Source organism: Arthrobacter sp. FW306-06-A (genome assembly GCF_021870055.1).
In the GTDB taxonomy this organism is placed as follows: Bacteria; Actinomycetota; Actinomycetes; order Actinomycetales; family Micrococcaceae; genus Arthrobacter.
The window spans coordinates 902,312-1,363,684 of sequence record NZ_CP084552.1 but is presented as its reverse complement, the minus strand read 5'-3'; the positions used below and the strand labels follow the sequence as shown (position 1 = coordinate 1,363,684).

The 461,373-nt window shown below is 65.0% G+C and carries 395 protein-coding genes, 2 tRNA genes, 3 rRNA genes, 1 pseudogene and 3 riboswitches (1 of these 404 running past the window's edge); of the genes and pseudogenes, 175 read left to right on the top strand and 226 right to left on the bottom strand.

The annotated features are described in order from the left end of the window. Nucleotides 1–504 carry the 3' portion of a glycosyltransferase family 4 protein gene (locus LFT49_RS06360; RefSeq protein WP_236801482.1) on the top strand. 654 nt of this gene lie to the left of the window's left edge, so only the last 504 of its 1,158 coding nucleotides appear in the window; its start codon lies beyond the left edge, outside the window; it ends in the stop codon at nt 502–504. Then, complete coding sequence (locus LFT49_RS06355) at nt 501–1,925, top strand: UDP-glucose dehydrogenase family protein (protein ID WP_236801479.1); 1,425 nt, start codon at nt 501–503, stop codon at nt 1,923–1,925. Before LFT49_RS06360 ends, LFT49_RS06355 begins: the two co-directional genes overlap by 4 nt. Nucleotides 1,926–1,928: 3 nt before the next feature. On the opposite strand, the gene LFT49_RS06350 is transcribed toward LFT49_RS06355, so the two are convergent. Continuing rightward, a complete protein-coding gene (locus LFT49_RS06350; RefSeq protein ID WP_236801478.1) occupies nt 1,929–2,792 on the bottom strand; it encodes an HAD hydrolase family protein in 864 nt (287 codons plus the stop codon). A 299-nt stretch (nt 2,793–3,091) separates the two neighbouring features. On the opposite strand from LFT49_RS06350, the gene LFT49_RS06345 reads away from it, so the two are divergent. Together LFT49_RS06345 and LFT49_RS06340 are read left to right on the top strand one after the other, a co-directional pair. Next, entirely contained in the window at nt 3,092–3,361 is a 270-nt protein-coding gene (locus LFT49_RS06345; protein ID WP_236801477.1) for a GlsB/YeaQ/YmgE family stress response membrane protein, read from the top strand. A gap of 174 nt (nt 3,362–3,535) precedes the next feature. After that, entirely contained in the window at nt 3,536–5,713 is a 2,178-nt protein-coding gene (locus LFT49_RS06340; RefSeq protein WP_237430089.1) for a putative bifunctional diguanylate cyclase/phosphodiesterase, read from the top strand. Between the two features lie 30 nt (nt 5,714–5,743). On the opposite strand, the gene LFT49_RS06335 is transcribed toward LFT49_RS06340, so the two are convergent. Then, nucleotides 5,744–6,166 carry a hypothetical protein gene (locus LFT49_RS06335; RefSeq protein WP_236801475.1) on the bottom strand — a complete coding sequence of 141 codons (423 nt, stop codon included), beginning with the start codon at nt 6,164–6,166 and terminating at the stop codon, nt 5,744–5,746. Nucleotides 6,167–6,390: 224 nt separating this feature from the next. Here LFT49_RS06335 and LFT49_RS06330 point away from each other — a divergent pair, with 224 nt between their 5' ends. Then, the gene (locus LFT49_RS06330; RefSeq protein WP_236801473.1) at nt 6,391–6,942 is read left to right on the top strand and encodes a dihydrofolate reductase family protein; all 552 of its coding nucleotides are present in this window, start codon (nt 6,391–6,393) and stop codon (nt 6,940–6,942) included. A 10-nt stretch (nt 6,943–6,952) separates the two neighbouring features. Here LFT49_RS06330 and LFT49_RS06325 read toward each other — a convergent pair whose 3' ends face one another. Further along, nucleotides 6,953–7,303 carry a DUF3846 domain-containing protein gene (locus LFT49_RS06325; RefSeq protein WP_236821560.1) on the bottom strand — a complete coding sequence of 117 codons (351 nt, stop codon included), beginning with the start codon at nt 7,301–7,303 and terminating at the stop codon, nt 6,953–6,955. A gap of 142 nt (nt 7,304–7,445) precedes the next feature. Between LFT49_RS06325 and rlmC the strand changes: the two genes are divergently transcribed. Continuing rightward, complete coding sequence (rlmC, locus tag LFT49_RS06320; protein ID WP_237430088.1) at nt 7,446–8,573, top strand: 23S rRNA (uracil(747)-C(5))-methyltransferase RlmC; 1,128 nt, start codon at nt 7,446–7,448, stop codon at nt 8,571–8,573. A gap of 24 nt (nt 8,574–8,597) precedes the next feature. On the opposite strand, the gene LFT49_RS06315 is transcribed toward rlmC, so the two are convergent. Together LFT49_RS06315 and LFT49_RS06310 are read right to left on the bottom strand one after the other, a co-directional pair. Next, on the bottom strand, nt 8,598–9,212 hold the full coding sequence (locus LFT49_RS06315) for an FMN-binding negative transcriptional regulator (protein ID WP_237430087.1): 615 nt from the start codon (nt 9,210–9,212) through the stop codon (nt 8,598–8,600). Nucleotides 9,213–9,231: 19 nt separating this feature from the next. After that, nucleotides 9,232–10,194, bottom strand: coding sequence for a DMT family transporter (locus LFT49_RS06310; protein WP_237430086.1), 963 nt, complete (start codon nt 10,192–10,194; stop codon nt 9,232–9,234). Between LFT49_RS06310 and LFT49_RS06305 the strand changes: the two genes are divergently transcribed. The 4 genes from LFT49_RS06305 (at nt 10,193) to LFT49_RS06290 (ending at nt 13,566) form a co-directional block, all read left to right on the top strand. Beyond that, the gene (locus tag LFT49_RS06305) at nt 10,193–11,602 is read left to right on the top strand and encodes an aminotransferase-like domain-containing protein (protein ID WP_236801465.1); all 1,410 of its coding nucleotides are present in this window, start codon (nt 10,193–10,195) and stop codon (nt 11,600–11,602) included. The genes LFT49_RS06310 and LFT49_RS06305 overlap by 2 nt on opposite strands. 250 nt (nt 11,603–11,852) lie before the next feature. Then, complete coding sequence (locus tag LFT49_RS06300) at nt 11,853–12,326, top strand: GAF and ANTAR domain-containing protein (protein WP_237430085.1); 474 nt, start codon at nt 11,853–11,855, stop codon at nt 12,324–12,326. A 9-nt stretch (nt 12,327–12,335) separates the two neighbouring features. Beyond that, complete coding sequence (locus tag LFT49_RS06295; protein WP_236801461.1) at nt 12,336–12,659, top strand: hypothetical protein; 324 nt, start codon at nt 12,336–12,338, stop codon at nt 12,657–12,659. 127 nt (nt 12,660–12,786) lie between these two features. Further along, on the top strand, nt 12,787–13,566 hold the full coding sequence (locus LFT49_RS06290) for a hypothetical protein (RefSeq protein ID WP_237430084.1): 780 nt from the start codon (nt 12,787–12,789) through the stop codon (nt 13,564–13,566). Nucleotides 13,567–13,574: 8 nt separating this feature from the next. Here the strand turns inward: LFT49_RS06290 and LFT49_RS06285 are convergent, their stop codons facing one another. The 3 genes from LFT49_RS06285 to LFT49_RS06275 all read right to left on the bottom strand — a co-directional run bounded on the left by LFT49_RS06285 (nt 13,575) and on the right by LFT49_RS06275 (nt 16,501). After that, on the bottom strand, nt 13,575–14,399 hold the full coding sequence (locus tag LFT49_RS06285; protein ID WP_236801459.1) for an SDR family NAD(P)-dependent oxidoreductase: 825 nt from the start codon (nt 14,397–14,399) through the stop codon (nt 13,575–13,577). 115 nt (nt 14,400–14,514) lie between these two features. After that, a complete protein-coding gene (locus tag LFT49_RS06280) occupies nt 14,515–15,918 on the bottom strand; it encodes a GntP family permease (protein ID WP_236801458.1) in 1,404 nt (467 codons plus the stop codon). Between the two features lie 37 nt (nt 15,919–15,955). After that, the gene (locus tag LFT49_RS06275; RefSeq protein ID WP_236801457.1) at nt 15,956–16,501 is read right to left on the bottom strand and encodes a gluconokinase; all 546 of its coding nucleotides are present in this window, start codon (nt 16,499–16,501) and stop codon (nt 15,956–15,958) included. A 191-nt stretch (nt 16,502–16,692) separates the two neighbouring features. On the opposite strand from LFT49_RS06275, the gene LFT49_RS06270 reads away from it, so the two are divergent. Continuing rightward, nucleotides 16,693–17,427, top strand: coding sequence for a FadR/GntR family transcriptional regulator (locus LFT49_RS06270; RefSeq protein WP_236801456.1), 735 nt, complete (start codon nt 16,693–16,695; stop codon nt 17,425–17,427). A gap of 94 nt (nt 17,428–17,521) precedes the next feature. Here the strand turns inward: LFT49_RS06270 and LFT49_RS06265 are convergent, their stop codons facing one another. The 6 genes from LFT49_RS06265 to LFT49_RS06240 form a co-directional block, all read right to left on the bottom strand. Next, the gene (locus tag LFT49_RS06265) at nt 17,522–18,475 is read right to left on the bottom strand and encodes a plastocyanin/azurin family copper-binding protein (RefSeq protein ID WP_236801455.1); all 954 of its coding nucleotides are present in this window, start codon (nt 18,473–18,475) and stop codon (nt 17,522–17,524) included. 488 nt (nt 18,476–18,963) lie between these two features. Next, complete coding sequence (locus tag LFT49_RS06260; RefSeq protein ID WP_015936345.1) at nt 18,964–19,167, bottom strand: cold-shock protein; 204 nt, start codon at nt 19,165–19,167, stop codon at nt 18,964–18,966. A 203-nt stretch (nt 19,168–19,370) separates the two neighbouring features. After that, nucleotides 19,371–19,718: a PRC-barrel domain-containing protein gene (locus LFT49_RS06255; protein WP_236801452.1), complete on the bottom strand. Its 348-nt coding sequence runs from the start codon at nt 19,716–19,718 to the stop codon at nt 19,371–19,373. After that, nucleotides 19,705–20,115, bottom strand: a complete 411-nt coding sequence (locus LFT49_RS06250; RefSeq protein ID WP_236801450.1) for a hypothetical protein — start codon at nt 20,113–20,115, stop codon at nt 19,705–19,707. Before LFT49_RS06250 ends, LFT49_RS06255 begins: the two co-directional genes overlap by 14 nt. Beyond that, a complete protein-coding gene (locus LFT49_RS06245) occupies nt 20,112–21,338 on the bottom strand; it encodes an Nramp family divalent metal transporter (protein WP_236801449.1) in 1,227 nt (408 codons plus the stop codon). The genes LFT49_RS06250 and LFT49_RS06245 overlap by 4 nt, the downstream gene beginning before the upstream one ends. Next, nucleotides 21,335–21,835 (bottom strand): hypothetical protein, encoded by a 501-nt coding sequence (locus LFT49_RS06240; protein ID WP_236801448.1) that lies wholly within the window; start codon nt 21,833–21,835, stop codon nt 21,335–21,337. Before LFT49_RS06240 ends, LFT49_RS06245 begins: the two co-directional genes overlap by 4 nt. Before the next feature lie 240 nt (nt 21,836–22,075). Here LFT49_RS06240 and LFT49_RS06235 point away from each other — a divergent pair, with 240 nt between their 5' ends. The 3 genes from LFT49_RS06235 to LFT49_RS06225 all read left to right on the top strand — a co-directional run bounded on the left by LFT49_RS06235 (nt 22,076) and on the right by LFT49_RS06225 (nt 24,681). After that, on the top strand, nt 22,076–22,462 hold the full coding sequence (locus LFT49_RS06235; protein ID WP_236801447.1) for a TfoX/Sxy family protein: 387 nt from the start codon (nt 22,076–22,078) through the stop codon (nt 22,460–22,462). Nucleotides 22,463–22,782: 320 nt separating this feature from the next. Beyond that, nucleotides 22,783–23,493, top strand: a complete 711-nt coding sequence (locus tag LFT49_RS06230) for an SRPBCC family protein (RefSeq protein WP_236801446.1) — start codon at nt 22,783–22,785, stop codon at nt 23,491–23,493. Between the two features lie 105 nt (nt 23,494–23,598). Then, on the top strand, nt 23,599–24,681 hold the full coding sequence (locus tag LFT49_RS06225) for a tellurite resistance/C4-dicarboxylate transporter family protein (RefSeq protein ID WP_236801444.1): 1,083 nt from the start codon (nt 23,599–23,601) through the stop codon (nt 24,679–24,681). A gap of 55 nt (nt 24,682–24,736) precedes the next feature. Here the strand turns inward: LFT49_RS06225 and LFT49_RS06220 are convergent, their stop codons facing one another. Next, nucleotides 24,737–25,438 (bottom strand): hypothetical protein, encoded by a 702-nt coding sequence (locus tag LFT49_RS06220; protein ID WP_236801442.1) that lies wholly within the window; start codon nt 25,436–25,438, stop codon nt 24,737–24,739. A 322-nt stretch (nt 25,439–25,760) separates the two neighbouring features. On the opposite strand from LFT49_RS06220, the gene LFT49_RS06215 reads away from it, so the two are divergent. The 3 genes from LFT49_RS06215 (at nt 25,761) to LFT49_RS06205 (ending at nt 27,437) form a co-directional block, all read left to right on the top strand. Next, on the top strand, nt 25,761–26,309 hold the full coding sequence (locus LFT49_RS06215; protein WP_236801441.1) for a hypothetical protein: 549 nt from the start codon (nt 25,761–25,763) through the stop codon (nt 26,307–26,309). Between the two features lie 21 nt (nt 26,310–26,330). Continuing rightward, nucleotides 26,331–26,654: a hypothetical protein gene (locus LFT49_RS06210; RefSeq protein ID WP_236801440.1), complete on the top strand. Its 324-nt coding sequence runs from the start codon at nt 26,331–26,333 to the stop codon at nt 26,652–26,654. A 90-nt stretch (nt 26,655–26,744) separates the two neighbouring features. Beyond that, the gene (locus LFT49_RS06205) at nt 26,745–27,437 is read left to right on the top strand and encodes a response regulator (RefSeq protein ID WP_237430083.1); all 693 of its coding nucleotides are present in this window, start codon (nt 26,745–26,747) and stop codon (nt 27,435–27,437) included. 66 nt (nt 27,438–27,503) lie between these two features. Here LFT49_RS06205 and LFT49_RS06200 read toward each other — a convergent pair whose 3' ends face one another. From LFT49_RS06200 to LFT49_RS06180, 5 genes are all read right to left on the bottom strand, one after another. Further along, nucleotides 27,504–29,183: a GAF domain-containing sensor histidine kinase gene (locus LFT49_RS06200; protein WP_236801437.1), complete on the bottom strand. Its 1,680-nt coding sequence runs from the start codon at nt 29,181–29,183 to the stop codon at nt 27,504–27,506. A gap of 112 nt (nt 29,184–29,295) precedes the next feature. After that, a complete protein-coding gene (gene mgtA / locus LFT49_RS06195) occupies nt 29,296–32,004 on the bottom strand; it encodes a magnesium-translocating P-type ATPase (protein ID WP_236801436.1) in 2,709 nt (902 codons plus the stop codon). Continuing rightward, nucleotides 32,001–32,678: a class I SAM-dependent methyltransferase gene (locus tag LFT49_RS06190; RefSeq protein WP_237430082.1), complete on the bottom strand. Its 678-nt coding sequence runs from the start codon at nt 32,676–32,678 to the stop codon at nt 32,001–32,003. The genes mgtA and LFT49_RS06190 overlap by 4 nt, the downstream gene beginning before the upstream one ends. 35 nt (nt 32,679–32,713) lie before the next feature. Next, nucleotides 32,714–33,001: a hypothetical protein gene (locus tag LFT49_RS06185; protein ID WP_236801434.1), complete on the bottom strand. Its 288-nt coding sequence runs from the start codon at nt 32,999–33,001 to the stop codon at nt 32,714–32,716. A 31-nt stretch (nt 33,002–33,032) separates the two neighbouring features. Beyond that, the gene (locus tag LFT49_RS06180; protein WP_237430081.1) at nt 33,033–33,407 is read right to left on the bottom strand and encodes a hypothetical protein; all 375 of its coding nucleotides are present in this window, start codon (nt 33,405–33,407) and stop codon (nt 33,033–33,035) included. Between the two features lie 64 nt (nt 33,408–33,471). On the opposite strand from LFT49_RS06180, the gene LFT49_RS06175 reads away from it, so the two are divergent. Beyond that, nucleotides 33,472–33,777: a hypothetical protein gene (locus LFT49_RS06175; protein ID WP_237430080.1), complete on the top strand. Its 306-nt coding sequence runs from the start codon at nt 33,472–33,474 to the stop codon at nt 33,775–33,777. Nucleotides 33,778–33,863: 86 nt separating this feature from the next. Here the strand turns inward: LFT49_RS06175 and LFT49_RS06170 are convergent, their stop codons facing one another. Together LFT49_RS06170 and LFT49_RS06165 are read right to left on the bottom strand one after the other, a co-directional pair. Next, a complete protein-coding gene (locus LFT49_RS06170; protein WP_237430079.1) occupies nt 33,864–34,919 on the bottom strand; it encodes a 2,3-butanediol dehydrogenase in 1,056 nt (351 codons plus the stop codon). Nucleotides 34,920–34,960: 41 nt separating this feature from the next. Beyond that, nucleotides 34,961–36,751, bottom strand: coding sequence for an NAD(P)/FAD-dependent oxidoreductase (locus LFT49_RS06165; RefSeq protein WP_236801429.1), 1,791 nt, complete (start codon nt 36,749–36,751; stop codon nt 34,961–34,963). A 145-nt stretch (nt 36,752–36,896) separates the two neighbouring features. Between LFT49_RS06165 and LFT49_RS06160 the strand changes: the two genes are divergently transcribed. Next, on the top strand, nt 36,897–38,186 hold the full coding sequence (locus LFT49_RS06160; protein ID WP_237430078.1) for a GAF domain-containing protein: 1,290 nt from the start codon (nt 36,897–36,899) through the stop codon (nt 38,184–38,186). Nucleotides 38,187–38,225: 39 nt separating this feature from the next. Here the strand turns inward: LFT49_RS06160 and LFT49_RS06155 are convergent, their stop codons facing one another. Next, nucleotides 38,226–38,594, bottom strand: coding sequence for a hypothetical protein (locus LFT49_RS06155; protein WP_236801427.1), 369 nt, complete (start codon nt 38,592–38,594; stop codon nt 38,226–38,228). A 193-nt stretch (nt 38,595–38,787) separates the two neighbouring features. Here LFT49_RS06155 and LFT49_RS06150 point away from each other — a divergent pair, with 193 nt between their 5' ends. Both LFT49_RS06150 and LFT49_RS06145 read left to right on the top strand, forming a co-directional pair. Further along, on the top strand, nt 38,788–40,377 hold the full coding sequence (locus LFT49_RS06150; RefSeq protein WP_237430077.1) for an alkaline phosphatase D family protein: 1,590 nt from the start codon (nt 38,788–38,790) through the stop codon (nt 40,375–40,377). A gap of 68 nt (nt 40,378–40,445) precedes the next feature. Further along, on the top strand, nt 40,446–41,171 hold the full coding sequence (locus tag LFT49_RS06145) for a hypothetical protein (protein WP_236821543.1): 726 nt from the start codon (nt 40,446–40,448) through the stop codon (nt 41,169–41,171). A 103-nt stretch (nt 41,172–41,274) separates the two neighbouring features. On the opposite strand, the gene LFT49_RS06140 is transcribed toward LFT49_RS06145, so the two are convergent. Further along, nucleotides 41,275–42,534 (bottom strand): S8 family peptidase, encoded by a 1,260-nt coding sequence (locus LFT49_RS06140; protein WP_236801422.1) that lies wholly within the window; start codon nt 42,532–42,534, stop codon nt 41,275–41,277. 117 nt (nt 42,535–42,651) lie between these two features. Here LFT49_RS06140 and LFT49_RS06135 point away from each other — a divergent pair, with 117 nt between their 5' ends. The 4 genes from LFT49_RS06135 (at nt 42,652) to LFT49_RS06120 (ending at nt 45,782) form a co-directional block, all read left to right on the top strand. Further along, complete coding sequence (locus tag LFT49_RS06135; RefSeq protein ID WP_236801421.1) at nt 42,652–43,116, top strand: alpha/beta fold hydrolase; 465 nt, start codon at nt 42,652–42,654, stop codon at nt 43,114–43,116. A 105-nt stretch (nt 43,117–43,221) separates the two neighbouring features. Continuing rightward, the gene (locus LFT49_RS06130) at nt 43,222–43,509 is read left to right on the top strand and encodes an alpha/beta fold hydrolase (protein ID WP_237430076.1); all 288 of its coding nucleotides are present in this window, start codon (nt 43,222–43,224) and stop codon (nt 43,507–43,509) included. A gap of 110 nt (nt 43,510–43,619) precedes the next feature. Further along, a complete protein-coding gene (locus LFT49_RS06125; RefSeq protein ID WP_237430075.1) occupies nt 43,620–44,345 on the top strand; it encodes a hemerythrin domain-containing protein in 726 nt (241 codons plus the stop codon). Between the two features lie 66 nt (nt 44,346–44,411). After that, complete coding sequence (locus tag LFT49_RS06120; RefSeq protein ID WP_237430074.1) at nt 44,412–45,782, top strand: right-handed parallel beta-helix repeat-containing protein; 1,371 nt, start codon at nt 44,412–44,414, stop codon at nt 45,780–45,782. A 33-nt stretch (nt 45,783–45,815) separates the two neighbouring features. Here LFT49_RS06120 and LFT49_RS06115 read toward each other — a convergent pair whose 3' ends face one another. From LFT49_RS06115 to LFT49_RS06080, 8 genes are all read right to left on the bottom strand, one after another. Further along, a complete protein-coding gene (locus tag LFT49_RS06115; protein WP_237430073.1) occupies nt 45,816–47,099 on the bottom strand; it encodes a S8 family serine peptidase in 1,284 nt (427 codons plus the stop codon). 67 nt (nt 47,100–47,166) lie between these two features. Beyond that, nucleotides 47,167–48,009, bottom strand: a complete 843-nt coding sequence (locus tag LFT49_RS06110; RefSeq protein WP_236801416.1) for an esterase/lipase family protein — start codon at nt 48,007–48,009, stop codon at nt 47,167–47,169. Nucleotides 48,010–48,433: 424 nt separating this feature from the next. Beyond that, a complete protein-coding gene (locus tag LFT49_RS06105) occupies nt 48,434–49,186 on the bottom strand; it encodes a GntR family transcriptional regulator (RefSeq protein WP_237430072.1) in 753 nt (250 codons plus the stop codon). Next, nucleotides 49,167–50,798: a dipeptide ABC transporter ATP-binding protein gene (locus tag LFT49_RS06100; RefSeq protein WP_237430071.1), complete on the bottom strand. Its 1,632-nt coding sequence runs from the start codon at nt 50,796–50,798 to the stop codon at nt 49,167–49,169. Before LFT49_RS06100 ends, LFT49_RS06105 begins: the two co-directional genes overlap by 20 nt. Beyond that, entirely contained in the window at nt 50,782–52,602 is a 1,821-nt protein-coding gene (locus tag LFT49_RS06095) for a gamma-glutamyltransferase family protein (protein ID WP_237430070.1), read from the bottom strand. The genes LFT49_RS06100 and LFT49_RS06095 overlap by 17 nt, the downstream gene beginning before the upstream one ends. Nucleotides 52,603–52,604: 2 nt before the next feature. Further along, nucleotides 52,605–53,501, bottom strand: a complete 897-nt coding sequence (locus LFT49_RS06090) for an ABC transporter permease (protein WP_237430069.1) — start codon at nt 53,499–53,501, stop codon at nt 52,605–52,607. Further along, nucleotides 53,501–54,451, bottom strand: a complete 951-nt coding sequence (locus LFT49_RS06085) for an ABC transporter permease (RefSeq protein WP_236821535.1) — start codon at nt 54,449–54,451, stop codon at nt 53,501–53,503. Before LFT49_RS06085 ends, LFT49_RS06090 begins: the two co-directional genes overlap by 1 nt. A 10-nt stretch (nt 54,452–54,461) precedes the next feature. Continuing rightward, on the bottom strand, nt 54,462–56,132 hold the full coding sequence (locus LFT49_RS06080) for an ABC transporter substrate-binding protein (protein ID WP_236801408.1): 1,671 nt from the start codon (nt 56,130–56,132) through the stop codon (nt 54,462–54,464). A gap of 103 nt (nt 56,133–56,235) precedes the next feature. On the opposite strand from LFT49_RS06080, the gene LFT49_RS06075 reads away from it, so the two are divergent. From LFT49_RS06075 to LFT49_RS06050, 6 genes are all read left to right on the top strand, one after another. Next, nucleotides 56,236–56,964, top strand: a complete 729-nt coding sequence (locus LFT49_RS06075) for a YoaK family protein (RefSeq protein WP_236801407.1) — start codon at nt 56,236–56,238, stop codon at nt 56,962–56,964. Between the two features lie 192 nt (nt 56,965–57,156). After that, a complete protein-coding gene (locus LFT49_RS06070; protein WP_236801406.1) occupies nt 57,157–58,146 on the top strand; it encodes a 2-keto-3-deoxygluconate permease in 990 nt (329 codons plus the stop codon). Continuing rightward, nucleotides 58,143–59,348, top strand: coding sequence for a four-carbon acid sugar kinase family protein (locus LFT49_RS06065; RefSeq protein ID WP_236801405.1), 1,206 nt, complete (start codon nt 58,143–58,145; stop codon nt 59,346–59,348). The genes LFT49_RS06070 and LFT49_RS06065 overlap by 4 nt, the downstream gene beginning before the upstream one ends. Continuing rightward, nucleotides 59,348–60,349, top strand: coding sequence for a 4-hydroxythreonine-4-phosphate dehydrogenase PdxA (pdxA, locus tag LFT49_RS06060; protein ID WP_236801404.1), 1,002 nt, complete (start codon nt 59,348–59,350; stop codon nt 60,347–60,349). The genes LFT49_RS06065 and pdxA overlap by 1 nt, the downstream gene beginning before the upstream one ends. 129 nt (nt 60,350–60,478) lie before the next feature. Then, entirely contained in the window at nt 60,479–61,252 is a 774-nt protein-coding gene (locus tag LFT49_RS06055) for a DeoR/GlpR family DNA-binding transcription regulator (protein WP_237430068.1), read from the top strand. A gap of 60 nt (nt 61,253–61,312) precedes the next feature. Then, entirely contained in the window at nt 61,313–61,615 is a 303-nt protein-coding gene (locus LFT49_RS06050) for a YciI-like protein (protein ID WP_236821530.1), read from the top strand. A gap of 42 nt (nt 61,616–61,657) precedes the next feature. Here LFT49_RS06050 and LFT49_RS06045 read toward each other — a convergent pair whose 3' ends face one another. Beyond that, nucleotides 61,658–62,548 carry an SDR family oxidoreductase gene (locus LFT49_RS06045; protein ID WP_237430067.1) on the bottom strand — a complete coding sequence of 297 codons (891 nt, stop codon included), beginning with the start codon at nt 62,546–62,548 and terminating at the stop codon, nt 61,658–61,660. Continuing rightward, nucleotides 62,545–62,994 (bottom strand): nuclear transport factor 2 family protein, encoded by a 450-nt coding sequence (locus LFT49_RS06040; protein ID WP_237430066.1) that lies wholly within the window; start codon nt 62,992–62,994, stop codon nt 62,545–62,547. The genes LFT49_RS06045 and LFT49_RS06040 overlap by 4 nt, the downstream gene beginning before the upstream one ends. Before the next feature lie 98 nt (nt 62,995–63,092). On the opposite strand from LFT49_RS06040, the gene LFT49_RS06035 reads away from it, so the two are divergent. Further along, nucleotides 63,093–63,785 (top strand): TetR/AcrR family transcriptional regulator, encoded by a 693-nt coding sequence (locus tag LFT49_RS06035; protein WP_237430065.1) that lies wholly within the window; start codon nt 63,093–63,095, stop codon nt 63,783–63,785. Nucleotides 63,786–63,867: 82 nt separating this feature from the next. Here the strand turns inward: LFT49_RS06035 and LFT49_RS06030 are convergent, their stop codons facing one another. The 9 genes from LFT49_RS06030 to LFT49_RS05990 form a co-directional block, all read right to left on the bottom strand. Beyond that, nucleotides 63,868–64,710 (bottom strand): class I SAM-dependent methyltransferase, encoded by an 843-nt coding sequence (locus LFT49_RS06030; protein WP_236821526.1) that lies wholly within the window; start codon nt 64,708–64,710, stop codon nt 63,868–63,870. Between the two features lie 95 nt (nt 64,711–64,805). Further along, nucleotides 64,806–65,126: a putative quinol monooxygenase gene (locus tag LFT49_RS06025; RefSeq protein ID WP_236821525.1), complete on the bottom strand. Its 321-nt coding sequence runs from the start codon at nt 65,124–65,126 to the stop codon at nt 64,806–64,808. Between the two features lie 65 nt (nt 65,127–65,191). Then, a complete protein-coding gene (locus LFT49_RS06020; RefSeq protein ID WP_237430064.1) occupies nt 65,192–66,364 on the bottom strand; it encodes a Gfo/Idh/MocA family protein in 1,173 nt (390 codons plus the stop codon). A 65-nt stretch (nt 66,365–66,429) separates the two neighbouring features. Further along, the gene (locus LFT49_RS06015) at nt 66,430–67,251 is read right to left on the bottom strand and encodes a sugar phosphate isomerase/epimerase family protein (RefSeq protein WP_237430063.1); all 822 of its coding nucleotides are present in this window, start codon (nt 67,249–67,251) and stop codon (nt 66,430–66,432) included. After that, entirely contained in the window at nt 67,248–68,402 is a 1,155-nt protein-coding gene (locus LFT49_RS06010) for a Gfo/Idh/MocA family protein (RefSeq protein WP_236821524.1), read from the bottom strand. Before LFT49_RS06010 ends, LFT49_RS06015 begins: the two co-directional genes overlap by 4 nt. Before the next feature lie 5 nt (nt 68,403–68,407). Then, a complete protein-coding gene (locus LFT49_RS06005; RefSeq protein WP_236801391.1) occupies nt 68,408–69,394 on the bottom strand; it encodes an ABC transporter permease in 987 nt (328 codons plus the stop codon). A 3-nt stretch (nt 69,395–69,397) separates the two neighbouring features. After that, a complete protein-coding gene (locus LFT49_RS06000; RefSeq protein WP_237430062.1) occupies nt 69,398–70,906 on the bottom strand; it encodes a sugar ABC transporter ATP-binding protein in 1,509 nt (502 codons plus the stop codon). Between the two features lie 53 nt (nt 70,907–70,959). Continuing rightward, nucleotides 70,960–72,120, bottom strand: a complete 1,161-nt coding sequence (locus tag LFT49_RS05995; protein WP_236801389.1) for a substrate-binding domain-containing protein — start codon at nt 72,118–72,120, stop codon at nt 70,960–70,962. A gap of 45 nt (nt 72,121–72,165) precedes the next feature. Beyond that, a complete protein-coding gene (locus LFT49_RS05990) occupies nt 72,166–72,648 on the bottom strand; it encodes a hypothetical protein (protein WP_237430061.1) in 483 nt (160 codons plus the stop codon). 211 nt (nt 72,649–72,859) lie between these two features. Between LFT49_RS05990 and LFT49_RS05985 the strand changes: the two genes are divergently transcribed. Next, a complete protein-coding gene (locus LFT49_RS05985; RefSeq protein WP_237430060.1) occupies nt 72,860–73,927 on the top strand; it encodes a LacI family DNA-binding transcriptional regulator in 1,068 nt (355 codons plus the stop codon). 157 nt (nt 73,928–74,084) lie between these two features. Continuing rightward, nucleotides 74,085–74,867 carry a GntR family transcriptional regulator gene (locus LFT49_RS05980; protein ID WP_237430059.1) on the top strand — a complete coding sequence of 261 codons (783 nt, stop codon included), beginning with the start codon at nt 74,085–74,087 and terminating at the stop codon, nt 74,865–74,867. 4 nt (nt 74,868–74,871) lie between these two features. On the opposite strand, the gene LFT49_RS05975 is transcribed toward LFT49_RS05980, so the two are convergent. Beyond that, the gene (locus tag LFT49_RS05975) at nt 74,872–75,657 is read right to left on the bottom strand and encodes an IclR family transcriptional regulator (protein WP_237430058.1); all 786 of its coding nucleotides are present in this window, start codon (nt 75,655–75,657) and stop codon (nt 74,872–74,874) included. 169 nt (nt 75,658–75,826) lie between these two features. Here LFT49_RS05975 and LFT49_RS05970 point away from each other — a divergent pair, with 169 nt between their 5' ends. Together LFT49_RS05970 and LFT49_RS05965 are read left to right on the top strand one after the other, a co-directional pair. Then, nucleotides 75,827–76,645: a maleate cis-trans isomerase family protein gene (locus LFT49_RS05970; RefSeq protein ID WP_272912545.1), complete on the top strand. Its 819-nt coding sequence runs from the start codon at nt 75,827–75,829 to the stop codon at nt 76,643–76,645. 12 nt (nt 76,646–76,657) lie between these two features. Further along, nucleotides 76,658–78,040: an SLC13 family permease gene (locus LFT49_RS05965; RefSeq protein WP_237430057.1), complete on the top strand. Its 1,383-nt coding sequence runs from the start codon at nt 76,658–76,660 to the stop codon at nt 78,038–78,040. Nucleotides 78,041–78,133: 93 nt separating this feature from the next. Here the strand turns inward: LFT49_RS05965 and LFT49_RS05960 are convergent, their stop codons facing one another. Next, complete coding sequence (locus LFT49_RS05960; RefSeq protein WP_237430056.1) at nt 78,134–78,754, bottom strand: flavin reductase family protein; 621 nt, start codon at nt 78,752–78,754, stop codon at nt 78,134–78,136. Between the two features lie 42 nt (nt 78,755–78,796). Between LFT49_RS05960 and LFT49_RS05955 the strand changes: the two genes are divergently transcribed. Next, nucleotides 78,797–79,543, top strand: a complete 747-nt coding sequence (locus LFT49_RS05955; protein ID WP_237430055.1) for a haloacid dehalogenase type II — start codon at nt 78,797–78,799, stop codon at nt 79,541–79,543. Nucleotides 79,544–79,574: 31 nt separating this feature from the next. Here LFT49_RS05955 and LFT49_RS05950 read toward each other — a convergent pair whose 3' ends face one another. Further along, nucleotides 79,575–81,077 carry a helix-turn-helix domain-containing protein gene (locus LFT49_RS05950; RefSeq protein WP_237430054.1) on the bottom strand — a complete coding sequence of 501 codons (1,503 nt, stop codon included), beginning with the start codon at nt 81,075–81,077 and terminating at the stop codon, nt 79,575–79,577. 161 nt (nt 81,078–81,238) lie between these two features. Between LFT49_RS05950 and LFT49_RS05945 the strand changes: the two genes are divergently transcribed. Genes LFT49_RS05945 through LFT49_RS05930 form a run of 4 tightly spaced genes read left to right on the top strand, consistent with a single transcriptional unit; the run spans nt 81,239 to nt 84,500 of the window. Further along, nucleotides 81,239–82,285 (top strand): amidohydrolase family protein, encoded by a 1,047-nt coding sequence (locus LFT49_RS05945; RefSeq protein WP_237430053.1) that lies wholly within the window; start codon nt 81,239–81,241, stop codon nt 82,283–82,285. Further along, nucleotides 82,282–83,103: an iron-sulfur cluster assembly protein gene (locus tag LFT49_RS05940; protein ID WP_237430052.1), complete on the top strand. Its 822-nt coding sequence runs from the start codon at nt 82,282–82,284 to the stop codon at nt 83,101–83,103. The genes LFT49_RS05945 and LFT49_RS05940 overlap by 4 nt, the downstream gene beginning before the upstream one ends. Further along, on the top strand, nt 83,100–84,134 hold the full coding sequence (locus LFT49_RS05935; RefSeq protein WP_237430051.1) for an NAD(P)-dependent alcohol dehydrogenase: 1,035 nt from the start codon (nt 83,100–83,102) through the stop codon (nt 84,132–84,134). Before LFT49_RS05940 ends, LFT49_RS05935 begins: the two co-directional genes overlap by 4 nt. 48 nt (nt 84,135–84,182) lie before the next feature. Next, nucleotides 84,183–84,500 carry a putative quinol monooxygenase gene (locus LFT49_RS05930; RefSeq protein ID WP_237430050.1) on the top strand — a complete coding sequence of 106 codons (318 nt, stop codon included), beginning with the start codon at nt 84,183–84,185 and terminating at the stop codon, nt 84,498–84,500. Between the two features lie 55 nt (nt 84,501–84,555). Here the strand turns inward: LFT49_RS05930 and LFT49_RS05925 are convergent, their stop codons facing one another. The 5 genes from LFT49_RS05925 to LFT49_RS05905 are packed head-to-tail and all read right to left on the bottom strand — an operon-like array spanning nt 84,556 to nt 90,440. Further along, complete coding sequence (locus tag LFT49_RS05925; RefSeq protein ID WP_237430049.1) at nt 84,556–86,028, bottom strand: mannitol dehydrogenase family protein; 1,473 nt, start codon at nt 86,026–86,028, stop codon at nt 84,556–84,558. A gap of 25 nt (nt 86,029–86,053) precedes the next feature. Continuing rightward, complete coding sequence (locus tag LFT49_RS05920; protein ID WP_237430048.1) at nt 86,054–87,112, bottom strand: NAD(P)-dependent alcohol dehydrogenase; 1,059 nt, start codon at nt 87,110–87,112, stop codon at nt 86,054–86,056. A gap of 54 nt (nt 87,113–87,166) precedes the next feature. Beyond that, a complete protein-coding gene (locus LFT49_RS05915) occupies nt 87,167–88,102 on the bottom strand; it encodes a carbohydrate ABC transporter permease (protein WP_237430047.1) in 936 nt (311 codons plus the stop codon). Beyond that, nucleotides 88,099–89,067 (bottom strand): carbohydrate ABC transporter permease, encoded by a 969-nt coding sequence (locus LFT49_RS05910; RefSeq protein ID WP_120691807.1) that lies wholly within the window; start codon nt 89,065–89,067, stop codon nt 88,099–88,101. The genes LFT49_RS05915 and LFT49_RS05910 overlap by 4 nt, the downstream gene beginning before the upstream one ends. A gap of 20 nt (nt 89,068–89,087) precedes the next feature. Further along, entirely contained in the window at nt 89,088–90,440 is a 1,353-nt protein-coding gene (locus tag LFT49_RS05905) for an ABC transporter substrate-binding protein (protein WP_237430046.1), read from the bottom strand. Nucleotides 90,441–90,587: 147 nt separating this feature from the next. Between LFT49_RS05905 and LFT49_RS05900 the strand changes: the two genes are divergently transcribed. Further along, on the top strand, nt 90,588–91,541 hold the full coding sequence (locus LFT49_RS05900) for a sugar-binding transcriptional regulator (protein WP_013600148.1): 954 nt from the start codon (nt 90,588–90,590) through the stop codon (nt 91,539–91,541). Then, a complete protein-coding gene (gene xylB, locus LFT49_RS05895; RefSeq protein ID WP_237430045.1) occupies nt 91,538–92,938 on the top strand; it encodes a xylulokinase in 1,401 nt (466 codons plus the stop codon). The genes LFT49_RS05900 and xylB overlap by 4 nt, the downstream gene beginning before the upstream one ends. 92 nt (nt 92,939–93,030) lie before the next feature. On the opposite strand, the gene LFT49_RS05890 is transcribed toward xylB, so the two are convergent. Continuing rightward, a complete protein-coding gene (locus LFT49_RS05890) occupies nt 93,031–94,026 on the bottom strand; it encodes a nucleoside hydrolase (protein WP_237430044.1) in 996 nt (331 codons plus the stop codon). A 29-nt stretch (nt 94,027–94,055) separates the two neighbouring features. Then, on the bottom strand, nt 94,056–95,501 hold the full coding sequence (locus LFT49_RS05885) for an MFS transporter (RefSeq protein WP_237430043.1): 1,446 nt from the start codon (nt 95,499–95,501) through the stop codon (nt 94,056–94,058). 150 nt (nt 95,502–95,651) lie between these two features. Here LFT49_RS05885 and LFT49_RS05880 point away from each other — a divergent pair, with 150 nt between their 5' ends. Further along, entirely contained in the window at nt 95,652–96,521 is an 870-nt protein-coding gene (locus LFT49_RS05880) for a ribokinase (protein WP_237430042.1), read from the top strand. Further along, complete coding sequence (locus LFT49_RS05875) at nt 96,518–97,036, top strand: GNAT family N-acetyltransferase (RefSeq protein ID WP_237430041.1); 519 nt, start codon at nt 96,518–96,520, stop codon at nt 97,034–97,036. The genes LFT49_RS05880 and LFT49_RS05875 overlap by 4 nt, the downstream gene beginning before the upstream one ends. Before the next feature lie 1,374 nt (nt 97,037–98,410). On the opposite strand, the gene LFT49_RS05865 is transcribed toward LFT49_RS05875, so the two are convergent. Further along, complete coding sequence (locus tag LFT49_RS05865; protein ID WP_237430040.1) at nt 98,411–101,848, bottom strand: helicase-related protein; 3,438 nt, start codon at nt 101,846–101,848, stop codon at nt 98,411–98,413. A 511-nt stretch (nt 101,849–102,359) separates the two neighbouring features. On the opposite strand from LFT49_RS05865, the gene LFT49_RS05860 reads away from it, so the two are divergent. Next, nucleotides 102,360–106,244 carry a DEAD/DEAH box helicase gene (locus LFT49_RS05860; RefSeq protein ID WP_237430039.1) on the top strand — a complete coding sequence of 1,295 codons (3,885 nt, stop codon included), beginning with the start codon at nt 102,360–102,362 and terminating at the stop codon, nt 106,242–106,244. 235 nt (nt 106,245–106,479) lie between these two features. Here LFT49_RS05860 and istB (LFT49_RS05855) read toward each other — a convergent pair whose 3' ends face one another. From istB (LFT49_RS05855) to LFT49_RS05845, 3 genes are all read right to left on the bottom strand, one after another. Continuing rightward, complete coding sequence (gene istB, locus LFT49_RS05855) at nt 106,480–107,268, bottom strand: IS21-like element helper ATPase IstB (protein WP_237430038.1); 789 nt, start codon at nt 107,266–107,268, stop codon at nt 106,480–106,482. After that, nucleotides 107,265–108,815: an IS21 family transposase gene (gene istA / locus LFT49_RS05850; protein WP_237430037.1), complete on the bottom strand. Its 1,551-nt coding sequence runs from the start codon at nt 108,813–108,815 to the stop codon at nt 107,265–107,267. The genes istB (LFT49_RS05855) and istA (LFT49_RS05850) overlap by 4 nt, the downstream gene beginning before the upstream one ends. Before the next feature lie 1,036 nt (nt 108,816–109,851). Next, nucleotides 109,852–110,436, bottom strand: coding sequence for a DUF4230 domain-containing protein (locus tag LFT49_RS05845; protein ID WP_237430036.1), 585 nt, complete (start codon nt 110,434–110,436; stop codon nt 109,852–109,854). A 281-nt stretch (nt 110,437–110,717) separates the two neighbouring features. Between LFT49_RS05845 and LFT49_RS05840 the strand changes: the two genes are divergently transcribed. Continuing rightward, nucleotides 110,718–112,055, top strand: a complete 1,338-nt coding sequence (locus tag LFT49_RS05840; protein WP_237430035.1) for a hypothetical protein — start codon at nt 110,718–110,720, stop codon at nt 112,053–112,055. A 45-nt stretch (nt 112,056–112,100) separates the two neighbouring features. After that, the gene (locus tag LFT49_RS05835) at nt 112,101–112,328 is read left to right on the top strand and encodes a hypothetical protein (RefSeq protein WP_237430034.1); all 228 of its coding nucleotides are present in this window, start codon (nt 112,101–112,103) and stop codon (nt 112,326–112,328) included. On the opposite strand, the gene LFT49_RS05830 is transcribed toward LFT49_RS05835, so the two are convergent. Continuing rightward, nucleotides 112,306–112,815 carry a hypothetical protein gene (locus LFT49_RS05830; protein ID WP_237430033.1) on the bottom strand — a complete coding sequence of 170 codons (510 nt, stop codon included), beginning with the start codon at nt 112,813–112,815 and terminating at the stop codon, nt 112,306–112,308. The two genes, LFT49_RS05835 and LFT49_RS05830, sit on opposite strands and share 23 nt — an antisense overlap. On the opposite strand from LFT49_RS05830, the gene LFT49_RS05825 reads away from it, so the two are divergent. The 5 genes from LFT49_RS05825 to drmB all read left to right on the top strand — a co-directional run bounded on the left by LFT49_RS05825 (nt 112,814) and on the right by drmB (nt 126,043). After that, on the top strand, nt 112,814–113,998 hold the full coding sequence (locus LFT49_RS05825; RefSeq protein ID WP_237430032.1) for a DNA cytosine methyltransferase: 1,185 nt from the start codon (nt 112,814–112,816) through the stop codon (nt 113,996–113,998). The two genes, LFT49_RS05830 and LFT49_RS05825, sit on opposite strands and share 2 nt — an antisense overlap. Nucleotides 113,999–114,275: 277 nt before the next feature. Next, a complete protein-coding gene (locus LFT49_RS05820) occupies nt 114,276–118,940 on the top strand; it encodes a DEAD/DEAH box helicase (protein WP_237430031.1) in 4,665 nt (1,554 codons plus the stop codon). Beyond that, nucleotides 118,930–120,738: a UvrD-helicase domain-containing protein gene (locus tag LFT49_RS05815; RefSeq protein WP_237430030.1), complete on the top strand. Its 1,809-nt coding sequence runs from the start codon at nt 118,930–118,932 to the stop codon at nt 120,736–120,738. Before LFT49_RS05820 ends, LFT49_RS05815 begins: the two co-directional genes overlap by 11 nt. A gap of 9 nt (nt 120,739–120,747) precedes the next feature. Then, nucleotides 120,748–123,960: a helicase-related protein gene (locus LFT49_RS05810; protein WP_237430029.1), complete on the top strand. Its 3,213-nt coding sequence runs from the start codon at nt 120,748–120,750 to the stop codon at nt 123,958–123,960. Further along, on the top strand, nt 123,953–126,043 hold the full coding sequence (gene drmB / locus LFT49_RS05805) for a DUF1998 domain-containing protein (RefSeq protein ID WP_237430028.1): 2,091 nt from the start codon (nt 123,953–123,955) through the stop codon (nt 126,041–126,043). The genes LFT49_RS05810 and drmB overlap by 8 nt, the downstream gene beginning before the upstream one ends. Nucleotides 126,044–126,095: 52 nt before the next feature. Here drmB and LFT49_RS05800 read toward each other — a convergent pair whose 3' ends face one another. The 5 genes from LFT49_RS05800 to LFT49_RS05780 form a co-directional block, all read right to left on the bottom strand. Next, nucleotides 126,096–127,025, bottom strand: a complete 930-nt coding sequence (locus tag LFT49_RS05800) for a protein NO VEIN domain-containing protein (RefSeq protein WP_237430027.1) — start codon at nt 127,023–127,025, stop codon at nt 126,096–126,098. Between the two features lie 93 nt (nt 127,026–127,118). Continuing rightward, complete coding sequence (locus tag LFT49_RS05795) at nt 127,119–129,377, bottom strand: 3'-5' exonuclease (RefSeq protein ID WP_237430026.1); 2,259 nt, start codon at nt 129,375–129,377, stop codon at nt 127,119–127,121. Between the two features lies 1 nt (nt 129,378). Next, entirely contained in the window at nt 129,379–135,753 is a 6,375-nt protein-coding gene (locus LFT49_RS05790) for a DEAD/DEAH box helicase (protein ID WP_237430025.1), read from the bottom strand. Further along, nucleotides 135,753–140,405, bottom strand: coding sequence for a DNA methyltransferase (locus LFT49_RS05785; protein ID WP_237430024.1), 4,653 nt, complete (start codon nt 140,403–140,405; stop codon nt 135,753–135,755). The genes LFT49_RS05790 and LFT49_RS05785 overlap by 1 nt, the downstream gene beginning before the upstream one ends. Beyond that, entirely contained in the window at nt 140,405–143,266 is a 2,862-nt protein-coding gene (locus tag LFT49_RS05780) for a helicase-related protein (protein WP_237430023.1), read from the bottom strand. Before LFT49_RS05780 ends, LFT49_RS05785 begins: the two co-directional genes overlap by 1 nt. Nucleotides 143,267–143,460: 194 nt before the next feature. On the opposite strand from LFT49_RS05780, the gene LFT49_RS05775 reads away from it, so the two are divergent. The 4 genes from LFT49_RS05775 (at nt 143,461) to LFT49_RS05760 (ending at nt 148,905) form a co-directional block, all read left to right on the top strand. Beyond that, nucleotides 143,461–144,774, top strand: coding sequence for a hypothetical protein (locus LFT49_RS05775; RefSeq protein ID WP_237430022.1), 1,314 nt, complete (start codon nt 143,461–143,463; stop codon nt 144,772–144,774). Next, complete coding sequence (locus LFT49_RS05770; protein WP_237430021.1) at nt 144,753–145,295, top strand: hypothetical protein; 543 nt, start codon at nt 144,753–144,755, stop codon at nt 145,293–145,295. Before LFT49_RS05775 ends, LFT49_RS05770 begins: the two co-directional genes overlap by 22 nt. A gap of 87 nt (nt 145,296–145,382) precedes the next feature. Further along, nucleotides 145,383–147,305, top strand: a complete 1,923-nt coding sequence (locus tag LFT49_RS05765) for a DUF262 domain-containing protein (RefSeq protein ID WP_237430020.1) — start codon at nt 145,383–145,385, stop codon at nt 147,303–147,305. Between the two features lie 10 nt (nt 147,306–147,315). After that, on the top strand, nt 147,316–148,905 hold the full coding sequence (locus LFT49_RS05760; protein ID WP_237430019.1) for an SIR2 family NAD-dependent protein deacylase: 1,590 nt from the start codon (nt 147,316–147,318) through the stop codon (nt 148,903–148,905). Between the two features lie 172 nt (nt 148,906–149,077). Here LFT49_RS05760 and LFT49_RS05755 read toward each other — a convergent pair whose 3' ends face one another. The 3 genes from LFT49_RS05755 to LFT49_RS05745 all read right to left on the bottom strand — a co-directional run bounded on the left by LFT49_RS05755 (nt 149,078) and on the right by LFT49_RS05745 (nt 151,796). Beyond that, a complete protein-coding gene (locus LFT49_RS05755; RefSeq protein WP_237430018.1) occupies nt 149,078–150,367 on the bottom strand; it encodes an ISL3 family transposase in 1,290 nt (429 codons plus the stop codon). 185 nt (nt 150,368–150,552) lie between these two features. Beyond that, a complete protein-coding gene (locus tag LFT49_RS05750; protein WP_237430017.1) occupies nt 150,553–151,017 on the bottom strand; it encodes a hypothetical protein in 465 nt (154 codons plus the stop codon). Nucleotides 151,018–151,127: 110 nt separating this feature from the next. Next, a complete protein-coding gene (locus tag LFT49_RS05745) occupies nt 151,128–151,796 on the bottom strand; it encodes an NUDIX domain-containing protein (protein WP_237430016.1) in 669 nt (222 codons plus the stop codon). Nucleotides 151,797–151,889: 93 nt separating this feature from the next. Between LFT49_RS05745 and LFT49_RS05740 the strand changes: the two genes are divergently transcribed. From LFT49_RS05740 to LFT49_RS05700, 9 genes are all read left to right on the top strand, one after another. After that, the gene (locus LFT49_RS05740) at nt 151,890–152,855 is read left to right on the top strand and encodes an ARPP-1 family domain-containing protein (protein WP_237430015.1); all 966 of its coding nucleotides are present in this window, start codon (nt 151,890–151,892) and stop codon (nt 152,853–152,855) included. Then, a complete protein-coding gene (locus LFT49_RS05735) occupies nt 152,852–154,393 on the top strand; it encodes an ADP-ribosylglycohydrolase family protein (protein ID WP_237430014.1) in 1,542 nt (513 codons plus the stop codon). The genes LFT49_RS05740 and LFT49_RS05735 overlap by 4 nt, the downstream gene beginning before the upstream one ends. Nucleotides 154,394–154,775: 382 nt before the next feature. Beyond that, nucleotides 154,776–155,942 carry a TY-Chap domain-containing protein gene (locus LFT49_RS05730; protein WP_237430013.1) on the top strand — a complete coding sequence of 389 codons (1,167 nt, stop codon included), beginning with the start codon at nt 154,776–154,778 and terminating at the stop codon, nt 155,940–155,942. Nucleotides 155,943–155,969: 27 nt separating this feature from the next. Next, nucleotides 155,970–156,650, top strand: coding sequence for a DUF6308 family protein (locus LFT49_RS05725; protein WP_237430012.1), 681 nt, complete (start codon nt 155,970–155,972; stop codon nt 156,648–156,650). Nucleotides 156,651–156,893: 243 nt separating this feature from the next. Next, a complete protein-coding gene (locus LFT49_RS05720; RefSeq protein ID WP_237430011.1) occupies nt 156,894–157,457 on the top strand; it encodes a hypothetical protein in 564 nt (187 codons plus the stop codon). Beyond that, a complete protein-coding gene (locus LFT49_RS05715) occupies nt 157,454–159,139 on the top strand; it encodes a nuclease-related domain-containing DEAD/DEAH box helicase (RefSeq protein WP_237430010.1) in 1,686 nt (561 codons plus the stop codon). Before LFT49_RS05720 ends, LFT49_RS05715 begins: the two co-directional genes overlap by 4 nt. A 78-nt stretch (nt 159,140–159,217) precedes the next feature. Then, nucleotides 159,218–161,725, top strand: a complete 2,508-nt coding sequence (locus LFT49_RS05710; RefSeq protein WP_237430009.1) for a sigma-70 family RNA polymerase sigma factor — start codon at nt 159,218–159,220, stop codon at nt 161,723–161,725. 50 nt (nt 161,726–161,775) lie between these two features. Further along, a complete protein-coding gene (locus LFT49_RS05705) occupies nt 161,776–164,556 on the top strand; it encodes a PD-(D/E)XK nuclease family protein (protein ID WP_237430008.1) in 2,781 nt (926 codons plus the stop codon). Beyond that, the gene (locus LFT49_RS05700) at nt 164,553–167,849 is read left to right on the top strand and encodes a UvrD-helicase domain-containing protein (protein WP_237430007.1); all 3,297 of its coding nucleotides are present in this window, start codon (nt 164,553–164,555) and stop codon (nt 167,847–167,849) included. Before LFT49_RS05705 ends, LFT49_RS05700 begins: the two co-directional genes overlap by 4 nt. Nucleotides 167,850–168,344: 495 nt before the next feature. Here the strand turns inward: LFT49_RS05700 and LFT49_RS05695 are convergent, their stop codons facing one another. The 3 genes from LFT49_RS05695 to LFT49_RS05685 form a co-directional block, all read right to left on the bottom strand. Further along, nucleotides 168,345–169,112 (bottom strand): ATP-binding protein, encoded by a 768-nt coding sequence (locus tag LFT49_RS05695; RefSeq protein ID WP_236821492.1) that lies wholly within the window; start codon nt 169,110–169,112, stop codon nt 168,345–168,347. Then, complete coding sequence (gene istA, locus LFT49_RS05690; RefSeq protein WP_237430006.1) at nt 169,112–170,725, bottom strand: IS21 family transposase; 1,614 nt, start codon at nt 170,723–170,725, stop codon at nt 169,112–169,114. The genes LFT49_RS05695 and istA (LFT49_RS05690) overlap by 1 nt, the downstream gene beginning before the upstream one ends. A gap of 171 nt (nt 170,726–170,896) precedes the next feature. Continuing rightward, entirely contained in the window at nt 170,897–172,063 is a 1,167-nt protein-coding gene (locus tag LFT49_RS05685) for a PD-(D/E)XK nuclease family protein (RefSeq protein WP_237430005.1), read from the bottom strand. A gap of 121 nt (nt 172,064–172,184) precedes the next feature. Between LFT49_RS05685 and LFT49_RS05680 the strand changes: the two genes are divergently transcribed. Next, complete coding sequence (locus LFT49_RS05680) at nt 172,185–172,370, top strand: hypothetical protein (RefSeq protein WP_237430004.1); 186 nt, start codon at nt 172,185–172,187, stop codon at nt 172,368–172,370. 75 nt (nt 172,371–172,445) lie between these two features. Then, nucleotides 172,446–173,123, top strand: a complete 678-nt coding sequence (locus tag LFT49_RS05675) for a hypothetical protein (RefSeq protein WP_237430003.1) — start codon at nt 172,446–172,448, stop codon at nt 173,121–173,123. Nucleotides 173,124–173,151: 28 nt separating this feature from the next. Here the strand turns inward: LFT49_RS05675 and LFT49_RS05670 are convergent, their stop codons facing one another. Genes LFT49_RS05670 through LFT49_RS05660 form a run of 3 tightly spaced genes read right to left on the bottom strand, consistent with a single transcriptional unit; the run spans nt 173,152 to nt 176,219 of the window. Further along, complete coding sequence (locus LFT49_RS05670) at nt 173,152–173,931, bottom strand: carbon-nitrogen hydrolase family protein (protein ID WP_237430002.1); 780 nt, start codon at nt 173,929–173,931, stop codon at nt 173,152–173,154. A gap of 50 nt (nt 173,932–173,981) precedes the next feature. After that, nucleotides 173,982–175,331: an APC family permease gene (locus LFT49_RS05665; RefSeq protein WP_237430001.1), complete on the bottom strand. Its 1,350-nt coding sequence runs from the start codon at nt 175,329–175,331 to the stop codon at nt 173,982–173,984. 9 nt (nt 175,332–175,340) lie between these two features. Continuing rightward, nucleotides 175,341–176,219 carry a carbon-nitrogen hydrolase family protein gene (locus LFT49_RS05660; protein WP_237430000.1) on the bottom strand — a complete coding sequence of 293 codons (879 nt, stop codon included), beginning with the start codon at nt 176,217–176,219 and terminating at the stop codon, nt 175,341–175,343. Nucleotides 176,220–176,315: 96 nt separating this feature from the next. Here LFT49_RS05660 and LFT49_RS05655 point away from each other — a divergent pair, with 96 nt between their 5' ends. From LFT49_RS05655 to LFT49_RS05640, 4 genes are all read left to right on the top strand, one after another. Next, nucleotides 176,316–177,065 carry a FadR/GntR family transcriptional regulator gene (locus LFT49_RS05655; protein ID WP_237429999.1) on the top strand — a complete coding sequence of 250 codons (750 nt, stop codon included), beginning with the start codon at nt 176,316–176,318 and terminating at the stop codon, nt 177,063–177,065. 65 nt (nt 177,066–177,130) lie between these two features. Continuing rightward, nucleotides 177,131–177,880, top strand: a complete 750-nt coding sequence (locus LFT49_RS05650) for an SDR family oxidoreductase (RefSeq protein ID WP_237429998.1) — start codon at nt 177,131–177,133, stop codon at nt 177,878–177,880. 84 nt (nt 177,881–177,964) lie between these two features. Next, the gene (locus tag LFT49_RS05645; RefSeq protein WP_237429997.1) at nt 177,965–178,714 is read left to right on the top strand and encodes a hypothetical protein; all 750 of its coding nucleotides are present in this window, start codon (nt 177,965–177,967) and stop codon (nt 178,712–178,714) included. Between the two features lie 51 nt (nt 178,715–178,765). Beyond that, nucleotides 178,766–180,313 carry an HD domain-containing phosphohydrolase gene (locus LFT49_RS05640; protein WP_237429996.1) on the top strand — a complete coding sequence of 516 codons (1,548 nt, stop codon included), beginning with the start codon at nt 178,766–178,768 and terminating at the stop codon, nt 180,311–180,313. Nucleotides 180,314–180,454: 141 nt separating this feature from the next. Here the strand turns inward: LFT49_RS05640 and LFT49_RS05635 are convergent, their stop codons facing one another. Continuing rightward, nucleotides 180,455–180,703, bottom strand: a complete 249-nt coding sequence (locus tag LFT49_RS05635) for a hypothetical protein (RefSeq protein ID WP_237429995.1) — start codon at nt 180,701–180,703, stop codon at nt 180,455–180,457. 538 nt (nt 180,704–181,241) lie between these two features. After that, on the bottom strand, nt 181,242–182,462 hold the full coding sequence (locus LFT49_RS05630) for a Vgb family protein (RefSeq protein ID WP_237429994.1): 1,221 nt from the start codon (nt 182,460–182,462) through the stop codon (nt 181,242–181,244). 196 nt (nt 182,463–182,658) lie between these two features. Between LFT49_RS05630 and LFT49_RS05625 the strand changes: the two genes are divergently transcribed. Continuing rightward, nucleotides 182,659–183,147 carry a hypothetical protein gene (locus tag LFT49_RS05625; RefSeq protein ID WP_236821456.1) on the top strand — a complete coding sequence of 163 codons (489 nt, stop codon included), beginning with the start codon at nt 182,659–182,661 and terminating at the stop codon, nt 183,145–183,147. A 121-nt stretch (nt 183,148–183,268) separates the two neighbouring features. Further along, complete coding sequence (locus LFT49_RS05620) at nt 183,269–183,760, top strand: hypothetical protein (protein WP_236821455.1); 492 nt, start codon at nt 183,269–183,271, stop codon at nt 183,758–183,760. A 39-nt stretch (nt 183,761–183,799) separates the two neighbouring features. Here LFT49_RS05620 and LFT49_RS05615 read toward each other — a convergent pair whose 3' ends face one another. Continuing rightward, a complete protein-coding gene (locus LFT49_RS05615; RefSeq protein ID WP_236801362.1) occupies nt 183,800–184,120 on the bottom strand; it encodes a GYD domain-containing protein in 321 nt (106 codons plus the stop codon). A gap of 202 nt (nt 184,121–184,322) precedes the next feature. On the opposite strand from LFT49_RS05615, the gene LFT49_RS05610 reads away from it, so the two are divergent. The 5 genes and pseudogenes from LFT49_RS05610 to LFT49_RS05590 all read left to right on the top strand — a co-directional run bounded on the left by LFT49_RS05610 (nt 184,323) and on the right by LFT49_RS05590 (nt 187,159). Beyond that, nucleotides 184,323–184,640: a hypothetical protein gene (locus LFT49_RS05610; protein WP_236801361.1), complete on the top strand. Its 318-nt coding sequence runs from the start codon at nt 184,323–184,325 to the stop codon at nt 184,638–184,640. 4 nt (nt 184,641–184,644) lie between these two features. Beyond that, nucleotides 184,645–184,809: a hypothetical protein gene (locus tag LFT49_RS05605; protein WP_236821454.1), complete on the top strand. Its 165-nt coding sequence runs from the start codon at nt 184,645–184,647 to the stop codon at nt 184,807–184,809. Nucleotides 184,810–185,124: 315 nt separating this feature from the next. Then, a pseudogene (locus LFT49_RS22730) lies at nt 185,125–185,310 on the top strand (PEP-utilizing enzyme); the annotation flags it as partial. Between the two features lie 667 nt (nt 185,311–185,977). Continuing rightward, on the top strand, nt 185,978–186,673 hold the full coding sequence (locus LFT49_RS05595) for a DUF998 domain-containing protein (protein WP_237429992.1): 696 nt from the start codon (nt 185,978–185,980) through the stop codon (nt 186,671–186,673). Between the two features lie 192 nt (nt 186,674–186,865). Beyond that, nucleotides 186,866–187,159: a hypothetical protein gene (locus LFT49_RS05590; protein WP_237429991.1), complete on the top strand. Its 294-nt coding sequence runs from the start codon at nt 186,866–186,868 to the stop codon at nt 187,157–187,159. Here the strand turns inward: LFT49_RS05590 and LFT49_RS05585 are convergent. Together LFT49_RS05585 and LFT49_RS05580 are read right to left on the bottom strand one after the other, a co-directional pair. Continuing rightward, on the bottom strand, nt 187,153–187,452 hold the full coding sequence (locus LFT49_RS05585; RefSeq protein ID WP_236801356.1) for a hypothetical protein: 300 nt from the start codon (nt 187,450–187,452) through the stop codon (nt 187,153–187,155). The two genes, LFT49_RS05590 and LFT49_RS05585, sit on opposite strands and share 7 nt — an antisense overlap. Nucleotides 187,453–187,460: 8 nt before the next feature. Then, nucleotides 187,461–188,015: a hypothetical protein gene (locus tag LFT49_RS05580; protein WP_237429990.1), complete on the bottom strand. Its 555-nt coding sequence runs from the start codon at nt 188,013–188,015 to the stop codon at nt 187,461–187,463. 384 nt (nt 188,016–188,399) lie between these two features. Between LFT49_RS05580 and LFT49_RS05575 the strand changes: the two genes are divergently transcribed. Then, nucleotides 188,400–191,039: a PEP/pyruvate-binding domain-containing protein gene (locus tag LFT49_RS05575; protein WP_237429989.1), complete on the top strand. Its 2,640-nt coding sequence runs from the start codon at nt 188,400–188,402 to the stop codon at nt 191,037–191,039. Between the two features lie 36 nt (nt 191,040–191,075). Here the strand turns inward: LFT49_RS05575 and LFT49_RS05570 are convergent, their stop codons facing one another. Next, entirely contained in the window at nt 191,076–191,585 is a 510-nt protein-coding gene (locus LFT49_RS05570) for an AAA family ATPase (protein WP_237429988.1), read from the bottom strand. Nucleotides 191,586–191,739: 154 nt separating this feature from the next. Between LFT49_RS05570 and LFT49_RS05565 the strand changes: the two genes are divergently transcribed. Continuing rightward, nucleotides 191,740–192,666, top strand: coding sequence for a phosphotransferase (locus LFT49_RS05565; protein WP_237429987.1), 927 nt, complete (start codon nt 191,740–191,742; stop codon nt 192,664–192,666). 841 nt (nt 192,667–193,507) lie between these two features. Next, nucleotides 193,508–194,119: a TMEM175 family protein gene (locus LFT49_RS05560; RefSeq protein ID WP_236821447.1), complete on the top strand. Its 612-nt coding sequence runs from the start codon at nt 193,508–193,510 to the stop codon at nt 194,117–194,119. A gap of 69 nt (nt 194,120–194,188) precedes the next feature. Here the strand turns inward: LFT49_RS05560 and LFT49_RS05555 are convergent, their stop codons facing one another. Together LFT49_RS05555 and LFT49_RS05550 are read right to left on the bottom strand one after the other, a co-directional pair. Next, nucleotides 194,189–194,485, bottom strand: a complete 297-nt coding sequence (locus LFT49_RS05555) for a hypothetical protein (protein WP_237429986.1) — start codon at nt 194,483–194,485, stop codon at nt 194,189–194,191. A 68-nt stretch (nt 194,486–194,553) separates the two neighbouring features. Further along, nucleotides 194,554–194,946 (bottom strand): nuclear transport factor 2 family protein, encoded by a 393-nt coding sequence (locus LFT49_RS05550; RefSeq protein ID WP_236821446.1) that lies wholly within the window; start codon nt 194,944–194,946, stop codon nt 194,554–194,556. Nucleotides 194,947–195,160: 214 nt separating this feature from the next. On the opposite strand from LFT49_RS05550, the gene LFT49_RS05545 reads away from it, so the two are divergent. Then, on the top strand, nt 195,161–195,562 hold the full coding sequence (locus LFT49_RS05545; RefSeq protein ID WP_236821445.1) for a YybH family protein: 402 nt from the start codon (nt 195,161–195,163) through the stop codon (nt 195,560–195,562). A 52-nt stretch (nt 195,563–195,614) separates the two neighbouring features. Here LFT49_RS05545 and LFT49_RS05540 read toward each other — a convergent pair whose 3' ends face one another. Together LFT49_RS05540 and LFT49_RS05535 are read right to left on the bottom strand one after the other, a co-directional pair. Continuing rightward, nucleotides 195,615–195,842, bottom strand: a complete 228-nt coding sequence (locus LFT49_RS05540) for a hypothetical protein (RefSeq protein ID WP_237430476.1) — start codon at nt 195,840–195,842, stop codon at nt 195,615–195,617. 154 nt (nt 195,843–195,996) lie between these two features. Then, nucleotides 195,997–196,494, bottom strand: coding sequence for a hypothetical protein (locus LFT49_RS05535; RefSeq protein WP_236821443.1), 498 nt, complete (start codon nt 196,492–196,494; stop codon nt 195,997–195,999). Between the two features lie 238 nt (nt 196,495–196,732). Here LFT49_RS05535 and LFT49_RS05530 point away from each other — a divergent pair, with 238 nt between their 5' ends. After that, nucleotides 196,733–197,794 (top strand): glycerophosphodiester phosphodiesterase family protein, encoded by a 1,062-nt coding sequence (locus LFT49_RS05530; RefSeq protein ID WP_236821442.1) that lies wholly within the window; start codon nt 196,733–196,735, stop codon nt 197,792–197,794. 492 nt (nt 197,795–198,286) lie between these two features. Further along, entirely contained in the window at nt 198,287–199,486 is a 1,200-nt protein-coding gene (locus LFT49_RS05525) for an IS30 family transposase (protein WP_442863690.1), read from the top strand. A gap of 92 nt (nt 199,487–199,578) precedes the next feature. Here LFT49_RS05525 and LFT49_RS05520 read toward each other — a convergent pair whose 3' ends face one another. From LFT49_RS05520 to LFT49_RS05510, 3 genes are all read right to left on the bottom strand, one after another. Then, nucleotides 199,579–200,436 (bottom strand): GmrSD restriction endonuclease domain-containing protein, encoded by an 858-nt coding sequence (locus LFT49_RS05520; RefSeq protein WP_237429985.1) that lies wholly within the window; start codon nt 200,434–200,436, stop codon nt 199,579–199,581. A gap of 211 nt (nt 200,437–200,647) precedes the next feature. Then, a complete protein-coding gene (locus LFT49_RS05515; protein ID WP_237429984.1) occupies nt 200,648–201,682 on the bottom strand; it encodes a TerC family protein in 1,035 nt (344 codons plus the stop codon). A 218-nt stretch (nt 201,683–201,900) separates the two neighbouring features. Continuing rightward, nucleotides 201,901–202,770 carry a DUF1295 domain-containing protein gene (locus LFT49_RS05510; protein WP_237429983.1) on the bottom strand — a complete coding sequence of 290 codons (870 nt, stop codon included), beginning with the start codon at nt 202,768–202,770 and terminating at the stop codon, nt 201,901–201,903. A gap of 136 nt (nt 202,771–202,906) precedes the next feature. On the opposite strand from LFT49_RS05510, the gene LFT49_RS05505 reads away from it, so the two are divergent. Genes LFT49_RS05505 through LFT49_RS05495 form a run of 3 tightly spaced genes read left to right on the top strand, consistent with a single transcriptional unit; the run spans nt 202,907 to nt 205,661 of the window. Beyond that, nucleotides 202,907–203,368, top strand: coding sequence for a MarR family winged helix-turn-helix transcriptional regulator (locus LFT49_RS05505; RefSeq protein WP_237429982.1), 462 nt, complete (start codon nt 202,907–202,909; stop codon nt 203,366–203,368). Next, nucleotides 203,365–205,233: an AMP-dependent synthetase/ligase gene (locus LFT49_RS05500; protein ID WP_237429981.1), complete on the top strand. Its 1,869-nt coding sequence runs from the start codon at nt 203,365–203,367 to the stop codon at nt 205,231–205,233. The genes LFT49_RS05505 and LFT49_RS05500 overlap by 4 nt, the downstream gene beginning before the upstream one ends. Next, nucleotides 205,230–205,661, top strand: coding sequence for a DUF2177 family protein (locus tag LFT49_RS05495; RefSeq protein ID WP_237429980.1), 432 nt, complete (start codon nt 205,230–205,232; stop codon nt 205,659–205,661). Before LFT49_RS05500 ends, LFT49_RS05495 begins: the two co-directional genes overlap by 4 nt. On the opposite strand, the gene fdhF is transcribed toward LFT49_RS05495, so the two are convergent. The 5 genes from fdhF to LFT49_RS05470 form a co-directional block, all read right to left on the bottom strand. Continuing rightward, nucleotides 205,612–208,383, bottom strand: a complete 2,772-nt coding sequence (fdhF, locus tag LFT49_RS05490) for a formate dehydrogenase subunit alpha (RefSeq protein ID WP_237429979.1) — start codon at nt 208,381–208,383, stop codon at nt 205,612–205,614. The two genes, LFT49_RS05495 and fdhF, sit on opposite strands and share 50 nt — an antisense overlap. Then, nucleotides 208,380–210,128, bottom strand: coding sequence for an NAD(P)H-dependent oxidoreductase subunit E (locus tag LFT49_RS05485; RefSeq protein WP_237429978.1), 1,749 nt, complete (start codon nt 210,126–210,128; stop codon nt 208,380–208,382). The genes fdhF and LFT49_RS05485 overlap by 4 nt, the downstream gene beginning before the upstream one ends. Nucleotides 210,129–210,351: 223 nt before the next feature. Then, nucleotides 210,352–210,495 carry an MFS transporter small subunit gene (locus LFT49_RS05480; protein ID WP_236801333.1) on the bottom strand — a complete coding sequence of 48 codons (144 nt, stop codon included), beginning with the start codon at nt 210,493–210,495 and terminating at the stop codon, nt 210,352–210,354. Nucleotide 210,496: 1 nt separating this feature from the next. Further along, nucleotides 210,497–211,882 (bottom strand): OFA family MFS transporter, encoded by a 1,386-nt coding sequence (locus LFT49_RS05475; RefSeq protein ID WP_236801332.1) that lies wholly within the window; start codon nt 211,880–211,882, stop codon nt 210,497–210,499. A gap of 173 nt (nt 211,883–212,055) precedes the next feature. Further along, nucleotides 212,056–212,865, bottom strand: a complete 810-nt coding sequence (locus LFT49_RS05470; RefSeq protein WP_237429977.1) for a slipin family protein — start codon at nt 212,863–212,865, stop codon at nt 212,056–212,058. A gap of 161 nt (nt 212,866–213,026) precedes the next feature. On the opposite strand from LFT49_RS05470, the gene LFT49_RS05465 reads away from it, so the two are divergent. Further along, entirely contained in the window at nt 213,027–214,703 is a 1,677-nt protein-coding gene (locus LFT49_RS05465; RefSeq protein ID WP_237429976.1) for an FAD-binding dehydrogenase, read from the top strand. A gap of 215 nt (nt 214,704–214,918) precedes the next feature. On the opposite strand, the gene LFT49_RS05460 is transcribed toward LFT49_RS05465, so the two are convergent. Continuing rightward, nucleotides 214,919–215,419 (bottom strand): GNAT family N-acetyltransferase, encoded by a 501-nt coding sequence (locus tag LFT49_RS05460; RefSeq protein ID WP_237429975.1) that lies wholly within the window; start codon nt 215,417–215,419, stop codon nt 214,919–214,921. A gap of 60 nt (nt 215,420–215,479) precedes the next feature. Between LFT49_RS05460 and LFT49_RS05455 the strand changes: the two genes are divergently transcribed. Together LFT49_RS05455 and LFT49_RS05450 are read left to right on the top strand one after the other, a co-directional pair. Beyond that, the gene (locus LFT49_RS05455) at nt 215,480–216,370 is read left to right on the top strand and encodes a potassium channel family protein (RefSeq protein ID WP_236821431.1); all 891 of its coding nucleotides are present in this window, start codon (nt 215,480–215,482) and stop codon (nt 216,368–216,370) included. A 44-nt stretch (nt 216,371–216,414) separates the two neighbouring features. Next, entirely contained in the window at nt 216,415–216,921 is a 507-nt protein-coding gene (locus tag LFT49_RS05450; RefSeq protein WP_237429974.1) for a DinB family protein, read from the top strand. Between the two features lie 38 nt (nt 216,922–216,959). On the opposite strand, the gene LFT49_RS05445 is transcribed toward LFT49_RS05450, so the two are convergent. Next, nucleotides 216,960–217,877 (bottom strand): CPBP family intramembrane glutamic endopeptidase, encoded by a 918-nt coding sequence (locus LFT49_RS05445; protein WP_237429973.1) that lies wholly within the window; start codon nt 217,875–217,877, stop codon nt 216,960–216,962. Nucleotides 217,878–217,893: 16 nt separating this feature from the next. Continuing rightward, a complete protein-coding gene (locus LFT49_RS05440; RefSeq protein ID WP_237429972.1) occupies nt 217,894–218,943 on the bottom strand; it encodes a helix-turn-helix transcriptional regulator in 1,050 nt (349 codons plus the stop codon). A 181-nt stretch (nt 218,944–219,124) separates the two neighbouring features. Here LFT49_RS05440 and LFT49_RS05435 point away from each other — a divergent pair, with 181 nt between their 5' ends. Continuing rightward, a complete protein-coding gene (locus tag LFT49_RS05435) occupies nt 219,125–219,559 on the top strand; it encodes an ester cyclase (RefSeq protein WP_237429971.1) in 435 nt (144 codons plus the stop codon). Between the two features lie 84 nt (nt 219,560–219,643). Here the strand turns inward: LFT49_RS05435 and ppsA are convergent, their stop codons facing one another. From ppsA to LFT49_RS05410, 5 genes are all read right to left on the bottom strand, one after another. Continuing rightward, nucleotides 219,644–222,073, bottom strand: coding sequence for a phosphoenolpyruvate synthase (gene ppsA, locus LFT49_RS05430; RefSeq protein WP_237429970.1), 2,430 nt, complete (start codon nt 222,071–222,073; stop codon nt 219,644–219,646). Between the two features lie 146 nt (nt 222,074–222,219). Beyond that, nucleotides 222,220–223,053 (bottom strand): pyruvate, water dikinase regulatory protein, encoded by an 834-nt coding sequence (locus LFT49_RS05425; RefSeq protein ID WP_236801321.1) that lies wholly within the window; start codon nt 223,051–223,053, stop codon nt 222,220–222,222. A 9-nt stretch (nt 223,054–223,062) separates the two neighbouring features. Further along, nucleotides 223,063–223,701, bottom strand: a complete 639-nt coding sequence (locus LFT49_RS05420) for a LutC/YkgG family protein (protein ID WP_236821425.1) — start codon at nt 223,699–223,701, stop codon at nt 223,063–223,065. Beyond that, nucleotides 223,701–225,209 carry a LutB/LldF family L-lactate oxidation iron-sulfur protein gene (locus LFT49_RS05415; protein ID WP_237429969.1) on the bottom strand — a complete coding sequence of 503 codons (1,509 nt, stop codon included), beginning with the start codon at nt 225,207–225,209 and terminating at the stop codon, nt 223,701–223,703. Before LFT49_RS05415 ends, LFT49_RS05420 begins: the two co-directional genes overlap by 1 nt. After that, nucleotides 225,206–226,009: a (Fe-S)-binding protein gene (locus tag LFT49_RS05410; RefSeq protein WP_236821423.1), complete on the bottom strand. Its 804-nt coding sequence runs from the start codon at nt 226,007–226,009 to the stop codon at nt 225,206–225,208. The genes LFT49_RS05415 and LFT49_RS05410 overlap by 4 nt, the downstream gene beginning before the upstream one ends. Nucleotides 226,010–226,205: 196 nt before the next feature. Between LFT49_RS05410 and LFT49_RS05405 the strand changes: the two genes are divergently transcribed. The 5 genes from LFT49_RS05405 to LFT49_RS05385 all read left to right on the top strand — a co-directional run bounded on the left by LFT49_RS05405 (nt 226,206) and on the right by LFT49_RS05385 (nt 232,533). Further along, a complete protein-coding gene (locus LFT49_RS05405) occupies nt 226,206–227,954 on the top strand; it encodes an L-lactate permease (protein WP_237429968.1) in 1,749 nt (582 codons plus the stop codon). A gap of 82 nt (nt 227,955–228,036) precedes the next feature. Beyond that, a complete protein-coding gene (locus LFT49_RS05400) occupies nt 228,037–228,789 on the top strand; it encodes a FadR/GntR family transcriptional regulator (RefSeq protein ID WP_237429967.1) in 753 nt (250 codons plus the stop codon). A gap of 17 nt (nt 228,790–228,806) precedes the next feature. Further along, nucleotides 228,807–231,635 carry an FAD-binding and (Fe-S)-binding domain-containing protein gene (locus LFT49_RS05395; RefSeq protein ID WP_237429966.1) on the top strand — a complete coding sequence of 943 codons (2,829 nt, stop codon included), beginning with the start codon at nt 228,807–228,809 and terminating at the stop codon, nt 231,633–231,635. Nucleotides 231,636–231,740: 105 nt separating this feature from the next. Then, nucleotides 231,741–232,379: a hypothetical protein gene (locus LFT49_RS05390; protein ID WP_237429965.1), complete on the top strand. Its 639-nt coding sequence runs from the start codon at nt 231,741–231,743 to the stop codon at nt 232,377–232,379. Beyond that, on the top strand, nt 232,372–232,533 hold the full coding sequence (locus tag LFT49_RS05385; RefSeq protein ID WP_237429964.1) for a hypothetical protein: 162 nt from the start codon (nt 232,372–232,374) through the stop codon (nt 232,531–232,533). The genes LFT49_RS05390 and LFT49_RS05385 overlap by 8 nt, the downstream gene beginning before the upstream one ends. Before the next feature lie 4 nt (nt 232,534–232,537). On the opposite strand, the gene LFT49_RS05380 is transcribed toward LFT49_RS05385, so the two are convergent. The 5 genes from LFT49_RS05380 to LFT49_RS05360 form a co-directional block, all read right to left on the bottom strand. Beyond that, nucleotides 232,538–232,840, bottom strand: coding sequence for a hypothetical protein (locus LFT49_RS05380; RefSeq protein WP_237429963.1), 303 nt, complete (start codon nt 232,838–232,840; stop codon nt 232,538–232,540). Nucleotides 232,841–233,049: 209 nt separating this feature from the next. Further along, nucleotides 233,050–234,150 carry a DUF2891 family protein gene (locus LFT49_RS05375; protein ID WP_237429962.1) on the bottom strand — a complete coding sequence of 367 codons (1,101 nt, stop codon included), beginning with the start codon at nt 234,148–234,150 and terminating at the stop codon, nt 233,050–233,052. Between the two features lie 32 nt (nt 234,151–234,182). Then, on the bottom strand, nt 234,183–235,154 hold the full coding sequence (locus LFT49_RS05370; RefSeq protein ID WP_236801310.1) for a DUF979 domain-containing protein: 972 nt from the start codon (nt 235,152–235,154) through the stop codon (nt 234,183–234,185). Then, nucleotides 235,151–235,864 carry a DUF969 domain-containing protein gene (locus LFT49_RS05365; protein WP_237429961.1) on the bottom strand — a complete coding sequence of 238 codons (714 nt, stop codon included), beginning with the start codon at nt 235,862–235,864 and terminating at the stop codon, nt 235,151–235,153. The genes LFT49_RS05370 and LFT49_RS05365 overlap by 4 nt, the downstream gene beginning before the upstream one ends. Nucleotides 235,865–236,074: 210 nt before the next feature. Further along, nucleotides 236,075–236,752, bottom strand: a complete 678-nt coding sequence (locus LFT49_RS05360; RefSeq protein ID WP_237429960.1) for a GntR family transcriptional regulator — start codon at nt 236,750–236,752, stop codon at nt 236,075–236,077. Nucleotides 236,753–236,820: 68 nt separating this feature from the next. On the opposite strand from LFT49_RS05360, the gene LFT49_RS05355 reads away from it, so the two are divergent. Continuing rightward, the gene (locus LFT49_RS05355) at nt 236,821–237,804 is read left to right on the top strand and encodes a prenyltransferase/squalene oxidase repeat-containing protein (protein ID WP_237429959.1); all 984 of its coding nucleotides are present in this window, start codon (nt 236,821–236,823) and stop codon (nt 237,802–237,804) included. Between the two features lie 6 nt (nt 237,805–237,810). Here LFT49_RS05355 and LFT49_RS05350 read toward each other — a convergent pair whose 3' ends face one another. The 8 genes from LFT49_RS05350 to LFT49_RS05315 all read right to left on the bottom strand — a co-directional run bounded on the left by LFT49_RS05350 (nt 237,811) and on the right by LFT49_RS05315 (nt 250,769). Further along, nucleotides 237,811–239,559 (bottom strand): acetyl/propionyl/methylcrotonyl-CoA carboxylase subunit alpha, encoded by a 1,749-nt coding sequence (locus LFT49_RS05350; protein ID WP_237429958.1) that lies wholly within the window; start codon nt 239,557–239,559, stop codon nt 237,811–237,813. Then, a complete protein-coding gene (locus LFT49_RS05345) occupies nt 239,552–241,231 on the bottom strand; it encodes a 5-oxoprolinase/urea amidolyase family protein (RefSeq protein WP_237429957.1) in 1,680 nt (559 codons plus the stop codon). Before LFT49_RS05345 ends, LFT49_RS05350 begins: the two co-directional genes overlap by 8 nt. A 2-nt stretch (nt 241,232–241,233) precedes the next feature. Further along, on the bottom strand, nt 241,234–241,992 hold the full coding sequence (locus LFT49_RS05340) for a LamB/YcsF family protein (RefSeq protein ID WP_237429956.1): 759 nt from the start codon (nt 241,990–241,992) through the stop codon (nt 241,234–241,236). Nucleotides 241,993–242,348: 356 nt separating this feature from the next. After that, nucleotides 242,349–243,638: an ISL3 family transposase gene (locus LFT49_RS05335; RefSeq protein ID WP_237429206.1), complete on the bottom strand. Its 1,290-nt coding sequence runs from the start codon at nt 243,636–243,638 to the stop codon at nt 242,349–242,351. A gap of 163 nt (nt 243,639–243,801) precedes the next feature. Continuing rightward, on the bottom strand, nt 243,802–245,091 hold the full coding sequence (locus tag LFT49_RS05330; protein ID WP_237428630.1) for an ISL3 family transposase: 1,290 nt from the start codon (nt 245,089–245,091) through the stop codon (nt 243,802–243,804). Nucleotides 245,092–245,332: 241 nt separating this feature from the next. After that, a 5S ribosomal RNA gene (gene rrf / locus LFT49_RS05325) occupies nt 245,333–245,449 on the bottom strand. A gap of 170 nt (nt 245,450–245,619) precedes the next feature. Further along, a 23S ribosomal RNA gene (locus tag LFT49_RS05320) occupies nt 245,620–248,749 on the bottom strand. Between the two features lie 497 nt (nt 248,750–249,246). After that, nucleotides 249,247–250,769 (bottom strand): 16S ribosomal RNA (locus LFT49_RS05315). The 16S, 23S and 5S rRNA genes sit together here, the layout of an rRNA operon. Nucleotides 250,770–251,994: 1,225 nt before the next feature. Between LFT49_RS05315 and LFT49_RS05310 the strand changes: the two genes are divergently transcribed. Further along, a complete protein-coding gene (locus LFT49_RS05310) occupies nt 251,995–252,465 on the top strand; it encodes a hypothetical protein (RefSeq protein ID WP_237429955.1) in 471 nt (156 codons plus the stop codon). 173 nt (nt 252,466–252,638) lie between these two features. On the opposite strand, the gene LFT49_RS05305 is transcribed toward LFT49_RS05310, so the two are convergent. Next, a complete protein-coding gene (locus LFT49_RS05305) occupies nt 252,639–253,400 on the bottom strand; it encodes a PASTA domain-containing protein (RefSeq protein WP_237429954.1) in 762 nt (253 codons plus the stop codon). A 66-nt stretch (nt 253,401–253,466) separates the two neighbouring features. Beyond that, nucleotides 253,467–254,726, bottom strand: coding sequence for a GmrSD restriction endonuclease domain-containing protein (locus LFT49_RS05300; RefSeq protein ID WP_237429953.1), 1,260 nt, complete (start codon nt 254,724–254,726; stop codon nt 253,467–253,469). Between the two features lie 397 nt (nt 254,727–255,123). Between LFT49_RS05300 and LFT49_RS05295 the strand changes: the two genes are divergently transcribed. Beyond that, nucleotides 255,124–255,516, top strand: a complete 393-nt coding sequence (locus LFT49_RS05295; protein ID WP_236801299.1) for a VOC family protein — start codon at nt 255,124–255,126, stop codon at nt 255,514–255,516. On the opposite strand, the gene LFT49_RS05290 is transcribed toward LFT49_RS05295, so the two are convergent. Both LFT49_RS05290 and LFT49_RS05285 read right to left on the bottom strand, forming a co-directional pair. Continuing rightward, nucleotides 255,513–256,109 carry an SOUL family heme-binding protein gene (locus LFT49_RS05290; RefSeq protein ID WP_237429952.1) on the bottom strand — a complete coding sequence of 199 codons (597 nt, stop codon included), beginning with the start codon at nt 256,107–256,109 and terminating at the stop codon, nt 255,513–255,515. The genes LFT49_RS05295 and LFT49_RS05290 overlap by 4 nt on opposite strands. Nucleotides 256,110–256,174: 65 nt before the next feature. Then, nucleotides 256,175–256,624: a DUF3592 domain-containing protein gene (locus LFT49_RS05285; protein ID WP_236821410.1), complete on the bottom strand. Its 450-nt coding sequence runs from the start codon at nt 256,622–256,624 to the stop codon at nt 256,175–256,177. A 193-nt stretch (nt 256,625–256,817) separates the two neighbouring features. Here LFT49_RS05285 and LFT49_RS05280 point away from each other — a divergent pair, with 193 nt between their 5' ends. After that, nucleotides 256,818–257,279, top strand: coding sequence for a MarR family winged helix-turn-helix transcriptional regulator (locus tag LFT49_RS05280; protein WP_237429951.1), 462 nt, complete (start codon nt 256,818–256,820; stop codon nt 257,277–257,279). Beyond that, complete coding sequence (locus LFT49_RS05275) at nt 257,276–258,547, top strand: MFS transporter (RefSeq protein WP_237429950.1); 1,272 nt, start codon at nt 257,276–257,278, stop codon at nt 258,545–258,547. The genes LFT49_RS05280 and LFT49_RS05275 overlap by 4 nt, the downstream gene beginning before the upstream one ends. Before the next feature lie 350 nt (nt 258,548–258,897). Here the strand turns inward: LFT49_RS05275 and LFT49_RS05270 are convergent, their stop codons facing one another. The 6 genes from LFT49_RS05270 to LFT49_RS05245 all read right to left on the bottom strand — a co-directional run bounded on the left by LFT49_RS05270 (nt 258,898) and on the right by LFT49_RS05245 (nt 262,186). Continuing rightward, nucleotides 258,898–259,248, bottom strand: coding sequence for a cupin domain-containing protein (locus LFT49_RS05270; protein ID WP_237429949.1), 351 nt, complete (start codon nt 259,246–259,248; stop codon nt 258,898–258,900). Between the two features lie 137 nt (nt 259,249–259,385). Then, nucleotides 259,386–259,772 carry a VOC family protein gene (locus LFT49_RS05265; RefSeq protein ID WP_236801293.1) on the bottom strand — a complete coding sequence of 129 codons (387 nt, stop codon included), beginning with the start codon at nt 259,770–259,772 and terminating at the stop codon, nt 259,386–259,388. A gap of 237 nt (nt 259,773–260,009) precedes the next feature. Then, nucleotides 260,010–260,333: a hypothetical protein gene (locus LFT49_RS05260; RefSeq protein ID WP_236801292.1), complete on the bottom strand. Its 324-nt coding sequence runs from the start codon at nt 260,331–260,333 to the stop codon at nt 260,010–260,012. Between the two features lie 71 nt (nt 260,334–260,404). Then, nucleotides 260,405–260,749, bottom strand: a complete 345-nt coding sequence (locus tag LFT49_RS05255) for an iron chaperone (RefSeq protein WP_236821406.1) — start codon at nt 260,747–260,749, stop codon at nt 260,405–260,407. 8 nt (nt 260,750–260,757) lie between these two features. Continuing rightward, complete coding sequence (locus LFT49_RS05250) at nt 260,758–261,225, bottom strand: SRPBCC family protein (protein ID WP_236801290.1); 468 nt, start codon at nt 261,223–261,225, stop codon at nt 260,758–260,760. Between the two features lie 43 nt (nt 261,226–261,268). After that, nucleotides 261,269–262,186 (bottom strand): 2-hydroxyacid dehydrogenase, encoded by a 918-nt coding sequence (locus tag LFT49_RS05245; RefSeq protein ID WP_237429948.1) that lies wholly within the window; start codon nt 262,184–262,186, stop codon nt 261,269–261,271. Between the two features lie 286 nt (nt 262,187–262,472). On the opposite strand from LFT49_RS05245, the gene LFT49_RS05240 reads away from it, so the two are divergent. From LFT49_RS05240 to LFT49_RS05230, 3 genes are all read left to right on the top strand, one after another. After that, on the top strand, nt 262,473–263,714 hold the full coding sequence (locus tag LFT49_RS05240; RefSeq protein WP_236801288.1) for an MFS transporter: 1,242 nt from the start codon (nt 262,473–262,475) through the stop codon (nt 263,712–263,714). Nucleotides 263,715–263,970: 256 nt separating this feature from the next. Next, complete coding sequence (locus tag LFT49_RS05235) at nt 263,971–264,624, top strand: hypothetical protein (RefSeq protein WP_237429947.1); 654 nt, start codon at nt 263,971–263,973, stop codon at nt 264,622–264,624. A 96-nt stretch (nt 264,625–264,720) separates the two neighbouring features. Beyond that, nucleotides 264,721–265,269, top strand: coding sequence for an RNA polymerase sigma factor (locus LFT49_RS05230; protein WP_237429946.1), 549 nt, complete (start codon nt 264,721–264,723; stop codon nt 265,267–265,269). A gap of 835 nt (nt 265,270–266,104) precedes the next feature. On the opposite strand, the gene LFT49_RS05225 is transcribed toward LFT49_RS05230, so the two are convergent. Beyond that, nucleotides 266,105–266,440 (bottom strand): cupin domain-containing protein, encoded by a 336-nt coding sequence (locus LFT49_RS05225; RefSeq protein ID WP_237429945.1) that lies wholly within the window; start codon nt 266,438–266,440, stop codon nt 266,105–266,107. A gap of 137 nt (nt 266,441–266,577) precedes the next feature. Here LFT49_RS05225 and LFT49_RS05220 point away from each other — a divergent pair, with 137 nt between their 5' ends. The 4 genes from LFT49_RS05220 (at nt 266,578) to LFT49_RS05205 (ending at nt 269,112) form a co-directional block, all read left to right on the top strand. Beyond that, complete coding sequence (locus LFT49_RS05220) at nt 266,578–266,985, top strand: DUF1304 family protein (RefSeq protein WP_236801284.1); 408 nt, start codon at nt 266,578–266,580, stop codon at nt 266,983–266,985. A gap of 72 nt (nt 266,986–267,057) precedes the next feature. Continuing rightward, the gene (locus LFT49_RS05215; protein ID WP_237429944.1) at nt 267,058–267,966 is read left to right on the top strand and encodes a mechanosensitive ion channel family protein; all 909 of its coding nucleotides are present in this window, start codon (nt 267,058–267,060) and stop codon (nt 267,964–267,966) included. Further along, nucleotides 267,906–268,304, top strand: coding sequence for a hypothetical protein (locus tag LFT49_RS05210; protein WP_237429943.1), 399 nt, complete (start codon nt 267,906–267,908; stop codon nt 268,302–268,304). The genes LFT49_RS05215 and LFT49_RS05210 overlap by 61 nt, the downstream gene beginning before the upstream one ends. Nucleotides 268,305–268,359: 55 nt before the next feature. Further along, complete coding sequence (locus tag LFT49_RS05205; protein WP_236821390.1) at nt 268,360–269,112, top strand: ArsR/SmtB family transcription factor; 753 nt, start codon at nt 268,360–268,362, stop codon at nt 269,110–269,112. Nucleotides 269,113–269,194: 82 nt separating this feature from the next. Here LFT49_RS05205 and LFT49_RS05200 read toward each other — a convergent pair whose 3' ends face one another. Together LFT49_RS05200 and LFT49_RS05195 are read right to left on the bottom strand one after the other, a co-directional pair. Beyond that, nucleotides 269,195–270,541 carry an alpha-L-fucosidase gene (locus tag LFT49_RS05200; RefSeq protein WP_237429942.1) on the bottom strand — a complete coding sequence of 449 codons (1,347 nt, stop codon included), beginning with the start codon at nt 270,539–270,541 and terminating at the stop codon, nt 269,195–269,197. Continuing rightward, nucleotides 270,534–271,349, bottom strand: a complete 816-nt coding sequence (locus tag LFT49_RS05195; RefSeq protein ID WP_237429941.1) for a FadR/GntR family transcriptional regulator — start codon at nt 271,347–271,349, stop codon at nt 270,534–270,536. The genes LFT49_RS05200 and LFT49_RS05195 overlap by 8 nt, the downstream gene beginning before the upstream one ends. A 131-nt stretch (nt 271,350–271,480) precedes the next feature. Between LFT49_RS05195 and LFT49_RS05190 the strand changes: the two genes are divergently transcribed. The 8 genes from LFT49_RS05190 to LFT49_RS05155 all read left to right on the top strand — a co-directional run bounded on the left by LFT49_RS05190 (nt 271,481) and on the right by LFT49_RS05155 (nt 278,849). Further along, the gene (locus LFT49_RS05190) at nt 271,481–272,866 is read left to right on the top strand and encodes an L-fuconate dehydratase (RefSeq protein WP_237429940.1); all 1,386 of its coding nucleotides are present in this window, start codon (nt 271,481–271,483) and stop codon (nt 272,864–272,866) included. Beyond that, complete coding sequence (locus tag LFT49_RS05185; RefSeq protein ID WP_237429939.1) at nt 272,863–273,291, top strand: RbsD/FucU family protein; 429 nt, start codon at nt 272,863–272,865, stop codon at nt 273,289–273,291. Before LFT49_RS05190 ends, LFT49_RS05185 begins: the two co-directional genes overlap by 4 nt. Nucleotides 273,292–273,311: 20 nt before the next feature. Beyond that, nucleotides 273,312–274,184, top strand: a complete 873-nt coding sequence (locus LFT49_RS05180) for an amidohydrolase family protein (protein WP_237429938.1) — start codon at nt 273,312–273,314, stop codon at nt 274,182–274,184. Between the two features lies 1 nt (nt 274,185). Next, nucleotides 274,186–275,157, top strand: a complete 972-nt coding sequence (locus LFT49_RS05175) for an aldo/keto reductase (protein WP_237429937.1) — start codon at nt 274,186–274,188, stop codon at nt 275,155–275,157. A 37-nt stretch (nt 275,158–275,194) separates the two neighbouring features. Next, nucleotides 275,195–276,040: a fumarylacetoacetate hydrolase family protein gene (locus tag LFT49_RS05170; RefSeq protein ID WP_236801277.1), complete on the top strand. Its 846-nt coding sequence runs from the start codon at nt 275,195–275,197 to the stop codon at nt 276,038–276,040. Nucleotides 276,041–276,058: 18 nt separating this feature from the next. Continuing rightward, nucleotides 276,059–276,817: an SDR family NAD(P)-dependent oxidoreductase gene (locus LFT49_RS05165; RefSeq protein ID WP_236801276.1), complete on the top strand. Its 759-nt coding sequence runs from the start codon at nt 276,059–276,061 to the stop codon at nt 276,815–276,817. 54 nt (nt 276,818–276,871) lie between these two features. Next, nucleotides 276,872–278,167, top strand: a complete 1,296-nt coding sequence (locus LFT49_RS05160) for a hemolysin family protein (protein ID WP_236801275.1) — start codon at nt 276,872–276,874, stop codon at nt 278,165–278,167. A gap of 241 nt (nt 278,168–278,408) precedes the next feature. After that, nucleotides 278,409–278,849 (top strand): hypothetical protein, encoded by a 441-nt coding sequence (locus LFT49_RS05155; RefSeq protein ID WP_236801274.1) that lies wholly within the window; start codon nt 278,409–278,411, stop codon nt 278,847–278,849. Between the two features lie 66 nt (nt 278,850–278,915). On the opposite strand, the gene LFT49_RS05150 is transcribed toward LFT49_RS05155, so the two are convergent. Beyond that, a complete protein-coding gene (locus LFT49_RS05150; RefSeq protein ID WP_237429936.1) occupies nt 278,916–279,659 on the bottom strand; it encodes a dienelactone hydrolase family protein in 744 nt (247 codons plus the stop codon). 278 nt (nt 279,660–279,937) lie between these two features. On the opposite strand from LFT49_RS05150, the gene LFT49_RS05145 reads away from it, so the two are divergent. After that, entirely contained in the window at nt 279,938–281,026 is a 1,089-nt protein-coding gene (locus tag LFT49_RS05145) for an IS110 family transposase (RefSeq protein WP_141160439.1), read from the top strand. 1,038 nt (nt 281,027–282,064) lie between these two features. Here LFT49_RS05145 and LFT49_RS05140 read toward each other — a convergent pair. The 5 genes from LFT49_RS05140 to fdhA form a co-directional block, all read right to left on the bottom strand. Continuing rightward, the gene (locus LFT49_RS05140; protein ID WP_141160440.1) at nt 282,065–282,454 is read right to left on the bottom strand and encodes a hypothetical protein; all 390 of its coding nucleotides are present in this window, start codon (nt 282,452–282,454) and stop codon (nt 282,065–282,067) included. A gap of 172 nt (nt 282,455–282,626) precedes the next feature. Then, complete coding sequence (locus tag LFT49_RS05135) at nt 282,627–283,988, bottom strand: MFS transporter (protein WP_236801272.1); 1,362 nt, start codon at nt 283,986–283,988, stop codon at nt 282,627–282,629. A 68-nt stretch (nt 283,989–284,056) separates the two neighbouring features. Then, on the bottom strand, nt 284,057–285,007 hold the full coding sequence (locus tag LFT49_RS05130; protein WP_236801271.1) for a serine hydrolase: 951 nt from the start codon (nt 285,005–285,007) through the stop codon (nt 284,057–284,059). Nucleotides 285,008–285,267: 260 nt separating this feature from the next. Further along, on the bottom strand, nt 285,268–285,621 hold the full coding sequence (locus LFT49_RS05125) for a GNAT family N-acetyltransferase (RefSeq protein WP_237429935.1): 354 nt from the start codon (nt 285,619–285,621) through the stop codon (nt 285,268–285,270). Nucleotides 285,622–285,725: 104 nt separating this feature from the next. Continuing rightward, nucleotides 285,726–286,937 (bottom strand): formaldehyde dehydrogenase, glutathione-independent, encoded by a 1,212-nt coding sequence (gene fdhA, locus LFT49_RS05120; RefSeq protein ID WP_236801269.1) that lies wholly within the window; start codon nt 286,935–286,937, stop codon nt 285,726–285,728. A gap of 302 nt (nt 286,938–287,239) precedes the next feature. Here fdhA and LFT49_RS05115 point away from each other — a divergent pair, with 302 nt between their 5' ends. The 4 genes from LFT49_RS05115 to LFT49_RS05100 all read left to right on the top strand — a co-directional run bounded on the left by LFT49_RS05115 (nt 287,240) and on the right by LFT49_RS05100 (nt 295,245). Next, nucleotides 287,240–288,214: an aldo/keto reductase gene (locus LFT49_RS05115; protein WP_236801268.1), complete on the top strand. Its 975-nt coding sequence runs from the start codon at nt 287,240–287,242 to the stop codon at nt 288,212–288,214. A 197-nt stretch (nt 288,215–288,411) separates the two neighbouring features. Continuing rightward, nucleotides 288,412–290,148 (top strand): RecQ family ATP-dependent DNA helicase, encoded by a 1,737-nt coding sequence (locus LFT49_RS05110; protein ID WP_237429934.1) that lies wholly within the window; start codon nt 288,412–288,414, stop codon nt 290,146–290,148. 37 nt (nt 290,149–290,185) lie between these two features. After that, nucleotides 290,186–291,391 (top strand): TerC family protein, encoded by a 1,206-nt coding sequence (locus tag LFT49_RS05105; RefSeq protein WP_236801266.1) that lies wholly within the window; start codon nt 290,186–290,188, stop codon nt 291,389–291,391. Nucleotides 291,392–291,552: 161 nt separating this feature from the next. Further along, entirely contained in the window at nt 291,553–295,245 is a 3,693-nt protein-coding gene (locus tag LFT49_RS05100; RefSeq protein WP_237429933.1) for a TM0106 family RecB-like putative nuclease, read from the top strand. A 102-nt stretch (nt 295,246–295,347) separates the two neighbouring features. Here the strand turns inward: LFT49_RS05100 and LFT49_RS05095 are convergent, their stop codons facing one another. The 3 genes from LFT49_RS05095 to LFT49_RS05085 form a co-directional block, all read right to left on the bottom strand. Further along, nucleotides 295,348–295,659 (bottom strand): acylphosphatase, encoded by a 312-nt coding sequence (locus LFT49_RS05095; RefSeq protein ID WP_236801264.1) that lies wholly within the window; start codon nt 295,657–295,659, stop codon nt 295,348–295,350. A gap of 96 nt (nt 295,660–295,755) precedes the next feature. Next, entirely contained in the window at nt 295,756–296,709 is a 954-nt protein-coding gene (locus LFT49_RS05090) for a pullulanase X25 domain-containing protein (RefSeq protein ID WP_237429932.1), read from the bottom strand. 261 nt (nt 296,710–296,970) lie between these two features. Further along, nucleotides 296,971–298,032 (bottom strand): adenosine deaminase, encoded by a 1,062-nt coding sequence (locus LFT49_RS05085; RefSeq protein WP_373992689.1) that lies wholly within the window; start codon nt 298,030–298,032, stop codon nt 296,971–296,973. A gap of 311 nt (nt 298,033–298,343) precedes the next feature. On the opposite strand from LFT49_RS05085, the gene LFT49_RS05080 reads away from it, so the two are divergent. Then, the gene (locus tag LFT49_RS05080; RefSeq protein ID WP_237429931.1) at nt 298,344–299,000 is read left to right on the top strand and encodes a LysM peptidoglycan-binding domain-containing protein; all 657 of its coding nucleotides are present in this window, start codon (nt 298,344–298,346) and stop codon (nt 298,998–299,000) included. Between the two features lie 183 nt (nt 299,001–299,183). On the opposite strand, the gene LFT49_RS05075 is transcribed toward LFT49_RS05080, so the two are convergent. Beyond that, entirely contained in the window at nt 299,184–299,771 is a 588-nt protein-coding gene (locus tag LFT49_RS05075; RefSeq protein ID WP_236801260.1) for a hypothetical protein, read from the bottom strand. A 156-nt stretch (nt 299,772–299,927) separates the two neighbouring features. Here LFT49_RS05075 and LFT49_RS05070 point away from each other — a divergent pair, with 156 nt between their 5' ends. The 6 genes from LFT49_RS05070 (at nt 299,928) to LFT49_RS05045 (ending at nt 305,829) form a co-directional block, all read left to right on the top strand. After that, nucleotides 299,928–300,848 carry an MSMEG_6728 family protein gene (locus tag LFT49_RS05070; protein WP_237429930.1) on the top strand — a complete coding sequence of 307 codons (921 nt, stop codon included), beginning with the start codon at nt 299,928–299,930 and terminating at the stop codon, nt 300,846–300,848. Between the two features lie 3 nt (nt 300,849–300,851). Beyond that, entirely contained in the window at nt 300,852–301,712 is an 861-nt protein-coding gene (locus LFT49_RS05065) for an SDR family oxidoreductase (RefSeq protein WP_237429929.1), read from the top strand. A gap of 70 nt (nt 301,713–301,782) precedes the next feature. Continuing rightward, a complete protein-coding gene (locus LFT49_RS05060; protein WP_236801257.1) occupies nt 301,783–302,178 on the top strand; it encodes a DUF1622 domain-containing protein in 396 nt (131 codons plus the stop codon). A gap of 74 nt (nt 302,179–302,252) precedes the next feature. Further along, a complete protein-coding gene (locus tag LFT49_RS05055) occupies nt 302,253–304,145 on the top strand; it encodes an HNH endonuclease signature motif containing protein (RefSeq protein WP_237429928.1) in 1,893 nt (630 codons plus the stop codon). 34 nt (nt 304,146–304,179) lie between these two features. Next, a complete protein-coding gene (locus LFT49_RS05050) occupies nt 304,180–304,959 on the top strand; it encodes an isocitrate lyase/PEP mutase family protein (protein WP_237429927.1) in 780 nt (259 codons plus the stop codon). A gap of 63 nt (nt 304,960–305,022) precedes the next feature. Further along, nucleotides 305,023–305,829, top strand: coding sequence for a YqjF family protein (locus tag LFT49_RS05045; protein WP_237429926.1), 807 nt, complete (start codon nt 305,023–305,025; stop codon nt 305,827–305,829). Here the strand turns inward: LFT49_RS05045 and LFT49_RS05040 are convergent. Further along, nucleotides 305,826–306,179 carry a hypothetical protein gene (locus tag LFT49_RS05040; RefSeq protein WP_236801252.1) on the bottom strand — a complete coding sequence of 118 codons (354 nt, stop codon included), beginning with the start codon at nt 306,177–306,179 and terminating at the stop codon, nt 305,826–305,828. The genes LFT49_RS05045 and LFT49_RS05040 overlap by 4 nt on opposite strands. A gap of 46 nt (nt 306,180–306,225) precedes the next feature. Next, nucleotides 306,226–308,712, bottom strand: coding sequence for a Tex family protein (locus LFT49_RS05035; protein WP_237429925.1), 2,487 nt, complete (start codon nt 308,710–308,712; stop codon nt 306,226–306,228). A 129-nt stretch (nt 308,713–308,841) separates the two neighbouring features. On the opposite strand from LFT49_RS05035, the gene LFT49_RS05030 reads away from it, so the two are divergent. After that, nucleotides 308,842–309,159: a hypothetical protein gene (locus tag LFT49_RS05030; protein ID WP_236802795.1), complete on the top strand. Its 318-nt coding sequence runs from the start codon at nt 308,842–308,844 to the stop codon at nt 309,157–309,159. A gap of 255 nt (nt 309,160–309,414) precedes the next feature. Here the strand turns inward: LFT49_RS05030 and LFT49_RS05025 are convergent, their stop codons facing one another. The 4 genes from LFT49_RS05025 to LFT49_RS05010 form a co-directional block, all read right to left on the bottom strand. Beyond that, complete coding sequence (locus tag LFT49_RS05025) at nt 309,415–310,485, bottom strand: alkene reductase (RefSeq protein WP_237429924.1); 1,071 nt, start codon at nt 310,483–310,485, stop codon at nt 309,415–309,417. A 122-nt stretch (nt 310,486–310,607) separates the two neighbouring features. After that, nucleotides 310,608–311,345 (bottom strand): PKD domain-containing protein, encoded by a 738-nt coding sequence (locus LFT49_RS05020; RefSeq protein WP_237429923.1) that lies wholly within the window; start codon nt 311,343–311,345, stop codon nt 310,608–310,610. A gap of 182 nt (nt 311,346–311,527) precedes the next feature. Then, complete coding sequence (locus LFT49_RS05015) at nt 311,528–312,052, bottom strand: DUF6318 family protein (RefSeq protein ID WP_237429922.1); 525 nt, start codon at nt 312,050–312,052, stop codon at nt 311,528–311,530. 347 nt (nt 312,053–312,399) lie between these two features. Continuing rightward, a complete protein-coding gene (locus LFT49_RS05010; protein ID WP_237429921.1) occupies nt 312,400–314,127 on the bottom strand; it encodes a purine-cytosine permease family protein in 1,728 nt (575 codons plus the stop codon). Between the two features lie 187 nt (nt 314,128–314,314). Here LFT49_RS05010 and LFT49_RS05005 point away from each other — a divergent pair, with 187 nt between their 5' ends. Together LFT49_RS05005 and LFT49_RS05000 are read left to right on the top strand one after the other, a co-directional pair. Next, complete coding sequence (locus LFT49_RS05005) at nt 314,315–314,749, top strand: pyridoxamine 5'-phosphate oxidase family protein (protein ID WP_142130942.1); 435 nt, start codon at nt 314,315–314,317, stop codon at nt 314,747–314,749. A gap of 19 nt (nt 314,750–314,768) precedes the next feature. After that, nucleotides 314,769–315,212, top strand: coding sequence for a very short patch repair endonuclease (locus LFT49_RS05000; RefSeq protein WP_237429920.1), 444 nt, complete (start codon nt 314,769–314,771; stop codon nt 315,210–315,212). Nucleotides 315,213–315,378: 166 nt separating this feature from the next. Here the strand turns inward: LFT49_RS05000 and LFT49_RS04995 are convergent, their stop codons facing one another. Next, nucleotides 315,379–316,560 carry a glycosyl hydrolase gene (locus tag LFT49_RS04995; RefSeq protein WP_442863738.1) on the bottom strand — a complete coding sequence of 394 codons (1,182 nt, stop codon included), beginning with the start codon at nt 316,558–316,560 and terminating at the stop codon, nt 315,379–315,381. A gap of 279 nt (nt 316,561–316,839) precedes the next feature. Here LFT49_RS04995 and LFT49_RS04990 point away from each other — a divergent pair, with 279 nt between their 5' ends. Next, the gene (locus LFT49_RS04990; protein WP_236801244.1) at nt 316,840–317,250 is read left to right on the top strand and encodes an Hpt domain-containing protein; all 411 of its coding nucleotides are present in this window, start codon (nt 316,840–316,842) and stop codon (nt 317,248–317,250) included. On the opposite strand, the gene LFT49_RS04985 is transcribed toward LFT49_RS04990, so the two are convergent. Beyond that, on the bottom strand, nt 317,223–317,987 hold the full coding sequence (locus LFT49_RS04985; RefSeq protein ID WP_236801243.1) for a response regulator transcription factor: 765 nt from the start codon (nt 317,985–317,987) through the stop codon (nt 317,223–317,225). The two genes, LFT49_RS04990 and LFT49_RS04985, sit on opposite strands and share 28 nt — an antisense overlap. Before the next feature lie 94 nt (nt 317,988–318,081). Between LFT49_RS04985 and LFT49_RS04980 the strand changes: the two genes are divergently transcribed. After that, nucleotides 318,082–319,737 (top strand): sensor histidine kinase, encoded by a 1,656-nt coding sequence (locus tag LFT49_RS04980; RefSeq protein WP_237429918.1) that lies wholly within the window; start codon nt 318,082–318,084, stop codon nt 319,735–319,737. Nucleotides 319,738–319,819: 82 nt separating this feature from the next. Here the strand turns inward: LFT49_RS04980 and LFT49_RS04975 are convergent, their stop codons facing one another. The 10 genes from LFT49_RS04975 to speB form a co-directional block, all read right to left on the bottom strand. Beyond that, nucleotides 319,820–321,073: an McrC family protein gene (locus LFT49_RS04975; RefSeq protein WP_237429917.1), complete on the bottom strand. Its 1,254-nt coding sequence runs from the start codon at nt 321,071–321,073 to the stop codon at nt 319,820–319,822. Next, on the bottom strand, nt 321,060–323,291 hold the full coding sequence (locus tag LFT49_RS04970; protein WP_237429916.1) for an McrB family protein: 2,232 nt from the start codon (nt 323,289–323,291) through the stop codon (nt 321,060–321,062). The genes LFT49_RS04975 and LFT49_RS04970 overlap by 14 nt, the downstream gene beginning before the upstream one ends. 69 nt (nt 323,292–323,360) lie before the next feature. Beyond that, nucleotides 323,361–323,618 carry a PLD nuclease N-terminal domain-containing protein gene (locus LFT49_RS04965; RefSeq protein WP_237429915.1) on the bottom strand — a complete coding sequence of 86 codons (258 nt, stop codon included), beginning with the start codon at nt 323,616–323,618 and terminating at the stop codon, nt 323,361–323,363. A gap of 79 nt (nt 323,619–323,697) precedes the next feature. Beyond that, nucleotides 323,698–324,114: an acyl-CoA thioesterase gene (locus LFT49_RS04960; protein WP_236801238.1), complete on the bottom strand. Its 417-nt coding sequence runs from the start codon at nt 324,112–324,114 to the stop codon at nt 323,698–323,700. A gap of 38 nt (nt 324,115–324,152) precedes the next feature. Further along, the gene (locus LFT49_RS04955; RefSeq protein ID WP_272912544.1) at nt 324,153–326,216 is read right to left on the bottom strand and encodes an ABC transporter ATP-binding protein; all 2,064 of its coding nucleotides are present in this window, start codon (nt 326,214–326,216) and stop codon (nt 324,153–324,155) included. Beyond that, nucleotides 326,213–327,946, bottom strand: a complete 1,734-nt coding sequence (locus tag LFT49_RS04950) for an ABC transporter ATP-binding protein (protein ID WP_237429914.1) — start codon at nt 327,944–327,946, stop codon at nt 326,213–326,215. The genes LFT49_RS04955 and LFT49_RS04950 overlap by 4 nt, the downstream gene beginning before the upstream one ends. A 226-nt stretch (nt 327,947–328,172) precedes the next feature. Next, a complete protein-coding gene (locus LFT49_RS04945; protein ID WP_236801236.1) occupies nt 328,173–330,422 on the bottom strand; it encodes an MDR family MFS transporter in 2,250 nt (749 codons plus the stop codon). After that, complete coding sequence (locus LFT49_RS04940; RefSeq protein ID WP_236801235.1) at nt 330,415–330,909, bottom strand: MarR family winged helix-turn-helix transcriptional regulator; 495 nt, start codon at nt 330,907–330,909, stop codon at nt 330,415–330,417. Before LFT49_RS04940 ends, LFT49_RS04945 begins: the two co-directional genes overlap by 8 nt. A gap of 146 nt (nt 330,910–331,055) precedes the next feature. Next, nucleotides 331,056–332,744, bottom strand: a complete 1,689-nt coding sequence (locus LFT49_RS04935; protein WP_237429913.1) for a thiamine pyrophosphate-binding protein — start codon at nt 332,742–332,744, stop codon at nt 331,056–331,058. 4 nt (nt 332,745–332,748) lie between these two features. Beyond that, entirely contained in the window at nt 332,749–333,813 is a 1,065-nt protein-coding gene (gene speB / locus LFT49_RS04930; protein WP_236801233.1) for an agmatinase, read from the bottom strand. A gap of 309 nt (nt 333,814–334,122) precedes the next feature. Between speB and LFT49_RS04925 the strand changes: the two genes are divergently transcribed. Next, complete coding sequence (locus LFT49_RS04925; RefSeq protein ID WP_237429912.1) at nt 334,123–334,953, top strand: DUF559 domain-containing protein; 831 nt, start codon at nt 334,123–334,125, stop codon at nt 334,951–334,953. 116 nt (nt 334,954–335,069) lie between these two features. Here LFT49_RS04925 and LFT49_RS04920 read toward each other — a convergent pair whose 3' ends face one another. Beyond that, the gene (locus tag LFT49_RS04920) at nt 335,070–335,645 is read right to left on the bottom strand and encodes a helix-turn-helix domain-containing protein (protein ID WP_018769601.1); all 576 of its coding nucleotides are present in this window, start codon (nt 335,643–335,645) and stop codon (nt 335,070–335,072) included. A gap of 261 nt (nt 335,646–335,906) precedes the next feature. On the opposite strand from LFT49_RS04920, the gene LFT49_RS04915 reads away from it, so the two are divergent. Beyond that, nucleotides 335,907–337,427, top strand: a complete 1,521-nt coding sequence (locus tag LFT49_RS04915) for a sodium:solute symporter (protein ID WP_237429911.1) — start codon at nt 335,907–335,909, stop codon at nt 337,425–337,427. Nucleotides 337,428–337,529: 102 nt separating this feature from the next. On the opposite strand, the gene LFT49_RS04910 is transcribed toward LFT49_RS04915, so the two are convergent. Further along, nucleotides 337,530–337,757, bottom strand: coding sequence for a hypothetical protein (locus tag LFT49_RS04910; protein ID WP_236801230.1), 228 nt, complete (start codon nt 337,755–337,757; stop codon nt 337,530–337,532). A 265-nt stretch (nt 337,758–338,022) separates the two neighbouring features. Between LFT49_RS04910 and LFT49_RS04905 the strand changes: the two genes are divergently transcribed. Continuing rightward, the gene (locus LFT49_RS04905; RefSeq protein ID WP_237429910.1) at nt 338,023–339,168 is read left to right on the top strand and encodes a VIT1/CCC1 transporter family protein; all 1,146 of its coding nucleotides are present in this window, start codon (nt 338,023–338,025) and stop codon (nt 339,166–339,168) included. A 40-nt stretch (nt 339,169–339,208) separates the two neighbouring features. On the opposite strand, the gene LFT49_RS04900 is transcribed toward LFT49_RS04905, so the two are convergent. Beyond that, nucleotides 339,209–340,345: an LOG family protein gene (locus LFT49_RS04900; RefSeq protein WP_237429909.1), complete on the bottom strand. Its 1,137-nt coding sequence runs from the start codon at nt 340,343–340,345 to the stop codon at nt 339,209–339,211. Between the two features lie 274 nt (nt 340,346–340,619). Here LFT49_RS04900 and LFT49_RS04895 point away from each other — a divergent pair, with 274 nt between their 5' ends. Together LFT49_RS04895 and iolB are read left to right on the top strand one after the other, a co-directional pair. Continuing rightward, on the top strand, nt 340,620–341,360 hold the full coding sequence (locus LFT49_RS04895) for a GntR family transcriptional regulator (protein ID WP_236821354.1): 741 nt from the start codon (nt 340,620–340,622) through the stop codon (nt 341,358–341,360). A 17-nt stretch (nt 341,361–341,377) separates the two neighbouring features. Continuing rightward, nucleotides 341,378–342,271: a 5-deoxy-glucuronate isomerase gene (gene iolB, locus LFT49_RS04890; protein WP_236821353.1), complete on the top strand. Its 894-nt coding sequence runs from the start codon at nt 341,378–341,380 to the stop codon at nt 342,269–342,271. A 6-nt stretch (nt 342,272–342,277) separates the two neighbouring features. On the opposite strand, the gene LFT49_RS04885 is transcribed toward iolB, so the two are convergent. Beyond that, nucleotides 342,278–343,486 (bottom strand): MFS transporter, encoded by a 1,209-nt coding sequence (locus tag LFT49_RS04885; RefSeq protein WP_237429908.1) that lies wholly within the window; start codon nt 343,484–343,486, stop codon nt 342,278–342,280. Nucleotides 343,487–343,654: 168 nt separating this feature from the next. Here LFT49_RS04885 and LFT49_RS04880 point away from each other — a divergent pair, with 168 nt between their 5' ends. Further along, a complete protein-coding gene (locus LFT49_RS04880; protein WP_236801223.1) occupies nt 343,655–344,104 on the top strand; it encodes a MarR family winged helix-turn-helix transcriptional regulator in 450 nt (149 codons plus the stop codon). A 91-nt stretch (nt 344,105–344,195) separates the two neighbouring features. On the opposite strand, the gene LFT49_RS04875 is transcribed toward LFT49_RS04880, so the two are convergent. The 7 genes from LFT49_RS04875 to iolC all read right to left on the bottom strand — a co-directional run bounded on the left by LFT49_RS04875 (nt 344,196) and on the right by iolC (nt 353,360). Beyond that, a complete protein-coding gene (locus LFT49_RS04875) occupies nt 344,196–345,632 on the bottom strand; it encodes a sugar porter family MFS transporter (protein ID WP_373462188.1) in 1,437 nt (478 codons plus the stop codon). A gap of 235 nt (nt 345,633–345,867) precedes the next feature. After that, entirely contained in the window at nt 345,868–346,881 is a 1,014-nt protein-coding gene (locus tag LFT49_RS04870) for a Gfo/Idh/MocA family protein (protein ID WP_237429906.1), read from the bottom strand. 56 nt (nt 346,882–346,937) lie between these two features. Further along, complete coding sequence (locus LFT49_RS04865; RefSeq protein ID WP_237429905.1) at nt 346,938–347,849, bottom strand: sugar phosphate isomerase/epimerase family protein; 912 nt, start codon at nt 347,847–347,849, stop codon at nt 346,938–346,940. A gap of 25 nt (nt 347,850–347,874) precedes the next feature. Next, nucleotides 347,875–349,389: a CoA-acylating methylmalonate-semialdehyde dehydrogenase gene (locus LFT49_RS04860; protein WP_237429904.1), complete on the bottom strand. Its 1,515-nt coding sequence runs from the start codon at nt 349,387–349,389 to the stop codon at nt 347,875–347,877. 31 nt (nt 349,390–349,420) lie between these two features. After that, nucleotides 349,421–351,370, bottom strand: a complete 1,950-nt coding sequence (gene iolD / locus LFT49_RS04855; RefSeq protein ID WP_237429903.1) for a 3D-(3,5/4)-trihydroxycyclohexane-1,2-dione acylhydrolase (decyclizing) — start codon at nt 351,368–351,370, stop codon at nt 349,421–349,423. A 32-nt stretch (nt 351,371–351,402) separates the two neighbouring features. Further along, the gene (locus LFT49_RS04850; protein ID WP_237429902.1) at nt 351,403–352,338 is read right to left on the bottom strand and encodes a Cgl0159 family (beta/alpha)8-fold protein; all 936 of its coding nucleotides are present in this window, start codon (nt 352,336–352,338) and stop codon (nt 351,403–351,405) included. Then, a complete protein-coding gene (gene iolC, locus LFT49_RS04845; RefSeq protein ID WP_236801214.1) occupies nt 352,335–353,360 on the bottom strand; it encodes a 5-dehydro-2-deoxygluconokinase in 1,026 nt (341 codons plus the stop codon). Before iolC ends, LFT49_RS04850 begins: the two co-directional genes overlap by 4 nt. A gap of 253 nt (nt 353,361–353,613) precedes the next feature. Here iolC and LFT49_RS04840 point away from each other — a divergent pair, with 253 nt between their 5' ends. Together LFT49_RS04840 and LFT49_RS04835 are read left to right on the top strand one after the other, a co-directional pair. Continuing rightward, a complete protein-coding gene (locus tag LFT49_RS04840; RefSeq protein ID WP_237429901.1) occupies nt 353,614–353,973 on the top strand; it encodes an ArsR/SmtB family transcription factor in 360 nt (119 codons plus the stop codon). Then, nucleotides 353,973–354,455 carry an SRPBCC family protein gene (locus LFT49_RS04835; protein WP_236821344.1) on the top strand — a complete coding sequence of 161 codons (483 nt, stop codon included), beginning with the start codon at nt 353,973–353,975 and terminating at the stop codon, nt 354,453–354,455. The genes LFT49_RS04840 and LFT49_RS04835 overlap by 1 nt, the downstream gene beginning before the upstream one ends. Nucleotides 354,456–354,464: 9 nt before the next feature. Here LFT49_RS04835 and LFT49_RS04830 read toward each other — a convergent pair whose 3' ends face one another. From LFT49_RS04830 to LFT49_RS04755, 16 genes are all read right to left on the bottom strand, one after another. Next, on the bottom strand, nt 354,465–355,244 hold the full coding sequence (locus LFT49_RS04830; RefSeq protein WP_237429900.1) for a triose-phosphate isomerase family protein: 780 nt from the start codon (nt 355,242–355,244) through the stop codon (nt 354,465–354,467). Between the two features lie 28 nt (nt 355,245–355,272). Next, nucleotides 355,273–356,619 carry an MFS transporter gene (locus tag LFT49_RS04825; RefSeq protein ID WP_236801211.1) on the bottom strand — a complete coding sequence of 449 codons (1,347 nt, stop codon included), beginning with the start codon at nt 356,617–356,619 and terminating at the stop codon, nt 355,273–355,275. 104 nt (nt 356,620–356,723) lie between these two features. Further along, complete coding sequence (locus LFT49_RS04820; RefSeq protein ID WP_237429899.1) at nt 356,724–357,491, bottom strand: SDR family NAD(P)-dependent oxidoreductase; 768 nt, start codon at nt 357,489–357,491, stop codon at nt 356,724–356,726. Between the two features lie 57 nt (nt 357,492–357,548). Beyond that, nucleotides 357,549–358,502 carry a 3-hydroxyacyl-CoA dehydrogenase family protein gene (locus LFT49_RS04815; protein WP_236801209.1) on the bottom strand — a complete coding sequence of 318 codons (954 nt, stop codon included), beginning with the start codon at nt 358,500–358,502 and terminating at the stop codon, nt 357,549–357,551. Then, a complete protein-coding gene (locus LFT49_RS04810) occupies nt 358,499–358,993 on the bottom strand; it encodes a ribose-5-phosphate isomerase (RefSeq protein WP_236801208.1) in 495 nt (164 codons plus the stop codon). Before LFT49_RS04810 ends, LFT49_RS04815 begins: the two co-directional genes overlap by 4 nt. A 10-nt stretch (nt 358,994–359,003) precedes the next feature. Continuing rightward, a complete protein-coding gene (dhaL, locus tag LFT49_RS04805) occupies nt 359,004–360,725 on the bottom strand; it encodes a dihydroxyacetone kinase subunit DhaL (protein WP_236801207.1) in 1,722 nt (573 codons plus the stop codon). A gap of 44 nt (nt 360,726–360,769) precedes the next feature. Further along, nucleotides 360,770–361,768: a sugar phosphate isomerase/epimerase family protein gene (locus LFT49_RS04800; protein ID WP_237429898.1), complete on the bottom strand. Its 999-nt coding sequence runs from the start codon at nt 361,766–361,768 to the stop codon at nt 360,770–360,772. A 132-nt stretch (nt 361,769–361,900) separates the two neighbouring features. Further along, nucleotides 361,901–362,590 (bottom strand): GntR family transcriptional regulator, encoded by a 690-nt coding sequence (locus tag LFT49_RS04795; protein WP_236821340.1) that lies wholly within the window; start codon nt 362,588–362,590, stop codon nt 361,901–361,903. Between the two features lie 118 nt (nt 362,591–362,708). Next, a complete protein-coding gene (locus LFT49_RS04790) occupies nt 362,709–363,485 on the bottom strand; it encodes an SDR family NAD(P)-dependent oxidoreductase (RefSeq protein ID WP_236801203.1) in 777 nt (258 codons plus the stop codon). Nucleotides 363,486–363,494: 9 nt separating this feature from the next. Beyond that, entirely contained in the window at nt 363,495–364,844 is a 1,350-nt protein-coding gene (locus tag LFT49_RS04785; protein WP_237429897.1) for an MFS transporter, read from the bottom strand. Between the two features lie 226 nt (nt 364,845–365,070). Then, nucleotides 365,071–365,802: a FadR/GntR family transcriptional regulator gene (locus LFT49_RS04780; RefSeq protein WP_237429896.1), complete on the bottom strand. Its 732-nt coding sequence runs from the start codon at nt 365,800–365,802 to the stop codon at nt 365,071–365,073. Nucleotides 365,803–365,993: 191 nt separating this feature from the next. Next, nucleotides 365,994–366,896, bottom strand: coding sequence for a succinate--CoA ligase subunit alpha (gene sucD / locus LFT49_RS04775; RefSeq protein ID WP_236801197.1), 903 nt, complete (start codon nt 366,894–366,896; stop codon nt 365,994–365,996). Between the two features lie 11 nt (nt 366,897–366,907). Further along, nucleotides 366,908–368,077, bottom strand: coding sequence for an ADP-forming succinate--CoA ligase subunit beta (sucC, locus tag LFT49_RS04770; RefSeq protein ID WP_236801196.1), 1,170 nt, complete (start codon nt 368,075–368,077; stop codon nt 366,908–366,910). 224 nt (nt 368,078–368,301) lie between these two features. Beyond that, on the bottom strand, nt 368,302–368,979 hold the full coding sequence (locus LFT49_RS04765; RefSeq protein ID WP_237430473.1) for a hypothetical protein: 678 nt from the start codon (nt 368,977–368,979) through the stop codon (nt 368,302–368,304). Nucleotides 368,980–369,086: 107 nt separating this feature from the next. After that, nucleotides 369,087–369,635 carry an NAD(P)H-dependent oxidoreductase gene (locus LFT49_RS04760; RefSeq protein ID WP_237429895.1) on the bottom strand — a complete coding sequence of 183 codons (549 nt, stop codon included), beginning with the start codon at nt 369,633–369,635 and terminating at the stop codon, nt 369,087–369,089. A gap of 29 nt (nt 369,636–369,664) precedes the next feature. Beyond that, entirely contained in the window at nt 369,665–370,342 is a 678-nt protein-coding gene (locus LFT49_RS04755; protein WP_237430472.1) for an NADPH-dependent F420 reductase, read from the bottom strand. Between the two features lie 129 nt (nt 370,343–370,471). Here LFT49_RS04755 and LFT49_RS04750 point away from each other — a divergent pair, with 129 nt between their 5' ends. Next, nucleotides 370,472–371,050: a TetR/AcrR family transcriptional regulator gene (locus tag LFT49_RS04750; RefSeq protein ID WP_236801194.1), complete on the top strand. Its 579-nt coding sequence runs from the start codon at nt 370,472–370,474 to the stop codon at nt 371,048–371,050. A gap of 49 nt (nt 371,051–371,099) precedes the next feature. Here the strand turns inward: LFT49_RS04750 and pcrA are convergent, their stop codons facing one another. Then, on the bottom strand, nt 371,100–373,646 hold the full coding sequence (gene pcrA / locus LFT49_RS04745; RefSeq protein WP_373462194.1) for a DNA helicase PcrA: 2,547 nt from the start codon (nt 373,644–373,646) through the stop codon (nt 371,100–371,102). A 317-nt stretch (nt 373,647–373,963) separates the two neighbouring features. Here pcrA and LFT49_RS04740 point away from each other — a divergent pair, with 317 nt between their 5' ends. Continuing rightward, nucleotides 373,964–375,313, top strand: coding sequence for an HNH endonuclease (locus LFT49_RS04740; RefSeq protein WP_336886860.1), 1,350 nt, complete (start codon nt 373,964–373,966; stop codon nt 375,311–375,313). Here LFT49_RS04740 and LFT49_RS04735 read toward each other — a convergent pair. After that, the gene (locus LFT49_RS04735) at nt 375,246–376,076 is read right to left on the bottom strand and encodes an inositol monophosphatase family protein (protein WP_237429893.1); all 831 of its coding nucleotides are present in this window, start codon (nt 376,074–376,076) and stop codon (nt 375,246–375,248) included. The genes LFT49_RS04740 and LFT49_RS04735 overlap by 68 nt on opposite strands. Before the next feature lie 32 nt (nt 376,077–376,108). On the opposite strand from LFT49_RS04735, the gene LFT49_RS04730 reads away from it, so the two are divergent. After that, nucleotides 376,109–376,735 (top strand): hypothetical protein, encoded by a 627-nt coding sequence (locus LFT49_RS04730; protein ID WP_237429892.1) that lies wholly within the window; start codon nt 376,109–376,111, stop codon nt 376,733–376,735. Here LFT49_RS04730 and LFT49_RS04725 read toward each other — a convergent pair. Next, complete coding sequence (locus LFT49_RS04725) at nt 376,732–377,502, bottom strand: DUF998 domain-containing protein (protein WP_237429891.1); 771 nt, start codon at nt 377,500–377,502, stop codon at nt 376,732–376,734. The two genes, LFT49_RS04730 and LFT49_RS04725, sit on opposite strands and share 4 nt — an antisense overlap. An 83-nt stretch (nt 377,503–377,585) precedes the next feature. On the opposite strand from LFT49_RS04725, the gene LFT49_RS04720 reads away from it, so the two are divergent. The 3 genes from LFT49_RS04720 (at nt 377,586) to LFT49_RS04710 (ending at nt 378,552) form a co-directional block, all read left to right on the top strand. Then, nucleotides 377,586–377,658 (top strand) — tRNA-Arg (locus LFT49_RS04720). 1 nt (nt 377,659) lies between these two features. Then, a complete protein-coding gene (locus LFT49_RS04715; RefSeq protein ID WP_373462190.1) occupies nt 377,660–378,136 on the top strand; it encodes a DUF6314 family protein in 477 nt (158 codons plus the stop codon). Beyond that, nucleotides 378,133–378,552: an NUDIX hydrolase gene (locus tag LFT49_RS04710; protein ID WP_237429890.1), complete on the top strand. Its 420-nt coding sequence runs from the start codon at nt 378,133–378,135 to the stop codon at nt 378,550–378,552. The genes LFT49_RS04715 and LFT49_RS04710 overlap by 4 nt, the downstream gene beginning before the upstream one ends. A 16-nt stretch (nt 378,553–378,568) precedes the next feature. Here LFT49_RS04710 and LFT49_RS04705 read toward each other — a convergent pair whose 3' ends face one another. Together LFT49_RS04705 and LFT49_RS04700 are read right to left on the bottom strand one after the other, a co-directional pair. Then, entirely contained in the window at nt 378,569–380,482 is a 1,914-nt protein-coding gene (locus LFT49_RS04705; protein WP_237429889.1) for an ABC transporter ATP-binding protein, read from the bottom strand. A 2-nt stretch (nt 380,483–380,484) separates the two neighbouring features. Further along, nucleotides 380,485–382,146 carry an ABC-F family ATP-binding cassette domain-containing protein gene (locus tag LFT49_RS04700; protein WP_237429888.1) on the bottom strand — a complete coding sequence of 554 codons (1,662 nt, stop codon included), beginning with the start codon at nt 382,144–382,146 and terminating at the stop codon, nt 380,485–380,487. 272 nt (nt 382,147–382,418) lie between these two features. On the opposite strand from LFT49_RS04700, the gene LFT49_RS04695 reads away from it, so the two are divergent. Together LFT49_RS04695 and LFT49_RS04690 are read left to right on the top strand one after the other, a co-directional pair. Next, nucleotides 382,419–383,150 (top strand): hypothetical protein, encoded by a 732-nt coding sequence (locus tag LFT49_RS04695; protein ID WP_236801186.1) that lies wholly within the window; start codon nt 382,419–382,421, stop codon nt 383,148–383,150. Next, nucleotides 383,147–383,884 carry a hypothetical protein gene (locus tag LFT49_RS04690; protein ID WP_236801185.1) on the top strand — a complete coding sequence of 246 codons (738 nt, stop codon included), beginning with the start codon at nt 383,147–383,149 and terminating at the stop codon, nt 383,882–383,884. The genes LFT49_RS04695 and LFT49_RS04690 overlap by 4 nt, the downstream gene beginning before the upstream one ends. 295 nt (nt 383,885–384,179) lie before the next feature. Here LFT49_RS04690 and LFT49_RS04685 read toward each other — a convergent pair whose 3' ends face one another. From LFT49_RS04685 to LFT49_RS04640, 10 genes are all read right to left on the bottom strand, one after another. Beyond that, nucleotides 384,180–387,212 (bottom strand): alpha-mannosidase, encoded by a 3,033-nt coding sequence (locus LFT49_RS04685; protein ID WP_237429887.1) that lies wholly within the window; start codon nt 387,210–387,212, stop codon nt 384,180–384,182. 143 nt (nt 387,213–387,355) lie between these two features. Next, on the bottom strand, nt 387,356–388,264 hold the full coding sequence (gene fdhD / locus LFT49_RS04680) for a formate dehydrogenase accessory sulfurtransferase FdhD (RefSeq protein ID WP_237429886.1): 909 nt from the start codon (nt 388,262–388,264) through the stop codon (nt 387,356–387,358). A 163-nt stretch (nt 388,265–388,427) separates the two neighbouring features. Beyond that, entirely contained in the window at nt 388,428–389,906 is a 1,479-nt protein-coding gene (locus LFT49_RS04675) for a molybdopterin molybdotransferase MoeA (RefSeq protein ID WP_237429885.1), read from the bottom strand. Beyond that, a complete protein-coding gene (locus LFT49_RS04670; protein ID WP_236801181.1) occupies nt 389,903–390,196 on the bottom strand; it encodes a DUF6457 domain-containing protein in 294 nt (97 codons plus the stop codon). The genes LFT49_RS04675 and LFT49_RS04670 overlap by 4 nt, the downstream gene beginning before the upstream one ends. Then, entirely contained in the window at nt 390,193–390,918 is a 726-nt protein-coding gene (gene mobA, locus LFT49_RS04665) for a molybdenum cofactor guanylyltransferase (RefSeq protein WP_236801180.1), read from the bottom strand. The genes LFT49_RS04670 and mobA overlap by 4 nt, the downstream gene beginning before the upstream one ends. Nucleotides 390,919–390,972: 54 nt before the next feature. Further along, nucleotides 390,973–391,473, bottom strand: a complete 501-nt coding sequence (locus LFT49_RS04660; protein ID WP_237429884.1) for an HNH endonuclease — start codon at nt 391,471–391,473, stop codon at nt 390,973–390,975. 264 nt (nt 391,474–391,737) lie between these two features. After that, the gene (locus tag LFT49_RS04655; RefSeq protein ID WP_236801178.1) at nt 391,738–392,511 is read right to left on the bottom strand and encodes an NlpC/P60 family protein; all 774 of its coding nucleotides are present in this window, start codon (nt 392,509–392,511) and stop codon (nt 391,738–391,740) included. A 162-nt stretch (nt 392,512–392,673) separates the two neighbouring features. After that, nucleotides 392,674–393,360 (bottom strand): C40 family peptidase, encoded by a 687-nt coding sequence (locus tag LFT49_RS04650; RefSeq protein WP_237429883.1) that lies wholly within the window; start codon nt 393,358–393,360, stop codon nt 392,674–392,676. A 61-nt stretch (nt 393,361–393,421) separates the two neighbouring features. Next, a riboswitch (cyclic di-AMP (ydaO/yuaA leader) is annotated at nt 393,422–393,599 on the bottom strand. A 128-nt stretch (nt 393,600–393,727) separates the two neighbouring features. Further along, complete coding sequence (locus tag LFT49_RS04645; RefSeq protein WP_236802787.1) at nt 393,728–394,549, bottom strand: M23 family metallopeptidase; 822 nt, start codon at nt 394,547–394,549, stop codon at nt 393,728–393,730. 10 nt (nt 394,550–394,559) lie between these two features. Continuing rightward, nucleotides 394,560–394,771, bottom strand: a riboswitch (cyclic di-AMP (ydaO/yuaA leader). Between the two features lie 140 nt (nt 394,772–394,911). Then, nucleotides 394,912–395,613, bottom strand: coding sequence for a metal-dependent transcriptional regulator (locus LFT49_RS04640; protein ID WP_236801176.1), 702 nt, complete (start codon nt 395,611–395,613; stop codon nt 394,912–394,914). A gap of 341 nt (nt 395,614–395,954) precedes the next feature. Between LFT49_RS04640 and serC the strand changes: the two genes are divergently transcribed. After that, nucleotides 395,955–397,085, top strand: a complete 1,131-nt coding sequence (gene serC, locus LFT49_RS04635) for a phosphoserine transaminase (protein WP_236821326.1) — start codon at nt 395,955–395,957, stop codon at nt 397,083–397,085. A gap of 135 nt (nt 397,086–397,220) precedes the next feature. Here serC and LFT49_RS04630 read toward each other — a convergent pair whose 3' ends face one another. Both LFT49_RS04630 and LFT49_RS04625 read right to left on the bottom strand, forming a co-directional pair. After that, complete coding sequence (locus LFT49_RS04630; RefSeq protein ID WP_237429882.1) at nt 397,221–397,799, bottom strand: DUF3027 domain-containing protein; 579 nt, start codon at nt 397,797–397,799, stop codon at nt 397,221–397,223. A 6-nt stretch (nt 397,800–397,805) separates the two neighbouring features. Continuing rightward, on the bottom strand, nt 397,806–398,189 hold the full coding sequence (locus tag LFT49_RS04625; protein ID WP_018762148.1) for a cold-shock protein: 384 nt from the start codon (nt 398,187–398,189) through the stop codon (nt 397,806–397,808). A 228-nt stretch (nt 398,190–398,417) separates the two neighbouring features. Between LFT49_RS04625 and LFT49_RS04620 the strand changes: the two genes are divergently transcribed. The 3 genes from LFT49_RS04620 to LFT49_RS04610 are packed head-to-tail and all read left to right on the top strand — an operon-like array spanning nt 398,418 to nt 402,797. After that, entirely contained in the window at nt 398,418–398,651 is a 234-nt protein-coding gene (locus tag LFT49_RS04620; protein ID WP_236801173.1) for a hypothetical protein, read from the top strand. 10 nt (nt 398,652–398,661) lie between these two features. Beyond that, nucleotides 398,662–401,136 (top strand): helicase-associated domain-containing protein, encoded by a 2,475-nt coding sequence (locus LFT49_RS04615; protein ID WP_237429881.1) that lies wholly within the window; start codon nt 398,662–398,664, stop codon nt 401,134–401,136. Between the two features lie 14 nt (nt 401,137–401,150). Continuing rightward, on the top strand, nt 401,151–402,797 hold the full coding sequence (locus LFT49_RS04610; RefSeq protein ID WP_237429880.1) for a DNA repair helicase XPB: 1,647 nt from the start codon (nt 401,151–401,153) through the stop codon (nt 402,795–402,797). 18 nt (nt 402,798–402,815) lie between these two features. On the opposite strand, the gene LFT49_RS04605 is transcribed toward LFT49_RS04610, so the two are convergent. Both LFT49_RS04605 and LFT49_RS04600 read right to left on the bottom strand, forming a co-directional pair. Beyond that, entirely contained in the window at nt 402,816–403,685 is an 870-nt protein-coding gene (locus LFT49_RS04605; RefSeq protein ID WP_237429879.1) for an FHA domain-containing protein, read from the bottom strand. A gap of 5 nt (nt 403,686–403,690) precedes the next feature. Next, on the bottom strand, nt 403,691–403,948 hold the full coding sequence (locus tag LFT49_RS04600) for a hypothetical protein (protein ID WP_236801167.1): 258 nt from the start codon (nt 403,946–403,948) through the stop codon (nt 403,691–403,693). A gap of 245 nt (nt 403,949–404,193) precedes the next feature. On the opposite strand from LFT49_RS04600, the gene LFT49_RS04595 reads away from it, so the two are divergent. From LFT49_RS04595 to LFT49_RS04580, 4 genes are all read left to right on the top strand, one after another. After that, nucleotides 404,194–404,694: a DUF427 domain-containing protein gene (locus LFT49_RS04595; RefSeq protein ID WP_236801166.1), complete on the top strand. Its 501-nt coding sequence runs from the start codon at nt 404,194–404,196 to the stop codon at nt 404,692–404,694. Between the two features lie 67 nt (nt 404,695–404,761). Beyond that, the gene (locus LFT49_RS04590) at nt 404,762–405,472 is read left to right on the top strand and encodes a response regulator transcription factor (RefSeq protein WP_142131055.1); all 711 of its coding nucleotides are present in this window, start codon (nt 404,762–404,764) and stop codon (nt 405,470–405,472) included. Nucleotides 405,473–405,474: 2 nt separating this feature from the next. Next, nucleotides 405,475–406,986: a sensor histidine kinase gene (locus LFT49_RS04585; protein WP_237429878.1), complete on the top strand. Its 1,512-nt coding sequence runs from the start codon at nt 405,475–405,477 to the stop codon at nt 406,984–406,986. Nucleotides 406,987–407,094: 108 nt separating this feature from the next. Further along, nucleotides 407,095–407,382, top strand: a complete 288-nt coding sequence (locus LFT49_RS04580) for a WXG100 family type VII secretion target (RefSeq protein ID WP_236801164.1) — start codon at nt 407,095–407,097, stop codon at nt 407,380–407,382. A gap of 63 nt (nt 407,383–407,445) precedes the next feature. Here the strand turns inward: LFT49_RS04580 and LFT49_RS04575 are convergent, their stop codons facing one another. Further along, nucleotides 407,446–408,600 carry a ribonuclease HI family protein gene (locus LFT49_RS04575; RefSeq protein ID WP_237429877.1) on the bottom strand — a complete coding sequence of 385 codons (1,155 nt, stop codon included), beginning with the start codon at nt 408,598–408,600 and terminating at the stop codon, nt 407,446–407,448. Nucleotides 408,601–408,869: 269 nt separating this feature from the next. Between LFT49_RS04575 and LFT49_RS04570 the strand changes: the two genes are divergently transcribed. Further along, nucleotides 408,870–410,189 (top strand): ABC transporter substrate-binding protein, encoded by a 1,320-nt coding sequence (locus tag LFT49_RS04570; protein ID WP_237429876.1) that lies wholly within the window; start codon nt 408,870–408,872, stop codon nt 410,187–410,189. A gap of 100 nt (nt 410,190–410,289) precedes the next feature. Here the strand turns inward: LFT49_RS04570 and groL are convergent, their stop codons facing one another. The 5 genes from groL to LFT49_RS04545 all read right to left on the bottom strand — a co-directional run bounded on the left by groL (nt 410,290) and on the right by LFT49_RS04545 (nt 414,769). After that, nucleotides 410,290–411,924 carry a chaperonin GroEL gene (gene groL / locus LFT49_RS04565; RefSeq protein WP_142131065.1) on the bottom strand — a complete coding sequence of 545 codons (1,635 nt, stop codon included), beginning with the start codon at nt 411,922–411,924 and terminating at the stop codon, nt 410,290–410,292. A gap of 291 nt (nt 411,925–412,215) precedes the next feature. Then, nucleotides 412,216–413,478, bottom strand: a complete 1,263-nt coding sequence (locus LFT49_RS04560; protein ID WP_236801161.1) for an ABC transporter substrate-binding protein — start codon at nt 413,476–413,478, stop codon at nt 412,216–412,218. A gap of 2 nt (nt 413,479–413,480) precedes the next feature. Then, the gene (locus tag LFT49_RS04555) at nt 413,481–413,687 is read right to left on the bottom strand and encodes a cold-shock protein (protein WP_237429875.1); all 207 of its coding nucleotides are present in this window, start codon (nt 413,685–413,687) and stop codon (nt 413,481–413,483) included. A gap of 66 nt (nt 413,688–413,753) precedes the next feature. Further along, nucleotides 413,754–414,389: a LytR C-terminal domain-containing protein gene (locus LFT49_RS04550; RefSeq protein ID WP_237429874.1), complete on the bottom strand. Its 636-nt coding sequence runs from the start codon at nt 414,387–414,389 to the stop codon at nt 413,754–413,756. Nucleotides 414,390–414,439: 50 nt separating this feature from the next. Continuing rightward, on the bottom strand, nt 414,440–414,769 hold the full coding sequence (locus tag LFT49_RS04545; protein WP_237429873.1) for a DUF3263 domain-containing protein: 330 nt from the start codon (nt 414,767–414,769) through the stop codon (nt 414,440–414,442). Between the two features lie 95 nt (nt 414,770–414,864). On the opposite strand from LFT49_RS04545, the gene LFT49_RS04540 reads away from it, so the two are divergent. Further along, complete coding sequence (locus LFT49_RS04540) at nt 414,865–415,635, top strand: uracil-DNA glycosylase (RefSeq protein WP_236801156.1); 771 nt, start codon at nt 414,865–414,867, stop codon at nt 415,633–415,635. Nucleotides 415,636–415,649: 14 nt separating this feature from the next. Continuing rightward, nucleotides 415,650–416,492 carry a siderophore-interacting protein gene (locus LFT49_RS04535; protein ID WP_236801155.1) on the top strand — a complete coding sequence of 281 codons (843 nt, stop codon included), beginning with the start codon at nt 415,650–415,652 and terminating at the stop codon, nt 416,490–416,492. Nucleotides 416,493–416,541: 49 nt separating this feature from the next. Here the strand turns inward: LFT49_RS04535 and LFT49_RS04530 are convergent, their stop codons facing one another. The 3 genes from LFT49_RS04530 to LFT49_RS04520 all read right to left on the bottom strand — a co-directional run bounded on the left by LFT49_RS04530 (nt 416,542) and on the right by LFT49_RS04520 (nt 420,717). Then, on the bottom strand, nt 416,542–418,029 hold the full coding sequence (locus LFT49_RS04530) for a threonine/serine ThrE exporter family protein (protein ID WP_237429872.1): 1,488 nt from the start codon (nt 418,027–418,029) through the stop codon (nt 416,542–416,544). A gap of 84 nt (nt 418,030–418,113) precedes the next feature. Continuing rightward, a complete protein-coding gene (locus LFT49_RS04525; protein ID WP_237429871.1) occupies nt 418,114–419,430 on the bottom strand; it encodes a peptidoglycan bridge formation glycyltransferase FemA/FemB family protein in 1,317 nt (438 codons plus the stop codon). 153 nt (nt 419,431–419,583) lie between these two features. Continuing rightward, nucleotides 419,584–420,717, bottom strand: coding sequence for a lipid II:glycine glycyltransferase FemX (locus tag LFT49_RS04520; protein ID WP_237429870.1), 1,134 nt, complete (start codon nt 420,715–420,717; stop codon nt 419,584–419,586). 120 nt (nt 420,718–420,837) lie between these two features. Here LFT49_RS04520 and LFT49_RS04515 point away from each other — a divergent pair, with 120 nt between their 5' ends. Further along, nucleotides 420,838–421,383: a TspO/MBR family protein gene (locus tag LFT49_RS04515; RefSeq protein ID WP_237429869.1), complete on the top strand. Its 546-nt coding sequence runs from the start codon at nt 420,838–420,840 to the stop codon at nt 421,381–421,383. A gap of 10 nt (nt 421,384–421,393) precedes the next feature. Here the strand turns inward: LFT49_RS04515 and LFT49_RS04510 are convergent, their stop codons facing one another. The 4 genes from LFT49_RS04510 to LFT49_RS04495 form a co-directional block, all read right to left on the bottom strand. Further along, nucleotides 421,394–422,836, bottom strand: coding sequence for an L-serine ammonia-lyase (locus LFT49_RS04510; protein ID WP_237429680.1), 1,443 nt, complete (start codon nt 422,834–422,836; stop codon nt 421,394–421,396). 502 nt (nt 422,837–423,338) lie between these two features. Further along, entirely contained in the window at nt 423,339–424,487 is a 1,149-nt protein-coding gene (gcvT, locus tag LFT49_RS04505; RefSeq protein ID WP_237429868.1) for a glycine cleavage system aminomethyltransferase GcvT, read from the bottom strand. Nucleotides 424,488–424,499: 12 nt separating this feature from the next. Beyond that, nucleotides 424,500–427,364 (bottom strand): aminomethyl-transferring glycine dehydrogenase, encoded by a 2,865-nt coding sequence (gcvP, locus tag LFT49_RS04500; RefSeq protein ID WP_237429867.1) that lies wholly within the window; start codon nt 427,362–427,364, stop codon nt 424,500–424,502. A 189-nt stretch (nt 427,365–427,553) separates the two neighbouring features. Then, a riboswitch (glycine riboswitch) is annotated at nt 427,554–427,651 on the bottom strand. A 93-nt stretch (nt 427,652–427,744) separates the two neighbouring features. After that, nucleotides 427,745–428,281 (bottom strand): TetR/AcrR family transcriptional regulator, encoded by a 537-nt coding sequence (locus tag LFT49_RS04495; RefSeq protein ID WP_237429866.1) that lies wholly within the window; start codon nt 428,279–428,281, stop codon nt 427,745–427,747. A gap of 84 nt (nt 428,282–428,365) precedes the next feature. Between LFT49_RS04495 and LFT49_RS04490 the strand changes: the two genes are divergently transcribed. Then, nucleotides 428,366–429,922, top strand: coding sequence for an MFS transporter (locus LFT49_RS04490; protein ID WP_236801144.1), 1,557 nt, complete (start codon nt 428,366–428,368; stop codon nt 429,920–429,922). 93 nt (nt 429,923–430,015) lie between these two features. Here the strand turns inward: LFT49_RS04490 and LFT49_RS04485 are convergent, their stop codons facing one another. Further along, complete coding sequence (locus tag LFT49_RS04485; protein ID WP_142131093.1) at nt 430,016–430,495, bottom strand: Dps family protein; 480 nt, start codon at nt 430,493–430,495, stop codon at nt 430,016–430,018. Between the two features lie 223 nt (nt 430,496–430,718). On the opposite strand from LFT49_RS04485, the gene LFT49_RS04480 reads away from it, so the two are divergent. Beyond that, complete coding sequence (locus tag LFT49_RS04480) at nt 430,719–432,275, top strand: APC family permease (RefSeq protein ID WP_236801142.1); 1,557 nt, start codon at nt 430,719–430,721, stop codon at nt 432,273–432,275. 71 nt (nt 432,276–432,346) lie between these two features. Here the strand turns inward: LFT49_RS04480 and LFT49_RS04475 are convergent, their stop codons facing one another. From LFT49_RS04475 to araB, 7 genes are all read right to left on the bottom strand, one after another. Further along, nucleotides 432,347–432,892: an AMIN-like domain-containing (lipo)protein gene (locus LFT49_RS04475; RefSeq protein ID WP_236821317.1), complete on the bottom strand. Its 546-nt coding sequence runs from the start codon at nt 432,890–432,892 to the stop codon at nt 432,347–432,349. Between the two features lie 184 nt (nt 432,893–433,076). Beyond that, the gene (locus LFT49_RS04470) at nt 433,077–433,379 is read right to left on the bottom strand and encodes a DUF4193 domain-containing protein (RefSeq protein WP_142131097.1); all 303 of its coding nucleotides are present in this window, start codon (nt 433,377–433,379) and stop codon (nt 433,077–433,079) included. Nucleotides 433,380–433,471: 92 nt separating this feature from the next. Further along, nucleotides 433,472–433,675, bottom strand: coding sequence for a hypothetical protein (locus tag LFT49_RS04465; protein ID WP_237429865.1), 204 nt, complete (start codon nt 433,673–433,675; stop codon nt 433,472–433,474). A gap of 77 nt (nt 433,676–433,752) precedes the next feature. Continuing rightward, nucleotides 433,753–434,751 carry a LacI family DNA-binding transcriptional regulator gene (locus LFT49_RS04460; RefSeq protein ID WP_237429864.1) on the bottom strand — a complete coding sequence of 333 codons (999 nt, stop codon included), beginning with the start codon at nt 434,749–434,751 and terminating at the stop codon, nt 433,753–433,755. Between the two features lie 6 nt (nt 434,752–434,757). After that, entirely contained in the window at nt 434,758–436,278 is a 1,521-nt protein-coding gene (gene araA, locus LFT49_RS04455) for an L-arabinose isomerase (RefSeq protein ID WP_237429863.1), read from the bottom strand. A 28-nt stretch (nt 436,279–436,306) separates the two neighbouring features. Continuing rightward, nucleotides 436,307–437,035, bottom strand: a complete 729-nt coding sequence (locus LFT49_RS04450; protein WP_237429862.1) for an L-ribulose-5-phosphate 4-epimerase — start codon at nt 437,033–437,035, stop codon at nt 436,307–436,309. Then, a complete protein-coding gene (araB, locus tag LFT49_RS04445) occupies nt 437,032–438,804 on the bottom strand; it encodes a ribulokinase (protein WP_237429861.1) in 1,773 nt (590 codons plus the stop codon). Before araB ends, LFT49_RS04450 begins: the two co-directional genes overlap by 4 nt. A 266-nt stretch (nt 438,805–439,070) precedes the next feature. Here araB and chvE point away from each other — a divergent pair, with 266 nt between their 5' ends. From chvE to mmsB, 3 genes are all read left to right on the top strand, one after another. Continuing rightward, on the top strand, nt 439,071–440,201 hold the full coding sequence (gene chvE, locus LFT49_RS04440; protein ID WP_373462192.1) for a multiple monosaccharide ABC transporter substrate-binding protein: 1,131 nt from the start codon (nt 439,071–439,073) through the stop codon (nt 440,199–440,201). A gap of 108 nt (nt 440,202–440,309) precedes the next feature. Further along, a complete protein-coding gene (gene mmsA / locus LFT49_RS04435; RefSeq protein WP_236821315.1) occupies nt 440,310–441,839 on the top strand; it encodes a multiple monosaccharide ABC transporter ATP-binding protein in 1,530 nt (509 codons plus the stop codon). Nucleotides 441,840–441,843: 4 nt separating this feature from the next. Beyond that, nucleotides 441,844–443,121, top strand: a complete 1,278-nt coding sequence (gene mmsB, locus LFT49_RS04430) for a multiple monosaccharide ABC transporter permease (RefSeq protein WP_236821314.1) — start codon at nt 441,844–441,846, stop codon at nt 443,119–443,121. A gap of 100 nt (nt 443,122–443,221) precedes the next feature. On the opposite strand, the gene LFT49_RS04425 is transcribed toward mmsB, so the two are convergent. The 5 genes from LFT49_RS04425 to LFT49_RS04405 all read right to left on the bottom strand — a co-directional run bounded on the left by LFT49_RS04425 (nt 443,222) and on the right by LFT49_RS04405 (nt 448,376). After that, a complete protein-coding gene (locus LFT49_RS04425) occupies nt 443,222–444,475 on the bottom strand; it encodes an MFS transporter (RefSeq protein ID WP_237429860.1) in 1,254 nt (417 codons plus the stop codon). Nucleotides 444,476–444,514: 39 nt separating this feature from the next. Continuing rightward, nucleotides 444,515–446,686 (bottom strand): elongation factor G-like protein EF-G2, encoded by a 2,172-nt coding sequence (locus LFT49_RS04420; protein ID WP_237429859.1) that lies wholly within the window; start codon nt 446,684–446,686, stop codon nt 444,515–444,517. Between the two features lie 84 nt (nt 446,687–446,770). Next, nucleotides 446,771–447,196, bottom strand: coding sequence for a ChaB family protein (locus tag LFT49_RS04415; protein WP_236801126.1), 426 nt, complete (start codon nt 447,194–447,196; stop codon nt 446,771–446,773). Between the two features lie 71 nt (nt 447,197–447,267). After that, nucleotides 447,268–447,341 (bottom strand) — tRNA-Thr (locus tag LFT49_RS04410). 147 nt (nt 447,342–447,488) lie between these two features. Beyond that, complete coding sequence (locus tag LFT49_RS04405; RefSeq protein ID WP_236801125.1) at nt 447,489–448,376, bottom strand: DsbA family protein; 888 nt, start codon at nt 448,374–448,376, stop codon at nt 447,489–447,491. A gap of 177 nt (nt 448,377–448,553) precedes the next feature. On the opposite strand from LFT49_RS04405, the gene LFT49_RS04400 reads away from it, so the two are divergent. The 4 genes from LFT49_RS04400 to LFT49_RS04385 all read left to right on the top strand — a co-directional run bounded on the left by LFT49_RS04400 (nt 448,554) and on the right by LFT49_RS04385 (nt 453,746). After that, nucleotides 448,554–450,056, top strand: a complete 1,503-nt coding sequence (locus LFT49_RS04400) for an alpha,alpha-trehalose-phosphate synthase (UDP-forming) (RefSeq protein WP_236801124.1) — start codon at nt 448,554–448,556, stop codon at nt 450,054–450,056. Next, complete coding sequence (otsB, locus tag LFT49_RS04395; RefSeq protein WP_236801123.1) at nt 450,046–450,882, top strand: trehalose-phosphatase; 837 nt, start codon at nt 450,046–450,048, stop codon at nt 450,880–450,882. Before LFT49_RS04400 ends, otsB begins: the two co-directional genes overlap by 11 nt. Nucleotides 450,883–451,098: 216 nt before the next feature. Further along, nucleotides 451,099–452,181 (top strand): ABC transporter ATP-binding protein, encoded by a 1,083-nt coding sequence (locus LFT49_RS04390; RefSeq protein WP_236801122.1) that lies wholly within the window; start codon nt 451,099–451,101, stop codon nt 452,179–452,181. Nucleotides 452,182–452,327: 146 nt separating this feature from the next. Further along, nucleotides 452,328–453,746 carry a DUF4032 domain-containing protein gene (locus LFT49_RS04385; RefSeq protein WP_236801121.1) on the top strand — a complete coding sequence of 473 codons (1,419 nt, stop codon included), beginning with the start codon at nt 452,328–452,330 and terminating at the stop codon, nt 453,744–453,746. Nucleotides 453,747–453,767: 21 nt separating this feature from the next. Here the strand turns inward: LFT49_RS04385 and LFT49_RS04380 are convergent, their stop codons facing one another. Continuing rightward, nucleotides 453,768–455,138, bottom strand: coding sequence for an FAD-binding oxidoreductase (locus LFT49_RS04380; protein WP_236801120.1), 1,371 nt, complete (start codon nt 455,136–455,138; stop codon nt 453,768–453,770). A gap of 178 nt (nt 455,139–455,316) precedes the next feature. On the opposite strand from LFT49_RS04380, the gene LFT49_RS04375 reads away from it, so the two are divergent. Beyond that, a complete protein-coding gene (locus tag LFT49_RS04375) occupies nt 455,317–457,062 on the top strand; it encodes a glycoside hydrolase family 13 protein (protein ID WP_373462195.1) in 1,746 nt (581 codons plus the stop codon). 2 nt (nt 457,063–457,064) lie between these two features. Beyond that, nucleotides 457,065–458,120 (top strand): LacI family DNA-binding transcriptional regulator, encoded by a 1,056-nt coding sequence (locus LFT49_RS04370; RefSeq protein WP_237429858.1) that lies wholly within the window; start codon nt 457,065–457,067, stop codon nt 458,118–458,120. Nucleotides 458,121–458,129: 9 nt separating this feature from the next. Here the strand turns inward: LFT49_RS04370 and LFT49_RS04365 are convergent, their stop codons facing one another. Further along, entirely contained in the window at nt 458,130–458,624 is a 495-nt protein-coding gene (locus LFT49_RS04365) for a hypothetical protein (protein WP_237429857.1), read from the bottom strand. A 294-nt stretch (nt 458,625–458,918) separates the two neighbouring features. On the opposite strand from LFT49_RS04365, the gene istA (LFT49_RS04360) reads away from it, so the two are divergent. Together istA (LFT49_RS04360) and istB (LFT49_RS04355) are read left to right on the top strand one after the other, a co-directional pair. Next, entirely contained in the window at nt 458,919–460,448 is a 1,530-nt protein-coding gene (istA, locus tag LFT49_RS04360; RefSeq protein WP_237428196.1) for an IS21 family transposase, read from the top strand. After that, a complete protein-coding gene (istB, locus tag LFT49_RS04355; protein ID WP_237428195.1) occupies nt 460,445–461,233 on the top strand; it encodes an IS21-like element helper ATPase IstB in 789 nt (262 codons plus the stop codon). Before istA (LFT49_RS04360) ends, istB (LFT49_RS04355) begins: the two co-directional genes overlap by 4 nt. Nucleotides 461,234–461,373 lie beyond the last annotated feature (140 nt).

Sequence of the window (461,373 nt, the reverse complement as noted above, 5' to 3'; positions counted from 1 at the left end):
GACCTCGCGGCCCTCGCCGGCATGTCCAATACACGGCTGGTGATTGTAGGGGACGGACCCCAGCGCAACGCTCTTGAAGCGGCACTGCCCGACGCACTGTTCACCGGCTTCCTGGGCGGTGAGGAACTGGCCCGGGCGGTGGCATCCTTCGACCTGTTCGTCCATCCGGGCGAGTTTGAGACCTTCTGCCAGACCATCCAGGAGGCCATGGCATCGGGCGTGCCGGTGGTGGCCACGGGCCGGGGCGGCCCGCTGGACCTGGTGGAAAATTCCCGGACAGGGTGGCTCTATGAACCGGGTGACCTCTCAGGCATGCGCGCCCGGGTGCAGGACCTGGTGGGCGATGACGCCAAGCGCCGGGCCTTTGCCACAGCCGCACACGCCTCAGTGCAGGACAGGACCTGGCCGGCCCTGTGCTCAGAACTGATCCACCACTACGAAGAGGCCATCGCTGCCGTTCCAATGGCGGCAAGCTCGATCAACTCCAAGGGAGCCAACTGGTGAAGATATCTGTGATCGGCTGCGGCTACCTGGGCGCGGTCCACGCGGCAACACTGGCATCCATGGGCCACACTGTGGTGGGCATCGACGTGGATCCCGGCAAAGTGCGCCAGCTGGCGCAGGGCAGCGCGCCGTTCCACGAGCCCGGGCTGGACGAACTCCTCGAGGACGGCCGCACCACCGGGAGGCTGCGGTTCTCCACCGACCCGGCGGACGCCAAGGATGCACAGGTGCACTTCCTCTGCGTGGGGACGCCGCAGGAAAAGACGTCCGACGCCGCCGACCTCACCTTCCTGGTCTCCGCAACGGAAGCACTGCTGCCGCACCTGGCCGCGGGCGCCGTCGTCGTGGGCAAATCCACTGTCCCCGTTGGCACGGTGGGCCTGCTGGGCGCCATCCTGGCGCCGCGGCCGGACGTGCTGCTCGGGTGGAACCCGGAATTCCTGCGGCAGGGCACGGCCGTGAAGGACTCGTTGGTGCCGGACCGGCTGGTGTACGGCGTCGAGGGCGGCCGGTCCGGCGCCTTCAATCCCGCCACCGGTAGCCCGATGGGGGTGACGGCTGTACTGGATGCCGTCTACGAACCGCTGCTGGCCGCCGGAATCCCCCGCCTGGTGTGCAGTTCCGCCACGGCCGAACTCATCAAGTCCGCCGCCAACGCGTACCTGGCCACCAAAGTCAGCTTCATCAACGCGGTGGCGGAACTGTGCGATGCCGTCGGCGCGGACGTGGGCGAACTCAGCGCAGCTATGGGGCTGGACCCCAGGATCGGGGGCCGGTACCTGCATGCCGGCCTGGGCTTCGGCGGTGGCTGCCTGCCCAAGGACATCCGCAGCTTCCGCACACAGGCGGCAACGCTGGGCGTATCCGCCGTGGAGGAGTGGATGCGCCTGGTGGACAACGTGAACCTTGGCCAGCGGGAGCGGACGGTCAGGCTCGCGGCGGAGCTGTGCGGCGGAGCGTTATCTGGCCGCTCAGTCACCGTCCTGGGCGCCTCCTTCAAGCCCGACACCGATGACATCCGCGACTCCCCCGCCCTGGACGTGGCGGACCGGCTGGCCGCTGCCGGGGCCCACGTGACGGTCACGGACCCCAAAGCGGTGAACCTTGCATGGCGGCGCTACCCGCGCCTCCGTTTCGAGGCCTCCACCGAGAAGGCGCTCCAGGACGCCGAGTTGGTGCTGCTGCTCACCGAATGGGACGAATACCGGCGGCTGAGCCCCGCCCTCGCCGGGCAGCTGGTACGACGGCGGGTGGTCCTGGACGCGCGGAACGTGCTGGATGCAGGGGCGTGGCAGGAGGAGGGCTGGATGGTGCGCGGCCTGGGCACCTCCGTTGGAGCCCTGGGCACTGTGGCCACGGGCGCCCTGGGCGCGGGCACTGTGGGCACCGGTACGTTGAACTCCGCGCCCGGGGGACGCTGAGGGCTAGCCCAGGAGCCCCAACTCCGCGAAGGCCAGCGCCACACCGTTGCCGGCAGGCGGCGCGGTGACCCTGTCCGCCACTGCCAGAACGGCCGGGTGGCCGCCCTCCACGGCAATGCCCACGCCCGCGTATTCCAGCATTTCGATGTCGTTGGCGCTGTCGCCGATGGCAACGATGTCCGCTCGGTCCAACCTGAGCCGGGCCTGCACTACCTGGATGCCTACGGCCTTGTGCGTGCCGGCCATGAAGATCTCCCCCGCCCGCTCGCCCAGTGCCGATAGGGAGCTGGGAATCAGCCCCACTTCCGGGCCAAAGGTTTCCAGCAGGCGGGTCAGCGGGACCGGTGAGTCGAAGCACGAAATTTTGGCGTAGGACGTGGCCCGGAGATCGTCGCTGTACCGCATCGGGCCCAGGATGTCCTCAAGTGGATCCACGTCGGTACTGAGGACCCCGTCGTGCTGTGGACGTCCGGCGAAGATGGGGCCGAGCACCTCCCGCAGCCGCCGGTCCACTCCCGTGCGGCCGTGCAGGGCCTCTGGAGCTTCCAGGATGTACGCGGCGTTGTGGGAGTCCAGAATTTCCACAATGCGCGCGGCGAGATCCGGCTCGAACCGCGCGTCCTTGAGGACTTCACCGTTGACCTCCACCCTGGCGCCGGCACCAGTGATGGTGCCGTCAAAGCCGGCATCCAGGATGTGGCCCGGGACCATCGACAAGGGGCGCCCGGTGCAGACAAAGACCAGATGGCCCAGTTTCCGCGCCGCCCGCACGGCGTCCACATGCGCTTCCGGCGCGAGACCGTGGTCTGCATAGGTGCCGTCGATGTCGAGGAAAATGGCACGGGGCCTGGCGGTGGGGCTGGACATGCCTGCGCTCCTTGGTCTGTTGCGGGACTTGCCATCTTATCGGCGGCTACAGAGCAGGCAGCACGTCCCACCATCGCCGGACGGCAACGGAAATGTGCGTCTCATGGGCCTCGGCGGCAGGCCCGGGGAGTGCAGGAGCAGGACCTGCACGGGCGTCTCCGCAGGTAAGGTGCGCATTTCCGCCGGAAACTGACAGCCATCCTGTGATATTCAAAGCCTTGCAGAATAGTAAGCCTGCTGATTGAATGTTCACACCGGAAATGGGGGCCCGGCACAATTCACTGACAAGGAGTGGCAACATGGGCATTATCGGTTTTCTCATTTTGGGCCTGATTGCTGGAGCCATTGCAAAGGCCATCCTGCCGGGCCGCCAAGGTGGCGGCTGGCTTGTGACCATGGTCCTGGGCGTTGTCGGGGCCATCCTGGGCGGCTGGATCGGCTCGCTGATCTTTGGCGGCGGCCTGGCGGAATTCTTCGACATCAGGACCTGGCTGCTGGCCATTCTCGGCTCGATCATCGTGCTGCTGATCTACGGCGCCGTCACCAACCGCAGCGGCCGCCGGGCGTAGCCGCTTCACCAGAATCCATTAGAAAAGAAGCGCCGGACTCCTAAAGGGAGTCCGGCGCGTCTCACGTCCCCCGCCGGGCCGGGTGCAGAACCAATTTTGCGCAGCGCCAATTTGCAGTCCCGCTTTCACGCCTCATTTCCGCCTTGGCCTTTATGATGGCGAAGGGGTGGTGTAATGGCCGGTTTTCCAAACCGTGGCAACAATGTGGCATTACAAACTTTCGGCGTGGTCATGGACGCGAGTCCGGACGCGCTGCTGGCTTTGAGCGCGGACGGCACTGTCCTGGCGGCCAACGTTGCGGCAGCAAGGCTGTTTGGCCTTCAGCAGGAATCCTTCACGGGCCTGGACCACCGGATGCTTTTCGCGGCCGGCTCCCGGGACCAGGTTGCCCACCTTTTGCACCAGATCCTCACACAGCCAGGGGAACAAGCACCGCCCAGGGAAATCGCCGGGCTGCGCGGAGACGGGACAGAATTTCCCCTGGAACTGGCCGCGGCACTCCTTCCCGGACAGGAAACGACTGCCGCCGATGCCAACCCAGGCGGGGCAGATGCCGGACGGGCGCAGTGCACACGACTCCTGCTGTCAGCACGCGGAACAGCACACCGCAAAGCAGCGGATGCAAACCTGCGCGATGCGATGTCGCTGCTGACCGCCACCCTTGAGTCAACCGCCGACGGCATCCTGGTTATGGGCATCGACGGGCGGGTGGCCGGCTTCAACGAGCAGTTCCTGTCCATGTGGAGCCTTCCGCCGGAAATTATGGAAGCGGACAGCGAGGCGCCTGCGCTGCGGCTGGTCATGGAGCAGGTGGCAGATCCCGTGCCGTTCACCGCGCGGCTGGGCGAACTCCAGGACAATCCGGCCGCTGAGAGCCACGACGTGGTGGAACTGCGTGACGGGCGTACCTTCGAACGCTATTCCCGCCCTCAGCGGGTGGGCGAAAAGATCGTGGGCCGGGTGTGGAGCTTCCGCGATGTGACGCCTCGCCGGAAAGCGCAGGAGCAGGCACACCGGGCCATGATGGACCTCGCAGTCCAGGCCGAGAAGCTCCGGGCCATGGCGTTCCAGGATCCGCTGACGGGGCTCGCGAACAGGGCTGTGTTCAACGACGCCCTGGCCGAGGCGCTGCAGGAACCCCGGTTGAAAACAGTGGATGTCCTGCTCCTTGACCTGGACGATTTCAAGGAAGTCAATGACATCCTTGGCCACCAGGCCGGCGACGACATGCTTATCGAAGTGGCCCGCCGGCTCCGCGGCTGCGTCCCCACAGCGGATGTGGTGGCCAGGCTGGGCGGCGACGAATTCGTGGTGCTCCTGACCGCCTGTCCCGATGCGGATGCGATCGCCGCCTGCATCGTGCGCTGCCTGCATGTCCCCGTTACGATCGGCGGCACCGTCCTCCGGCCCAGCCTCAGTTTGGGGATCGCCTCGCTGGGGCAGGACAGCGTGGGGCCCTCTGAACTGCTGCGGCACGCCGACATTGCCATGTACGCGGCCAAAGCTGCAGGCAAGAACCGGTTCCTGCGCTTCCATCCGGACATGATGCAGGCGCTGGTGCAGCGCACGCACATGGAGAGCGGGCTGCAGCTCGCCGTGCCGCGCGGCGAGATCACTGTGGACTTCCAGCCGATCGTTTCCCCTCGCATGGGGCAGGTGGTCCAGCTGGAGGCCCTGGCCAGGTGGGACCGCGGCGGCGAGCGGGTGCCGCCGTCGATCTTCATTCCACTGGCCGAGCGCGCCGGGCTGATCGGGGAGATCGGGGCCGAAGTGATGGCAACCGGCATGGTGCAACTGGCACGGTGGCTCAGCGAAGATCCCTCGCGCTCCCTTGCCGGCAACGTATCAGGCGTCCAGTTGCAGGAACAGGACTTCGCCGAAACTGTGCTGCGGCTGGCGGAGGCGAGCGGCGTGGCGCCGTACCAGCTGGTCATGGAAGTCACCGAGAGTGTCTTTTTCGACGCCGACTGCAACCTGATCCAGCAGCTGAGCACCCTGCGGGACGCCGGCGCCCGGGTGGCGCTGGACGATTTCGGCACCGGCTATTCCTCCCTGGGCCGGCTGCAGGACCTGCCCGTGGACACGGTCAAGATCGACAAGACGTTCGTGTCCATGGTCCGGACGGGCAACGAACGGCTGCCCATCCTCAGCTCCATGATCAACATGGCGCACAGCCTGGGCTTGACCGTCACCGCCGAAGGAATAGAGACGCCGGTGCAGGCTGACTACCTGACGGCGCTGGAATGCGATTCGCTGCAGGGCTACCTGTTTTCCCTACCGGAACCGGGCGAACGGCTGGGCCAGGCGCTCCATCATGCCGAAGAGGCCCTCAACGCCCTGAAGGGGCGGTAAAGCAGGACTGCTCCGGGGACTGCTGGGGAGTTAGGCTGCTTCCTTGCGGCCGGGCCGCCGCTTGGTGGGCGCAGGTGCGGAAGCCTTGGGCTGTGCCGGTTCAACGGGTTCGGGAGCACCGGAAGTGACAGGGTCCGATGGCAGCGCGTCGTCAAGGTGGTCCGCGGCAGGTTCGGTGCTGCCTGCCGCATAAGCCACGGGCACCGTGGCGGCGGCGCGGTTCCGGCGCCAGCGGCGGATGAGGTCGGCGGCGGCGAACAGCCCCGCGAGAGGGGTCAGCACGGCGGACGCGTAGACGAAGAGCATCCAGGTCAGCGTGGTCAGCGGCGGCTGGTTGTTGTTGAGCAGGGACAGTCCGCCAAGCAGACCGACGATCCAGAACAGCAGGACCGCTGTCAGTACGGCACCGGCGGGGAAATACTGGTTGGTCACGACTTTTTTCAGGGTTTCCATGCACTTCCTCCTGCCTGGCCGGGGGGATCGGCAAAAGCCGCTCAAAAACAAGTATGGGGCCCAGCCGGCGCGAAACCGGGTAAGACGACACGGCGAGTGATGAACCTAACGCAGCCACCCGCCGTCGTGCTGATCCCTGGTCCGAAAAGGCGGGCCGGAACCCCTTCCCCGGGACGAAACCGCCGAATACCGTAATGCCTGTCAACTCAATTTTTGGAGGCTTCATGCGCAATGTCACTGCCGGCCTGTTCCACTCAGTGGACGGTGTGGTGTCCGAACCGTTCAAGTTCCAGTTCGACAGCTTCGATGACGAGCTGGGCGAAGGATTGACCCGGATGATGAACAACGTGGACACCGTGGTGCTGGGCCGCGTCAGCTACCAGGAGTGGGCCGAGTACTGGCCGAACGCCTCAGTGGACCAGGACTTTGCGGCGTTCATCAACCCCGTGGAGAAGTTCGTTGCGTCGCGCACCCTAACGGAACCGCTGGAGTGGCAGAACTCCCGGCTGATGGATGCTCCGCTTGAGGAGTTCGTGGCTGGTTTGAAGGAGCGCGACGGCGGGGAAATCGCCGTGTGCGGAAGCATCTCCGTGGTGCGGCAGCTGCTGTTCGCCGGGCTGTTGGACTCGCTGCAGCTAATGACCCACCCGGTCATCGCCGGCAGCGGCCGCCGGCTTTTCGAGGACGGCGACCCGCTCACCCGCCTGGTGCTGCAGGACCAGAAGACCACCAGCAAGGGCAACGTGCTCAGCACCTACGGCGTACGCGGCGACTAGCCGGGCAGGCCTAGGCGGCCAGCGGCGACCCGAACAGTTCCTCGGCGAGCCGGGCCAGGTGCTCCGGGATGTCCGCTTCCGCCCCGTGTTCACCACGGCCAAGGAAGACGGCGGTGCCGCGGATGCCGTCAAGGTCCAGGCCGCATTCATGCATCAATTGCCCGGCGCGGAAGTTGACCGGCAGGAGCATGGTGACGCTTTCGGCGTTCAGGTAAACGTGCCAGTCGCCGCGGATCACCGACTCCAGCGGCCCGCCCACCAGGGCTTCCAGGGCCTGCAGGTCCGCTGCCACCTGCTCGATGCGCATGGGTTCTGAATTGCCGGCCGGTACTACAAGTGCTGTGTAAGTTCTGTTGTCCATCGTTCTGTCTCCAATGGGTTTAACACTTGACGGGACGGCGGTGTTCCCGGACGGTCCGGCACCCCTCAGTAAGGTACGACGACGGCGCTCCCCCGGCACCGTCGTCGTACCTTCACCGTGGGGCGCGTAAAATGGACCAGTCATGCACTGTTCCTACTTTGATGCCGGTACCTGCCGCTCCTGCACCCAGATGGGCAGGCCCTACGGCGAACAGCTGGCCGGCAAGCAGCTGCACTGCCAAACCCTGCTCTCCGACCACACCGGACTTGAATGGCTCCCGCCCGTCGCCAGCCAGGAGTCAGGCTTCCGCAACAAGGCCAAGATGGTGATCGGCGGGACCGCGCAGAACCCCACCATCGGGATCCTGGACGCCGACGGGCACGGCGTGGACCTGCGCAAATGCGGCGTCTGCTCCCCCGGCCTGCGGGCCGTGTTCCCGGTCCTTGCCGGCTTCATCCGCCGGCTGCGCCTCACCCCTTATGACGTTCCGAAGCGCACCGGCGAGCTCAAGCACGTCATCCTCACCGAATCCCCGGACGGCGGGGTCATGCTCCGGCTGGTGCTGCGCTCCGAACAGGTGGTGCCACGGATCCGGAAGCACCTCCCGGAGCTGCTGGAAGCCCTGCCACAGGTGAAGGTGGTCTCGGTCAATCTGCTCCCCGAGCACAAGGCAGTCCTGGAGGGCGAACGCGAAATCCTGCTGACGGAGCAGTCCACCCTGAACATGCGGGTCAACGACATCAACCTGCATCTCCGCCCGCAAAGCTTCTTCCAGACCAACACGGAGATGGCCGGAGCGCTGTACCGGCAGGGGCGTGAATGGGTCAACGAACTGGCACCAGCCTCGGTATGGGACCTCTACTGCGGCGTGGGCGGTTTCGCCCTGCACAGCGCCGCTCCGTCCCGTACGGTCACCGGGATTGAGGCCAGCAGCGAGGCGATAGTTTCCGCCCGGCTCAGCAGCGGTGAAGCCGGGCTGGAGGGAATGGAGTTCCAGGCCGGTGATGCCACCGCGTTCGCCCTCGCGGCGGAGCAGTCGCCGGAGCTGGTGATCGTGAACCCGCCCCGGCGCGGCATCGGCAAGGAGCTGTGCGGCTGGCTGGAATCATCGGACGTGCAGCACGTGGTGTACTCCAGCTGCAACGCCCAGTCCCTGGCCCGCGACCTGGCCGCCCTCCCTTCCTTTACCGCCCGGAGGGCCCGGGTGCTGGACATGTTCCCGCAGACCAAGCACTACGAGGTGATGGTGCTGCTGGAACGGACAGCTTAGGCAGCGTCAGGGTCACCGGCCGGCTCAGGGGCGGACGCGTTCGACGGCGCTGGCTTCCCGCCCGGCGGCACGGAGCCCGGCCGCCACCCCTTCAGCGTCGGCGGCCGAGCGGTTTTGGCTCAGTTTCTCCTTCGCGTCGATCCGGGTAATAACCAGCTCCACGCCCACAATGGCCCGCAGCTGCCCGGCGATGTACTTCTCAGGGGCATCGTCCACAGCCCACGGATCCTCCCGCCCGCCCTCGTGCAGCCCGGTCAGGTGCCGGACGTGCCGTCCCAGCCAGGCGGCGTCGTCATGGACCACCAGTTCGCCGTACACGTGCGCGGTGCTGTAGTTCCAGGTGGGCACCACCCGGCCGTGCCCGGCCTTCGAGGCGTACCAGGACGGCGAGATGTAGTCGTCCGCCCCCTGGATGATGGCGAGCGCCTCGCCCACTGGCGCGAGGGACCATTGCGGGTTGTTCCGCGCCATGTGGGCCTGCAGCGCCCCGCACTTCCCTACCGCGGGGTTGAAGACAACGGGCAGCAGCGTTGCGAGCAGGCCCTGGTCCGTCATGGTCACCAGGTTGGCTGCGCCGGGACTTGCCAGGAGGTTCTGGACGGTTTGCGGGCTTGCGGCAAAGTGGGCAGGAATGTACACGTCTAAGTCCTTTCGGTGGTCAGGAGATCGGTTTGAGCCGGACGCGGACGGCTGCGGCCGCGCAGAGGATGACGGCAAGGGCGCCGATGACAGTGGTCCAGGTAAGGGCCTCGCCCAGCAGGAGGGCCGCCCAGCAGATGCTCATCACGGGCTGGAGCAGCTGGATCTGGCTCACCTGCGCCATGGGGCCGATGGCCAGTCCGCGGTACCACGCGAAGAAGCCCAGGAACATGCTCACCACGGCCAGATAGCCGAAGGCGGCCCACTGCACGGGAGTGGCCGATGGCGGCTGGTCCAGGGCCGAGACCACGGCCAGCACGATCATGGCCGGCGCGGCGAGGACCAGCGCCCACGCGATGGTCTGCCATGATCCCAGTTCGCGGGCCAGCAAGCCGCCTTCCGCATACCCCAGCGCCGCACAGGCCACGGCGCCGAGCAGCAGGAGATCGGCCCAGTGCAGGTGCCCCACACCGCCGGACTGCAGGAACGCGAAGGACACCGCTGCCAGCGAGCCGAGCAGCATCACCGCCCAGAAGGCCGGTCGCGGTCGCTCACCGGTGCGCAGAATGGCCGCCGTTGCAGTGGCGGCCGGCAAGAGGGCGATGACCACCGCCCCGTGACCCGCAGGGACGGCGGTAAGTGCATAGGAGGTGAGCAGCGGGAAGCCGACGACGACGCCCGCGGCCACGAGCGCGAGGCGCAGCCAGGTGCGGGGTTGCGGCAGCCGTTGGCGGGTGATGGCCAGGGCTGCGGCGGCGAGGATTGCGGCCACCACGGCACGGCCGGAACCGATGAACAGCGGCGGGATTCCGGCGACCGCTACCCGTGTGAAGGGAATGGTGAAGGAGAAGGCCGCAACACCCAGGAGGCCCCACCAGATTCCGGGGGCTCTGCGGACTGCAGCGGAACTGTTGAGTCCACCGCTGTCGAGCGGCAGTACCACTGGGTCATTCAGGGCAGTAGCGCTACTATGTTCTTTCATGAATAACGATAGCAGCTCGCGGATCGTTGCGGCACTCCGTGGCTGGATCTCGAACGCCGCCCCGGGAGCCCGGCTGCCGTCCACGCGGCAACTGGTGGCCGAGTACCAGGTCAGCCCCGTAACGGTGCAAAAGGCGCTCCAAGCGCTGACCACGCAGGGGCTGATCGACAGTCGGCCGGGGGTGGGAACGTTCGTCCGGGCCGTGCGCACCGCAAGGCCGTCGGACTATGGCTGGCAAACCGCTGCGCTGCGGCCGCCGTCGGCCCCGCTGCCGTCGTCGTCAAGCACCATGCGCAACGTTCCCGGCGACGCCATCTGGTTCCACTCCGGCTACCCGGACCGCGAACTGCTGCCGGAACGGCTGGTCCGCTCCGCCCTGGCCCGGGCCGCGCGCGGCGACGCTGCCCTGTCCAGGCCTCCTGCCGCCGGCATGCCCGAACTGCAGCAATGGTTCGCCCAGGAACTGGGATCGGCAACCCCGGTGGGCATCACTCCCCCGACACCGAATGACGTCATTGTGCTGCCGGGAAGCCAAAGCGGGCTCAGTTCCATCTTCCGCGCGCTGGTGGGTGCCGGCCAGCCGCTGCTCATCGAGTCACCGTCCTACTGGGGTGCCATCCTGGCTGCGGCCCAGACCGGGGTGCGGCTGGTTCCGGTGCCCAGCGGACCGGAGGGGCCGGACCCGGCGGACGTGGAGCGCGCCTTTGCCGAGACCGGAGCGCGGGCCTTCTACGTGCAGCCCAACTATTCGAATCCCGCCGGTACCCAGTGGTCCCGGGGCCGTGGCGACGAGGTGCTGGAGGTGGCACGCCGGCACGGCGCGTTCCTGGTGGAGGACGACTGGGCGCACGACTTCGGCATTACCTCGGACCCGATGCCGCTGGCCATCAGGGATGATGCCGGCCATGTGGTGTACATCCGGTCCCTGACCAAGAGCGTTTCCCCGGCCATCCGCGTTGCTGCGGTGATCGCGCGCGGACCGGCCCGGGAACGGATCCTGGGCCACCGGGCCGCAGAGTCAATGTACGTGAGCGGGTTGCTGCAGGCGGCGGCGTTGGATGTGGTGACCCAGCCCGGCTGGCAAACACACCTGCGCAGCCTCCGCCAGCAGCTCCAGTCGCGCCGGGACCTGCTGGCCACCAGCCTCCGCGAGCACGTGCCGCAGGCCCACATCGACAACCTGCCCAAGGGTGGGCTCAATCTGTGGGTGCGCCTGCCGGACGGCACGGATCTTCCCCGGCTGGTGCGGGACTGCGACGACGCGGGGGTGATTATCGCCGCCGGCACTGAGTGGTTCCCTGCCGAACCGGCGGGAGCCTTCATCCGGCTCAACTACTCTGGCCCGAACCCTGGCGCCTACCCGGAGGGAGCCCGGATCATCGGCGAGGCACTGGCACGGCAGGGCTGAGTTGGTGCGTTTCGGCCCGGTGCATCCATGGCCGGTGCATCCATGGCGGAAGGGACTACTGTCTTTGGTAAAGGTACCCGGGGGAAGGCGTGCGGCTCCAGCCTGTCTTAGGAAGACAGCGGCCAACACATGCGGCAGCCCCGCTACCGGGAACAGCAAAGGTGACTGACGATGGACAACTCCCAACCGCTGGCCAGTGAGCTGGCCAGATTAACTGGGCAGGCGGCCGGCGGCTTTCTCACTGAGGAGAATGCCTCCGTGCCTGAGTGCATGGGCCGAACAGCGCGCCATCATCATCCAGGACACCAGGCAGGAGACCCGCTGGCCCAAATGGATAGCAGCCATCGCGGACCTCCCGCTGCGGTCGGTCCTCAGCGTCCCGCTGACGACAGAGGGAAGGCGCATCGGCGCCATCAAGGTGTATTCGCCGTCGCCGCTGGTGTTCGACGACCATTCGGTTTTCCTGATCGAACGGCTCGCAAACCCGGCCGCCGTCCTGCTCGGAAATGTGCGTGACCGTGAAGCAACGCAGCGGCTGGGTTTGCAGCTCGGCGAGGCCCTGGCGAACAGGGACATGATCTCCCAAGCACAGGGAATCCTGATCGAACGGATGCACCTGGGCTCCCGCGCAGCCCTGGACGTGATGCTGGCTTCGTCCCGCGAAGAGGGCAAGCCGTTGCAGGAGGTAGCACGCGGCATCGTTAACGGGCTGGCCGACGGGTAGGAGCCTTTTGTGGACGAATTCGCTCAGCCCCTGGAACAGGCGCAGGCGACGCGGGAAGCAATGGAAGAAGCCGGGATTACGCTCAGTGCCGTGTGGATGCGCTACTTCAGCTTCACCGGTGCCGCCGGTGAGTACGAGATTGACGCCTACCTGAATGGTTCACTCGAACTGCCGACCCACGAACGGGACCTCGTGTCACACGCGGTCAACGAGCTCATCAAAGAGCTCCCTCCGCGGCGGATGGACCCCTACAGCCCCAACGGCAAGAGCCGCGGGTCTGTCCCGAACCCGAGGCATGACGGGGCGCGCGGCGGGTCGCAGGACGGCAAGTGACCTTGACGTCCCTCCCTAGGGTTCCCCAAGGAATAAATCAAGATTTGCGCTTAACCCGTTCTCCCCCGGCGGACGAGGCTACGCTGGCCGTGCCAACGCATCCAGCACACGCATTTGGGGGACAACTATGCCCGGCTTCCACAACTTTTCCCTGCCATATTCCCGCCGTCACCCACACCGATTCGTAGCCGGCTCCTCGCTGCGGAAGGTCCCCAACAAGGCGCTGGGCGCCGGGGCTGCTGCCGCCGTCGTGCTTCTCCTGGCTGGCTGCGGCGCACCCCAGGCCTCGCTGACCTCCGCTGCCGGGCCGGCCAGCGACGCTGCCTCCGCAACTCCCACGGCAACACCCACCCATACCCCCGTTGCCAATACACCGTGCACGGCTGTCAATGCCCAGCAGGTCAGTGCAAGCACCAGCTATGTGTGCACAAGGGACGAGACCGGCGTGCTCGTGTGGCTTGAGGCCGAGGAGTCGAAGCGCATCACCGACAAAATCGCCGCTGCGGAGGCGGCGAAGAAGGCCGCAGCGGAGAAGGCCGCGGCAGACAAAGCGGCCGCCGACAAAGCTGCCGCTGATAAAGCCGCGGCGGACAAGGCCGCTGCCGACGCCGCAGCTGCAGCAGCCCAGCAGGCCGCCGAGGCGAAGGCGGCCCAGGAGACGGCAGCAAAGGCAGCCGCGGAGGCGGCTGCGAAGGCCGCCACCCCTCCGGCTCCCGTGGCACCAGCCGTTCCGGGGACCAATCCGGGCTGCGACCCGAACTATTCAGGTTGCGTCCCCATTGCCTCGGACGTGGACTGCGCCGGCGGAGGCGGCAACGGACCAGCCTACGTCCGCGGTCCGGTCCAGGTCATCGGCCAGGATATCTACGGGCTGGACAGGGACCACGACGGTGTGGGCTGCGAATAAAAGCCTGCTCAGGCGAACGCCTTGACCAGTTCCTCGCTCTTCTCCCACAGCCCGCGCGCCAGCACGGCGTCGTACGCCTGGGGGTTGGCCTTGGCCAGGGCACGCTTGGCGTAGTAGGCGCCGGAGATCCAGTCGGTTCCGGCGGTGCCGTTGATGAGCCACAGCATCGTGTCGGCACCCTGGTCAGGGCTGAGCATGAAGCGGTTCAGGAGCGTGGTGTACACGTGCCGGAAGGGGCTTGAAGACTCCGCCGCGAAGTTGGTGCGGACCACGCCGGGGTGGAACGCCGCCGTCGTTATCCCCTCTTCGTGGAAGCGGCGGTGCAGCTCGGAGGTGAACAGGATGTTGGCCAGCTTGCCGGTGCCGTAGGCCCGGTTGGTGCTGTAGCCGTGTTCGGCCGTGAGGTCGAAGAGGTCCAGCTTACCGAAGTTGTTGGCGGCGCTGGAGGTGTTGATCACCTTCGCGTTGCTGGCAGTGAGCGTGTCCATGAGGAGGCTGGTGAGCAGGAACGGCGCCAGGTGGTTGACCTGGAACGTGGACTCGTTGCCGTCCACGGTGAGGGTCCGCTTGCCCATGATGCCGCCGGCGTTGTTGGCCAGGACGTCGATGCGCGGGTAGTTGGCCTTCAGCTTCTCCGCGAGGTCGCGCACCTGTGCGAGGTCGGAAAAGTCGGCCAGGTAATGGTCCGCGCCGATGTCTCCGGCCAGGGCCCGGGTCTTCTCTGCGGAACGGCCCACGACGACCACTTGTTCCCCTGCCTTGGCCAGCGTCCGTGCGGCTGCCGCTCCGATGCCGTCGCTGGCGCCGGTGATCACGATGGTGCGAGGAGTCAAGGGGTGTCCTTTGGTCGGCGTGCGGCGCACCGGCGTGGCGCACCAACGGGCATAACGACGGCGGGGCGGCCGGTGTTCCCACCAGCCGCCCCGCCGTCGCTTTGCTTTGTCGGGGTCAGCCCGCCGCGCCGGCCACCAGGAAGATGACTGCGGCAACCGCGAAGCCCATCACGCCGATCAGGGTTTCCATCACGGTCCAGGTCTTCAGGGTGGTCTTGACGTCCATGCCGAAGAAGCGGCCCACCAGCCAGAAGCCGGAGTCGTTGACGTGGGACACCACCACGGAGCCGGCGGCCACGGCGATGACCATGGCGGCGACCTGCATTCCGTTCAGGCCACCGGCAGCAACCGCCGGGGCAATCAGGCCGGCAGTGGTGGTCAGTGCGACGGTTGCCGAGCCCTGGGCGATGCGCAGGATGGCGGAGATCAGGAAGCCGGCCAGGATCAGCGGGATGCCCACGTTGCCCAGCACGTCCGCCAGGGCCTTGCCGATGCCCGAGGTGCGCAGGACGCCGCCGAACATGCCGCCGGCGCCGGTGATCAGGATGACGGAGCAGACCGGGCCCAAAGAGGATTCGAGCAGCTTCTCCATGCTGGCGGTGTCGCGTCCGCGGCGCGTGCCCAGCACCACCAGCGCAGCGAGCACTGCGATCAGCAGCGCCACCGGGGTCTCGCCAAGGGTCCGCAGGACCTGGAACCACTGTTGCTTCTTGACGGACTCGTCCAGGACACCGGAGGAAGCAAGGGTGTTCAGGCCGGTGTTGAGGAAGATCAGCACCAGCGGCAGGAGCAGCAGGCCGATGATGGTGCGGAACTTCGGCGGGTGGGCCTCGGCCTCGGCACTGGCGTGGCCCAGGATCTCAGGGACCGGAAGGACCAGCTTCCTGCCGGTGTACAGGCCGTAGAGATAGGCGGTGACGTACCAGGTGGGGATGGCGGTGATGAGGCCGGCGATGAGGACCAGGCCGATGTTGGCGTCGAAGAAGGCAGCGGCGGAGACCGGGCCCGGATGCGGCGGCAGGAAGATGTGCATCACCGAGAAGGCGCCGGCGGCGGGCAGGCCGTACCGCAGCACTCCCCCGCCCAGGCGGTGGGCGACGGCGAAGACCACGGGCAGCATGACCACCAGGCCGGCGTCGAAGAAGATGGGGAAGCCGAAGATCAGCGAGGCCAGGCCCAGTGCGAACGGTGCACGCTTTTCGCCGAAGACGCCAATAAGGTAATCCGCCAGGACCTTGGCACCGCCGCTGGTCTCCACGATCCGGCCGAGCATCGCGCCCAGGCCCACCAGCAGCGCCACCGTCCCCAGGGTGGTGCCGAAGCCGTCCACCAGCACCGGGACCACCTTGTTGGCGGGGATCCCGGTGGCGAAGGCCGTGGCGAGGCTGATGAGGATCAGGGCGATCAGGGCGTGCATCCGCAGCCGGATGATCAGGAACAGCAGCACAAGAATCGCTGCCGCGGCGATGAGCAGCAGCGGACCTGCGCCCAGCGTCTGGGTCCATCCTTCGATGGTCATGGTTCTCCTTTGAAACAGGGTTGGGGATTGGGGGGGGTCAGGACGCCTGGGGCGCCTGGCCGGAAGGGAGATTGAGGGCGTTGACGACGGCGGCGACCAGCTCTTCGGGTGAGCGTGCGATGTCGAGGCGGAGGCTGCCTGACTCGAGCTCTTCCTGGGTGAGCGGCTCAAGGGTGGCCAGCTGGCTGGGCAGGAGCGTGGGCGGCATGAAGTGCCCTTCCCTGCCCTGCATGCGCTGGCTGATCAGGTCGGCACCGCCGTCGAGGTGGAGGAAGACAACGCGGCCTTCGGCCTGGGACAGCAGGTGCCGGTAGCTCCGTTTGAGGGCGGAGCAAGTGAGGACCGTGCTCGTGCCGGCGGCAGCCTGGGCGGACATCCAGTCGCGGATCTCCTGCAGCCAGGGCCAGCGGTCCTCGTCCTGGAGGGGAATGCCCTGCGTCATTTTGGCGATGTTCGATTCCGGGTGGAACTCGTCCGCTTCGGCGCAGGCCCAGCCCAACTGCTGGGACAGCGCTGCCGCCAGGGTGGATTTGCCGGATCCGGCAACGCCCATGACCACAAGATGCGTGGCTGGATACTGCATGTCATACCTCCGGAGAAGACGTCTTTGGCTTTCGAAGAAGCTCGCTGCTGGCCTGCTTTGAACAAGGCCAAGCGATAAGGTATCACCTTTTCTTCCAATAGATAGTATCTATTCGTGTCACAAGTCATACCTTTACTCCTTCGGCGGGTACTCTTGGAGGGCGCAGTGGCGCGTGACGAGAGCGGGGAAGAATGTCGACGGCGACAATCCAGGACGGCGATGGGATGCACGACGGCGGGCCCGTGCCTGCCGCGCAGGGCCGGGTTATCGAGGCAGTCGGTGTGGCCATCGCCTCCGGGGACCTTGCCCCCGGCAGCCGGCTTACCCTTGAGGGGCTGCAGCAGGAGTACGGGATCTCCCGGACTGTTGCACGGGACACGATGAAGGTTCTGGAATCGATAAACCTGGTCTACTCGCGGCGGCGCGTGGGCATCGTGGTGCAGGAGCCGTCGCTGTGGAATGTGTTCGATCCCAAGCTGGTCCGCTGGCGCCTGGCTTCGGACCGGCGGGACCTGCAGTACAGCAGCCTGACCGAGCTGCGCATCGCCGTCGAACCCATCGCCGCCGCCGGAGCGGCGCGCCGGGCCAGCGCGGCCGAGCGCGCCCAGCTGGTATCACTGGCGGCCGACCTCCGCCGGCTGGGTGAAGCTGGCGACCTGCAGTCCTTCCTGGCCGCCGACATCGCCTTCCATCAACTGCTGCTGCGCAGCTGTGGCAACGAGATGTTCCGCGCGCTCGAGGGCATGGTGGCCGAGGTACTGACCAGCCGTACCAAGCAGGGCCTCATGCCGTTCAAGCCACGGAGCGAAGCACTGAAGGCCCACGAGGATGTTGCCGCGGCCGTGGCAGGCGGGGACACTGCGGCGGCGGAACAGGCCATGCACCACATCCTCGACGAGGTCCGCGAGGCGATGGGGCTGCGCTGACGCGCCACTACTCCCTGGCCAAACAAATCCCTGGCTAAACAAAAAATGGCCCGCCCAGGACAACCGCCCGGGCGGGCCGCAGTAATACCAGGCGTCAGTCGACGACTTTCACCTTGCCCACCATGCCCATGTAGTCATGGAGTGCGCAGATGTACTTAAAGGTGCCCTTCGCCTGGAACTTCACGGTGAATTCACCACCGGGCGGGATGATCCCGGAGTTCAGGTCCCCACCCGTGAAATTCGCCGGGGTTCCTGAAGGCGCAAAAACATTCGCCGGTTCAGTGCCAAAGGTCACGGTATGGGGAGCTCCCATTCCTGTATTGGCGAACACGACCGTATCGCCAACGTGCACCGTCACGATGGGCCGAACAAAGCGCATGACCATGGCCACGCCGTCGTCACTGCCTGCCAGCACGCGATGGTTGCTGGCTTGGTCCGCCAGCTCCTGGTCGAGTTCGTGTCCGTCCCGGAGGATGGACCGCGCCTCCGCCCGTGAAGAGCGGTTGTAGTCAGCCTGGCTGTACGGGTACTCCGTGCCCTGTTCACGGACGTGGACGGTCCCCTTCATCACGTCGCCGTGGACCAGGCAGTAGTAGGTGAAGTCGCCTTCACGCGGGAACGCCAAGCTGTAGCTGGTGGCGTCAGGGAAGCCGGGCACGTCCACATTGGCCAGGATGCCGGAGTTGTAGTAGGAATGCCCGTCGTAGCTGTCGCCTCCGCGCTTCAGCAGCTCATTTTCGTCGAACGGGTTAAATGGTTCCAGCGGCTGTCCCGACGCAAGGAATGTCACCGTGTGGATTTCTGCGGCGTTAGCCTCCCATTTGATGGTGTCCCCCTCATTGATGAAGATCTCGGAGGGAAGGAAAGCCATGCCCTGGATCTCCTGGTCATGGGACTCAGAGCCCACCAGGACCTCCCAGGTTCTGTGCCCCCATCCGCTGGCAGACGCCGGGCCTGCGGCAGCCATCGATGCCAGCAGGGCAACGGCGAACGCGACAATAAACGCCAGTTTCTTGAATCTCGGATTGTTTCCCCGAATGTGCTTCATAGCGACGCTCTCTTGAACGGCAATCAGCCAAAGGCCGATGTGCAAGTGCAGCCGATCCAATCCATCGCATGACTGGCCGAACCGGCCACTGATTGTGAAGTGAAGGTGCCGGGTGCCAACGCCGGGGAGCGCGGGCAGCCGGTGCCGGCCGACTTTCGTGCCGGACATGCACCACCCCAACTGGTGCCGCGCAGGTTGGATTTTTCTCCGGACGCCGCGGGCGTGGGTTTGGCACGCTGCAAACGTACGCACTTACAAGATTGCTCCTTCAACTGAATTATGTCGAGAGCGTCGAAAGGGGCACCGCCTTGCCATAAGCGGCCGTCGACCGCACAACCGTTGTTGCCCAGCGCCGCTTATGCGGTCACGGGCCGGTCAGGCAGTACTGGACCGGGCAGAACTGCCACACGTGGGTTAACAAAAAGCAGGGCCTGCCGATGAACGGCAAGCCCTGCTCGGAAACCTAACGGTCCCGGATCCCTAGGAAATTAGAGAGCCTGGATGTTGGTGGCCTGGGGACCCTTGGGGCCCTGCTCGGTGTCGAAGGAAACCTTCTGGTTCTCTTCGAGGGAGCGGAAGCCGGAGGAGTTGATCGCGGAGTAGTGCGCGAACACGTCCTGCGAGGAGTCGTCCGGGGAGATGAAGCCGAAGCCCTTTTCAGCGTTAAACCATTTGACGGTACCAGTAGCCATTTATTTTGTCCTTCGTGAAGGTGGAGGGAAAGTCCCGACTTTCGGGCCCTCCGGCGTGGGGTGTTCAAAAACCGCTACTTCAGAAGAACACGGACTTTCGACCGCGCGTACTGCCTGAACTACCAACTGCATAAACACAACAACAGGTTCAACACTACAGGAATTTGGGCCCATACCTAATCGCTCCCCTGTTCAGGCCCGGATTACGCCTGCTCGCCGCCCTCCAGGGCAGTGCTGTAACGGGTGAACCCCGGACGGAGGCGGACGGAGCGGGCGCCCACCATGGCGATGTCCTCCCACAGCACCAGGAACGATCCGCGGTGCCGCCACCGAAGGATCCGGGCAATGGTGCGCGGCTGGGTGAGGCCGTTGCGTTCGTACCCCAGGAAGGAAGCCGCGCTGTGCGGGCCGACCACCAGCCCCAGCAGCCGCGGTTCGGCCATCAGCTGGTGCGGCGTCCCGTCCAGCACGAACCGGACGTCGGCCACCCGGCCCAGCCGCCCGCCGTCGGCGTCCAGGACGGGCGTGCCCAGCAGGTCACCGAGGATCATGGCGGCCTCCCGGGATGCGCGCGATGATCTTGTCCCGCACCCACCGTTCCACCCAGCTGGCGTCCAGCGGCTCACCCTTGACGCCAAGCCGCACCACCACGCCGACTTCAGCCACGTCCTTCCACGGGATGCGGACCAGGCGGGACGACGGCGGCCTGCCGCCAAAGATGCGCGTCCCCAGCACCGACCCCGTCAGCAGCGCAGTGATGACCGGCGCCGGGGTCCCCGCCGGGATGTCCTCGTCCAAAGCAGGCCCGCTCACCTCGAGGTCATCGACGGTGGTGACCGGGACGCCGTCGTAGTCCAGCACCTGCCGGTCCATGAGGTGCAGCTGGGCATCCAGGATGCGCCCGGCGACCTGGGGGGCGGGAGTCAGCGGGCCGGGAGTGGATGTCATGAGCCGGCTCCTGTGGCGATCATGAGGGGAATGGCGGCAATGGAGGCGACCAGGATAATCACCAGGTAGACCATGCCCAGCGCGTTCACCACCCGCCCGTTCACATGCTCGTGCATGTACTGGGGGTCATTGGCCACGATGAGGATGGGCAGGTACGTCAGGGGCAGGGCAATCGCGGAGAACACCACCGAGTATTCGGTCACCAGCACGGGGTCCACGCCGGTGGCCAGCACGGCCATCCCCACCAGCAGGCACACAATCATGGCCAGGTGGAAGCGGGCGGCCTCGGCCGGGCGGCGGAACTTGCCCCAGGACCAGCCGAAGAACTGCGCCAGTGTGTACCCACTGGAAAGGGTGGTTTCCAGGGCGGCACCGAAGGTTGCCGCGACGATCCCCACCAGGACGAACGCCAGTCCAAGCTTCCCGGCCCCTTCGGCGACGGGCAGGATGACCTGGGACAGCGACGTCACCGAGATGCCGGCCGGAAGGAGGACCACAGTGGCGCACGCGGCGATGGCCACGGACAGCAAACCACCCAGCGGGAACCCCACCAGGACGTTGATCCGCTCCTGCATCAGATCCTTAACCGTCCATCCTTCCTCCACGGCACCGGAGGAGAAGAAAAAGACCTCGTACGGGGTCATGGCCGCACCGAAGAGGGCGATGGCGTAGTAGCTGTACGTCCACACCGTTTCCTGCTGCGGCACGGCCGGCGCCAGCTGCCCGGCAAGGGACGCCCAGTCGGGCTTGAGCAGGAACAGTGCCACCGCGAACACCATCAGGGTCAGCCCCAGCAGGCCTGTGACGTTTTCCATGATGGAGAACCGGACCCGCCAGATCACCAGCCACACCGCCACGGCGGCCACGGGAATCCACAGCAGGTAGTAGACGCTGCTGGCCAGCTGCAGGGCCAGGGCCACGCCGCCGATCTCCGCGGTGACGGTCATCAGGTTGATCAGGAACGACGCCGAGAGATTGGCCAGCCCGGCCCGTGGCCCCAGCCGCTCGCGGATCACCTCGAAGGTGGCCCGGCCTGACACCGCTGCAACCCTGCCGGACATGTTCGCGAACAGGATGATTCCCACGACGCCCACAGCCACCACCCACACCAGGGACAGGCCAAAGCGGGAACCGACGACGGCGTTGGTCACCAGGTCCCCGATGTCCACGAACCCGCCAATGGCGGTCAGGATCCCGAGCGCGACGCCGAGCAGCCGTTTCACTTGTCCCCCACCTTGCCTTCGAGCTGCTTGAGGGCGTCCTGCGCGTCCGCAAGCGCCTTGTCACCGTCGGGGAGGGAGGGGGTGCCGCCGTCGTTTGCTGCCAATGCGGCGCGGGCGGTGGCGAACCCCGCCGCGCACTTGTCCAGCACCTCCAATGCCTGCTTCTGCGTTTCGCGGTCTCCCTGGGTGGCCGGGGAGAGCTTCAGGATTGCGCTCCGGCTGGTCTGGATCTCCTTGAGCTCATCGTCAAGGGTGGTCGATGCTGCTGCGCGGGTCAGTTTGCCGTCCATGTCCTGCCGCAGGGCGATCCCGGCGGTGGCAACGGCGGAGGAGCTGTCCTTCACTGCGCCGGAGACCGTCTGGCTGGTGCCGCCGCTGCAGCCGGCGACGAAAGCGAGGCTGAGGACGGCGAGCGCGGCGAGGGCCAGGAGCCCAGGCTTTTCGCCGCGCCGGACCGGAATGTCTGCGGCCGGGGCCCGGGCCGGCGTGTTCAGCACTCTTGCCTCCAGCCCCCCGGGGACGTCCCGGATCCTAGCCAATCCGCCCTGCGCAGGCAGCCAAAAGATTTAGTTGCCTACGGTCAGGTATAGCACTCGCTGGGGAAGTTTGACCTGCTCAAAGGCCGATCAATTACCGACTGCGCCCTGGCACCGGCCGACCCTATCCCCCGCCGGCAAACAGGCATATCCTGCATCGAGATCCTGCGGAACAGACCCCTGCCACCGGAAGGTGAAGCCATGGAAATGCCCAAGGCAACAGAGGAAGAGAAAGAGCGGTTCCGGCGCGTGGTCCCCGACCACCCGGGCGTGGTGGTGAAGCCGATGTTCGGCAACCTGGGGGCGTTCGTCAACGGCAACATGTTCGCCGGGCTGTTCGGCGCCACCATCGGGGTCAAGCTCTCCCGGGAGGACAAGGAGCTGCTGGAGTCCTCTGAGCGGACCGTGCCGTTCGGCCCTGCGGACCGGCCGATGGGCGGGTACACCGGGCTGCCGGAAGTGTGGAATGAAGAGGGCGACGGCGACGAGACCCGGGCGCGGGCATGGGCTGAGAAGGCACTGGCCTACGTCGCGTCCCTGCCGCCAAAAGAGCCCAAGGAGCCCAGGGGGCGCAAGGTCCTGCCGTGACGCCATTCCGCGTGATCCTGCTACCGGGTGGCATTACCCGCGCAAGGACCTTCTCCTCTTTTTCCGCACCTGCCCCCGGGACTGGACTGGAAGGCAGGGCAGGACCCAGGCTCCTGCCGGAAAAGGAGACAGGACATGACCAGGAACGTTATTCGGAGCACCAGGATCAACGCCCCGGTGGACAGGGTGTTCTCATTTCTCAGTGACCCTACGAACTGGATGAAGGCTTTCCCCGGGGACAGCGACGTCACCCAACTGGACCTCAAACCCGGGGGCGAAGGCACCTCCGCGCGCTGGTCGCCAAGACATGGGGCATTCCCATGCACGTGACCCACCAGTACCGGGAAGTGGTTCCCAACAAGCGCATTGTTTCCGGCACATCGGTAGGGCCCACGCTCACCTTCACGCTGGAGCCGGTGGAGGCCGGGACCGAGTTGACCGTCGAGGAAACCCTGGACATCCCCGCACCCCTGGTCCGGGTACCCGCTCAGGCCCTGTTCGCACGGTGGGCGGAAACGGATATCCAAGGCATGGTTGCCAACGTCAAGAGCCTGGTGGAGGCCGGGATGAAGGCGTCACCCGAAAGCGAAGCGAAGTTTACGCAGAACCTGACATGGTCCGGCTCCGTCACCATCGACGCCCCGCTGCCGCAGGTCTTCGACCTGGTCAGGGATCCCCGCGTCTGGCTGGGCCCGGACGTGCAGATCTCGGAGTTGAAGACCACCCCCGAAGGTGTGGGCACCACCTTTCAGGCCGCGTGGAAAGTCCTGGGGATCCCGCTGAAGACAACGCACGAGTACACCGAGTTCACCCGAAATGAGCGCTTCACCTCCAAGGCGGCCCTTGGCCCGGTGTTCACGGTGGAAGTGGCACCGGCGAACGGCTGGACCAGGCTGAGCATGCGCTCGGACGTCGTACCCCGGAACATGGCAGAGGCCGCGGTTGACGCGCTGGTCATGAAAATCTCCGAGCGCAGCCAGACCGAGCTCCTGGCCAGCATCAAGGCGACAGCGGAGGCACAGGCCCGCTGAGGGCCCGCTCGCGAGAGGGCATGTGAGGGCAATGCCCCACCGGCGAACTGCCGGGAAGTGCCATCTCGCGGCGGTGGTTCGGAGTGCCGGTCCTAAGCTTGGTCCATGGACACCGCCAGCCACGCCCGGCATTCCTTCGGCTCACGGGCCCTGGAGGCGGTGCGGACGCTCACCCCTGGCTACTTCGCCATCACCATGGCCAGCGGCATCATCTCCGTGGGGCTTGAGCTGGAAGGATTCCATGCACTGTCGCTGGCCCTGCTGGTGGTGTGTGCGCTCTCCTACCTGGTGATCCTTGGGCTCAGCCTGCTCCGCCTGGCCAGATTCGCCGCCGACATCCGGGGCGACTTCCTGGATCCCGCCCGGGCCTTCGGTTTCTTCACGTTCATCGCCGGAACCAACGTGCTGGGCACCCGCCTTGGGATGGCCGGGTGGCAAGGCACGACGGCGGCACTCCTGGCGGTTGCGGTGCTCGCCTGGGTGGTGCTCGGCTACGTCGTGCCATGGACGGCAGTGCTGGGCAGGTCCGAGCGGCCGGTGGTCAAGGATGCCAACGGCTCGTGGTTCATCTGGTGCGTTGCCAGCCAGTCCGTGGCAGTAGCTGCGGCCTCGATCGAGCCCCTCGCCGCACCGGACTGGCGCGCCGCCCTGGCACTCGTCGCCGTCGTGGCCTGGTCGGTGGGGCTCATCCTGTATGCCGCAGTGGGAATCTTCGTCTCACTCCGGCTGATGACCTACCCCATCCGGCCGCAGGACCTGCGCCCACAGTACTTCGTTGCCATGGGCGCCATGGCCATCAGCGTCCTGGCGGGGGCCCGGATCGTTGAGATGGCCGGCGCACCGATGGTGGATGCAACCCGCGGGCTGGTGGCCGGAGCCTCCGTGGTGTTCTGGTCCTTCGCCTCATGGCTCTTCCCCGTGCTGCTCGCCGCCGGCTGGTGGCGGCACGTGGTCCACCGGGTGCCGCTGTCCTACGAGCCGGGCCTGTGGAGCGTCATCTTTCCGCTTGGCATGTATGCCGTGGCCGGGATCTACCTTGGCCGCGCCGACGGGCTGCCGCTGGTGGCCGCGATTGGCCGGGCCGAACTGTGGCTGGCGTTTGCGGCGTTCCTGGCCACGCTCGCCGGCATGCTCTGGCACTTGTGGGCGACGCTGCTCGCTCCATCTGGGCCGCGAACTGGCACTTAACGGCAATACCTCCGCCGGGCATTGCCGTTATCTGCCACTTCGCGGGAGGTGAGGGCTAGCCTGCCCGGGGTCCGGGCCCGTGCGTCTTTTGCCGCCCGTCGCGGTGGGCGAGGTAGGCGTACACCACCAGGGCCGCGCCAGCGACGATCATCACGGCCGGGAAGGCGAAGTCCGCCGGGATCAGGAGGGCCGTGGCCTGGAGAACGAAGATCAGTCCCATCACGGTCAGGATCGCGGCCGGGATTAAGGGCCACTTCATCCGTTCCGTGTGGTCGCTGGCCTCATCGATGCGGACGGGGATCAGGGATAGCACCCCAAAGGTGGCCGCCAGGCCCAGGAAGAGGATGGCAGCGGTGGGCGTGCCCTGAAGCTCCGGCGGGAGGGCGACGATGACCGTCAGGGTGAACATGACACCGGACGGGATCAGGGCCCACCAGTTACCCGGCTCCCGCAGGTAGACAGCGGCAAATCCAGCGCCCATGAAGAGGAACAGGAAGGCTGCCCCCCAGGCGCCGCCCGTGAGCTGCGTGGTAGTGATGACTGCCGCCAGGCCCAGGAACACGGACCCGGGGATGGCCGCCCACCAGTTCTCCCGGCGCCGGACATAAAGGGACAGGAACAAAACCCCGACGGCCGCGAAGATCAGCGGCGCCACGAAGGCCGCAGTATCCATGACGCCAAGTCTGTCCAGCAGCAACAGCACGCCCAACGCAATGAGGACGATGCCTGCGGTGATGCTAGCGTTTGCCGATTTCACCCTGTGCCTCCCGGGTCCGGCACGCGGCCGTACGCCGCGCTCTCCTGTTCAGGCTAGGACGGGGGTCCGGACCGGAAACAGGGCCCAAAGCCCCCGCCTCTCCATAGGCTACGCAGGGCCTGGTTCGAGGACAGGACTTTCAGCCCTATAGCCGGCCCCGGGGCGCTTGGCATTCTGTTAAAGGCGCCGTCCGGGTCCTCACATTGCGAGGCCGGAGCGGCATTCCCCATGAACCCAGTGACATTGCGCCGGAGGCACCGTCAAGGATGCCGCCGGCGTGCAGGCGCACCCTGCAGACTGGCTGGATTTTGAAAGGACCGGCATGTCCGCTGATATCCTCACGCTTCGCCCCGCCCAAGTATCGCAGGCGGAAGCGGCGCGCCGAAGGGCGATGCTGCTTCATCCTTCCAACTTCACCCCGACACCGTCAGCCGCGGGTGAAACGGATGAAACAGCGAAAAAAGTCGAAGAGCTTGCGAACCGGTTTGGCTGCCTCCAGAAGGAACTCATGGAGGGCGGAATGCCTGCCGACCAGGCACGGACCGAGGTGGCGCGGTCGGCGGCCCGGGACATTTGGGACGGGTTCGCGTCCCAGCTCCGCCGGCACCGGGCCGCCGGGCAGCAGATGGATGCCAACGTCCTGGCAGTCGCGCTGGCCTCGATCCAGTGCATGACCCAGGCCCTGCCCCGGCATCCGGGTGACCTGGGCTACGCCTTCCGCACGGTCAGCACCGCCCGGCGCCGCCTCCAGTACAACGGCGGGCTGCTGCACCGCCTGCACCCGCACCGCAATCCGGCCTTCCACGACGCCGTCGTCACCCTTCAGTCCCTGGAGCTCTTCCTCACCGGCCCGCAGCAGAAGGCTGCCTGAACGGGCGGGGAGATGACGACCATGGCCACAGCCGATGAGTACAAGGCAGTACACGGCGGTGATGAGCCGCCGGGCTGGCAGGACAGGGATCACGAGCTGGGGGACGGCGGGTGCAATGTCATCTCGAAGGACAAAGGCGGGGTGGTCGGCCGCTGGAGTTCGTGGGAAACTGCCAGCGTGGCGCTGAACCGGCTGCAGGAGCTTGGCGGGCGGTATGAGTACCGGCTGGAAGAGTCCCACCAGTGGGTGAAGGGACCGGACCACAGCACCACGTGTTCGGTTTGCGGCATTACGCGGGATCTTCCCGCTTCGGCCGGCACGGCGCTTGGAATCGAGTGGCCGTGAGTGCCGGATGGCTCACTGACGTTCCTTTCGGAGGGGCGGTTGCGCGAAGAGTGCAGCCGGGGAGGACATCGGTCCTACGAGAGCGTCTTGATGGATACACCAGCAGCACCCCATGAGCATGCCCAGTCCCCTGCGCCAATTCGGGTTTTCATCCTGAATGACCACAGGATGGTCCGGCAGGGACTTGGCGACATGCTCGAACATCTCGGCTTCGAAGTGGTCGGCGACAGCGGATCAGCAGCAGAGGCCATCCGGCTCATCCACATCCTGCAGCCGGACATCGCGGTCCTGGACGACAGGCTTCCGGACGGCACGGGCATTGAGGTTTGCCGTGACCTCCGCTCCGCCGCCCCCGGGGTGAAATGCCTGATCCTCACCAGCTGGGATCAACAGCATGCTGTTCGCGCAACGGTCCTGGCGGGCGCGTCAGGGTATGTCCTCAAGCGGATCGGCGACCACGACGCCCTGGTCAACAGCATCCGCGGCACTGCCGCAGGCACCCCGGTTATCCGGCCGGCTGTCAGGGAACGGGTGGCCGAAAGCCTTTACGCCACGGCATCCGCTCCCTGGCTGACAGGCATGACGGAAACGGAGCGGAACGTACTTGCCCTCATGGCCCGGGGACTGACAAACCGGCAGATCGGGCAGGACTTGATGCTGCCCGATGCCACCGTCGCCGGCCATGTGTCGTCGGTACTCCAGAAGCTGGGTTTCAGGCGGCGCGGCCAGCTGATCCCGGCGCCAATTCCCCGCGCGTGGGATCTCATGCCGCGTGGGATCTAACACACTGACACCTCGCCTCCCGAACGCCATGCCATACGCCGCCGTGGCGCACTGCACGGCCGGCCCTCACCCGGCGGCCGGCGCCGTCCACGTCACGCTGGTGCCCTCTCCGGGTGCGCTGTCGATGACGAAACTGCCGCCCAAACGCTCAGCGCGCCTTTTCATATTGTTCAATCCGCTGACCCGTTCGGGATCCTTGAAGCCGCGGCCGTGGTCGCGCACTGTGAGGACCACTTCATCCTCCTGAGCGGCAAGCAGGATGGAGATGTCCTCCGACCCCGAGTGCCGCACCGCGTTGCTGACACTTTCATGAAGTACGCGCAGGAGCTGTTCTGCAACGTCATCGCCCACAACGTCATCAACCGGCCCCGAGAGCTGGATCCTGGGGAGGAAGCCGGCAGCGTTGGCGGCTTCCTGGACTGCGCGCAGCACCCGGCCGCTGAGGAGTTCCTTGTCTGACTCCCGTGCCTGCAGGGAGTAGATGGTGTCACGAAGCTGGTGGATGCAGTCGTCCAGCTCCGCGGTGATACCGGCGATGCGGCGCTCATGCGCAGCCGGGTCGGAGGTGTAGCGGCGCAGGCCCTGGATGCTCAGCCCTGCTGCAAAGAGCCGTTGGATCACCAGGTCGTGCAGGTCCGCGGCAATGCGTTCCCGGTCAATGAACAACGCATGCTCTTCACGCAGTTGGTTTGCCTTGAGAAGGTCCAGCGTCAGGCCGATGCGTGACGCGAACACCGCGCTTTGTTCAACATCAACATCCGCGTACCGGGCTCCCCCAGGCCCCCTGGCCAGGATCAACACGCTGTCCCGGTGACCGTCACTGTTGCTGCCCAGGGCGGCCACCAGCACCGGCCCGAGCTTCTCTGCCGACGCCGGATCGAACACCTGGAGCGGATCGCCCAAGGCCTTGGACTCACCTGACTCCAGCACTTCGGACAGGACGGCGGCCGCGGGCAGGTCCTGTCCGCCCGGGACTGACTGGGCGCCCACCGAGGTGCGGCACTTGATGGTTCCATCCGGACCGACCGAAGCGATCACCCCCAGCACCGAGGAGGAGGCATTCAGCGCCCGCTCCGCGATCATGTCCAGGTTCTCGGTATCGGACCGCGGCTGGTCCTTGAGTCGGTCGCTGACTTCCATTCCCGCTTCAAGCCACCGCTGGCGGCGCCTGCTGTCATCGAACAGTTTCGCGTTTTGGATGGCCACACCGGCGGCGGCGGCCAGGGCAACAGCCAGGTCTTCGTCCTCCCCGGTGAATTCCTGGCCGCTGTTCTTTTCCGTCAGGTACAGGTTTCCAAAGACCTCGTTCCGCACCCGCACCGGGACGCCCAGGAAGGTGCCCATGGGCGGGTGGTTGGGAGGAAAGCCCACCGCGATGGGATGTTCGCCCAGGTCATGGAGCCGCAGCGGTTTGGGTTCGCGGATCAGCTCGCCAAGCACGCCGTGACCTGTGGGCAGATCGCCGATCACCCGTGCGCCGTCTTCATCAATACCCACCGTGATGAAGTGGCTGAGCTGCTGATCGTCTCCAATGACGCCCAGGGCCCCGTAGCGGGCCCCCACAAGTTCGCATGCAGACTGGACCAAGCGGTCCAGAACTGCTTCCAGGCTCAGGTCCTCGGTCATGGAGACCACCGCGCCGAGCAGGCCCTCGATGTGTTCCTGGGCCCGTACTAAATCATCCGCCCGCTCCACGAATTCCCGCAGGAGTTCCCGGGTACGCCGCCTGATGGGTTCACGCCACATGAAAAACGCTCCAAACTGAACGCATTCACGGCGGACTGCATCACCTTCGAATACATAAAGACGAGCCCCAGCGTCTCTTCCACCATGCTAACAACCCAGAGCCCTGCATGGGCTAAAGATTACGGAGGGGCCACCTCCGCCGGACTCTCCGCCCGGTGGCGGGCGCCCTGAGCGGAGGCACCCTGACGGGAATGCTGAACCGGAACGCCCGCCGGGAGATGTGGTGGGTGGCGCGCCGGCGCTGCACGGGCGGCGGCGGGGCGGGCAGCTGCTGCGCGCCGCGGGAGAAGAACCACTGCTTGGCGAATTCCACCAGCACCAGGTACACCACCACCATGCCCAGCAGGGCCAGGAAGAACGGCACCGGCAACGGGTCGAAGCCAAGAACCCCCGCCAGGGGTGACAGCGGCAGGAACACACCAAGGGCCACCACACCCAGGGACGCGGCGATCAGCCCGTTGGACGGCCGGCTGCGCAGGAACGGAACGCGCCGGGTGCGGATGGCAAAAATGATTAGGGTCTGGGTGGCGATGGATTCGATGAACCAACCGGCCCGGAACTCTCCCGGCGCTGCGTCGAAGACGAACAACATCAGGGCGAACGTGGCGAAGTCGAACAGCGAGCTGATGGGCCCAAAGAGCAGCATGAACCGCCGGATGAACGCGATGTTCCAATGGGAGGGCGCGCGCAGCTGCTCCTTGTCCACGCGGTCGCCGGGGATGGCCAGCTGGCCCGAGTCGTAGAGCAGGTTGTTCAGCAGGATCTGGCCGGGCAGCATGGGCAGGAAACTCAGCACCACGGAGGCCACGGCGGCGCTGAACATGTTGCCGAAGTTACTGGACGTGCCCATCAGCACGTACTTGATGGTGTTGGCGAAGATCCGCCGGCCCTCCATGACGCCGTCCGCCAGGACGCCCAGATCCTTGTCCAGGAGGACGACGTCGGCCGCGTCCTTGGCAACGTCCGTTGCGGTGTCGACGGAAATGCCGATGTCCGCCTTGTGCAGTGCCAGGGCATCGTTGACGCCGTCTCCCATGAAGCCCACCGCGCCGCCGCTTTGCCGCAGGAGGGTGATGATGCGCGCCTTCTGCTCCGGCGAGACGCGGGCGAAGATGGTGGCCGTGCGCGCGGCGGCGGCAAGGTCGGCGTCGGACATCCCCTCCACCTGGGCGCCCGTAAGCGTGCCGCCGGAAATGACGTCCAGGTCCGCGCAAACCTTCTCCGCCACCTTGGCGTTGTCCCCGGTGGCCAGCTTCACTGAGATGCCCAGGGCCTCCAGCCGGTCCAGCGACTGGCGGGCGTTGGCCTTGGGACGGTCCAGAAACACCAGGAAGCCGGCCAGGGTGAGGCCGGTTTCGTCGGCCGGGGTGAGCTTTGCCAGCCCCGCGGCAGGTCGGGTGGCCACCGCCACCACCCGGGCGCCGGCGTCGAACTGTTCATCCAGCATGGCCCGCACGGCCGCCGTCGTGGGGCCGCACAGGGCCAGCACATCCTCCGGCGCGCCCTTGGTCACGAGCTGCGCGGGGCCGTCCGCCTCACGGACCAGCACTGTGGTGCGGCGGCGCTGGTGGTCGAAACCGATCAGGTCCAGGCGCTCGAACCGCCCCGGCTGGAACGCGGCTGCGCCTGGGCTCTCCCACAGCGCCGCGTCCAGCGGGTTCTGGCCCGCGGAGGAAACCCGGGCGCCGGCGTAGTCCGCCTCGGTGGCCAGCAGGCCCAAAGTGAGCAGGCCGGCGTCAGACGTTCCAGCACTGGCGGGAAGCGCGTGCGTGAAGCTGATCTTCCCTTCGGTGAGGGTGCCGGTCTTGTCCGTGACCAGAATGTCCATGTCCCCCAGGTCCTCGATGCACACCAGCCGCTTGACCAGCACCTTCCGCTTTGCCAGCTGGCGGGTGCCGGTGGCCAGGCTGGTGCTGACGACGGCGGGAAGCAGCTGGGGCGTGATGCCCACCGCGATGGCCAGGGAAAACAGCAGCGATTCCAGCAGCGGGCGGTCCAGCAGCAGGTTGGCCACGAAAATCAGCGAGGTCAGGACCACGGCAACCTGCAGCAGGAGGAAGGAGAACCGCTTAAGGCCCAACTGGAACTCGGTCTGCGGCTGCCGTTCACCCAGGCCCAGCGCGATGCGGCCGAACTCCGCGCGGCCGCCGGTGGCAACCACCACGCCACTGCAGCCGCCGGACTGGACCACTGTGCCCATGAACACGCAGGAGGCGAGGTCCGCCAGGGAGGCACCGCCCGGAACCGGTGCGGGGTCCTTGGCCGCCGGCTGGGACTCGCCCGTGAGGATGCTTTCGTCGCAGTGCAGGTTGTTGGTGGTGAGGAGGCGGAGGTCCGCCGGAATAATGGCGCCCAGGGAGAGGTGCACGACGTCGCCCGGCACCAGGGCGGTCACGTCCACTTCCCGGGTGGTTCCGCCGCGCTGGACGGCAGCCTTGTGGGTGACGCGGGAGTGCAGCGCCTCGGAGGCGCGCTCGGCCCGGTATTCGTTGGCGAAGCCCAGCCCCACACTGGCCAGCAGGATTACCCCGATAACGATGGAGTTGGTGGCATCACCCAGAAACAGGGACAGGCCGGCGGTGACGATCAGGAGGATAAGGATGGGGCTGGCGAACTGCCGGCCCAGGACCGCCCAGGCATTGGCGCGGTGCGTACGGACGGCGTTGGGGCCCAGCTGCTCCAACCGGGCGGCCGCTTCCTCCTCGGTGAGGCCGCCCGGCCCGGAGCCCAGGCGTGCCAGCGCCTCTTCCGCGGTCAAGCCCGCGGCCTCGGTGATGGGCAGCTGGAGGGGGCTGCGCTCCCGGACGTTCAGGTCTGTCATGCCGGATCCGCTTTATTCCCGGGCGGCCCGGGGCTGTAGGCCGTTCCCAGGATGTGGGCCAGGGGCGGGTTGAACCGCCCTACAGCGAAGCCGAAGCGCTGGTTGTCGCGGACGCTGAACCCAGCCGCGGTGATAGCGGCGAGGGTGTCCCGGTTGAGGTGGCAGCCGCCCATGAACCGGCCCCACAGCGGGGTCAGCGCATCTTCGGCCCTGGCCAGGAACGGGTGCTCTGAGCGGACGTGCTCGTAGTAGGCCAGCGTCCCGCCGGGCTTCAGGACGCGCTGGATCTCCGCGAGCACGGTGGCCTGGTCCTTGACGCTGCAGAGAACCAGGCTGGCCACCACTGCGTCGGCGCTGCCGGTCTCCGCGGGGATGTGCTCGGCGGCCGCAGCGACCACGGTCACCGGAACGCTGGCGTCGGCTGCCGCCTGCTGCGCCACCCGGCGCAGATAGTCATCAGGTTCCAGGGCCAGGACGTGGGTGACGCTGGAGGGGTAGAGCGGGAAGGACGATCCCGCCCCCGCTCCAATCTCGATCACGGATCCGTGCAGCCCGGCGAGGATGCGGCGGCGGTGCTCCCCTGCCCCGCGGCGGTCCAGGCCGGCCACGGCGCGGGCGAACGCGCGGGCGAACAGCGGGTGTTGCAAGCGTTCCCGCCCGTCGTTGCTCGTCACCCTGCCCCGCCAAGCCCGCCGGAAAAAAACTGCCGTCACTGCTGAAGGCTGCTTGCAGCGACTTCGAATTCCTCCACCGACACAATCTCCGTCCTGTCCGCCTCACTGCTTTCTTCGCGGATCCTCGTGGCGTCCTGCCTGCTGGCCACCATCGCTTCTTCCGTGTCCCACAAGGTGATGGAGAGGGCTTTGTCCGTGCCTGTCCCGTTCAAGTAGTAGACACCTTTGCAACCCGGGATTTGCAGCACCCTGTCCACCACATTCCCCGTGTTGTCGGGCCGCGTTTCCGGTCCGGTCCTGTAAGTGCTGATTCTGGCGAACATGGCGGCTTCCTTCCTGGTTGCTGAATCGGTTTCATTTCAGGCTGAGCACCTCGTCAATCGGCCGGCCGTTGACGTACACCTGGGCGCTGGTGGCTCCGGACGCGGCCATGGCGGTGTACTCGAGCTGCGCCTTGGCCCGCGGGATGTCGCAGACGCCGCCGAGCATGAAGTTCCCGGAGAGCCAGATGCTGATGGTGCTGCCGTTAAGCTCCCCGCCCAGATACGTCAGGTTGGACTGGTACAGCACGTTGATCAGTCCGGACATACCCACATCGCGCTTCTTGTTGGCCAGCAGGGTCTCCACGCTTGGCCGCACCTGATCCGTGAACCTAACCGGGCCCGTGGTGGTGGCCACCAGGCTGTCACCGCAGCCTATCCGTGGGCCTGACACTCCGTTGTCATCCACCGCCACGTAGTAAATCGTCAGAGGGGCGGTTTGTTCGGGCAGGCCGGTGGGTTGGGGTTCCTGGGTGGGTTGGGGCTGGGGAGCAGGCGGCGGACCGGCGGGAGCGGACGACGGCGGCGGGGCAGCCGGGCTGGTGGGCGCGGCTGACGTGCTGGGCGGGGACGTCGGGCTCGCCGTCGTGCTGCCACCCGCCGTCGTGCTTGGACTGGTGCTGGGGCTCGCGCTGCCGGTGGGGCTCGCCGATGGGGCCGCGGAGCTGCTGGTCGGGGACGGGCTGGGCGGGCCAAAGCAGCCTGTGAGGAGCATCAGGCCGCTGAGTCCGAGAACGCCGAGTGCGGTAAGCCTGGGCTTTGTCATGATGCCCCCTTGAATGTGGGCCCCGCGGTTGCGGGACCCACATTCAAGCTACGCCTGAGGGTTACGGGGAAACAGGGACTTAAGTCCGAGCACCGCCGGCTAGGGATGCACCAGCACCTTCACCGCGGTGTCCTTGTGGTTGATCAGGGTGTCAAAGCCCTGCTCCACCAGGTCCTCCAGCGCGATGCGGCCGGTAATGAACGGTTTGAGGTCCACCTTGCCCTCCTGCACCATCTTGATCACGGCCGGGTGGTCGCGGACGTAGGCGATGGTGCCGCGCAGGTCGATCTCCTTGAGCACGATCTTCTGCATGTCCACGGTGGCCGGGGCGCCCCAGATGGACACGTTGACCACCACGGCGCCGGGCCGGACGGCATCGAGCATGGTGTCCAGCACCGCGTTCACCCCGGCGCATTCGAACGCGACGTCGGCCCCCGTCCCGCCGGTCAATTCGCGCACCCGCGCCGGAACGTCCTCCTGGCTGGGATCCAGGACGTGGTCGGCCACGCCGCTGGAGGTGGCCTTCTCCTTCCGGGCCTGGGTGAGTTCGCTGATGATGGTGGTCACGCCCATGCCCTTCAGGACGGCAGCGGTCAGCAGCCCGATGGGCCCGGACCCGCCCACCAGGGCAACATCGCCTTCCTTGACGCCGCTCCGGGCCACCGCGTGGTGGGCCACGGACAGCGGCTCGATCAGGGCGGCCTCATCCAGCGGGATGCCCCCAATCGGATGTACCCAGCGCTGGTCCACCACGATCTTTTCACTCAGCCCTCCCCCGCCGCCGGAAAGCCCGATGAACCCCATCTGCCGGCACAGGTGGTAGCTGCCCGCCTGGCACATGTCGCAGTCCCCGTCCACAAAGTAGGGTTCGACGACGACGTTGTCACCCACTGCCAGCCCCTCCACACCTTCGCCGATCCCAGAGACGGTCCCGGAGAACTCGTGCCCCAGGGTCACCGGGGATTCCTCGTGGGACAGCGGGTGCGGATGCCCCGGCGCCGGACAGAAGATGGGCCCCTCCAGGTACTCGTGCAGGTCTGTTCCGCAGATGCCGCACCAGGCGACGTCGATCTTCACTGCCCCCGCCTGCAGCTCCGGCTCCGGGATGTCCTCGATCCGGATGTCCTTGCGGGCGTGGAATCGTGCTGCCTTCATGATGGTCCTCCAATTGGGTTTCGACGGGCACAACCACCGGCTCAGCGGGTGTGGTGGCTGGGCTGCAGTTCGTAGACGGGTGTTTCCAGTCCTTCCATCCGTGCCTTGAGCTGCAGCGCGAGGTAGGCGGAGTAGTGCCGGCTCTGGTGCAGGTTGCCGCCGTGGATCCAGAGGTTGGGCACGTTGGTGGGCTTCCACATATTGCGCAGTTCCCCTTCCCACGGACCAGGGTCTTTTGGCGTGTCTGACCCGTATCCCCAGCACTTGCCCACCTGATCGGCGACTTCGGGCGAGACCAGGTCGGCCAGCCATCCGTTCATGGAACCGTAGCCGGTGGCATAGACAATCAGGTCCGCCTCCAGCTCGGTGCCGTCGTCCATGACCACGGCGTTGCCCGTGATCTTGGCGACCTGCCCGGACTTGAGCTTCACCCGGCCGTCGATGATCAGCTGGGAGGCGCCTACGTCGATGTAGTAGCCGGAGCCCCGCCGCAGGTACTTCACAAACAGGCCGGATCCGTCCACGCCGAAGTCCAGGTCGAACCCTGCTGCTTCCAACTGGGAGTAGAACTCCGCATCCCGCGACGCCATCTCCTGGTACACCGGCACCTGCGCATCGGGGAGGATGCGCATGGGCAGCGAGGCGAACAGCAGGTCCGCCTTCTCCGTGGTGACGCCGGCCGCGAGCGCCCGCTCCGAGTACAGGTCCCCCAGCGCCAGGTCCATGAGGGATTCACTGCGGGCGATGTGGGTGGAGGAGCGCTGGACCATGGTGACGTCGGCGCCGTGCTCCCACAGGTCGGCGCAGATATCGTGGGCCGAATTGTTGGAGCCGATCACCACGGCCTTCTTCCCGGTCCAGTCCCCGCCGCCGGGGTGCTGGGAGGAGTGCCGCTGCTCGCCCAGGAAGGTCTCCGCGCCGTCGAACGTGGGGATGTTCGGGTAACCGGAGACGCCCAGGGCGAAGATGAGCTGCTTGGGCCGGAGCGTCACCGGTTCGCCGTTGCGAAGGACGCTGACCTCCCATTCCTGCGTGCCGTCGTCGTACGCTGCCTTGACGCACTCGGTGCCGGACCAGTAGTTCAGCTCCATGATGCGGGTGTAGTGCTCCAGCCAGTCGCCGATCTTGTCCTTGGCGGCGAAGACGGGCCAGTCATCCGGGAACTTCAGGTAGGGCAGGTGGTCGTACCAGACGGGGTCGTGCAGGTGCAGGGACTTGTAGCGGTTGCGCCAGGAGTCGCCGGGGTTCTGGTTCTTCTCGATGATGATGGTGGGCACCCCCAGCCGCTTCAGCCGGGCAGCAAGCCCAATCCCGCCCTGGCCGCCGCCGATGATTACGCAGTACGGCTGCTCCTCGTAGCCCAGCCGGGCCTCCTGCTCCTCCTTGAGCTCTTTCCAGGATTTGCGCCCGCGGACGATCTGGTGCGCCACGCCCTGCTCGCGCCGAGGGCCCTTCTTCTCCTCGAAGCCCTTGAGCTCCTGCATGGTGGTCAGCAGGGTCCAGCACCTGCCGTTCCGGAGCCGGAGGTGGCCGTAGCCGCGGGCCGCGCCCGTCTCGAACGTGATCCAGGCTTCCACGTTCTCCGCGTCACCCGTGGCGTCCTCTGAGAGCGCCCAGTTGGACGGCTGGACCCGGTATAGCGTGGCCTCGAGCATCCGGCGGATATCCGCCTTGCCTTCCAGGGTTTTCAGGTTCCACGTGAATGCCACGAAGTCCCGCCAGTAGGTGTCGTCCTCGAAGAGTTCCAGCGCGGCGTCCACGTCGCGCCGCTGCAGCGCGTCATCCAGGCCGGATAGCCATGCCTGCGCGGCAGCGGTGGGTGTTTGGGTCATCTCCACTCCTTTGTGCTGTTCCTTGGGCTCCGCCTGCCCTGCGATATGCTGGACCGGGCGTGAGCTGCATCACTAGTGGAACTCGGCGGGGGTAACAGCGGCGTTACACGGATCCGGCAAGGGCGCCGGCTGTGAGGAGGAAACAGTGGACCACGGCCTGAGGTTTTCGGACCCGGCAACGTATGCACGGACGCTGCGCCGCGCGCATGAGCTGGTCATTTCCGGCGTCCCGCGGCCGGAGATTCCCACCAGCCTGGTCGATTCCTGGCACCGGTCCATGGCCTTGGGCATCAGCCCGGACCAGCACAGTCCGCGGCACCTGCATGAGGTGGCCGAGGTGTTGGAGCTGCGCCGGGAGCACCGGCTGCAACAGGTGATGCCCGCGCTGCACGACCTGCTGGCCGATGATTCCCGCACCGGCCGCCACCTCCTGGTGCTCACCGATGCCAGCGGCGAGATCCTCTGGCGTGTGGGCAGCCCAACCGTCCTCCGCCGGGCCGACCACCTGGAATTCCTTGAGGGCGCCGACTGGTCCGAGGCCGGTATCGGCACCAACGCCATCAGCGAGGCCTTGGTCACCGGCGGTCCGGTGCAGCTGTTCTCCGCCGAACACCTGGTCCGGACGCACCACGAGTGGGCCTGCACTGCCGCGCCCATCACGGACCCGGGCACGGGGCGGGTCCTGGGGGTACTGGACGTGTCCGGACCCTTGGACACCCTCAGCGCGGACACGCTGCGGATGGTGCGGTGCGCCGTGCGCGTGGCGGAGGCTTTGCTGGGAACGTCCGACGCCGGCACCTCCTTGGGAACTTCGTCTCCCCAGGGTGCGTCCCGGCGGACGCCGGTCCCTGTTGTCCGGCCGGCTGCCGCCGTCGAGTCGCTGGAACTGCTCGGTGACAAGCCGGCGGCGGTGTTTGACGATGGGAGCCGGACTCCCCTGACGCTGCGCCGGGCGGAGATCCTGGCGCTGCTGGACTCCCGGTCGCACGGCTGGTCAGCGGAGGAGCTGGCCTACGAGCTCTATGGCGACGCCGGAACGCCCCAAGCCATCCGGACCGAAATGTTCCGGGTGCGCTCGATGCTCGGCGGGGCCGTGGAGTCGAACCCCTACCGGCTGGCTCCCGGGCTGGCCGGACGTTCCGATGCGGGGCACGTGCTGCGGCTGCTGCGCGAAGGCCGGGTTGCCGAGGCGCTGGCGCAGTACCGCGCTCCCCTGCTCAGCCGCTCCGTCGCCCTCGCTGTCCAGCTGCTCCGGGACCAGCTGGACATGGCGGTGGGATCTGCGGTGCGGGCCAGCCAGGACGCCGGGCTGGTGGTGCGCTGGCTGTCCACGGACATGGGTTCAGCCGATCCGCTGGCCGTCAAGGCACTGGGCCGGCTGGTGGGCCGCAGCGATCCCCGGTACCTGACGTTCCACGCCCGGGCCGCGTGTTAAGCCCAGTCTTACTGCCGCCCCGGCTTGGTGGCGGCCGCGCTACTTCTTCTTGGTGACCTTGATATCGATGCTCAAGCCGTGGTTCCAACTGATGTGGATCGAAACGCTCGTGGTGCGCGCGATGGCCTGGTCCGTAACCTGCCCTTCGTCCGGCCCCGGCCCCACTTCCACGGCCAGGTCGGTGTGCACTTCCCGGAGGGCGGCCCGCACCAGCTCATTGTTCTGCGTGTGGATGCCTTCGGCGAATTTGGCAGCCGCGGCGGGATTTGCCGCAAGGGATGACATGGCGCTGATCATGGGCAGCAGGATGCGGCGGGCATCCTCGGCTCCGGCCAGTTCCTTCGCCGAAACGTGCGCTGCCCCGGTCGATGCCGCCGGCGTTTGGTGCCCTGCTTCTTCGGATTCCATGGCTTCCTTCCTTTGAACACAGCCTCCGCCACCGTGGCGGATGGTGGGTGCATTCTGGACCCGGCCCCTGCCCGGACTCAACAATCACTTATTGCAGACGGCCGATTCAGCACGACAGTTCTTGTCATGCCATTAACGCGTTGTTCATATCCTCCTCAAAGCCTGTACAGAAGCTGGAAATAGCTTGGGAGCCATGGACACCATCTCCCGTAGAACCCTCATCTCCGCCGGCCTCGGCACCGGCCTGGTCGCCGCACTGCCGGGTGCCGCCGTCGCCGTTTCCACCGCTGACGACGCCGGCCTCCGCGCCGATCCCTTCATGCTCGGCATCGCGTCCGGCGAGCCGTGGCCGGACGGCTTCGTGCTGTGGACCCGCCTGGCCCTGAACCCGGTGGCGGAGGACGGGCTGGGCGGCATGCCGGCCCGGCCCGTGGCCGTGCAGTGGGAGGTGGCCGAGGACCAGGGCATGCGGAAGGTGGTGGCCCGCGGCGTTGAGCAGGCGCGTCCCGAGTCCGCACACTCGGTGCACGTGGAGCTGCGCGGATTGAAGGCGGGCCGCGAGTACTTCTACCGGTTCCGCGCCGGCAAGCACCTCAGCGCGGTGGGCCGCACCCTGACCAGCCCGGCACTCCATGAGACGCCCGCGGCCCTGGCCATGGCGTTCGCCAGCTGCGCGCAGTACGAGCACGGCTACTTCACCGCGTACCGGCGCCTGGCCGAGGACCACCCTGACCTGGTGCTGCATCTGGGCGACTACCTGTACGAATACAAGAAGGACAGCTACGTGATCGGCGGCGGCAACCCGCGCGACCACGAGGGCCCGGAGACCGTCACGCTGGAGACCTACCGGCAGCGGCACGCCCAGTACAAGGCCGACGCCGACCTGCAGGCTGCGCACGCAATGGCACCCTGGGCAGTGGTGTGGGATGACCACGAGGTGGACAACAACTGGGCGGACGACGTCCCGGAGAACCAGGACGCCGGCCAGCTCAACGACAGCGTGGAGCACTTCCGGCAGCGCCGCGCGGCCGCGTTCCAGGCGTACTACGAGAACATGCCGCTGCGACCTTCATCCCTGCCCGCCGGCCCGGACATGAAGATCTACCGGAAGATCCAGTGGGGCCAGCTGGCCAACTTCCACATGATGGATACGCGGCAATACCGGGACGACCAGTTGGCCGGCGACGGCTGGAAGAAGAACGTCACCGAACGGCTCGCGGAGGACCGGACCATCACCGGCAGGGAGCAGGAAAAGTGGCTGCTGGATGGCTTCAGGAACTCCACCCAGCGCTGGGACATCCTGGGCCAGCAGGTCTTCTTCGCCGAGCGGGACCGGAACAAGGCGCCGGAGATCGACGACGTCTCCATGGACGGCTGGGACGGCTACGCGGCCTCCCGCCGCCGCATCACCCAGGGCTGGGTGGACGCAAACGTCCGCAACGCCGTCGTGCTCACCGGTGATGTGCACCGCCACTGGGCCAACGACGTCAAGGTGGATTACAAGGACCCGGCCGCCCCAGTGGTCGGCGCGGAGCTGGTCTGCACCTCCATCACCTCCACGGGTGACGGCAGCGGCTCCACCACGGACGCCACCATGGCCTGGAACCCGCACCTGAAGTTCTACAACGACAACCGCGGCTACGTGAACACCCGCATTACCCGCGACGCGATGACGGCCGACTTCCGGGTGCTGGACCACGTCACGACGCCGGGCGCCGCGGTTTCGACCAAGGCCTCCTTCGAGATCCGCGACGGCGTTCCCGGGCTTCAGGCGCGCGCCTGACCTTTCGCGAGTCCCGGCGGGACCTTCGGCACTTTTGGTGCCGGGGGTCCCGTGGCATTTTGGCGGCTATGGCTGGACGGCTACTTTCCAGGCGGGCAGGCCGCGGAACGGGGCGCCAGAGGCGGTGGCAGTTCCTGGCGGTATCGCTCTGCGCCCAGATGATGGCTTATCTCCTGTGGCGCCCGGCCATGCTGCGCTGGGGAACCGAGGGGACGGAAGCGGTGGAGCCCCTGCCCGGCGACAACCTCCAGCCCCGCCCTGCATTCCAGAGCACCCGTGCCATCAGCATCGACGCACCGCCGGAACGCGTGTGGCCCTGGATCGTGCAGATGGGAATTTACCGGGCGGGGTTCTACACGCATGACCGGGTTGAGCGGGCCCTGTTCCACGCCCGGTACGTCGAGGGGAAGCATTCGGCGACGCGGATCCACCCGGAGCTGCAGGACCTTAAAGTGGGCGACAAGGTCCCGTACGGCGCCGGCGTCTACTCCACCGTCTCCGAGCTTGAACCCAACAAACATCTGGTGGCGGGAGAGCAGTTCATCCTGCGGCCGCTGCCGGGTGACCGCACCCGCTTCATCATCCGGTACCGCGGCCCGGGATACCTCAGTGCCGCAGTCCGCGGCGCCGGTCCGGATGCTCCTGCGGTGACCCGGGCCCTGGCGTTCGCCCTCGAAAAGGTGCCCGGCGCGATGCTGCTGGCCCGCGCCGTCGACCTTTTCATCGGTGACCCCCTGCACCACTACATGGAGGTCGGCGTGCTCCGCGGGGTCAAGCAGCGGGCGGAGTCCTGAGGAACTCCAGGGCCTTGCCGGCCAGGACGTCGGGCCGGGGGTCGGCGATGAAGTGCCCCTCCCGCGCACCTGATCTACTACTTAGGCGGTGGCGACGTCTGCACTACTGCACCGCCTTTTGCGCGTTCACCCGGCCATAGGCCCAATACGTTCCGGTGCCTGCAACCTTGTCCGCCGTGGTTTCCAGGTCTGCCCTGATGGAGGTGTTCGAGGCCCCGGGATGCGAGCTCCACGCGAGCGCCGCCGCTCCTGAGACGATGGCCGAGGACATCGAGCTTCCGTTGCCCACGTCGTAACCCTGGGACCGGTTGTTCTGCGTGCCCAGCACGAAGGGATGGTTGGGGAAGGTGGAGTAGACATTGACGCCGGGAGCGGCGATATCCACCCAGCTGGCGCCGTACGTGGAGAACGACGCTTTGGCGTCGTTGTTGTCAGTGGCTCCCACCGCGATGACATGGGTGTACGCGCCCGGGTAGATCTTGGTCTGGTTCCCGCCGTTGCCGGCGGCCGCCACCAGCACCGCGCCCTTGTTCCAGGCGTTGTTGACCGCGGTTTCCAGTGTCCGTGATGCCCGCACACCCAGGCTCATGTTGATCACCTTGGCGCCGTTGCTGACCGCCCAGTTGATGCCGTTCGCCAGGCCGGAGCTGGAGCCGACCCCGTTGTCGTCCAGGACCTTGCCGGCCAGGATGGTGCAGCCCGGGCAGACCCCGGCCACGCCGATGGTGTTGTTGACAGTGGCCGCGACGTTGCCGGCCACGTGCGTGCCGTGCCCGTAGTAGTCCTCGGCCACGGGGTCCCCCGCTTTTGTGGCCGAGCCGCTGAAGTTGGCGCGGGCCACCACTTTGGGGGCGATGTCCGGGTTGTCGCTGGCCACCCCGGAATCCAGCACCGCGACCTTGATGCCGGTGCCGGTGGTCACGTTCCACGCTTCGACGGCGTCCACGTCCGCGTCCGGTGTGCCGGCGGGGATGGTGATGTCGCCTGCAGTGTTGGTGAATGACTGCCCGGTGTTCTGCAGCGCGTACTGGCGCGGGAAGTACTGGTCGGAGGTGAAGGCGGCCACCGGCTGGTCCGCTTCGGCGTACTCGACGGCGGGATCCCGGCTGAGCGCGTCGATGAGCCGGCCTTCGCTGCCGGCAGGCACACTGACCAGCCTGGCGCCCGTACTGCCGACGTCCGCGCCGGCCTCCAGGCCGCGCCGGTGCAGGGCGCCGGCGGCAGCACCGTCGTCGTGGAACTTTACGAGGATGTGCCCGGGCTGAGTGGACGTGCCTCCCGCAGCATTGGCGGGAAGGGCAAACGGGACGGGGCCAAGCATCATCAGTGCTGCCGTGAGGCCGGCGGTGAAGAGTTTTCTCATGCGGGCCATCTTGGCCCCACATGCTCGAACCCGGTAGGGGCGGGAGCCTCGAAAGTGCTCCGTTTCCTGCCAATGACGGCTCTGGCCCACGGTCCCGGCCGAACCTACACTGGCGGGATGGAAGCGGTGGTGAGGGGTGTGCCCGTCCATTTCGTTGAACACGGCAGCGGAACGCCCGTCCTTGCGCTGCACGGCGCCGGCGTGGACCACCGGGAGATTGCCGGCGGCCTGGAACCGATGTTCGGCAACATCCCCGGGTTCCGGCGCCTGTATCCGGACCTCCCGGGGATGGGCCGTACCCCGGCTCACCGCTCGCTCAACAGCAACGACGATGTGCTGGACCTCCTGCTGCACTTCATCGACAGCACGATCGGTGATGAACCGTTCCTCATCATTGGCCAGTCGTACGGCGGGTACCTGGCGCGCGCGGTTGCCCATTTGCGGCCCCAGGCGGCCGGGCTTGCCCTGATCTGCCCGGTCGGCGCGCATGCCGGCAGCGTGCCCAAGCACCAGGTCCTGGTGTCGTCGGCCCATCCCGCCGGCCTCGACGCGGAGATCGAAGCCTCTTTCCGCAGCTATTAAGTGGTCCAGACGGACGGGACGCTGAACCGGTTCCGGCAGCTTGTGGCTCCTGCGGCATCGCTCGTCGACGAGCCGGGGTTGGCCCGTATCTTCTCGCGCTGGGAGTTGCGGGATCGTCCGGAGTCGGCAGCGCGGTATCCGCATCCCGTGCTGGTTCTGGTGGGGCGGCAGGACGCCACCGCCGGATACGCCGATGGGTGGGCACTGGCGCGGGACTACCCGCGGGGCACCTTTGCCGTGCTAAACCGCGCCGGCCACGCCCTGCTGCACGAGCAGCCCGCGCTCGTCCAGGCCTTCCTCGCCGAATGGATTGAGCGGGTGCGCGAAGACGAGGCCGTGGTGCAGGGCGTCGCCCGTTTCCCCTGGCCAGGACGACGTCGGGCACCTCGGTGAGTGCCGCCGTCGTACTTACGCAAAGCCGTTGTGCGCCGTGGTGGCCGGGGCTACGATGCTCGCGGGGAGAGGTCCTTCGTCTCAGTGACAGACAAAAATAGGGGCCCACAATGACTGACTTCTTCACCATGCAACCAGGCGAGACCGCGCCTCCGCTCCCATCAGGACCTGTCCTGTGCGCAGGGACGGCCGGGATGCGGCGCATCCACCGCTTTTTCCTCTGGGCCTACGGTGAGGCCCCGGGGCTGGTGAGTTCCGTCCGTGCCGGTGACACTGCCCGGGCCGCCTATGTGGGGGAAGTGCTGGGGAACTTCGACAAGGTGCTCCACATCCACCACGAAGGCGAGGACCTGCTCATGTATCCGCAGCTGAAGGAGCGGGCGCCGGCCTGTGCGCTGCATGTGGGGCAGATGCTGGAGCAGCATCGGCAGGTGACGCAGCGGCTTGGGGCGATTGAGCCGGTGCGGCTGCGCTGGATGGACCGGGCGGATGAGGAGTCAGCGTCGGAGCTGGCCGCGCTGTATGAGGACCTGTCCCGTGTCCTCAACGTGCATCTGCGCCGCGAGGTAACTGAGATGATGCCCGTGGCGGACCGGGTGATGACCGAGAAGGAAATGAACGAGACGGGGCAGCACGGCATCCGGCAACTCGACAAGAAATTCCTGGTGGGCTACCTCGGGATGGTGCTGGCCACGAACCCGCCGGCGGACCGGAAGGAGCTGTTCAAGGAGATCCCTCCCCCGGTCCGGCTCGGCTACAAGCTGGTGGGGCGCCGGATGTACCGGAAGCAGTACGCCACCCTGTTCCCGGGGCGGCCGGTGCCGGAGACGCTTTAGCGAAGGAATATTACTCCGCTTGATGCCCATGCAGCCAGAGCAACACGGATCTAGTAAAATCTTTGGGTGCCTTCTCCAAGAAACCTCCCCTTTGGGCGCCGGCGCTTTTTGGAGTGGATAGGGGCAGCGGCCGTAACTGCCGGCCTGCCCAGCATGATTGCCCGTGCAACTGATCCGTTCCCCGCCGCCGCACCTGCCCCCGAGCCTTCCCCTGCCTACGCGAACTCCCGCTTCGTGAGCAGCAGCGGTAATGACGCCAGCCCGGGCACCCAGGACGCGCCCTGGCAATCGCTCGCGCGCGTTCGGTCGGCGCTTGAGGCCGGCGAAGTGGGCCGCGGCGACGCGGTCCTGCTCCGGCGCGGCGACGTGTTCCCGGGCTCGCTCCAAATGCCTGCCGTGAAAGGTCCCGCCGGGGTCTTCACGCTCAGCTCATACGGCACCGGGGCGCTGCCGCAGATCAACGGCTACAAGGTGAGCAGCGACGCCTGGACGCTGCACAGCCCCCAGGTGTGGAAGCTCAACCTGCGGCCAGGGTCCGGGCAGTTCAGCGGCAACACTGACGGAGCCTCCACCAACGTCGGCTTCCTGAAGGCCGGCGGTGAGATCCGCGGCTGGAAACGGTGGAGCCTGTCCGGGTTGGTGCAGGACTGGGACTTCTACAGCGACGACACCTTCGTGTACGTGAAGCTACCGGCATCTCCGGGTGCCGGGGTGGAGATCGCTGTCAAGCAGGAGGGGTTGCGGCCGGCCTCCAACACCGTCACCTCCGGGGTACACATCCTTGGCCACGGCGGCCACGGCGTCAGGACTTACGGCATCCAGGACGCAGAGATCAGCGGCTGCCTGATTGAGGAAATCGGCGGGTCGCGGCTCAAGGACACAACGCGTTACGGGAATGGCGTTGAGGTCTGGATTGGCTGCTCGAACGTGCTGGTCCAGGGCAACACCATCCGGCAGACGTACGACACGGCCACCACGATGCAGGGCAATATCGAGGGGCCCAGGGTTGCCTGGACGGACTGCCGGTTTGTGGGCAACACCATTGAGAACTGCAACCAGAGCTTTGAGATCTGGTCCCACGGAACGCCGGCTGCGGGCACCGGACACATCCGGTGCGCCTTCACCGACAACCAGTGCCGCGACGCCGGGTACTCCTGGGCGGCCAATATCCGTCCGGACCAGGCGGGGATGGGCACCCACCTGCTGACCTACGACGTGCAGCTGCCCTGCGACGTCGAGATCGCCCGGAACCAGTTCATCGGCGCCAAGGACAACTTCGTGCGCTCCAGCGGCAGCGGCCGGCAGATCCCGGCGGGCATCAGGATTCACGGCAACACCATTGCGCTGGCCAGCGGCCAGAAGATTGCGTACCAGAACCCTGAAACCATCGAGCAGCTCGATGCGTGGCGCTCGCGCACCGGCAACAGCCAGTCCTGACACCCGCCGGTACCTATTGAAGACGCGGCAGGCTCAGGGCGCTGTGCACCCCACTGCTTTGCAGGCGTTCACCCGGCCGTGGGCCCAGTAGGAACCGGTACCGGAGATGGGATCGGCCGTGGATTCCACCTTGGTACGGACGGATGCATTGGACGTGCCCGACGGCGTACTCCACACGAGTGCGGCAGTGGCGGCAACGATGGGCGAGGCCATGGAAGTGCCGCTGAGGATGTCATAGCCGGGTGACAGGTTGTTCTGCGTGCCCAGGACCGACGCATAGTTCGGCAGGGTGGAGTAGACCCTGACCCCCGGGGCGGCGACATCCACCCACCTGCCGTAGGTGGAGAAGGATGCCTTGGTGTCGTTGTTGTCAGTTGCTGCCACGGCTATGACGTTCGGATATGCACCTGGGTAGACCTGCGCCTGGGTATCGGCGTTGCCCGCCGCGGCGACGATTACCACGCCTTGGTTCCAGGCGTTGTTGACGGCAGCTTCGAGGGTTCGTGATGACACGTTCTGTCCAAGGCTCATGTTGATGACCTTGGCGCCCTTGCCGACAGCCCAGTCGATGCCCTTGGCAATGCCAGAGGAGGAGCCGGAGCCGCTGCTGTTCAGGACCTTGGCATCGAGGATGGAGCAGTCGGGGCATACACCTGCCACCCCAAGGGAGTTGTCCGCGGTGGCGGCCACGATGCCGGCGACGTGGGTGCCATGGCCGTACTGGTCGTAGTCCTCCGGGGTGAGGATTTGGGTGTCGCTGAAGTTTGCCCGGTCCACCACCTTGGACGAGATGTCCTCGTGGTTGATGGCCACGCCTGAATCGACGATGGCAACCCTGACACCGGCCCCCTTGGTGACGCCCCATGCTTCAACCGCATCCACATCCGCATCGTTCTTGCCAGCGGGCACCGTTACCGTGCCGGCGGTGTTCGTAAAGGACTGCCCCACGTTCTGGAGCGCGTACTGGCGGTCAAAGTACGGGTCTGCCGTAGTGGCGGTGACCAATTCGTCCGGTTCGGCGTATTCGACGGCGGGGTTGCGGCTTAGTACGGCGACGAGTTGGAGTTCCCTGCCGGCCGGGACCTTGATGAGGTGCGCGCCGGTGCTGCCGATCGGCGGGCCGTCGCTCAGCCCATGCTGGCCGAGCACCCCGGCCGCCGCGCTGTTGTCCCGGAATTTGACCATGATTTGTCCTGCTATGGGCGAGGACGGCACGGACACGTTGCCGGGAACGGCAGCGTTGCCCGGAACGGCGATCGTGATGGCGCTGAGCACCATCACGATCGCTGCGAGACCGGCTATGAGTACTTTTTTCATGCCGTCATCATGCGCCCCATGCGTAACAGCTGCATAGGGGGCAGCCCAAGACGGCTACTGCTGCGCCTTAGAGGCAGACGGGCTGGTAGGCCGGGTCCGCGGGGCCGGACGGCTGGGCCAGGGCGTTGCCGACGAGCTGGTGCACCACGGGATCGTTGGGCGTCTGGTCGTGCTCGATCACGTCCGCCGGGCACTTGTCCTGGATGGTGATGTTGGTGACCTGCCGCGTGGAGCCGTTCAGGAACTGGCTGTTGTACGGGATCACCACCTCGTCGTGGATGGTGGAGATGACGGTGTAGGCGGGGCCGGCGACCGTATCGCCGATGGAGTTCAGCTCCTGCATGAACGGCGATCCCGCCTGCTGGTCTGCACAAGCGGCACACCCGGCGGCGGTGTAGTCCGGCGTGGGCACCAGATCCGGAGGCGGAAGGATCACGCCCTCAGTGCCGTGGTTGGATGGGGCGATGCCGACGAGTTGATGGACGTACTTCGCCCCGCCCAGGAAGCCCATGTAGTACCGGGGCATCATGCCGCCCTGGCTGTGGCCCACCAGGTCCACCTGCTTGGCACCCGTGGCGGAGCGGACGGCGTCCACGAACGGTGCAAGTTCCTTGGCGGAATCTTTGACGGGAGCCGTGGCGTAGACGCCGTTGGTCTGGCCATAGTTCAGGGCGAAGACGCAGTACCCCTGGCTCTTGAGGTACGGAGACATGGTGGACCAGTTCTTCTCCATGCTCTCGAACGTGCCCGGCACCAGGACCACGGGATACGGATGTGCTGCTGACGGTTTACAGGACCAGTCGTTGGCTCCCGGCGGCGAGACGTCAACGGCATGGGCGGGAGCGGTTACCAGGGACGTGGCGAGGAGTGTACCGGCCGCGATGGAAAGGGCCCGGGTAAGGAGTGACATGGAAACCTCTTTGTTCGTCTGTCTTCGGGGACGGCCGGAGCTGATGGTTTTGGGGGTGTCCATCAGTTCCGGCCCGGGTTTTCCATGCTGGCAGCGCTGCGGCTCCTCTGCAGCGGAAGTGCACGAACGTGCGGCGGAAAAGGTCTGGTGCTGCAGCGGCTGTCACGACTCGTTTGTGACTCGGAACACAGCGTTGTTACTGGTGAGTAGGTAGTTTGGGTAAGGCCCTGCGTTGGTCACCCTCCCACAGGCGCTTTGCACAAACGTGCACTCCGTGGCCGGCCGGACGATACCTCAACCGCGAGGCAGGAGAGCTTGGCACCGGCGAAGTCGCCGGATCGGTGCCAATCCGCCGGAACGTTCCGGCGAGCCGGTACCGTTCCGGCGATTCGAGTCCCGGCGAACCCACCTTGAGGTGTGAGAATCAACCCGTAGTTTCCGCGGCGTGACCATCCGACGGCGCTGCTGGCGTTGCGGGTGGTGGGTCCTTTTCCTTGAACCGGCTCAGGTAGCCGGACCTGGACCCGTGGACGTGGGCTGCCATCCCCTGTTCAGCGGCCTCCGCGTTGCCGGCATCGATCGCTGCCATGATGCCCCGGTGCTCGGCCCAGGACCGGATGCCGCGGGAGTCCACATCGGAGGCGTAGAGCCACTCGATCTTGCCCGAAATCTGGCGGAGCAGCGCCGTGAGGGACGCGCTGCGGCTCAGTTCAGCGACCCCCAGATGAAAACGGATGTTCAGCTCGGGCAGCAGCTCAACCTGCCCGTTTGCCACCGCTTGATCGCCCTCGTCCAGGATCGCGGCCAGTGCGCGCCGCGTCTCCCACCACTGCGTATCCGGGCCGCCCGCGGAGAACTGGGCGGCCGCCCGCCGGGCCGCCCGGCGGGCGGTGGCAGCTTCCAGGGCCTCGCGCACCGCGAAGAGGTCATCGGCGTCGTCCACCGGTATCTCTGACACCGTGGACCCGGCGAAGGGCTTCGACTCAACGAAGCCCTCCACCTCAAGGGCCCGCAGCGCTTCCCGCACCGGAACCCGGGAAATCCCGTATTTCGCGGCCAGGGAGGACTCGGTGATCCGTGTCCCGGCGGGGAGCTTTCCGAAGATGATGTCCCGCCGGATCTCGTCCTGGACGCGGGCCCGTGGGGTGGGATCACCGCTAGCTAGCGAAGGCTGCACCGGGTATCGCTCCAAGTAGTTCCCTGGTGTAGTCGGCCGAGGGTGCCATGAAGACCTGCTCCACGCTGCCGGTTTCCACCACTTTTCCTGTTTTCATGACCACCACGTTGTGCGCGATCTGGCGGACAACGGCCAGGTCGTGCGTGATGAAGAGGTAGGTCAGGCCCAGCCTATCCTGCAGGTCCCCCAGCAAAGTGAGAATCTGCTCCTGGACCAGCACATCCAGGGCTGAGACGGCCTCGTCCAGGATCAGCAGTTCCGGTTCCAGCGCCAGGGCCCGGGCGATGGCCACCCGCTGGCGCTGCCCGCCCGAAAGTTCATGGGGCCGGCGCTGGGCCACAATCCGCGGCAGCGCCACCTGGTCCAGGAGTTCGGCCACGCGTTCACGCCGGCTCTCCCGCGTCCCCACCTTGAAGATCCGCAGGGGCTCGTCGATCAGCCGCTCAATGCTGAAGGTCGGGTCCAGGGATCCGTACGGGTCCTGGAAGACGGGCTGCGCGATGCGGCGCAGGGCACGGCGCGTCTGGGGATTGCTGGTGGCGATGCTCTCCCCCTTGATCAATGCCGACCCGGAAGTGGGTGTCTCCAGGCCGAGGATGATCCGGGCAACCGTTGACTTCCCGGATCCGGATTCACCGACCACCGCCGTGGTGGTTCCCCTGTGCACGTCGAAGGAGACGTCGTCCACGGCCTGGATCCTGCGCCCGCCCTGGCCACGGAGCTTGAATTCCTTGGCCAGGTTCCTGACCGACAGCACGGGAGCCGGCCGGTCCTCTTCAGCAACAATTGGACCGGAAGCCGCGTCGGCGGAAAGGCTGGCCGACGGCGCCGCGGCCACCAGGCGCCGAGTGTAGTCCTCCTGGGGATTCAGCAGCACCTCCCATGGCGTGCCGGTCTCCACAATCCGCCCGTCGGCCATGACGATGATCCGGTCCGTGCGGTCCCCCGCGAGCCCCAGGTCATGGGTGACGAACAGCAGCGAGGTGCCCCGCGCATCCACCAGCGTCTGGAGGTGGTTCAGGATCTGCCGCTGGACAGTGACGTCCAGGGCCGACGTCGGCTCATCCGCGATCAGCAGGTCCGGCTCACCCGCAAGGGAGATGGCGATCAGGACGCGCTGGCGCATGCCGCCGGAGAACTCGTGCGGGTACTGGTTGTAGCGGCGTTCGGCGTCCCGGATGCCGGCTTCCGTCATGAGTTCCACGGCGCGCTGCTTGATGGCGTCGCGGCCGCGCATGCCGTTGCTTGCCAGTGCGTCGGCGATCTGCGCGCCGACCTTCATCGAGGGGTTGAGGTTGGACATGGGATCCTGCGGGACCAGGCCGATCTTCTTGCCCCTGATGCCGCGCAGCTCCTTTTGGGTCGCGTCCGCGAGGTCTGCCCCGTCGAGCAGGATGGATCCGTGGGTGATCCGGCCGGAGCCGGACAGCAGGCCCAGGATGGCGCCCACCACGGTGGACTTGCCCGATCCCGACTGGCCCACGATCGCCACCCGCTCGCCCTTCTTCAGGTCGAAGGACACTCTGTCCAGGACCGGGGTGCCGCCGTAGCTGACCTCCAGTTCGCGGACGGACAGCAGAATGTTTCCGTCGTTCCTAGCGTCCTGCTGCATAGCCCTGCGCTCCCCTCGGGTTGGCGGCGGCCTTGAGGACACCGGTTTCGGGGTCACTGACCACCGATGACAGGCGGCCGAGTGCCCAGTCCCCGGCCCGGGTCACCACGTGGCCTCGCTCCTCCAGTTCAGCGATCACGTCCTCGCCCAGGCGGTCTTCAACAACCGCGCCGCCCGGCGTCCAGGTGCGGGGCCAGAAGGATCCCGGGATGGAGGTGGTGTGGAGCGAGGGCGCGTCAACGGCCTGCTGGGGCTCGTAGCCGCCCACGATGGTGCGCAGCAGGTACAGCAGCTGCCACTGGTCCTGCTGGTCGCCGCCCGGGGAACCGAGGGCGGTCACCGCTTTGCCGTCCTTCAGCACCAGGGTGGGCGTCAACGTGGTCCGGGGGCGCTTGCCGGGGGTGAGCGTGGACGGCGCGCCGTCCTCCAGCCAGGTCATCTGCAGTCTGGAACCCAGGCAGAAGCCGAGTTCGGGAATGGCCGGGGAGGACTGGAGCCAGCCGCCGGAGGGCGTTGCGGAAACCATGTTTCCCCATTGGTCCACGACGTCGATGTGGCAGGTATCCCCGCGGGTTTCCCCCGTGGGCATGACGGTGGGTTCGCCCACGCCGGCAAAGGCAAGCTGGCCGTTTTCCGCGAGCGACGGCGGGAGGTACTCCGTGCGCAGCGGCGGAACGAAGGGGTCGTGGCCGGGGACGTTGCCGGGCCGGAATTCGTGCGAGGCCTTTTCGCCGATCAGCTTCCGGCGCTCCGCTGCGTACTCGGGGCTGAGCAGGTAATCCATCGGCACCTCGGCGTCGCCGTAGTAGGCCTCGCGGTCCGCGATGGCGAGCTTCTGCGCCTCAAGAATGGTGTGCGCGCCGATGGCCGTGGACGGGTCCAGCCGCTCGTCGTCGAACCCTTCAAGGATGGCGAGGGTCTGCAGCAGTGCCGGCCCCTGCCCCCAGGGCCCGGTCTTGGCGATGGTGTGGCCGCGAAACTCGATGGTGGTGGCGGGTTCGTAGCCGGCCGAGAATCCGACGAAGTCAGCTTCGGTCATGACGCCAGCATGATCGGCGCCGGACGAGTGGCGGTGGGGCGTGGCGAGGAATTTGACCGCTGCCTTGGCCACAAATCCCTCGCCCCATTCCCGGCGGGCGGCGTCGATGCGTGCTTCCCGCGACGCTGCCGCGTCCGTTTCTCCGGCGGCGACGAGCCGGTCCAGGACGCTCGCGTACGCCGGGTTCTTGATGATGTCTCCGGCGGCGGGAATCTTCCCGTCCGGCATCCACAGGGCGGCCGACGTCGGCCAGTGCTCGGTGAAGAGGTCGGCGACGGTTTCGATGGTGCTCCCCACGCGGCCCACCACCGGGTGCCCGTTGCGGGCGTAGCCGATGGCGAAGGCCAGCACGTCCGCCAGCTCCCAGGTGCCGTGGTCCCGGAGGAGCAGCAGCCAGGCGTCGACGGCGGCCGGCACCGCGGCGGCGAGCGCGCCGGCGCCGGGCACCAGTTCCAGCCCTTCGGCCAGGTAGTGCTCGCGGGTCGCGGCGGCGGGGGCAGGGCCCTGTCCCATAAGCACAACCGGTTCGGACGGGTTCTCCGCCGTGACGAACACGCCGGTCATGTCCCCGCCGGGGCCGTTCAGGTGGGGTTCGACGACGTGCAGGACGAAGGCGCCGGCGACGGCGGCGTCGAAGGCGTTGCCGCCGCGTTCCAGCACGGCCTGCGCGGAGGCGGTGGCGAGCCAGTGGGTGGAGGCGGTCATGCCGAAGGTGCCCTGGAGGGTGGGGCGGGTGGTGAAGCTGTCTGCGGGGGTGTAAGTCATGGCTATTTCTTTCGGGTGGTGGCGGCGGGGTCCAGGGCGTCGCGCAGGGCGTCGCCGAACAGGTTGAAGGCCAGGCAGATCGCGGCGATGCCCAGGCCGGGGACGATGGCCGCTGTGGGTGAGCGGAAGAGGTACTGCTGGGCGTCGGAGAGCATGATGCCCAGGCTGGGTGCGGGCGGTTGGATGCCCAGGCCCAGGAAGGACAGCACCGCTTCGCCGATGACGGCCGCGGGCATGATCACCGTGGCCTGCACTATGAGGGAGGAGGCGGTGTTGGGCAGGATGTGCTGGAAGATGATCCGCCCGCCGGAGGCATCCATGGTCTTGGCGCCAATGACGAAGTCGCTTTCCTTGATCCGCAGGGTTTCGCCGCGGATGATCCGGATCATGGCGGGGATGTGTGCGATGCCGATGGCCACTGCGGCGTTGCCCAGGCTGGGGCCGGTGATGGCCACGAGGCCCACCGCGATGATCAGGAAGGGGAAGGCCAGGGTCACGTCGTTGAGCCGCGAAATGATGGCGTCCAGCCACCGCCAGTAGCCGGCGAGCAGCCCCAGCGGGGTTCCGATGACCACCGAGAGCAGGACCGCGAGCACCCCGACCTCGAGGGAGGAACGGATACCGAAGACCAGCCGGGAGAAGATGTCCCGGCCCAGGTCGTCGGTGCCCAGCAGGAAGCCCACCGTGCCGGGCTTCTGGAACGGGGTGGCGAAGTGGACCTGCGCCGGATCGTACGGCGCCAGGAGCGGTGCCAGCAGTGCGACCAGGACCACGAGGGCCAGCAGGATACCGCCGGCCAGGCCAAGGGGGTTCCGCCGGAGCGACTTCCAGATGCGTCCGCGGTCGGAGCCCAGGCTGGTTGCCCCCGCGGCTGCAGGGCGGATATCGGTGACGGCCATCAGTTGCTTCCTACTCGGATTCGCGGGTTGATCACGGAGTACAGGATGTCCACCGCAAGGTTAATCAGGATGTACCCAACGGTGATGACCAGCACCACGGCCTGGATCACGGGATAGTCGCGGGTGAAGACGGAGTCCAGGGTGAGCTTGCCGAAGCCGGGCAGGGCGAAGATGCGCTCCGTGACCACAGCTCCGGAGATCAGTCCGCCCAGCTGCAGGCCCACGATGGTGACCACCACGATCAGGGAGTTCCGGAGCCCGTAGCGGAACAGGATCCGGCCGCCGCCCAGGCCCTTGGCGCGGGCGGTTCGGACGTAGTCCGTGCTCATGGTTTCGATCATGGAGGCCCGCGTCTGGCGCAGGATGACGGCGGCGAGGCCGGTGCCCAGGATCACCGCCGGCAGCGTCAGGTAGTACAGGCCGCGCACGGGGTTCGTAGCGACGTCGACATAGCCTGACGCGGGGAACCAGCCAAGGTTGACGGCCAGGTAGAGGATGGCCAGCAGGCCAAGCCAGAAGCTGGGAACGGACAGGCCGATGAGGGCAAAGCCGTTGGAGAGCCATTCCGGCCAGCGGCCGCGGTACCGCTCGGCCACCACGCCGAGCAGGACGCCGACGACGACGGCCACCACGATTGCGTAGGCGGCAAGCCACAGCGTCACGGGCAAGGTGCCGGCGAGCAGGTCCGTGACGGGTGTTCCGGTGCGGGTGGACTTTCCCAGGTCTCCCTGCAGCAGCCGGCCGATGAAGGAGAAGTACTGGACGGGGAGGGGCTGGTCCAGGCCGAGCTGGGAGCGGATGGCGTCGAGCTGTTCAGGACTGGCCTCCTCCCCCGCCATGGCAATGGCCGGGTCACCGGGGAGTTGGCGGATGCCAATAAAGATGACCACGGAGGCGAGCACCAGGGTGATGGCTGAGTGCCAGAGACGGGTCGAGAGGTATCGGATCATGGTGGAGTCCTTATTTCTTCACGAAGGCCGCGTTGCTGAGGTGGACCACACCGTCCGCGAACGTTTCCACTCCGGCCACTTTGTTGGAGTAGGCCGTGAGGCTGTGGATCCGGTAGAGGTAGATGATCGGGTCGTCGGCCTGCACCTGCTGGACGGCTTTCCCGTAGAGGGCCGCGCGGGCTGCCTGGTCTGTGGTGGTGGAGGCGTCGGTGAGGAGCTTGTCCACGGCAGGGTTGCTGTAGCCGGAGTAGTTGTTGCCGCCGCCGGTGGCCAGGAAGTTGTACATGTTCCCGTGCGGGTCCACGCGTCCGGACCAGCCCAGCAGCAGGGCTTCGAAGCTGCCGTGGCTCTGGACGTCCAGGAGCGTGGAGTACTCAACGGGCGCGATGGTCAGGGCGAATCCGCCGTCCGCCGCGGACGCCTGGAGCGCCTGCGCATACCGCAGCGAGTCCGGCGAGTTGGTGACCTGGACCTTGATGGGGAAGGGCACCGGAACCCCGGCGTCCTTCAGCATCTGCTTGGCCTTCGCCGGATCGTAGGCCGGGCAGCCTTGGGCGGCGTCCGAAGAGAAGGGGCTGGAGGGTGCCACGGGGGAACAGGCAGGCTCGTACCAGTTGTTGAAGAGCGTGCTCACCAGGGCTTTGCGGTCGATCGACATGGACAGCGCCTGGCGGATGGTGGCGTTCTTGGCCAGTGGCGTGTTGAGGTCCCCCACCGGTTTGCCCACGCCGTTGGTGTTGCCCAGGTTGATGGTCAGGCCCTGGTAGCCCAGGGATCCCACCTGGAGCACGCCGACGCCGCGTTCCTTGGCGAGCGCGTCCACGTCCTGGGGTGCGATGGAGTCCGCCACCTGGACGTCGCCGGAGCGCAGGTTGGCGGTCCTGATATTGGAGTCGGTCATGATCCGGTACGTCACCGTGTCCAGGTGGACGTTTTTGGCGTCGTAGTAGAGCGGGTCCCGTTCCACCTGGATGGAGGTTTGCGGGATGCGCTGCTTGAACTTGAACGGTCCCACGCACACGGGGTGGTCTCCAAAGGTATCCCCTGCCGCAGCAACCGCCGTGGGCGAGAGGATCATGCCGGCCCGGTCCGCGAGCGCCGCGGTGAGGGGGGCGAACGGCTTCTTGTAGCTGATCTGGACGGTGGTGGGGTTCAGGGCCGTGATGCCGCTGATAGGGCCAAGTTCGCTCTTGCGGGCGGAACCTTTCATGGTCAGGTCCCGGTCCAGGGTGGCGCGGACGGCTTCGGCGTCGAACTTGGTGCCGTCGGCAAACACGGCGTCGTCCCGCACCTGGATGGTCACCGTCTGCCCGTTGTTGCTCACCTCGGGAAGCTTGGTGGCAAGCTGCGGAACGATCTTGCCCTCGGCGTTGATGTCGTACAGCTTCTGGCACATCGTCTGCATGACATACCGGGTGTAGAGGGACGACGACGTTGTGGGGTCCAGGCGGTCGGGTTCAGCCGAGAGGGCCATCACCAGGTCGCCGCCTTCCACCACTTTCTGGTTGCCGATGGGGGCGGAGGTCACGTCGTTATGCACTACCGCCTCGGGCAGGGGCTGGATGGGTGCGCAGGCGGTCATCGCCAGTGCCAAGGCGGCCACGCCGCCGCCCAAGGCAGCGCTTCTCGCCCTGAATGGAGTGCCGTCCGGAAGGGCCCGGGGGCGGAACGGGAGTCTCATACAAGTCCTATGATCGAGCACGGAATGTGAGATTGAATACAATCGCTGAACGAACATATCCTTGGTATACGTTTCGATTCAAGGGTGTATTGGAGAATTTACGGTGAGGAAACATTTTTTCGGCTCAGCTGAGCGACTGCATCTGGTGCTGATGCTGGCCCTGACGTTTTCCACCGGCGTGGTGGACGCGATGGGATACCTTGGCCTGGACCGCGTGTTCACCGGGAACATGACCGGCAACGTGGTGCTGCTGGGCATGGCCATGGCGGGCGGAACAAGCCTCCCCGTGCTGCGGCCGGCGTTGGCGCTGGCCTTCTTCATGCTTGGCGCGGCCCTGGCAGGGCGGCTTCTTCGGCGCAATGGCGAAGGCTGGTCGCCGCAGACCTCCGCGGCCCTGCTCGCGGTGTCGCTGGGCCTGTGGGCACTGACGGTCTTCGTGCTCCTGGCCCCCGTGCAGGCGGACCCCACGCTTGGCAGCATCGTCACCAGCGCACTCGCCCTACTCATGGGCACCCAGGCCGCGACGGCGAAACGCCTGAAGGTCGCGGAGATCACCACCGTGGTGGTCACCTCCACCATCACCGGCCTCGCGTCGGATTCGCGGCTGGCCGGCGGCAAGGGAACGTTCTGGCAGCGGCGCGCCCTGGCCATTGCCCTGATCATGCTGGGAGCCCTGGCCGGAGCGGCTGCGCTGCATGTGCACCTGGCGCTTGCACTGTCCATGGCTGCGGTGATCGCTACGGCAGTCACGGTGACAGGGCACGCCGCACATCGCCGCGCTGCCGCAGAGGCAAAGGCAGACTCGGAGAGTCCCTCGCTGGCCCGGGACTGAGGCGGCGCTGACCGGAGACTAAACCGGTCAGTGGGGCGGGACGGCGGGCACGTCTGTAACGGCCGCCGTCGGAGGGCTGCGCGATTCGCGCATCAAGCCTTGCGCTAATCGCGCATCAGTAGCTATGATCTACATCATGCTTCGGGCCCGCAGCCCGACCTCCCTCTCCCCCACACAACAATGAGGTTGCACATGTCTGTCCCCATCAAGGCCACCATGGAAAAGGTTCCTGGCGGCATGATGCTGATCCCCCTGCTCATCGGCGCCTTGCTCGGCACCTTCGCCCCGGATTCCGCAAAGTTCTTCGGGTCCTTCACCGGCGCCCTCTTCACCGGCGGCACCACGATCCTCGCGGTGTTCTACGTCTGCATGGGCGCCAGCATCGACATCAAGGCCACCCCGTACATTTTGAAAAAGGGCGGAGTCCTCTTCGGCAGCAAGGTCCTGTTCGCCATCATCATCGGCGTCATCGCAGGCCGGTTCATGGGTGAACTTCCCATCGACGGCGGTTTGCTGTCCGGCCTTTCCGTGCTGGCGATCCTGGCCGCCCTCAATGACACCAACGGCGGCATGTACATGGCACTCATGGGCCAGTACGGCAAGCCCAAGGACGTTGCTGCCTACTCCGTGATGACGCTGGAATCCGGCCCCTTCCTGACCATGGTGACCCTCGGCGTCGCCGGTTTGTCCGCCTTCCCGTGGCAGGCCTTGGTGGGTGCCATCATTCCCCTGCTCCTCGGCGCCATCCTGGGCGCCCTGGACCCGGCCATGCGCAAGTTCCTGTCCTCCGCGGCACCTGTCCTGATCCCGTTCTTCGCCCTGGCACTGGGCTTCGGCCTGAACCTGGGCCAGGTCCTGAACGCCGGGCTGCTCGGCGTGGCCCTGGGCCTGTTCGTCCTCATTGCCGGCGGCGCCGTGCTCTTCTTCGCGGACAAGCTCACCGGCGGCTCGGGCATCGCCGGCCTCGCAGCAGCCACCACCGCAGGCAACGCAGCCACCGTTCCCATGCTGGTGGCCGCCGCCAACCCGGCCTATGCCCCGGCAGCGGGCCCGGCAACCGTGCTGGTGGCCGCGTCCGTAGTGGTGACCGCCATCGGCTGCCCGCTCATGGTCGCTTGGTACGCTAAGCGCCTGAAAGCCAAGCAGCCCGTGGAAACCCCCGAGGTGGCCCCAGCAGTATGAGCACCCCCGCAGCCAAGCGCTGGGCAATCATCGCCGACGACCTGACGGGGGCGGCCGATGCCGCCGCAGCCTACGGACCCACCCACAGCAGCTCCGTCATCCTGGACCTGGACTCCATGTGGCCCGAAGCGGACATCCTGTCGGTCAACACCGAGAGCCGCTACCTTTCAGCGGAAGATGCAGCGGCTGCCGTCACCGCGGCTGTGGCACGCGCCCTGGAACAGGACCGGCAGGTTTTCAAGAAGATCGACTCGCTGCTTCGCGGCAACGTCGGTGCCGAGGTTGCCGCAGCGCTGGGCCGCGTCAGTGAAGGCCGCAGCAGGGGCCTGGCCCTTGTGGCCCCCGCCTTCCCGGCTACGGGAAGGACCACCGTACGCGGGTTGGTCCACGTCAACGGTGCGCACAACGCGCAGGGAAGCTTCGACGGCGACGTCGCGGCGGCGCTTGCCGCCGGCGGTCTTTCGACTGAACTCGTGGAGCGGGAAACGCACCCCACCCCGGAGGAACTAGCCGCGCGCCTGCGCAACGTGCAGGAACGCGGGCGTGACGCCGTCGTACTTGACGCTGTTTCCGACGACGACCTGAAACGCGTGGCTGCCGCGGCAGCCCTGCTGGACTTCCCCGCACTCCTGGTGGGCTCCGGCGGACTGGCCGGGCACGTTGCCCCTCGTGGAGAAGGGCAGGATGTTCTTCAGGAGCACGCGAGGTGCGTGACACGGACGCTGACCGTGATTGGCAGCTATTCCGGCCTCGCCCGGCAGCAGACGGACGCGCTGGTCGCCGCAGGTGCCCGGCACATCACGCTGGACCACCAGACGCTCGAGGATCCGGCAGTCGCGCGCGAAGTTGCGGCGGCGATGCTGCGGACGGACGTGGTGTTGACGCCGGATCCCATGGGCGCCGTGGATAAATCGCAGGCGCTGGTGGTGGCGGAGGCGCTGGCACGGGCCACTGCGGCCGGCGTCGAGCACTGCGAGGCGCTGGTCCTGACGGGCGGGGAAACCGCCACGGCCGTCCTAAAGGCCCTCGGCGCCGGCAGCTTCACCGTCATCGGGGAGATTGAGCCCGGAGTGGTCATGAGCCTGCTTCCGGAGCCCCTCCCCCTGCTGGTCACCAAGGCCGGTGCATTCGGGGACGCCGGCACGCTGGCCAGGACCAAACAGTTTTTCACTAGCACTACGACTGAAATGAGTAGCAAATAATGGGACGCCCGATTGTAGCCATCACCATGGGCGACGCGGCCGGCATTGGCCCGGAGATCATCGTCAAGGCCCTGGCGGACAGCGAACTCCGGTCCAAGGCGCGGATGCTGGTCATCGGCGATCTTCGCCGGATGCAGCTCGCCGCGGACATCGTGTCCAGCCCGCTGACCCTGCGCAAGGTCACCGAACCGTCGGAGGCACTGTTCCAGGAAGGCACCATCGATGTGCTGGACATCGACTGCATTCCGGAGGACCTGGCCTGGGGCGAGCTGTCCGCCGCCGCCGGACACGGCTCGTACCTCTTCATCGAGAAGGCCGTGCAGCTGGCAATGGACCGCCAGGTGGATGCCATCTGCACGGGACCGCTCAACAAGGCGGCCCTGCACGCGGCCGGACACAAGTTCCCGGGCCACACGGAACTCCTCGCCGAACTGACCGGCACCGAGGAAGTGTCCATGATGCTGACCGCGCCCAAGATGCGCGTCATCCACGTGACCACGCACATCGGCCTCATCGACGCCATCGCCAAGATCAACGGCGACCTGGTCTACCGGACCATCAAGCGCGGGTATGAGCTGCTGCGCACCTCCGGGATCGAGAACCCGCGGATCGCCGTGTGCGCCATTAACCCGCACGCGGGCGAGAACGGTCTGTTCGGCTACGGCGAAGAGGCGGAGAAGATCCAGCCGGGCATCGAGAAGGCCCAGGCGGACGGCATCAACGCGTTCGGCCCGCTCCCGGCGGACACCCTGTTCTTCCTGGCCGGCCGCGGCGACTTCGACCTGGTGGTGGCCCAGTACCACGACCAGGGCCACGGACCCGTCAAGGTCCTGGGCCTGGAGAACGGCGTCAACATCACCGTGGGCCTCCCCGTGGTGCGGACGTCAGTTGACCATGGCACGGCCTTCGACATCGCCGGCAAGAACATTGCCGACCACGAGTCGCTGCTCGAGGCGCTGCGGCAGGCAGTGGACCTGGCACCAGCGCGCGACGAGGCCTGAGCACTACCAGAAGCGAAACGGCCGGTCAGCGTAGAATTGCTGGCCGGCCGTTGCCGTCCCTGATTCGTTAGAGCCGGAACTAGCATGGGTAGCACTGCCACCGCCATACCCACGGGAAGGAGACCGGGAATGCTCAGCGCAAACGCGCGGCGCGAGGAGATCTACCACCTTGCCGTGACCACCGGCCTGGCCTCCGTGGAGGAACTTTCGGCCCGCTTCGAGGTGACCGCGTCCACCATCCGCAGGGACCTCGCGCTGCTGAATTCACAGGGCCGGCTGGCCCGTACGTACGGCGGGGCGATGGCGCTGGGCGCGCACCCGGAGGCGTCGCTGCGGCAGCGCACGGGTGAGGCGTTCGAGCAAAAGCATGCCATTGCCCGGTGGGCGGCGTCGGTGATCCAGCCCGGGGAAAACATCCTGCTCGACGCCGGCTCCACGGCGGGTGCCCTGGCGCACGAACTGCGCGGGTTTGATCGGCTGTCCGTGACGACGCCGGGTCTGAATACTTTGCAGGAGTTGGCCGATTCCGAGGGCATCGAGGTGGACTGCCTGGGCGGCCGGCTCCGGGGCGTCTCGCAGAGTTTCGTGGGCCCGCTGGCCGAGGCGGCTCTGGAGCGGATGAGCTTTGACCGGGTGTTCCTGGGCGCCGACGCCGTCACCGCCGAGGACGGCATCTGCGAAGCCGACCACGCCCAGACCCGGCTCAAGGAGCTCATGGCCCGGCGGGGGCGTTTGGTTTATGTTTTGGCCGACTCCTCCAAGCTCGGGCTGCGGCCGTTCCACGCCTGGGCGCGGCTGGCACTCCCCTGGACCCTGGTGACGGACGACGGCGCCGATCCCGAGCAGGTGCAGAATTTCCGGGACGCGGGGGTACAGGTTGAGGTGGCCTCCGTTTCCGGGTAAGTCCCGGTGGGTAGGCTATTTCTACAACGAACGAAACCCCTGAACGATATGGAGACGCGCATGCACGCCGTGCTGGAATACACCTACGCAGACGACTACCTCGAAAGCCGCGAACAGTACCGCGCAGACCACCTCCGGGCGGGGTGGGAGGCAGTCGAACGCGGCGAGCTCCTGCTGGGCGGCGCCGTTGGCGAAGTCCCCTTTAAAGGCTTGTTGATCTTCACCGGCGAAAACGCAGTGGAAGCCGCCAAAGCTTTTGCAGCCGCCGACCCCTACGTCCTCAACGGCGTGGTCACGGAGTGGACCGCCAACCCGTGGACAACGGTGCTCGGAAACGAAGCGGCCACACCAGTCCGCCCCTAAGCCGCGTAACCCTGCCTTACTGCACGGATGGCGCACATGCGCCTACGTCGAAGTTCCCAACGCGCCGGACTCCTCAAGCACCTGCTGCAGCCCGGCGACGGGAATGTCGGGAAACTCGGAGCGCGCCTGGCCAAACTCGAAAGCAGCCGTCCCCGATTCCTCCCAGATACCGGCCCCTGCCACCCTGGCCAGGAACGGTGAAAACGGCTTGGCCGCCACCGACAGCACCCGCAGGGCGGCCGCCGGAACGCGCTGAACCTTTCCATGGCCTGCCCGGGCAAGCACAGCCTCCGCAAGCTGGTTGCCGGTCAGCGTGTGCGAGCCCCACTCGATGACGCGGTTCCGAAGCGCCGGGTCGCGGAGGGCACGGACCACGACGGCGGCGGCGTCCCGGACCGAGGTATAGGTCACGGGGGCGGATCCCGAGCCGAACACCGGCACCTTGCCCTTCGATTCAAGCGGGGCCGTCATGGTCTCAAGCCGCTGTTCCAGGAGGGCCCCGATCCGGACAATCGTCCAGTGCACGCCGGACGAGCGCACCGCATCCTCGGCCGCAGCCTTGCAGCGCAGGAAGTCGATAGGCCCGTCGGCGGCAGCACCATGCATGGACATCATCACCACATGTTTCACTTCGGCCGCGGCCGCCGCGCGGACCAGCCGGATGGCGCCGTCGCGGTCCACCGTCCGCGGGTTCGAGTCCTTGACCCCGAATCCTGAAGCCGCGAACACCAGCCCATCGCAGCCAGCCACCGCTTGCTGGCAGTCCGCGTCTGAGCCGAGGTCCCCGCGGAGGAGCTCGACGCCGTCGCTCATCTTTCGGGGGAAGGGCTGGGACTTGCCCCGGGCCATGATGCGGACCTGCTGCCCGGCGGCAAGGAGCAGGGAAACCACGGCGCGGCCGAGGCGGCCGGTGCCGCCGACCACCAGGATCATGACCGGTCACCTCCAACTGCCCCATGGACTGCCTCGCTGATGGCAACGTTCACGTCGCCGGAATCCTGGTCCACGGGTTCAAGGTAAAACTGGGCTGCGGCGATTTTGTCGCCGCGGACGGTGAGGATGGAGACCCCGGCAGCACGCTGTACGGACCCGTCCGGCCGGGTGCCGCGGTTGCTCCATTCCATCCAGACTTTGCCATCCGGCCCTGTGGCCACGTCGTGGACGGTGAGGGTGAGATCCGGCAGACCGGCAAAGAGCGCCGTCCAGTTCTTCCGGACCTGCGCGGAGCCGGTAAAGCTGCGGGCGGGGTGGACGGGGGTGGTGTTCCTGTAGTCCTCCGCGAATTCAGACACCATGGCCTCAAGGTCATGGCGGTTGGCCGCGGCCAGCATACGCCGCACTGGGCCTTCGGGGACGCGCTCGATTCCTGAAGCGTCCATGATCTGCTCCTTAGTTTCCGTCGCGGGAGGCGGAGAGGCTGGATCGCTGAATTTGATACAGTTAGCTGTATCTAACTGATACAAGGAGCATAAGCCCGATGGGACCCGCAGTCAACGGTGCGCCGCCCCGCCCCCGCAGCTACGATGCCCGCCGCCGGCAGGAGGCGGCCGAGGAGTCCAGGAAGCGGGTGCTGGCCCAATCGCGCGAGCTGTTCCTGGCCCACGGGTACGGCCGGACCACTATCGCGGCCATCGCCCACGCCGCCGGCGTCTCCAAGGAATCCGTGTACAAGGGGTTCGGCGGAAAGCCGGGGCTTGTCCGGGCCATCTACGCACAGAGTCTGCTGGGAGCAGGCGGTCCCCCGGCTGAGGAACGGTCGGACCGCGCCCAGGCCACGGTCACCGATCCCCGCGAACTCATGGAGCAGTTCGGCCGGTTCATCGCCGAGGTCAGCCCGTTGGGCTCCCCCGTCTACCTGCTCATCAGGGACGCCGCGGCGAGCGGGGACCAGGATATGGCCGCACTCCTGCGCGATGTGGACGACGAGCGGTACCAGCGCATGCTGCACAACGCGCACCAGGTGCTCGGAAGGGGGTTCCTGCGCCCGGGCCTGACCGCGGAGGAGGTGGCCGACGTCTTCTTCATGAGCACCTCGGCTGAGCTCTACGAGACCCTTGTCCTCAAGCGCGGCTGGACCGCGGAGCGCTTCGGGGTGTTCATGGCCAGGACCCTGGGGGCCAACCTCCTGCCGGACGGGAACGCTGCGTCTGCCAAAGAACGAAACCCCTAAACGACATGGGCAGACACGCGTGCACGCAGCGTGGGCGAACGGCAGCCACTGCCCTGAGGCAGTCCGTCGATCGGGCTTGCGATCAGGCTGGCTTAACCTTCGCAAGCGTGAATATCCCGTAGCGCATCGTGCCGGTGCGGTAGGCCAGGATCATGCGGGGAATGCTCCAAAAGGAGTCACGGTTCCGGGCGCCAAGGGCGAGTCGACGGATCTTCGGATCGACGAGCAAGGCCTTCATCAGCCGGGCGGCACAGATTACCCAGGTGCGGGCAACGCGGCGGCTGACATCCTCGTAGTCCCTGACCGCAAAGCCCGCCGCCAATGCCATCGCCTCGTACTCCTCGCGCGTGCCCATCGAGGGCAGGCGCCCTTCCCGGCAGATCGGCGCAAGCAGGTGCCGGACCTTCCAGCCCCTGGCATCGGTCCCAGCGAGCCAGGCACAAACGACCAACCGGCCGCCGGGCGCCAGCACTCGGTGCGCTTCTGCGAAGAAGCCGGGCTTATCGACCATGTGCTCGCTTGACTCAATCGCCCATGCCGCACCGGCCGAGGCATCGGGCAGCCCGTTGAAGAGCCAGTCACGCACCTGGATGTCCACACCCGGCGCGGGATGGGCGGCGGCATAGGTGCCCTGCTCAGCGGACAGCGTGAAGCCGGTAACGCGGACCTTGCGGGTCATGGCGAGCCGCCGTGCGGTGGCACCGTAGCCGCAGCCGATATCCACGCTCTCCTGGCCCGGCTCCAGGTTCAGCCGGTCGGCGACGGCGTCGACCAGCGCCTCGACGGCCTCTTCGGCTGTCTCGCGGCCCGTCGCCCACAACCCGTGATGAACATGGTCCCCCCACACCTGGCGGTAAATGGGATCGAGCTCGTCGTAGTGGTCCGCGACCGCCGCGGCATCCTGGGACGTATCTGGGACGATCACGGCACGACACTACAACGGCGCTCCACAGCGAAGGAAGGGGAAGGACGACGGCGGCACTTACGTCCCGCCGTCGTCCTCCCCCACGTTGGCGGGTATCAGACCAGGGGCGTAATCGGAGATACGGAGAAGGGTACGGCCAGCAGGGACTGCACCCCGTCCACGAAGTCCTTAACATGGACTTCCTCGTTGTGGGCTTCCAGGTCCCCGCGGCGGGCCCATCCCTCAATGAGGAAGTACGTACCTGGCCTTTGATCGTCTGCGAAGACCGTATATTCCAGGCAGCCGGTGTCCTTTCGGCTCAGCGACTGCAGTCCGAGGAGTGCTTCCTGCAGCGTGGCTTCGTGCCCTGCTTTTGCGGTGAACACCGGCATTAACCAGACTTGCGTTTCGTCGTGGCTGACTGTTGTGTGTGGCATTTTTCGTCCTCGGGTGGTCCTGGGCTTGCGGGAGGGGCGGATTCGTCGCCGCCCCTCCCCTTACGTCATGCGTTGATCTGCGGAACGTCGACCCAGGATTCTTTTGCCGCCGACTCGACAATTGCATCGTCGATGAGGGCTACCTGATATCCGTCGGCAAAGTTCGGGCTTACGCTGCCGCCTTCCGCGATGGCCTTGAAGAAGTCGTAGGCCTCGATGATCTTGGTTTCGCCGTATCCAATGCCGAGCGCAGGGATGGGCCAGAGTGCATCTCCGTGGGGGTGTGCGGGCCCGGTGTAGACGGTGCGGAATCCGCGGCGGTCGGCCTGGTCGGACGCGAAGCAGACCTGCAGTTCGTCGCGCCGCTCATAGTTGAAGACGATGCTGCCCTCGGTTCCGTGGATTTCGAAGGTGATGTAGTTGTTCCTGCCGTGGGCGTTGCGGGTTGCTTCCACGGAACCCACGGCACCGTTGGCGAAGCGGATCATGGTCATGACTTCGTCGTCCACGTCGACCTGGCCACGGGGGCCTTCTCCGCCGCGTACCGTGCCGAGCGCGTCAGCACCTCCGGCTTGGAGCGGCCGCTCGGGGATCCAGGTGGACAGCAGGGCGTTGACGGCGCTGAACTCCCCGACAAGGTAGCGGGCCATGTCAATGACGTGCGTTGCGATGTCGCCGAGGGCGCCGGAGCCTGCGATGGATTTCTGGAAACGCCAGGAGAGCGGGGAGTTGGGGTCGGCGCTCCAGTCCTGCAGGTAGGTGCCCCGGAAGTTGAGGACCTGTCCGATGGCCCCTTCCTCGATGTATTTCTTTGCCAGTGCAACGGCCGGAGTCCGCCGGTAGTTGAAGGCGACCATGTGGACGAGGTTCTTGTCTTTGACTGCGTCGTACATCGCCTTGGATTCTTCGCCCGTACGCGCCAGGGGCTTTTCGCAGATGATGTGCTTGCCTGCTTCGGCGGCGGCAATGGCAATCTCGGCGTGGAGGTGGTTTGGCGTGGCGATGTCGACGACGTGGATGTCCGGATCATCGATGATGCTGCGCCAGTCTGAGGTGGAGTTTTCGAAGCCGAAGCGGCGGGCCGCTTCCGAGGCCAGGTCATCATCGGCTTCGGCAATGACTTTTCGGACCGGCATGGCTGGTGCGGGCCAGAAAAACATGGGCATGGCGGCGTAAGCCAGCGAGTGGGCCTTGCCCATGAAGCCGCCTCCGATGAGGCCGACGTTGAGGTTCTGCATGTGAATCGTGTTCCTTCCGGAAGGCGGGGCAGTTGCCGTCTGTGGCAGTCCCCGCGGTTGAAAAATTAGTGAGAGAGGAGCTTTTCGAGGTACTTCTTGCTGAGGGCCGCGGCTTCCCGGGGGTCACCGTCGTAGTTGTCGAGTTCGACCATGAGCCAGCTGTCATAGCCGCTCTCGCGGATGGCTGCGATGATGTCGGGGAAGTCGAGCCCGCCCTGTCCAAGCGGCAGGAAATTGAAAGGGTCCTTCTGGAAGTCCTTGAGGTGGACGTGCCGGATCCTGTCGGGGTACTTCCGGATCACTGCGGCCGGGTCCGCTCCGCCGGCTGCAAGGTGTGCGGTGTCCGGGCAGAAGCCGATCCGGGTGAGCGGCATGAGCCTGTCCAGTTCCTCCGGGCTTTCGACAATGGTGCTTAGGTGCGGGTGATAGCTTGCCGACAGGCCGAAGCTTTCCGCGATGTCCGTCACGCTGTCCAGAGCCTCGCCGAGGCGGTGGTAGTCCTCGTCAGTGGTTCCGGCGGCGCGGCGTGCCCCGCCTCCCACTACCAGCCGTTCTGCTCCAAAGTTGGCAGCCAGTTCGGCGGCACGGTGGATCCGGTGCAGTTCGTCGGGAAGGATGTCAGCGTAGATGAAGTTCGCGCCGGTATAGACACTGGTCAGCTCGACGTTGTTGCTGCTGAGGATCTCTCTAAGTTCTTCGGGCTTGTCGGCGTATTCGGCCAGGTTGCCGTCGAACATCTCCACGCCCTGATAGCCAACGGAGGCGATGTCCTGGACCGCTTGCTGCATGGACCCGTGGGTCATGTAGAAAAGGTCCTTCACGCTCGTCACACCTTGCGGGTGGCCGACGACGCCGCCCCAGGTGATGGAACAGTAACCGAGTTTCATTGCTTCTGCCTTTCAGCTGCGGGGGAAGAGGTGAGTGATCCGGTGAGGTTGTCCGTTTGCGGAACCTCGACCCAGGTCTGGTGCGCGGCCGAGGTTACGACTGCATCCGTAAGGAGGGCTGCCCGTAGGCCGTCCCGGAAGGTGGGCATGCCGTCCGGTTCCTGGCCGTGGACGGCCGCATACACGTCCGCGACGAACGCGTTGAAGCTGTCCTGGTAACCCTGGGGGTGGCCCGGGGGAAGTTTGGCGTAGCGCCGGCCGCCCGGCGTCGTGAGTGTTTGCGGGCCGACCGGGATCTCGGAACTTGAGTCGCTGCGGCCGACGTGCAGGGTGTCGGGCCGTTCCTGGTTGAAGCTGAATGACGCTTCGGTTCCGTCGAAGGAGAACCAGAGTCGGTTCTTCCTGCCGGGACTGACTTGGCTGACCACCACGGAGCCGGTGGCACCCTTGTCCGTCTCGAACAGGAGCGTGGCGCCGTCCTCGGTAGCGACGGAGGACAACCGGCCGCCGGTTTCGCGTTCGTCGTATGCCCTGCTGGTCTGGGCCACAAGCCTGGTGATTCTGTGTCCGGTGGTGAACTCCATCAGGTCACACCAGTGGACGCCGATGTCGCCGAACGCCCTGGACGCTCCGCCGATCGTTGAATCGACCCGCCAGTTCGTGGCTTCCGCGCCGGCCAGCCAGTCCTGCAGGTAGGAGCCGTGCAGGAGCCAAAGCCGGCCGGCGTCGCCGCGCTGGATGCGGTCGCGGGCCTCGCGGACGGCCGGATAGAACCGGTAGACGAAGGGCACGCCGGTGACGACCCCGGCCTGCGCCGCCAGGGTTGTCAGTTCCAACGCGTCCCCAACGTTCGTGGCCAGTGGCTTTTCGCAGATGACTGCTTTTCCTGCCGCAATGGCCTTGCGGGCAAGGTCGGCGTGGGTGGCGTTCGGGGTGCAGATATGGATGACATCTACATCTGCCCGTGCGATCAGTGCTTCGGGCGATTCGGCTGCGGTTCGGGCGCCGAGAGCGGGTGCTGCGGCTTCGGCGGAAGCCTGGCTGCTCCCGGCGACTGCGACGACCTCACCGCCTGCTGCGCGGACCGCATGGGCGTGAACAGAGCCCATGAATCCTGTTCCGATGATTCCGGCCCGTAGCTGGGAAGTCACGGGTGCTACTTCTTCCGGGCGAGGGCGACGGCCAGGATGATGATCGCGCCGCGGACCACCTGCTGCTGGCTGCTGTCGAGTCCGGCGAGGATCAGCCCGTTGTTGATCAGGCCGATCAGCAGGGCGCCGAAGAGCGTGCCGATGATGGAGCCGAACCCGCCGAAGAGGCTGGTTCCGCCCAGGATGACGGCGGCGATGGCGGAGAGTTCGTCTCCTGCTCCCCACTGGAACCGTCCGGACTGCAGCCGGCCCGCGTAGAGCATGCCGGCGACGCTTGCCACCATGCCCGAGATGAGGAGCACCTGGAACTTAATGCGCTTGGTATTGATGCCGGTGAACTCCGCGGCGTTGCGGTTGCCTCCTGTGGCCAGGACCTGGCGGCCGAACCTGGTGCGGTTCAGCACGACGGCGCCGATGGCCACGAAGATGGCGCTCCAAACCACCAGGCCCGGAACAGGACCGAAGTTGCCGGATCCAAACACGATGTTGAACGTGTCGTTGAGGATGGGCTGGGGCGCCGACGCCGTGATCCACTGGGCAACGCCGACGGCTATGCCCAGCATGCCGAGTGTCACCAGGAAGGACGGGATGCCCAGGAGGCTGACCAGGGCGCCGTTGATCGATCCGACGACGAGACCGACAGCGAGGCCGGCGAGGATGCCGGGCACCAGGCCCCACTGGGAGAGCGCCATCGCAGTGCACACACTGGACAGGCCCGCCACGGATCCGACGCTCAGGTCGATTTCTGCGCACGCGATCACGTACGTCATACCGACGGCGATGACGGTGATGGTGGCGGTCTGCCGGAAGATGTTCAGCAGGTTGTTCGGCGACAGGAAGCCCTGGTCGCGGAGCAGAACGGCGAAGAAGAGGAAGACAACGACGAAGCCGATGTAGATGACGTAGCGCCGCCAGTCCAGTTCCTTGAGGATAGTGCCGAAATTACGGGGTGCCGCGGTATCCCGCGGCGCGATGGTGTTTGCCTTGCTCACTTTTCAGACTCCCTGCACTGCAAGTTGGAGATACTCCTCGTCAGCAATCTCGCTGCGGGGGATATCGCGGATGATGGAGCCGTCCTTAAGGACGAGGACGCGGTCGCTGACCGCGAGTAGTTCGGGGTACTCGGAGGAGATGACAATGACGGCCTTGCCCGCACTTGCCAGCTCACGGATCATGTCGAGGATTTCGCTTTTGGTGCCGATGTCGACGCCGGCCGTTGGCTCGTCAAGGATCAGGATGTCCGGATCGGTGCCCAGCCACTTGGCGATGACCACTTTCTGCTGGTTGCCGCCCGAGAGAAGCCGCACCGGGCGGTGGGGATGGGCTACCTTCACAGCGAACCTCTTGATCAGTGACGAGGACAATTCCTTCCCCTTCGCGCCGTCCAGGAGGGGTCCCCGCTGGATCTGGCCGAGGAGGGGAAGCAGCAGGTTGTCCTGGACGGAGTGCTCCAACACCAGGCCCTGGGCCCTGCGGTCTTCCGGGATAAGGGCAACTCCAGCGTTGATGGCCTGCTGCGGAGACCCAAGGTTGACCTTTTTGCCCCGCAGGAGGACTTCACCGCTGTCCAGCTTGTCAATGCCAAAGAGAGCACGGGCGAGCTCGGTTCGTCCGCTGCCCATCAGCCCTGCCAGGCCGAGGATTTCGCCAGGCCGGAGCGCGAACGAAACGTCCCGCACCCGCTGCCCCGCGTTAAGCCCCCGGACTTCCAGCAGCGGCGCCCCGTCGTGGGCCACATGGTCACGCGCACGATAGGAAAGCTGGCCCTCGATCTTCTTGCCGACGATGCCTTCCACGATCTGTTCGGGGGTGACGTCCGTCAGCGGCGCGGTAAGGAGGTGGCGGCCGTCGCGGAGGATGGTGATCCGATCCGCGAGCCTGTACACCTCGTCCATGCGGTGGGAAATGTAGATGATTGAGATGCCACGCTCTTTGAGGCGGTCGATCAGTTCGAAGAGCGCTTCGGACTCATGCCGGGCAAGGCTGGCGGTGGGCTCATCCATGATGAGCACCTGGGCATTCTGGGCGAGTGCCTTGGCGATCTCCGTCAGTTGCCAGTATGCGGTGCCTAACCGTGCGACCCCGGCGCGCGGGTCGACGTCGACTTCCATCTCACTGAAAACTTCCTTGGCACGGCGCACCGCAGCACGATCGTCGATGAGCCCGCCCTTGCCGAGCGGTTCGGCGGCGAGGAAAATGTTCTGCGCAACGGTCAGGCTCGGTACCAGGCTGAACTCCTGGAAGACCATTCCGATCCCGGCGGCCTTCGCGTCCTGGATCGAGTTGATGGCGGTCGGCTTGCCTCCAATAAGGATTGTGCCGGCGTCTGCCTGGTACACGCCCTGAAGGATCTTCATGAGCGTGGACTTCCCGGCGCCGTTGCCGCCCGCCAGCGCGTGGACCTCACCCTTGCGGACATCGAAACTGACGTCTTTCAATACGGGAACGCCGTTGAAGCTCTTTGATATTGAGCGCATCTCGACGACATTGTCTGCGGTATTCATCGTTGCCCTTTCGGCGCGGTGCGGGGGCGGACCCCCGCACCGCCGGTTCTTGCCTACTTCTTGTAGGAGTCCTGGATGTCCTTCGGGGCGTCCTCGTGGTAGACCTGCTTCCACGCATCCAGGACGTTGGAGTGGTCAACCGGAAGGGCGCTCAGCGCCACATAAGCGGGTGCTTTCTTGCCGATGAGCGCCCCGGCGGCCAGCCGCGCTTCCGTGACACCCTGGTCGAACGGAACCTGCGCTCCAAGGCCGACGACGAGTTCGTCCTTGGCAAGGGCAATGGCCACGTTCTTGCCAAGGTCTTCCGTGGCAATCTTCAGGTCAGGCCGGCCGGCGGCCCGGGCGGCAGCCATGACACCTTCTGCAGGAACGTCCCAGACCGCCCAGATTCCGGACAGGTCGGCGTACTTGCTGAGCATGGCGTTCGCAGCTGCCTGGGCATCTCCAGCGAAGTCAGGGCCGGCGATTCCCTTTTCCTCGACGATCTTGATGTCCGGGTATTCCTTCGTAATCGTTTCTTTGAATCCCTGGTAGCGCTGCTTGGTAACGAAGAAGTCGGCCTGGTGGAAGACAAGCCCGATCTTCCCCTTGCCACCGAGCGCCTTAGCCATTTGGTGGGCGGAGACGACGCCGTTGCCGTAGTTGTCGGCAGAAACGACAGAGACATAGTCCTGGCCGGCGGTCAGTCCCTGGGGGACGTTGTCCATGAAGACGAGCTTGGTGCCGGCAGCCGCGGCTTTCTTGTATGCGGAGGCCGTAGCCACGGGATCCGTGGGGATCGAGACGATGACGTTCGGGTTCTGCGACATGACCGTCTCGATGTCCGAGACCTGCTTGTCCGGCTTGAAGTTCGCGTCGGTGGTGGCGATGACTTTGATGCCGAGCTTTTCAAACTCGGACTTTAGGCCGTTGATCTGGGCGTTGGCCCAGTCGTTGCCGCCGTAGTGCATCACAATGGCTGCCTTGGCGTTGAGCGCCTTGACCTTTTGGATCTCGTCCGGAGTGAGGTCTGCTGCGGACGCCGGCGAGGGCGTCTCGCCGTTGGGCCCCTTGCTCAGGACCTGTCCCTTGATCTGGTCAAGGGCCTGCTGGGCCTTGCTGGACACACCGGCGTCGGGAGCATTGGACGTGGCCGTGGTCGAACTGCTGCAGGACGCGACCGAAAGGGACAGGACTGCGGCAAGGGCCACGAGGGGAAGCCTGCGGATCATCATTGTTCTCCAGTGCTTGGGATGGGTGGGGTGGATGCCTGGGATGGTTCAGGCGAGGGCTATAGCCAGGGCCGGCGGAACCGGGGACAGGACGAGCCCGCCGGAGGCCGAGGCTGTGCGGACGGCAGTGGCCTTGTCTGAAGCTGCCAGCAGCGCCTCTGCGTGTATTTTGTCGACGAAGAAGCCCAGGGAACACGGTCCGTGGTGGGCTTGAACCCACTTCACCGCTTCGTTGGCCGCCTTCGTCATGTCTTCGCCCGCTTCCCGGACCGGGCCGGGAATGGTGGACGCGGACGCGGGTTTGCCCGAGTTGTCGACGGAGACCACCAGGCTTGCCCAGAGGCGGTCCTCGTCGAAGACTCCGACAACTGCCGAAGAGCCGGCGGAGACAAAGGTGCGGACAGCAGCTGCCAGATCGCCGGGCGCCGCCTCTTTCAGGAGCACTTCGAGATTTGCCCACTGGGTTTGGTCGGCATCCCGAAGTCCGGCGTTCGGATCGAGCGCGAGTGCGTGGACGATCGTGTCGGGCATCGCGCTCCCTTTCTTCATTGAAATGTGTGGCTGCGTAAACGTTCACGAAGCGCTCGTAAACGTTTACGGACATCATCGTAAACGTTTACGGTGTTACGTGTCAACGGTCACATGGACAGTTATTCCAACGGATACGGGGGTACGGTCCGACGTAAGATCGAAAGGCACGGAACCCGAAAGATTCCAACCAACGTGCAAGACAGGAGTGGGCATGGCAGGCACAACTGTTCCCCGTGAGGCGAACGGGAGAATGCCGGAAGCCTCACGGCGCCGGAAGCCCACCATCAACGACGTGGCGAGCATGGCCGGCGTCTCCTTCGGCACAGTCTCGCGGGTCCTCAACGACGCACCGGACGTGAGTGCGGCAACGCGGCAACGGGTCCTGCAGGTGATCAAGGACATCGGGTACCGCAGGAACCGGGCCGCCACGGCGCTCGTCACCAGCCGGTCCACCTCCATAGGCATACTTTCCGACGGCTCCCCGCGGTTCGGCCCGGTGGGGACGCTCATGGCCCTCGAGAACATTGCACGCAGGAAGGGTTACGCCACAACCGTCATCAGCGTTGAGCGGCCCTACGGAGAGTCGGTCCAGGCCGCCCTGGACACCCTGGACGATACCGGCGTGGGGGGAATCATCGTCATCGCCCCCGTGGTGGAGATGGCGGCAGCCGTATGGAATGCCTCGTGCCGCGTACCGGTGGAGATGATCGCGGCAGGAGCATCATCGACTCCCAACGTCTTCTCATACTCAGAGAACCAGGAGTTGGGCGCACGGCTGGCCACCCAGCACCTGATAGACCTCGGCCACACCGACATCGCGCACTTCGCCGGCTCCATGGACTGGTTCGACGGCCGGGTCCGCAAACGCGGGTGGGAAGCCGCGCTGCGCGACGCCGGGCTTACACCAGGGCTGTGCCTCGAAGGCGATTGGAGCCCCCGGTGGGCTTACGAGACCGCGCTCCAACTCGTGCGGGAACAGAAGGTGCCCCATGCGATCTTCGCCGCCAGCGACCACACGGCTCTCGGGCTGATACGGGCCTTCGCTGAAAATGGGATCAGGGTCCCGGACGACGTGAGCGTGGTGGGTTTCGACGACATCGAAGGTTCAGACTATTTCCTGCCTCCCCTGACCACTGTTCGCCAGGACTTCACGGCGTTAGCGCTCATGAGCATGGAAGTGCTCCTTGGTGCCATGGAAGGGCGGGAGGTGGACCGCACCCCGATCGCGCCCACCCTTGTTGTCCGCGACAGCGCCCGCCAGGCCACCTCCCCCAAGTAGGAGGGGGACGACGGCGGCACCTGCCTCCCGCCGTCGTCCTCCACACGCACTGGTACCAGCAGCGCTAAGACCTGCGGATGCCGCTTGTCCAACAAACGGATCAGACGCTGAAGTAGGCTGGAATCCCACACCAGCAACAGGAAAAGCGAGGCTAAACGTGCACCAGGACGCCGTCCGGTTCCTGTCCCAGCCGGTGGCCGCCCAGCCCGGCGCTCCCCTGCGCGTCGCCGTGTACTCGCGGATCGCCGAAGCGATCCGCAACGGCCTCCTCACGCCCGGCTCCATGATCCCGACCGAAACCGAACTCGGCACGGACATGAAGGTCAGCCGCACCGTGGTCCGCGAAGCCCTCATGCTGCTCGAGGAAGACGGGCTCATCAGAGCCAGGCGCGGCGTCGGACGCTTCGTCTCGGACACACTCCCCCGCATCGGCATCGAACGCATCCAGCCCTTCGAGGACGTCCTCGCCAGCCCCGGCCAGACGCTGGAGGTCAAGCGCATCCAGGTGGTCCGGCAGGCGGCCTCCGAATTTGTCGCCCAGGGCATCGGCGTCGAGCCGGGCACCGACTGCTGGCTCTGGGAATCCGTCCTGATCCGTGACGGCGAGGCCATCGCCCACCTGCAGGAAAACGTCACCGCCCAGCCGGTCAGCGTCGGCAAGGGTGCCGCCGCGCCCCTTGAGATAGAGGACGACGGCGGCGCCACCCTGCTTGCCGCGCTCACCAAGCAGCTGGGCAGGCTGGCCGGGCCGGGCGAGTGCCAGATCAGCGTCAGCCAGGTGGGGCCCAGCGGGGCGAAGCTGCTGGAGCTGCGCCAGTCGGACCCGGTGCTGGTCCTGACGCAGTACGTCCGGAACGCCAACCGGCCGTTCTACCTGGCCAAGTGCCTGGTTCCGGCCCGGGCCGGGCACCTATCGGTGATGCAGCAGTTCCAGTCCTAGCCGGTCACCCGGCGGCTTGACTGCTGTCGTACCCCAATGCACGGCTGGCTTCCAGTCCCGCCCGGGCCACCACCGGCCCCAGCCGTTCAACGTCGGCAGGCCCGATCCGCTGGGTAGGGAACCCCAGGCCCACGGCGCATGCAAGCCGTCCAGTATGGTCGAAAACGGGCGCGCTGATGGAGCCCACGTCCTGGTTGCGTTCCCCGAAGGCCGCAAAGAAACCCTGCTCGCGTGCAACGGCCGTCTGCTGCCTGAGCGTCTCCATTGACACCGGCGTATCGGCCGTAAAGCCCTCGAGCCCCTGCTGGTCCAAGGCATCCCAGGCTCCGGGGTCGAATGCCAGGAAAATCTTGCCGGGGGCGCCGGCGTGCAGCGGCATGACCATGCCCACCATGAACGGCCGCATCACCACGTGCCGCGTCTCGGCCACGGCAACGATGGTCCGGAACGCCCCGTCCCGGACGTACAGGCAGGCAGTTTCGCCGGTTTCGTCGCGCAGCTGCTGCAGGACCGGCTTCACCAGCCGGACCACGTCCAGCCCGAACGTCCCGGGGGTAGCCCAGCGGACCAGGCCGATACCGATCCGGTACCGGTCGCCGTCGCGGTCCAGGAATCCCTCGCGGAGCATGTTCTGGACCAACCGCTGGCAGGTGCTGGACGGCAGCCCGGTTTTGCGGATGATCTGCTGCAGCGTCGGCTCGGGCTCCTCTACCGAAAAGCAGTCCAGAATCTCCGCCACCTTATGCAGGACCAACAGGGGCGAGGCCCCAGCTCCCGGTTCCTTCGCCACTGTCCGAACACCCTTTCAATCTGTTTCCGCCAGCCTCCAGCTTAGTGAGCAGGGAGCCGCCCCAGCATGTGATCCATTTGACATCCCATCAGGGTGACCCACATCATGGGATTAGAACCCACTTTATGGGTTTACTCGCAAATCCCCAACACAACGACGTGGAGAATCCATGAGCACCCCCGCAATCACCTGTGAAACAGCCCCCGAGCCCAAGCGCCCCGGGATGAGCCGGGTTGGACTGATCGTCCCCAGCTCCAACACCACCATGGAGACCGAACTGCCGGAACTGTTCCGGCGCCAGGCCGAGGCCACCGGCCACAAGTACACCTTCCACTCCGCCCGCGCCGGCATGAAGAAGGTCACCAGGGAAGAACTGCTGGCCATGGTGGGCAAGGCAGCGCAGTGCGCCGAAGCGGTCTCCGACGCCGACGTGGACGTCATCGCCTACGCCTGCCTGGTGGCCGTCATGGCCCAGGGCCCCGAAGCCCACGAGGGCTCCGAAAAGGTCATCGCCGACGCCGCCGCCGGCAACGGACACCCGGCCCCGGTCACCAGCAGCGCCGGCGCCCTGGTCCGGACCCTGCACGAAATTGGCGCCCGGAAGGTCGCCATGATCACCCCCTACATGAAGCCGCTGACCAAGATGGTGGTGGACTACATCGAGGGCTCGGGCATCACGGTGCTGGACGCCATCAGCCTCGAAGTTGCGGACAACCTCGAGGTTGGCTGCCTTGACCCGCAGAACCTGCCCGCACTGGCCCGCAGCCTGCAGCGCGAAGGCGCAGACGCCGTCGTCCTGTCCGCCTGTGTCCAGATGCCGTCGCTCGCCGCGGTCCAGGCAGTGGAGGACGAGCTGGGACTTCCGGTTATCACGGCGGCCACGGCCACCACCTACGAGATCCTCAAGGCCCTGGGCCACCAGCCCGCCATCACCGGAGCGGGCAGCCTGCTGTCCGGCGCCGGCGTCCCCGCTCAGACGAACGCATAGGCGGCGGGCACCATGTCGCTCTCCCTCATCGCGTTCCTGGTGCTGGTGGCGGCCTTCGCCGTCGGTTCCTTCACCAAGATCAACGCCGGGCTGCTGGCCACGGTCGCCGCGTTCGGCGTGGGCACCCTCCTGGCCGGGATGTCCATCAAGGATGTCATCGGACAGTTCCCCGCCGGACTGTTCTTCATCCTGGTGGGCGCCACCCTGCTCTTCGCCATCGTGCGGATCAACGGCACCATCGACCTGCTCGCGTACTGGGCGGAACGGCTCGCCGGCGACCGGAAAATCCTGGTCCCCATCCTGATGTTCCTGCTGACCGCAGCCCTGGCTTCCGCCGGCGCCTTCACGCCGGCCGCCATCGCCATCGTCGCCCCGGTGGGCCTGGCACTGGGCGCGCGGTTCGGCATCAGCACCCTGGCCATGGGCCTGGTCATCGTCCAGGGCGCGAACGCCGGCGCGTTCTCTCCCGTCAACCCCTTCGGCGTCCTGGGCAACAAAATGCTGGACGGTGCCGGCGCTTCTGGCGATTCCTTCAAGCTCTATGCGTACTGCTTCATCTTCAACGCCATCCTGGCCGTGATCGCCTACGCCCTGGTGCAGGCCATCATGAAGCGCCGGGCAGCCAGGGCGGAGGCGCGTCAGGCGGACGGCGGCAATGCCATGAAGAACGACGACGGCGCTGACGCCCCCTCAAGCGGCAGTGTTTCGGGTCCCGGCGGCGCCGGAACGGCCGTCCTCACCGCACCGGCACAGACCATTGTGGCCACCGGAACCAAAACCGGCCCGGTGAAGGTGGCCGCAACCCCCATGCGTATCCTCACGCTGGTGGGCATCGCCTCCCTGCTGGTGCTCACCACCGTCCTGGGACTCGATGTGGGAGTCGCCTCGCTGGTCATCGCCGCGGTCCTGATCGTCCTGGACTCCAACGTGCAGAAGCCGGCGGTGGAAAGCATGCCGTGGTCGGCCATCATCCTGGTCACCGGCATCGTCACCTACGTGGGCATGCTGGAGAAGATGGGCGCGCTGAAGGAACTCCAGGAAGGCATCGCGGGCCTGGGCAACAGCTCCCTCGCTGCGCTGATCGCCAGCTACGTGGTGGCCATCGTGTCAGCTTTCGCCTCCACCACCGGAACCCTCGGCGTCATCAGCCCCGTGGTCGCTCCCATCGCCATGGACCCGCTGCTCACCCCCGTGGGAGTGGTGACGGCCATCGCCATCAGCTCCTCCGTGGTTGACGTCAGCCCCATGTCCACCAGCGGGGCCCTGCTGATGGCCAGCGCCCAGCCCAAGGACGAGCGGATGTTCTTCCGAGCCCTGCTGCTGTGGGCCATCGCCATGATCGGTGTGGTGCCGCTCCTCGTCTGGTTCGTGTTCGTCCAGCTCGGCCTCGGCTAAGAGCCCCGGGCGGACAAGGGAAAGGGACGTCCTCGCCGGGCGTCCCTTTTCCTTTGTCTTTCCCTTTGCACGGGCACCGCGAACCGGCCGGCCCTAGTCCTTCGGCCGAAAATCGCCCGGCCAGTCCTTCAGCCGGATCCGGCCAAGGTCCTGGATTTCGCCGAGGGTACCCCACTCATCCAGGCCCAGCCGGGCCAGGGGCTCCAGCAGGTCGATGCGCGGGTGGCTGCCATCGAGTACTTCTTCGCTCACGGCGGCATGGGTGACTTCGCCGAAAACCAGGGTCGAGTCCCCTATCGGCAGCACGGAGTGGAGGCGGCATTCCAGCACCGCCGGAGATTCCTTGACCCGGGGCGCGGCCACGGTGAGGCTCGGCTCCCGGGTCAGGCCGGCGGCGTCGAACTCGCTGATCTCCGGCGGGAAGTTGGTGCCGGTGGCGTTGACCTCTTCCAGGAGTGCGGCCGGGGCCAGGTTGACCACGAACTCCCCGGACGCGGTGATGTTGCGGAGCGAATCCTTCTCCCCCACCGACGTGAACTGCACGATGGGCGGATTGGTTGACGCTACGGTGAAGAAGGAGTGCGGGGCCACGTTGTCGATGCCTTCCGGGGAAACACTCGAAACCCACGCGATGGGCCGGGGCACCACCACAGCGGTGAGCAGCCGGTAGAAATCACGGGCGGACGTCGCTGAGGGACTGAAATCAGTTCGCATGCTGCCAGACTAACCGGCGCCGCAGGCAGGAGGGACACGCACATGAGTTTCCAGCTGTACCGTTCACCGTCAACCCGGCGCCAGGTGCGCGCCGTCCTCTTCGACACCTTCGGGACCGTGGTGGACTGGCGCACGGGTGTGGCCAGGGAGGTGGCAGCTTTCGCGGCAGCACACGCGCATACGCTCGACGCCGAGGCCTTCGCCGACCACTGGCGGGCCCTCTACCAGCCAGCCATGGAAGCCATCCGCTCCGGAAAGCGCAGCTTCACCAAGCTGGACACCCTCCACCGCGAGAACCTTGACGAGGCACTCCGCCAGCACGGCATCGAACCGGCACCGGTGCCCAGGGAAACCCTGGAGGAGCTGAACAAATCCTGGCACCGGCTGCCCGCGTGGCCGGACAGCGTGGAGGGCCTCGCTGCAATCCGCCGCCACTACATCGTGGGCCCGCTATCCAATGGCAACACCTCACTGTTGCTGGACATGGCCAGGAACGCCGGCCTGCCGTGGGATGTGATCATCGGTTCGGACATGACGGGCACCTACAAGCCGTTGCCCCAGGCCTACCTCCGGACAACGGAGTTCCTGGACCTTGAGCCGGGTGAGGTGATGCTGGCGGCGGCCCATAACAATGACCTGCGGGCGGCGCGCGAAGCTGGGCTGGGCACGGCGTTCATCGCCCGCCCCACCGAACACGGCCCCGGCCAGTCGGCGGACCTGGCCCCTCAAGGCGACTGGGACCTGGTGGCGTCAAGCATCACGGAACTGGCGGAGCTGCTAGGGGCCTGACCGCTCTTTGGCAAGGGGACCCGAACCGGGCCTACTTCGGCGCCGTAATTCCGAGGCGGGCCATCCGGCGGTAAATGGTGGCCCTGCTCAGTCCCAGTTCGTTGGCGGCCGCGGCCACCGTGATGCCCGGCCGGGAAAGGCACCGGATGATCTCGTCCCTCTCGACGGCTTCGATCCGGGTGAGGTGTGGCCCGGCGCGTCCCACAAGCCGGGAGGGCAGATGCCGCACATCGATGGTTTCCGTCCGCATGGCCGCGTCATTGACCATGGTGAAAAGTTCGTCCACGTTGCCTGGCCACCCGTAGCCGGTCAGCGCGTGTTCGGCAGCGGCCGTGAAATCCACGTCACGCATACGCGATTGGCGGGCGGCGTACCTGGCCAGGGGCATTACATCGGTGGGGCGTTCGCGCAGGGCAGGCACCGGCACCACGGTTTCCACCGAGGCGGCCAGTGGCTGCGGGACGGCGCCCAGGTCCTCCGCGGTCATGGCCCAGGTAATGGAGGCTGGGCTTCCGGCCGGTGCAGGCAATGTCTTAACCGCGGCGGCAGCCCGGGTGCTCAACTCCTGCGCTGCCCAGGCGGGCAGGAGGTCAACGTTTTCGACGATCACGGCGGTATCGGGCTTGGTCAGCTCGGGCGTCCAGAGCGACAACCACGCCTCTACGTCCTCAGGCTCCGGAGCTGCTGCACACAGTATGCGGCTCCCGGGGCGCGCCTGTCGGATAGCCTGCCCCAGCAAGGTGGCGCGCCCGGAGCCTGGTTCTCCGACGGCGGCCACGACTCTGTTTGCCGCAAGGGCCAAGGCCGCACGGTCCAATGCCTCCGTCCAGTCCGGGGACATGGCGCGCAGCGTTCCCGCACCGGGCTCAACCCGGCCCCGCTGGACCCGGAAGACGCCGCCCTTGGGTCCCGCTTTCGGCCTGTGGCCACCCGACTTTGCGAGCATGAGGGCAGCGGTGTTGCTCGCCGCCGATTGGGCAAGTGCCAAAAGCAACTCCGGTGACGACTTGGACCAAGTGGTGATGTTCACGCTGCCCTCGAGGCGTCCACTGAGGGGATCGATCACCGGCACGGCAGCGCAGGTGTACGTCCGGAGGCTTGCGCTGAAGTGTTCCTCGGCACGAACCAGGCTCGGCGTCCGGTCCGCAAGCGCCATACCCAGCCCGCTGGTTCCCGCTTCCCGCTCGGAAAAGGCAAAACCGGGAGCCAGATGGACCTTGTCGAGCGCCCGCAGCAGTGAGGTGTCGCCGCTGAACCGGTTGAGGACCAGCCCGTTGGCGTCGGTGAGCATCAGGCTCAGAGGCTCGTTGGCCAGGGTTTGGTGCAGGCTGGTCAGCACCTCCTGGCCGCACTGGTAGAACAGCGAGTCACCGGCCACCGACCCGGCCCAGACGGGATCAATGGCCTCGGCCGAGACGCCGTATTCTTCACTGCGCTGCCATGAGGCGAGGAGGCGTCTTGAGACAGTCGTCATCATGCCTCCCGGCCCGCCGGCCGGTGGCCGCGGCACGGGAACGTTCTGGTCCGGCACCATCGCCGCCCTCCTTGTCCTGGTCATTCGAGATTACGGCGTGGTGCTTCAAAAGGCGATGCCGCCCTGTCTCAAAATGAGACACCGGTCACAGGTTGACGGCGGTCGTTTGGCCATAGCGTCGTCCCTGTCGCGACTATGGCAGTCGCGGGGAGGAGAACGATATGTACAGCAAAGACGGCGAGAACTACTTCATCGTCGACGCGCACGTCGCGTTGTGGGACGCCCGTCCGGAGAACCAGCGGAATATCCAGGGCAAGCAGTTCATTGATTGCTTCTACGACTACCACCGCAACCTCGGTCCCGAGGAGGAACACTGGTCCTACGAGGAATTCCTGTACCAGGGCGGCGAACGCCTCATGAAGGACCTGTTCCAGGACGGCTACGTGGATCACGCGATCTTCCAGCCGGCGTATCTCGGCGCGTTCTACAAGAACGGCTTCGCGCAGGTGGAGGAGGCATACAACCTGGCCGCCGCGCACCCGGACAAGCTCACGTACAACCACTGTTATGACCCCCGGGAGGGTGAGGCAGGCCTTGACCGGCTCCGCGCCGACCACGAGAAGATGAAGTTCAAGGGGGTCAAGCTCTACACCGCCGAATGGCGCGGCGAATCCCGCGGGTACAAGCTCTCCGATCCCTGGTCCTACCGGTATTTCGAGGAGTGCCGCAAGCTCGGCATCAAGAACATCCACATCCACAAGGGCCCCACCGTCCGCCCGCTGGACCGGGACGCTTTCGATGTCGCCGACGTCGACCACGCCGCCTCCGACTTCAACGACCTGAACTTTGTGGTGGAGCACGTCGGCCTGCCCCGGCTGGAAGACTTTTGCTGGATCGCCACCCAGGAACCCAACGTCCACGGCGGCCTCGCCGTCGCGATCCCCTTCATGCACACGCGGCCGCGGTACTTCGCCCAGATCATGGGCGAGCTCATCTACTGGATTGGCGAGGACCGCATCCAGTTCTCCAGCGACTACGCCATCTGGTCACCCCGCTGGCTGATCGAGCGGTTCGTTGACTTCCAGATCCCGGAAGACATGACCGAATACGCCCCGCTCACCGTGAACCAGAAGAAGAAGATCCTGGGACTGAACGCCGCCAAGATGTATGACATCCCGGTGCCCGCAGAGCTCCAGCTCCCCAACGCGGACGAGACCAAGACGGGACCGCGGCAGCCGGAACGGGCGGACCTGGCAGGCGCGGCATGACGGCGGCGTTGACGGAGCGCACGCTCCGGCAACGGGACGAGTCGGTGACAGCAGAGGACGTCCGGCATGCGCTGGGGGCCGTGCTGGATCCCGAACTGGACGAGCCCATCACGGATCTGGGCTTCGTGCGTTCCCTCCAGATCACCGGCTCCCCGGCGGGCGCGATAGTGCTGCTGCACCTGCGGCTGCCCACGTCATTCTGCTCGCCGAACTTCGCCTACCTGATGGCGTCCGACAGCAAGGACGTGGTCTCGGCGCTGCCAGGGGTGGCGGCGGTAATGGTTGAACTCGATGACCACCACGACTCCGACCTCATCAACGCAGGCCTCGCGGCCGACGCCGGATACCGGGGCACCTTCGGCCACGAGGCCGAGCACAGCCTGGAGGAGCTGCGGTGGACGTTCCGCCGCAAAGCCCACACCGCCGCGATGGAGCGCTGCCTCACCGAACTGCTGCGCGCCGATCCCACGTTGGCGGAAGAAAGCGTCGGGACGGTGCGGCTGGGTGACCTGCCGGCCGGCCGGACCAAGGACGCTTTAGTACGACGGCGGACGGCGCTTGGGCTGCCGGCGGAACCTGCCGCCGTCGTCCTCGTGGACCATGACGGCACGCCCTACGCGCCCGACAACGTGCCGATGGCGCTGCGGCGGGCGCGCTCCACCCGCATTTCCATCGACGGCAATGCGCACTTCTGCCGCGGCCTGCTGCGGACACGCTACGCCGGCTCCGGCGTCGATCAGACAGACCGGCCCGAGGGAGCCGAGCCTGCCGACCATCACCACCTGCTTCCGTTCACAGTCAAGGAGATCCACCCATGAACACCATGCGAGCCGTCCAGGTGGTCGGCTACCACGAAGGCCTGAAGATGACCGAGGCGCCCATTCCGGAAGTGGCCGGGGCCTGGGACGTCGTGGTCAGGATCGGCGGAGCCGGCGTGTGCCGGACGGACCTGCACATCCTCGAGGGACAGTGGGCGGAAAAGTCCCAGGTGCAGCTGCCCTACACCATCGGGCATGAGAACGCGGGGTGGGTGCACGCCGTCGGAAGCGCAGTCACCAACGTCAAGGAAGGCGACAAGGTGATCCTGCACCCGCTGATCACCTGCGGCCTGTGCCGCGCGTGCCGCTCCGGCGACGACGTACACTGCGAGAGCAGCAGGTTCCCGGGCATCGACACCCACGGCGGGTACGCCGAGTACCTCCTCACCTCCGCCCGGTCCGTGGTGAAGATCGACGATTCACTGGAACCCGCGGACGTGGCGGCCCTGGCGGACGCGGGCCTGACGGCCTACCACGCCGCGGCGAAGGCGGCCAAGCGGCTGACGCCGCGGGACAACTGCGTGGTGATTGGCGCCGGCGGGCTGGGCCACATCGGGATCCAGGTGCTGAAGGCCCTAACCCCGAGCCGGATCATCGTGGTGGACCGCAACCCGGCCGCCCTGGAGCTGGCGAAGTCGATCGGGGCCGACGAAGGGGTCCTCGCCGACGGCACGCAGGTGGAACAGGTGCGCGCCCTCACCGGCGGCAAGGGCGCCGAGGTACTGATCGACTTCGTGGGCGAGGGCGGCGCGACGTCCGAGGGCATAGCGATGCTCCGGGAGGCCGGCGACTACTTCGTGGTGGGCTACGGCGAGGACATCAGCGTGCCCACCATCGACATCATCTCCTCCGAAATCAACATCATCGGCAACCTCGTGGGTTCCTACAACGACCTGCAGGACCTCATGTCGCTCGCGGCCCGCGGGGCAGTCACACTGCACACCCAGAAGTACAAGCTCGATGATTTCCAGCAGGCCATCAGCGACCTGGACGCCGGCAAGGTCCGTGGCCGCGCCATCCTGGTGCCCTGATACCCGTTTCGCCCATCCCTCACCAAGCTTTCATGTAGAGGAAAACTGATGATCTTCATTACCGCAAAATTCCCGGTCAAGCCGGAGCACGCCGACGCGTGGCCGGAGATTTCCCGGGACTTTACTGAGAACACGAACGCCGAGGAAGGCTGCGTGTTCTTCGAGTGGTCCCGTTCCCTGGCCGACCCCAACACCTACGTCCTGATCGAGGCGTTCCGCGATGACGAGGCCGGCGGCGCGCACGTGCAGTCGGAGCATTTCAAGCGGGCGACGGCGGAACTGCCGGCGTACCTGGCCCGGACTCCGGACATCATCAACGTCACGGTGGACGGGTGGTCCAAGCTCGGGGAGCTCGCGGTCGAGTAGCCCGGCGCCCCGCCGGCTGCCCAGCCTTGGTTCAAGGTCGGATCCACTCGTGATTTCAAGCCCCGAGGCTTTGGAGCGCCTCCCTGGTTCCGTGCTGGTGCAGCGTGGCCAGGGCCTCGGAGTAGGCGGCAACAAACCTCTCGTCATCCACCAGGTCGCCGAAGACGTCGCGGTTTGAAACGAAGGACAGCGGCTCCTGGCGCTGGCGTGCGGCGGCGGCCATCACGGTGTCCTTGAGCCGGTCCACCACATCGATCGGGTTGCCCTGCTCGTCGGTCCCTTCGGCATAGCGGGCCCAACTCGCCACGATGGCGGCAGACCGCTTGATCTCTCCACCGTTCTCGAGGTTGATGCGCACCACGGGCAGGAGCCACTTCGGGATCCGGTCGGAGCTCTCGGCGCAGAGGCGGGCCAAGGTGTCGCGGACATATTCATTGGAGAAGCGTTCGATGAGGGTGCGCTTGTAGCTGTCGAGGTCGATTCCCGGCACAGGATGCAGCGTCGGCGTTGCTTCCTTGTCCATGTAGTCCAGGAGGAACTGCGCGAACAACGGGTCCTGCGCCACTTCATGCGCGTAACGGTAACCGGCAAGGTAGCCGAAGTAGCACATGCCCTGGTGGCTTGCGTTGAGGAGCCGCAGCTTCATCAACTCATACGGCTCCACGTCGTCCACGACCTGGACGCCGGCCTTTTCGAAGGGCGGCCGTCCCAGGCTGAAGTGGTCTTCGAGTACCCACTGCTCGAAGGGCTCGCAGACCACGGGCCATCCGTCCTGCACACCATATTCCGCGGCGATGGCCTTCCTGTCTTCGTCGGTGGTGACGGGGGTGATGCGGTCCACCATACTGTTGGGGAACGGTACGTTTTCCGCGACCCAGGCGCCGAGGGCGGGGTCCTTGAGTGCGGCGAAGGCACTGAACATTTTCCGTGCGACGTCGCCGTTGCCCTGGATGTTGTCGCAGGACATGATGGTGAAGGGCTCCAGTCCCCGGTCACGACGGCGGCGCAGGGCTTCGGTGATGAGTCCGAAAGTGGTGCGCGGTGCTGCCCCGGCTTCGAGGTCGTGGACCACGTCCGGGTTGTCGGCGTCGAAGTCGCCGGTGACGTGGTGGAAGTTGTACCCGCCTTCGGTCACGGTCAGCGATACGATCCGGACGGCGTCGGACGCCATTTTTTCGATCACGGCCTCGGGGCTGTCAGGGGCGAAGAGGTACTCGATGATTGACCCGATGACGCGGCCTTCCCGGGTGCCGTCCGGGTTCTTCACCACGAGAGTGTAGAGGCAGTCCTGCCGGTCCATGACCTCCTTCATGCGGGCGTCACTGGGCAGGACGCCCACTCCGCAGATGGCCCAGTCGTGGGCCAGGCCGGCGTTCATCAGCTGGTCCAGGTACATGGCCTGGTGGGCCCGGTGGAAGCCTCCGACGCCGAAATGGACGATTCCCGCGGTCAGGGCAGACCGGTCATAGGCCGGTTTGCCGAGGTTTGCCGGGAGTGCTGCCAGTGTTGACGCTGTAAGTAACTGCATGTGATTTTCCTTTCCGGTCCGGCTGTCAGCGGCCCGGGTAGACGATGGCTTTGAGTTGGCCGGGTTGCTTGCCGGACTTGAGCGCTTCCTCTGATTCGGCGAGCGCGAACCTGCCGGTGACCAGGATGTCCAGGTCCACTTTTCCGTCGGCGATGAGTTGGACCGCGAGCGGCCAGGTATTCGTGTAGCGGAAGACGCCGGAGAGCCAGATCTCCCGGTTCTGGATGTAGGAGACCGGGAGCTCGACGTCGTCTGCGCCGAGCCCCACCAGGATCACGCGGCCGGCCGGGGCAACGGCCTTGATCCCGGAACGGACCGCCTGCGGTGCGCCGGACGCGTCAATGAACGCGTCGACGTCGAGCCCTTCCACAGTGTCTGTCCGGGCGTTGAGTGCGTGCGTTGCGCCGTGTTCCAGTGCGAAGGCGAGCCGGTCTTCGGCGATGTCGCTGATGTAGATTTCGCTGGCACCAAACGCGCGGGCGGCCTGGGCGGCGATGATGCCGATGGGGCCGGCGCCGGCGATCAGGACCCGGCTGCCGGGCTTGATCCCGGCACGTTCACAGGCCCAGATACCAACGGAGAGCGGCTCGATGAGGGCTGCCGCCTCGTCGCTGACGCTGTCCGGAATGTCGTGGGCGAAGTCGGACTGGATGGTCACGTATTCGGCGAAGGCGCCGTCCACAGGCGGGGTGGCGTAAAACTCCATGTCCGGGCAGAGGTTGTAGCGGCCGGCCTTGCACTGTCTGCACGTGCGGCAGGGGCGCTGGGGTTCGACGGCGACGCGCTGGCCAATGCGGGCAGGGTCAACTGCACTGCCGACTGCGGCGATCCGGCCGGAGAGCTCGTGGCCCAGGATCAGCGGGTGGTCCACCACGTAGGGGCCGATCCGGCCGTGCTCGTAGTAGTGGACGTCGCTGCCGCAGACGCCGACGGCGGCCACCTGGACCAGGACCTGGTCTGCGTCGGGCTGCGGAAGGGGCAGGGTTTCCATGGCCATGTCACCCTGGCTCCTCAGGATGTTGGCCCGCATGGTCCCGGGCAGCTCAGCGCCGGCAACGTGTGCATGGGTGGTTGTTGTTGTCATCAAAGTGATCCTCGAAAGAGTTGGGCGGGAAGCGGCTGGCTATTTCACGGCCTGTTATTTCACGGCGCCCAAGGAGAGTCCCTGGACGAGTTTGTCCTGGGCGGCGAAGCCGGCGAACAGCACCGGGAGGGAGATCACGACGGCGGCTGCGCAGACCTGGGCGAGGAAGAGTCCCTGGCCGGAGACGAAGCCGGTGAGGAACACCGGTGCCGTACCGGCGACCACGCCGGTGAGGACGCGTGCCAGAAGCAGCTCGTTCCAGCTGAAGATGAAGCAGATCAGGGCGGTGGCGGCGATGCCGGGCATGGCGACAGGAGCAATGATCTTGCGGAGGATCAGCAGGAGGTTGGCGCCGTCGATCTGGGCTGCCTCCAGCATTTCCTCCGGGACTTCGGCGAGGAAGGAGCGCATCATCCACACCGCGATGGGCAGGTTCATGGACGTGTACATCAGGATCAGGAACCAGATGTTGTCCAAGGCCCCGACGGTCCGCGCGAAGAGGTAGAGCGGCAGGATGGCCGCGACCACGGGCATCATTTTGGTGGAGAGGAAGAAGAACATCACGTCGGTCCACCTCTTGACCGGCCGGATGGACAGCGCGTAGGCGGCAGGGAAGGCCAGCAGCAGCACCAGGACCGTGGACAGGATCGAGGCGGTGGCGGAGTTGATCAGCGACGGCCACGGGCTGACCCCGGACGTTTCGCCGAAGAACTCCCGGTACGCATCCAGCGTGAGGTTCGCGGCGAGGGACGGCGGGTTGGTTGCGGCGTCGGTCTCGGAGTGGAACGAGGTGAGGATCATCCACAGGACCGGGACTGCGAAGAGCAGTGCGAGCAACCAAGCGGCGATGCCGGCGGCGGTGTTGTTGCGCGTGGGGTCCATGCGTGCCTTGCCGCGACGACGTGGGGTGCGGCCGGTGTTCAGCGCGGTAGGCGATTTGGGACGGGCAGGGCCCGAACTCTGCGGTGCGGCGGGGGTGAGGGTGCTCATCGTGCTGCCTCCTTCTTGAAGAGTGAAAAGACGGTGCGGAGTGCGAAGGTGGCCACGATGATGGTGCCGATGACCACCACGACCCCGGCGGCGGATGCCAGGCCGTATTCGTTGGCGAAGTAGAACGTCTGGTAGATGGCGTAGGGCAGGTTGGCGGTGCCCAGTCCGCCGGCGGTGAGGGTGAAGACGGCGTCGAAGTTCTGCACGATGTAGATGGCGCCGAGCAGCCCGCCCAGTTCCAGGTACTGGCGCAGGTGCGGCAGTGTCAGGTGGCGGAAGATCCCCCACGGGGTGGCGCCGTCCATCTGCGCGGCTTCCACGGTGTCCATGGGGCGGGACTGCAGGCCCGCCAGCAGGATGAGCATCATGAACGGCGTCCACTGCCACACCAGGGAGAGGATCACGGCCATCATCGGTGCCTGGGAGAGCAGGTCCAGCTGCGGCGCCGTGGCGCTGCCGAACAGGGACCAGACCCAGGTCAGGACGCCGTTGATCAGCCCGTAGGTGGGGTTGAGCAGGGCATGCTTCCAGATCAGGGCCGCTGCCACGGGCACCACCAGGAACGGGGCGATCAGCAGGGTCCGGGCCAGGCCGCGGCCGATGAACTTCTTATCCAGCAGCAGGGCCAGTCCCAGGCCGATGAGCAAGCTGATGAGCACCACGGAGACGGTGAGGAGGATGGTGGTGAAGATGGCCTGGCGCAGATCCGGATCAGTCAGCACAGTGGCGTAGTTTTCCAGGCCTGCGAAGGCTGTCTTGTCCGGGCTGAGGCTGTTCCAGTTCATGAATGAGATGACCAGCGTTGCCACGAATGGGAGCTGGGTGACCAGGATGAGGAAGATCAGGGCGGGCAGCAGCGGTGCACGCCGTGCCCACGCCAGGGCGCGTTCGCGCGACTGGGCGTCTCGTGAGGGGGTGGCTGCATTGCGTCCCGGGCGGGAGATGCGCGCCGTTGCGGTAGTCATGATGTTCTCCTGCGGTTCGGTTAGGGCTGCTTGTACTTGTCGCCGACTTTTTGGGCGGCTTGCTGGCCTTTGGCCAGCGCGTCGGCCACGGAGCCCTGGCCGGCGATGGCTGAGCTGATGCCCTGGGAGACGCTGGTGCCCAGGGCGGCAAATTCGGGGATGCCGACAAACTGGATGCCGACGGCGGGACGTTCCTGCGCGCCGGGGTTCTTGGGATCGGCGTTCTCGATGGCGAAGCGTTCAGCTTCGAAGAACGGGGCGGCCTTCTGGAACTCGGCGTTCTCGTAGGTGGAGATGCGTTTGCCGGACGGGACCTTTGCCCAGCCGAGCTCGGAGGCGACGAGTTCCTCGTAGTCCTTGGAGCTGGCCCAGGCGATGAATTTACCGGCGGCGTCCTGCTTCTTGGACGCGGCCTGCATGGCCCAGGACCAGGTCCACAGCCAGCCGGAAGAGGCTGTTTCCTTCACCGGTGCCTGGGCGTAGCCGATCTTGCCCTTCACCGGGGAATCCTCGGCTTCCAGGGCTCCTGCGGCCGAGGTGGCGTCGTACCACATGGCCACGTTGCCCTGGCCCATGTTGTTCAGGCACTCGGTGAACCCGGCCTGCGCGGCCCCGGCTTCACCGTGCTCGCGGACCAGCCTGGTGTAGAACTCCACTGCCGCGGTGAATTCCGGGGAGTTGATTTGTGCGTTCCAGTCCTTGTCGAACCAGGTTCCGCCGAACGTGTTCACCACGGTGGTCAGCGGTGCAAAGACCTGCCCCCAGCCCGGCTGGCCGCGCAGGCAGATGCCTTTCATCCCCGGTTCCGCCCCGTCCACCTTCGCCGCTATGTCCGCGACCTCATCCCAGGTGGGCTTCTCCGGCATGGCCAGGCCTTTGGCCTCCAGGATGTCCTTCCGGTACATCAGGAAGGAGGACTCCCCGTAGAACGGTTCGCCATACAGCTTGCCGTCCTCGCCGGTGAGGGATGCCGTGTAGGCGGGGAGTATGTCGTCCTGGTCAAACTCCGGGTCATTAGCCACACTGTCCAGCGGGGCGAGCCACCCGTTGGCGGCGAAGAACGGGATCTCGTAGTTGGAGAGCGAAGCCACGTCGTACTGGCCGGCCTGGCTGGAGAACTCCTGGCTGATCTTGGCCCGTACGTCGTTCTCCGGCAGGATCGTGTAGTTGACCCTAATCCCGGTTTCCTTGGTGAAGCTCTCCGCGGTCAGCCGCTGCAGGTCCTCCATCTGGGGGTTGTTCACCATCAGGACACTGATGCTGTCCGGGTCTCCGGCGGAATTGCCACCGCCGGCACCTGCACAGGCTGAGGCGGTGAGTGCGATGCAAAGGGCACCGGCAGCCATCGAGGCCGCGCGCATCTTGGGACGCATAAGAACTCCTTTGTACTCAAAAGTCGGGATGAAGCTTGTGCTCATATGAGCATTCAAATTCGCTCATCTGGCATGTGACTCTAGTCATATATACTCGTTTGAGCAAGAGGGCGGACTCAAATGATCAGATGGAGAAGGGGTGAGCACGTGTCCGAGCATTCCCATGAAGAACTTCTGGCCCGCGTCAGCAGCGACTACTACCTGGAGAACCGCTCCAAGGTGGAAATCGCGGTCAGCCATGACATTTCGCGATTCCAGGTGGCGCGGCTGCTCACCGAGGCACGTGAGCGCGGAATCGTGGAAATAAAGGTCCATTACCCGGCCCACATCTCCGCCGCGGAGATCCGGCAACTGGAGTCCTGGCTGGGGATTCGTGAAGTCATCGTGGCAGACTCCACCTCCGGCGACGAGGGCCAGGCCCGCGGCATCCTGGCGAAGGCTGCGGCCGCCGAGATCTCACGGCAGGCGCCCGCCGGCGGAACACTGGGAATTTCGTGGTCCCGCATCCTCGACGTGGCCTCGATGCTGGTCCGAGACCTTCCCCGGTGCGACATCGTCCAGCTCGCCGGGGCGCTCCCCACAGAAGGGGAAAGCAATCCCCTTGAGCTTATCCAGCGGCTGGGGCACCTGAGCGGCGGGCTCACGTGGCCCCTGTGGTCGCCGCTGGTGGTGGAAGATCCGACGACGGCGGCCGGCTTGCGGCGCCAGCCAGAGATTGCGGGGGCCTTGGCGAAGGCAGATTCACTCGACCTGGCTATAGTCGCGATCGGCGCCTGGAAGAGCGGCGGCTCCACCGTCTGGGAACGGGCGGAAGCCGAGGTGCGGGAGGCAGCGGTGGAAGCCGGCGCCGTCGCGGAATGTTCGGGGCGGCTGCTCAATGCAGCAGGTGCTGCGGTCGAATCGGGGCTGGACGAACAAATCATCGCCGTCACCGTCAAGCAGTTGCAGCGGACCGAAAAGGTCATTGCCGTGTCGCACGGACGGGCACGGGCAGATGCGGTGCGGGCGGTTGCCAAAGCCGGTTTCGTGACCACGCTGATCGTCGATATCCCGCTGGCGCGGGCCCTTGCCGACCTGATGGATCAGGAGAACAGTCAATGAGCATTGTGGTCGGGGTGGACTCCTCCACACAGTCCTGCAAGGTCCTCGCGGTGGACGCGCACAGCGGCGATGTAGTTGCTTCAGGCGCGTCGGCCCACCCCGACCGCACCGCCGTCGACCCCCGCATCTGGACGTCCGCGCTGCGCGAGGCCTGGCAGGCCGCCGGTGCCGACCGCCTGGGCGGTTCCGTTGCCGGGGTGGGCATCGGTGCACAGCAGCACGGGATGGTGGCGCTCGACCACACGGACACCCCAGTCCACGATGCGCTGCTGTGGAACGACACCCGCAGCGCAGCGGACGCGGCAAGGCTCCGGGACGAGCTGGGCCAGGGGGCGTGGGTTGACGCCGTCAACCTGGTCCCGGTGGCGTCTTTCACCATCTCCAAACTGGCCTGGCTCGCGCAGAACGAGCCGGAGCTGGCGGACCGCGTTGACCAGGTTGTCCTCCCCCACGACTGGCTGAACGGAGCCCTGGGCGGCGAGTTCACCACCGACCGCAGCGATGCATCCGGCACCGGCTATTTCTCGCCGGTCACGGACAGCTACCGGACGGACCTGCTTGAGCGGTTCTTCGGCCGCGTTCCGCGCCTTCCGCGGATTGTTGCATCGCATGAGCGGGCGGGAACGGTACAGAGCGGATGGGGCATTGATGGTGCTGTCCTCGCCGCCGGTGCCGGGGACAACGCGGCGGCAGCTCTGGGGCTGGGCCTTCGTCCTGGCGAGGTGGTGGTTTCCATCGGCACGTCCGGAACCGTCTTCACCACCACACCCTCACCCATGCCGGACCACACCGGTGCAATCGCAGGGTTCGCGGATGCCGCCGGCGGCCACCTGCCCCTGCTTGCCATGCTCAATTCCGCCCGTGTCATGGCGGCAACCGCGTCCATGCTCGGCGTCGGCCTGGCCCAACTGGATGCGCTGGCGCTGGACGCGGCAAGCGACGCCGACGGGCTCACGTTCCTTCCGTATCTCGACGGCGAGCGAAGCCCCAACCTTCCGCATGCAAGCGGGAGCCTGGCCGGCCTGACCAGGAGCAACATGACCCCGGAGAACCTTGCCCGCGCCTCGGTGCTGGGCGTGCTCAATTCACTGGCGGACGCCATCGACCTGATGAAGCAGTCCGGCGGCACCCCGGACAAAGTCCTCCTCATTGGCGGAGGCTCCAAGTCGAACTCCATCCGCCAGGCGGCGGCGAGCATTTTCAACCTGCCCGTCGAGGTCCCGGCCAGCAGGGAGTACGTGGCACTTGGCGCAGCGAAGCAGGCTGCATGGGCAGCCACGGGAGAATTGCCGGACTGGAAGCGCAGCATCGAAGCCGCCTATGAGCCCGAGGGCGACTGGGGCGCCGGCGTCCGGGAACGCTACGCCGCGGCGCGCAGGAACGTCTACGGCGTGTGAGCGGCTGGTCCCAGAGTTCTTGGGCAGATAATCGGGTTTAAATCGTTTCCAAGTCGTATCTGCCCAAAAACTCCCAAGCAGTGGGCGGGGCGTCAGGCGACCGACCTCGCTGAGGCAAGTGCCGCCGTCGTGCCTTCAAAGCATCCCAGCAGCGTCTCCACCAGGCGCGGGGCGAAATCCTCCTCCAATGACAGCACCACACGGCACCGCGCCCCCTTCACTGCCGGGTACCCCGCGTACAGCCCGCGCATGTCGCACACGGTCTGCCCGCGGCCGGGCCCATCGGAGGTGTCGACGGCGGCACGCACCACAGGTGCCAGGGCAGGCCTAACAGCGCCGACAGCGAGCGCCGCCGCAAGAGGATCGTGCATCGCGGAGCAGGGCCGTCCGTAGATGCCCTCATAGAACCGGAAGTAGTAGCCCAGCATCTCCCCCAGCGCCCGCGGCACGGCCCCCGGAGAAGAAAGCAAAGTCTGCCGGTGCGACTCCTCCAAGACAGACGCCATGGTCACGTCCAGCGGCACCAGGGTCACGTCCCAGTCGGCGGCCAGCACCAGGGCGGCGGCCTCGGGGTCGTGCCAGATGTTCGCCTCAGCCACCGGCGTGATGTTCCCCGGCGCCAGCGCGGCCCCGCCCATGATGGTCACCGACTCCACCAGGGACGGCAACGAGGGATCCAGTTCCAGAGCCTCGGCGATGTTCGTCAGCGGCCCGATCGCCACCACCCGCAACGCACCGGGATAAGAGTGAGCCAGCCGCACCAGCATCTCCGCCGCCGACTCCGCAACAACAGAAGCAGCAGAAGGAGCCAACGAAACCTCCCCCACGCCGTTCTCCCCGTGCACCCACGGCGACCCGCCGCCAAAGGAACCAGTAAGCGGATCATCGGCGCCCACAGCCACCGGCACAGAAGAAGCCCCGGCCAGCGAAAGCAGGTCCAGAGTATTCCGGGCACCAACCGCGGCACTCACATTCCCGCTGATCGTCCCGATCCCCACCACGGAGGCAAGAGGTGAGGCGAGCAGGTAGGCCAGGGCGAGGGCGTCGTCGATGCCGGTATCGCAGTCGAGGTAAACGGGGGCAGTCACAATAGATTCCTTCGCAACAGGTAGAGGGGTTAGACCGTCTCGCCCTTGGGGGCGGCGACGAAGAGGCTGACGATGAACGCGGCGGCGGTGATGCCCACCGAGATCCAGAGGGCGGTGGCGTACCCGGCGGCCGTGGCCTGGGCGGCGAACGGCGCCACCAGCACGACGCCGAGGCTCGCCCCGATCCCGAACGAGGCACCGTTGATGCCGGGCAGCGCCGCCGGCGCCTCCTTGGGTGAGAGCAGCACCGAAAGCCCGTTGATGGCGGTCAGGAAGAAGCCGTTGTAGAAGATCCCCAGGCAGGCAACGGCAATAAACACCGCCACCGGGCTGGAAGAAAACACAGCGGCAATCACAGCACAGACCAGGCTCAGCGAAGTCCCCAGCCGCAACGTACGCACCCACCCGCGCCGGTCCGCCAGCCACCCCGCCAACGGTGCGGCGAAGACGCCAATCAGCGCGGCGGGGGTGAGGAACAGCAACGCCGAGATGGAGGCGGAAAGCCCGAAGCCGCCGTCGTTATCCTGGCTCAGCAGCACCACGGTGAAGTTGATGACCGCGAAGATCCCGGCGAGGGTGAGGACGGTGGTGGCGATGACCGGCCACACCTGGCGGGAGCGCAGGTGGTGCACGGCGATGAGCGGGTGGCTGCGGCGCTTCTCGGTGAACCAGAATCCCGAAAACGAAAAAACGGTGCCGGCCAACAGGGCCAGGGCGGTGGGGGACGTCCAGCCGGCGGCCGAACCGTCGGACACGAAGTACGTCAGGAACACCAGGAACAGCGAGAGGGAGCCGGCGCCCCACCAGTCCATGGCGCCGCGCACCCCAGCAGGCCGTCCGGCGGGCACCAGGCGGAAGATGCAGACGGCGGCGACGGCGGTGAGGACGAGCACGACGACGAAGATGGACCGGAAGCCGAGGGTCTCGGCCATGAGCCCGCCCACGTAGCCGTCCACGCCGCCGATCCCGCCGTTGATGGCGGCGATGATGCCCACGGAGGTGCCGAAGACCTTGGCCTGCAGGTTCTCGCTGAGCACGATGTAGGCGAGCGCGAACACAGCGCTGGAGACGCCCTGCAGGAACCGGCCGGTGACCAGCAGCGGCAGGGTGGGCGCGGCGATGCAGAGGACGGTGCCGGCGCCCATGATGCCCAGGACCAGCAGCAGCGCGGCGCGGCGGCCGATGAAGTCGCTCCACCGGCCGATCACGGGCCCGGCGATGGCGCCGGCCAGGAAGAACATGGACTGGACGGGGGCGGCACTGTCCGCGCTTTCGCCGAAGCTCGCGGCGATCTGCGGCAGCGCGGGGGTGACCATGCTGGCGTTCAGCTGGAAGGACAGCACGCCCAGCAGCAGGGTGGAGATCAGCAGGGCGGCACGGCGGCCGGAGAGCCTGGCCGCATCGCCGTCGGGAAGTACGACGGCGGCGCCTCCTTGGGCGGGAGGTGCGGCTGCGGCTGGGGTCGGGGTGTTCACATCAAACTCCTTTGTTCGAGCAGAAGGGATCGTCTTTTCGTGGCGATTCGAGTTGTTATACAACCATGTATGACTCACAAGTACAACCATGCGCTACACTTCTTCGAAAGCCCGGCCGCTTCCGGCCCTCCCCCTTGAGAGAGTTTTCCCATGAACACAACACGTCCTGCCGTCACCGTGGTCGGCAGCATCAACCTGGACCTGATCGCCACCGCCGAACGGCTTCCGACGGCGGGCGAAACCATCGGCGGCGCCGTCCTGTCCGAGCAGCCCGGCGGCAAGGGCGCCAACCAGGCCGCGGCCGCCGCACGCCTGGGCGGCAGCACCCGGATGGTCGGTGCGGTCGGCCAGGACGCCTCCGGCCACCGGATGCTGGATGCTTTGGCTGCCGCCGGCGTGGACACGTCCGATGTTGCTGTCCTCCCCCAGCCGACCGGGACGGCGCTGATCGTGGTGGACCGCGACGGCGAGAACCAGATCGTGGTATGCCCGGGCGCCAACTCGCACCTGTCGCTGGACGGGGTGGAGTTCGGCCCGGAGGAGACGGTGCTGTGCCAGCTCGAGGTGGGCCTGGACGTGGTGCTGGAGGCTGCCCGGAAGGCGCAGGGCTTTTTTGTGCTGAACGCGGCGCCGGCCATGGACCTGCCGGCGGAACTGCTGGAGCGGTGCGACCTGGTGATCGTCAACGAGAGCGAGTACGCGCTGATCCCGGCCCTCGCCGAAGCGAAGCTGGTAGCGGTAACGTACGGCAAGGACGGCTCGGCCATGTTCGAGCACGGTAGGAAGGTGGCCGAGGCGCCGTCTGTTGCTGTTTCCGTGGCGAACACCGTAGGCGCGGGCGACGCGTTCTGCGCCGCTCTGGTCCTGGCGCTGCGGAGCGGGTTGGACTACACCCGGGCTTTGGAAGTGGCGAATGCCGTGGGGGCTGATGCAGTGGGCGATCCGTCGTCGCAGCCGGATTTGGCACAGCTGGGCCACTACGTGGAGCGGGCTGCTGCTGCTTCAGGTGCTTCCTCGTGAGTGTCGCTCTGCCGCTGACTGTCACCTTCCGGCGGGCGGTGCCGGCGGACTTTCCCGAGGTCCGGAGGATCACCCGCGACGCCTACATCGGGGCTGGGCACTTCCCAGCCGACCACCCCTACATGAGCGTGCTGGAGGACGTGGAGCACCGCGCCGAGCATGCGCAGGTGTGGGTTGCCGAGGCCGACGGGAAGGTGGCGGCGGCGGTGACGCTGACGTTCGCCGGCGAGCCGTACAGCGAGATCGCCCGCGACGGGGAGCTGGAGTTCCGGATGCTCGCGGTGGACCCGGCGCACCAGGGCGGCGGCGTGGGCCGGGCCGTGGTGCGCCAGATCGTGGAGCACGCGCGGCAGCTGCCCGGCATCTCGGCGATCAGCATCACCAGCGCCACCTTCATGGAACGCGCTCACGCCCTCTACCGGTCGCTGGACTTCCGGCGCGCGCCGGAGAGGGACTGGTATGTGCCGGGTGAGGACGTGCTGCTGTGGGTGTTCCGACTGCAGCTGGGTGGGTGAGCCGCATGCCCAAAACGATTGGAGCTTCCATCTAATGCTCCAACGCCGAAAGGTTAGCAGCTACGAGCTGCCTCGCGTATACCTCCCGCTGCTCTTCATGCGGAGTGCCGACAGGCACCAACACTCCGGACGCAACCCGCGCACACGTCCCTGCCTCAGACGGGACGTCCGCCATGGCCGGTGTCGCTCCGAGGCCAGCAGGACATTGGAGGTGAAATTCGTGACCACGGTGCTGGTCAGGCACTGGATCAACGCCCCGATCCCCTCTCTGACGCAGAATCGGAAACAGAATCAAGTCCAGACTCAGAGAGCGCGAGCGTGGATCGTGAGAACGCCCGGTCGTCGAGCTACCGAATTCGAGTCAGGGACCCTCGCGGTCGATGGAGTCTCGAAGTGAGCCCGGCAATAGAAGTTCTACAGACATTATCGTCCCGACGTATTTTCATGAGAGGGCGAGATGGGCGAAATGCGAGCAATTCCCTGAAGATTGAGGGACTGCAGCCTGCAACCCACGACGAGGCGCTGAAAGCACTCGACGAGCTAGGGGCGTCTTTTCTATTCGACCTCCAGTTGAAGTACGCGTACGGGGCTAATCTAGCTCTCTTTAGGAGCCCCTCGCCTTACGTGCGGACTTCACAAGCACCCGCATTGATCCCTCTATCTCCTCCCCGCTATTCGTACTCAACAGAAGCTTTGTCGCTGTACCGCCACGCTACCTCGGCGACCGGCAATCTCTTGGCGTTCCTGGCTTACTATCAGGTGCTGGAATTCTTCTTTGCTCGATACTGAGTTGGAAGCAATCCGGAAAGCTCGAACAAACTTAAGAAACCCTCTGTTCAATATCGAGGACGATGGGCAATTGGGGGCGCCTTTTAATGCTGGGCGGCGGCGCCAAAGGCAGATCGGAACGAGACCAATTGAAGGCAACGCTGCGATCCTGCCTGGAAGTAGATGAGATCAACACCCGAACGCGCCGCGCATCTCAAGAACAAGAAAAAGATTGTTGACGTATCAATCACTAATGTCGAAAATCGAGGGGTTGACCTCATCGATCAGGAAGCTGATCGCATCTATGACATTCGGTGCCGGGTGGTTCATGCAAAGGATGGGGCTGGCCACGATTCAAAGCTGCTTATGCCCTATTCTCCTGAGGTGAAAGAGTTGAGCCACGACGTTGATCTAGTTAGGTTCTGCGCACAACGCGCGCTGATCGCAAGTGCAGGCCCAATACAGCATTAGTATGTTCACCGCAGAACTCATCCAGGCGGCGGCAAGGGTGCAGAAACCTCCGATTAATAAGAGCGGCACAGCTGCGGGGCGGTCAACCTTGCCGACCGCCAAGCGGGGGGCCGTTGCAGTTGCTATATCCAGGTGTCAGAAAGGCGCCTTCCCGCGCGCCCAACTATGGTTCCAGTTCCCCGCATGCCCTGTGGCCTGAAAATCGGTTATTTCAACGTTTGCGAAGGGGTTGTCAAGGTAGCGGACGTCACAGCTTCCGGGGTGACCTGAGTCAAGCAGAACTAGAGCAAGGCGGTAGTGGGGTTTAGCATTCTTACCCGTTACAACCTCATTGTGTGTGACCCAGAAATCGGCCGCTTCAGCATCATGCGCGACGACTTTGATGCGGTAGGTCTGACCGGACAAAGGGTCGGTCGACAGGATGTCGTAACCATGAGTGTTGCTCGATTGCAGTTTAGGGACCCGACCAATCTGTCGCTCCTGTGCGAGCACAACCTCAACGCTGCGACGCTGAACGACCGTTGATGGCACCCCGCTCATCGCCTTGCTATCAATAGCGACATCGGAATCAAGCATCGCAGCAGGGAGAACAAGTGCCGCTGTGACGATTAGCGGCGATTTGGTTGACATTTTGCCCTGTTGGTCGATGAGTTCGAGCCGACGGTCGAGGCGCGTTTGGAGGTCCGTCGCCTTTCGGCTCAAGCTCTCCGAGGACTCTTTCAGCTTCTCTCCAAGGTTCTCCCGCTCGGCCGCGGCAACCGCCTCCGAGAGAAGTCGCTCAATCTCATACTTGAGACGTGCCTGGACCAACCCGCGCTGTTTGTCGAGTTCGGCGGATCGCCGAGGCTGGATGGCAGCAAGGTAGCTGGGCAATTCGTTCTCGATAATCCAGCTCACCGCATTTGATTCTGCATTGTGTAACCACGGAAGTGCCTTCGCCTGGCTAACGGAGGCAACGTCAGGCGCCGACATGCAGTCCAGGTAGGGAGCCGGACCGGCGTCGGTGACTGCGCCGTCCTCACTCACATAGGCGTAACCGAATCTACGCGCGACCGAAGCGCCCAACGAGTCGACAATTTCTTCGACAACCCCTACCAGCAGGCAGGGCGACTCAATTCTTGAGGAGACAAGCACGGTGCCCCTGTTGAGGACTCCTGCCAAAGTGGTAACCGCATGGTCCATCACCGAATCATGGAGAGGGTGACCTGGTGCCAGCAAGTCCGCGCCGGTTCCCTCGTCATCGTGGACTAGGCTGAGATCGAAAGTCACGCGTTCATATCTCGTGGCGACAGGGCCGTACTTGCCGTTCCGAAGCGCGGAAGGCACATGACCGATCTCGAAGCGGCCCTTCTCCCGCCGCACCATTTTGCCGCCGAATCGAGTGAAGGCCTCCTTGAAAGCCAGCTCGATGTAATGAGGCTGAAGACGACGAGCACGAGCTTCATCCATCGACGCTCGGAGGGCGGCAAGATCGGCATCGGACAGGTGCTCGTTGGCTAAGGCGCGTTCGTTAAGCAGTTCTTGCAACCCCTCGGACACGCTTCGGTCGATAACCTGGTGCATACGTGCCTTGGTTTCAGGGAGTTCACCGTAGCGAATCGCCTCAATCAACAGTTCCCGAAGGGGTGTATCTGCAAAAGCCGAACCTAGGACATCGAAAACATTGCCACCATAAGCTCTCCGCTGCTCCTCAATCTTATTAAGCAGCGCCGTGAAAACTTCGCCCTCCCGCGTATTAGCAGCGACGAGGTTCCATAGCCGGCAAACCTCCGTCTGCCCGATGCGATGAATACGCCCAAAGCGCTGCTCGATACGGTTTGGATTCCAAGGCAAGTCATAATTGACCATCAGATGTGCGGCTTGAAGATTCAAACCCTCGCCCGCGGCGTCCGTTGCCAACATGATCTGGCAGTCCGGATTCTTAGTGAACTCCTCGGTGATGGCACGGCGATCGTGTCTGCGAATGCCACCGTGGATCGCGACGACAGACTTTGGGCGACCAAGCAGATGCGTGATGCGCTCCATGAGGTAGTTCAGGGTGTCCCGGTGCTCCGTGAAGATAATGAGCTTGCGGGGCTTCCCACTGGAATCCAGCGGCATGACGTTGTCTTCAAGAATCAATCGAAGCTCGGACCACTTTTTGTCCTCCCCGAGGTCGCGTACTTCCCTCGCGACCTCCGCCAGTGACGTAAGCTCTTGGATCTCTGCTTCAAGCTCGGCGATCGTTTCTGCGGCCGTCGCAGCGTCAACTACGTTCTCTTCGAACTCCTCGAGATCTTCGGCGGACACCTCGACAATATCAATGTCCGAAGTAATGTACTTGTAGCGCTCGGGTCTGAGGACATCGCGATCCTCCCGATAAGTCCCGTTCTCAATGCCACGCTTAGTGAAGTCCAGTCGCTGCGCACGACGAACCAGGCTACGGTGAATAGCCTCTGGGCTCGACGCAAGCCTCCGCTGCAAAACAGTCAACGCAAAACCGACGGTGTTACGACGTTTGCCATCAAGCTTGGCTGCTCGATTCATGCCGTTACGAACGTAGTCGGTCACCTGCTGGTAGAGGTCATTCTCCAGCTCGGTGAGCTCATACGGGATAGACTCGGCAATCCGTTCCGGAAAAAGCTTGCGACCCTCAAACGTCAAAAGGTCTTCCTTCACCATTCGGCGCATGACGTCACTGGTGTCGACGGAGACGCCATTCTTACCGGCGAATCGGTCCTTATCGAGCAAACTAAGAAAGAGTTGAAAATCCTCCTCTTTACCTGAGTGTGGCGTCGCGGTCATGAGAAGGAAGTGCCGAGATACCTCGCTGATCAGCTCTCCGAGTTGGAACCGTTTCGTTTTTTCTAACTTGCTACCGAAGTAATGTGCGCCCATTCGATGCGCCTCGTCTACGATCGCTAAGTCCCAGTGGCTATTCCGCAGCCGCTGCTGGAGGTCCTCGTTGCGCGCCAGCTGGTCCATTCGCGCGATAAGCAGATGATGATTATCAAAGACGTCGTTGCCCAGACTTGTATCAATCATGGGTGTTGTGAGGATCTCGAATGACAGACCGAACTTGAAGAACAACTCGTCCTGCCACTGTTCAACTAGGCCGCCAGGCGCGACTATGAGACACCGTTGCACGTCTTCACGAAGGATCAGCTCCTTGATATAAAGCCCCGCCATAATCGTTTTGCCGGCCCCCGGGTCATCCGCCAACAGGTATCGCAAGGGGGTGCGCGGCAACAACTCGCCGTATACCGCACGGATCTGGTGAGGAAGCGGCTGAACGTTACTCGTCGCTACGGCGAGCATTGGATCATACAGACCTGCGAGCTTAATCCTCTGTGCCTCAGCGACGGTTTTAAAGTCGATGGAAGAAGCGTCGAATGGACGGCTCCCCGAAGCTGAAATCGCAAGCGAATCCTCGTCACGCCGGAACATCACGCGCTGTCCCAAGTCACCCGACGATGTCTTGTACGTCAGCTCAACTGCGTCCCGACCATGAGGCTGACCGAAAATCACCTGCACTACTTCATGAGGCACAACGCCAGTAATCTGCAGGCCAGGCGCCAAGTCCTCTAACTTCAATTGATTTACTCCAGCTTCACGTAGGATGCTATCCAGCCGGCCCACTTCGCGTCGGACCTTCAACCATCTTGAAGAATACTGCCAAGGGGGCTCGATGAAGCGCGCCGAGCGCCAACAGTTAAGCGTGCTTATCGAACAAGTGCGGGGTTGGATCCAGACGGTCAAAGAAATCCGGCACCTCTCTGCGCACTTACCGCTGTCTGGCCCAGCTAACCTAGCGGACGATGACTGGACTCTCTTGGTCAGGGTTGAGGAGGCAGCTGAGTCTGGCGATCCCGACGAAGCCGACCGTCTGACACAGACAACCTGGCTAACGAGTGGCAAGAGACTCCGACCCGCGCATGACGCCGCTGCCCGACTTGCTCACTTCCGAGATTGGTACTGTACGCTCGGAGCCCCACAACGCCTCGAGCAACTCCAGAATGAACTGACAGCACTCGGAGTCGCTGAACGCGACGACCTCGCCGACGTTCTGAGCTCCCTAAGCACTACGGGAAATAAGGCGTCACAGATGCTGGATGAGGCCTCTCATCTGCCAATCACCCGGGAACGGGCCCTCGGAGATGATGAACGCAGTGCTGGCCTAGCACTCATCGACCTTCTCAATGAGCACCACGATGAGTCGATGAAACTTCTCGATCCGTCCTGGTGCGAGGCAGGCACCTGCGCTAAGGCCCACGGCTCCACCCACATTCTGCACGAAGCGCAGATCATCGGACGCAAGAGCGGGACTGCAGAGCGCATAAATGCTGCCGCGACCCGCGTGTCCACTCAACTTTCGCTCGAGCGCTCCCGACTGCCTCAGATCTTTAAAGATTTGGCGACCTGGAGAGCGGCCGCACAGCAGGCCGAGTTCGCCGCGGAGCACATGACAATCAATCCCGCAGGGGTGCTGTCGGAGTCTGAATCGAACACCCTTCAGGCCCTCATCCAAACCTACGATACAGATGCTGGTATATATAACATTGTTGCAGCGGAGATGAGTTGCAGCAGCAAGTTGTGCTCGCAAACCCACGAAGCAACAGCACGACTGGCAGCTTTGCACGCCTCACTCACCGCGCACGGAACGAATAACCCCATACTTAGCGTGGCCGAACGGCTCCAGGCAGCGCGATCAGCGGAGTGGGAGCGACTTCGCGGGGCGTTGGAGGACCTTGAGGAGTGGGATCGGTCAGCCTCACTAGTATTGCGCTGCTCCGCACATATGCCCCTAACTAGGACATACGCTCTTACCGAAGGGGAGCGAACGGCGGCGGCCACCATTCGAGAAACCGTAGCTGAACACAGCGTTGAGGTACGGTCGCTACTTGACCCCGCCTCGTGTGAATCTGGGCATTGTGGTGGCCTTCACCGAGCCGGCTCGCTCTTGAATGAGGCATATCTGGATTTGCTGACATCGGGCGGCGGGCAGGCAGTTGTGGCGGCTAGCGCCTCCATACAGGAACAGATGAAGGATGAGCGGGCGCGACTGCGCACCGCTTTAGATGACCTTGAAGAGTGGGGGATGGCAGCGTCACTCGCGTTGATCGAGGCCGAACATCTGCCTCTGACACGGACCGGCGCTCTCTCAGAAATCGAGCGCACTGCTGCGGCGAGGCTCCAAGACCTCAGCGAGACGAATAGCCCGGAAGCTGGGCGCCTCCTCGACCCGAGCTCATGCGATGCGGACGGCTGCCAAGGTGCCCATGAAGCTGCGTTTCTGCTAGGTCAGGGTCACGCGGAGTTGTTGGCGTCGGGCGAGGGGCAGGCAGTCGTAGCGGCCTGTGATCGGATAGGGAATCTGCTTAAGGAGGAGCGAGAGGAGGTCGCAGTTCTCTACCAGGACGTCCTAGGTTGGCCGGAGTTGGTGCAACAAATTCACGCCACTCGCGAGGATGCGTTGGCCAACTCAAAAGCGACGGTCCAGCAACTGATTGAGGACTCGGCTTCCATTAAGATCAGCCGCACAGCCATGAGGTTGCTCCCACTGCACGAGAGCAGTGAAGTCTTGGTTGCCAGCCTCTCTGTGCTTCGGGACGCCGCGCTCACTGAAAAAGACAGCGAGTTCCTGAATGAAACCGCAGCGCTGGCTAGCCGGGTCGCCGCGGTGGTTGGTGACGGCTTCAACTCCGACTGGGAGTGCGAGGCTGGGGGAAAATGTGAGCGTGCCCACCGAGTTATTCTGGAAGCCTTTGAGGCCGCCAACTTCGTCAAAGCGCAGCTGGCCCGACTGACTGTCAACATCCAGGACGTGCCGACTGAGCCCCATCAGTTACTCGATCCCTCCCTTGGGCTGAATGCCTACCTGCCCGCGAATCACACTATTGCTGAGACCTTCCCCATCGAATTGCTAAAGGGCGCGTGGGCCAAGCTCCCACTTATTGCCAACGCAGAGAACGCCGCGAAAGAGGCAGCGACTGAGGCACGTGCAGCGGCCGACAAAGTCCGCGCTGGAGACGTTGCCGATGCTCTGAAGGCGATGGATCTCGAAGTCCTACGCAAAGCAGCTCCACAGCGGCAGCTACGGACTGCTCCGTTGGAGGACTACGAGCTGCACAACGTTTGGGACGTTCTGCGCTTTCAAGACGACTATTCACTGAAATCCCTGCCCGGTCTTGGCGAAGCCACTGCGCGGCCTATCGCTCAGGCGTCGTTGCGTCTTTTCGAGGCCGTGCGAGAGGAGACCCCCGTCCGTATCGACGTGAAAGGGAAGGGAAAGGCAACTACCGCGCTACTAGAGTCGCTCGCGCGCTGGGACAACGCACGGAAGTTCAGCCCGACTAAGGACGAAGTGGCGCTGGCGAAAGGTCTAACTCGACTTATCAAGAAGAAGAGCAGCTTTACCCCCCTCGGGGTTCTGGTGATCATTGAAGGAGGGAAAGCTCATAAAAGTACCCCAGCCGCTTCAGATGTATTGCACGACGCGCTGAATCGCCTCGTGCCTCCCTCCGGCACTGCAAGCATTTGGACCGATTTCCTCTCCCGACCGGCTGATTACTTCGGCATGCTCACCGAACTTGGATTCATGACCGAGGATGAGAAGAGCATGCACGGCGATCTCCCGGAGGAGATCGTTGAAGCAGTGCGCGCCAAGGAACTGAAGCGGGACTATCTCACCGCCTCGCTTCGTGCCTATCAGAGCTTCGGTGCACGATTCGCCCTCGTGCAAGAAAAGGTGATCATCGGAGACGAGATGGGGCTGGGTAAGACGGTTGAAGCACTAGCCGTGCTCGCCCACCTCCGTGCGCGCGGTCAATCGCATTTCCTCGTTGTCTGTCCGGCCGCGGTCGTTAGTAACTGGACTCGCGAGACGGCAAAGCACACCAAGTTGAAGGCCTCACGCCTCCACGGCACGCCATGGGAGCGAAACCACGCGGCAAAGGCGTGGGCCAAGAACGGTGGCGTCGCCGTCACCACATATGATCTCCTGCCGTGGGCAAAGGAGTACCTGAGTGGAGTCGATCTGGGGGGCGTCATTCTCGATGAGGCCCACTACATCAAAAATCCCAAGGCTAAGCGCTCGCTCGCAGCGGCCGAGATCATCAACTCCACGACCTGCGCAATCTTGATGACTGGCACGCCATTGGAGAACAGTGTCGCCGAGTTCCGCAATCTGATCAGCTATATCCGCCCCGACCTCGCGGAGGAAGCGCCTGAATATCTCGCCAAGGCTTTTCGCAAGCATGTCGCGCCAGCCTACCTACGCCGTAACCAGGAGGATGTGCTCACAGAGCTTCCCGAAGTGGTCGAGATAGATGAGTGGATGGGGATGTCGCACTCTGATGAGCTGGTTTACGGCCGAGCCGTAAGGGACGGCCAGTTCATGTTGATGCGGCGCGCCGCAATGATGTCGGAAGAATCCATGAAGGTCAGCCGGCTGCTAGAAATTGTAGGAGAAGCTGAAGCTAATGGCCGACGGATTATCGTCTTTTCGTACTTCCGAGAAGTCCTGAACCAGGTCGCTCGACTACTACCCGGTCAGGTTTTTGGCCCCCTCACAGGGTCCCTACCTGCGGCAGATCGACAGAAGCTCGTTGACCGCTTCTCGCAGGCCGGGCAAGGCGCCGTCCTCGTTGCGCAGATAACCGCGGGTGGTGTCGGCTTGAACATCCAGTCTGCGTCGGTCGTTGTGATCTGCGAGCCGCAGATCAAACCAACGATGGAGTCACAGGCCATCGCGAGAGCTCACCGGATGGGCCAGACCGATACCGTTCAGGTGCACCGTCTGCTCACGGAAGACAGCGTGGACGAGCGCATCCGCGACATTCTGAAAGACAAGAGGCAACTCTTTGACGAGTTCGCTCGGGACAGTGTTATCGCCAAGCAGGCTCCCGACGCCGTTGACGTATCTGAGGTCGAGCTTGCACGAATTGTGGTGGCAGCGGAGCGCGAAAGACTATCTATTGTGGCAGGGTAAACTTCGATGACAGCTGTCCCGGCACCGAGCCGCTAAACCTTCGGTTTCGGAAGCGGTCGTGAACTCTCTCCCACCATGGGATGCTGGTCTCGCGGTTCCTGGTGTCAATGGCCAGTTGTTTCTGCCCACGGGCGGCCATCAATTGTGCCCGCTGGTGGCCAGTAAAACTACCCGGTTATGGCCAACGGATCTGCCCACTGATTGGTTTCGGCGGGGTTGGCCATCGTTGGGTTGGTCAGTTCAGTCGGGTGACTCCTTTTCCGGCGAGGGCTTGGGTGAGGCGGACGGAATCGCCGCTGGTTTGGCAGACGTGGGCGTGGTGCAGCAGCCGGTCCACGGTGGCGGTGGCGAGGGTTTTGGGCATGAGCTCATCGAACCCGGCGGGGTGGAGGTTGGAGCTGATCGCGACGGATCGTTTTTCGTAGGCTGCGTCCACGACCCGGTAGAGGCCTTCGGCGGCGTCCGTGGCCACGGGTAACAGACCAATATCATCGATGACCACGAGCTCGGCGCGGAGGATGCGGGCGACGGCGCGGGTGACGCTGTCATCGGTGCGGTGGGCGCGGATGAGGACGCCGAGGTCCTCAAGCCGGAACCAGGCGACCCGCATTCCGGCTTCGACGGCTTGCTGGCCGAGGGCTTCGAGGAAGAACGTTTTCCCGGTTCCCGAGGGCCCGCAGACGACCAGGTTTTCCCTGCGGGTGATCCATTCCAGGGTCCGGAGGGCTTGCTGGGTCGGTGCGGGGATGGAGGACGCTGCCGGGTCCCACGCCTCGAAGGTTTTCCCGGTCGGGAACCCTGCTGCTTTGCGGCGGGAAGCGAGCATGGACCGGGCCCGGCCAGCGGCTTCCTCGGTGAAGAGGGCTCTGATGACCTCGGCCGGTTCCCAGCGCTGGGCGCGGGCGGTCGCGATCAGGTCCGGGGCCAGCGCCCGGGCATGGGGCATTTTCAGGGACCGCATCAACGCTTCCAGGTCTGCCGGCAGCGGCGGGGAGGCGGTGTTGGGCGTGGTGACGGGGCTCATCGGGCCTCCTCCGGGGTGATCTTGGTGGTGTTGGTTGTGGTGTTCAGGGCGGCGTTGCCGATCGCGGCCCACGCGCCGGTTCCCTGGGTCAGCGAGCTCGCTTCGTTGGCCGCGTGAGTGGTGGTGCGGCGGATGTTGGCGTTCAGGATCGAGGCGAGGTCCTGGTGCGCGAACCGGCCATGCAGGGCGGCGTCGCCCAAGGCGCGGTCGACCTGGTCAGTGCCGGCGATTTTGGCCAGCGTGACGGCTTCGGCCATTTTGATGTTTATCCGTGCCGTTCCGGCCGCGGCGGCCTCGACCAGCCAGGTTCTGGCGCCTTCGCCGATGGCCAGGAACGCGGCCTCGTCCGCGTTCCTGGCCCTGACCTCGTAATCGCCGGGGACCCTGGTCCGGGGTCCGGGGAAGTGTTCGTCGTTGATGGCGGGGCTGCCGGGCCGTGCCCGGTCGTGGCGGGCGACTTCAACCGGACCGGTCGTGCCATGGTGGACGATGATGACCTGCTCGCCGGGCCCGGTCCCGTGGGTTCGGACGAACACCCGGGCCCCGAGCAGGTGGGCCGGGACGGAGTACTGGGCGTTTTCGAAGGTGACCATCGGGGTGTTCTCGGGAACGGTGCGGGCAAGGCCGAACACGACCGTGTGCGCAGTATCCGGGATCCGGTGCAACCGCGGGGCTTCCTCGGCGAGCATTGCCGCGGGTTTCCGCCGCGTCGTCCGGTGCTCCCGGTGATTGACCTCGTCCATGAACGCCTGGCAGGCGGCCTCGAGTTCGGCGAACGTGCCGTATTCGTCGCGGAGGTTGGTGTCTTTGGGCACGAGATCAGCCTTGGCGAGCTTCACCGATGCTTCCACTCCGCCTTTGGTTGCCGGGTCCGCGGGCTGGCAGGTCAGCACGGTCACCCCGTAGTGCCGGGCGAAGTCCAGGGTCTGATGGTTCCGCACCGGGACCCCGGCAACATGGGCGGTGGTCACGGTCTTCTCGTTGTCCGTGAGTACATACGTTGGTGCTCCGCCGAAGATCCGGAAGCACCGGTCCAGCGCCGCGAAGACGCTCGGCGCCGTCCGGTCTTTGAGCGGGATCACGACGCGGAAGCGGGAGAACGCCAGCCACGCCACGAACAGGATGGTCTTCACCCCGCCGATCCGGGGCCCGTCGCCGAAGTCGTACTGCAGCCACATGCCCGGTTCGGTGATCCAGGGCCGGTGGACCCGGGTATGGCCCAACCGCCATGCCGCCTTGACCTGCGCGATCGCCCGTCGGGTGGAGCGTTCCGAACCCGTATAGCCCAGCGCGAGGAGCTTTGCGTGGGCCTTATCGGCCCGGATCCGGCCCTTGGAGGCCTCCACCCATTCTTCGATCTTGGGCAGGTACGGGTCGGTGACCCGGCCCCGGGCCGTTGGTTCCCCGATCGGCCGGCCGGCGTCCCGGGCGGCGACGTGTTTGGCAACGGTGTGGTGCGAGCAGCCCGTGAGCTCCGCGGTGGCGCGCAACGATCCGGTCAGATCGTAGGCAGCAAGAATTTCCATGATTTCTCCGTCAGACTTCATACAGGGCCTCTTCCTGGTTCGCTTGGTGCGCTTAGACACCGTCATCAAACCCCAGGGAGAGGCTCCCGCCGCTTAAGGCGCGGTCGGTTCAGTAAGGAAGTGGGCAGATCTCATGGCCACCATCGGGCAGTTTTACTGGCCGTCAGTGGGCACTTTCGTGGCCGCCTATGGGCAGTTTTTCATGGCCGCTAACATCCTGGCCCACATCCGGCACACGGTCACCAAACGCAAATAATCGAAACGTGTATACAAAACTTGTGGTGGTGGCCCTCTAACGCTGGCGGGCAGGCTGTGACTTGGCCGCTGCGGGAGTCGTCTACAAATGTGTACGGCGACGACCTACGGCAGGACGCTATTTCCTCTGCGGACGCCGGCTGTGCGAGGCCGGGCCCTAAGCACTCCTGGCAAACCCTTCCCCGCGACCGGGCGTTCAGCGTGTCGTGAGTAGAATGTCCGTTGGGGCACAGTCACCACACTCGTTGATTGAGATCGGGGCTCACGTCGTGGGGTGTCAACTCGCCATTCAAGTCCGGGTGCCGCTGCGCCGTCCATTCCGAAAATCGCGGCGCAAGCGATGTTTCTGGCTGGCGGTGTGACTGCGGCTTTTCCGACAAACCATCCCCTTGGTTTTTCGGTCCGCACTCCACGGGCGGCACAGAACTCAATAAACGGGCCAAAACTCCGGACATGCCTGGCCACCGCCGCGGAACCCATCCCTGCCAATAGAGCGCGCTGCGGCGTGACATGGGCGCCCGGCCGGAGTCCTGCCACTTTCTTATCGTGCTGGCGCTTGTGGCGCGTATCGCGCGCACTTTTTTAAACTCATACTGCTCGTCGTTATCAGTTATTCGGCTTTCCGTCCATCAATATTTTGTCCGGTGAACACTCGGAGCTTAGCGGCTGAATGCGCAGTTTAAGGGTGCAGTTGTGGTGAGCGCGGCCGTAGTGGGGATCAAGGTGTACCGCTGATGAGGTTATTACGGCCTGATTCCTCGCGCGGTTACGCATAAACCAAGCGCTTTCGCAAAGCCCGTCCCTAACTAGATGCGCCGTCCTTGAAGGTGACCTCGTAGCCGAGCGAAGCAAATAAGTTGGCAAGCACACTCTTAGCGTTATCAGCGGCCCGTTGCTGCAGATCTGATTCCTCCGCGGCAGCAGCTATCCGGCTTTCGGCGAGGCTGTAGAACTTGGCTTGCTGCGGCGCCTCGAATGCGTCGACAATCTGGTCCGCGACCCCACGCTTTTGGCTGTACACGCGCGTCCGCTCATGGTCAATGTTGGGCTTGTCGAGCTGGGGCTCGGGCAGCCGCACCGTCACCGACTTGCCGTCAGCGGATACCGCAAGGTCTTCTTCAGCTAGGTTCTCTAAATCAACGAGTGCGTTCACGGTTCCAACAGCAACAAACAAAGTTTTTCGGCCCTCGATAAAATCGGGCAGACCACCGATATTTTCCTCGTCCTCTATGACCAGTTCGAAGGTGCCAATGGCCGTATGGAGCTGACTTACGTCCCTCACGGACTTCAGCAGAACGGTTTGACTTGCGTTCGCGATCGGGCCAACTCCAAGCATCGTTGCCACGAGAAGTGCGGCCAGAACTGCGGCCGTCAGCGACGCCACCACTGCGAAGGACTTGAACGATCTAACTCTGGACATCGGACCCCATCTGCCTTGAACGGCATAGGTTCCGTTCCTGTTAGTTAGCCCCCAGCTGGGCTGGAGTGCTGAATGCAACTTCAGTGTAATGAGAGAGGCAGACAGACACGGGCGCGACACTTTCGTGATTGAGGATCTCTGTGTGGGACGATATCGATCGAACGGTAGCGAAACGCGGGGGCTTCAAAATCCTGCTGGCGGCCGGGTCACCCGCCTAGGCGGAATTTCGGCCTGCGAGGGGACATCACATGACAAACAAGAACAACGCGCTCGTGCCGGTATGGACACTTGCGACAACCGAAGTTAGCGTGACTGACGTGCTCGGCAGCGAAGGCCTCACGCCTGCTCGCCTTTCTGAGCTAAGGACAGTGTTGGCAGCACTGGCAGATTCCCCCATCGCCACGCTTGAGATGCATCCGATGCCTCCAGCACGCAATCGGAAGGGTGGGATCCCGCTTGATGCTGCAAGCCCGCTCGCTACGCAGCTGGCACAACTTGTATCGCAAACCGCTAAATCGGCTCCGCAGAAGCTGAATCTCGCCGAGACAGGCGAAGTGCTTTATACAATGGTGGTACCGGCGAAAGTTGCGTCCCAGGTGGGCAGCGGGCTCGTCACTCCGATGGTGTCCAAGACAGTTGCAGGAGGCGTCCATAGCGCGCTGCGCGACTCGCACGGTATCGTAGCCAACGCTACTTTTGTCCCTGTGGCTTGTAGTAAAGCCTCAGCTGTGGGTGCCAGTGCGGCAGGTGCGGCCGGGGCGGCAACTGGTTCGGCCGCGACAGCTGGTGTAGCGGTAGCTAGCGCCGGCGCTTTGACTGTAGCGGCGCCGCTCGTGCTGATGGCAGTGGCCGTCGGCGTCAGCGCGCACGCCGAACAACAACGTCAGGAAGCCATCGAGCGCATCACTGACCTCTTGGAGCAGTTGCACGAGGACTCCCTCGATAAGGAGCGTAACGAACTCGACGGTTCCCGCGAAGCAATCGATAAGGCCACTTCCATTCTCCTCGACAAGGGAAAAATAGGCTTCTCCCTTGGCTTGGATTCCTCTGTGCACGGGATCAACACTGCCATCGCTGCCACCCGTAGGCGGCTGAAGAAGTGGGAAGCTGCATTAGATGCCTTGCCTGACGGCGCAGTCGAAGTGAGCGCACTGAAGAAGTCGTTCCCCGGCGTCACCGAGGAAGGCGGCACGTTTCGAGCTCACTTGGAAATCGCGAGGCTTGCCATCGCTCTGAAACGGCGGGTGCTCGTGCTTCAGGCGGTCGATCACGCCCAGCAGGATACTAGCAACCCGTTTACGAGCTTCATCGGAACACTGCGCGACGACGGGCGCAGCACCGACGAATTGGAGTCCGGCATCACCGAGGTTTTGCACCGACTGGCCAATCTTGAGTTGAAGCGCGACGGCGGATTCCGGCTTCCAGCCTTTACACCGGGCGAGGTAGACCAACTACTTCAAGCCGCCTATCGCCTTCGTGCACTGGGAGACGGTCTTCACACCGATAGTCACCAAGGCGATGTCGCCATCGAGATGGAGCGAAACAGCGACGGATCACTCGTCGTCTTCCCTGCGATCGCTGCGTAATTGCCGACTACGGAAGCAGCACAACCCAACGATGCGGAGCAAATAATGGCCGGAAGAACAGACAAAGCCGCTGCCGCTCTTAAGATCGGCGGGCAGAAAGTGAAGGCTACCGCCGCCAAGGCCTACGCGCTCGCGAGGGACCCCGAAGTGCAGGCGAAGGCCGGTGAGCTTTTCGAGGACGGCAAGAAGTTGTATCGGGCAGCAATAAGCCCCGAGGCAAAAGAGGCCTACCGGCAAGCAGCCGAAGTTATTAATAAACTGCGGAAGAAATAGCCAGGGCGGCCTTCTGCTGCCTCCATTTGGGGTGCGTTCCCGCTAACTGGCCAGTTGCACAAACTCGCCGCGCAGTTCCAGCCGCCCAGTGTCTACCGTATTGCAAGCCTTGATTTAGGCGGGTGGCTACTCCTGCAGTCAGGCGCTCCGCGCCGAACGTCCGGATGGTTTCCCGGTGCAGCTCGTCCACGGTGATGCCGCCTGTCGTGCAGACAACCTCAACCATGGCGTTCCGAAGCTCGACCACGCTGATGTGTTCAGGCTTCCTGGTCACATCAGCTCCAGTCGGCCGGAATTGATCCCACCTTTCCCTGTCGACCGAGACATCCCAGCTGAAGCCGTCCGCGTCGCGGGAGTGGGCAGAGCTATCAAGGACGCCAAGCACGAAGCTTGCCCGCTGCCCGTTCACCTTGTTGAGTTCGAAGGCGGTCGACAGGAAGGATGCTGGCCCATCGGTGATCCGTCGCCCGATAAGATTGTGTCCCATGACCTTCGTGCAATCGGACCCACCTCTTTCTGACGCTGAAATGGTGGATCTCTTCGCCGGTCCTGGTGGACTGGATGTCGCTGCACGCTGGCTGGGATTGTCTGTGGCCGGCATTGAGTGGGACGAAAATGCTTGCGCAACCAGGCGGGCTGCCGGGCTTGGAACCGTGCAAGGTGACGTACGGGATCATGGTCCCGCCGAGTTTCCCCATGCGACGATTCTCGCCGGGGGGCCGCCGTGTCAGACGTACACCGTTGCCGGGGCAGGTGCTGGTCGTAAGGCATTGGACCGGGTCCTGTCCTTTATTACGCGCATGGCCGACGAGGACGACGTCACAACTGAGCTAGCCAGGTTGGATGATGAGCGGACCGGGCTAGTGCTGCAGCCGCTGCGATGGGCATTGGAGGCCCATAAGGCGGGGAACGCCTACGAGGTTATTGTGTTGGAGCAGGTGCCTGCGGTTCTGCCCGTGTGGGAGGCCATGGCAATGGTATTGGAACCACTGGGTTATGGGACGGTGACTGGCGTACTCCACGCAGATGAGTACGGGGTGCCGCAGACGCGCCGTCGCGCGATCCTGATCGCGAGCCGTCACCGCACCCCCGTACTTCCCGCACCCACGCATCACCGATTCAGGAGAAAAGAGGTGAAAGCCTTTACGAGCCGGCCTTCGTTGCTGCCCTGTCTGAGCATCGGCGAAACGTTAGGCCGGGTGGAGCCCTTCGTGATGATCTCCAATTATGGAACCGGCGGGGACCCAAAGGCCCGAGGTCAGCGCACTTCGAAGGAACCGGCTTTCACGGTCACCGGAAAGGTTTCCCGGAACCGGTTGTTCTTCAACGGGAACGAACTCGACCGCCTCACACTTGCGGAGGCTGGCCAGCTCCAGACGTTCCCCGCCGATTACCCGTGGTCGGGCAAGGACGTCTCGCAACAGATAGGTAACGCCATTCCACCGCGACTTGCTGCCCACGTCCTGGCAGCAGCTCTCGGTCGAGATCTTGACGCAAATTTTTTCGACACGATGATAAGAAAACGGTGGACCGACACGGCTCGCGAAACTGCACCACAAAACAACGAGGGTTCCCACGACTATCCTGTGCCGAGGACTGGACCGGTGCCGGCACGACCAATCGGCGGACGTACCCGGCGGGCCCCCAGCCTCGTATCGTCGCAAATCTGAGTGACCGTCACTCCAGAAGTTCTCTTCCCAAATGTGTTCGTTTCTCATACCTCGCATCGTGAATCACTGGGACTGATGACGGTCGCTCATGAACCAACCCAACGCCGCGGTCCCCACAGCCCAGGTAGTGCCATAGCCCGTTAACTCGTGTAGCACCTCTGAGAAGCCTCGCTGTATCAAAAGTCTGCGCGAAAAAGTCGCATCTTGGTGGTAGATATTATCGAGAAGACTTCGGCGGGGGCCGATAGCACTGATCTCGATGTGGGGGACAGAACCAATGACGGTTCGGGATTCATGGGCCGGCGTGACTTCGCCGCTCAGCACGTTTGTTGCGGCTGAAACACAGAGCGCACTCAACGCTTACAGGGCCCGTCCTGATCTTGTCCGCGAGCACAGCAACATTGAAGCTGCTATCTCCCAAGGCGGCTACGGCCGGAAGCAGCTAAACGAACTTATACAAAATGCGGCCGACGCCATCAAGGATGCGGGTGGTCGCATCAAAGTGGTCTTGACAGAGGATGCGCTCTACTGCGCCAACGAGGGGCAGGCCTTTTCGGAGGCGGGCTTTCGGACTCTAATGCTCTCCCACTCATCGGAAAAGCGTGACGATGAGATTGGTCGTTTTGGGTTAGGGTTCAAGTCGGTTATCCAAATAACCTCCGATCCAAAGATCTACAGCCGGAGCGGCTCCGTCTCGTGGAGCCAGACCCGAAGTCGGGAACTTCTCGAAGGCCTGTATCCGAACCTGGAGACTTACCCTATTCTTCGCCTGGCTACTCCGGTGGACCCAGACATCGCTGCAGCCGAAGACGATGTTCTCGCCGAACTCTTCCCTTGGGCCTCCACTGTTGTAAAACTGCCTCTCACTGGTAGTGTCTCCTGGCTGTCCGACGAGATCAAAAAGTTTCCTGGGGAGTTTCTTCTCTTCTCCGAAAAGATTGGATCTCTGGAGTTCGAAGATCGGATCGAAGGATCCGCGCTCACCTGGTCCGCTGATAGGAACGGTAACCGAGTCAATCTCAGTGGTGGGACCGCAACGAACGAGTGGCGCATCTTCCGCGACAAACATGTCGTCAGTACCCAGGCAGCTATCGAGGCTGGAAGCATCGTCGCGCGCAAGCAGGTTGATGTAACTTGGGCCGTTCCGTTAACCGATAATCAGCGGAAAAAACTTGGCAGATTCTGGAACTACTTCCCTACGCAGCACGAAACCTCTCTTCGTGGCATCGTTAACGCCGCCTTCAAAATGAACGAGGATCGGCACAGCATACTGGAAACCCTCTACAACAAGGAGATTCTCACCAGAACACTTCCACGGATGGTGGCCAGTGCTCTGAAGGATCTCAGCACCGATGCTGACCCGGCCCTCTTTCTCGACATTCTTCCGTCGCGTGCCCGAGAGTCTTATTCGTGGGCAGACGCAGCGATCAATAAGCCGATCTTCGCGATACTTCCCTTCGCACCATGTTTGCCGGACAGGTCTGGAACATTGCGCCTTCCAAGTGAACTTAAGGTCCAGCCCGTTTTGGAAGAAGCAACCCGGCTGACCGCGTTGTGGGATTCGTGGGTGCCAGTAGACCGACCCTGGTTGCACTCCGCTGCATTGCGAGGGCGAGAGCCGCAGGTGGTGCGCATCCTGCAGGAAGCAAATCTGAAACGGGCTTCAGTCGAAGAATGGCTGGAAGAGGTTGCTGCAGGAGGCGAGCTCCAAGATTACGAGAACGCTCTGCAGCTGGCCGCCATGATCGACAAGTCCTATGCGGATTACCGGCCAGCCATGCGGCGGAGCCGAGTCGTGCTCATGTCGGACGGCAGTGTTCAAGCCCCGATCACGTCAAGAGTATTTCTCCCTATGAGCGCCGACGAGGAGTCGGCCAATATCGTTTCGTATGACTTGATGCATCACGGCAACGCGAACAGCTACCTTCGTGCTCTTGACCTACAAGCACAAGATGGCCGTGGCGTCGTCAGCCGAGTCGCCAGCGAAGTCGCCCAAGACTACTCTGACTCGCAGCTCGCGCAGTCTCTCTGGAGGCTTACCCGGTCGCTTGCAGTACCAGAGAGCCTGGCTGTACTCAACGAGAGAACTGAGCCCGCAAAGATCTTAGTTCGTTGCCGCGACCATAAATGGCGCCAACTGGCCAACGTATGGCTCGCAGGTAGTTTGATTCCGCAGACGAGCATCGGCGATGAGCATCTTCTGGTAGACGACCAGTACCATGCGCACGACATTGCGCTGTTGAAGAACTTAGGAGCTCGGACGTCTCTTGCGGAGGCCAAGATGACGCGCGCCGGTGAAACCTACGAACTCTGGAAGCACTCTGAGGCAAGCCGTCTTGCCGATGCATCTCGTAACGGACCCGCACCCCTTTCCGAGGCCGGGATACGCTTCAACCAGGCGCTTACGACGGATGGCCTTCACCTTCTACTTGCTGCCTCAGCCGCAACCAGGGCGAAAGTCACACGAACCATTTTGGCCCGTCCACAGTATCCAACCAAGATTGAATTCAGCAGTGGTTTTCGAGCTCCTGAGACGATCGACGGGCCGGATCTCTGGTGGGTCAAAAACCATGGGGCTTTTGAGACTCCTCTCGGATTGGTGGACACCAAGCAATGCGTCGGCAAAGTTGATGGGATACCCTCCGACTACCTGCCCTTCCCGGGTGAAGAAGAAGCAACCGCCTTACGTTTGCCAACTGATCCTCGCCAGATCCAGTGGGGTTTCGTCCTTTCCTTGGCCGAACAGCGTCTGCCGATGCTTCAGCTGCACGAGCTCTATGGGGCCTTGGCTGTCCTGGACGTGCGTCCGCCGAAGGAGCTTCTCACCCCTCTTAGCGGAGGCCGAAGCACACGCTATCTGACATCAGACGTGGTACTGGCCGCCGATCTTAAGTCCCGCGACTACCTTGTGGAAACAGCCGATGTCCCAGTCCTGTACACAGATCATCCGGATCTGGATGTCGCCCTGACCGAGAACTGGGGTTTCGAACCCGTCGCAGTCGAATTCCTCACCGCGCCTCGAGCCATACCAGTTGAAGGAGAAGAGCCGGAAAGTATCAAATCGCGATTCCCATATCTCAAGCGTGCGGCCAGTGAAGTTGCCGTTCAGACTTTATGCGTCGCCTGTGTCTCGGTCGAAGAAGTGCAGACGAACAGCTATGACTCCAGGTCAGTGGCCACGCCAAGGGCGTCTTATCTTCAGGATGGCGTTCTCTACTACCGCGCTCCACAGGGCGAACAAGCTTTGCTCACAACCATTCTCGGTGCATTTGGCAGCAAACGTTCCTCGGCGCAGGTCATGCAGGCGATGCGGCAGCTGAAGAAGGACGACGAGGCTCAAGCTCGAATTGGACGTGTGAACAAGCAGAAGACCGATGCTGGCAAAGTGGCGGAGCTCGTAGGTCGGGAAACCCTCCGTGAGTTGATTCCCGAAGCTGTCATGAAGATGCTTGAAGCCCGGGACCTGGAACTGACCGATGAACGCATGTTCGATATTGTCAGTAACCTCCATGGCAGCAGCTTGCTCAAGGTTCTCAAACCTGCGCTCGAAGAGGCTGGAATCGAAACGCCTGACCAATTCCGTGGAGGTCGAACGGCTCGGGAGTTTGTCAAGGAACTCGGCTTTTCCCCGGCACTCGCCGGCGAATCCATCAAGAGGAAGCCGGAACGCGAAGAATTTGTCGGACCCATGGGTCTTAAGCCACTCCACGCCTACCAAGAATCCACCAGTCGGAAAATTTGCGACCTTCTGGCTAAGCGAACTCCGCATCGGCGCGGCTTGGTGCAGCTTCCAACAGGTGCCGGCAAGACCCGCGTCGCCGTCGAATCAGTGATCCGGGATATCGCCTCGACTCCCAAGGACCAGCGTCGTCTGGTCCTGTGGATTGCGCAGTCTGACGAGCTCTGTGAGCAAGCGATCGAAACCTGGACATACGTTTGGCAAGCTGCCGGTTCTCCTGGCGAACGGATGGCGGTGAGCAGGCTATGGGGCGGCAACAAAGCCGTCCGTGAGGAGACCAAACTTCACCTGGTCGTCGCCACAATTCAGACGCTTTTCAGCATCTACCAGAACAGGCGCCAGATGTACGACTGGATGTCCGATCCGGACCTCGTCATCATCGACGAGGCCCATGGAGCAACGACTACTCAGTACACGCAGGTCCTCACCTGGTTGGGCCGTTCGTACACGGAGAAGTCGCGATCGTTACTTGGACTCTCTGCCACGCCGTATCGGGGCTCCAACGAGAAAGAGACAGAACGGCTCGTTGCACGTTTCGGCAGGAATCTTATTGAGCCAGACGAGTTCAGTGCGGAAAACGCACATGAGTACCTGCAGGGAATCGAAGTCTTGGCCAGAGTCAACCACGAGGAACTGAAGGGGATAGAACTCAGGCTAAAGGACATGCCTTCGGCTACGGATCAGGAGTCACAAAGCTCAATGCTTGAGGCAAGGATCGACCTCCAGCAAGTAGCGGACAGCACACAGCGTAACGAAGCCATTCTGGATCACATTAAGGCGTCCAAGACGAATGGACCAACGCTCGTCTTTGCCGCCTCGGTAGAGCACGCTGAGGCACTTGCTGCTGTGCTCTCGGTGGAAGGCATTCCGGCGGCCGCTATATCAGGAAAGACGGACCTCGGGCACAGACGCTCAATTATCGAGGACTTCCGGAATGAAAAGATCCGGGTGCTCACAAACTTCGATGTGCTCACCCAGGGTTTTGACGCACCCAGGGTCGACGCCGTTTACGTGTGCCGCCCAACCTTCTCACCGAACAAATACATCCAGATGATCGGGCGCGGTCTTCGTGGGCCCCGTAACGGCGGCAGCGAAGAAGTCTTGATTGTGAACGTCAAGGATAATCTGGACCATTACGGACATAAATTGGCGTTCACCCAGTTCGACTATTTGTGGAGAAACGAGGCAATAAGTGCTCGCTGAGATTGAGCTGGACGAGAGTCAGCGGGCGGTAGCGGAAGCGGAACCAGAGGACAGGCTGTTTGTCACGGCCGCGGCGGGGCAAGGCAAGACCGAGGTGCTTCTGGCCCGAGTAAAAACACTCGTAGAAGACGGTCTGAATCCGGCCGACGAGATTCTTGTGCTGAGTTTCTCAAGAGCCGCCATCGAAGCAGTACGGAAACGTGCTCGTGTGCATGACCTGGATGGCTTGCAGATCAGGACGTTCGACTCCTTTGCCGCGCAAATACTGATCGACATGGACGAAGATACTCTCAGTGACAGCTTCGATGCGCGGATCAGGAAAGCGACGCGTTACATTGCCGGCGAAGAGACACCCGACCGCATCTTGCACCTAAAGCACATTCTGGTTGATGAAGCCCAGGACCTCGTGGGAGACCGGGCGGAGCTTGTCTTGGCCTTGTTCGCCGCATTAGGCGAGGACCTGGGCTTCACTGTGCTCGGGGATCCGTTGCAGGGTATATACGATTTCCAGCTGAAAGAGTCAGACTCAAAGCTGACCTCCGGAGAGCTCATCGAGAAGCTGAAAACTGATTTTGGTGCTGAACACCAGAAGTTGGCCAGACACTATAGAGCGGTCACTGACCGAACCAGGGAGCTCATTTCGGTGGGGGACGAAATACGGAGCCTCGGTGAGCTCGATAATTCAGGTTCAGAGACAGCACACGGCCTCCTTGACGACTTCCGAAGGCAAGTGTCCAGCACCTCGCTGCTAAATGAGTCCGGGGCGCTATCCCCGAACGCCGGCGAGACGACTGCCCTCCTCTGTTCGACAAACTACGAGGTCCTTGTCGCGAGCGAACTTCTGTGGCAAAACGGCTATCCGCATCTGGTTCGCCGTAAAGCTCAGGACATGAGTGTGGCGCCGTGGGTGCACCAGGTCTTCAAAGACCTCGAAGACCGAACGTACGATGCGGACGACATCAAGTCACGCCTTACCGCTCTCTTCGGCGACTCAGCAGCTGACCTATGGCTTGCGCTAAAGACAGCCGAGGGGAATTTCACGGCTTACAACTCCTTGAATGTCCCCCAGCTGAGTCAGCGACTCCGCAGCAGGTCCATTCCGCTAACCCTTACGGTGGAGGATACTGCGAGCCTCATACTTTCGACTGTTCACCGGGCCAAGGGGCTTGAGTTCACGAACGTCCTTTATCTGCAGCCCGAGTTTGGATCGCCGGCGGCTCAGCAGAACGAGGCGACGCTCAAGCAGAAGTACGTTGCACTGACCCGTGCCCGGGAAGAAGTCATCTCAACAAAACTGCCCAGGAAACTACTGCAGTACGCCGATGGCTCCACAGGGCGTTGGCTCGAAAAGGCCTTTGGCAGGAATCGGATGCAATACACAGCCCGGATGGAATTCCTCAACTCGGATATCGATGACGTCTCGCCGTACTACCCCGCAGACGGCGACGCCCAGGCAATCCAGGACAACCTCGTATTGGATGACCTATTGGGTCAGGTTGTGTCTGGCTCTCTACAATCCGAACCGGAGCCAGGCGACGTGCCCCGCTATGTATTGACCACCAGTGAAGGCAAGGTTATCGGGCGAACCAGTCAAGCCTTCGCGTATGCCCTCAAGAAGAATTTTGCGTTCAAGACCCATCGGAGCCATGAGTGGCCAGCAGGATTCACCGGCGCCCGCGTCACATCAATTGAATGCGCGACCGGCCATCCGGAAGAAACGAAGCTGACGGGGTTGGGATCCTCGGGCATGTGGTTGGTCCCTCGGCTGACCGGTTTGATTACACGGACGAAGAACTAGGAGCAATAAGTGTCGATACTAGAGGCTAAGTACGCCTTCCGCCGTGAAATGGTAGACCGCCTCGAGACAGATCTATATGGACCTGGAGCCCCTGACGAACTCATCACAGAACGTCCACTGGAGCGCTACGTGACGGGCGTACTTTGGCCCGCAGCTGACGACACCTACGTGGAAGCCCCTGACGAGCCAGAGTCCGTTGCTGCAGCTTCAGGAGAGGCCTCCGTGGACAGCTCCGTCGCGAACGCCCGCCTGACCTATCCCAGCAGTGTAGGCCTTACCGTCTCCGTGGATACAAACCGTTCCACGTCCCTGCTTGTCACCCCGACAGCAGCGCGCTATACGCCAATAGCTACCGTCAGGGAGAGTGGCAGCAAACGGCGTGACACCTATGATTGGCAGCGAACTGCCGCTGATTTGCCCGAGATCGAGGTAGATCTTGCTGCATCGGGACCTCAGCGTCACCTGCTTGAGGGCGGCGCCCTGGAGCTGTATGCATTGGTGCGTGCCCCGGAAGATGCTGTTGTTACTGTCACCGTTGTTCTCCGGAACACGCAACCCAAGCCGGACCCGGCCTCCGACAAGGATGTGGCGTGCTGGTTCCAGGCCGGCATTTCAGTCCACACGCCAGTCCCGGCGCTGGTAGACCGTTCCAAGCTCCGCACCAGCGTCCCGTCCGACCCAGACTTGGCGTCCTCGGAGCTTCTCTACCGCAACCATATGGTCTTCGGGGCAGGCCACGGCTGCGCAATCGAAGTACAAGAGTCCGACGTCGACGGGCGGCTTTGTCAACGAGTCTCGTCAACGTTTGTCCCACGGCAAGACGTCCACAGATCCATGGCTGGAGGCAGTGCCGCCAATCTCTCGCTGCCTTTCATGGCAGCAGCACCACGTGAAGAAGTCGTTGCCGAACTCAACCGCCTCGCAGAGGACTACTCGACCTGGATCGCGGCATCGACTGCATCTGCAACACAGGACGGGCCAGCGTACGTGCCACCCCACCTGCGCGGGGTCGCTGGCGAACACATGACGCAGGCGGGGATCGCCCACACTCGCATCAAGGCTGGAATCAGATTGCTCGCCGATGATGAGAAAGCCTTTCAGGCGTTTCAGTTGGCGAACAAAGCGATGCACATGCAGCGTTCCCGCCAGGACTGGGTACGAAAAGGAGCCAAGGGCGATTTCGAACTTGGTGAGCAGAGTTGGCGTCCCTTCCAGATCGCTTTCATCCTCATCAATCTGCCGTCTCTAACGGACGACCAACACGAGGAAAGGGACATAGCCGATCTCCTTTGGTTTCCCACTGGTGGTGGAAAAACCGAAGCATATCTCGGACTTATCGCCTATCTCCTACTTCTTCGACGGCTTCGGGACAACAGCGTTCGCGGTGTTGCTGTGATCATGCGCTACACGCTGCGACTTCTGACCATCCAACAGTTCGAGCGCGCCGCCATGCTCATCTGCTCGCTCGAGTCCGTGCGGCTGGACAACGAGAATCGTCTTGGAGACGCACCATTTAGCATCGGCCTCTGGGTCGGCGGAGGCGCCACCCCGAACGACATCGCAACTGCGAGGACGAATCTCGGAAAGCTCAGGAACAATCAGGAAGTCATCGAAGGCAACCCCAAACAGATAGAAGCATGCCCTTGGTGTGGCACCCGACTCACAGTCGACGACTACCGGATCACCAAGGTACCGACAGATCGCATGACTGTGACGTGCTCCAATCGCTCTTGCGACTTTGCTGGCGGCCTTCCAGTTCATATAGTCGACACGGACGTCTATAGGGAGCGCCCAGAGCTGGTGATCGGCACCGTCGACAAGTTCGCCGGCATGTCTTGGCGGGGCGAAATTGCTACTCTTTTTGGACGCCTCTCCCCTACTGACCTGGGCCCGGACCTGATCATCCAGGATGAGCTACACCTTATTTCCGGACCCCTCGGTTCTACCGTTGGATTGTTCGAAACGGCTGTCGACTTGGCCGCCAGTGGCATCGGGCGTGAAGGGGGCTCAGAAGCCAGAAAGCCAAAGATCGTTGCCTCCACGGCTACGATTCGAAGGGCACAAGACCAGATTCGCTCCGTCTTCAACCGACAATCCAGCCTCTTCCCACCCCCGGGACTTGATCCTGACGACTCCTTCTTTGCCCAGAAGGCCCCCTCCGACCAATTCGGGACACGCCAATACGTTGGAGTGCTCGCGTCCGGCACCAGTCACGCGACGCTGATGGTCCGCACCTACGCCTCGTTGTTGCACTCGGCCAACATTATTGAGGCGGCAACGGCCGAAGACCGTGACCCCTACTGGACGCTAATGGGGTACTTCAACAGTCTCCGTGTTCTTGGCTCCGCTTACCTTCAGGTATACGACGACGTCCGGGCCCGCCTTAATCTCCTGGCGAAACGCGAAGGCAGGCTGGAGGGGCGTGGAATTCAACTGAGCGAGCTGACAAGCCGCGTTGAAAACCACAAAATTCCAGAGGCGCTCAAGTCCTTGGAGAAGAGCTTGATGAGTAGCCAGGTCCCTGAAGACGTCGTATTAGCCACGAACATGATCTCGGTTGGCCTGGACGTCGACCGTCTGGGTCTCATGGCAGTCATGGGACAGCCGCAATCAAGCGCAGAGTACATTCAGGCCACGAGCCGCGTCGGGCGACAGCACCCGGGCCTGGTAGTCACCATCTTCAACGCAGCGCGCACACGGGACCGCTCACACTACGAATCCTTCAACGACTTCCATGGAGCTCTGTATAGGGCCGTTGAAGCAACCAGCGCAACGCCTTTTGCAGCCAGATCCAGGGATCGCGGCCTCCACGCAGTCCTAGTATCCGCATTGAGGATGCTTGTGCCCGACCTCCGGACTAGTGCTGGAAATGTACGGAACGAATCCCAGGTAGTTGACCAAATCCTCTCACTCGTTGGGAATCGAGTCGCAGAAATCGATAAGTGTTTGGACCAAGATGAGGCACCAGCCACGCGCGAAGAGTTGGAGCGACTTCTCAATATATGGCGGAAAGCAGCCCTTGCTGACGCTGATCTGCCTTACGAAGGCAAGCGAAATTCACCCCGGTCGCTGCTCATCGATTCCAGCAAAGCCCTTGAAGATCCCGACTTCGTCTACAGCACAAGCACCATTCCCTGGCCCACGCCCCGCAGCATGCGCGACGTTGACGCAGAAACCGCACTCCGGCCGGCCCCAATGAGGAAGGATGCCACCCTTGGCTAAAAAGACCTATGCCGCCCGGCGCAGTCAGCTGATCTCCACGTTCGGAGTCGGCAGCCTGTTCCCAGCCGAAAACAACAGCTTCATGATCACCAGCATCGATCAGTGGGACCGGAAGCATTTGAAGCCAGTCAGTGAGCCACGTCTGGCCAGAAGCTTGAGAGTGTCTGAGCTCCTGCTTCCCCCGGCAGGAGCCCGCGGGAAGATCCCCGTGGTTCGCTTCCCGCAGATGCTTGTTTGTCCCAACTGCAACCGCCTCGGAAAGATCCAGCAGTTACAAGCGTCCTACGAGGATCCCAAGTGTGGCCTATGTAAGTCGCTGGCACCACTAACTCCATCGCGATTCGTCGTCGCATGCGAGGACGGACATATCGACGACTTTCCCTATTCCTATTGGGTTCATGGCTTCACTCCGACAGAGGATGCCAACCACTTGCTCTCGCTTGCCTCGGAAGGCCGGACGTCTTCCCTGGCCGACATGGTGGTCCGGTGTTCATGCGGAAAATCCCGGACAATGGCCGACGCCTTCAACTCCATCGCCTTGAAGGAGATGAAATGCCAGGGGAACCGGCCATGGCTCGGCTGGGGATACAGGGAGCGTGAATGCGGTAAGCCTCCAAAGACCGTGCAGCGTGGTGCATCTAACGTCTGGTTTCCAGTAGTCAGATCTGCAATCTCGATTCCTCCGTACTCGGAGTTCCTGGCGAAGGTCGTGACGTCGAAGGCTTCACAACTCAGCCAACCACAGGCACTTGAACCGGAGTCCGCGTGGGTTTTGGAGGGCGTTGTTCAGGAGTTTGATGGGCGCTTCTCTGTGGACGAGCTGCGGGCGGAAATCAGACGCCAGTTTCACGGCAGTGAAGAGACCGAGCTATCGGAAGACCAGCTTCGTGAGCAAGAGTTCCTTGCGCTGATGAACGGCCGGAAGGACAGCCCGGACACAGACTTTGTCGCTGAAAAAGTAGCCGTACCGGCCGCCCACCAGCATTGGATCAAGGCCGCACGAAAAATCACCCGGCTAAGGGAAGTACGGGCGCTTTACGGTTTCAGCCGCCTGCAACCAAGAGGCGAGGACAAGCCCGACGCAAAGCTGTCACCGCTCTCCCCTGACGACAACCGCCAGAACTGGCTGCCCGCAATCGAGACGCTCGGCGAGGGACTCTTCGTAGCCCTGGACAGGTCACAGGTTGAAGCGTGGGCAAAAACTGACTTCGCCGCAAGCCGGGAAAACACTCTGTGGATCAATGCCAAGCGTGCAGCGAAGCAGCGGGGACTGGACCCCGCCCCCGTGAGCATTGTGGAAACCCTGGTCCACACACTGTCCCACATCATCATCGACCAGCTTTCCCTCGACGCAGGCTACCCGGCATCTTCAATCCGGGAACGTCTCTATGTGGGTCAGGATCAGGTCGGAGTGCTTCTTTACACGGCCTCATCGGACTCGGCCGGCAGCCTGGGTGGCATCGCAGCGCAGGCGAGCCCTAAGCGGCTTGGTCCTGCACTGGATGAAGGCTTGTTCCGTACATCGTGGTGCTCGGCCGACCCTGTCTGCATCGAGTCGCGAGGATCAGGAACTGACGCGCGCAACCTCGCAGCCTGCCATTGCTGCGTCCTCGTCCCGGAAACTAGCTGCGAGCTGTTCAATTCCAATTTGGACCGGGGCACCCTATTCGGCGTGCACGGGCAGATTGGGCTCGGTTTTATTGAATGGGCACAGTTGAATCCTCTCGGGACGCTTGGCGTCGAGGCCTCAGGGAAATCCTCCGTTGCCGAAGACTTGGGCATTCCGGAAAGCGTCCGGCAGAGCGCCTGGCTGACCGTCTTTGCCGAATCCAGTCACGATTTGAAGGAACTGATTCCCGAACTTGTAGAAGTCGAGGTAGAGCTCGGAGACTGGGGGGCAGACATCGGCCCAGACAACCAGTGGCAGGTAGATCTGTTGTGGCCTTCCTCCCGAGTGGCAGTACTCGTGGACCGCGACGACGAACGGGACGACTGGCTTGCGGAGCAGGGGTGGACCACGTATCACACGAAGGACTTCGCACCTTCTGATCTCGCGGACAAGCTGGCGGACAAGGTTTATTAGGGCGAGGTGGGTGGGGGTCGGGAGTCCGCCCCCCACCCATCTCCCAGTAGTTCTAATCCAGGAAGTACTCATAGCTCAAGGGCACGAGGTTTTCGGGCGACGGCGTCCAGTCGGGATAAACACTCATCAGCCCGTCCGCGGTAGTGATCTTGCCATCCAGATGGCGCTCCCATTGAATCTCCGCAACCACGACTAAATCTGTTTGGGCGAACTCGTTGGCATTTGTCACCTCGTTGCGGGTGAGGATGACCTTTTGAACGTGTCCTTGAGAACCCTTCACTTCGACGCGGCGAACTTCGTCACCACGCACTGCTTCGAGGTCGTAGGACCGGTAGGCTCCGACATCCTCCACAGCGAACCCCAAAGTCTCGTAGTGTCCAATCGCCTGACGCACGGCCTGCATCTCGATGGCTTTCTTAAGGACCGGATCCGCGCAGAAGCCAGCGTACCGCTGGCGCACACCGTTTTGCCCACTCACAGGAGGTGCGACGAGAGGCCGGTCAAAGCCACCCCAATCGCTGTCCGGCAGAAGGTCCGGCGCAGCTTGGATGACCTCCGCCGGGAGCTTGAACAGGTACCCCTGGTTCGGTTTCAGCCCGCTCGTCGGATGCTCCTGAAACGGAAAATAGATGGTGAACTTGCCGCGCCCGGAGTAATCATGTTCAAGTTCGCTCTTAATGCCAAGGATGTCGGACTGATGATCTGCACGGAGATCGGTCAGGAGATAGGGGTGAGGCAAAGGCGTGTAGTTCGTCAGGGGAATCGTGTTTGCGGGCTTCCCGTACCAGTCCCCTGCGCGGGGCTGAAGCTCCCCCGCTACGATCGACGCACCATACATGCCGGATTTGAAACGCATTGGATTGTTCTTTCCAACCCAATGGAGAACAACATCTCCGACGCGCACGTCCCTCATCAAGTCATAACGCGGTGTATCGGGGGCAATGAGCTCGCTCCCCCAGGTGTCCACGTTGACCAGTTCCATCCAGTACCGCTGTTTGGCGTCTCCATCCCACCATCGGGACTTCGTCGTCGATCCTGCCGCCATTTCTCCCCCGATTGCCGTTATGTATGGAAACTACTTTGTACCAAGCAGCTCTGACGGTTTGCCGCTCCATGACACGACAAGCCCGTCCCGGGCCCTGGTAGCAGCCACGTAGAGGAGCGAACGCTCGCGCAGAAGCGCATCCGCTTGTTCGGCCGGAGCCAGGTTCTGCAGCTGGTATGCGGCCGGCATCGACTGGTCCGACATGCCGAACAGAACAGCTCTGGTGAACTCCATACCCTTTGATCGGTGCATAGTCATCACTGCCGGCACCTCGGAAGCAGCGGCGGATCCGGCAATCCGCGCCTCTAGTCCCCGTTCATTAAGTCCGCTGATTACCTTGCCAATCTGGAAGTTCGCGCGAACCAGAATGCCGACTGTTTCCAGCGGCACGCCTTCCTCCTGCCATGTCCGCAGCGTCTGGGCGAGGTTGTCCAGCTCCTCCACATAGGACGTTGCCGCGTGTTCCTGCGGCTTCGGTCCCACACGGGAAGACGTATATCCGTTGACGGATTCATCGGTGCCCTCGATGTCCGTGACGGGAATGCCTTTCAAAAGTCCGACGGCGTACGCCAGGTTCTGCTGTGTGGTGCGGTAGTTGAGGGTCAACCGCCGAGACCTGCCGACAATTCCGATGCCAAAACGGGACAGCGGCACCTTCTGTCCGTAGATGCGTTGGTGCGAGTCCTCGGCAATAAACAGGTCGTCAGGACCCTGCTGCACCAGTTCCCGAAGGAAGAGCCAGTGACCTGCATGCAAATCCTGGGCCTCGTCAATAAGAACGTGGTCTGCCATCCGGGTCAGGCCATTCTCGGCGCGCTGCCTCAGGATCAAAGCTGCGAGGTGTGCCATCTCAACAAAGGAGGCGTGCATGTCAATCCGGTTGTAGTACCTGTAGCCCTCGATGACCTTCCACACGGCCAGCCTCTTGGCGCGGTTGAGTGCTGTGCCGCGCCCCGCGCGAGGGACCTTGAGATACTCGTCTTTACCCGTAATGAAGTTTGGCAGCACGACGGTCTCGTATTCCTGCTGAAGGAATGTGGGGTTGGCGAGCTCAGGCTCGAGTTCGTGCTCCACGTCGCTAAGCGCGGATTCCCATTGTTGGCGCGCTCGGTCCGCCTCCAGTATCTTGCCTGGAGCTGCAGCCTCAAGGCCAAACAGATCCTTCATTGACTGCCGCTGTTCGGCTTCAGTAGCGGCACGGAATACCTTGTTGACGAGCGAATCCACACCGGCAACATGAATGCCCGGATCACCAGGCCTGGACGCACGAGGAAGCCCCGGGTCAAGCTTTGCCAGTCCGCTCTCAAGCGATTCAGCAAGGGTGGTCGTGTACGTGGTCAGCACTATACGAGAAGAAGGCTCCGCAAGAGCAAGTGCCCTTGCCCGGTGCAGCAGCACAACGGTTTTGCCTGTGCCGGCACCGCCGGAAAGTCTGAAGGATCCGCTGTAGCGGCGTTCGGCATAGACGCGTTGTTCGGGGTGAAGGAAGGTACGCCAGGAGTCGAAGTCGCCGCCTTCGATGACTTTCTTCAGTTCTTCGGAGTTGTCCCCCACAAAGGTGAACTGCATCTTCGTTGCAGGGTGCTCCAACGCCCGCTTGATCTTGTCCTCTTCGGACTCTTCCGGGTCGTCGACGTAGCGGCTTAGGGCCAGCTTGTCCTGCACCTCTGCGACGGATGTACCCGCGGCAAGCTCCAGCAGCGCTGTGGCCTGCCACTCCGGGGCATCACCCAGTACATCCAGAAGCTCCTCATCCGATGAAGCAGCGAAGGCTCTGCCCACGAGATCGGCAGCGAGACCAAGGTTTGCCACCAGCTCGCCCTGATCCATCCCGCACGCTGCGAGCGGGTTCGTCCAGAGCTGTGGTGATTCGGGCTCTACCTCCTCCTCTGGAGCCTCCGGCTCAACCACCTCAACTGTCTCCTCGACGGCGGCCTCCGACGGCGGCACCGGAGCCGGCGTTGAGGCACGCACAACCTCGAGGACACCGTTGACCGAGTTCACCTGCAGCACGCTGGACCGGGCGATGTCGATGGCCTCGTCGTGGGGCCATGCACCGTAGTAGAAGTAGTGCGGGATGTTCTCAAAGGCGACTTTGAACAGCACTGCGCGGTAGTTCAAATCGATACGGCCAGTGCGGACGCGAGGGTCGGCTGGCGTATGCATCGGTTCGATGTGGAGGCCCGGTGCAGTGTCGTCTTTCTGCAGCTTCTCAAAGAAGGAATAGACCTTGGCTTTCATTGCGCCGTCGATCTTGTCCTTCTGCTTGATCCAAGTCACGAGTGCCACGTCAAGCCCCCTTTGCCTTCAGCAGTTCACGTATTTCATCAACGTCAATTCCCACGGTGGTCCATCCCGAGGCTTCCAGCCCTTCACGTTCGTCACCGTCGAATACCACGGCAAGGTGGTGGTCCGGCCAGGCGATTGAAACTGGCACGCCGTCCACCTCGTATCCGAGCTCCGGCAGAACATCCAGACCGGCAGCGGCAAGCTGCAACAGCAGTGTTTTTTCGAATTCAGTGGCCTGATCCAGAAGGGGCCTCCACGCAGGTCCGACCTCGTCCGCCATCTGCTGTCGAGCGACTTCTGCAGCAATCGAGCCGCCGGCGCTCACGTCGGAAGCTACGGACCCGATTGTCAACCCTATGGGTTTGAATGCCAGGAGGTTCGAGAGCTGTAGCCAAAGGCGCCAAGAGGCTTCGTGTGAAGAAGAAGCCAGTGCGTCCTGCCGATCATCGAGGCAAAGGCCAACGGCGATCGTGGACAGGCTGATAGGCGAGCCAGCGGCAGCGAAGCCGACGCTGCCGGATCTGTACGTCCAGGCGGTCACACTGCCGGTGGGCAGCGCGGGCTGCTCTCCGCGGGCCAAGGCCACAGCATGCCCGTAAACAGCGTCCGCGTCTGAAGGTTCCGGCTTCTGCTGCATGAGCATCAGAGGCACCAGCTCAGAAAACTTAGCCCAGGCTTCAGGGTCCGGCTTGTTGACCCAATGCCAGAGCACGCTCATGGCGTCCCTGCCTAGCAGGCCCATAATGGAGGCGTCGACCGGATACTTCGCCATCAACTGGGCATTCAGTTTGGCGTTTGCCCAGGACGGCAGCGCAATAGGCGCCGTCGGACGCGACTCAAACGCGTTCACGTCCTCCCATGTGACGGCCCAAGGAACCACAGCCGAAGACAGCTCCGAGGTGTGCCTAAGCTTGTCGCGCTTCTCGGCGTCGTCCGCGATCCGGTTGTGCTCCGGCGAAGCGTGGAATGCGAAACCGTCGGTGTAAATCGACAGTACCGGAAAGTTTGGGTCCGGCGGTCCTTTCAGCAGGAAGTCCGGCCGTGTGCCCGCAACATCCACCTGCGGGAGAAGCTGCCATTGGAAGTTCTGCCCGGGGATGCGGAAGGTAATAGTGTCCGCGAGCGCATCTGGTGTGATCTTGGTGTGCGCGCCCACTGCTTTGAGGCGGTCCATCCAGGCCTTCCGGAACCGTTTTTCGAGCAGCGATTCGATGGAAGTTTCGGCGCTTGGCGCTTCTTCCGTTACAGTCCAGTCCGAGTACGACGGCGGGACCTCACCCTCAGCGGCCTTCTGCCCGGAGCGCAGCAGGAGGCCAAGCAGCCGTTCCGCGCTTGCACGGGCGACCTTGTCGACCTGCCATGGCTCAGCGTGTGGCAGGAGGCAGTGGTGGCACGCAAGCCGTTCCTCAAACCGACAACTGCAATCACGCACCTGCTCCCAGGCCGCGTGCAGCAGCTCCCACACACGTTTAGAATCTGCGAACTCTGCCAGGTATCCCGTGCCTCCGGGCACCTTGTCGTGGAGCATGAGGGCAATCCGGCCATCGCCGTGTGCGGGATCGTTGATCTTCAGCACCCCGAGGTGGTCAGGTGCGCCGCCCAGGACTTTCTGGAGACCCATGAGCAGCGCGGCTTGAAGGCTCGGCACCGAGAAGTCGTCGCCATAGGTAACGTCCAGCGGAAGGTGCAGTACCACGCCCTGGGTATTGAGCTCGCGCGCCAGGACTACTTCCTTGATGCTCTCCTGAATTTCCTTCCGGTACTTACACCAGAAACGGTGCTCGTTCGGCCGGTTCTCTTTGGCCGACTGGTCCAGCTGGCCACAGTAGGAGCACAGCCGGAACATCGGCGCACGCACGTCGTCGCCGGCAATCCTCCGTACCCCGCCGTTTGAAGCGGTCCGCCCGGTGTTGATCCACCGGATGTTCACCCGGTTGAAGTACTCTGCGCCGAATTCATAACCTTCCACGAACCAGCGCTTTTGCAGGTGCTGCTGGTCAATGTCAGCCGCCGCAGCGATCGTGAACCGTTCACGAACGCGGTTATCGCGGCGGTCGTTGATGGCGGCCTCGTCCCGTCGTACTTCGGCGGAGACTTTTTTCATGACCACGACGTCAAAGATCTGACCCATGTCGGCGATTGCCGCCGTCGTACACCTTACGCAGCTGGTAACCGGTGCGCTGGTGCTGACGTCAGTCTTGATCCAGCCACACTGTGGGCACACCTGCCACTTCTGAACGTGGCTCTGCTGCGGCCCGAGGTCCACGGCATCGATCAGGATCTCCATGCCCTGGGCGTAAAACGTCGCGCCCGGAGCGAACTCGCTGAGCGCTATGGAGGCGCCGCGGTTGTACGTCACGGTGTCAGTGACGAACTCCTGCGTGTCGGCGTCCTTCCACGACAGCCCCACGTCCAGGCTCACGGAATCGTCCAGCAAGGTGTAGTTGGGCAGGACACCGTACGCTTCCAGTACGGAAATCCAGTAATCACCACGGAGCTGCTTGAGCTGGTCGCCGATCATGCCGAGAGTCGCCTTGGCAGTGCGGAGGGCCTGAACTGCGTCGGAGGACTTGTCCTCCAGCCGCTCCGCTTCTTTGGCTGCGGCCTCCAGCTCCGGCAGAGCCTTGTCGATTTCCTTGCGGCGGGCCTCCAGCTCGTCGATGTCGGCTTTCCACTCCCCCGCCGCCCGGACAAGGTGCCGGGCGAGACCGCTGGGCTCGCCGTCGTCGTGCTCGGAGACCCAGGCAATCAGCCGTTGGCGGCTTCCCTCGGAGACCTTATCGCCGAATTGGCCCAGAAACTCGGCCAGGTACGTCTTTGCATTGGCTGTCGTGTCCTGGATCAGGTCGCCGATGAACGAGCCCGGTGCAACGCTTCCGAGCGCCTGGACCGCGTCGCGCGGGTGAGGGCGGCCAGCGGTTCTCGCGAATCGGTCTGCCACGTGGGCCACATACTGGCGACCCAGAATCTCTTCTGCGTCCAGATATGTTGCAGGCGGACGGACCTCACCGTTGATGACTGAGAGGGGGTCGTGAAGTTTGGGCAGGTGTTCGCCGCGGCCACGTACGAACGCGAGGACCAGTGAGTTGCCGGTGAGGCGCCCCGCACGGCCGACGCGCTGCAGGTAGGAGGAGACTGAAGTGGGAAGCGACGCAAGCATGACGCAGGAGAGGTCGCCGATGTCGATGCCCATCTCCAAAGTAGGTGTGGCCACTAGGACATTGGGCGCCTGCGGATTGTCGGATCCCGACTTGAACTGGGTCTCGTAGGTGATTCGGGTCTTGTCGTCCAGGAGGGACGTGTGCTCACGAGCAACCACGCGTTTGCTTTCCCGCGAGGAGTATAGGTCCCGGTAGAAGTTCCGGGAGTCGCCCGCCTGGCGTTCCAGCCTGCCGCTGCACCGGACCAGAGTGCACGGGGCGCCGTCGAGCTGGTCGATGACGGTTAGGCTCCCTGGAGTCACGGCCTTGCAGACCTTGCACGCGAGGACATGGCGGCCGGACTCGAGGTCATCGACAGCGGGAACGGAGAGCATGATCTTTGCCGGATCCAGCCAGTAGACGTCAGCTCCAGAGTTGGTGCTGGTCTTGCCCAGCACCCCGTCATCTTCCAGCGCGATGATCAGAGCCTTCGAAAGGTAGCCGCTGTCCGACGGCGCAATGCCGAGGCAGCGTGCCGTCCACCGGGAGTACCAGGAGGTTGATGGAGTGACGGTATCCAGATTGTCCGTCGCCGCGTCCGCCCGGCCGATCCGTGGGAACGCCGGCGCGGGTCGCCCGGACGGGAAGGCAGGCATGCCTTCGCCTTTGGGCCGGCCGCCCCAGATCTGCCACCGCTTGCCGTCCGTGGCGATGTAGCCCTTGAGCCACTCGTGGTTGATGCCGCCTTGGAGGCGGACGCGCTCCACGGTGCCCCGGATCCACTGCAGTAACTGCTGCTCTGTAGGCGCGGAGTCCCCCACCATCGTTTGGTGCTGGACGGACTCGTAAGCCCGGCGGGCGACGGCGAGCATTCGCGTGGAGTTGCCAGCGTCCGTTTCGACGGCGAGAGAGCCTGTCAGCTCCAGAGTCCGGCCGGTGCGGGATTGCAGGCCGAGCTCCAGGATGGCGTCGAACTGCAGGCGGCGCCTGGCGAAACGGCGTCCGCGCGCTTGTTCGGCCGGTGTAGCTTTCGGGTTCCAGAACTGCCGGAAGCTCTGGCGGTCCACGTATTCGGGGGCCACCAGCTGGTAACGCTCGGCCGGCGTTTTCGCATTGGCGATGGCAGCATCGACAACCTCTGAGAGTGTCGCGGTATCCTCGCCCAGGGCACGGCGCAGCGCGGTGCGGAGCGTCATGGTGTGCGAGCGGGACTGGACGTACCCGGCCCGGTGGGCTGCGTCCTGCACGCTGTCGGTGAAGACGAGGGCCTTCTTCTCTCCCTCGTCCAGGCCCTCGGCCCCGAAGAGGTTGGAAATGCTCACGGAGAGCATCGTGGCGATGGCACTGCCCATAAAGGCGATGCCTTCTTTGGCCAGGCAGGACGGGCAGACGTCCCGCTTGGACTGGTCGTCCGCGTCCTGACCGGTGAGCACAAGCACTGGAATGACGCGGCCTTCGGCCAGGTCTGCGCTGTCAGCCGCGGGAGGAGTCTTTGAGAGTCCTCGGTTGACAGTGTGCAGCCAGTGCAGTCCCTGGACTTGCTCCGCGCCGTCCTGACGGAACTCGATGATGTCTGCCTCGGCGGCGGCGGAAATGAGAGTTCTGAACCTCGGGTTGTTCGCCAGGCGCGCCTCGCGGATCTTGGAGTCGTCCAGCTCCAGATCAATCCCGGTAGGTGCGAGGACGGCGCCCCAGCCGGACCGTCCGCAGTGCCGGCAGTAAACGGCGGGCAGGAACATGTCGTTCGACTGGTCAACACCGTCATCTGACCAGCGGAACCGCGGTACCGTGTCCACGGCTGCATCCACCCGGGACATTTCGCGGATCCAGAGGTGGGTTTCGACGGTAAGGGCCTCGCGGCCGTGGTGCGCGCGGATGTGGCTGAGCAGAGCGATGACGTGGGATAAGAATTCCTCGGCATCCGAAGCGCTGACGCCTTCAGGCAGGGCATGCGCGGGGAGAATTGTTTGCGACAGTTTTGCGAGCTCGACGGCGGCTGTTGCATTCGCAAGCAGGGCTGCGGTGAGCGGATGCGTACGCATCGCATCCAGCAATTCAGTTGGCCGCTGCTCGAAGAGGGCGTCAAGGATAGACTCTGCGATGGCTTCAGGCTTGGCGCCCGCATCCCGCAGTGCCGCTACGGCCGCGTTCGTTTCGAAGATAGACAGCGCGACGGTGTGCAGATCCTTCGCCTTCACACTGCCGGAACCCAACTCTGACCACGCTTCAGGGCTCAGCCTGGACTCGGTGACAACGGCCTCAGGGGGCAATGTTTCACCGAAGACAGTCTCAGCGAACCGAAGCATGGCCCCGGGGTCACCCTTGCTGCCGAGCGTGGCGGATGTGGCGACGGGAATCACGCGGCCGAGTGGGCGGTCCCGGTCCTCCTCTGTCAGACCCTGGGGATGGTCGGTGAGGTCTTCCGGCCAGTAGCTCTTCAGCGACAACCCCAGCCGGCGCAGCAGCATAGCCACGTCGGTGCCTTGAGCACCGTCGTAGGTATGGAACTCATCCAGGACCGCGTACTGCAGACTTGTCGCCGATTTCTCCCAGAGAGGCGCGTCCTCCTGGCGGAGCAGGAGCATGTCCAGCATCTTGTAGTTGGTCAGCAGGATGTCCGGCGGGTCTTCGCGGAAGACCTGCCGGTCGTTGATGAGGCCATCCCCAGAGACTTTGGTGCGGCTAGTGTCCTGCTGTCCGGTGTAGATGCCGGCGCTGATCCCGGAGAGCTCGGAGTAAGTGGTCAGCATTTCGGCCAAGCGCTTGGCCTGGTCGTTCGCGAGGGCGTTCATCGGATACAGAATGAGAGCCTTCATGCCGGTGACGCCCTCACGTTTGGCCCGCAGCACGTGGTCCAAAATGGGGTATAGGAAAGCCTCCGTCTTGCCGGAACCCGTTCCTGTCGTGACAAGAGTGGGCTCGGGGCGCCGACCGACCCTGACACCCTTGCTATCGACGGCCTTGCTGCTCAGCCGCTGAAACGCCCGGGCCTGATGACCGTAGGGCTCGAAACCCTCGTACCAGTCCAGGCAGTCCCGCCAGCTGGGCTCGGCCGTTTCGAAAGGCAGGCGCAGCCGGACATAAGAACCCTTGAAGAGGCCGTTCACCGGGTCAGCTAGGAAGTCCTTGATGGCGGACTGTGCGTTTCCGTCCGTTAAAGCGAAGGTCGTGGCAAGGTAGTCCGAAAGGCCGCGACGAAGGTCGCCAGCTTGGCTCGTGGGCAGGAGTTCCGACATTAGGCTTTCTCCCCCAGCATGCTCGAGAAGTATGCGTACGCCTTGCGCATGTCCTCTTCGCGGTCGAAGCTCTGGAACGGGAACTGGAAGACGTACTCAACGCCGCTCTGCGGGTGCGTCCAAGTGCGTTCTTCGGTTGATAGACCATCGCCGCGCTGACGATAGAGCCTGTTTATGTCACCCGGAACCTTACGACCGTTGGCGTCGTAAAGGTCGTTCTGCTCAAAATCACGAAGGACGGAGAACTGCGTGCGATAGACAGTACATAGCTCGTCCACCGATAAGCCCCAGATAAGAGCCACTATCGCATCCAACTCAACTTCAAGACTGCGGCGGCGGGCGGCATTCGTTTCTGGTGTTGACGGCGACCAGCTCACCTCGGTCAATGAGAGCGGGAGTCCATTCCACAATTCTGCGTAAGCCTCACTCAGACACTGGAGCCTAGCTACACGGAGGATGGCCTCTTGCTGAAGAGGACCCCGTGGGTTGCCTAAATAGGGGAAAGAACTAGCATACGCCCCTCCGAGGAACGCGATTGCACTTGTTTTCAGGAGAAAGTCCTGTGCAATCGACCCCATGGCTCCAGCCAGAAGGAGCAAATCTTGGGCAGGCAATTCCGGCGATCCGGCACTGGCTATGCCGTGAGTGTGGCGAGCGTTTTTCGGAAGAATGCAAACATGCCACGACCTCTTTCCGCTCGAGCTAATCATCGCCCGCCAGGCCACACGATAGTGGTCCGACGCCGCCACTTGGGATCCGTCTTTTGAGGTCCAGCGAGAGTAGTCCAAGTCGTACCGCGTCCGGTTTCCCGCCGGCTGATAGCTTGTTCGCGGGATAAAGTCGGCCGGAATTGCTTCAAGGTCAATTTCCGTCCAGTCCTTGTTGCTTTTCATAGAAGGATTGGGTTCCTTGGCGAATGGATTCGCTACGGTTAGGTGAGGGCCTTGAAGGATCACGTCGTTCCATGACTCACGCACCGCCGATCCCACCTCAAAGTAGCCCTTCTTCCGGTCGATAGACTCGTCCCAACCTCGAGAAAATTGAAGGCCCAATTCCCTGATGCGCCGGGCGTCGCTCAGCTTCTGCAAAACCTGTGAACTCGCCCGGTTGACTGGGTACACCATTCGGGCATGAATTGCAGGCACTCCAGGCTCGTCAAGAATGTCAGCCCAGACTTTGAGCAGCGTTGCATCCACGTTGATGATGCGTTCCGCGTGTGGTCGGGTGTCCCAGTTTCCCTCGGAATCTCTCAGACCAGGAGCCTCCCCTGATCCATCATGCATTTCGGAACGAACTACAGTGTCAGGGTGATAGAGAGAGGCAGCCATCCGAAACGAAGGGGATTCACCTCGGCTACCGTAAACGTGGACGCCATAGGTCACCAAGTTGTGAATTTCGAACAATTTGAGCTCGTTGATGAACTGCCAGTGCCTTCGGAGTCGCCGATAGGCCTCTGCCCGCAGGTTGGCGGCCTTCTTCTCCGTGAAGTGCGACTCCGGGTGTATGAGGCCGACAGCGCCCTTAGGGGAAGAAGACCTCCAAGTACGGACCATGAAGGCCCGATAAAGGTCAGGCTGCAATCCAGCCAAGAGCGCAAAATCGGCGGGTGATCCCAGGAATTGTGCGGTAACTCCGGTGGGTATCGCACCTTCGACGAACAGATCGTGCATCCCCAGACGTGAAAGGGTCTCTTCCCTCTTGGCAGCCACTTGCGCTTGTGTGGGCTTGTCCACGAGCTGCCACCAGGGATCCCCCTCGGCAAGAAGAGCAGCCTCATCTGAACGCGGCCGCACCCACGGAGGGTTGCCGACCTGAAGATCGAAGCCTCCACGACCCATGACAGATGCAAAGTCTAGCTCCCAGTGGAAGAACCCCTGGTCCCTAGCGACCCGTTCGCAAACGATGAGCCAGGGATGCTCGACCTTTGCTACGCCAATTGCCTTAACCTGCGAAGTGCTGAGGTCGAAGGACTCGATGGCTTCGAGCTCGCCCCAGGACGCCATGGATATAACCGACGTCTGGCCTTCAACGAGGCCGTATTTTCGCGAAGACCTTCCTGTGAGCGCGTCGATTCCGAGGATGTCCTCCAGCCCAGAAATCCATTCCTCAAGCGATGGCGGTTGGACTCTGCCGGTCGCTTGATCCGTCAATGGCCAGAACCAGAGAGCGTTCCACGCATCCATGACCCTGCGCAGTCGCTGATAGGAGCCGTTTTCATCATTGAGCGACTGCTCAATCTGCTCACGGGTGACGGCTGGGGTTTCGTCAGGCTCAACCACCGAAGGCCGTTTGCCGAAGTAGTCGATGTCCCGGCGCGCCTCGGTCTCAGCGACCTGCAGGCGACGCAGCGTTATTTTCCACAGTGATTCCACTCGGGTGCCCAAGGCAACAAGGCGATCGAGCTGCGTCTTGCTCGGCTTTGCCTTGACTTTGGTTCGCCAGGCTTTCAGCTCTTTCTGTGCTTCACCCGCCAAGTCTTTGACTTCCTTGGCGTCGGCCGCCGCCCCCCAGCCTTCAGCCGGCAGCAAAAAATGGTGAACTCGACTGACGACGTTTGGGTCATCCGTGTCGTCCTTCACCGCGTCGACCAGGCCTGTGAGAGGGGCATCGGCGGGCTCGGACTTCAGCCAGGTCTTGTCGTTCACTGATTGACGCGAATACGTTGCCCTTCGAGAACCGATAAGCGAGTTTCCCCGGCGCAACCGTAGCCCGAACCACGGAGCCTGAAGGTCCTTGACCATCGTGTCCAGCCACAGCGAAACTTCGGCAAGCTCCACCGCCGTCGAATTGAGGTCAACACCGTGGACCTGATGCAGGGCGATCTGCGCTTTCACTTTCTGCAGTTCCTGCGAGTATTCATCAGCTGGAATCTGGACGTCGAGTTCCTTTTGCTTGCGCTTTAGATACTCATCCGCGAGCTGACGGACCGCTTCAATGGCGAACGCGCCGGAGCCCAGAGCCGGCTCACACACCGTGAGCTTGAGAATATCGTCGGCCGAAGTGATTCCGCCGTCTTGGTCCAGCAGCTCCTCGAGAGCCTGTGACACGACGAACTTAGTCAGCACCTCGGGCGTGTAGTAGGAGGCAGACTGCTGACGCTCGCGGCCAGCAAGGCGAAAGACGAAAGATCCCGTCAAATGCCGTACCGGGCGCCAATCTCCCGTCCGATCATCTTTCTCCTTTACGAAATGTCGGGGCTCAATGGACTCTGCGCGCTCCACGGGAACCACCCAGGAACCTTTTTCCGGGTTTCCATCCCTTGCTACCTCTAACAAGTCGGTTTCGGCAATGAATCCTGTGTAGGACATGAGTCCCTCGTAGACAGCTCCCAGCTGGTTGATGCCGAGCTCTGCATACGAGATGAACCCGCGGTCTTTTCCGGGAGTTTCCTTGGTCTGCAGGAGGTGTTTTAGAACCCGATGAAGCGCCGAATTGCCAAGTTTTACGTCATTGATGAGAGATGTTGCCGTATTCCTAAAAAGGTCGGCCCTAAGTGGCCGAAAGATCAGCCCTTCGTTCTCCCCGGATGCGTACTGAGAGGCAGACGAGTCTTGCTGCGGTCGATGTCCCCTGTCGACGAGCTTAGAAAGCCGTTCCAAGGACTCGTAGATATGAGTCCCGTCTTTGACTTGTGAGTTGAATGAGTCAACGTCCACGAGTGTCAGTTCCCGGAGCCGGTCCAGGCCGTAGCCTTCGTTGTATTCACCCGCACCGATGGGCAACACACCCATCTCGGGTGAGGCCTCCGCGTACAGCAGGAACAGTATGCGGTAAAGGAACCGCAGGGATTGGCGGGCCAGGTCCTGACCGTCGACATCGTCCAGTGGGAGCCCGCGAGCGGCTCTTCTGTTGAGCACGTCATTGGCGATGATTTCGATGGACCGGCGGATGCCCTCCCGCAGGTCCTGGGAAACACCCACGGTGTGTCTGACGGAGGCTGCCAGGACGTCATCCCACCAGATGGATCCGTCGGGAGCTGGCATGAGCGATTCCCGGCCGAAGATGGCCAGGAAGCGATCGGTTTCCGAATGCTTCCTCGTGTCATTCCGGTCAGCCACCAGCAGGGCGTCGGCGGCAAGATAGCGGCCTTCGGCCCAGCGCTCCTGCTCCGTCAGCACTAGCCAACGTCCCGCCATGACGACGACGTACTTGGGCGAGCGTTCCGCAAGGTAGATTTCCGAGACGACCTTGGCCAGCGTCAGTGACGGCATCTCTTTGCCGTCGACGAGCACGCGTCCGAGCGGCTTTACCGATGACAAAACATCTTCAGCGGCGTCGGCTGCACCGGCCTCAAGAAAAACGACGTCGGCGTTGTCGGTCATCCACACGCCGGGAACCAATGTCGCGGTGCCGCTGCGCTCAAACGTGGCTGTCGCCGTCGTACCTTTGAACCCGAGCGCGGCGCGAAGGAGGGCGTATGCCTCCCGAGCGCCCGCATGGTCCTCGGCCAAACCGGCGAGCAGGATCTGCAGCCGGCCCCGGACTTCGGAGAAGCGGGACAGGGTGGTGGGATGGCCTTCCTTGGCTTGCTCGTCCCAGGACTTGCGGAGTTTGATGACTTCCGCTTGGAAGGACTCTTTGGTGGAATCCGTGGTGAAGAAGTGTTCGCTGATCCAGTCTTCACCGACAACGATCGAGTCAAAGGACGGCATTACTGGTCAGCACCTTCCGGTACGGCTGTAGGGGTATTGCGGGGAACGACGATCAGAAGCGGGCGGACCAGGCGCTGGGCCGGGGCGAGCGATTCGGCGATGAGCTGTTCCTCGGTGACCCGCTCGCGCTGTTTCTTGACCTCGGCCCGCTGTGTCAGTTCGAAGGACAGCTGGGTCCAGCCCGTGGCGCGGTCCGTCCAGGACTGCAGCCGCTGCTCGGCGGCATTGGCCGCGGATTCGAACATCATTTGCATTGTCTGCCTTGCGTTTTCCACGGCTTTCGGGAGGAGGGCCTGCAGACCGTCCAGCCTGACGGGGCCGGGATTGGTGGCCTTGTTGTGGACGCCAATGGCTGCCAGGTGGTCCCCCAGGTCCTCGAGGGGCTGGTCCATACAGAAGTTGGGGTTGTTCGGGTCGGGAAATTCAACGGCGATGAAGGCCTTGGATACGACCTGGCCCCGGCGGTTCATAAGGGTGCCCATGAGGAGAACCTGCGGGGCATCGACGTCGCCCCGGACGGTCAGCACTTCGCTGCGGGACATCGATCCCAGGGCGCGGTCGCTGGCCCAGTCAAGGACGGGGTGGAGCGGGCCGAGGTAGTGGGCTTCTGGCCAGCTCATGTCGTCAGATTCGCGGGCCCGATCTAGTTGACGGGTGCCGGCTTCAACGGTGGTGGCGAGTTTGAGCGTCTCCGTGACCCTCCGCTCGGACAAGTAGTCCTGGGGAAGATATCCCAGCCGGTGCTGAAGGTCCGGGGGCGGGTTCAGCTCGGCCAGCCCGTGGCCGGCGTGAATGGTCCAGCCAAGCTTCTTCTGCGGTTCACCGAAGGCCTCGTTCAGTGCTTCGTCGAGGAAGTCCAGGTCCGTGGCGTAGAGGCCTGACGGCTTTTCGACTGGTACGTCCTCGCTCGGTCCGTCCTGGTTGAGGGCTTCGAAGTCGAGGAAGTCCCAGACGTCGCCTGACTCGGGGTCCGGGTCGGGTTCTCCGACGCTGTCTTCGAATGTGGCTTTGCCAAGAAGGACCTCCAGAATGGCGGCTTCTTCCTGCTTGGCGCTGTATTTCCCCATGAGCGAGGCAACGTCGTTAAGGACGGCGTGGGCCTCGTGCTCACGCTCCATGAGGCGGGTAAGCACCTTGATGTCACCGGAGAAGCGAGTGTTGCTCGGGTTCAGCAGAAGAGTGGTGATTTGGGGCTTGTGGCGCTGGCCGAAGCGGTCGATGCGGCCGTTGCGCTGCTCGATACGGATGAGACTCCACGGAATATCGAAGTGGATCAGGTGGTGGCATTCGGCGTGCAAGTTGACGCCTTCCGATGCAACGTCACCCGTGACGAGAACGCGGAGCGGACTGTTGCCGCGCTTGAACTGGTCCACGATGCTCTGCTGCTCGACGTCACTGAGGCCGCCATGGAGGAGACCTACGTTTTCCGGCTTGAGGCCGAGGGCTTTGGGCAGGGTCTCCTGCAGCCATTTAAGCGTAGCGACGCGTTCGGCGAAGACCACCGCTCTCATCGGAGATCCCTTGCTGACGCCGATCTTCTTCAGGTAGCTGACCAGTTCGTTGTATTTCGCTGACGCGCCCGTGTTGGCCTTTTCGGCGAGCTCACGAAGGCGACCCAACGCTTCTGCCTCTTTCGCCTCGGTGGGGGCGTCGGCGTCGAGCTTTTTCAGGCGCTCGGTCACTGTTTCCAGCAACGCGGCTGGGCTGGAGAGGAAAGCCTTGGCGAGCGTCCAGGAGAACAGGGACCCGTTCTGTCCTGAGTAGGGGGACGGACGACCCTTGGGGTATAGCCAGGTGTCGGAGAGCTCCTCGGCGATTGCATTCTCAGCTGCCGAGGCGGCGACGAGCCGGTTGTCAGGTTCTTCGCGTTCCGCCCAGTCTGCGCCTACCTCCTGGGCGACCTCAGGGCTATGCCTGTGCCTGCGGATGATGAGATTTTCCACCTGCTTGGGATCGAAAGTCCCGTCGGGGCGGACCACCGTGGGGTCGAGGAGGCGGAGGAGCTCGGCGAAGGACTCATTGCGGCCGTTGTGCGGGGTGGCCGAGGCGAGGATCAGGGCCTCCGTATTGGGGGCGAGGATGCGGGCGAGCTCGTTGTTGAGAGTGCCTGTGTTGGTCAGATTGTGGGACTCATCAATGACGACGGCGTCCCAGTTCAGCTTGCCGAGGTGGGCGCGGTAGCGGGCGCTCTTGAGGGTGTCGATGGAGATGATGGCGCGCTTGTAATAGGTGAAGGGGTTGCGCGTGGCAGGCAGCTTTTGGCGCACCTTCTGGATGCCGGCGGAGTCCAAGCGGACGAACGGGAGGGCGAAGCGGCACCAGAGCTCGTGCTGCATCTGCTCCAGGACGTGCCGGGGCGTGACCACCAGGATCCGTTCGCCGCGGCCGCGCTTGACCAGCTCACTGAGGATCATGCCGATCTCGAGTGTCTTGCCGAGACCGACGGCATCCGCGATGAGGATCCGGGGCCTGATGTTCTTGGTGTCGAGCGCCTTGGCGACGGCGATCTGCTGGTACTTCAGGTTACGGGACAGCATGCGGGTGGAGACCGTGAGGTGCTCGGCGGACTGCGGCGTGGGGGTCTTGCGGAGCGTAGTCTCCAGGAAGAGGCGTGCCTTCCGGTAGTTCGGCGTGTCATCCGCGACGACCCTAGACTTGGCGGGGTCTACGACCTCGATGTCGTCAAGGGCGGAGTAGAAGGCAGCGGTGGTGTCCCTGACTAGCTCGCTGAGGCCTTGGACTCTGACGAGCGTCCCGTCGACGGACTTCTCGAGGCTGGTGACCAGCCACTCCTCATCCCGGACGTGGACCACCGAACCGGGTGCGACGTTGAGTTCCCGGTTTTCGGCTGTAACTGTCAAGACCTGCTCCTGTATTTCGTGCTTCCCCATGCACCAGCACTCAAGGACGCAGCATTGCGACCAGCTGGTAGTCCCCTAAACATACTAGGATCGCGGCTCTGGCTGGGCTCTTGCGAGGAATATCCTGACGGTTAGCGCGATGTCATAACTCGGTGGGACACTTTTGTGAAGTTGTTCAATGAAAGCAGGTTGGGGTGCCTCAGGACGATCACGATCTTGTACCCGGAACACACTCAGTTCCAGCGGGGGATCAAAAGTGGCAACTACAGTTCATCAACGGTCCGCACCCTGAGGGAGGTCTAGAACTCTTTCTGGTCCGGTACGTTGTTGGGGTTTCCGATGAGTGTCAGTACCGGACGGACGGCGAATGGCTGAACGCTTTTCAATGTAAAGATGAGCATGCCTGGTTTTTCTTAGCGCCTCCCGATGAGGAGTATTCCCTCTTTGATTATTCTCAAATGGACGAGCGGAGCATAGGCGTAGAAGTTGGCTATCTGGTAGATCAAGCCGTCGAATGGTACGACCACCCGGGCAAGAGATCCGATGTTGCCTATGAGGTGTTCGGCATTGAAGAACAACAGCTTTTTGTCCACCGCCCGCCGGGACAAGCTGACCTTGAAATGGAGCTCGCTACTAAAGGCCTCTTGTGGAGCCGCAGTTCAGATCACCAATGGAAACTGCTGAGTAACCTCACATTGCGTGAGCGTGTTCAGCGTGCTGTCCTAATCGATCATGCCGAAAAGTTGATTCGAGAATCCAACACCGTCCGCTTTTCGCGTTCCGCTCAGGATGATTGCTGCGACCTCCAAATCACAGCCGCTATCGCCCTAGGTTCTCCGTTTCGGGTGATCCCAACGTTTGATTCGATGCTGTTTGAATTGATCGACAAGAATACGCTGCGTTGGGAGTCCGTGCGCCCTCTGCTGGCCTGCTCGGCAGAGGCTGCGCTCTTGAGTAGCGGCGACAGTGACGAAATCGCCGGGATTTCGGTCCGATCGGGCCCCCACACCTGGCTCCGTTACAAAGAATCTTGGTTGCCTGTCAACAGAACGCCTGATCATGAGCAGATTCTGCTTCCGCTTGCCATGGACGACCTAAGGGAAGCGGTCCTCGTGTGGGACGTGGCCGAGAAAGCCAAGTCTCCACGGCCCAAACGACGAGAATATCCCAGCAAATCGATTCATTTTGTCACGCGGGATGATCCGGGAGACATAGCTGACTTTGCCATACAAGGTCTAGTTCGCGGCTCAGTGGACACGGGGTACGGCGAATCTCGCCGTGCCGGGGCATGGGAGCGCGGATACTGGCCCGTTCTGAACTTTGAAAACCATATGCCTACAGACGAAGGCGATCTGCGCCCCTGGGGAGGCAGGTACCTGTGCCAGGTTGACACGGATTTGGAACCTTTCGCCATCGAGTTCTGGGACTCGAACAGCGAGTCCGAATTGGAAGCAGGCGAGTGGGTGTCGTTATCGGATTTCACCACATGGATAGCAACAGAAACATAGTCAGGGCTGGAGCAGTTGAAGCTTGTCGGCGTCAAGGCGAGTTGAAAGGGACAATCGTGTTATCGAGGTTCGTAACTTGGGGAGATATGAAGTCAACACACCGCTATGCTCTCGGTTCAAGTTTTATACTGTCCACGGATCATTTGATTGATCGGAACATCCTCAAGTCTGGTTACTTCAAGCACGACGACGAGTTTTACTACGAACTAGATCCGGAATCAATAGTCGAAGCACGACTGGAACGGTGGCCGCGAACGCCACAGCCGGGGGATCATGAAGAGTACTTCGTTACCATAAGTACCAGCGGAATGGTGCTTCTCGTGCTTGTGCTGGTAAACGATGAGACGTTTTACTACCGAAAGAATCTTCAATGGGTATATGCCGGCCCCGGCGACAACGTTCCCGGCTTTGAAGATCATCGGCTAATTGCTGTTTCGCAACAGATAGTCGATTATTTCGATTACACGGAGTCTAGCGAATTTGAGCTTATCGAGGAGAGCATCGAAGATATCAGGATTTGATTCACAACTATGCTGTCCTCTAAGTAGCAGCGACGGTCGTGCTGTAGCCTAAGCCAAACAAAGGATGGATCTAAACGGGGGAGATAGATGAAAGCTGGCGACGTTACCCTGGGGCATGTCTTCGCAGCCGACCACCACTTGGTCGTGCCGCTATTCCAGCGTCCGTATGTGTGGGGTGAAGATCCTAACTGGCTATCCTTGTGGACTGACGTCCGCACGGCCGCAGAAGAAGTCGAAGCGGAAGTGTTCGATGAACACGGCCGCCATGATCCCCGAACGTACTTTCTTGGCGCCGTCGTCATCCAATCCCGCCGGCATCTTCCACGCAGGCTATCCTCGTCCAATGTCATCGACGGCCAACAACGACTAACGACTCTCCAGGTCTTGTTGGCCGCTGCCCGGCGCGTGGCCCTGAGAATCGGTGCGGAGACATCCGCTGGACTGTTTAGCACTCTACTGGACAACAAGCGTGAAGCAATCAATCCTGATCATCCAGAGGACCTTCACAAACTCTGGCCCTTGCCGCAGGACAACGGAGCGTTCCGCTGGGCTCTCAGAACGGAAAATCTGCCGGTTCCGTTGGGACTTGGCGACCACAAGCTGGTCAAGGCCGCCGAATGGTTTGAGGAATCCGTATTCAGTTGGTGTATCAGCTCCGACGACCCAGAGCTCCGGCTGGGCTACTTGTTTGAGACCCTTCGAGACCGAATGCAGCTCGTACAGATTTATTTGGAATCATACGACGACCCCCAAGTGATCTTCGAAGCCCTCAATCACCGCGGCGTAAAGCTAGATGCCGCGGATCTGGTCAAGAACCTGCTTTTTCAGAAGGTCGAACAACAGGGCGACCACAAACGCGCGGATACGCTTCTCCTCGACAGCTGGCTCCCTCTGGACGGTCAGCACTGGCGTCGTCAAGTGACCACAGGCCGCATGAAGCGATCCCGCATCGATCTGCTGTTGAGCTACTGGCTGACGATCCAGACAAGTGGCGAGGTTAGCGCCGAGCACCTTTTCGTCAACGTGCGGAATTGGCTGACTTCCAGTCCGGGTAACAACGCTTCAGCACCTGCCCGCGCTGCTGACTTGATCGTGGACATCCGACGCTACGCGGATAAATACGACGAACTCGAGGGCATGCCTTCTTCATCGAACGTGGGAGCGCTTCTCAACCGTATGCAGGCAACCGGCACCATGACGCCTTGGCCACTGCTGCTCAGAGTCTTTGCGGATGACGCCGTTCCGTCCAATCAGAAAGATCTGGTAGCACGCGCGATAGACTCCTTCCTCATGCGGCGAGGGGTGGCACGCATGCCCAACGGGGACTACAACAAACTGTTTGTTCAGCTCATGGAAGTTGCGAGCGGTGCAGAGCCGGAGTGTGTCGGGGACACTGTAGTCGGCGCCCTAGCTGCACAAACAGCTGACTCAAGGCGGTGGCCTTCCGACGAAGAGTTTGCAGCTGCCCTGGCCGACACGGGTCTCTACAAATCCGTGTACAGGGCGCGCCTTCGAAGCTTGCTGGTGGGGTTGGAAAATCATCTGCAGTCAGGTAAGACAGAGCCAGGAAGGCAGCTTTCGAGCACAGACTCTAAGCTCAACATCGAACACCTGATGCCGCAGGAGTGGGGCAAGCACTGGGCACTACCGGATAACCACACCGAAGATGACCTCCTGCGGAGGACCTCAGCGGTCCACCAGTTGGGCAACCTAACGCTTGTAACTACGAAGCTCAACCCCTCTCTCAGCAACAAAAACTGGGAGTATAAAAAGCCCGCGATTCAGAAGCACAGCCTTCTACGCCTGACCACCGGCTCGGTATTGTCGCGGCCCGAGACCGCTGACGAATTCGATGAAGCGTCTTGGTCTGACCAGTGGGATGAGGCACGAATTGCCGCACGAACGCACCACCTGATTGGGGCAGCTCTGGAAGCCTGGCCGAGACCGACAGATGCCGCCCCCGCTGAGTCTGTGAACAGCCCTGAATTCGCCAATTCGGAGCCGAGCTAGAGGCGGGCGGATGACAGAAGGGCATGTCTTTGTCACGATGGGCGACCTGCTCAATTTCAGGTCAGATGCGTTCCTGTTGCCCATCGACCGGCGGGCAAGGCCGGGTGGTCGGTGGACGAATGCATTGCCCGCGCTTGAAGAAGCCCTGCAGATGCAGGACCTGGCTTCGATTATGGAAGAATCAGCCTTCGCACTTGCTCCGGATAAGTGGGACCGGGAGTCACCATTACCGGTCCTAACCGCAGTACCAATGACAGGCATTTCGGATGCGGATGAGTTGCTGCCGCGGTTTCGTGCATTCCTGGAGGTAGCCACCACTGCTGTTACCGACCGTCGGAGGGTATCCGTAAACCAGGTGAGCCGTCCGGTGCTGGCCATGCCCTTTTTCGGTACCGGCCACGGCGGTGGAAACATATATCGAGGCGCCATTTTAAGAGTCCTTCTGAAGGAGGCTTACCGGCACGCCGATGAAGCGGGCGTCGATATCGTATTTGTATTTCAAGATCCGGCAGCCTTCGCTCTCGCCCAACAACAGCGGAGGGAAGGGGACACTGCCTGGGCCGCTTTGTCGTCATCCCTGTTGGCTAAGGCCAAAGAGTTGGGTGAAATCGCCCGGTCCGGCAGATTGGTCCCATTCATGGGCGCTGGAATCAGTATTAGCGCTGGCGCTCCCACTTGGAGCGAGCTCTTAGGCCGCTTAGCAAAAGCCGCAAATCTCTCAAAGCCGGAGAGGAAAGCGCTCAAGGAGCTCAGCAACTTGGACCAAGCTGCTGTTCTTCGAACCTACTTTGAGGAGAAGTTTCCCGGTGCCGGCGACATAAGATTTGGTCGAACGGTGAGCGAAGCCGTCAACATGCAGCAATATGGGCTTGCGCCCAGTTTGCTCGCCTGTCTGCCTTCCAGCGGTGCCATCACCCTCAACTACGACACGCTCTTCGAGAAGGCGTCCAAAGATGCGGGAAGCCCACGCACAGTAATACCCGGGGAGAAACCTGACGACAGTACAGCCGCGACTCACAAATGGCTGCTGAAACTCCATGGGTCAGTTGATCAACCTGAAACCATCGTCCTCACGCGGGACGACTACTTAGGTTACAGCGCTACGAGGGAGGCGCTTTCGGCGCTCGTGAAGGCGCATCTCATTACCCACCACTTGTTGTTTGTTGGCTTTGGGCTCGCCGATGATCATTTTCACGAAATAATTCATGACGTCCGCCGGGCTCTGCCTGCGCAAGAAGCAGGCGGGCGATTCGGGTCGGCCCTCATGCTGAAGCGCGACGCCATGCAGGAAAAGCTTTGGGGCAAGCATCTGAACCTCATCGATATGGAGGACAGCGACTCCTCTGAATTTGGTACCGCTGCCCAAGCGAGACGGCTCGAGATCTTCCTGGACGCCTTGATTGCTCACACCTCTGACAGCCACGCCTTCCTGTTGGCACCCCACTACAGGGACGGCCTCACGGACGAAGAGTCGGCCCTCAGGCAGGCCCTACTTGAAGTCGCCACCGTTTCTTCTCGCGGACCTGCCAGCAGCACAACATCAGTCATCCACCGGATGCTGAGGGATCTCGGCTGGGACGGGTCAGCTCCAAGTAGCTAGCCATATCCCCGGAAGATGGAGTTGGTCTCTCCTGGGGCAGCACGCCCGACAAGCGGCAAACTGGCCACCAGCACATATGCAGAAGTGCAGAAGATCCACGCTGCTATTAGCCACGTGGTTGTGGTTGGGGGCTCTTCGCGGTTCGTGGGGAAATTGATCCCTGGAATGAGCGTCATGCCGCCGTCCGGACGGCACTTCTCAAGAGAATAACCGACTTGTAGTTGGCGGCGTTGCGGTATCCCCGAGCCGTTCGCTTGATGTTCTTGATCGCGGTGTTGTTCGCCTCGACCTTGCCAGTCGTGGCGCCGGTAATGATCAGCACCTCGATCTCTTTCCACCACCTGCACACGGTGCGGTAGAGCCTGTTCGTCTCCTGCCGTGCGGCTGCCTTGACCAGTTCCTCAAGTACCTTCTTGGCCGCGGCGGCGTCTTCCAGTGAGCCGGTCCGGAGCACTGCCCGGAGCTGTTCTTTGACTTTCCATACCGCCCGGAGGGTGCCGGTCGGGTCATCGAGGGCGAAGACTTCCTCCAGCCGGAAGGTGGCCCGGGCACTGAGGCTGTCACCGCCGCGGAGCAGGAGCATGCGGTGGGCCCAGGCCTTGTCGATGGCCCGGCCACGGCGGCCCTTGACCTGTTGGGAGAGGTTCTGCCTCGTCTCGGTCATGGCCTGGTTGGCCAGCGAGATCAAGTGGAAGTGATCGACGGCTACCGCCGTGCGGGGAAGCCACATTCGCAGTGCTTTGCGGAACGCCGCCGAGGGATCGATCGCCACGACCTGCACAGCCAGGCGCCACTCCAGGGGCCGGGCGAAGAGCCAGTCCCCGACGCCCTTGTGGTCCCGCCCGTCGACCACACCGAGGACCTGCCCGGTGTCCAGATCGACGATGGTTGTCATCCACGGTTCGAACCTGGTCCACGCCTTCGTTGATGGGTCCTGGAAGTAGCGCACGGAGCGGAACCGGTGTTCATCGAGGCCCAGCATCCGCGGGCTGAGCTTGTCCACATCGGGCAGCTGCAGCAGGCACGCCTCGGTCACAGCGGCCCGGACCATCCACCAGGACACGGCGAAGCCGGCAGCTGTTTCCGATACAGCCCTGCCGGACCGGATGACCGCGTCAACGAGCTGGTCCCGCAGCCTGCCCGTGGACCGGGCCCGACGCGGCACCTGCGGGGTGGATTCGAAGAACGAGAGCCGGTCGCACCCTGACTCTTCGCAGTACCAGCGGTACTTGGACCAAAACACGTCCACCGGCCCGGCAACGGGAATATCACGGAGCCGTTGAAGGCGCCGTTCCTTCCGCCGGGAGGCGATGACCCCGCAGCTGGGGCACCCCGGAGGGTGGTCGGTTTCGACAATGACCTGACGCCGGCCAGCGGACATACTCGTGGAGATGACACGGTAGTCGGGCAGGTTGAAGAGGATGGTGGCAGCATCAGTTGCCACCCCGGTAGGCTCGTTCAAGGCTCGTGGTCCTGTTCCAGGTTGAATGCTTAGACACACTCATCCCAGCAGGGCCACGGGCTCTCTTGTCTTCAACGACACGAACTCAATTCCCCACCAACCACGAAGAGCCTGGTTGGGTCCCCGGCGCGGCGCACCAGCTGCACGTCTGCAAGGTCAGTAGCGGCGGAGCCACTGCCGCCGACTTAGTCGGCGTCATAGACGCAGAGCGATGCGCCGTAGCCCACGGGCAGGCCGGCACCCCGAAGCCATGAGACAACCACTTCGATGACCGACGAAAAGCTAAGGTTCTGATTATCAGCGGGGCCAGTATTAGGCTCGTTCCGGGCGGCGTCCGCTGCGGGGCCCAACCCAACGCGCCAGTTCAGCGTAGTTTTGCCTTTGACTTGGGCGACTTCAACCAAATAGCCGTCGCCCGTATTTGCCGCTTGGACGAACCGTCCGGCCGGGCGGTGATCAAGGCCCTTAGATTGGACCGTGAACCAGTCACCCTCGTGGATGATCAACATAGCAACCTCCACAGCTTGGTCCGCGGATTCCAGGTCCTGCCAGCCGCTGGCGAACCCGCCCAGCTCCACCCGCCACTCCCAGGCCTCTTCCGGTTTAGGGTTGAAATCAGTTGAGTAGGGCAGTGTTCTGTTTTCCTGCATCGCGCTATCCTTCCTGTGTTGCCCACAGGACCATTTTGTGCGCGGGCACTGACATTATCTATGCGGTCGCAGAACACGAAATATGCCCAGGCGCGAAAACTGCGGGAACCTTAGCCTCCCCGCACCCACAACCTCGACGGCCTCCCCCGCGTCCCGTCCGAAATCTGCCCCGTCCCGGCCAGTTTCGGCTCCATAAACCGCCGGAACGTGTCGCGCATCAGCGGTGCGCCAGCCACCACCTCGTGCAGCTCGCGCAGGTCCTTCAAGGTGAACGGCTCATCCAACAGCGCCCCAGGGTCCGGCGCCTCCGCATAGGCAGCCCGCAGCCACTCCACCGCCTTCGCCACGATGTCCGCATGCCCGTATGGAAGCCCGGCGATCAGCTCCGGCTCCCCATCAACGGAAGCCAGCCGGACGCCGCCGGACGTCAAGGCCTCCTCCAAAGCCGCCAGCGGCACCACGTCCACGTGCGCGACCGAAAGCACCCACCCGCGGTCATCGCGGCCAGGCTCGTCAAACACCTGCAGCTGCCGCGGCACCCGCCCGGAGATCCCGGCCTTCTCCCGCAGGCACCGGAGCACCGCGTCCGCCAGGGTTTCGCGCTCACGCAGGAAGGTTCCCGGCAAGGCCCACTTTCCGTGCTGAGGGTCCTCCGCGCGGCGCACCAGCAGCACGCAGACGCTCCCCTCCGAAACGGTCAGCACCGCGGTATCCACCGCCACCGAGGGGCGCGGGTAGTCGAGCAGGGACGGACCGGGACTGTTCTTGGAATCCTTCACACCTACATTTATCGCAGTATTGCGCTAAAGAAGCAATGCGTGCATACTGAAATCAATTAGCGCAGAAATGCGATAAATCCCCTGGAGGTTCCCATGAAAGTCCCTCAGCTTCACGTCGGCGCCGGCAGCAGCCTCGGCCCGCTCAGCATCTTCCCCGTCTGGACCTCCGCCCCCGGAAGCCTCGGCATCAGCACCGGCACCCACGCCGACGTCGCCGTCACCGAACTCGCCGGCGGCGCCCAGGTGTCCCGCCTCACCGTCACCAACAACGGCCCGCACCCGGCACTGCTGCTGGAAGGCGAGCTGCTCGAAGGCGGCCAGCAGCACCGGACCTGCGCCCGCGACGTCGTCCTCGGCCCGGGCGAAACCCGCGACATCGATACGTTCTGCGTCGAGGCCGGCCGCTGGGAGGACGGGCAAACCAGCCACCGCCGCCAGGCTCGTCGCGCGCCGCTGAACGTCTGGTCCGAGCTGGCCAACGGTATGAACGGGCAGCGGGGAGGGAACCGGCAGGACCGGATCTGGGAACGGGTCCGCCGCTTCGACGCCGCCCGGGGCACCTCCGCCACCAGCTCACTCCTCCAGCACCTGGACTGGTTCAAGGAGGACAAGGAGGAACGCAACCGGTTCAGCGCCGCGGACGCGCCGGCCCCGCTGGAGGGCCAGCGCGGCGTGGTGATCGGCCTGGCCCGGCAGCCGCTGCTCCTGGAGGTGTTCGGCACCCACACGCTGTTCCGCCGCCACTACCGGCAACTGGTCGAGTCGGCCCTGCTGGACCTTGAGCTTCTGCCGCCCCAGGCGCTGGCCTCCGGGCCGATGCCCGGCCAGCGCGCCCGCGACTTCGCCGCGCACGTGCAGGCGATGGACTTCGGAACGTTCGACGGCGGCGCCACGGCCGTTGAAGTACGGCACCACGGCTCCCTCCGGAGCCGCAATATTGCCCGCGCCGCCGGAGCGGTCACCGCCGCGGGCATCGCCGTCGCACTCCCCCAGCGCCGCCCGCTGCTGGCCCACCTGACCGGCTGGAACACCCAACACCCCCTGATGGAGATGGCATGAATCTCAACCCCCTGCAGAATGACCGCGCGGCCGGTGTCCTCGTCGCGCTGGCCGCCGGCGACGCCCTCGGAGCCGGCTACGAATTCGGCGCCCCGCTGCCGGACGGCGCCGACGTCACCATGAAGGGCGGCGGCCCGTTCGGGTTCGCGCCCGCCGAGTGGACCGACGACACCTCCATGGCCATCCCGATCGCCGAGGCACTGCTCGAATCCGCGTCCGACGGCGGCATCTTCTCCCCCGCGGCGCTCACCATTGTGGTCCGGGCGTGGACTGCCTGGGCGGCCGAGGCGAAGGACGTCGGGGCACAGACAAGTTCGGTGATCGCTGCTGCCCGGCGGCTGGCTATTGCTTCCGGCCTCGAGATTCAGGCCTCGGACTTCGCCGCCGCGGCCACTGACTTTCATGCCCAGACCGGCCGCAGCGCCGGCAACGGGTCCCTGATGCGCACTGCTCCCCTGGCTCTGGCGTACCTGGACCGGGAGCCTGCCGAACTGATGGCTGCCGCCGGTGAGCTCAGCGCTCTGACCCATGCCGATCCTGATGCACAGGAGGCGTGCGGTCTGTGGTGCGTTGCCATCCGTCATGCTGTCCTCACCGGTGTGCTCGATGTCCGGGCCGGCCTGCCGCTGCTGCCCGCCGAGCGGGCTCCCGTCTGGCTGGATCGGATCGAGACGGCCGAGCGGTCCCGGCCCCGCGACTTCACCCGCAACGGCTGGGTGGTTGAGGCGTTCCAGGGGGCATGGAGCGCCATCCATTATGCGGGCCTTTCGGCTGCCGGTCCGGCCCATCTTCGGGCTGCTTTGGAAGAGGCGGTGCGCGGCGGGCGCGACACCGACACAGTGGCCGCTATCGCGGGCGGCCTGCTGGGCGCGGCGTACGGCTACACCGCGGTGCCGTTCGAGTGGCGGCAGCGGCTGCACGGCTGGCCGGGCCGGCGGGCCCGCGACCTCATGGTTCTGGGCATGGAGCTGGGCCGCGCCGAGGGCCAGCGGCCTCTGTCCTGGCCGCGGGCTGAACGGCACGACTACAGCATGTGGGGCCGCACCGACGCGCTGGTCCGGCACCCGCACGACGACGGAGTGTGGCTGGGCGGGGTCGGCTCGCTTCACCAGGTGGCTGAGCTGGGGATTGATGCCGTGGTGTCGCTCTGCAGGCTTGGCACGCTGGATGTGCCAGGCGTGGCACCCGAGAACCATGCCACCTTCTGGGTGGTCGACTCCTCTGTTGAAGGCGACAACGCACACGCGGCCTTTGTCCTCGGGGAGGCGGCGGCCGCCGTCGAACGCTACCGGGCGGAGGGCAAAACCGTGCTCCTGCATTGTGTCCGGGCGGAGTCCCGCACCCCTACTGTTGCGGCCCTGTATGGCGCTCGTGTTGCCGGCATTTCTGCGGTCGAAGCGTTGGCACACCTCCAGCAGGTGCTTCCCCGGGCCCGGCCGAATCCGCTGTTCATGAGGGTGCTGAAAGAACCGGGCCTGCCGTCAAGTCACAAGGACGACCCCGCGGAGCAGTTGCCAAACAATGTCGGCGGGAGCTGATAAGAATGATTTGGCATCAGAGGCGATGCCGCTTTGGCGCTCAGAATGGGGAGAGTTGCACTTGGGGGAACAGGAGCCGACGTCTCACGGACGTCAGCTAGATCGGCACCAGATTGCTAGTCGGGCAGTGAAGGCCTACCAAGCAGGTGACCCGCTCCGGCGCATTGCGGCCGATGCCGGGATGAGAACTTACGACATGCTGCGTCTACTCAGCACACGGGTTGCTGATAAGAGCGATCAGGAGCGGTCCGAATCTCTTCGCAGGCGGTGCTCTGCAACCGCTGAGGTTTTGCGTACCTGCAAAGTACGCATAGATCAGCTCCTGAGTGCTGGGATTGAAAGCCATGACATACCCAAGGTCCTGGTTGCTTTGGGTGCCGCAATGGACGTGGATATAGCGTCTGAGCTGTTGAAGAGCCCGCACTTGTTGAAGGACGCAGACTCCGCACCGCCGCGCGTTTATCAGACAGACAAGATGGGCCTTCTCTATGTAACGGGATATCACCGGAGGCTCGAACCTGATTTTGAGTTCGCACTGGGTAAGATGCCGCTGCCCGGCCTTCAGGAGTACCGCATGATACTGAGCCACCAGCTCTCGTCAAGGCAGATGGGCCAAGTTATTGCTCTCATAGAAACTACAGCCGAGAGGATCAGTAGTGGTGAGGACACGGGGATCTCATACTCCGAGTACAAGATCGCGCGGGAGGCGATAATCCTCGAACTAGGTGCTGATGCCGATTCGAACTTTCCACCCTCGGCGGAGCGAATTCGCGACCGAACAGAAGGATCCTGGCACGCGGCACTTACGTCGGTGGGCATGACACTTCCACATGTGCGCGGTGAATTTTCACCCCACGACTACGAAGATGCTTCTCAGGCATACCGCGCCACAAGATTTCTCTTCGGGTCACCAAAAGATGTCGCCAGCTATGACAGTTGGATGATTGCCGAAACAGCTATGGGTCGGGAACGTCCCTCAGTGGTGGCCATAGGGCGGCACTTTGGAGCGTGGGAATCCGTGATCGGTGCCTACGTACCACTGGAAGAAGATGAGCTCCGCGGGATCGTCAGCCAGTTGCGAACCGAGGCTGCGGCGGATCATGCGTGGGCACGAGCAGGAGAACTCGTCAGTGAAGTGCTCCGAACGATGCCGTGGAACTCGTTCCTCAGCATTCAATACGGAGACGGTGCGGATGGAGGGCCTCAGCCGTATGCCCAAGTCACCCCGGGGCCTGACGGTGCATGGTGTGAGATCGTCTCCGAGGAATTCCTGCAACCGGACGACTGGCCGATTTATCCCGTGCATCTGCTGGAACACGGTTGGTCGAAACCCGATGTAGAGGTCCCCAACTGGTACAAAGAAGCCGTCCCGCTGGAGGACGCCGGCCATGTCACCCTTGAGGGGCTCAGAAACGGCAGGTCTTGCTATGACGCTGACGAGCTTCGATGGCACACCGGGAGTTTCCCCTCGGGAACCAACCCGGACGGTGACGTCACAGTGGCAGACGTCCTGAAAGGATCCGTGCAAACCCTCCGCAATGCCAGCTGAATTCCCATTTTGAGTAGAAGGACCAGCATGACACTCCCCACGATCCTCACCGAAGGCAATGAAGAAGAAGCGGCCCGTCTCGTCGCCGCTTACTATCGGCGCTTACCAGACGGCCTTCCTGCCTACACAGGTAGCTACTTCAGCTCATGGGCGGGAGGTGGGGACTCAGGCGAGAACCGTGACACCATCACGGCCGACGACTTGATTGCCGTGTCTTTCCTGTCGGTAAGGATCCCAGGCGAAGCTGCAATCGGATTTCTAGATGCACACAAAGACAAAATCTCCGGCTTACTGAAGGAGATTCCTAGCGACCACAACTTTGCGCATGTCTCTCCTGCCAACTTTCCGCAAGTCCTTGGCGAAGACAGCGCCGCGCTGGAACTTTGGCATGTCCTGCGGGGCCGTGACACTGGCAGATGGGGCGTAGGGAGAACAAAAGCCAGCAAGATTATGGCCCGAAAACGTCCGCATCTAATTCCTATCTACGATTCCGTCGTGGCGCCTCTAATGGGCCTAAAGAAGTCCGACAACCAATGGCTAACTTGGCATGGTGCATTCACGGAGGATCCTGGTCTGCAGCAACGTCTGCGGAAAATACGCGAAATCTCGGGCGTGGAAGAACTGATTTCTGACCTCAGGGTTATGGACATCGTGTTGTGGATGTACGGGAAACAATTTCCAATGTCTTCAGCAAGCAGTCAAGAGTAAAGCCCCCTCAAGCCGACATCGCACCTGTCATTCCGGGAAGTCCTTCGGGCTTCCAGGGAAGGCCCCAATTCAGGACACTCCTGAAGCCGTGGACCAAGCAAACGAATAATGTTGGGCCGTACTGATACAAATATGATCTGAAACAACTTCTGAACTCAGCGCGGCAATGCCAAGCTGCGGCGGCCGGAGCCTAAGAACCGTGCGCGTTCAAATGCACAGCAGTGGAAAGATTGATACCCCTTGATGGAAATGCTCAGCGGAGCCAGCGTAGACACGTTCAGGAATCTCGTATTGTCCGCTGCCCTGATTGTCGGCTTCCTGTTCCTACTCGGAAGCCGCGTGTCCACCCCCCTGACAATCGCCGCCAGGCTTGTCACCGCCGCCACTGCGGGTACGGCGGCCTTTGCCGCGGCCAATCTCGCCGTGGTCTTCTATATCCTTGCGCACCTCATGGATCCGCGCTGGTCGGTCGGGAGAGATGCAACGCTTCAAAGCCCTAAACTGTCCGCGGGACCCTTCTTCCAGCCCGTCACCGACACCTTGAATGACATCTTGGACGGCCTGACGGGCAACTTGAACAATGTCATTGCACTGAAGAACGCGTTCTTCACCATGCCGGAATTTATCATCGCCGCGGGATGGGCCTCCTTCGCGCTGGTGGGCTTGGCGATCGCGAATCGCATTCTTTCCTCGATCATCGAAAAGAAACAGATGAAGCAGATCGACCGGAATACGCAGGACCTTGCTGATATCCGCGCCCAGATTGGGTTGCCCGCCTTCCAGGACACCAAGGTTAGGGCGCGGTGAGGTGCATTCCGGAGGAACCGGAGTTCGGCGAGGGACATCACGCGGAAAAGGCCGTCTGGACCGCCCTAAGGAACAGCCTCCCCGACGACTGCGTCCTTGCCCATTCGGTTCAGGTCCGCGACGGCCGGAACGAATACGAGATTGACCTGCTGGTTCTCTGGCCCAATGTGGGCATGGCTGCGATCGAGGTCAAGGGCGGCCAGGTCTCCATCGACAACAGCCAGTGGTACCAGTCGGACCGGAACCAGAAGCGCAGAATCCAAAGCCCGGTGGCGCAGTCGCAGAGCTCACTGCATGCGCTCAAGGACTGGCTTGAGATCCAGCTAGGTTCACGTATCAGCAGCCGCTGCGCCTACATGGTCAGCCTGCCCTATACCGACGTGCCGCGGAATTGGACCATGGCTGGCTGCCCTCGGCCACTCATCGTCGACAAAGATGACAGCAGGTCCCCCGCGGAGCTCGTCCGCCAGGCCATTGAAAACGAAGGCGGCGGCGCCGCCCCACTGGCCCCGGCTTTCCTTGAACGCATCGTCCGCAAGCTGGGCGGAAACCTGGACACCGCCGTCGTACCTTCCACCACCGCCCAGGAGGACGAGGCAACACAGGACCACCTCACCGAGCGTCAGTCCGTACTGCTCCAGGCCACCCGCTCGCTCCCCCGCATCCGCTTCACCGGCGGCGCCGGCAGCGGAAAGACCTGGCTCGCCGTCGAAAAAGCCCGCATGCTCAGCAAGCAGGGCAAGCGCGTGGGCCTCTTCTGCTACAACAAAGGCCTTGGGCAGTACCTTCAGGACCGCGTCGCAACCTGGCGACAGGCCAAGCCGGTGTTCACTGGCGAGTTCCACGAATACGTGCGCGGGCTGGGCGTCCCCGACGGGCAGGGGCAAGACTATTTCGACGTCGAGATGCCCCGCCTGCTGAAGGAGCTGGCAGGCAGGATGGCGCCGCACGAGCGGCTGGACGCCGTCGTCGTCGATGAAGCGCAGGACTTCGCTCCTCTGTGGTGGGACGCGCTGCTCGCCTGCACCACCGACCCCGACGCCGGGGAGGTGTACGCCTTTATGGATGACCGGCAGGACGTCTACCAGCGCTGGGGAGGCGCGACGGCGGACCTCACCCATGGTCCGATGGCCACGCTAGTACCCATCCACATCGACGACAATCTCCGCAACACCCGAAAGATCGCCGAGACCTTCAAGCCCTTCGCGGGCGAGTACTTCACACCCCGCGGCAGCACCGGCCTGCCCGTACGGTTCGTGGACTGCCCAACGGAGGAGGCGCTCCAGGTCGCCGATGACTGTGTGGATGCCCTAATCGACGAGGGCTGGGCGAACAACCAGATCGCGCTCCTCACCACCAAGGACCGCCACCCCATCCATTTGGACTACTTCAAGCGCGATGCCACCGAGGAATACTGGCGGGACTTCCATGCCAATGAGGGTGAGTTCTACGGCCATGTGCTGGGATTCAAGGGATTGGAACGGTCCGTGGTTGTCCTTTGTGTCAACGGCTTCAAGGACATGAGCAGGGCACGGGAACAGCTCTACGTCGGGCTGTCCCGGGCGCGGAGCCTGCTGGTTGTTGTGGGTGATTCCGGGCTGCTGGAGGAAGCGGGCGGGCGCGACCTGAAGCATGCGCTGTCGCGGAGCGAGGCGTGGAAGCCGGCGCTGGAAGACGGTTAGTGGCGCTGCTCACCTAAATTGTCAGGGCCTCGCCATACTCTTCAGGCACCAGATCAAAACCGTCCAATGGGGGATGAAATGCCAGAACTAGCCGACGCCGGGCACCACCCGGTCGCGACGCTTCCGGGGGTGCCGGTCCAAGCTCCGCCCACGGCGGTGCCTGCCTCGTACGACTATGCCTTCCTGTATCCCTGGCAGCAGGAAGCCTTAAAGGCATGGCACTCGAATGCGCGCCGCGGCGTCGTGGAAGCCGTGACCGGTTCCGGCAAGACACGCGTCGGAATCGCCGCCGCTTTCGAAGCAGTACGGCGGGGCATCAAAGTCCTGATCCTGGTGCCAACGGCGGAGCTGCAGCGCCAATGGCTGGTATCCCTGCGCCGGGACCTTCCCGCCGCCCGGCGTGGTGCCCTCGGTGATGGACGGTCCGATTCCCTCGATGACGTCGACATCCTCGTCGCCATCGTTCACTCGGCGTCCAACCGGGAGACGCTCCGCTCCCACAAGGCCGGACTCATCATCGCCGACGAATGCCACCGTTATGCGGCACCCATGTTTACCGCTGCGCTGCAGGAGGGGTACGCCTGGCGGCTTGGGCTGACGGCCACGTTCGAAAGGGCGGACGGTGAGCACGAGAACCTCCTGACGCCCTACTTCGGCGGCGTCATCTACAACCTCTGGTACGACCGCGCGCTGAAGGACCAGGTCATCGCCCCGTTCGACATCGCTCTGGTTGGCGTTGATCTGACCCCTGCAGAACAGGCCGACTACGACGAGTTTTCCGCCGTGATGGTGGAGGCGGCGCGGAACCTCGAGACGTACGCGGGCATTCCCCGCCGACCGTTCCCGCAGTTCATTGCCGCGGTGGCCACGCTGGCGGCTTCGGACTCCCCCAGCCGGGAAGCAACAATCGCACGGCGGTACATGCGGGCAATGTCCTCACGGCTCAACCTGCTGGCCGAGGCCAAGACGAAGTACCTGGCGCTGGCAGCACTGAAGGAAACGGTTGATGGGTCCCGCGGGACGCTGGTCTTCACCCAGACCCAAGATTCCGCGCGGCGGGCGCAGGAGCTGTATACGTCCCTCGGATCAACGGCGTCCGCAGTGTTCAGCGGCATGGCCAAGGACGACCGCCGGCAGGGCCTGGAGGATTTCCGTACCGGCGCGTCGCAGGTTCTGACCGCGCCGCGGCTCCTCGACGAAGGTATTGACGTCCCGGAGGCCGACCTCGGGATCATCGTTGCCGCAAACCGCAGCCAGCGCCAGATGGTGCAGCGGCTCGGCCGTGTCATCCGCAAGAAGGCCGACGGACGCCCTGGACGCTTGGTTGTCCTGTACTCCAAAGGGACGGTGGAGGACCCCGACGTCCAGGGCGAGGAATTTCTGGGGAAGGTTCTGCCGTTCGCCCGCAACGTAGGCTTCTTCGACATCAAGACAGACCTGAACGTGTTGCAGGAGTTCCTCCGCCAGGCCGAACCTGAAGAGGCATCAGTGCCCCAGACTGTCGGGACGACAGCGGGCACGCCCGGGAACGGCGCTGGACCGGAGTGCGGCACCGCGCCTGAGCCGGTGGTGGAGCCCGCTGCGGAGGAGGACGGGAGCGCACCGACGTCGTTTGATCTTGGCGACTCCGATTGGCTCGAGGAGCTCCAGGGGCTCGAGGGCTTTAGCGACGACGGCGTTTCGGACTACCTGCAGCGGGCAGGCCGCGCGGACCTGCTGACAGCCGAGCAGGAAGTGGAGCTCGCCAAGGACATCGAGGCCGGCCTTTACGCTGCACACCTGCTGGCGGACGGCACTCCGCGGGGGCGTCGTGAAAGCCGTGAGCTACGGATGATCGCGCATTTGGGTGAGCGGGCTGCGGACGCATTACTTGAGGCGAACCTTCGGCTGGTGGTGTCCATCGCCAAGACTTACGTGTACAGGGGAATGGACTTCCTAGACCTGATCCAGGAGGGGAACATCGGTCTCCATCGAGCCGTCTGCAAGTTCGACTACACCCTGGGCTACAAGTTCTCGACCTATGCCACGTGGTGGATCCGGCAGGCGGTCACCCGGGCGCTGGCAGACCAGGCGCGGGTCATCCGGCTCCCGGTCCATATGGTGGAGCAGATCCATAAAGTGCAGGCGGTGCAGCGCGATGCCGCCCGAAAGGGTCTCGAGTACACCCTCGAGGAACTCGGCAAACTCACTGATCAGTCGGCTGTCAAAGTCGAACGACTGCTTACCCTCGACCAGCCAGTACGCTCGCTGGACGCTCTCGTACCGGACGGCAAGGGCGGACTGGAGCCGCTGGCGGACCAGCTCCTCGATCCCTGGCACGTTGATGTTCTTGACCAGATCGCCAAGGAACAGCTCAAGGCCCAAGTGCACGCGGTCCTGGACACCCTGACAGAGCGGGAAGCCGGCGTCATTGCGATGCGCTTCGGCATCGATGACGGCGAGGAAAAGACCCTCGACACCATCGGCAAGGTCTACGGCGTTACGCGCGAGCGCATCCGCCAGATCGAGTCGAAGACCATGGCTCTGCTCAGAGAACCAGAACGTTCCCAGTCCCTACGCGAGTACAACTACGGTGGTGTTGCATGACCTGCACAATTTTCCCTTCGGTCAGTCTCGCTTTGGCCGAGCTAGAAACAATGATCAGCAATGCCCAGGCCGCCGATCGGCTGGCTCCAGTCACCATCCTGGTCCCTTCCCATGCCGCTGGCCTGGACGTGACCCGTTACCTGGGCAGGACCCTCAACGGGGGCGCTGGGAGTGTGGGGGTCAGGGCGTTCACACTCAAGGACCTCGCAACCGAACTCATCGCCGACGACGTCGCAGTGAACGGGCGGCGTCCCCTTCTCCCCATCCTCCGGCTTGGGGCCGTGAGCCGGGTCCTGCTGGAGGAACCAGGGCTTTTCAAGGATGTCGCCGGCCAGCCCTCGACCGCCCGTGCGATATCCAGGACAGCCGAGCTCCTCGACGCAGTTCCGGATCCTGCCGATCCCGAACTGCCAGAACTGATGCAGGAAGTGCTGCGGCTTCACTGCGCCTCAAAGGAGGCTCTGGGCCGGGAGTGGTACACGGACCACGAGGCTTTTACCCTTGCCAGCACGAAGCTCGCGACTGGAACCGTGACGCAGCGACTCGGCACCATCATCGGTTTCATGCTCGGTACAGAAAGCCGTCCCGCCGAGGCAATCTTCAGAGCAAGCCTCGAAGCGGCCGGGATGCAGCATGTCAGAGCGGCCGGCTCGGCAGAGAATGGCGCAAGACTTCTGACAGCGTCCGACGCCGACGATGAAGCCCGCGCGGTGGTGCGCCTTGTCGTCGAGCGGCTTGCGGCAGGCACACCGGGCCACCGCATCGGAATATTCCACTCGGCCTCCCAGCCCTACGCCGCGCTGCTCACCCAGCGCCTCAGCCAGGCGGGAGTCACTTTCGTCGGTCCATCAGCCCACCGGCTCATGGACTCGCCCCTGGCCCGCGGCCTCCTTCAGTTGCTGAAACTAGACCCGCAGGATCTCGACGCACGGACCATCCTGAACATCCACGCGGAAGGTGCCTTCTCCTGGCACGAGCAGAAACTGCCCAGCAGCGCAGCATGTGAAAGGTTCTACGCAAATCCACCAGCCGAAGAGGATTATGCAGGAGCAGACACCTCCGCCCACGCGGACTACTTCGAAAAGTTCCGGATATTCCAGTCCTTCAAAGAGGCACTGGCGGCACGGATAAGCCTGGTCCAGGCTGCTGCCTCATGGAATGACGCCTCCGCGTCACTGATCTCGCTTCTTGAGGACTTCATGGGGCCCAAGGGCGCCTGCGAACGCCCGGAGAAAACCGCTGCCCGCAACGCCTTGGTCGAAGCCGCCTCGGATCTCCGGCATCTGGACCCTGTTGGTCCTTTGCCCAGTCCGGCACTCCTACAAAGCGCCCTGGAAGACGGCATAGCTTCAAAAGGCCGCTGGACCGGTAAGAGCGGCACGGGTGTCGTCGTGGGTAGCTTCGCTGATGCGGTCGCCAGGGACCTTGATGTCGTTTTCCTTATGGGGGTTGCGGAAGGGCTTGCGCCAGCACGGACAAGGGAGAACCCACTGCTGCCCGACAGCGCCCGTGCCATGCTGGCCATTGGCCTCCCCACGGTTGAAGAGCGTGCCGAGGCCAACAAGAAACAGTTCTTTGCTGCCCTCGCTACAGGATCCGAACGGTTCATCACGAGCCCCCGCGGGGACCTGCGCGGCTCCGGGAGTTACGAAGTGTCACGCTGGATCGACCGCCAACCTGACCCCCAGGACCAACTGCGGTCCTTCGCCCACAGCATTGAAAACGGCGCACCCGCCTCCGATTCGTTGCCCCCAACAGCTCAGGAATGGCGGCTCCGACGTATCCTCACCGCTGACAAGGGCACCTCCGTATTGGAAGAGGACGAGGCGCTGCAGCGTGCGCTGGCTGCCACCCGGGACAGGCGGGATGGTATCTTCTCGAGGTTCAACGGCAACCTCGGTGCATATGCAGGGATCATTGTGGGCCCCGGAAAGCCGCTGTCCCCCACCCGCCTTGAGGAATGGGTCACCAGCCCGTTCAGCTACTTCATGAAACACGTCCTGAAAGTCAGCATCTTGGAGGACGTGGCACTCGAAGTGCAGATCTCGCCGCAGCAACGGGGCATCCTGGTTCACCGAGTGCTGGAAGACTATGTCCGCAGCGTCACGAAAGACCTCCTTCCGCCTTCGGTGGACCGCCTTATGGAATTAGCAGACGCCGCTTTTGAGGAAGTCGCAAATCCGGCATGGCTTAGCCACGTGTGGGAACGCAACCAGGCCATGCTCCGCCAAGACCTGAAACGTGTGCTAGCGGACGACGAGGACATGTCTGCAGAAGGCTGGAAGTACCTCGCCGAAGAGGCGAGTTTCGGGCCCGAGGAAACGGACACCCACCCGCCCGTTGAACTGACTCTCGACGACGGCACGACGGTCCGCTTCCGGGGAAAGGTGGACCGGATTGACCAGCAGTCCAACGGCAGTGTCCGCGTGATCGACTACAAGACAGGCAAGGCCGACAAGTACAAACCGCTCAGGGACCACCCCACCGCGGAAGGCACCCGCTACCAGCTTCCGGTCTACGGACTGTTTGCCCGAACACTCGCGGACTCTTCGTCCGACGTCACGGCAGAGTACTGGTTCATCTCGAAAGCAGGTGCCTTCGCCAAAATCGGCTACACAGTGACTGACGAGGTCGTGGAGCAACTGCGCACAGATGTGGGCTTCATCATTTCTGCCCTGCGGAATGGGATCTTCCCGCCCAGGCCTGAGTCGGATCGATACGTCAACTTCACCACCATGATGGGCGCCCAAGAGCTCGGCCAGCAGTGGTTGAAGCTTCAAAACGCCTTCGAACTGCAGCCCTATGCCCAGCTCCTGAAGGCGGAGAAATGAACCCTGAACTCTTGGAACTCACGGACCAAACCGACCGAACACTGATCGAGCAGGAGCTCGAAGCGAACATCTTCGTCGAAGCGGGTGCAGGAAGCGGCAAGACGCATGAACTCGTCGAGCGCATCTGCGCGATGGTGGACGCCGGCGTCGAACTCAAGAGCGTGGCAGCCATCACCTTCACCGAAAAGGCAGCAGGTGAGCTGCGGGAACGGGTACGTCGGCGGCTGACGGACGCCAGCCCCACAGACCTGCGCCGGCGGGCGCTCGACCAGCTGGATACGGCTCCCATCGGCACCATCCACTCCTTCGCGGCGCGCATCATCAGCGAACATCCGATCGAGGCCGGAGTTCCTCCCCTGATCACTGTGGTGGATGAATTGCGGTCCCAGATTGCGTTCACGCGGCGGTGGGAAGATGCCCGCCAGAAACTGTTCGCCGACGCGTCCTTGGACGACGCACTCCGTATACTCCTCGCCGTCGGCGTTTCGCTTGACCACCTGCAAAACGTTGCGGCAGACTTGGATGCCAACTGGGACCGGCTGGAAAGTCATCCTCCCCGTAGGCGGCATATCCCGGCCGTAGATCTTGGTCCACTTCTCCGCCAAACTTCAGACGTCCTCGCACATGCCGACCATTGCACTGACCCTGCGGACAAGCTGCTGACCGCCTTCGAACACATAAAGAGCTGGCATGGTCGCCTCTCCGAGGCAGAATCCGGCGAACTGGGCCTCGTCCTCGAGCTGCTCCACGCTGTTCCGCAATCCGGCTTTAGTGGGGGGCAAAGGGGCAACTGGTCCATCAACGTCGCCGAGGTGCGGAGCTCCTGTAAAGATCTGGCCCAGCAGGCGATAGCCCTGCGCAACAGCTTTGTACAGCCCGCCGTTGAGACCGTTACCGCCGCCATGGCCGAGGTCCTTCTTCAAGCGGCTCGCGAACGTCAGCGGAGCGGCGAGCTCGAGTATCACGACCTTCTCGTTCACGCGCGGGACCTCCTCATCGGCAAGGACAAACAGGGCATCCACGCTGCCCTGCATGATCGCTACCGCTGCATCATGCTGGACGAATTCCAGGACACGGACCCCATTCAGGCTGAACTGGCCACGCGGATAGCCGCCAGCGACGTCTGCGGACCCGACGGCTGGGAGCATCTCAGCGTACCTCCCGGCCGGCTGTTTACTGTCGGTGATCCGAAGCAGTCCATCTACCGCTTCCGCAGGGCTGACATCGCCACCTACCTCGCGGCACAGCAGCGCTTCTCAGACGACGCGGATTCCAGAATCGCGTCACTCCAGACGAACTTCCGTTCCACAGGAAAGCTGCTTGAGTGGATCAACGGCACGTTCGGTGAGCTCATCACGGCCAACGGCACGGTTCAGCCGGAATACCAGGCCTTGGTGCCTGATCCCCGGCGTCCCGAATGGAGCGACGAACATGGCCCGGCCGTCTCAATCATTGGTCGCGGCGGTGCGCAGCCCGACGAAGCGGGAAAGGTCTCTGCAGACAGCATGCGCCGGCAGGAAGCTGCCGACGTTGCCGCAGTCATCAGAATCGCGACCGGTACCGCAGGTCTTTCAGCGTGGCAGAAGCAGAGCAAGCGATCGGGCGACGGCTTTACAAGTTCGCCAGTTGAATTGAAGGACATTTGTGTCCTGATCCCAACCCGGACGTCCCTCGCCGCTCTTGAGGATGCGCTCGACGACGCCGGCATTGAGTACCGGGCTGAGGCATCGTCTTTGGTTTACTCCACTCAGGAGGTTACCGACCTGCTGCTGGCGATGCGGGCAATCTCCAATACAGCGGATGAAGCTGCGCTTGTGCTGTCACTGCGGTCGGCCATGTTCGGATGCGGCGACGATGAACTGTTCGAGTGGAAGCGGGCTGGAGGACACTGGAACCTCTTTGCGCCTGCGCCCGACGCGCTCAAAAGCTCCACTGTGGCGCATGCCATCGGTTACCTTGCGTCCCTGTGCCGTGAGATTGAGGTGTTGACACCGGCCGAAATTATGGAGCGGCTAGTTGCAGACCGCCGCATGCTGGAGGCGGCAGTTGATGCGCCGCGTTACCGGGATGTCTGGCGCCGGCTGCGCTTTGTCATTGATCAAGCTCGGGCATGGACGGAGGCCACTCACGGCGGCCTGCGTGATTACCTGGTGTGGGCGGCCGTGCAGCAGGAGGAAAACTCACGGGTCAAAGAAGCCGTAGTGCCGGAAACGGACGTTCAAGCCGTCAGGATCATGACCATCCACGCTTCTAAAGGGCTCGAATTCCCTATGGTGATTCTCGCTGGCACGGGTTCCGGACCTAACAATCAAAAGGCTGCTGCCCTGTGGGATCAAAGCTCACAAGTACAAGTGCACTTCATTAGCGACATACGGTCCGCGGGATACGGAGAAGCCGAAGCCATCGAGAAGCAATTCGACGACGCTGAGAGACGCCGCCTCCTGTATGTGGCCTGCACACGCGCGGAAAGCCACCTTGTCATTTCCCATTACGTGAATGCCAAGAACAGTCTCGGGCAATTGCTCAAGGACGCAGCCGACGCCGTTCCCGCGCCAGCTCTCAGCATCCCAGAGGATATGCCTCTTCATGCGAAGTCGGCTCACGAAGTCCAGCCAGTCAAAGCGCTTGAAGAGTGGCAGCAGCAATGCGATGTCTGGCAGAAGAATTCGGCCCTCGTGTCGTCCACCTCCGTTACGGCAATTGCCAAAGGAGCGGACGGCGCTGATGCGTCTGAGGTGGATGTGACCCCGCATTTTCTGAGCATTGATGAGGACGGCTCGCTGCCGACTCCGGCAGCGACAGGCGGGGAACATGGCAAGGAGTTCGGTTCGGCCCTGCACCGGCTGCTTGAGCTAAGTGACCTAAGAGAAAACGAGAACCTCGACGTTCTCGCCGAAAGGATCGCCAGCACGGCCGGACTGGCAGATGCAGCTGGCCTGGCTGAACGTGCACGTTCTGCACTACGCAGCGCGCCTGTTCAGCGTGCAGCTGACCGGAAGCACTGGCTTGAGCTTCCCGTGGTCACACCCAACAACGGAATCACTCTCGAAGGCATCATTGACCTGATGTACCGCGAGGACGACGGGACCTTGGTCATCGCCGACTTCAAGACTGACATCAGTGTCACGCAGGAGACCTTGGCGGCCTACTGGCGTCAGCTATCCACCTATGCGGGCATGGTGGAGCGCATCACCGGCCAAAAAGTGAGTGAGCTGGTGTTGATTTTCTGTAGGACTGGCGACGCCGAAATCCGCCGTCAGTCTCGAGACGTGGGCGCTGGGGGAAGGGCGTAGGCGTAGGCGTAGGGTGCCGTCACCACCAACGGTGGCGGCACCTTGGGCTCTGACAGGCCCACCTCAGCACGCCCCACTCAACGTGGCCGGGGCCGGTCGTCGGGTAGAGACGCTGTTCCTCCATCACCACGCAACCGGCAAACTCCGCCTTCGGGTATTCCTCCATCACGTCGGGCATAACCATGCCGTAGATGATGCGCCAAGCTGCGTGCCCGCAGACGGGGCATTTCCTTGTCGCAGCCTTCTTCGTTCTTCCCGCCTCGGTCATACAAGCAACTTAGCCGCAGGGCCAGACATTCCTTGACTTACAAAAAGTTCTTAGCAGCTAAGCATTTTTTGTAAACGCGAGAACTTCCGTCAGGAGATTAGTGCTGCAGGTTGGCAGATAGCTTTTGTTGGAACTGCTGGTCTGGGTAGTTGGTACTGGGGTTCCGGGAAATTGGTACCGGCCCTTCGCTTGTCCGCTCGGGGCCGGCACCATGTCCTGGTTGGGGTCTATTCCCAGTGGCCCGGTTGCGCTCGGGCCGTATCGTCGCGGAGTCGTCGCATGTCCACGTCGCCGAGGTTGAGTTGGCGTGCATTGTTTGCCAGCCGGTTCACGATCGAGTCCGCGGCCACCCGGTCCGGCAGGGCCTCGACCCAGTAGGCCGGGCCGGATTGGGAAGCGATGAGCGTGGGCAGGCGGTGTTCCCGGTTGGCCAGGACCGCGAAGAGGTCGTTGGCCGCTTCGGGGTCGATGCCCACGGTAAGGAAGTCATCGATGACCAGCAGGTCCACGTCCGAGAGCTCGTTGAGCAGCTTTTGGTGGCCGATGCCGTCACCGCGGGCGATGACCAGCCGGCGGGCGAGGTCGTCCATCCGGGTGTAGGCGACGGTGTGTCCGCTTTGGCAGGCGGCGATCCCGATCGCGCAGGCCAGGTAGGTCTTGCCTCCACCGGTTGGTGAGATGACCAGGAGGTTCGTGGGGTCCTGGCGCCATTGGTGGGCGGCGTAGCGCTTCATCCGCACCGGGGTGATCCCGCGTCCTTCCTGGTAGTTGATCTCGGCGACCGATGCTTGCGGGATCGGGAACCTGGCGGCCCGGATGAGCTTGTCGATCCTGTGGGCCCGGCGCTGGTGGAGGGCGTCGTCCACTGCGGTGAGGAAGATCTGCTCGGGAGTGAGCTCGTCATTGGCCTCGTCGGTGATTAGTTCCTCGAACCGCAAGGCCAGGTGCGCGATGCGCAGGGTCCGGAATTTCTCGTGGTCCTCGCTGGTGAACATCAGCCCTGGCCTCCCTGTCCGTCGCGCCGGTAGTGCTCGGCCGAGCGCACGTGCACCGCCGCCTGGATGCCTGCGCCGGGGTCGGCACCGCCGGCGGGTTTGCGGGTGGCCGCCGCCGGTGTGATTGTTTTGGGTTTTTTAGTGTCGGAGTCGATGGTGGCCATGATCCGTTTGATCGTGCTGTAAGTTCCTGGGCCCTGACCGGTGTCGAGCAGGACCTGGCAGGCGGCCTCCAGGCGGGCCTTGTTCCGCTTGCCCAGGGACTCCAGGATGTTCTGGCAGTCCAGGTACCCTTGGGCCTCCACGGTGTGCCGGTCGATGATCCCGGCGATGACCGCCTCGGTGGCTGGCCCGAAGCCCCGGGCGCGGTCCGTGAACCACCGCTTGGACCACAGCCCGTCGATACCCCGGTGCCGGGTAGGGGCATGCGCGACATCGGTCGAATACTGGCCCTTCCGGCCCAGCCGCCGGACATGCTCGCAGATGACCTGGTCCCCGTCGAAGACGGTCACTGTCGTGGAGGTGACCCGGACCCGCAGCAGCTGCCCGGCGTAGGTGTAGGGCACCGAGTAATGCTGGGAATCGCAGCTGACGTGGTAATTCCGTCCGACCTTGAGCTGCTTCCATTCCACCGAGTCGAACCCGTCGGCCGGCAGCGCCTGGAGCAGGCCGGACTCATCGGCGGTGAACCGTTCCCACCGGGTGCTGCCATCGGCCCGGGGAATCCGCTCGTTGATCTCCACCAGCCGGGCCCCGATCGCCTCGTTCAGGGCCTGCGCCGTGGTGAAGACCTCCTCGGCCAGATAGCCGATCACCCGCTTGTTCACCACGTTCACCGCCGACTCGGCCGCAGCCTTATCGCGGGGCCGTTTCGCCCTGGCCGGCACGATCCCCGTCGAATAATGCTCGGCCAGCTGCTGATACCGGGCGTTGAGCACCCGGGCCGATTCGCCCCGCTTCGGCCGGTGAGTCGAGGTCGCCGGATTGTCCGGGACCACCAGCTGCGGGACCCCGCCATAGAACGAGAAAGCCGCCACATGGGCGGCAATCCAGGACGCCGATGTCATGTCCGTATACCCATGGCAGAACACCGCCCCGGAATACGGCAGCACAGCCACGAACAGATAGACCCCGGTCACCTCCCCGGTGACCGCATCCACAACCCCCAGGGTGTCCCCGGCCCAGTCCACCAGCATCGCCCGGCCCGGCTCGTGGTGCAGCGTCGCCACGACATCGGTCACGCGGGCATGCTCGGCGAACAGGGCGCAAAACTGCGAATACCCGTACTTCTTCCCGCCGTTCGCGGCACTCGAGACCAAGTACCTGCTCCAGGCCTGCTGGAGAGTGAAGTGCCGGTTCTCCCGCATCGAAGCCAGCACCCGATCAAAATCCGGGCGTTCGTATAACTCCGTGACCCTCTTACGACCATCCGGAAACAACCGGGCGATCTCCTGCGGGGACATCGCCCCGATCTGCCCTGCGGTAAAACCGTAAGCCGCAATCGTCTTCTTCGCCGCGGCCACGTCACGGCGGGAACACCCCGCCACCGCGACGATCTCGTCATAGCTCCGACCAGCAACAGCCAAGGTCATAATGGCCTTGAAATCGGCCATGCTGCCTCCTCACATAGGAAAAGGCGGCGCCCAGTGCACCGCCTCACCCACAGCGCAGCACCCACAAACCACGACAGTACCAACTCACCGGAACACGAGTACCAACTCACGCTATCTGCCAGCAGGTAATATCCACCAGCCGAATGCGTCTGGTTCCGGCAACCTTCAGTTTCAATTGAGTAGGGCAGTGATTTCGTCGTGAAGCCTATGGTCGGTGCGGTCGAGGCCGTCTAGAACGTCCTGAATACTCACTGTCGACTGACGGATCTCCTTGACGTCGGACCGCGTAAGGAACAGACGCGAGTAGTCCGCTTGGTCGGAATCAACCTTCCGGGCCCAACTGGAATCCTGTTCGTTGGCGAACCAGGCAGACGGGCCGAACTTGAGTTGGAGCCGCGAGCCACTTAGGTCGATCGACTCTCCAGCCACCTCGATGTTGATAGTCCACTGGTATATCCCCGCGAATCTCGCGTCGACTCCGCGCACAAACCCCTCGCCCCGAGTTGCATCGAGTTGTCGCCTGAGTGGTCCCTCACTGTAGGCGCTGAGACGCCTCTTTGCCCGCTGAAGGAGATCGCGGCCCTCGCCAAACCGTTCCCTCGCCTGGACCGCAAGATCATCAGCAAAGCGCTCGGCGGCCACTTCTTGCGGCTGCAACTGATACCTGCGTACCTCCCCCGTATCACACATGGCAACAACGAAATTGAGCACGTCCTGGTCACCCATGCGACCCCTTCCCCTAACGAACTTTCGGTGGAACTGCTCGATGAATGCATAGGCATCGGGATTCTTCCGCTGGTAAGCCCTGTCGCCACCAACATGTTCCAGCAGTCGCTCAGCTAACTTGCCATACGTGAGGACTGCGGCGTCCTCCCACCCCAAGGTCTGCAAGGACACATCCTCATCGCGACACAAAAGAGCGACGACACCACGCTTACCGTCCCGGACGCTGAACGCCAGATAACCGCTGTAACTGTGACCGTGACCGTCAGAGGTGAAGTAGTTCTCGATGACGACGACTGCATCTTCGCTCTCAAGGACAAGGTCGGCGATGTCCGCGCCCGCCCCGCCCACCGCGGTATTAACCTCCTGACGCACCAAGTAGTCGCCATGCGGAAGGGGTTCGCTCCCCTCCGAGACTAGGTTCAACTCGTCGATAAAGATCCGCAGAAAGCGGTCACCCAGATTGTGCGTCTGCTCAGGGTCCAATAACCATCTGAATACATTCGAGATCTGCTTCTCGTGGAGTCCGTGGTGCATAACATCAAAGATGTTGAAACTCAGTTCGAGGGACCTGCCAAGCACTGGCAGGAGCCCAGTTACCAAGTCATCTGACACGACATCATCCCCCTGGCATCGACGTTAGGGCCAATAGAAGACGCGGCCACTGGCAAAAGAATAAACTGAATCATCAGCGCATAACTCCAGCGCAACTATCCTCCGGCCTAAACTCGAGGCTATGGCTACCTATGAACCCGCCGAACTCGCCCGGGAACTTGGCTACTCCGATGAACAACGGCCGGGGAAGGTGGTCCGAGACTACCTCCGCAAGAAGTATCCGGACCACCGGAAGCATGAACGCTGGGTGCTCGAGGAGGATCAGGCTGCCGATGTTCGGGCTAACGTCCCACGAAAGGGCGACTAAGTTGCGTAATAGCCCCAATGGGCCCGCCAGCATGAATGCCAGCACCAGAGGCAGAAGACAGGAGTAACAATTTCAGTGACATCCCCTCAGCAGCGCATAGCCCTGCTGCCGGACATGCCCGATTCAAGACTGCTGGTGGAACTCACCAGCCACGCGAGCGATCTGTCGGAAGCCTCCCATACATTGGCCAGTGCACTCGCTGTCGGTGAGAGTTCGGAACTGTGGCTTCCGCTAACATCACATGCGGTGACGGCCTACATTCGACCCTTTATCCTGTCGAATGTCCGCAGGCGCCTCGAGGAGATGCCCGGGATACCAGCCGTGCCCTCCTCGATGAAGTGGTTGCACGAAGTTATTCGTCAGTACCGCAACACGACCATCGCGCATTCGCAATCGAACTTAGCCCTGCCCCTTCCGTTTGTCCTGCTGGACGACGCCGGGCACCCAACTAAAGTTGCTCCCATATCCGTCATCAATCAGATGCCTCTGGTAATCGCCGAACGCTTTGCTGACCTGATTTTCGCCATGGAAGACGCGGTAGAACAGGCAACACAGCCAGTTCTGGATCGGCTGCATGCATGGCTACGAGACAAAACAGCAGAAGAAGTCATGAATTGGGACCCGCCAGAATTCGTCCACGCGGCTGCTTTGGAATTCAATGCCGGAGAACGAAGAACCCACCTTCCTCGTTTCACAGGCTATTGGCAGGAGCAGTTACCCAGCGATGAGCAAGTACCGGGGCAATTGTCATAACCCGGGCTCTTCCAAGTTCACCTCGTCCTTACAGCCGCCGCTGCCGGAACATCGGGAACGACTTCCGCACCCGTTCCACCGTCTCCAGCGAAATCTCCAGCGCCCGCACCCCAGGCTCAAGCCCAAGGTCGGCTTCGACAAACCCCATCGGGTCCACCAGCACACTTCTGCCCACGGACACCGGCGGCGCCTGGCATACCCCGGCCACGTAGACGCTGTTCTCGATCGCACGGGCTGCGTTCAGCGCCAGCCACTGTTCCGTCTTGTGCTCGCCAGGCACCCAGGACGAGCAGACCAGCAGGACCTGCGCGCCGGCGTCGGCCAGTGACCTGGCCAGCTCCGGGAACCGCAGGTCGTAGCAGGTCATCAGCCCGAACCGCACTCCCCCGTGTTCGAACACCACCGGCGCGGTGGACGGCCCAGGCTTGATAAACGTCGACTCCCCAAAGCCCTGCGCGTCGAAAAGGTGGATCTTCCGGTAGAAAGCCAGCCGGCCGCCGTCGGGCCCGAAAGCCGCCAGCGTGTTATAGGCCTTGCCTGGCTCCTCCGAGGTTTCCACAACGCCCGCCACCAGCGCGATGCGGTGGCGGCGGGCCGTGTCCGCGATTTCCTGGCAGACGGGGCCGTTCAGCGGCTCGGCCATCTCTGGGAATGTCGCGTCCACCTTCTTCTTCTCGTAGGTGGCGTACTCCGGGAACGCGACCAGCCTGGCGCCGTCGCGCGCTGCCTCGGCGGCGAACCGGTCGATCGCGACGAGGTTGGCACGGATGTCGGCACCCGACTCCAGCTGCCCCAGCGCTATCCTCACTAGAGTTCCTTCCCTCGGCCCAAGGTGCCAAACAACCAAACCGACCAGCGTCAGGCGGCCGCCTCGACCGTCGCCTTCTCCGTGGCCGTCATCTCCGGCGGGGCGGCCTTGAACCCGCGCGTGATCAGGGCCAGGACCAGCACGCCCAGCACCAGCCAGGACACACCCAGCGTAATGGCGTTGCTGTCCAGCTGGGAGAGCAGGTAGGCGCAGATGAGGGCGCCGATCACCGGGACCACCACGTAGGACACCAGGTTCAGCTGCTGCCCTGCCCGGCGCTGGCGCACATAGTGGAACACCACCGAGGCGTTCACCAGCGTGAAGGCGGTGAAGGCACCGAAGTTGATGAACGACGTCGACGTGGCCACGTCCAGGAAGATCGCGATCAGGCCCACGATGCCGGTGATCACCAGGTTGGCCACCGGGGTGTGGAACTTCTCGCTCAGCCGGCCGAAGACGGCCTTGGGCAGGACGGAGTCGCGGCCCATCGCGTACAGCAGGCGGGAGGCGCTGGCCTGGGCGGCGAGGCCGGAGGCGAACTGCGCCACCACCAGGCCGGCCAGGAACACGGCGCCGAACAGCTGCCCGCCGATCTGCAGGGCGATGGAGCTGGCAGCGGAGGCGGAGTCCTCGAACACGCCGCCGGGGTGGACCAGCTGGGTCACGTAGGACACCGCAACGAAGATGCCGCCGCCGATCAGGGCCACGAGCATGATGGCGCGCGGCACTGTCCGGCGCGGGTTGATGGTTTCCTCGGTGAGGGTGGTGACGGCGTCGAACCCCAGGAACGAGTACGCGGCGATGGCCGCGCCTGCGGAGATGGTGGCGAAGCTGGCGGTGTCGTTGAAGAACGGCTGGCCGCTGGCCAGTCCCCCGGCGCCGTTGGCGGACACCACGCTGCCGATGGCCAGCGCCACGAAGAACACCAGGACCAGCAGCTGGAAGGCCATCAGCACGTAGTTGGCCTTGTCCGCCACCTTGATGCCCAGGATGTTCAGCAGCGTGGTGATCACGATGAAGCCCACGATCCAGACGCCGATGGGGATGCCGGGGAACTGCGCGGTGAGGTAGGAGCCGCCGATGAGCCAGATGACCATGGGCAGGAAGAGGTAGTCCAGCAGCACGGCCCAGCCCACCAGGAACCCGACGCGGGGATCGATGGAGCGGCGGACGTAGGTGTAGGCGGAGCCGGCCACGGGGTAGGCGACGGCCATCCGGCCGTAGCTGTGCGCGGTGAACAGCATGGCCACCAGCGCCACCAGGTACGCGGCGGGCGCGGCGCCGCCGGTGGTTTCGGCGATGATGCCGAAGATCCCCAGGACGATGATCGGGGTCAGGTACGCCAGGCCGAACAGGACCAGCGAGGGCAGCTTCAGGGTGCGGGTGAGGGTTGTTGTCACGGTGTTTCCTTACGGTTTGTAGGACGGCGGTGTCCAGATGGCCGGGTTGATGCGGCCTTGGTAGACGGGAAGTTCGACGGCGGGTTCCCCCTCGCGGAACTGCGACCAGGGGCGGTTGAGGTTCTCCGTGCCATGCGTGCGGACGCGGTCGACGGCGGCAAGGTCCAGTTCCGCGGTGAGCAGCTGCGGCTGATCGTCTGCCGCCTCGGCGACGGTGTTGCCTTCCGGGTCCACGATGATGCTCTTGCCCTGGCCGGTGGGGCCGGCGCAGTTGACGCTGACCATAAAGACCTGGTTCACGATGGCGTTGGCCTTGGCGAGGATCAGTTCCTGCCTGCGGTCCGGGGTGGTGGTTTTGACGACGTTGAGGATCACGTCGGCGCCCATCCAGGCGAGCTGGCGGGACACCTCCGGGTACCAGGCGTCGTAACAGATGTTCAGGCCCACCCTGCCGATGCCGGGCAGGTCCACGGTGGTGAACCGGTCGCCGGGGTCGTAGGGCTCGAACGGGCGCCAGGGGAAGATCTTCCGGTAATAGCCGGCGAGCTCCCCTTCCGGGGACAGGACCAGCTGGGTATTAAAGAGCTGCCCTTCAGGGCCGCGTTCGCAGACGCTGCCGGGGACGAGCCAGATGTTGAGGTCTTTGGCCAGCTGCTTGAGTTCTCTGACCCGTGGGCCGTCCAGGGGTTCGGCGCTGGCCTGGAGTACTTGGGTTCTTTGCCGGTCCGGGTTTTCGTCGCCGAAAAGGTGCAGCTCGGGGAAGACGACGAGCTTGCTGTGCGGCTGGGCTTGGAGGGCTGCTTTGACCTCGTCGGCGAAGGCAGAGACGGGTTCGCCTATGAGCCGCGGCCGAGCCTGGGCGGCGATGAGGGGAAGGATGCGTTGCATGGGTTATTCTCCGCGTTGGGGTGTGATCCGGGTTATATTAGATCAGAATGATCAAATAAAGGGAAGGGGGCTGGCGTGGGCCGTAAAGTAGCGAACATGACCCGTCAGCTGGAGGACACCGTTGAGCCCCCGCGCCTCGCCGCCGGCAGGATGCCCGGGATGGAGCGCCGCAGTGCGATGGACGCAGTGCGGATGCGGATCGGCATGGCTATTTCGCTGGGGCTGCTGAAGCCGGGCGAGCGGCTGCCCGACCAGGAGGACGTAGCTCTTGGCCTCTCGGTCAGCCCCATCACCGCCCGCCGTGCACTTGCGAGTCTGGCGGAGCAGGGCGTGGTGGTGCGCCGGCGCGGCCGGGCCGGGGGAACGTTTGTGGCGGATTCACCGCCTGCTGATGTTTTGGCTGACCTCTCGGCGTCACCCGCGGAGTCCCAGGCCGTGAACCGGCTGGTGGACCGGCGGCTGCTGTTCGAATGCGCGGTGACGCACTATGCGGCCGTCAACGCCTCGCCGGAGCAGCTGGATGAGTTGGAGCGGCTGACTCGTGAGATGGCCGAGGCGACCGACTGGTCCTACTACCACCGGATGGACGAGCAGTTCCATCAACTGGTGGGTACTGCGTCATGCCTGGACTCCGCCGTCGAGGTTTATCACGAGACCCTCGCCGAGCTCTACGACTACTTCATCCCCTACCCCATCAAGAAGCTGCACACGTCCAACCAGGATCACATCGCGCTTGTGGCAGCCCTCCGTGCCGGCCGTGTTGAGGAAGCTGTGGAGGTCTCCCGGAAGCACGTGGACATCCTGCACCGGACCATGTTTATGGGGCTGGCGCAGGGTGGAGCCTGAGCCGACAAGCCGGGTAGTGGCAGCCCTGGCCGCCGGCGGGATAGGACCGCCATAGGATTTCTTCCATGAGGATTGCCGTTGCAGGGGGAACCGGTACAGTGGGCCGCCACGTTGTGGCCATCGCCAGGGAGCGCGGGCACCAGGTGGTCAGCATCAGCCGCGCCGAAGGGGTGGACCTGGTCAGCGGGCGCGGCCTCGAGCAGGCACTCCAGAATGTCGAAACAGTCATCGACGTCGCCGGCATCCAAACCCTGTCCACCAAGAAGGCCGTGGATTTCTTCACCAACGCGACGCAGAACCTGCTCGCGGCCGGGAAGAAGGCCGGCGTAAAGCACCACGTGGCGCTGTCCATTGTGGGCATCGACAACGCCAACTCAGGACTCTACGCCGGGAAGCTGGTGCAGGAGGACGAAGTCAGGCACGGCGGCGTCCCCTGGACCCTCCTGCGGTCCACCCAGTTCCACGAGTTCGTGCCGATGTCCATCAAGGCCACCTCAGTGGGCCCGCTGGTCCTCGTACCCACGATGTTCACCCAGCCGGTGGCGGCAAAGGAGGTGGCCGCAGCCCTGGTGGATGCGGCCGAGGCCGGTCCGAAGGGACGCATCCCGGACCTCGGCGGCCCGCGGCCGGAACAGCTGAAGAGCCTGGCCGCGGCCTATCTGGCCAAGACGCAGCAGAAGAAACGGATCATTCCCCTGCATGTTCCCGGCCCCATGGGCAAGGCCATGCGCAAAGGCGCGCTGATCCCGGGGCCGGGTTCCGCCGTCGGGCGCCAGACGTTCCTGGAGTGGCTCGACGCCAACGACGCCGCGTAAAAGCCACTGCTAAATGGGGCAGTTGCCCCATGCCCCTGTTGCGGCCCGCTCCTAGGCTCAGGGCATGGAGAAAAGGAGGCGGCCATGAACACCTACCAGCCGCAGTCATCAGCACAGGCAACACCGACACTTGCCGAGCTTCCGGAGGACGCAGCGGAGCATTTCGCCGGGTACGCCGTCCTGGGGCTACCCTTCAGCAGCGGCCATTACCTGGCTTTCCGGGATTTCCCGGTGAGCTCCGTCGGCCCCGGCTACCGCTCCGTGTGGCACCGCACACCCGGCGGCGAGTGGACCATCTACGCCAACGCCGCGCCGGAGTTCAGCTGCGCACGCTACTTCGGGGCGGCCGTGCAGCATACGGTGGAGACCGACGTCGACATCCACTGGAGTGGGCCCTTCACCGCCGTGATCACGGTCCCGGGCCTCGTTGACTGGCGCCTGCAGCTGGGCACCTCGGCGGCCACCTCGATGCTGACCGCCATGGCCGTCCGGATGCCCGAAACGCTGTGGCGCAACGAGCTGGTGCTCCGCGCCACGGGAGCATTCGTCGGGCCGCTGCTCAACGCCGGCAGGATGAAGGTCTCCGGCGTGGTGCCCAACGGCCAGACATTCCAGGCCCAGCCCCGCCAGTTGTGGGCGGTCACCGATTCCCAGGCCGCCATCCTGGGTGAGGACGCGGGCAAGCCCGGGCCATTGGAGGTGCAGGACCACCTGGCGGACTTCTGGCTTCCGCAACGTGGACTGTTCGGAGCCCGCGTGGGCGTGCGCTTCCCGTCCACCGCCCACCCCAGCGAGAACGCATCCGTACGCGCCGGGAAAAAGCAGACCGCATGACGGCGGGCTGATCCCTACTGCCCGCGGTGATGGCTTCCTAGAATGGCAGGTGTGAAGCAGTCACCGGCTGCACCCCGCCGCAGTGAAGTCCTGGCCGCGCTGTCCCTCGCCATCGACCTGGGCCTCGGGCAGCCGATGGAGCACATGCTGCGCTCCTGCCTGCTGGCTCTGCGGATCGCCGGCGCGGCGGGAGTTGACGCTCCCGCCCAGGGCCGGCTCTACTACGCCAACCAGGTGGCGTGGATCGGTTGCCACGCGGATTCGTTTGAACTGGCGGCGCTGTTCGCGGACGATATCGCCTTCCGCGCCGACTACTACAACCGCGACCAGCACGGACTGCCCATGTACGCCGGCATGTTCAGCCATGCCGGCGCGGGCCTGCCGCCAATCGCCCGCGTTGCGTACTGGACGCGTTTCGCGGCCACGGGCAGCACTGCGGTGCGCAACATGATCGCCTCGCACTGCATCTCCGCCGGGGTGCTGGCCAGCAATGTAGGGCTCGACGGCGGCGTGGCAGGACTGCTTGCCCACACCTTTGAGCGGTGGGACGGCAAGGGCCTGCCGGAGGGAGTCGCTGGGCAAGACATCCCGCTGGAGATGCGGATCATGCACCTCGCGGATACGGCGGAGGTGTTCCTGCGGCAGGAGGGCGTGGCGGGTGCGGTGGCGATGGTGCGGGCGCGCCGCGGCAGCCAATTCGATCCCGCCCTGGCCGGGCTGTTCATCGACCAGGCCGGGGCGCTCACCGAAGGACTCCTCGACGTCGACTGCTGGCAGGCGGCCCTGGACCTGGCACCCAACGACGCTCCCCTGTCCGGGACCCAGCTGGACGCAGTGCTGTCTGCCGTGGGTGACTTCGCCGACCTCAAATCTCCTTACACCGCCGGGCATTCCCGCGCCGTGGCTGCCCTCGCAGCTGCCGCGGGCGAGGAGCACGGGCTGGCGGCCGACGATGTGAGTGAGCTCCGCCGTGCAGGATGGGTTCACGACCTGGGCCGGCTGGGAGTATCCAACCAGGTATGGGACAAGAAGGAACCCCTCTCCCAAGCCGACCTGGAACGCATCCACATGCACCCGTACCTGGGAGAACGGATCCTCAGCCGGGTGCCCGGGCTGAGGGCCGAGGCAGCCCTGACCGGCCTGCACCATGAGCGGCTGGACGGGTCCGGCTACCCACGCGGGATCGGCGGAACCGAGTTGGGGATCAAGCAGCGGATCCTGGCTGCCGCCGACTCCTACCATTCCTCTTTGGAACCCCGTCCGCACCGGGACGCCCTCACGCCCGCCGACGCTGCTGCCAGGCTGCGGCATGAAGCTTCAGCGGGCCGGATTAGCCGCGAGGCTGCGGACGCCGTGCTCACGGCGGCGGGACAGCAGCCCCATCACCGGCCTGCCGCTCCGGCCGGGCTCACCCCCAGGGAACTCGAGATCCTCGGCATGCTCTGCCGCGGAATGACGCCGGCCGAGATAGCCGGCAGCCTGTTTCTCGCCCGCAAGACCGTCCGCAACCATGTGGAGCACATCTACACCAAGACCGGTGCAACCAACCGGGTGGGTGCCACCCTGTTCGCGGTGAGAAATGGCCTGATCGAGCAGTGAACCTTCCACTGCTCCGGCGCGCGGCGGCACCCGCCCTGCTTCCGCCGTAGCACGGAAAAGGAGGCCGACGACGACACTGGGTGTCGCCGTCGGCCTCCTTTTTGCCTCCGCAGTGGGCTAAGCCGCAGCGGAACTACGGCTTTAGGCCGCCGGGAGCGTGAGGTAGCTGCCCTCGACAGTGTTGGCGGGGACAACGAGAGCGCCGTCCGCCGTGACGTAGCTGCCACGGGTGGAGCGGGACAGGTTTCGGCTGCCGGGAAGGGTGACATAGCTGCCGCGGCCGACGGTCGCGCTGCCGGCGGGAAGGGTCACGTAGCTGCCACCGCGCGGGGCGGGGGCGGCTTGGTTGGTGGGGAAGGTTTTTGCGGGTCGTTCGGCCAGCGTAGTCATGGGTTCTCCTCGGAATTTGGAATGAGGGGGATGAGGGCCATTCGGGTTGTTGTGTCGCTCAAGCAGGAAGGGCGGTGGCGAAGAAATCGCATGCCCTGCTGGCCCGGGAATGTTCACCGGTGCGGCACTCAAGGGCGGCGGTGACCTGTACTTAAATTTACGCGCTTATTACGAGCTACTCAAAATAAAGTGGGCAGACTCACCAGCCCATAGGACCGCTGCCACAGGCTGCCGCACCCCGGACAAAAAAGAGGCTGTGCATCGGATCGGACCCGGCATCCCCCGCGACGGGGTCCCAGACCGCGGTCGCCCTGGTCAAGATGGCGGAGCCCCGGGTTCCGGCACGGGCGCGCCACGCTGCGCTGGCCGCGGGAGGTCGCCGCGGCACCGGTCCCGCTCGACCTCACGCACGCCGAGTTCGTGAAGATTGTGGTGGCCGTGAACCACGGATTCCTGATTCTTTGGCTAAAAGACGAAGGCTCCGTCCCTTGGGACGGAGCCTTCGCCGTCTAAATCATTCCCGACGCCTCACGGAGCATCAGTCCAACGCCCAGGCCTGATCCGCCCCACCCCCGTCAGCCTTCCTCCGGCGCCGCAGCACCACGATCAGGAAAGCGGCGCTGACCAGGAGCAATCCTCCCGCTCCGGCAGCCACCACGGGAAGGGCCACGTCGAAGGAAGCCTGCGCAACGACCGACTCATCGGGTGCACCGCCGTCAGGCATTGCTGCCGTCTCTCCCCCACCCGGGGCGGGCGCCGCAGCGGACGCAACAGGTCCGCCGTCGAGCACTGTCAGCGATTTGCTGTGCCTGTTCACCACCACCACGGACCCGTCCGCCCGTTCGGCAAGGCGCCCGGGATCGTCGCCCACCGCGATGGTCTCCGGAGCAGCCGCGCCGGGGCGGATCACCGAGACCGAGTCGCCCAGGCCGTTGGTCACGTACACCGTCCCGTCGGCAGCGGCCAGCACCTCCTGCGGCGCCTCGCCCACGGGAATCCGCCGTGCCACCGTGGTGCCGCCGGGATCGATCACCGCAACGTCGTTGGTCTTGATGTTGGCCACGTAGACGGTCCCGTCCGGAGCCACGGCAATGCCGTGCGGATGGCCCTGCGTTCCCACATCGACGGTGTGCGAGGGCCATGCCCCGCCCGCGGGAATCACGCTAACGGTGCCGGCGAGCTCGTTGGCGGCGTAGGCCGTCCCGTCCCTGCCCACGGCAAACCGCACCGGATATGGCCCGGCCTGGATAATCCGCTGCACCCAGGCGTCGCCCTGCTTCACCACGGACACCGAGTTTTCGTCCGGATTGACCACGTAGAGCGAACCCTCCGGCCCCACCGTCAGCCAGTGCGTTCCCGGGGCCACCTTTAGGACCAGGGAGACTTCGTCCGCGCCCGGGGCCACCATCCCTATCCCGGACTGCGCGCCGTCGTATTGTGCAACGTAAAGCGTCCCGTTCGGCGTCACGGCGACTGAGGTGGGAGAGTTCCCGGTCCTAATGGTGCGGGACGGCACGGTCTCCCCCGGCTTGAACACGCTCACGCCGCCGTCGTACCGGTAATCGCTGACATACAGGGTTCCATCCGGTCCGGACGCAACGGCCACTGGGTCGCCGGAGACGGCAATCGTCCGGGTATCACCGGCGGAGGCAGGGACAGCAGCGACGGCGGCGGCCACCACCAGGGCGGCACCGGCCAGCAGCGTCCGGCGGGCGGCAAGCAGCAGCGAGGCGTGCAGGCGTGACGGGCTGGATGTCATGAAATTTCCCCCAAAATGGCGCCGATCCCCCTCGGCAATGCTCCGATCCTACCTGCGCTCCCGGCCGGACGTTGCAGTTCAGCGCCCGGTGACATTCGGCCCTGTGTTCACAGTGCATGAGTGGTGATTCTTCTAAAGAAGGAATGTTTCTGCATATGGGAAAGTCCCCCCGCACAGGAGCCTGGAGGCCGATTACATGGAGCAGTTGATCCCTTGGGCGATATTCTGCACCGCGGTCCTGGTATTTTGCCTGATCAAGCCGCGCGCGGCGCGGGTCTTCGTCGGGGTCTTCTTCATCCTCATGGCAATAGGCGTCAACGTCGTCCTGAGCTTCGCCGCCCCCGACCAGTTCGTAAAGCTCGGGACCGACAACGCCTTGGTTCCCTTCTACGCCTGGGTGTTCCAGACTTTCGTCGCCCCCGCACCGCAAATCGTGGGGATCCTGGCGGCAGCCGGCGAGACGGCCATCGGGCTGCTGATCCTCAGCGGAGGCAGGCGGGCCCAGCTGGGCCTGATGGGTGCCATTATCTTCCTGATCGTCATCACCCCGCTGGGAGTCTGGACGTTGCCCAATCCGATCTTTGCCGCTGGCCTTGTTCGGCTGCTTCGGGACGAATACCCACGAAATCTGTTGCGATTGCGCCGTACACAGCACCTACCTGTTACCCCGAGTGGACACGCGTAGCGGAATCAGCCGCTGCCGCATGGAAGAGGCATCCCTCATGAACTCCGCGAACCCATCGAAGGGCGCGACGAAGTTTCCGGACTCGTCATCACCACCCGGCCAAAGGGCGCATAGTTAGATAATGACGGGTCCTTACACCCGGGGCGACTCCTACAGCAGCGAGGCCTCCCGGAAACACATCAGGCAGTCGCTGGAGAACTACGGCGCAACAGAGATCATCTTCAGCCAGCGGGGCAGCCTGGGCGCCGTCGGATTCAAGGGTGACGGCAGGCAGTTCCGGGTTGTCATGCAGTTACTGCAGTCCGAGGGAGCCCTGGCGATCCGCGGGGACATTGCCGACAGCGCGCTCCGGGACGCGAGCGCAAAGGTGCTGGAACGTGTGAACCGCAAATCCTGGCACGCACTGGCTCTGGCCATCGACGCCAAGCTCGGAGCAGCGACGGCGGGCATAGCCACCCTTGAATCGGAGTTCCTGGCCCATGTGGTTCTTCCCGGCAACCACACGGTGCTGGACCAAATCGAACCCGTCATTGCGTCTTCCTACCGGTCCGGCCAGCGTCCGTCCTTCGGCCTGTCCGCCCTCCCGCCCATAGCCAGCGGCCCGCCGTCGTAATTTACGACGGCGGTCCGCTCACCAAAGTGCCTGGCTCCCCTACTTCCCAGGTGCGCGGTATGCGGGCGTCTTCCGGGCGGCTTCGTCAATGTCCTCCACGCTCATGAGCGGCTTCAGGCGGACATTGACGTTCCCCGTCGAGTTGATCAGCAGCGACAGTGCTGCGGCGCTGGCATCATCGGGCACCTCGAAAACGCCCAAGACGTCGTAGTACCCAAAGGCGTAGTAGAAGCTTTCCAGCGTCCCGCCAACGGATTTCAGGGCCTCCGTCAGGGCATCACGCCGCTTGGTGCCGCCTTCCTGCATGAGCCCCTTGATTCCGTCGCCCACATACGTTGCTTCAAACATGTACTTCGGCATGGTCTTTTCCTTCCTGCAACGGGGCGGGTGGCCCCGACACCGCTGAAAGTATTCCGGCGGCTGCAGGCAGTCAATAAGCCCGCCTACCCAATGTTCTCCCCCGTTGTAGTGGGCCCAAAGTAGGGCATTTCTCCCCTGTCTGCCGGCCGCCGCCGGGGCTAGCCTGACCCGCATCAGCGTCCACCGCCGTCGAGGAGTTGCCATGGCCGGGTTTGTGCAGATCATCGAATTCACGTCTTCCCGCATCAAGGAGATCGAAGAGCTGGGCCGCCCCTCCAGAACCGGGGGAAGCACGGCGCCCACGTTCCGCCGCATCGTTGCCACCGCGGACAGGGACCACCCGGGCCACTACTTCACCATCGCCGAGTTCGATTCCTACGACTCCGCCATGGAGAATTCCGGCCGGCCGGAAACCTCCGACTTCGCTGCCAGGATGGCCGCACTCTGCGACGGGCCGGTAATCTTCCACAACCTCGACGTGATGTGGGAGGACACCGGAGACGGTGCGGGCAGCGGCTAGGGGCATGGCTTCCACAACTCCCACACAGGAACGGGGCGGGGCCGGGACAGACCTCGTTGCCGGTCTCAGCTCCCTGGCCGGGGCTTCCCTGGACATGGTGGGCGGCAAAGGCCTCAACCTGGGCCGGCTGGCGGCAGCCGGTTTTCCGGTTCGTCCGGTTTCTGCCTGACCACCGCTGCGTACCGGATGGCCGCGCCCAGCGAACTGGACGGCATCGCCGCCCGCCTTGACGGCGCAGAACAACCTGGCCAGGCAGACAGGCATGACCAGGCGGGGAGGGCCGGCCAGGCGGAAACGCACGACGGCGGCAGCGGACTTCCGGACGAAGACCGGAACCAGCTCGCATGGTCAGCCCGCGAGGCGATGGTGGCAGCACCGGTACCGCTCGAGGTTGATGCCGCCCTCCGCGAGGCGTATGCCGCAATGGGCGGCGGGCCGGTGGCGGTGCGTTCATCAGCCACCTGCCCTTTGCCAGCTTCGCCGGGCAGCAGGACTCGTTCATGGACGTGGTGGGAGCCGACGCCGTCGTACAGGCGTCATCTCGCACGGCGCGGTGGTGGCCCGGGAGTACGGCATCCCGGCCGTGGTGGGGGTCGCGGACGCCACCACCCGGCTGCGCGACGGGCAGGTGGTCACCGTGGATGGGGCCGCGGGAACCGTCACGTGGTGACGCCTGCCCTTCCACGCCGGTGACACCCCTCGGAAGGGCTGGCAGATTAGGACTTAAGCCCTGTTTGGCGCGGCCGGTCCGGTCCTAGAATTAAGGCGCCTGCAGGTAACCATCAGATGACGCCGGGTTGTTCAGGACATGAAAATGTCCGAGCCTTCTCTTAGCGAGATCGCGAAGGTACCTGCAGGTTTTTATGTCTCCTGGCATGACCGCCCACGGAGCGGCCCGGAAGTGGACCACTGGAGCCCTTCACGAAAGCCGCGGGCACTGGTAAATGGGCCCTTGCGGCATCGGAAAAGCAGGCGTAACACTGTTAATACGTTCTTCGAAAGAAGGACGGGAACGAACAACAAGGGAACCCTGGAACACACAGTGGAACTGGTCCACGGTGGTCTGCCGGTGACGAGGCAGGAAGCACCAGGATTTCCGCAAGTTCGGGAGATGATGTTCGTCATAACGGAATCAAACAGTCGAAGCCCCTTCAGCACTGCTGGTGGGGCTTCCCCTATTCCTGCCCCCTCGCTGCCGCGCGATGGGGCCAAGGCCGTTCGGCCCTAGCGATCCGTGAGGGCCGGGATGACGCTGGAATAGTCAGGCGTCGGGCTTTCGCCCGCGTGACCGGCGCTGACCCGCTTGCTTGAGCGCGGGCTCGAAGGACATTCGAATCATGTCAGTTGCAGGAGGGCGGCTCCCCGGACGCAGGCGGGCTGTGCCGTTCGAAGGCCACCGAAGTGACGTCCTGCGCATCAGCCTCCTCGCCGGCGGGCCGCTCTCGTCGCTGCTCTACGTGGTGTTCACCGACGGCATCGCGGCGTCCCAGTGGGCCGGCTACCGCCGCACCGAACAGATGGTGAGCGAACTGTTCGCCGTCGGCTCCCCTGGTTACAGCGTCACTGCCCCATTCACCTGGCTCTACACGGTCCTGTTCACGGCCTTCGGGATCGGCGCCTGGATCTCCGTCCGCGGCAACCGCGCACTGCGGGTCGGCGCCGGGCTGCTCACCGCGTACGGGCTGTGGAACATTCTGGGTGCAATCTTCCCGCTGCGGCTCGGCGACGACACCTCCATTCCCCCGCACATCATTGTCACCAACATCCAGCTCGCCCTCATGGTCGCGGCCATGTGCTTCGTCGCCGCAGGTTTCCACGGCTGGATGCGGATCTACTCCATCGTCTCGTTGGTGGCCGCCGCGGCCGCCGGCATCATCGCGTTCATAGCAGCCCCGGGACCCAACATGGTGCTGGGGATCAGCGAACGGATCAGCATCGGGGCGTTCCTGCTGTGGGCTGCCGTCCTGGCGGTGGTGCTGTGGAAGCAGCCACGGCCAGTGCAGGCCGCAGACACCGGGGCCGAGAAGTCCTGACCGGCCAAACATCGCCTGTTTTTAGGCTGCGGAAAGCAGGCAAAAATCATTTCCCTCATTGGACAAAAAACTCTCAATTTCCCACTATCCTCGTTAATTCAGACTCGTCGAGGGGGAGGACATTCTGGTGTGTGACAACGCATTCAGGGAAAACAGTGGCTGCGGCAGCCTGGTGAAGCCATAGGACCACCAATGATCGAGCTGACAGTGGAATTGGCACAAAAGCTGGACAGGGCTGCCCAAATCCTCGGCGGGCTGAGCCGGGTGGCTTCCAGGGACTGCACCTGGATCCGGAGCAGCTCCGATCTGCATGCAGAAATACTCAGGCTGCAGAGTGATTTAAGGGAGGCCGCCGCGAAGGTGACCGGCAGCAGCGATGTAAGCCTCCACTTATCCCAGGCCCGCGCGGTGGGGACGGAACTGGGCACGCTGTTCCAGCCGGAAGATACTCAGGATCCGGCCATCGGACCATTCAGTGATCAGTAATACGTTGGCGGCAGCAGGATCATGGCGAGAACAAGGAATCCCAGAATCATTGCGACGATATTCGTGACGGACCGTTCGGCGTAGTGAAGCAGCCCGATCAGGCCCAGTACCATCGCCACAGCCGCTGTGGCTCCCCATGCGTGGCCGTAGGGAAGCACGAAGTCAGCAATCCCCCGCCCGGGCTCATAGGCCATACCGATTGCTGTGGCGGCCAGGAGTTCGACGAGAAGGAGACCGCCGAACAGAACAGCCCAGCGTCCTATCCCTGTGTGCGGTTTGATCGCAGTTGCCATGTCAGTTCCTAGTGTCCTTCGAAGACGAATTCGGCGAGGAGCCAATAGAACGCCCCGGTTGTCATCAGTGCGGTCACCGTGAGGACCAGGACCGAGCGCTCGCGGTAGTACAGGACGGCAACCAGGCCCGAGGCGGCGGCCGGAGCCCACAGGACAAGGGTCAAGTCCGTCACCGTTCGGACCAGCACCGGGTCCGCGGCAACCGGCAGGAACAACGAAATACCCAGCGAAGCAAAGGCAGCCACTGACAGGCAAAGCAACCAGATGCCCGACGCCGTCGTCGGCATGACCTTCATCCGCTGCTCAAGGACCTGCGAGACGGCCAACGAACCTGCCAAGGCGGACGCGACCGCCGTGGCCCCGCCGAGGAGAAACAGGGTGAAATTCTCCACAGCCGGTCCTGTCGCCGTCACCAGGACGGCAGTGAAAGCCAGCGCAAAAGCAACGCGCCCCAAGCCTGTGGCAAGCGCGTCCTCCAGCAGCTGTTTCCTGGAACGTATAGCAGCCAACGACCCGAGGACTATGGCGGCAGTGAGACTGACCGAGGCAATCGGTCCGGTCACTTTGTCAAGATCGGCGAATCGCCCGTCTGCCTCGGACCGGAAGAGCGGGGTTAGGTCAAGTAGGAGCCAAAACAGAACGAGGGACGCAACGGCCCAGCGCGCCAACGATGACCGGGGGAAAAATCGCCCTGTCCTTGGAGGCGCAGGAATTTGCACTGACGAAGTCATGGGAGGAGTATGTCCGATTCGTCCCACTCGGTACAGGGGGAAAAGTACTCGACTTTACTAAAGGATCACCCGGCCGGACTGGCCGGTACTCACGGCACCTCCTGCGAATTCAGGAAATGGCATCCCCGCCGTAGCCCTGCATTCCGCTCAGTGCCAGAATATTGCACATCCCGTTCACCCCGGATGCTGGATAGCCGGCAGCAGGGAGGCGAAGCCATGACGTTCATCAAAGGCCTGGGCGACGTGCAGCGGAGCGACATCGCCGCCGCAGGCGGCAAGGCGGTGGGCCTGGGTGGCCTCATCCAGGCCGGGCTTCCCGTCCCGCCAGGGTTCGTCCTCACCACCGACGCCTACTCGGCGTTCGTCAGCGAGAACAACCTGGGGCAGGCCATCCAGGAACTGGCGGCCCTCCCGTCCGATGCAGCGCCGGAGGACTATGAGCACGCCTCCGCGCTGATCCGGACCCTGTTCACGAAAGGCGTCATGCCCTCGGCCATCGAAGCCGAACTGAAGGACGCCTACCAGCTCCTCGGCGGTGGTGACACACCTGTGTCCGTCCGCTCCTCCGCCACCGCCGAGGACCTCGCCTCCGCCAGCTTCGCCGGCCAGCAGGAAACCTACCTGAACGTCCGGGGTCTCGAAGCGCTGAGCACAGCCGCCATCAACTGCTGGGCGTCGCTCTGGACGGCGCGCGCCATGTCCTACCGTGCCCGCGAAGGCGTGCTGCCGGACCAGGTGCGTCTCGCCGTCGTCGTCCAGCAAATGGTGGAGGCCGAGGCAGCCGGGGTGATGTTCACCGCCAATCCCTCGAACGGCCGGCGCGAGCAGACGGTCATCAGCGCCGCGTGGGGCCTGGGCGAGGCCGTGGTCAGCGGGGCCGTCACCACCGATGACCTGACCGTGGACACCACCACCGGCACAGTCCTCTCCCGGCAGACGGCAGACAAGGAACTCATGACCGTCCCCACCGCAGACGGAACGTCCGAGCAAAAGGTGGCGGAAGCCCGCCGTCGTGCCCCTGTCCTGGACGATGCCGCGGCGGCCGAGCTTGCCGGCTACGGGAAAAGGATCACTGACCACTTTGGCGCGCCGCAGGACATCGAATGGGCGCGGGCCGACGGCCAGTTCTTCCTGCTCCAGTCGCGGCCCATCAGCGCGCTGCCCGAACCCGCCGCGGACGTCCCCACGGAATGGCCCGTCCCCTACCCGAAGGGCCTCTACTTCCGGGCGAGCATCGTGGAGCAGATGCCGGAACCGCTCTCCCCGCTCTTCGCCGACCTCATCGACGGCTCGGTGTCCCGCTCCATCTCGGCCCTGATGAACGACGCGCTGGGCCAGCACTCCCTGCGCGAGGGCGACGTCCGCTTCCCCACCGTCAACGGCTACGCCTATTACTACTACCGCACCTGGCCCATGCTGCGGATGACGGCCCGCACCGTCCCTGCGATGCGCGCGCTGTTCGGCGGAGACGCGCACATGGGCATCAGCGGCTGGCGCGACTATTCACATCCGCGCTACGAACTGATCATCAAGGACTGGTCCGCGAAACCGCCGGCCGAGCTTCCCGGCGCGCAGCTGCTGGCTGGCGTACAGGCACTCCTGGATGCCGGCACCGTGTACTACACGGCCGTCCAGTCCGTCATTCCGATGGCCGACATGAGCGAACTCGCCTTCCGGGGCTTCTACAGGACGGTCCGGCGCGACGGCGATCCGCCGGCCCAGGAGTTCCTGCTCGGCTTCGACAGCGAGCCAATCCGGGCGGAAAAGTCGCTGTACGACCTTGCGGGGTGGGCGCGGAACGATCCTGCGCTGGTGAAGGCTCTGCTGGAAAGTACGACGGCGGAACTCGCCGAGTGCCTGCGCACCGGTTCGGCACCGGCCGGCGTGGACGGTGCCATCTGGCAGGAATGGCGGTTCACCTTCCAGGAACATCTGGCCCTGTACGGGCACGCGGTCTACAACCTGGATTTCGCCAGCCCGGTGCCGGCGGACGACCCCACGGCGCAGCTGGAAACGGTGAAGTTCTACCTCCGCGGGCAGGGCACCGACCCGCATGAGCGGCAGCGGCTGCTGACCGAGCGCCGGGAGGCACTGACCCGGGAGGTGGCCGGCAGGCTGGGGCCGCGGCGGCGCGCGGCGTTCTTCCGTCTGCTGAAGTGGGCGCAGGAGACGGCGCCGGCCCGCGAGGACGCGCTGGCCGACGTCGGCCTGGCCTGGCCGCTGCTGCGGCGGATGCTGCTGGAGCTGGGCCGCCGGCTGGTGGCCTCCGGTGTGATCGCTGCCGCGGACGACGTGTTCTGGCTGCGGTTCCCGGAGCTGCAGAGCGCGGTGGAGTTCGGGCTGGCAGAGGCGGAGGCCGGCGTGGCCCTTGCCGGAGCATCCCGTCCCGTCCGTGCCGCCGCCGTCGAGGAACGCCGGATGCTGTGGCGGGGCCAGGCGAAGGCTTCCGCCCCGCAGATGCTCCCGCAGAAGGCGTGGATGGAGAAGGCATTCGGCTCGATGATGCCCGGAGGCCCCCAGCAGCAGGCCGGCGACGCGATCAAGGGGACCGGCGCGAGTTCCGGCAGGGTGACGGCGCCCGCCCGGGTCCTGAGGGGTCCGGAGGACTTCGGCCGGATGCGGCCCGGCGAGGTGCTGGTGGCCCGCATGACCACTCCCGCGTGGACACCGTTGTTCGCCATGGCCTCCGGCGTGGTGACCGATGTGGGCGGTCCGCTGAGCCACAGTTCCATCGTGGCCCGCGAGTACGGCATCCCCGCCGTCCTGGGAACGGGCGTGGCCACGCAGCGGCTGGCCGACGGCCCCAAGGTGACCGTCGACGGCGACGCGGGGACGGTCACCGTTGTCAAAAGCTGACGGCACAACCTCCCGCTGAATCCTGCGCCAGTGGGTTTAGTCCCAACCGGCAGCTCGCCGAACAGCCACCGCAAGCTCAACAGGTGGAACGTCTGACGAATCCAGTACCAGGTCATCAATGTCTGCAGCCTCAAGAACGTCCGAAAGAGTGCCTAGCCGATCCAGATGCCACACCAGTCCTTCAGGATCCTCCCGATGGCGGAAGTGCAGACGTGACTGAAGGACATCGGAACGAGCTACGAGACGGCAGACAAACAATCCATCAGAACCCAGCGCATCGATGTAGCGAGGTAATTCGGCTTTTTCCTCTATGACTCCTGCGATGATGAACCGTTTTGCGCCCGCAGCCCGGTAGTTTCGCGCGAGGCTTTTGAGATTGAGCAGCTCGAGTTCGTGGTTGAACCGATCCGAACTTGGCGCCGGCCTTAGCTTTCTAATTGAGTCGAGATCGATGACGGCGTGGCTACCGCGTTCAGCCGCGCTGAGCGCATCTGCCAGGGTCGACTTTCCGACGCCGACTGTTCCATTCACGAAGATCGAATCCATAGACCCGATCCTCTCAGGAAGCACAGTGGACTCGTTTGGCCAGGGTTCTTTGGAGGATCTGCAGTCCGGCGTTCAAGAGCCCGCTTGGCCATGGGCTTACGAGGGTGGAGGCCCTTCCGGCGACACCACGAGGCGCTGTTTGTAGGATCAACTGATGGTGACTGCGGTGCAGGTTGAAGCGTGGTGCCTGCGTGCATTGGGATCTGGCACGCTCGCAGAGGTGGACTCCGAGGCCGGCGGCCAGATGTCGCAACTGTTCCGTTTCGATTCCGATGAGCGAGGCCCCTGCGCGGTCAAGGTCCGGCCGGAAGGGTGGGAAAGAGTCAGCAGATGCCTTCAACTGCAGGCGATCGCCGCCGATGCGGGGTTTCCTTGTGCCCGTCCCATGACGGACGCGGCCCGGCTCGGCCCCGGGATGGTCGTTAGCGCAGAGTCTTGGCGCTCCGGCGGTGAGATGCACGTGGATGGAGACGTCCGGTTCGCTGATCGCTCGGCATCCCTCTTGGCCGACCTTGCAGCGATCCTCGAAGTGGAGTCCCCGAGGGGCCTGGGCGCGCCGCCGCCATGGATGTACTGGAATCCCCCGACACGCAGCTTGTGGCCGCCAAACCCGATCGCGGACGCGATGGACCAGGACCGGGTACCTGCGCACGTGAACGCGATTGCCCGTGCTGCGTCCAAGCGACTCGCCGCAACGTCTCTTCCTTTGGTCGTCGGCCACGGAGACTGGGAGAGCCAGAATCTTCGATGGAAGGATGCCAGCCCCTGGGCCGTACACGACTGGGACAGCCTCGTGGCACTACCGGCTGCAGCTATCGTCGGAGCAGCATCAGGGGCATTCACAAGCACCGCCGTCCCGACGCTTGCGTCCCTGGAAGCATCGGAGGAATTCATCGATTGCTATGAACGCACGAGAGGCAAAGTATTCACCTCAGAGGAGCGCGAAATCGCCTGGGCTGCCAGCCTGTGGCCGGCGCTGCACAATGCCAGAGGTGAAAGCCTCTTTCAATCGCCACCCACTGCACTGGAGGCACTCACCAGCCAAGCACCTGAAAGGCTTCGCCGCGCTGGTATCCGCTGAATGATCTTGAGCGGGGCCGCTAAAGGTCTTGTCGGGCACTGTGACAAGGGGCTGCCACCCTAGGACCAAATGGTTACAGCTCGAATCCGCTTCGCGACGCCAAATGATTACGCTGCCCTCGAGACAATCGAAATTACTGCCGCTCGGCTTCTCCTTGATTGGCTGCTTCCTAATCAGTGGCCGCCGGCGCAATCTCGCCCTTTGAGAGCATGAAGTCCGGATAGGTCCTCGTCGCCGAAGCCAGCGACGCAGGTCCTGTCGTGGGTTGCTTACAGCTTCCACTTGGCCTTTGACTGCGGTGGGCCGCAAGGGCCTTCCACCGGTGGGGGATCCCAGGGGATTGGGTCCAAGACTTTTTCGGCCACTATCATCTGGGAGGCTTCGTCGTACACGGACAAGCGCACGGCGCGGACTCCAACCCACAGGGATACGGCGCTGTCCTCTGCGACGCTATAGCGGTGTCCGGCACGGTAACCTGTGCAGGCCTCTTGGTCAGTCCGGTCTAGGCAAGTCACTTCAAACTCAAGTTTGCCGGTGACCGGAAGGGCTGAGAAGTCTAATTCCAGGGTGCTGAAGCGCATTGCGGAATCGCAGGATGCGGCCCCACAGCCGCTCACTAACGAGCCGACCAGTATCAAAGCACTAAGTGCATGACTTATCCCCCGTGTCATGCTTCACGATAACCGAACCAGCCCTGCTCGGCCTCCTCCGGCCAGTTTCAATGATTGTCCAGGTTGGCTGAGCGATCCGCTGTTCTTCCTTTTGGGATATCGCCCTAGTGTTATCGCTCTGGTCCTCGCGCGGATGCCCGGGCCCCCGACTTTGCGGGCAGAATATTTGGGTGAATAAGAACCGGCTTGAAGCTTTCAGCGACGGCGTTTTGGCCATCATCATCACCATCATGGTGCTCGAACTGCACACCCCGGAGGAACCAACATGGGCCGGGGTCGCCGCCATCCTGCCGACGCTGTTCACCTACCTCCTGAGCTTCGTGTATGTGGGGATCTACTGGAACAACCACCACCACATGATCCACCTCGCCAGCCGGGTGAACGGCGCCATCCTCTGGGCCAATTTGCACCTGCTGTTCTGGCTGTCACTGTTCCCGTTCACCACGCGGTGGATGGATGAGTCCGGCTTCCTGCAGATCCCCGTGCTGCTGTACGGGATCAACCTGCTGTGCGCCGCGATCGCCTACTTCATCCTGGAACGGCGGCTCATTGCCGTGCAGGGTAGGGACGGCGCCCTCGCGCGGGCGGTCGGGAAGGACTGGAAGGGCAAGGCCTCGCCGCTGATCTACCTCACCGGCATCGCCCTCACCTTCGTTCAGCCGTTGCTGGGCGTCGCCGCCTTCACCGTCGTCGCGCTCATCTGGCTGGTGCCGGACCGGCGGGTGGAACAGTTCGTCGTCAAGGCGCACGAGGACACCGCCGGCCAGGGCCACAGCAACTGAAGGTCATAGGCAACAGGCCGGCGCGAGAGGGCTGCAGCGCCCCGACGAAGGCGAGGCGCCGACGGGTTTTCAGGCCGCGGCGTTGCGGGTGAAGTAGTTGTGCACGTCGCAGAAGGTCATCTTCGGTGGTGCGGCGAATCCCAGTTCCATGCTCAGCGGCCCCATCGTGTCGCGGGCGAAGGCATCGAACTGCTCGCGGCTTTCCCAGACATCCGTGACCTGCAAGCCGTTATCGGTTGCTGTGGCCCAGTGGGAAATTGATCCCTCCGGACCAGGCCCTCCCGGGGTCAGCCCCATTCTCCTGTTGATCTCGTCATATTGTTCGAGCGTTGAACCATCGAACTCCATGATGATTGCTACCGCCATGATCGCTCCCCTTTTTTTTCATCGTTGTCCGATTCCCGCGAAAAATGATTTGGCCGGCCTGCGGGCAGTCAAGACCAGAAATCAGACACGAGGGTTGTTTCCTCCTGCATTTCGGTGCCCTCCGTGACTTTGCCGTCGGCGATGCTGAACACGATAACCTGCCGCATATCCATGGTCTTGCCGTCTCGCTCCGCGTGTGAGAACTGGACGCCAACCGTATATCTGTCCCCCGCCGCCACGTCCTCCACCGTGACCCTCATCGAACCGTTGGACCGCGCATAAAGTTCGCCGAAGTAGGCCAGGATCGCGTCCCGGCCCTTCTTATCGCCGGACAACGGACCTGTGCCGCCGACATGCCAGACGGCGTCTTCAACGAACAGGTCCCGGAGCGTATCCATGTCGCCTGCGCTGAACGCTTCGTAGCCCCGCCGCACCAGTGCGGCGTTTTCTGGTGCTCCCATTTCGGGCACCTCCATCCTCCTCGCCGGATCCTTGCGAGGACAGATTAGGCCCGGGCTGGGGACCGGTCGAGGGGAACAGCACCCCACATTGCCCCCCTCTTTTCTGCGGCGCTTTACCTAGCAACCGGGGCGGGGTTGCTGGAAATGAAAGCGCGCGCTCATAGGGGACTTTCCGCCCTTTTCCGGGCCCACACCGCACAGGTATCTTGACGCGATGAGTGACCGCGAGGACTTTCTTCAGTGGGTCAGGACGACGCTGCACGACGCGGAAGTCGCCCTGCACAACGGAGACGCGAATCCGCGCCGTGCCCTCTGGTCCCACACCGAGCCCGTCAGCATCCTCGGGGCACTGCGCAACGCCTACGGGCTGGACGAAGTGGAGCAAAGCTTCAGGTTCCTGGAGAACAGCTTCTCCAACTGCTCGTCGTGGGAGCTGGAGCTTCAGGCGTGCGACGTTTCCGGGAACATGGCCTATACCGCAGGCATCGAGCGCATCTCCTTCCACAGGGACGGCAAGCCCACCAACCTCACGCTCCGGGCCACTCAGGTCTACCGGCGCGAGGATGGCCAGTGGAAGGTGGCCCACCGGCACGCCGATGTAGTGCCCCAGCAATAGCCAAGCGCTGCACATTCCCGCTCTGCCTGAGCAGCGCGGCTGCATCTCTGGGCTACTCTCCCATGCCTGGATGCACCGGCACGAAGTCCACCCTGTTGCCGGAGTTGGTCCGCTTTGCCGGAGCCCGGTTGAACCCTTTCGCGTCGAGCCCGTTCTTGGCCCGGAACTCGGCGAGCGCAGCGTCGTAGGCGTTGTTGAGGGTCTGGCCCGAGAACTCGCCGGTGGTGCCGTCATTGAAGGCAATCCTGATTCGGACGCTGGCCGGGTAGTGCCGGTTCATGCGGACAAAGCCGTCGGCGTCCTGCTGGAGAGTTATCCAGGGAGTCCTGCTTTCGTTGGTGGGAGGAGCAGACTCCAGTGTGGCGCAGACTCCAGTGTGGCGCACGAACCCGGCACGGCGGCACCCGTCCGGGTACCGCCGTCGAAATTCTTGGTTAGCAGTGAACGGGGCTGTAGAACGCAGCACCCCAGCTGGATTTGTCCGTTGAGTTCGGCCCAAAGCTCGCGTCCAGGGTGATGCACTGGCCGCCGACCGGTTGCGTATCCGTGTAGACCGGTCCCGCATAGTAGGAGTAATAGTCGTGCGAGATGTCGTCGGGGCCGTAGGACGGGTACCGTCCGATCATGTTCTGGCGGTACATCCGGACACCGTAGGTGGGGCCGTAGGCGTAAGCGACAGAACAGTTTTTCCGCGCCGTAGAGTTCCAGTACACATCGATGGAGCCGGTTTTGGTTCCGGGCTTTCCGTAGCGGTAGTCCTTGCTGTAGCTGGGCACGGTGATGGGGTGGGAGCCGATGTACGTGTATCCGGTGCCGCACGGGCCTGCGGCATCGGCGGGAAGCGCTGCGACCAGGGACGCCCCTGTCGTCACCCCAACGGCGACAAGCAGCGACAAGCCCTTGAGCTTCGGTTTACCCTTCGTGAATTTCATGATTCTCCAACGTGGTGAGTGGCTGGTTGCAGCTGAATGCTGCAGCGCAGGCTCATATAAGCACAACGAATAGACACAAAAAGACAGGGAACAGGATGGGGAGTCCTCCCCTGCCGGCGGCTACGTCCCGTTAACCTCCCCTCCAACTCGCCGCACCCATTGCGCAACCTGCCCTCCCTAGCGTGGACTGGTCACTCGCCGGCCACCCGCCGGCCCCGCCACCCCAGGAGGAACCACCATGCGCCACGTCCTGACCGCCGCGGCAGCCGCCGCCCTCATCGCTTCCATGGGGGGCCCCGCCGTCGCCGCCGAAGGCAACCCGGCCGGCACGCCGTCGTCGAACGCTGCCGGAACCGCCACCTCGGCGATCAAAACCAACGAGCGCAACGGCTCCTTCGATCTGCAGAGCCACCGTGGCGGCCGCGGCCAGTGGACCGAGGAGTCCCTGGCCGCGTTCGGGAATTCCCTTGCCCTGGGCGTGACGACGCTGGAGCTGGACACGCACCTGACCCAGGACGGCAAGGTGGTGGTCTGGCACGACGACACCATCCAGGCCAACAAGTGCGTTGACACCGCCCCTGCCAGCGCGGGTGATCCCGAGTTCCCCTATGTGGGCCGCCGCGTGGCCGACCTGTCCCTGGCCCAGCTGAAGACGCTGGACTGTGGCTACAAGCAGCTGCCCGGGTTCCCGGAGCAGGACGTGATAGAGGGCAACCGGATCGCCGAGCTCAAGGACGTCTACCAGCTGGGCCGCGACCGCAAGGCCGACAAGGTCCGGTTCAACGTCGAAACCAAGGTCAACGACACCGAGATTGGCGGCGCCGGCATGGAGTCGCTCACCCGCGCCGTGGTGGCGGAGATCGAAGCATCCGGCATGGCGGACCGCACCACCCTGCAGTCCTTCGACTGGTCCTCGCTGAACCTCACCAAGCAGATCGCGCCGGAGCTGACGCTCGTTGCGCTGTCCAGCGGCGACGCCTGGATGGGCGTGGGCAAGCCGGGTGCCAGCCCCAACCTGGGCGGCATCGACATCGACGACTACGACGGTTCCCTTCCCAAGGCGGCCGCCGCCCAGGGGTACGACGTCGTCTCCCCCACGTTCAGTTCAGTCACCCCCACGATGATCGCCGAAGCCCACGAACTGGGCCTGGCCGTCATCCCCTGGACCGTGAACACCACCGCGGACATGACCCGGCTGATGGACATGGGCGTGGACGGCATCATCACCGACTACCCCACCCGCCTGCGCACCCTCATGGAGGAACGCGGCCTGAAGCTGCCGAAGGCGTACCAGGGCTGACACCCTTCAACCTTTAAGGCACACAGCCGACGGCGGCACCCAGGCCTTGGGTTCTAGTGGTCGTTGCAACACCCCTTAGTTTTGGGAGTTGCAACGACCATGTCGTCTTTAAGCGAGGGCAGGACCCCTCGACGGAGCTATACCTCCGGGGAAAGGGAAGGGTTCTTCCGGGCACTGGCAAGCGCGGGGAGTGTTGCTCTTGCCGCGGCTGAGCTCGGGCTTAAACCGTCGGCGTGCTACCGGTGGCTGCGTGAGGCGGGAATATCTGCCGGCACCATAAATGGCGGGAATGTCCGTGGGGCGAGAGTAACCCCGGAGGTGAAGGCAGCGTTCTTCAAGGCTTTGGCGCGTACCGGTAGCACTACGGTTGCCGCTGCCGAACTGGGGTTGAGCCGTCAAACTTGTTACAAGTGGACCCAGAAGGCCGGGCTTGCGCGGAAACGCACGGAAGGCCCCAGCCGTGAGGATTTCCGCAAGCTCCGCGAAGCTGGAATGACACGCCGGGAGGCTGCCAAAGAACTGGGCATTAACCGGTGCACGGCCCAGGAATGGGACAACGGGGTCAGAAGGACACGGAACGGGCGAATCTACCGTGATGGCCGCCGGGTCGATTACACCAGTGGTGTGATGACACTGACCACCGACGAAGCGATCACCGATTCTGGCGCGTTTCCCGCACTTGCGGCCTTGGAGAAACCACTGGATGCCAGATTCCTGACTTTGCAGGACCGGGAACGGATTGCTGACCTCCGCGCTGCCGGCACACCGGTCCGGAAGATCGCCAGGGAGCTGGGCCGGTCCGCCTCGACCATCAGCCGGGAACTGGCCAGGAACAGTGTCAACGATGGGAAGTATTACGCCTATGCAGCCCAACGTGCCGCGACCGCCCGGCGGCCCCGGCCCAAGGACAGCAAGCTGGTCACTCACCACCGGTTACGAAAGTATGTGAAGAAGAAGCTGCTTCGGCGCTGGTCACCGGAACAGATCAGCAACAAGCTGATCAGGAAGTTTCCCAACGACCCGGAGATGCGCGTGAGCCCAGAAACGATCTATCAGGCCCTCTACTTCCAGGCCCGCGGAGGACTCAAACGTGAAGTCCAGGCAGCTCTGCGCACCGGCCGGACGCGCCGTAAGCCTCACAAGGACCCCCAGCAGCGGCAGCCCCGCTTCGCTGACCCTATGGTGATGATCTCCGAACGCCCACCCGAAGTTGAAGACCGCGCCGTTCCAGGACACTGGGAAGGAGACCTGATCACCGGGGCAAGCAACCAGTCCGCCATCGCCACCCTCGTTGAACGCACCACCAGATACGTCATGCTCGTCCATCTGCCCGGAGACCACACCGCCGAAACCGTCCGTGATGGCCTCATCGCCACGATGAAGACACTCCCCGAACACCTCCGAGGCTCCCTGACCTGGGACCAGGGCGCGGAAATGGCAGCCCACAAATCCTTCACCATGGCCACGGACATGCAGGTCTACTTCTGCGACCCCGCCAGCCCCTGGCAACGCGGCTCCAACGAAAACACCAATGGCTTGCTGCGCCAATACTTCGAAAAAGGCACGGACCTATCCATCTATGGCCCCGAAGACCTCGAACACGTCGCCCAAGAACTCAACAGCCGACCACGCAAAACGCTCGGCTGGGACACCCCAGCCGAGCGTCTGCGTGATCTACTAATGACCACATAACACCAGCAGTGTTGCAACGACCCCTAGAAACCGCCCGCCGGGTGCCGCCGTCGGCCGTTGCGCACACCGGACGGTAGTGGTTACCAGGCCGCTTATCCCTCGCAGGCCACCCCGTCGCCGTCGCCGTCCAGCCCCGAGCGGTACCCCGGGGAACCCGCATAGAGCGGGGCTGCTCCCGCTGCCACCGCCTCGGCACAGTTGGCGTAGTAGACGGTGGTGGATGCAGAGGCGGGCGCGACGGTGGTCGGTGCCGGCTGGCCGGGGCAGCCGGCCAGGATGCCGGCGATTGCGTCGTGCTCGGCCTGCGTCACCCACAGGCTGTAACGCGCTTTCACGGAAACCTGCCGCGCCACGTACTCGCACCGGAAGGCCTTGGCGGGCGGCAGCCACGTGGCGGCGTCGCCGTCGCCCTTTTGCTGGTTGGTGGACCCATCCGTTGCCTGCAGGTTCAGCGGGTCGTTCGCAAACGCCGTCCGCTGCTCCGTGGTCAGCTGCTGGGCGCCCTTCTGCCAGGCGTCGCTGAGGGCCACCACGTGGTCGATCTGCACAGCGCTGCTGGTGGTGGTGCCACGGACGAAGTTGATGACGGTGCCCGTGTAGGGATCCGCGAGTACCCCGGCCTTGACCGTGCAGGGGACGCTGTTGACGTAGGTGATGTCGGTAAGGTCCCGGTTGAGGATGTCGTTCCGGGTGTCGCAGCCGTTCTGGTCCACGTCCGCCCATGTGGGCCCGAACAGCGACCGCTCATACCCCGTCTTGGGCGCGCGGCCCTTGACGGGGAGGGTCTGCAGCAGGTCCACGGCCTGGACCGTTGCGGCGGTGGTGCTGTCCGCGGCAACAGCAGGCAGGTGTCCGCCGAAAAGGGCCAGCAACGCGGAAAGGACGACGGCGGCGCTCCAGCGGGTGCCGGACGCAGGCGCGGTGGTGGGCAAGGACGCGTGGCTGGACATGCAGTTCCCCCGGATTGTGCACGAAAAGTTTGGTGCGTCAGCCCCGATTACGCTGACGCCACGAAAGAGCCTAGCGGCCAGAATCCGCTGAGGTTGACGGTTTCAGCGCAACTGGGGCAATCCTTCCCGACTCCTGCGCTTAAGCTGCGACGGCGGCACCCAACCCGGGTGCCGCCGTCGTCCGTCCTGCATAGTTAGAGCCAGCCAGTGGCTACCGCGGCGTGCGAGCCGTGGAGTCGGTGTCCTCCTGAGTTACCTCAGGGTGGACAGCTTCGCTGGCGCCCAGCCCGCCGCGGGTCTTGGCCAGGCTGGCCACCGTGGCCACCAGGATGGTTGCGCCGATGAAGAGCAGCGAGAGCCAGATGGGGATCTCCGGCACCCACAGGAGCGGCTGGCCGCCGTTGATGAACGGGAGCTCGTTGACGTGCAGGGCGTGGAAGAGCAGCTTCACGCCGATGAACGCGAGGATCACGGCCAGGCCCTGGGCCAGGTACACCAGGCGCTCCAGCAGTCCGCCGATGAGGAAGAACAGCTGGCGCAGGCCCATCAGGGCGAAGGCGTTGGCGGTGAAGACGATGTAGGCCTCGCTGGTGAGGCCGTAGATCGCGGGGATCGAGTCGACGGCGAAGATCAGGTCCACGAACCCGATGGCGATGATGGTGAGCATCATCGGCGTCACGAAGCGCTTGCCGTCCAGCTTCACGGTGAGCCGGTCCCGGTGGTAGTCCGGAGTGACAGGGAGGACGCGGCGGACCAGCTGCATGAATTTGCCGTCGGCCGGGTTGGCGTCGTGGCCGCCGAAGGCCTGCTTGTAGGCGAGGAAGAGCAGCAGGGCGCCGAAGATGTAGAACACCCAGGAGAAGTTTTCGATCAGCGTGGCCCCGATGGCGATGAACCCGCCGCGCAGGACCAGGGCGATGATGATGCCCACCATCAGCACTTTTTGCTGGTACTTCTTGGGAACAGCGAAGCCCGTCATCACGATGAGGAAGACGAAGAGGTTATCGACTGACAGGGCTTTCTCGGTGAGGTAGCCGGCGAAGTACTCGCCGCCGAACGTCCATCCCGAGACCACGCCGATGCCGACGCCGAACAAAAGGGCGAGTCCGATGTAGAACGCGGACCAGCGGGCGGATTCGCCGATGGACGGCTCATGCGGCTTGCGGACGTGGGCGAAGAACTCGTAAACGAAGAACAGAATGGTCACCGCGAGGGTGATGATCCAGACCAGGGGTGTTACCTGCATGTGGGTACTCCAAGGGTAGGCGCTGACATTGACGCCAAGGTCTCCTCCGCCCGGTGAAAACCGGAGCCGGTGGCCCGGGATGCATCGCTGCATCCGTATTGACGGGCCAACCACAGACGGGAGTACTCCCCTTGATGGGTTAAATCGTACCTGAACAACGGGCGACGGCGGCACCCGGTTCCGGAGTCCGCCGTCGTCAATCCCTGTTTGGGAAAGCCCTACTTCAGTTTTGGTACCAGCACAGGGGTGTTCTTCTTGTAGGCCTCGTAGTCGGCCTGGCCGCCCCACTTCTTGTCCGCCTTTTTCTCAAGGGGCGGCACGCCGCTGCCCTTGATCAGGAGCAGGGCCACGAACACCGGGGAAATCAGTGCCGCCCACTGCCAGCCCTGGAGTACTGGCAGTGCGATGATGGCCACGCCCACCCAGAGCGTGATCTCTCCGAAGTAGTTGGGGTGGCGGGACTTGGACCACAGGCCGGCGTTGATGAACCGGCCCTTGTTCGCGGGGTTGTCCTTGAAGCGGGTCTTCTGCACGTCGGCCACGGTCTCGATGCTGATGCCAACCAGCCACACGAGCAGGCCCACCCAGAAGAAGCCGTCCAGGCCGACTTTCTTGTCCGAGGTGATGGCCACCCAGGCAAGCGCCGCGGTGAGCACCACCCAGAGGCCCTGGAGGGTCCAGGTATTCAGGAAGCGGAAGAAGTCCGGCTTGAGCTCATCGAAGCGGTCGTCCTTGCCGTGCTTGCTGATCCGCAGGAACAGGAAGCTGCCCAGCCGCCCGGCCCACAGCACTACCATGGCCGCCAGCAGCAATCCGCGTGCGTCCACCCCCGGGGACGCCAGCACCAGGAACACAGTGATGGAGATGTAGGTGAGGGCGCCGGTGAGGTCGTAAAACTTCTCCGTCTGCGCCTTGAAGGACGGAATAAACACCAGCCACTGGATGACGAACGCGATGGCAACCCCCAGCGCGAAGACGGGCCACCCGGCGATCCTGGCTCCGCCCTGGCTTCCGGCGAGGGCGATGAGCACCGCCACCACCACGGCGATAACGGTACTGATGAGTGCCTTGCGGCTCTTGTCGTTCACGGACAGGTTCCTTTCCCCTGGCCGGCCGCGCGCTGCTGCACGACCGGTCCCAACCGCGCCTGCTAGTCTTTCTTGTATTCAAATGAATTTGATGACTAGAGGACAATAACTACTATAAGGCTGCTGAGGAGGAACCATGGCCCCGCCGCCCTACCACCCCGCCGCGTCCGCGCTCCAGGCTCTATTCGACCTCGCCAACGAAACCGAGCGGGAAGTGGCCCGCTGCCTGCACCTGAACCTCACCGACTACCGCGCACTCTCGGCGCTGGCCCAGTCAGGGGCAGTCACCGTCGGCACCCTTGCCGAAAAGCTGGGCGCCACCGCTGCCACCACCACCGCCATCGTCGGACGGCTGGAAGCGCGCGGTTACGTCGAACGGCTTCGCTCGGAGGAGGACCGGCGGCACGTGCATGTCAGCGCCACCCCCGCGGCCACCAAGGACATCATGGACCTGATGCGCCCCCTCATGGACGCCACCAACCAGCACCTCGAGGCCCTCCCCCGCGCCCGGCAGGACGCCGTCGGGGACTTCCTCAACATCGCACTGAACCTCATGCAGGACCACCTGCACTCCCTTTCCGAGAAGGACACCCCTTGAGAGAGTTCACCTCCCCGCCGCTGGCCGACCTGTCCGGGCACCGGAACGCCACGGACCTGCTGATGCACCGCTTCCGCATCTCCCCGGACCACGTCGCCTTCGAGGTCCGGGCCGGCGGGGCCCCCGTCACCGATCCCTGGCGACAGGTGACCACCCGGCAGTTCGTGGACGAAGTCCGCGCCCTGGCCAAGGGCCTGATCGCCGCCGGCCTGCAGCCCGGCGATTCGATGGCCATCATGTCCCCCACCCGCTATGAATGGGCGGTGGCGGACATGGCAGCGTGGTTCGCCGCCGCCGTCGCGGTTCCCATCTACGAAACCTCCGCCCAGCCGCAGGTGACCGCCGTCCTGGAAGACGCAGCCGTGCGCCTGGCGATCGCCGGCACCGCCGCGCACGCCGCCCTGCTGGAGCAGGGCTTCGCCGGGAACGGCGCGGCGAACTTGGGCGTCTGGACCATGGATGCACGCCCCGGCGCCGACCTGGCAGCCCTGGTCCAGGGCGGCGCGGACGTGCCGGACGGCGACGTGGAGGAACGCCGCCTGCTGCACGACCTCGATTCGGTGGCCACCATCGTCTACACCTCCGGCACCACCGCAGCCCCCAAGGGCGCCCTGATCACCCACCGCAACTTCGTCGGCCAGATCCTCAACGTGGGCGCCGCCTACACCAGCGTGGTCCGCGAGGACGGCAACACCATCATCTTCCTGCCCATGGCGCACGTCCTGGCCCGCGGCCTGCAGCTGATCTGCGTGGCCAACGGTATGCGCATCGCGCACCTCTCCGACCCCCGCGACGTGGTGCCCGCCCTCGGCGCGCTCAGGCCCACGTTCCTGGTGGTGGTCCCCCGCGTCCTGCAGAAAATCCAGGCCTCCGCAGCCGCCGCCGCGGCGCAGAAACACCTGGGCCGCGTGTGGGCGTTGGCGCCGCGCACGGCCGTGGAGTGGGGCCGGTTTGCCGAAGCGCACGACGCCGATCCCTCCCTGAGTGCCCCGCGCGGCCTGCGGGTGCGGCGCGCGGTGTTCGACCGGCTTTTCTACGCCCGCCTCCGGGCGCTGGTGGGCGGCCGACTGGACTGCCTGCTCTCCGGCGCCGGCGCCCTGGACGCCGACCTGTCCCTCTTCTTCCGCGGCCTGGGCCTGCCCGTCATCGAAGGCTACGGGCTCACGGAGACCACTGCCCCGCTCACCGGCAACCTGCCCGGCGCCATCCATTCCGGAACGGTCGGCGTGCCGATGCCCGGCACCACCGTGCGGATCTCGGACCAGGGCGAAGTGCTGGCCCGCGGCGTGGGAGTCTTCGCCGGATACCGCCGGGCATCAGACAACGACGGCGCTTTTGTGGACGGCTTCTTCCGCACCGGCGATCTGGGCTCCCTGGACTCCGGCGGCCGGCTCACCCTCAAGGGCCGGATCAAGGACGTGATCGTCACCGCGGGCGGCAAAACCGTGACCCCCTCCATCTGGGAAGGCTACGTGGAGGGCGACCCCCTGGTGGCGCACGCCGTCATGGTGGGCGAGGGCAAACCGTACCTGGGCGGGCTGGTGCTGCTGGACCCGGAGTCCGTGGCGGCCTGGGCCGAGCGGGAGGGCATCGCCGACCTTGCCGGGCTGCGGATCCCCGATGACGGCAGCGCGGTCCAGATCGAGGACGAGCGGCTGCTGGGTGTGGTGGGCAAAGTGGTCACTGCCGCGAACGCCCGACTGGCCCGGTCGGAACAGGTGCGAAAGTTCGTGCTGCTGCTGGCTGACCTCAACGAGTCCCACGGGCTGGTCACCCCTACCATGAAGCTCAAACGGGCCGTCTTCACAGAACGCGCCCGCCATTTCGTGGAAAACCTCTACACCGACGCAAGGAGCACAGCGTGAGCCCCCGCACTAGGAACTGGCTGACCGCCTACGCAGTCACCGCCTTGATCTTCGCCGTGCTGGACGTGGCGTGGATCCTGCTGGTGGCCAACCCGTTGTACCAGGGCCAGATCGGCGGCCTGCTGGCGCCCAAGGCGAACCTCCTGGGCGCGGTGCTGTTCTATGTCATTTTCGTGGCGGGGATGGTGCACTACGGCGTCCGTCCAAACGCCCAGGACGTCTCCGTGCGGCAGCGGGTCACGGGGGCGGCACTGTTCGGGTTCTTCACCTACGCCACGTGGGCGCTCACCGGGTTTGCCGTGCTGAAGGACTTCACCGCGCTGGTGGCCGTGACGGACATCCTCTGGGGCGCCGCGGCATGCAGCCTGGTCACGTGGATTACCGCGACGGTCCTCCGCCGGCGGATCGGGAAGACGCAGCCAGCCTGACCGCGGTCACCTTGTACTCCGGGCAGCCGGTGGCCTCATCCCCCACCGGCGAGGTGAGTCCGTTGACCGCGGCGCCGGGGAAGTGGAAACCGGCGAACACCTGGCCCGGTTCCACGTCGTCACTGATCTTCACCTGAAGCACCGCCTCCCCGTGCCTGCTCGCCACCCGGACGGCGTCTCCGTCGCCCACGCCCAGCGCCGCGGCGTCGCCCGGCCCGACGTCCACCGTCTCCCGGCCCAGCAGGCGCAGGTTGGCGGTGCGCCGCGTCATGCTCCCCGAGTTGTAATGCTCCGCCCTGCGCCCCGTAATCAGCAGGAACGGGAACTCCCCGTCGCACTCCTCGCCGGGCGGAAGATAAGGCCTGGCGGCCAAATGGGCCAGCCCGTCCGGCGTCGCGAAGCCGTCCTCGTAAAGCCGGGGCGTACCGGGGGAATCCGGGGATCCGCACGGCCAGTGCAGCGGCCCTTCACGGTCCAGCCGGGAGTGCGTGACACCGCCGAACAGGGGCGCCACGGCGGCGCACTCCGCCATGGCATCCGCGGGCGATTCGCAGCCTAGGCCCGCCCCCATCCGGTCCGCGACGGCGTGCAGCACGGCAAAGTCCGTGCGGACACCTGCAGGGGGTACAACGGCTTCCCGGACCCGCTGGAAGCGCCGGTCAAAGTTGACGAACGTTCCCTCCTTCTCCAGCCATGCCGCCACAGGGAATACGACGTCGGCGGCCGCGGCGGTATCGGACAGGAACAGGTCGTTGCAGATCACCAGCGGGCAGGCCTCCAGCGCGGCGCGGACGGCGGTGCTGTCCGGGTCCGTGGTGAGCACGTCCTCGCCGATGATCCAGAGTGCCTGGAGCGCCCCGGACCGGGCGGCGGCAAACATTTGCGGGGTCCGAAGCCCGGGCCGGGCAGGCACTTCAGCCTGCCAGGCGGCCGCGCACCGGTGCCGCGCGGCAGGGTCGCCGACCTTCTGGTACCCGGGCAGCAGGTCCGGCAGGGCCCCCATGTCCGAAGCACCCTGGACGTTGTTCTGTCCCCGAAGCGGGTTCACACCGCCTCCGCCGCCGGGGCCCACAGCTCCGCGCAGGACTGCGAGGTTGGACAGTGTCCGGACACCGTCCGTGCCGTGCAGGTGTTCGGTCACGCCCAGCCCGTAGAAGATGGCCGGCGCCGCTGCCTGCCCGTAGAGCCGCGCCGCCTGCACCAGGTCCTCCGCCGGCACCCCGCTGATCGCTGCCACCCGGTCCGGTGGGTAGTCCTCCAGCAGCCCCCGCAGTTCCTTATAGCCGGTGGCGTGCGCCGCCAGGAACGCGGAATCAGTCATCCCCTCCCGTACCAGGACGTGCGCCAGTCCGTTGAACACAGCGACGTTGGTTCCCGGCCGGGGCCGGAGATGGACGTCCGCGTGCCGTGCGAGGTACGTCCGCCGGGGATCCACCACCACCAGGCGCGCTCCGCCCATGACCCGTTGGAAGATGCGTGAGCCGACTACGGGGTGTGCCGCCGTCGGGTTCGCACCCACTAGCAGGATCGCGTCACAGGCATCCAGGTCATCGAAGGGGTTGGTCCCGCCGCCCAGGCCGAAGGCGGCAGCCAGGCCGGTGGCCGAGGGGGCGTGGCAGAGACGGGAACAGTTGTCCACGTTGTTGGTTCCCATGACGGCGCGGGCAAACTTCTGGGCCAGGTAGTTCTCCTCATTCGTGGCCCGTGCCGATGAGATCAGGGCGAATCCGTCCGGGTCTGCGTCCCGGACTGCGGTAAGCCTGCCAGCCACGAACCCGATGGCCTCGTCCCAGGTTGCGGGAGTCAGCGTCCCGTTCCGCCGGATCAGGGGCGTGCTGAGCCGCTCCGCTGAGTTGAGGAACCCGTGGGCAAACCGGCCTTTGACGCAGGCATGTCCCCGGTTGAGGGACCCGTTCATGGCCGGCTTGACGGTCATGATGCTGCTGCCCCGGGTGGCCACCTCCAAAGTGCAACCGACGCCGCAATAGCCGCACGTCGTCGTCCGCTGTTCGCTGGGTGCCTGTTCACTGGGTGCTTGTTCGCTGGGTGCTTGTTCGCTGGGTGCTTGTTCGCTGGTTGTCCGCTGCAGGTCCAGCAGCCCGGGCTCCGAGAGGGCCCCCGTGGGGCAGGTGTCCACGCAGGCGCCGCAGGAGACGCAATCGGATTCCGCCCACGGGCCACCCGTCCCCGGCGCCACCACGGTCCCGGCTCCCCTGCCCACCAGGGTGAGGGCGAACGTGCCCTGGATCTCCGCGCAGGCGCGCACGCACCGGCCGCAGGCAATGCAAAGGTCGCGGTCCAGCTTGACGTAGGGGTGGGAGTGGTCGATGCCGCGGACCGGGAGCAGTACGGCCCCCGCCGGGGCGTGCACACCGTACTCCGCACACTCCCGGGCCAGCTCACTCCGGTCCGCCTCCGGCCCACCTTGGTATGCGTCCAGCGCCTTGGGCGGCAGTCCCGCCACAATGGCTTCGAGTGCCGCCCGCCGGTCCGGCCGGGAGGCTTCCACCGCGATGACAAGCCCGTCCTGGGCAGGTGTGCTGCAGGCTGCCGCGAGGCCGCGGCCGGCCACTTCCACCAGGCACGTCCGGCACGAGGCCACAGTGCTGAGCCGGTCATCGTGGCACAAGGTGGGAATCGCCAGGCCGGCGGCGCGCACGGCGTCGAGCAGGGTTGCGCCGTCCGTCACGTCCACCGGGTGCCCGTCAACGGAGAGCCTCATGCCGTCCACCCGGAAAGTCCGTAGACACGGGCGAGGCTTCGCACCGCAGCCGGGACGCGGCGTCCGAATGCGCACAGGCTGCCCACTGCCATGGTGCGCAGCACGTGGTTGCGTTGCGCGCCGCCGTCGTCCCCCTGCTGCGGGTCTTCCGGCAGGCCGGCCAGCGCCCGCCCGCGCCACGTGCCCACCCTGCAGGGCGAACACTGCCCGCAGCTCTCCTCCGCGGCGAAGTCCCAGAGGTTCTGCAGCACCTGGGTGCCGGTCAGCCGGTCATCGAAGGCGACGATTCCCGCGTGGCCCAGGGCTGCCCCATGCCGGGACAGGGCGGCTTCGCTCAGCGGGATATCGAGGTCGTCAGGGCCAAGGAAACCGCCCAACGGACCGCCTATCTGCAGGGAGCGCAGGGTGGCGCCGTCACGCAGTCCGCCCCCGAGGTCCTCCACGATCCTCCGGACGGGCGTGCCGATCTCCACCTCATAGGCGCCGGGCCGGAGGAACCGCTCGGACAGGCATGCCAGCACCGTCCCGGACTCGGTTGCAGTTCCCATCTCCGCGTACGCGGCACCGCCGTGCTGCATGATCCACGGGACGGCGCAGAGTGTCTCCACGTTGTTCACCACGGTGGGCCTGCCGTGCAGCCCGTGTGCTGTGGGGAACGGCGGGCGCGGCCGCACCACGCCGCGCAGTCCCTCAAGCCCGTTCAGCAGGGCGGTTTCCTCGCCGGACACGTAGAACCCGGCGCCAACCGCCACCCGGATGTCCAGCCGCGTTCCACTACCTGCCACGTCGGGGCCAAGGTGGCCGGCTTCCCGAGCCGCAGCCAGCGCCTCCCGCAGCCTGGCCGCGGCACGGGGATACTCGGAGCGGACAAAAACGATTCCCGTGTCCGCGCCGACGGCGTAGCAGGCCAGTGCCAGGCCCTCCAGGACGCGGTGCGGGTCCTCTTCCATCAGGAGCCGGTCGGCAAAGGAGCCCGGGTCCCCCTCGTCACCATTGGCCACAACCACCCGGGGCGCAGGGTGCTCAAGCGCAGCCCGCCATTTCGCGGCGGTACGGAAGCCTGCCCCACCCCGTCCCCGCAGTTGCGCCGCTTCCACTTCTGCCAGCACATCCCCGGGGGCTGCGGAGGCTGCGATGGCCGGCCATACCGACCACGGCTGCGCTTCTCCCAGCACCCCGGCCGTCACCACGGGCACCCGGCTGTTGCTCGCCACCGGGATGGGCGGAGCGGTCCGCGGAGCTTGGTGCGTCAGTTGAGCTGCCAGGTCCGGCCCGGCGTGTGCCTCCGCGCCGTCCAGCGCTGCCGGCCCCGAATAGCAGAAGCCCAGGCAGTGCACCGCCTGGAGCGAGACGGAGCCATCCCTGGCCCGGCTCCCGGCCTCCACTCCGAGTGCCGCCTCCACGGTGGCCAGGTGCGTCCCGCCGGTTGCCGCGAAGCATGCCGCGGCGGAGCACGCCCGCACGTGCCTGTTGCCGTGGGGCACTGCGAAGTCCGCGAAGAAGGACGCCGGGCCTTCCACGGCCGCGGCGGGAAGGCCCAGGGTGCGGGCTATCCCGCTGGCGGTCCCCGGGCCACCCTCGGGGCCGAGCCCGGCAGCGTCCGTGCCGGCCATGGATTGCCGCAATGAGTCCGGGACGCGGGTGATTTCACGCCCAAAGCGGGCGGCATACCGCCGGAACGGATCGTCCGTGGTCCAATCCCCTGTGCCATCGGTTGGGGAGCCCGGCTGCCGGGGTTCCTGCATGACCCCAACCCTCGTCGCTTCGGAGCAGCCCGGGGAAGGGTCCAAAGTCCCCGCCCGCATGTGGAGCGCGGACTGGTGCACCCGGCCCCTGCTGTCGTGCCCGGCGTCACTCCCGCGCACAGACTGGCCCAGTTTTCAGGAGGAAACCGCTGAAATTCAGCGGCCCCACGGACGTTCGTCCCTGAAAACTGGGCCAGTGTGACGCGCAGGCAAGCGTAGCGGGCTATCCGAAGAGTGCCGCCACCTGGGTCAGTGTCTGGAAGACGCCGTAAGCCAGCGGGATCCCTACCAAAGCCCAGCCCAGGATTAGCCGGCCGGTGGACCGCTTGACCGGCTGGGCGCCGGGGGTGTGTGCAGTGCTGCTCATGTCAGGCCTCCATGGAAGATGTGTGCCGCTCGGGGCGGGGTTCGTGGAATCGGGCATCGACGGGTTTGACCAGCAGGTTGGCAATGAAGCCGATCACCAGCAGTGCCACCATGGTCAGCAGCGCGGGCTGGTAGGACGCGGCGTTCAGCTGGCCCGGCTTGCCCTGCGCGTCGAGGATCGAGTTGACGATCAGCGGCCCGGCGACCCCGGCCGCGGACCATGCGGTGAGCAACCGGCCGTGGATGGCGCCCACCTGATAGGTCCCAAACAGGTCCCTCAGGTAAGCAGGGACTGTGGCGAAGCCGCCGCCGTAGAAGGAAATAATGACGAACGCCAGTGCCACGTACAGGAAGGTCGAGGTGGAGCCGGCCAGCGCCAGGATGATGTACAGCACGGCGCCGACGCCCAGGTACATCATGTAGATCCGCTTGCGTCCGGTGACGTCGGAGGTGGCGGACCAGGCGAAGCGTCCGGTCATGTTGCCGATGGACAGCAGCCCCACGAAGCCGGCCGCGACGCTGGCGGTCACCAGGGACTTGCCATCGGACTGCCGGAAAAAGTCCTGGATCATGGGCGCTGCCTGCTCCAGGATGCCGATGCCCGCGGTGACGTTGCAGAACAGCGCCACCCACACCAGCCAGAACTGCCGGGTCTTGATGGCGTTCTTCGCGGACACGTTATCCGTGGTCACCAGCTTTGCCGCCTTGACCTTGGCGGGGTCGAACCCGGCGGGCCGCCACCCCTCCGCAGGCACCCGGATGGTGAACGCACCGAAGAGCATGTACACGAGGTAGACGGCGGCGAGGGTCAGGAAGAGCTTGCCCACGGCATCGCCGCTGGCAACCCAGCCCTGCGCACCGGAGTTGGGGTCGTATGCCTTGAGCAGGGCCTGGGATACCGGGCTGGCGATCAACGCACCGCCGCCGAAGCCCATGATCGCCATGCCGGTGGCCAGGCCGGGCCGGTCCGGGAACCACTTGATCAGCGTGGACACGGGCGAGATGTAGCCGATGCCCAGGCCGATGCCGCCCACCACGCCGTAGCCCAGGTACACCAGCCAGAGCTGGCGGGTGAAGATGCCCAGCGAACCGATCAGGAAGCCGCCCACCCAGAACATGGCGGCGGTGAACATGGCCTTGCGCGGGCCGTTGGTGTCAACCCAGGTGCCCATGATCGCGGCGGAGAGGCCCAGCATCACGATGGCAATGGAGAAGATGACGCCGACCTCGGTGAGGCTGGCGCCGAAGTGCTTGACCAGCGCGGTCTTGTACACGCTGGTGGCGTAGGCCTGCCCGATGCACAGGTGGACGGCGAGCGCGGCGGGCGGCACCAGCCAGCGGTTGAAGCCCGGCGGGGCGATGGAGTGGTCACGGTCCAGGAAGCCCATGGTTTGATTCCCTTTGCTTGTGGAAGACGTCAATGTCTGATCGGGCCAGAGGCCAAAGGCCTTGGTTGAGCCCGGCCCGTTGCCTTCGGCAATCATGATCCAAATCATCAGCAAACGTACTGTTGGCGCGCCGAGCGGCGGGTTTTTTGTGCCGAGCGGCGTGCAGGCGAAAGTCAGGCCGCCTTGACGGGTGACGTGCTGCCGGTGGATGCCGCCTGGCCTTCGCGGGCCAGGAAGGCGGAGAGCTCGCCAATGGTGCTCATCAGCGGGGCGGGGAAGACGACCGTGGTGTTCTTGTCCACGCCGATCTCTACGAGGGACTGCAGGTTTCGAAGCTGCAGTGCCAGCGGGTGGGCCATCATGGTGTCGGAGGCGTCACCGAGGGCTGTTGCGGCGATCGCTTCGCCTTCGGCGGCGATAATCTTTGCCCTTTTTTCGCGTTCCGCTTCGGCCTGGCGGGCCATGGCACGCTTCATACTTTCGGGCAGCTGGATGTCCTTCAGCTCCACCAGCGTGACCTCGACGCCCCATTCGACGGTAAGTACATCAAGGATTTCCCTGATGTCGGCGTTGATCCTCGCGGTCTCCGACAGGGTCTGGTCCAGGGTGTGCTGGCCTACGACTTTCCGCAGCGTGGTCTGGGCGATCTGGTCGATGGCCGCGGCCACGTTCTCGATCGCGACGACCGACTTCACGGCGTCCACCACCCGGTAGTAGGCCACCGCGGAGACGTCCACGCTCACGTTGTCCTGGGTGATGATGCCCTGGGACTGGATGGGCATGGTGACGATCCGCAGGCTGACCAGCTGCAGCCTGTCGATCACCGGGATGATGAACTGCAGGCCAGGTTCCCGAACTCCGATGACTCTGCCAAGCCGGAAGAGCACGCCCTTTTCGAACTGACGCACGATCCGGACCGCCATCCTCGCGACGATGAGCAGCAGGATGACCAGGACGATGACAATCAATGTGGTGGGGTCCATAAGGATCCCCTCCTGAATTGCTGGCGGGACCTGCCGGAACCGGGCGGCGCCGTGACAGATGTCCCGGCTCCATTCTCCCACCAACCTTGAAAGGGAGAGCTTCAAACCTGCTGTAGTTTGATGCTGAACTCTCACTTACCAACAACCGGGGCAGGGATCGCATGGACGCGGACGTCATCATCATCGGCTGCGGCCTGGCGGGGCTGGTGGCCGTTAACGAGCTGGTCCGCGCGGGCAAGCGGGTGGCCGTCGTGGAGCAGGAGAATGAGGCCAACCTGGGTGGGCAGGCGTTCTGGTCCCTGGGCGGGCTCTTCCTGGTGGACACCCTGATGCAGCGCCGCCTGGGCGTGAAGGATTCCTTCGAGCTGGCGTGGCAGGACTGGCAGGGATCGGCACAGTGGGACCGGCTGTCCGGCCGCCTTCCCGAGGACGAGTGGGCCCGCCAGTGGGGCCGCGCGTACGTCGAGTTCGCCGCCGGGGAGAAGCGCGCCTGGCTGCAGCAGCAGGGCATCCGGTTCACGCCGCTGGTGGGCTGGGCCGAGCGCGGAGACGGCAGGGCCGGCGGCCACGGCAACTCAGTCCCCCGCTTCCACGTCCCGTGGGGCACCGGCACCGGCGTCTCCGAGCCGTTCGCTGACAAGGCCCGCGAGGCGGCTTCGTCGGGCAGCGTCCGGTTCTTCTTCCGGCACCGGGTGGACGGTTTAACGTACGACGGCGGCACGGTCACCGGGGTGCGGGGCTCGGTACTGGCACCGGACGCATCCCCGCGCGGGGTGTCCTCCACCCGGGAGGTGGTTGGCGGATTCGAGCTGCAGGCGCAGGCGGTGGTCATCGCATCCGGCGGGATCGGCGGCAACCATGACCAGGTGCGCCGCTGGTGGCCGGAGCGGCTGGGGACGCCGCCGCAGAAGATGGTCACCGGGGTGCCGCAGCACGTGGACGGGCGGATGCTGGACATCGCGGACCAGTCCGGCGTCCGGCTGGTAAACCGGGACCGCATGTGGCACTACACGGAGGGCATCCAGAACTGGAACCCCATCTGGCCGGACCACGCCATCCGGATCCTGCCGGGCCCGTCCTCCCTGTGGTTCGATGCGCTGGGCCGGCGGCTCCCCTCCCCCGGCCTGCCGGGCTACGACACCCTGGGCACCCTGAACCTCCTGCGAACCACCGCCGACATCCAGCAGTACGACCATTCCTGGTTCATCCTCAACCAGCGCATCATCGAGAAGGAGTTCGCCCTCTCCGGCTCCGAGCAGAACCCGGACATCACCAACCGCGACCTCAAGCTGCTGCTCCGGACCCGGCTGGGCCGGGGCGCCGGCGCCCCGATCGAGGCGTTCAAGGAGCACGGCGCGGACTTCGTGGTGGCGGACGACCTGGCGGATCTGGTCCGCGGGATGAACGGGCTGACGGAGGAGCCGCTGCTGGACTACGCGCAGCTCCGGCGGCAGATCGGGGAGCGCGACGCCGAGGTCCGGAACCCCTACTCCAAGGATGCCCAGGTGGCAGGCATCCGCAACAGCCGCCGCTACCTGGGCGACCGGCTCTTCCGGACCGTGAAGCCGCACCGGATCCTGGACCCCGCCGCGGGGCCGCTGATCGCGGTGCGGCTGCATGTGGTCACGCGGAAAACCCTCGGCGGGATCCAGACCAACCTGTTCGGCCAAGCGCTCGGGCACGACGGCGTTGCCATTCCCGGCCTCTACGCGGCAGGTGAGGCAGCCGGCTTCGGCGGCGGCGGCGCCCACGGCTACAACGCGCTTGAAGGCACCTTCCTGGGCGGCTGCATCTTCACCGGCCTCACCGTGGGCCGGAGCCTGGCCGCCGCGCTCTGACCTCACCCCGGCTGGCCTGCCCGGCACCCAGGCCGAACGTCCTCACTTCCCGCGAACTCAACCGCACCTACGGCACGGACGCGGCGCCCGCCGTCGTCCATAACCCGCGAGATGGCAGTTCGCAGCAATGTTCCTGTGAAGCACTGCCGTGAACTGTCATCTCGCGTTGGGCGCGCACTGCCGCCGTCGTACGCTGCTCCCGACGCCTCCTGCTGCTACGGCTGCGCCCGCCGCACCAGCCGGACTTCGGGCAGTTCCTCCCATTCGGGCGGCAGGGTGTTGCGCTTGCCGTCCGGCCGGAACCCCTGCTTCCGGTAGAAGGCCAGGGCGCGGGGATTGTTTTCCAGCACCCACAGGTAGGCCGGGCCGGAGCCGACGGCGGCACTCACCAGGGCTGCCCCCAGCCCCGTTCCGTAGGTGCGCCGGAGGGTGTAGATGGAGTACAGCTCCAGCGCTTCGGGGGCGTCGTCCTCCCGGCCGGGGCCAGCGTCCGCGTAGCCCATAAGCTGGTCGTTGCCGTCGAAGGCAAGGATCCGCGGCTCATCCCTGGCCAGGAACGTCCGCCGCCGCACCACCCGCTCCGGGATGCTGGCCCTGCGCCGCGCGAAGAAATCCGCCGACAGCAGGTGCGGGTAGCACTCCTCGTGCGCCTGCGTCTGCATGAGCACCACTGCCTCGGCGTCCTCCGGCGTGGCCTGGCGAAGTCGAAAGTCCATGGCGCCAGCCTAGCCAGCGGGCCGGCGTTCCCGCGCCATCCTGCGCACTTAGGATGAGGCATGGACTTTGAAGGCGTGCTTTTCACGGTGGTGGGCTTAGCGCTGATTCTGCTGATGATCGCCGATGTCTTCATGACGCTGCTGTACCCGCATGGCTCCGGTCCGGTGGGCCGGACCATCATGCGGGTGTTCTGGCGGGTGTCGAGGAAGGTCCGGGGCGGGGCCTCCTCCGTCGCCGCGCCGATGGCCATGGCAGCCGTCATCGCGGCGTGGGCTGCCCTGGCTGCGGTGGGCTGGGCGCTGCTGTACCTTCCGCACCTGCCGGCCGGTTTCTCCTACTCGGCGGACATTCCCCGGCAGGCCGACTTTGCCGAGGCGCTCTACGTTTCGCTGGTGGCCCTTTCCACCGCGGGGTTCGGCGAAATCGTGGCCATCCATCCGGTCCTTCGGCTGGTGATGGCATTCCAGGCTGTTGCGGGTTTTGGCCTGCTGACCGCCACGGTCTCCTGGATCCTGCAGACCTACCCGGCGCTGAGCAGGCGCCGCGCGCTTGCCCACCAGCTGAACCTGTTCCGCGAGGCAGCCGGTCCGTCCGGCATTGCCTCGCTGGAGGCCCGGCACGCTGCGGGACTGTTGGAGTCGATGGCGGAGAACGTGGCCTCCGTGAGCATTGACCTGTTGTCCTTCAACGAGACCTATTACTTCCATGAGGTGGAGCAACGGGGGTCGCTGCCGGCCACGCTTGCCTACGCCCACCAGCTGGCGTCGGAGGCCCAGGGCAGCGACAACGCCGAGCTTCGGTTCGCCGGGCGGATGCTCTACGCGGCGTTGGAGGACCTGGCCGAGGTGCTGCGCGGGAAGTTCGGCCACGAGGGAAGCACCTCCTCCGACGTGTTCGACCACTACGAGCTCCACCACCGGCACCGGCGGCCGCCGGAGCGGCGAAAGTGAGGTGGCTGCCTCCAGGGCGCTGCCCGCCTTGCTAGGGTCTGCCTATGGCACCCCAATTCCACTCGATGGACGACGTCATCAACGAACCCGAGCGCGTGCAGTTCGAGTTCTTCCTGGACGAGCACCGGGCCGCGCTCAACGAATGCCTGGACGGCCTGATCGAGGAGCAGGCGCGGCGCTGGCTGGTCGCCTCCCGCACCACGCTGCTGGGACTGGTGAAGCACGCCACCTTCGTGGAGAAGGTCTGGTTCGATGAAGCCTTCACCGGCCGCCCGCGCAGCGAGATTGGCATCCCCGCCACGCCGGACGAGTCATTCATCCTGCACGACGACGACACGATCGATTCGGTCCGGGCGGCGCATCGGGAAGCCTGCGCCGCCTCCCGTGCCGCAGCCGCCCCGCTGAATCTGGACAGCGTGGTGACTGGCAACCGACGCGGGCCAGTCCCGCTTCGCTGGGTCTACCTGCACATGCTGCACGAGCTGGCCCAGCACTGCGGCCACGCGGACATCCTGCGCGAACAGATCCTGGCGGAGCACGGCGCGGCCTGAAGCGGAGGCGGCGGCCGGCACCGCACGCGGCCCGCAAGCTACCTCCGCCTGTGCGGTGCCCTGTGATGTGACCGGACGTTGATGGGCAGGAAACGGCGGCGGCCGGTCATCTCGCCGCGGCTCGTCAGTGCCACGGCGGCGACCGCCACCCACGTTGCGGCGGCCTGGCCCCACGGGTATACCTGCTGGGGAACTCCGGGGGTCAGCGGGTTAAGGATGAACTGGAAGGCCGCCAGGCTCGCGTGCATCAACGCCGCCACAAGCACACTCCCCGTATGTTCGTAGACCCAGACCATCAGCACCCGGTAGGCCGTCAGCTGGCCGACGAGCACCGAAACCACCCAGAGCGACATGAAGATTGCCAGCGGCACCCCGCCGTTTGTCCCGCCGCCACCCCAATAGCTCACGAAGAAGTGCCAGACACCCCAGAGCACGCCCACCAGCAGCCCGGTCCACAGAACGCTGTAATGCTGCCTGGCCTTGGGAATGGCAAACCCGGTCCACCCGACCTCCTCAAGAAATCCAGCCGCCAGACCGATGGCGAGCGCCATCAGGATGGTTCCTGCCTTATCCGGCTCCGTGACAAACCGCGGCGCATAATCCAGGGAAAACAGCCACAGCACCAGCACGGGGACCGCCAACGTCACCGGTGCCACCAGCAGTGCGAAGAGGTACCATCGCCGGTCAACCCGCCAGACACGCAGCCGCGACCAGAGGTCCCGGTACCCTGCCCGTCCCGACACGATTCCCGTCAGAACCAGGCTGGCAGCAGCTGGTCCCAGCAGCATGGCCGGCACCGTCACGGGAACGGTGAGCTGGAACTGTTCCGGCGTGGGCGACAAGCCACCCGTGACCGCCAGGACGGCCACCACAATGGCCGCCCAGGACAGGAAGAAGGTCACGCCGAAGTACCACGGCAGCGGGTGCCTGCGCACCGATTCCGTCAAGGCATGCATGGAACCTCCCCGCCTTTCAGGCTACGAGCCGGGCCACCAACTCCCCCCGGCTGCCAACGCCGACTTTTTCGAACACGGACTTCAGGTGGTCGTGCACGGTGTGCCGGGAGATGAACAGGTGGCGGGCGATCTCTGCGGTCGGGTTTCCGGACAGCACCTCCAGGCAGACGTCCCGCTCGCGGGCAGTCACCCCGTACGCCATCAGCAGCAGGCCGGCGAGTTCGTGGGTGGTAGCGGGTTCCACAGTGACCACCATCTGCTCCGGATCATCGCCGGTAATCAGCCGGCTGGCCTGCAGCATCACCCAGTTGTTCCCGGCATCGCGCATCCTGGCCCGTGCCGTGCCGGACGCCGCGGCATGCGCCTGCGCGACCACCGCATACAGCGTCTGGCTGAAGCGGCCGGGCGCCACGTCCTCCACCCCGGCCAGCCAGGAGGCGGCGGCGGGCGTAGCGGCGCGCAGGTCACCGTGCAGCCCGGCCAGGACAATGACGGGCCCGACGGCGGCCGGCCCGGCGGGGTGCCCCACCCGGACAACCGCCCGGGTGGCCGCAGCCAGGGTTGCGGTCACCGCGCCCAGGAACTCCACCTCCCGGTCGGAAAAGTCGCGGCCGCCTTCGCGGAAGATGCTGCCCACTCCCCAGCACGCCTCGTCCACCCGGAAGGCGGCACGCAGCTCATGCTCCAGGCCGAGCGGCCTGAGCAGGTCGTTGATCCGGACACTGCGGACCACATCCCGGTGCGGCGCATCCGAAATCCTGGCGACGGGACGCTGGCGCCGTAGCAGCTCGACGAACGTGTTGGGTTCCCGGCCCGTGTACTCGGACTGGGCAAACCGCATGAAGTACTCCTCAAACTGGTGCCCGCCCACCGGCCACGGCTGCCAATTGGTGATGGAGGTCATCGCCATCGAGTCGGGGTCGACGCCGGCCCAGCACCCCTGCTCGAACGGCACCGCCCGCTGCACAACGGCGAGCGCCGCGGCATAGAGGTCCGCCAGGTCCATTCCGCCGACGGCCATGGCAGCGATCTCCCGCCGGGCACGCTCCGCGCGCTCCTCCCACATACCTCCAGTATCGTCCCGGCCGCCATTGCAGCAATCCCCTATTTTGGGGGTTCCCGCAGCACCCCGAAACCCCCATCGAGGGGGTCGCCGTGGTGCGTGCCGCCGTCGTACTTTTCCTTCACGGACGCCGCGCGGGACGCGACGTTTCGGGGACTCATCCCAAGGACCAAAGGAGGCTGAAATGGGACAGGCAAGCGATGCCATGGACCGGTTATTGGCTGCCATGGCGGCAAAAGACATTGAGGAACTGTCGGATTGCTTCGCCGCTGACGCCGTGCTCCGGACTCCGGACCAAGGCGAAATCAGCGGCAGCGAGGCGATCGCGGACTACTTCCACCACTTCTGGGAGGCGATGCCGGACGTCAGGTACGAGCAGTCGGCAAGGCATGAGGCCGGGGACGTGGCCATCGTCGAGGGTTTCGTGACGGGCACGAACACCGGGTCGCTGGGCCTGCCCACCGGCGGGACCCTGCCCGCGACCGGGAAGCAGGTCCGGGTGCGAAGCTGCGACATTGCCAAGGTCCAGGCAGGCCTGATCGCGGAACACCACGCCTACTTCGACCAGATGGAACTCCTGGGACAGCTGGGACTGCTCCCTGAACCATCCAACCAGTGAGGACCAAGCAGTAAGGGCGGCCCCGTCACGGCCTTTCGGCTGTGGCGGGACCGCCCTTGGCAGCTGCGGGCTACTGGTTGTAGGTCAGGCTGCACCGGCGGCGGCAACCGCCGCGCCGTTGGAGGCAGCTTCGGGAGCATCAGACGCGCCGGCGAGCCGGATCCAGGTGTCCACCACGGTGTCCGGGTTCAGGGAGACGGAGTTGACGCCTTCCTTGACCAGCCATTCGGCGAAGTCGGGGTGGTCGCTGGGGCCTTGGCCGCAGATGCCCACGTACTTTTCCCTCGCCCGGCAGGCCTTGATGGCCATGCTGAGCAGCTTCTTCACGGCCGCGTCCCGCTCGTCGAAGCTGTTGGCCACAATCGCCGAGTCCCGGTCCAGGCCCAGGGTCAGCTGGGTCATGTCGTTGGAGCCGATGGAGAAGCCGTCGAAGTACTCCAGGAACTCGTCGGCGAGCAGCGCGTTGGACGGCAGCTCGCACATCATGATCACCTCGAGGCCGTTCTCGCCGCGGCGCAGCCCGTTCTCGGCCAGCAGTTCGATGACGCCCTGCGCCTCGTCCAGGGTCCGCACGAACGGGATCATCAGCTTGACGTTGGTCAGGCCCATCTCGTTGCGGACGAAGGACAGCGCCTCGCACTCAAGGTCGAAGCAGTCCCGGAAGGACGGCTCCAGGTAACGGGACGCGCCACGGAACCCGATCATCGGGTTTTCCTCGTGCGGCTCGTAGGCGGGGCCGCCGATCAGGTTGGCGTACTCGTTGGACTTGAAGTCGGACATGCGCACAATCACCGGTTCCGGCGCGAAGGCGGCGGCGATGGTGGCCACGCCCTCGGCCAGCCGTTTGATGTAGTACTCGCGGGGGCTGGCGTAGGCGCTGATGCGCTGCCGGATTTCGGCGGCCACATCCTCCGGCTGGCTGTCCAGGTTCAGCAGGGCCTTGGGGTGGATGCCGATCTGCCGGTTGATGATGAACTCCAGCCGGGCCAGGCCCACGCCGTGGTTGGGCAGCTGCGCGAAGGTGAACGCCTGCTCCGGCGTGCCCACGTTCATCATGACCTTAACGGGAGCTTCGGGCAGGTTGGTAATGCCGGTTTCCTCCACGCTGAAGTCCAGCAGGCCCTGGTAGATGACGCCCGTCTCGCCATCGGCGCAGGACACGGTGACCTCCTGGCCGTCGGACAGGGTATCGGTGGCGTTGCCGGTTCCGACGACGGCGGGAATCCCCAGTTCGCGGGCGATGATGGCTGCGTGGCAGGTGCGTCCGCCGCGGTTGGTGACGATGGCGGAGGCGCGCTTCATGATCGGTTCCCAGTCAGGGTCGGTCATGTCCGCCACCAGCACGTCGCCGGTCTGGAAGGAGGCCATCTGGTCGATGGCGGTGAGGATCCGGACCTTGCCGGCGCCGATGCGCTGGCCGATGGCACGGCCTTCCACGAGCACGGGGCCGCTCTCGTTCAGGCGGAACCGGCTCATGCTGCCGGGGGCCCGGCGTGACTGCACGGTCTCCGGACGGGCCTGCAGGATGTACAGGCCGCCGTCGATCCCGTCCTTGCCCCACTCGATGTCCATCGGGCGGCCGTAATGCTTCTCAATGGCGACGGCGTGGCGCGCAAGCTGCTCCACGTCGTCGTCCGTGAGGCTGAAACGGGCGCGCTGGGACTCCTCCACCGGCACGAAATCGATGGTGCGGCCGATCTCGCTGCTGCTGGTGTACGTCATCTGCAGGGCCTTCTCGCCCAGCCCACGCTTGAGGATCGCCGGGCGTCCGGCCGCCAGGGCAGGCTTGTAGACATAGAACTCGTCCGGGTTCACGGCGCCCTGCACCACGGCCTCGCCCAGGCCGTAGGAGGAGGTGACGAAGACGGCGTCCTTGAAGCCGGATTCGGTGTCCATGGTGAACATGACGCCGGAAGCGCCGACGTCGGAGCGCACCATCCGCTGGATGCCCGCCGAGAGTGCCACCTCGGCATGTTCAAACTTGTGGTGCACGCGGTAGGCAATGGCGCGGTCGTTGTAGAGCGAGGCGAAGACGTCCTTGATGGCCTGCAGGATGTTCTCGATGCCGCGCACATTCAGGAAGGTCTCCTGCTGCCCGGCGAAGGAGGCATCGGGAAGATCCTCCGCGGTGGCGCTGGAGCGGACGGCCCAGGACAGGTCCTCGGAGCCGGCGTGCTTGTCCACCAGCTGCTGGTAAGCCTCGCGGACCTGCGCCTCGAAGTCCGGCAGGAAGGGCGTCTCGCGGACCAGGGTCCGGATCTCCTGGCCGGCTGCGGCGAGGGCGGTCACATCATCGGTGTCCAGCCCCACCAGCCGGTCGGCGATCTTCTGGTCCAGCCCGGAATCGGACAGGAACCGGCGGTAGGCGTCGGCCGTGGTGGCGAAGCCGTCCGGGACCTGGACGCCGGCGGAGGTCAGGTTCTGGACCATCTCGCCCAGGGAGGCGTTCTTGCCGCCCACCTTGTCCAGGTCCTTGAGTCCGAGTTCAGAGAACCACAGAACGTCTGTCGTCATGTTTACTGCTCCTTTGCAGAGGGTGGCGTAGGCGTGGCCGGCCGTTCACGGTAGTGCCGGCCGGAAGGAAAACCCTGCTAACAGTTTCAGGTCTGCAGCGGAGTTTCCACATCATGTGGGCTACGCCACGTTTGTGAAATCGGGGGCTAATGCTTCAGGTTCATCCGCTGCAGGATGGTGGCCGCCATCTCCTCCACGGAGACGGTGGCCGAGTTCAGGTACGGGATTCGGTGCGAGACATACAGCTGTTCGGCGCTGCGCAGCTCAAACCCGCACTGCCGCAGGGACGCATACGGCGAGCTGGGCCGGCGTTCCGTGCGGATCTGGCTCAGGCGCAGCGGGTTGGAGGACAGGCCAAAACACTTCGACACGAAAGGCCGCAGCGGTTTGGGCAGCCCGTCCCGCTGGAAGTCCTCGTCCACCAGCGGAAAGTTTGCCGCGAAGATCCCGTGCTGCAGCGCCAGGTACATGGTGGTGGGCGTCTTGCCGCACCGGGACGGGGCCACCAGGATCACCTGGGCCTTCTCCAGCGCACGCAGGCTCTGGCCGTCATCGTGCTCCATGGCATACTCCACGGCCGCCATCCGGGACTGGTAGCGCGCGGCGTTCCCCAGCCCGTGCGCCCTGCCGGGTTCGCCGCTGGCCGGGTGTCCGAGCGCCTCCTCCAGGACTCCCACGTGGGTGCCGATCAGGTCCACCATGGCGCCCTTGCATCCGGCCAGGATCTGCCGGATTTCGCTGCTCACCGCGGTGGAAAAAACCAGCGGTCGCGGCCCGGTGGCGGCCAAGGCGTCGATGGTCCGCACCACGGACCGCGCCTGCTCCTCGGTGGTAATGAAGGGGATGGTCACGCGGTCAAAGTTGTCCACCGGGAACTGGGTGAGCAGCGTATTGCCCAGCGTTTCCGCGGTGATGCCGGTACTGTCCGAGAGGAAGTAGACAGGCCGCAGGGCAGAAGTGTTCAGAGCAGCAGTGGTCATGGAAAAACTCTAGCGGGCAATGATGACATCCAGCCTGCGGGGGCCGTGGACCCCCTCCACGCGTTGCAGCTCGATGTCGCTGGTGGCACTCGGGCCGCTGATCATGGTGATGGGCCGGGTCCCGTCGATCCGGCCCAGCGCCTCGGGCAGGATGCCGGCAATATCCGCGGCCTTGACCACGCAGATGTGGTGGTCGGGGACCAGGCTGATGGCGCGGCGCCCCTGGTTGGCGCTGCCGTCCAGGATGATGGTTCCCGTCTCGGCCACGGCCACCGCGCTGCCGGTCACCACGGCGTCGGTGCCGTCCAGGTCGGCCACGCTGAGCGGTTCCGCCGGGGAGTCGACGCGACGGCGGGACCCGCCGGTGCCGGCGTCGTCCATCGCTGCCAGCCAGCCGCCGTCGAGCCCTTCCGGGACGACGTAGCTGCGCGCCCCCTCAAGGAGCGAGGCAATCGTGGCCGGCACCTCGGCGGCGGGCACCACGGCCACCTGCGCCTTGTAGTCCACCAGCCGGTCCACCAGGAGGTCAACGAGGCCGTCGGCGTCCATGCCTGATGCGGCCCGGTACTCCCGGGGGATCTGCGGCGCCTCGGGGCTGTCCTGCAGCGCGGAGCGGATCCGCGAGAGGATGTCTTCGCGTGCACTCATTACTGGGTTTCCTTTTCGTCTCGTGACGGCGCGGGCGACTTATGCTCCTTGGCCCACCAGTCCCGGAAGGACTGGGCCGGGGGCGCCGGGATGTCGCGGCTCTGGGTCCAGCCGCCGGCGATGCCGGGCAGTTTCTTGATCTTCTTGTCGCGTCCGGCGGCGAGCCGGCCCAGCGGCAGTCCTTTCTCCACCAGGCCGAGGTGCTTGCCGGAAGACAGTGCCCAGGAGGCCGCCTTCATGCCCACGTCCATCTGGCTGGGGACCTTCTTCGTCCCGCGCTTGCTGTCCACGTCCACGCTGCGCAGGTGCACCAGGATGTCGGGGATGTTGATCTTCACGGGGCAGGCGTCGTAGCAGGCACCGCACAGGGAGGAGGCGTAGGGCAGGGAGCTGTTTTCCTCCGCCTGGATGCCGGTCAGCAGCGGGGAAAGGATGGCACCGATGGGGCCGGGGTAGGTGGAGCCGTAGGCGTGCCCGCCCGTCCGCTCGTATACGGGGCAGACGTTCATCCAGGCGCTGCAGCGGATGCAGTGCAGCGCCGAGCGGCCCATTTCATCCGCGAGCGCAGCGCTGCGGCCGTTGTCCAGGAGCACCAGGTGCACATTCTGCGGCCCGTCACCCTCCGTGACGCCGGTCCACAGTGAGGTGTACGGGTTCATCCGCTCCCCGGTGGAGGACCGCGGGAGCAGCTGCATGAACACTTCCAGGTCCTGCCAGGTGGGCAGCAGCTTCTCGATGCCCATCACCGTGATCAGCGTTTCCGGCAGGGTGAGGCACATGCGGCCGTTGCCTTCGGATTCGACGACGGCCAGGGTGCCGGAATCTGCGAGGGCGAAGTTGGCCCCGGACACAGCCACCTTGGCGGTGAGGAACTTGCGGCGCAGGTGCTCGCGGGCGGCCATGGCCAGGACGGGCGGATCGTTGGTGAGTGCCGGATCGGCTCCGGGCATCTCGCGGAGGAAGATGTCCCGGATTTCGGTGCGGTTCTTGTGGATGGCCGGCACCAGGATGTGGCTGGGCTTGTCGTGGTCCAGCTGGACGATGAGCTCGGCGAGGTCCGTTTCGAAGGCCTCGATTCCCTGCTCCTCGAGGTACTCGTTGAGCCCGATTTCCTGCGTGGCCATGGACTTGACCTTGACCACTTCGGTTTCACCGGTCGCCCGGACCAGTCCGGCCACGATTTCGTTGGCCTCCCTGGCGTCGCGGGCCCAGTGGATCACGCCGCCGCGGGCGGTGAAGTTTTTCTCGAACTCCTCCAGCAGCTCGGGCAGCCTGGCCATTACCGACTCCTTGATGGCGGAGCCGGCATCGCGCAGCTGCTCCCAGTCGGGCAGTTCGGAGACCACGGCCTGGCGCTTGTCGCGGATGGTGTGCGTGGCATGGCCAAGGTTGGCCCGCAGCTGGGCGTTGCCCAGTTCGCGGTGCGCCGCCTTGGGAAAGGATTCGCCGGCGAACAGGTTGCCGGAGCCGAAGGCCGGAAGCGCGGGCATTCCCAAAAAGGTGGTCATCGGAGGGCCTTTCCGGTAGAGACGCGGACTTCGCCGGTCACGGACGCCGGTTCTTCCATGGTGCTTGCGAGGATTTCCGCCAGGTGGAGGGTGGTGGTGGAGCTGCCCTGCCGGGAGAGTCCGCCGCCGATGTGCATCAGGCAGGAGGCGTCCCCGCCGGTGCAGAGTTCGGCGCCGGTGGCTTCGACGTTGGCCGCCTTGTCCTGGAGCATGGCCGAGGAAACATCGGCGTTTTTCATGGAGAACGTGCCGCCGAAGCCGCAGCACTGGTCCGCCTCGGGCAGGTCGGCAAGGTCGATCCCCTGCACGGTCCGCAGCAGGCGGGACTGCCTGTCCCCGAGCCGCAGCAGGCGCATGCCGTGGCAGCTGGGATGGTAGGTGACCCGGTGCGGGAAGTAGGAGCCCAGCTGGGCGCCGGCGTCGGTCACGCCCAGCACGTCCACCAGCAGTTCGGACAGTTCGTAGGTTTTGGCGCCGACGGCGGTGGCGCGGGCTTCGAGCGCGGCGTCACCGCAGGAGCGGGCCACCATGGGGTGCTGGTGCTTGACCGAGGCAACGCAGGAACCGGACGGGGCGACGGCGACGTCGTAGTCCGCGGTGTCAAAGGCGGCGACGTGGTTGGCCACCACGGGGACGGCTTCTTTGAGGTAGCCGCTGTTGACATGCATCTGGCCGCAGCAGGCCTGGCCCTCAGGGAACACCACGTCGTGTCCCAGGCGCTCCAAAATCTTGACGGTGGCCTTCGCCGTGGCCGGATACATCGCATCCACAATGCAGGTGGCGAACAAGGCAATTCTCATGGCGGCCTTCCGGGAAGGGGTAGGGATGTTCGTATGGTCTGACCACAGTAGAACACGTGATACCAGCCACTTTCAACCCCGGACCCGGTGGTGAAGCGGCTCACACCAACCGGGAATTGTGGGCTACACTTCCCTGGTCGGACCATTGTGGTCTGACCAAACACGACCCCAACACCCCTCAACGTGGAGGAACTCTGTGGACCACTTCACCCCCAGCATTGACCCGGTGCTGAACAGCGTTGCCTGGTCGGCCATTGTCGCCCTGCTGCCGCTGCTGACCTTCTTTCTCCTGCTCGCCGTCGCCAAGACCAAAGCCCACGTGGCCGGCGGATTTGCCCTGCTGGTGGCCCTGGTGGTGGGCATCCTGGCGTTCAAGATGCCGGCCGGCCTGGCGCTCCTGTCCGCAACCCAGGGCGGCGTTTTCGGCGCCTTCCCTGTGCTGTGGATTGTGGTCATGGCCGTCTGGCTCTACCAGGTGACGGTGCTCAGCGGCCGCTTTGAGGACCTCCGCCGGGTCTTCGATGTCATTGGCGGCGGCGACGTCCGCCTGCAGGGTGTCCTCATCGCCTTCTGCTTCGGCGGGCTGCTCGAAGCCCTTGCCGGGTTCGGCGCGCCGGTGGCCATTACCGCCACCATGCTGCTGGCCCTCGGCCTTCCTCCGTTGCGGGCAGCCGCCGCCGTGCTGGTGGCCAACACCGCTCCGGTCGCCTTCGGCGCAATGGCCATCCCGATCACTACCGCCGCCGGACTTACCGGGCTGCACGCGACGGACATCGGCGCCATGGTGGGCCGCCAGGCACCGCTGCTGGCAACTTTCGTCCCGCTGATCCTGCTCTTCATCCTGGACGGACGCAAGGGCTTGAAGGACTGCTGGCCTGCCGCTTTGGTCGTCGGATTTTCCTTTGCCGCAGCGCAGTTCCTCTGCTCCAACTTCTTCTCGTACGAACTCACCGACATCATGGCCTCATTGGTCGGCCTGGGCGCGGCTGTCCTGTTCTTCCGGTTCTGGAGGCCCCGCGGCACGGCGGCAGCGCGTGACCGGCTGGGCGTGGCCGCGGAGTCCGTGGCCGCCGTCGGTGCCACGGCTGGTAACGGCGGCCCGCGAAGCGCCCGTTCAGGCAGCGCGGCCACCGTGGAGGCGGCCGAGCGCGAAAGCCTCACCCCGGCACGTACCTGGCTCGCGCTGTTTCCCTACTTCCTGGTCATTGTGGTGTTCGGTATCGCCAAACTGTGGAAGCTCGGCGTCGACCTTCCTGCCGCCCTCGCCGCCACCGACGTAAAGATCCCGTGGCCGGTCCTCCACGACGCCCTGGTCAGCGCCGACGGCAAGCCGCTGTCCTCCACCGTCTACGTCTTCCAGTGGCTGTCCAGCCCCGGCACGCTCCTGCTGATCACCGGCCTGATTGTGGCGGTCGTCTACGCCCGCTTCGATGACCGCGGCCGCTTCCCCATGACGGTAGGCAACGCCGTGGCCGAAATCGGGCGGACCATCTTCAAGATGCGATGGGCCGGCCTCACCATCATCACGGTGCTTGCCCTTGCCTACGTCATGAACAACTCCGGCCAGACGGTCTCGATCGGCGTGTGGCTGGCCGGCACCGGAAGCTTCTTCGCGTTCCTCTCCCCCGTGCTCGGCTGGCTGGGCACGGCCGTGACCGGTTCGGACACCTCCGCGAACGCACTGTTTGCCAAGCTGCAGCAGACCGCGGGCGTGAATGCGGGCATCGACCCGACCCTGCTCGTGGCCGGCAACACCGCCGGTGGCGTGGTGGGCAAACTCATCAGCCCGCAGAACCTCGCCATTGCCGCCACCGCCGTGAACCTCGACGGCCAGGAGTCCGTCCTTCTGCGTAAGGTAGTCGGATGGAGCGTGGGGTTGCTTCTGGTGCTGTGCACCATCGTCTACCTGCAGTCCACCCCAGTCCTGGGCTGGATGCTCCCCTAGCCAGTACCCGCGGCCACTTCCCGCGCAAAACCGGAGTGCGGGTCCACTCGGGGCCCGCACTCCCCCACCCAGAGGATCGCCCGTGACAACCCCCGCAGCCGGAGCAGCTCCCCGCCCTCGAACCCACGACGCACTGCTGAAAGACATTGAAGCGGACCTGCGCGCCGGCAAGATCAAGGTCGGCGACCGGCTCCCGGGCGAACGGACCCTGGCGGAAAGCTACGGAATCTCCAGGGCATCAGTGCGGGAGGCCATCCGGATCCTTGACGCCATGGGCGTGGTCCGCAGCTCGGTGGGGTCCGGCCCCACCTCCGGTGCCATCGTCGTTTCCGATCCGTCCGCCGGGCTCTCCTCCGCGCTCCGGCTGCATGTTGCCAGCAACCGCCTGCCGGTCGAGGACATTGTCCAGACCCGCATCCTCCTGGAAACCTGGGCTGCCCGTGCAGGTGCAGAGCGTGAGGGTGGCGACACGGAGCGCGAACAGGCGGCCCAGCTGCTGGAGGCCATGGACCACCCTGAGGTGGACCGGGCAGCCTTCCACGAGCTGGATGCCCGGTTCCACGTGGCGCTGAGCTCGCTCGCGGGCAACGAGGTGATGGCCACCATCATGGAGTCCCTCAGCGGTTCGATCGTCGACTATGTCAAGGGTTCCATGGACGCCATGGAGGACTGGCCGGATGTCCTGGAAGTCCTCCGCACCCAACACCACGGAATCTTCGATGCCGTCCAGTCCCGGGACGGCGGACTCGCCGCGCGCCTGCTGCGCGAGCACATCGAATGGTTCTACCAGCGGGCAGGGGACGCCACGACGCCCCGGCCCCACACCATCACCTAAGTTTTTTGGAGTTACGCATGCGAACAGCAACGGCAGGAGCCGAATCCCCCATCGAACAGCTGGGGCTGGATACCGTCAGCACGCGGGACCTGGACCGCCATGCCATGGCCCACGACGCCTCGCACTACCTCCTCGTTCCCCAGGGGGTGGCCACTCCGCGTAATGCCGCCGACGTCGGTGCCCTGCTGCGGCGCAGCCGGGAGCTTGGGCTTCCCGCCACCTTCCGGTCCGGCGGCACAAGCCTGTCGGGCCAGGCCCTGAGTGACAGCCTGCTGATCAACACCCGCCAGCATTTCCGCGGCGTGGAGGTGCTCGACGGCGGCGCCCGGGTCCGTGTGCAGCCCGGCGCCACCGTGCGCAGCGTCAACGCCCGGCTGGCCGCCTTCGGGCGTAAGCTCGGGCCGGATCCCGCCAGCGAAATCGCCTGTACCGTGGGCGGGGTCATCGCCAACAACTCCTCCGGGATGGCGTGCGGCACCGAGTTCAACACCTACCGGACGCTGGAATCAATGGTGCTGGTGCTGCCCTCGGGCACGGTCATCGACACCGCCGACGCCGATGCCGACCGGCGGTTGCGTGAGCTGGAACCGGAACTCCACGAAGGGCTGCTGAGGCTGCGCCGCCGGGTGGTGGGGAACGACGAGTCGGTCCGCATGATCCGCTCACTGTTCTCGATGAAGAACACCATGGGCTACGGCGTGAACTCCTTCCTGGATTACGAACGCCCGGCCGATATCCTGATGCACCTGATGATCGGCAGCGAGGGGACCCTCGGCTTCGTGGCCGAGGCCGTCTTCCGCACCGTCGAGGTCAAACCGGCCGTTGCCACGGGGCTCCTGGTCTTCAACACCCTCGATGCGGCCACGGCTGCCCTGCCGGACCTGGTTGCCACCGGCCTTGCCACCATCGAACTCATGGACGCGGCAGCGTTGAAGGTGGCCCAGGCTGCCGCCGACACCCCCGCTGCGATCAGTACCTTGCCGGTCCAGGGACATGCTGCGCTGCTGGTGGAACACCAGGGCTCGGACGCCGCCGAGCTGTCCGGCAAGCGCGCAGGCTCGCAGCCGCTGTTCGACTCGCTGGACGTGGCCGCGCCCTTCACGCTGACCACGGACCCGAAAGACCGGGCAGCCCTCTGGCACGTCCGCAAGGGCCTGTACACGGCTGTCGCCGGCGCACGCCCCTCGGGAACCAACGCACTGCTGGAGGACATCGTTGTCCCGGTTCCCGCCCTCGCGGACACCTGCGGCGAACTGACTCGGCTCTTCCACGAGCACCATTACAAGGAATCGGTGATCTTCGGGCACGCGAAGGACGGGAACGTCCACTTCATGCTCAACGAGCGCTTCGACGATCCGGCCCAGCTGCTGCGCTACCAGGCCTTCACCGACGAGATGGTGGACCTGGTCCTCGGCGCGGGCGGTTCACTCAAGGCCGAGCACGGCACCGGGCGCATCATGGCGCCCTTCGTCCGCCGCCAATACGGCGACGAGCTCTATGCGGTCATGCAGGAAATCAAGCGGCTGATCGACCCGCCCAACCTCATGAACCCGGGCGTGCTGCTCGCCGACGAACCACTCTCCTACATCGAGAACCTGAAGGTGGCCCCCACCGTCGAGGAGGAAGTGGACCGCTGCGTCGAGTGCGGGTACTGCGAACCGGTCTGCCCCAGCAAGGACATCACGCTTACTCCGCGCCAACGCATCGTGCTTCGGCGCGACATTGCTGCCGCTGAGCAACGCGGCGACCACGCCCTCGCCGCCAACCTGCGCAAGGACTATGACTACGACGGCGTGCAGACCTGCGCAGCGGACGGCATGTGCGTCACCGCCTGCCCGGTGCTGATCAACACCGGGGACCTGGTGCGGCGGCTGCGCAAGGAAAACGCCAACACCGTCGCGGCGGCCGGCTGGAACAAGGCCGCCGAAAACTGGGGCACCGTGACCGCCGCCGGCGGGCTGGCCCTGACTGTAGCCAAGGCCATGCCGGCGCCGCTGCCAAAGGCCGCGACCGCCGTCGGCCGCGCCCTGCTGGGCACGGAAGCGGTGCCCGCCTACTCCACCGTGCTGCCCGGCGGGGGTTCCAGGCGCAGCGCGCGGCCGGACCCGGACAGCGTCGCCGTGTTCTTCCCCGCCTGCATCGGAACGATGTTCGGCCCGGCGGATGCTGCAGGCGGCGCCGCGAAGGGCTCGGCCCAGGCCTTCCTGGACCTCTGCGACCGCGCCGGCGTGCCGGTCACCGTTCCGGACGGCATCGAGAGCCTGTGCTGCGGCACGCCGTGGAAGTCGAAGGGCTTTTCCCAGGGCTACGAGGCCATGAGCTCCAAGGTCCTGGACCAGTTGTACGAGGCCAGCGGCCGGGGCGAGCTGCCGGTGGTGTGCGACGCCGCGTCCTGCACGGAGGGCCTGGACACGATGAAGCGCCTTGCGGCTGCGGGCGAGGAGCGGTACGCCGGGCTGCGCTTTGTTGACTCGGTGGAGTTCGTGCACGAACACGTCCTTGGGAAGCTCACGGTGACTGCCCCGCTGGGTTCCATCGCCCTGCATCCCACGTGCTCATCCACGCAGCTGGGGACAAACCCGGCCCTGCTCGAGATCGCGGGGGCTGTTACGGACGATGTGTTCGTGCCGCTGAACTGGGGTTGCTGCGCGTTCGCGGGCGACCGCGGCCTGCTCCATCCGGAACTGACCGACTCCGCCACGGACCGGCAGGCCCGCGAGATCAACGAGCGACAGTTCGACGCCTACGCCTCCACCAACCGCACCTGCGAACTGGGGATGTCCAAGGCGACCGGCCGCTCCTACCGCCACCTGCTGGAAATCCTCGAGGAGGCAACCAGGCCTTGAGGCATCCCCGCTAGACTGGCCGGGCAAGGACGGATTGGGGGATCCAGGGCGGCGCTGCCGCTTGTTCCGCTGGTCGGTCGCAGCCAACGGACCCAAGGACCACCGATGACGTTCTTCCAGGATTTTCCCGTCCCTCCCCTGCCGCCCCGGCCGCGGGGAACCAGGCACGTCCCGCCCCCTTGGGTGGCTGCACCCGCCTATGAACTGCCTGCCGTTGTCCATCTGGGCAGGTTCGTGAGCCGGACGCCGGGAATGGTGGTGGCAGTCAAGGGCGCCGAGGTGTTCTCTACCGGGTGCCTGTTCAGCCTGTCCTGGCTCTTCCGCCGGACCGATCAGTCCGATGAGGACTGGGACGATTTGCAGCCGCTGTTCTTCCAGCCCGGCAGGGGCATCCGTGGCAGTGGCCGGCAGGGCGGACTCCTGTTCGGCGTCGAATTTCCCGATGGTTCAAAGGCCAGCACCGGCAGCCAGGTACCCTACGGGTTATTGGAGCCGGGCACCAGTCCGGAGCCTCCCGTCCTCGCCCTGAACGGCGGCGGGGGCGGCGGGGGCGATGCGGAGTTCTCCGGCAGCGGCACGCTCTGGCTGTGGCCGCTGCCGCCTGCCGGCGACCTGCGGCTGGTTGCCCAATGGACCGACTTCGGCCTGCAGGAAACGTCCATCAGGCTCGACGGCGGGACCTTGCGTCAGGCGGCGGCGTCCGCTCAGCCGTACTGGCCGGAGGAGGAGCGAACTGATGGGTAACGCGACCGGGCTTGTCCTGCTTGCGCTCGTCGGCGCGGTCTTCTTCTACATCCTGTACGGAGTGGTCCGCGCCGCGGTCCGCGACGGCATCCTCCAGGCGGATGAGCGGCGCAGGCGGCGTGCCGCGGATGAGTCGGAACGGCTCGGCGGTTAGCTGGTCAGCAGGCGGCTACAGCGTCCTCTTGTTCCGCAGCCTCTTCCGACAGCGCGGACACAATGCTGCCGTAACCCTGCACGAACATCCGCCGGCCCTGGCCCTCGTCGGTCCATACCCAGATGATGGAGTAGTCGGAGGTCACGGCGTCCACGACGCCGGTGCCGGCCAGGGTTCCTTCGGCGAAGCGGACCCTGTCCCCCACCGCCAGCCGCGGATGCCTGGCCCGCTTCCTTCGAGGCCTGGGCGTGGCTGCTTTCCCTGCCATCGCAGGGTCTGACGGGCAGGTGCTGGAGTGCTGGCGCATCGGCTTCCTCTGGCTCGCGGGCGGACGGTCAGCTCATTACAACCCTGCCCGCTGCTCCCAGGTCACGCCCCCAGCGTGGTGCAGCAAGACTAACGCGGCGGTACTCCCGGATGCATAAACAGCCCCCTCGGAACGGAGTATGACTGCTCCGTTCTGAGGGGGCCGTTGACGCCGGCGGACCCCACAAGGGATACACCGCCAGGAAAGAATCAGTCCAAATCCGCCACGGATCCCAGCACGTCCCAAGCGAAGCTGGCCAGCCAGTGGGTGGACATGAAGTCGCCGCTCTCCAGCCCGTGGAGTCCGGCTTTCAGCAGCGGATCCAGCGCCTCGACCAGGACGGCAGCGGCGGCGGATGCCTCGGCGCTGCCGGATTCCCGAAGCGTGGCGATGATCCGGGCAACCTGCCCGGCCCGGGTCAGGTTCAGCCCGTGCAGGTGCACCAGGTAGCCGTCGGTTTCATCGGTGACGCTTACCGGCTGCAGGATGCGCGACTCCGCGGAAAGCCCCGGGAGGAACCCGGCGAACCACTCGGCGAACTCGTCCGCGGACAGCACGCGGCGCATCAGGTCCGCCTCGCTGAGTCCGGCGGACAGGAAATCCTGGCCGCTGAGCTCCCAGTCGCCCGGCCAGTCGCGGTCGTTACCGAACCAGCCACGTGCCGCTTCCTCGCACGCCTTTGCAGCATCAACGCGGCCCAGTGACCGGAACGCGTCCAGCATGTAGCCCACGCCGAATGCGGCGTTGGTGTGCAGCCCGTGGCGCACGGGGTACTGGGCCTTCTGCATCCACGCAGCGCTGAGGTCCGCCACGGCATCCACCAGCGGTTCCAGCGCAGTGCCCCACTCACGCAACTGCGCATCGGCGGACGCAGAGCACGTCGCGGCCAGCCGCATCAGCCATGCCCAGCCGTAGGGCCGTTCCCAGGACGGATTAGCCAGCAGGTAGTCCCGCTCCACGGCCAGCTTGGCCGGCGTGAGGTTGGCGCCCAGGGCTTCCCGGAGCGACGCCTCTGTGAGGCTATCCACCCAGGCCGCCGGGCCGTCGTCGGACGCTCCTTCCGGTGCAGCCCCGCCAAGGGGTGACCCGGGGGTGCCGCCCAGCAGGCTGGCCCCCAGCCAGTGCATGTGCACGCAGGAGTGCCAGTCGAAGGAGGTGTAGAACGCGGGGTGGATTTGCTCCGGGGTGGGCCGGTCCTCGGCCGACACCTGCGTGTGGTGCGCCGAGTGCGGGTAGGGCTCGGAGAGGTTGCCCAGCACCACGGCCGCGTAGTCCGGGGCCGCCTGTACGCGGAGGTCGTTGTCCATCATGCTCCTTAGAAAGCCGGGGTCGGCGAAGAGGTTTAGTGGAAGGCCAGGAAGTACATCAGGGCGATGTTCACCGCCAGCAGCGGGATGGCCGTGCCCACTTGCGCCGTGATGACGCCGTACTTGTTGTTCATCTCCAGCAGTGCGGACGGCACCAGGTTGAAGTTGGCGGCCATCGGGGTGCAGAGCGTGCCGCAGAAGCCGGCCAGCATGCCGATGGCGAAGATGATGGCGGGATCGCCGTGGAAGGTCTGCACCAGCACGGGCCAGCCAATCGCCGCGGTCATGATGGGGAAAGCCGCGAAGCCGTTGCCCATGAGCACCGTGAACAGGAACATGCCGATGCAGTAGACCAGCACGCCGGCGATCAGTGAGCCCTTGGGCAGCAGGCCTGAGGCCAGGTTGCCCACGGCGGTGCCCACGCCGGCTTTGGTGAAGAGGATGCCCAGCGTGGTGAGCATCTGCGGCAGCAGCGCAGCCCAGCCGATCGATTCCAGGATGCGGCGGCTTTCGAAGATGGGCGTCGCCGGGTTCTTTGGCTTGAGGATCACAAGGGCGACGATGACGGCGGCCACGGCGCCGATGGCCAGGGCCACCAGCGTGGTGTTCTTGGGGTCGAGCAGCGGGGTGCCGCCGATGTTCAGCACGGGTGCAGCCAGCACCAGGATCACGGTGACCAGCGGCAGCGTAAGGGCCGGGATGAACAGCTTGTTGCCGAAGCGCTTGGCGTAGGACTCGCGCTCGGGGCCGGTGGACGTGCGGTGCTTGCCGTGGCCCAGGAGGCCGGTGGAGGCCAGCACCACCAGGACCAGGACTGCGACGCCCAGGATCCAGCCGGGCGCGGTGCCTGCCTGGACCCAGGTGCTGTAGAAGAAGCACAGGCCCAGGATGCCCCAGAAGGCGGAGCTGCCCCAGCGGCGGGGGTGGTTGGTGTCGGCGGCAATCAGCGATGCCCACGCGACGAACAGAATGCCGATCAGCCAGTAGACGGCTTCAACGTTGATCATTTGGCTTCTCCTGCGGCTTCCTTCGGGGCGGTGAGCTCGTACTCGCGGTATTCCTTGTCCAGCTGCTTGTCCAGGCGCAGGAGCCGGAAGCCGTGGATGAGGAACGCTGCGATGGCGGTGGGGATGGCCCACAGGGCCAGCTGGAGCGGCTCCAGATGGAGGTGGTACGTGGTGTCAACGAACGTGGTGATCAGCAGGATGGAGCCGACGGCCACGAACACGTCCTCGCCGAAGAACACGCCCACATTGTCCGCACCGGCGGAATGGCCCTTGATCTTCTCGCTGATCTTTTCCGGCACGTGGCCGTAGCGGCGCAGCGCGGCGCCCTCAGCCATGGGGAACACCAGCGGACGGACGGTCTGGGCGTGGCCGCCGATGCTGTTCAGGCCCACGGCGGCGGTGATCTGGCGGACAGCCAGGTAACCGATGAGCACGCGGCCCGCGGTCAGCTTGGCCAGTCGGCCGATGAGGACCTTGGCATGCTCCTGCAGCCCGAAGAACTCGATGATGCCCACCACCGGCAGCACCGCCACGAAGATGGTGACCGAGCGGCTGCTGGCAAAGCCGGTGCCGAAGGCATCAAGGATCTGCGCGGGGTTCATGCCGCCCAGCAGTGCGGTGACGATGCCGGCGACGGTGACGACAATCAGGGGGTTCAGGCGGATGGCGAAGCCAACGATCACCAGCAGCACCCCGATGAGTACAAGCATGACTATCCCTTCCCAGGGGACCCGTGAAGGGTCTTTCAAAATGGGGGCCGGCGCGTCAGTGAGGTTGGTCAGTTGGTGATGACGGCGCCGAGGGGCGGGAGCCCCGGTGCGTTGGAACTGCAGAGTTAAGTGAGCTGCAGAACAACGGTGTGATCTAAAGCATAGCTTTTTGTTCAACAATCCTGCAACCCCTTTTGAGAGGGGCTTGATTCAGCGGCCGACGGCGTCCAGCAGCTGGGCTTCGGCGCGGTCCAGGTAAGTGGCCAGGAAGTCCGCTGCCGCGGCTTTGTCTCCCGCCTCCAGCAGTTCCACGATGTGCGCGTTGTCCTCCACGTAGGGCTCATGGAAGGCCGGGTTGGCGGCCATGGAGTGGAACACGAGCCGCATCTCGGCCAGGACCTGTTCCATGAGGCTGTTGAGCCGCTCGCTGCCGGCCCGGTTCACGATGGCACGGTGGAAGTCCTGGTTGGCGCCGGCCATTCCGGGGATGTCCCCTTCCGCGGCGGCAGCCCTGGCCGCCTTGATGATGGTCGGCAGCGGCTCGATGGAGGTCTCGCCGGACCACAGCACCGCGGCCGGTTCCAGGAAGCGGCGCACCCGGTAGATTTCGCGGATGTCGTCCGGGGTGGGGTGGGCCACGAACACGCCGCGGTTGGGGATGCGGGTGACGATGTGCTCGGCATGCAACGCCGTGAACGCCTCACGCAGGGTATTGCGGGACACGCCAAGGGCCTCGCGGAGGGCTTCCTCCGCGAGTTTGGATCCGGGCTTGAGCAGGCCGGCCTCGATCCGGCTGCGCAGCTGGGCGGCCACCCAAAGGCCGGTCTCGGCGTGCTTTGTGGTCCTGGCCTGGGCTTGGAGATCGGCCAGTACCTCGTCAAACGTCATGGCACCACGATAACGGCAGGGCACCGGTCCCCTGTCCGCACCGGAGGGATTCCGCCATCATGGTGAGCATGACGTGGCTTGACGGCCTGCGTTTCGACCCGATCGCCCCGCTGCTGTCGAGCGGGCACCCCGCGGTGCGCTCCTGGGCCGTCCGTGAGTTGGCCTCCAGGCCGGCAGGGCTGCCACCCGCCCGGGCACAGACGCCTGACGAGGCAATCTGGGATCTGCCGATCCCCCGCAGGATCGTGCGGCGCCAGGCGGCGAACGGGTCCTGGACCTATCCGGGAAGACGGCCCCGTGCCAGCACCGATTACGACCTGCTGGAGACCTACCGGCAACTCGGGTTCCTCGTCGACATGTTCGGGTTCACGCACCGGCATCCGGCTCTCGCCGGAGCCGCCGGCTATGTGCTCGCACACCAATCCGCCCAAGGTGATCTCCGCGGAATCTACGGCAACCAGGTGTCCCCCAACTACACTGCGGCCCTCATCGGGCTCCTGAGCAAAGCGGGGTACGGTGAGGATCCGCGCGTGGAACGGGCGTTCGACTGGCTTGAGGCGTCGCGGCAGGACGACGGCGGCTGGGCACTTCCGCTCCGTACGCGGGGTAGGAAACTTGACGCCCTCGACGAGCCGCAGACCATCGCCGGCGACCCGGCGCAGCCGTTCTCGCATCTGATCACCGGGATCGTGCTCAGGGCATACGCGGCACATCCCGGGCACCGCGAAAGCACCTCCGCACAAAAGGCTGCGGAATTGCTGGCGGCCCGCTTCTTCGAGCCGGACGCCTATCCGGACAAGGGCCGGGCCGCCGACTGGACCGAGTTCAGCTTTCCTTTCTGGATGACAGACCTCGTTTCCGCCCTCGACGCCATCAGCATCATCCGGCCCGGGTTCAGGTCGGACGAAACCGACCAGGCGCGCGACTGGCTGGCCGCACACCAGGAACCGTCCGGCCTCTTCACCGGCCACCTGCTCCGGGACAGGTTCCACGACCTCCAGCTCTGGTTCAGCCTCGCAGTGTGCCGCGTGTTTGCGCGGATGCCCTTGTGAGGTGCGTCAGGAAATGGTGGTGAGCACCTGCCCGGGCCCGACGGCGTCTCCGGCGGCAGCGTACAGCTCACCGAGGGTGCCGGCACGATGGGCGGCCACGGCGGTCTCCATCTTCATGGCCTCGAGCACCAGCACCGTCTCCCCCTCCTCAACGCTGGACCCCGGCGCCGCCAGCCACTTCACCACGGTGCCGGCCATGGTTGCCAGCAGGTCGCCGTCGTTCTTCTCCGCCTGGGTCTCCGCGTGGCTCTCCGGAGCGTCCGCAGACCGGCGGCCGCCGCCGTCGAGCAGCGAATCCAGCAGCGCCTTGGGCAGCCCCAGCTCCATCCGCTTGCCGTCCACCTCGATGCCGATGGTCCGGCGGGGTTCCTCCGGAGCGGCGGGGCTGAACGCCGGATCCGCGTCGAGGGAGGTGGTGAACTCGTTTTCGATCCAGGTGGTGTAGACCCCCAGGGCATCCGTGCCGGTGAAGTCCGGGGCATCCACCACCGCGCGGTGGAAGGGCAGCACGGTGGCCAGGCCGCCGATGCGGAACTCGCGGAGGGCACGGCGGGCGCGACGGAGGGCCTGCTGCCGGTCGGCGCCGGTGACCACCAGCTTGGCCAGCAGGGAATCGAACTGTCCGGGCACCACGGACCCCGCGCGGACCCCGGTGTCCAGGCGGATCCCCGGTCCGGTTGGCACCTCAAACTCCGTTACCGCGCCTGGGGACGGCAGGAAGCCGCGGCCCGGATCCTCAGCATTGATGCGGAACTCGAAGGCGTGGCCGCGGGGTTCCGGATCCGCCAGGATGGGAAGCTTCTCCCCTGCCGCGATGGCCAACTGGGCGGCCACCAGGTCCACGCCCGAGGTTTCCTCGGTGATGGGATGCTCCACCTGCAGGCGGGTGTTGACCTCCAGGAAGCTGAGGAAGCCGCTGCCGTCCAGCAGGTACTCCACGGTACCCGCGCCGACATAGCCTGCCTCACGGCAAATGGCCTTTGCCGAGGCATGGATTTCCGCGCGCTGTTCGGGGGTGAGGAACGGCGCAGGAGCCTCTTCCACGAGCTTCTGGTGGCGGCGCTGCAGCGAGCAGTCCCGCGTGCCCACCACCACCACGTTGCCGTGCGTATCCGCGATGACCTGGGCCTCAACGTGGCGGGGCCGGTCCAGGAACTTCTCCACGTAGCATTCGCTGCGGCCAAAGGCCGCCAGGGATTCGCGGACGGCGGAGTCGAAGCTTTCCTCGATGTCGGCCAGGTTCCGGACCACCTTGAGGCCGCGGCCGCCCCCGCCGAAGGCGGCCTTGATGGCCACCGGCAGGCCCACCTGTTCGGCGAAGGCGCGCACCTCTTCAGCACTGTCCACCGGACCGTCGCTGCCCGGAGCCAGCGGGGCGCCGGCGCGGACCGCCACCTCGCGGGCGCTGACCTTGTCGCCCAGCAGCCGGATGGTTTCCGGGGAGGGGCCGATCCAGGTCAGGCCGGCATCCATGACGGCCTGGGCGAAGGCGGCGTTTTCGGACAGGAAGCCGTAGCCGGGGTGGACGGCGTCGGCGCCGCTCTTCGCCGCGACGGCCAGGATCTTTTCGATGTCCAGGTAGGTCTCCTGGGGCTTGGATCCTGCCAGCGAGTAGGCCTCCGTGGCGGCTTGGACGTGGAGCGCGTCGGCGTCGGGGTCCGCATACACGGCCACGCTTTCCAGGCCTGCGTCGTCGCAGGCCCGGGCGATCCGGACGGCGATTTCGCCGCGGTTGGCAATGAGGACTTTACGCATGGGAGCTTTCCTTAAGTGTTTCGGGCAGTGCTGCCGAAGGTGGTGCAGCGGCGAACCGCACGGTGGTGCCCGGCGGAAGTTGGGCGGCCTTGTCCAGGTCCGCGTGGACGACGACGGCAATCACCGGATAACCGCCTGTCACCGGGTGGTCGGAGAGGAAGAGCACGGGCTGCCCTTCGGGCGGCACCTGCACGGCGCCGCGGACGGTTCCTTCGCTGGACAGTTCGCCGTCGCGGCTGCGGCTGAGTGACTGGCCCTTCAGTCGCAGGCCGATGCGGTTGGACTGCGGCGTCACGGTCCACTCCTGTTTGAGGAAGTCCTGCAGGGTTTCGGAGCTGAACCAGTCCTGCCTTGGTCCGGGAACCACCCGAAGCACGGTGGCCTGGTCCGACTCCGGGAGGGGTGACACCTCCGGGTGGCCCACCACGCTGCCCGGATTGGCCGGCTCCACGGGCAGGACGGTGCCGGCCTCGAGCAGATTAGGGCCAACGCCTGACATGGTGTCCGTGGAACGGCTGCCCAAGGCTCCAGGGCCGCCGATTCCGCCGCGGACCCCCAGGTAGGACCGCAGCCCCCTCGTCGCGTTCCCTACTTTGAGCATCTCCCCCGCCAGCAGCGCGAAGGGGGCGTCGCACTCTGGGTGCCGTGCCGGCGTCGTGCCTCCTTTGCTGGCCGGCGTGATCTCCAGCGGAACCTCCGCGCCGGTCACGGCAAGGACCTGGTCGGTGAGGGCTTCCAGCTCGAGTCCGCCGAAGAGGAGTTCGATTCCCGCTGCGCCTTCGCGGTTGCCCACCAGGCGGTTGGCGCGGCGCAGGGCTCCGCGGTCCATTGCGCCGGCGCTGCTGACGCCCAAGGACGCGAAGCCGGGGCGGCCCAGGTCCTGGATGGTGGCCTGCAGGCCTGGCTTCCGGACGATGAGGCCCGCGCCTTCTCCTGCCGGGAACTCCTCTTCTGCCGGCTGGTCTTCTGCCGGCTGGCGGGTTTCTGCCTGCTGCCCCGCCGTCACAATGGCCTGGGCCCGGACCGCGTTGAACCTGACGGTATCGCCGGGCCGGATCAGGGCGGGGTCCTCCCGTCCGAGGTCCCACATCACGGCGTCCGTGCGGCCGATCAGCTGCCAGCCGCCCGGTGACTGCCGCGGGTAAACCGCCGAATAGGCACCGCCCAGGGCGACGGCGCCGGCGGGCACAGCGGTTCGGGGTGACCGGCGTCGGGGAACCTCCAGGCTGGGGTTTTCGCCGGTGAGGTAGGCGAAGCCCGGTGCGAAGCCAGCGAAGGCGGCAGTCCAAAGCTGGCCTGTATGGGCGGCCACCACTGCCTCACGGCCCAGGCCGGTGAGCGACGCGACCTCGTCCAGGTCCTCGCCGTCGTACACCACATCGATGGTAACCAGCGCGCTCTGGATTTCCGCAGGCGCGTCGAGGTCAAGGCCGCGGACGTGCGCGGCAAGAGCCCCTATAGCCTGCGATGATTCCGCGGTGACCAGGACTGTGGCGGCGGCAGCAATGACGTCGATTTGGCCCGGCTGCGGGTGTGCGGTCAACTGGGCCTGGAGGCTGAGCACGGCGTCGAGGGACGAGAGCTCAATCAGGATGGCCCGGTCCCCTGCGGGGCGGATGCCGGTTACTTCCGCATGCGTGGCCTTACTGGCCTGCTGCTGGATGGCGGTCATGGCTAGGCGAAGCTTTGGATCTGGATGCCGGCGTTCTCCAGCGCGGAGCGGACGGCGGCAGCCATCGCCACGGCGCCGGGGGTATCGCCGTGCAGGCAGATGCTTTCGGCCTTGACAGGGACCAGCGATCCGTCGGTGGCACGGACCACGCCGTCGCCGGCCAGGCGCAGGACATGTTCGACGACGTCATCAACCTCATGCAGCACGGAGCCGGCTTCCCGCCGGGAGACCAGGGTGCCGTCCGGGTTGTAGGCACGGTCAGCGAAGGCTTCGGCGACGGTCCGCAGCCCGGCGGCGTCGGCCTGGCGCTGGATTTCGGAGTTGGGGAGAACCATGAGGGGGAGGGTGGGGTCCACGGCGAGGATGGCGGCGACGACGGCGCCGGCCTGCTGCGGGTGGTTCACGATCGTGTTGTACAGGGCGCCGTGGGGCTTGACGTAGCGTACGGCGGTCCCGGCGGCGAGAGCCACGGCCTGGACGGCGCCGATCTGGTAGACGACGTCAGCAGTCAACTCTGCGGGGGTCATGTCCACGAAGCGACGGCCGAATCCTGCCAAGTCCCGGTAGCCCGGGTGGGCGCCGACGGTGACGCCGGCCTTCACGGCTGCCTGGCACGTGGCCATAATGCCCACAGGGTCGCCAGCGTGGAAGCCGCACGCCACGTTGGCACTGGACACGCTTTCAAAAATGGCGGCGTCATCGCCGAAGGACCAGTTCCCAAAGGACTCGCCGACGTCGCTGTTCAGGTCGATGCTGGGCATTGTGATCTCCGTCTCGGATTGGTGTCCTTCAAGAATGCCCTAAAAACTCAGATTGTTCAACAATCCGCAGCCCCTATTTCCTACTCTCCCCCGACGCCCGCTCACTTTTGGCAGGTTTTCCCCCGACGCCCGCTCGCTTCTGGCGGGTTCTCCCCCGACGCCCGCTCACGTCTGGCAGGTTCTCCCCCGACGCCCGCTCACGTCTGGCAGGTTTTCCCCCGGCCCCCGCTCACATCTGGCAGGTTCTCCCCCGGCCCCCGCTCACGGGGCATGGACAGAGGTGAGCGGGGGTTGATCGCTTACCCGTCAAAGGGGCTCTTCGCGGTTCGTGGGGAAATGGATCCCTGGAATGAGCGTCATGCCGCCGTCCTGACGGCACTTCTCAAGAGAATAACCGATTTGTAGTTGGCGGCGTTGCGGTACCCGCGGGCGGTTCGTTTGATGTTCTTGATTGCGGTGTTGTTCGCCTCGACCTTGCCTGTCGTGGCGCCGGTAATGATCAGCACCTCGATCTCCTTCCACCACCGGCAGACTGTACGGTACAGCCTGTTCGTCTCCGGCCGTGCGGCTTCCTTGACCAGCTCCTCGAGTACCTGCTTGGCCGCCGCGGCGTCCTCCAGGGAGCCGGTGCGCAACAGGGCGCGGAGTTGTTCCTTGACCTTCCAGACGGCCTGGAGGGTGCCGGTTGGATCGTCCAGGGCGAACACTTCCTCGAGTCGGAGGGCGGCCCTACACGTGAGGGTGTCACCGCCGCGCAGCAGGAGCATGCGGTGGGCCCAGGCCTTGTCGATGGCCCTGCCGCGGCGGCCCTTGACCTGTTGGGAGAGGTTCTGCCTGGTCTCAGTCATTGCCTGGTTGGCCAGCGAGATCAGGTGGAAGTGATCGACGGCGACAGCAGTGCGGGGAAGCCACATCCGTAAGGCTTTGCGGAACGCCGCGGAGGGGTCGATTGCGACGACCTGCACGGCCAGCCGCCACTGCAGGGGCCGGGCGAACAGCCAGTCCCCGACGCCCTTGTGGTCTCGGCCGTCGACCACGCCGAGGACTTGGCCGGTCTCCAGATCCACGATGGTTGTCATCCACGGCTCGAACCGTGTCCACGCCTTCGTGGTCGGGTCCTGGAAGTAGCGCACGGACCGGAACCGGTGTTCATCAATGCCCAGCATCCGCGGACTGAGCTTGTCCACGTCGGGCAGCCGCAGCAGGCAGGCCTCGGTCACCGCAGCCCGGACCATCCACCAGGACACGGCGAAGCCGGCAGCTGTCTCCGAGAAAGCCCTGCCGGAGCGAATGACCGCGTCCACGAGCTGGTCCCGCAGCCGGCTCGTCGACCGGGCACGGCGCGGCACTTGCGGCGTGGATTCGAAGAACGAGAGCCGGTCGCACGCTGACTCTTCGCAGTACCAGCGGTACTTGGACCAGAGCACGTCCACCGGCCCGGCGACGGGAATATCGCGGAGCCGTTGAAGGCGGCGTTCCTTCCGCCGGGAGGCAATGACCCCACAGCTCGGGCAGCCCGGTAGCGCGTCAGTTTCGACGATGACCTGACGGCGGCCAGCGGACATGGTCGTGGAGATGACACGGTAGTCGGGCAGGTTGAAGAGGATGGTGGCAGCATCGGCTGCGACCCCGGTAGGCTCGTTCAAGGCTCGTGGTCCTGTTCCAGGTTGAATGCTTAGACACACTCATCCCAACAGGGCCACGGGCCCCTTTGTCTTCAACGACACGAACTCAATTCCCCATCAACCGCGAAGAGCCGTCAAAGGGGCTCTTCACGGTTCGTGGTGAATGTTCTGCCGTGAAGGATGTTCATGCCGCTGTTCTGGCGGCACTGCGCAACAGGATACGCGTTTTGTAGTTGCGTGCGTTGGTGAATCCCCGGCCGGTCCTCTTTATGTGCTTGATCGCGGTGTTGTTGGCTTCCACTTTCGCGGTTGTCGCACCGGTGACGATGAGCACTTCGATCTCTTTCCACCAGCGGCAGACCGTCCGCCAGAGCCGGTTGGTTTCGGGCTGCGCGGCTTTGACAACCAGTGTCTGAAGCTGGTCTTTCGCGGCGGCCGCGTGGGCGAGGGACCCGGTGGTCAGCAGGGCGCGGAGCTGTTCCTTGACCAGCCACGCGGCCTGCAACTTCCCGGTGGCGTCGTCGGTGTCGAACACGGTGCTGAGCCTGTTCCGTGCCCGGTCCGAGAGTGTGTCCCCGGCCCGCAGGAGCAGTCGCCGATTTGCCCATACCGGGTCGATGGCGCGTCCCCGCCGGCCATGAACCTGCTGCGTGAGGCGCTGCCGGACTTCGGTGAGCATGTCGTTGCCAAGCTTGACCAGGTGAAATGCATCGACTGAGACAGCGGTGCGTGGCAGCCACATCCGCAGGGCTTTGCGGAAAGCGGCGGATGGGTCGATGGCAACGACCTGCACGCCCAGGCGCCATTCGAGCGGACGGGCGAAAAGCCAGTCCCCGACGCCCTCACTGTCGCGGCCGTCAACGATCCCTAGGACTTGTCCGGTGTCAAGATCGACGATGGTGGTCATCCATGGTTCGTAGCGTTTCCAGGCCTTGGTGGCCGGGTCGCGGAAGAACCGCACGGACCGGTAGCGATGTTCATCGATGCCGAGCATCCGCGGTGCAAGGGCGTCGACATCGGGCAGCGTCAGCGCCGCAGAGTCCAGGGCCCGCTGCACGAGCCACCATGAGACTCCGAAAGAAGCGGCGGCCTCGGCGGCTGCCCTGCCGGATCCGATGACGGCGGCAACCAGGGCCTCACGGAGCCGATGGGTGGACCGTGCCCGGCGCGGGACCTGGGTTGTTTCCTCGGTGAATGTCTGGCGCGGGCACAGGTACTCATCGCAGAAGAATCTCCGCTTGGCCCAGACCACTTCGACCGGCCCGGCGACGGGGATGTCACGCAGGCGTTGTGGCCGGCGGGAATGAACGCGGGTGCTGATGACGCCGCAGGATGGGCAGCCGGCCTCGGCGGTGGCCACGACTTGGATCCGGCGCTGCCCGAAAGCGAGGATCTCAGTATCGGTGACGCGGTAGTCGGGCAGGTTGAAAATTGCGGTGGCAGCATCGGGGCGCGGCGAAGTAGGCTCGATCAAGGCTCGTAGCTCCTGACTTGATGAATGCGTAGAGAACATCCATCACAGCAGGGCTACGAGCCCTTCAGCTTTCAAGACACGAACCTGTTTCACCATCAACCACGAAGAGCCGTCAAAGGTGAGCGGGGGTTGGTGTTTTACCCGCCGGAGGTGGGCTGGGGATTCTGGGTGGTGGTGGGTGGTTGTTAAATGTGGGAGGCCCCAACCATGTGGTGGTTGGGGCCTCGACCAGTTAATGATGTTCCGGCGGTGACCTACTCTCCCACACCCTCCCGGGTGCAGTACCATCGGCGCTGTGGGTCTTAGCTTCCGGGTTCGGAATGGGACCGGGCGTTTCCCCCACGCTATGACCGCCGTAACCCTTGTACCCGTCCGCCCGGGTCTGATGCCGGGGGTGGGAAGTCTTTGTGGTTACAACATTGTGGTGTTGTTGTATGTAGTTGTTGGTTCCGTGCCATTAACCCGTGGTGTTGGGGGTTGTTGGTTGGGAACCACATAGTGGACGCAAGCAGAGTTTGTATGTTCTGTGTGGTGTAAGTTGTTGGCCTATTAGTACCGGTCAGCTTCACGAGTCGTTAGTCCTCGCTTCCACATCCGGCCTATCAACCCAGTGGTCTGGCTGGGGGCCTCTCACACCCGAGGGTGTATGGAAATCTCATCTTGAAGCGAGCTTCCCGCTTAGATGCTTTCAGCGGTTATCCCATCCGAACGTAGCTAATCAGCGGTGCACTTGGCAGTACAACTGACACACCAGAGGTTCGTCCGTCCCGGTCCTCTCGTACTAAGGACAGCCCTTCTCAAATTTCCTGCGCGCGCAGCGGATAGGGACCGAACTGTCTCACGACGTTCTAAACCCAGCTCGCGTACCGCTTTAATGGGCGAACAGCCCAACCCTTGGGACCTACTCCAGCCCCAGGATGCGACGAGCCGACATCGAGGTGCCAAACCATGCCGTCGATATGGACTCTTGGGCAAGATCAGCCTGTTATCCCCGAGGTACCTTTTATCCGTTGAGCGACGGCCATTCCACAATGTACCGCCGGATCACTAGTCCCGACTTTCGTCCCTGCTCGAGATGTCTCTCTCACAGTCAAGCTCCCTTGTGCACTTACACTCGACACCTGATTGCCAACCAGGCTGAGGGAACCTTTGGGCGCCTCCGTTACTTTTTAGGAGGCAACCGCCCCAGTTAAACTACCCATCAGGCACTGTCCCTGACCCGGATTACGGGCCGAAGTTAGATGTCCAAAGTGACCAGAGTGGTATTTCAACGATGACTCCACCCGAACTGGCGTCCGGGCTTCAACGTCTCCCACCTATCCTACACAAGCCACTCCGAACACCAATACCAAACTATAGTAAAGGTCTCGGGGTCTTTCCGTCCTGCTGCGCGTAACGAGCATCTTTACTCGTACTGCAATTTCGCCGAGTTTATGGTTGAGACAGCGGGGAAGTCGTTACTCCATTCGTGCAGGTCGGAACTTACCCGACAAGGAATTTCGCTACCTTAGGATGGTTATAGTTACCACCGCCGTTTACTGGGGCTTAAATTCTCAGCTTCGCCTTACGGCTAACCGGTCCTCTTAACCTTCCAGCACCGGGCAGGAGTCAGTCCGTATACATCGTCTTGCGACTTCGCACGGACCTGTGTTTTTAGTAAACAGTCGCTTCCCCCTGGTCTCTGCGGCCCCGATCCCCTCCCACCAGCAATGTGGTGTTCAAGGTTGGGGCCCCCCTTCTCCCGAAGTTACGGGGGCATTTTGCCGAGTTCCTTAACCATAATTCTCTCGATCGCCTTGGTATTCTCTACCTGATCACCTGTGTCGGTTTGGGGTACGGGCGGCTAAAACCTCGCGTCGATGCTTTTCTCGGCAGCATAGGATCACCAAATCCCCCCATACGGGGGTCCCATCAGATCTCAGGCCATATGAATGGCGGATTTGCCTACCATTCGCCCTACATCCTTAGACCGGGACAACCATCGCCCGGCTCGGCTACCTTCCTGCGTCACACCTGTTAATACGCTTGCCTCCCGGGATCAGGTCCTGCGCTCCACCAAAACCCTTCACCCACAAGGGGTGTCAGGCAGGTTTCGGGCAGTTAGTATCCCCCGCTCAGCATGGGCGGTTTTTCGCCGGTACGGGAATATCAACCCGTTGTCCATCGACTACGCCTGTCGGCCTCGCCTTAGGTCCCGACTTACCCAGGGCAGATTAGCTTGACCCTGGAACCCTTGATCATTCGGCGGACGGGTTTCTCACCCGTCTTTCGCTACTCATGCCTGCATTCTCACTCGTGTAGGCTCCACCACTGGTTTACACCGCAGCTTCACCGCCCACACGACGCTCCCCTACCCATCCACACTCCTGAACCACGAAGGCTAGGACAACATGTGAATGCCACAACTTCGGCGGTGTACTTGAGCCCCGCTACATTGTCGGCGCGGAATCACTTGACCAGTGAGCTATTACGCACTCTTTTAAGGGTGGCTGCTTCTAAGCCAACCTCCTGGTTGTCTGGGCAACTCCACATCCTTTCCCACTTAGCACACGCTTAGGGGCCTTAGTTGGTGGTCTGGGCTGTTTCCCTCTCGACTATGAAGCTTATCCCCCACAGTCTCACTGCTGCGCTCTCACTTACCGGCATTCGGAGTTTGGCTGACGTCAGTAACCTTGTAGGGCCCATTAGCCATCCAGTAGCTCTACCTCCAGCAAGAAACACGCAACGCTGCACCTAAATGCATTTCGGGGAGAACCAGCTATCACGAAGTTTGATTGGCCTTTCACCCCTACCCACAGCTCATCCCCTCCATTTTCAACTGAAGTGGGTTCGGTCCTCCACGACGTCTTACCGTCGCTTCAACCTGGCCATGGGTAGATCACTTCGCTTCGGGTCTAGATCACGCCACTCACACGCCCTATTCAGACTCGCTTTCGCTACGGCTGCCCCACACGGGTTAACCTCGCGACGTAACACTAACTCGCAGGCTCATTCTTCAAAAGGCACGCCGTCACCAGAATCAGACTGGCTCCGACGGATTGTAAGCACACGGTTTCAGGTACTGTTTCACTCCCCTCCCGGGGTACTTTTCACCTTTCCCTCACGGTACTGGTCCGCTATCGGTCATTAGGTAGTATTTAGGCTTATCAGGTGGTCCTGACAGATTCGCACGGGATTTCTCGGGCCCCGTACTACTTGGGATACTCTCACAGGCGGTACAAACACATTACGGTTACGGGACTAACACCCTCTCTGGCCGGCCTTTCAAAACCGTTCACCTATGCGCGCACATCACACCCCACCAGCCCGGCAGAACTGGTATGGAAAGTCCCACAACCCCGACCATGCAACGCCCGCCGGCTATCACACATGGAACGGTTTAGCCTGATCCGCGTTCGCTCGCCACTACTAACGGAATCACTATTGTTTTCTCTTCCTGCGGGTACTGAGATGTTTCACTTCCCCGCGTTCCCCCCACGCACCCTATGTGTTCAGGTACGGGTCACCAGGCAACTCACGCCCCTGGCGGGGTTTCCCCATTCGGACACCCTGGGATCACAGTCCGGTTATCGACTCCCCCAGGCTTATCGCAGATTCCTACGTCCTTCTTCGGCTCCTAATGCCAAGGCATCCACCGTGTGCTCTTAAAAACTTGACCACAAAGATCAAAAACATTTTCGAGAGAACCACAGAAACTGTCCCGCGCACCCAAAGGCACACGAACCAGATCCAGGTTCATAATCTTGGAAATTGCTTCTTATACAAGATGCTCGCGTCCACTATGTAGTTCTCAAACAACAACCCCACACCACACACCCCACACACAAACCCCCAAAAAAAGGAGTCAAACACGTGCAGGAACGTCATGGCAGGGAAACCAGAAACAAACAAACCCGGGAAAACTCCCCGGCCCTGTTGCCTCAGGACCCAACAGTGTGCCAAACACTAAACCACCCGGAAACCCCCCGGCCCACCGTTCCAGAACCACCAGGGTTCGTACTAAAGAAGACCAAAAGACCAGACAGCCGCTATTTGTTGATATTCCACCCTTGAGCACCCGCCACGGAACAGTCGTCCGTGCAACGGGCCTTTACTCCTGACAACACACCCACCACCAACATGCATTGGCGACGGATCATTGTAGGTGCTCCTTAGAAAGGAGGTGATCCAGCCGCACCTTCCGGTACGGCTACCTTGTTACGACTTAGTCCCAATCGCCAGTCCCACCTTCGACAGCTCCCTCCCACAAGGGGTTAGGCCACCGGCTTCGGGTGTTACCAACTTTCGTGACTTGACGGGCGGTGTGTACAAGGCCCGGGAACGTATTCACCGCAGCGTTGCTGATCTGCGATTACTAGCGACTCCGACTTCATGGGGTCGAGTTGCAGACCCCAATCCGAACTGAGACCGGCTTTTTGGGATTAGCTCCACCTCACAGTATCGCAACCCTTTGTACCGGCCATTGTAGCATGCGTGAAGCCCAAGACATAAGGGGCATGATGATTTGACGTCGTCCCCACCTTCCTCCGAGTTGACCCCGGCAGTCTCCCATGAGTCCCCGGCACTACCCGCTGGCAACATGGAACGAGGGTTGCGCTCGTTGCGGGACTTAACCCAACATCTCACGACACGAGCTGACGACAACCATGCACCACCTGTAAACCAACCCCAAAGGGGAAGGACTGTTTCCAGCCCGGTCTGGTTCATGTCAAGCCTTGGTAAGGTTCTTCGCGTTGCATCGAATTAATCCGCATGCTCCGCCGCTTGTGCGGGCCCCCGTCAATTCCTTTGAGTTTTAGCCTTGCGGCCGTACTCCCCAGGCGGGGCACTTAATGCGTTAGCTACGGCGCGGAAAACGTGGAATGTCCCCCACACCTAGTGCCCAACGTTTACGGCATGGACTACCAGGGTATCTAATCCTGTTCGCTCCCCATGCTTTCGCTCCTCAGCGTCAGTTAATGCCCAGAGACCTGCCTTCGCCATCGGTGTTCCTCCTGATATCTGCGCATTTCACCGCTACACCAGGAATTCCAGTCTCCCCTACATCACTCTAGTCTGCCCGTACCCACCGCAGATCCGGAGTTGAGCCCCGGACTTTCACGGCAGACGCGACAAACCGCCTACGAGCTCTTTACGCCCAATAATTCCGGATAACGCTTGCGCCCTACGTATTACCGCGGCTGCTGGCACGTAGTTAGCCGGCGCTTCTTCTGCAGGTACCGTCACTTACGCTTCTTCCCTACTGAAAGAGGTTTACAACCCGAAGGCCGTCATCCCTCACGCGGCGTCGCTGCATCAGGCTTTCGCCCATTGTGCAATATTCCCCACTGCTGCCTCCCGTAGGAGTCTGGGCCGTGTCTCAGTCCCAGTGTGGCCGGTCACCCTCTCAGGCCGGCTACCCGTCGTCGCCTTGGTAGGCCATTACCCCACCAACAAGCTGATAGGCCGCGAGTCCATCCAAAACCACAAAAGCTTTCCACCAACCACCATGCGATGATCAGTCATATCCGGTATTAGACCCAGTTTCCCAGGCTTATCCCAGAGTCAAGGGCAGGTTACTCACGTGTTACTCACCCGTTCGCCACTAATCCACCAGCAAGCTGGCATCATCGTTCGACTTGCATGTGTTAAGCACGCCGCCAGCGTTCATCCTGAGCCAGGATCAAACTCTCCGTTGAAAACAAACAGACACAACCACAACCACCGGAAATAACGGCGACCACGGCTGCACAAAATTTGAAACCAGCCAAAAACACCATGCACACCACGGGGTGGCGGCACAGCACAATCAACCAATCACATTACATAATCGGTATCAACAAACTTGGCACACTATTGAGTTCTCAAACAACAGACACACCCGGCACCACCCAAACCAACGTTCAGGATCGCTCCGGAGCAACTTTTCAAACTTACCCGATCCGGCCCGGCTTTGCAAACCACGTTCCCGCGTCCAAAACCACCAGAATCAGCCCCCACCCACACAGCACGCCACAAAAGCGAACCATTTCCAGGCCGTTCAAAAAAGGGGGGTTGGCCGCTATCTTTCCGCTTCAGCGGCGGCGACTCAGAAAACAATACCCCCACACAACCCCCACCGCAAATCGGCCGTTTCATCCGCAGGATCCGCGGAATCCAGGGGCAGGAAGGGTCATTGGCGCACCCAGGCCGCGCGCCGCCGTCGTAATTCCCCTGTGTGGTCTCCGGCACAGGTGGCGTACCCCGCCGTCTATGCCCACGACCAAGTAGCCCTCCCAGGGGAAACACGTAGTGATTACTCGAGCCGTTGGAAACGGTTCGAACCTAAAGTGATGACTGGAGCTGGCGGCGAAGGTGTTCGCCCGAGACCACGAACGCCTCCCCCAGCCGCCGCCAGCTCCGCACATGACACGGGAACAGGAAAGACGTCCGGCCAGAGCGAACCTCAAGATTGCGGCAATTAGTCCCGATATCGGACAGAGTGCCTTTCGCGTCATCCCTGACGTTCCTAGAGTGTCACTACGGCAATGGCCAGGGGACCGTCCCCAATGGACCAAGCCAAGGGGGACATATGGGCGCAGGTATTCCGAACGCCAACGCGGAAGCCTCCGTCGTGCCGCGTGCGAGGGGTGGAGTTCCTCTTCCTGCCCCGCCGAGGAAGCCCTTGGCAAGACCTCGCGCCATCCAGCAGAATTCCGCTTCCATGCGCAGGGAACATGAAGTACAGCGGCTGATCCGTGACCTCGGCGCCCTCGCAGCCTCGCATAGTCCCCAGACCCCCTAGGACCAAGTCCCGTACGACGCTTCCAACGCGATGGAGGCTGATAAGACCTGCCCGTCCGCCGTGTCCCGGTTCCAAAGACCCTGTTTCCCCACTTTCGCCCGCCCTAGTCTGGCGTCATCGATCACATCAAGGAGGCATTCATGCGCACAGCAGAACCAATGACCGACACCGAGCGGATCCATCGTCTCTCCGAGAACCTCCTGACTCAGTTGTCGAGGGGCAGGGAATGGGCCACGCCGGGCGTCCAGGCTGCGCTCCAGAGAGCAGTGGCCGGGCTGGATACTGGCATTGAGACTGCCTCCCCGCGCCTCCAAGCCATGTTGCGGCGGCTGGCGGATGAGCTGGCCGGAGGAGTAGAGACTCTCACGCCCCGGGTGCAGGAACAGCTGAAGCGCGTCGGCCCGAAAGTGTCTGTGCCGGCGCCAGTACAGACACGACGGCCCGCCGCCAAGGTGTGGTTGTGGATTCTCGGGCTCGCTGCCCTGGCGGCAGGGGCGGCCGTCTGGCGCTCGGCCCAGGCGTCAAAGCAGAAGCCAGCCCCGTCGAGTGAGCAGGAAGCCGGCGGCAACGATCCTAATGTCGACGCGGACCTGACCCCGGGACGAATGTAGGAGCGCCTGTTGGGGAGCCCGCAGGCGAAACCTCCGCGGGCCGCGAGGCGGGTGCCGAGGGCAACGGGTCACTGCCCACACGGACCAAGGTCGCCGGGGATGACCCTCTAACGAGACGAGCCGCGGATGTTCCCACCAGAACAGGAAGCATCCACGGCTCGTCCCTGGGGTAACTACTGACGCCAGCGCGAACGTGAATCTGTAGCCGACGGTTTGCAGGTGTACGTGGCTCCCTTGGCACTCAGCCCGACTGCACCCGCGGGTGAACAAAAAGCACCGGGTGTAACGCCCCCTGCCGGGGCGGGTGCCTGAGCAGGTCCCTGTGCGGCCTTCTGCGCCGCAGCCGCTTGCTCGGCGGCTGCCCTTGCAGCTGCGTCCCGTGCGGCTTGATCCGCTGCGGCTTTTGCCGCGGCAGCCTGGTCGGCCGCGGCCTTGTCGGCGGCCGCCTTGTCTGCAATAGCTTTGTCCGCAGCAGCCTTATTAGCTGCAGCCTTCGCGGCTGCTGCCTGTTCCGCAGCGGCCTTATCAGCCTCAGCCTTTTCGCTGGTGGCTTTCTCCGCGGCAACGTCGTCCAGGCTCTTGACGCCCAAGTGCACTGTGGATCCCTTTTCCGCCTGCGCACCGTTGGCAGGATCCTGGGTAACCACCTGCCAATTGCTCTTGACGATGATCGACTTACCCTTGACGCTGTCCACGGCCTCAACCTTGAAACCAAGCTTTTCCAACTGGTCCTTGGCCTTGTCCAGGGTCAGGTTCACCACGGCCGGGACCACGACTGTCTCCGTTGTTTGCGAAACGGCCGTTGCCGTTGCCGTTGCTGTCGGCTGCGTAGCCGCCTGCTTGCCGCCGCAACCGGTCAGCATGAGACCGGCCAGCACGGCAAGGGCCAGCGTCTTCTTCAACCTGCCAACTGCAGGAACTGTACTTGCTTTCACTTTTCCCCCTAGGAATGCGTGTGATGGTGATGAAAATTTCGCCCGGGTATTCCGGGAAAGACTGGCTTACTCGCAGGCGACACCGTCGGAGTCGCGATCCAGCGCGGGGCGGTAGCCCGGCTGGCCGGCGTAGATCGGTGCAGCTCCTGCGGCCCTCGCCGCACTGCAGTTCGCGTAGTAGGCAGCAGCAGGTGCCGGAGCAGGCGCAGCAGGTGCCGGAGCGGCCGGGGCCGGTGCAGGCGCAACGGCCGCCGGCGCGGGAACCGGGGCAACAGGCGCAGGTGCCGGCGCAACTGCCGCAGGTGCAGGTTCAGCCGCAACAGGGGCCGGAGCCGCAGCCTGCTGGTTTGTCGGGGCCAACTGGCCAGCGCAGTCGCCCAGGATCCGGGCCATAGCGTCGTGTTCGGCCTGGGTGACCCACAGCGAGTACGTCGCCTTCACGGAGATCTGGCGCGCCACGTACTCGCACCGGAAGCCCTTGTTCGGTGGCAGCCAGGTGGCCGCGTCGCCGTCGCCCTTCTTGATGTTGGTGGGCCCATCGGTGGCCTGCAGGTTCAGCGGGTCATTCGCAAACGCCGTCCGCTGTTCCGGGGTCAGCTGCTGGGCGCCCTTTTGCCACGCATCGCTGAGCGCCACTACGTGATCGATCTGCACGGCGCTGCTGGTGCCGGAGCCCCGAACAAAGCTGATGGTGGTGCCCGTGTAGGGATCCGCGAGGGTGCCGGACTGCACCTTGCACGGCACACTGTTCGTGTACGTGATGCCGGTGAGGTCGCGCTTGAGGATGTCGTTGCGGGTATCGCAGCCGTTGCGGTCAACGTCCGCCCACGCTTGGCCGAACCGCGCCCTGTCATACCCCGTCTTTGGGGCCCGGCCCTTGATGGGAAGGGTCGCCAGCACATCCATTGCTTTGGTGGCATAGGCCGGCTGCGCGTTCGGCGCCGTGGCAGTGACGCCGGCGGCAAGGACGTACGGATTCTCCGGGTCCAGCGGTTCCCCGGTTTCCTGCGCGGTGGGAGTTGGCGCGGACGACGGCGACACCTTGGGTGTTGCGGTGGGGCTTGCCTTCGCCGGGGCTGCCTTGGCCGTGCTCTCCGACGATGCCGCCTCAAGGTCCGCGCTGGCAACACGCGGCAGGGCGACGGCACCACCAATGAAGAGTGCCAGCGACGCAACGACAGCGACAGCGCCGGCCTTCCGGTTCGCTGGAAGCCAAGCCCACGAGCGGCGTCCCGTGAGGAGGACATACAGGCCGGTGAGTGCGAGTGAAATGGCCAGGACGACCAAGGCAGCGCCGAATCCGCCGCTTGCTGCTCCGAGGAGCATGAACAAGGCGGTAATAGCGCCAACAATAAAAGTTGAAGCGCGGGGTTTCCGCGGCGGCTTCGGTGCCGGCGCGAAAGAGGCAAACCCGGGAAGGGTTTCGTAGTCGGACATTCATTCCCCGTTTATGAGGGGCGACAATTGCTGATGCCCCTTCATTTGCCGGGCCTGCTGCTAAGCCTGGCAAAACTCATCACCGAGGAGCCTATGCGTCCTGCGAGGCTGGAAAGCTGCGCGGCTGCGATACTCGGCGAACATTCAGCCAGTCTTGATGCGACCTTGAGGAAAGGTGTCGCAATTGGCATTCGGGGCTTAACAATTAACCGCGATGTTCACGACGGCGATGCCCCACATGTGGCTGCCATTCCCCGCAGCAAAAAGCAGGGATAAAGTGGCCCGCATGCAAATGCGCCTTGAAGTTGTCCAGGTCCCGGTGTCCGACGTCGACAGGTCCAAAGCGTTCTACACAGAAAAGCTGGGCTTCATCCTGGACCACGACGTGGAGCACATCCCCGGCATGCGCGTGGTCCAACTGACTCCCCCGGGCTCGGCCGCATCGGTGGTCATCGGCACCGGGATGACCACCATGACGCCGGGCAGCCTGGAAGGACTGCAGCTGGTGGTTCCCGACATCGCTGCAGTCCGAAGCGAGCTGGTCCGGCGCGGCGCAGATATCAGTGAGATCCAGGACCTCGGCGGCGTCCTCTTCGCCTACTTCAGCGACCCGGATGGCAACCGTTGGGTGATGCAGGGACAGACGCAGCAGCACATCCGGGACGCCCACAAGGCCTAGGAAGAATCCGCCCCAGCCTCCCGCACGTCCTGGACGACTTCGTTGTGGCGCAGGAACCACGGCTTGAACGGCGGGTCGAAGCGGGCGAACCGGGGCGGCCCCACCGGCGTCAGTCCCGCCAGCGTAAGGGCGGCCTGCAGACCTTTGTTGCGCTTCTCAAACGCAGAGTCGGAGCCGCCGCCAGAGAATCCCACTACTGCGGCGAGGGAACCCGGCACCCCGCGCACCCTGACCTTTGGGTCGGTGGGTGCAGGGGCGGTTTCAGCCGTCACGCCCGCCGGGAGCACAAAGGCCACCGTGAATTCAGCAGGCTGTCCGGAACCGGGCAGCGGACCGCTTTGGAGCACCGGGGCGGTCATGGCCAGCTTCTGCGGGCCCAACCGCGGCTCCTGCAACACGGGGGCGGTCATGGCCAGTTTCTGCCGGGCAGTGTTGTTGCCGCTGATGTAGTTGAAGAGATACCGGAAGGCGGCGTTGCCGGCGCGGTCAAAGCTGGCTGTCACCGTCACCTCGGCCACGACATAGTCCGGGTAACGGCGCAGTTCAAAGTGCGGATAGCGCCGGACCAACTCATAGGGCTGCTGCTCGGTCATAGTGGAGCCGAGCTTACGCCGGTCGGACGGGCGCGGCCAGGCCGAAGGGCACTACCAGGCCGGGGTCACCCGACTCCCTTCGTTGCCCGCCTCCGGAAACGGCCGCGCACGGCGGAAACTCCACGCAGGACGGCAGCCAGGACCCCAATGGCACCGAAGATCATCGTCAGGAGAACGCCCACACCACGGAACCACACACCGTCACTCTCGTACCCCGCCACAATGGCCTGGCTCGGATCGTCTTCGGCATAAAGCACCGTTGCGTCGCCGCCAACTACGGGGTGTTGGTCATGTTCCACGGCCGCGAATGTCCGGTGAGGCGACCCATCCGCCGTCGTAAAATCCACGGTGATCCGCCGCTGGGAAGCCTTGGTGACATCGTCGAAATCCACGATCGTTCCGGTCGCCTGCGAACCCGTCCGCGCGAGCTCCTCATCAGCGTTGATCATCAGGCTGCCCACGACGATGAGGATTGGACCCAGGCAGAGGACCAGGACGGTCACCGCCAGGTTCACTATCCCTTTCCACGACAACTTCGATCCGCGGCCCGCGTCAGTTCTTCCCCCAGTCACGGGTCCCATTCTGCCGGAATATGTTGCCAAGCCCACGCTGCCCCCTATTGCCCTTTGGTAAGCAAGCGAAGCATAATAGTTAGCAGAACTAATTAGCATTGCTAAGGAACGTCCCGCAGGAGGCGCACCCGCTTACATGCCACCCACCCAAAGCAAAAACACCGCAACCGTCGACCCCACCGCTCCCGACACGCTCGCCATCGATCTCCGCACCGCCGTGATGCGCACTTCGCGCCGGCTCCGCGTCGAGGCCACCGGCGACGCCATCACCCCCGGCCAGTACACCGTCCTCGCCCTCCTGAACGGCAACGGCCCCAGCACGCTGCGGGACCTGGCCAAAAGCGAGCACGTCCAGGCACCATCCATGACCAGGATCGTCAACGCGCTGGCGGACCAGGGCTTCGTCACCAGAAGCGCCGATCCCGACGACGGCAGGCAGGTCCGTGTGGACATCACCGACGCCGGCAGGACAGTTTTGGAAGAGGCACGGAGCCAGCGGACCGCCTGGCTGGCCCAACGCGTGGCGGGCCTCAGCGAGGAAGACCGGCTCATCCTCAGCCGCGCAGCCCGCATCATGCAGGAAATGAGCGGCAAGTGAGCGCAATGTTCCGGGCCCTCGAAAACCCCAACTACCGCATTTGGGCCAGCGGTGCGATTGTCTCCAACATCGGCACCTGGATGCAGCGGGTGGCACAGGACTGGCTGGTGCTGACCGTCCTCACCGACCACTCGGGTGCCGCCGTCGGCCTCACCACGGGCCTGCAGTTCCTGCCCATGCTGCTGTTCGGCCCCTACGGCGGCGTGCTGGCGGACCGCTACCGCAAGCGCATTATTCTCATGTGGACGCAGCTGGCCATGGGGTTCACCGGCCTCGCCATCGGGCTCCTGGTGGTCACCGGCACCGCCCAGCTGTGGCATGCCTATGTGGCGGCGTTCTGCCTCGGCCTGGCCAGCGCGGTGGATGCCCCCGCGCGGCAGGCCTTTGTTTCCGAACTGGTGGGCCAGGAAAACATCTCCAACGCGGTGGCCCTGAACTCGGCATCATTCAACACCGCCAGGCTCACAGGCCCGGCTATCGCCGGCGTCCTCATCGCTTGGGTGGGCACCGGCCCGGTGTTCCTGCTCAACGCCGCCAGCTTCGCTGCCGTCCTGGTTTCGCTGTTCCGGATCCGTGTCACCCAACCCGCCCCCGCCCCAAAGGGAGAGCGCAACAAGCACCAGGTGGCCGAAGGCGTCAGGTACGTGCGCCGCAGGCCGGACCTGATGCTGATCATGGTCCTGGTGGGCATCCTGGGCGCGTTCGGCATGAATTTTCCCGTCATCAACTCGTTGATGGCCACCACTGAATTCAGCATGGGCCCAAGTGAATTCGGGCTCCTCGGCTCGATCATGGCCGTGGGCACGCTGGCCGGAGCCCTCCTGGCGGCACGCCGCTCCGGACCCCGGCTGCGGTTCCTGCTGGGCGGGGCACTGGGACTGGGAATCTTCACCATCCTGGGCAGCATTGCGCCAACGTTCTGGGTTTACGCCGCCATCCTGATTCCCGTGGGCTTGGCGTCCATTACCTTCCTGAACAGCTGCAACACCAGCATTCAACTCTCGGTGGAGCCGCGATTCCGCGGCCGTGTACTGGCCCTGTACCTGGCCATCCTCCAGGGCGGCACCGCCATAGGTTCACCGCTGGTCGGCTGGATCGGAAGCCAGTTCGGGGCCCGTTGGTCCGTCGCGGTGGGCGGCATCGTGGTGCTGCTCGCAGGCATCGCCGCCGTTGTCGCGGTCACCAGGCGGAACCGGCTCACCCTTCGGGGCGCGCTCCGCCTGGCCTTGGGTCGGCGCGAGCCCGCGGTGCAAGGGCCGGGCAGCTGACCGACCTTAGTCCCCCGATGCCGGCAGGAGCGCTGCGCGGCGGGCGATTTCCTCGTTGACAGAAAGCAGGAGTTGATTAGCGGGGCCGGGTCCATCCGAAGGGGTGGACTGCTCCAGTGCATGCCGCAGCAGGAGCAGGTCGGCGGCCGGAACGAGCGGCCAACGCCGGAAGGCATGGAATCCCCTGCCTTTTGCGGTGGTAGCGGGTCGGATTTTTCCGGTAGGCGGTTGGCCTGCAGCGTTCATCAGCAGCTCTCATGAGTGACTTGCCAGCTGACTGCTCAACCACGGGTAGGGACAAGATAACGAGAAGAGGGCGGTCACGCCACCCATTTCTACAAGCCGTGGATTTATGACGGGCTCTTCCCCACGATGTCCACCGAGATTTCGACCACCGGGGTTGTTCCCTTGTTCTCCAACCAGTGGGTAGTGTGCCGGTCCTCCTTCCAGCCCACACCGGGCCCATACTCGTTGACAGCGCCGTCCCGGTGCTCCGTGACAGTCCCCTGCAGGACGTAGACGGTCCCGGGCCGGCCCTTATGGTCATGGAGCGGGCCGAAGACGCCCCCCGGTTCGATGGTTATCATCCTCATCCGCAACTGACGGCCTTCCATGCCATCGATCTCGCCGCCAAGGTCGACAGTTGCCAGCAACTCCACCGCAACGCCCTTCGCATCAGGCACCGCTTCGTCCCCGCCCATTGCCCTTCCTTTCCTTTGCACCGCTTACGACGGCGGCGCCGGCCTGCCGCTGCCACGCACCCGGGTGCGGGTGCTTGGGCGGCACGTGCCGGCGTCGTACTTCTCTGGGCTGAGCCTGCAACTGCAGGCCCCGGCCGTCAAGACGGAATCGAGGAAATGTTGAGGATATTGCCCTCGCTGTCCATGAACCAGGCACCCTTGCCCATGCCTTCCATGGTGGCGATGCCGTTCTCGGTCTTCAGGCCCGGCATGTCGTAGTCCTCAAAGACCACGCCGCGAGCCCGCAGTTCTTCCACTTCCTTTTCCACATCATCGACGCCCCAGGACATCTGGGTGTTCTTGGCGGAACCTGCGTTGTCCGTCCGGTACAGCAGGAACCCCGTTCCCTTGCCGCACCGGTAGATCAGATTCTCGTTTTCGATGGTCTGTGCCGGTTCAAGGCCCAGCTTGTCCCGGTAAAACTCCCTGGCCCGGTCAATGTCCTTGGCAGGCAGAACAGCCATGAGTTCCTTATCTTTGAGCATGACAACAAACCTCCTTGCGGTGTGATGGCGTTGCTCTCCCCCGAAGACGGCCCGGCCCTCGCCGGACCTCGTGGCCGTCCTTCCCGCCGACTGCCGGGCGGCCACCCGAAACCCCGCTTTGAAGCGGTGGCAGCAGCCATCGAACGCGGGGTCCCCGAAGTCTACGAAGCCATTATGGAACCGAAAACCGCGGGGCGAAATAGGGGATTTTTTTGGGGCTGCAGCCGGGTCCGGCGGCTATTTTCGTGCCGCGCGGACGGCCTTGCGCACCGCAGAACCCGCCGCCGAGACAAGGGGAACCAGGCATACCAGGGCAGCTATGGTGTTGGGGCGGAAGGCCGGTTTTCCGTTCACCGTGCGGTAGACGCCGAGCGGCACAACGAAGCCGCCACCTCCTCCCCCGGACGCCCCTTCTTCTGATTCCGTGCCACCGCCGAAGCCGAAGGACACCAGCGCGACGGGCACGATTTCCTCGCCACCCAGGTTCACAGGGGTTCCATAGGCGCGGGTAACGCCCATGTTCTTAAAGGACTCGGCAAGGGATGCAAGAGTGTCAGCCATGGCCTTACCTTAGGAACTGCCAAGTCCGGGGAGAAGGTCCATAAGTCCCGCCGACGCTGTCAGCTCTTCCCCTACTTGCGGATTTCGGCGATTCGAAGCCGCACGATGTCCTTCACCACGTCCTCAGGAACAGGGTGGCCGGCGGAGAAGCGGATGGTGCCTTTGGACAGCGAAAAGCCTTCAAGCCGGTCCGCCACCGCCTCAACGACGTTGCCCGAGAACGGAAAGATGGAAAGGTGCGTTGCGGCAACCGCCACCGCGAAAAGCGGCTTTCCGTCCAACTTCAGGGCGGGCATCCCGTAGCTCATGCCCTCAGTAGCGTCAGGAGCCAGGGACCGGGCAACGCCGACCATGTGTTGCAGGCAGCCGCGGTCAGGTTCGTGCATCCCGGCCAGTGCGTCGTCCACCACGCCCATCGAAAGCGTCAGCCCTTCCTGGCCGCCACCGCAGATGCCAGCGCTGCCAGCCCCCGCTCATAGTCGGCACCCACCATCTTGTCCATGTCCATGAACAGGGCGAACACCTTGCCCAGGCCCTTGTTCTCCCCCGTCATCCGCCAGGTCACCTCCGTACCCGTGTCCACGGGGGTGAAGCTGAACGTCGTGGGATTCAGTGCCTTGAACGGCCTGGTGAACTGGAGCCGGATCCGGATCAGGCTGGCGGGTATGGATTCGGTGATCTCCATGGTGCCGCTGCCCGCCTTACGGTTGCCCCGCCACTCATACCCCGCGCCCTCTCCGGCCTGGCTGCCGAAGTAACGCCGGTTCATGGAGGGATCAATCGTTTCCCACGGGGACCAGGCCGCCCATTCATGGAAGTTGTTGACCAGCGGAAAGACCTCCTCCGGAGCAGCAGGAATCACAGCAGTACGGCGGACTTCAAAAGCGGACATGGCCCCAGCATAGGATCGGGAGCCACCACACTGAAGACCTTCGTTACGGAAGGACGACGTTTACCGGGTCCTTGCCTTCGAGCAGCAGCCCGATCTGCTTCCGGAGCAGCCGGACCATCCGGGGGAACATGGCAGAGCTGGCGCCGCCCACGTGCGGGGTGATGAGCACGCCGGGGGTGGTCCACAGCGGATGGTCGGCCGGCAGCGGTTCCGGATCGGTCACGTCCAAAGCAACCCGGAGGCGGCCGGTCGAGGCCTCGGCGAGCAGGGCATCGGTGTCCGCTACGGGACCGCGGGCCACGTTGACCAGCAAGGCCCCGTCCGGCATGGCCGCCAGGAACTTGGCGTCCACCAGCTTTTCGGTCTGCTCACTCAGGGGAACACTGACCACCACGATCTCGTGCAGGGGCAACTGCTCGTAGAGCGCATCGATCCCGTAAATGGTTCCGCGTTCGTCTTCCCGCTCCCGGCTGGCCACGCGGGTGACCTCGGTTTCGAACGGCAGGAGCCTTGCCTCGACGGCCTTGCCGACTCCCCCGTAGCCAACCAGCAGCACGCGCCGGTCTGCCAGGCTGGGGCGCTGGCTATTGTCCCAGGTCCCGGTCTCCTGGTTCCGGACAAAGTCCGGGATCCCACGCTGGGAGGCCACCATCATGCCCACGGCGAGCTCCGCCGTCGACGTCTCATGCACTCCGGCCGCGTTGGCGAACGTGACGCCTGCCGGCAAGACCGAGGCGACGCCGTCGTACCCGATGGACTGGCTCTGCACCAGGCCGACGTCGACTCCTTCCAATGCGGCGAGCGCCATCGGCTTGCCCATATAGGCCGGAACCAGCAGGTCAAACCGCCCTTCCGGTGCCGGCTCCGTCAGGTCCCAGCGGACAAACTCGACGCCGTCAATCGGCTCGAGCGCGTCAATGAGCCTTTGATCGGGCAGGCACACGCGCAACCGGGCGCTCATGCGGCGACCATCAGCTTGGTGTTTTGTGCAGGGCGACGGGTGCTCATGCGGCCTCCAGGGTTCCGGGCCCGGCTTCTCGTATCGGGCGTTGAAGTTCCACAAACTAACCTACCGGCAGATGCTCCAAGCTCCGTCTCCTTCACCATAAAACAGGGCCGCGTGAAGCAGTGACGGGGTACCGTGTCACGTCTGTGACAGGCCTTTTGGTCCGGTAAATTTAATGGAGGAATTGTCCGGCGAGCCGAGCCGCATTCCAAGCCCTCCCCCTTGAATGGACCGCACCCCCATGTCTTCCGCGATTTCCGCGCCGTCCCCTACCCGTTTTCCCTACGCCGCGATGGTGGTCCTTGCCACCATCGCGTTTACTGCCATCACCACCGAGCTCCTCCCGTCCGGGCTGCTGCCACAGATCAGCACCGGCTTGGGCGTGTCCGAGCCGGTAGCCGGATACCTGGCTGCGGCCTACGCCGCCGTCATTGTGGTCACGGTGGTACCGGCGGCGCGTCTGCTGGGGAAGATCCCGCGGCACGCCCTGCTGGTGGGTCTGGTCCTGACATTCGCGCTCAGCAACGCACTGGTGGGACTGGCGCCGGACTTCACCTCCGCGATGATCGCCAGACTGGTGGGTGGCCTGGCGCACGGATTGCTCTGGACCACCATGGCACCGTTCGTGTCACGGGTGGTGCCGGCGGACAAGGTAGGCAAGGCCCTGGCCATCGTGTTCAGCGGCAACAGCCTGGGCCTGGCCATCGGAGCACCGGTGGGGACGGCGCTGGGCGGGTTCCTGGGCTGGCGTGCCGCGTTCATGGTGCTCGCCGGGTTCGGCGTGGTCCTGACCGTTCTGGCATTCTGGCTGCTCCCCCGCGTCCAACGCATCAGCGACGCCGCCCGCCCCTCCCTGCGTAAGGCGATCGGCCAGCCCGGCGTGAAATCAGTGGCGGTCGCCTGGCCGCTGCTGGTGCTGGCCCACTTTGCCCTGTTCACGTACATCGCGCCGTTCATCCGTGAAGCGAACCTGCCGGACTACGCCACCAGCCTCTCCCTCACCGTTCTGGGCGGGTCCGGCCTGCTGGGCATCTGGATCGCCGGGCTCACGGTGGATTCCCGTCCCCGGCGTTCGCTGTTGCTGACGACGGCGGCAATCGCCGCATCGATGTTCCTCCTGCCCCTGGCCGTGGGGAACCTTCCCGTCGCCCTGGTGTTGATGACTGTCTGGGGTGCCGGCCTGGGCGCCATCGGTATCTACAACCAGTCCGCGATCCTGCGTGCAGGCGGCGAGTACAGCGAGGCAGCCAACGGACTCACTGTCCTCACCATCCAGTTGGGCATCACCGTCGGCGCCCTCTACGGTTCGGCCGCCCTGGTGGTTGGCGGACCGCTGCTGGTTCCGGCCGCCGCGGCGATCCCGGTGGTGGCGGCGTTCGTCATCACCCTTGCCGGGAAGAGGTACGCCTACCCTCCGGGCCCGCGGGAGCGGATCTGGCTGGAGCCCCGCCCCATCAACGACAAAGTCGAGGATCCCGCCTAGCCCCCGCATCGACTGCTCCCCAGGGTCTCCTGGCCTTCGCAAGCTTGCCCGGGCACCTGCATCGACTGCTCCGTAGATGTCGTTTTCAGCCTTCAGAACGACAAGTACGGAGCAATCGATGGTAAGAATTATGACAAATTAGTCACGAGATTCTTGGAAACCCGTAACCTCCATGACCTGGATTTCGATTCATTAAGTGCGGGGGCAACTCCGCGGAAGTTGAACGCAATCGCAAAATTCGTCAACGGAGGGTCTCATGTCTTTCTTCACCTTTTCAGGCAACAAGCTCGCCATGACCGTGCTGGCGGCAGGCGCGCTCGCGGTCGGCGGAACGGGAGTTGCCGCGATGGCAGAATCATCGCCGGACACGCCGTCCGTCCTTGCGGAAACGGAATCGCCGTCGCCGAGCCCCACGGCAACCGAAACTGAATCACCGTCGCCAAGCCCCACCGCGACGGAAACCGAATCCCCGGAGCCGACTCCCACGGAAACCGAGACGGAGGCTCCGGACCCGACACCAACGGCGACGGAAACGGAGTCGCCGGAGCCCGCCCCTACGGAAACGGCAGACCCTGAACCGTCACAGACATCCACGCCGGCAGGACCTGACGCTTTCGGCCCTGCCGCCTTTGGCCTGTGCAACGCGTTCACCAATGGCGGCCTCGGAACGACGTCCACGGCCTACGCAGCCCTGGTCCAGGCAGCCGGCGGGGAAGGCAGCGTTGGCGCCTATTGCGCCACTGTTGCTGCTCCCCGAGGCGGCGAGGACGGCAGCGATGAGACTGCAACCACCGAGCAGGGCCAGGTGCAACAACAGCAGGTAAAGGAGCAGCGCCAGGCTGCACCCGCCTGGAACGGCGGCGGCCACCAGGCCGCCGGCAATGGCGCCAAGCACGGCGGACATCGGTAGCCTGCCGGCGATGTGCGGTTGCGCCGGGACTTTGAATGTTCCGGCGCAACCACCCATCCGGCGATTGCTGCAAGCGAATCTGCCGCAGGGGGGCGGATGCAGAGGATTGAGCACGAGGCAGAGCGGACCGGCCAGACGGACGAAAGCCGTTTCTGTGCTGCCTACCGTGAATTTTCACCCGGGGTGCTCAGCTACCTCCGTGCCCGCGGCGTCGAGGATCCCGAGGGCCTGACCCAGGAGGTCTTCCTTGCCCTCTATCCGCAGCTCGGCGATGTCCACGGCGGGGTGAAGGGAGTCAAATCCCTGGTCTTCTCCATCGCGCACGCACGCTATGTGGACGAGCACCGGCGGAGGCTCAAAGCGCCCCAGACCACCGATTACGACCCCGCCCAGGACCCGCGGTGCAGCAGCTCGGCAGAAGATGAACTTCTGGCGGTGGAAAACTCAGGCAACGTCAAAGCACTGCTAAACGATTTGCAGCAGGACCAGCAGGAGGTGATTGCGCTGAGGATCGTGGCTGACCTTTCGGTGGAAACGACGGCGGAAATCATGGGCAAGACACCGGGGGCCATCAAACAACTGCAGCGCCGGGCGCTCTGCCGGCTGCGCAAGCTCCGCACCTCATTACGGGAGGACCGGTCATGACAGGGAAAGAGCACTCAAGGCAGGAACGCAGGCTGGATGACGAACGCGCTGTCCAGGAACTGCTGGAAGAGGCTGGCCTCACCGACGATCCGTATCTCCGGGATGTGCTGCTTCAGGTCCGGGAGCTCAAGGTTTCCGATGTCCCCGCGCCGTCCCCACGGCTCATGGCACTACTGGCTGCGTCGGAAACGACAGGCGTGGTCCGCCTGGAAACTGGCAAGCTCCGAAAGAAAAAGCGGGTGGTGCTCACCACGCTGGCGGTGGCCGCGTCGTTTGGTATCGCGGGCGGCGCCGCGGCGGGAGACGGGGATCTCCGGCGTGGAGCTGAGGGAAGCATCAGCACCGTATTGGGGTGGTTCACCCCACCGTCGCCCGCCGCTCCCTTGCCCGTTCCGGGACCGGAACCGGAGGCAACCAGCCCGCCACCCGCCGTCGTACGTGTTTTCCCGCAAGCCCCTACGCCCAGCACTCCGCCCGTTTACGTGCCTGGCCAGGCACCGGAAACTTACCCTTCGCAGGCGGGACCCGGGGAGGTTGAAGGGCCAGCCGACCCGGCTGCAACCGGCCAACCCGACCCCGGCGCCCAGGAGGCCGTTCCCCTGCCCGGTGTGGCAAAAGGCCCTGCCAAGGGACCGGCGTCAGACGCGCCGGGACCACCAGCACAACCTCCAGCAGCAGGAGAGCCGGGAGCCGCGAGGCCGGATCCCCCTGGCCGGGCAGCAAGCGGAGGACCGGCTGGAGGCAACACCGTGGACAAGCCGGCCCCAGCCGCCGGACCCGGAAATAAACGGGCTCCAGCGCGCTAACAGCACGTGGTGGGAGCTGCCGGACCGGGTCAGTCGCGGTACTTTGCCACCGTGAACAGGAAGGTGCAGTCCTCTTCGGCGTGCAGGCTGTGCAGGCCGGGCGGGACAATCAGCAGGTCGCCGGTCTTGCCCTGCCAGGACTCCCCGGAGGCCTTGAGGCTCACGCAGCCCTGGATCACGAAGACCGTGGCGTCCCCGGGGTTCTGGTGCTCGCTGAGCTGTGTTCCGGCTTTCATGGCCATGACGGTCTGCCGGAGGATCTTCTCATGCCCGCCGTAGACGGTGTCAGCAGCACGGCCGTTGGTGGAGGCGAGAGCAGCCTCGAGCTGCTGCCGGGCCAGCGCGTCGATCGATATCTTCTGCATGCGCCCAAGGGTACCCGCGTTCTTCCCGAAGGGGACTCGGTTGGGGCCCCTGCGGTCGGCACCGCTGAGCGGCAGTGCCCGGCAATCCCCTTCCGTGGGGATGGAGCAACAGCGGCGCCGCTCCTAATCTTCGAAGCATGAACACCGCAGCACAGATCTTCGCGGTACTCGCCGCACTCATCTATATCTTCGTGTTTCCGGTGGAGAGCTTCCTTCTTCGACGCAGCCGGTGGGCGCAGAAGTTCCTGAGCACACCGCCCGAGAATGTGTCCGCCGTGATGATGTGGGCCATTCCCACCGGGTACAAAAACCTGGTGATCGCGCTGGGCGTCATCGCCGGGGTGGTCGCCGCCAACTCGGGCCAGCTCGTGGTGGGTTACACACTGGTGGCCTACTGCTGCGCCAACATGGTCCTCACCGCGCCCACCATGCTGCTGGCAGACCTCCAGGGGCATTACCCCAGGAAGTGGGAGAGCGTTCCGGGGACCCTCGCCGCCACGGTTCCAGCCCTGCTGGCCCTGCTCCTCCTGCCCCTGGGGCCCTAGCGGCGGCAGTGGACACGCCACGGCAGTCCCCCGATTTCGACGGCCCGGCAACGGCTTGATAAACGTTAAGAGATGCTAGATGTCCTGAACCCCGCCCTGCCCTTTATCGCCGTGGCCTTGGCGGTGCTGGCCGGACTCGCACTGTCCTGGCTGCTCCGCAAGGTGGTCCTCCGCCTGAACCGGAAACGGCCTGAGCTGCAGGCCACCTCCCGGGTGGCCCGCCAGCCGCTGCGGCTGGCGCTGTGCCTTGTGGGCGTCCGCACTGCGCTGGGCCTGACGGTGGGAAGCGAAAGCTGGCACGCCGCCGTCGACCATTTCCTGCTGATTGCCCTCATCGGTGCCCTCGCCTGGCTGGTCATTGCGGTGCTGCTGATCGTTGAGGCCGTGGTGCTGAACCGGCACAGCGTGGACGTGGCGGACAACCGGCGGGCGCGGCGGCTTCGCACGCAGATGATCCTGGCCCGCCGGATTGCCGTGGCGCTGGTGGTGGTGCTCGCCCTCGGCAGTACCATGCTGACCTTCCCCGCCATCCAGGCGCTCGGTGCCGGACTGCTGGCATCCGCCGGCGTGATCTCCATCGTCGCCGGCCTGGCCGCACAGACGTCCCTGGTGAACGTCTTCGCCGGTATGCAGCTGGCCTTCACCGACGCCATCCGCGTGGACGACGTGGTGGTGGTGCAGAAGGAATGGGGCCGGATCGAGGAAATCACGCTCACCTACGTGGTGGTGCATCTTTGGGATGACCGCCGGCTGATCCTGCCCTCGACCTACTTCACCACCACGCCGTTCGAGAACTGGACCCGCCGCCAGTCCGAGGTGATGGGAACCGTGGAGTTCGACCTCGACTGGCTCCCCCCGTGGAGGACATGCGCACCGAGCTTCGCCGGGCCCTGGCCGGCACCGAGCTGTGGGACGAACGCGTGGGAGTCCTGCAGATTACCGATGCCACCGGCGGGTTCGTCCGCGTCCGGATCCTGGTGAGCGCCGGGGACAGCGCCGCGCTCTTCGACCTGCGCTGCCTGGTGCGCGAAACCATGGTCACCTTCCTCCAGCAGAACCACCCGGAGGCCCTGCCGCACCAGCGCTGGGAGCAGGCAGCGGACAGGAATCCAGCGGACGACGGCGGCACGGGCAACCGGCGCCGGTCACCACTGCGCGGGCTGGGGTCCCCCGCTGCCGCGGGTTCCCGCGCAGCCGATCCGCACGAGTCGCAGCTGTTCACCGGTTCCATTGAGGCGGTGGAGCGGTCGCGCGCCTTCTCCGGACCGGGTGAGGAGGTCTTCGAGGAGCGCGACAGGAACCTGGCCTCCCGAAACTGAGTTCGCCTCGAAAAACCCTTGATAGGTGACCAATTGGTCACCTATCATTGCTGCCATGGACGACGTGTTCAAGGCACTCTCCGACCCCACCCGCCGGGACCTGCTCGATGAGCTGTTCCGCGAGGACGGCCAGACCCTGAGCGCACTTGAGGCACGGTTCGACATGACCCGGTTCGGGATCGCCAAGCACCTCCGCATCCTGGAGGACGCCGGGCTTGTGGTGACCCGTCGTCGCGGACGGGAGAAGCTGCACTTCCTGAATCCGGTTCCCATCCGGCTGGTCCACGACCGCTGGGTCAGCAAATATGCAGAACCATGGGCCGCTGCCCTCAGCGACCTCAAATCCAGATTGGAAAGTCCCATGGAAAAGATCTTTGAGATTTACATCAAGACCACGCCCGAACGGCTCTGGGAAGCCATCACGGACAGCGACATCCGCAGCAAGTACCAGTTCGGCAACACCCTTGAGGCCGACTGGTCCCCCGGCGGCCGGTTTGTCATGGGCAACCCGAAGGCAGGGGCAGCGCTGGGCGAAGGCGAGAACCTTGAGGTGGACCCGCCCCGCCGACTGGTCCAGACCATGCGGGCGCTATGGGGCGAGGACGTTAAGGCTGAGGGCACGTCCAAAATCACCTGGGAAATCGAGCCGGTGGGCGATTCCTGCCACCTCACCGTCACCCACAGCGACTTGCGAGAAGGCGCCAACGAACAGCTCTACGGCGGTTGGCCGATGATCCTGTCCGGCCTGAAGACGTGGCTGGAGACCGGCGAGAAGCTCACCACGCCCGGCTCGCTGATGTACACGTAAAAGGCACGGGCATACGTGGAAGGCGCGACGGCGGCGGCCGCCCCGAGGTGGGACGGCCGCCGTCGTGGAGGTACTTCCGGGACTACGTCCGGGGAATGCGGACGATGGCAGGGCCGGGCCGGTCGGGTGACAGGGTGACTTTGAGTCCATCTGCAGCGGCCTCGACAGTTCCGCCGGGCCCCTCCACCGATGCCCGCGCCACGTCGAACCCGCCCGCGTCCAGCTTCAAGGCGGCTTCCGTTCCGTCGTCCAGCGAGTCAACGAAGGCCACCACCTCCGTTCCGCGGTCCACCCAGCGGATCCAGGAGTCACCGCCGCTTGCCCCCGGACCGTCCTGAAGCGGGCGGGCCCCCACGAGGTACTGCTTGGCGGTGGCCATCCACTTTCCGAGGTCGGTCAGGGCATTGCGCTGGATTTCGGGGATGGTGCCGTCAGCCCGCGGACCGACATTCAACAGGAAGTGGCCGCCACGGGATACGACGTCCGTCAGGTGGCGGGCCAACTGTTGGCCCGTCAACGACTGCTCCGGGCCTTCCACCTGGTTGTAGCCGAAGGAGAATCCGATGCCCCTGCAGTTCTCCCACTCGGATTCGGACTCGTTTTCCCTGGCGGCTTCGTACTCGCTGGTGCCGTAATCCTGGTGGGTAGCGCCCCAACGGTCGTTGACGACCCCGTCCGGAACAGCGGAGTAGAAGTGCTCAAACAGCGTTCCCAGCCCATGCTCGCCAAAGTGCTTGCCGGCGTCGGGCCATTCAATGTCGTTCCACAGGACGTGGGGACGGTACTTGTCCACCAGGTCCACTACGTGGTTGTAGGCGTACTCCGCGTAGCCGGCGTCCTTGGGGCGGGACGTATCGTGGACGCTTTCGCTGGTGGTGTGCGGCGGGAAGGGGCGCACGTGCCAGTCCAGGCCACCGGAGTAGTACAGGCCCAGCTTCAGCCCCTTGTCCTCCACGGCACGGGCAATCTCGCCGATCAGGTCCTTGCGGGGACCACGGTGGACCGTGTTCCGCTCCCCCGTGCCCGGGGCGTCCCAGAGGGCAATGCCATCGTGGTGCTTCGTGGTGGGAACCACGTAATCAGCTCCGGCGGATTTGAACAGCTCCACCCAGTCCGCCGGATCGAACTGTTCGGCCTTCCACTGGTCCAGGAAGGCGTCATAGTCCTCGCCCCCAAACTCTTCCTGGTGGTGCTGCTGGGCAGGGCTGCCGTGAATGCGGATGGTGTTGTAGTACCACTCGGCGTAAGGGTTGTGCTTGAACCACTCGTGATCATCTATGGTGCCAAGGGCGCCGATCGGCTCCGCCCAGGCGGGGACGGAGTAGGCGCCCCAGTGAATGAAGATGCCGAAGGGGGAATTCTGGAACCACTCCGGGACTGGCCGGGATAGGTTGTCCCACTCTTCAGGCGTGGCCGTGCTGTCAGTCATTTTTCACTCCAACTCTTGGTGTGCTGTGGACATTCGTCGTGACGGCAGGATTCTGGAGTTCGCGGTCCGGGATGGCCGTGACGTAGTCCTCCACGGCATACAGATGGTTAGCCATTCTGGTCCGGGCACGGTCAGCATCGTGCCGCCTCAGTGCTTCCAAAATGCCCAGATGCTCGCCATGGGTAGTCCGCAGTCCGGCAGCATCATGGATTGACCGCCACATCCGTCCGCGGACTGTCGTGGTGGAGACCGTTTCAATTAGGGCGGACAGCACATGGTTCCTGGATGACTCCGCGATCAGCCGATGAAACTCAAGATCGCATTGCATGGCTACGTCATGATCGACGGGTTTGGCATGAATGGCGGCGTGTGCCCGATCCAGGATGTGCCCAGCCTGCTCCAGTTGCTGCTCGGTAATGGAAACGGCGGCTGCAGCAGCGGCCTCGGTCTCAAGCGCGCGTCGCACTGTATGCACCTGGTTGGCCCGTTCTCCATCCTGTAGGCCCACCCAGAATTCCAGGGCGGACAGTAGGGCAGAGGGCTCCAGGGTGGTGACGAAAGTACCGGCACCCTGTCTGGTTTCCAGGATCCCCATGGTGGACAGGGCACGGACCCCTTCACGCAGGGACCCACGAGACACCTGCAACTCCGCAGCAAGGTCTTTTTCAACGGGCAGCCGGTCCCCCGGCCGCAGCCGACCGGAAGAGAGCATGTGCTTTACACCGGTGATCACGACGTCGGTTTGCGACATAGGGCCGCCGGACACGAGGTCCACTGCCCCGACGCCTCCTGCGGATCTATCATTCATACACTTTCATCCGATCTATTGGTTGGAAAACCGGGCTGCGTCCTATAGTGTCACGGAAAAGACCAAAATTCATCAGATGTAAAGGTGACCGCGGGGAAGTCACCTGGACTTTCTGGACCGGAGGGAATCGCTTGCCAAAGATCACCGGATTCGATGTGTTTGACGTACGGTTTCCCACGTCGCTGTCGGCGGACGGCTCGGATGCCATGAACCATGATGCCGACTATTCCGCCGCCTACATCGTGCTGAGGACAGACGACCCCACACTGTACGGCTGCGGGTTCACGTTCACCATCGGCCGCGGCAACGAAATCTGCGCCGCCGCCATCGAACTGAGGGCCCGGCTCCTCATGGGACGTGACGCCGACCAGATCGGACTCCACCTCGGGGAGACATACCGGGAGCTCAAGCGCGATTCCCAGCTGCGCTGGCTGGGACCAGACAAGGGCGTGGAGCATCTGGCCCTCGGCGCAGTGATGAACGCCGTCTGGGACCTCGCTGCACGACAGGCAGGGAAGCCCCTGTGGCGGTTCCTGGCGGACATGACCCCGGAGCAAATTGTTGACGCCGCCGACCTGAGCTACCTTTCGGACGCCCTCACCCGGGAAGAAGCGCTGGGCCTCTTGACGCGCCTTGCCCCCACCAGGGACGAGCGCCTCCGGCAACTGACTGAAACCGGCTACCCCTGCTACACCACGTCCGCCGGCTGGCTGGGCTACTCCGACGAGAAGCTCCGACGGCTGTGCCAGGAGGCTGTGGACCAGGGCTACCGCCACATCAAGCTCAAAGTGGGCGCATCCGTGGAGGATGACATCCGCCGCCTCGCAATTGCACGGGAGGTGATCGGTCCCGACGCCAACCTGATGATCGATGCGAACCAGGTGTGGGATGTTCCGCAGGCTATCGACTGGGTGAAGCAACTGGCCGAATTCAGCCCCCTGTGGATCGAGGAGCCAACCAGTCCCGATGATGTCCTGGGGCACGCCGAGATCCGCAGGGCTGTACAGCCCATCGGAGTGGCCACGGGCGAACACGGCATGAACCGCGTGCTCTTCAAGCAGCTCTTCCAGGCCGGCGCGATTGACTACTGCCAGCTCGATGCCTGTCGGCTCGCCAGTGTAAACGAAGTACTCGCAGTCCAGCTGATGGCGGCCAAGTTCGGCATTCCGGTGTGCCCGCACGCCGGCGGGGTGGGTCTGTGTGAGCTGGTCCAGCACCTCTCAATCTTCGACTTCATCGCGGTGTCAGGTGACCTGACGGGGCGGGTGACCGAGTTCGTCGATCATCTGCATGAGCATTTCGTGGACCCGTGCATCATCAAGGACGGCGCCTACGTGATGCCGGCAAATCCTGGATATTCGGCCGAACTCAAGCAGGAGACGCTGCAGGAATATGCCTTTCCCTATGGCAGCTACTGGTCAGGAACCCACAGCGGCCAGGCGGAACAGGCCTGGCGGGCGGGCAACCAACCCGGCCAGGTTGCCTTCGCAAGTGCACGGCTTGGGGCGCAGGCATGATCAACTACACCCTGACCCATCCGGGACTGCTGGCCGCTCTCGCGAAATCCGGCCACGGCTCGCAGATCCTTGTTGCCGACGCCAACTACCCGCACAACACCGGAGCAGCCGCATCGGCCCGTCGCATTGCCCTGAACCTGCGGCCCGGCCTGCTGACGATTGACCAGATCCTCGAAGTCCTGGTCGACGCCGTCCCCCTGGAGGCCGCGGCAGTGATGACCCCGCCGGACGGAAACTGGACGGAGGCCGTCAAGGGCTACGAACGGACGTTGGGCACGGAAGTCCCCATCACGTCCCATCAGCGCTTCGAGTTCTATGACGCCGCACGCTCGCCCAACGTCGCCGTCGTCATTGCCAGCGGCGACACCCGGCACTACGCCAATCTGCTGCTCACCATCGGCGTGCGGCCCGACGGCACGGCCTGATGAAGGTGCCTTCACTGCAGGTGGTTGACTCACACGTCCACGTCTGGGATCCGGCCGTGCTGGACTACGCCTGGCTGGCCGAGGCTCCGGCCCTGAACAAGCCTTTCCTGCCGACGGATCTTCCGTACGACGGTTACAACACGCGGGGCGCCGTCTTCGTGCAGGCCGACTGCCGTGATGACCAGGCACTGAAGGAAGTGGACTGGGTGTCGGGCATTCGGACGGACTGGCCCCAGCTGGCCGGGATCGTGGCGTTTGCCCCCATCAGCAAGGGCGAAGCCGTGGAGAAGGACCTTGGCCAACTTCTGGAACGGCCCCTGGTCCGCGGCGTGCGGCAGCTGTTCCAGGACCGGGACGAACCCTTTATGCTGCACCCTGACACCTTGGCGGGAGCACGGCAGGTTGCCGGCGCCGGGCTGGTTTTCGACGCGTGTGTCCGCTGGTGGCAGCTTGCAGCGCTGGCCGAATTCGCCCGCCGCGTGCCCGGCCTCGCGATCGTGCTGGACCACATGGGCAAGCCGCCCATTGCCAGCGGAGAGCTCACCGCCTGGCGCAACGGCATGCAGGAGCTGGCCCGGTGCGGCAACGTCGTCGTCAAAATCTCCGGTGCCGGCGCAGAAGCTGACCCGGAGCGTGCCCTGGCTCCCCAGGCACTGCCGTTCATCCAGGAAACGCTGGCTCTCTTCGGGGCGGAGCGCTGCATGGTCGGCAGCGACTTCCCTGTCTCCCTGTCACACCCCGGTGCTTACCTTGACTGGATCACCACGGTGGAGCACGCGATGGCGGGCGCGTCGGAGGGCGAACGCAGCAAGGTTGCGCAGGAGACCGCAGTCTGCGTCTACAGGCTGGAAACGGCAGCAGAACAGGCAAGCCCAGAAGAGGAGAAGGACTGACATGCGCGCAGAAACCCGCACCATTCCCGGTACTGACGTCCAGCTGCCGGTGCTCGGCTTCGGCGGGGCACCGATCGGCAATCTCTACCGGGAGGTACCCGAACAGGAAGCGGTCGACGCCGTCACCGCGGCTTGGGAGGGCGGGGTGCGCTATTTCGACACCGCGCCGCACTACGGGCTGGGACTTTCCGAACGGCGCCTGGGTGCCGCGCTGGCAGGGAAGGACCGCGACAGCTATGTGCTCAGCACGAAGATTGGGCGGCTGCTGCGGCCCAACCCGTCGCCCCGAGGCAAGGACACGGAGGGCTTCGACGTGCCTGACAATGTCCACCGGGTCCGCGATTACTCACGGGACGGAGTGCTGCGCTCTATAGAGGAAAGCCTGCAACGGCTGGGCACCGACCGGATCGACATCGTTTACATCCATGACCCGGACGACTACTGGACCGAGGCCGTTGAAGGCGCGGCCCCGGCCCTGTCCGCGCTCCGCGACGAAGGGGTGATCGGCGCCTGGGGTGCCGGCATGAACCAGTCCGAAATGCTCCACCGGTTCGTCACCGAGACGGACATCGATGTGATCATGCTTGCCGGAAGGTACACACTGCTGGAGCAAGGCGCGGCACGGGACCTGCTCCCGGCGTGCGTGGAACGCGGCGTCGGCGTGGTGAATGTCGGCGTCTTCAATTCCGGGCTGCTGTCCAAGGAACGCCCAGCCGCCAACGCCACCTACAACTACGCACCTGCCCCGCAGGAACTGCTGGACAGGGCGAACCTGCTGGCGGACATCTGCGAATCGCACGGGACCACCCTGCCGGCGGCCGCCCTCCACTACCCGTACCAGCACCCCGCCGTGACAAGCGTCGTCCTTGGCATGCGGACGCCGGCGCAGGTGAAGCAAAACCTGGACCTCGCCGCCCAAAGCGTCCCGACAGAGTTGTGGGCTGACCTGCGCGAGCGCGGACTGATCGCCTGAAAGCACAATCACGTACTACCGAGAAAAGAAGAAACGAATGCAATTTGCGCGCATAGGTGCCACCGGCAAGGAAACCCCTGCCGTGCTCCACGACAAGAAGTACTACTCCCTGGAGCGCGTGACGCGCGACATCGACGCCGACTTCTGGGAATCCGATGGGCCAGGACGGGCGGCAGCAGCACTGGCCGCCGGTGAACTGGCGGAACTCGCCGTTGACGGAGCCCGGATCGGTGCCCCGATCGCCAGGCCGTCCTCGGTGATCTGTGTGGGCATGAACTACGCAGCCCACGCCGCGGAGTCCGGCTCCGCACCCCCTTCGGTCCCCATCATCTTCCACAAGGCCCCCAACACCGTGGCCGGGCCGTTCGATGCGGTGGCCATTCCACGCGGTTCCACCAAGACCGACTGGGAAGTGGAACTTGGCGTGGTCATCGGGCGGCGCGCCTCCTACCTGGACTCCCCCTCCCAGGCCCTCGACTACATCGCGGGCTTCGTCACCGTCAACGACCTGTCGGAGCGGACGTTCCAGCTGGAGGTATCCGGCGGCCAGTGGTCCAAGGGAAAGAGCTGCGCGGGTTTTTGCCCCACGGGCCCTTACCTGGTGACCCCCGACGAGGTGGATGCCCGCGACCTGCGGCTTCGCAGCTGGGTGAACGGCGAAATCCGCCAGGACTCCTCCACCCGCGACCTGATCTTCGGCGTGGAGCAGGTGATCTATGACCTCAGCCAGTTCCTGGTCCTGGAGCCGGGGGACCTCATCTGCACCGGCACCCCGGAGGGAGTGGCCCTGTCCGGACGTTTCCCTTACCTAAAGGCTGGGGACGTCGTCGAACTTGAAGTGGCTGGACTGGGCCGCCAGCGCCAGGAATTCTTCCAGGGCTAATCACGAAAGGACCAAACAATGGAGTTTGCGGGAATCAAGGCAATCGTCACCGGCGGAGCGTCGGGGATCGGGGCCGCCACAGCCAAACTGCTCCAGGAGCGCGGGGCTGAGGTCGCGGTACTGGACCTTAACCCTGACCACGCACCGGCGGGAGTCAAAGCCATCCACTGCGACGTCTCCGACGACGCCTCCGTCCGCCGGGCCATCGAAGAGGCTGCGGAGCAGCTTGGCGGGATCGACGTCGTGGCCAACAATGCCGGGGTGGGTGCCCAGGGCACCATCGAGGACAACGACGACGACGAGTGGCACCGGGTGTTCGACATTAACGTGCTGGGCATGGCCCGCGTGTCAAGGGCTGCCCTGCCGCACCTGCGCCGGTCCAGCCACGCGGCGATCGTCAACACCTGCTCTGTTGCAGCCACCGCCGGGCTCCCCCAGCGGGCCCTCTACAGCGCAACCAAGGGGGCCGTGTTGTCACTCACCCTGGCCATGGCCGCCGACCACCTGCAGGAGGGCATCCGGGTCAACTGCGTGAACCCGGGGACTGCGGACACTCCGTGGATCGGACGGCTCCTCGCCAGCGCACCGGATCCCGCCGCGGAACGGGCGGCGCTGGAAGCACGCCAGCCGCACGGCCGGCTGGTCTCCCCGGAGGAAGTCGCGGGAGCTGTGGTCTACCTTGCCAGCCCGCTCTCCGGGTCCACCACCGGAGTTGACCTGGCAGTGGACGGAGGGATGCAGGCACTTCGGCTTCGGCCCCGCCCTGCCGTTTCCTGAGCAGCACGGCAACAGGCACGCGCCACCGGGCCCGTAGCTCGGTAAGGTCGTGTCATGGACAGCGGTGCCCTGGTCAATATCGCGTTGGTTCTCGGTTTCGTGTTGCTGGGCGGGGTATTCGCCGCGGCGGAGATGGCCCTGGTGTCCCTGCGCGAAAGCCAGGTGCGCCGCATCGAAAAGTCGGGCGACACCGGGGCCCGGACAGCAGCCCTGGCCCGCAACCCCAACCGGTTCCTCTCCACGGTCCAGATCGGGGTGACCCTGTCCGGGTTCTTCTCGGCAGCCTACGGCGCCTCGGCGATCGCACCCGGCGTCGTCCCCCTCCTGGAAGCCCTGGGACTGGGTGCGGCGGCCGGGCCCGTGTCCTTCATCGGCATGACCCTGCTGGTGGCCTACCTGTCCCTGGTGCTGGGCGAACTGGCGCCCAAACGGCTGGCGCTGCAAAGCCCCGTCGCCTTCACCAGGGTCCTGGCCCCGCCGCTCATCAGCCTTTCAAGGATCATGCGGCCCGCCATCTGGCTCCTGTCCGTCTCCACCGACGCCGCCGTCCGGCTCTTCGGCGGGGACCCACGCGCCAAGCGGCCGGGCATCACTTCCGAGGAACTGTGGGACATGGTGGCAGAGAACGAAATGCTCGAAGAGAGCAGCCGGCGCATCCTGGCCGACGTGTTCGGTGCCGGAGACCGCACCCTGCAGGAGGTGATGCGTCCCCGCACGGAGGTCATCTTCATCGACGGCGCCATGACCATCGCCGATGCCCGCAAAATGGTACGCGACGGCCCCTATTCCCGATTCCCGGTCATTGGCAGCAGTCCCGACGACGTCCTGGGCTTTGTGCACATCCGCGATTTGATGCCGGGCGGCGAAGTGCAGGACCAGGCGCCGGTGCGCGACATCGTCCGGGAGATCCTTGCCATGCCGGGGACCAACCGGGTACTGCCGTCGCTGTCCCGGATGCGCAGGACGAACCAGCACATCGTGCTGGTGGTGGACGAATACGGCGGCACGGACGGCGTGGTGACGCTCGAAGACCTGGTGGAGGAACTGGTCGGCGAAATTTACGACGAGTACGACACCGGCGCAGAGCATGAGGACCGCGTCAGCATGGCCAACGGCACCATCGACGTGGACGGGGGCCTGATCCTCCAGGAGTTCACCGCGGCGTCCGGCATTGCCCTGCCGGAGGGCCACTACGAGACAGTGGCCGGGTTCATGATGGACCGACTGGGCCGCCTCCCCACTGCAGGCGACAGGGTCCAGATCCCCGGCTACGTCCTGACGGTCCTCAGCATGGACCGGCTGCGGATAGCCCGGGTCCGCGTCACGCCAACCCCAAACCAGTCCGGCTGACTGGTTGAAAGGAGTACGACGGCGGCCCAAAGGTTTTTGCTCCCAGCGGCCCGGGGTGGCTCCGCCGCTCCTAAGCCGCACCGGCTCCCTCATGGGACCAATGGCCCTACGGCCGGGAGCGGGCGGCACCCACAGTTAAGGGGCGGCTGGCCGTTGGGGCCAGGAGCGGCTGGGGGCCTGTTTCCGCTGCACCATCGGGGCACAGGGCACGTGCTCCCTTACCCCGGCAGGACACATGGCCATGTTCACGAAACGTACCACCCTCATCGGCGCCGCCCTGGCCCTTGGCGCTGCGGCCTTCGCAGCCCCCGCGCAGGCCGCGGGCAGCAACGGCGCGGACGTCACCAAGTTCAACGAGTGCACGGTCTACGGCAGCTACCAGGACTGCCGCACTGGGACCGCGCTCACCCACCAGGTTTCGACCCGCAGCGGCATCCAGTCCACCTCGTCCGCCAGCAACTACACGGACACCCTGACCGCCACCAACGGCGGAACTGTTCTCACCGCCATCAGGACCCAGACGCACTCGCACACACTCGTACGGGACGGGCAGCTCATCGAGAGGGGCCAGCACTACCGGGAGCAGACCACGGACGGTAGCCGGCAGTGCTGGGAACGGGAGGACTCCCACCAGACAGGTGACAAGGTCCAATACGACCGTGAGGCACACCACTGCCACTGATCCGGGTTTCGGCAAACCCTGCTGGTAGGGCTCGTGGCCGGGCGTCAGCGCAAGCAGCCGCCGCTCCTACTCCTCCAGGCTCCGCTCCAGGAAAGCGAGCGTGCGGGTCCAGGAGTCGGCGGCGGCTTCCGCGTTGTAGGTGTATTTGTTGGTGTCGTTGAAGAAGGCGTGGCCGGCGCCCGGGTACACCACCGCTTCGAAGTCCACCCCGGCTGCCCGCATCCGTACTTTCAGCCCGGGCAGCTCCTCCATGAGGGCTGCATCCTGCTGCCCGTAAAAGGCCAGGACGGGGCAGTTGATCGCGCGCAGCTCTGCGTCCTTGAATTCGGCGTGCCCGTAGAAGGGGACGGCGGCGCGCAGCCGGGGTTCGGCAACGGCCAACGAGAACGTGTACGTCCCACCCAGGCAGAAGCCCGTTGCGGCGACGCGGCCGGTCAGTCCGGCCACGCCTTCCAGGTGGTCGAAACACACGTGCAGCGCAGCGACGGCGTGCTTGGCGTACTCAGGGGAACGGATGGGCGCCATGTGCTTGCGCAGGCGCGGCTGGGCATTGCTGCGTTGTTGGGGATCAAAGGCGGCCTCCTGCAGTTCCCCGCTGAGATCCGGCACACCCCCGGCTCCGGACAGCAGGTCCGGGGCGACCGCCAGGTAGCCTTCCGCAGCAAAACGGTCTGCCACGTCCCTGGTGTGCCCCACCAGGCCCCACACTTCGTGGACCACCACCAGCCCGCCCTTGGGCGTCCCGGCCGGTTCACTGACGTACGCCTGGACCGAGGTTTCGGCGTTGCCAAGAGTCATCATGTTTCCCATGGGCTGTAAGTCTTTACCCGGTTGCTCAGTGAGCGGCTGGCAGGCTGGTGCTGTGGCCGGGCTGGGGTGTGACTCACCCATGGGTTTGCCTCCGAGCTCAGTATTTCGGAGTGCGCTTTCTTGGATATGTCCGCCCTGGCCGGGCCCAGCATCGGTTGTGTCTACAGCGCTGGCCTGATTAGAAGCATGCCCACCCGTGCACCGGGTGTGGCCCATTACAGACCTGCCACGCCGTAACCCACCGACGCGTTTCCATTCTCGGAACTCAGGAGGAAAAGATGATTGTGGCAGAGCACTTCGGTTTCGTCGTCGGCATCGATACCCACGCCAAAACGCATACATTCGCCATCATCGAAACCGGCAGCGGTGGAGAAGTCGCGAACGAAACATTCCCGGCCACCGCAGCCGCAGGCAGTCGCGCACTGTCCTGGGTCCTGCGCCGCACCGAAGCTTCTCCTGGACAGGTTCTACTCTCTATGGAGGGAACGGGTTCGTACGGTGCCAAACTCCGGCAGCAGGCCACAGACGCCGGATTTCAAGTCACCGAAGCGCCCGTCCCGAACCAACGGCTCGGGAGATATCAGGGAAAATCCGATTCCATCGACGCAGCGCGGGCAGCACGAGGGACGCTGAGCATACCTATGGACCGCCTCCGAGAACCCCGGTCCGGGCAGAACCACATGGCACTACGGATCCTCTCCAACGCACGCCGCACCATGGCACGAGAACGCACCGCAGCCATCAACGCACTCACGGCTCTCCTACGCGTCGTAGACCTCGGCATGGACGCCCGGAAACCATTGACCGTCACCCAGACCCGTACCATCGCAGGATGGCGGGAAAGAGACGAAGAATTCGGAGTCCAAACCTGCCGCCGCGAAGCAATACGCCTCGCAAAGCAGATCCTCACACTGCAGGAGCAAATGACCAGGAATCACGCAGAACTTGAGATCCTTGTGAAGCAAGTCCAGCCGTGTCTCCTCGATGTCTACGGCGTTGGTCCGGTCCTGGCCGCAATCATCCTCACAGCCTGGTCACACACCGGAAGAGTGCGCTCCGAAGCCGCATTCGCAGCTCTTGCCGGCACCTGCCCGGTCCCGGCCTCATCAGGCGGCACCACACGATTCCGACTAAACCGCAGCGGCGACCGCCAACTCAACAAAGCGATCTACACTATCGCCCTCATCAGAATGAACCGGGACCCTGCCACCAGAGGTTACGTGACGAAGCGAACAAGCCAAGGCAGAACTAAGAAGGAAATCATCCGAAGCCTCAAGCGCTACATAACGCGGCAAATCTATCGAACCCTAAATGCCGCACAGGAATCCTTACCTGCAGCGGGATGCCCGCGGCAGGGAGTCTCTTAGATCTGCTAAAGGTCTAAAAGAAAAGGGGTCCTCGCCGCTTTCCTGAGTTGTGTCCGTCTCGACTTGAAGCCGGCGGCTTAGCCTTCGAAGCGACCGCAGCTGCAAGCCCAACGAAAGCGGCGATCAGCAGTAGATTAAAAAGTAATTCAGTAACCTCCGAACCGCGACCAAGCGCCACCAATGTGACTATAATAAAGATGACGCCACATGCAAGGCAGGAAAGACATAGAATCTTCGCCCAAACAGGCAAAAGGTTAATTCGACTTAGCATTTCTCCCCCTATTTAGTAAATAGATCTTAGCCCCCAATGGACGAGAAATCTAGGTTTACCTGGGACTGTCCGCGGGTTTGTCGCACATCGGACTGGCCCAAGTTCTCCACTCCCCTAGCCGCGGAAAGGGCTGACAGAAGCCAAGTTGGGAGCCACGCGGCAGGCGGCCCCCAACCATGGATCCTCCTCGGGCTACGTCATCCGGAACTGCAGGTAATACTCTCCGAAGGCACCGCCCACATGGGTACAGGGCGTGACGATCACCGCGTAATTGTTGAGCAACTGCTGGTACCGATCCTGACAATTGCGCTCGGCCCTGAATCTTTCGGTTTGGAGAACCCCTACCACATCAGGGGAAGGCGAAGCGGCGCTGGCGACTGCCATACCGGAGAACGCGGACCCTCCTATAATCGTGACTATGGCAGCGCCGCGCGTGATTGCATTTCTCGTGATTCCCCCCAGGGTTGTTCACCGATATGGCAATGAGTTTTTGTCCGTAAGACTTCTCCGTCAAAAAATGAGACCTATATCGGAGCCCTTTGAAGGGTTTGTCCTGCGAAGTGATAAAAGCCTATCGGTAGAACACCTTAAGTCAAGAGGGATTTCGTCCCTTTTCTTGGCATTTCGGGATTGTTATTGAGCAAGGAACTTCGCCTCGTGGTCGGTCTGCCCTCGCCGTGTTCGATCTGAATACTTTGGAATGCGAGCCTGGTTTCCCCCGCGCAGGGCTGCTTGATCACCTGCCGATATCTAGAGGCCAGGCCCCACTAACCTTGTCCTCGTTGCCACCGCCAAGCGTGCCAGAACATGAGTGCGATAACGGTAGTGACGCCGATGAAGACACTTTGCGGTGCGAAGGTGAAGAGGATGTCGGCCATACTGACCCGCTGGGTCATGCTCACCTCCAAAGAGCCATTCAGAAGTGCCAACAATCCGCCCAGGATCAATACTCCTGACAACGCCCACAGGATGATGATGAAAGGATTTTTTGTCCGGGGCGAAGGCCCGATCTCTTCGGCCGCTGCCGCGGTCATGGTCGCCGGTACCGTACCGTCCCCATTGCTCACCTCACGGAAACCAATGCCTTCATGCTGCCCGCTTCCCAAGCCCGTCCCCCTATTGTTTGGCCGCAGTTCCTTTGACTGCTCGAAGCCCAAGCCTAGCTCCACAGGATGCACGGGGTGCTGGGCGCACGTTCCGGTCCTTCCCCTGCGCGTTGGGACTCCTCGGATGGAATCCAGCCGCTGCTTGACGAATATAGAAGCATCCCAGCATGGCACCCTCCCCCGGGCGCTTCCTAGGGGCCCCGGCCCCTTCCCAGGGATAGGGCTACGCCTTCTGCTGCCGCCAGAACACGGAGATCCCGAACGTCAGGGCGCAGAGCACCAGCATGGCCAGCACCATTCGCATCCAACTCTCCTGGTGCACCCCGCCGGCGGCGAACACGCCGATCATCACCGTGGCGGTAATCGCGCCCACGTAGCGGCAGGTCTGGTAGATGCCGGCAGCGACGCCGCGGTCCTGGGGCCGGGTGGATAGGAACATGCCCTGGTTGGAGGCGATGCTCACGGTGCCGTAGGGCACGCCCATCAGCGCGGTCAGGACCACCACGAACGGGATCGCCAGTGTCCCGGTCAGCAGCCACATCAGCGCCGCCACCACGGTCAAAAGGACGACGCCGGCCAGCAGCACCCGCCGAACCCCGAACCTTCCCATCGCGGAGACGGCCCACGGGGTGGCGATCACGGACATGCCCGCCAGCGGCAACATCAGCAGGCCCACGACGCCGGGATCGTAGCCGCCGGCTTCCTGCAGCAGCTGGGGCAGGCCGAAGAAGACAAAGTAGTAGACGCTGCTGAACACGGCGAAGGCCAGGTAGATCAGCATCAAAGGCCGGTTCCGGCCCAGCAGCCGCAGGTCCAGGAACGGCTTGGCAAAGCGCAACTCCCGCCAGGCAAACAGTGCCGCGAGGACGGTTCCGGCGGCCAGCATCAGCCAGCGATAGTCCGGCGCCACGTTCAGTGCCGCCATCATGACCAGCAGCAGGGCACCGATGAAGCCAGCGATGCCGGGAACGTCCGAGTCCCGCACCAGCTCTGCCACGCTGCCGTGCTCCCGGACCTTGTCGGGTGGCGCGGCCTTCCGCACGATCAGCAGCGCTGCCAGTGCCAGCGGAACGTTGATGAGGAACAGCGATTCCCAGCCCACGAAGCCCACCAGCAGGCCGCCGACGACCGGACCCACCGCGGCTGCGGACGTGTTGGCCATTTGCAGCCGGCCCAGCGGACGTGCCGTATCAACCTTTGCCTCGTGGGCCAGCGCCCCCACCATCACCACGGCGCTGGGATAGGCCGTGGCGGTGCCCAGCGCCATGACCGCCCGCGCGACGCAGAGCAGCGCGAAGTTCGGGGCCAGCGGAGCCAGGGCACACGTGATAGCCACCAGCGCCATGCCCAGCATGAACATCCGGCGCGGGCCGAACCGGTCTGCCAGCCTGCCCATGACCGGCTGGCCGGCGGCGGAGGCCAGGTAGAAGGAGGTAATAACCCAGGTAACGGCAGCAACGTCGAGCCCGAAGTCCGCGCGCAGCACCACCAGGGCGACAGCGATCATGGACGAATTGAGCGGGTTCAGTGCCGTACCCAGGCTGAGGCCGGCGACGGCCAGGGCAGTCCGGGGTTTGTTGCTCACGGTAACAGTCTGGCCCACAGCGCCCGCCGGGGACGACTCGGCGGCCTCCCGGCGCGGTGTGGCGTTCGCTACTTGCCGGCCAGGCCCACCGGGAACAGCGCGTCCTCCACTGCCCGGGTCAGGTCGCGGATGACCTCCGCCTGGTCCTCATCCGCCACGCCGTCCGGGTTCTCCGTGTAGATCACCAGCGCGAATGTGGACCCGCCGTAACTGAGCAGGGCTGCGTCATGCAGTTCGCCGGACACCTCCCCGTACTTGTGGTGGACGTCCACTCCCGCCCGTGAACCAGCGGGAATGAGGTCTTCGTCATTGGTGTCCTGCATGTAGCTCAGCAACTGGTCCGTGTTGTCCTTGTCCAGCAGCTCCCCCGCGTACAGCTTCTTCAGGATCAACGCCATGTCCGCGGCGGTGAGGAGGTTTTGTTCGGGGTCATACGTGACACCGATGGAGTCCGCGTAGGCGATCAGCTGCGGGTAACCCACGGCGTCCATCAGCAGCAGCCAGGAATCGTTGTTGCTGTCATTGACCATGGCCTTGAGCTGGAAAGCGGCGTCGTAGTCGCCCATGGGTGCGTCCAGGCTGGCCTGCCCTTCCTCCACCAGGTGGTAAAAGGCGGCGGCGGTCAGGATCTTCGCCGTGCTGGCTGCCGTGAAGGTGCTTTGATCCCCGAATGTCCGTTCTGCGCCGCCGGACACGTCGGCGAGCGCCAGCCCGATCCTGTATTCGTCCGCTTCACTGAGGATGTTGTCCACGCTGTCCTGCAACGAGGGCGGGGCTGCCGCCACCGGCGCCGCGGGCACGGCCGGCGGGGTGGGGAGCACTGCACCCGACCGCGGTTCCGACCGGACCACCGCCAGGGTGATGGTGCCGACGATCACCAGGACCACGATGAGCGCCAGGATCAGCAGCCGTCGGTTGCCCTGGGCCTTGCTGGAACCGGGCTTGCCGGGACCGGGTTTGCGCGGTGCGGGCGGCGGAGCATCGCGGCCTGGTGTGGGCACCAAGGGGTGCTCGGACATACAAGGGCTCCTGTCCCGCCTCGATAAATACAAACAACGTCAGCGCGGCCATGAGCCGCGCTGACGTTGCCGATTAAATCACCGGAGGTTGGGAGCTTCCTGAAGGCCTGCAGGTGTTCCGCGCCACCTTGCTGAGACCCAGAGGAATCCTCAGCGACGGGCGAAATCCATGTCGACGCGCCAGTTACTCTGCGCGCACCAAATTGTGGGCGCGCCAGGGAAGATGCGCGTCGATTGCGGCTTTGCGCGCCGAAATCCGGCTATCCGCGGGTGCGGGCAGCGAGCGCTGTCTCCAGGAACTCCAGGTGCGCCGGGGTAACCGCAGCCACGCTGCCCAGGTATTCAGGGTGCTTGGCCAGGAACTTCTTGATGAACGGGCACACGGGAACGACGGCGATGCCCGACTCCACGGTGCTGTCCAGGGCAGCCGTGGCCAGGCGGCCGGCCAGTCCCTGCCCGCCGTATTCCTCGTTGACCACCGTGTGGTAGAAAATCCGCTGCGGCGACTCCCCGCCGTCGTACTCCTTGTACGCCGCCTTGCCAATGACGTTGCCGGCGTCCAGGAGCTCGAAGCGCTCGCGCTCGGGGCTGTGGCGGATGGTGATGTCGCTCAAGGGAACTCCTTTGTTTGCGGGTGGTGCTGCCCGTGCAAAGCCTAACCCTGCACGGGCAGCACCTATTTCCGCAAGCGGTGTTCCCTGAAGGCACTACCGCCGGATCAGCTCAAGTAGCCGTTCGGATTGAGGACGTACTTGGTGGCTGCGCCGGCGTCGAACTCTGCGTAGCCCCTGGGTGCATCCTCCAGCGGGATCGCCTTCGCGTTGACGTTCTTGGCGATGTTGACCTTGTCATTCAGGATGGCCATCATCAGCTGACGGTTGTACTTCATCACCGGGCACTGGCCCGTGGTGAAGCTCAGCGACTTCGCCCAGCCGGTGCCGAGGCTCAGGCTCAGGGAGCCCTTCTTGGCTGCCTCGTCGATGCCGCCCGGATCGCCCGTGACGTACAGGCCGGGAATGCCCAGCGCACCGCCCGCCGCCGTGATGTCCATCAGGGTGTTCAGCACGGTTGCAGGTGCTTCCTGCGCGCCCTTGCCATGGCCGCGGGCTTCGAAGCCCACCGCGTCAACGGCGCAGTCGACTTCCGGCACGCCCAGGATCTGTTCGATCTGGTCCTTCGGCTCGCCCTGGGTGAGGTCCACGGTTTCGCAGCCGAAGCTGCGCGCCTGTGCCAGCCGGCCCTCGTTCATGTCGCCCACAATCACGACGGCGGCGCCCAGCAGGTGTGCGCTGGTGGCCGCTGCGAGGCCCACTGGACCAGCGCCGGCGATGTACACGGTGGAGCCAACGCCCACCCCGGCCGTGGTTGCACCATGGAACCCGGTGGGGAAGATGTCCGAGAGCATGGCCAGGTCCATGATTTTCTCCATGGCACGGTCCTTGTCCGGGAACTTCAGCAGGTTCCAGTCCGCGTAGGGCACCAGGACGTAGTTGGCCTGGCCGCCCACCCAGCCGCCCATGTCCACGTAGCCGTAGGCGCTGCCCGGGCGGTCCGGGTTCACGTTCAGGCAGATGCCGGTTTTGCGTTCCTTGCAGTTCCGGCAGCGGCCGCAGGCGATGTTGAACGGCACCGAGCACAGGTCGCCCACCTTGATGAACTCGACGTCCCGGCCCACTTCCACCACTTCGCCAGTGATTTCATGGCCGAGCACCAGATTGGGCGGGGCCGTGGTGCGGCCGCGGACCATGTGCTGGTCCGAGCCGCAGATGTTGGTGGCCACCGTCTTCAGGATCACCCCGTGGTTCACCGGGCGTCCCACGTTCGCGGGGTTGACCCCTGGCCCGTCCTTGAGCTCGAACGTTGGGTAGTCAATGTCGATTACTTCTACCTTGCCCGCTTCTTTGTAGGCAACGGCTTTGTTCCCTGTCATCTATCACTCCTATAGTCAGGCGTCCGGTGGGACGGCCATGATCTGGGTAGGTGGGACACCCCTCGGGGAAACAGCCCTGGCCCGTTGGTGCTTACTGATCCTTGGCGTGGTCAGATACCGGTTCCCGGGTGGGGATTCGCCCAGTCTAGGCACGGCCCCCTAACCGGTCTAGGGGTAGGAAGCCTCTTGTTTACCGGAGTATTCACAGGGGAAGTGCCTATAGTGGCCTTCGCTGCACCAACCGGCCTCCAAGAACGCCGGCTGGCCGGTTCCCAAGCAAGTTCCACCTTGAGGAGAACGGCATGAAAACACGCACCATTGGACAACTGACAGTTTCCGCCCTGGGCCTTGGCTGCATGGGCATGAGCGAGTTCTACGGCGACGGCGACGAGCAGGAATCGATCGCCACCATCCACGAGTTCCTGGACGCCGGCGGGTCGCTGCTGGACACCGCCGACATGTACGGCCCCTTCACCAACGAAAAGCTGGTGGGCCGTGCCATCGCCGGGCGCCGCGAAAGTGTTGTGCTGGCCACCAAATTCGGCAATGAGCGCCGCGAGGACGGCTCGTGGGTGGGCATCAACGGCCGCCCCGAATACGTCCGGGCAGCATGCGATGCCAGCCTCCAGCGGCTGGGGGTGGACCACATCGACCTCTATTACCAGCACCGGGTGGACAAGACCGTTCCCATCGAGGACACGGTGGGCGCCATGGCGGAACTGGTCCAGGCCGGAAAGGTCCGGCACCTGGGCTTGTCCGAAGCGTCGGCAGAGACCATCCGCCGGGCCCACGCGGTGCACCCCATCACGGCACTGCAAACCGAGTATTCACTGTGGGAGCGTGAGCCGGAGACCAAGGTCTTTCCCGTGCTCGCGGAGCTCGGCATCGGTTTCGTCCCCTACAGCCCGTTGGGCCGCGGCTTCCTCACGGGGCAGATCCGCAGCGTGGATGACTTTGCCGAGGACGACTTCCGCAAACACTCCCCGCGCTTCCAGGGCGAAAACTTCACCCGCAACCTGGAGCTGGTGGACCGGGTCAAGGAGCTGGCCGACCGGAAGGGCTGTACACCGGGCCAGCTTGCGCTCGCCTGGCTGCTGGCGCAGGGCGAGCACGTGGTCCCGATCCCCGGCACGAAGAAACGGGAACGGTTGCGCGAAAACCTTGGCGCCGTGGACGTCGAACTTGGTGTGGAGGACCTCCAGTTGCTGGACCAACTGGCGCCCGCAGGGGCAACGGCCGGTGCCCGCTACCCGAACATGTCCACCATCGACACGTAACCATCCAGGACCCCGCTGCTGGCGGCCCGGACCCGCATCCCCTTTGAAGGCCGGCAACGATTATGCGGGTCCGGGCCGCCCACACTGGAAGGGCGCCACTGGCGGGAATTTACGACGGCGGGGCGGGGCTGGCGTAGGGTGGTTGCTACGGCTGAAGCAAGCGGCCGCTCTCTCTTCTTGCCTGCGGAGCCCGTTTCATGTCCGACAAACCTGCCCTCCGGGCCCTTGCTGAATCAGCCTTCTCCCTCCCCCACCTCCGGGACGGCCAATTGACCGGCATGGCGGCCCTCGTGGACGGCCGCGATGTCCTGGCTGTGATGCCCACCGGCTACGGGAAATCCGCGATCTACCAGGTCGCGGCACTGCACCTGCACCAGCAGACCGGACGTCCCGCCGTCGTGGTTTCACCGCTGATTGCCCTACAGGAAGACCAGCTGGACGGGCTGTCCCAAGATCTGGGCACCGATGCGGCAGTGGCAATCAACTCCTCGCACAGCGACGCCGACGTCGAAGCTTCGTGGAACGCCGTTGAGGACGGCAAGGCCGTGTTCGTGTTCCTTGCCCCGGAGCAGCTGGCTAAACAATCAACTGTGGACCGGATCAAGGCCCTGGACATTTCGCTGTTCGTGGTGGACGAAGCGCATTGTGTTTCGTCCTGGGGCCATGACTTCCGACCGGACTACCTTGCCCTGGGCAATGTCCGCGAGCAACTGGGTAACCCGCCCGTGGCAGCCCTGACCGCCACGGCTTCCCCGCCGGTGCGGGACGAGATCGTGGAGAGGCTGGGGATGAAGGACCCGCTGGTCCTGGTCCGCGGCTTCGACCGGCCCAACATCCGCCTTGACGTTGTCCGGCACCACGAGGACAAGGGCAAGCGCAAAGCGGTGCTGGAGGAGGTTGCGGACCTGGCCAGGAAAGGACAGGGGCTGCTGTACGCCGCCACCCGCAAGGACACGGAGAAGTACGCCGCCAAGCTGGCCAAGGAGGGGCTCCGCGCCGAGGCCTACCACGCGGGCCGTTCGGCCGGGGACCGCGAACACATCCACGAGCTGTTCCTGGACGACAAGCTGGACGTGGTGGTGGCCACCACTGCCTTCGGGATGGGTATCGACAAACCGAACGTCCGCTTTGTGGTCCACGCCGACATCCCGGAATCGCTGGATTCCTACTACCAGGAGATCGGCCGGGCAGGCAGGGACGGCGAGCCTGCCTCCGCCGTCCTGCACTACCGCTCTGAGGACCTGGGGCTGCGCAAATTCTTCGGCACCCACTCCCCCGACCCCGACTCCCTCCTCGCGGTGCTGAAGGCACTCAAGGCTGCGCACGCCGCCACGCCAAAGTCCTCCCTCGCGGAGCTGACGGGGTTCAAGCCCCGCCGCGTCACGGGCCTGGTGAACCAGCTGGAGGAGATCGGTGCGGTGGCTGTTGGCAAGCGCGGCGTCCGGCTGACGTCCAAAGCCAAGCTGCCCACCTTGGTGAGTGACGCCGTCGAACTCGCCGAAGCCCGCCAGCGGGTGGACCAGTCCCGCCTCACCATGATGCGCGCGTACGCGGAGACGGACGGCTGCCGCCGGCAGTTCCTGCTGGGCTACTTCGGCGAGGACCTGCCCGAGCCCTGCGGCAACTGTGACGGCTGCGCTGCCGCTGCCGCCGCTCCCGTTGACGCAGCGAAGGAAGGCAAGCCGGACAAGAAGCAGGCGAACAAGAAGGCCGGCAGGAAACAGCAGGGCGCAGCGTCCGACGGCGGCGCACCGGCTTCCGGTGCCGGCGATGAGCCGTTCCCGCTCCAGTCAGCAGTGGTCCACAAGGAATGGGGGCCAGGCCTGGTCATGCGGCACGAGGACGATGTGATCACCGTGCTCTTCGAGCAGGAAGGGTACAAGACCCTGTCCCGGTCCGCCGTCGTGGAAAACCAACTCCTGAAGCCCGCTTAGGTAGGCTGGGGGGACCCTCCAACGAAAGGCCCCCCGCGTGGAAGTACCTGCGTTTGCCTGGACCCTGACCATTGCGGGAATCGTGGGGCTGCTGGCCTTCGACTTCTTCTTCCACGTCCGGAAGGCCCACACCCCCACTATCAAGGAATCGGCCACCTGGTCGGCGATCTATGTGGGAATTGCCGTGCTGTTCGGGCTGGGGGTACTGCTGTTTGGCGGCCCCGACATGGGCACCGAGTACTTTGCCGGCTATGTCACGGAGAAGGCGTTGTCCGTGGACAACCTCTTCGTTTTCCTCATCATCATGGCCAGCTTCAAAGTACCGCGGGCCGACCAGCAAAAGGTGCTGCTGTTCGGCATTGTGTTCTCCCTGATCGCGCGCACGGCGTTCATCTTCCTGGGTGCGGCACTGATCAACAGCTTCGCCTGGGTGTTCTACATCTTCGGGCTCATCCTGCTGGTAACTGCGGGCAACCTGCTCAAGCCGGACAGCCACGACGACGACGACTCCGAAGGCCTGGTGGTCCGGCTCGCCCGGAAGTTCCTGCCGGCGTCGCAGCACTACGACGGCGACAAGCTCTTCACTGTGGAGAACGGCAAGCGGGTCCTGACTCCGATGCTCTTGGTGATGGTGGCCATCGGCGGCACGGACATCCTGTTCGCCCTGGACTCCATTCCGGCGATCTTCGGCCTCACCCAGAACGTGTTCGTCGTCTTCACCGCCACGGCGTTCTCGCTGATGGGCCTGCGCCAACTGTTCTTCCTGATCGACGGCCTGCTGGACCGGCTGATCTTCCTCTCCTACGGGCTGGCGGTCATCCTCGGCTTTATTGGCGTGAAGCTCATCCTGCACGCCCTGCACGAAAACACCCTCCCGTTCATCAACGACGGCGAACACGTCAACGTGGTGGAAGTCAGCACCGGAGTCTCCCTGGGCGTCATCCTGGGTGTCCTGGTGGTGACCATCCTCGCGTCCATCTTCAGCCCCAAGGGCAAGGCCAAGAACGCCGTATCCGGGGCCAGGCGGCACGCCACCGAATACCTGGACCTCAATTACGAAACAGACATGGCCGAACGCGACAAGATCTTCGCCAGGATGTGCCGGGAGGAGACCCAGATCCGCAAGCTCCCGGAAAAGTACAAGCGCCTGGTCCGCAACGAGACCGAGTTCATGGACTTGATCCGCAAGGCCCACGCGGAACATGACAAGGCCCAGGTCCGGGCAGCCGCAGCTGAAAGCTGACCTGCCGGCTTTTGCCAAGACGGGCCTGGCGTTCACGCCCGGGTCCGTTGTTGTTGAGGGCCTGCCCGGTCTTTGTCAGTCCCTCTTGCTACGTTTGTTCCAGCCACGAAAACAGGGCCACGGAAACCGTCTCCGGGTCCGGCTGTCATTGGGGAGGCCCCGTGTTTCTGCTCCACGCTGCCGGTGTTGAAACTGACTCCGGTTCGCCACCGGACCTGGTCTTTTCGGCCAGTGACTTGGTGGCTGCCTCCGAGTGTGAGTACCGCACGCTCCGGATCCTGGACGAAAAACTGGGCCGTGCACCCAAGGCAGAGTTCGCCGTTGACGAGATGCAAAAGCGCGCGGGTGAGCTGGGCGACCGGCACGAGCAGACGGTGCTTGCCAGCCTGGTGGCGAAGTACGGCGAGTGGGACGCCAGCCGGGGCTCGGGCGTCTACTCGCTGGAGCGCGGCGAAAACCTCCGCGGCGAGCTGCAGGCAAAGCACGCGGAAACCGAACTGGCGCTCCGGTCCGGTGCGGACGTGGTGTTCCAGGCCACCTTCTTCGACGGCGAATTCCTGGGGTACGCAGACTTCCTGGTCAACGAGGCCGCCGGAACGGGAAACCCTGGGCGGTACGAGGTCTGGGACACCAAACTCGCCCGGCACGCCAAGGCAGGGGCCCTCCTTCAGCTTGCCGCGTACGGCGACCAACTCCTGGGCATGGGGCTGGAACCGTCGCCGGTGGTCACCCTCGTCCTGGGCACCCGGGTGGGCGACGACTGGCTGCGCAGCAGCCACTCACTGCCCGACCTGCTGCCGCTGTTCCGGGAGCGGCGCCGGCGCTTCCGCCAGCTCACCTCAGACCACCGCGCGGGCGATACCCCGGTGCAGTGGCAGCAGCCCGGCATCGTGCACTGCGGACGCTGCGACTACTGCGCCGAGCAGGTCAAGCTGCACAGGGACCTGCTGATGGTGGCAGGCATGTCCGTTGTCCAGCGGCGGAAACTTCACGAAGCCAACGTCAGCACCGTCGATGAACTGGCGGCCATGCCGGCCGCGGACGCAAAGAACTCCGTGGTCCGGCTCCGCGCCCAGGCCCGGATGCAGCTGGGCCTGGATGAGCCGGCGGGGTCCCGCACCTACGTTAAGGATGGTGAACCGCACACGGTCTCCTACACCGTTCTTCAGGAGAATGTGATCGGGTCCCTTCCGACACCAAGCGCCGGCGACATCTTCTTCGACTTCGAAGGCGATCCGCTGTGGCAGGATCCTGCCACCGGCGCCTGGGGCATCGAGTACCTCTTTGGCGTCATCGAGGCCCCGGTAGCGGGGGCTGAAGACCATCCAGTGTTCCGTCCGTTTTGGGCGCACTCCCGCTCCGGCGAACGCCGCGCCTTCCTCGACTTCCTGGAGTATGTGGAGAAACGCCGCGCCACCTACCCGGACATGCACGTGTACCACTACGCCCCGTACGAAAAGACTGCGCTAAGGAACCTTTCCCTCGCCCACCAGGCCGGCGAGGAGACGGTGGATGACTGGCTGCGGCAGGGGCTGCTGGTGGACCTCTACGCCACGGTGCGGCATTCCATCCGAATCTCGGAGGCGTCGTATTCCATCAAGAAGCTTGAGCCGCTTTACATGGGAGACAACCTGCGCTCGGGGGACGTCAAGGACGCTGGAGCCTCGGTGGTTGCCTACGCCGCCTATTGCGCCGCCCGTGAAGAAGGGCGCCAGGACGATGCGGCCGCCATCCTGGCTTCCATCTCCGACTACAACCAGTACGACTGCCTCTCCACACTGCGGCTGCGGGACTGGCTGCTCCAGCTGGGAGAGGAAGCCGGTGCTGCTTCCCTGAAGCGCGGCCGGACGGCAGGAGCGGTGGATAAAGGCGAGCTTGGTGCAGGCGCCAGTGGTCCCGAAGCCGGTCCGGCCGAACTAGCGGGCATTGCCGGTAATGCGGAGGGTGACGCTACGCCGGTTGAGGAGACACCGGAGGAGGGCAAGCTGCGTGCATACCTGGCTGCCCTGCCGGACAATCGCCCCTGGACTAATGACGAACGTGCCATTGCCATGGTGGCCGCCGCCACGGGGTACCACCGGCGCGAACGCAAGCAGTTCTGGTGGCAGCACTTCGACCGGGTCGAGGCACCGATGGATAACTGGTCCGACCAACGGAACGTCTTCGTGGTTGATTCTGCCGAAGTCGTTTCGGACTGGGCCCTGGCAAAGCCAAGGGAACGGATGCGCACCCGGCTTCTGAAGCTGCGCGGCACCATGACCGAGGGCTCTGATTTCCGCGCCGACTCCAACTGGTGCCGGCTGTACGACCCGCCGGGGCCCGACGGAATGCTTGCCCCCGATGCGCTTCCCGGCACCAGGGCCTACACCTTCGGAACCAGGATCCATGAGCTGGAGGCCGCGCCTGACAATCCCGGGCACACCCTGATCACCATCGCCGAGCGTGAGACCGGAAAAGTTGCTGCCTACGCGCACCTTCCAGTGGCCCTCACCGAGGACAAACCCATCGCCACGGACAACATCGAGGCCGCCATCGCGGAAATTGCGCGCGCCGTCGGCTCCTCAGTCCCGTCCCTCCCCGCGCAGCCGGGACTGGATATCCTGCGCAAGCTCCCGCCGCGGTTCCGCTCCCTCAAGGGACCGGCCGACGTACTGCATGGCAGTGATGGTGCGGCCGATTACGCGGGGGCCATTACTGAATCCCTGCGGGACCTGGACAACTCCTACCTGGCGGTACAGGGGCCGCCGGGGACGGGCAAGACCTTCGTCGGGGCCCATGTGATCGGCAGGCTCATCGCTGAAGGCTGGAAGATCGGCGTCGTTGCCCAGTCACACAACGTCGTGGAAAACCTTCTGTGCCGCTCCATCGAGACCGGCGGAGTGGATCCTCACGTGGTGGCCAAGAAACTGGCGTCCCCCCACGATGTTCCCTGGACGCTCACCTCCGAAGGCGACGTAGCCCGCCTGCTGTCGTCACCTGGCGGATGTTTGGTGGGTGGCACCGCATGGACCATGACCGGCAAGGAGGTCCCCGCCGGCTCGCTCGATCTCCTGGTCATTGATGAGGCCGGCCAGTTCTCGTTGGCCAACACACTTGCGGTCAGCCGCGCGGGTAATCGACTGCTCCTGCTGGGTGACCCCCAGCAGCTCCCGCAGGTTTCCCAAGGAGCCCACCCCGAACCCGTGGATGAGTCCGCCCTCGGCTGGCTCGCCGCCGGGCACGCCACCCTTCCCGCGGCCCTGGGCTACTTCCTCGCCGACAGCTGGCGCATGCACCCGGAGCTGTGCCGCGCCGTGTCCATCCTCAGCTACGAGGGAAAGCTGAAGTCGGCTCCGGCCGCGGCCCACCGCGAACTGGAGGGGATGGCACCGGGGGTGGAGACCGTCTTCGCCAACCACACCGGCAACACCGCGGCGTCCAAGGAAGAGGCCGACGAAGTGGTGCGGCAGGTCCAACGCCATCTCGGCCTCAAGTGGACTGCCGGTGCCGGCAGCGAGGCCCGCCCCCTGGAGCAGCAGGACCTGCTGGTGGTGGCCGCGTACAACGCCCAGGTTCACCTAATCCGAAGGCACCTGGCAGAGGCCGCACTGCCGGAGGTTCGGGTGGGCACCGTGGACAAGTTCCAGGGCCAAGAGGCACCCGTGGTGTTGGTTTCGATGGCCTGCTCGGCGGTGGCCGAGGCACCTCGGGGCGCAGAATTCCTGCTGAACCGGAACCGCATGAACGTGGCTGTATCCCGTGGCCAGTGGCGGGCAGTCATCGTCCGGTCCCCGGAGCTCACCAGCTACATGCCGCACAAGCCTGCGGCCGTGGAGGAGCTGGGAGCGTTCATCGGCCTGAGCCCGCGGGAATAGCCATCGGAGTCCCGTGGGCCCATCGACGAGCGCTCGGCAAGGGCACGGAATTGGCGGGACCAAGGTTGAGCGAGCCGCCTTGTTGGAGCGAGGCCGGTTCAGTCAGCCCACCCGGAAGCCGCGGAAATTCCCCTTGGCTTCGGAGATGGCATCATCCACCCGCTCCACCCGGCCGGGAGTCCGGCCCGAGTTCAGCCAGTCCAGCAGTTTGTGGACTTGTGGCCGGGGACCCTCGGCAACCACGGATACCGAACCGTCGTTGAGGTTCTTTACCTCACCTGATAATCCAAGGTCCTCCGCCGTACCCATCGTCCAGTAACGGAAGCCCACGCCTTGGACCATGCCGAACACGCGGGCGTCCAGCCGCACGCTATCCTGCGTTGGGCCGTCCTGCGTGCGTTCGTGCCTGCCCATGCCGGGCCTCCTATGGAAACATCGGCGTGCCCAACCAGGCAGCGGCAGGTGCCGTTTGAATCGGCAGTAACCGCTGCCCGGTTGGGCACACGAGGCTTAGTTGATGGTGATGTCGCGGGTGGCGTGGTTGTAGCGGATGGTTACGGTGCCACCGGCGTGGTGCAGTTCGTGGTTGGGGCCGTCGAACGTGCCGAAGGCGCCGTAGTTCTCATCCCACGAACGGTTGAGGGCAATTTTGAAGGTGTAGTAACCGGCGGGAAGCTCGGCGCTCTTCTTCCACAGCTGGTCCAGGAAGTCGAACTCCATCTGGGCTTCGTCGTACTGCGGTGCCCAGTCCTCGGGCGCACCCAAGATGGTGTTGAAGTCACCGGCCACCGCGACAGCCTCGGGCTGCGGCAGGGTTTCAACATCAGGGCCCTCGAACGGCTCAGCCGCTCCGGTCGCCGTGGAGGTTTCGGCAGGGGCAGCAACAGCTTCGGTCTTGTCCTTGGGCGCAGACTTGCCCTTGCGGACGGCCTTCACCACGGGCTCCACGGCCTCTTCGAGTGCCTTGGCTGCCTTGCCCACAGCGGAAGCTGCCTTCTTCGCCGGTGCCTTCTTGGCGGCCTTCTTGGGAGCTTCCTCCTTGGCCGGAACCTCCAACGTTGCCGCAGCGGCTGAAACCGGGCGGACAAAGCCCTCGGGAGCCGTGGGAACGGGAGTGTCCGCAGGGACCGGAGTGCCGGCGTCGAGCGCTGCCGCAAAGGAGTCCACATCCGGGAAGGCAACGGTGGCCCGCATGCCATCCTCGGTGATGGTCCAGCCCGAGCGGCCCTTGATCAGCCAGCCCGCCTTGACCAGCTTGGCGGTTGCCGAGGTGAGGGTCTTGTGGCCACGCGGGATGCCGCCACTGAGGAGTTCGGCCTCATGCTCGTTGAACGGCACGCGGGCGGTTGCTTCCGCCAGGACCTGGCCAGCATTCAGTGCATCGCCGGACCACACGCCTTCGGTCAGGACATCCAGCACGGTCTTGAGCCGAAGGTAAGTGTTTTCTGCGGTGGACTTGGCCATGATTCCCCTTATATAAAAGCGATCGGTCTTAGGCATCTTGCCAACTACCCATTAAATCGCGCGACTTTAATTGGTTAACTCTGCGTGTCGTGACCGTCTGTGAAGCGGATGGTGCCGCAAGTGAGGCGGAGGTCTCGGGTAAGGGCTGGCTGCATAACCCTGAAGCGCCGACATGGGTGCTGCCTTGCACTCCCCAGACACGCCTGCGGCACCTAGTTTACCGGGCAGAAAGCCCGGCTGTTGCGCCCGACACAGCAGCCGTCAGTCGGACAGCTCCCTGCCGTTAAGTTCGGCCAGCAGTTCCGCCTTACGCTCGTCGGAAGCAAAGGAGGAGTGGATCGAGTTCGCTGCCAACCGCGCCTTGTCAAAATCGGAGAGGTCGAACACGGCGGTCAGCTGCGCGAAGTTGTCATCCACGTAGCCGCCGAAGTAGGCGGGATCGTCCGAGTTGACCGAAACATTGAGTCCCGCCGCGAGCATGGCCGGCAACGGATGGTCCGCCAGGGTGTCAACGGCGCGGAGCCGGACGTTGGACAAGGGGCAAACGGTCAGGGGAATACGCTCGTCCACGAGGCGCTCTACGAGGTCGGGGTCGTCCATGCAGCGGATGCCGTGATCGATCCGTTCCACACCCAGGAGGTCCAGGGCTTCGGTGATGTACGACGCCGGGCCCTCCTCCCCCGCGTGCGCCGTCAACCGCAGGCCCACTTCACGCGCCTTCGCGTACAGCCGCTCGAACTTGGACGGCGGGTTTCCCACTTCGGCCGAGTCCAGGCCGATGGCACCGATGGGTGCGTTCATGGCCAACAGCCGACCCAGGACCTCCAGTGCCGAGTCCTCCGGCAGGTCGCGCAGGAAGGCCGCGATGAGCATGGTGGAGATCCCGTACTCCTCCTCGGAGGTTGCCAGCACCGAGGCCACGCCGTTGACGCATGCCTCCAGGGGGATGCCGCGCGAGAGGTGCGCCTGCGGGTCCATCATGATTTCGGCGTGCCGGACGCCCGCGGCAGCGGCGCGCTCCAGGTAGGCGCGCGTCATGTCCGCAAAGTCCTGCTCGGTTTGGAGCACCGCCATGTTGGCGTAGTAGAGGTCCAGGAAGGACTGCAGGTCGGTGAACTCGTACTTCTGGCGCAGCTCATCCAGTCCGGAGTAGGGCAGGGAAATGCCGTTGCGTTCGGCCAGGGCAAAGATGAGCTCGGGCTGCAGCGTGCCCTCGATGTGCAGGTGCAGTTCGGCCACCGGAAGGGGCTTGGCAGGGACCGCGGATTCCGCGGGTTCCGTTTCGGTTTCGGGCATGGTGCTGCCACCGGGAAAGTTGTCCATCCGGTCAGGATAGTGCCCGTCCCGCTTTCGCGCCTGCGCGAAAGCTTGCACCGGGTGTTAGGCACAGCATCGACGTGCTTGGCGCCACAGCCAACACGCCCGCTTCAATCTCGATTTGATAACGGCCGGGCGATGTCCTAGCGTGAAACACATGCCCGCCTGGCGGGCTCTTTGATTGCCCGGTGCTGCCTCCACCAGAACTGCCCAGCGGCAGCCACCGACAGTGACCTCGATATCGTCAGGGGTGGGCAGTGTCGCGATAACCTCCGGGGACGGAGCCAGCGTTGGTGGCCTTCAGGAGCATCACCATCATGAAAAACACCAAATTCCGTACTGCCGCGCGCCGCGGAGTCACCTTGGCCGCCGTCTCCGCGGCAGGTTTGGCCCTTTCAGCCACAGCGGCCAACGCAGCCACACCCACCTCCACCTGGGACGCGCTAGCCCAGTGCGAGAGCGGCGGTAACTGGTCTATCAACACGGGCAACGGTTTCTCCGGCGGCCTGCAGTTCACTTCCAGCACCTGGTCGGCCTACGGCGGAACGGGATCTCCCGAGAACGCCAGCCGCGAACAGCAGATAGCAGTAGCCGAGCGGGTCCAGGCTTCCCAGGGCTGGGGCGCCTGGCCGTCCTGCTCGTCCCAGCTCGGACTGAGCGGTGGCGGCGGAGCCCCGGTCCAGAGTGCACCTGTCCAAAGCGCTCCCGTTCAGAGCGCCCCGGTCCAGAGTGCACCCGTCCAGGCCACGCAGGTCCAGAGCGCTACGGTCCAGCAAGCACCGGCGCCGCGGCACGCCACCTCCGTTGCCCTCAGCGGCGAGACGTACACCCTCCAGGCCGGAGATACCCTGAGCATCGTTGCCCAGAAGCTGGGCATCCAGGGCGGATGGCAGCACCTTGCCGACGCCAACCTGGACACCATTGCAGACCCGAACCTCGTGTTCGCGGGCCAGGTCATCCAGCTTCCCGCCTAACAGCGGACGCAGCACCACAAGCGCCCCTGGGCGCCCCGCCTTCCCAAGGCGACACAGACAGGTCGGCGATAGACAAATTCCGTTGACCAAACCACGACGCCGGCACACCCCCACAAGGGATGTGCCGGCGTCGTTCTTTTAATTCCTCAGCCGCTGCCGTGATGGGCGGCCGTCGGCTGGCGGTCAGCTGGCGGGCAACTCGCGGACGATGCGCACCTTCCAGGCGGAGTCGTCGCTGGTGTCCAGCAGCGCCACGGTGCCGTGCGCCAGGTTCAGTGCGACCCGCTTGACGGCGAGCAACTCCAGGTAAAGGTGCTCGTTCATGCGGCTGGGGGTATCGATCATGTACTTCACGGCGTCGCGCACCTTGCGGTAGTTGGCGCTGCGCTCGCGGTGCATGTGAAGCTCCAAGGCGGACTGCTGCTTGAGTCGCGGCTCGTGCCGGTTGAGCAGTGTCACTGCGGTGTGGACTGCAACTACCAGCGCGAGCGAAACGCCGTAGATCCACCAGCCGCTGGAGAGAAGGAACAGGGGCAGGTTGGCGATGGCTACCAGTGCGATGACCACGCGAAGGGCGGCAATGCGGCGCATCGTCCGGGCGACGGCGGCCATGCCGTCGCGGAAGCGGTGCTGGTCTTTGCGTGCAGCGGCGGGATCGATGATGAATTCGTCCAGAACCAGGATGCCCTGGGCTTCCGGACCGAGCATTTGTCCATAGCGGGGAAGGGCAGCGGGGGCAGGGGTGACGGCTTTGTCAGGTGTAAATGTCATGAGAGGGCTTCCAAAACGCGGGGGTGGTTGCGGTGATCTTAGTGGTTTAACCTGGGACACGTATGCAGCCGTCCATTATTTGGACACATGCACTCTCTGCCTGTGGCCGCCGGCACTCCAATTGGCACTTCCGGCTGGGACCGTCAGACTGAATGGATGCAAACCTTTCTCCCGTACCCTGACTTCCGCCAAAGCGCCGCAGCCCTGGACACCGCGCGGTTGGGCAAGCAGCGGGTCGAAGCGCTGCAAACCCTCCGCGCCCTGGTGATTCCGGGCTACGGCTGGCAGACCCACCCGGCGATCCGGATGTGGATGGGCCACGTGCCTGCCCTCACCATGTACGGACTGGCGATGGTGGACGAATGGATTGAGCGCGGCCACCCGGACAACACCCGCGCCAACATTGCCGAGTTCGCACCGCAGGCAGCCCACCCGGACTATGCCGCGAAGATCATCATGCCGCCGTGGCTCGGTGATCCGGACTTCCACCTAAGCCACCGTTCCAAGCTGGTCCACAAGGAACCGAAGTTTTACTCCTCAGTGTTCCCGGACGCCATTCCGGACATGGACTACGTCTGGCCGGAACCCCGGCACGAATTCCTGCCGGAGGAGCCGGAAGGGGACATCCTGTGGATCCTGCGGGAACCGTATGAGGACGTGGATCCGCAGTCCCTCACCACGGTGGCACTTCCTCCGGTGAACCGAGCCGCTGCTGCCGCGGCCGCCATGTCCGCGGACGACCACGGCTACTCCCCCGTTTACGTGGACGACGGCTCCCGCCGTCCGTCCCGCACGCCCAAGAAGGCCCCGCCCAAGCCCCAGGCGAAGAAGCCCACCCGCAAACGGCTGGCACAGGAGGAAGCGTTCCGGACCCTCCCGGGAAAGACGCCGGTAGCGGTTCCGTTCGAGAACGGGGCCAGGTTCGCGGTGGGACAGGTGGTGGGCCGGCCCATCACCCTCGACGACGGCCGCTTCGGCAGGAATTTCGAGGTCACGGAAATCATCGACCGCTCCGCGTTTACATACCCGGCCCTGCTGCAGGACCCCCGCGTGTTCTTCCCGGTGGAGGCCCCGTAGGCCATGACGATTCTCCTGGCAGGATGCGGCGACCTGGGCACCGAGGCGGGTTTGCGGTTCGCGGCTTTGGGCCACCGCGTTGTGGGGTGGCGCCGTTCCCCTGCAAAACTGCCGGCAGCCATCGAAGGTGCCGCGGCTGACCTCGCGTCTACGCAACTGCCGGCCGTCCCCGCAGACACCTCCGCCGTCGTCATTGCCGTGGCGGCCGACTCCCCGACGGAAGAGGCATACCGCTCTGCGTATGTACGCGGAATAGCAAACGTCCTGGATGCACTCGAACGCGACGGAGTGGCACCTCGCCGCATCATCTTCGTCTCCTCCACCGCGGTCTACGGTGATGCGGATGGTGGCTGGGTGGACGAGTCCACGCCACCCAACCCCGGTGGTTTCTCCGGCCGGGTGCTGGTGGAGGCCGAAGACCTTCTGCAGGCCAGGCTTGCCGGAACCACCACTGCCGGCATCTCGCTCAGGCTGGGTGGCATCTATGGGCCGGGACGGGCTCGGCTGATCGACCAGGTGAAGTCGGGGTCGGCTGTCATTCCTGAAGACGTGCGCTACACCAATCGGATCCACCGGGACGACGCCGCGGCGGCCCTGGTGCATTTGGCAACAATGGATGCCGCGCCAGCGCCCGTATACGTGGGTGTGGACAACGAACCAGCCGATCTGGGAACGGTGTTGCGCTTCCTGGCGGACGAACTCGGCCTTCCTTCACCCCGCCTGGGTGACGCCGGACCTGCCCGCGGGGGAAACAAACGCTGCGGTAACCATCTCCTTCGCAGCACGGGCTTTGCCTTCACGTTTCCCACATTCAGGGAAGGGTACAGGGATGTTATAGCGGGGAACGGCGTACGCCATCCGTGAGTAAGTCCGCCGTTCTTTTGATCGATGCCAGGCTGGCCATGGGGACACCTGGCCTGAGTTGAGGCAGGGCATGGAATTTCGGCAAATTATTGAGACGGTTGGGCAGCTGGTCGACTTCGCAGGCGTTGCGGTCATGGTGATCGGGGCGGTGGCCTCCCTCCCGATGGCAATCCGCGGCCACCAGCCGCGGCGGCTTCCAGCGGGGGCGGAGAAACTGAGCTTCTACCGCTCCTATCGACAGCTGCTGGGCCGGTCCATCCTGCTGGGCCTTGAACTACTCGTGGCTGCCGACATCATCCGTACCGTTGCCGTAACGCCCACCTTCTCCAGCGTCGGGGTGCTGGCCATCATCGTGCTGATCCGGACGTTCCTCAGCTTCTCATTGGAGCTGGAAATTACGGGGCGGTGGCCATGGCAAAAGGAAGCACCGCCAGCCCGTTCCGACTCCACCGCAACAGCAACCTAAGGCTCTTGACTGGGTTTTCCACATAGGGGTTTTGGGGTCTCTTGATTGTCGGTGGTGGCTGGCAGAGTGGGGTCATGGAGGCCATTGGGGAAGATCTTGGGAGGGCGTACGACGCCGGCAGCCGGCTGCCGCGCCCGGCCCACCTTCACCCGGTCCCCAGCGAGGAACCTTTACAGCCATCAGACTCGGGGCCCGGCCAGCAGGACGTGTTGGACGGGCTCGGCGCACAGCTGGCAGCCGCCGCCTTGGCCGCCCCCGGCCTGCTGGCAACCGCCAGCCATGCCGAAGCTGCAGATTTCGCCGCCCGGGTCGAGGGCCTTGCCCGCTCCATCGAGTACCTCCAACTCCTCGCAGCCGGGGCTGTGGACCGCACCCGAACCCAAGCCATCAACGACGCCGCAGCCGCCAAAACCCGGGCAGGCCGGTCCCGCGCAGCCCAGTCCCGCGCAGCCTCGTCCTCCGCAGGCCGGTCCACGGGCTGGATCACCGGGTGGGACGCCAACAGTGTTGGAACCCTCAACACCACCGAAACCCCGCACACCTCCCCTGCCGATGACGGGTGCCGGAACACCGCAGAGTTCCTCCGCCTGCGCCTGCAGATCCCCATCCGCGAAGCCCGCCGCCGCCTCACCCTCGCCCACCACGTCCTGCCCGGCACCAGCATCACCGGCGAACCACTCCCACCAACCCGGCCACACCTCGCCGCCGCCCTCACCCCCACCAACGGGAACACCACCACCGGGAACAACACCGAAACCGCAACCACCGTCGAGGGGACCACCATCGAAACCGGGCCGGGACCGGCGGTGTCCTCGCACGCAGCGACCATCATCACCGCCACCCTGGACCGGCTCCGCCACCACACCACCGAAGAGACCCTGGACCGGATCGAACACCACCTCACCACAGCCGCCACAACCACCGACCCCGACTTCCTCACCCGCCTGGCCCAACGCTGGACCGACACCATCGACGCCGACGGCACCGAACCCACCGAAGAAGCCCTCCGCCACACCCAAGGCGCCTTCATCCGCAAACCCCGCCACGGCCTGCACCACCTCGAAATCTTCGCCACCACCGACCAATACGAACACCTCCTCACCGTCATGAACACCGCCACCAACCCCCGCACCACCACCGGCAACACCAGCCCAAGCACAGGGAATGACACAGCCGACAGGGCGGGCACGGGAACTGAAGGCTGCACAGGCACGGGCACAGGCACCGAGGGGAGCACGGCAACGGGCAGCGCAACATGGCACACCAACCTGCCGGACCTGGACCGGCGCACCCGCGCCCAAAAACAACTCGACGGCCTGGTCACCGCCGCCAAAGCCGCCCTCACCACCAACACCCTGCCCACCACCGGCGGCAACCGCCCCCAAATCATCGCCACGATCCACTACCAAGACCTATTCCCAGCCAACGCCACCACCCCCGCCGGAAAATCAGGACCGACAACAGCAGAACCCGGAACGAACACAACCACCAGGACAGCGCCACGTACAGGCGCCGGGACAGGAACCGGGACCGGCACGTTCATGTTCACCGGGCCCGTCGCCGCCGCCACCCTGCGCAAAACCGCATGCGACGCCGACATCATCCCCGCCCTCCTGGGCACCAACAGCGAAATCCTCGACCTCGGCCGCAAAACCCGCCTCTTCACCCCCGCCCAACGCCTGGCCCTCACCGCCCGCGACCAAGGCTGCGCCTTCCCCAACTGCACCATCCCCGCCCCCTGGTGCGAAGCCCACCACATCACCTACTGGTCACACGAAGGACCCACCACCACCAACAACGGCGTCCTGCTCTGCAGCCACCACCACCACCTCATCCACAAAGAACAATGGACCATCACCACCACCCACCACACACCCACCTTCATCCCCCCACCCCACCTCGACCCCCACCAAACACCCCAACAAAACCACTACTTCAAACCACCACCACCCCACCCACACAAATGAAACCTGCCCAAAGCAGTCGGGTTAGGCTTCACCCATGACTGAAACCAGCAGCGCCAAAGCCACCGAACTGCTCCGTCTGCACCAAGCCCCGGAAATTCTTCAAATGGTCAATGTGTGGGATGCCATCACTGCCAAAGTCATTACGGAGGTTCCGGGAACCACTGCCCTTGCAACGGCCAGCCACTCCATCGCCGCCACCCTTGGCTACGAGGACGGCGAGAACATTCCCGTCGACGAAATGATCAGCTTCGTCGGCCGCATAGCTGCGGCCACCCATCTGCCCGTGAGCGCCGACCTTGAATCCGGTTACGGCAATCCGGGCGAGACCACGCGCAAGGCAATTGGCGTCGGAATTGTCGGGGCCAACATCGAGGACCAGATGCGGCCGCTGACGGAGGCCGTGAACCAGATGGCAGCCGTTGTTCATGCCGGTGCTGCAGAAGGAATCGATTTCGTCCTGAATGCGCGGACCGACGCGTTCCTGAAGGGCAAGGACCGTGCGCCTGAAGATGTACTTTTGGATGCCATCGAACGCGGCAGGGCGTTCCTGGACGTAGGCGCCACCACGGTCTTTGTCCCGGGGCTGCTGGACCAGCCAACGATCACAGCGCTGGTAGAAGGCATCGGCTGGAACAAGATCTCGGTCATCAACGTCCCGGGTTCGCTTCCGCCGGCCAAGCTGCAGGAACTGGGCGTTGCGCGCATCTCGTACGGTCCATGGACACAGAGAGTGGCCCTGACAGCCCTCGCCGACGCAGCCGCAGAGCTCCTCGCAGGTGGCCAGCTTCCCGAGGACACGCGGCCTTTGAACTAGCTGAAACCGCAGCCATCGAACTTCAAGCGCCAGCGGCTGATTGGAGGAAGGAGTGGTGGAACCTTGACGGAGAACTTGAGCGCCGCAGAACTGTGGCCGCGCCCGACAGAATTACCAAGGCCGGTATTCTCCGACCAGCGGTGGCTTGATGCCGTGTTCCTCCACTGGCGAATTCCGGAGGCAGTGGCGGCCAAGTTCATGCCATGTGGGGTTCAACCGGATATATTCGACGGCAGTTCCTGGGTTGGGCTCATTGGATTTCGCATGGTGCAGGCGGGACTCGGCCACGGCCCCGGCATTCCCTACCTGGGAAGCTTCAATGAGGTCAACGTCCGGCTCTACTCCCGCGAGCCGGACGGGACCCGTGGGGTGGTGTTCCTGAGCCTGGACGCGAACCGCCTCCCAGTCGTTGTCGCGACGCGGACGGCCGGAATTCCCTACGTGTGGTCGCAGATCCGGCAATGGCCAGCCTTTCCGGGCAGCGATAACAGGCGCCAGCATGACGGCTCCAGGACCGATGCCGGCAGCACAGGTGAACTTCCTATCGGATACTCCGTCCACCGGTTTGGCAGCAGCGCTGCACAAAGCGACTTCGGGGTCGTCCCAAAGCTGCACGTCGCAGCCAGCGATCCACTATCGATCTTCCTGACTGCAAGGTTCGGCATGCACGGCCGCTTCCGCGGCAAATCCATATACGTTCCGAACAGCCACCACGATTGGCCGCTTTTTGAGGCAGACATCCACCAGCTCAGCGATGGATTGGTTGCGGCAGCCGGCATCAACGTGAACGGGCCGCCGGAATCGGTCCTCTACTCGCCGGGAGTCAGGACACGGTTTGGACGACCCCGCCTGCTGGGCGCCGGCGGCTAGAAGGTTGCGTCCTGGGGATCCGGCGCTCCCTGGGCGTCCTGCCAACCTTGGCCTTCGGTAAACGTGCTCACCAAGGTACCGACGCCCGCCTGCAGGGAGTTGGACGGGTCGAAGTAGAGGGATGCTTCCGATGCCCGGCTGTGGGTGATCAACTGCTCAGCTTCCAGCTTCGCCTCGGGCACCGTTGCGCCGATGATGCCGGTGCGGGCCGGAAGATCCGGTGTGTGCACCACTTCGGCCTTCGTCTGGGTCAGCGGGACCGTGTCGCCGGAATTGATCTCGTCGTGAGGGAACTCGAACTCGTCATCGCCGGGGGCGGCAGGAACGGTGTACTCCAGGAAATAGGTCATACCCCACCCTTGCAGAAAAGCCACCCCTGCCAAAGTCCCTCAGAAGCTACTTGCCCAACCCGGCCTTCCTCAAAGCCTCGGCCATTGCAGTGTCAATGGGCTGCGGCTTCGGGGTCGCACGGTTATTACCGCCTGCTGCACGCGGGGACTGCCTGCCTTGCTGTTGCCGGTCCTGGCGTCCGCCGCGATCAACCTTTTGGCCGCCTGCTCCCCCGCGGTTGCCTCGCCCTTCTTGTCCCGCACCGCCACGTCCTGCACCGCCCTGTCCACCGCTGCCATCTCCCTTGCGCCGCCCGGAACCTGCGCCGCCGCCGGCTGGTTCGTCGTCGAGCCTCAACGTCAACGAAATGCGTTTCCGCTCCGGATCAGCCTCCACGACCTTCACACGGACCACCTGGCCAGACTTCACCACCTCGCGCGGATCGGACACAAAACGGTTGGCCAGGGCAGAGACATGCACCAGCCCGTCTTGGTGGACGCCCACATCCACGAAGGCACCGAAAGCGGCAACGTTGGTCACCGTTCCCTCAAGGATCATGCCCGGCCGCAGGTCCGAGATCTTTTCGATCCCCTCCGAGAAGGTGGCGGCAGCAAAGGCGGGCCGGGGGTCTCGGCCTGGTTTGTCCAGCTCTATGAGGATGTCCTGGACCGTTGGCAGGCCGAACGTATCATCCACGAACTTTTGCGGGTCCAAGGACGACGCCGGCGCCGACCCGGCAGCCGCCCGGATCTTCCTGGCCACCGCGTACGCCTCCGGGTGGACGCTGGATGCATCAAGGGGCTCCGCTCCCCCGGTGATTCGAAGGAAGCCGGCGCACTGCTCGAATGCCTTGGCGCCCAGCCGCGGCACCTTCTTGAGGTCGGTCCGCTTGTTGAAGGGGCCATGTTCGTTCCGATAGGCCACAATGTTTTCGCTCAGCAGGGGCCCGACACCGGCCACCCGGCTCAACAGTGCGGGCGATGCGGTGTTCACATCCACTCCCACGGCGTTTACGCAATCCTCCACCACTGCATCAAGGCTCCGATCCAGTTTCGAGGCCGTGACGTCGTGCTGGTACTGGCCCACGCCGATGGACTTGGGATCAATCTTGACGAGTTCGGCGAGCGGATCCTGCAGGCGGCGCGCAATGGAGACTGCACCGCGAAGCGAAACGTCCATTCCCGGCAGTTCGGCGGCGGCGAGCGCCGAGGCGGAGTAGACGGAGGCGCCGGCCTCGGACACCACCAGTTTCTGCGGTTTCCGGTCCACCTCCGGCAGCAGCTTGATCAATTCGGCAGCCAACTTATCCGTCTCACGCGATGCCGTCCCGTTGCCAATCGCCACAAGTTCGACGGCGTGCTGCCGCGCCAAACGCACCAGGGTGGCCAGGGCTTCGTCCCACTTGCGGGCGGGAGCGTGCGGGTAGACAGTGTCAGTGGCTACGACCTTCCCGGTGCCGTCCACCACTGCGACCTTCACCCCGGTGCGCAGCCCGGGGTCGAGGCCAAGGGTGGCGCGATTTCCGGCCGGTGCGGCCAGCAGCACGTCGCGAAGGTTGGCGGCGAACACCCGGACCGCTTCGTCCTCCGCCGCCGCAAACAGCCTGGCGCGAAGGTCAGAGGTTAGACGTGCCAGCACGCGGGAGCGCCAAGCAACCTGGGCTGTCTGCATCAGCCACGCGTCGGCGGGACGGCCGCGGTCGGCGACGCCGAGGAACCTGGCCACCGCGGACTCGTAGCGGGCGCGGGCGGCGGAAAGGGCGGCGTCGTCCGCTGGATCTGCTTCTGCAAGATCCAACTCAAGAATGCCGTCCTTCTCCCCGCGGAACAGCGCCAGCACGCGGTGCGACGGCATCCGTTCCGGCACCTGCGCGAACTCGAAGTAGTCGGCGAACTTCTGCCCTTCAGCCTCCTTGCCCTTCTTGACGCGTGAGACCATCCGGCCCTGCGTCCACATCCGGTCCCGCAGGTTGGCTGCGAGGTCGGGATCCTGAGCCACCCGCTCCACCAGGATGGCCCGGGCACCGGCCAACGCCGTGGCGGCGTCGGCTACGGAGTGCTCGTTGTTGAGGTACTTTGCGGCTTCGCGCTCGGGGTCCAGGTCCGGCCGCTTCACCAGCACCTCCGCGAGCGGCTCCAGGCCCGCCTCACGCGCCATCTGGGCCTTGGTCCGGCGCTTGGACTTGAACGGCAGGTAGATGTCTTCGAGCCGTGACTTGGTATCGGCAGCCAGGACTGCCTTGCGCAGTTCCGGCGTCAGCTGCCCTTGCGCTTCAATCGCTTCGAGGACGGAACGACGGCGGTCCGCCAGCTCGCGGAGGTAGCGGAGCCGCTCGTCGAGGTTCCGGAGCTGGGTGTCGTCCAGCGTCCCGGTGGCTTCCTTGCGGTACCTTGCGATGAACGGAACGGTGGAGCCGCCGTCGAGCAGGTCGACGGCCGCCTTCACCTGCCACGCCTTGACCCCCAGCTCGGCGGCAATCTGGGCAAAGACCGCGTCCTCCCCTGACGCGTGGGAGGGTGCGGGAATCGGGGAAGGCGCAGGCAGTTGGGTCACCAGAACATCTTGCCTTACCGACCTGCCGGGCTCCACCGGAGGGCGTCTTCATGTGGATATCGGGGTTTGCAGAGGGTATTCCGTTGGAGCCGACGAAGTGCTGTAGTGGACATGCCGTTAGTGGCGCCGATGCTTGAGGAAGAGGCCATCATGCGGGAACTGCTTGTTGTTTTCCAGGAGGGGTTCGACGAGGCCAACATCACCGTGACCGTGAACGGCAAGGAGGTGCGCAGGGAACTGGGTGTCTCCACCAATCCACTGCTCGGCATCGCGTCGGAGGTGTCCGTGGATCTGCCGGCCAAGGGGGCGCAGGTGGGAGTGGAGGTGACCAACCGGGGGCTCAAGGCGATCACCAAGGTCAGCGGCAAACCCAAAAGCGTGCTGGTCTCTATCGAGGACGGACGGCTGCGGATGCGGGAAGGCACGGGCCGGGAGGCAGTACTTTAGCGGGTTTGGCAGCCTTGCCTTGGCGCGGTTGTCGGTTGCAAAACTGGCTCTGGTAAGAGTCCATTCGTTGGAGTAGCATCTGATCACCGCCGGCTTCCCGATGGAGTCCGGCGGGCCACATAAGTCGTCAGCCGGAGGTCGTCGGATGGCCTTACGGCGACGCTGCCCGGGACCAGCACCCCAGACAGCCAACGACGGCGGCACCCAAGTTGGGTGCCGCCGTCGTCGTTTTTCCGGGCTGGCCGGTCAGGTGCTTTAGCCCTGGTACATCGGGTAATCCGTGTAGCCAGTGGCGCCTTCTGCGTAGAACGTGGACGCATCAGGCTCGTTGAGCGGGAGGCTTTCCTTCCAGCGGCGGGCAAGATCCGGGTTGGCGATCGCAGGCCGGCCCACAACCACCGCGTCGGCGTGGCCCTCGGCCACCAGGTTCACGGCTTCTTCCCGGGTGGTGATGACGCCGAAGCCGGTGTTGACCAGGAAGGTGCCGCCGAAGCGCGTGCGGAGGTCCTGGACGAGTTCACCCGTGGGTTCGTGGTGCAGGATGCTCAGGTAGGCGAGGTTGAGCGGCGCGATGCTGTCCACGAGGACTTCGTAGGTGGCGCGGACGTCAGCGGCGTCGGTCTCGGCGATGCCCTGGACGTTGTGCTCGGGGGAAATCCGCAGGCCCACGCGGTTCGCGCCGAGGGCTGCCACGACCGCGTTGACGGTTTCGATCACGAAGCGTGCGCGGTTTTCGGGTGACCCGCCGTAGCTGTCCGTCCGGATGTTGGAGTTCGGCGCCAGGAATTCGTGCAGGAGGTAGCCGTTGGCCGAGTGCAACTCCACGCCGTCGAACCCTGCCTCGATGGCGTTCAGCGAAGCGTTGACGATTTCCTGGATGACCAGGGGGAGCTCGTCGGTGGTCAGGGCGTGCGGGACCGGGTACGGCTGCTTGCCGGCAGGCGTCCGGACAATGCCGTCAATGGCTACGGCGCTGGGGCCGACGATGGGCAGGCCACCGGTGATGTCGGGGTGGGAAACCCTGCCGCCATGCATGATCTGGGCAAACATGCGCCCGCCTTCGGCATGCACTGCGTCAGTGACTTTCTTCCACCCGGCGACCTGTTCCGGAGTAACGATCCCGGGCTGTCCGGGGTAAGCCTGCCCGACGGGGGTGGGGTAGGTGCCCTCGCTGACGATGAGGCCCAGGGAAGCGCGCTGGCGGTAGTGCTCGACGAGGAGCGGTCCCGGAATGCCCTTCTCACCCGCGCGGAGGCGGGTGAGCGGTGCCATCACCAGACGGTTGGGAAGTTCAAGTTCGCCGAGGGTGAGCGGGGAAAACAGCATGCGCAGTTCCTTTCGAAGGCTGAAGACGTACTGCCTCTGCCAACTGTGGGGCGCATGCAACTATTCCGGCACAGCACCGAATGCGACGGGGATCACAGTCCTGCCTTAACCTGGGTCCGGCCTTACCGGGTGCCGGCACCCGGGCAACCCTGCCCCTGTGGATTGGTGTTGCAGTCGTCCGCGTAGTTGCGGGTTAGCGAGCGCCAAACGCTGATGGTTTGCGGCGGTGCATTGAACTGCCCCTGGCCCGGGATGGGCAACGGCGGGCCGGAGTTCACCGAATAGGTGCCCTGGAAGGTGGTAGTCATGACCACCTGGAAATCCCCGGTGGATGCGTAGGCGTGGCTGGTCCGGGTCTTTTCACCCCAGCGGTCCTGCGGCAAGGGCCCTCCCATGGACGGTTGAGGGCCGAAGACAGTGCCGTCACCGTAGTTCCACGTGTACTGCACGGGCGTAGCCACCACGTGAACCTTTTGACCGAACATGGTGATGTCGAACTGCTGCTCCACCGCCTCCGCGTAGAAGTTTGTCTCGGCGCCGCGGAGGGTGTTCGGGCTCGGCTGCGCCGTAACTTTCCCGGCGTTTACCGGAAGGTTCTGGAACTGCCGCTGGATATCCGCGGCGATGCGAGGCAGGAGGTCCTCGGGCTTCGGATCGTAAAGACAGGTTGGGCCCGAATGGTGCGCCCAGACCGCGCCCGGCACGCCTCGAGGCCGGGACAGCCACATCACGGGTATGCCCTTGGCGCCGTCTTCCCGGTCCTTGCAGTCGAGCTGGCGGGCAAGGCAAGGGGTGTCGAAGTCGCCCCCGCCGAGGTGGCATTGGAGTTCGTACTTGTACTCGTTGGGGTCGGTGCTCACGGTGCCGGGTTCAGCACGGACGAGCTTTCCCGTATCCGAATCCTTCACCCACTGATCCGCGCCAACGGCCAATCCTCTATCCTCATAGCCGACCGCAACATCGGCGTACGCAACCGATGGCGTGAATATGAGGAGGAACAAAACTGCAGACAGAATCTTTAGTCTTGGGGCCTTCATGTCGGTTACCTGATCAAGCCGAGGTCTGTCATTGTCCAGCCTGAAGATCCGAACGTAATGCCGGCCCTGCTACCAGTATTGGTGGCAGGAGTCGGTTTCTGCAGAAGAGCGCCGTCTGGTGTCCTGATCTCTATTTGTGACTGGATAACTTGAACCACAGCGTGCGGTTCGGACCCGGGCTCCATCATCACCGTAATTACAGGAGTATCAATCTTCCCGCCGGCTATCCACCGACCATTAGCCCAAGCTTCAGCTATGCCGTCCCTCAGCCCATTGCAAAAAACGCAACCAGGGGCGCTGATCTTTTCCAGATGCGTCGTGTCGCCAGTTTCGTAGCCAAAGCTCAAATTCTCATACCAAAAGCGAACGAACGCTTCCGCCCCTTCCTTCGTCTCCGTCTTAGCCACCTCGGGCAGGACGGGAACCGGGACGTTCTGGGCTGGGCCGGATGCGTCGGCCGGCTTGTAGACAGCACTCGGTGTCGGGGTGGGAGTGGGCGTGGCGGTGGCGGTGGGTGTCTCGGCGGCCACGGGGGAAGAAGTGCCGCCCGGACCAGGAGAACCGCCCGAGTTGCAGCCAGACAAAGCCAGAGCAAGTCCAACAACGAGGGCGGCCGCACCGGACTGCACCGTGCGTGGCGAAGCGAGAGCGCGGGACGAAAAGAAGTTCTGCGATGTCATGGGCCGCTATTCCCCCAGTAGTTTCAAGACGGCTTGCTCCGGACAGTGAGTTAAGGGTAGCCCACGTCACAATTCGCTGAGGAAGTTATCCACAGGCAGAAGGCCCCCGGGGCATTGTCTACCATCCGGAACACGACAAAAGAAGTCATAAAGGAAGCCGGCGCACAAAGGTGCGCCGGCTCCCAATCAATAAACTTCTACTTCTGGGCGGGAAGCACCAGCTCCCCCGTCTTATCAGTCGACAAGGCGAGCGAAGAAACATACTGCGCGCCGCCGTCGGACGCGTCCTGTGCGGAACGCACCATGTCCGGACGCTCGAACTCCAGGCCGGTTACGTGGCACAGGAGTTTGGCGTCGCTGGGATTCCCGTCGGCGTCGAACATTGGCAGGTCGATCCCGTCGTCAACACGCCGCAGGTAGAACCGCCCGCGGGTCAGCACGGCCAGGACCGGCGGCAGCACGAGCGCCAGGCCCACCGCGAAGATCGGCGAGTAGGGCTGGATGGCGGCACCGAACGCCCCGAAGAACACCGCGATGGAAACGCCTGCGGACACCAGCATGGACACAAACCCCACCGGGTTCACGGCGTACAGCATGCCGCGGCGGAACTCCGGCACCTTGGGCGAAATCTTGAGCAGGTACTTGTTGATGGCGATGTCGGACGCCACCGTGACCACCCAGGCCATGGCGCAGTTGGCGTAGAACCCGAGGATGGTGTTGAGGAAGTCGAACATGTTGGCTTCCATCAGAACCAGTGCGATCAGCAGGTTCACCACCACGAACACCATCCGCCCCGGGTACGTCTTGGTGATGCGCGTAAAGGAGTTGGTCCACGCCAGCGAACCGGAGTACGCGTTGGTGACGTTGATCTTGATCTGGGAGATGACCACCAGCACCACCGCCAGCGTCATGGCCAGCCACGCCGGCATCATCTCCTGGTACACGCCCAGGAACTGGTGCACCGGCTCGTTGGCGGTGGCCGAGGCGGCGGGGTCCAGCGAAGCGATCAGGTAGATGGCGATGAACAGGCCCACGATCTGCTTGATGGCCCCGAAGATCACCCAGCCCGGCCCGGCCAGGATTACGGCCCGCCACCAGGCGCCCCGGTTGGCGGCGGTGCGCGGCGGCATGAACCGGAGGTAGTCGATCTGCTCGGCGATCTGCGCCATCAGGGACAGGCACACGCCCGCGGCCAGCATCACGGATGCAAGGTTGGGGCCGCTGTCACCGGATTCGCCGGTGTAGGCAAAGAAGCTGTTGATGCTCTCGGGGTGCGAGATCAGCAGGTAACCCACTGGCACCACCATCAGGAGCAGCCACAGCGGAGTGGTCCACACCTGCAGTTTGGCCAGGGTGTTCATCCCGTAGATCACCAGCGGAATGATGATGACGGTGGACGCGGCGTACCCCAGCCACTGCGGAATCCCCAGTCCCAGCTCCAGCCCCTGCGCCATGATGGAGCCTTCCAGCGCGAAGAAGATGAAGGTGAAGGTGGCAAAGATGACGTTGGTGACCACCGATCCGTAGTAGCCGAAGCCGGAGCCGCGGGTGATCAGGTCCAGGTCGATGTTGTAGCGGGCCGCGTAGTAAGCCAAGGGAAAGCCTGTTGCGAAGATGACGACGGCGGCCACCAGGATTCCCAGCAGCGCGTTGACCGTGCCGTAGGAGATGCCGATGTTGGCACCGATGGAGAAGTCCGCCAGGTAGGCGATGCCGCCCAGCGCGCTGGTGGCCACCACCCCGGCGCTCCACTTGCGGTAGGAGCGCGGCGCGAACCGCAGCGTGTAATCCTCAAGGCTTTCCTTGGTGGCGTTCAGTGCCGCGCTGTTGCCCGCTGTCGGGGTTGCCGGAGAACGTCCGACGACGGCGGCATCAGCAGGTGCCGCAGGTTCCAGCAGTTGCGTTGTTTCTGTGTCGTTGCCCATTGGGTGCGTCGCTTTCTTTCGCATTCAGCCGTGATGGCTCTGCATGCGACGCTATCCAGCCGGAAAGACAACGCGGTCACAGGCCTGTTTCCGAAGTGTTAAGCCTTGACGGAGGTGTCACAAAGGGGCGGGAATTGCGGGTCCAAAGCCTCTGGCGCATTTCTACTTGAGGTAGAACAATGGCCGCATGATGTTTGAACACGCGGACGGCAATCCCGTCCTGGAACTCGATGATGAGCAATCGTGGCGTCTTCTGGCTGCGACGCAGCACGGGCGGCTGGTGGTCTCTGTAGCGGGGGAACCCGACATCTTCCCCGTGAACTACGTGACCTCGAACCGGAAGGTCTATTTGCGAACCGCCCCCGGGAACAAGCTCGCGCAGCTGACCATCAACTCCAAGGTGCTGTTCGAAACTGACGGCATCCTGTCGCAGGAGGCATGGTCCGTGATCCTCCGCGGGACCGCACGGGTCCTCAGCAACTCGGCTGAGCTTGCGGCCATCGAGGAACTCGGCCTGAAGACCTGGGTTCCCACCCTGAAGGACTTTTACGTGGAGATTGAGCCGAAGTCCGTCAGCGGCCGCCACTTCGTGTTCGGCGAACAACCGGAACGGGAAATCTAGGGACTCCTAGACTGGAGGAATGGCGGACAAGCCCCCTGCAGACAAGCTCACCCCCGAGCAGCGCAGCTGGAACATGTCCCGGATCCGTGGCAAGAACACCAAGCCCGAACTGCTGGTGCGCGGGATCCTGCATGCCAAGGGCTACCGGTATCGCCTGCACGGCAGGTCCGGCGGCACCAAACTGCCGGGCAATCCGGACCTTGTCTTCGCCGGGCGGCACAAGGTGATCTTCGTGAACGGCTGCTTCTGGCATTTCCACGACTACCGGGTGGGCCTGCACGCACCGAAAGCCAACGCGGAGTTCTGGGATGCAAAGCGGACCCGGACCCGCGAGCGCGACGCCGGCCAGCGCCGGCAACTGGAAGACGCCGGCTGGGAAGTGTTGACCGTCTGGGAGTGTGAGCTGAAGGATCGCTCAGCCCTCGAGTCCCAGTTGGTGCACTTCCTCGAAGCCGGCGCCTGACAGATAGCTGGCGGAGCCTGACAGTTGAATGGCGCCTGACGGCTGGATCTTGAGCCAATCTTTAGCTGTTTCCGTCACCGTCCTTGATCCTGGACAGGCAGGATGGACGGGTTGCCGCGATCAGGCAGCCCACACTGGCGGTTTCGGAGCAGCTATCCCCTATCCCCTAGCTTCTCCGGGCCAGCAGTGCGGACTTGAAGGCGGACGCCGACGAGTCGCTGCTGTTGATGCGCCAGTCTGTTTCCTTCTGCATATGGAACCAGACGAAGCCCATCACGTCCGGCTGGGCAGCCAGATAGGACACCAGGTCCGTGTTCCAGGAGGCCTTGGAACCACCCAGCTCGCTGGAGGCCGTCTCGGCAATCAGGACCGGCTTGCCGGGTGCCTGGCTGCGGAGCTGGGAAATGCCGGGGGCAAAGAGATCCACCGGGGAAACCCAGCTGCTCCAGGTTTGCGAGGTGCCCCAGTTGTAGCCGTCCAGGGCCACAATGTCCACGTAGCCTGCGCCCGGGTACAGGCCGGCCAGGTCAGTCGAGCCCCAGTAGGGCACGTTCGGCGACCATACCCACTGGACGTTACTGGCACCCGTAGCGGCAACAACATCATGAACATGCCGCCATGCAGCCACGTACTCTCCCGCCTGGTTGCCATTGACGCCTTCGGCCCACGGATACCAGTTGCCATTCATTTCGTGCGCGAAACGCAGCATGACCGGCTTGCCCCAGCCCGCCAGGGACTGGCCCCACTGGCTGATGTACGCATCGAAGTCCCCTGCGGTAATCCGTGCCAACGAGTAGGCGGGCTGATCCACTCCGCCTCCCCATGCCCACGGCTCCCAAGTGACCAAGGGTGTGGCTCCGCGCGAGCGGACGGCATCCAACTCAGTGATCGGCGGGACCTGCAGGAAATCCTTGTAGCTCATGACCACGGAAGGGATTTCCCCTGCCAGGCTGGCCACCTCGTCCAGCTCAGTACTGGCCAGCGGTCCTCCCGGCGTTGCCACCCCGAAGCGCAGGGGGGCTGAACTGATGGTGGGCGCCGGTGCGGGCGCTGGAGCGGGAGCCGCCTGCACCACAAACGTTGCTGACGCCTTGATGGACGATGTCTTGGCAGTAATGGTGAGGTTTCCGGTGGATGCGGCCGGAATGGTGATGCCGGTGCTGAAAGCGCCGGTCGATGTGGTTTGGAACGCGAAAGTAGTGGAACCCACGATCACTGTGCCCGTGGTGGCGGCTTTGAACCCGGTTCCGGTGACAGTGACGGCGGAACCGACGGGACCGGACGCCGGATTGAGCGTGATTTGCGGTGTGGTGGCTGCGCTGGCCGGCTGGACGATGGACAAAGCCAGCCCGGCCCCGATTATGAGCGCGACAAATAAGGTCCTAAGTGTTCGGAACACGGCAATCTATCCCCAGATTGAAAAGGCGGCTATGGCCGCTGATGACGTCAATGCGAAAAAGCACTGGCATCGATCCTATGGCCCAAAAACCGCAGTCCCATCAAGAAAACCACAATTCTTCCCGAGTCTTCTGCGAGGTTGCGGGAACGGTCCTAACCTGAAACAGAACAAGATCCCCCGCCTAAACACCCTGTTTTCGGGTCCCCAAATCCAGCAGAAAGGAGTGTCGTGAGCACGTCGGATGATGCGCCAAGGCCGCTGGTGGACCAGTCCGTCCTGGACCGGCTACGGGAAGAACTCGAGGAGGAAGAAGGCTACAGCCGGATCTTCGTTGGGAATTTCATCGAGTTCCTGCCGCAACGGCTGGGCCGGTTGCGGCTTGCCCTGACTACCGGCGACCTGGACGGCTCCATGGACGCAGTCCTGAGCCTTAAGACCTCAAGCCAAATGGTGGGCGCCGAGCGCTTGGCCGGCCTGGCCCTGGAACTCGAGAACGAGATCCGCGCCGAAGCCCGCCACGCTGACATGGCGGTGGCGTTGCCCAGGCTGGCCGCCACCTACCTGCGACCCATCACCCAGTGCAGCAGGCAAACCATGCATCGGTTGCAGGCTCAGTGCTGTCCCGGCGCCAAACGGTAGCCCACCCCGCGGACCGTCTGCAGCCACCGCGGCTGCTGCGGCGAGTCACCCAGCTTCTTGCGCAGGTTTCCCATGTGGACCTCCACGGACCGTTCGTCGGCCTCGCTGATGTAGCTGCCGACGTCGTAATCCTCATCCCGGAGCCGCCGCACCAGGTCCGATTTGGTGCGGACTGTCCGGCCCGCTTCCAGCAGCGCGTACAGCAGTTCGAACTCGGTGCGCGTCAGGTTCATCTCTTTGCCGTCGACGGCGACGGTCCGCGAGGCGTAGCTGAGTTCCAGGCCGTTGTGGCTGAAGTTTCCACGCTCCGGGTGGGCCGCGCTGTCCGGGGAAGCATCAACGGCAACGTCGCCGGGGTCGGGAACGGACCGCGGCCGGCGCATCATGGCCGCAACCCGCGCCCGCAGTTCCCGCGGGCGGAAGGGCTTGGTGAGGTAGTCGTCCGCGCCTGATTCCAGCCCGATGAGGGTGTCCAGTTCCTCGGTCCGTGCCGTGAGCATCACGATGTAGGCGTCCGAAAACTCGCGGATCTGCCGGGACACCTCAAAACCGTCGATGTCCGGCAGGCCCAGGTCCAGGGTGATGACATCAGGATTCAAGCTTTTGGCCATCAGGACGCCCTCGGCGCCGCCACTGGCGACAGTGACGTCAAATCCAGCCTGGGTCAGCACAGTGCGAACCAGTTCCCGAATGTCGTGGTCATCCTCGATGACCAGACCCACACGTGCCTCACTCATAGAGCCCCCTCAGTGCCAACGTCAGAAGTATAGCTGGCTGCGGATATCCTGCTGGTATGGTCTCGCACAGCCCGACGTCCGCGTCTTCCGCGCCATGAGCAACCCCACGGCCTGGTCTTCCGGACGGCTGCGTTTTTTCAAGCGGCCCTTCCATGAATACCGGCTGTCCGACCGGGTGGCCCTGAGCCAAATGCCGCTGTTCGTGACCACGATCCTGACCGCCCTGCTGGTGTGGGCGTTCTTCCCGGTCACCATGAACAACCCCTTGTTCGTCGCGTTCCTCATCTCGCAGCTGGCCATCATGGCGCTTTGCTACGTCATTCCATGGGAACGGCTGCCCTACACCAGCTTCCTGGCCATCCCACTGCTGGACTTCGTTTCCATCGCGGCAGGCAGGGAGGGCGGCCAGGAAAGCCTTACCGGCATCAGCCTTCTCGCCGTGTTTCCGGTGATTTGGCTCTGCGCCTCCGGATACTACCCTCGGGCTGCCTTGTGGCTGTCCTTCCTGGGGCCGCTGGCCATCATCTGGGTTCCGTTGCTCCTGAAAGGCGACTACACCCCGCAGGACTTTGCCCGCTCCCTGCTCCTGCCCGTCATGATGCTGGGCATCGGAGTGTCGGTCAGCGTCCTGACCCTGAGCATGATGCGCCAGCAGCAGGAGCTGGAGGACAAGGACGAGCAACTTCGGGCCAGCCTGCGCACCAGCAAGCGCCAGGAATCGCTGCTGAACACCATCCTGGACACCGTGCACCTGGGCGTCCTGGCGGTTGACGCCGACGGCCATGACATCCTGATGAACCGCAAGCAGCGCGCCAATCACGAACTGGCCCGGCCAAAGAACATCGCGGATCCCAACGAGTCGCAGCTCTTGGTCTTTGGGGCAGACCGAAAAACCCTGATCCCCGTCCAGGAGCGTCCGGTACGGCGCGCCGTCCTGGGAGAGACCTTCACCGATTTCCTGGTCTGGCTCGGCGAAGGGAACGACCAGCGGGCACTGGTGACCACGGCACGCGCCATGAGGGACTCCGACGGCAAGTTCACCGGCTCAGTGATCGTCTTCAGCGACGTAACTGACCTGGTCAACGCGCTCACCGCCAAGGATGACTTTGTCTCCAGCGTCTCCCATGAATTCCGCACTCCGCTGACCTCCATCCTTGGCTATGTGGAGATTGTGCTCGCCGACGAACCGGAGGAACCGCAGCGCGAAATGCTGGAAATCATCCGTCGCAATTCCGAGCGGCTCCTGACCCTGGTTTCGGACCTGCTGTCCAGCCGGAACGGCCAGCTGATCGTCACGCCGCACGCCGTGGATGTCGCCGACCTCGTCCGGAACAGCGTGTCCTCGGCAATGCCCCGGGCGGCAGCGGCCGGCGTCGAACTGCGGGCCGAAACCCCGGAGCAGCTGGAGGCCCACGTGGACAGCGTGCGCATCTCGCAGGTCCTGGACAACTTGGTGTCCAACGCCATCAAGTACTCCCCGGACGGCGGCAAAGTGGTGGTGTCGCTGGCGCTGGAGGACGGGCACCTGGCCTGCCGCGTCGCGGACACCGGTATGGGAATGACCCCGGAGGACGCCTCCGAGGTGTTTGCCAAGTTCTTCCGCACCAGCAGCGTCCGGCGCACCGCCATCCCCGGCGTGGGCCTGGGGCTGCCCATCAGCAAGGCGATCGTCGAGGCACACGGCGGCACCATCGACGTGGAGAGCACCCTGGGCAAGGGAACAACCTTTACGTTCCGCGTGCCGGTCTGATCCCCGCCTGCACCCTAACCTCGCAGGCTCGGCCAGGGAGCCCGGCAGGCGTGGGCCGACCGACGGCGGACTGCCGGGCGCATCAGCCGTTCCGGGCTTGGCGGACCACTTCGCCCCATGACTGGCGGGCGAGTTCCTGGACTGAGGCAAGGATGCCCGACGGCGGCTGGCTGAGGTCCAGCGGGAACTCCACGATGTCGATGTCGGTGTTCAGGATGCGGCGGAGTTTCACTTCGCCCTTGCCTGCATAGATCAGCCAGGCGGTGGGCACGGCCAGCGCGGTGCAGTGGGCCAGCATCTGGTAATGGTCGGCCGTCAGCGACGCCCCTGCATCAGATGCCGCCCGGTACTTCGTGTTGTAGGCCACCACGGGGCGCCCGCCCAGCAGGTGGACCGCATCCGGTCTCACGGAGAGCCGGTCGGAATCGCGCACTGCCTCGCTGAGGAGGGTGTTGTAGCGCAGCCGGAGCTCACCAGGGTAGGCCGCCATGGCGCTGCGCAGTGCGGTTCCCACGAAGTCCTCGAACACCTGCGCCATGTCCACCACGAACGAAGCCGTCCGCTGCCTGCCCTCACCGGCTTCCGCGGACGCGTTGCGCAGGATCAGGTCGGCCAGGCGCAGCACGGCGTGATAGCGCAGGTTCATCCTTGTTGGCTTCCACGGCGGCACCGGGGCGCCGGCTGGAAGGCGCGTGACGCCGTCGAGCTTTCCCTTCAGCTGGCGCAGCCGGCCCAGCACTTCGGGCCGCACCCCCGGCACCTGCCCCATCCGCTCAAGCGCGGCGCGCAGGATCCGGTTTTCGGCGATGTCCTCGGTGAACTCGTCATAGGAGACCTCCAAGGGAACCAGCATGCCCGGGCGCCGGGAGATCTGGTCCGAAATCCGGATCCGCCCCTTCACGGTCCGCAGGGACTCATCCACAGTGAGGTAGCCCTGCAGGAGGCCGCGACCCAGGGCGCGTTCAGCCAGCTGCGCCAGCGACTCGGCCAGCGCGCTCCACAGGTCCCGGTCCTCGGTTGCCGCCACCAAATCCGGCCGGAAGCCCTGCTCCCCCGCGTAACTGAGCAGGAACAGGAGCCGGCTCAGTCCCAGCCGGTCCTTGGGCCGGACGTCGAGCTGGACCGTGGCAGTGCGAACGGAGCCCACCTTGCCCACCGGCTCGATCCGGTACAACCCCATGCCCATCGGGGAAGTTTTGGCCAGGCCGCTGGAGTTCAGGACGGAAGCGCTTGGTGCGTCCAGCCGTTCCACCAGGCCGCTGGACAGCTCATCGAGGACCAGGTGGCGCACCGCACCGGTTGAAATGCCGGCCGCCCGCGGATCAGCGCGCTGCAATGCGTCCCAGCAGCTGGTCCAGCCCGAACCGTTCTTCCAGCTGCGCGCGCGTCAGCTGGCCGTGGTAGTGCTCCTCCAGCAGCGGCATCAGCTCGTACTTGAAGATCCGTCGCAGCCCGGCAGGGGTCTGGGCCGCGGGCTTCATGAAGTACGACGGCCCGATCATCAGGTCCCGGTCCCACTCATCGATGGCCCCGTTCAGCGCGTCCAGCAGCAGCGCCGGGGCGGTGTCCAGCTGGCGGGCCTCAAGGAACCTCAGCAGCGACCCCTTCACCGGTTCCGTCTGCGGATGCAGTTCGATGAAGGAGAACCGGCGGCGGATGGCGGCGTCCATCATGGCGATGGACCGGTCCGCCGTGTTCATGGTGCCGATGATGTACAGGTTGTCCGGCAGCGTGAACGGCTCGTTGGGGCTGTACTGCAGGTAGATCCGGTCATCCCGGTACTCCAGCAGGAAGTACAGCTCGCCGAACACCTTGGCCAGGTTGGCGCGGTTCATCTCATCGATGATCAGGAAGTACGGCTTTTTCTCGTTCCCGGGCTTGGCGGCTTCCTCAGCCAGCCGCCGCAGCGGACCCGCCACCAGTTTGAAGGACACCTGCCCGTCGTCGGTCTTGTCCGGCCGGTAGCCCTCGAAGAAATCCTCGTAGGCGTAGGACGGATGGAACTGGACCAGCTTGACGCGTTCGTCCGTGGTGTCGTCCGCCAGCTCGGCCGCCAGGTGCTTGGCCAGGTAGGTCTTGCCGGTGCCGGGCGGGCCGTAAAGGACCAGCTGCCGGTTCTCCTCCAGCAGATCGGCGATCTCCTGCAGAGGTTCCAGCTCCATGTGCAGCGACGCGGCGAATTCCTGCGTCAGCGGACGGAAGCCCTCCTGCACAGGGAGGACGACGGCGGCAGCGTCGGTATCGCCGTCGGGCTCGGTTTCCGCCTCGGCGGGGAGCAGTGCCTGCAGTGCCTGCACCACCCGGGTGGCGTCAACCACGATGCCGGGGGTGGCCAGCTGCCGCTGGACGTGCCGGGGAAGGCTGGTGGTGGCGTGCCCGTCGTCGAACCAGCGCACCTTGCGCCGCAGCCGGCGGTTGTCGTCGTTGTACTCGGGCTCCCCCAGCACCCCGCCCAGCCGCACCGTTCCGGCGTGCTGGTAGAGCACCAGGTCGCCGGGCTTCATGACGGTCAGGAACGCAAACACGGCGGTCTTGGTGTCCTCTCGCTCCACGTAGCCGAGGTGCTTGTAGTCCTCGTCAACGGCGTGCTGCACCACGCCGGCGGTGACGCCGGGCTCCAGCAGGCGGAGGTGTTCGACGTCGAGCGTCACCTTCTCCTCGCCATGCCAGGCGGTAAGCAGCTCGGCGTTGTCGCTGTGCGTCCGGAGCAGCCAGGCACGCCGCCCGGGGTCGCCCACCTTGCGCCACTGGCTGACCAGTTGGCGGGAGTACCAGTCGATGCGCTGGCCCGCCTGTTCGTCCAGGTGCAGCCGGATACGGTGGATATCGGCGGTTATGTCCTCTTCGCTGTCTCCCCTGGCGCCGCCCACGAGCGACGCAAAGGCATCCCGGATTTCCTGCCGTTCCACGTCCGCCACCACCGGCTCGAAGTAGCTGGGCCAGGCCAGGAACTCGATGCTGCGCCGGATGGCCGGCTGGTCATCCGGCGTGGATGCGGCGAGGCGGTGGAACTGCAGCGGGTCCTTGAGGGCTGCCTGCACTACGCTGGCCGGCCGCTGCGCGACGTTCCGGACGAACCGGCACAACCACCTGAGGTGGTCCCAGATGGTCCAGTTGAATTCGGCGGTGCGGTCGCGGATGACACCGTGGTCCGTCATCCCGGCGTACAGCTCTTCGGGTAGTTCCAGCGGTGGCTCCAGCCAGCCTGCGGCCTCCGCCACCCGGGCGCGCTTGACCTTCAGCGACTTCACCTCGTGTGCCAGCGGAAGGGACTGCAGGAAGAGCAGCTCCACGGCCAACTGCTTGGCCCCGCGGGTGGCACCCTCCAGGTTCTCGCGGAGGTTGGTCATCATCGGCGCCTTGGAGTCAACGATGCCCCGTTCCAGCCGGTCAAGCAGCTCGGCGGCAGCCGGAACGGACCACGTCCTGGTGCGGCCGTCCAGGGGTGACGCCTTGCCCTGCAGGCCCGGCCCCAGCACGAACCACGCCGCATCCTCGATCTCCTTGGAGATGCCGAGGGCGCGGGTCATGGCAACAGTGGCAGTGGGGGTCATGCCCCCAAATTTACAGGGTCTGGCTGGGCGCACGCTCCACGGTGGCTGAACCGGGCACCGCCAGGCCGGCTATTTTCCGGTGGCGGAGTGCTTCCTTCCGAAGATGAAGTAGCCCATGGGCCCGATGAAGTTAACGAAGGACGCTGCCCGCCACGCAGCCTTCGGCCCGTTGATCTGGTCGGCAGGGCGGTGGGAAATGTCCCGCTGGGCCGCAACCAGCAGGGATACCTGGACGATCGCGGTGAGGATGGTGCCCACCTTCCTGCCCGGCGACATCTCCTTCCAGGTCTTCTTCTTCCCTGAGGCGCGGGTCTTGTTCTTGGCCATCGGGCTTCCTTTCGCTGTAGGTAATGGTCCAGTTCAGTGTTTCCAGTCCACTGGTTTCCGGGCAGTCCTGACCAGAGTCTTAGTGCCTGTAGGGAGCCATCCGTTCTTTTTGCTCCTGGGTGAGCCGTTGCACGCGACCCGTGGCTTCATCAACGAAGGCCAGGTGGCTGCTCGCCTTCACGCAGTCCTCCCCGGTCACGGGGTCCTGGACCACGTAATGGATGTCAAAGCTGGCTCCCTTGACGGCGCCGATCCAGACCTGGACCAGGGCCGGAACGTTGCGGTACTCCAGGGTCCGGACATAGCGGATCTTGTGGTCAACGATCAAAGCAAGCGTGCCCTCCGGGACATCGTTGAACAGCGACACCGGGGGCTCGATACCGGGACGACCCGTACCCCGCGGTGGCCCAAAGGCTGCGATCCGCGCTTCCTCCAGCATCCGCACGATCTGGACGTTGTTGATGTGGCCGTAGGCGTCCATGTCGCCCCAGCGCATCGGGACAAGGACCTCGATGCGCTGGCCACCGTGCGCGCTCAGCTGCGCACCGCCGTCGAATCATCCAACAGCATTTCCCCGGCGTCCGCACCCGCGAACTGTGACATGTAGAGGCGGTGGTAGGCGCCGCCGGCTGCGAGCAGCACCTGGTGGTTGCCCTGTTCCACGATTCGTCCGTTTTCCATGACCAGGATCGTATCTGCATCGCGGATGGTGGAGAGCCGGTGCGCGATCACAAAGCTGGTCCGGTCGGAGCGCAGCGCCGCCATGGCCTTCTGCACCAGCAGTTCGGTGCGGGTGTCCACGGAACTGGTGGCCTCATCCAGGATCAGCAGCGAGGGGTTGGCCACGAAGGCGCGGGCGATGGTGATCAGCTGCTTTTCGCCCGCGCTGACGTTGTTGCCTTCTTCATCGATCACGGTGTCGTAGCCTTCCGGCAGGGCGCGGACGAAGCGGTCCACGAAGGTGGCCCTGGCAGCTGCGATGACCTGCTCCTCTGTGGCGTTGAGGTTGCCGTAGCGGATGTTGTCGTAAATGGACCCGCCGAAGAGCCAGGCATCCTGCAGCACCATGCCCACCTTGGAGCGTAGCTCGGAGCGGCTGAGGTGGGTGACATCCACGCCGTCCAGCATGATGGAGCCGGAGTTGAGCTCGTAGAAGCGCATCACCAGGTTCACCAGGGTGGTCTTTCCGGCTCCTGTGGGGCCCACGATCGCCACCGTGTTGCCCGGCTCTGCCGTGAAGGAGAGGTTCTCGATGAGCGGCTTGTCCGGGGTGTAGCTGAAGGTAACGTTCTTGATGTCCACGTGTCCGTCGGTCTTGGCCGGCAGGTGTTCGGTGGCGGTTTCGGCGTCCTGTTCGTCGGCGTCAAGGAACTCGAAGACACGCTCCGAGGACGCCACCCCGGACTGGAGCATGTTGGCCATGCCGGCCATCTGGCCCAGCGGCTGGGTGAACTCGCGGGAGTACTGGATGAATGCGGTGGCATCGCCCAGGGACATGGCGCCGGAGGCCACGCGGAGTCCGCCCACCACCGCGATGCCCACGTAGCTGAGGTAGGACACGAACTGCATGACGGGGAAGATGATCCCGGAGACGAACTGCGCGCCGAAGCTTGCCTTGTAGAGGGCTTCGTTGCGTTCTTCGAACCGTGCCAGCATGTCCGCATCCCGGCCGAAGACGCGCACCAGGTCGTGCCCGGAGAAGGACTCCTCGATCTGGCCGTTCAGCGACCCGGTGTTCTTCCATTGGGCGGCGAACAGTTTTTGGCTCCGGGCTCCGATCAGGCCGGCGGCCACGCCGGACAACGGGAGGGCGATCAGGGCAATCAGGGCAAGCTGCCAGGAGACGATGAACATCATGATCACGATGCCCAGGACGGTCAGCACGGAGTTGACCAGCTGGGCGAAAGCCTGTTGGAGTGCCTGCTGGATGTTGTCGACGTCGTTGGTCACCCGGGACAGCACATCGCCGCGCTGCCGGGTATCGAAGTAGTTCAGCGGCAGGCGGTTGAGCTTGTTCTCGGTATCGTCACGCAGGCGGCGGATGACCTTCATGACGATGCGGTTCAGGACGTAGCCCTGCAGCCACATGAAGATATTCGCGACGAAGTACATCAGCAGGACAATGGCGATGAGCATGGTGAGCTTGTCGAAGTTGATGCCCGTGCCGGGCACCAGCTCCATGCGGGCCACCATGTCGGCGAAGTTGTCCTGGCCCTGTTGGCGCAGCCCGGCAACGAACTGCTCCTTGCTGGCTCCGGCGGGCAGCTGCTTTCCCACTACCCCGGCGAAGATGACATCCATGGCCTGGCCCAGGATCTTGGGCGCAATGACGTTGAGGACCACGGAGACCACCACCAGGCCCACCACCGCGTAGATACCCAGGGCTTCGGGCTTCAGCAGGCCCATCAGCCGTTTCGCAGATGGCCAGAAGTGCTCGGCTTTCTTGGCGGGCATGCCGCCGAACATGTCCCCGTCCGCTTCGGAGGGGGTGAACTCCTCCTCGAGGAAGTCGTCGTCTTCATGCCCGGCGCCGGCAGCCACCGCGGATTCGGGGGCGGCCTCTTCCACGGGGGCGGAGTCCTTCTTGCGGGGGCTCATGCCACTTCCTCCACACTCAGCTGGGATTCGACAATTTCCTGGTACGTGGGCGAGGTTTCCAGGAGTTCCTCGTGCGTGCCACGGTCCACGATGCGTCCGTTGTCCAGCACCAGGATCTGGTCGGCCTCGGTGATGGTGGAGATCCGCTGGGCCACGATGATGACGGTGGCATCCCTGGTAATGGCCTTGAGGGCGGCCCGGAGCCGGGCGTCAGTGGCCACGTCCAGGGCCGAGAACGAGTCGTCAAAGAGGTAGACGCGGGGTTTGGTCACGAGCGCACGCGCAATGCACAGGCGCTGGCGCTGTCCGCCGGAGACGTTGGTGCCGCCCTGCGAAATCCTTGCGTCCAGCCCGTTCTTCTTCTCGCGGACAAAGGACTCGCCTTGGGCTACCCGAAGGGCATCCCAGAGTTCCTGGTCCGTCGCCTCGGTCTTGCCGAACCGGAGGTTGTGTTCGATGGTGCCGGAGAACAGGTATGGACGCTGCGGCACCAACGCAACCCTCTTGGTGATCTCGGCGCGGTCCAGCCTGTCCACCGGGACACCGTCCAGCAGCACCTGCCCTTCCACGGGGTCATACAGCCGCGGCAGGAGGGACAACAGGGAGGTTTTCCCGGCGCCCGTGGACCCGATGATGGCGATGGTCTGCCCCGGGTGGGCGGTGAAGCTGATGTTGCTGAGCACCGGAGACTCGGCGCCCGGGTAGGCGAACGTGACGTTTCGGTATTCCACCGCTCCGGTGAGAGTGGCCGGAGCCTGAGGCTGCTGGGGATCGTGGATGGAGGGCTCGACGCCGAGCACCTCGCCGATGCGGTCAGCACAAACGGAGGCGCGCGGGATCATCATGGCCATGAAGGTGCCCATCATGACCGCCATCAGGATTTGCAGCAGGTACTGCAGGAACGCGGTGAGCGAGCCCACCTGCATGGCGCCGGCATCCACCCGCTGCCCGCCAAACCAGAGCACTGCCGCCGTGGACAGGTGCAGGATCATGCTGATGGCCGGAAACATCAGGACGAACAGGGCTCCGATGCGGAGCGAGACGTCCGTCAGTTCCTTATTGGCCCCGCCGAAGCGTTCGGTCTCGAACGGCTCACGCACGAAGGCCCGGACCACCCGGATACCGATGATCTGCTCGCGCAGCACGGCGTTGATGCGGTCGATCTTCCGCTGCATGGACCGGAACAGCGGCATGAGCCGGACCACCAGGTAGCCCACCACCACGGCCAGCAGGGGAACGGAGACCCAGACCAGCCAGGACAGATTAATGTCCTCGCGCAGCGCCATGATGATGCCGCCGATGCACATGATGGGGGTGGCCACCATGAAGTTCAGCCCCATGAGGAGGAGCATCTGCACCTGCTGGACATCGTTGGTGCCCCGGGTAATCAGTGTGGGCGCGCCGAACGCGTTGACATCCTTGGCGGAGAAGCTGGTGACCTTGCGGAACACCGCATGGCGCAGGTCCCGGCCCACCGCCATGGCCGTCCTCGAGCCGAAGTAGACGCCGGCGATGGCCGCTGCCACCTGGGCGAAGGCCACCAGGAGCATCACCGCGCCGGTGCGCCAGATGAAATCGGTGTCGCCGCGTGCCACGCCCTCGTCAATGATTTGCGCGTTCAGGCTGGGCAGGTACAGCGCAGCGATGGTGGCCGCGAGCTGGAAAATGACGACAGCCAGGATGTACGGCGAATACGGTTTGGAGTAGCGCCGTATGAGGGTGAGGAGCATGGACTCAACTCTAGTGATGGGCACCGACATTTGGTCCCTCGCCGGCATCTTTTCCGCCGGTGAACAGCCGGCCGAAACCGGGTTTACGGGGAGGGCGGCACCAGGCAGAGGAAGACATCACATGCAGCAAAGCCGCCGCCCGCTCCCGGAGGTCTTCCGGGTGCGGGCTGCGGCTTTGGCGTTGCCATGGCTCCAACCATGGCGGGGAGGAACTGCTGTCCTGGCCTTACTGTCCTTGGCCCGGCTCAGAACCGGCACCGGCAGACGGCGCATCCGGCGGGGTGGCGGCGCTGTGCTTGCCACGCCCGGCCAGGTACAGCGCGGCTGCTGCCTGGATCTTGCGTTCCTTCAGGAGCTTGCGCTGCAGCCTGCTGAGCTCCGCCGCAGTGGCGGCCTGCTTGGCGGCAACGTCCTGCTGGGAGCGAAGCTGCTCCTGGATGTCCAGGACCAGGCCGCCCAGTTCCACCTGCTGGCGGGCCAGCAGGTGCTGGGTTTCCTGCAGTTTCTGCAGGGTGGCAGCGGCGCTGGCAACGGCATCGGCGATTTTATCCGCGTTATCCGCAGACCGCAGGTCCAGTCCGTCCGAACTGAAGCTCCGGGCGAAGACTTCCTCGAAGTCCTCCGTGGCTACCCGGCCGGACGCTGCTGCCGCAGCGGCAGCACCGCCGTCGTACCTCTTGGCCGCCGCAGCGGGCACTGCGGCACGTGATGCACTGCGCGTGGCCATTCCGGTCCCGGCGAGGGCGTCACCGGCGAGGGCGTCACCGGCGGGGGCATCCCCGTTCGGAGCGTCCGCGGAGACCATGGGCAGCTGGCCGGTCATGGTCGCGGTCATGCCTGCTTCACCGGCGGCGTTGGCTTCAAGCGCCTTTTCAGGGGTGATGTCAACGGTCTTGCGCAGCGGCACTTCCTTGATGAAGATGACGGCGATGAGGGCAACCACACTGACCGCGGCGGAGATCATGAAAATGCCTGCCGTGGCGTCACCGTAGGCGGCGCGCATGATGTCAGCGATCGGGGCGGGCAGGTCCTTGAGGTCCAGCGTTGCACCGCTGTTTCCGGAAGCCTGAATGCCGAGTTTCGCGAGGCCGTCCGTGGCCAGGTCCTTCACGTGGTTGGCCATGACCGCGCCCAGGACGGACACGCCGATGGCACCGCCCACGGAGCGGAAGAAGGCCACGGAGGCGCTGGCGGAGCCGATGTCCTTGGCCTGTACGGTGTTCTGGACGGCCAGGACCAGGTTCTGCATGAGCATGCCCAGTCCGATGCCGAAAATGCCCGTGTAGAGGCCGGTCTGCCAGAGTTCGGTGGTGTGGTCCATGGTGCCGGCGAGTGCCAGGCCGCCGATCAGCAGGACGGTGCCGCCGACCAGGAATCGCTTCCACTTGCCATAGCGGCTGATCAGCTGGCCGGAGACGACCGAACCGATGAGGTTGCCGGCGATCATGGGCAGGGTCAGCAGGCCGGCTTCGGTGGGCGTGGCGCCGCGAGCCACCTGGTAGTACTGGCCCAGGAAGGTGGAGGAACCGAACATCGCCACGCCGACGGCAACGGAAGCCACGATGGCCAGGGCGGTGGTGCGTTCGGAGATGATCTTCAGCGGGATGATCGGCTGGGACACCTTGGACTCAACCAGCACCAGCAGTGCGAGCAGGAGGACGCCGCCGCCCACCATCACTGCGGTCTGCCAGGACCACCAGTCGTAGTAGTCGGCCTTACCGGCGAAGGAAACCCAGATCAGGAGCAGGCTGACGCCGGAGGTGAGCAGGATGGCACCGAGCCAGTCGATCTTGGCGGGCCGCTTGACGTGCGGAACCTTCAGCGTCACCTGGAGCAGGATCAGGGCGACGACGGCGAGCGGGACGCAGACAAAGAAGGTCCACCGCCAGCCAAGGGAGCTGTCCACGATGAAGCCGCCCAGCAGCGGGCCGCCGGCAGTGCCGACCGCCATGACCGCGCCCATGTAGCCGGAGTACTTGCCGCGTTCACGCGGCGGAATGATGGAGCCGATGATGGCCTGTGCCAGGGCGGTGAGGCCACCCATGGCGATGCCCTGGATCACACGGGCGGTGAGCAGGAACGGGATGCTCTCGGAGAAGCCGGCCATGACCGAGCCGGCCACGAAGATCACGATGCTGAGCTGGACCAGGACCTTCTTGTCAAAGAGGTCGGCGAGCTTGCCCCAGATGGGGGTGGTGGCGGCGTTCGCCAGCAGCGCGGCCGTGATGACCCACGCGAAGTCCGTCTGGGTGCCCTTGAGCTCGGACATGATGGTCGGCAGCGCGTTGGCCACGATGGTGCTGCTGAGGATCGCGGTGAAGAAGGCAGCCAGAAGGCCGGTCAGGGCCTCCATGATCTGCCGGTGGTTCATGGGCGCGCCGGGTTCGTGGCGTTTGGATTGCCGCGACTCCTGTTTAGCGGTCCGCTGGCGCTGGCGCTCCTGCTCCTGGTCCGCGGCGGCGGTGACGTTAGCCATTAATGGACTCCTGCTTTTCATGTTCAGTGGTGGTTCCGGCCGCCCTTGCCCGGATGGAATTCTTCAGGGATGCGGTGAGCTTGTTCAGCATCGCGGCTGTTGCAGTGGCGTCGTCCTCGTTCCAGTCGGCGAGGTATGCCTGCAGCGTCTCCGCCCGGTGCTGCACCAGCTCTGCCAGCTTCGCTTTCCCCTGCGGGGAGAGTGCCAGCAGCTGTGCCCGGCCATCCTCCGGATCCGGGGTGCGGACCACCAGGCCCGCATCCGCCAGCTCGGCAACGTGCCGGCTGAGCACCGGCGCACTGACCCCCAGGCGCTCTGCAAGGTGCGCGGCCCGGGTCTCCCCTTCGCCGATGAACCTGAGCACGCCCTGGAGGGCGATGCCGGTGTCCTGGCCTTTGGCGTTGATCATAGTGACGCAGCGCAGCGCGCGCTGCAGGTCATAGATGTGGCTGACAAGGTCGGCTGCAGTGGCCGGTGCGACAGACATGATCCTCCCTAAAGGATTAGTTGCTGCAAGCAACTGTATCAGGAAAAGGTTGCTTAGGGAAACGAACTTGTCAGGAGGCAGGTAGAAGCAGAAACTCCCCCACTTCCAGCAGGAAGTGGGGGAGCTCCAGTACGAAAGGGTTGCGGTCAGCCGCCCAGGTGGGTGGGACCAAACATCTTCAGCAGGGTTTCAACCACGACGACGTTGGGCCCGTCGGCAGCGAATCCCGCCTTCAGCGCGTCCCCTACACCCTCCGGCGCCACCCGCGTGGCCGGCACGCCAAAGGATTCAGCGAGCTTCACGAAGTCCGGCCGGGCGAGTTCGGTGGCAGTGGCTTTGCCGAACGCGCCCACCATGTACTCGCGCAGGATGCCGTAGCCGCCGTCGTCCACTATCAGCCAGGTGACCGGGGCATTGTGCTGCCTTGCCGTCGCCAGTTCCGCGATGGAATACATGGACGAACCGTCCCCGGAGACGGCAAGCACCCGTGCTGGCTTGCCCAGTGTTTCCAGCCCCACGGCCGCGCCAATGGCACCGGGGAACGCGAAGCCCAGCCCGCCGGCACCCTGCGCGGAATGGAACTGCCCCTGCCGCGCGTCCCAGCAGGACCAGCCCCAGTACGCGGCGATGGTCATGTCCCAGAAGGTCTGCATGTCCGCCGGAACGGCCTCACGGATATCGGCCATGAACTTCAGTTCCTTGGCCAGGTCCTGCGATTCCAGCCGTGCGCGGACCTTAGCGAGGGATTCCCTGATTAGTTCTTCCGGGGTACTGCCATGCCAGTCCGGCACTGCAGTCCCTCCGGGCTGCAGCGCCTCATCGAGGGCCGCGAGCGCCTGGCCGGCGTCGGCCCGAATACCCAGCCCCGGCCTGTTGGACTCCAGCACGCGGGGCTCAGCGTCGATCTGGATGATCCTGCCCCGGGGCTCGAAGGTGAAGTAGTTGGAGGTGACCTCGCCAAGGGACGAGCCGATCACCACCAGGACATCGGCGTCCTCCAGGACGTCGGTCATGTAGCGGTCCTCAATCCAGGATTGCAGGGACAGCTCATGGTTCCAAGGGAAAGCGCCGTTGCCGCCTGGGGTGCAGATGACCGGTGCGCGCAGCTTCTCTGCGATCGAGAGCAGCGACTTCTCCGCCCTCCCGCGGCGGGTCCCGCCGCCGGCGATGATGGCCGGGCGTTTTGCTGCTTCCAGCCACTTCACGGCCTCGCGCACCAGTTCGATGCGGGGCGGGTTGTCCGCCGCTTCGGCAAGGGCATCCTCCACCGGCGGAACCATGATCGGATCCAGGAGCACATTCTGGGGGATCTCCAGCCACACCGGCCCCTGGGGCGAGGAGATGGCCTCGGTCCAGGCGTCCTGGATCGCGGAGGGGATGCCGGATGCGTGCTGGATGAGCCGCTGGCTCTTGGTGACGTTTGCCGCGGAGGCTTTCTGGTCGTCCAGCTGGTGCAGCATGCCCTTGCGCCGCGCGCCCAGGCCCTCCAAAGGAATCTGGCTGGCCACCACCACCATGGGCACACCCGTGGCGTAGGCCTCCTGCAGGCCGGCGAGCGAGGTCAGCGCGCCGGGGCCGGTGGAGAGGAACAGCACGCCCACTTCGCCGGTGGCGCGGGAGTACCCGTCTGCGGCAAAGGCACTGTTGTTTTCCACCCGGGAGGAGACGAAATGCAGGTTGCCGCGGCCCATGGCGTCGAAAAGGCCCAGGGCGTGTTGGCCCGGGATGCCGAAGACCGTCTTGGCTCCCAGCGCTTCGAGGGTCTCGACGACGAGGTCCCCGCCATTGCGGACGCCGCTCCCCTGTGCCGGGGCGGGCCCGTCCCATGCCGTCACGGCCCTACTCCTTGGTGGCGGCCGCGAAGCCGGCGGGGCGGCGGGCTTCCTGGCCAAGAGCCTGCGCCGCGTATCCGTTTTCCGCGCCAATACGGCTTCCGGGAGCGGCGTTGTCCGCCATGAGGGTCACCAGTTCGTAGGCGACGTGGCTGGCGGCAACGCCGGTGATCTCCGCGTGGTCATAGGCAGGAGAGACTTCGACGACGTCGGCACCCACCAGGTTCATGCCGCGGAAGCCCCGGATGATCTCCAGGAGTTCGCGGCTGGTGATGCCGCCGGCCTCGGGAGTGCCGGTACCCGGAGCGTGGGCGGGGTCCAGGACGTCGATGTCCACGGAGATATAGAGCGGGCGGTTGCCGATCCGGTCCCGGACCTTGGCCACCGTCTCCAGTACGCCCTGGTAGTAGACGTCCGCGGAGGTGACGATGCCGAACCCAAAGCGGTGGTCGTCGTCGAGGTCCTTTTTGCCATAAAGCGGGCCGCGGGTGCCGATGTGGCTGATGGCCTCGGTGTCCAGGATGCCTTCCTCCACCGCCCGGCGGAACGGCGTGCCGTGCGTGTATTCGGCGCCGAAGTAGGTGTCCCAGGTGTCCAGGTGGGCATCAAAGTGGAGCATGGCAATGGGTCCACCCGCACGCTCGGCGGCGGCGCGCAGCAGCGGCAGGGCGATGGTGTGGTCCCCGCCCAGGGTCAGCAGCTTGCTCCCCGCGGCGGTCAGGTCCAGCGCGTTCTGCTGGATGGTCTCGATGGCGTCGTTGATGTTGAACGGGTTGACCGCCATATCCCCGGCATCGGCCACCTGGATGTTTTCGAACGGGCTCACATCCCAGGCGGGGTTGTAGGGACGCAGCAGGCGGCTCGCCTCGCGGACATGATTGGCGCCGAAGCGGGCTCCCGGACGGTAGGAAACGCCTGAGTCAAAGGGGACGCCCACTACCGTGACGTCGGCTTTGTCCACCTGGTCCAGGCGCGGAAGGCGGGCATACGTGGCAGCTCCGGCGTAGCGGGGAATCCGGGATGAATCGATGGGGCCAAGGTTGCCGTTGGCTTCAATGCGCAGCTCTTCCAATGGAGGCCTCTCCTTCGAGGAGTTGAGGGGACTGGTGTGACTGCCATCATACACCCCTGTTTCCCTGTGAGCATCAGGTGTTTACCTCCTGGCGGCGCGAAGAGGTTCCGATCGTACCTTCCTCCCCAGTTGCTTCCGGCGCCGCGCCACCTTGGAATTCGCGCTCCGCGAGTTTCCAGCACGTCCGACGCTGGAGCCAGGCAGGCGGAGAAAGTAAGTGGGCGGGAACGCACCCGGCACCGCACGGGGTTGCCCACATAGGGACGGCGGCGGGTTCCAGATGTCCTCCCACGCGCCTCAAATAGCCTGGTGGACATCATCGAATACCTGCACAAGTGCGGCGGTGTGGCCAGGTCCGGCCAATTCCTGGCGGCAGGATTCCCGCGCCGGGACCTGCTGAAACTCAATGATCTCGGCGTTGCCCAGCCCAAGAGGGGCGTATTCGCCCTGCCGGGCTGCGACCCCCATCTCCTGGTGGCCGTCATGCACAATGCCAGGCTGAGCTGTGCCAGCGCCGCCGCCCATTACGGCCTGTGGCTGCGCAACCCACCCGAACGCCCGCATCTGGCGTGCAATCACGGACACGGCAGCGGCTTCATCCGGCATCGCACGGTCAGGTTCCAGGGCAACCGTTTACTCCCCGTTGCAGCCATCGAGGACGTAGCCCTGCATGCCCTGACGTGCCTGGCGCCACCGGCGTCCACCGCGCTGGCAACCTCAGCGATCAGGCTGCACGGAGTGCCCCGCGAACTGCTGGCGTCCCAGCTGCAGGCAGACCGCTCCGGAACCGCCCGCCGCATCCTGCGCGGGCTGGATCTGCGGGCAGAATCCATTGTTGAGGTCGATGCCCAACACCTGTTCCGCAGCCAGGGCATCGACTACGAACCACAGGTCTTCCTCCCGGGGATCGGTCGCGTGGACTTCCTGATCGCAGGGTTTCTGATTGTGGAGATTGACGGCTTTGCCTTCCACTCCAAACGCACCGATATGCTTCGGGACCGGAAGCGCAATAATGCCGCAGCCGTCAGCGGTTACGCCGTCCTTCGCTTCATGCCGGAGCACATCTGGTTTGATCCCGGCTCGGTCGTCAGGGAAATCAGGACGGTACTGGCGGGAGGCCAGCGGAGCCCGCGCCGATAAGGGGGCAGTCCAGCCCAGTTACCCCGCCCCATGGCCCTGCGCATCAGGGCATTCCGCAGAAACCGGGCAGCACTACTGCGGAGGCACGGCGGCAACCGGGCAGGAGTGCACAGAGATCAGCGGCTGGCCGCGGGGACCAGGACCCAGAGCACCTCGACCGGCTTATCCGTGGGGTTGACCCAGGTGTGGGGTTCGCGGCCGGGGAAGGTAACCGTGTCGCCGGTGCTGAGGTCGTATTCCTCGTTGGTCAGGATCAACTTGATGGACCCCTTGATCACGTGCAGCACATCCACGTCGCAGTCCACGGCGTAGAGCTCGGACTCGCCACGGCCGTGCGGTTCGATGACGGCCTGGATGATCTGGACCCGGCGTTCCGAGCGGGCAGTCAGGAGGCGTTCCACGATGCCCTGGCCGCCCAGCGAAATCCGCGGGCCGTCGTTCCGCTTGGTCAGGTGGGTTTCAGGCGCGGCAAAGAGGTCGCCAATGGAAATGGACAGCACTTGGCACAGCGTCACCAGGGAAGCAACGGAGGGCGAGGTCAGGTCCCGCTCCACCCGGCTCAGGAAACCCTTGGTCAGCCCGGTGGCGTCGGCTACCTGCTCGATGGTGAGCCGCTGGGACTGCCGGGCGGCCCGGATCCTGGAGCCGATGGCAACCGGGACGTTGCTGGGCTCAACTGGCAGTGCCTTCATCTACGAACCTTTCATGGCCGGCAGCCCGGCTCCACTCTCGAGCCATACTAATGGCCGCCGCTTATGTGACGCGCGGATGCCACACGGGCAATCCCCAGCCACTGGCGCCCCTTGACTGTTGCAGCCGTCACACTCTAGTCTGTGGAAACTCCTGTTGCCTATAGGGCAATTCCAGGAGCCGTTTCCGTTCGTCCGCGGCGGTTCCGGGCGCCGTCGCCCCCGGTCCCACACCCGGCGCCCAACTGCTCCAAGGAGCCATCTATGGATGCACGTGCCATCAACATCGCCATCGTGGTGGTGTACCTTCTCGCAATGCTGGCCTTCGGCTGGTGGGGCAAGTCCCGTACCAAAAACAACAGTGACTTCCTGGTGGCAGGCCGCCGCCTTGGCCCGTTCCTCTACACCGGAACCATGGCCGCCGTCGTCCTCGGCGGAGCCTCCACCGTTGGCGGCGTGGGGCTCGGCTACAAGTTCGGCATCTCCGGCATGTGGCTGGTGGTGGCCATTGGCGCGGGCGTCCTGCTGCTGAGCCTCCTCTTCGCTGGCACCATCCAGAAGCTGAAGATCTACACGGTGTCCCAGATGCTCTCCCTCCGCTACGGGAGCAGGGCAACCGAAGCCTCGGGCATCGTCATGCTGGCCTACACACTGATGCTTTGCGCCACCTCCACCGGCGCCTACGCCACCATCTTCGTGGTGCTGTTCGGCCTGGATCGGGCGCTGGCCATCGCCATCGGCGGCGCCATCGTGCTGGTGTACTCCACCATCGGCGGCATGTGGTCCATCACCTTGGCGGACCAGGTGCAGTTCGTCATCAAGACCGTGGGCATCTTCTTCCTCATGCTCCCGTTCACCCTGAACGCCGCCGGTGGCCTGGACGGGATCCGCAGCCGGGTGGACGCCAGCTTCTTCCAGATGGACGGCATCGGCGTCCAGACGATCATCACCTACTTCGTGGTCTACACCCTTGGCCTGCTGATCGGCCAGGACATCTGGCAGCGCGTGTTCACCGCCAAGACGCCCAAGGTAGCCCGCTGGGGCGGCGCCACGGCCGGCATCTACTGCATCCTCTACGGCGTGGCCGGGGCCCTGATCGGCATGGCCGCCAGCGTGGCCCTCTCCAACGTCAAGATCGCCGCCAAGGACGACGTTTACGCAGAGGTGGCCCAGAACCTGCTCCCCGTCGGCATCGGCGGGCTGGTCCTGGCAGCCGCCGTCGCCGCCATGATGTCCACCGCTTCCGGCGCCCTCATTGCCGCTGCCACCGTTGCCCGCGCCGACGTCCTGCCGTTCGTGGCCGGCTGGTTCGGCAAGACGGTCAACACCGGGGACACCGAGAACCCGGAGCATGACGTCAAGGCCAACCGCATCTGGGTTCTTGCCCTGGGCATTGTGGCCATCGTCATCGCCATCATCACCAAGGACGTGGTGGCGGCCCTGACCATCGCCTACGACATCCTGGTGGGCGGGCTCCTGGTGGCCATCCTGGGCGGACTCGTGTGGAAGCGCGGCACCGGCCTGGCCGCCGCGGCCTCCATGGCCGTCGGCTCCGTCGTGACCCTGGGCACCATGATCATCCTCGAAATCAACGCCAAGGCGCCCCTGGACGGAATTTACGCCAACGAGCCCATCTACTACGGCCTGATTGCCTCCGCCGTTGTCTACATTGCGGCGTCACTGCTCACCCGGCCCACGGACCCCGCAGTTATGCAGGCGTGGCAGCGCCGGGTTTCCGGGCAGGAACCCGAGGACGCCCCGGAGGAAGTCCTCGCCGGCCGCTGACAAATGGAATCCCCGGCAAAGATATAACGCACGACGGCGGCACCTCCTTTCGCTTTACCGCGAAAGGAGGTGCCGCCGTCGTAAGTCCTACTCCCCTATGTCCTAGCTCTCAGTGTCGCGGGGCTCGTCGTCATCCAGCGGGACCTCGCGGTCCTCGGCATCGATGACCACCGGCGGCGACTGGACCACCGGTTCCTCCTCATCAATCAATGCGTCCTCCGCATCCCAGTCCGCATCGTCTACCGGTGCATCCTCGGCGTAATCGTAGGCGGGGTCCGCTTCCACGGCGTCCAGGTGCGGCATGTCCGGGTGCTGTCCGGTGGTGCTCATGATTCAACCTCCGTAGGTTCGCCTGACGTGCTCTTTCGGGAGGGCGCAGCCTGCGCCACACCTTCATCACAGCACCGGCTGGCCGGACGGGTCAATAGCCGCCGGAGCCCGGGAAGAAGGCCGGGAACGCAAGCGCCAGGGGCCCTTGGTTTAAGGCAAACCGAAACTTTGCAGCGAGGTTTGCCAGCCAAAAAACCGCGGAAATCCGCAGTAGGCTGGCAGGGCAAAGGCGCGAAAACATGCCCTTTCCAGCCCAGGAGTATCAGTGTCGCAGCACGCCCAATCCAATCCGCATGCCATACCCCAGGAGGCCCCGCACACCGTGCAACCCCAGCCCTCGCCGTCGAACATCAAGCGGTGGCGCCAGTACCTGGCCGATGAGCGCGCCGAAGCCGCCGTCTACCGTGACCTGGCCCAGAACCGCGAGGGGGAAGAGCGCGCCATCCTCCTGGCCCTGGCCGAGGCAGAAGGCCGGCACGAGGCACACTGGCTGGCACTGCTCGGTGAGCACGCCGGCAAACCCAGGAGGGCGTCCGCACGAAGCCGGTTCCTGGGGTTCCTGGCCCGGCACTTCGGCTCCGTGTTCGTGCTGGCCCTAGCCCAGCGCGCCGAGGGCCGCTCCCCTTACGCCAAGGACCCCAACGCCACCCCGGCCATGGCCGCCGATGAGCAGATCCATGAGGAAGTGGTCCGTGGCCTGGCAACGCGCGGCCGCAACCGCCTGGCCGGTACGTTCCGCGCGGCCGTCTTCGGGGCCAATGACGGTTTGGTCAGCAATTTGTCCCTGGTGATGGGCATGGCCGCATCCGGTGTGGCCAGCAGCGTGGTGCTGCTCAGCGGCATCGCGGGGCTCCTGGCCGGCGCCATGTCCATGGGCGCAGGTGAATTCATCTCCGTCCGGTCCCAGCGCGAATTGCTGGCCGCAACCCGTCCAACGCAGATCACCCTGGCGGCGGCGCCCAAACTGGACCTCGAGAACAACGAACTGCTCCTGGTGTATTTGGCCCGCGGGATGTCCCGGGAAGCGGCGGAACACCGGGTTGCCGAGCGCACGGGCCAGTTGTCCTGCGACTGCGATCCCAGCCTGTCCCTGCAGCCGGAGCTCGCGGAGGAAGACGACCGGCACGAGGCAGTGGGCACGGCGTGGGGAGCCGCATTGTCCAGTTTCTGCTTCTTCGCCTCCGGCGCGGTCATCCCCATCCTGCCCTTCGTGTTTGGCATGACCGGCGTCGCAGCCCTCGTCGTGGCAGGGGCCCTGGTGGGCATTTCCCTGCTGGCGACCGGCGCCGCCGTGGGCCTGCTGTCCGGCACGTCCCCGCTGACCCGCGGGCTGCGGCAGCTGGCCATCGGCCTGGGCGCGGCCGCCATCACGTACCTGCTGGGCATGCTGTTCGGCACGGCGGTGGGCTAGCAGCCAGCAGCGGCTTTTCATGGAGGTCCTTCGGCAACGTTCAGCGTTCCCGGAGGACCTCCACTGCTTCGTCCACCGTGTCCACCAGGAAAATGTAATCCGCCATGGCCCGGCCGGCCGCGAGGCTGCGCAGCATGGGCCAGGCCGGGTATTCCTGCTCCCAATGGCGCCGCCCCACCAGCACCATGGGCGCCACCTTTTCGCGGGCGCCGTAGTAGTTCTCGCAGGCGTCCTGGAAGATCTCCTGCACTGTGCCGGCGGCGCCGGGCAGGAAGACAATCCCGCCGTGGCACAGTTCCAGCAGGATTGCCTCCCGGATGGCGTTGGCAAAGTATTTGGCGATGTGCGTGGCAAAGTAGTTGGGCGGCTCGTGCCCGTAGAACCAGGTGGGGATGCCAAGCGAGGGCGTCCCGTCCGGATGGCGTTCGACGACGGCGGCGGCCGCACGTGCCCACGCCGACACCGAGGGGCGGAACCCGGGAACAACGGCGAGCGTGGCCAGCGCTGCCTGCACGTCGCCGTCGGACGCCTGGCTCAGGTAGGCGCCCAGGTTCGCCGCCTCCATGGCACCCGGCCCACCGCCGGTAGCCACCGAATGGCCGTCGAGGGCCAGCAGCCTCCCCAGCCGCGCCGCCTCCGCGAACTCCCGGCTGCCGCGCGGCGCCGCGTGGCCGCCCATGACGCCGACGATGGACCGGCGGGTCCAGGTCCCGGAGCGGGTCAGCTCGTCCAGCGCATCCCCGATGGCATGATCGTGCAGGGCAGAGGCCAAGGTTGAATCCACCCGGTGCCGCTGGCCCGGCTGGATACTCCAGTGGTAGATGCGCGCGTCCGGCACCTCCTCATACGGGGACGTCGCCAGTCCGGCGTACAGCTCAGCCGGGGAATACAGGGCCGCCCGGTAGGGATCGAACGGGACACCTTCCAGCCTGGGGAAGATCAGGGCTCCGCGGCTCCGGAGGTAGCCCTCCATGCCGTCATCGAAGACGCAGCCCAGGAACATCGCACCCTCGACGGTCACGCTTTTCAGTGCTGCCGACCGGCCCCGCAGGTCCAGCGACTGCGCATGCCAGCCGTGCAGGTTGACGGCGCCGCCGGCCACCAGGCGGTCGAAGCTGGCCAAGTCCTGGACCTCGAGGGTGCGCGGGCGGGGACCAAGGCTACCGGCGAAATTCATGATTGTTGTCCTGCGGCCCACATCATGGAGTCAGCCTAGCCACCCAACGCAAACGCGGGGCGGGAGGAGGCGTCCTTCTCCCATGCGTCCCTACAACAGGACAACCCTCCGCCCCTTTATCACAGCAGCCGTGGAGCACCCTTGACCGTCCCGGTGCGACTGCTACGATCGAGAAGGGACTATGTCCTATCAAGAGAACATATGGCGGCAAAGTGCCCGCAGCGCGCCTGTCCCGACCGGGCGGCGCTGATCCAACCGACACAAGGGACGCATCGTGGCGAACAATCTGGGACTCACCATCGACCGCTCCTCCCCCGTGCCCCTGTACCACCAGGTGGTCCAGGGTATTGAAGCGGCCATCTACAGCGGCGCACTGGAACCCGGCAGCCGACTGGACAACGAAATCGACCTGGCGGCCCAGCTCAACCTGTCCCGGCCCACCATGCGCAAGGCCATGGACGAACTGGTCCGTTCCGGCCTCCTGGTGCGCAAGCGCGGTGTAGGAACCCAGGTGGTCTCCAGCCAGGTCCGCCGCCCGCTGGAACTCTCCAGCCTCTATGACGACCTCACCAACAACGGCAAGAAGCCCACCACCGACGTCCTGAGTTTCTCGCATGTGGAGGCGGATGACGCCACCATCGCCACGCTGCAGCTGCCGGCAGGCTCCAAGGTGTACCACTTCACCCGGCTCCGTAAAGTGGGCGGCAAGCCGCTGGCCCTTATGGAGAACTGGGTGCGCGACGATATCGCTGACATAGATGAGGCCATGCTGCGGGCCGAGGGGCTCTACTCCATCCTGCGCCGCGGCGGTGTGAACTTCCGGCTGGCAACCCAGCGTATCGGCGCCAAAACCGCCGATGATTACCAGGCCTCCATGCTGGACACCGCGGCCGGGTCTGCGCTGGTCACCATGGAGCGCACCGCCGTGGACGATACCGGCCGCAGGGTTGAAACGGGCCACCACGTGTACCGCGCCGATTCCTACAGCTTCGAAATGACACTCGTCCAGCGCTAATCCAAGGAGCCAACTCCATGACCAACTGGGTCTACCCCCTGGGCACTGCCGGCCATGGCAAATGGGACATTTCGATCGGAACCCCCGATTCCTCCCTGACCGTGAACGGGTGGGCACACACCGGACTGAAGGTGGCCACCCTGGCCGCGGGCGCCGCCGTCGAACTTCCCGCCGCAGACGAGGAACGCATCGTGGTGCCCCTTACCGGGTCCTTCACGGTTAGCGTTGACGGCAGGGACTACCCGCTGGCAGGCCGGGCGTCGGTCTTCGCAGGCCCAAGCGACGTGCTCTACTCGGGCACCGGACGTGCGGTAAGCATCAGCTCCCCCGACGGCGGCAGGGTTGCCGTGGCCACCGCGCCGGCCAAGGCGTCCTATCCCACCCGACTGGTATCTGCAGCCGAAACCCCCGTCGAACTGCGCGGCGCCGGCAACTGCTCGCGCCAGGTCCACAATTTCGGCACGCCGGCAGCGCTGGAAGCCGACCGCTTCATCGTGTGCGAGGTCCTCACCCCCGCCGGCAACTGGTCCTCCTACCCTCCGCACAAGCACGATGAGGAGAAGGACGGCGAGACCTCCCTCGAGGAGATCTATTACTTCGAGACGCAGGTGGCGGCCGGATCAGGCGCTCCCTCCGACACCGACGCAATCGGCTACCAGCGTGTCTACGCCTCCGACGAGCGGCCCATCGACGTGACGGCCGAGGTGCGCACCGGCGACGTCGTCCTGGTCCCCTACGGCTGGCATGGCCCGGCCATGGCAGCTCCCGGATACGACCTTTACTACCTGAACGTCATGGCGGGACCCGGTCCGGTGCGGGAGTGGCTGATCAGTGACGACCCGCACCACGGCTGGGTCCGGCAAACCTGGGAGAACCAGGACATCGATCCGCGTCTGCCGTTCCGCCCCTGAGCCTGGCTAGGACCGGACAAGCCCAGGCATGTCAGTGGATGCCGCCACTACCTTGTGCTGCTTCTCGCTCCGCTTGGCGCCGGCCGCAGCGAAGGCCATGACGGCAAGGCCCGCAAAGGTAATCACTGCGCCGGCCCAGATGGGCGAGGTGTAGCCGAGCCCGGCGGTGATGGTGACGCCGCCCAGCCAGGCGCCCAGGGCGTTGCCCACATTGAAGGCACCGATATTGGCGCCGGAGGCCAGCGTGGGAGCCCCGGAGGCGTACTTCATCACGCGCATCTGCAGGCCCGGTACGGTGGCAAAGCCGAAGCCTCCCATCAGCACCAGGGAAATGACGGTGAGGACCGGGTCGGCGGCTGCCAGGGCGAAGGCCACGAGAACCGCGGTCAGCGCGGCGAGCACTACCAGGAGCGTGCGGTCCACGTTCCGGTCTGCGGCCTTGCCGCCCACAGTGTTTCCCACGAAAAGACCCACCCCGAAGACGATGAGCAGCCACGGCACGGTTGACACCGCGAAGCCGGAGACCTCCGTGAGCGTGTAGGCGATGTAGGTGAACGCGCCGAACATGCCGCCGTAACCGAGGATGGTAACAACGATGGACAGCCATACCTGACCGGACCGGAAGGCTCGAAGTTCGGAGCGAAGGCTGCCGGCTTGCTCTGCCGCACCTGCCGATTTGGGGACCAGCGCCAGGATCCCGGCGAGCGCGGCCACGCCAATTGCCGTGATGGCCCAGAACGTGGCACGCCACCCTGCGGCCTGGCCCAGCAGCGTTCCAAACGGCACACCCAGGACATTGGCCGCGGTGAGGCCGGTGAACATCAGCGCGATCGCACCGGCCTTCTTGCTGGGCGGGACCATGCCTGCCGCCACCACAGCGCCGATGCCAAAGAAGGCGCCATGTGAGAGGGCGGCAATGACGCGGCCCAACATCATGGGCCAGTATCCCTCCGCAGTGGCCGAGAGCAGGTTTCCTGCGATAAACAGCACCAGCAGTGCGGCCAGGACCGGCTTACGCTGGAAGCGCGTGACGGCAGCAGTCAGACCCAAGGCGCCCACTACCACGGCCAGCGCGTAGCCGGAGATGAACCAACCGGCCGAGGCCTCACTGACGCCGAAGTCCGCCGCGACCTGCGGAAGGAGCCCGGCAATGACGAACTCGGTAAGTCCAATGCCAAACCCGCCGAGGGCGAGTGCTATCAAGCCAACAGGCATGCGAATGCTCCTTTGAGCTATAGGTGTGGTTGTTCCCTTGACGGGATAGCGCCTAAGATAGTTGCAGACGCGGTATTTATTGTTGCACATGCAAATATACCGCGCAAGCAACTATCTTCGACCGCCGCTAGTGGTCGGGTTGCCGACCCTCTTGTAAGGAGTAAAAGCATGGGCATCAAGGACGACGCCGTCGAGGTCCGCGCCCAGGGCTGGCGAACCCTTGCAGCCCTGCACGGGCTGATTGAAACCGAACTGGAGCGCTCGCTGCAGGCAGAGTCGAAACTCTCAGTGGTGGAGTACACGGTGCTGGATGCCCTCAGCCGGCAGGATGGATGGCACATGCGCATGCAGCAACTGGCCCGTGCCACGGCATTAAGCCCCAGCGCCACCACCCGACTGGTCAACCGGCTGGAGGACCGCGGCCTGCTCACCAGGATTTTGTGCGACGACGACCGGCGCGGGATCTACACCGAGTTGACTTCCAGCGGGAGCAGTTTGCTCGCGGAAGCGCGGCCGGTGCACGACGCCACCCTGGAACGTGCCCTCGATGAGGCCATGGCCATCCCGGAACTGGCGCCGCTGGTGGATGCCCTGCCCCGGTTGCACGCCAGCACCTAGGGCCCGCCGCACGCGCCGAAACGCCCCTGGGGATTCCCTCGGGGGGGCGGTGCGGGGCCGTTGCGGCGTGGAACAGGTGTGCCCGTTTGGGTTAGGAGAGCTGGGCTTCGGTGGTTGGGGCCTTGCTGCGCGCCACGTTCTTGAAGTAGTGCTCCAAGTCCTCGAGGCTCTTGTCCTTGGTCTCGGGAACGTACTTCGCGGCGAAGGCAATGGCGGCGACGCCGAGGACTGCGAACACGAAGAACGTGTTGGAGATGCCGATCGCCGCCAGCAGCTGCGGGAAGCCGAACCCGATCAGGAAGTTCACGATCCACAACAGGAAGGCCGACGCCCCCACGCCCAGGCCACGGATCTTCAGCGGGAATATTTCCGAGAGCATCAGCCAGGTCACCGGTGAGATGGCGCCCTGCTGGAACGCCAGGAACGTGACGGTGAGCGCCAGGATGACGAAGCCGCGGGCTGTGCCTTCCGGCAGGATCAGGGAGAAGAGGCCAATCAGCAGCAGCGCCGTGGTGGTTCCCACCTGGCCCGTAATCAGCATCCTGCGCCGGCCCACCTTGCCCAGCAGCCAAATTCCCACGAACGTGGCAACCACTGAGATGACACCGTTGGCGATGTTGGCCGTCAGCGCCGCTTCACGGCCAAAACCGGACTGGGAGAGGATCTGGGTCCCGTAGTACATGATCGAGTTCACGCCGGTGATCTGCTGGATCACCGCCAGGCCAAGGCCCACGAAGAAAATCCGGCGAAGCCACGGGATGCCAAGGTCCTTCCAGGACCCCATCTTGGACTTGTAGTCCTCCACGGCCATGGCCTTGACTTCCTCGAACTCCCTCCGCGCCTCTGCCTGTGACCGGATGCGCTTCAGGACGCTGAGCGTCGCCTCGAAGCTGCCCATGGAAGCCAGCCAACGGGGGCTTTCGGGCATGTAATTCATCCCGATCCACAGCGCGACGGCCGGGAGGGTGGCGATGACCAGCATCCAGCGCCAGACGCCGTGGGACTCACCGAACGAGTTGCCGAGGTAGGCGTTGAAGATAAATGCCAGCAACTGCCCCGTAACGATCATGAGTTCGTTTTGGGTGACAATGCGTCCGCGCCGGTTGCTGGGCGATACCTCGGCCAGGTACACCGGAACAGTCACCGATGCCCCGCCCACGGCGAGCCCCAGGATGAACCGGGCGGCGATCATCACTTCCGTGCTGGGTGCAAAGGTGCAGCCCATAGTGCCCGCGAGGAAGATGAGAGCCAGCACCATGAGCATCCGACGGCGACCGTGACGGTCCGCCAGGCGGCCGCCGAACAGGGCGCCGAAGGCGGCACCAAACAACAGGGACGAGGTGACCAGGCCCTCGGTCAGTGGTGTCAGGCCCAGGTCCTCCTGCATATAAGGCAGCGCCCCGTTGATCACGCCGGTGTCGTAGCCGAAGAGCAGGCCGCCCAGGGTGGCGGTGACGGTGGCAGTCCGCAGTGCCCACTTGTGGTTCCCCGGCTCCCTTCCTGCCGTCCCACCGTGAAGCGAGGTCACGGGCGTCCTCATTGGACGCACCATTTTCCGGCCTCCGGCTGGTAGCGGAGGACCTTGGCTCTATTCTCGTTTTCGGCACAGACGCTGGACACCATCCCAGTATTCTGCCCGCCCGGGACGGCGATCTCGTTCCAGTTCCCAGGGAACGCGTCTGGAATCACATCCACGTCGCCGGGGACCGGGTGTCAGAGGATGGCCAACTCCTCCCCCTTTCCCGCAGCCTACTTATAGCGGCCTACTTGTAGAGGTCGGGCTTGGGGTTCAGCTTTACGGTGACCTTTTCGCCGTTCTTCTGCGCTTCGACGCCTGCTTCGCAGCACGCAGCGGTGGCGTACCCGTCCCAGGCGGAGGGGCCGCCGATGTCGCCCTTGACTGCCGCGTCCACCCATGCCTGGATTTCGACGTCGTACGCCGGGCCGAAACGTTCCTCGAAGCCCGGGGTGACGTTGCCGCCCCAACGGCCGGCGCTGCGGGTGTACGGGCCCTTGTCGCCGCCGATGCTCACGATGCCGTCCTCAAAGGAGGCCTGCGTGGCCACCTCGTAGCCAAACTTGGCGTTGACGTAGATTTCGACGTCGGCCAGGACACCCGACTCGGTTTCGATCAGCACGTGCTGGGGATCGTGCTGGCCGTTCGGGGCATTGCGGGTGGCCTTGCCCAGCCGGACCTGGACGCTGATGATTTCCTCGCCGGTGAAGTACCGGATCGCGTCAAACTCATGGACCACGGAGTCGTTAATGAGCATCTCGTTGGTAAAGCCCGGGGGCGTGTTGGGGTTGCGGTGCTGGTGGTGCAACATCAGCAACTCGCCCAGTTCATGGTTGCGGATGATCGAGCCTAACGTGGCGTATTCGGCGTCGAAACGGCGCATGAAGCCCACCTGGATGCGCTTGTGCCCCAGTGCCACCTCGGCTTCGACAATCTTCCAGGAGGATTCGGCGTCGGGCGTGAGGGGCTTTTCGCACAGGATCGGGATGTCCCTGGCTATTGCCTTCAACAGGATGTCCTGGTGCAGGAAGCCGGGGGTGGCAATCAGGACGGCATTGACGTCGCCATTGTCGAGGGCCTCTTCGGCGTCCGCCAGGGCCACTGCGCCCGGGATGCCTTCGACGGCGGCCTGGGCGCGGGCGAGGTCGACGTCGACGACGGCGGCAACTTCGGCTCCGTGGATGCGCTGGTTGAGGCGTTGGATGTGGTCTGCGCCCATACGGCCTGCGCCGATGACGGCAACGCGGAGGGTTTCAGTCATTGTTCTGGTCCTTTGGGTTCTGGGACGGTGCCGTGCTGGCTGTCAGTGCTGGTCCGTCAGCTGACGGTCGTGCGGGAGCCGCAGGACAGCAGGTAGTTGCGGGTGCGCTTGGCGATGGGCATGGGAACGTCGAAGGCCACGGGGTACATATCCTGCTCCACGATGCCGAAAATGGGCCGGTTCAGTGCTTCCACAGCTTCGATGACCGCGCGCAGGTCCGGCAGGCCGTTGGGCGGCTCGGTCATGACGCCGGCCAGGTTCGCGGCGGCCCACGTCATATTTTGCTCGTTGACTCGTCTGAGGATCTCCGGGTTGATCTGCTTCAGGTGCAGGTAGCCGATGCGGTCCGGGTAGTTCTTGATCAGGTCCAGGCTGGAGGCGCCGCAGTATTCGGCGTGTCCGGTGTCCAGGCAGAGGTTGAGGTACTGGGGGTCCGTGGCGCCCAGCAGCGTTTCGATGTCCTCCTGCGCGCCAACGTGGGAGTCGGCGTGGGAGTGGAACTGCTGCTTCAGGCCGAAGTCCTCCAGCAGGGTCTTGCCCAGGCGGTTGTGCCCGGCGAACAGGTCACTCCAGGCTTTGTCGGTCAGGGTCCCGCTCTCCACCGCTTCGCCGGTGACGTCGTCGCGCCACATGGCCGGAATGACAACCATGTGCTCGCCGCCCATGGCCGCGGTCAGTTCGGCCACCTTGCGGGCCGGCTCCCAGGCCTTTTCCCACTGGTCCAGGCCCCGGTGAAAGGCCGTGAACACGGTGCCGGCGGAGATCTGCAGGTCGCGCTGCTTAAGATCCTCGGCGAGGCGGGCTGGGTCCGTGGGAAGGTAGCCGTAGGGGCCCAGTTCGATCCACTTGTAGCCGGACTCGGCTACTTCATCCAGGAAGCGTTCCCACGGGGTCTGCTTTGGGTCGTCCGCGAACCAAACACCCCAGGAGTCCGGTGCCGTGCCGATGATCAGCTTGTTCTCAGTCATGACAGCGTTGTCTTTCTTCTGGGGATTAGTTGGAGGGGAAGTTGTAGGAGGCGCCGGAGGCGTGGTGGGTTTCGGGCCAGCGGGAGGTGACCACCTTGCCGCGGGTATAGAAGCTCACGCCTTCGGGGCCGTAGATGTGCTTGTCGCCGAAGAGGGAGGCCTTCCAGCCACCGAAGGAGTGGTAGGCCACCGGAACCGGGAGGGGCACGTTGATGCCGATCATGCCCACGGTGACGGAGCGCTGGAACTTGCGGGCGGCGGCGCCGGAGGAGGTGAAGATGGCGGTGCCGTTGCCGTAAGGGTTGGCGTTGATGAGCTCGATGCCGTCTTCGAGGGTATCGACGCGGACCACGACGAGGACGGGTCCGAAGATTTCCTCCTTGTAGGCGGTCATTTCGGTCTTGACGTGGTCGATCACGGTGGGGCCGACCCAGAAGCCGTTCTCGTGGCCCGGGACCACGAGGTCGCGGCCGTCCACGACCATGGCGGCGCCGGCGGTTTCGGCTTCGGTGACGATCCTGACGATGCGTTCCTTGGAGGCCGGGGTGATGACCGGGCCCATTTCGGCATCGGGCTCGGTGCCGTTGTTGACCTTGACAGCTTCGGCGCGTTCCTGGACTTTCGCGACCAGGGCGTCGGCGGCGTCGCCAACGGCCACGGCGACGGAGATGGCCATGCAGCGTTCGCCGGCGGAGCCGAACGCGGCGGCGGCGAGGTGGTCGGCGGCGTTGTCGAGGTCGGCGTCGGGCAGGATGATGGCGTGGTTTTTCGCCCCGCCCAGGGCCTGGACGCGCTTGCCGTGCCTGGTGGCGGTCTCGTGGACGTACTGGGCGATCGGGGTGGAGCCGACGAAGCTGATGCCGTCCACGTCGGGGTGGGTCAGCAGCCCGTCGACGGTTTCCTTGTCGCCGTGCAGGACTTGGAACACACCGTCCGGCAACCCGGCTTCCTTCCAGAGCTTGGCCAGCAGCAACGAGGCCGAGGGGTCACGCTCGGAGGGTTTGAGGATGAACGCGTTGCCGGTGGCGATGGCCATCGGGGCCATCCACAACGGCACCATGACGGGAAAGTTGAACGGCGTGATGCCGGCGACGACGCCGAGGGGCTCGCGGAAGGAGAAGACGTCGATGCCGGTGGAGACCTGGTCCGAGTAGTCACCCTTGAGCAGGGTGGGGATGCCGCAGGCGAACTCGACGACTTCCAGGCCTCGGCCGATCTCGCCCTTGGCGTCGGAGAGGACCTTGCCGTGCTCGGCGGTCACGAGCTGGGCGAGTTCGTCCACGTGCGCGGCGACGAGTTCACGGAATTTGAACAGTACCGCGGTGCGCTTGGCCAGGGCGATGTCGCCCCAGGTGTCGGCGGCCTTGCGGGCGGCGGCGACGGCGGTGTCCAGGTCGGCGCGGTTGGCCAGGCGCAGGGTGGCGGATACGGCACCGGTGGCCGGGTTGTACACGGGCGTGGTGCGGTCGCCTTCGCCGGCGGTTTCGGCGCCGTTGAGAAAGTGGTTGATGACGGTGGCCTGGGTGGTGGTGGCAGTCATGGGACTCTTCCTTGAGTAGTGAAAAGTGCGGTTAGCCGAGCAGTTTGCGCTGGCGTGACTTGTGGTCGGTGTAGGCCTGGAAGGCCTGCTTGGTGGATTCCAGTTCGGCCACCTGGGAGACGGGGACGTCCCACCAGGACTCGGAGGACGGCGCGTCCAGCAGCGGATCTGATTCGACGTGGATCAGGATGGGGCCCGAGCCTTCCGGGGCGGCCTTGGCGTCGCGGACGGCCTGTTCGAGTTCTGCGATGACCTTCTCGCCGGGTTCGATCCGGATGACCTTCACGCCCAGGGACTGGGCGTTCAGGGCCAGGTCCACGGGCAGGGTCTCGCCCTCATCAAAGCTGTGCGCCTCTTCGTTCAAGGCCCGGTACTTGGTTCCGAACCGCTGCGAGCCGATGGATTCGGAGAGCGAGCCGATGGAGGCGAAGCCGTGGTTCTGGATCAGGACCACGATCAGCTTGATGCGTTCTGCGACGGCGGTAACCAGTTCGGTATGCATCATCAGGTAGGAGCCGTCCCCCACCATGACGACGACGTCCCGCACCTGATCCCCTGACCCTCCGGCCGCCGTCGTACTTGCCGCTTCGGCGATCACGGCGCGCTTGACGCCCAGGCCGCCGGGGATCTCATAGCCCATGCAGGAATAGGCGTACTCAACGTGGTAACCGAACGGGTCCCGGACCCGCCACATCTTGTGCAGGTCACCGGGCAGGGAACCGGCGGCGGAGACCACCACGTCGCGGGCGTCCATGGCCCGGTTGGTAGCGCCGATGATTTCGTTCTGCGCCGGCAGCGGGGTGTAGCGGGTGTCGAAGGCCTCGTCCACGGTGGCGTTCCAGCGCTTCTTCTCGGCCTCGATCTTCTGCTCAAGGTCTGCGCCCACCCGGTACCCGCCAAGGGCTGCGTTGAGCTTGACCAGTGCCTTGCGGGCATCGGCGACGATCGGAAGCGTGGTGCCGTGCTTGTAGGCGTCGATGGGGGCGACGTTGATGTTCACGAACTTCACGTCCGGGTTCTGGAAGGCGGTCCGGGACGCCGTGGTGAAGTCCTCGTAGCGGGTGCCGATGCCGATGATCAGGTCCGCCCCGGCGGCGATGGCGTTCGCCGCCGTCGTGCCCGTGGACCCGATGGCGCCCAGGGAGTACTTGTGGTCCCAGGGCAGCACGCCGACGCCGGCCTGCGTGTTGCCCACCGGGATGCCGGTCAGCTCCACGAACTTCGCGAGCTCATCGTTTGCGTAGGCGTAGAGGACACCGCCGCCGGCAATGATCAGCGGGCGCTTGGCGGCCCGTATCGCCGCGGCGGCGCGGGCGATGTCGTCGTCCTCGGCGTCGGGGCGGCGGATCCGCCACTCCCGCTCGGCCAGGAACTCCTCGGGAACATCGAAGGCCTCGGCCTGGACGTCCTGCGGCAACGAAATCGTCACCGCTCCCGTCTCGGCCGGGTCGGTGAGGACACGCAGGCCGTGGTGGAACGCGGAGAACAACTGCTCCGGCCGGTTGACGCGGTCGAAGAACTTGGACAGCGGCCGGAACGCGTCATTGACCGTCAGGTCGTAAGCGTAGGGCTGTTCGAGCTGCTGCAGCACCGGGTCCGCGGCGCGGGTGGCAAAGGTGTCACTGGGCAGCAGCAGCACCGGCAGGCGGTTGGTGGTGGCCAGCGCGGCGCCGGTCAGCAGGTTGGAGGAGCCCGGGCCGATGGAGGTGCTGATCGCGTAGGTCTGGCGGCGGCGGGTGTGCCGGGCATACCCCACGGCCTGGTGGACCTGGGCCTGCTCGTTCCGGCCCTGGTAGTACGGCATGATGGCCGGATCCAGCTGCTGGTACTGCTTCAGCGCCTGGCCCACTCCGGCCACGTTGCCGTGCCCGAAAATCCCGAACGTCCCAGGAATGAGACGCTCACGGAACTCAACACCGCCCACCGAGTCAACGGTGTACTGCTTGGAAAGGTATTCGACGACGGCTTGCGCAACGGTCATCCTGCGCGTTCCTGCTGTGGATCCCATGGGAGTTACTCCGATGCTTCTGCGGTGTGGTGAAGGAGGGAAGCGGCCGTGGCGACGGCGCCCGCGACGTCCCCGTCGGCGGGGTAGAGCAGGGTCCGGCCAACCGTGAGGCCCTGCACGCCGGGCAGGGCAAGGGCTGCCTGCCAGGACGCAAAGACCTCGTCTTGGGACCCGTCCGGGTCTCCACCCAGCAGGACGGTGGGCATGGTGGTGGCGGCCATGACGCGTTCCATCTCAGCCACCACCGGAAGCTTCATCCAGGTATACGCGCTGGTGGAACCCAGGCCCTCTGCGATCGCGATGGACTTGATCACCGCATTGGTCGACAGGTCGTTGCGAACCCGGCCGTTCTCCCGGACGGACAGGAACGGTTCCACCATGGCAATCAGCTTCCGCTCGGCCAGGGAATCGATGGCCTTGGCGGTCGCCTCCAGGGTCACCACGGTGTCGGGGTCGCCCAGGCAGATGCGGGTGAGCATCTTCCCGCCGTCCGCGCCCAGGGCCTCAAGGGCGGCGGCGGTGTGCCCGGTGAACCGGTCATCGAACTCGTTGACCAGCCCGGCCAGGCCACCGCGGTTCATCGAACCGAACACCAGCTTGCCGTCCAGGGTACCCAGGAGCAGCAGGTCATCCATAATGTCCGGGGAGGCCAGGACACCATCGACGGCGGGGTTGGCCAGCGCCATCTGCAAACGGTCCAGCAACTGGCGGCGGTCAGCCATGGCCACCGGGTCGTTGCCGACCGCCAGGGCGCCGCGGGCAGGGTGGTCTGCGGCAACGATGAAGTTCTGCCGACCGGCCTTGAGGCCGGGGTGGCGGCGGCGGGACTTGGCAGCCCGGGCCACAGCATCCGGATCTTCCAGGCGGATGGTGCTTAGGTGCTCGTAGCGGCGCGGATCGTCGTTCAGGGCACTGTCAGGGGTTAGGGGCGTGAGCGTCACAGTGCTGCTCCTTCGGTGGCAAGCTGGGTAACAGTGCCCGGAGCAGTAGCAGGGACATCGCGGCCGCGTTCGGCCAGCAGCGAGGTGACTTCCTCCGGCGTCGGCATCGCATCAGCGCAGGACAACCGCGAGGCAACGATCGCCCCAGCGGCATTTGCGTAGTCCAGGACCTGGGCCAGCGGCCAGCCGGACAGCAGCCCGTGGACAAAGGCGCCGCCGAAGGAGTCGCCGGCACCCAGGCCGTTCAGCGTCTCCACCGGGACGGGGGCGGAGACCGCACGTTCGGTGCGGGTCTTGGCCATCACGCCTTCGGGGCCGAGCTTGACGACGGCGATCTCCACGCCGGCGGCCAGCAAACGGTCCGCCTGCTCATCAGGGGTTCCCTCACCCACGGCCACGGCGCATTCCTTGTCATTGCCGATGGCAACAGTCACGTGCGGCAGGACCTTAGCCACCTCGGCACGGGCCTCTTCCTCCGAGGCCCAGAACATCGGCCGGTAGTCCAGGTCCAGGATAGTGAACTGCCCCTCGGCCAGGCCGGTACGGGGACGGGCCTCATGGGCGGCAAGGTGCGCGCTGCGGCTGGGCTCCTGGCACAGACCCGTGACTGTGGACCAGAAAATCCCCGCCTGGCGGATGGCATCAAGGTCCAGCTCCTCGGCCCTGATCTGCAGGTCCGGAGCCGTGGGGAACCGGCCGTAGAAGTACAGCGGGAACTCGTCCGTTGCCGGTTTGATCGCGCAGAACGTCACGGCCGTGGGCCAGTCCTTGACGGGTGTGACAAAGGTGTCGTCGACGTTGAACTTGCGCAGCTCGCGGTGCAGGTATTCACCGAACGGGTCATCCCCGGTCCGGGTGATCACACCGGTCCGGCGGCCGTGGCGGGCGGCGGCAACAGCGACGTTCGACGGTGAACCGCCCAGGTACTTGCCGAAGGAATTGACATCCTCCAGGCCAACCCCGATGTCGTTCGGGTAGATATCAACGCTGATGCGCCCGATCGTAAGAAGCTCGTGGGTCACGGGAATCGTTGACCTTTCTGGTGTGGAACGTCGGCCCCTTGCGGGCGGGACTTCCGGGCTTGCCGGCGTGGTGTGGGCCACAGCCATTACTTTGCCCCAGATCTAATGTCCTGTCAAAAGTTTGTACTGACATACTTACGCGGCAGGCTCGCCAGGCTTTCCCCTCGACTCTTGCGCGGCTACTGCAGCGGACGTATCATTAATCAACCGATAGGTTGATAAACAATGAGGTTGATTACTCGAAAGGCTCGACATGATCTCCGACGACGTGGCTTTGGACACGGCTTTCCTGGCCCTGGCCGATCCCGTCCGGCGCAGCATCATTGCCCGGCTGAGCAGGGGTCCCGCCACCGTCAACGAACTGGCGGAACCGTTCGAGATTTCCAAACAGGCAGTCTCGAAGCACATCCAGGTACTCGAGCAGGCGCAGCTGGTGACCCGAAGCAGGGATGCCCAGCGCCGGCCCGTGCACCTGAACCCCGCGCGGCTTGAGGCGCTTACCGCGTGGATTGACCAGTACCGGTTGGTCCGCGAAGGGCAGTTCCGCAACCTCGACGCGGTGCTGAAAGAACACGCTGCGGCAAGCGGCGGCCAATCCTCCAAGGAGTCATGATGAGCAATTCCCTGAAACTCAGCGTTCCTGAGGGCGTCCCCTTCATCGATTACGAGCGCGAGTTCGATTTCCCGGTGGCGGATGTGTTCCGCGCGCACAAAGAGCCGGACCTGATTGTCCAGTGGCTGGGCCCGCGGGGCATGAAAATGGAGATCGACCATTACGATTTCCGCACCGGCGGGAGTTACCGATACATCCACACCGGCCCTGACGGGGTGCCCTACGAGTTCCGCGGCATCTTCCACACGGTCCGCGAAAACGAGTTTGCCCTGCAGACCTTCGAGTTCGGCGGGTACCCGGACGTGGTGAGCCTGGAGTTCATGACCTTCGAGGACCTGGGCAACGGACGCACGCGGTTGCGGGGGCACTCGGTGTACCCCAGCCAGGAGGCGCGCGACGGCATGGCCCAATCGGGCATGGAAGGCGGCCTCAGCGAGGGCTATGAGCGGCTTGAGGAATTACTGGCGGGGGCCCGGGTCTGAGCCGCGGCCTTAGTTGCGGGTCTTGGCAAGGGCGATGGCTTCGTCCAGGACGCGGCCCAGGTTGGCGGCGTCGTGGGCGAACCGGCCCAGGAAGAGTCCATCCGCGGCCGGCAGTTGGGGCAGCAGCCCGGGGCCGGCGCTGCCGCCGTAAATGAGGGGGCAGTCTGCGCCCAGCTCAGCACGGATCTGGGCCAGGACTGAGTTGACGTGCTGTGGCGGGGCAGGTTCCTGCGCGCCGATGGCCCACACCGGCTCGTAGGCCAGGACCAGTCGGCTGAGCAGCGCGGCATCTCCCGCGGTGGCGGAGCGGACCTGCGCCACGCAAAAGGCGGCGGCAGCCCCGGCGTCGAGCCTGTCCGGCTCACCGATGCAGAGCAGCGGGGTGAGGGAATGGCCGACGGCGGCACGCACCTTGCGTGCCACCACGGCGTCATCCTCGGCAAAGAGTTTGCGGCGTTCCGCGTGGCCAATTTCCACGAGCGAGACGCCGAGTTCGGCGAGCATCCCCGGGCTGACTTCCCCGGTCAACGGCCCGTCCCCCCAGGCGCAGTTCTGCGCCCCAAGCAGCACGGGCGAGCCGGCCAGGACCCGGCCTGCGGGTTCCAGGACCGGAAAGGACGGGATGACGAAGACCCGGACGGGCTGATTCCCAGCCAGTCCTGGTCTCTCGTCCACAATGGAGCGCACCTCCGACAGCCAGCGCAGGCTTGCCTGGTAGCCCAGGTACATTTTGGTGCTGACACCGATGTAGAGGGTGCCGCTGCCTGCGTTGCTGCCGGAGGTGCTCATGGATTCCTTGCGTGGATGGTGGGCCCGCTCAGTCGAGCAGGTCGTCGGCCTTGTTCTTGAAGCGCCGGGTGGCGAACATCATCGCCGCCGCGACGAATGGCAGGACACCCAGGGCATAGACGCCCATGGAGCCGGTGGGCGATTGGGTCGCCTCGTTGACGGCAGTCCGGAGGATCGGCGCCACGAAGCCGCCCAGGTTGCCCAGGGAGTTGATCAGGCCGATGCCGGCGGCAGCAGCTGAACCCGCGAGGAACGCGGTGGGATAGGACCAGACCACGGGACCCACGGCCAGGAAGCTGCAGACAGCCAGGGTTATGAAGATCATGCCCAGCACCGGCTGGTGGTTGGTCCCCGCCCAGGCCGACCCGAAGATGCACAGGCCGGTGGAGATGAAAAGGATGGTGCCGAACTTCCGGCGCTTGGCTACGGTATCCGCGGCCTTGCCGATGAAGTAGCAGGAGAAGATGCCGAAGAACCACGGAACGGCAATCAACAGGCCGACGGCGAGCCCCACCTTCTGCCCGGTGAGGGAAGACACCTGCTGGGGCAGGAAGAACGTCACGCCATACACGGCGACCTGCAGGCAGAAGTAGATCACGGTGAAGTACCAGACGCGGCCGTTGCGCATGGCAGCGAGGATGCCGCGCGGACCGTGCTCATCCTTGATGTTGTCCTCAAGGGCCATGACTTCCTTCAGCGCGTACTTCTCATCGCTGCTGAGGAACTTCGCCTTTTCCGGACCATTGATCAGGAAGAAGAAGGCTGCGATGCCTGCCAGGACGGCCAGCATGCCTTCAACGAAGAACATGACCTGCCAGCCGCGCAGGCCGGGCACCTGATCACCGATGTTGATCAGCCAGCCCGACAGCGGGTTGCCGATCATCTGCGAGAACGGCTGGGCCAGGTAGAAGATGGCGAACATCTGGACGCGCACCTTGTTGGGGAACCATTCGGCAAGGTACATGATCACGCCGGGGAACAGCCCGGCTTCGGTCACGCCCAGGAGGAAACGCAGGATCACGAAGGACGTCTCGCCCTGTACAAAGGCGAAGCAGGCCGAGACGATGCCCCAGGTGATGGCGATGCGGGCCAGCCAGATCTTGGCGCCGACCCTCTTGAGCAGCAGGTTGCTGGGAATCTCGAAGATCGCATAGCCAATGAAGAAGATGCCGGCGCCCAGGGCGAAGGCCGCGGCGGACACTCCCTTGTCAGCTCCCAGCGCCGCCTCGGCAAAGCCGACGTTGGTGCGGTCCAGGAACGAAACGACGTACAGGATGACCAGCATCGGCATGAGCCGGCGGGCCGCCTTGAAGATCGCGGACTTCAGGACCGGACGGGCCAGAAGCTCCTTGGATGTTGCGGTGGTTTCGGACACAACACTCTCCTTCGAGTGGTGATGTTGGTGGTACCAGGGGGCCGGCGGCCCGCTGGCTTAGTGGGTGGCGCCCGGCCTTTCAATTTGGCCGGGAAGGCGCGCCGTTAGTGCATGTAGAGTCCGCCGTCGACGTTCAGTGTCTGGCCGGAGATGTAGCCTGAGTCTTCGCCGATCAGGAAGGAGATGGCTGCCGCCACGTCGCGGGGGCTGCCCACCCGGTTCACCACCAGGTCCTTGACCAACTCATCCTTGCGTTCCTCACTGAGAGTGCCGCCCATGATGTCGGTGTCAATCGGGCCCGGTGAAATGGCGTTGACCGTGATGTCGTACTCCCCCAGTTCCCGGGCGGTGGCACGGGTCAGGCCGATGACGCCGGCCTTCGCCACCGAGTACGGGGTCTTGCTGAAGGTTCCGCCGCCGCGCTGGGCGGAGACCGAGGAGATGTTGACAATCCGTCCCAGCCGGTTCTTGACCATCGACTCGGCGGCCCGGCGGGTGGCGTAGTGGACACCGTTCAGGTTGATGTTGATGACGCGGTCCCACTCGGCGCCGTCGAGTTCGAGGTAGGGCACCGGGGAGCTGACGCCTGCGATGTTGGCCAGCGCCACCAGCTGCGGCAGTTCCGCTTCGATCTCGTCGATCGCGGCCCGGACCGATGCTTCGTCGGCAATGTTTGCGCCGGCGCCATGGGCTTTGACGCCGTGCTTTTCCGCCAGTTCCTTGGCCACCGCTTTGCAGGCCGCGTCATCGAGGTCGATCACGCCGATGTTCCAGCCGCGCTCGGCCAGGTAGTCGGCGGTGGCACGGCCGATGCCGCGCTCGGAGACGGCGCCGGTGACGATCACCGTGCGGTCTGCGGGAAATGCTGTCATGAAGTGTTCCTTCTAAAGGGGGTGGTTTTGGTCCCGGAAAGCGCTAGTCCGCAAAACTCAGGACAGCGGGGCCGGGCCCAGTTCCTCGATGAGCTTCTGCATGGCGACGTACGCCTTGTTCCGGTAGGCAACCAGGGCTGCGGTGCGGTCTGCGGGGACGTCAAGGAAGCCGGAGCCGGTCTTGGTGCCGAGCTGGCCGGCGTCGACCTTTTCCTGCAGGATCTTCGGGGTGGCGAACCGCTCCGGGAAGCCGGTCTGCAGCGACTTGTAGCAGAAGGCGTAGACATCCAGCCCTGCCATGTCGGCGATGGCGAAGGGGCCGAAGAAGGGCAGCCGGAAACCGAAGGTGGTACGAACCAGGGTGTCCACGTCCTCCGCGCTGGCGATGCCTTCCTCCACCACCTGCGCGGCCTCGTGGAAGAGGGCGTACTGGAGCCGGTTCAGCACGAAGCCGGTGACGTCCTTGACGGTGGCGGTTTCCTTGCCGGTCTCCCCCACGATGGTGCGCGCGGCCTGGACGGTGGCCTCGGAGGTTCCTTCGTGCGGGATGACTTCCACGCCGGGGATGAACGGTGCCGGGTTGGAGAAGTGGACGCCCAGGAACCGCTCCGGGTTTTCCACTACCTCGGCCAGTTTGGCGATGGAGATGGTGGAGGTGTTGGAACCGATGATCGCGTCGGGGCGCGCTGCGGCGCTGATCCGGCTCAGGGTGGCGTGCTTGATTTCGAGGACTTCGGGCACGGCCTCCTCGATGTACTCAGCGCCGGCCACTGCTTCCTCGATGTCCTTGGCGGCCCAGAGGTTTTCCTTGAGCAGGTCCGTGGCGTTGGCCGGGAAGAGGCCTGCGGCGACGAACTCGTCGGATTCCTTCAGCAGCCGCTCGTAGTTGCTCTGGGCGATCTCGGCGGAGACGTCGGCCAGCGCGACGCGGGCTCCTGCGAGTGCCAGGACCTGGGCGATACCGCCGCCCATGTAGCCTGAGCCAACGACGGCGATGTTACGGGTGCTCATTTGTCCTCAAGTCCTTCCGACGCGTCCTCGTAGGAGGAGATGGCGTCTACTTTTGCCGCGGATGCGGAGTTTTCGTCGAAGCGGTAGTCCAGCCACTCGCCCACAAGTTTCTTGGCGAGCTCCAAGCCGATGACGCGCTGGCCCATGGTCAGAACCTGGGCGTTGTTGGACAGTACGGAGCGTTCCACCGAGTAGCTGTCGTGGGCGGTGACCGCGCGGATGCCCGGTACTTTGTTGGCAGAAATAGCGACGCCCAGGCCGGTGCCGCAGATCAGGAGGGCGCGGTCCGCTTCGCCGGCGGCCACCTTGCGGGCGGCGGCGACGGCCAGGTGGGGGTACGCGGTGGCATCGTTGGATGCCACTCCCACATCCTCTACCGAGGCAACGCGGGGGTCCGCCTCCAGCAGTTCGCGCAGGGCGTTCTTGTATTCCACGCCGGCTTCGTCGTTGCCGACGACGATGCGCCAGCCTGGCTGGGTGTTCTCGGTCATGATGTTCTCCTTAGGAGCTTTCGATGGTGGCGGCGTAGTCGGCCACCCTGCGGGCGATGAGTCCGAAGGACACGGCTCCTGGGTCCGGGTGGCCCAGGCTCTTTTCCGCCAGCGGCCGGGCCCGGCCCTTTTTCGGGCTGAGCTCTGCAGTTGCGTCAGCGGCCTTTGCCGCCGCCTCCGCTGCTGTGCGAAGGCTGGCAGCCAGGCTGCCGCCGTCGTCAATTGCCTTGCTGAACGTTTCGGCGAACGGAAGCAGCGCGTCCACCATGGTCTTGTCCCCCGCTTCCGCCTTGCCCAGGGTGATGATGGCGTCGCGGAGGGCGTTGACGGCCGCCGCTGCGTCGGCGGCAGTGTAGGAGTCCTTGCTGCCAAGGGTCTTTCCGACGGCGGTGACGGCGGCGCCCCAGAGGGCCCCGGAGGTGCCTCCCGCGCGTTCTGCCCACTGCTCCCCCGCCGCCGCGAGGAGTTCCTCGAGCCCTGCGCCGGCAGCGTGGGACTTTTCGGCCGCGGCAACGGCGGCATCAACACCGCGGCGCATGCCAATGCCGTGGTCACCGTCCCCGGCGATGGCGTCCAGCTTGCCCAACGCCTCTTCGTGTTCGACGACGACGGCCTGGGCTTCCTTCAGCGCGTCCAGTGCCGTGGCGGCCAGGGCAGTTGACGCGGGGGTGGCAGCCAGCGTCGGCTCGGTTCCGGCCTCCTCAAGGGACTCCACGGACCGTGCACGCCGGGGAGCCAGGTTGCCCTTGCGGAAGGCGGGGGTGTCAGCCGGCGCGGACCAGAACTTTTCCAGTTCCCCGTCCAGCCAGAACAGCGTCAGGGACAGGCCGGACATGTCCAGGCTGGTCACCAGTTCACCGCATTCGGGCTCCACGATCTCCAGCCCGGCCTCGGTGAGCAGTGCCTCGATCTTGCCGAACAGCAGGAACAGTTCGTCGTACTTCACCGTGCCCAGGCCGTTGAGGATGGGCACCACACGGCGGCCCGCGGTTTCCGGCTTGTCCTTCAGCAGCCCGTCCACCAGCAGCTGCGCAAGCTCGCTGGCGCTGGGCAGGGGCTGCTCGGAGATCCCGGGTTCGCCGTGGATACCGAGCCCCACGGACATCATGCCCTCCGGCACCGTGAACAGGGGCTCACCTGCGCCGGGGAGGGTACAGCCAGCAAAGGCAACTCCCAGCGAACGGGTGTGGTGGTTGGCCTTGATGGCGAGCCGCTCCACCTCGTCCAGGTCCAGGCCGGCCTCCGCTGCCGCCCCGGCCACCTTGAAGACCGTGAGGTCGCCGGCGATGCCTCGGCGCTTGCCGATCTCTTCCAGCGGAGCGCTGGCGATATCATCGGTGACCAGGACGGTCCGGGTTTCGATGCCCTCGGCGTTCAGCTTGTCCTGCGCCTGCCCGAAGTGGAGCACATCGCCGGCGTAGTTGCCGTAGCTGAGCAGGACGCCGCCACCAGTCTGGGATGCCTTGGCAACGCGGTACACCTGCCCCGCTGAGGGGGAAGCGAACATGTTGCCGCAGGCACTCCCGGCAGCGAGCCCGGCGCCCACCAGACCGGCGAAGGCCGGGTAGTGGCCCGATCCGCCGCCGATGACCAGTGCCACCTGGCCATCGGGTGATTCGGTGGAGCGGACCACGCCGCCGTCAACGCGGGCCACGTACTGGCGGTTGGCGGCGACGAAACCGTCGAGGGCCTCGTCTGCGAACTGCGCTGGATCGTCAAATATCTTTGTCATGATTCCTCGTTGAACCGGTCGTCTCGGTTGGGATGCCTGCAGGCCTAGCGGGCAGGAACTGCCGCCGGGGTCTGGCGGCCCTGGGCCACCAGGCTGGTGCCCAGCTTGTAGCCCTCGCGCTTGGGCAGGACCTGGCGGCGCAGGTAGTCCTGGTTGGCCGCGGTGACGCTCAGGCCGTCGCCACCGTAGTGTTCGGTGCAAATGATGCCCTGGAAGCCGACGGAGATGGCGAACTGGAAGGCCTCGCGGTAGCTGATGAGGCCGGATTCCATGGGGGCAGGCATGGCCACGTACTGGTCCCGGGCCCGGTCCTCATCGCGGATGTAATTCTTGACGTGCCAGTAGTTGGAGTACGGCAGGGTCTTGTGCACCACTTCACGCCAGTCCTCGATGGGACGGTGAAGGCGGATCAGGTTGCCGAGGTCCGGGTTCAGGCCAACATTGGGCAGGTCGATGTCCTGAACCAACTGCACGGAGGAATCGGCCGTTCCCAGGTAGGTGTCCTCGTACATCTCCAGCGATACCAGGAGGCCGAGTTCTGCGGCGTGCTTGCCGACTTCGCGGATGCGGGTAACGGCGTTGTTCCACGTTTCCTTGTCCCCCACGGGGTCCTTGTGGCCTTCAACCGTCCAGAACCACAGCTGCTTCTGCTGTTCAGGGGTGATGGCCTGGTGCAGCCCGATCGAGACCACCTCGCAGCCGAGCTGCGCTGCGGCCTCCAGGGTGCGGTGGGTGTAGGCCAGGTTGTCTTCCCAGTTGGCCTCTTCGATCACGCTGCGGCGGATGGCGGAAATGGAAGGCAGTCCCAGGCCGGCTGCGGTGGCGGCGGACTTCAGCTCATCGAGGCGGGCGCTGGACAGGTCACCGGGGCGTACCCAGCTATCGGTGAGGTCGGCGTTGGTGAAGCCTGCGTCAGCGACTTCCTCGAAGACCTTCTGCCAGTCGCTGGCGGGCGCGTCCTGGACGGAGCTTCCATCGGGCTTGGTGCCCGGGAACTGCAGCAGGGCTGCGGCGATGGGCCAGTTTTCGGCGGTGTACGGCATTGTTCACTCCAGATTTAGAATCGCATTTCCTATAGGATCTACGTTACTTGTCCGCCCTGTCAAGGGGCGCTTTGTTATGCCTGCTCAAGCGCAGGTTTAGGGAAAAGGGGGCAGCGCAGCGGCTGGATACTGCTAGCTGCGCACTTCACTGTCATGCTGTGAGCGCTGTTTGACGCCCTCGATGTGTTCGATCATTTTCTGCCGCGCAAGTTCCGCGTCACCGGCCACAAAGGCTTTGAGGATCTCGGTGTGCTCCGCAATTGCGTAATCGGCGTCGGTCACGCCCAGGCCCCCGAAGAAGCGGAAACGCTGCACCTGACCACCCAATGCGTTATAGGCGGACAGCAGGAACTGGTTGTCAGCGAACTCGGCTATCAGGCGGTGGAAACGTTCGTCGGCTTCCCAGTAGGCCCGGAACTCGTTGAAGGACGGTCCCCGCGGGGCTGCCTTCAGGTCCTCGATGGCCTGTTCCAGCTGCTTGGTCAGTTGCGGATCCCCGTGCTTGCAGGCCATGAAGGCGTTCGCCGGCTCGATGACCAGCCGGGCGTCCATCAGGTCAGCCAGCTCTTCGGGGGAGAACAGCGGCGCCACGCGGTAACCGCGCAGGGCCATCCTCCGGACCATTCCCGTAGCTTCCAGGCGGGCCAGGGCTTCACGGACCGGCGTCGGGGAAACGTCCAGTTCCCTGGCCATCCCGTCAATGCTGACGGGAGTGCCAGCCTCCAGCCGCCCGTCCATCAGGGCAACGAGAAGCGCCTCATAAACGTGGTCGGCGAGGACCTGCCTGCTGACGCCGCCGGAGGCCTGGTTCTTGGTTGCCATGTAGAAATCCTATAGCCGCAGAACGCGCGGTAGCGCGAGTGTGAAGGGCGCTGCCGGACCCGCCATGGTGCCGTGCGGACGGTTGCCGCACGGCACCATGCTGGACAGAAGCGTGGTGTCAGGAAACCTGCAGGCCGCCGTTGATGTCGTAGGTGGCGGCCGTGATGTAGCCGGCGTCCTCGCCAAGCAGGAACGCGATAAGTGCGGCCACTTCCTCGCGTGTTCCCACACGGCCCATCATGATTCCCTCGGACATCTGGGCCTTGCGCTCGTCGGTCAGCGTGCCGCCCATGATGTCGGTGTCGATCGGACCCGGCGCGATGGCGTTCACGGTGATGTTGTGCTCGCCCATTTCACGGGCCAGTGCGCGGGTGAACCCGAGGATGCCGGCCTTGGAGGCGCTGTACGCCACCTTGGAGTAGGTGCCGCCGCCGCGCTGGGCGGAAATCGAGGAGATGCTGACGATCCTGCCCAGTTCCCGCTCGATCATGCCTTTGAGCACCCGCTGCGACACCACGAAGGTGCCGCGCATGTTGATGGCGAAGACCTTGTCCCATTCCGCCACCGTGGTTTCCATGAACGGAGTGGGTGAGCTGATGCCGGCGAGGTTGACCAGTCCAACGATCGGCGGAAGCGCCTGCTCAATCTCGGTGATGGCGCGGTCCACCGATGCTTCGTCCGAGACGTCCGCGCCCACGCCGATGGCCTTGACGGCCCGGTTGGCACCGATTTCCGCGGCGGCGGCCTGGGCGTCTTCGGCGTTGATGTCGAGGATGGCGATGGACCAGCCCTCGCTGGCCAGGCGGTCGGCGGTTGCACGGCCAATGCCGCGGGCGGATGCGGCGCCGGTGAGGACTGCGGTGCGTTCTGCGGGGAATGCGTGCTGAGTTGTCATTGGTATTTCCTAGTGGGTTTCGGCGGCAGGAAGGGTGGCACCGGGGGCGGAGACGCCTTCGGGCCGCTTGCGTGCGTAAAGGTAGGTGGCGGCTGCGGTTATGGCGAGGCAGGCGGCCAGGAAGACCAGGCCTGACTGGCTGTTCCCGGTGGCATCCTTGAGGATGCCCACAATGTAGGGCGCCACGAAGCCGCCCAGGTTGCCGAGCGAGTTGACCATGGCCAACCCTGCAGCAGCAGCGGCGCCGGTGAGGGCCGCGGACGGCATGGCCAGGAACGGGGCGATTGCCGAGTAGATGCCCATGGCCGCAAGGGTCAGGAACACCATGGCGAGCACCGCGTTGACCGGCAGCAGGAAGCCGGCACCCAGGAGGCCGACGGCGGCGAGCACCATGCTGATGCTGGCGTGCCAGACGCGGTTGCCGGTACGGTCCGAGCGCTTGCTCCAGAAGTAGACGAACACGGCTGCGATGGCATACGGGATGAAGACGATGAACCCGACCTGGGTTGAGTCGAAGGTTCCGAGGGCCTTGACGATAGTGGGCAGCCAGAGGCCCAGCCCGTAGATCCCGCAGACCAGACCGAAGTACAGCGCGGAGTAGGCGATGGTGCGGGGGTCTTTCAGGCCTGCAAGGAAGTTGTGGTTTCCTGCCTTCTGCTTGTGCGCCAGTTCCTCAGACATGGTGGTGGAAAGCCATTCGCGTTCCTCCGACTTGAGCCACTTGGCGTGTTCGGGCCGGTCCGTCATGACGAAGGGCGTGATGATGCCCAGGATGATGGCGGGGATGCCTTCAAGGATGTAGAGCCACTGCCAGCCGTGGAGTCCGGCGACGCCTTCAAGGTTCAGGAGCATGCCGGACACAGGAGCGCCCAGGGCGTTGGAGATGGGCTGGGCCAGGATGAAGATGCCCAGCACGGTGACGCGCTGTGCTGCCGGGAACCAGAGGGTCAGGTAGAAGAGGATGGCGGGGAAGAAGCCGGCTTCGGCGGCGCCAAGCAGGAAGCGGATGATGTAGAAGGTGGCTTCGCCGTTGACCAGGAACATGGCCGTGGCGAAGATGCCCCAGCTGATCAGGATGCGGGCAATCCATTTGCGGGCGCCGAAGCGGTACATGCCGCCGTTGCTCGGAATTTCCAGCAGGGCGTAGCCCAGGAAGAAGATGCCTGCACCCAGACCGTAGGCGGCCTCGGTCAAGCCGATGTCCCCTTGCATGCCGAGCTTGGCAAAGCCCACGTTGTTCCGGTCGAGGTAGGCAATGAAGTAGAGCAGGACGATCAGGGGCATGAGCCTCCGGCGAACCTTGCGGAGGGTGGTCTCGCCCAGTTCGCTGAGCGCGGGGGCGGCGGCACGGGAGGTCATCGCGTACCTCCCGCTTTTGTTTGGGGACCCTTGAAAAGGGAATGCGCGCGCATGAAGACTCCTTTGGCTGGCGGCATTTTGTGGGGGATGGTGATATCAGATGTCTGATGTCTGACTGAGATTGTAGTCACACGGGAACGCGACCGTCAACACAGGGTCTTTCCTGAGCGCCATCGGGCGGCTCATGCAACGCCGCTGCCCCTGGGCAGGTGCGGCCAGGGGGCTTTCAGCCGGCGGTGGCTCCAGTGCGGCTGGACATGGCAAGGAACTGCTCGTAGTCCTCGAAGGTCTGGGTGATGTGCGCGTCCATGGTGGAACGGGCAGTGGCAGGATCGCCGGCGGCAATGGCAGCCAGAACCATCTTGTGGTGGTGGATGGCGTGGCGCTGCACATCCGGGAAGGCCGAGGTCTCCCGCCGCATGGCATACAGCAGTGTGGACAACTGGCCCAGCAGGGCCGGCACGAAGGGGTTGCCGGAAGCGCGCAGGACTGTGTCGTGGAAGGCGATGTCCGCCACGGTGAGGGCATCCACGTCCCCAGTTTGGTGCGCCGCTTCCATCCGGTCCACGCTTTCCTGCAGGGCGGCGAGGTCGGCGGGCCTGTGCCGGGAGGCGGCCAGTTCAGCAGCTCCGGTCTCCACCATGCGGCGGACTTCCAGCAGCCGCAGTGCTACCTGGTCGGAGGCCACTCCCCTGGAGGCCGCCTGCATAATGGCGTCCATGCCGGTCCATCGTTCCGGAGGATTGACGAATGTGCCGAGCCCGCGTTTTACGTAGACCACGTTTTGGGCCTTCAGGACGTTCATGGCTTCACGCGCCGTCAGCCTGCTGACCCCGGAATCCTTGGCGATATCTGCCTCGGGCGGCAGGGCGTCTCCGGCCTTAATCTCTCCGCTGAGGATGTGCTCAAGGACTTTGTCCACGACGGCGTCGACCAGGGTGCGTCGCTTTTCTGCCATCGTCTTTCCCCTGCCTGGGCACGCACGGCGCCCCTGAATTTGCCTTCCTCAACATTACTCGACGCGCCCGTTCACCCGCCGCCCGCCGTCGTCGTTCCATGCGGACGCTTGTTAAACAGCAAACGCGGGGCCTCCCCGTGCCGGTCCCCGGGAGGGACCGGGCCTGGGATGGCCCCGCGCCGTGCGTACTGCTAGAGGGCTGAGTAGACCTCGCGGAGCAGCTTGGCGGTCTCGGAAGGCGTCTTGCCAACCTTCACGCCGGCAGCTTCGAGGGCTTCCTTCTTGGCCTGGGCGGTACCGGCCGAGCCGGAGACGATGGCGCCTGCGTGGCCCATGGTCTTGCCTTCCGGAGCGGTGAAGCCGGCCACATAGCCGACGACCGGCTTGGTGACGTTGGCCTTGATGAAGTCGGCCGCGCGCTCCTCAGCGTCGCCGCCGATCTCGCCGATCATGACGATGGCCTTGGTCTCGGGGTCAGCCTCGAACGCGGCCAGGGCGTCGATGTGGGTGGTGCCGATGATGGGGTCGCCGCCGATGCCGATGGCGGTGGAGAAGCCCAGGTCGCGCAGTTCGTACATCATCTGGTAGGTCAGGGTGCCGGACTTGGAGACCAGGCCGATGGGGCCCTTGCCGGTGATGTTGGCGGGGGTGATGCCAACCAGCGCTTCGCCGGGAGTGATGATGCCGGGGCAGTTCGGGCCGATGATGCGGGTGACCTGGTTGCCATCGGCGTCCACCTTGGACTGGGCCAGGGCCCAGAATTCGGCGGAGTCCTGGACGGGCACGCCTTCGGTGATGACCACGACCAGGCCGATGCCGGCCTCGATGGCTTCGACGACGGCGTTCTTGGTGAATGCCGGCGGCACGAAGACGATGGAGACGTCGGCGCCGGTTTCAGCCATGGCTTCCTTGACGGTGCCGTAGACGTTGATTTCCTTGTCACCGTGCAGGACCGTGGTACCGGCCTTGCGGGCGTTGACGCCGCCAACGATGTTGGTGCCGGCCTTGAGCATCAGGGCGGTGTGCTTGGTGCCTTCGCCGCCGGTGATGCCCTGGACGATGACCTTGGAGTCCTTGTTCAGATAAATAGACATGGTGCGTCCCTTTACTTCGCTGCGTTGGCGAGCTCGGCGGCCTTGTCGGCGCCCTCGTCCATGGTGGCGGCCAGGGTAACCAGCGGGTGGTTGGCCTCGGTGAGGATGCGGCGGCCTTCCTCGACGTTGTTGCCGTCGAGGCGGACTACCAGCGGCTTGTTGGCGGAGCTGCCCAGCTCGGCCAGTGCGCCGACGATGCCCTTGGCGACGGCGTCACAGGCGGTGATGCCGCCGAAGACGTTGACGAACACGGACTTGACCTGCTCGTCACCCAGGATGACGTCCAGGCCTGCGGCCATGACCTCTGCCGAGGCTCCGCCGCCGATGTCCAGGAAGTTGGCGGGCTTGACGTTGCCGTGGTTCTCGCCGGCGTAGGCGACGACGTCGAGGGTGGACATGACCAGGCCGGCGCCGTTGCCGATGATGCCTACTTCGCCGTCCAGCTTGACGTAGTTGAGGTCCTGCGCCTTTGCCTTGGCCTCAAGCGGGTCAGCTGCGTCCTTGTCCTCAAGCTGTGCGTGCTTGGGGTGGCGGAAATCAGCGTTCTCGTCCAGGGAGACCTTGCCGTCAAGGGCCAGGATGTCGCCGTTGCCGGTCTTGACCAGCGGGTTGACCTCTACCAGGGTGGCGTCTTCCTTCTTGAAGACGTCCCAGAGCTTGAGGATGACGCCGGCTACCTGGCCGCGCAGTTCCTCGGCGAAACCGGCAGCTGCGACGATTTCGTCGGCCTTGGCCTGGTCGATGCCCACGGCGGGGTCGATGGCGATCTTGGCCAGCGCTTCGGGGCGTTCGACGGCGAGCTGTTCGATTTCCATGCCGCCTTCAACCGAGCACATGGCCAGGTAGTTGCGGTTGGCCCGGTCCAGCAGGACGGAGAAGTAGTATTCCTCGGCGATGTCCGCACCCTGGGCAATCATCACCTTTTTGACGGTGTGGCCCTTGATGTCCATGCCCAGGATGTTGGAGGCGTGCTCAAATGCCTCGTCGGCGGACTTTGCGACCTTGACGCCGCCGGCCTTGCCGCGGCCGCCTACCTTGACCTGTGCCTTGACAACGGTAACGCCGCCGATCTTCTCGGCAGCTGCCTTTGCTTCTTCTGGGGTGTACGCCACGATGCCGGCAAGCACGGGTACACCGTGCGCCTCGAACATATCGCGCGCCTGGTATTCAAACAGGTCCACGGTTTAGTGTCCTTCTACGTCGAAGTAGTTTCGGTACAGTCGGACACCATCGAAAAGACGATGACCGCGCTGCGGATTGCACGCACCGGCGGCCTGTCTGGAAACGAGCCACGCGGCGTAATGCTCCATGGGGAACTCTAGTCCTTTGGAGGGACCGGGCCGTCCCAGACTACCTCTTATGTGAGTAAGCACACTATTCTATGGAACGTAGAAAAACCGCGGATTTACGGGGTTTTTGGGGCATCCGGCTGCGCGTCGGGACTGCTTTTGACCGGTCCCCGGATGAGTTCGTAACGTTCGGTTGAAACGAAGAATCCGACGCCGGCGGAGACGTTTCCGCATGCCACGCCCCCGTTGTAGGCGGAGCAGCGCAGCCCGTTGCGTTCGAGGTTCTGCCCGTCCGCGAGCACGGGCAGCTGCGCCAAGGGCCCGGCTTTGGTTCCCTTGGGTCCATAGGCTGCTTCCATGGATGTGACGCCGGACCGGCACTCCCCGTAGCGGGCACTGTCCGGGGTCACCAGCGCCACTCCGCCCAGGTAGCCAAGGTGGGTTCCGGCGCAGTCGTCCTTGATGTCGCCTGGTTGCGGTGCCGGGTAGGTGGCCAGCTCGCAGTGCGCCACGGGAACAATGGGCAGCTTGTTGTTGGCGGAGTCGGTGTAGCGGTTCTGCTCATAGGGCAGATTCAGGTGCTCCCCACGTGCAGAGGTGAGTGAGCAGGCGACGGTCCGGTCCGCAGTGATGAAGGACAGGACGTCGGTGCCGCTGGCGAACGCCTTCGCGTCAACCAGCGGCGCCTTCTCCAACTGTTCCACGGGCTTCAGCGGGGCCGGCGGGACGTAGCCGGGGTCCTTCGTGGTCACGCTGCAGCCTGTGGCAGTGATTAGGAAAAGGGCGGCGAGCATCCCCCATACAGTCCGTCGCATGGCCTCAATTATGCCCCGCCACCCCTCGACCGGAGGCGCCCCGGAGTCTTCCGTCGACCGCATTGCAGGGCTGGGGCTTCGCGTGCCTAGCCTCCTGGGGCTGCAGGCACGGGCGAAAGCAGGTTCCGGAAGCGCTGGGCGTGTGCCGCCAGTTCCGCGGGTGTCGCCCGGGAAGCCCCGTGCAAAATGAGGGGTTCGGCCATTTCGAGGCCACAAAGGTGCGCGGTCGCCTCCAAGGGACGCAGCAACTCCGACATGGTGAAACGGTTATGCCCCGTCGGCGCATAGGAGGATTCGGGCCCACCGGTTGAGGTGACCAACTGCAGTCGCTTGCCATGCAAGGCATCACCGCAGGCACCGTAGGCGAATCCATGCGTCAGCACTTGGTCCATCCACTCCTTTAGTAGGCCGGGAACGGAATACCAGTGCCAAGGGAACAGCAGCACGACGAGGTCGTGCTGCTGAAGGAGTTCCTGCTCCCGCCCGGCGTCCATGTGCCGGTCCGGATATGTGGATGCGAGGTCGCGGACAGTGACGCCGTCAAGATCTTTGATGGCGTCAGCGAGGTCGGCGGTGATGCGGGATCCTGCGAGGTCCGGATGTGCGACGACAACGAGAGTGCGGTAGGTGGTCATTGGAGGGCGGCGCTCCTCTCAGTGTTGGGTCAGCGGACGATCTTGAAGTTGAACGCGGGTGTTCCGAGGGCGCCCCAAAGGCGGAGCCAGACGGGCAGGAGCATTTCGGTGCCACGCGCCGTAGTGATGTCGCCGAGGTCGATGACATCCTGGTGGCCAAAGTTCTTCAGCAGGCCACTGACGATGGCCTTGGCCTCGGCATCGTTGCCGGATACGAAAACCGTGCCGGGATCGGCCAACTGTTCCGGCCGGGCCATGAGGTCCGCGTTCATGGTGTTGAGCGCCTTCACCACATGCGCTGCCGGAAAAGCGCGCTGGATCTGCTCACCCAACGAGTCAGTGTCCTTGACGAACAGGGTCGGGGGCATGCCGTTGCTGAAGTCGAGGGGGTTGGCGATGTCGAAGATGATTTTGCCGTCGAGATTTTCCCGCCCGGTTTGGCCGAGCACCTCGAGTGACGCGCCGCCGTTGGTGGCGTTGACGATGAGTTCCGCCCCCATGGCGGCGTCTGCGAAGCCGGCAACCCTGATGGCGGGACGCTGATTGGCCCAGGCGGCGAAGGGCGGCGTTCCCATCGCGTCGGCCTCGCTCCTGGCCAGCGTTGCCTCCGGATCGCGGGTGCCCATGGTTACGGCGTGACCGAGCTCAGCAAGGCGTGCGGCGATGGTCCGGCCGACCATGCCTGTTCCAAGTACTGCTGCCTTCATCATCTTCTCCTGCTTCTTGTCGGGTAGTGCCCAAATGAATGTGACGGATCGTTCTCAAGCTTGTGACGGATCGTTCCGTCAGTCAAACTGAAGCAAGTAGACATCCCGAAATCTGAAAGGAGTGGTTTCATGGCGCGCAGGACGGGCGAGGAGAACCGCCGCAACATTCTCGCCGTGGCTACGCGCCTGTTTTACACGCGGGGCATCAGGGCCGTGGGGATGGATACGGTCATTAAGGATTGCGGAGTTGGCAACGCGACTGTCTACCGCCAGTTCCCCACCAAGGACGCCCTCGCCACCGCCTACGTCGAAGGCCGCGCGGACGCCTGGTTTGAACGCATGCGCGGGGCTGCCGGAGAACACGCGGATCCACGTGCCAAGCTCATCGCCGTCTTCGAAGTACTCGCCACGGACTGCGCCGGCAGCAGCTACCGGGGATGCCCCATGCTGAATACCAACACTGAGTTTCCCGAAGGAGAGCACCCTGCCCACTTGGTGGCAGTGACCCACAAGCAACAGGTCCGCGACTGGTTCTGCTCCCTGGCCGTTGAAGGCGGGGCGGAGGACCCCGACCGGATCGCCGAAGAACTCCTCATCGTCCTCAACGGAGCCTACGCCACGGCAGCCGTCCTCGACGGTGGAACGTACGGAACGCGCGCCGTAGACATGGCCCGAAGGCTCATCGCCGACGCCTGCCCGGGTACATAGCGCGTGCCGGGCACGCCGCGTATGGGCGCGGCACGGGCAGGAATGTCTCCTAGGCGTCCAGCTTGGTCAGCGGCGCGTACCGGAGCAGCAGCCGCTTCTCGCCGACGTCGAACTTGACCTTGGCTACGGTCTTGTCCCCGGCCCCTTCAAGCGCCAGGACGGTCCCGTTGCCGAAGCTGGTGTGGTTGACCTTGTCCCCCACGCTGACGGCGATGATTTCCTTCTGCGGCTGCACCCGGTTCTTGGCGATGAAAGCCGGAACATCGGCGTTGAAGCCGGCCGATGAATCAGCCGCTGCGCCGCGGGCCGTTCCGGCTCCCCAGAAGGACCCGCTGTAACGGCCGGATCCGATGGAGCCACCGCCCCACCCGCCGGCCTGCCTGCTGGTTCCCTCGCGTTTCCATTCCAGGAGCTCGGCGGGGATTTCCTCCAGGAATTGGCTGGCCGGGTTGTACTGGCTCTGGCCCCACATGCTGCGGACCTCGGACCGGGTGACGTACAGCCGCTTGCGGGCACGCGTGAGGCCGACGTAGGCCAGCCGGCGCTCCTCCGCCAGTTCCTTGGGGTCCGTGGCGGAGCGCTGGTGCGGGAAGAGCCCGTGCTCCATGCCGGTGAGGAAGACCACCGGGAATTCCAGGCCCTTGGCGGTGTGCAGGGTCATGAGCGTCACCACGCCCAGGCGCTTGGCCTCGGCCACGGCTTCGTCAATGTCTGCGCCGGGGGCATCCGGGATCTGGTCGGCGTCCGCCACCAGGGAGACCTGCTCCAGGAACGCGGCCAGCGACCCTTCCGGGTTTTCCTGTTCGTACTCGCGCACCACGGCCACGAGTTCGGCCAGGTTCTCCACACGGGACTCGTCCTGTGGATCCGTGCTGGACCTGAGGGCGGCAAGGTAGCCGGTCTGTTCCAGGACGGCTTCGAGTGCTGCGGCAGCCCCGGACCCGGCGGCTACCTCGGCAAGGTCGTCCAGCATTTTCACGAAGCCCAGGACGGCGTTGACGGAACGGGTCGCCATGCCGGGCGCCTGGTCCGCACGGCGGGCGGCCGCCATGAAGGACGTGCGCTCCCGCTCTGCCAGGGCGGCGACGGCTCCTTCGGCGCGGTCGCCGATGCCGCGCTTTGGCTCGTTCAGCACCCGGCGGAGGTTGACGTCGTCGTCCGGGTTCACCAGGACCCGCAGGTAAGCAAGGGCGTCCTTGATTTCCTTGCGTTCGTAGAAGCGCGTGCCGCCCACCACCTTGTAGGGCAGACCCACGCGCACCAACACGTCCTCGATGGAGCGGGACTGGGCGTTGGTGCGGTAGAAGATGGCGACGTCACCGGGGCGGAGGTTCTCCTCGTCCTGGAGCCGGTCGATCTCCTTGGCAATGAACTGCGCTTCGTCATGCTCGTTCTCGCCGACGTACCCGATGATCTTGTGGCCTTCACCCTCGGCAGTCCACAACCGCTTTTCGGGCCGGTTGGGGTTGCGCGAGATCACGGAGTTGGCGGCGCTAAGGATGTTCTGGGTGGAGCGGTAGTTCTGCTCCAGCTTGATGGTGCGGGCTTCCGGGTAGTCCTTTTCGAACTCCACGATGTTGCGGATGTCCGCGCCGCGGAACGCGTAGATGGACTGGTCCGAGTCGCCCACCACGGTAAGTTCCGAAGCTCCGGGGCCCTCGCCCACGATCTCCCGCACAAGCGCGTACTGGGCGTGGTTGGTGTCCTGGTACTCGTCCACCAGGACGTGGCGGAACCGGCGGCGGTAAGACTCAGCCAGCGCCGGGAAGGCGCGGAACATGTAGACGGTCTCGGCGATGAGGTCGTCGAAGTCCATGGCATTGGCCTGTCGGAGGCGCTGGGTGTAGCCCTTGTAGACGTCTGCCACCGCGTGTTCGAAGGGGTCGTTGTAGTTGGCTGCCGAGGCAAAGGAATCAGCGTCGACCAGCTCGTTCTTCAGCGCGGAAATCTTGTGCTGGATGGCCTTGGGCGCGAACTTCTTGGGGTCCAGGTCCAGCCCCTTGGACACCTGGGTGACCAGCCGCAGCGAGTCGGCGGAGTCGTAGATGGAAAAGTTCGACTTCAACCCGACGTTGGCAGCTTCCTGCCGGAGGATCCGGACGCAGGACGAGTGGAACGTGGAGATCCACATGATCTTTGCGCGCCCGCCCACCAGGGCCTCGATGCGTTCCCGCATCTCCGCGGCGGCTTTGTTCGTAAACGTAATGGCCAGGATCTCGCCGTGATGGGCACGTCCCGTGGCGATCAGGTAAGCGATCCGGTTACTGAGGACACGTGTCTTGCCCGATCCGGCACCGGCGACGATCAGCAACGCCGAGCCGCCGTGCTTGACCGCTTCCTCCTGCTGTGGGTTCAGTCCCTCCAGCAACTGGGCGGCATCCAGGCGGCGGCCATGGTGGCCGCCGGCATCGTGCCGGTTCCCGCGGTCCTGGTTGGCCTGCTGCCAGCCGCCGGCCTGGTGCTGCCCATCCATGCCGGGAACCGGCATTCCGCCCGGTCCGGCCGCGGTGGCAACGCCCTCCGGCCCCGTCCTGGTGCGGGCGGTGGCGGCAGGAGCGGCCTTGAACGGTCCGTCAGAGTACGGGTCAAACAACATATCCATGGTGCCTACAAGTCTAGGCGGTGGGACCGACAACGCCTTCCAGCCTGTGGATTACAGCCTCTATCCACATAGGCAGAAAGGTAAGTGCCCATGTCAGACCCTGGTGGAAGACTCTTTATATGGGAGCGGTTTTGGGGACGGCGGCAGTGCTAGGGGCGGAGCCTAATGAACTCCTGGCTGCTGGTGCGCTTCAGTCCCCCGCAGTCGATCAAACTGCCAGGGAAGCCGATCCATTGCCGCCTGCTGCGCCTTCCATTGGTGATGTCCTCAGCCTGTTGGCCCGTGTTCCGTTGGCTACTGATGACGCGGGAATGATGGACCAGATGCGCCGTCTGGAGGACCTGAAGTGCGTGGCGGGTGCCCGGCAGGCGGGGCTTGCTGTGGCTTTCGACGCCGATCAGCGGCGTGGGCAGGCCGCGGGCGGGGTCCCGGCCGGTGAGCAGGGTGCCGGGGTGGCGGCGCAGATCGCGCTGGCCCGGCGCGAGTCCCCCGCGAAGGGCTCCCGGCTGCTGGGCATGGCCAAAACCCTCACCGGCATGCCGCACACCTCCGCCGCGTTCAGGAGTGGGCTCCTCAATGAGTGGCGGGCCACTCTGGTGGTGAAGGAAACCATTTGCCTCTCCCCCGAGGACCGGGCCGGGGTGGATGAGGAACTCGCCGCCGACACCGGCGCCCTCGACGGCATGGGCGACAAAGCCATCACCGCCGCCGTCCGCGCCGCCGCCTACCGGCGCGACCCCGCCTCGGTCGCGAAGCGTGCTGCACACGCGGTCACGGAACGCAGCGTGAGCCTGCGCCCGGCCCCGGACACCATGACGTACCTGACCGCCTTGCTCCCCGTCTCACAGGGGGTGGCCGCCTACGCGGCACTGGCCCGGGATGCCGACACAGCACGCTCAGGCGGGGATGAGAGGTCGCGGGGGCAGGTCATGGCAGACACCCTCGTCGAGAGGGTCACCGGGACCCCCGGCGGGATCAGCGGCGTGGAGGTCCAGCTCGTCATGACAGACCGCAACCCCCTCCAAGCCGATGCCGAACCCGCACGGCTGCCCGGTTATGGCATCATCCCGGCGGCATGGGCAAGGGAACTCGCCCTCGCTGGTTCGTCAATGCGAATGCCGGTAACAGCCCCCGGCCCCGGCAACCTTGGTTCTCCGGCCACCCCTGAAGCCGCTGGCGAGGCCAACGTGGACGCGTCCGGCCGTCACAACCTGAATCTCTGGATCCGCCGGCTCTACACCGCCCCCGGCACAGGTGAATTGGTGGCGATGGACTCCAAAGCCCGGTTGTTCCCGGCGGGGCTGAAGCGTTTCCTCCAGGTCCGGGACGACACCTGCCGGCCCCCGTACTGCGACGCTCCGATCAGGCACCACGACCACATCAGGCCTTGGCACAGCGGCGGCCCCACCACCACCGGCAACGGCCAGGGACTCTGCGAAGCCTGCAACCACGCCAAAGAAACACCCGGCTGGACCACCAAACCAGTCCCCGGCCCCCGCCACACCGTGGCAACCACCACCCCAACCGGCCACACCTACCACTCCACCGCACCACCACTCCCCGGCGCAGCCGGCGGCAGCGCGCTGGTGACGCCTAGGCCACCGAGCCTGACTCGAGGGCGGCACGCAACTCACGGACCGCCGTCGTTCCTCCTGCTATGAACCACTCGAGCCCGTTGACCCGGACGGTGTCCACGGCACCGCCGGCAGCAAGGACAATTGCCTTGCCGGGCAGCCAGTCCCACTCCGGGCAACTGTGCTGGAACCAGCACCCCAGCTGCCCGTCCGCCACCCGGCCCAGGTCGCAGGAGCCGGAGCCGAGCATTCGGAGGGACGCTGCGGAGGTGGCCGCAGCGTGCCACGGCATGGCACACATGGGGTCCATCAGCCAGGTGGGGTGGATGTAGGTGGCCGCACCGAGTTCGGCAACACCGGTGGTGTTGCGCTTGCCGCCGCCAGCGGAAAACGAGGTCAGTGCCTCGCCATTCAAGGTGGCAGGCCGGTCAAGTCCGCCCAGCCACAACTTGTCCTCCTCAGGCTGGAAAACCGCGCCCAGCAGCACGCCGCGGCGGTCCTTGAGGGCAAGGGCTGAACACCAGTACGTGGAGCCGTGCAGGAAGTTGTAAGTGCCGTCCACGGGGTCGATTACCCAGGTACGCCCGCTGGTGCCCTGGACGGAAGCCCCTTCCTCGCCAAGAATGCCGTCATCCGGCCGGCAGCGCCGCAACTGCTCCAGAACGTAGGCCTCGGCAGCATGGTCAGCCTCAGTGACCACGTCGGAGACGGACGTTTTTTGTTCCGACTCCAGTCCAGCCATGCGCATGAGGAGGGCCAGCTGTCCGGCTTCCCGGACCAGCGCTGCCGCCAATTCGTAGTCATCCAATGAGGGGTCAAGAACAGCTGCGCTGTGTCGGCCAGTGGTCATAGGTTCAGTTTATGGGGCGGGATAATGGTGCCATGGCCAAAACCCCTGCCCAGCGGATCAAGAAGCACGGCGCCAACGCTGCCGTCCCGCAGCATCACTTGCCACCGGTGGTCAATCCCACCACTTCGCGTACTCCGCAGAAAGCGCAAGGCAACAGCAACCTGATCGTCATTGCGGGTGTGGTGGCCAGCCTGTTCCTGTTTTGGTACCTGCACCTGCTGACCCTGAGCCAGATGACGCAGCTCTCCCAAGATATGGCCATGCCGGATTCACTGGTGGGCGGGTTCGACGCCGCCTACATCGGCCGGCTGCAGGGAGTCATGGACGGCGACGCCCTGGGCCAGCTGAGCTACGTCCACAAGACCGCGGGGACGCTCTTCCCGCTGATTTTCGGCTTCACGTGGCTGCTGCTCATCGGCACCAACGTGGTGAAGAAAGCCTTGCGGTGGGCCCTCTGGGCTCTCCCCATGCTGTTCGTCGTGGTCCGGTTGTGGGGCAACGTGGCCATTGACGCCATGATGGGCACGCCGGGTCCCGACGCCGGCCAGGTTGCCTTGGCGTCCGGCCTCACCGTTGCAGGCTGGGTGCTTTTAGTGCTGAGCCTCCTGGCCGGGGCCGCGGCCGTGTTTTTCAACAGCCGCGAACGGAAAGAGCGCTAAACAGCAGCCGCCTTTGCGGCCGCCGCCTCCCGCCGTTCCTTCCGGCGCCGGTGCACGCGCTGCGCAATGACCAACCCTGCGGCGGCCATGCCCACGGTTACCGGATAACCCATGAGCCGCTCCAGCGTTCCAGGTTCGGGCACGTCCATGTGCGTGAGGCCCCCGGTTGCTGTGGCCGCCAATGAGACGCCGCCGCACACCAAGAGAAACCATGCCATCGGGGTCTTGCCCAGCCAGAGGATTCCCAGCACCAGCAGGGCGGCTCCGCCGGTTATGAAATAGGCGACGGCACCGGTGTAGTGCCACGACGAGCCCACGTCCTCAGGGACCAGCCCCACCAGCACGGTTCCGGCCCCGGCGGCTCCGGTGAGCAGTCGGACCGCCGCCGCTGCAAGCCATGGCTTCCGGCGGCGCCAGTCCACCCCGGTACCGGGCCGGGCCGCCACGCGCAGCAGCCCCGAGGTCAGCAGCACCGCCCCGAGCAACAGCCCGAGGCCCTGGAGCACGAACGAGCCGTTCATCAGCCAGTTCAAGGGCGAGCAGACATCCCGGCCGGAATAGATGCCGCAGTGGAGCGCGCCCAGGTCGCTGATGTACCCGGTCCGCAGGTCGTACGGACGGGGCCCTGCCCAGGCCACAGCCACCACTGCCTCCGCAAGGAAATATTGCAGGACGCTCAAAACAGCCCACGCCCCGATGTAATGCCGGGTGGACGCAACGTTCGGGATGAATGCAACGGCAGGAGCGGCAGTTGGGGCTGGACTCATGCCTTGAGCGTAGTACGCCCCCGCACCTTGTATGCTTGTAACCGTGTCCGGACGGACCGGCCCTGCCGAATCACCGGATGCGCGCCCTCGTAGCTCAGTGGATAGAGCACGGCTCTCCTAAAGCCGGTGTCGTTGGTTCGATTCCAATCGAGGGCACTTGAACTCTCCTTCCCCGGAGCCCAGCCTCCGCGCCTACCTCCTGGGCAGCCAACAAACGCAGTATGGGCAGCCAGGCCGCTGGCAAGTGGAACGGGACCTGCTGGACAGGTCGGACGGCACCCGCGGAACCTTTTCCGGCGTCGTCCTTTTCACGCCAACGGACGACGGCGGCCTGCACCTTCATGAGGAAGGCACCATGCGCTGGCCTGCTTTCACCGGCCCCGCCTCGCGGGAGTACGTCCTGAGGCCCGGAGCCCGGGCGGACGCGCTGGACGTGTTCTTCCTCGACGGCCGGCCGTTCCACCGCATGAGCTTCACCCCTGACGCCAGCCTGGACTCGCACTGGTGCGACCCCGACACCTACCGGGTGTCCTACACCCGCCAGGGCCCCGACGCGTTCAGCTACAGCTGGGATGTCACGGGCCCACGCAAGGACCTGCTGCTGGTCTCCCACCTGGAAAGGATCCCCGGGTGAAGGACCGGATCGTGGTGTCCGCCGTTTGTGTCTTCGACGACGCCGGACGACTCCTGACCGTACGGAAACGGGGAACGGCCATGTTCATGCACCCCGGCGGCAAGCCGGAACCAGGTGAAACAGCCGTCCAGGCCGCCGCCCGCGAGCTCGCCGAAGAAGTGGGAATCGTCCTGCAGCCGCAGGAACTTGAGCTCATGGGGGTCTGGATCGCCGACGCCGCGAACGAGGCCGCCACCGACATCGAAGCCACCGTGTTCCTCGCCCCGGGGACCTGGCAGGCCACCCCCGCTGCCGAAATCGCGGAAATCCGCTGGCTGGATATCGCCTGCCCCGCCGAGGGCCCGGACTTCCCGCAGGACCTGGCGCCGCTGCTGACGGACCACATCCTGCCGCTGCTGGCGTCGAGGGCCGTCTAACAGGGCCGCCACAGGCCTAGAACTCCGGGACAGCCTCTTCCGCCACAGCGGTGGCCTCGGCAAACTGGGTTCGGTACAGCTCCGCGTAGCGGCCGCCGGCTGCCAACAGTTCCGTATGGGTACCGCGTTCCACGATTTGGCCGCCCTCCACCACCAGGATGGCGTCGGCCGCGCGGACCGTGGAGAGCCGGTGTGCAATCACGACGGCGGTCCGTCCTTCAAGCGCCGCGCCCAGGGCCGCCTGCACGGCGGCTTCGTTCGTGGAGTCCAGTGCCGCGGTGGCCTCATCAAGGATGACGACGCGGGGCTGGGCGATCAGGAGCCGTGCGATGGTCAGCCGCTGGCGTTCACCGCCGGAAAGCCGGTACCCGCGCTCCCCCACCACAGTTTCCAGCCCGTCCGGCAGGGACCTGATCATGGTCTCCAGCCGGGCCTGCCGCAGGACGTCCCACATGTCCTCATCGGTGGCGTCGGGCCGTGCCAGCCGGAGGTTGGAGGCGATGGTCTCGTGGAACAGGTGGCCGTCCTGGGTGACCATTCCAAGTGTGTCGCGCAGCGAATCGAAGGTGGCGTCCCGGACGTCCAGCCCGGTCCCGGGCACGGTGCCGCCAAGACGCACGGCGCCTGAGTCGACGTCGTACAGCCGCGACAACAGCTGGGCAATGGTGGACTTGCCGGCACCCGAGGAGCCCACCAGGGCCACCGTCTGTCCAGGTTCCACCCGGAAGCTGACGCCGTGCAGCACTTCCTCGCCGCCTCGGGTGTCCAGGGTGGAGACTTCCTCCAGCGAGGCCAGGGAGACCTTGTCCGCCGAAGGGTAGGCGAACCGGACGTTGTCGAACTCCACGGACACTGGCCCGGCCGGAACCGGCACAGCATCCGGCTTCTGCTGGATCAGCGGTTTCAGATCCAGGATCTCAAAGACCCGTTCGAAGCTGACCAGTGCACTCATGACTTCCACGCGGGCGTTGGACAGTGCCGTAAGCGGGGCGTAAAGCCTGGTCAGCAGCAGCGCCAGGACCACCACGTCCCCGGGTGCGAGCTGCCCGCCCAGTGCGAGCCAGCCGCCCAGGCCGTAGACCAGGGCCAGCGCGAGTGCGGACACCAGGGTCAGGGCGGTAACGAACGTGAACTGCAGCATGGCCATGCGGACGCCGATGTCACGGACGCGGCCAGCGCGGGCTGCGAACTCGCGGGATTCCTCGTCCGGCCGTCCGAACAGCTTGACCAGGGTGGCGCCCGGCGCGGAGAACCTTTCGGTCATCTGGGTGCCCATGGCGGCGTTGTGGGCTGCAGCTTCACGCCGCAGGTCGGCCAGCTTGGAGCCCATTCGCCGGGCGGGAATCAGGAAAATCGGCAGCAGCACCATGGCGAGCACTGTGACCAGCCAGGACTTGTTGAGCATCACGACCAGGGTCAGAATCAACGCCACGGAATTGCTCACGACGCCGGAGAGGGTTCCGGCGAACGCGGACTGCGCCCCGATGACGTCGTTGTTGAGGCGGCTGACCAGCGCTCCTGTCCGGGTCCGGGTGAAAAAGGCGATGGGCATGCGCTGCACGTGGTCGAACACCCGGGTGCGCAGGTCCACGATGACGCCTTCGCCGATGGTCGATGACAGCCAGCGGGTCAGCAGCCCCACTCCCGCTTCGCCCACGGCCACGATGGCGATCAGCACGGCCAGCCAGATCACCGTGCTGGCGGCGGCCTTATCGATGATGGCGTCCACCACCTGGCCGGCGAGCACCGGGGTGGCCACCGCCAGGAAGGCCGCTGCGATGGAGGAGAGCACGAAGGCGATGAGCTTGCCCTTGTGGGGAGCGGCGAAGGCCAGCACCCGCTTCAGGGTTTCCTTGGAGAACGGCTTGGAGCCGCTTTTGGCGGTGCTGATGTTGTAGAGCGAGCTCCAGGCCACGCGGTCCATGCTCATGGTTATTTCTCCTGGCTTGCAGTGTGGTGGAGCTCCTGGACCCTGCCGTTGTCCAGGTGCCACCGGTAGTCGAGTCGTACGTTTTCCAGCAGCCGGCGATCGTGGGTGACCAGCAGCAGGGCCCCGTCGTAGCTTTCGAGGGCCTCTTCCAGCTGTTCAATGGCCGGCAGGTCAAGGTGGTTTGTGGGTTCGTCCAGCACCAGCAAGTTCACGCCGCGCGCCTGCAGCAGCGCCAGTGCTGCCCGCGTCCGCTCCCCCGGCGACAGGGAATCGACGCTCCGCGCGGTGTGGTCCGCCTTGAGGCCGAACTTGGCCAGGAGCGTGCGGACATCGGCGCCCGTCCAGTCGGCCAGGACCGCTTCGACAGCGTCCCCCAGCGGCAGCCGGCCGTCAAGGAGTCCGCGGGCCTGGTCAATTTCGCCGACGGCGACGGAGGCACCCATGGAGGCGTCGCCGTCGTCCGGTGCCTGGGTTCCCAGCAGGAGGCGCAGGAGGGTGGACTTGCCGGCCCCGTTGGGACCGGTGATGCCCACGCGCTCACCGCCGTTGAGCTGAAGGTTGACCGGGCCCAGCGTGAAATCACCTTGGCGTGCCACTGCATTGCGGAGGGTGGCGACGACGGCGCTGGAGCGGGGTGCCTGGCCGATGCTGAACTGCAGCTGCCATTCCTTCCGGGGCTCCTCCACCACGTCCAGGCGGGCGATGCGCGACTCCATCTGCCGGACCTTCTGTGCCTGCTTCTCCGACGACTCGGTACTGGCAGCGCGCCGGATCTTGTCGTTGTCCGGGTTCTTCTTCATCGCGTTCCGGACGCCCTGCGAGCTCCACTCGCGCTGCGTCCGTGCACGGGACACCAGGTCGGCCTTGGTGGAGGCAAACTCCTCGTACTTCTCGCGGGCGTGCCGCCGCGTCACCGCGCGTTCCTCAAGGAAGGCGTCGTAGCCGCCGTCGTAAACTGCCACGGTATTTTGCGCCAGGTCCAGCTCCACCACGCGGGTGACGCAGCGGGCCAGGAACTCGCGGTCATGGCTGACCAGCACCACGCCCCCGCGCAGCCCAGTGACGAAGTTTTCCAGGGTGGCCAGGCCGGCGAGGTCAAGATCGTTGGTGGGCTCGTCCAGCAGCACCACATCGAAGCGGCTCAACAGGAGGGCGGCCAGGGCCACGCGTGCCGCCTGCCCGCCGGAAAGGCCCGTCATCAGCGCATCGGCGCCGGCATCCAGGCCCAGGTCCGCAAGCACCGCCGGGATGCGGTCGTCCAAATCCGCCGCCCCGGAGGCCATCCACCGGTCAAAGGCACGGGAATAGGCATCATCCGCTCCCGGAGCGCCTGAGCCCAAAGCTTCCGCCGTGGATTCCATCTCTACGGTCGCTTCGGAGCAGCCTGTCCGGCGGGCGATGTAGGCGGCCACCGTTTCGCCGGGGATCCGCTCATGTTCCTGTGGAAGCCAGCCAACAAACGCATCAGAGGGGGCAAGGCTCACGGAACCATCCTGTGGCTGGTCGACTCCCGCAAGGAGGCGCAGCAGCGTCGATTTTCCGGCACCGTTCGCGCCCACCACACCTACCACGTCGCCGGGGGCCACCGTCAGCGAGAGCCCGGAAAAGAGCACGCGGTGCCCATGGCCTCCCGAGACATCCTTGGCAACAAGGGTTGCAGTCATCGATTCGTCCTTTCGCCGCTGCCCGGACAGCCATTGACGGCCGGCAGAGGCGGCGAAAGCAGGGCCGCGGCGCCTCTGGGGCTGCTGGACATAGAAGAACCCGCTGGTCCGGACTTGGGGGGTGTACGGACCAACGGGCTCGACCATCAACTATAGACGAATCCGGACCCTGGGCAAAATCGGCCATACGGCGCCTGGCGATGCCGGCAGGACGTTTGCCCGGGGCGGCACGGTAAAATCGTCCAGACCACCCATTCTGCAGAGAGTCCTCCATGACCCTTTCCGCCAAGGCGTTCCAGCGCTGGCTGCAAAGCATCGCACCCGATGCCAGCACCGCTGACGTCTGCCGGGTCTCGGGGATCAAACGCACCACCCTCGCCCAGCAGCTGGTCCGGGGCAAGGTCTCCGTGAGCACCGTGGTCAGCGTCAGCCGCGCCTACAACATCAACCCTGTTGCGGCGCTGGCCGGTTTCGACGCTTACAGCGTCCTTTCCGGCCCGCCGCGCCCACCCACGCGCAGCGAACTGGTAAGCCAGATTTCCACCGCAGACCTCATGCGCGCGCTCCTGGAACGGCCGGCCATGGAGCCCGCACGGGGAGCGTCCACCCCCGCCCTGGGTCCCACTCCGCACCCTACCTCGGTGAAGAACTGGGTTGATGCAATTGACGACGGCGAGGTCCGGCACCGCGTTTCGGCTTCCACCGGGGTGGCCCCGCAAAACTACTCTGCCCAGTTGACGGCAAACCGACTGTCGCCTGAGCTCGCCGTGGCCACGGCACTGGCGGCCGGGGTAGGACCGGCCGGCGGCCTGGTGGCCACGGGGATCATCACCGAAGAGGAGGCGGGCTGGCCGCCCGGGGCGCGGCAGGCAGCCCTGGACAGCCTCACCGACGGGGAGCTCACCGCGCTGGCCGGGGAACGGCTTCAGGCATTAGGGAAAGTGCTGCGCCGGCAGGAGCAGGACCAAGCACAGACAGAAAAGATATGGGAGAACCTGGGATGATCGAGACGCTTCAGTGGACCACGCTGGCGGTTTGCGCCCTCGTCTCGGTGGCCCGCATCCCCAGCACCCTCCGCGGCGAGAACCGCTCTCTGTTCGGCATCTTCGCGTCGATGACGCTGGCCATCCTGCTAAGCATCAAGGGCCCTTACCTCGTGATCGACCAAGCACTGGGTGGCATCAACCTGGCCAACCTGCTGCTGCGGTTCGTGATCTTCGGCGTCATCTTCTTCATGGGCATCCGCATTTCCAGGGGGTTCAGCGCCGACAGCGCCCACCGGCACATCACAGGAAAGACCGGCATGCTGGTCCTGCTTGTTGTCTCTGTGGTCATGGTCGCACTGTTTTTCTCCATGGACACCGCCGGCTCCTCGGCGGGCCTCCAGGCCATCTCTGCCAAGGACGACCGCAACTTTGCGCTTGTTGAGTATTACGGCGCGGCAGGCCGGGCCTACCCGGCGTACGTCGCCCTGGCGCTGCTGCCGGCTCTGGTGCGCGCGGCACAGGACCGACTTCCGGTACTGGTCCGCATCGCCGCAGGACTGTTGGCGCTGGGTGGAGTAGCGGTTGCCCTCACGCTGCTCTTCCCGGTGATTCCGCCCGAACTCGGCCAGATCGAGTTCGTGATCAACTACACGGCCATCCTGTGTTTCGTCGTTGGGCTGGCCCTGATCTGGGCTGCACGCGTGGTCAACGGGCGCGGAGCGGGACGCCAAAAGACATCTACCGAAACGTAACCTTCGCTGGCTTTCACAAAATCATTAGAATGTGAAACAATCATGAATGTGTGAAGGCGGGGCTGCTTGGCGTTTACGAACGGGGATAAATTCTGAAATGCCGGCCGCCCCGGGGGCCTTTACACACATTGGGGGGATGAGTGGTGGCGGATCGTTGGGGACCGCCCCCACTCAGCCTGTTTAACGGCTCTTTAGCGGAAGCTTACCGGCCCTCGGCTCCTAGAGCTTTCGGGCAGGTACAAGGACTTCCCTGCTGCTGAAATCCCCGCACCTACGCAAAGGCCTTCCGGGGCCGCTACTTCCGGGCAAACCGCAATGTCACCAACTGGAACGGCCGCAGCTTGAGCTCCGCCCCGCTGTCCCATGGTGCCACCCCGGGAGCTTCAGTGCCGCGTTCCAGGAGGTCCGTTGCAAGAACGTTCCGCACCGGGAAGTTCGCCGTGATGCTCCCCGCCGAGCGCTGTCCCAACGACTCGTAGAGGCGGACCACTACGTCCCCCGAACCGTCCTGCGCCAGCTTCACGGCCTCGATCACCAAAGCGGGATTGCTGACGGTGAAGAGCGGCTCCACCGGGGAGGCGCCGGTGACCAGCCGCGGCGCCAGATTGGTCCGGTAACCTTCCTGGACTGCGTCCGCGATATCGGCACCCGGCCGGATGGACACCGTCAGCTCGTGGTGGCCACGGTCAGCACCCGGGTCGGGAAACTTCGGCGCCCGCAGCAGGGAGAGGCGAACCGTAGTGGTGGTGCCGCCGTCGGATTCCCTGACACTCCTGCCTACGTCGTGGCCGTACGTGGATGAGTTGGAGACCGCCACGCCATAGCCGGGTTCGCCCACGTGGATCCACCGGTGGGCGCAGATCTCGAACTTCGCCGCCTCCCAGGACGTGTTGGTATGGGTGGGCCGGAAGACGTGGCCGAACTGCGTTTCGGCAGCGGACCGGTCCGCACGCACATCCAGGGCGAAACCAAGTTTCAGCAGCTTCTCGCGCTCCTGCCAGTCCACGGTCGTGGTGATTTCCAGTGATGGACTGCCCGGCGCCAGCGTGATGCGCTGGGTCAGCTTCGAGGTGCCGGCCGTCCGCTCCACGACCACCACCGCACTGCCGCCTTCGCTGGCAAGGCGGACCGACTCTGCCTGGACCAGTGGCGTGACGTTGCGCCGATAGAACTCGTCGATGTCCCAGGCATCCCACTCGTTGGGCGTGTCCCGGTGCAGTTCCAGCAGATTGCCGCGCTGGCCGGGAGCGATCGCTTCGCGGCCGCTGCCATGGTCCCGCAGGGAGGACAGAAGCCCATCGGAATCCACCACCGCCCGGATGATCCCGTTGTCCAGGATGAAGCCGCCGTCCTCCGGCATGGCCTGTGCCGGTACCTGGGGAGCCGCGGGTTCAGCTGCGGCCAGCGCGGGAACCCCATCCCTCGCATGCGGGGCTGCGTTGAGCAGGAATTGCCGGTCCCCGGAACCCAGCACCGCGGCAGCAGCCTGGCCGATCAGTGCCTCGAGGGCAGTTTCAATGGCTTGATAATTCCGCTCCGCGTCCTGGTGGACCCAGGCGATGGCACTCCCGGGAAGGATGTCGTGGAACTGCTGCAGCAGCACCAGCTGCCACAGCCGCTTAAGCTCAGCGGCCGGGTAGTCGTAAGAACCCGCGCCCCGGACAGCGGCCGTGGCGCACCACAGTTCCGCTTCCCGCAGCAGGTGCTCGCTGCGCCGGTTGCCCTTCTTTGTGCGGGCCTGGCTGGTGTAGGTACCGCGATGCAGTTCCAGGTACATCTCCCCCACCCACACGGGCAGCGCCTGGTACTCTGCCTCGGCCTGCCGGAAGAAACTCTCGGCGGAGCCAATCCTGACCTTGGGTGATCCCTCCAAGTCCGCGGTACGGGCGGCAGCGGCGAGCATCTCCCGGGTGGGGCCGCCGCCGCCGTCGCCGTAACCGAACGGCACCAACGACACGGAGCCGCGGCCGTGGTCCCGGTAGTTGCGCTCGGCGTGCGCCAGGTCGCGGCCGCTGAGGTCCGAGTTGTAGGTGTCTACGGGCGGGAAGTGGGTGAACAGCCGGGTGCCGTCGATCCCCTCCCAGTTGAAGGTGTGGTGCGGCATCCTGTTGGTCTGGTTCCAGGAGATTTTTTGGGTCAGGAACCAGCTGCTGCCGGCAGCCTTGACGATCTGGGGCAGCGCAGCGCTGTATCCGAACGAGTCCGGCAGCCACGCTTCCCGGCACTCGACGCCGAACTCAGCCAGGAAGAAGCCCTTGCCCTCCACGAACTGCCGCGCCATCGCTTCGCCGCCAGGCATGTTGGTGTCCGACTCGACCCACATGCCGCCCACCGGGACGAACTGTCCGGCCCGCACTTTTTCCCGGATCCGGCTGAACAGCTCCGGGTACAGCTCCTTGATCCAGGCCAGCTGCTGGGCGGACGAACAGGAGAAGACAAAGTTAGGGTCTTCGTCCATCAGGGCCACCACGTTAGAGAATGTCCTGGCACATTTGCGGATGGTTTCCCGGACCGGCCACAGCCATGCGGAGTCAATGTGGGCATGGCCCGTGGCAACCAACTGGTGAGCCGACGCGTAAGCCGGCCTGCCGAGGACTCCAGCGAGCGCCTGACGTCCCGCCGCAGCGGTGCCGGCAACATCATCGGGGTCCATCACGTCCATCATGTGTTCGAGGGCCCGGAGGATTTCATGGCGCCGGGGAAGCTCCAGCGGGAGCTGTTCCATAAGCCCGGACAGCGTCCAAATGTCCTGCTGGAGTTCCCACACGCATTGGTTGAGCTCAGCGATGGCGATGCTCCCGAGCCTGTACTGCGGCGCTCCCCCGGCGGTTGCCTTGTCGCCCAGCGGGGTGGCGGCGAAGGTCCAGCCCTGTGCCATGTCCGGGTTCGCGGCCGCTTCCACGTAGAAGTCCACCGCCATTCCGCTGCCCAGCAGCTTCAGGGGGATGTACTGGTTGCGGGGAGAGATGGCCTTGATGATGGTGCCGTCGGGCCGCCACGCTATGCCTTCGCACTGGAAGCCGGGCGCTTCGGTGGTGAACCCCAGGTCCACCACCACCTCCACTGCGGTGTCCGGGCCGCCGCCCCAGGAATCAGGCACCTCGCCTTGCAGCCGCAGCCAGGTGGTACCCCACGGCCGGCCCCAGGCGGCGCCGTGCTCCTGCGGATGGAACTCCTGCCGCATCGCGTCGAGCGCGGGGACCGGTTCGTCCGGAACTTCCCAGCTGCTCAGGGCAAGCGGAACCGACCTGCTGTAGACGGCGGGGGCAATGCGCTCGCGCACGAACCTTGCCAGGCGGACTTCCGTGATCCTGCGGTCGTCATGCAAAATATGTCCTCTTTAGGCTTGAGACTGGATCATCGCGTCCATTCGATGGACAAAATCTACCCGCTGGCGGCACTGCAACCAACCCCTTGTGCAGTTATCCGCCGGCTGCTCGGGCGCCGCAGGCGGCCCCGCGCGCCAGGCCGCTATGCGCCGGACCCGTATGCACCGGGCCCCTGTGCAACAGGCAAGGCCGGTTCGGGCCGCAGGATCCGCGCGTCCCCGGCGTAGACGTTGAAGCTGGTACCCCGGCTGAACCCGGCCACGGTCAGTCCGTTGGCCTCGGCCAGTTCCACAGCCAGGCTCGAAGGGGCGCTGACGGCGGACAGGACGGGGATCCCCGCAAGGGCAGCTTTCTGCACCAGTTCGAAGGATGCCCGTCCGGACACCTGGAGGACCGTCCCGGTCAGCGGCAGGAGGCCTTCGCGCAATGCCCAGCCCACCACTTTGTCCACTGCGTTGTGCCGCCCAACGTCTTCGCGGAGGCACAGAAGCCGCGGCCCGCCGTCGTCCTCAATCTTGAACAGGCCCGCCGCGTGCACGCCCCCGGTATCGTCAAAGACGCGCTGGGATTTCCGCAGCAGCGCGGGCAGGGACGCCAGGACGTTTGCGTCCACCATCAGCGGGTCCGCCTGCGGGCTGAAGTGGGACGATTTCCGCACTGCTTCGATGGAATCCGTGCCGCAGATGCCGCAGGAGCTTGAGGTGTAGACCTTGCGCCCGGTATCGGGAAGCGGGACGTCCGGCCTCAGCTGGGCCTCTACCACATTGAACGTCTGGACCCCGTTTTCATCCTCACCGGCGCAGAAACGCAGTGATACCAACTGTTCGGGCGCCCAGATGACCCCCTCGGACACCAGGAAGCCTGCCACCAGGTCAAAGTCGTCCCCTGGCGTGCGCATGGTGACCGAGTAGGAGAGCCTGCCCAACCGGATTTCGAGCGGTTCCTCGACGGCCAGGACGTCTTCGCGGTGTCGGACCGGGTACTCCAGGGCGGCCGGCGAACCGTCCAGGACATACTTGTGCACCTTGCGGCGCTGGGTTACGCGTCCCATGTTCCACCCTGCCTGTTCATTACTCCATCATGGCACCATCGCGGCCCGCCCCAATCCAAGACCCACAGTCCAGAAGCCCACAGTCCAGAGGCCGGCAGTCTATAGGCCACGATCCAACGGCCCAGCGCACGAACGCGGGCATTGGGGTTCCGGCCCTCTAGTTTCAGCCCAGGAGCGCGCTCCAGTCCACGGGCCCGTTGGATGCCGGTTTACCCTTGGCCTGGCTGCCCCGTGCATTGCTTCTCGGCTTGGCTTTGGCCGCCCCTTCCTTGGGCGGCGGAATGGGTGGCCCCCAAGGCAGCGCGAAAGCGGGCACCGCCTCGCCCAGCTGCACGCCGTGCGGCGGCACCACCAGCACGCCGTCGGCGGCTGCCAGGCCGCGCATCATGCCGGGGCCTGTGTGCTGCGCAGGGGAAGCCATCCCATACAGCAGCCGGAACGGCATCAGGCGGGTGCGTCCGGGATCGGCGTCGATCATGGTGCCGCACGGTACTTCCTGCACGGCGGGCATAGCGCGGTGCCCCAAGGCGGCGAACAATGGTGCGCCGACGGTGGACAGGGCCATCATGGCCGCGAGCGGGTTGCCGGGAAGTCCAAGGACAAAGCGTCCGTCCGGCAGTTCGGCCAGGACGGCAGGGTGGCCGGGCCGCATTGCCACGCCGTCGATGATGAGCCGCCCGCCGAGTTCGGCAACGGCCCGCCGAAGGTGGTCCGTGCCTGAGCGCCCAGTGCCCCCGGTGGTAATGACGACGTCGGCCGGCAGGTCGGGCGCGTCCGGCACCTCCGGCAGCACGTCTTCGAGCGCCGCAAGCCATTCGGCGTACGAGTCGCCGATCCGCTGCTGTCCTGCGTGGATACCTCCGAGCATGGCGACGACGGCCGGCAGTTGCGGGCCGAACGTGTCGCGAACCTGGCCGGGAGCCGGGGTACCACGTTCCACCACCTCGGATCCGGTCAGCACCAGCCGCACCACCGGCTTTCCCTGGACCTGCACTTCGTCGTAGCCTGCCAGTGCCGCCAGGGCCAGGTGTGCCGGGTTGAGTTCCACCCCGGCCTTGACCAGGACGTCCCCTTCAAGGGCTTCCTCCCCGGCCTTCCTGATGTGTTCGCCCGCGCGGGGTTCGCCCGGCCTGGCCTTGCCTCCGACCATCACCACCGGGCCCTCATCGTCCCGGCCGAGGACTGCACTCTCGGTACGTAGGACCGCCTTGGCACCCGCGGGAATCAGGCCGCCGGTGGCAATGGGACTGGCTTGGTGCGGCGCCAGCCGGGTGCCCGGCTCCACCGGGATCCATGGACCGCTTCCGTTGACCGCCCAGCCGTCCATGGCCGAGGACGCATAGTGCGGCATGTTTTGGAGGGCCACGATGTCCTGGTCAAGTTTCCGGCCCAAGGCGATCTGCAGGGCCACGGGGCTGGGAGGAATCGGGGTGGCCGCATCGTAGGCGGCCTGCCTGGCCTCTTCCCACGTGTGTGCCAGGTGATGGTGGTGGGCATGCCCTGGTTCGGTTTCGCCCGGCTCCGTGTCGCCGGATTCAGCCCCAGCCGTACCACTTTCTTCCGCGGCGGCTTCTGCCGGTCCGGCATTCTCCGGCCCGGAACCGGGCGGTGCCATCGGATCGCTCTGGGCTTCTGCTGTCATTCGCCGGGAGTCCCGGCGGCTTCAGCCTCGTAGTCAGCTGCCAGGGTGCGGGCAACGGCCAGCGCCGCGTCCATGGAGGCTGCGTCCAGCTCCCTGCCGGGAGCGGCAGCCAGGCCTGCGGCGAAGCCGGCAATGAAGGTGGTAAGCGGTGCGGCCGGCCGGACAACGGCATGGGCGGCAACGCCGGCGAGTGCCAGCACCGCGTTGATGTCTACCTGGACGTCCTCGAGCTTGTACGCCTGGAGGAGGGCCCTGCACCATTCCTCCAGCGTTTCGTCCTGGCTTTTCACGACTTGCCTCCCACGTTAGTTCCGCCCGCGCTCCGGTCCTTGCATTCACGCTGGCTCCTGGCGGCAACCCCCAGCGCGGCAGCATCGTCCCAGGTATCCACGTCGGAGGTGGACCCGGCGGGGACTGTGACAAGCTGCACGTCCAGACTAGCAAGGAGAGCCCGGACGGAGCCGTTGACCAACGCGTCGCGTGCGGCCAACTCCGCGCAGGCTTGTTTTAACCCGGGCGTGCTGTAAAAGGCCGCCAGCGGCTGGACCTTCCCGTCGCCGGCCAGGGCCATCACGCCGCCTCCTCCGCCTCCCCCGGGGCGTGCTGCAGATGCGGCAAGAGCCTTCCGCAACACGGCCACCGCTTCGGAGGCCAACGGCATATCGCAGGCCAGCACCAGGGTGAAGGGGGCCGCTCCGCCATTTTCGCCCAAGGTGTTCAAACCAGCCGCGATGGCAGCGGCAGGCCCTGCGAACGGCGGCTCTTCCCGACAGGTGAGCACGTCGGCCGGCCAGGCTGCCGGGGATACAGGGCGGGGTGTTGTGCTTTGGGATGGCAGGAAGGCGCTGTCGCCGACGACGACAGTGCGGCGGGCGCCGGCTGCGGCGTCCAGGGCCCGTTCCAAGAGCGTTTGGCCTTGGAAGACAAGGGACTGTTTGGGTACCCCGCCCAGCCGCGAGGACCGGCCCCCGGCCAAAATCAGGGCATCAAAAACCAGGCTGTTCTCTTGCACTCCCCCAGCCTAGCCATCAGGCGGGGCAGCGATCACTCCCGTCGAAAGCGGAGGTCAGGCGGCGCGTTCGGGCAGGAGGAACGGATCCCACGCGGGCGTGGGCTTTTCCAGTTCCTTGATCTGCCAGTTGGTGCCGCGCGGAGGCTCCGGCACAAAGCGCAGGCTCCAGCCCATCTCGGTCGGGGTGTGGTCGCCCTTGACGTTGTTGCAGCGAAGACAGGCTGCCACCAGGTTCTCCCACGAGTCAGCCCCGCCCCGGGACTTGGGGTGCACATGGTCGATGGTATGCGCTGCCTTGCCGCAGTATGCGCATTTATGGCCGTCGCGTCTGAGTACGCCCCTGCGGCTGACAGCCGTGGAGTGGTTGTATCGGGGCCGGATGTACCGGTTGAGGAGGATCACGGACGGGCGGCCCAGGACGTCCGTGGGTCCCACGACAGGGTCATCCCCTTCGGCCACGACGCTCGCCTTGCCCGTGAGCACAAGCACCAGCGCCCGGCGGAAAGTAATGACCGCCAGCGGTTCATATCCAGCATTCAGAACGAGAGTGCGCATGCACTTACCTCTTCACGGCCGCACCCGTCAGGGGCACGAGGGCCGGCTGCCCTCGGCATGTCCGGGCTATGGATCGACATCACAAGAGTAAACAGAGAAGTGCAAAATCAGGTAATCGCCGCCCGGATTCCCTGCGGGGAACGTTCCCCAGCAGGGCAGGCATCAGTCCCCTGCGGGGAACTTCTTAAACGCCAAGGACCCCCGCTGCGAGGGCGGGGGTCCTTGGACAAGCACTGGCTGTTGCCAGTGCCGGACATGCGGTGCTTACCTGACGTGGATGAAAACCGGCCCGGAGCCCACGTTTGCGCTGAAGACCACGGTGTCGTTGCCGTTGAAGCCGCCATGCACGGCCATGCCGTTTCCGGCGTAAACAGCGATGTGTGCCATTCCTCCGCCACCATCGGCGTAGTAGATCAGGTCGCCGGGCTGTGCCTGGGAAGCAGGCACCGTGTCCCCCAGGGACAGGTAGCCGGCGGGCCAGTCGTGGAAGTGGATGCCGACGGCGGCCAGGGCGTTGGTCACCAGCATGGTGCAGTCCTGGTGGACGCCAAGCTGGGCGTAGGCGGCGGAGAGGATTGCAGCACCCTTGCCGCTGGCAGAAGCCTGGGCTGCGGGAGCGGCCGGGGCAGCGGCGGTGGCGACCTTGGCGGTGACCTTGGGAGCGGCAACGGGCTGGGCGGCGGGAGCAGGGGCAGCTTCCTCCACCTGAACCTGGGGCTCGGGCTCGACGACGGGGGCCGGCGTGGTGGTCACAGCTGGCTTCTCGAAGCTGATCGCAATGGTGGAAGCGGCGGAAATCGGGGCGTCGACGGCGGATTCAACTTCCAGCGCGGAGGCGGGAGCAGAGTCGCGCTTGACGTTGGCATCGGCGGCGTTGGCCGCAATGCCGCTGGTCAGGACCAGGCCGGAAGCGGCGGCGATGACCGCAGCCTGGCGGCCCATGCCGCCGGCGTTGTCGCTGACAGCCTTGGCAATGACAGCGATCGAGTTGGTCTTGGTGACCTCGGCGCGGTGCCGTGCGGTAGCACGAGTCGTCATCAGTTCTCTCTTTCGTTTTCCTTGCAACCGCAGGTAGGCAGGCAAAGTGTGTTGGACGCGCCGGCATCTTGGGGGTACGCCGGCGCGTCCCGAACGGGGATGTGGTTTCTAGCGAAGAAGCTTTGGGCAAAGAAATAGCCCTTGGAGCACGGAGCCCAAGAACTATTTGTTGAGGTGGTAGTACGACGAGGTACCGGTGGCTGCAGGCGAGTGGAGCAGCGTGCCCTGTGAGGGGTTGAGTGCGCTGATCATCATGCCGTTGCCGACGTAGATGCCAACGTGGGCGCCGCCGTTCTGGACAACCAGGTCACCCGGCTGCGGCGCGGAGGTGGGGGTCATGATGCTCCACGCGTTGGTGCGGGGAATGCTGATGCCTGCCTGGGCGTAAACCCACTGCACGAACCCGGAGCAGTCCCAGCCGGTGACGGGGCTGGTGCCGCCCCACACGTACGAGTGGCCGATGCCGGTGTAGGCGATGGCTGCGATGCCCGAGGTCGCCGCCGAGGAGACGGTCTGGGCGGTCTTGGCGGCCGGCGCGGCGTCCTGGCCGGCAGCAGCAGCAGCGGTGGCCGTGTCGGTGGACTGGGTACGCACCGGCTGCACCTTGGGAGCAGCGGTGGTTTTGACCACGGGACGTTCAAAGGAAACCGTGGCGGTGGGGGCAGCGGTGACTGCGAGGGCCGTTTGGGCCGAACCGGACTCAGTGGAAGCTGAGACACCGGCAGTGGTATCAGCAGCAGTGGCCGGCAGGCCCATGCTCAGGATCAGGCCCGAGGCGGCTGCCACAACGGCAGCCTGGCGGCCTACGGTCCCGGCATTTGCACTCACGGCCTTGGAAACGGCATCCAAGGGGTTGGTGCGAACCGTTTGCGCACGGTGGCGCGCAGAATTATGGCGTGAAGACACGAAGGTAGCCTCTCCCAATGCCTGCGAGGTGAGCTGTCGGATTCGGATGGGAGTCACCCGGCCACGCTGCTTCCTGGGAAGCTTGTGACTTAACCCCAAGGCCTTCTGAATGAAGGCCGAAATTGGTTCCCCCGCCCCTGCCAGACGATGAAATGCGAACGGACCTTGAGCGGTGGCAGAGTTAGGCAATCCACTCAAGAGCGTCAACTTCGGAAAAGTTGACGCGAGTTAGACGGTACAACAGTTTTGTTTCAATGTCACATTCAGGTCACGGCTAGTCACGGCGATCTGAGAGTGCGCAATCATTCGGTTACAACCAGCCCATGGGATCGACCACTTCGCCATTGACCTGGACTTCGAAGTGCAGGTGGCAGCCGGTGGACGCACCAGTGGTGCCGCTCAGCGCCACCACATCCCCGCGGGAGACGGTCTGGCCCACCTTCACATTGAAGGACGACAGGTGGTTGTAGGTGGTTTCCAGCCCGTTCCCGTGGTCGATGACCACTCGGTTTCCGCCGCCGAACTGATGCCAGCCCGCGAAGGTCACGGTACCCGTGGCGGCCGCCAGGACGGATGTCCCACACTGCGCCACGAAGTCCTGGCCCCGGTGGAAGTCGCCCGAGCCTCCAGTAATCGGGCTGACCCGGTAACCGAAGGGGGAAGCGGTGGCAAGGGATGCCAGCGGTGCGGCCAGGGTGCCGGCTGACGCGGCACGCGTCACGGAGCCGGCCGACTGGGCACTCAGCAGTTGCTTTAGCTTCCCGTCCGGGTCCGCCTGGGTCACCACGGCGGACCGGCTGAAGTCGATCTGGGCACCGATGTCGGCCGAGATCTCGGGCTGCGGCGTGACAGAGGAGGCTGCAAGCGGGGCGCTGCCGGCGGCATCAGTGGCCATAACGGGACTTGTGGCGGGCACGGTCACGGTCAGCACCAGGCCGGTGGCTGCCAGGGCAATGCCGGCCTTCTGGCCGATGCCGCTGGCAGCGGCAAACTCCGTCATCTGGCGGAACGGACCCCGGCGGCGGCGGGCGTCGCGATGGAGGTCGCGGGGGCGCTCCGCTGCGACAACTTCGACAACCCGCGGCGCCGAAGGGGGGCCGGCAGCACGGCGGCGTCCCCGGGGGGTTTGCATGGTCAAGAAGGGTTCCTCTCTGGAAAAGCCTGCGGAGTTAGCTGTCGGATTCGGGTCAGAGAGATCAAAGACCCGGCCCGCCAAGGGCAAGCTTCTGCGCAGGGGTATTCCCGGAAGAATCCTTCACTGGAGAGGCTTGCTGCTGACGGACTTCACCCCAAGGCAGTCCCCCGCTGCCGCTTGTGGTTCCCCCGCCTCTGCCAGTAACGACTCGTGCACCCGATCCGCTGGCAGAGCTCGGCTCCGGATCAGGTAACGCTTAAGTTTCAAACGACTGGTTCTACTATAGGGGCTTAAGACCCTAGGTAACAATTCCGTTATCTTTGGCTGGAAGGGCAGGTCCGGGGTATGGAAGTTTCGCTTCAGCCCTGCTTGACGGCCACAAAGACGTGTGCGGCAACCTCCGGCGGAAGCTCCAGCGCTCCTTCAATCCCGGCCACCCGCACCGAGATGTAGTCGCCCACGCGCTCCAGGGCCACTGCAGCGCCGGGCCGGATTCCGCCTTCGTCCAACTGCGACAGCAGCTCCGGCTCCACCTGGATCGGCTCCGCGAGGCGGCTGATGGTCACGCCGGAAGCAGGCACGTAGCTCTTCATCGCCTCCACCAGGCTGATGGCGCCGTCACCGAAGCCGGGGGCCGGCCGGCCGCCCAGCGCGGCAAGGCCCGGGATGGGGTTGCCGTACGGGGATTCGGTGGGGTGGTCCAGTATCTCGTAGATGCGGCGCTCCACCCGCTCACTCATCACATGTTCCCAGCGGCAGGCTTCATCGTGGACGTAGGCCCAGTCCAGCCCGATGACGTCCGCCAGCAGGCGTTCGGCCAGCCGGTGCTTGCGCATCACCTCCGTGGCGCGCTTGCGCCCGGTGTCAGTGAGCTCCAAATGCCTGTCACCAGAGACAACAACGAGTCCATCGCGCTCCATCCTGCCGATGGTCTGGGAGACGGTGGGGCCGGAGTGGCGCAAGCGCTCGGCAATACGGGCCCGGAGGGCAACGATGTTTTCTTCCTCAAGCTCCAGGATGGTCCTGAGGTACATCTCCGTAGTGTCGATCAGATCCGTCATCCAGCTCAGCTCCTCGAGCGCAGTACCTTGCGTTGTCCCACCGTATCGCCTCTTCCCGCGAGGTAGTCCGGGGGAAAGCTTAGCCTATTTTGACTTTGTCCGAATAGCTGCGGCCCCAAGGGGAGCCGCAACAGGTGCACGCGGAAGGGTTGCACAGGCGGGACACTTGCACGCCCGCCGCGTTGTCTCAGTGTCTGGACTTTGCCGCTGCCGGTTGCCGCCCACCGCCGCTGTTCAGGCAGAATGGGAAAGGCCTATGGCACAGCCGCCGCCCGGCTGCCGGCCACCACAACCCGCCCGTGCGGACCAAAGCGTTCGTCCCCGCCGAAATTGGAGCACCTGTGAGCGACACCAGCATCACGATTCCCGCCGACCTCCTGCCCAAGGACGGACGGTTCGGTGCCGGTCCGTCAAAGGTCCGGCAGGAACAGATCGATGCCCTCGCCGCAGCGTCCAAAACCATCCTCGGCACCTCTCACCGCCAAGCCCCGGTCAAGAACCTGGTGGGGTCCGTCCGTGAAGGGCTGAGCCAGTTCTTCCGCGCCCCGGAAGGCTACGAGGTTGTCCTTGGCGTTGGCGGCTCCACTGCTTTCTGGGATATCGCGAGCTTCGGCCTGGTGGAGAAGAAGGCCCAGCACCTCTCCTTTGGCGAGTTCGGGTCCAAGTTCGCTGCGGCCACCAACAAGGCACCTTTCCTGGAAGCCTCCTCGATCATCAAGTCCGAGCCCGGCACCCGACCAATGGCACAGGCCGAGGCCGGGGTGGACGTTTATGCCTGGCCGCAGAATGAGACCTCCACCGGTGTGGCAGCCCCGGTCCAGCGGGTTTCCGGAGTCGACGAGGGATCGCTTGTCCTGGTGGACGCCACCTCGGCTGCCGGCGGCCTGGATGTGGACGTTGCCCAGAGCGACGTCTACTACTTCGCGCCCCAGAAGAACTTCGCCTCTGACGGCGGCCTGTGGCTTGGCCTGTTCTCCCCCGCCGCTCTTGACCGGGCCGCCCGCATCAAGGCCAGCGGCCGCTGGATCCCGGACTTCCTGGACCTCCAGACTGCCATTGACAACTCCCGCCTGAACCAGACCTACAACACGCCCTCGCTGTCCACGCTGGTGACCCTGGATGCCCAGGTGCAGTGGCTGAATTCCAACGGCGGCCTGGATTTCGCAGCTGCACGCACCGCCGATTCAGCCGGACGCATCTACAGCTGGGCCGAGGCTTCCGATTTCGCCACCCCGTTCGTTGCCAAGCCGGAGGAACGCTCCAACGTCATCGCCACCATCGACTTCGATGAGTCGGTGGACGCCGCCGCAGTGGCCAAGATCCTGCGCGCCAACGGCATCGTGGACACCGAGCCCTACCGGAAGCTGGGCCGCAACCAGCTGCGCATCGCCACCTTCGTGGCCATCGAGCCCAGCGACGTCTCGGCCCTGCTTGCCAGCATTGACTACGTGGTGGGCGAGCTGCGCAAGTAGGCACAGTGGACCATCAGGCCCTGTCCATACGCTGGCACGCTTAACGTACGACGGCGCCGCCCGGGTTTATCCCGGACGGCGCCGTTTTCGTTGTGCCTGGCAAAGGGCGGGGCCGGCCTCGCGGTAAAGGTGCGGCTAGGCTCCTGCCTGCGCTCCGTCGTCGTCCGCCGATTCCCCTGCCGGCCCTGGGTCCCCTTCCGCAGCGTGGCCGTCGGCGGCCTCGGCGGGTTCCGCCGTCAAGGGACCACCGTTCTCCTGGCCGTCTGTTTCCTGGGCCTCTGTTTCGTGGCCACCCGCTTCAGGCTCCTGCGGCTGTTCGTCCTCGGGACGGACACGCTCGGCCCACGGCACCCACTCCGGGGCGAGGATGGAATCCTCGGACGGCAGCAGGCCCAGTTCGTTGACCGTGACCACCTTGGAGCGCGAGTTCCGGGTCAGCACCGCGTACCACTGCCACCCTGCGTAGCCGGGCAGCCGGGACTCGAACAGGTGCGTCACCAGCCGGTCGCCCTCGCTCTTGGCCGCAAGGTGCGCGCCGATGGTGGCGGCCGGCGTGATGCTTTCCACTGCGCTCCGGGCGGCATCAACAGCCGCGGCCAGGAAAGCGTCAGGCTTGCCCGTACGCCACACGGGCACGCCGGCCTTGCGCTTGGGCGGGGTCTTGGCAGCCTGCTCCTGCACTGGCGCGCCCGGCTGTTCAGATTGGGGATTCATGGGCGCTTAAACGTCCAGCTCGTCGGCAACCTTGCGCAGGGCGGCAGCAATGGCCTTGCCCTTGTTGCCGTCCGGGTACTTGCCCTTGGAGAGGGTGCCGGACAGATTGTCCAGGACGGTCACCAGGTCCTGCACCAGCGGGGCGAGGTCCTTGGCGCTGGGACGCTTCGCCTTGGCAATGGACGGGGTCTTGTCCAGCACCCGCAGGCCCAGTGCCTGCGCTCCCTTGCGGCCGTCCGCCACACCGAACTCCACCCGGGTGCCCGCTTTCAGCTCCGTTACCCCTTCGGGCAGCGACGACTTGGGCAGGAAGACCTCCTGGCCGTCTTCGCCCGCGAGGAACCCAAAGCCCTTGTCCTTGTCATACCACTTGACCTTGCCGGTAGGCACGTAATCAACCTTCTTCGTTCTGCTGTCATGAGACACGGCCGCCTGCCACCGCATCCGCATTGTTGTGCGGGTTCAAGGTATGGCAAGCGCAAACCGTGTTGGTCTGTATCCTTCAAGGTTATCCTGCCGGATGCCCTCATTACGCTTTCCCCAGCACTGTTCCGCCGCAGGCGCAAGGGCGCCGGGAGTGTTTAACCCCACCAATGCAGCCGCTGTAGCGTTACGTCCATGACTCCCTCGCGTTACCGGCGGCCGCTGATGGTCCTCGCCGCTGTTATTGCCGTGCTGTCCCTCATAGCCGTAGGGATGGTCATGGCGCTTGCCTTCACCGGGTCGGTGGCCCCCACATGGGTCACCTACTCCGCGCTGTACGGCCTCCCGGTGGCCTTCATCCTGATGCTGGTAGTGGTCCTGGACGGCGTCGCCGCCCGTCGGCGGGCGGGAAAGGCTGAGCGGCGGTAACGTTGGACTGATGTCCCTTATTCGCGCGCTCGGCATGGAACTGGAGGCACGCAGCGACGATTCGCTGCGGGCGTTGTTCGCCGCGCGGCCGGACCTCATCTCCCCCTCCGTTCCGGATTTCGCGGCGTTGGCGGCGCGCGCCACTTCCCGCGTCAGCGTCCAGCGCGCCCTCGAGCGGCTCAACCGCCCGCAGATGCAGGTCCTGGAGACCCTGCACCTCTGCACCAACACGGACACCGGGCACAGCGCCTCGGCGGAAGGCCTGCACCAGCTGATCCGCGGTTCCTCGCCGGCAGTCGTTGAGCAGATCATCGGCACCCTGCAGGAGCTTGCCCTGGTGCACCCCGCCGCTCCCCCGCACGGCACCCCTGCCGCGGCCGGCCAGCAATTCTTCCTGCCGGTGGGCTCGCTCAAGGACGTGGTGGGCATCTACCCGGCAGGGCTGGGCCGGAGCTACACGGAGCTGGTCCGCCTTCAGCCGGCCTTCGCGCAACGGGCGGTGCAGCTGGTCGCCGAGCTGCACCGCAGCGGGTTCGCGATCCACGGCGCCACCACGCCGATGGAGGCGGCCCTGGCGCTTCAGCACTGGACATCGTCCCCCGAAGCCCTGCAGGACATCCTGGCCAAGGCCCCGGAGCGGACGACGGCGCTGCTTGCCAAGTTCCGGAACTGGGCCATGGGTGCCGTCCCCCAGGCGCAACGGAAAGCCTCGGTCGCCACGGAGGGGGCCGACGTCGGGCCCGTGGACTGGCTCCTTGCACGCGGGCTGCTGGTGCCGCTGGACGCGGCGCACGTTGAGCTGCCGCACAGCGTGGGACTGGCACTGCGCGGCGGCGCAATCATCAATGACTTCACCCTTTCACCGCCGGTTGCCGAACTTGGCCGCACCACCGCGGCGCTGCGCAGGAATGCGGCCCTGAGTGCTATTTCCGAAACCCTTCGGCTGGTCTCCGAACTGTTGCATGCGGTTAAGACGCAGCCGCTGGCCACCCTGCGAAGCGGGGGCGTGGGCGTCCGCGAGCTGCGGCGGCTGTCCGACCAGCTGCGCATTGACCAGGGCGCGGTGGGCCGGCTGCTGGAGCTGTGCGGCCTGGCCGGCCTGATCCGCCTCGACGTCGATTCGTCATCGTGGGTGCAGCCGCCGGAGCTGGAGTGGCTGGTCCTGCCCCGGCAGGAACAATGGCTGTGGCTGGTGAACGCCTGGCTGGCCAGCGAGCGCGTGCCCTCCATGGTGGGCCAACCCGTCAATTCAGCGCCTGGGGCGGCGGCCGCCCGCTCGGCCTCCGGCACCACGATCGCCGCCTTGTCCGCCGGGGCCCAGCGCCCGGATGCCCCGGTGGTCCGCAAACGCATCCTGGAAATCCTGCTTGAGCTGACGCGGGAAGCCGAGGACGGCGACGGTGGCGCGCCCGTCCTTGATGCCGCCGCGGTGCTGCAGCGCGCCGAATGGTCCCAGCCGCGGATGGCCCGGCGGTTCAGTTCCCTGATCCGGGGCGTCCTTGCCGAGGCTGAAATGCTGGGCCTGGTGGGCTCCGGGGCCCTGAGCCAGCTGGGGAGCGCCTTCGCGGAGGACGACCCCGATGCCGCCCTTGCCATTCTGGGCGAACATCTGCCCGCCGCCCTGAACCACGTGCTGCTGCAGGCTGACCTGACCGCTGTTGCTCCCGGTTACCTCTCCCCTGCACTGACGGAACAGCTCCAGGGAATGGCCGACGCCGAGGGGCAGGGTCCTGCCACCATTTACCGGTTCTCCGCGGAGTCGATCAAACGCGCACTGGACGGCGGCTACGACGCCGCCGGCCTGCTGGCATTCCTCCGGGAGCACTCGGCCACGGCGGTTCCCCAGCCGCTGCAGTACCTGGTGGAGGACACCGCTTCGCGGCACGGCAGACTGCACGTGGGCCAGGCTGCGAGCTTCATCCACAGCGAGGATGAAACCGCGCTCACGGACCTGCTGGCGGGACCCAAGGCTGCCCAGTTGGGCCTTGTCAGGCTGGCCCCCACGGTTGTCGCGTCCTCCGCGCCGCCCCGCGAGCTTGCCGCCGTGCTCCGCAGCCTGGGCCTCTCCCCGTCGGTGGACGGGGCCGAACCCGCAGCGCACCTCCGCCGGCCCTCTGCACCCCACGAGAGCCTGCGCCCGGTGTACACCGCCCCGCGGATGGCGCCCGCGGCTGAGGAGGTGGAAGCGCAGCTGGACGTGCTGCGGCAAGCCGGCACCGCCGTCGGGCACCACCCCGGAGCAGCGAGCGGCAGCGAGGTTGCCACGCAGCTGGGGCTTGAGGCGCTGCAAAGGGCCATCCGGCTCAAGCAGCGGATCAACATGAACGTGGTGGACAACCTGGGGAATGCCAGCCTGGAAGTTGTTGTTCCGCTATCAGTAAGCGGGGGCAGGGTCCGCGTGTTCGATCCGGCCAAGGACACCGAACGGGTCCTCTCCGTCCACCGCATCATCGACATCGAGGCCGCAGAGGAACTGCGCCAGTAAAGGATTCCCCCCGCGTGACCGACGGACCCCTGATCGTCCAAAGCGACAAGACCATCCTCCTCGAGGTGGACCACGAGCTGGCCACCGAAGCCCGGCACGCCATTGCGCCCTTCGCCGAGCTGGAACGTGCGCCCGAGCACATGCACAGCTACCGGCTTACCCCGCTGGGCCTGTGGAACGCCCGTGCCGCCGGGCTGGACGCCGAAAAGGTACTGGACGTGCTGTTGAAATACTCCCGCTTCCCTGTGCCGCATTCACTGCTGATCGATGTCGAAGAAACCATGTCCCGGTACGGCCGGCTGCGCTTGGAAAAGGACCCCCGCCACGGGCTGGTCATGCGGACCGATGACTACCCCGTCCTGGAGGAAGTGATCCGGGCCAAGAAGATCGCCCCGCTGCTGGGACCCAGGATCGACGGCGAGACGGTGGTGGTGCACGCCTCGCAGCGGGGGCAGCTCAAGCAGCTGCTGCTGAAGCTCGGCTGGCCCGCGGAGGACTTGGCCGGTTATGTGGACGGCACCCCGCACCTGATTTCGCTCAATGAAGACGGGTGGCAGCTTCGGCCGTATCAGCGTCTGGCCAGCGAGAACTTCTGGGCGGGCGGCAGCGGAGTAGTGGTGCTGCCCTGTGGCGCCGGCAAAACCCTGGTGGGCGCCGCGGCCATGGCCACCGGTTCCACCACAACACTGATCCTGGTCACCAACACCGTCGCCGCCCGGCAGTGGAAGGACGAACTGCTCCGGCGCACCTCCCTTACCGAGGAAGAGGTGGGTGAATACTCCGGCGCCCTCAAGGAGGTGCGGCCGGTAACCATCGCCACCTACCAGGTGCTCACCACCAAGCGGGGCGGCATCTATCCCCATCTGGAACTGGTGGACGGCCATGACTGGGGACTGATCATCTATGACGAGGTCCACCTCCTTCCGGCACCGATCTTCCGGATGACCGCAGACCTGCAGGCGCGCCGGCGGCTTGGGCTGACTGCCACCCTGGTCCGGGAGGACGGCCGCGAAGGCGAGGTTTTCAGCCTGATCGGTCCCAAACGGTACGACGCGCCGTGGAAGGACATCGAGTCCCAGGGCTACATCGCACCCGCGGACTGCGTTGAGGTCCGGGTGGACCTGCCCAAGGACGAACGCGTCGCCTACGCCATGGCCGATGACGCCGACAAGTACCGGCTCTGCGCCACCTCCGAATCCAAGACCCGGGTGGTGGAGGAACTGGTGGCCCGGCACACGGGTGAACAGCTGCTGGTGATCGGCCAGTACATCGACCAGCTGGATGAGCTCGGCGAGCGCCTGGAGGCGCCCGTCATCAAGGGCGACACGTCGGTCAAGGTACGGCAGAAGCTCTTTGATTTGTTCCGCGCGGGAGAACTGCAAACCCTGGTGGTGTCCAAGGTGGCCAACTTCTCCATCGACCTGCCTGAGGCTTCGGTGGCCATCCAGGTCTCGGGCTCCTTTGGATCCCGGCAGGAGGAGGCCCAACGGCTGGGCCGGCTGCTGCGGCCCAAGAAAGACGGCCGGGCGGCGCGCTTCTACTCCCTCGTGGCACGCGACACCCTGGACCAGGACTTCGCCGCCAAGCGCCAGAGGTTCCTGGCAGAGCAGGGGTATGCGTACCGGATCATGGACGCCAAGGACGTTGCCGCAGCCGACTGATCCGCCGCGGGCGCCCTCCTAGCGGATGTATTCCGAGCTGTCCCGCTCCATGGTTCCTGTCCGCGGGTCCAGCTGGGGGCGTTCGTAGGCAAGTTCCCCGCCGCTGCGCCCGCCAAAGGGACGTCCGTGGTCAGCGAATTCCTCCCGGAAAAATGCCAGACACCACTGCCCCATTTGCATCCTGGCACCTGTCCGCAGCACGGAGGGCCCGTTGCGGCGGACACTGCCGCTGACGTCCGCATGCGGTACCAGCACGTATTCGTCCTGGTCGTCGTGCACAATTTCGGCGTGGAGTGCCTCCAAACCCTCCAGCTGGACATCGGATCCATCGCCGCTGCCGATGGTCGTGACATCTCCCGTGAGGGCTACCTCCCGCGGAATCTGCCCCGTCCACGTGGCGGCGTCCTGGACGAAGATCAGGCGCGGCCGTCCACCACCCCTGGCGTAATGGGTGGTGGTAATGCGGCGGACAATGTTCCGCTGGACCGTGGGGACCAATGGCAAAGGTGTGGACGGCGGCAGCAGCGGTACCCCCTTGGACCCACGCCTGCCCTGCCTGACCAGCGGGAGCAGGGAGCCGAGTTTGCCCAGCTTGATGTGGGGTGAGCGCGTCACCAGCCGTTGCGAAGCAGGGCTGTCCACCTTGCCCAGGCTGACGATGTTGCCGTCGGGGCCGGCCAGGGTGACGGTCAGCCCCTTGCGGGCGAGCATCTCCGCCAGCGGCTTGACCTCATCCATCGACGGCAGGCCGCTGCCGGTCAACGGTGCCAGCTCCTCAAGGGACACAGTCACTTCCGTTCCCGCGGCCCTGGCCCTGCCCGATGTGACCACACCGGATTCATCGGTGTACGAAAAGTCCAGATCAACGTCCAGACGGTTCTCCGCCATTTTGGTCAGCCGCGGTTCGCGTCCGGCCCGGAAACGTCCCGGTCGCTGGTGGTGACCCGCAGGCTGCCATTGAGCTTCCAGGTGGCACGCGGCGCGTCGGGGCCAATATCCCGCGGAACTTCGACGGTCATGTCGATGAACTGGTAATTGATCGCTGCACCCTTGCCAGTGAGATAGGACCACATCTCCTCGGCAAGGTCTGCCCAGTCCCGGATCGTGCGGTCGCCTGCGGCTGCGTTTTCGGTGGCGCTCAAGTCAGTCATGATGATCTATCCCCTTCATTGGGTCAGGAACTATCCAATAACTACCGGTGTTGGCGCGGCTCCCGCCGGCGGATGCATGCACTCCGGGGGGAACCGTTGGAACGCTGGTGCGCCGGGCGCAGGTGCCCGGCAAGCATCACTGTATTCCGGCGCCACAGGCTGCGGAAGACGGCAGGGGCTGAACGTTCTTTCCACGAATTGGGTTCCCTGATGCACAAAGGGGCTGCTGGACTCAGACTGTAAGTATGACTACAAGAATCGTTCGTGCCACCCCCGGCCCTGGGCAGGAATCGGTGTGGGACTACCCCCGCCCGCCCCGGATCGAAGCCAGCAGCGAGCGCATCCGCATTGTCCTGGGCGGGGAGCTGATCCTCGACACCACGGATTCACTGCGGGTCCTGGAGACCAGCCACCCGCCCGTGTACTACGTCCTTGAGTCGGCATTTGCCGCCGGCGCGCTGGAGCCGTCCTCGGGCAGCAGCTTCTGCGAGTTCAAGGGCGCTGCGAAGTACCTGACCGTCTGCGGCGGCGGGAAGGAAGCGGACAGCGCCGCGTGGTCCTACCCCGAGCCGGCGCCAGGTTTTGAGGCGCTGGCCGGCAGGGTCGCCGTCTACCCGGGCCGGATGGACTACTGCGAGGTGGACGGTGAGCGGGTCACTGCACAGCCGGGCCGCTTCTACGGCGGCTGGATCACCAGCCGGGTTGTGGGCCCGTTCAAGGGGGAACCGGGAACCATGGGCTGGTAAGGCCAAGCCCATCATGCTCACAACGAATATCCAGACAACTCCCAGAGACTGGGAGCATGATGGGAGCATGAACAAGAACGGTCCAGAAGCCAGGCTGCTCGTCGTTGATGATGAACCCAACATCCGCGAGCTCCTTTCCACGTCACTGCGGTTCGCCGGCTTTGAAGTGGTCTCCGCAGCAAACGGGCGCGATGCCCTGGCCGCGGCCGACACCCACGCCCCTGACCTGGCCGTGCTTGACGTCATGCTCCCCGACATGGACGGATTTACTGTCACCCGCCGGCTCCGCGCCTCCGGGAAGCACTTTCCCGTCCTCTTCCTGACGGCAAAGGACGACACCGAGGACAAAGTCACCGGACTGACCGTGGGCGGGGACGATTACGTCACCAAGCCCTTCAGCCTGGATGAAGTGGTGGCGCGCATCCGGGCGGTGCTCCGCCGGACCCAGCCCCTGCTGGACGACGACGCCGTGATCCGCGTGGACGACCTGGAACTCGACGACGACGCCCACGAAGTACGGCGCGGCGGCACGGTCATCGAGCTCTCCCCCACGGAGTTCAAGCTGCTGCGCTACCTCATGCTCAATCCCAACCGGGTGCTGTCCAAGTCGCAGATCCTGGACCACGTCTGGGAGTACAACTTCAATGGCGATGCGTCCATTGTTGAGTCCTACATCTCCTACCTGCGGCGGAAGGTGGACATCGACCCCGACGCACCGGCCCTGATCCAGACCAAGCGCGGCGTGGGCTACGTGCTGCGGACGGCCGAAAAGCGCTGACCTTGCTCAAACGGTGGAAGTCGGCCTCGCTCAGGTCGCAGCTGGTGGCCATGATCATGGCCCTCCTGATCGTGGCCCTGACGGTGACCGGAGCCGTGACGCTGACCCTCCTCCACACCTACCTCCAGGGCCAGGTGGACGACAAACTCAACGCCGCCGTCGACTCTGCCCGGAAACAACGCTCGTTCACCCAGCTGCAGGCACCCAGCCCAATCCCCACTGACTACTCCCTGATGCTTTTCACCCCGGGTGAGCAGCCGTACACCTTCGGCGGGGACCCGGACGACCATCCGGACATCAGCAACATTTCGGTGGAACAGGCCCAGGCGCTCCAGCTGGCTCCCTTCCAGGTCCGCGGGACGGACGGCGAAAACTGGCGGGTGGTGGCGGTGACCGTCCAGAACGGACCCACCACGTCCGTGGTGGTGATCGGGCTGCCCCTGGAGAGCGTCGACGACGTCCTCAAGCATGCCACCCTGGTGGTTACCGGCGTCGGCCTGCTGACCCTGCTGCTCGCCTCGCTCATAGCCAGCTGGACCGTCTCGCGCGCCTTCCGGCCGCTGGCCAGGGTGGAGAAGACAGCCGCCGCCATTGCCGCCGGCGACCTCTCCCGGCGTGTGGAAGTCGAAAACCCTGCCACCGAGCTGGGCCGGCTGAGCAGTTCCCTGAACGCCATGCTGGCACACATCGAGACCGCCTTCGCGGCGCGGACCGCATCGGAGGCCAGGATGCGCCGCTTTGCCGCTGACGCGTCCCACGAGCTGCGCACTCCCCTGGTGACCATCCGTGGATTCTCCGAGCTGTACCGCCACGGTGCCCTGGCGACGGACGAGGACGTGGCCACGGCCATGGGCCGCATCGAAAGCGAAGCCAAGCGCATGGGTTCCATGGTCGAGGACCTGCTGCTGCTGGCCCGCCTGGATGAGCAGCGGCCGCTGCAGCAAAAGCCGGTGGACCTGCAGCTGATTGCCCATGACGCGGTGGTGGACACCCAGGCCAGCGACCGTTCCAGGGCGATTTCGCTCACGGGGCTCGACGGCGGAGCAGCGGCCCCGGCACCGGTCCTTGGTGATGAGGCCAAGCTGCGCCAAGTGGTGGGAAACCTCGTAGGCAATGCCTTGCGCTACACCCCGGAGGGCAGCCCCATCGAACTGGCCGTCGGGGTCCGCCAAACCGACGGCGGAGAACAGTCCATCATCGAAGTACGGGACCACGGGCCGGGCATTTCGGAAGAAGACGCGGCCAAGGTCTTTGAACGCTTCTACCGGGCGGACACTTCCCGGACCAGGGAGACGGGCGGCAGCGGACTGGGCCTTGCCATCGTGGCAGCCATCGTGGGATCCCACGGGGGCACGGTGCGGGTGGAAAAGACCGACGGCGGGGGCGCAACCCTGGTGGTAAGCCTTCCGCGGCGTGCCGACACACCAGGCAGTGACAGCGACGGCGGGCAGGACGCCGCTGACGACAGTGCCGCCCGGGCCGCGGGCAGCGACGGATCGGTTATCCACATATAAGCCGTGACCATGGCTCCCGCCTGGCGCTGCTGCGTAGGCTCGTCACAGCAGCCCGGACCCGCCGGGCGCGGGACCCCTTGGGGACCCGCCGCAGCGAAAGGCACAGCCATGAGCATTATTTCCGTCGACACCGAACTACTGCAGCTGAAGTCGGCCAACGTCCAGGCCACCGTGGACCGGATCAGCGCTGACGTGCAGACCATGAAGCGGGGCCTGGATGAGCTGCAGGGCTCATGGCGGGGTTCCGCGGCCACCAACTTCCAGGCACTCGTCACCGAATGGACCATCACGCAGGGCCGCGTGGAAGCGTCGCTGGCGTCCATCAATGCCGCCCTTGCCTCTGCGGCCGCCACCTACGCGCAGGCGGAGCTGGGGAACACGCAGCGGTTCAGCTGATGCGGCGTCTCACGTGAGGGCGCGGCCCCTCCGCCAGCACAGCCCCCTGCTGGTACTCCGGTTCTAGGCCTCCGGGGTTCCCTGGTGGAACCTCAGCCGCCACCGGCCGCTGTCCAGGACCCACAGCGAGCTGCGGAGCGTCGTGCCGGACCGGGCGAAGCTTCGGTACGTCAGCAGGACCGCGCTGGTGCCGATGCGGTCTGCACCCAGGATTTCAATGTCGGTCCGCTCGCCGGGGTCCTCCTCGAGGGCCATCATCATGGCGTCCCGGGTCCAGACCCTTCCCGAGCTGCCGATCTCCATGAAGTCCGGGTGCAGAAGGACCGCGGTCCGGCCAATGTCCCCCCGCACCAGCGGCCCCAGGAGTTCGCGTTCGAGTTCCTCCACCAGCGCCTCGGGCGGGATGGAGCCGGCCCGCTGCGTTGCCTCGGCCACTTCAAGGGCTTCATCGTCCAGTTCGCTGAACAGGTCCAGTTCATCGAAGGCCGGCACGGGCTCGGGGACGGATCTGCGCTGGTTGGCCCCACCTGCGGGTACACCCGTGCTGGGTGCTGCCGGGCGTGCCGCTGCCCCGCCTGCTGCACCCGGGCGCGCTGATTCCCGGGGTACTGCCGGCGTTTGGGCGGGGGCAGTACCCGGGATGTCCAGGGTGGCCGGCGGGAGGCCCACACCGGAGGGGGCCTGCGCGTGCAGGGCAGGCTCGCGGCCGTTCTGGCCGCGTGAAAGGTCGTGCTGTGCACCCGGGTGGTGTCCGCCGGGGAACCCCGGGCCGGAACGTGCGGCCACGCCCTGCTGGTAAGCCGTGGCCGCGGCCCTGGCCCGCTCGTCGGCGGCCTCATTGAGGTCGTGCCCGGCGTGGCCCTTGACCCACTCGAAGGTGTAGGTACGGCCGGCCAGTTCGCGATCGAGTTCCTTCAGCAGTTCCATGTTCAGGACAGGCTTTCCGTCAGCCTTGCGCCAGCCCTTCCGCTTCCATCCCGGCATCCACTTGGTGATGGAGTTGATGACGTACTGGCTGTCACACAAGATGCGCAGGTCCTCCCCGGGGAGGTGCGCAGTGGCGCGCAAAAGGTCAAGGACAGCCATCAGCTCCCCCTGGTTGTTGGTCCCGTGCGGCCAGCCACCGGCCCGCCAGCAATCGTCATTCACATACCAGGCCCATCCCGCCGGGCCAGGGTTTCCCAAGGCCGAACCGTCAGCCGCTGCAGTAATCGTCACCAACCCATCCTGCCAGAAGCAGCCGGCAATGGGTTGCGGCCGCCTTACTGCAGCCCATTTTGCTGGGGCTGCCGCGGCCTCGGGCTGCGCGTCCCACGCCGGCAGCCTTACGCGCGCAATTTTCGGAAAACGCTTACCGAAAAGCCTTGACGGGGATGTAGACCACGCGAAAGAATCGCACCATAACTCGAGAAAACGGTTTCTGAGGCGCAGCTTCTTCAGCTCGCAAAGCTGCCAGAGCGTGACGGAACCAACCGAAAGGAACATCAATGACGATTCCAGTCGTAAGCCGCCGGAGGTTTCAGCTTGGCGCTGCGGCCGTGGCTCTGTCCATCCTGGCCACGGGCTGCGGTGCCGCCGGCGGCTCGGGCGGTTCAGGCGACAACGGTCAGGTGACCCTGCGGTTCGCCTGGTGGGGCAACGAGTACCTGAACGGACAGACAAACAAGGTCATCGCCGCGTTCGAAGCGTCCCACCCAAACATCAAGATCAAGGCCGAGCCGGGCGAATGGTCCAGCTACTGGGACAAGCTGGCAACCAAGACCGCCGCCAACGATGCGCCCGATGTCATCCAGATGGACCAGAAGTACATTGCCGAATACGGGGGCCGCGGGGCGCTGCTGGACCTGTCCAAGCAGAAAGGCATCGACACGTCCAAGCTGGACAAGGAGGCACTCGCCTCAGGCCAGTACGATGGCGCGCAGTACGGACTGAGCACCGGCCAGAACGCCTACGTCATCATGGCCAACACCAAGGTATTCCAGGCGGCAGGCGTTCCGGTTCCCGACGACAAGACGTGGACGTGGAAGGACTTCATGGACACTGCGGCGAAGATCAGCGCCGCAGGCGACGGAAAGAGCTATGGAGCCGCGTACGGCAGCAACGAGGCCGACCTGATCATCTGGCTCCGCCAGCACGGCGAGAACCTGTACTCGGAGGACGGCAAGCTCGACTTCGAGACCGCCACGGCTGCCTCCTTCTGGGAGCGGCTCAAGGAGCAGCGCGATTCAAAGGCCAGCCCGCCGGCAAACGTAGCGACGGAAGACGCAGGAGCGAGCCTTGAGCAGAGCCTCTTCGGCACCAACCGGGTAGGCATGGCCTGGTGGTGGACCAACCAACTGGGTTCGCTGGAAGCCACCACCGGCAGCAACATCAAGATGCTGCGTGCCCCGAGCGTTGACGGCGCCTCGGCCGAAAACGGCATGTACTACAAGCCCACCATGTTCTGGTCCGCTTCCTCCCGCTCCAAGCATGCCCAGCAGGCAGCCGAATTCATCAACTACCTCACCAACAGCCCCGAAGCCGGCGCCATCCTCATGACGGACAGGGGCGTGCCCACCAACAGCGAAATCGTCGCCGGCATTACGCCCTCACTGAAGCCGGCCGACACCACGGTGGTCAACTTCCTGAAGGACATCGCTCCGGATATCAAGGATGCGCCCCCGGTTCCACCAGTGGGTGCGGGCAGCGTCCAGAACGTCATCAAGCGCTACACGGATGAAGTGTTGTATGACCGCCTCACCCCGCAGGCTGCCGCGGAGGCCTTCAAGAAGGAAGTCCAGGGGATGCTGGATTCGGCCCGGAAGTAGAGCCCCGGACGGGCGCTTCCCCAGGCACAAAAAATGCGGCCCCCTCACCAGGAGGGCGCCGCATTTTTTGTTGGCGGGAGGGGTTCCCCGGCCGGGAGGCTTAGAAGCCGCCCATGCCGCCCATACCGCCCATGTCGTCGCCGCCGGCAGGGGCAGCAGCCTTCTCCGGCTTGTCAGCAACCACTGCTTCGGTGGTCAGGAACAGGCCGGCGATGGAAGCTGCGTTCTGCAGGGCAGAGCGGGTCACCTTGACGGGGTCGTTGACGCCGGCAGCCAGCAGGTCGGTGTACTCACCGGTTGCGGCGTTGAGGCCGTGGCCGGCGGGCAGGCCGCGGACCTTGTCGACAACCACACCCGGCTCCATGCCGGCGTTGAAGGCGATCTGCTTCAGCGGCGCGTCGATGGCAACGCGGACGATGTTGGCGCCGGTTGCTTCGTCACCGGACAGCTGAAGGTTGGCGAATGCCTTGGCACCGGCCTGGATCAGGGCCACGCCGCCACCGGCGACGATGCCTTCCTCAACTGCAGCCTTGGCGTTGCGGACTGCGTCCTCGATGCGGTGCTTGCGCTCCTTGAGTTCAACCTCGGTGGCGGCACCGGCCTTGATGACTGCAACGCCGCCGGCCAGCTTGGCCAGGCGCTCCTGCAGCTTCTCGCGGTCGTAGTCGGAGTCGGAGTTCTCGATCTCGGCGCGGATCTGGGACACGCGGCCTGCGATCTGGTCGGCGTCGCCGGCACCTTCGACGATGGTGGTCTCGTCCTTGGTGACGACAACCTTGCGGGCCTGGCCCAGGAGCTCCAGGCCGGCGTTCTCCAGCTTGAGGCCAACCTCTTCGGAGATGACCTGGCCGCCGGTGAGGACGGCGATATCGGCCAGCTGGGCCTTACGGCGGTCACCGAAGCCCGGGGCCTTGACGGCGACGGACTTGAAGGTGCCGCGGATCTTGTTGACGATCAGGGTGGCCAGTGCCTCGCCCTCGATGTCCTCGGCGATGATCAGCAGCGGCTTGTTGGACTGCATGACCTTTTCCAGGACAGCAACCAGTTCCTTGACGTTGGAGATCTTGGAGTTGACGATCAGGATGTACGGGTCCTCAAGGACCGTTTCCTGGCGCTCTGCGTCGGTGACGAAGTAGGCGGAAATGTAGCCCTTGTCGAAGCGCATGCCTTCGGTGAGCTCGAGCTCCAGGCCGAAGGTGTTGGACTCCTCGACCGTGATGACGCCTTCCTTGCCCACCTTGTCCAGGGCTTCGGCGATGAGGGCACCGATCTCGTCGTCACCGGCGGAGATGGAGGCGGTGGCCGCGATCTCTTCCTTGGTTTCGATTTCCTTGGCGGAGTTCAGCAGTTCGGCGGTGACGGCGTCAACGGCCTTCTCGATGCCGCGCTTGAGGGACAGCGGGTCGGCGCCGGCGGCAACGTTGCGCAGGCCTTCCTTGACCAGTGCCTGGGCCAGGACGGTTGCCGTGGTGGTGCCGTCGCCGGCAACATCGTCAGTCTTCTTGGCAACTTCCTTGACCAGCTCTGCGCCGATCTTCTCGTAGGGATCGTCCAGCTCGATCTCCTTGGCGATGGAAACACCATCGTTGGTGATCGTGGGGGCGCCCCACTTCTTTTCGAGGACGACGTTGCGTCCACGCGGGCCGAGGGTGACCTTAACGGCGTCGGCGAGGGTGTTCAGGCCACGCTCAAGGCCGCGGCGTGCCTCTTCATCAAATGCAATGATCTTGGCCATAACGGCAGTAGTCCTTTCGGGACAGTCGTTAAGAATGAACCTTCGCTGCAGTGCCCGCGACGGACGATCCTTTAACGGCGGCCTCTGTATGCCTCCGCGCAGGGATCTCACTGAAGTGAGGTGTTTCTTTCGCTCCTCGGCCGATGCAGGGCGCCGCCGGCCGGAACCAGGCTTTGCTTTAGCAGTCGGTACGTCAGAGTGCTAACTCAATAATTAGCACTCCCCAGGTTAGAGTGCAAGCGATAAGACGCGCGGACAAGGCGCTGGCCGCAGTGGCTTCGCCCAGGGCGATCAGCCGGAGTGTCCGGCTGTTTCATGCCCGGTGGGGCTGGGGTTGTTGTCCGCCCCATAGGTGAAGACCGAGAAGGCAGCTGTGGTGATGTCCCCGTTGGTGTCGAAGGCAACCGGGCCGGATTCGCCGTCGTAGTTTATGTCCGGGCCGGCGGCGAGGCCGCCAAGGCACTCCTTGTAACTCCGGCAAGGAGCCTGCGGCGTACCCGCCCCGGGGGCAGTTCCGCCCGAGACCGCGATGAGGTTCGCGGCGATGGACCGCCCCGCGTCATCCTGCGCCCGGGCCGCAGCGAGTGCCGCCAACGTCACGGCGTCATAGGTTTCGGCAGCGTAGGAGACGTCCTTCAGGGAGGCGTCCACCGCCAGCAGTTTCCCTTGGAAGGCTGCCGTGGGGAGCTGGCCGGGGACGACGGCGCGGGCGCCTTCGAGGGCCCGCGCCGGCAGACCGGATCCGTAGCGGGCGAAGGCGCCGTCACTGAGGATGAACTTCGAACCGCTGAGGCCGGCGTCGTGGAGCTCTGCCAATGCGCCCTGCGCACCATCCCTGGCCACCAGGACGACGGCGTCCGGAGTGGCTTTCGCAACGGAGCGTGCGGCTTCGGCGGCATCCCCCGGTTTGAAGCCCACCCCGGGCAGGACCTTAAGCCCGGACTGTTGGGCAGCTTCGGTGACCGCGGCGGAGAGGTCCTTGCCGTAGGAACCCTCCTGGTAGAGCACGCTGATGCTGGCGGCCCCGGCGTCCTTTGCGAGCTTGGCCAGCACGGGCCCTTGTGCGACGTCGGCTGCGGCGGTTCGGAAATAGTAGCCTCCGCTGGCGCTCGTCGAGAGGCCGGCAGCAGTGTTGGCCGGGGAGATAAGCGGCACGTGGGCCCGGGACAGGATGTCCACGGCGGCGGTTGCATGGCTGGAGTCCGTGGGCCCGATGGCTATGTCCGCCTTGGCAGCCGCCAGATCCTTGGCCTGGGCTGCAGTGTCCTGGTCCGGGTGCACCGGCAGCAGCTCCACGGGCCGGCCTTTGTGTCCGCCGGCGGCGTTGATGTCCTGGATGGCCGCTTTGGCTGCGGCCAGCTGGGGTGCGTTGAGGAAGGCGTTGTCGCCGGTGTTGTCAAGGATCAAGCCCACCCGCAGAACGCCGTCGCCGGAGGCCTCCGCGGATTCTGTCCTGGCGTTGCCGCCGGTGCCGGCGCAGGCCGTCATGGAAAGGAGGCCTGCCAGGGAAAGGGCGAGTCCTGCCAAGGCACGCGCTGGGGAATGGTGGGGCATCGTCACTGCGCGGGCCGTACGTTTTCCGCCTGGGGGCCCTTTTCGCCCTCGCCGACCTCCAGCTGCACCCGCTGCCCCTCGGCCAGGGCCCGGTAACCCTCCCCCTGGATCGCGGACCAGTGGACAAAAACGTCGTCACCGGAGCCGTCAACGGTGATGAAGCCGTAGCCCTTTTCAGCGTTGAACCATTTCACGGTTCCCAGTGCCATGATGGACAACTCTTTCCGTTGGGGCCCGGCCTCGGGGGCGGGCCGGAGTAGATGGAGGGCTTGCGGCTACCGGTAACCCGGGCCGAGCACCACCACGAGCGGTACCTGGAATTCGGTGCTGTTCACCACAGTGGGGATGTTCAACAGTCCGGCAAGCTCCTGCGCGCTGGCCAGCTGCTGCGGGCCGGCATAGAAGATCACGGAGGACTTCTGCGGGGCGCCGGACCAGTTGCCTACCTGGCCGAGCCGCCAACCGTCAGCCTGGACCGTTCCGCCCACACGGCTGGCCAGTCCTGCGGTGCCGGCAGCGTTGTAAACCGCCACTGCCTGGGTCTTGTCGACGACGGCCTGCTGGGTGGCGGAAGCAGTGGGCTCAGGCTCGCTGCCCTGGGTTGGTACGGCCGAGGCGGACGGCGCCGGGACTGACGCCGGCGCAGACGATGCCTGGGTGGGCGAAGGGGTGGATCCGGTTCCGGCCAGCGGGGCTGATTCAACGGTTGCCGACGCCTGGCTGGCGGTGGTGTTGAAGCCGAGCTTGGGAAGGATCAGGAAGGAGACCAGTCCAATGGCCAGGGCGGCCACGCCCACCGCCAAGATGGGCCACAGCCGTACGCGGGACGGGGCCGAGGCCGTCCGGTGGACACCTTGTCGCGACGCGGTCTCCGGGACCTTGTCGAATTCATCGCGGGCGTATCTGGTCATGGTGGAAGGACATCCTTGTTGATTGCGGCTGTTGTCCCGGCCTGGGGCGTCTAAGCGTCGGATCCCAGGCGCCGGGCAGTGCGTGCACGGTGGCGCGACGTACGTAGTCTACGCAATCTCTTCACCAGCATGGGATCGTGGGCCAGGGCATCCTCGCGGTCGATCAGTGCGTTGAGGAGTTGGTAGTAATGCGTCGCGGAGAGATCGAAGAGTTCGCGGATGGCCTGTTCCTTGGCCCCCGCATACTTCCACCACTGCCGTTCCAGGGCCAGCATCTGCTGTTCGCGCTCGGTAAGCGAGGACTCGCGGAGGGTGAAATCCGCCAGGAGGGACTTCCCTGGATCCTGCTCCGGCAGGTGTTCCCGGGCCGGTTCCGCCACGGCGCACTCCTTCGCTGGTTAGGGTCAATGTCTTACCCCTATGCTACCGGCCGAATAACACGAGTGTCATTTGCGGTGCCTGCAACAATGGAACGATGTTTGAATCGGATGCGCTGTTCGAGCTGCAGCAGGACCCGGCGGAGGCCATCAGCTTTGCGGACCTGGCCCAATTCCCGCTGGCAGAGCTCATGGCTCCGGACTGGGCCGCGGCCCTCCACAGCGTGGAAGGCCAACTCCGGAAGGTGCTCGCATTTTTGGCAGGCGAAGAGGCTTCCGGGCACCAAATCCTCCCACCGCCGTCGAACGTCCTGCGCGCCTTCCGCCAGCCCCTCGCGGGCGTGAAGGTGCTCATCGTCGGGCAGGACCCCTACCCCACGCCGGGACACGCCGTCGGGCTGTCATTCTCCGTTGAGCCGCACGTCCGGCCCCTTCCCCGCAGCCTGGTGAACATCTACCGCGAGCTGGAATCTGACCTGGGCATTCCGCCGCGCGTCCACGGTGACTTGTCGGCATGGACGGAACAGGGCGTGCTGCTCCTGAACCGGGTACTCACGGTCCGGGCTGGGGCGGCGGGTTCCCACCGCGGCAAGGGCTGGGAGGAGATCACGACGGCGGCAGTCACCGCGCTGGCCAACCGCAAGGCTGCGGACGGGTCCAGGATGCCGCTGGTGGCAGTGCTGTGGGGCAAGGAGGCCGAGGGCGTTCGGCCGCTCCTGGCCGGAGCCCCCGCCGTCAGCAGCGCCCACCCCAGTCCGTTGTCTGCCTCGCGCGGGTTCTTTGGCTCCCGGCCGTTCAGCCGCGTCAACCAACTGCTCCGGGAACAGGGTGCGCTGGACGTAACCTGGGAACTGCCGCCGTCGCCCTAGCTTAGGCTTGCCTTATGAGCACTGTCCCTGCCGCCACCAGCGCCACCAAGAAGAGCCGCCCACAGGTCAACCTGAAGGTGCTGCGCAAGGAGCAGCTGTCGCCGCACATGGTCCGGATCGTGGCCGGCGGCGAGGGCTTCAGCGACTTCACCAACAACGGGTTCGTGGACCGGTACGTGAAAATCGTCTTTCCGCAGCCCGGCGTCCAGTACCCCTCTCCCCTTGATCTCTGGGCCATCCGGGAGACCATGCCGCGGGAACAGTGGCCCTTCACGCGCACCTACACGCTGCGCTGGGTTGACCCGGAGGCCCGGGAGCTCGCCATCGACTTTGTAGTCCACGGCGACGAAGGACTGGCAGGTCCTTGGGCGGCCGGGGCCCAGGCCGGTGACCCGCTCACCTTCACCGGTCCCGGCGGCGCCTACAACCCCAACCCGGACGCGGACTGGTACCTGTTTGCCGGTGACGAAGCAGCCCTGCCAGCCATCGCCGCCTGCATTGAGTCACTGCCGGCAGCGGCAACCGGCCTGGCCTTCCTGGAGGTCGGTTCCGAGGCCGACATCCAGTCCATCTCCGCCCCTGCCGGCCTGGCGATCACCTGGCTGCCGCGCAACGGCGTTCCGGCAGGGTCCAGCGATCTGCTGGTGAGGGCCGTGGCCGGGGCCGAGTGGCCGGCAGGCACTGTGGATGTCTTTGCCCACGGCGAGCGCGGGTACATGAAGGCACTGCGCGAGGTGCTCTTCAAGCAGCGGGGCCTGGAGCGCCGGCAGGTGTCCCTTTCGGGGTACTGGGCGCAGGGCCGGGTGGAGGATGTGTTCCAGGCCGAGAAGAAGCTGCCGGTCGGGCAGATTCTGTAGGCCGGATCCAGCCGCGGTGCCGCGTGGGTTAGTGGCGGCACCACCGCGGCTAGCGGCGGCGTGCCCGGCGCCGCTCGTTGCTGGCCAGGCTCCGGGTGAGCGGGCGTGCCAGGACGTCGCCCAGGACGATGCCGCCGGCTGTGCCCAGCACAATGGCACCGGCACTGAGCATGCCTCCGGCGCCGGCCAGGATCTCGGCTTCTTCAACGGTGAGCACGTACATGGAGCGGAAGATCGTGAGGCCCGGCAGCAGGATCAGTGCTGCGGGTACGGCGACCACCAGCTGCGGCGCGCCCATCCGCAGGGCCACCACCCTGGCCAGGAGGCCAATGACGACGGCGGCAATGGCCGGTGAGAACCGGTCGCCAATCCCCAGCAGACCGCAGCCGAGCAGCACCAGGTAACCGGCCACGCCAACGGCCGCCGTGGGCAGCAGCAGCTTCCACGTGGTCTGTTCCGTGACGCCGATGGCCATCACCGCCGCGGCAACGAAGACAACGAGGACCCAGAGATCGTAGGCAGGCGGGAACGTCTGCGTGACGTCGATGCGTTGCAGCCCGGTCAGCTCCCCCACCACGAAGGCAACGGCAATTCCTGCCACGATGGCGCCAAAGGTCAGCAGCGTGGACAGGAACCGTCCTGCCGCCGTCACGGGGAAGCCGTTGATGGCGTCCTGCACAGAGGACACGAGGCGCCCGGTGGGCAGGAGCAGCAGGATGCCGCCCACCACCACGATGGACGGCGATGCGGTTAGCCCGAACTGCCACAGCAGGAGGGCCAGGATGGTGACCACGGAGGAGCAACTGGCGGTGATGAAGAAGTCAGGGACCCGCCAGCGGCCCAGCTGCCTGGCCAGCAGGCTGATGCCGATGTTGGCCACAAACGCGATGATCGAGGACACCGGGCCCCCGCCCAGCACCCCCACGAACACCGCAGCGAAAACACCGAACGCGGCAGTGACCATCCAGCGCGGGTACGGCTTGGGGCTGGTGATGGCCTCGTTGAGCCTGCGGATCGCTTCGTCGCGGCCCACACCGCCGGCCACGATGTCCGTGACCAACTGGTGCACCTTGGCCAGGCCGGCGTAGTTGTTGGTCCAGGAGCGCACCACGCGCAACAGCGCGATGGGGGTCTGGTCCTTGGGCGCGTAGTTGATGCCGACGGACTGGTTGGTGATGTCCACCTCGATGTTCTTCAGCCCCAGGGCGGCCGTAACAGCGATGATGCTGGTTTCCACCTCCAGCGCCCCGGCACCGTAGCGGAACATGGTCTCTGCCAGGTGCAGCGCAAAGTCGAGGGTTTTGCGCGCGGACTGGTCTACGCCGCCCACCTGGATGGTGGGGTTGGCATACGGGCTGCCGGCCAGGCGGTCAACGATGCTCAAGGGGGCCGTAGGCGGATTCTCGCCCTGCACCAAGCGTCGGATCATTCGCCTGGCGGCGGCATCCTGGCGGAGCTGCGCAGGGGTCAGCGGTTGGGTTTTGGGCAGGCCGTCAGTACTAGGCCGGTACCCTGGCTGTTCGGGCCGGTCGTTCATGCCCGCTTCCTCCCTGTGCGCATTGGTTAGTAATGCGCGGTCGCTTGATGATGCGCTGTTTGATAGTGCGCGGTTGGTTGATGGTCAGGCTGCGCGCTTCAGCGGCAGCTTGCCCAGCACGGTGCGGGCAGCTGCAACCGCGGACCGGGCCAGCCGATTGGCGTGGAAGACGGCAGGACGCACCGGCAGGACGAAGTCACCCACCAACTGGACCACTTCCCCACCGAATCCCTTCTTGAATTCGTACCCGCCGTGGCCTTCCTCGTCCTGCCCGGAAATGCCGAAGGTGCCGTAGAAGTTGTAGCGCGGGTATCCCTTCTCCAGCGCGTGCAGCATCATGCCCCAGTAAAGGGAGGTTGCACCGTTGAAGTAGATGTAGTCCTGCACGGTGCCGCCGATGACGCACACTACCTCGTCGCCGTAGCAGACAAAGTGGATGGCGGCCACGGTGGCGGTCCCCACGGAGTCGGGGAACCGTTCGATGTCCTTCAGGCTCCGCTCGTAGCTGTCCACCAGGTCCTGGACCACCTTGAGCCGGTTGGCTTTCTTCTTGCTGCCGGTTTCCTCCACCTCGCGGCGGAGCTCCGCTGCGGTGGCCGATTCCTTGGCCAGGCGCTCTGTGATGGATTTGCGGTAGGCCGGGATGTCGATCTTGGCCATCATCAGCTTGGTGAATTCAGGCGACGTGGTGCGGAGCAGGTGCTCGTAGTAGGCACGTTCACGGTAGACGAAGCCCTTTTCGTCACCGGCGCGGCTCAGGGCGCCGTAGAAATCGTCCAGGGTTTCCAGGGTGGCCTGCTCCAGGAAGACGCCGTTCTTTTCGGCTTTCCGGATGGCTTTCCGGGTCCGGTAGCTGGTGCCCATAATCAGTTCCTCGGCGTCCTGGATGCCCACGAGGTTCTTGATGAACATCCAGTTGACGTTGACGAAGTTCATGTCCAGGCCCTGGTGCTGGAATCCGAGCCGCTCCAGGTCCGCCACCAGCGGGCGGTTGTCCTCGATCTCGGGGTGCTCGGCGCCGTCGGCGTCCCGGGCGATGTACCTGATGTTGGGCGAGATCCGCAGTTCGGCAGCTTTGCGCCCTGCCGCCTGCTTGCGGAGAAGTTCGACGACGGCACCGACCAGGGCCCGGTCTGTGTAGTCCATGAGGGGCCCCTTGGCGCATTCACAGACGGTGTAACCCAGGCGGGTGGTGGTGTAGTTCAGCTTTCCGGCGGCCACAAGCTCGCCGTCGCGCCGGACCCCGAAGAGTTCCACCTTCTGGCCGCGGGCGCGCTGGAAGCGGGCAAAGTCGATCGACTGCAGGAAGCTGTTCTGGGGATGCTTCAGGGCGAAGGCCTCGAAGTCGGCGTCGCTGAGGTTGGCGTATTCAAGCCCGGTAGCGGCGGAAACTGTATTCAAGGGGTGACCTTCTTCTCGACTCTTCGCGGCCTCAATCGGCACGCACTGTATGGAGGGTTTTTAGGCGGAGGAATCTTCAGGCGGATTTTAGTCGCGGCAGGTCGGCCCTGCGGCCGGCAGGGGCGCGCTGGCCGCAGCCCTGGTGGATGCAGCTCAGTAGAACTGCTGCCCGGTGCGCGCGGTTTCGATCCTGCGGAACACCTTTTCGCCGCCACTGACCCAGAACCGGTGCCGGAGCGGGGACAGCACGTAGTCATGGCAGCCCACAAAGTCGGTGACCGTCTTGGTGAAGCTGGTCTTGAACATCCCCATACCGTAGAGGTTGTGGGTCTTGTCCTTGATCCGTGCAGCCGGCGGCGTCCCGCAGAAGTCGTATTCGGTGCAGCCGAGCTCCTGCATCCGCTTGATCGCAGTCCACTGGACCAGGTGCGAGTCCCCGTACTGCTTGCGGTTCTGGATGGAACCACCGTCCTTGTAGGTGGCCTTGGCACCGTAGTTGATGACGAACGCGCCGACGCTGGGCTTCCCGTCCTCATAGGTGAAGAAGAAGTTGCCCTGGCCGCGGTTGCAGAACTCGTCCCAGAACCGTGCGTAGTAGTCGTAGCTGCGGAGGGGCATGGAGCCCTTGGCGTTGACGGTGTTGGCCATCAGGTCGTACAGCGCCCGGTAGGTTTCGGGTCCCTGCTCCTGCCGGACCACCTGGCAGCCCTCCCGCTCGGCACGCCGCACTGCATTCCTGGCACGGGAGGAGATGGCTTTGAACACTTCCTCCTCCGTGCCGGAGATGTCCAGCAGGGCGGTGGAGTCGTTGGACTGGATGTTGGGGGCCTTGACCAGGTTGGCTGCCTGCAGTTCCTGCTGCGCGTCCGTGGAGTCGATGATGTCCGGCTCCACCTTGATGGCGAAGACGTTCAGTTTGCTGCTGCGGACGAAGGCCGCGCACGCTTCGAGGGCGGGCCGCAGGTCAGCCGCGTCCGCCAGGTCGGGACCCTTGATGAGGTACCAAAGCCGTCCCAGGACCGGGAAGCGCTTTTCCAGCACCAGGTTGTAGCTGGGATTTCCGCCGCCTTCCATCACCAGGAAGCGGACTTTCCAGCCACTGCCATTCTTGACTGATGCGTAGGCGGCCGACTGCAGCATGTTGCCGCCGTTCGGGTTGGCCGTGACGTGCTTGTCCCAGTTCTCAATTTCCTCGGCTGTGGCAAAACGTGCGGTGAATTCTCGCAAGGGGGCCGTGTCCAATCGGGTTTGTGCGCGGTTTCGGTACTTCTGGATGCGTGCGGACATGCAGCCTCAAGTCTAAAGCCTGATGCGCTCCCGGCCTTTCCCCGGCCCGCCCGGCACTGCGCCCTGCCGCTTGCCTCCGCTGGCTTGACGGGGCTTGGGGCGTTCAACAAGGGTTGGGGTATGAGGCCGGATGGGGAAGAGACAGCCGCGCCTGCGGGTACCGGCAGGCAGCCGTACAGCGCCGGGGTGCAGGTTGCCGCGCTTGCAGGGTTCCTGGTGGCGTCCCTGGTCGTGGCGGCGCTGGGCGGGCTTGCGTCGGCGGCCAATGTCACCGGCTGGTATGCCACGGCGGACAAGGCTCCCTGGTCCCCGCCGAACGGCGTGTTCGGTCCGGTCTGGACTTTCCTGTACACGGCGATGGCGGTCGCGGCATGGCTGGTATGGCGGAAACGGACCAACCGGACCCGCCCGGCCATGTTCGTGTACGCCCTCCAACTGGTCCTCAACCTCGCCTGGACCCCAGCATTTTTTGCCCTGTACCCCACCCTCGGCACGGCAGCCCTGTGGCTGGGGCTGGTGGTCATCCTTGCCCTGATCGCCGCCGTCGCTGTGACGGTTTTGTACTTCGGTCCGATCAGCCGGACTGCCGGGCTGCTCCTGCTCCCCTACATCTCATGGCTGGTGTTCGCCGCAAGCCTGAACTGGTGGGCGGCAGCGCACAACTAGGAGGTCGCTGTCAGCATTCGACGACGTTGACGGCGAGGCCGCCCATGGCGGTTTCCTTGTATTTGGAGGACATGTCTTTGCCGGTTTCGCGCATGGTGATGATGACTTCGTCGAGGGAGACCCGGTGGGTGCCGTCGCCCCAGAGGGCCATTTTCGCGGCGTTGATCGCTTTGGCGGCGGCGATCGCGTTCCGTTCGATGCAGGGGACCTGGACCAGCCCGCCGATCGGGTCACAGGTCAGGCCCAGGTTGTGTTCCATCGCGATCTCGGCCGCGTTTTCCACCTGCGCGGGGGTGCCGCCCATGACCTCGGCCAAACCGGCCGCGGCCATCGAGGACGCGGACCCGACCTCGCCCTGGCAGCCGACCTCGGCCCCGGAGATCGAGGCCTGTTCCTTGTAGAGGACCCCGACGGCGCCGGCGGCGAGCAGGAACCGCACCACCACGCCCTCCCGGTCTTCCTTCGTGGCCTTATCCATGCCGGGGGCGAAGTGGAGCGCGTAGTACAGCACCGCGGGGATGATCCCGGCCGCCCCGTTCGTGGGCGCGGTAACCACCCGGCCGCCCGAGGCGTTCTCCTCGTTCACCGCCAACGCCACCAAGTTAACCCACTCCTGCCAATACCGTGAGTCGTGGAAGTCCCAGTCCTGGAAATCCAGGTCCTGGTTGTCCTCGCCGGGGCGTGCGCATTCCTTCTTCAGCCGGTCGTACCAGTCCGGGGCGCGGCGGCGGACCTTCAACCCGCCCGGCAGCACCCCCTCCCGCTTCAGCGAGGTCTGGACACAGTCGGCCATGACGGACCAGATGTGCAGCAAACCAGCCCGGATCTCTTCCTCGGACCGGGCGGCCTTTTCGTTGACCAGCATCACGTCCGCGATGCCCAGCCCGGTGTTCCGGCAGTGTTCCAGCAGTTCCGCGGCGGTCCGGAACGGCAACGGCAACTCCTGTTTGGACGCGTCCAGTTCCTGCTGCGCGGCGTCCTCCTCGCCCTCGCGGACGATGAACCCGCCACCGACCGAGAAGAACGTCGCCGCGTGCAGCACCTCCCCGCCAGCATCCGTCACCGTGAAGGTCATCCCGTTCGTGTGCCGCGGCAGCACCGTCAACGGCCGCAGCACCATATCCTCCACCCCGTACGGCAGCGGCACGGCACCGGCCAGGTTCAGGGTCCGGGTCTCCGCGATCGAGGCCAGCCGCTCCTCCACTTCCACGGGCAGGATCAACTCAGGATGGAACCCCTCCAACCCCAACAACACCGCGGTCATCGTCCCGTGCCCATGCCCCGTCGCCGCCAGCGAACCATACAAATCCACCCGCAAAGACGCCACGTCAGCCAGGACCCCAAGGCTTTTGAGTTCCTCCGCGAACACAGCAGCAGCCCGCATCGGCCCCACCGTATGAGACGACGACGGACCAATCCCGATCGAAAACAAATCAAAAACGCCAACAGCCATGTGCGTGGTTCCTAACTAAAACTATGATCCGGTGATGGTTGCCGGGCTGGAGCGGGCAGGACATCCTCTGCGTGCTCGGTCGCGAAGACGCCCGCTGAGCGGACGTGACGCTCCCTTAGACGCACGCTGCCGGATGCCCCACCCACTCCGAGCGGACACGGCACCAAAGCGCCCGGCTCCAGTAGGCAACGATCGGGCCGACAACGCTCGCGAGTGCCGGGGAAAGAGAAACACACACGTAGTCCGGTCCCTCCCACACTCTCTCGCCCGGAACGAATAACCCGCACGTAGTCCGCGCCCGCCCGGAAGCTGTGCGACGTCCCTTTGTCCGCCTTTTGCAACTCCCCCGGTCGCAACGTACGCACGAGGGGGCTGCGGAGCCGGACTTTTCGAAAGCCTGCGTCAAAGCGACGAAGGAGCAGCAGGCGTGAAAATGTCCGGTCCGCCGGTCCCGAAGTCGACCACGGCCACCGACGGGCCAAGGCGACCACGGAGAGGCACCTTACTTGACGCGGCGGTAGAACGGGAGGTCGACGACTTCGAAAGGCTCTGCCTTGCCGCGGAGATCAACGTCCAGGGCAGTGCCGGGTGCCGAGTGTTCGACGTCGACATAGGCCATGGCGATGGGGTACCCGAGGGTGGGCGAGGGCTGGCCAGAGGTAACTTCGCCGACGACTGCGCCATCCTTGAGGACAGGGTAGTGCGCGCGGCCGGCGCGGCGGCCCTGGCCCTTGAGGCCTACGAGGCGGCGGCCGGAGGCGCTGCCGGCGCCGGCTTCCTTTTTGGCTGCCAGCGCAGCCTTCCCCACGAAGTCGCCTTCCTTGGAGAGGGCGACGACGGCGCCCAGTCCGGCGGCGAATGGATCGCCCTGCAGCGACAGTTCGTTGCCGTACAGCGGCATGCCGGCTTCGAGGCGGAGGGAGTCGCGGGAGGCGAGCCCGGCGGGGATGAGTTCCCCTTCGTCGGCGATGGCGATCAACGCCTGCCACAGGGCGGGGGCATCGTCGTTGTCCAGGAAGATCTCGAACCCGTCCTCACCGGTGTATCCGGTGCGCGCAAGGAGGAGTTCCTTTCCTGCGCCGCTCACCAGGAAGGAAACCTCGACGGCGGCGTAGTACTTCAACTCCGTCACCAGCGAGTGCTGCGTGGCCGGGACCAGGCGCAGCAGCAGTTCCTGGGCCTTGGGCCCCTGCACCGCGATCAGGGATGTGCGGGCCGACGCATCGTCCACCACAACGTCGAAGTCGGCTGCCCGCTCGGCAAGGGCTGCAGCCACCACGACGGCATTGCCGGCATTGGGCACCACCAGGAAGACGTCGGTACCGTCCTGTGCAGCTGGACGGCGGTAGATGATGAGGTCGTCGATAATCCCGCCGTCCTCATTGCAGATCAGCGAGTACTTCGCTTTTCCCACGGCCATGGCGGAAATCTTGCCCACTAGCGCGTAGTCCAGGAAGGCGGCCGCGTCCGGGCCGGTCACCCAGACCTCACCCATGTGGGAGAGGTCGAACAGGCCCGCAGCTTTACGGACGGCGTGATGTTCGGCCAGTTCCGAGCTGTACTTGAGCGGCATCTGCCAGCCGCCGAAGTCGGTGAAGGATGCGTCCAGCTTCTTGTGTTCGTCGTACAGCGACGTGTAGTTCCCAGTCATGGTCGGCGGGCCTCAGTTCTCGAACTCGGAGAGCGGCGGGCAGGAGCAGATCAGGTTCCGGTCCCCGGCTGCGCCGTCGATGCGGCCCACCGGCGGGAAGTACTTGTCCTGCTTGTTGTGGGCTGGGAAGGCGGCCTGCTCGCGCGGGTAGGCGCGGTCCCAGTCGGAGCTGACGACGGCGGCTGCCGTGTGGGGTGCGCGGCGCAGGGGTGAATCCGCAACGGCAAAGTCGCCGTTGGCCACCTGGTCGATTTCCTTGCGGATGCTGATCATGGCCTCGATGAAGCGGTCGATCTCCGCCAGGTCCTCGGACTCGGTGGGCTCAACCATCAGCGTGCCCGCCACGGGGAAGGACAGGGTGGGGGCGTGGAAGCCGAAGTCGATCAGCCGCTTGGCAACATCCTCCGCCGTGACGCCGGTCCTGGCCGTGAGTTCGCGCAGGTCGAGGATGCACTCGTGGGCAACGAGGCCGCCTTCGCCGGTGTAGAGGACCGGGAAGTACTCGTTGAGCCGGGAGGCGACGTAGTTGGCAGCCAGCAGCGCGGACTTGGTGGCCTCGGTCAGCCCCTCCCCGCCCATCAGTTTCACGTAGGCCCAGGAAATGGGCAGCACGCCGGCCGAACCGAATCGGGAGGCGGAAATCGGCACGTCGGTGGCGCCGGAACCTGCGTTCCAGGTGGTCGCGTCACCGGGCATGAACGGTGCAAGGTGTGCCTTGGCTGCGACGGGGCCGACGCCGGGTCCGCCGCCGCCGTGCGGGATGCAGAAGGTCTTGTGCAGGTTCAAGTGGGACACATCGCCGCCGAACTTGCCCGGCTGGGCGAGCCCAACGAGCGCGTTCAGGTTGGCGCCGTCGATGTAGACCTGGCCGCCGGCGGCGTGCACGGCGTCGCAGACCTCACGGACGTCGCCGTCATAGACGCCGTGGGTGGACGGGTAGGTGATCATGATGCAGGACAGGGCGTCCTTGTTCGCTTCGATCTTGGCCGTCAGGTCGCCGTGGTCGATGGTGCCGTCAGCGGCGGTGGCCACGACGACGACCTTCATGCCGGCCAGCACGGCGGAGGCGGCGTTGGTGCCGTGCGCCGAGGCCGGGATCAGGCAGATGTTGCGCTGCTGGTCGCCGCGGGAGTGGTGGTAGCCGCGGATCGCCAGCAGACCGGCGAGTTCACCCTGCGAGCCGGCATTGGGCTGGATGGACACCTGGTCGTAGCCCGTGATGGCGGTCAGGTCCGCTTCAAGGTCGGCGATCAGTTCACGCCAGCCGGCCGTCTGGGAGTCCGGCGCGAACGGGTGGATGGAGGCGAACTCCGGCCAGGAAATGGCTTCCATCTCGGCCGTGGCGTTCAGCTTCATGGTGCATGAGCCCAGCGGAATCATGGTGCGGTCCAGGGCCAGGTCACGGTCCGAGAGCTTACGGATGTAGCGCAGCAGCTGCGTCTCAGACCGGTGGGTGTTGAACACCGGGTGCTGCAGGTAGTCGGAGGAACGCTCGACGGCGGCCTCCAGCCCGAAGCCCTCGCCGCCGCCAACGGAACTCCCGGAAACGGTGGCGCCAAAGATGTCGCCCACCTGGGCGACGATGGCCGGCGTCGTGGTTTCATCAAGGGCGATGCCCACGGTGTCGGCGTCGATGCTGCGCAGGTTAATGCCCCGGGCCTCGGCGTCGGCGATGACGGCGGCAGCGCGGCCGGGGACGCGGACCGTCAGGGTGTCGAAGAAGCTCGCGTGCAGGACCTCAACACCGGCAGCCGTAAGCGAGGCCGCCAGGGTACGGGCGTGGCTGTGCGCCGTTACGGCAATTGCCTTGAGGCCGTCCGGGCCGTGGTAGACGGCGTACATGGACGCGACGATGGCCAGCAGCGCCTGGGCTGTGCAGATGTTGGACGTGGCCTTCTCGCGGCGGATGTGCTGCTCACGGGTCTGCAGCGCCAGGCGATAGGCGGGAACACCGGCGTCGTCCTTGGAGACACCCACCAGGCGGCCGGGCAGCGAACGCTCCAGGCCCTTGCGGACGGCCATGTAGGCGGCGTGCGGGCCGCCGAAGAACAGCGGCACACCAAAACGCTGGGCGGAACCCACGGCGATGTCGGCGCCCTGCTCGCCCGGAGGAGTGATCAGGGTCAGTGCCAGCAGGTCCGCTGCCACCGTGACCAGGGCGCCGCGCTCCTTGGCGGCACTGATGACTGCGGACTGGTCCCAGACGCGTCCGGAAACGCCGGGCTGCTGCAGCACGATGCCGTTGATGTCGCCTTCGGGCAGGCCCTGGGACAGGTCGGCGACCTCCACCTCGAAGCCCAGCGCCTCGGCGCGGCCCTTCACGATGGCAATGGTCTGGGGCAGGACGTCGGCGTCCAGCACGGTCTTGCCGTCGGCGGCGGGCTTGGCCTTGTTCGCGCGGCGCATCAGGAGCACGGCCTCGGCCACGGCGGTGGCTTCATCCAGCAGCGAGGCGTTGGCGATGGGCAGGCCCACCAGGTCCTGCACCATGGTCTGGAAGTTCAGCAGGGCCTCGAGCCGGCCCTGGGAGATCTCCGGCTGGTAAGGGGTGTAAGCGGTGTACCAGGCCGGGGACTCAAGGATGTTGCGGCGGATCACCGGCGGAGTGACGGTATCGAAGTACCCCTGGCCGATCAGCTGCACGGCCGTCTTGTTCTTCCCGGCAAGCTTCCGAAGCTCCGTGAGGACCTCGACCTCGCTGAGGGCGTCCTGGAGGCGGAGGGCGGTTTCCTGGCGGATGACCTTGGGAACGGCCGTGTCAACCAGGGAATCGACCGTGTCGTAGCCCACGGCTTTGAGCATGGTGTCGACGTCGGCCTGGCGGCGGGCGCCGATATGGCGGTCTACGAAGGTGGTGGAGGCTGGGGTAACCGACACGAAGGAACTCCATTTACTCAGGCGGCGCAGGGTACGCCACAGCTATTCGGGTTCCTCCCCGCTCTGTATTGGACCTGAGAGTTTCCGCGGAGCCTGCCCGGCAGGACCCGCTTGCACCGTCGGTGAGCACGGCAGTTCTTTCGCTCCCCAAGGGAAGAAGGACAACTGCCTGCTGCTTTCCAGAGGCGCCTCGCCGCGGCGGTACAGGGGCCTGCGAGATTCCTGGGGAGGATTTGCTCCTACGGCGCCTGCCTGTACTTCCGGCAGAACTCTCCCGCCGCAGATCAAAGGCTATTCACTTGTTGGCCGTGACGGCCGGTGGCGGCCCTCACAACTCTCCATTGTCCTACGCACCCACCCCTCCCGGCAAATGGCAAATCCTACCTGCGGAGCCGCTCCAGGGCGGCGAGGAGTTCCTCCACGTCAGCGGCGGCTCCCCCCGCCGGCGCGGGGGCCACCGACAGCATTGCGTTGAAGTAGAGGCCATCACCCATATAGAGAACTGCCTTCGCCAAGCCCGGACCGACATCCGCCGCAATCTCGTCCAACCAGCGCTGCTGGATGGCCGCGAACCGGCGCCGTGTCTCCTGATGCGCCACCTCGGCAAGCCTGGTGGCGGCGACGATGGCCCTGTCCAGCGGCGTGTCCGCCCATACCGAGGAACGGATGAAGTACGCCGCCGCGCCTTCATCGGCCGAGGCCATGGCATCGGCGTCTTCCCGGGCAAGGCCCTCCAGTCGGTCCAGCAGCACGGCAATGAGCGCTTCCTTGTTGGGAAAGTGGTAGAGCAGGCCGCCCTTCGACACGCCGGCCTTCCGGGCTACGGCGTCAAGGGTGGCAGCGCGCTCCCCCACCTCGATCAACAGGGACTCGAAGGCATCAAGGACCGCGTCGCGGGCTACAGGCTTTCGGGGCATGCTTCCCATCATGCCCTTCCCCGGGCGGGAAGACGGAACCGGCAGCCATTTCAAACTATACCGTCCGGACGGTATAGTTATTTCATGACGACTTTCACCAGCCCTGCGCCCACAGGCGCGGACAAGAACGCCCCGCGGCAGCCGTGGCGTGACTGGCTGGCGCTGGCCCTGCTGATGTTTCCCGTGCTCCTGGTCGCCGTGGACAACACCGCGCTGACCTTCGCACTGCCGGCCATTGCGCGCGCCCTGGAACCCACCGGGGTGCAGCTGCTCTGGATCGTGGACGCCTATCCCCTGGTACTGGCCGGCCTGCTGGTATCCATGGGGAGCCTCGGCGACCGGATCGGGCGCCGGAGGCTCCTGGTCATGGGCAGCCTCGGCTTCGCCGCGATCTCTGCCGCCACGGCCTTTGCCCCCACACCGGAGTGGCTGATCGCCGGCCGTGCAACCCTGGGCTTCTTCGGGGCCATGCTGATGCCGTCCACGCTGTCGCTGATCCGCAACATCTTTCCCGAGCCCAACCGCCGGCGGCTTGCCGTCGCCATCTGGGCTGCGGGATTCTCCGGCGGCGCGGCCCTGGGACCCATTTTCGGCGGCTGGCTGGTGGAGCACTTTTGGTGGGGTGCGGTCTTCCTTGTAGCGGTCCCCCTCATGATTCCCCTGCTGGTGCTGGCGCCGGCACTGGTCCCGGAGTCGAAGGATCCCGCGCCGGGGAAGGTGGACATCCCGAGCATCCTGCTGTCCATGCTGGTCATGGTGCCCGTGGTGTACGGCATCAAGGCAGTTGCCACGGAAGGGCCGGGCGCAGCAGGTCTGGGGGCGATTGCCTTTGGCCTGGCGATGGGGGCGGTGTTCGTGCAGCGGCAGCGGCGCCTGGAGCACCCGCTGCTGGACATGTCCCTGTTCCGCAACAGGGTATTCAGCATGGCCATTGCCGCCAACATCCTGGCCCTGTTTTCCTTCAACGGGTTCATCCTGTTCCTTGCCCAGCACCTGCAGCTCCTCGAAGGAATGAGCCCCTCCGCGGCAGGAGTTGCCATGGTCCCCGCGCTGGCGGCCACGGTGGTGGCAGGCCTGGTGGTGGTGCCGCTGGTCCGCAAGGTCCGGCCCGGGTACGTGGTGGCTGCGGGGCTGGCGTTCAGCGCTGCAGGCTACAGCATGGTGACGTTCGGAAACCACGACGGCGGCCCGTCGCTGCTGCTGGCAGCCCTCCTGGTCCTGGCGCTGGGCGTGGGCACGGCGGAGACCATCTCCAACGACCTCATCCTGGGTGCCGCCCCGCCGGCAAAGTCAGGGGCCGCCGCGGCGATTTCCGAAACGGGCTACGAGGTGGGCTCACTGCTGGGGACAGCTGTCCTGGGATCCATCCTGACAGCCTCCTACCAGCAAAACCTTCGGCTGCCGGCAGGCCTGGAGGGCACACTGCCCGGGCCTGTCCTGCACAACGCCGGAGAAACACTGGCGGGCGCGGTGGAGGCGGCCAACCTCCTGCCCGCATCGCTCGCTGGAGCGGTCCTGGACGCTGCCGCCGCGGCGTTCGATTCCGGGGTGCACGTGACTGCGGCGATTGGGCTGGTACTGATGGCGGCGGCGGCAGTCCTCGCCGCCGTCGTGCTTCGCAAAGCGCCAAAGGCGGTCTAGTGCCGCCGGGCCGCCTGGAACGGTCCGGGCAACAGAAAGTGCCCGGGGCCGAGGAGGAATCCCCTCGGCACCGGGCGCCCCGTGAAGTGCCCGCTACTTCGAGTCGGCAGCCGTGACCTTGGCGGTTGGCTTCATGTTTTCGGCCTGCACCATCCAGGCGAACTGCTCCAGCCGGGCGATGAACTCATGCAGGAGGTCCGCCGAGGTGGGGTCCTCCTCGTCCACTTCGTCATGGACCTTGCGCATGGTGCCGACGGCCGCCTCCATGGCGGCGACGATCCGCTCGATGGCATCCTCGGTGCTGATCAGCCCTTCAGGGAACTGGGCCAGGCTGGTGGTTTCGGCAACGGTGGAGCTGCGTCCGTCCGGAAGCGCATGCAGGGCCCGCATCCGCTCGGCGGTGTCGTCGGCAAACTGGCGGGCGGCGTCCACGATCTCGTCCAGCTGGAGGTGAAGGTCGCGGAAGTTGGTGCCCACGATGTTCCAGTGCGCCTGCTTTCCCTGGACATGGAGCTCAATCAGGTCTGCAAGGACAGCCTGCAGGTTGTTGGTCAGTGTGGGTGAAGCTTTCATGCATCCTCCTCAAAGTGGTCCAATATGCCAGACGCTACCAGCCGCGGACCCCGCGGCGGCAGCACTTCCGACAATTCATCAGCGAGCTTACTAATTCCGCAAACGAGTCACAAACGAATGTGATTCATATTGCGTCTTGCATCACACGCCGGGCACCCCCATACTAAATGAACGCCATTCATATAGTGACGACCGTCTCACAGCCTTTTCAGAAAGTGGTGCCATGACAGAGACAATCCGCACCAGCACTTCCAAGTCCGGTCCGCATGTCCATGCGCCGGCCGCGGACGGCTTCAGCGACAAGGGCCTCAAGGGCGGGCAGCTCGGGCTCCTCGCCGTCGTCGTCCTGGGCATTTCGACCATTGCCCCCGCCTACACCCTCACCAGCGCGCTGGGCCCCACCGTCAACGAAGCCGGCCTCCAGCTGCCAGTCATCTTCCTGATCGGGTTCATCCCCATGATCCTGGTTTCGCTCTCCTACCGGGAACTCAACGCCGATTCCCCGGACAGCGGCACCACCTTCACCTGGGTGACCAAGGCCTTCGGGCCATGGATCGGGTGGATGGGCGGCTGGGGCCTGCTGGCGGCCAACATCATCGTGCTGTCCAACCTCGCCGGCGTCGCCGTCGACTTCTTCTACCTTTTCCTGTCCCAGCTCACCGGCTCCCCCGAGCTCGCAGACCTGGCGGACAACAAAGCCCTGAACGTGCTCACCTGCTTCGTCTTCGTGGCGCTGGCCGTCTGGGTCAGCTACCGCGGGATGCACACCACCAAGCTGGTGCAGTACAGCCTGGTGGGCTTCCAACTGCTGGTCCTGGGCCTGTTCGTGGGCTTGGCCTTTGCCAACTGGTCCACCTCTGAAACGGCCATCCCGTTCAGCTGGGACTGGTTCGACGTGACCAAGATCGAGACCTTCGGCCAGGTTGCCGCGGGCATCTCCCTGTCGATCTTCGTCTACTGGGGCTGGGACGTCTGCCTCACCGTCAACGAGGAGACGGCCAACGGTAAGAAGACCGCCGGCGTGGCAGGAACGCTGACGGCTGTCATCGTCCTTGCCATCTACCTCCTGGTCAGCATCGCCACCATGATGTTCGCAGGCGTTGGCGATACCGGCAACGGCCTGAACAACGCCGAGAACCACGAGAACATCTTCACCGCACTGGCCTCCCCCATCATGGGTCCCTTCGCCATCCTGATGTCCCTCGCCGTACTCTCCAGCTCCGCTGCATCCCTGCAGTCCACGTTCATGTCACCGTCCCGGAGCCTGCTGGCCATGGCGCACTACGGTGCGCTGCCGGAGCCCTTCAGCCGGATCAGCAGGAAGTTCGCGACGCCGGGCTTCGCCACCATCGCGGCCGGCATCATCTCCGCGGGCTTCTACGCCGTGATGCACGTGGTCAGCGAGAACGTCCTGAACGACACCATCCTGGCCCTGGGCCTGATGATCTGCTTCTACTACGGCCTCACAGCGCTTGCCTGCACCTGGTACTTCCGCCACAGCCTGTTCAACAGCGCACGCCACTTCCTGTTCCGGCTGGTGTGCCCGGTGGTGGGCGGCGTGGGCCTGTTCGTGGTGTTCTTCCAGACCGCCGTGGACAGCCTGGCCCCGGAATTCGGCAGCGGTTCGGAGGTCTTCGGCGTGGGCTTGGTGTTCATCCTGGGCATCGGCATCCTGGCCCTGGGCGGCGTCGTCATGCTGGTCATGTCCCGCACCCACCCCGGCTTCTTCCGCGGTGAAACCCTGAAGCGCGATACTCCCGCCCTCGTGGTTCCGGAGTAAGGACAGCGCAGAAAAGGTGCCGTGCCCCGTCAGGGGCGCGGCACCTTTTTGGTTTTACGACGACGGATCGGTCACCAATAGTGCGCCACGTCGATCACCACGCGGGAGCCGGAACCCGGACCGTCAAGGGTGAAGACCCGGAACGGAAGGCGGGCGCGGACGCCCAGGCCCAGGCTGGTGTACCCTTCGAAGCTTCCTGCAGAGACGACCTGGCGGAAGGTCTGGTAGCCGGAAACGTTGCTGAGTTCGTTCCTGTCCGCGGGGTTGTAGGTGGCGTTGCCGTTCTCGTCGTAGGAGGGCGCCTTGATGCTGATGTGCAGGCGCGCACCACCCCGCACCGGAATGGGAAGCCCCGAGCCCTCCTGCTCAATCCGCGGCACGTACTGAACGGTGTAGGCGACGGCAGGGCCGTTGAGGTCAACCACCAGCCGGTCGAAGCAGTAGTGCCGCCCCGTGCGGACATTGGTGACGGATGCGGTACCGGTGTCCTGCCCGGATTTCGCCAGCGAGCCCCAGGTGAGCCCGCAGTAGGGAGCCGCCGAGGCAGGTCCCTGGACTACGATTCCCAGCCCTACAGCCAGCATGAGGGCTGCGAGCCAGATGGAGAACTTTTTCATTGCTGTGCCATCCAGGATTCAAAGCCATTGGATGCTTCCAGCGTAGGAGTGTTCCTCCCCGGAGACGAGGGGTCATTTTGATAACGACGGCGGCCGCAGATCAACGGCTCCAAAAAGAAACTCAGGACAAGAAAGCACCGGCCACCCCAGGGGCGGCCGGTGCAGGAAAAACCAGGAAAAAGTCTTAGCCTTCGCAGTCGCGGCAGTACTTCAGGCCGTTCTTTTCACGTGCAACCTGTGACCGGTGGCGGACCAGGAAGCACGACGAGCAGGTGAACTCGTCGGACTGCTCGGGAACCACAATAACGGTCAGTTCCTCGTTGGACAGGTCGGCGCCGGGCAGGTCGATACCTTCAGCGGTGTCGTTTTCGTCAACATCGATAACCGCCGTCTGCGCGTTGCCGCTCCGTGACGCCTGGAGGGCCTCGAGAGAGTCAGCGGGCGACTCTTCTTCCTGCTTGCGTGGAGCATCGTAATCGGTAGCCATAGCGTGTTCACTTTCGTTGCTGCGCAGCGCCATTTCAGGCACCTCAGTGAAGCAGTTTAGGGCATTACAACGCTAGTGGCGCAATAGTGTGCTCAACCAGACATAGCGCTGGTTTCGGCCCCTGCTGCCGCATGCTCGGAGCGGGCGTGATCCGCTCCCGCGGACACCCCGCTCAGTGCCGGCAGCCAGCCCCAGCGGGTGGCGTCAGCCATAGCGCCTGTGGCCTGGGACTCGGATTCATACGTGAACGTGTCCAGCAGCCAGTCGCGGAGCCGGATAAGCAGGGTTGCCGTCATGCCTGCCAACGTACGCAGCGATTGTTGTGGCCACGTTTCGTGTAAGTCTCCCCCGGATTAAATCGGCTGCCGGAAGCTCAGGAGGGCGGAGCGGTGCTGCTGCGCAGGACGAGTTCGGGCTCCACCACCAGGGTCTGCAGCCCGTCCATACCGTCCAGTGCCTTGAGCATCATGTCCATGCACCGCCGGCCCAGTTCTTCGAAGTCCTGCCGGACCACCGTCAGCGGCGGGCTGAAATAGCCGGCTTCGGGCTGGTCGTCGAAGCCCACCACGGATATGTCCTCCGGTACCTTGATGCCCGCCTCATTCAAGGCACGCAGGACCCCCAGCGCCATCTGGTCGTTGCCCACAAACAGCGCAGTGGCACGTCGGGTGGCTGCCACTTGCCGGCCAATGGCATAACCGCTCCCGGCGCTCCAGTCCCCCTCGATCATGAGATCGGCCTCGAGACCGGCCGCGTCCAGGGTGCACCGCCAGCCGTCCGCGCGCGCCACCGCATCAATCCAGTCCTGGGGCCCGGCCACGTGTCCGATGCGGACATGGCCCTGCCCGATGAGGTGCCGCACGGCCAGTTCGGCCCCCCGGCGCTGGTCCACCTTGACCCCGCCAACAGCGTCGTTTCCTGTGGTCCCCACGGCCACCACAGGCACTCCAAGGGGCAGTTCCGCGAGGGCGGCGGGCATCTCAAGGTGCGGAACAATCACCACGATGCCTTCCACCGACTGGTCCAGGAAATGCCGGACGGCAGCCAGGATCGCATCGCGGTTGACCTCCCGCAGGGCAGCGACGCTGACGAAGTACCCGGCGTCCCGTGCGGCGCGTTCCACCCCCAGCAAAGTGTTGGCAGGCCCGTACTGCGAGAGTTCGCTGGCCAGCACCCCGATGGTCTGCGAGCGCCGGGTGACCAGGCTCCGGGCAGCGGAGTTGCGGCGGTAGCCCAGCTGGGCAATCGCCGCCTCCACCCTCTCACGGGTCCCCGCGCTCACATTCGGGTGGCAGTTGACTACCCGGGACACTGTCTGGTGCGAGACGCCGGCCAGCTCCGCCACGTCCTCAAGCCTCGGCCGCCGCACCATGCGTGGTCAGATCCCCCCGGCCAGCTTGTAGTAGGCGGCGTTCCAGTTCAGGTCTTTCTTGAACTGGCGGATGGTGGTGCCTTCGTCGATGGTGAGCAGTTCGGTCCTGGCGATTTCCGCGAAGTCCTCGAACACATCCATCCCCACCTGGGTGGAGAGGACGGTGTGGTGCGCGGCGCCGGCGGTGAGCCAGGCGGCGGCGGAGGTGGCGAAGTCCGGCTTGGGCTGCCACAGGGCACGGGCCACGGGCAGGTTGGGCAGCGGCTGGTCAAGGGGAACGACGTCGACGGCGTTGGCCACCAGGCGGAATCGGTCCCGCATGTCCGACAGGGCGACGACGACGCCCGGGGAGGCGTCAGCGTCGAACACCAGGCGAACGGGGTCTTCCTTTCCGCCGATGCCCAGCGGGTGGATTTCCAGGTGCGGTTTCTGCGCGGTCAGGGAGGGGCAGACCTCCAGCATGTGGGCGCCCAGGATCTTCTCGGAGCCCGGTTCCAGGTGGTAGGTGTAGTCCTCCATCAGGGAGGCACCGCCGGGCAGGCCGGCACCCATCACCTTGGCGGCGCGGACCAGGATGGCGGTCTTCCAGTCGCCTTCGGCGCCGAAGCCGTAACCGGCGGCCATGAGCCGCTGCACCGCCAGTCCGGGCAGCTGGCGGAGCGCACCCAGGTCCTCGAAGGACGTGGTGAATGCCGCGGACCCGTTGCCCTCCAGGAAGCTGCGCAATCCCAGTTCAATCCGGGCGCCGTACCGCAGCGATTCGTGCCGGGCCGCGCCTGCGCGGAGCTCCGGCACCACGTCATAAAGGTCCTCGTATTCCGCCACCAGGGCGTCGACGTCGGACTCTGCAGCGCCGTGCACGGCGTCGGCGAGTTCGTTCACGGACCAGGTGTTTACCGCGACGCCGAACCGCAGCTCGGCCTCCGTCTTGTCGCCCTCGGTGACGGCCACGTTGCGCATGTTGTCCCCGAAGCGCGTCAGCCGCAGGGTCCGGACGGCAGCCCAGCCGGCGGCGGCGCGCTGCCAGGAACCGACCTGGCGGGCGACCTCGGGGTTGGAGACGTGCCCGACGACCGTCTTCCGGGCAATGCCCAGGCGTGACTGGATGTAGCCGAACTCGCGGTCGCCATGCGCGGCCTGGTTCAGGTTCATGAAGTCGAAGTCGATGTCCGCCCAGGGCAGGTCGCGGTTGGCCTGCGTATGCAGGTGCAGCAGGGGCTTGCGCAGCAGGTCCAGGCCCTGGATCCACATTTTGGCGGGGCTGAAGGTGTGCATCCAGGCAGTCACGCCGATCACGGAATCGTCCGAGTTCGCTTCCAGCGCGGTGCGGCGGATGGCGTCCGAATCGGTGAGGACCGGCTTCCACACGATCCGCACCGGCACCGCGGAGGATGCGTTGAGCTGGTTGGCAATCTCCTGTGACTGGGCAGCTACCTGCTTGAGGACCTCCTCGCCGTAGAGGTGCTGGCTGCCGGTGAGGAACCAGACCTCGTAGCCGTCGAGGGAGGTGTTTGCTGCGGTGCTCATGGATTCTCCTGGAAAGTCGGTTCTTGGCCTACTGGCCGTACACGTTCTGGTAGCGGGCGTAGAGGGAGTCGATGTGGTCCTGCTTGATGGGCAGCGGTTCACCGAGTTGCCGGGAAATATGCACGGTCCGCGCAACTTCCTCGCACATGACGGCTGCCTTCACGGCGGACCGGGCATCCTTGCCGATGGTGAACGGGCCGTGGTTCTGCATCAGGACCGCGGGCGAGTTGGAGTTCTTCAGCGTCTCCACGATCCCCTGGCCGATCGAGTCATCGCCGATCAGCGCGAACGGTCCCACCGGAATCTCACCGCCGAACTCGTCACCCATCATGGTCAGCACGCACGGGATGGCTTCTCCCCTGGCGGACCAGGCGGTGGCGTAGGTGGAGTGGGTGTGCACCACCCCGCCCACGTCGGGCATGTGCCGGTACACGTAGGCATGGGCGGCCGTGTCCGAGGACGGCGACAGCGGCGGGTTGCCCCAATCCACGGTCCCGCCACCATCGACGTTGGTGCCCCGAACCGGGGTGCCGTGCAGGTCGGTCACAATCATCTGCTCCGGGGTCAGCTCCTGGTAGGAGACGCCGGAGGGCTTGATGACCATGAGGTCTGTTCCCGGTACACGGGCCGAAACGTTGCCTGCGGTCCACACCACCAGTTCATACCTGGTGAGCTCGGCGTGCAGGGCGCAGACTTCCTCCCGGATCCGGGCGATGGTTTGCAGGATCGCCGAAGTTACACCGGTACCGGCGGTCATGCGGACACCTCCACAGCGGTAGCTGACAGGTTGCCAGTCCCCGGCAGCCCAGTCCGCGCCGCCTTGCGCTGGATGGCTTTGAGCCGGTGCATGACGTCATTGCTGCCGCGGCCGAAGTAGTCGTGCAGCGTCCTGTACTCCTGGAACAGTTCGTCGTACGCGGCGACGTTCTCCGGGATGGGGGTGTACACCTCCCCGGGTTCGGCGCCCATGGCGTCGGCGGCTTCGCGGATGTCCGCATACACGCCCGCGGCCACGGCAGCGTGGATGGCCGAGCCCAGCGCAGGTCCCTGCTCCGAGCCGATGGTGGACAGCTGCAGGCCGGTGGCGTCCGCGTAGATCTGCATCAGGAGTCTGTTCTTGAGCAGGCCGCCGGCCACGATGAATTCCTTGACCGGGACACCGGCGTCGCGGAAGGCGTCCACGATGGTGCGGGTCCCGAAAGCAGTGGCTTCAAGCAGCGCCCGGTACGTGTCCTCCGGCCTGGTAGCCAGCGTCTGGCCCACCACGATCCCGGAGAGCTCATGATCCACCAGGACCGAACGGTTGCCCGAGTGCCAGTCGAGGGCGATCAGGCCGTGCTCCCCGATGGCCTGCCGCGAGGCGAGTTCGGTGAGGTACTCGTGGATGCCCAGGCCCGCATCCTTGGCAGCCTGGTGGTATTCGGGCGGGACGCCGTACTTGGTGAACCAGCCAAAGATGTCCCCCACGCCGGACTGGCCGGCCTCATAGCCCCAGAGGCCGGGCACGATCCCGCCGTCCACTGCCCCGCACATCCCGGGCACTTCGCGGAGTTCGGTGCCGTTCATGACGTGGCAGGTGGAGGTGCCCATGATGGCCACCAGCTGGCCGGAGTCCACGGCCTTGGCAGCCGGGGCCGTGACGTGCGCGTCAACGTTTCCCACGGCCACGGCGATGCCCTCCGGCAGTCCGGTCCAGGCAGCAGCCTCGGCGGTAAGGGTGCCCGCGGCATCCCCCAGCCGACCGATGGTGTGCTCCAGCTTGGAGCTGACAAAGTCCTTGAAGTCCGGGTTCAGGGCCGCCAGGAAGTCCTCGGACGGATACCGGCCATCCTGGTAGATGCCCTTGTAGCCGGCAGTGCAGGCATTGCGGACGTACCGGCTGCACAGCTGCCATACGATCCAGTCGGCCGCCTCCACCCAGTGGTCCATGGCGGCGTAGGCTTCCGGGTCCTCTTCCAGCAGCTGCAGGCCCTTGGCGAACTCCCATTCGGAGGAGATCAGTCCCCCGTAGCGTGGAAGCCAGTCCTCGCCCCGGTCGGCAGCGAGCCGGTTGATCCGGTCAGCCTGCCCCTGCGCTGCGTGGTGGCGCCAGAGCTTCACATAGGCGTGCGGCCGGTTGGCGAAGCCGGGCAGTTCGTTCAGGGGGGTGCCGTCAGCCTTGACCGGCACCATGGTGCACGCGGTGAAGTCTGTGGCGATGCCGACGACGGCGGCAGGGTCGATCCCCGCGTCCGCCACTGCGGCGGGGACCGCCTTGCGCAGGACTTCCCGGTAGTCATTGGGCACCTGAAGTGCCCATTCACCGGGAAGCCTTGCGGGACGTCCGCCGGATTCGGCGCCCGCCGTGTCTTCGGGCAGTGAATCGGTGACCACCGCGTGCGGGTACTCGTGGACGGCGCTGCCGAGTTCCCTGCCGTCGCGGACCCGCACCACCACGGCACGGCCCGAAAGGGTGCCGTAGTCCACCCCGATGACGTAGTGGTCTTGGCGGGAGTCGGAGCTGGAAGTGAACAACGTTTCTGGCATGGGTGGCCTCCGTCCGGGAGGCGGGAGGCCTCATTACCGGGTTTGTAGGGGTCGGGGTCAAGCTAGGTGCTGCAGCAAGTGTGAACGCTAACAAGAAAGAAGTCAATGGAACCGAAAAAGTTGCGAAATTTCGATGGCTTGCTCTTGTTAGCGTTCACAAAGCGGTCTATATTGAACCGGCACATCAACAATGTGACCAGGACCAGGAAGCGTCGGTGCTGCCTGTCCAACAACACTTCGCGGCAATGCTGCCGCGGAAGGAGAAAATGGTGAGAATCAAAAAACTCATGGGCGCGGTGGCCCTTGTCCTCGCCCTGACGGTGGGCGCCACCGGCTGTGGCTCCCGGGGCGGAGCCGCCACCGAATCCGGCGGTGCCGCCAAGCCCGGCGATTCACTGGTCGGGATCTCGATGCCCACCCAGACCTCCGAACGGTGGATTGCCGATGGCGCCAACGTCGAGAAGTCGCTGAAGGACCTCGGCTACAAGACAGACCTTCAGTTCGCCAATGACGACATCCCCACGCAGGTGTCGCAGATCGAAAACATGCTGACCAAGGGCGCCAAGGCCCTGATCATCGCCGCGATTGACGGCACCACCCTGACCGACGTCCTGGCCAAGGCCAAGGACCAGAACGTCAAGGTCATCGCGTACGACCGCCTGATCAACGGCACCCCGAACGTGGACTACTACACCACGTTCGACAACTACACCGTGGGTGTGCAGCAGGCCACCTCACTGCTGACGGGCCTGGGCCTCCTGGACGCCAGCGGCAAGAAGGTTGACGGCAAGGGGCCGTTCAACATCGAGCTTTTCGCCGGCAGCCCCGACGATAACAACGCCAACTTCTTCTGGAGCGGCGCCATGGACACCCTGAAGCCGTACATGGACGCCGGCACCCTGAAGGTCCCCAGTGGCCAGACCAAGTTTGAGCAGGCCGCGATCCTTCGCTGGCAGGCACCGGTGGCGCAGAAGCGCATGGAGGACATCATCACCTCCGCCTACAGCTCGGGCACCAAGCTGAACGGCGTCCTCTCCCCGTACGACGGCCTGTCCATCGGCATCCTCTCCGCCCTCACCAGCACCGGCGGCTACGCCAAGGGCAGCCTGCCCGTGGTCACCGGCCAGGACGCCGAAAAGGGTTCCGTCAAGTCCATCATCGCCGGCGAGCAGTACTCCACCATCTTCAAGGACACCCGCCAGCTCGGCGCGCAGGCCGTCAAGATGGTCGATTCGGTCCTCAAGGGCCAGGAGCCGGAAACCAACGACACCAAGACCTACAACAACAAGGTCAAGGTTGTCCCGGCGTTCCTGCTGAAGTCCGTGATCATCACCAAGGACAACTACAAGAAGGAACTGATCGACTCGGGTTACTACACCGACGCCGACGTCAAGTAGTCAGCGTCAGGGGGCTGTGGCCTGGGTATCCGTCCCGGGCCACAGCCCCACCCGCAGCCTCCTGCAGCAGCAGGAAGGCAAGCTCCGAACAGTCAGTGGGAATTGACGATGAACACACCCATTCTTCAAATGCGAGGAATCACCAAGACGTTCCCCGGCGTGAAAGCGCTGCAGGACGTCACCCTCGATGTGAACCGTGGCGAGGTCCACGCCATCTGCGGGGAAAACGGAGCCGGCAAGTCAACGCTCATGAAAGTGTTGTCCGGCGTCTATCCACACAACACCTTCGAGGGGGAAATCCTCTTCGAAAACGAGCCCTGCCACTTTTCCAGCATCTCGGACAGCGAAAAGCGCGGAATCGTCATCATCCACCAGGAACTGGCCCTCAGCCCGTACCTGTCCATTGCCGAGAACATCTACCTTGGCAATGAACAAGCCACCAACGGGTGGGTGGACTGGCGCAAGACCAACCTGGAGGCAGCAAAGCTGCTGGCCCGCGTCGGCCTCGACGAAAACCCTGTCACCCCCGTGCAGCACATCAGCGTGGGCAAGCAGCAACTCGTGGAAATCGCCAAGGCGCTGTCCAAGGAAGTGAAGCTGCTCATCCTGGACGAGCCCACTGCCGCCCTTAACGACGAGGATTCCGGCCACCTGCTGGACCTGATCCTCCACCTGAAGGGCCAGGGCGTCACCAGCATCATCATCAGCCACAAGCTCAATGAGATCCGCAAGGTGGCTGATGCAGTCACCATCATCCGGGACGGCAAAACCATTGAGACGCTTCGGCTGGACGAAGGCCAGATCACGCAGGAACGGATCATCCGCGGCATGGTGGGCCGGGACCTGGAGAGCCTGTACCCGGACCGCGAGCCGCACATCGGCGAGGAAGTCCTGCGGATCGAGGACTGGTCAGTGCGCCATCCCCAGGACCACACGCGCATGGTGGTCAACAACGCCAACCTGTACGTCCGGAAGGGCGAAGTGGTAGGACTGGCCGGGCTCATGGGCGCTGGGCGCACCGAGCTTGCCATGAGCGTCTTCGGACGCACGTACGGAACCGCCACGTCAGGCAAGGTCTACAAGTACGGCGAGGAAATTAACACTGCCACGGTGTCCGACGCCATCAGGAACGGCATCGCCTATGCCACGGAAGACCGCAAGCACTACGGCCTGAACCTCATCGAGGACATCAAGCGGAACATCTCCCTGGCGGCCCTGCGCAAGCTCGCCAAACGCGGCTTCGTGGACAAGAACCAGGAAACCGTGGTGGCCAACGGCTACCGGAAGAGCATGAACATCAAGGCTCCGTCGGTGGCGGCCATTACCGGAAAGCTCTCCGGTGGCAACCAGCAGAAGGTGGTGCTGAGCAAGTGGATGTTCTCCGATCCGGACGTGCTCATCCTCGATGAACCCACACGGGGAATCGACGTTGGCGCCAAATACGAGATCTACACGATTATCGGGAAACTCGCGGCCGAAGGAAAAGCTGTCATCGTCATCTCCTCGGAACTGCCTGAACTGCTGGGCATCTGCGACCGCATCTACACGCTGGCCGCCGGCCACATCACAGGTGAAGTTCCCATTGCCGAGGCCACCCAGGAAACCCTGATGCACTACATGACCAAAGAGAAGGAATAGCGAAATGTCCGCCCTCAGAGAATCGCTCGGATTCCTCACAAGCCAACTGCGCCAGGTGGGCATCTTCGTTGCCCTGATCCTGATTGTCCTGCTGTTTCAGGGACTGACCGGCGGGATCCTGCTGGAACCACAAAACGTCACCAACCTGGTGGTCCAGAACAGCTACATCCTGATCCTGGCCATCGGCATGGTCATGGTGATCATCGCCGGGCACATCGACCTTTCCGTCGGCTCGGTGGCCGGGTTCATCGGCGCCGTGGCCGGCGTCATGATCGTGCACTGGGGCTGGCCATGGTGGGCCGCCATCCCCGCCTGCCTGCTGGTCGGCGCCCTGGTGGGCGCCTGGCAGGGCTACTGGATCGCCTACGTGGGGATTCCAGCTTTCATCGTCACACTGGCGGGCATGCTGATCTTCCGGGGCCTGACCCTCATCACCCTGAAGAACCAGCAGATCACCCCCTTCCCGGCCGAACTGCGGGCCCTCGGCGGCGGTTTCCTTCCCGACCTCACCGGCGGCACCTCCGTACTGGAGTGGCTCACGGTCATCCTGGGCGTCGGGGCCACGGCCGCGCTGTTGATCCAAGCGCTCAAGGAACGCCGGATCCGCCGGAAGTTCGACCTCGAAAGCGAGCCCCTGGTGTGGTTCGTCATCAAGACCGCCTTCACGGCGCTGCTCATGCTCATCATCACGTTCCTGCTGGCGTCCTACCGCGGCACCCCGATTGTCCTGGTGGTCCTGGCCGCCCTGGTGATCGCGTACACGGCCCTCATGAACAACAGTGTCTTCGGCCGGCACACGTACGCCATCGGCGGCAACCTGCATGCGGCTGAACTGTCCGGCATCAAAACCAAGGCCGTAACGTTCCGGCTCTTCGTAAACATGGGCGTGCTGGCCGCGTTGGCGGGCCTCGTCTTCACCGCCCGGCTCAACTCGGCGCAGCCGGCCGGTGGAACCGGCTTCGAACTGGATTCCATCGCCGCGGCCTTCATCGGCGGCGCCGCGGTCACCGGCGGTATCGGAACCGTCGCCGGAGCCATGATCGGCGGACTCATCATGGGCGTGCTCAACAACGGCATGTCCATCCTGGGCCTTGGCACCGACTACCAGCAGCTCATCAAGGGCCTGGTGCTCCTTGTCGCCGTGGGCTTCGACATCTTCAACAAGAACCGCAGCGGTGGCGGCGGCGACATTGGGAAACGCTTCAAGCTGAAGACCTCCCCTCCGCCCGCACAGGAGAAGCCGGCTCCGGCCAGCGAAGCAGTGGAAGCAGGCGTCAAGTAGGACGGATCTCCACCTGCGCTCGTGGTGGCCCCCGTTGCCCGGACCCAGTCCCGGCAACGGGGGCCTTCCCTGTTCCCGGCTCCAGCGCTTTCCGCCCCTATCAGGGTGCGGCGGCCAGGCCCGCGGCGAAGTCGGCCGGCGCGCGCCGGCGCCGGCTCAGCAGCATGAAGGGTGCCGCCAGCAACTGCACCGCGCCGCCCAATGCCAGCGATGCAGGGTAGCCATAGAGGTCGGCGGCCCGGCCGAGCACGGGTTGCACCACCACTCCCCCACTGGAGCCCATAAGCGAGGCGAAGCTAAGGACCGTGGCCCGCTGCTTCGAGGCGATCATGTCGTTGAGGTAGGCCTGGCGCACCGGGGTGCCTGCGGAGGCCACCACGGCCCACAGGGCCAGGAGCACCAGCGCCAGCCAGAAGACCTTCGTGGCCAGGAGCACCACCAGGACCACCGAACTGGCGACCGTGGAAGCGATCAGCACGGTGGTGCGGCGGCGGACCAGTTTCCGGACCAGGGGCGCCAGCCAGCCGCCGACGATGTCTGCTCCCGCCACGATGGCCGCTGCCAGGCCTGCGATGGCATAAGCCTTGGGATCGCCAAAAAGCTGCAACAGGTAGGGCTGGAGGGCATAGAAGACGTAGAACCCAACGCCTTCGGTGAACGGGGCAGCGAGCATCATGAACCGCACCGGCGGATTCCTCAGCCCGCCGTCCACGGACGCCTTCAGGACTGCGCGTGTGGCCTGCAGGGGGTGGGCCGAGCGCTCTGGTGTGAAGCCGACGTCGTGCATCAGCAGGAAAGCCACCACGAACATTGCCACCAGGACGACGACGCGCAGCAGGAACGGCACGCCCAGGTTGGTGGCCTGGGCAATGACCCCGCCAGCTACTGACCCTGCCAGCATGGCGATGCCGGAAACGATCTGGCCGCGGCCCAGGACGGTTTCCAGGCCGCCGTCGTAGCCGGAAAAGTGCAGCGCGTCCACCAGCCAGGCTTCCACTGCCCCGGAGAAGAACGTGAACCCAAGGCCAAGGAGGGCCGACACGGCGGCCCACCACCAGAACGGCGCGGACAACTGCCACAGCAGGTAGTAGAGGTAGGTGGACCCGGCCAGGGTCACCGTGCCCAGCAGGAAGGAGGTGCGGCGCCCCCAGCTGTCCGCCACCACCCCTGTGGGCACCTCAAACAGGACCATCCCGGCCGTGAAGAATGCATTCGCGGCGAACGCCTCCAGGTTGCTCAGCCCGGCATCGAGCAGGAACAACGTATTGATTCCCCAAATGAACGACGCCGCAAGGGTGTTCCCCAACGTCAGCGTCAGGTAGACGGTCTGGATCTTACGAGCTGCAGCATTCACTGGGCGGCGCCCCGCATCATTCTTCCTGTCCGGACCGGATCAGGATGGGCTGAAGTTCGGCGGTACCGGCTCGTGCCGCAGGTACTGCCGGCGGAACCGACCGGTGCCGGCGGTCAGGGCCCGCAGTTCCACGGCATACCGCAGGAGTTCCTGGTCCGGAACCTCCGCGCTGATCTCCGTGAGCCCCTCCCCCGACGAGGTGGTGCCGGTAAGGCGCCCCCGACGGCCGGACAGATCGCTCATCACGGAGCCGACGTGTTCGTCGGCAACCGTGATGGACACGGAGGACACGGGTTCCAGCAGCTGGACCTTACCCGCGGCCGCCGCCTCCCGGAGCGCAAGGGCCCCCGCCGCCTGGAACGCCGCATCGGATGAATCCACGCTGTGGGCCTTGCCGCCCGTGAGGGTCACGCGCACGTCCACCACAGGAAATCCCGCAGAGACCCCCTTCTCCATTTGCGCCCGCACCCCCTTCTCAATGGATGGGATGAACGTTCCCGGGATGACTCCACCCACCGTCTTGTCCACGAACTCGAACCCGCCGCCGCGATCCAGCGGCTCCACCTCGATGTCGCACACGGCGTACTGGCCGTGGCCGCCGGACTGTTTGACATGCCGGCCATGGCCGGCGGCGGCGGCTGCGAAGGTCTCCCGCAGCGGCGTCACCACGGCCACGGTATGCAGCTTCACGCCCTGTTCGCGCAGCCGGTCAAGGACCACTTCGGCGTGCGCCTCGCCCATGCACCACAGCACCAGCTGGTGCGTTTCGGTGTTCCGGTCCACACGGAGGGTTGGGTCTCCCGCCGCGATCCTGCCCAGGCTGCGGGCCAGGGCGTCCTCGTCGCTGCGGGAGTCGGCCTCCACCGCGACCGGCAGCAGCGGCTCCGGCATCTCCCAGGTGGCCAGCAGGAGCGGGTTTTCCCGACTGGAGATGGTGTCCCCGGTTTCGGCGCTGCCGAGTTTCGCCAACGCGCACATGTCCCCCGCCACGCAGTAGGGAACGGGCCGCAGGGTGGCTCCCAGCGGGGAGTAGATATGGGTGACGCGTTCATCGGTGTCGTGGTCCTGGTGGCCACGGTCAGCCAGACCGTGGCCACCTACATGGACGGGCGAGTCCTCGCGCAGCGTCCCTGAGAAGACCCGCACCAGGCAGATACGGCCCAGGAAGGGGTCGTTGGAGGTGCGCACCACTTCGGCGGCGAGCGGACCGGAAGGATCGCAGGCCAGGCGTCCGGCCGCTTGGCCGGACAGGTCGGCGGCGTCCGGCAGGCTGCGTTCCACCGGAGGCGGGAAGGCGCGGACCAGCAGGTCCAGCAGTTCCGCGGTGCCAAGGCCGGTGACGGCAGACGTGGGCAGCACGGGAAAGAACGAGCCGCGGGCCACGGCGGTTTCCAGGTCGGCGGCCAGCACCGCGGTGTCCATGTCCTCGCCTTCCAGGTAGCGGTCCATCAGCGACTCATCTTCGCTTTCGGCAATGATGCCCTCGATGAGCGTGCCCCTGGCAGCCCCGGCCTCCGCGCGTTCATCGGCCGCTGCCGGACGGGCTTCAGGTGCTGCCTCTTCGGCGGAGTAGTCCGTCACCTGCTGCGACAGCAGGCCCAACAGGCCGGTAATCCCGCCTCCTGACCGCACCGGGACGTACAGCGGGAGGACGCCCTCGCCGAACGCCCTCTGGCAGGCGGCAAGGGCGGCGTCGTAATTTGCGCGCGGATGGTCCACCCGGGTGATGACGACGGCGCGTGGCAGCCCCATGTGCGCGCACTCGCCCCACAGGGCGGTGGTGGTTGCGTCGATTCCGTCGACGGCGGAGACCACGAAGAGTGCGGCATCCGAAGCCCGGAGGCCCGCCCGCAGCTCACCGATGAAGTCCGGGTAGCCCGGAGTGTCCAGGAGGTTCACCTTGACGTCATCCAGCATCAGCGGCACCAGGGACAGCGTGACGGACCGCTGCTGGTGCACTGCCGCGGGGTCCGAGTCGCTGACTGTCGACCCGTCCGCGATGGAGCCTTTGCGGGTGATCATGCCGTTGGCTGCGAGCAGGGCCTCGATCAACATGGTCTTCCCTGCGCCGGAGTGTCCCACCAGCGCCACGTTCCGGATGCGGGCCGGGTCCTGCGCCGCGATGCCGCCGGCCTGGTCGGCACGCCTGGCATCAGGCCCGTTCCTGCCGCCTGCCGCCCGCGCTGACTCCTTGGTGCTCTTCACCGACATTGGAACCTCCTGGCATCATTGCCGACCGGACCGAACGTGTCCTTCGATTCGACACCTTGGACGGCGGGACGGCAAGAGCGAAGGCTATTTACTGCGGGCTTTGCGGGTGGCTGCGTCGTTGGCCTTCTGGAGTGCCTTCACCAACTCGTCCTTGTCCATCTTCGAACGGCCCTTGACATCCAATTCCTTGGCCAGCTTGTAGAGGTGATCCTTCGAAGCGTTGGCGTCCACGCCGCCGGCGGTGGGTTCCGACGAACGGATGCCCTGTTCCGCGCGCTTGTCCGACGGGCCGCGTTTTTCCTTGGGCTCCCAGTGGTCGCCCACTTTCTCGTAGCTGTGCTTCAGCGAGGCATACGCTGCACGCGCGGCCCGTTGTTCGTCCTGGTCATAGGACTCAAGGGCGGAATCGTAGGTCTTGGCGAAGGTGTCCTGGGCCTTTTGGTCAGAACGCTGCAGGGTCGAGGGGAGCTCTTCCTTGCGGGCATGGTCGTTCTTGCCGGTCTTGGGCATGTCACCCATCCTCCTTTAGTCAGCACGCTGATCATTTGGATGGATCCAGCTTAGACCCGGAGGTTGCATTGAGCCCCCTGTCGGATTCGAACCGACGACCCCCGCTTTACAAGAGCGGTGCTCTGGCCAACTGAGCTAAGGAGGCGCGCCCCTGGGGGCATGCGCCAGAAGGCGCTAGATAAGGTTAGCCCAACTCCCGCCGGGCGTAAAAACGCTGCTGCAGGTGTTGCCCGAAAGCAGGGGCCCGCCCCGGAAACGTTCCGGAACGGGCCCCTGCCAGCGCTGTTGATTCCTAGCCCTTGGCGGCGATGGCGGCCTGCAGGAAGTCGGGGAACGGCGTCTGGGCGCTGTCTCCCTTGCCCCACTGCTTGCCGTCCACGAAGACGGTGGGCGTACCGGTAACGCCGATGGCGGACGCTTCCTTCGTCGTGAACTTCACGAACGGGCGGTAGGTCTTGTCATCCACGCAGGAGTTGATGTTCACGCCCATGTCGGACGCCATCTTCTTCAGGTCGTTGTCGGACAGGCCGGCGCTGCCCTCTGCGGGCTGCTGGGCGAACAGGGCGTTGAAGTAGTCGGAGTACTTTTCCGGGGCCGTGTTGGCCACACAGGCTGCAGCGTTAGCGGCACGGGACGAGTAGTTGGTGGTGGACCGGCTGTCCAGGAATCCAAGCGCGCGGTACTCGACGGTGATCTTGCCATCGTTTCGCAGCGTGGTGAGCTGGTCGTTGTACTGCGTTTCGAAGTTCTTGCAGACCGGGCAGATGAAGTCGATGTACAGGACCACCTTGACCGGTTTTCCGGCCTCAGCCTCTGCACCGGGGGCCACCACCTGGGCGGGCGGAGTCTTCGGAGCATCACCCAGGGAACTGGCGTCAACGGTGGCCGGCTCCGTCTTGGCTACCTCATTATTGGCCAGCAGCGTCACGCCGCCGTGGGCGTTGGCGTTGGCAGGAGTGGGTCCCTGGTCCGCGATCGGGGCATTCCGCTGGATGTTGCCGGCAACCACCAGGCCCACGACCACCAGGATGGCCACCACCGCCGCCACGATGCCCCAGCCGATCAGCAGCTTGTTGCGCTTGTCCTTCTTTGCCTGGGCTTCCCGGATCAGGCGCGCTTTTTCGCGCGCCTCCGCCGTTCGCTCAGCCTTGGACTTACGTACTTCGTTTGCGGGGCTCATGAGTTCCTTGGGTCGGTCGACGTAGGGGACCACTTCGTGGCACCCCAACATTTTAGGGGAGAAAGCTGATGGCTTGCGGGTTCAACTATTCCTTCGGCTTGACCAACGGACGAATAGCCCCGATGATTCCGTCCGGCTAGGGTGGCTTAGAGGCACAAGCAACCCCAGGGGGCCGCAATGCAAACACCCGTCCAGGAAAAACCCGCCCGCACAGCAACGGCCGGCGGATCCGGTTCCAGCCACGCCGGCCATACGAAGTACGACTTCATGGTGGTCTCCAACAGACTGCCTGTGGACCGCGTGGCGCCGGGCGACGACAGCGACGACGGCTCCGGTTGGCGCCGGTCCCCCGGCGGCCTGGTGACCGCGCTGGCGCCCATGATGACCAAGACCGACGGCGCGTGGGTCGGCTGGCATGGAGCACCGGACGAAACCGTGAAGCCGTTCAGCCACGGCGGCATGGACCTGGTCCCGGTCCAGCTCAGCACCGACGACGTGGAGCTGTACTACGAAGGCTTCTCCAACGCCACCCTCTGGCCGCTGTACCACGACGTCATCGCCCCACCGGAGTTCCACCGCACCTGGTGGGACGCCTACCGCAAGGTCAACCGCAGGTTCGCCGACGCCGTCGTCCGCCACGCCGACCAGGGCGCCACTATCTGGGTCCAGGACTACCAGCTGCAGCTGGTTCCCCGGATGCTCCGCGAGGCCCGGCCAGATCTGCGCATCGGATTCTTCAACCACATCCCGTTCCCGCCGCCGGAAATCTTCGCCCAGCTCCCGTGGCGCCAGGCCATCATCGACGGCCTGCTCGGCGCCGACCTGGTGGGCTTCCAGCGCGTCAGCGATGCCGGCAACTTCATGCGCTCCGCCCGCCGCTTCCTGGGTGCCAGCGTCAAGCAGCAGCAGGTGCACGTCAAGGACCACAACGGCCAACTGACGCACATTGCCCGCGCACAGGCCTTCCCCATCTCCATCGACGTCAAGCAGATCAGCGAGCTGGCCGCCAGGCCCGACATCATCGAACGTGCCCGGCAGATCCGGCAGGACATGGGCAACCCCAAGACCATCCTGCTCGGGGTGGACCGGCTGGACTACACCAAGGGCATCCGGCACCGGCTGAAGGCCTTCGAGGAACTCCTGGCGGACGGCCGCCTCACCGTGGGCGATGCGACCCTGATCCAGGTGGCCTCCCCCAGCCGCGAGCGCGTGGAACAGTACCGTCTCCTCCGTGAGGAGGTCGAGGGCACTGTGGGCCATATCAACGGCACCTACGACACAATCGAAAACACGGCGGTCCGCTACCTGCACCACAGCTACCCGGTGGAGGAGATGGTGGCGCTGTACCTGGCGGCTGACGTCATGCTGGTCACCGCCCTGCGGGACGGGATGAACCTCGTCGCCAAGGAATACGTCACCGCCCGCAACAACAACGACGGCGCCCTGGTGCTGAGCGAATTCGCCGGCGCAGCAGACCAGCTCAAGCAGGCCCTGCTGATCAACCCGCACGATATCGCCGGCCTCAAGAACACCATCATGACCGCCGTCGAACTCAGCCCCCGCGAAGCCGCCCGGCGTATGCGGTCCATGCGCCGGCAGATCCTGGACCACGACGTTGACCACTGGTCCGCCGATTTCCTGAACGCGCTGAACGAAAAGGTGGTCCGCGATGACTCCTGACGGCCGCGGCACCAGGGCACCCCTGGCGCTCACTCCCGAACTCCGGGAAGCCCTGCGCCGGATCGCCCGGACGGAGCACCTGCTGGTGGCCATGGATTTTGACGGCACCATGGCGCCGATCGTGGACCGTGCACCGGATGCCCGGCCGCTTCCGCGTTCAGCCGCAGCGTTTGCGGGCCTCGCCGTGCTTCCACGCACGACGACGGCACTCATCTCGGGCCGCGCCCTCGCCAGCCTGCGGGAGGTTGCGTCCCCGCCGGTGGACACGCTGCTGATCGGCAGCCACGGCGCCGAAGCGTGGCTGGGCCCAGGCTCCACGGAACTTTCTTTGGAAGAGGACCAAAAAGCGCTCCTGGAAGAAGTGCGGGCCGAGTTGGCGGACATCGTGGCCCACGCTCCCGGCACCTCCCTGGAGTACAAGCCTGCCGGCGTCGTCCTGCACACCCGCCAAGCCCCGGACGACGTGGCGGAGGACGCAGTGTCAGCTGCCAAGTCGGTTCTGCAGGACCGCAGGGGCGTGTTTTTGAAAGAGGGCAAGCGCGTCCTGGAGACCTCGGTGGTTCACGCCTCCAAGGGCGAAGGCGTTGCTTTCCTGAGGCAGGCAACGGGGGCCACCGCTGTGCTGTTCGCAGGCGATGACGTCACGGACGAGGACGCCTTTGGCAGGCTCGAACCCAGCGATGTCGGGGTCAAGGTCGGCCTCGATTTCACCCAGGCCCAGTACCGGGTGGAGGCTCCTCTCCACGTGGCAGAGCTGCTGGAAGCACTGCTCCAGGAGCGGAGCATCGCCGTGGCTGAAGAAGACCCCCAGGCGGCCTCCGGTTAAGGGACGGTCAGCAAGAGTTGTGACGTTCGTAACATTTACGCTAAAAAGAGCAACCTCTGGCATACTCTTTGTGTGATGTGGCGCACAACAAGCGTGCGGCGTCACTCGATGCTCCGCGGAAGCCGCGGAGCATTTTGCAGGAACAAAACTGAATAAAAATGAACCATTCACAACGGATCGTCCGGCACGTACCTGCCGGTGAAGGGATTGATAACTGTGGCTACAGTTACTTTTGACAACGCTACGCGTCTGTACCCGGGCACCGAAAAGCCCGCCGTCGATAAGCTCAACATCGACATCGCCGATGGCGAATTCCTGGTCCTCGTTGGACCCTCCGGTTGCGGCAAGTCCACCTCCCTGCGCATGTTGGCAGGCCTCGAGGACGTCAACGCAGGCCGCATCCTGATCGGCGACCGCGATGTCACCGATGTTCCCCCGAAGGACCGCGACATCGCGATGGTTTTCCAGAACTACGCGTTGTACCCGCACATGACTGTGGCCGACAACATGGGCTTCGCCCTCAAGATCGCCGGCGTCTCCAAGGAAGAGCGCGCCGAGCGCGTCCGCGAAGCCGCAAAGCTCCTTGACCTCGAGCAGTACCTGGACCGCAAGCCGAAGGCACTCTCCGGCGGCCAGCGCCAGCGTGTTGCCATGGGCCGCGCAATCGTCCGTAACCCGCAGGTCTTCCTCATGGATGAGCCGCTGTCCAACCTTGACGCCAAGCTCCGCGTCCAGACCCGCACCCAGATCGCATCCCTGACCCGCCGCCTGGGCGTTACCACCGTTTATGTGACGCACGACCAGGTGGAGGCCATGACCATGGGCGACCGCGTCGCCGTGCTGAAGGACGGCCTGCTGCAGCAGGTTGACACCCCGCGCAACCTCTACGACCGCCCCAAGAACGTCTTCGTTGCCGGCTTCATCGGCTCCCCCGCCATGAACCTGCTGGAACTCCCCGTAGTCGACGGCGGCGTGCAGTTCGGCGGCACCGTCTACCCCGTGCCGCGGGACGTCCTCGAAGAGGCCCACGGCTCCACGGTCACCCTGGGCAGCCGTCCCGAGGACCTGGAAACCGCTCCGCACGGTGAAGGCCTGAAGGTGGAGGTCGACGTCGTCGAAGAACTCGGCGCCGACGCCTACGTCTACGGCCACACCACCCTTGATGGTAAGGACCACGACATCGTGGCCCGCGTCGATGGCCGCCGTCCTCCGATGAAGGGCGAGGTCATCTACGTCCGTCCGCAGTCGGGCCACGTGCACCTGTTCGACACCAAGACCGGCCTGCGCCTCGGCGACTAGTCCTCCCCACCGTTCCCTAGCCTGCGTGGGCCCATCCCACGCACGCAACTGACGGCGGCCCTCCTTACTGGCGGGCCGCCGTCGGCCTTTAACCCATGCCTGCATGGGATTTAGCCGCCCTGCCCCGAGTACGGAAGAATTGAGCCATGACCGAGGAATACAGCGCCCAGTGGCACGACGAACCCACCGACTACGCGCAGATCGGCAAGCTGCCCCGGTTCGTGGCAGCCAGCGCCGATGACAACAAGGCGGCCTCGGTAGCTTCATCGCTGAACATCACGGCCGCGGCGGCTGATCCCGAACTGCTGGACCTGCCATGGCATATCGCCTTGGAGGAGTGGCCGGCAGAGTACCTGGCTGCACTGCCCCGCGGCATCTCCCGGCACATCGTGCGGTTCGCGCACCTGGGCGGCTCCGTGATCGCCATCAAGGAAACCTCCGAGCACGTGGCCCGCCACGAATACCACATGCTCCGCAAACTCGCCCGTCTGGACGTCCCGTGCGTGGAGCCGGTGGCAGTGATCACGGGGCGCACTACCCCCGACGGGCGCCCACTCAACCCGGTGCTCGTGACCCGCCACCTGAAGTTCTCCATGCCCTACCGCGCGCTCTTTTCCCAGATGCTTCGCAAGGACACCCTCACCCGCCTCATCGACGCGCAGGCACTGCTCATGGTGCGGTTGCACCTCATCGGCTTCTACTGGGGCGACGTCTCGTTGTCCAACACCCTGTTCCGCCGCGATGCCGGTGCTTTCGCCGCGTACCTGGTGGACGCTGAAACCGGTGAGCTCTACCCGGACCTCTCCACCGGCCAGCGTGAATACGACCTGGAGATTGCCCGCGTGAACATCGCGGGCGAGCTGATGGACCTGCTGGACGGCGGGCTTATCGAGGAAAAGGTGGACCCGGTGGCCACCAGCGAGCTGATCATGGACAGCTACCGGCGGCTGTGGGCTGAGCTGACCGAGAAGGAATCCTTTGAGCTCGGCGAGCGTTGGCGCGTGGGCGCCCGCATCCGGCGGCTGAACGAACTCGGCTTCGACGTCGAGGAGTACGCCATCAAGACCACCCAGAACGGCTCCACCATCCAGCTGCAGCCCAAGGTGGTGGACGCGGGACACCACCAGCGGCGGCTCCTGCGGCTCACGGGCCTGGATGCGCAGGAGAACCAGGCCCGCCGCCTCCTCAATGACATGGACTCGTTCCGGGCCGACAACAACCCGGAGATGGACGAGGAATACAGCGCCCACCTTTGGGTGAGCCAGATCTTCGAGCCGATCGTGCGCTCCATCCCGAGGGACCTCTCCGGCAAGCTCGAGCACGCCGAGGTGGTGCATGAGGTCCTGGAGCACCGGTGGTACATGTCGGAGAAGCAGGAGCGCCACATTCCGCTGGCAGAGGCCGTGCAGTCCTACATCGACTCGATCCTGCGGCACCGGCGGGACGAGGCCGCCATCATGCTCAACCCGGACACCGAGCTGCTGAAGATCCTCGAGGTGGAAAACGAGGAGTCCCGCTACGGGGCCGACGAATCCGCGGACGAATACCCGGACTCGGACGACTGACTAACTGCGGATGACCGGGTCCTAGATGGCCTTTCCGGGGTTGAGGATCCCGGCGGGATCGAACAGGTCCTTGATCCTGCGCTGGAGTTCCCGGATAGGTTCCGGCTGCTCCTGGCCCAGCCACCGGAGCTTGTACTGGCCTACACCGTGCTCCCCGGTGATAGTGCCGCCCATGGCCAGGGCCGCAGTGATCGACTCGTCCAGCGCCGCCTGCAGCCGCTGCATGGCGCCCGCGTCCACGGTTGCCCCCTGCCGGTCGATCCAGAACGTGGGGTGGAGGTTGCCGTCGCCGGCGTGTGCCACCACTTTGAGGTGCACCTGCTGTTCCGCAGCCATGGCTTCAAGGGCTGCCACATAGTCCACCAGCCGGGACCGGGGAACAGCCACGTCTTCACCGACGCGGTACTCATCGTCCACCTCGGTGCCCCTGCTGTGCCTCCGGAGCTCCACCAGCCGCTCAGCCTCGGAGCTTGCCTCGGTGGTTACGGTAGCACCGCCATCGCGCAGGACTTGGCGCACCACGTCGGCCTCCGCGGCAGCTCCGAACCCGTCCGTCTGGATCAGCAGCAGGGATTTTCCACGGGTGCTGAGGTCAGAGCCGTGGATCTCATCGAGCTGGGCCAGCGTCCCGCCGTCGAGCAGCTCCATGATGGCGGGCTGGACGCGTGCCCTGCCTACGGCCAGGACTCCCGCAGCAGCCATCCGGAAGTCCGGGTAGAAGGCCGCCACGGTGTGGACTTCCCCGGGCAGGTACTTCAGCCGCACGGTGATGCCGACGACGATGCCCAGGGTTCCTTCGGACCCGACGAACAGGCTCGTGAGATCATAGCCCGCCACGCCTTTGAAGGTTTGGTGGCCGGTATGGATGAGCGACCCGTCAGAAAGGACGACATCCAGCGCCAGGACGGAGTCCCTTGTGACGCCGTACTTGGCGCAACGCAGGCCACCTGCGTTGGTGGCCACATTGCCGCCAATGGTGGAGCTGCGGAAACTGGCCGGATCCGGAGCATACATGAGGCCGTGCCCTGCGGCCGCCTCGTTGAGGACGGCGTTGACTACGCCGGGCTCGACGACGGCTGTTTCGTCGTCGGGGTTCAGCGCAAGGATACGGTCCATCCGCTCCAACGACAGGATGATGCAGTTATTCGTGGCGTGGGCGCCGCCGGACACCCCGGTACCGGCGCCGCGGGGCACGATGGGCACCCCGCTGCCGGCGCACACCTTCACCGCAGCTTGGACATCGGCCACCGATTCCGGGAACACCACGGCCAGGGGAAGCTGGAAGTCAATGACCGGCGCCTGGTCGATCGCATACCGGCGGAGCGACACCTCGCTCACATCCAGCTGCCCCGGAGCCAGGACCGCTTCCAGTTCGTCAACGATGCTTCCCACAAAGCCTCCATCCGTCGTCGGACATATCTTCCCAGTCTAGGACGCGGTTTTGGCATGACTCCGAACTACCCTGTACCGCAACCGCTTCCAGTTCCTTTCCGTGAATGGTGGAGAAGACGGTCACGCGTTGCAAGGAAACAAAGATGGAAGCGTTTTCATTAAATCACCGCACGTGGTTATGCTGACTTCCATGTCAGTCGAAACTGTGAGCCACGACACTTCCACCTCCGCTGGCCCACTCACCCTCATCCACGCCGCCGATCCGGCTCCGGGCTGGTGGCGCTCCGCCGTGATCTACCAGGTCTACCCTCGGTCGTTTCGGGACCTGAACGGCGACGGCGTGGGCGACCTGGCCGGTATTACTGAGGAACTGCCGCATCTTGCGGACCTGGGCGTCGACGCCGTCTGGCTGTCCCCCTTCTTCCGTTCCCCACAGCGCGATGCCGGTTACGACGTCAGTGACTACTGCGACGTGGACCCCATCTTTGGCACGCTCGGCGATTTCGACGTCATGATGGCTGAATCGCACCGGCTGGGCCTGCGGGTGATCGTGGATCTGGTGCCAAACCACTGTTCGGACCAGCATCCTGCATTCCAAGCGGCCCTTGCAGCACCGGCCGAAAGCCCGGAGCGGGACATGTTCATCTTCCGGGACGGAACCGGGCCGGACGGACAGGAACCGCCGAATAACTGGCAGTCACACTTTGGCGGGCCCGCCTGGACGCGAGTGCTGGGGCCCGACGGCCAACCCGGTCAGTGGTACCTGCACCTCTTTGATTCCTCCCAGCCGGACTTCAACTGGGACAACCCCGGCGTCCATGCGGAGTTCGAGCGGGTGCTCCGCTTCTGGCTGGACCGCGGCGTCTCTGGTTTCCGGGTGGACGTGGCCCACGCCCTGGTCAAAGCGCCGGGCCTCCCGGAATGGGGGGGACGCGCTGACGGCGGCAGCAGCGATGGGTACCCCGGCCACGAGGCACCGATGTTCGGGCAGCCCGGCGTCCACGACATTTACCGGAAGTGGCGGCTGGTCCTGGACGAATACGGGCCGGACCGGATTCTCTGCGCCGAGGCAAGTGTCGACCTGCAGCGGCTGGCACACTGGGTTCGGCCCGACGAGATGCACCAGGCGTTCAACTTCCCTTATCTCCACGCGGGCCTGGACGTGTACCGGCTGCGTTCTGTCATCACCGACTCGCTGACGGTCCTGGACGGTGTTGGTGCCCCGAGCACCTGGGTGCTTTCCAACCACGATGTTGTCCGCCATGCCACCCGTTTTGGCTACAACGGCCAGGGTCCACGGGACGGGGACGGCATTGGTTCCGCAGACCCCCAGCCGGACGAAGCACTGGGCCGTCGCCGCGCTGCCGCCGCCTCACTGTTCATGCTTGGGCTGCCGGGTGCCGCATACCTGTACCAGGGGGAAGAGCTGGGCTTGCCGGACGGCATCGACATCCCGGGCCACCTCCGCCAGGATCCGACATTCGGCCGGACCGCCGGACAGCGGCTTGGGCGCGACGGCTGCCGGGTGCCCTTGCCATGGCGCGCTGGTGACCGGCACCTCGGCTTTGGTTCGGGTGAAGATCCGTGGCTGCCCATTCCAGCCTCCTTCGGGTCACTGGCGCGGGATCTGCAGGCAAAATCACCGTCGTCCCACCTCTCCCTGTACCGTGATGCCCTGGAGCACCGCCGGCAGCTGGACCTGGGCAGGGGCTCATTGTCCTGGGCGGAAGACTGGTGCACGGGGTCCTCCCTGGGCTACCTGAACGGCACTACGCTGGTCCTCATGAACCTGAACCATGAGCCGCTGCAGATGCCGGCAGGCCACGTGCTGATCCGCAGCCTCCCCACGGAGACCGCCCATGCCCTTGCCTCCGGCGAGACCGCATGGATACAGCTTGGACCGGACTTCACCATCGCAGATTGACCATGGCAGGTATCAAAGAGGTTGCCAGCCGGGCTGGCCTGTCAGTGGCAACAGTCTCGAGGGCACTGAGCGGCAAGACGAACGTCTCGGCAAAGAGCCGCCGGCTTGCACAGGAGGCGGCCCGGGAACTCAGCTTCGTCCCTTCCTACCACGCGTCCAGCCTGGCGTCCGGGCGCAACCACAATATCGGGCTGGTGGTGCCCAACGTGCAGCGCTGGTACTTCTCCTCCGTGCTGGAAGGCGTTTCGGAGACCCTGCTGGACGCGGGCTACGACTTGACCCTGTACAACGTGGGCGAGCAGCCCGAGCGACGCAGCAGCATCCTGAACGACTTCCTGCTCAGAAAACGCCTGGACGCCGTCATTGCCGTGGCGCTGGTACTCAGCGAGGACGAGATCCAACAGCTGCTGGCAGTGCACCGCCCCATCGTGGGCATCGGCGGTGCGCTGCGGGGAGCGTCAACGATCAGGATTGACGACGAGGGGCTGGCTGCCCTCGCCACCCGCCATCTGATTGGGCTGGGCCACAGCAGGATCGCCCACATTACTGGATACGGGGAGTTGAACCGCGACTTCAAGCTCCCGCAGCTGCGCCAGAAGGGTTTCGCCTCCGCCATGGCTGCAGCCGGGCTGACGATAAGGCCCGAGTGGAACGCGACCGCCGACTTCACCATCCAGGGTGCGTATGCGGCGGGCCGCCGGCTGCTGGGCACCAGCTCCGAACGCCCTACCGCAGTTTTCGCTGCCTCAGACGAGATGGCCGTGGGCATCATGCTTGCCGCCCGCGACTTTGGACTGCAGGTTCCGCAGGACCTCTCCGTCGTCGGGATCGACGGGCACGAACTCGCCGAAACTTTTGGACTCACCACCGTCAACCAGGATCCGCGGGGGCAGGGCCGATTGGCGGCCGCGACTGCCTTGGCTTTGCTCGAAAAGCCGGGCGGGGACTCCGACGGCGGCACGGCAGCGGCCGCAGCACAGGACCAGGAGTTCCCCACGGAGTTCGTTATCCGGACCAGTACAGCTGTCCCGCCAGAGGCTGCCAGACAGCGCGCTTAGGCAGGAAGTTCAGGCTGCGCTGCCCATGAACCGGGCAAACCTCTCGAGGATGAGCGGCCAAGCTTCCTCATATTTCCGCCGCGCTGCTGCGGGGTCCTCAGCGCCCTCCCAGCCCTCGTGGAAGACGCGGACCTCCGTACCCGTTTCCACCGCGCGGAACACTACCAGGAGCTCGGTGGACCAAAGGGCTGTGGTGCCGGGGTGCCAGGTGGCATGGAATGACAGGGGCGGCTGCCAGTCATCAAGGGTTCCCCAGATGGTGGTGCGGCCGTCGTCAGCTGTCTCGAGAATCAGGTTTTCTTCGAACTCCACGTAAGAAGCGGCGCCATACACCCCGTGCTGTTCCAAGGGCCACCACAGGTGGGCGTGGTCGGTAAAGCCGGCGAAGGCGCGGGCGACTGGCCCTGGAACAACCACTGTGTTCACCACAGGTTCCAGGGGGTCAACTGCTGGCCGTCCTGCTTCTTCGAAAGGATCCTGGGCGTGGCTGAAGATGCTGCTCATGAGGGACCATCCTACCCGCGACGCCCCCATCAGCTCCTGCCGTTCTCCCCGGCGCCGGCTCACATCTGGCAGGTTTTCCCCCGACGCCCGCTCACGTGTTAGCGGCCATGAAAAACTGCCCATAGGCGGCCACGAAAGTGCCCGCTGGCGGCCAGCAGAACTGCCCGCCGGTGGCCATGAGATCTGCCCACTTCCTTACTTGTTCCTGCCGCGTCTTTAAGCGGTGGGGGCCTCTCCCTGCGGTTTGATGACGGTGTCTAAGCGCACCAAAAGCGAACCAGGAAGAGGCCCTGTATGAAGTCTGACGGAGAAATCATGGAAATTCTTGCTGCCTACGATCTGACCGGATCGTTGCGCGCCACCGCGGAGCTCACGGGCTGCTCGCACCACACCGTTGCTAAACACGTCACCGCCCGTGACGCGGGCCGGCCGATCGGGGAACCCGCGGCCCGCGGCCGGGTCACCGACGCGTTCCTGCCCAAGATCGAGGAATGGATCGAAGCCTCCAAGGGCCGGATCCGGGCCGACAAGGCCCACGAAAAGCTCCTCGCTCTGGGCTACACCGGTTCGGAACGGTCTACCCGCCGGGCGATCGCGCAGGTCAAAGCCGCGTGGCGGCTGGGCCACACCCGCGTCCACCGGCCGTGGATCACAGAACCGGGGATGTGGTTGCAGTACGACTTCGGCGACGGGCCCCGGATCGGCGGGGTGAAGACCATCCTTTTCGTGGCCTGGCTGGCGTTCTCACGCTTCCGCATCGTGATCCCGCTCAGGGACAGGACCGCGCCGAGCGTGTTCGCGGCCCTGGACCGGTGCTTCCGGATCCTCGGAGGGGCGCCGACCTATGTCCTCACGGACAACGAGAAGACCGTCACCACCGCCCACGTCGCCGGGGTCCCGGTGCGCAACCAGCAGACCCTGGACTTCGCCCGGCACTACGGGGTGACCGTGCTGACCTGCCAACCGGCGGACCCGGCCACCAAAGGCGGAGTCGAAGCGTCCGTGAAACTCGCCAAGGCCGACCTCGTGCCCAAAGACACCAACCTCCGCGATGACTACCGCACCTTCGCCGAGCTCGAGGCCGCCTGCACGGCGTTCATGGACGAGGTCAATCACCGTGAGCACCGGACGACGCGGCGGAAACCCGCGGCCATGCTCGCCGAGGAAGCCCCGCGGCTGCACCGGATCCCGGACACCGCCCACACGGTCGCGTTCGGCCTGGCCCGCGGCGTTCCGGAGAACACCCCAATGGTCACCTTCGAAAACGCCCAGTACTCCGTCCCGGCCCACCTGCTCGGAGCCCGGGTGTTCGTCCGCACCCACGGCACCGGGCCCGGCGAGCAGGTCATCATCGTCCACCACGGCACGACCGGGCCCGTCGAAGTCGCCCGCCACGAACGGGCACGGCCCGGCAGCCCCGCCATCAACGACGAACACTTCCCCGGAACCCGGGCGAAGCTCCCCGGCGACTACGAGGTGAGGGCCCGCAGCGCGGACGAGGCCGCGTTCCTGGCCATCGGCGAAGGCGCCAGAACCTGGCTCGTCGAGGCCGCCGCGGCCGGGACCGCAAGGATGAACGTGAAAATGGCCGAAGCCGTTACGCTGGCCAAAATCGCCGGCACTGATCAGGTCGACCGGGCCCTGGGCGACGCCGCCCTGCACGGCCGGTTCGCGCACCCGGACCTCGCCTCGATCTTGAACGCCAACATCCGCCGCACTACCACCCACGCCGCCAACGAAGCCACCTCCCTCACCCAAGGAACAGGGGCGTGGGCCGCGATCGGCAACCCCGCAACCATCACCACGCCGGAGGAGGCCCGATGAGCCCCGTCACCACGACCAATACCGTGGCTCCGCCGCTACCGGCGGACCTGGAGGCCCTGATGCGGTCCCTGAAAATGCCCCACGCCCGGGCGCTGGCCCCGGACCTGATCGCGACCGCCCGCGCCCAGCGGTGGGAACCGGCCGAGGTCATCAAGGCCCTCTTCACGGAGGAAGCCGCCGGCCGGGCCCGGTCCATGCTCGCTTCCCGCCGCAAAGCAGCCGGGTTCCCGACCGGGAAGACCTTCGAGGCGTGGGACCCTGCAGCGTCCTCCATCCCGGGCCCGACCCAGCAGGCACTGCGGACCCTGGAATGGATCACCCGCAGGGAAAACTTGGTCGTCTGCGGGCCCTCGGGGACGGGGAAGACGTTCTTCCTCGAAGCCCTCGGCCAGCAGGCCGTCGAAGCCGGAATGCGGGTCGCTTGGTTCAGGCTCGAGGACCTCGGCGTCCTCATCCGCGCCCACCGAACCGATGACAGCGTCACCCGGGCCGTTGCCCGGATCCTGCGCGCCGAGCTCGTGGTCATCGATGATATTGGTCTGTTGCCCGTGGCCACGGACGCCGCCGAAGGCCTCTACCGGGTCGTGGACGCAGCCTACGAAAAACGCTCCGTCGCGATCAGCTCCAACCTCCACCCCGCCGGGTTCGATGAGCTCATGCCCAAAACCCTCGCCACCGCCACCGTTGACCGACTGCTGCACCACGCCCACGTCTGCCAGACCAGCGGCGATTCCGTCCGTCTTACCCAGGCCCTCGCCGGAAAAGGAGTGACCCGCTTGAACTGACCAACCCAACGATGGCCGACCCCGCCGAAACGAATCAGTGGGCAGATCTGTTGGCCATAACCGGGCAGTTTTACTGGCCACCAGCGGGCACATCAACTGGCCGCCCATGGGCAGAACGTAATGGCCATTGACACTCACGT

Bases quoted from the DNA above. Each gene is read 5' to 3' on its own strand.
- LFT49_RS06070 (WP_236801406.1), top strand. From the start codon at position 57,157: ATGTCTGTCCCCATCAAGGCCACCATGGAAAAGGTTCCTGGCGGCATG.
- LFT49_RS05355 (WP_237429959.1), top strand. From the start codon at position 236,821: ATGACGTGGCTTGACGGCCTGCGTTTCGACCCGATCGCCCCGCTGCTG.
- LFT49_RS05365 (WP_237429961.1), bottom strand. From the start codon at position 235,864: ATGCTTGTACTCATCGGGGTGCTGCTGGTGATCGTTGGCTTCGCCATC.
- araB (WP_237429861.1), bottom strand. From the start codon at position 438,804: ATGCCAGAAACGTTGTTCACTTCCAGCTCCGACTCCCGCCAAGACCAC.
- LFT49_RS04660 (WP_237429884.1), bottom strand. From the start codon at position 391,473: ATGCGCACTCTCGTTCTGAATGCTGGATATGAACCGCTGGCGGTCATT.
- fdhD (WP_237429886.1), bottom strand. From the start codon at position 388,264: ATGGGACGCGTAACCCAGCGCCGCAAGGTGCACAAGTATGTCCTGGAC.
- LFT49_RS04950 (WP_237429914.1), bottom strand. From the start codon at position 327,946: ATGCTCCTCACCCTCATACGGCGCTACTCCAAACCGTATTCGCCGTAC.
- LFT49_RS06340 (WP_237430089.1), top strand. From the start codon at position 3,536: ATGGCCGGTTTTCCAAACCGTGGCAACAATGTGGCATTACAAACTTTC.
- LFT49_RS06085 (WP_236821535.1), bottom strand. From the start codon at position 54,451: ATGATCCGATACCTCTCGACCCGTCTCTGGCACTCAGCCATCACCCTG.
- LFT49_RS06025 (WP_236821525.1), bottom strand. From the start codon at position 65,126: ATGCCACACACAACAGTCAGCCACGACGAAACGCAAGTCTGGTTAATG.
- LFT49_RS04450 (WP_237429862.1), bottom strand. From the start codon at position 437,035: ATGACCGCCGGTACCGGTGTAACTTCGGCGATCCTGCAAACCATCGCC.
- LFT49_RS05995 (WP_236801389.1), bottom strand. From the start codon at position 72,120: ATGATGATCCGCAGGCTTCCCCTCGTGGCCCTTGCCGCAGTCCTGTCC.
- LFT49_RS05920 (WP_237430048.1), bottom strand. From the start codon at position 87,112: ATGACAACAACAACCACCCATGCACACGTTGCCGGCGCTGAGCTGCCC.
- LFT49_RS06100 (WP_237430071.1), bottom strand. From the start codon at position 50,798: ATGCAGCAGGACGCTAGGAACGACGGAAACATTCTGCTGTCCGTCCGC.
- LFT49_RS05415 (WP_237429969.1), bottom strand. From the start codon at position 225,209: ATGACCACCTTTTTGGGAATGCCCGCGCTTCCGGCCTTCGGCTCCGGC.
- LFT49_RS05175 (WP_237429937.1), top strand. From the start codon at position 274,186: ATGCGCGCAGAAACCCGCACCATTCCCGGTACTGACGTCCAGCTGCCG.
- LFT49_RS05645 (WP_237429997.1), top strand. From the start codon at position 177,965: ATGAACACCTACCAGCCGCAGTCATCAGCACAGGCAACACCGACACTT.
- LFT49_RS05230 (WP_237429946.1), top strand. From the start codon at position 264,721: ATGCAGAGGATTGAGCACGAGGCAGAGCGGACCGGCCAGACGGACGAA.
- LFT49_RS05940 (WP_237430052.1), top strand. From the start codon at position 82,282: ATGACGGCGGCGTTGACGGAGCGCACGCTCCGGCAACGGGACGAGTCG.
- LFT49_RS06265 (WP_236801455.1), bottom strand. From the start codon at position 18,475: ATGAAGCACATTCGGGGAAACAATCCGAGATTCAAGAAACTGGCGTTT.
- LFT49_RS06185 (WP_236801434.1), bottom strand. From the start codon at position 33,001: ATGTTCGCCAGAATCAGCACTTACAGGACCGGACCGGAAACGCGGCCC.
- LFT49_RS05425 (WP_236801321.1), bottom strand. From the start codon at position 223,053: ATGACCACTGCTGCTCTGAACACTTCTGCCCTGCGGCCTGTCTACTTC.
- iolD (WP_237429903.1), bottom strand. From the start codon at position 351,370: ATGACCGTTGCGCAAGCCGTCGTCGAATACCTTTCCAAGCAGTACACC.
- LFT49_RS05055 (WP_237429928.1), top strand. From the start codon at position 302,253: ATGGAGGCCATTGGGGAAGATCTTGGGAGGGCGTACGACGCCGGCAGC.
- LFT49_RS06165 (WP_236801429.1), bottom strand. From the start codon at position 36,751: ATGACCCAAACACCCACCGCTGCCGCGCAGGCATGGCTATCCGGCCTG.
- mmsB (WP_236821314.1), top strand. From the start codon at position 441,844: ATGTCCGCCCTCAGAGAATCGCTCGGATTCCTCACAAGCCAACTGCGC.
- LFT49_RS05235 (WP_237429947.1), top strand. From the start codon at position 263,971: ATGTCTTTCTTCACCTTTTCAGGCAACAAGCTCGCCATGACCGTGCTG.
- mmsA (WP_236821315.1), top strand. From the start codon at position 440,310: ATGAACACACCCATTCTTCAAATGCGAGGAATCACCAAGACGTTCCCC.
- LFT49_RS04640 (WP_236801176.1), bottom strand. From the start codon at position 395,613: ATGACGGATCTGATCGACACTACGGAGATGTACCTCAGGACCATCCTG.
- LFT49_RS05115 (WP_236801268.1), top strand. From the start codon at position 287,240: ATGAAAACACGCACCATTGGACAACTGACAGTTTCCGCCCTGGGCCTT.
- LFT49_RS05760 (WP_237430019.1), top strand. From the start codon at position 147,316: ATGACAGAAGGGCATGTCTTTGTCACGATGGGCGACCTGCTCAATTTC.
- LFT49_RS04765 (WP_237430473.1), bottom strand. From the start codon at position 368,979: ATGCTCGCCGCCCTTTTCCTAATCACTGCCACAGGCTGCAGCGTGACC.
- LFT49_RS05625 (WP_236821456.1), top strand. From the start codon at position 182,659: ATGGAGCAGTTGATCCCTTGGGCGATATTCTGCACCGCGGTCCTGGTA.
- LFT49_RS05605 (WP_236821454.1), top strand. From the start codon at position 184,645: ATGGCTTCCACAACTCCCACACAGGAACGGGGCGGGGCCGGGACAGAC.
- LFT49_RS04570 (WP_237429876.1), top strand. From the start codon at position 408,870: ATGACGATTCCAGTCGTAAGCCGCCGGAGGTTTCAGCTTGGCGCTGCG.
- groL (WP_142131065.1), bottom strand. From the start codon at position 411,924: ATGGCCAAGATCATTGCATTTGATGAAGAGGCACGCCGCGGCCTTGAG.
- LFT49_RS05925 (WP_237430049.1), bottom strand. From the start codon at position 86,028: ATGCAGTTACTTACAGCGTCAACACTGGCAGCACTCCCGGCAAACCTC.
- LFT49_RS05485 (WP_237429978.1), bottom strand. From the start codon at position 210,128: ATGCAGGAACCCCGGCAGCCGGGCTCCCCAACCGATGGCACAGGGGAT.
- LFT49_RS05695 (WP_236821492.1), bottom strand. From the start codon at position 169,112: ATGTTCACCAGCGAGGACCACGAGAAATTCCGGACCCTGCGCATCGCG.
- LFT49_RS05025 (WP_237429924.1), bottom strand. From the start codon at position 310,485: ATGCTGTTTTCCCCGCTCACCCTCGGCGAACTTGAACTTCCCAACCGT.
- LFT49_RS05200 (WP_237429942.1), bottom strand. From the start codon at position 270,541: ATGACTGACAGCACGGCCACGCCTGAAGAGTGGGACAACCTATCCCGG.
- LFT49_RS06225 (WP_236801444.1), top strand. From the start codon at position 23,599: ATGGACACCGCCAGCCACGCCCGGCATTCCTTCGGCTCACGGGCCCTG.
- LFT49_RS05765 (WP_237430020.1), top strand. From the start codon at position 145,383: ATGAAAGCTGGCGACGTTACCCTGGGGCATGTCTTCGCAGCCGACCAC.
- istB (WP_237428195.1), top strand. From the start codon at position 460,445: ATGAGCCCCGTCACCACGACCAATACCGTGGCTCCGCCGCTACCGGCG.
- LFT49_RS04555 (WP_237429875.1), bottom strand. From the start codon at position 413,687: ATGGCACTGGGAACCGTGAAATGGTTCAACGCTGAAAAGGGCTACGGC.
- LFT49_RS04620 (WP_236801173.1), top strand. From the start codon at position 398,418: ATGACTCCCTCGCGTTACCGGCGGCCGCTGATGGTCCTCGCCGCTGTT.
- LFT49_RS05790 (WP_237430025.1), bottom strand. From the start codon at position 135,753: ATGTCGGAACTCCTGCCCACGAGCCAAGCTGGCGACCTTCGTCGCGGC.
- LFT49_RS05215 (WP_237429944.1), top strand. From the start codon at position 267,058: ATGCTAGATGTCCTGAACCCCGCCCTGCCCTTTATCGCCGTGGCCTTG.
- LFT49_RS04655 (WP_236801178.1), bottom strand. From the start codon at position 392,511: ATGACGACTCGTGCTACCGCACGGCACCGCGCCGAGGTCACCAAGACC.
- LFT49_RS05515 (WP_237429984.1), bottom strand. From the start codon at position 201,682: ATGCAGGTAACACCCCTGGTCTGGATCATCACCCTCGCGGTGACCATT.
- LFT49_RS05185 (WP_237429939.1), top strand. From the start codon at position 272,863: ATGATCAACTACACCCTGACCCATCCGGGACTGCTGGCCGCTCTCGCG.
- LFT49_RS06115 (WP_237430073.1), bottom strand. From the start codon at position 47,099: ATGAAAAAAGTACTCATAGCCGGTCTCGCAGCGATCGTGATGGTGCTC.
- LFT49_RS04630 (WP_237429882.1), bottom strand. From the start codon at position 397,799: ATGAATCCCCAATCTGAACAGCCGGGCGCGCCAGTGCAGGAGCAGGCT.
- LFT49_RS05250 (WP_236801290.1), bottom strand. From the start codon at position 261,225: ATGTCCGCTTTTGAAGTCCGCCGTACTGCTGTGATTCCTGCTGCTCCG.
- LFT49_RS05085 (WP_373992689.1), bottom strand. From the start codon at position 298,032: ATGGACAACTTTCCCGGTGGCAGCACCATGCCCGAAACCGAAACGGAA.
- LFT49_RS04870 (WP_237429906.1), bottom strand. From the start codon at position 346,881: ATGACTGAAACCCTCCGCGTTGCCGTCATCGGCGCAGGCCGTATGGGC.
- LFT49_RS05110 (WP_237429934.1), top strand. From the start codon at position 288,412: ATGTCCGACAAACCTGCCCTCCGGGCCCTTGCTGAATCAGCCTTCTCC.
- LFT49_RS05615 (WP_236801362.1), bottom strand. From the start codon at position 184,120: ATGCCGAAGTACATGTTTGAAGCAACGTATGTGGGCGACGGAATCAAG.
- LFT49_RS06215 (WP_236801441.1), top strand. From the start codon at position 25,761: ATGTCCGCTGATATCCTCACGCTTCGCCCCGCCCAAGTATCGCAGGCG.
- LFT49_RS04900 (WP_237429909.1), bottom strand. From the start codon at position 340,345: ATGAATTTCGCCGGTAGCCTTGGTCCCCGCCCGCGCACCCTCGAGGTC.
- LFT49_RS05155 (WP_236801274.1), top strand. From the start codon at position 278,409: ATGTTCACGAAACGTACCACCCTCATCGGCGCCGCCCTGGCCCTTGGC.
- LFT49_RS06330 (WP_236801473.1), top strand. From the start codon at position 6,391: ATGCGCAATGTCACTGCCGGCCTGTTCCACTCAGTGGACGGTGTGGTG.
- LFT49_RS05130 (WP_236801271.1), bottom strand. From the start codon at position 285,007: ATGTCCGAGCACCCCTTGGTGCCCACACCAGGCCGCGATGCTCCGCCG.
- LFT49_RS04420 (WP_237429859.1), bottom strand. From the start codon at position 446,686: ATGTCGGTGAAGAGCACCAAGGAGTCAGCGCGGGCGGCAGGCGGCAGG.
- LFT49_RS05655 (WP_237429999.1), top strand. From the start codon at position 176,316: ATGACCCGTCAGCTGGAGGACACCGTTGAGCCCCCGCGCCTCGCCGCC.
- LFT49_RS04785 (WP_237429897.1), bottom strand. From the start codon at position 364,844: ATGACCTCCCGTGCCGCCGCCCCCGCGCTCAGCGAACTGGGCGAGACC.
- LFT49_RS05710 (WP_237430009.1), top strand. From the start codon at position 159,218: ATGCCAGAACTAGCCGACGCCGGGCACCACCCGGTCGCGACGCTTCCG.
- LFT49_RS04860 (WP_237429904.1), bottom strand. From the start codon at position 349,389: ATGACTGCCACCACCACCCAGGCCACCGTCATCAACCACTTTCTCAAC.
- LFT49_RS04515 (WP_237429869.1), top strand. From the start codon at position 420,838: ATGAGGCCGGATGGGGAAGAGACAGCCGCGCCTGCGGGTACCGGCAGG.
- LFT49_RS04945 (WP_236801236.1), bottom strand. From the start codon at position 330,422: ATGGCTAACGTCACCGCCGCCGCGGACCAGGAGCAGGAGCGCCAGCGC.
- LFT49_RS06080 (WP_236801408.1), bottom strand. From the start codon at position 56,132: ATGAGACTCCCGTTCCGCCCCCGGGCCCTTCCGGACGGCACTCCATTC.
- LFT49_RS05000 (WP_237429920.1), top strand. From the start codon at position 314,769: ATGGCGGACAAGCCCCCTGCAGACAAGCTCACCCCCGAGCAGCGCAGC.
- LFT49_RS04790 (WP_236801203.1), bottom strand. From the start codon at position 363,485: ATGACAACTCAGCACGCATTCCCCGCAGAACGCACCGCAGTCCTCACC.
- LFT49_RS04580 (WP_236801164.1), top strand. From the start codon at position 407,095: ATGAGCATTATTTCCGTCGACACCGAACTACTGCAGCTGAAGTCGGCC.
- LFT49_RS04590 (WP_142131055.1), top strand. From the start codon at position 404,762: ATGAACAAGAACGGTCCAGAAGCCAGGCTGCTCGTCGTTGATGATGAA.
- LFT49_RS05590 (WP_237429991.1), top strand. From the start codon at position 186,866: ATGATCGAGCTGACAGTGGAATTGGCACAAAAGCTGGACAGGGCTGCC.
- LFT49_RS05225 (WP_237429945.1), bottom strand. From the start codon at position 266,440: ATGCAGAAGATATCGATCGACGCGCTGGCCCGGCAGCAGCTCGAGGCT.
- LFT49_RS05950 (WP_237430054.1), bottom strand. From the start codon at position 81,077: ATGGTGCCGGACCAGAACGTTCCCGTGCCGCGGCCACCGGCCGGCGGG.
- LFT49_RS05160 (WP_236801275.1), top strand. From the start codon at position 276,872: ATGGACAGCGGTGCCCTGGTCAATATCGCGTTGGTTCTCGGTTTCGTG.
- pdxA (WP_236801404.1), top strand. From the start codon at position 59,348: ATGGGACGCCCGATTGTAGCCATCACCATGGGCGACGCGGCCGGCATT.
- LFT49_RS05255 (WP_236821406.1), bottom strand. From the start codon at position 260,749: ATGGGCGTGGTGGACGACGCACTGGCCGGGATGCACGAACCTGACCGC.
- LFT49_RS04985 (WP_236801243.1), bottom strand. From the start codon at position 317,987: ATGAGTGAGGCACGTGTGGGTCTGGTCATCGAGGATGACCACGACATT.
- LFT49_RS04490 (WP_236801144.1), top strand. From the start codon at position 428,366: ATGACGACTTTCACCAGCCCTGCGCCCACAGGCGCGGACAAGAACGCC.
- LFT49_RS05930 (WP_237430050.1), top strand. From the start codon at position 84,183: ATGATCTTCATTACCGCAAAATTCCCGGTCAAGCCGGAGCACGCCGAC.
- LFT49_RS06110 (WP_236801416.1), bottom strand. From the start codon at position 48,009: ATGTCACTCCTTACCCGGGCCCTTTCCATCGCGGCCGGTACACTCCTC.
- LFT49_RS04365 (WP_237429857.1), bottom strand. From the start codon at position 458,624: ATGAGCAGCATCTTCAGCCACGCCCAGGATCCTTTCGAAGAAGCAGGA.
- LFT49_RS06325 (WP_236821560.1), bottom strand. From the start codon at position 7,303: ATGGACAACAGAACTTACACAGCACTTGTAGTACCGGCCGGCAATTCA.
- LFT49_RS04835 (WP_236821344.1), top strand. From the start codon at position 353,973: ATGAGCAATTCCCTGAAACTCAGCGTTCCTGAGGGCGTCCCCTTCATC.
- LFT49_RS05730 (WP_237430013.1), top strand. From the start codon at position 154,776: ATGGACGTGGATATAGCGTCTGAGCTGTTGAAGAGCCCGCACTTGTTG.
- LFT49_RS05350 (WP_237429958.1), bottom strand. From the start codon at position 239,559: ATGCGTAAAGTCCTCATTGCCAACCGCGGCGAAATCGCCGTCCGGATC.
- LFT49_RS05750 (WP_237430017.1), bottom strand. From the start codon at position 151,017: ATGCAGGAAAACAGAACACTGCCCTACTCAACTGATTTCAACCCTAAA.
- LFT49_RS04830 (WP_237429900.1), bottom strand. From the start codon at position 355,244: ATGAGCACCTCCGGCAGCAACGCAGGCAGCGGCACCCTCTACATCGGT.
- LFT49_RS04400 (WP_236801124.1), top strand. From the start codon at position 448,554: ATGCAAACACCCGTCCAGGAAAAACCCGCCCGCACAGCAACGGCCGGC.
- LFT49_RS04760 (WP_237429895.1), bottom strand. From the start codon at position 369,635: ATGACCACCTACCGCACTCTCGTTGTCGTCGCACATCCGGACCTCGCA.
- LFT49_RS04880 (WP_236801223.1), top strand. From the start codon at position 343,655: ATGGGCATCAAGGACGACGCCGTCGAGGTCCGCGCCCAGGGCTGGCGA.
- LFT49_RS05630 (WP_237429994.1), bottom strand. From the start codon at position 182,462: ATGACATCCAGCCCGTCACGCCTGCACGCCTCGCTGCTGCTTGCCGCC.
- LFT49_RS05460 (WP_237429975.1), bottom strand. From the start codon at position 215,419: ATGGACTTTCGACTTCGCCAGGCCACGCCGGAGGACGCCGAGGCAGTG.
- LFT49_RS04840 (WP_237429901.1), top strand. From the start codon at position 353,614: ATGATCTCCGACGACGTGGCTTTGGACACGGCTTTCCTGGCCCTGGCC.
- LFT49_RS05830 (WP_237430033.1), bottom strand. From the start codon at position 112,815: ATGGGACACAATCTTATCGGGCGACGGATCACCGATGGGCCAGCATCC.
- LFT49_RS06065 (WP_236801405.1), top strand. From the start codon at position 58,143: ATGAGCACCCCCGCAGCCAAGCGCTGGGCAATCATCGCCGACGACCTG.
- LFT49_RS05295 (WP_236801299.1), top strand. From the start codon at position 255,124: ATGCAAATGCGCCTTGAAGTTGTCCAGGTCCCGGTGTCCGACGTCGAC.
- LFT49_RS05575 (WP_237429989.1), top strand. From the start codon at position 188,400: ATGACGTTCATCAAAGGCCTGGGCGACGTGCAGCGGAGCGACATCGCC.
- LFT49_RS06000 (WP_237430062.1), bottom strand. From the start codon at position 70,906: ATGAATACCGCAGACAATGTCGTCGAGATGCGCTCAATATCAAAGAGC.
- LFT49_RS04595 (WP_236801166.1), top strand. From the start codon at position 404,194: ATGACTACAAGAATCGTTCGTGCCACCCCCGGCCCTGGGCAGGAATCG.
- LFT49_RS06235 (WP_236801447.1), top strand. From the start codon at position 22,076: ATGGAAATGCCCAAGGCAACAGAGGAAGAGAAAGAGCGGTTCCGGCGC.
- LFT49_RS06290 (WP_237430084.1), top strand. From the start codon at position 12,787: ATGCCCGGCTTCCACAACTTTTCCCTGCCATATTCCCGCCGTCACCCA.
- LFT49_RS06280 (WP_236801458.1), bottom strand. From the start codon at position 15,918: ATGACCATCGAAGGATGGACCCAGACGCTGGGCGCAGGTCCGCTGCTG.
- chvE (WP_373462192.1), top strand. From the start codon at position 439,071: ATGGTGAGAATCAAAAAACTCATGGGCGCGGTGGCCCTTGTCCTCGCC.
- LFT49_RS04475 (WP_236821317.1), bottom strand. From the start codon at position 432,892: ATGAAAAAGTTCTCCATCTGGCTCGCAGCCCTCATGCTGGCTGTAGGG.
- LFT49_RS05145 (WP_141160439.1), top strand. From the start codon at position 279,938: ATGATTGTGGCAGAGCACTTCGGTTTCGTCGTCGGCATCGATACCCAC.
- LFT49_RS05990 (WP_237430061.1), bottom strand. From the start codon at position 72,648: ATGCCCGACACGATCGTCCACGCACTCGCGCTCGATCCGAACGCCGGA.
- LFT49_RS04960 (WP_236801238.1), bottom strand. From the start codon at position 324,114: ATGCGCTGGGGCGACATGGACGCCTACGGCCACATCAACAACGTCCAG.
- LFT49_RS06135 (WP_236801421.1), top strand. From the start codon at position 42,652: ATGGAAGCGGTGGTGAGGGGTGTGCCCGTCCATTTCGTTGAACACGGC.
- LFT49_RS05825 (WP_237430032.1), top strand. From the start codon at position 112,814: ATGACCTTCGTGCAATCGGACCCACCTCTTTCTGACGCTGAAATGGTG.
- LFT49_RS06040 (WP_237430066.1), bottom strand. From the start codon at position 62,994: ATGGACGCTTCAGGAATCGAGCGCGTCCCCGAAGGCCCAGTGCGGCGT.
- LFT49_RS04600 (WP_236801167.1), bottom strand. From the start codon at position 403,948: ATGACTGACTTGAGCGCCACCGAAAACGCAGCCGCAGGCGACCGCACG.
- LFT49_RS05465 (WP_237429976.1), top strand. From the start codon at position 213,027: ATGGACGCGGACGTCATCATCATCGGCTGCGGCCTGGCGGGGCTGGTG.
- LFT49_RS04560 (WP_236801161.1), bottom strand. From the start codon at position 413,478: ATGCCCCACCATTCCCCAGCGCGTGCCTTGGCAGGACTCGCCCTTTCC.
- LFT49_RS06305 (WP_236801465.1), top strand. From the start codon at position 10,193: ATGAATAACGATAGCAGCTCGCGGATCGTTGCGGCACTCCGTGGCTGG.
- gcvT (WP_237429868.1), bottom strand. From the start codon at position 424,487: ATGACTGGGAACTACACGTCGCTGTACGACGAACACAAGAAGCTGGAC.
- LFT49_RS05340 (WP_237429956.1), bottom strand. From the start codon at position 241,992: ATGCCCAGCATCGACCTGAACAGCGACGTCGGCGAGTCCTTTGGGAAC.
- LFT49_RS06200 (WP_236801437.1), bottom strand. From the start codon at position 29,183: ATGTGGCGTGAACCCATCAGGCGGCGTACCCGGGAACTCCTGCGGGAA.
- LFT49_RS06140 (WP_236801422.1), bottom strand. From the start codon at position 42,534: ATGAGAAAACTCTTCACCGCCGGCCTCACGGCAGCACTGATGATGCTT.
- LFT49_RS06050 (WP_236821530.1), top strand. From the start codon at position 61,313: ATGCACGCCGTGCTGGAATACACCTACGCAGACGACTACCTCGAAAGC.
- dhaL (WP_236801207.1), bottom strand. From the start codon at position 360,725: ATGACAAAGATATTTGACGATCCAGCGCAGTTCGCAGACGAGGCCCTC.
- LFT49_RS05480 (WP_236801333.1), bottom strand. From the start codon at position 210,495: ATGAGCAGCACTGCACACACCCCCGGCGCCCAGCCGGTCAAGCGGTCC.
- istB (WP_237430038.1), bottom strand. From the start codon at position 107,268: ATGAGCCCCGTCACCACGCCCAACACCGCCTCCCCGCCGCTGCCGGCA.
- LFT49_RS05050 (WP_237429927.1), top strand. From the start codon at position 304,180: ATGACTGAAACCAGCAGCGCCAAAGCCACCGAACTGCTCCGTCTGCAC.
- LFT49_RS05310 (WP_237429955.1), top strand. From the start codon at position 251,995: ATGCGCACAGCAGAACCAATGACCGACACCGAGCGGATCCATCGTCTC.
- LFT49_RS06035 (WP_237430065.1), top strand. From the start codon at position 63,093: ATGGGACCCGCAGTCAACGGTGCGCCGCCCCGCCCCCGCAGCTACGAT.
- LFT49_RS05370 (WP_236801310.1), bottom strand. From the start codon at position 235,154: ATGATCAACGTTGAAGCCGTCTACTGGCTGATCGGCATTCTGTTCGTC.
- LFT49_RS04980 (WP_237429918.1), top strand. From the start codon at position 318,082: ATGAGCAACCCCACGGCCTGGTCTTCCGGACGGCTGCGTTTTTTCAAG.
- LFT49_RS06020 (WP_237430064.1), bottom strand. From the start codon at position 66,364: ATGCAGAACCTCAACGTCGGCCTCATCGGAGGCGGCTTCATGGGCAAG.
- LFT49_RS04605 (WP_237429879.1), bottom strand. From the start codon at position 403,685: ATGGCGGAGAACCGTCTGGACGTTGATCTGGACTTTTCGTACACCGAT.
- LFT49_RS05905 (WP_237430046.1), bottom strand. From the start codon at position 90,440: ATGCGTCCCAAGATGCGCGCGGCCTCGATGGCTGCCGGTGCCCTTTGC.
- LFT49_RS06260 (WP_015936345.1), bottom strand. From the start codon at position 19,167: ATGGCTACTGGTACCGTCAAATGGTTTAACGCTGAAAAGGGCTTCGGC.
- LFT49_RS04705 (WP_237429889.1), bottom strand. From the start codon at position 380,482: ATGAGCATGGACCGCGTGGCCTGGAGCTCGCTCTACAACATCAGCACC.
- LFT49_RS04915 (WP_237429911.1), top strand. From the start codon at position 335,907: ATGGATGCACGTGCCATCAACATCGCCATCGTGGTGGTGTACCTTCTC.
- LFT49_RS05700 (WP_237430007.1), top strand. From the start codon at position 164,553: ATGAACCCTGAACTCTTGGAACTCACGGACCAAACCGACCGAACACTG.
- LFT49_RS05505 (WP_237429982.1), top strand. From the start codon at position 202,907: ATGGCCCCGCCGCCCTACCACCCCGCCGCGTCCGCGCTCCAGGCTCTA.
- fdhA (WP_236801269.1), bottom strand. From the start codon at position 286,937: ATGACAGGGAACAAAGCCGTTGCCTACAAAGAAGCGGGCAAGGTAGAA.
- LFT49_RS06170 (WP_237430079.1), bottom strand. From the start codon at position 34,919: ATGAAGGCAGCACGATTCCACGCCCGCAAGGACATCCGGATCGAGGAC.
- LFT49_RS04885 (WP_237429908.1), bottom strand. From the start codon at position 343,486: ATGCCTGTTGGCTTGATAGCACTCGCCCTCGGCGGGTTTGGCATTGGA.
- LFT49_RS04535 (WP_236801155.1), top strand. From the start codon at position 415,650: ATGAGCACTGTCCCTGCCGCCACCAGCGCCACCAAGAAGAGCCGCCCA.
- LFT49_RS05720 (WP_237430011.1), top strand. From the start codon at position 156,894: ATGGAAATGCTCAGCGGAGCCAGCGTAGACACGTTCAGGAATCTCGTA.
- LFT49_RS05800 (WP_237430027.1), bottom strand. From the start codon at position 127,025: ATGGAACTGGTCAACGTGGACACCTGGGGGAGCGAGCTCATTGCCCCC.
- LFT49_RS05705 (WP_237430008.1), top strand. From the start codon at position 161,776: ATGATCAGCAATGCCCAGGCCGCCGATCGGCTGGCTCCAGTCACCATC.
- LFT49_RS06210 (WP_236801440.1), top strand. From the start codon at position 26,331: ATGGCCACAGCCGATGAGTACAAGGCAGTACACGGCGGTGATGAGCCG.
- LFT49_RS06335 (WP_236801475.1), bottom strand. From the start codon at position 6,166: ATGGAAACCCTGAAAAAAGTCGTGACCAACCAGTATTTCCCCGCCGGT.
- LFT49_RS06095 (WP_237430070.1), bottom strand. From the start codon at position 52,602: ATGACTTACACCCCCGCAGACAGCTTCACCACCCGCCCCACCCTCCAG.
- LFT49_RS05595 (WP_237429992.1), top strand. From the start codon at position 185,978: ATGTCAGTTGCAGGAGGGCGGCTCCCCGGACGCAGGCGGGCTGTGCCG.
- LFT49_RS04820 (WP_237429899.1), bottom strand. From the start codon at position 357,491: ATGACAGCATTTCCCGCAGACCGCACGGTGATCGTCACCGGCGCCGTC.
- LFT49_RS05565 (WP_237429987.1), top strand. From the start codon at position 191,740: ATGGTGACTGCGGTGCAGGTTGAAGCGTGGTGCCTGCGTGCATTGGGA.
- LFT49_RS05820 (WP_237430031.1), top strand. From the start codon at position 114,276: ATGACGGTTCGGGATTCATGGGCCGGCGTGACTTCGCCGCTCAGCACG.
- LFT49_RS06145 (WP_236821543.1), top strand. From the start codon at position 40,446: ATGGCTGGACGGCTACTTTCCAGGCGGGCAGGCCGCGGAACGGGGCGC.
- LFT49_RS05545 (WP_236821445.1), top strand. From the start codon at position 195,161: ATGAGTGACCGCGAGGACTTTCTTCAGTGGGTCAGGACGACGCTGCAC.
- LFT49_RS05170 (WP_236801277.1), top strand. From the start codon at position 275,195: ATGCAATTTGCGCGCATAGGTGCCACCGGCAAGGAAACCCCTGCCGTG.
- LFT49_RS05220 (WP_236801284.1), top strand. From the start codon at position 266,578: ATGAACACCGCAGCACAGATCTTCGCGGTACTCGCCGCACTCATCTAT.
- LFT49_RS05095 (WP_236801264.1), bottom strand. From the start codon at position 295,659: ATGGGCAGGCACGAACGCACGCAGGACGGCCCAACGCAGGATAGCGTG.
- LFT49_RS05935 (WP_237430051.1), top strand. From the start codon at position 83,100: ATGAACACCATGCGAGCCGTCCAGGTGGTCGGCTACCACGAAGGCCTG.
- LFT49_RS05005 (WP_142130942.1), top strand. From the start codon at position 314,315: ATGATGTTTGAACACGCGGACGGCAATCCCGTCCTGGAACTCGATGAT.
- LFT49_RS04730 (WP_237429892.1), top strand. From the start codon at position 376,109: ATGGCCAAAACCCCTGCCCAGCGGATCAAGAAGCACGGCGCCAACGCT.
- LFT49_RS05880 (WP_237430042.1), top strand. From the start codon at position 95,652: ATGAACACAACACGTCCTGCCGTCACCGTGGTCGGCAGCATCAACCTG.
- LFT49_RS05390 (WP_237429965.1), top strand. From the start codon at position 231,741: ATGACGTTCTTCCAGGATTTTCCCGTCCCTCCCCTGCCGCCCCGGCCG.
- LFT49_RS04755 (WP_237430472.1), bottom strand. From the start codon at position 370,342: ATGAAGGCAGCAGTACTTGGAACAGGCATGGTCGGCCGGACCATCGCC.
- LFT49_RS05195 (WP_237429941.1), bottom strand. From the start codon at position 271,349: ATGAATGATAGATCCGCAGGAGGCGTCGGGGCAGTGGACCTCGTGTCC.
- LFT49_RS04865 (WP_237429905.1), bottom strand. From the start codon at position 347,849: ATGACTGAGAACAAGCTGATCATCGGCACGGCACCGGACTCCTGGGGT.
- LFT49_RS05960 (WP_237430056.1), bottom strand. From the start codon at position 78,754: ATGCGAACTGATTTCAGTCCCTCAGCGACGTCCGCCCGTGATTTCTAC.
- LFT49_RS05535 (WP_236821443.1), bottom strand. From the start codon at position 196,494: ATGAAATTCACGAAGGGTAAACCGAAGCTCAAGGGCTTGTCGCTGCTT.
- LFT49_RS04965 (WP_237429915.1), bottom strand. From the start codon at position 323,618: ATGGCCAAGAACAAGACCCGCGCCTCAGGGAAGAAGAAGACCTGGAAG.
- LFT49_RS05290 (WP_237429952.1), bottom strand. From the start codon at position 256,109: ATGACCGAGCAGCAGCCCTATGAGTTGGTCCGGCGCTATCCGCACTTT.
- LFT49_RS04810 (WP_236801208.1), bottom strand. From the start codon at position 358,993: ATGACCGAGAACACCCAGCCAGGCTGGCGCATCGTCGTCGGCAACGAC.
- LFT49_RS05265 (WP_236801293.1), bottom strand. From the start codon at position 259,772: ATGCTCAAAGATAAGGAACTCATGGCTGTTCTGCCTGCCAAGGACATT.
- LFT49_RS05385 (WP_237429964.1), top strand. From the start codon at position 232,372: ATGGGTAACGCGACCGGGCTTGTCCTGCTTGCGCTCGTCGGCGCGGTC.
- LFT49_RS05770 (WP_237430021.1), top strand. From the start codon at position 144,753: ATGGATAGCAACAGAAACATAGTCAGGGCTGGAGCAGTTGAAGCTTGT.
- LFT49_RS04795 (WP_236821340.1), bottom strand. From the start codon at position 362,590: ATGGCAACCAAGAACCAGGCCTCCGGCGGCGTCAGCAGGCAGGTCCTC.
- LFT49_RS04465 (WP_237429865.1), bottom strand. From the start codon at position 433,675: ATGACGGCAACCCTGCTTATCCGGCTCCGCGACTGGCTGCTGGACACG.
- LFT49_RS04615 (WP_237429881.1), top strand. From the start codon at position 398,662: ATGTCCCTTATTCGCGCGCTCGGCATGGAACTGGAGGCACGCAGCGAC.
- LFT49_RS05520 (WP_237429985.1), bottom strand. From the start codon at position 200,436: ATGTCCAGCCACGCGTCCTTGCCCACCACCGCGCCTGCGTCCGGCACC.
- LFT49_RS04815 (WP_236801209.1), bottom strand. From the start codon at position 358,502: ATGAGCACCCGTAACATCGCCGTCGTTGGCTCAGGCTACATGGGCGGC.
- LFT49_RS04375 (WP_373462195.1), top strand. From the start codon at position 455,317: ATGCTGACTTCCATGTCAGTCGAAACTGTGAGCCACGACACTTCCACC.
- LFT49_RS04725 (WP_237429891.1), bottom strand. From the start codon at position 377,502: ATGAGTCCAGCCCCAACTGCCGCTCCTGCCGTTGCATTCATCCCGAAC.
- LFT49_RS05065 (WP_237429929.1), top strand. From the start codon at position 300,852: ATGACGATTCTCCTGGCAGGATGCGGCGACCTGGGCACCGAGGCGGGT.
- istA (WP_237428196.1), top strand. From the start codon at position 458,919: ATGAAGTCTGACGGAGAAATCATGGAAATTCTTGCTGCCTACGATCTG.
- LFT49_RS04540 (WP_236801156.1), top strand. From the start codon at position 414,865: ATGTTTGAATCGGATGCGCTGTTCGAGCTGCAGCAGGACCCGGCGGAG.
- LFT49_RS04675 (WP_237429885.1), bottom strand. From the start codon at position 389,906: ATGACAGCAGAAGCCCAGAGCGATCCGATGGCACCGCCCGGTTCCGGG.
- LFT49_RS04530 (WP_237429872.1), bottom strand. From the start codon at position 418,029: ATGAACGACCGGCCCGAACAGCCAGGGTACCGGCCTAGTACTGACGGC.
- LFT49_RS06345 (WP_236801477.1), top strand. From the start codon at position 3,092: ATGGGCATTATCGGTTTTCTCATTTTGGGCCTGATTGCTGGAGCCATT.
- LFT49_RS04780 (WP_237429896.1), bottom strand. From the start codon at position 365,802: ATGGCAGAAAAGCGACGCACCCTGGTCGACGCCGTCGTGGACAAAGTC.
- LFT49_RS04510 (WP_237429680.1), bottom strand. From the start codon at position 422,836: ATGGCTGTTGGCGTTTTTGATTTGTTTTCGATCGGGATTGGTCCGTCG.
- LFT49_RS06045 (WP_237430067.1), bottom strand. From the start codon at position 62,548: ATGATCCTGGTGGTCGGCGGCACCGGCCGCCTCGGCCGCGCCGTGGTT.
- LFT49_RS04405 (WP_236801125.1), bottom strand. From the start codon at position 448,376: ATGAGCCCCGCAAACGAAGTACGTAAGTCCAAGGCTGAGCGAACGGCG.
- mgtA (WP_236801436.1), bottom strand. From the start codon at position 32,004: ATGACAGACCTGAACGTCCGGGAGCGCAGCCCCCTCCAGCTGCCCATC.
- LFT49_RS04520 (WP_237429870.1), bottom strand. From the start codon at position 420,717: ATGTCCGCACGCATCCAGAAGTACCGAAACCGCGCACAAACCCGATTG.
- LFT49_RS05040 (WP_236801252.1), bottom strand. From the start codon at position 306,179: ATGACCTATTTCCTGGAGTACACCGTTCCTGCCGCCCCCGGCGATGAC.
- LFT49_RS05540 (WP_237430476.1), bottom strand. From the start codon at position 195,842: ATGAACCGGCACTACCCGGCCAGCGTCCGAATCAGGATTGCCTTCAAT.
- LFT49_RS05300 (WP_237429953.1), bottom strand. From the start codon at position 254,726: ATGCTCCTCGGAGCAGCAAGCGGCGGATTCGGCGCTGCCTTGGTCGTC.
- LFT49_RS05240 (WP_236801288.1), top strand. From the start codon at position 262,473: ATGTCTTCCGCGATTTCCGCGCCGTCCCCTACCCGTTTTCCCTACGCC.
- otsB (WP_236801123.1), top strand. From the start codon at position 450,046: ATGACTCCTGACGGCCGCGGCACCAGGGCACCCCTGGCGCTCACTCCC.
- LFT49_RS05440 (WP_237429972.1), bottom strand. From the start codon at position 218,943: ATGTGGGAGGAGCGCGCGGAGCGTGCCCGGCGGGAGATCGCTGCCATG.
- LFT49_RS05060 (WP_236801257.1), top strand. From the start codon at position 301,783: ATGGAATTTCGGCAAATTATTGAGACGGTTGGGCAGCTGGTCGACTTC.
- LFT49_RS06125 (WP_237430075.1), top strand. From the start codon at position 43,620: ATGACTGACTTCTTCACCATGCAACCAGGCGAGACCGCGCCTCCGCTC.
- LFT49_RS06205 (WP_237430083.1), top strand. From the start codon at position 26,745: ATGGATACACCAGCAGCACCCCATGAGCATGCCCAGTCCCCTGCGCCA.
- LFT49_RS05245 (WP_237429948.1), bottom strand. From the start codon at position 262,186: ATGAGCGCCCGGTTGCGCGTGTGCCTGCCCGATCAAAGGCTCATTGAC.
- rlmC (WP_237430088.1), top strand. From the start codon at position 7,446: ATGCACTGTTCCTACTTTGATGCCGGTACCTGCCGCTCCTGCACCCAG.
- fdhF (WP_237429979.1), bottom strand. From the start codon at position 208,383: ATGAGGCTCTCCGTTGACGGGCACCCGGTGGACGTGACGGACGGCGCA.
- LFT49_RS05530 (WP_236821442.1), top strand. From the start codon at position 196,733: ATGCGCCACGTCCTGACCGCCGCGGCAGCCGCCGCCCTCATCGCTTCC.
- LFT49_RS05420 (WP_236821425.1), bottom strand. From the start codon at position 223,701: ATGAGTGCACGCGAAGACATCCTCTCGCGGATCCGCTCCGCGCTGCAG.
- LFT49_RS06270 (WP_236801456.1), top strand. From the start codon at position 16,693: ATGTCGACGGCGACAATCCAGGACGGCGATGGGATGCACGACGGCGGG.
- LFT49_RS05445 (WP_237429973.1), bottom strand. From the start codon at position 217,877: ATGCATGCCTTGACGGAATCGGTGCGCAGGCACCCGCTGCCGTGGTAC.
- LFT49_RS04470 (WP_142131097.1), bottom strand. From the start codon at position 433,379: ATGGCTACCGATTACGATGCTCCACGCAAGCAGGAAGAAGAGTCGCCC.
- iolB (WP_236821353.1), top strand. From the start codon at position 341,378: ATGACCAACTGGGTCTACCCCCTGGGCACTGCCGGCCATGGCAAATGG.
- LFT49_RS05260 (WP_236801292.1), bottom strand. From the start codon at position 260,333: ATGGCTGACACTCTTGCATCCCTTGCCGAGTCCTTTAAGAACATGGGC.
- LFT49_RS05910 (WP_120691807.1), bottom strand. From the start codon at position 89,067: ATGACTACCGCAACGGCGCGCATCTCCCGCCCGGGACGCAATGCAGCC.
- LFT49_RS04485 (WP_142131093.1), bottom strand. From the start codon at position 430,495: ATGAAAGCTTCACCCACACTGACCAACAACCTGCAGGCTGTCCTTGCA.
- LFT49_RS06250 (WP_236801450.1), bottom strand. From the start codon at position 20,115: ATGACATCCACTCCCGGCCCGCTGACTCCCGCCCCCCAGGTCGCCGGG.
- LFT49_RS05610 (WP_236801361.1), top strand. From the start codon at position 184,323: ATGGCCGGGTTTGTGCAGATCATCGAATTCACGTCTTCCCGCATCAAG.
- LFT49_RS06155 (WP_236801427.1), bottom strand. From the start codon at position 38,594: ATGGAATCCGAAGAAGCAGGGCACCAAACGCCGGCGGCATCGACCGGG.
- LFT49_RS04700 (WP_237429888.1), bottom strand. From the start codon at position 382,146: ATGACTGCAACCCTTGTTGCCAAGGATGTCTCGGGAGGCCATGGGCAC.
- LFT49_RS04370 (WP_237429858.1), top strand. From the start codon at position 457,065: ATGGCAGGTATCAAAGAGGTTGCCAGCCGGGCTGGCCTGTCAGTGGCA.
- LFT49_RS05955 (WP_237430055.1), top strand. From the start codon at position 78,797: ATGAGTTTCCAGCTGTACCGTTCACCGTCAACCCGGCGCCAGGTGCGC.
- LFT49_RS05740 (WP_237430015.1), top strand. From the start codon at position 151,890: ATGAAAGTCCCTCAGCTTCACGTCGGCGCCGGCAGCAGCCTCGGCCCG.
- LFT49_RS05585 (WP_236801356.1), bottom strand. From the start codon at position 187,452: ATGGCAACTGCGATCAAACCGCACACAGGGATAGGACGCTGGGCTGTT.
- LFT49_RS04750 (WP_236801194.1), top strand. From the start codon at position 370,472: ATGGCGCGCAGGACGGGCGAGGAGAACCGCCGCAACATTCTCGCCGTG.
- LFT49_RS04645 (WP_236802787.1), bottom strand. From the start codon at position 394,549: ATGCAAACCCCCCGGGGACGCCGCCGTGCTGCCGGCCCCCCTTCGGCG.
- LFT49_RS06275 (WP_236801457.1), bottom strand. From the start codon at position 16,501: ATGCAGTATCCAGCCACGCATCTTGTGGTCATGGGCGTTGCCGGATCC.
- araA (WP_237429863.1), bottom strand. From the start codon at position 436,278: ATGAGCACCGCAGCAAACACCTCCCTCGACGGCTACGAGGTCTGGTTC.
- LFT49_RS05570 (WP_237429988.1), bottom strand. From the start codon at position 191,585: ATGGATTCGATCTTCGTGAATGGAACAGTCGGCGTCGGAAAGTCGACC.
- LFT49_RS05680 (WP_237430004.1), top strand. From the start codon at position 172,185: ATGGCTACCTATGAACCCGCCGAACTCGCCCGGGAACTTGGCTACTCC.
- LFT49_RS05395 (WP_237429966.1), top strand. From the start codon at position 228,807: ATGCGAACAGCAACGGCAGGAGCCGAATCCCCCATCGAACAGCTGGGG.
- sucD (WP_236801197.1), bottom strand. From the start codon at position 366,896: ATGTCTATTTATCTGAACAAGGACTCCAAGGTCATCGTCCAGGGCATC.
- LFT49_RS04690 (WP_236801185.1), top strand. From the start codon at position 383,147: ATGATCGAGACGCTTCAGTGGACCACGCTGGCGGTTTGCGCCCTCGTC.
- LFT49_RS06300 (WP_237430085.1), top strand. From the start codon at position 11,853: ATGCCTCCGTGCCTGAGTGCATGGGCCGAACAGCGCGCCATCATCATC.
- LFT49_RS04740 (WP_336886860.1), top strand. From the start codon at position 373,964: ATGATGGACCAGATGCGCCGTCTGGAGGACCTGAAGTGCGTGGCGGGT.
- LFT49_RS05970 (WP_272912545.1), top strand. From the start codon at position 75,827: ATGAGCACCCCCGCAATCACCTGTGAAACAGCCCCCGAGCCCAAGCGC.
- LFT49_RS05860 (WP_237430039.1), top strand. From the start codon at position 102,360: ATGCTGGATGAGGCCTCTCATCTGCCAATCACCCGGGAACGGGCCCTC.
- LFT49_RS05650 (WP_237429998.1), top strand. From the start codon at position 177,131: ATGAGGATTGCCGTTGCAGGGGGAACCGGTACAGTGGGCCGCCACGTT.
- istA (WP_237430006.1), bottom strand. From the start codon at position 170,725: ATGGCCGATTTCAAGGCCATTATGACCTTGGCTGTTGCTGGTCGGAGC.
- LFT49_RS05785 (WP_237430024.1), bottom strand. From the start codon at position 140,405: ATGCCGTCCTTTGACTCGATCGTTGTCGGTGAAGACTGGATCAGCGAA.
- LFT49_RS05965 (WP_237430057.1), top strand. From the start codon at position 76,658: ATGTCGCTCTCCCTCATCGCGTTCCTGGTGCTGGTGGCGGCCTTCGCC.
- LFT49_RS05840 (WP_237430035.1), top strand. From the start codon at position 110,718: ATGACAAACAAGAACAACGCGCTCGTGCCGGTATGGACACTTGCGACA.
- LFT49_RS04385 (WP_236801121.1), top strand. From the start codon at position 452,328: ATGACCGAGGAATACAGCGCCCAGTGGCACGACGAACCCACCGACTAC.
- LFT49_RS04550 (WP_237429874.1), bottom strand. From the start codon at position 414,389: ATGACCAGATACGCCCGCGATGAATTCGACAAGGTCCCGGAGACCGCG.
- pcrA (WP_373462194.1), bottom strand. From the start codon at position 373,646: ATGTTGTTTGACCCGTACTCTGACGGACCGTTCAAGGCCGCTCCTGCC.
- LFT49_RS05620 (WP_236821455.1), top strand. From the start codon at position 183,269: ATGACGGGTCCTTACACCCGGGGCGACTCCTACAGCAGCGAGGCCTCC.
- LFT49_RS05660 (WP_237430000.1), bottom strand. From the start codon at position 176,219: ATGCAACGCATCCTTCCCCTCATCGCCGCCCAGGCTCGGCCGCGGCTC.
- LFT49_RS05090 (WP_237429932.1), bottom strand. From the start codon at position 296,709: ATGGCCAAGTCCACCGCAGAAAACACTTACCTTCGGCTCAAGACCGTG.
- LFT49_RS04495 (WP_237429866.1), bottom strand. From the start codon at position 428,281: ATGCCCCGAAAGCCTGTAGCCCGCGACGCGGTCCTTGATGCCTTCGAG.
- LFT49_RS04735 (WP_237429893.1), bottom strand. From the start codon at position 376,076: ATGACCACTGGCCGACACAGCGCAGCTGTTCTTGACCCCTCATTGGAT.
- LFT49_RS05470 (WP_237429977.1), bottom strand. From the start codon at position 212,865: ATGGACCCCACCACATTGATTGTCATCGTCCTGGTCATCCTGCTGCTC.
- LFT49_RS06350 (WP_236801478.1), bottom strand. From the start codon at position 2,792: ATGTCCAGCCCCACCGCCAGGCCCCGTGCCATTTTCCTCGACATCGAC.
- LFT49_RS05835 (WP_237430034.1), top strand. From the start codon at position 112,101: ATGGCCGGAAGAACAGACAAAGCCGCTGCCGCTCTTAAGATCGGCGGG.
- LFT49_RS05375 (WP_237429962.1), bottom strand. From the start codon at position 234,150: ATGATGGACAACGACCTCCGCGTACAGGCGGCCCCGGACTACGCGGCC.
- LFT49_RS05915 (WP_237430047.1), bottom strand. From the start codon at position 88,102: ATGAGCACCCTCACCCCCGCCGCACCGCAGAGTTCGGGCCCTGCCCGT.
- LFT49_RS05030 (WP_236802795.1), top strand. From the start codon at position 308,842: ATGCTTGAGGAAGAGGCCATCATGCGGGAACTGCTTGTTGTTTTCCAG.
- LFT49_RS04940 (WP_236801235.1), bottom strand. From the start codon at position 330,909: ATGTCTGTCGCACCGGCCACTGCAGCCGACCTTGTCAGCCACATCTAT.
- LFT49_RS06255 (WP_236801452.1), bottom strand. From the start codon at position 19,718: ATGATCCTCGGTGACCTGCTGGGCACGCCCGTCCTGGACGCCGACGGC.
- istA (WP_237430037.1), bottom strand. From the start codon at position 108,815: ATGAAGTCTGACGGAGAAATCATGGAAATTCTTGCTGCCTACGATCTG.
- LFT49_RS05525 (WP_442863690.1), top strand. From the start codon at position 198,287: ATGACACGCCGGGAGGCTGCCAAAGAACTGGGCATTAACCGGTGCACG.
- LFT49_RS04460 (WP_237429864.1), bottom strand. From the start codon at position 434,751: ATGGTGCGGCGGCCGAGGCTTGAGGACGTGGCGGAGCTGGCCGGCGTC.
- LFT49_RS05345 (WP_237429957.1), bottom strand. From the start codon at position 241,231: ATGACCGCCATCCAGCAGCAGGCCAGTAAGGCCACGCATGCGGAAGTA.
- LFT49_RS05735 (WP_237430014.1), top strand. From the start codon at position 152,852: ATGAATCTCAACCCCCTGCAGAATGACCGCGCGGCCGGTGTCCTCGTC.
- LFT49_RS06055 (WP_237430068.1), top strand. From the start codon at position 60,479: ATGCTCAGCGCAAACGCGCGGCGCGAGGAGATCTACCACCTTGCCGTG.
- LFT49_RS06090 (WP_237430069.1), bottom strand. From the start codon at position 53,501: ATGGCCGTCACCGATATCCGCCCTGCAGCCGCGGGGGCAACCAGCCTG.
- LFT49_RS05150 (WP_237429936.1), bottom strand. From the start codon at position 279,659: ATGGGAAACATGATGACTCTTGGCAACGCCGAAACCTCGGTCCAGGCG.
- LFT49_RS06015 (WP_237430063.1), bottom strand. From the start codon at position 67,251: ATGAAACTCGGTTACTGTTCCATCACCTGGGGCGGCGTCGTCGGCCAC.
- LFT49_RS05270 (WP_237429949.1), bottom strand. From the start codon at position 259,248: ATGGGCGGGGACGAAGCGGTGCCTGATGCGAAGGGCGTTGCGGTGGAG.
- LFT49_RS05725 (WP_237430012.1), top strand. From the start codon at position 155,970: ATGACACTCCCCACGATCCTCACCGAAGGCAATGAAGAAGAAGCGGCC.
- LFT49_RS04480 (WP_236801142.1), top strand. From the start codon at position 430,719: ATGACAGAGACAATCCGCACCAGCACTTCCAAGTCCGGTCCGCATGTC.
- LFT49_RS05380 (WP_237429963.1), bottom strand. From the start codon at position 232,840: ATGCGCCAGCACTCCAGCACCTGCCCGTCAGACCCTGCGATGGCAGGG.
- LFT49_RS05165 (WP_236801276.1), top strand. From the start codon at position 276,059: ATGGAGTTTGCGGGAATCAAGGCAATCGTCACCGGCGGAGCGTCGGGG.
- LFT49_RS06150 (WP_237430077.1), top strand. From the start codon at position 38,788: ATGGACACCATCTCCCGTAGAACCCTCATCTCCGCCGGCCTCGGCACC.
- LFT49_RS05450 (WP_237429974.1), top strand. From the start codon at position 216,415: ATGGCACCCCAATTCCACTCGATGGACGACGTCATCAACGAACCCGAG.
- LFT49_RS05985 (WP_237430060.1), top strand. From the start codon at position 72,860: ATGGCAGGCACAACTGTTCCCCGTGAGGCGAACGGGAGAATGCCGGAA.
- ppsA (WP_237429970.1), bottom strand. From the start codon at position 222,073: ATGACGACAGACGTTCTGTGGTTCTCTGAACTCGGACTCAAGGACCTG.
- LFT49_RS04695 (WP_236801186.1), top strand. From the start codon at position 382,419: ATGACCCTTTCCGCCAAGGCGTTCCAGCGCTGGCTGCAAAGCATCGCA.
- LFT49_RS06230 (WP_236801446.1), top strand. From the start codon at position 22,783: ATGCACGTGACCCACCAGTACCGGGAAGTGGTTCCCAACAAGCGCATT.
- LFT49_RS05550 (WP_236821446.1), bottom strand. From the start codon at position 194,946: ATGGGAGCACCAGAAAACGCCGCACTGGTGCGGCGGGGCTACGAAGCG.
- LFT49_RS04415 (WP_236801126.1), bottom strand. From the start codon at position 447,196: ATGCCCAAGACCGGCAAGAACGACCATGCCCGCAAGGAAGAGCTCCCC.
- LFT49_RS05555 (WP_237429986.1), bottom strand. From the start codon at position 194,485: ATGGCGGTAGCAATCATCATGGAGTTCGATGGTTCAACGCTCGAACAA.
- LFT49_RS05010 (WP_237429921.1), bottom strand. From the start codon at position 314,127: ATGGGCAACGACACAGAAACAACGCAACTGCTGGAACCTGCGGCACCT.
- LFT49_RS05205 (WP_236821390.1), top strand. From the start codon at position 268,360: ATGGACGACGTGTTCAAGGCACTCTCCGACCCCACCCGCCGGGACCTG.
- LFT49_RS05455 (WP_236821431.1), top strand. From the start codon at position 215,480: ATGGACTTTGAAGGCGTGCTTTTCACGGTGGTGGGCTTAGCGCTGATT.
- LFT49_RS05360 (WP_237429960.1), bottom strand. From the start codon at position 236,752: ATGACGTTTGACGAGGTACTGGCCGATCTCCAAGCCCAGGCCAGGACC.
- LFT49_RS05075 (WP_236801260.1), bottom strand. From the start codon at position 299,771: ATGACATTTACACCTGACAAAGCCGTCACCCCTGCCCCCGCTGCCCTT.
- LFT49_RS05475 (WP_236801332.1), bottom strand. From the start codon at position 211,882: ATGGGCTTCCTGGACCGTGACCACTCCATCGCCCCGCCGGGCTTCAAC.
- LFT49_RS06310 (WP_237430086.1), bottom strand. From the start codon at position 10,194: ATGAAAGAACATAGTAGCGCTACTGCCCTGAATGACCCAGTGGTACTG.
- xylB (WP_237430045.1), top strand. From the start codon at position 91,538: ATGAGCATTGTGGTCGGGGTGGACTCCTCCACACAGTCCTGCAAGGTC.
- LFT49_RS04910 (WP_236801230.1), bottom strand. From the start codon at position 337,757: ATGAGCACCACCGGACAGCACCCGGACATGCCGCACCTGGACGCCGTG.
- LFT49_RS05945 (WP_237430053.1), top strand. From the start codon at position 81,239: ATGTACAGCAAAGACGGCGAGAACTACTTCATCGTCGACGCGCACGTC.
- LFT49_RS05435 (WP_237429971.1), top strand. From the start codon at position 219,125: ATGGGACAGGCAAGCGATGCCATGGACCGGTTATTGGCTGCCATGGCG.
- LFT49_RS04920 (WP_018769601.1), bottom strand. From the start codon at position 335,645: ATGAAGGCACTGCCAGTTGAGCCCAGCAACGTCCCGGTTGCCATCGGC.
- LFT49_RS05280 (WP_237429951.1), top strand. From the start codon at position 256,818: ATGCCACCCACCCAAAGCAAAAACACCGCAACCGTCGACCCCACCGCT.
- LFT49_RS05080 (WP_237429931.1), top strand. From the start codon at position 298,344: ATGAAAAACACCAAATTCCGTACTGCCGCGCGCCGCGGAGTCACCTTG.
- LFT49_RS05410 (WP_236821423.1), bottom strand. From the start codon at position 226,009: ATGAGAATTGCCTTGTTCGCCACCTGCATTGTGGATGCGATGTATCCG.
- LFT49_RS04955 (WP_272912544.1), bottom strand. From the start codon at position 326,216: ATGAGCCCCCGCAAGAAGGACTCCGCCCCCGTGGAAGAGGCCGCCCCC.
- LFT49_RS05070 (WP_237429930.1), top strand. From the start codon at position 299,928: ATGCAAACCTTTCTCCCGTACCCTGACTTCCGCCAAAGCGCCGCAGCC.
- LFT49_RS05635 (WP_237429995.1), bottom strand. From the start codon at position 180,703: ATGACTACGCTGGCCGAACGACCCGCAAAAACCTTCCCCACCAACCAA.
- LFT49_RS04800 (WP_237429898.1), bottom strand. From the start codon at position 361,768: ATGCCGTACACCGCCGAAAACTGGCCCATCGCCGCAGCCCTGCTGCAG.
- LFT49_RS04970 (WP_237429916.1), bottom strand. From the start codon at position 323,291: ATGACCCCCACTGCCACTGTTGCCATGACCCGCGCCCTCGGCATCTCC.